Origin of the sequence: Aquimarina amphilecti (genome assembly GCF_900109375.1) — a bacterium.
In the GTDB taxonomy this organism is placed as follows: Bacteria; Bacteroidota; Bacteroidia; order Flavobacteriales; family Flavobacteriaceae; genus Aquimarina; species Aquimarina amphilecti.
In genome coordinates, this window is sequence record NZ_FOAB01000005.1 from 1 (window position 1) to 461373 (window position 461373).

The following is a 461373-nucleotide window of genomic DNA, read 5'->3' on the forward strand; positions in this document are numbered from 1 at the left end:
TCAGATAGTACAGTTGATGATAATGGTGATGGTATTGCTGATGATGATGAGGATACTGCTGTTGTGGTTATTCAATCATCGGATTTAAGTATAACAAAGAGTATTGATAATAGCAGTCCAAATGTTGGCGATACAGTAACTTTTAGTTTAGTGGTTAGTAATGCAGGTCCAGATGCTGCTACGGGAGTTTCAGTAGAAGATGTATTACCAATAGGGTTTACGTTAGTAGCTGTTAATAACGGTGGTACTCCAGATCTTCCGAACAACACTGCGAATTGGAGTGGATTGAGTATCCCTTCTAATAATGGTAGTATTACTTTAACTTATACAGCTACAGTGAATGCACCAACCGGAGCTGCAGGAGAATATACGAATGCTGCTCAGATCACGGATAGTGATCAGTTTGATCCAGATAGTGATCCTACGGCAGATGATACCGTTGATGATAATGGCGATGGTATAGCCGATGATGATGAGGATAGTATTACGATTCCTCCAGCACAAGCTGATTTATCCTTAACCAAAGTAGTAGTAGATGGAGATACAACACCATTAATTGGTTCAGAAATAACTTTCCAAATCAGAGTATTCAATGACGGACCACAAGATGCAACAGGTGTTGAAGTAACAGATTTACTACCATCTGGGTATGACTTTATATTATTCAGTTCTACTGTCGGTGATTATGATGAAAACACCGGAGTTTGGACAGTAGGTAATATTGCTAGTGGAACATCAGAAACATTATTGATAGATGTATTAGTAAATGCCGCCGGAGATTATTTAAATATTACAGAAGTTACTGCTTCAGATGTTTTTGATATGGACTCTGTTCCGAATAATGATGATGGTGATCAAGATGAAGATGATGAAGATAATGCAATTGTTACTCCAATAGAATCAGTTTCTGATTTGTCGCTTACTAAAGTTGTGGTCGATGGAGATACAACTCCGCTAATAAGTTCTGAGATTACGTTCCAAATAACGGTAACTAATGATGGTCCACAGGATGCAACAGGTATAGAAGTAACCGACTTGCTTCCATCTGGATATGATTTTGTTTTGTTTAGTTCTACAGTAGGAGGATATGATCAAAACACTGGAATTTGGACAGTAGGTAATATTGCTAATGGAACATCAGAAACATTATTGATAGATGTATTAGTAAATGCTACAGGAGATTATCTAAATATAGCGCAAGTTACTGCATCAGATATTTTAGATCTAGATTCGAGTCCTAATAATGATGATGGAGATCAAAGCGAAGATGATGAAGACAGTGAGATTGTTATTCCAGTAGAGTCTATAGCTGATTTATCTTTAGCAAAAACTGTTGTTGATGGAGATACAATGCCGTTGGTTGGAACAGAAATTACGTTCCAAATAACGGTAACTAATGATGGTCCACAAGATGCAACAGGTGTTGAAATATTAGATCTACTACCTTCAGGATTTGATTTTGTACTCTTTAGTTCTTCAACCGGAAGTTATGATGAGAATACAGGAATTTGGAATGTAGGTAATATCGCTAGTGGAACATCAGAAACATTGTTAATTGATGTATTAGTGAATGCCACAGGAGATTATTTAAATGTAGCAGAAGTTTCTGCATCAGATGTAACAGATCCTGATTCTGGACCAGGTAACGATGATGGAGATCAGAGCGAAGATGATGAGGATAATCAATTGATTACTCCTGTAGATGCGATTGCTGATTTGTCATTAGAAAAAACAGTCGTAGACGATGATATTACACCAAATGTTGGTGATGAGATCACTTTCCAAATAACTGTAACTAATAACGGTCCAGATGTAGCTACGAATGTTGAAGTAGTAGATCAATTACCACCTGGATTTGATTTTATACTTTTTAGTGCGACGTCTGGGACATATGATGAAGTTACAGGAATCTGGAATGTTGGTACAGTGCCGAATGGAAGTACACAAACATTATTTATAGATGTATTGGTAAATACTCCTTCTGGAACTTCTGATGAATATATTAATGAGGCAGAGATTACTGCGAGTGATCAATTGGACCCTAATAGTGTGCCAGGTAATGATGATATTACAGAGGATGACCAAGATAATATTCAGGTATTTGTAGAGCAAGCAGATCTGAGTCTTACCAAGTCAGTTAGTAATGTAAACGCCAATGTTGGTGAGGTTGTTACGTTTACATTACAAATAGATAATACTGGACCCGATACAGCAACAGGAGTCGGTGCTCAGGATATATTACCTATTGGTTATAGTAATATTTCCAATATTAGTAACGGAGGTTTATTAACAGGTAATATTATTGATTGGTCAGGTTTAACTATAACAACTGCTGGATTAACATTAACATACGAGGCAACCGTTAATATGCCAACATTAGAAGATGGAGAGTATATTAATATTGCTCAGATTACCGCGAGTGATCAGTTTGATCCTAATAGTGATCCTAATAATGATGATGGAGATCAAAGCGAGGATGATGAAGACAATGCATTTATTGAGACACCTGTAGCAGATATACAAGTTATCAAAACGGTTAGTAATGGAAACCCTGCAATAGGTGATATCATAACTTTTACAATTACCGCTAATAATCTAGGTTCTTTGGATGCTACTACAGTAGAAATATTAGATCAGTTACCTACTGGATATGAGTTTGAATCGTTTACGGCTACCTCTGGAGTTTACAGTGAAGTTTCAGGGATATGGAATATTCCATTAGTTCCAGGCAATGATTCTGAGACACTCGAAATCACAGTAGAAGTGTTAGATATAGAAGACTATCTGAATATTGCTTCTTTAATCTCCTTAGATCAAGTTGATGGGGACCCTGATAATGATGAAGATCAAGTTACAATTGAAACTATTTGTTTGACTGTGTTTAATGAGTTTTCACCAAATAATGATGGTGTAAATGATCAATTCTATATCGATTGTATAGATAGATATCCAAACAATAAACTGACTATATATAATAGATGGGGGAATATCGTATATCAAAAAGATGGATATGATAATACATTTGATGGAACTTCAAACGGTAGAGCCGTTTTATATACGGAGGATAAACTTCCAGTAGGAACCTATTACTATATTCTTGATTTAGGAGATGGTAATGAGCCGAAAGCTGGATGGTTATATATCAATAGATAAAAATTCTACCGATGAAAAAGAATAGTAAAAGAGAAAATATACTTTCGAAAAATTTGATAAAGACAATGAATATTGATATCAGAAAAAATATAGGGATTCTAATAGTATTTGTATCATTAGGTATGTATGCTCAGCAAGATCCACAATTTACGCAGTATATGTATAATACGATGAGTGTGAATTCCGCTTACGCAGGATCTCGAGGAAATCTTAGTGTTACAGGGATTCATCGTTCTCAATGGGTAGGTATTGATGGGGCGCCAAGAACGCAAACCTTAACAGTAGATTCACCTATTGGAAAAAAGGTGGGCCTAGGGTTGTCTATTGTAAACGATCAAATAGGCCCTTCTGATGAGTTTTATGTTGATTTGAATTTTTCTTATACCATTCAAGCTTCTCAAACCCATAAATTATCTTTTGGAGTTAAAGGAGGAGGAAGACTCTTTAGTCTAGATTGGACAAGAGGTCAATCTCAAAACCCAGATGTATTGTTTCAACAAAACATCAATAATAGGTTTTTGCCCACTGTTGGAGCTGGATTATATCTTCATGGTGAAAAAAGTTATTTAGGAATATCTATTCCAAATTTCTTTACAGATCAACATTATGATGATATTCAACAATCATTAGCCTCAGAACGATTACATTTTTTCTTAATAGGAGGATTGGTATTTGATATCAATGCAAATACCAAATTTAAACCTGCATTTTTGTTAAAACATGTTGTAGGAGCTCCTTTAATAGTCGATTTATCAGCTAATTTTATGTTTTATGATAAATTTAGATTAGGAGCAGCCTATCGTTGGGATGATTCATTTAGTGGTCTTGCGGGGTTTCAAGTTTCCCCAGGATTGTTAATAGGGTATGCATATGATTATACTACTACCGAGTTACAACAGTTTACAACAGGTAGTCACGAGATTATGATACGTTTTGAATTGATATCAGCAGAAAAGAGATTAAAGTCACCTAGATTCTTCTAAAAAGTACTCAATAATGAAAAGAATTATTACTATACATATTTTATTGATTTTTTCAATTACAATTTCGGCTCAGAAAAAGTATAAACGAGCGGATGATTTATTTTCTAAAATGTGGTACATACAGGCCGCTAAGGAATATGAAACGGTTATTGATGAAGGAGATAATTCGATCGAAGTATTACAAAAAGCAGGAGATGCTTATTACTTTAATACTGATATGGAGAATGCTTTTAAATGGTATGATAAATTAATATCTGAGTATCCAAATGAAGTTAATCCAGAATATATTTTCAGGTATGCCCATTCTTTAGAGGGTTTAGGAGAATATAAATTAGCAAAGAAGTGGATGAAAAAATTTGCTAATAAAACGAAAACTAATGATCCTCGTGCCGCCAAATATGCACAAGAAGAAGTTACTATAGAAGATATTTTAGATATAGAACCGCAGTTTGTTCTTAGAAATCTCTCTATAAATACGGAGTATTCAGATTTTGGACCAATGTATTATAGAGATAGTTTAGTGTATGCCTCTGCAATAGATTCTTCTTATTATCATGAAAGAAAATACAGATGGAATGAGCAACCTTTTCTTAATTTGTATTTGGGTAAAATGAATACCTTAGAAAATGATGTTATAAAATCAGAGAATTTTTCTGAAACGATAAACACGAAATATCACGAAGCAACTGTTTCTTTTTCTGTAGATAATAACAAGGTTTATTTTACCCGTAACAACTTCGATGGAGATTTAGGAAGAGACGAAGAAGGTATTAATCACCTTAAACTCTATAGTGCAATTTTAGAAGAAGATAGAAAAGGAAATCAAATATGGACGGATATCAAAGAATTACCTTTTAACGGAGAGGATTATTCTGTAGGACACCCAGCAGTTAGTCCAGATGGGAAACAATTGTATTTCGTTTCTGATATGCCCGGTTCAATAGGAGCAACTGATGTATTCGTAGTTGATATATTAGATAATGATGAATATTCTAAACCTAGAAATCTAGGAAATCAGATTAATACATATGGTAGAGAAATGTTCCCTTATATAACAGAAGAGAGGTTGTATTTCGCTTCAGATGGACATTTAGGACTTGGAGGATTAGATGTTTTTGAATCTAATTATGTGGTTAACAATTATTTTGAAACCCCAGTAAATTTAGGATCTCCACTTAATAGTAAATTAGATGATTTTGGATTTATAATAAGAGAAGATAAAAATACTGGATTTGTTTGTTCTAATAGAAAACAAGGAAAAGGAGATGATGATATCTATTCATTTGAAAGGATTCCTGTAGAAAAATGTGTTCAAAACGTCTATGGGTATGTTTCCAACAATAAAACTGGTGAACGAATTACGAATGTTAAAGTAGCTTTGTTTTCTAGCGGTGGAGAACAAATACAAGAAACTATCACAGATGTAAATGGAGATTATAATTTTGTTACTCCAATTGATTGTGATGAAAAATATAAAGTCATTGCCCAGAAACAAGGTTATAGCGCGAATGATAAAGAATTTAAAACAGCTAGACAGACAGGTAAAACAGAAGTGCCATTGGGGCTTGATACTGTAAGTGAACTAATTGTAGAAGAAAATGGATTACTCAAAATTAAGATAGGAATAATATATTTTGATTTAGATAAATCTTTTATAAGAAATGATGCGGCCATAGAACTTAATAAAATTGTTTTATTAATGACTCAGTATCCTAATATGGTTATCAAAATTGAATCACATACAGATTCCAGATCACCGGATGATTATAATCTTGCTTTATCAGATCGAAGGGCTAAATCAACAAGAGAATATATTATTTCACAAGGAATTGAATCTAGTCGAATAGAAAGTGCAATTGGTTATGGAGAAACACAGTTGATTAATAATTGTGGTAATGAAAATCCTTGTTCAGAAGCAGATCATCAACTTAATAGAAGGTCAGAATTTATTATTACTAAAATGTGATTTGGTCCAAAATTACAATTGTAAAAAATAAATAAAATAAAAAGAGCCGAATCATATGATTCGGCTCTTTTGCAGTGCGGGCGGGGAGACTCGAACTCCCACACCTCACGGCACTAGATCCTAAGTCTAGCGTGTCTACCAATTCCACCACGCCCGCATTAAAACCTTTACAAAACTTAGGACTATTTGTAAAAGCGAGTGCAAATATAAACAATACTTTTAAAATAAAAAGTCTCAGTAAAAAAAATATAAACTTTTAGTACTTTTAGACAAAATTAACTCAATCCAATGCAAAACACTAAATCTTACGTTCAGGAACATAAAGAGCGTTTCATCAACGAGCTTCTTGAATTACTTAAAATACCATCTATTAGTGCAGATTCTGCATATAAAAATGATGTTATTAGGACTGCAGATGAAATTAAGAAGAGTCTGGAAAATGCAGGATGCGATCTTGTAGAAATATGTGAAACTCCAGGGTACCCAATTGTCTATGGAGAGAAGATTATAAATCCGGATCTTCCTACCGTTTTAGTATATGGTCACTATGATGTACAACCACCAGATCCAATTGATCTTTGGGATAGTCCACCATTCGAGCCAGTAATTAAAAAAACCGAATTACATCCAGAAGGTGCAATCTTTGCCAGAGGTTCTTGTGATGATAAAGGACAGATGTACATGCACGTTAAGGCAATGGAAATCATGACTAAGACAGATCAACTTCCATGTAACGTTAAGTTTATGATCGAAGGAGAAGAAGAGGTGGGAAGTAATAGTCTTGGATGGTTTGTAGAAAGAAATCAAGAAAAATTGTCGAATGATGTGATTCTTATTAGTGATACGGGTATGATCGCAAAAGATGTTCCATCGATTACTACAGGATTAAGAGGCTTAAGTTATGTCGAGGTAGAGGTTACAGGCCCCAACAGAGATTTACATAGTGGATTGTATGGAGGAGCGGTAGCAAATCCAATTAACATTTTGACTAAAATGATAGCTTCATTACACGATGAGGATAATCATATAACAATCCCAGGTTTTTATGATAAGGTAGAAAACCTTTCTACAGAAGAACGTGCAGAAATGGCAAAAGCACCTTTCTCGTTAGATGCTTATAAAAAATCATTAGATATTAATGCAGTATATGGAGAAGAAGGATATACAACTAACGAGCGTAATTCAATTCGTCCGACATTAGATGTAAATGGAATTTGGGGAGGATATACTGGAGAAGGAGCTAAGACGGTTATTGCAAGTAAAGCATACGCTAAGATCTCGATGCGTTTAGTGCCCAATCAAGATTGGAAAGAAATTACAGAGTTGTTTAAAAATCATTTCGAAAGTATTGCACCAGAATCGGTAACGGTAAAAGTTACTCCGCATCACGGAGGACAAGGATATGTAACTCCAATAGATAGTGTAGGATATCAAGCAGCTAGCAAAGCGTATCAAGATACATTTGGTAAAACTCCTATTCCACAGCGAAGTGGAGGAAGTATTCCGATTGTTTCTCTATTCGAAAAAGAATTAAAGAGTAAGACGATTCTTATGGGATTTGGTTTAGATAGTGATGCGATTCATTCACCTAATGAACATTTTGGTGTTTGGAATTACTTAAAGGGTATAGAAACCATTCCGTTGTTTTATAAATATTTTACGGAGTTAAATAAATAATTTTTTGATAATTAAAGAGAAAGAGAGTATGATAAAAAAGTTTTTTAGTTTTTTGCTATTAGTAGGATTAATGTTAAGTTTTTCATGTGGTGGTTCTGATGATAATGAAAGAGAGATAATTTCTTCAGATTGTCAGTCAGAATTTACAACAAATATTTCTTGTGATTATACTGAATATGAAGACCTTGTTTTTACTAATGCTGCATTTATTGATGTGGGGCCATCAGATTTTGCTGGCACAGATGGAGTTTCTCACTTTTTAAGAAAAATAATTCTTTCTGATGGAGAATTAAGAATTGATGATGAAGGAGATATTCTAACCCAAGATGCTACTAGTTTGGTAACATTTTTTCTTTATTCTTTTGGGACAGATGATTTCAAAACGGGGACTTACATTCCTTGGGTTTTTGTAAACCCAACATCGGATTCATTCTTATCGTTGGCAAGTGATTTTACATCAGGATGTGTTTCAAGTCAAAATGGATTAGATTGTGATGCTACAATTACTTTAGCTAGAGCAATTGTGGGAGTTTCAGAGGAGAATGCGACTACAAAAATATGTTTTGATTTTTCTTTTGTTCTGGATGTAAATAATTGTATTCAGGGTACTTTTTCAGGAGAACTTAAGGATCTAACGCCTAATTAAAAAGATATTATATTGTGATTAAACCGCTCTAAATGAGCGGTTTTTTTAGTTTTAGTCAAAAAAATATTTGGAAATATAAATTTTTATTCTACATTTGTAGAGTTAATTCTAATAATGTAGAGTAATGCAGTTATCTAAAGCCGAAGAACAATTAATGAAATACCTCTGGAAACTAGAAAAAGCTTTTATGAAAGATTTACTAGATTCATTCCCAGAACCAAAACCAGCTACAACCACAGTTGCTACCTTGTTAAAAAGAATGACGGATAAAGGTTTTATAGAGTATACGTTGTATGGAAAATCAAGAGAATATTATCCTTTAGTGAAAAAGACGGACTATTTCTCAAAACATGTTAATGGTTTGATTAAGAACTTTTTTAATGATTCTGCATCGCAGTTTGCTTCATTTTTTACCTCAGAAACTAATCTATCGACGTCAGAGTTAGAAGAGCTTAAAAAGATTGTAGATCAAGAACTTTTAAAGAAACAAAAATGATAACATACATAGTTAAATCATCTCTTTGTTTGATGCTTTTATGGGCATTCTATAAATTATTTTTAGAAAAAGAAAATATTCACTTTATAAAGAGATTTTATTTATTATTCAGTATAATTTTTGCGTTTACAATACCCCTAATTACATTAACTTATCAAGTTGAAGTGATTACCGAACAAGAAGTAGTTTCCGAAATGGTAACCCCTTTATTGACAGAGTCTAATATTGTTGTTGCAGAGGAATCTATAAATTATACATCTATTATTTTATGGAGTTTATATGGAATTGGAATGCTGATTTTTGGGATTCGATTTATCCGAAATATTGGTAGTATTTCTAAAAAAATTAGAACTAACGAAAGACTAAAAGAACAATCTCATATTAATGTATTGTTAAGTAATTCAATTGTTCCGCATACATTTCTTAGTTATATTTTCGTTCCAAAGAAAGAGTTTCGAGATAAAAAAATTCCAGAGGAAGTTTTACTTCACGAAAAAACACATGTATTACAAAAACATACATTAGACATACTGTTTGTAGAAGCTCTACAAGTTATATTTTGGTTTAACCCAGTATTTATTTTTATTAAAAAATCTATAAAGTTAAACCATGAGTTCCTTGCGGATCAAAATGTATTGAAACAACAATTTTCAATACAAAAATACTTTGAGTTACTCCTTAATTACCCCAACAGCTCTAATCAAGCTGTATTATCGAGTCCTATTAATTATTCATTAACAAAAAAACGATTACAGATGATGACAAAAGAATTTTCTAAGAAAAGAATGGTGATAAAACTAGTCACTTTAGTACCTGTTTTATCACTATGCATACTATTTTTTAATAATGAAATAGTAGCTAAAGAAGTAGTGAGATCAATTGATGAAATTACATATCCAGATATAGTAAATTCAGATCCTGAAACAGAACCGGCAATTACTGTTTTGAAAGATGAGAAGAATGAAAAAAACGCTTCCCTTAAAACTTTTGAGAATAGTTTTCAGGAAGGAGTGACTGAGGAAATGGTAAAAGAATATAATATCTGGGCAAAAGATTTAAATTCTAAGATTAAAGGTAACAAACCGATTAATATCAAGCAGAGTGATATTTATCGTATGATAAATATCTATAAGAATATGACTTCTGATCAGCGTAAAGGAGCAGAGCAATTTCCTGATATACCTCCGCCACCTCCAGTTCCAGAATCACCAAAAGTAATGAAGGGAGAAAAAAGTAATATTCCACCGCCACCACCTCCACCAGCTCCAGAAGTGAAGAAAGGGGAGAAGAGTGATATTCCACCACCACCTCCTCCTAAGGAGAAAGAATATAAGAATAACAAATCCACAAAATCAGAAAATGTAAAGACGGAGGATGGTTACGCAGAAATTTTGTTATCAGAAGATGAAGATTGGACAGAAGAGGAAAAATCGGTTTTAAAGGCGCAAGTACAAAGGGAATTGGCGAGAGAGCGAGCAGAACTTGCAAGAGAAAAAGCGGAAATTAGAAGAGAAGAAGCCATGCTTAGGGCAGAGGAATCCAGAATGGGACAAGAAATAGCAATGCTTAGTCAAGAAGAAGCTAGACAAGTAGCTGAAAATGCTCGTGTAATTGCAATGGAAGCGACCCAAGAATCAAGACTAAAAGAAGTAAAAGCCAGAAAAAAAGCTGAAATACAAGCTCGTAAAGCTGAAAAGGAAATGAGAATGGCGGAAATGGAAGCCAGAAAAAATGCTCAAAAAGCAGAACTGGAAGCAAGAAAAGCAATGCGTAAAGCAGAAATGAATGCTCGAAAAGCTGAAATGGAAGCAGAAAAAAAAATGCGTAGGGCAGAAATGAACGCTATGAGAGCAGAGCAGCGAGCAGCGAGGATGGCAGAGAACAATACGCCTAATAAGCTAATAGAAAGAATGGCAAAAAATGATGCTGATTTTTATTACAATGGGAAACAAATTTCTGCAAAGGAAGCTCTTAAATTAGTAGAGGATTCTAATAACAAGCTTTCAATTGATGCATCTACAAAAAATGGTAAATCAAAAGTGAAACTTAAAGATTGATCATAAACTTTAGTTATTAGAAATCATAATAAATTAATTAAAACCTCACCTTGGTGAGGTTTTTGCGCAACATTTAGTTAGAAATCAGCGTTATAAGTCTATTGTCAATCAAAATACACCCTTAGATTATGTTAAAAAGATTTTTTATTATGTGCTCCGGTGCAGATGCTAATATATTGGCGGATAGCTCTAATGGAGAACAAAACAAATACGCAGGTATTGGTGCAACGGTATTTTTTACAGCGCTGATGGCATTTTTAGCGGCCAGTTATGCATTATATACAGTATTTGATAATTATTTCACTGCTGTTTTCTTTGGATTGGTATGGGGGTTATTAATTTTTAATCTTGATCGATTCATAGTATCTACTATTAAGAAAAAAGATAGTTTTCTAGATGAATTTCTACAGGCATCTCCTAGAATTATTTTAGCTGTGATTATTGCGGTAGTGATTTCAAAACCTTTAGAATTAAAGATTTTTGAAAAGGAAATTGATCAAGTCCTCTTAGAGCAAAAGAATGATTTAACCTTAGCAAATCAAGAACAAATAGCGACACAGTACACTCCGATGTTAGAAGGTTTAGATACTGAAATTGCAGAACTGAAACAAGATATTAGCGACAAAGAAACAGAGGTAAATAGCTTGTACGAAACTTATATTGCAGAAGCAGAAGGTCGAAAAGGAACAGAGCTAGTTGGCAAAGGCCCTGTTTACAAAGAAAAAAGAGAAAAACACGATGCGCAATTAGCGGAATTGGTAACACTTAAGAAAACGAATACAGATAAAATTGCAAATTTAGAATTGCAAAAAATGGAGTTAGCATTGGAGTATGAAAAACAGGTACAAGACTCTCAGCCAATAATTGATAATTTTGATGGATTAATGGCTAGAGTCAATGCACTTAATGAATTGCCTTGGTTGCCTTCGTTTTTTATCTTTTTATTGTTTTTGGCTATTGAAACTTCTCCAATTTTTGCAAAGTTACTTTCCCCTAGAGGAGAATATGATTTTAAAATTGAAGATGTTGAGGGTGAAATAAAAACCTGGACAGCGCAAAAAGCAGATCAGCGCAAAATTTTATTAGCTACGGATCATACGGTTAATGACAGAGTATATGGTGATATTGCCGAAGAGGACGAATTGTATCAATATAAAAAGAAAATTGCAAGAGAGTTGATGCAGAAACAACAAGATGCCTTCTATAAAAAGCAAACGGATATATTACAATAAGAGATCTTATAGAAGTGTCCTAAACAAACCTATATGGGTTTATCTGGTGTTTCTAAAATCGTCGGTCTGGGTTAAATACGTCTAGATTTAAGGATGGCTTTTTATCAGAAATAATTTCAGAAATTAGTTTTCCTGTTGCTGGTCCCATACTCCAACCCATCATTGCATGTCCGGTTCCAATGGTTAGGTTTTTACATTTTCTAGATTTGCCAATATAAGCCATACCATCGGGAGAGACAGGTCGTAAACCACTAGCAGCATCGTTCTTTTCATCATCAGTAAGAGTAATATCTGGGTAGTATTTATGAGCAGCGTTGGCAATAGCCTCAACCCGTACTTTGTTAATGTTATGATTAATGCCAGCAATTTCCATAGTCCCAGCGAATCGAGTAAATCCTTGCATCGGAGTGACAGCAACTTTAGCCTCTGCTAGAATTGTAGGCATAGTAATACCTAAATCTCTATCAGAATTGATCCGATATCCTTTACCTGCTTCTAACAATAGTTTAATTCCTAGTTTTTTACTTAGTACTTTGGACCAAGAACCAGCTGCTAATACAAATTCATCAGCAGAATATGTTGTAGTTGTGCTTTTAATGGCAGTAATTTTTCCATTATCTATAGTTAAGTCAGTAATTTTTTCATTTTTAGAAAAGACAACTCCTTTATTTAAAAGGAATTCTTTTATTTCTTCCATAAATAGATGAGGAGTAGTATGTCCATCACATTCGTACAAAATAGCACCTTTAGCCTGTAACTGTACATTAGGTTCTATTTGCTTTAATTCGGAAAGAGAAAGACTTTTAACTGGTAGACCTTCTTTTTTTGCAATTTCTCCTACACGGATTTCTTCTTCCAGCATTGAATCGGTTTGACAAAGCATTAATAATCCTTTTCGTTCTAAATGGAATTTAAACTGTTCTTGTTTTTTAATTTCAGAATAGAGATCTCTGCTTAATAGATTTATATCTTTAATGGCAGAAATACTACGAGCTACATTTTCTGAAGAGCAAGACTTGTTGAAAGCCCAAGACCATTTTAAAAATTCTGTATTAAATCGAGGTTTTATATATAAAGGACTGGCTGAGTTAAACATCCATTGGATTCCTTTTTTCATTACTCCTGGTGCAGCTAATGGGATAATATGGCTAGGTGTAAGATATCCAGCGTTCACATAAGAAGCTCCGAAATCCATTGAAGACTGATCTATAACGGTAACTTTATGACCTTCTTTTTGCAAATAATATGCAGAGCAAAGCCCTATAATTCCTCCCCCTATAACGACTACTTCTTTCATTTTTTCATTAAATCAGTATTAAACATCAAATTACTTGAAAACCATGTGCATATGGATCATCTTTATCATCGATACTAATTGTATTGTATCCATATATTTTAGCCCATCCTTGTATACTAGGAATAATAGCTTTTTGATTGGCAAGCTCAGTTTCCTCTTCTATTCTTCCAATAAATTTAGAACCGATATAACTTTCGTGTATAAAATCATCTCCCTTTTTTAGTTTTCCTTTTGCATATAATTGGGCCATTCTTGCGGAGGTTCCTGTGCCACAAGGAGAGCGATCTATGGCCTTGTCGCCATAAAAAACAGCATTTCTCCCTGAAGAGTTAGGGTCTAAAGGATCTCCCGTCCAAAGAATATGACTCACATTTCTGATGGTTTCGTTTTCTGGATGAATAAAAGTGTTTGGATATTTTTTATTAATTCGATCTCTAATAACCTGAGAATATTGAACTAATTTAGAAGCGGTAAAATTATGTATTCCACTAAAATTTTTCTGTGGGTCCACAATTGCATAGTAATTACCTCCGTAAGCCACATCAAAAATGATTTCTCCAAGTTCAGGGCAATCTATAGTTAAACCCTGATTAGCAAGATAGGATTTTACATTTTTTAGGCGAACCCACTCTACTTTTTTTCCAGATTGTTTATATGTTATTTCAACTAAACCGGCAGGAGCTTCCATCTTTATTTTTCCAGGAATTTTTGGATGTATAAGACCTTCTTCAATAGCAATAGTAATCGTTCCAATGGTTCCATGACCACACATAGGTAAACAACCAGATGTTTCAATAAATAATATTGCAAAATCATTTGAAGAATCGTTTGGTTCAAATAAAAAACTACCACTCATCATATCATGACCGCGAGGTTCGAACATTAATCCTGTCCTTATCCAATCATATTCTTTCAGGAAATGTTGGCGTTTTTCACTCATTGAATTTCCTTTAAGATCAGGATGTCCTGTAGTAACAACCCTAACCGGATTTCCACAAGTATGAGCGTCGATACATTTATAAATGGTTTTGGACATGATTAAACCTGGTCATGAGTTTGTTTTCCATCTACTAATCGAGAAATATGTAAAGGATTCTCGTTTTTAAGTTCGTTTGGCAACAAATTATTTGGCCAACTTTGATAACTAAATGGTCGAACCCATCTTTTTATAGAATGTATACCTACCGCAGTAAATCTACTATCCGTAGATGCTGGATATGGGCCACCATGGAGCATAGAAGGACACACTTCTACACCTGTAGGTACACCATTAAAAATTATTCTCCCTACACGATTTTGTAGTGCGTTTATTATGGGAGAATACATTCCAATTTCATCATCTTCACCAAGAATAGTTCCTGTAAGTTGTCCTTCTAGATTAGTAATTACAGTCTCTAATTCTTCTATATTCTCGCACTGTACAACCATAGAAAATGGACCGAATACTTCTTGATGCAATGTAGTGTTCTGTAAAAATGTTTTTCCTTCTACAGTAGTTATCGTTTGTTTTGCGTGATTAATAGCTACATCATTTTCATAATCAGCAGCTGTGATTAATCCGTTTTGTTGCATCGCATTTGTTTTATTCTTTTCGTAATTATCTAGTATGTTTGGATGTAGCATGCAAGAAGGTTCAATCTTTACGATTTCATCAGATAAAGTATTTATAAAATCATCAAGTGATTCACCTTTTATTCCTAGGATTAAACCTGGGTTTGTACAAAACTGCCCAGTTCCTAGTGTAATTGATTGTGCATAGGTTTTCGCAAGGTCTGCTCCTTTAGAAGTTGTTGCTTTTGGTAAAAGAATAACAGGGTTTACACTTCCCATTTCTGCAAATACAGGTATTGGTTCTGGCCGTTGTGATGCTAAGTCAAAAAGAGCTCTTCCTCCTTTTATACTTCCAGTAAAGCCTACAGCTTTTACTTTTGGATGCTCAACCAGTTTAGTACCAACCTCGATTCCAGAGCTGTTAAGATTCGAGAATATTCCATTTGGCATTCCTGTTTTTTTAGCGGCATTTACAATAGCTGAAGCTACGAGTTCTCCAGTTCCTGCGTGCATAGGATGTGATTTTACAATGACTGGGCATCCAGCTGCTAATGCAGCAGCAGTATCTCCACCGGCTGTAGAATAAGCTAGAGGAAAATTACTAGCCCCAAAAACAACTACAGGCCCAAGAGGAACTAACATTTTACGAATATCTTGTTTGGCTATAGGCTTGCGTTCTGGATTTGCTGTGTCGATTGTGGCTTCTACCCAAGAACCATTGGCAACTAATTCTGCAAACATTCTTAACTGACCTATAGTTCTACCGCGTTCGCCTTTTGCTCTACCTTCTGGTAATCCTGTTTCAGATATATATGTATCGATAAGTACTTGATCTAGTTTCAAAATTTCGTCCGCAATAGCATTAAGAAATTCTGATTTTTTAATGCCAGAGACTTTTTTAAAAGCTTCAAAGGCTTCAGAAGCTAGAGATATCGACTTTTCTATTTCTTCTGTAGAAGCTTCGTGAAAAGTAGTTGGATTTTCTATATTCAGTTTAGGATTAAAAGTTTTATATGTTTTGATACCTTCTCCCGAAAGTTGATTTCCAATGTAATTTTTACCGCTTATCATTAATGACAAATTAGTGTGTTAGTTTTATAATAATTTAATTCATTTGAGAGTATTTTATTCTCATAGAATTGGTTGCATTTTATTTAACCGACCAGTGATTTATAATCTGGTAGCATAGGTCTTGTTTTTAGTCCATTTTCAATAATCTGTAAGACATTTTTACGTTCTTCTCCAATTAATGGAAGTCTTGGAGCTCGTACATTTTCTGTTCCAATTCCAGTAGCAACTTCTGCTAGTTTAATGTTTTGTACTAATTTAGGATTTATATCTAACTCTAGCAATGGTAAAAACCAACGATAGATAGCTATTGCTTCTTTAATTCGTCCTGCTTTTTGTAGTTCATAGATTGCTACTGTTTCTTCTGGGAATGCACATACCAAACCGGCAACCCATCCATCTGCACCCATTAGTAAACTCTCCAATGCCAATGTATCAACACCACTAAGGATTTTTAATCGATCTCCAAATCTGTTTTTTATACGAGTAATATTAGAAATATCTCTAGTAGATTCTTTTACCGCCTGAATATTGTCGAGTTTAATAAGTTCTTCAAACATTTCTAAAGTTACTTCGATTTTATAATCTACTGGATTATTATAGATCATAATAGGTAAATCAGTGTTTTTGGCGACTTCTTTAAAATAGACAACTGTTTCTCTATCTCCTGCTTTATATCGCATCGGCGGGAGCATCATAAGTCCATTAGCTCCATCTTCTTCTGCTTTTTTAGCAGCTTCAATAGCACCTTTTGTACTTTGTTCGGCGATATTAATAATAACGGGAACTTTGCCTTTAACAATTTCTACGGTAGTTTTTACTAGAATACTTTTTTCAGCATTATTTAATGTGCTCGCTTCTCCTAAGGTACCACCTAAGATAATTCCATGTACACCTGCACTTAATTGTGCTTCAATATTTGTAGTAAACATGGATAAATCTAAAGTGTCTTTATCTGTAAACTTGGTAGTAACCGCTGGCATAACGCCTTTCCAATCTATAGTCATTCCTTGTAGTTTTGGTTCAAATATATTATCAATTTTATCAGGGCGATATTTTGAAATTATCTCATTATGATACTATATTACCTCGTATTGTGATATTTGGTTAATTTATGATTAATATTGAAGTAGATACTGCTATTAATGAAAGTCTTACCTTTTAAAATACCTAAATCTTCAACCGATACTTTAATTGTTCAAGAAGATAATGAAATTGTCTTATATGATAAGTTTCATCAGCACGAAGAAATACAGATTTCTATTATTATTTCGGGAGAAGGTAATTTAATAGTTGGTGATACGATTACTGATTATAAGCCAGATGATGTTTTGATTTTTGGAAGTAATGTTCCACATGTATTAAAAAGTGCAAGATCAGATCAGAAATCGTACATGATTTCTCTTTTTTTTACAAAAGAATCTTTTGGCGAACTATTTTTTGAACTACCAGAATTTGAAGATCTATCCAATTTTTTTAGAAATTCTGGATATGGAGTTAAAGTACTATCACAGAAACAAAAAATTAAGAAACAGTTCCTTAAAATTCTAAGAAAAGAAGAAAGATTGGATCGTTTTATGGTCTTTTTAAAAATATTAAAGTTATTAAAAACGGCTAGGGTTCAAACAATATCATCATTTATTTCTAAAAGGGCATATACAGATAATGAAGGAAAAAGAATGGCTACCGTATTTCAGGCTGTAATGAACGAGTTTAATAGAGATTTTTCATTAAAAGAAGCAGCAAGCTTAGCTAATATGACACCAAATGCTTTTTGTCGTTATTTTAAACAACGAACGAATAAAACATTTTTTCAATTTTTGATAGAGGTTCGAATTGAAAATGTTTGTAGACTTTTATCTAAAGAAACAGAGATTACTATATCGGAAGCTTCTTATAATAGTGGTTTTAAAAATTTATCTAATTTTAATAGAAAATTTAAAGAAATAAAAGGGGTTACTCCTTCTAAATATAAGAAGAGACTACACGATTCCCATTTTGTTTAGTAAGAAAGAAGCATTCATATTTTGACACACGCCATCTTTAAATTTATAATCAAAATATAACTCGTCATTTATAATTTGCGCATCAAAAAACCTGTTTTTAACTTGATTTAATTCTGATGCAATTTCGCATAGACTTAAATCATGTGTAGCTATTATCCCAGTAGCTTGTGCTTTAACTAATTTTTCTACAAATTTTCGTGATCCAGCAGCTTTATCTTTACTATTCGTTCCTTTAAGAATTTCATCTAAAATAATAAAGTACTCATCATCTTGTAGCGCATCCACAATTCTTTTGAGCTGTGTTAATTCAGAAAAGAAATAAGAAGCATCATCACTTAACGAATCTGAGGTTCTCATACTGGTAATTAACTTTATAGGTCGATATGTGCATGATTTGGCACAAACGGGCAAGCCAATATTAGACATTACAATCTGTAACGCTACAGTTCTAAGAAATGTACTTTTGCCAGCCATATTGGCTCCGGTAATAATAAAAAATTCTTCTTTATTAATTAGAATATCATTATCAATACGTTTTGCTGTTTTCAGCATAGGGTGTCCTAGTTCTTGAGCATTGATAATGGTACCTTCTTTAATTAATTCTGGATATACATAATCAGGATTGTTAAAGGCAAAATTGCCTAATGAGTTATAAGCATCAAAAAATGCAATGACTTCAAACCATTGATCTACTTTATGATGATGGGCCGATATCCATTTTTCAATACGATAACATTGCATCAAATCCCAAAGAAGAAGACCATTTGCAAAGACACCAAACATCATATTATTCCTTTGATCAAAAGCATTTAGAATACTGGCGAACTGTTTTAATATCAGGGATGCTTTTTCTTTATCGTTAATTACATTTTGTTGTCTTTCACGAAGTAGCGTAGATTCAAAATTGCTACTTTCAATTTTATCCACTAGTTTGTAGTATTGTTCGAAGGTATCTTTTACCTTATTTGCTTGATTGTATAAACTATTGATTTTTTTTAGTTGAGATCCTGTTATTCCTAAACCAATAAAAAACCAAATTAAGAACATTTGGAAAGTAATAATTTCCAAGAATAATAATACCAGTAATACTACAGAAATAGATGAAATAATAGTAGGAAGAACCTTCATTATTTTAGGAACAAATGGGACATAGTTTTGCAACCAATTTCGAATTGTAGATACTGAAGCAGATACATCAACAAGTGAGGCAATAGCACCAAATTCTTGTCTCCATGTTGCTAGATTAGCTAAGTTTTTTATAGCTTCTTGTTTGTCATCGATGTTATTTATGTTATTACTTCGTAATAAATTTGCTAATTTGTTCTTTCCTGCTGCAGTGGCTGTTCTATTTGTATATTGAAAGAAAGATCTATCTCCAAATAAATCAATATCATGGCTATATTTATGAGAAGGGTCTATGAATTCTTTTCCTTTAGATAATTTACTGTAATCTCCACCAAAAACATCAATTTCTAATGTATTAAGATCGATTAACTTCTGTAGTTTATTTTTTGTGTAAGATAAATTGGTATGGCGATTAACCATTACAATAAAAAGAGCAATTCCTATTACGATACTTCCAACAATAATCTGCGTATTTGGGTACCCAAAATAGATGCCGGCTATGATACCTAAGAAGACAAAAAGTCTAATTGTACTAGAAAGAGTTAGTTGTTTTTTTACCTTTTTTAGAGATAGGCTATAAGTGTTTATTTGTGTATTATAGAATTGTTGAGGATTATTCATTGTATGTTATAGAAAATAGAGACACAAAGGTTTATCTTTTATCTACTCTATTTAGTTTTAATATTAAAGATTTTCTAATTCTTGCTTAGCTTTTTTAGTTAAACCATTTATTACTAACGTATAAGAATGATCTATTAATTCGCATAACATATTAGTAGCTAAACTTCCAGAAAAGTTAACAGTATTCCAATGTTTTTTACTCATATGATACCCTGGTTCGATTTCTGAGTGATATTCTCTTAGTTCGATAGCTTTATTTGGATCGCATTTTAGATTTACGCTAAAAGGATGTCTTTCTAATCCAGTTAGGGCAAACATTTTGCCCATTACTTTAAAAACGAGTGTAGTTTTATCAAATGGAAACTCTTCGGTAACTCCTTTTTTCGATAAACAATAATCTCTAAAAGCTTCTATATTCATTATATAATATTCTTATCTGTCATTTTTACCCATAACAAGATTTGGATTTGGTAATGAATCAAATCCAAATTGTTTATACAATCCGTGAGCATCTGCTGTAGCTAGCATCCAGCGATGAACTTTTTGTAAGTCGGGATATTCCATAATTGTTTTGATTAGTATTTTCGAATACCCTTTTCCTCTATGTTTTTCGATTATAAAAACATCCATTAGATATCCAAATACGGTATAATCAGTGAGTACTCTCGCAAAACCAATTTGCTCGTCATTTATATAAACGCCAAAATTAAGACAATTTTCTATACTAGTTATCACTTCTTGTTTTGTTCTTCCCTTTGCCCAATACGCATTGGTAAGAAATTGATGAATAAAATCAATGTCCAATTTTGATTTTTCTGTAGAGATAATGAGACCCATCTTTTTTAGTTTAGGAGCTGTTGATCAACATCATTATTGAGTTCTAAGGCGGAGTAGTCTAATGTCCAGCCTATGGATTCTGCAACAGTTTCCATAAGAGAGATAACGGTAAGTAATTCCTTTCCTGCTGATTCTATTAACCCACTTTCCGGTATTTTATCAATAATGAATTGTTTAGCTTCTTGATTTATATCTGTAAGATCATTAGATGTCATTGGATTTAACCAACCTTCTTTTTTATCATAATATTTAAAATCAGTTTCTATGGTAAGGAGTTTTGGTCTTGGAAACTGTGTTAGTATAATTTGTTTGTTTTTAGTATCACTTTCCATTTTTATTTTAGAAAGGTCAAAACCTACATGTGCTTTTGCATCAATTAGAATCAAAGCTTTTTTCTTTCCTCTAATGGTTTTAAAGAATTTTTCTTTTACACTTTCATAGTGATAGATTTCTGCAAAATCACCTTCTACCGTAACAAGTTTACAGACACTTCTAATTTTTTCCATCAATATAGTGGATTGTGTTTGTATACCTGCTCTTTTTTTTATGACGTTGAATCTAGCAAAAATAAAATATGCCAAAACAGAACCCGTTAGCAATCCAATAAATAATAATTCCATACTAATTCTTTTTACCTATCTCACCGAGGTGTGTAAATTTAAAACCTTTTTCATATTTAAGACCATACCCTAGAATTCTATCAAAACAAGCATGCGAAAATAAAATAATTCCGCAAAGTTGTATGAGTTCATCTGAATAATAAATCCCAATGAAATAAATTAAAATAGCAAGACCTTTATGATGAAATATATTATACGAAAAGGCACCTATCTTATTGTTAATGATATATCCTAACATTCCTATATCTGGAATCAAAAATAAGGCCAAGAACAGCCACCAAGAAAAGGATAACAGACTAAACATATAAATTCCTAGTCCTAGCATCGCTAGCTCTTCTAATTGTAAAGTCGATTTCATGTAGATTCTATTATTTTATACAAAATTGGTTTACTAGGAGAAGCATCGTTTTCAAAAGAAGCAATCTGGAGGTTTACAATATAATTTCCATCAGTAATAGCATTATTTACAAAAACCATTTCGGTAATGGTAGCATCAAATCTTGTTGCTTTTGGATAGTTCCAAAAGGCTTTGTGAGCTAATAATTTTCCATCATCTTTCTCTTTGTCCACTGAAGGCAGATCAATTAATAGATGTTTTATTCCTAGTTCTCGAATATATATTGCGGCATCTTCTGATAGATATGGCCAATTACTATGAGAGTACTGTTTGTTAATTTTCTCATCTTGATTGGGAAGTGTTCTAATAATTAAAGCTTCTGTACTGGAATGAATTAATTCCTTTAGCAGACTTTTTGTAATTACAAAATCTTCACCTTTCTTTTCTGGATTTACACTAATAACTTCTGCAGTAAAAAAGAATTGTTTTAAGGTTTCATTGATGCTATAGAACTCTCTGGTTATATGACCAACACATTCTGTGTGTGTTCCGTGTCCGTGTGGGTTAAAATAGATGTTATTAAAATTTGTAGAAGCACCTTCAGAAACTTTACCAATCCAATCTCCATCGGTAACAGGCTCAATTTTTGGAGCGGTTATATACCAGGCATTTACGTTATTATTGGTTGCTCTCAAGGGAATTGAAATATCCAAAGGTTTAGATATATCTATTTTGTAAAGGCATTCTTTATCTTGTATGGTAGTAATCATGAAGTTGTACTTATACTAGTTTTATATTAACGAAACTAGTTACCCTAAATTTAGCAAGAAAAGATCACTTGCAATCCCATCACTTAAAAACTTTCCTTTTTTAGTAACAATTAATATATCCCCATCAAGGAATAAGAGATGTTCATCTAGATGTTTTTGAGCTTGTTTTAGAAGATATTCTTTATAAGTAAGTCCGAAATCGTCTTCAACTTTTCGGAGCGAAACTCCCCAAATAGTTCTCAATCCGGTCATAACGTACTCATTGTATCTGTCGGTAGTGGTTAGTTCTTCAATTTCTCTTGGGAGTTTGTTTTCTTGAAGTGCCTTGATGTATTTTATATTGTTTTTGATGTTCCAACTGCGTTCTTTTCCATTATAAGAATGTGCAGAAGGTCCAATTCCGAGATAATGTTTACCCTGCCAATATGCTGTATTATTTTTACTAAAATATCCGGGCCTTCCAAAATTAGAAAACTCATAATATTCGAAATCAGCTTTTTCCATTGTATCTACTAGAATTTCAAAATGTTGCTGGGCTAGTTCATCTTTTACTGGGGAGATGACTCCTTTTTCTATGAATGATGATAACGCTGTATTTGGTTCCACGGTTAATGCATAGCTTGAGATATGAGGAACGTTAGTTTCTAAAGCTATTTTTATGTTTTCTCGCCATCTTTCTGATGACATTCCTGGGATGCCATAAATTAAATCGATAGAGATATTATCAAAGTACTTACTTGCTATAGATAAACAAGTCTTAGCTTCATTGTCGTTATGAGCTCGGTTCATAAGCTTTAGATCTTCGTCAAAAAAGGACTGAATACCAATACTTAAGCGATTTACCTCTGTTGAAGCTAGTGCTTTTATATACCCTTCTGTTAGATCATCGGGATTAGCCTCTATAGTAATTTCTACAGTATCGGATATAAGATAATTTTCATAGATGGTATCAATAATGAATTTTAAAGCAGAAACAGATAATATACTGGGAGTTCCACCTCCAAAATATATTGTTTCTATAACTTCATGATCATTAATTTCTGATCTCCGTAACTTAATCTCATTACACAATGCAAAAACCATTTGATCCCTCTTTTTACCAGAAGTAGAGAAATGGAAATCACAGTAGTGACAGGCTTGCTTGCAAAATGGAATATGTATGTAAATACCGCTGATAGCTTTAGATTTTAGAATAATAGTTGAGGGGTCTAATCCTTATTTTTAAATTATTGAGTTTAATTATTTCTTTACTCGTTTCTCGTTTTGTTTTACAAAAGCAGCCCAACCGGTATAACTTTTACCAACAATATCTGCTCTGCCCATATTATAAAAATGACAAACAGCCGCTGCTAGGCCATCTGTAGAATCTAAGTTTTTAGGAAGTGTTTTTATTTTTAAAAGACTTTGGAGCATTTTTGCTACTTGTTCTTTACTAGCATTACCATTTCCAGTAATTGCCATTTTTATTTTTTTTGGAGAGTATTCTGTGATAGGCACTTCTCTACTTAATCCTGCTGCCATAGCAACTCCTTGCGCACGACCTAATTTAAGCATAGATTGTACATTTTTACCAAAGAATGGTGCCTCAATAGCTATTTCATCTGGATGATACGTCTCTATGAGTTCGATCGTACGTTCAAAGATAAGTTTTAGCTTTACGTAGTGATCGTCATATTTGCTGAGTTGCAACTCATTAAGCTGCAAAAAAGACATCTTTTTCTTAACAACTTTGATCAAGCCAAATCCCATGATGGTGGTTCCAGGATCAATACCCAATATTATTTTTTCACTTTCCAATAGCTTTTAATTTATACAAAACTAAGGAATGTACGCTTAATTAATACTAATTACTAGCGGAAGTTTATATCTAGTATTTACAGGAGTACTTCTTGTATGGGCAGGTTCTACATTGGGAAGGTTATCAATACTTTCTTCTAAGATATCTTTGAAATCTGGAATCTGAGAAGTTATAATATCTGGAACTAAAAAATCTTCAAGAACAATATCTCCATCTTTAGTAATTAGTAAAGGAACCCAGATAGTATCGTTAATAGGTTCTTTTACTGTAATCGTTTGATCTTGGAGATAGTTTCCTATTTGTTCATTTATAGTGTTATGGAAACAAAGTTCTATTTCTTCTTCAGAAACATGTTTGCAGGCCTCAAATAAAGGAGGTTCATCAACCTGATTTTTGTCAATTTCATTCCATTTTTCCTTCAAAACTTGTTTTTGATTCTCTTTTTTGAGAACTAAATTGTCGCAAGAAAAAAGTGTGAAAACTAAAATAGATATATAATAAACCCTCTTAATCATTCATTAATTTTAATAACTATAAAATACTTGGAGAGTATTTCTGTGGGCATAAAATTAAAGTTTTTTTTTAGAAGGTTAATATCAATGTGATAAGAATGCTCTTTTTGCTATCGTAAATAAATTTATTTTTTCTCAATTTCTTGTTCGAGTTGTTTGACCCTTTTATTGATGGTTTGTTTAAGAAAGTTAATAAATGTATTGTCTTCTTTACTAGCTTCTAGTTTTTTTAGACAGTTATTGTAATACTTCAACTTTACTTTAGGGTCTTTGTAATAGGCATCTGCAAAAGTTGCTAATTGGTATTGTGCGTTGTAATAATTTGGGTTTTCTCTAATAGCTAATTTCATATGTTTAATAGCATTTTCCCATTCTTCTCTATGCCTATAGGTCATGGCAATATTATATAGATCTTCATCTATAGGAACATCTTTAAGTTCTAATGCCATTTTAAAACTAGTTAGTGCTTCATCATACTTTTTGATAGAAGTATAGGCTTGAGCCAATCGAGTATATCTTAACGGGACTTGATTGTTAAAAGTTAAAGCTTGCAGGTATTGTTCAATGGCTTTTTTAAATTCATAATCTTTATGATAGCATAATGCTAATGAAGCATGAACAAATTCATTGCCGTGATTTAGTTTAATAAGTTTTTCGAAATATGGAATAGCCTCTGAGTAGTATTTTTGCAAAAGATAATTTTGTGCGAGCACGTTGATTAATTCTGGATTTTCGGAATAAGAAGCTAATCCTTTATTAGCAGTATCTTCTACGGTATTATATTTTCGTTTTTTAAGATAATACTTGGATACTTCGAAACAGCTTTTCTGATGTGTGTTATCCAATCTAAATGCTTCTTCAAAATATGTTATTGCAGTAGTGTCTTTCAATTTTTTCTTGGCGAGCCCTAAACGATATTGGAAATTTGGATTATCATTATGTTTAGCAACCAAGTCTGAGTATACACTATCTGCTTTTTTAAATTGATTAGTAGACATCAGTAATTTAGCATATTCTAATTTTGCCGAAAGTAATTCTGTGTTCATTAGAATTACTTTTTCATAATAATTTAAGGCATCCTTATAAGTGCCTTTTGCTTTATGAGCTTTAGCTATTTTTAGAAGTATATAGTCATCCTTCGGAACGATTGTTTTATAGCTTTTTATTGCTTCAGAAAAGTTGCCAATTGTATAAAGACTATCTGCAATTTTTAGTTGAGAGTCTTGAGCCTCAACTTTTATAAAAGTCAAGGCTATTAAAATGTAAAAAAAATATTTTATGCTTTTATGAATTACTACTATCATCTTTATTAATTTCCTGAAGTATAGTTTCTAGATCTTTCATGTTCATATCATTTTTCTTTACAAAAAATGACACCATATTTCTAAAAGATCCATTGAAGTAATTGTTCATTAATTTATTTAATGATTGGTTACTATATTCTTCTTTTTTAACTAAAGGAAAATAAATATATCCCTTACCTTCTTTACGATGAGAAACGAACTCTTTATTCTCAAGAATTCTAATAATTGTAGAGATAGTGTTATATGCTGGTTTAGGCTCTGGCATTTGTTCGATAATAGCAGCGACATTTCCTTCATTAAGTTGCCATAAAAACTGCATTACTTCTTCTTCTGCTTTGGTGAGTTGTTTCATTTGTTTGACTCTATTATTTATCTTTTACGTTTAGTTTATTATTGGATTTTTAATATATATAAATCTCCTGTGTATTTTCCATTCATATCAGAAGTTAACATTGCTTTGGCTTCATCTAAAGTGTCATATCTTTCTAGATATACGTATATGTACGAATCTTTTGGGTTTCTGAAGTGCTTAGGGTTAAGCCCCTGTTTTTTTAATAAAGCTACGCCTTTTTCAAAATAACTTTGACGTTTGAAAATGGTAGTTACCATATAATATCCTTTTTTGATAGTATGATTTTCATCGTCTGATAATACTTCAGTTAGAACTGTATCTTCTGTAATTACATTCTGTTTTTTAGTTTTTTTTTCAGGTTCTTGGTCGGAGGTGCCGTGTACCTGAAAAACAATAGGCAATGAATATAAAACATTTACTTTTTCTCCATTGGCCTCTCCTGGGATCATTTTAGGTAGAGAACTAATTACTCTGTTAGCTTCTTCTTCTAATTCGATAGCCGGTCCACGGGATTGAACTTCTGTGATATTTCCTAAAGTATCTATTTTAAATCTTACAAAAATTCGATTTACCCCAGTTAAACCGATAGACTCTGCAATGTCTACATTGAAATTCCTATTGACGAATTGTTTGATTTCATCAGAGACACATTTTTTTACTTCTTCATTATTTGTTAAATCCTTACAATTCTGTGTCTTTGGTACTTTTTCTACTGCTGCATAAGGGATATTTTGTTCTCTTAAAATTAAGATGTGTCTTACATCTACTCCGTCTTTTTTTATTTTATCCACAGTTAGTAAATGCCATCCAAAAGAGGTTCTAAAAGGATCAGAAATTTCACCTTCTTTTAAACTAAAAGCGATAGCTTTAAATTTTTCGTGAAAAGGAGAATCTTTTTGTACAAAATATAGTCCTCCATTACCTTTAGACCCAGGATCCTCTGAGTATAATACAGCTCTACTTGCAAAGCTTTTACCATCTTGGACAATATCGTTTTTAATTTCTAAAAGTAGATCAACTATTTTTTGATCTACTTTTGATAATGAATCTTTATTAATTGTTTTTATTGGTTCCTGAATTTTTTCTTCTTGTTTTGGTTCAGTTTCTATAATACCTGAAACCTCTTTTTCATTATTAGAAGTGTTAATTTCTGTAGAGGTTTTAGTTTCTTCCTCAGCAATTTCCGTGTTGACTGTTTCATCAGATAGTGAATTAGTCAATTCTTTAATCTCATCTGTTATTTTTTCGGATGAAATATTAGCAATAGCAACAGCTTTTTGAGAAAAAGCGGTGAATGTAAGCATAACAACTAATAAAGGTACAATAGCTAAGTATTTTAATTTAGCATTGGATTTTGATTTCGTTTTTTGAAGCATGATAATTCTTTTTTTTAATAATTTATGATTGAAGAAATTATTGGTAAACTTTACATTTTTGGTCTGGAAATTAGAGTTAAGTAATTGTTCATAATATGCTCTCTTTCCTAATTGTCTAATAGCGGATGCATCAGAGATATATTCGTGTAAAGTGATGATTCTAGAGTGATATATGTAAACCAAAGGATTAAACCAGAAAAGGATTTTGATTATTTCAAACCAAATAAGATCGAGCGTATGTTTTTGTTTAAGGTGAACAATCTCATGAATTAGAATTTTATCTTTCTCTGTTTCGGATAACTCATTGCCAATGTATATAGTGTTCCAAAAAGTGAACGCATCTTTACTATTGGATAATATTCTAACCGGAAATTTATTGACCATTCCTTTGGTTGATTTTTCTTTTAAAGAACGAATGATTACTATTTTTCTAATAAATAAGAATACAGTGATGGATACTCCAACAGTATAAAGAACTAACCACCAGTTTATATTTAGAGATGCTGAAGAAACAGTATTTGCAACTTCGATAGTGTTATTCGAAATTCTTTCCCCGATAAAAACAGTGGGTAAATTAACTACATAATCGTCTGGAATAGTTTCTTGGATACTTTTAACCTTAATAAAAGGTAGAGTCAAAGAAAGTACAGAAGTAACCAAAAGATATACTCTATTTACCGTAAAAAAAGTATCTTTTTTGTGAAACATGTCGTACGCTAATAAAAATATTAACTGAAATAATATAGTTTGAATACAATATTGAAGCATATCTGTTAGTATTAATTATTTATAGTTTACTCTATTGATGTTTATGTTCATCTAACATATCTAATGAAATAGAATATGAAGGAACATTAATACCTTGTGGTGATATAACTGTATTAAAATCAAGAATATCTTGTCCTCTTTCTTCTATTTTTTTGTTGGTAAACGAAAGTACACATTTTTCGTTCTTTTCTTCTTTTTTATAACCTTCTCCATACACAATTCTTAAGTGATACTTGCTTTCCGGAATGTTTCTAACGAAGTATTCTGTATTCTTAGGCAGGTGTATAGTTCTTACGCTTTTTAGTGTTTCTAAGTTAACAATATCGATAATTACTTCAGCATTTTTTCCATTGGTTACTTTTAGATAATTATCTAACCTATAGTCGTATCTGGATTCATCAGAATTTGCACAATATGGTTCAGCTTCTTTTTTTGAGATATCATTTGTTCTAGTCGAAGAGTTATTATTATATTTCTCTGCCAATTTTTGTGCATTTTTAAGCATTTCTTGATCAGATTGTTCTTTTTTTTCTTTACCGGTTTTATTAATGGTTTCTAACGCATAATCGTTTTCCTTTTTTAGATCTTCTGGTAATAGATCAAGAGCTAATGAATATGATGGAACGTTTTTTCCTTTTTCGCTTATTATCACATTATAATCTAGGACGTCTTCTCCAGTTTCTGAAAGAAGCTCGGTTTTAAAACTTCCTGAACATACCCCGTGTTTTTCCTGTTCTGCATATTGACTTCCATATATTGCATCTACTCGATACGAACCTTGAGGTATATTTCTAATAAAATGAGTTTGGGATTTGTAGATAATAGCTGTTCTAATAACTTCATTAGTAGTTAAAGAGATTATTTTAGCAATAATATCAGCGTTTTTTCCATTGGTAATTTTTAAGTAATTGTCTAGTGTGTTATCATATTTAGAATCTTTATTAAGACAAGATGGTTGGTTGCTGGTTGCTATTTTTTGACTAGTATCATTATTCTCCTCTTGTGTTATAGTAGCGTCTTCTGATTTAGATGCACCATCATCTTTACAAGAAGTGTAGGTGAGGATTCCTGTGATGACCGGGATTAGAAGTAGGTATTTAAATTTGGCAATAGATTTTGATTGGGACTTTTGTAACATAAGTATTCGTTTTTTGATTAATGATTGATTGAAAAATTGATTTATAAAAGTTATTTTTTCTGTTTGAAAAGCAGAATTAAGTAACTGTTCTATATAATTTCTTTGATTTACTTTATTTATAGTAACGGAGTCAGCAATATATTCGTGGAGTAGGGTGATCCTAGCTTGATAAATATATATTAAAGGATTCCACCATAATAATACTTTTAATATTTCTATACCGATTTGATCAATAGTATGTTTATGATTTACATGAACCAGTTCGTGTGAAATGATATTTTTCTTTTCTTCTTCAGTTAAAGCATCTCCTAAAAAAATGGTGTTCCAAAACGAAAATGCATGAGAGCTATTAGGAAGTATTACTATTCTTTTGTCGAAAGCTCTAGAAATATTAGAAACATTTCTTAGTATATGAAGTTTGTGAAACTTAAGTATAAGGAGTATTATATTTATTGTTATCCCCATTAAGTATATTATTAACCACCAATTAATAGATTCGGAAAAAGTATTAGAATTATCATTAATTGAATTTGGGTTTAAGATTGTACGTTCAGTAGAGGCGATAATAGTTTTCTCAATAGTAGAAACGTAAGCTTCGGTGGCGCTTGAATTAAGAAAATCAATCTCTATAAACGGCAGTGCTAGCGATAAGAATGGTACTATCAATAGATATAGACGATTCCAATTAAAGAAAGTATCTTTTTTATGTAACAGGTCATAAATCAAAAGAAATACTAACTGAAATATTAAGATTTGGAGTAGGTAATAAAACATATTTTCTTTTTTAGTAAAACTGTTAAGGCTTTGTCAATCTAGAGTCTGAATATTCATGATTAAAAAAAGAATATCAGACTCAAATTGACAACCCCAATGTTGTTTTGTAGGTAACTACATCTATTCAACTAACATTTTAGTTGAATGGCAAATATATGTATTTTTTTGTTTTAACTAAATTTTTAGTTAAAAAAAATAAAAAATTATGATTTTTAGTTGTTTTTTTGGGAGTAAGTTTTGGTGAATTCTACAGGAAATATTTCATGTGCTATATTAAAGTATTGAAAATAAATAGTTTAAAGTACAATAACGAGTTTAGAGGTAATGTAGTTTATAGATTAGTGATAGTGTTTTTAACCTCGAATTGAATTAAAATTGTATAGAATTCTTGAGAATTTAATATAGTCTTTGATTGCGGATTTGCGGGAATAATATCTGGAAATGACATCAAAGTTCTAATAGCTTCTTTTTCTAATTCCGGTGAGCCTCCTTTGACTTGTATGTTTTTGATTTGACCATCATTAGAAATATTAAATCTTGTATAAATACGATTGAATCCAGATTGAGCATAGGAAGATACGGATCTAACATTGTAATTATTTTTAGCATATTGTTCTATATCTTTACAAACACAATGCTTTCTAACACGTTCGATATTTTTGTTTTTGCACTTAACCGTGGTGGGCTTTTTTTGTGAATAAGCAAAAAAACCAATAAAAATGATCATGATAGTAGTAAGAATATACTTTTTCATTTCGGGGGCAGGATAGGTTAATAAAGTATTTTATTTTCCTACAAATTTATAGTTTGTAAGAATTTTACGTGTTAATACAACTTTAAGAATTATATTAAAAAAGTAATAGTACAGTAACAATATTGTTTTTTATTAGTCTAATAAATTACTATGGATATAGCTTTAGTCATAATAGGGTTTATTTTATGTTTAGTTGGGATTATTGGTAGTTTTCTGCCTGTACTACCGGGACCTTTTACTTCATGGATAGGTCTTTTAATATTGCATTTTACAAATGTTATTCCTCAAAATTGGACTTTTTTAGGGATTACGTTGGCTATAGCATTAGTAGTTTGGGTGCTTGATTATGTAGTCCCAGCATGGGGAACAAAACATTTTGGTGGAACAAAATATGGAATGATAGGAAGTTCTATAGGACTTATTGTAGGTTTACTTTTTTTGGGGCCATTAGGAATTGTTATAGGTCCTTTTGCTGGTGCTTTTATTGGAGAGCTCATAAAAGACAGTAAGGATTCTTCTAAAGCTTTAAAAGCAGCTTTTGGATCCTTTCTTGGGTTTCTTGCAGGTACTTTTGTGAAATTTGTTGTGTCAATTGCCTTTATTATTTTATACGTTAATAAAGTTTGGGAATACTGGGGAGAGTTATTTTAGTTATAAACAATAAAAAAGAGCGTCTCCACGCTCTTTTTCTTCACACAAATCATCTTAATTTAGGGGCTTATTCTAAAATTAAAACTCACTTTTATAAAAACTTTCATCTTGGGGATAATGAAAGCACTAACTCATTTTCACTTTGTAAAGATAGTAAAAAAATGGTAGTCACCAAATTTTTTGTGTACTTTGTCTGAATAAAACGACATTTTAACATTTTATAGTCGTTTTTTAAGTATTTTAGTAGGAATATTATTACAATTGTTAATTTAAAATCTCTTTACTTATATTCCATATGATTTTTTGCTCTAATTAAAGAGGGAGGATTACTAAGCTGTTTAACTGTCTGTAGAATTATACTAGGGTAGTTAAGGAGTTTAAAGCTTATCAGTATATGGCTTTAAATTAAAAAAAGCCTCTCCATTTTCAGGAAAAGCTTCTCATTGGTTTACTAAACCACCCACGCAAATGGCGTGGGACAACACAACTTCGTTAATTGCAAAAAAAAGCTTCAATGTTAGTTGAAGCTTTTGCAATTTGCGGTCTGGACGGGACTCGAACCCGCGACCCCCTGCGTGACAGGCAGGTATTCTAACCAACTGAACTACCAGACCATTGCCTTATTGCGGATGCAAATATACACCTCATTTTAAAATCCGCAAATGTTTTTTCAATTTTTTTTAGTTTATTTTTTCCAGTATCACACAAATTTCTGCCTTTCAACTAAATATGTCGTAAGAATTTTATCAAAATTTTTTGTGACATCGGCTTCTACGTATTTTATTTTATACTGAGAACATTTTAATTTAAGTTCATAAAAATAAGAAGCAACTGCTTTTTGGTAGTTTTCCTTGATATTGTCAGCATATAAATTCACATGTTCACCAGTCTCTACGTCTATAAATCTAGTTGGACGATTATTAAAATCAAAGTTCAATTCTTTAGTGCTATCAAAAGTATGGAACAGTACTACTTCGTGTTTATTATATTTAAGATGTCTTAAAGCCTCGAACAATTTTTCAGGACTTGATGTGGCTTGAAGCATATCTGTAAATAAAAAAATGAGTGATCTACGATGAATTTTTTCTGCAATCTGATGTAAAAATGTGTAAGTATCGGTATTTCTTGTATCAGGAGTAGAAGTAACAAGTTGACTTAATTTGCTTAAAAGCATTTGATGATGTCTCTCGCTACCTTTTTCTTGAGAATAATAATCATAAGTATCGCTGTAAATACTTAGTCCAACTGCATCACGTTGTTTTTTGAGAATATTCATTAAACAAGCCGTCGCTAATACAGAAAAACTAATTTTGTTAAGTGATCCTAAATGATGCTCCTTTGTTTCGGGGTAATGCATAGAAGAAGAGTTATCAATGATAATATGACACCTAAGATTGGTCTCTTCTTCATATCTTTTGGTAAATAATTTATCTGTTTTTGCGTATAGTTTCCAGTCTATATGCTTTGTGCTCTCTCCGTTGTTGTATACTTTGTGTTCCGCAAATTCTGCAGAGAACCCGTGAAAAGGACTTTTGTGCATTCCAGAAATAAAACCTTCTACTACTTGTTTAGCTAAAAGTTCAAGATTAGTAAAGCCTCCAGTTTTATTAATTTCATTTTGGATATTCATCGTCCTTACTATGTGTTAGGTTTCTGTATTAAAAATTGAAACAATATACGGATACTAATTTATTTTCTATAAAAAAAGGGTTGACAATCGGTCAACCCTTTTTTTATAGAATTATACTAATTTTTTAGATTAAAGAATCTAAAGCTTCTGCATATACGTTTTTAGGAGAAACACCTACTTGGCGACCAACTACTTCTCCATTTTGAAAAACTAATACAGTAGGGATATTTCTTACTCCATATTTTGCAGCAAATTCTTGATTTGCGTCTACATCTACTTTACCTACTACTGCTTTTCCATCATACTCTTCACTGATTTGTTCGATGATAGGACCTACCATTCTACAAGGACCACACCATGCCGCCCAAAAATCAACTAATACCGGTTTATCACTCTTTAGTACTACTTCATCAAAAGTAGCATCTGTTATTTCTAATGCCATAGTTATTTATTGTTTAAATTTTTATTCATTTTTAATTACACAAAATTAGTCAATAATTCTCCCAAAGCTTACAGTCATAATATTAGTTTTGACTATAGGGGTATTGAATTTGTTGATACCAAATATACTATTAAATTGTTCTGACGATAGGTAATTGCTTTTTTCTTTTGTTTACTAATGACTAGGTTTTTAGTTTTGAAGAAAGTTTAATTCAGACAAATTTATAGTTAATTGTTTTTTAGATTATAAATTCCGATAAGATGTGTTCTTACATCAACAGAGATTTCTTCACTCTCTAATAAGTGTATTTTCATTGTTTTACTTTTTACTAAAGGCATATGGCATTGGATACAATTATTGTCCATTTCTTTAATTTTATCCTTATCTCCAGAACAATTGATAGGTTTTGACATGGTTGTATGACAATCCATACATTTTTGATTAAATGAAGAAATGTTTCCTCTCTCTTTTTTGTGAGGATTATGACAAGTTGTACAATTAAGAGAATTGCTACTCGTAAAACATTTACTAGCTTTTAGTAAACCATATTGATTGCCGTGCACATCAAGATCTTTTAAGCTAGACTCATTGTAATCAGGAAATGAAAACTTTTTAAGGGTATCTCCAACAGTAAAGGAAAATGCACGTTCTGTAGTTTCTGTTCTCAAACCAGAATGGCAGAGCGCGCAGGCATCAAGTCTTTGTTGGCGTGATAAGGAGTTGTATTTTAGAATATATTTGGCAATTGTATCTTTAGGATTTTGCTTGTGATAAACCAAGTGTTTTTTTACCGGACCATGACAACGTTGACAGTCAATGCCATAAACCAAATTTTCTCGATGAAATTGATTTTTGTTTTTATTTCCGGAGATGTTTTGCGCATAGGTGGTGTGGCATTCTAAACAGCGTTCTAATACTGGTCTGGCGGGAGCCAGTTCATCTGGAGCACCTGGACTATTAATCCAGCTATCTGTTGGAGTAAAATAGGAAGCTTGTAGTTGGAACAAGTCATTATTATTCCACATTAAATAAGATTGTCCCTTCGTACCGGAACCTACTACAATATCCATTTTAGCTGAGTAAAAAGGTGTTTTTTGATTATTAAATGTGGGTTCTTGATAAAAACCTGAATCTTTTTCAATAAAATTAAAAGTAACCTTGTTGTTTAATTTCAAAGTGTTTTTACTTTTTTCAAAACTACCTTTAATTGTTTTTTTGTTTGCTAGTTGTAAAGAGTTAAAATGTGCTGTTTTATAATGATCTTCTACAATCCTGGGATGACATTCTATGCAAGTAGATGAGTCAATAAAATCCATCCCATTAGTATGAACAGCTACCGGAGTAATCGCTAAGTATTCACTTGTATCGTTAATTTCTTTTTGATACAAAGTGAAATAACAAATTATACCAATAAGAATAATTAAACCAACAATATATAATGTACGCTTTTGCATTGTGCCTAGAATCCCATACAAGATATGATAATTTTGAATCAAATGGGTTTAGAGGGTGTTCAAGAATTGATATAAATCGATTTCTTTATCTAAGTTTAGTTTTTTCTTAAGTCTATATTTTGATTTTAGAACGCTATCTGGCAATACATTTAGCATGGTTGCGATTTCTTTAGTAGTAAGATTCATTCTTAAAAAAGAAGCTAATCGTATTTCTTTTTCAGAGATTTCAGCGTAGATTGACTTGAGCTTATTGTCAAAGTTGTTATGTACATCTGCAAAATAAGACTTAAACACTTCCCAGTCTTTGTCTTCGGCGCTTTCTTTTTTTAATAGTAATACCAAACGTCTGAATTCTACTTTAAAAAGTTCTGGAGAATTTTTAATACGTTCCAGATTTTCTTTTAATTCCTGAATGAAACTATTCTTTTGTACTAAGTGTAGTGTTTGCGAAGTAAGTTCCTTCTTTTTGAACTCAATTTCTTGCTTATATATTGCTTCTTGTTTTTCTCGTTCTATTTTATTCTTTTTGATGCGCTGTTTGAATCCGAAGAATAGTAATCCAGAGACAGCTATAAAAGAGATCATTCCTCCTGCATATAGCGTTTTTCGTAGGTTGCTTATTTCTACTTGTTGACTTAGGTTTTTTATTTCTTCTTTTTGTAAAGCAATTGCAGCTTCTTTTTTTTCTGTTTCGTAAGTTATTTTAAGTTCTTCAATCTGTTTTGATTTGGTAACATTATCGAGGCTATCCGCAATTCGATTAAACTCTTTTGTATCGGATAAGGCTTTTTGATACTCTTTTAAAGATTCAAACGTGGCGGCTCTTTGTTGAAAAGCATTTTTTAATTGATAGATAGCTCCCAAAGAATCTGCTTTTCGAATAGATGTCTGCAAGTATTGCAACGCTTTTTTTTCTTCTCCTTTTTGGGTTAGCACATATCCCATAGTATTAAGAATAGAAATATGATTCAAAAAATCATTTTCAGTACTCATTTCTAGGCTTTTGTTTAGATATTCCACTGCTTTTTCATATTTTTTTTCTTCAGCATAAATTTCTCCAAGTCCTGATAATGCATTCATTATATTGTCTTTGATGTTGTATTTTTTAGCTATATCCAATCCTAAGCTGATATTTTTTTTTGCCTCTTTATAATTTTTAAGACTTTGGTAGGACTCACCTATTTTAATATATGTATTGCTTATATAGATGTTGTCATTTGTTTCTATGTATATATTTAAAGCATTATTGTAATATTTTATAGCCTGGTGTATATTATTGCGTCGAGCTTCAATATTTCCAATCTGAGAATTGATATCAGCTTTTCGATAAGGTTCTCTATCTATTGTGTCTAAAATTCTTAAGGCCAATAAACTTTGTTCTACAGCCTTTTTGAAATCACCTTTATCGTTGTAAATCATTGCTTTACTGCCGATTCCAATTCCATAATTTAGATAATCGTTAGCTTCTTTAAATTCTTGGTTGCCAAAATTCCTTAATTGTAGTGCCTTTTCAAAACTTCCTTCATCCTGTGCAATCTGTGCTAATTCAGAATACGCCTTCGATATCATAACTCGGTCTTGTGATGTTTGGGCAAGATCTAATGTTTTGTTATAATAGAACTTTGCAGAATCTAAGTCGCGAACCAGATAAAAATACACGCCTATATGAAAATGGCCTACAGTCACTCCTGATGTGTAATCAATTTTTTGAGATATCCGAATTGAATTTCTTGCGTGCTTTTCTCCTTTTTGAGGGTTGGTATATACTTCTGCATAATATAATCTGGCTGATGTCATTACTTTTTCATAATTGTCAGGAAGAGAGTTATAGACGCTTACCATACTATCGATCACCTTTTGATTTTGGCTGTGTATGTTTTGAAGACTAAAAAGAAATATGAGCAGAATAAAAGCAGAAAACTTCATAAAAGATGATCATTTAGTTTCCATCTAAGTTAGGCAATAAATACTATAATTATAAGAGTTTGTCCATTTTACAAATAAGCTTTTTTATAAGAAAACCTCTTTTTGTAATGAATTTTTCTCCTACTTAGAATCGTGTAAATCATTGAAAATACTAAGAAATGTACAACATGGGTTTACAATAAAACGAAAGATAATGAATCTGTGTAACGTATTGATTTTTAATGCTTGTCCATACTTTGTCCATACCGAAAATTAGGCAAAAGGTGAGTTTTCAAATAGTTTTGACTTGTTGAATCGAAAAAAACATAAATCATGAAAACTTCAATTTTAAAAATGCCCCAAGCGTTTATATTAGTTAGTTTAATATGTTCTTGTATCGCATGCAGTTCTTGTAGTAAGGATGAAGATCCTATTCTAGGAGAACCTACTAATCCCGAAGCGAATACTATTAATGATTTTATTAATAATCTTGATTATGATGCTAATCAGTTATTGGGTGTTGAAGAAACTGGTGGAGAAGCATTATTGAAAACACCAGGCGAAACTACTACGGATAACTCTTACGATACTGGAATAGAAACAACCTGTGTTCGTGTAGATTATAATCTTAAAGCTAATTTTGAGGATGTGGCAATTCTACGACCAACTAGAGGAATCATTTGGCCAGGAGCATTAGTGGTTGGAAATGAATCTATGAGAGATGGTTTGCCAGAAGCATTTACCTTAGGTAGGGCACCAATGACAATCCGTTTAGATCTGCCAGGTATTGGTGAAGCAGGAAATATTAGAGTAGAAGATCCAATAAATTCTAATGTACAAGCTAAAATTGATGAAGCATTAGAATATTGGAATGCCAATGCCTATGATGAAGGATACACAAACCCATCTAATTCTTCTTATGCTGCAAGTACATCTTACAGCTCTAAACAAATGAGTTTAGAAGTAGGGATGAATACGGAGTGGGCAACAGGAGATGTTTCTGCACAGTTCAATTACGAAACTACATCTACCAGAAGAGTTGCTATTATGGTGTTTAAACAAGTTTTTTATACAATAACTATGGATACACCTGATAATCCAGCAGTTGTTTTTGGAGCTGATGTGCCCTTATCAAGAATAGAAGCTGCATTTAATTCTGATACTCCACCAGCATATGTGCATTCGGTAAATTATGGTAGGATTATTATGTTTAGAATGGAAACCACTGCCGAGGCTACAGAATCAGAGTTAACAGGAGCTTTTAACTATGCAAGTGGGGTAACGAATGCATCTGGAGATGTAGAAGCAAAATATAAAGAAATATTGAATGAATCTAATATTACCACAGTAACGATTGGAGGGAACGCTGCAGTGGCTTCTGAAGCAGTTTCTGCTCAAAATTTCGGAGATTTACAATCTATTATTAAAGGAGAAAATGCGGTATATAGTAGGAATAATCCAGGAGTGCCTATAGCGTATACTATACGATTTTTAAAAGACAATAGTCTGGCTAAAATGGGGTATACTACAGATTATGTGGCATTAAATTGTACTACTGCGAAGCGTGAGCATAATCGAATAGTATTTAAGAACACAGTAGTTGATAATTTTAGAATAGGCATTGAATATAAAATAAAAGATGGAGCTAGTGTTCCTTATGCGAATATTGTTTGGGTGGAAAATAAGGTAGATGGGGAGAATACTACAATTACTCCACCAGATGGTGCTTACGATATTTATTATTATATAGATCGAGCAAAAGCGGGTACCGGTTATGAAAATAAATGGACGGATAATATAGGGGGATATGTTCACGACTATGAAGATTGTTTTGAATCTTATCGAGATTTCTTGGAAGTGAAAGTAAGAACCTGCCAATAAAAAATAGCATTATCCTTTTGTAAAGTCGGTGTCTAAAGTTGTGATTCAACAACTTGATGCCGGCTTTTTATATAAAAAGCCCAGAAGTACAATGACCTCTGAGCTTTGATAAGAATTTATTTTATTGCTTTATTAATTATTACGAGGCAATCCAATTTGAGTACCAATAACATTTGCATTGGGTTGCGTAATAACTGGACAGTTTATGATGGCTCCAGTTGCAGTTAGCAAGTCAGATAAAGAATTTGCTAATGGGCTAGGATTGGCATTGCCTCTAAAAGGAATTAAAATACCCTCTTCTAGAAGTTGATTTACTTGATCAAAACTTCTTAAGATTGGACGCTCTGATTCTGGAATTGTAAATTCAGTTACGTGTGCATCCCACATTGGTGCATATCTTACATCTCTTGGGTCAATTGGAAATGTATTTGTAGGATCCTGTACTTGTTGATCGCTTAAAGAAGCAGTATTCAAGCCTTGTACTCCAAAACCATCGGTATCTGTTGTTCTACCATTCGCTGTTGGGCTAAAAGGTAACATAGATCCTCCAGGAAACAATCCAAATGTTGGTAAATTAGCTAATCTTGGAGCAAAAACCCCTAATTCTATAGTAGCAGGTCCTGGGTCTGATGTATCTGTAACAATATGGAAATAATATGGTTTACCATTTTGCCATCCATCTAAAAGTTGCATTACAACAGATGCCTGGTCAATAGCTAGGTTAGGATTGTTTAAGTCATCCTGATCTTCGATACTATTTCCATTTGGGTTTGGAATTCTATCGTGGATACCAGTACTATTAGCTACTAATTGCGCATTGATAACTACACCACTTGGTAATACTACATAAGAAGACCATTTAGAATCCGCTATAGCACCAGGATTAGCTTCTGCTGGAGGAAAACCAAATAATAATCCATCTGGAGCTCCAGTTACTAAAGATCTTTTTGGCGAAAAGTCTACAGACCCTTCAAAAACAAGCCTTCCATTACGATTAAAATATCCCTTTTGTTCCCCACCTGATCCTACAGATGCAGCCATTCTAGGTGAGAAAATCACACCCAATTTTTTAGCCATAAATTTATCAGATGCTTCCGTAATTACATAATATCCTTTTCTAACATTTCCATCGGGCAATGTTTCCAAGCCTTGAAACATAGGGAATCGAGCTGTAGGTCCTGCAGGGACAACAGATCTATCTATTCTAAAATCAATACCTAAAACACTTGGTAGAAATACATTTTGTGACTCTGTAAATCTTAGTGCGGGATTAAATACATTAAATGGGATTCCACCATCTCTATGGATACTGCTTAAAAGGATTTTAGCTTCTTTTAATGCTTTTAACGACTGAAATAATCCTTTGGATTGTGCTTCTTTTTCTAGAGCATCTTCCGCAGTTTCGCTTGTTGTCAATTGATCTTCTGTAACAACAGTATCATCTGTATTACAGGCCATAAATAATGAGATAGTGAAAATACCTAAAAGTATGGTTTTAAAATTTTTCATTTTTTGTGTTTTTAATAGTTATATTCTGAAAAAAATAAATAGAAAAACAATTGGCCAATCGTTTTATATAAGGGTCTTAAGATCTTACATAGTTTGAGACGACATCGATATTTTGTACTTACAGGAGGGAATGTTAAAATGAGAGGAATAATACTTGTTAAATCAAATTGATATTATTTAAGTATTTGATTGAAAGTTGCTTACAACTTATTTGGGTAAGAGCAATTATTTTTTTAAATTAAGTTTTTAACAAATAATTATTATATTTTTTCACTTTTTAAGAGTGTGTGAAATTTTTATAAGTGTTAGCTAACTAACATGTGATATAGCTATTTTTGTTTTTTTTATAGGAGGTGTTTGTGATTTCCCTTTCTTACAGAAAATCTAATAATCTTGGTTTTGTATGGTAGTTAATCTAAAATTTTAATTCAATTTATAGTATACTGAATCGTTTTCTAGAGCCATTAATAATTCTTGAGATATATTTACTTTTTGTTTTCGACTTGGCATATGTAATTTTAATTTTTCGGCCATTTCGAAGATTACAAAATTCAAAGTGTGGTTTCCAGAATGTTCTGTTAATAGTTCTTTTAGTCCATCAATTCTTTTGTCAGATAGATCATTAATATCTAATTGTATGGTCAGTTTTCTAGCGTATGTTTCCATAACATCATGTAGCAATTGAAAACTATTAAACTGTATTCTCGGATCACCTTTTTTACCAGTATCTCTATTAACCCAACCTTCTTTTATAAATGCTTTTGCATATACAAAAGTGCTTTGTACTAAGAAAGGTCTATGTTTCAGGTAATCCTCACCAAAAATTCTAAACTCATGTGCTGTATTATAATCCTCAATAGTAAAGATAGCCCAGCCTTTTCCATTTTTAGAAGTACGATGTTCTACACCTGTGATTACACCTCCAAAAGAGACTTCTCGATTCAAATTGTTTTCTAAATCTCCAAAATTCAGAAGATCTCCATTGCAGAAATATTTCATTTCATATTTAAAATCGTCTAACGGGTGTCCAGAAAGATAAATTCCTACTACTTCCTTTTCTCTGGCTAGCTTTTCCATAGTTCCCCATTCTTCGCAAGGAGGAACAATCGGCTCAGGAATCTGAACATCACTGGCTTCGCCAAATAAACTTACCTGAGAAGAATTTTCGTTTTCTTGGTATTTAGATCCATATTTCATTGCCTTTTCTAGAAACGTAACATTATCTCCTTCCTGATAAAAGTATTGACCTCTGTGCGTTTCAACAAAAGAATCAAAACCACCCGCCAGTGCTAAACTCTCAAAAGCTTTTTTATTGGCTGCACGCAAATCAATACGTTTAGCCATGTCAAAAATGGACTTGTATGGCCCATCTTCTTTTCTGTTTTCCACAATAGTGGCAACAGCTCCCGTACCAACTCCTTTAATTGCACCCATACCAAATCTAACAGCACCATCTTTATTAACTGAGAATTTTCTATAAGATTCATTAACATCAGGGCCTAATACATCTAATTTCATTCGTTTACATTCTTCCATAAAGAAAGTAACCTGTTTGATGTCGTTCATGTTATTAGAAAGTACAGCGGCCATATATTCAGCAGGGTAATGTGCTTTTAAGTAAGCTGTTTGATATGCAATCCAAGCATAACACGTAGAGTGAGATTTGTTAAAGGCATAGGCGGCAAAAGCCTCCCAATCTTTCCATATTTTTTCTAGACTCTCTTCGGCATGACCTTTAGCAGCAGCTTGTTCGATGAATTTAGGCTTCATTTTATCCAGAACCGCTTTTTGCTTTTTACCCATTGCTTTACGAAGTACATCTGCCTCACCTTTAGTGAAATCCGCAAGCTTCTGTGATAGTAGCATTACTTGCTCTTGATATACTGTAATTCCATAAGTTTCTTTTAGGTATTCTTCACAGGCTTCTAAATCGTATATAATTTCTTCTGTACCGTGCTTTCTATTAATAAAACTAGGAATATATTCTAATGGACCTGGACGATATAATGCGTTCATTGCAATAAGATCAGCAAAAACTGTAGGTTTTAATTCCTTCATATATTTTTGCATTCCAGGAGATTCATATTGGAAAACCCCAACGGTTTCTCCACGCTGGAACAATGCATATGTTTCTTCATCATCCAATGGGAAATTCTCTGGATCAAGATCTACATTGTGTTTAGCTTTTACAATCTTAACTGTATCCTTGATTAAAGTTAGTGTCTTTAATCCCAAGAAATCCATTTTTAGCAGTCCTGCGTCTTCTACAACAGAGTTGTCAAATTGTGTACAGTACATATCCGAGTCCTTAGCTAATGCCACAGGAACGAACTTGGTAATATCATCGGGAGTAATAATTACTCCACAAGCATGAATCCCTGTATTTCTCACAGAACCTTCTAGTATTCTTGCTTGATTTAAGGTTTCTGCTTCTAGATCATCACCTTCTGCAATTTTCAGAAGTTCATTTACTTTTTCTAATTCGTCACTTCTAAATTTCTTCTTTAACGTAGCTTCATCTACGCCAAATATTTTTCCTAGTTTGGACATGTTAGGAATCAATTTGGCAATACGATCTGAGTCTCCAAGAGGTAGATCAAGTACGCGAGCAGTATCTCTAATAGAAGATTTAGCTGCCATGGTACCATATGTAATGATCTGCGCTACCTGATTGGCGCCGTATTTTTCAATTACATAATCCATAACACGTCCACGTCCTTCATCATCAAAATCAATATCAATATCGGGCATACTTACACGATCCGGATTTAAAAATCTCTCAAAAAGTAAATCATACTTAATAGGGTCTAGATTGGTAATCCATAAACAATAGGCAACTGCAGATCCTGCTGCAGATCCACGTCCAGGACCAACTGATACTCCCATGTCTCTAGCTGCACGAATAAAGTCTTCTACAATCAAGAAATATCCTGGATATCCAGTTTTTTCAATTACTTTTAATTCAAAATCAAGTCGTTCATCAATAGAAGGGGTGATTTCTCCATAGCGTATTTTTGCGCCTTCATAGGTGATATGCCTTAGGTATGCATTTTCACCTCTTTTACCTCCGTCGGCTAGATCTTCTTCAAATTGAAATTTTTCAGGAATATTAAATGCAGGTAATAATACATCTCTTGCTAGTACAAAAGGTTCTATTTTATCAATGACCTCTTGTATGTTAATAATAGCTTCAGGAAGATCCTTGAATAAATTTTTCATCTCTTTAGAAGATTTAAAATAATATTCTTGATTTGGTAAGCCGTAACGATATCCTCTTCCTCTACCAATTGGCGTAGCCTGTTTTTCACCATCCTTTACACATAAAAGAATATCGTGAGCATTGGCATCTTCTTTTTCGCAATAATAAGTGTTGTTAGAGGCAATCGTTTTGATGTTATGTTTCTTAGAGAAATCTATCAAGACTTGATTTACGCGATTTTCATCTTCTTGATTGTGGCGCATAACCTCAATATACAGGTCATCTCCAAATTCTTCTTTCCACCACAACAAAGCTTCTTCTGCTTGTTTTTCGCCAATATTTAATACTTTACTAGGAACTTCTCCATAGAGGTTTCCAGTAAGTACTATGATATCCTCTTTATATTGTTTAATAACTTCTTTGTCAATTCTAGGTAAATAGTAGAATCCATCTACAAAACCTATAGAAGACATTTTTGCTAAATTGTGATATCCATTTTTGTTTTTAGCAAGTAAAACTATTTGATACCCGTTATCTTTTCTGGTTTTGTCTTTATGATTTTCGCAAACAAAGAATTCAACACCAACGATTGGTTTTATTTCTACACCTGTAGGTTCTTCACCATTTTCTATAGCTTCTTTATTTGCTGCTTTTACACTTTTGTTATGATTGGTAACTGCAGAAACGAAATGAAAAGCTCCCATCATATTCGCATGGTCTGTCATCGCTACTGCCGTCATTTTATGTTTGGCAGTTTCTTTTACTAAATCAGGAATACTAGTAGTTGATTGTAGAACAGAAAATTGAGTATGATTATGAAGATGTGCGAAATTTACAGAATCTAGAGCGGCAATATTGTCTTTAATCTCTTGTTGAGAAATATCAGAACCTCCTTGTTGATTCAGAGCTTCTTGTATCTTTTGTGAAGCTTTCTTTAGGTTTATGTGTTTAAGACCTATCAGTTGAATAGGTTCTTTATGAATTTCTTTAAAATTCTGAAAATAATCAGACTGAACATCAAGTTCTTCCTGAGTAAAAATTTGCTTACGTATTAGTTCCAGAAAACACCTAGTAGTGGCTTCTACATCGGCTGTTGCATTATGCGCTTCGCCAAATGCAGTTCCAAATAAATGCTGATGTAATTCTGTTAAAGTAGGAAGTTTAAATTTTCCTCCGCGCCCTCCAGGGATCTGACATAAGCTAGCAGTGGTCTCTGTACATGTATCCAATACAGGCAATTCTTGTAATGCATTATCAATACCAAGTCTGTAAAACTCAGCACCCATGATATTTACATCAAAACCAACATTCTGACCTACAACAAATTTGGTTTTAGATAGGGCAATATTAAATTTCTCTAAAACTTCTTCTAATGTAATACCATCTTGTTCCGCTAAAGCAGTAGAAATCCCATGTATTTTTTCTGCGTCATAGGGAATGTTAAATCCCTCTGGCTTTACTAAATAATCTTGATGCTCGATACAATTCCCCATTTCATCGTGTAATTGCCAAGCAATTTGGATACACCTTGGCCAATTATCAGTGTCACTTATAGGAGCGTCCCAGCGTTTAGGTAAACCTGTAGTTTCGGTATCAAAAATTAAATACATAAAAAGATCAGTTTCGAGAAAGTTCAAGCTTCCAAAGGAAGTGATCCACAAAAATAACCAAAATGATAGGTTACATTGACTAAAAGTTATTCAGAATTATTAACCATTGAGAATAAGCTATATTTTTAATGGGTTAAGGATTTGATTTTTTGAAATAAATAAATAAAATAATATATTTACGTAATCAGTTACGTAAATAACTTTATATATGATTTTTTTTGATACTATAGGTACAATGGCAATTGGCAGCAGGTTAAGGATGTTAAGTGAACGAATAACAGAAGATGCGAGACAGGTATATGAATTGTATGGGGTTGGTTTAAAACCAAAATGGTTTCCTGTGTTTTATGTTTTGTCTCAAAATAATGAAAAATCAATTACTGAAATAGCGAAAGAGATAGGGCACTCACACCCCTCTGTTAGTAAAATAGTGCGGGAAATGTCTAAGGATGGAATTATTTCTGAAGAGAAAGACAAAAATGATGGTAGAAAAAATAATATAAAGCTTACTTCTAAAGGAAAGAGTCTGGCATTAAAAATGGAGAATCAATGTTTTGATGTAAAGAGTGCTGTAGACGATATTTTAGTACAGACAAAGCATAATATGTGGAATGCTATCGGAGAGTTTGAGTTTTTATTGGATGATAAGTCTTTACTAAAACGAGTTATTGAACAGAAGAAAAAACGAGAATCATATAACGTTGAAATCATACCGTATGAAGAAAAATATAAACAAACATTTAGACAGCTAAATGAAGAATGGATAAATCATTATTTCAAGATGGAGGAGGCTGACCGAAAAGCATTAGAGCACCCCAAAGAATATATATTAGATAAAGGAGGTCATATTTTAATTGCGTTGTATAAAAATAAAGCCGTTGGAGTGTGCGCATTGATCAAAATGAATGAGTCTGAATATGATTTTGAATTAGCGAAGATGGCTGTCTCTTCTGAAGCTAAAGGCAAAGGTATAGGTTGGGTTTTAGGGAAAGCAATTATTGAAAAATCAAGGTCTTTAAATGCAAAGAAAATTTATCTGGAGAGCAATACTGTATTGACTCCTGCGATTAATCTATATCAAAAATTAGGGTTCAAAAAGATCGTTGGTCATCCTACTCCATATGAACGCTGTAATATTCAGATGGAACTTAATCTTGGTTAAAGTGGTGAAAAGTAAAAAGGAGTTATGTTCGGCGTTGGTTGTAGATTATACTTAATAAGTCTTTATTTGATTTGTTTATGAGTTTATAGGAGTAACTGCCGCCTCGCCGAATCATAAGTACTCTATGTATATTGTTAAGTGCTTGAAAAGAATCTTGGGCTGTTATGATGGATTCTATATATTTATATAAATCCTTTAAAAAATAAAAAGCGTTCATCAATAATTTTTGATGAACGCTTTTCGAATTATAGTTGAGTTGTGATTAATATCCGTATTCAAAACGTCCTTCGGTAACAACTACTCCACTTGTCGTGATGAACTCAAAACTTCCACTTATACATTTAGTTTCGGTATCATGAGATGTTATTGTTAGTGTTCCTGAGACTGCAGATGCTTTATCGTTATATAAACTGTATGTTGCGCTATAGGCACCAGATCCAGTTAAAGAATGTTCTCCAACCGTTACATTAATTGGGAAAACAATTGTTATTTCTTCGTCTTCATTGCTCGCTTTAATCAAAATCGACGGGTTGTTTACTCCAAATGGGATAGCATCATGATCATCAGTAATCATTTCATTACCATTAATCATTGCCACGAGAGAAGCATTAAGAAGGCAAGGGTTTATTTCAGGATCTTCTTCCTCTTCCTCTTCTTCAACATTTATGATAATTTCTTCTTCTTCCTCTTGTACTTCAGGAACAAAATTTTCAATAGGTAATCTATAAAACCATCCATTTCTAAAACTCATGGATTTACCATTCGTTCCTTTTAAATCTTCAAAATAGAAATTACCTGAAATTTGATTGTTGTAAATCTCTGTTATTATAATTTGTCCATTAGTAATTCCATTTTCTGAAATAAACTTAATATCATTTTCTTCAAAACTTACGGTGTTAATAGCTTGTTGTTCTAATCTATAGGTCCCTAAATCGGTAGATGATGTAGTAAAACTTATCGATTCGTTACCTGTGTTTCCAACAATAACTAATGTTCCATCGTCATGAATTATTGCTTTCTTAATATCTGGTCTAAATAATTTTCCGTCAATAGTAGCTTGTAAACCAGGTGTATTAACCTCGATGTCGGTCGTACAAGAATTAAAGAAAAGGCAAACAATTGCCAGTAGTGGAGTAATTTTTCTAATCATACGCTTGGGGCTTTAAAAATTTAATCACGGATAACCATAACTAAAATTTCTTATGCAAACATATCATGAAAATCTTTATAAAACAATTTTTATGGACATAAAATCATTTTTTTTAACGATTAATGTCAAATTAATATCGATGAAATACACAAAAATCATTTTTTATGATTAAAAAAGTAGGTTTTTACACTTTAAATAAAATTTAGCATATCAGTATTTGTGACGTTATTTTTTCACTAGACCTATTAGAAAAATTTAAAGATTGATTATTTTGAACCTAATTTGCTAAAAATGATTACATTTGCGCACTTAATTATAATCGGGGTCGAGTACCCAAAAATTAATTCATATGTCTGTTAAAATTAGATTACAGAGACACGGTAAAAAAGGGAAACCTTTTTACTGGATCGTAGCAGCTGATGCTAGAGCAAAAAGAGATGGTAGATTTTTAGAGAAAATCGGTACTTACAATCCAAACACTAACCCAGCAACAATTGACTTAAATGTAGATGGTGCTGTTAAGTGGTTACAAAATGGTGCGCAACCTACTGATACTGCTAGAGCTATTTTATCTTATAAAGGTGCAATGTTAAAAAATCACCTTGCAGGAGGTGTTAGAAAAGGAGCTTTAACTGAAGAGCAAGCTGAAGAGAAATTCAGTGCTTGGGTTCAGGAAAAAGAGGGTTCTGTAAGTGCTAAGAAAGATTCTTTAGCAAAAGCAGAAGCTGATGAAAAAGCGAAAGCTCTTGCTGCAGAAAAAGAAGTTAACGCTAAGAGAGAAGCTGAAGCTGCTGAAGTTGAAGCTGCTGCAAAAGCGGAAGAAGTTGCTGCAGAGGCAACAGAAGAAGTAACTGAAGAAGCTAGCAACGAAGAAGAATAGTTGTATTAATGACGATGAAGAAAGAAGATTGCTTCTATCTAGGCAAAATCGTAAGCAAATTTAGTTTTAAAGGGGAGGTATTGATAAAACTTGATACCGATGAACCTGAAAGTTATGTAAAAATGGAATCGGTTTTTATTAATTATAATAAAAACTTGGTTCCATTTTTTATAGAAAAAAGTTCACTTCATAAAAGTGATTTGCTTCGAGTTAAATTTGAAGATGTAGATTCGGAAGAAGATGCAGATGATCTGATGAAAGCAGAAATATATCTGCCATTAAGTCTTTTGCCAAAGCTAGATGGAGATAAGTTTTATTTTCACGAAGTAATAGGTTTCAAGATTGTGGATACTGCTTTTGGAGAAGTTGGTGTTATTAAACATATAAATGATAGTACTGCTCAAGCGCTTTTTGAGATTGATCGTGATGGTATTGAGGTTTTAATACCAATGAATGATGAATTCATAGATAGGGTTGATAGGAAAACGAATACTGTTTTTGTAAATACTCCAGAGGGATTGATTGATCTATATCTTTAGCGTATGTCTAAGCCATTTCGTTTTAAACAGTTTACTGTGCATCAAGATAGGTGCGCAATGAAAATCGGTACTGATGCGGTTTTATTAGGATCTTGGGTTCCTTTATCAGATGAAATTTCTTCGATATTAGATATAGGAACAGGAACAGGTGTGCTTGCTTTGATGATGGCTCAGCGTTCTTATGCTGAGGTTATTGATGCATTGGAGATTGATGCCGATGCCTATGAGCAGGCAGTAGAAAATTTTGAAGCTTCAGATTGGGGAGATCGATTATTCTGTTATCATGCTTCTTTTCAAGAATTCTTTCAAGAGATTGAGGATAAATATGATTTATTAATCAGTAATCCTCCTTTTTACACAGATACTTATAAAACAGAAGACTCAACTCGGGATATGGCTAGGTTCGAGGATGCACTACCTTTTGAGCATCTTTTTGTTGGTGTCTCAAATCTACTTTCTAGAAAAGGTAAATTTGCTGTTGTGTTGCCTTTTAAGGAAGAAGATAATGCTATAGAGATAGCCAGAAGAACAGGTTTGTTTCCTGAAAAAATTACTCGCGTTCAAGGAAACCCTTCTTCAGAAATTAAGAGAAGTCTACTTTTGTTTGGTTTTGATGAAGTCGATGTTCAAAAAGATGAATTGGTTATAGAAACTGATCGACATCAATATACCTCTAGTTACATAGATTTAACTCAAGACTTTTATCTAAAAATGTAAATAAAAAAGAGGAGTTGTTATAACTCCCCTTTTTCCAAATTCAATCACTCTACGAAGCTTAATTTATATTTCTATAAATTAACACTCTTAAAGATTTTTATTGAGATTAACTTTTGCCAACCCAATTTCCTTCAGCATCACATAGTACTTCAACTGTTTCACCATCTTCTTTGGTAAGCTCTAATTTAAACTCTGATGCATCTTCTTTTGCAGCTGCTTTACTTATAGTTGCACCAGCAAAATCTTTTGCAACAGCATCAAGTACTGGTTGAGGTAAATTTTCAACTGCTAATTCAATATATTTTTCCTGAGTAACAACTTCCGCAGTATCATCAGAAGATGTTGCTTGTGCGTTTATATTCTGAGTTCCTAATAAAAGTCCAAAGGCCAATACTGGTAATACAAATAAATTTTTCATTTTGTTTTAGGTTTTAATTATTCTTTATTTTCGATATTTAGATAATTGGAATAATTGTGCCAGATGAACTTTTATGCTCAGTATTTGATTAAGTATTTGATTATTAATATTTTAAACAAAATATTAATAATGTTAAGGGTATCTAAAATGTGTGGAAATAAGATGAAGAATGCGGAAATTAGCTACAAATAAATTGATTTTTTAAGTTTTAGACTGCTTTGTTGTCAATAGTGCTTGTATTTATATCTCAAGAATTAATTATCCTCAACATTTGGTAATAAATTTTAAGAAGTCAAAAAAAATTGGTTGCTCTTTTTTCATTAATTACATTTGTTAGTGGTTTAGTAGCCGTGATTTTGAAAATAGTATAAAATATAAATAGAAAATATAATGAAGCCCGATCTTTTTGAAGCACCAGATTATTATAATTTAGATGAACTTTTAACGGATGAACATAAATTAGTTCGTGATGCTGCTCGTAGTTGGGTGAAACGAGATGTCTCTCCTATAATAGAAGAATATGCTCAACGCGCAGAATTTCCTAATCAGATTATTAAGGGGTTAGCAGAAATTGGGGCTTTTGGTCCTTATATCCCAGAGAAATATGGAGGAGCAGGATTAGATCAAATAAGTTACGGTTTAATTATGCAAGAAATAGAAAGAGGAGATTCTGGAGTCCGTTCTACAGCTTCTGTTCAATCTTCGTTAGTAATGTATCCAATTTGGAAGTATGGTAGTGAGGAACAACGCAATAAATATCTTCCAAAACTTGCGTCTGGAGAGTTTATGGGATGTTTTGGGCTTACGGAGCCAGATCATGGATCTAATCCTGGCGGGATGACTACTAATTTTAAGGATAAAGGAGATCATTATTTGCTCAATGGGGCAAAGCTATGGATATCTAATGCTCCTTTTGCTGATATAGCCGTGGTTTGGGCAAAGAATGAAGAAGGAAGAATTCATGGGCTTGTTGTAGAAAGAGGTATGGAAGGTTTTTCTACGCCAGAAACTCATAATAAGTGGTCCTTGCGAGCTTCGGCAACAGGAGAGCTTATTTTCGATAATGTAAAAGTGCCTAAAGAAAATTTATTACCAGGAAAAAGTGGATTGGGAGCTCCGTTAGGTTGTTTAGATTCTGCTCGATTTGGGATTGCTTGGGGCGCAATTGGAGCAGCTATGGATTGTTATGATACTGCCTTGCGTTACTCTAAAGAGAGGATTCAATTCGATAAACCAATTGGAGGAACTCAATTGCAACAGAAGAAGTTGGCAGAGATGATTACCGAGATTACGAAAGCTCAGTTGCTTGCTTGGAGATTAGGAGTTTTAAGGGAAGAAGGGAAGGCTACTACTGCACAAATTTCTATGGCAAAAAGGAATAATGTAGATATGGCAATAAAAATTGCTAGAGAAGCTAGACAAATTCTTGGAGGAATGGGGATTACAGGAGAATATAGTATTATGAGGCATATGATGAACCTAGAAAGTGTAATTACCTATGAAGGAACTCATGATATTCATTTATTGATTACTGGTATGGATATTACAGGAATTGCAGCTTTTAAATAAAACAGTTTTAACCATGAATATAATTGGACATCGTGGAGCAGCCGGATTGGTTGCAGAAAATACATTGGAGTCTATAGGAGAAGCTTTAAAATATAATGTCGATGGAATAGAAATTGACGTTCATAAATGTAAATCTGGAGAGATTGTTGTCATCCATGACGAAACATTACAGAGGACAACAAATGGAAAAGGGAAAGTTTCAGGATTTACATTACAAGAATTAAAAAAGTATAGAACTAGAGGTGAGTATAGGATTCCGACACTTGATGAAGTGTTGGATTTTGTGAATGCAAAATGCACTCTTAATATAGAACTTAAAGGAATTGGCTCAGCGATACCTGTTATAGAGCTCTTAGAAGAACGAATTAAAGATTCGAAATGGGATTATGATAATTTTGTTTTATCCAGTTTTGATCATTCTCAGTTATTTCAGATAAAATCAAGAACTTCTAAATTTAGGTTGGGTGTTTTAACAGAGAAAAATATTCCTTCAATACTTAAAGTTGCAGAGACGTTAGAAGCATTTTCTCTTCATCCACCGATAAGTTCTTTGCAAAAAGAAGAAGTTACTTCTGCTAAAAATAAAGGTTATAAAGTGTATACTTGGACCGTAAATGATATATCTAAAATAGAATCATCAAAAACTTGGAAGGTAGATGGTATCATTACAGATTTCCCTAATTTTGCTTAATGCAATATGATTTTTTAATAATTGGAGGTGGCGCAGCTGGTTTTTTTACAGCTATCAATGTAGCCGAAAAGAATCCTAGCCTTAAAATAGTAATTCTAGAAAGGGGAAAAGAGGTGTTGTCTAAAGTCAGGATTTCTGGAGGAGGTCGATGTAATGTTACGCACGCAGAATTTATCCCAAATGAGTTAAGTAAGAATTATCCAAGAGGAGAAAAAGAACTTGTAGGACCTTTTCACACCTTTATGACTGGTGATACGATGGAGTGGTTTAGTAGTCGTGGTGTAGAATTGAAGATTGAAGATGATGGGAGAATTTTTCCGGTTTCGGATTCTTCACAAACTATTATAAATTGTTTTTTATCTGAAACAAAAAAACTTGGAATCGAAGTTCTAAAAAATCACGCTGTAAAAGACTTTTATAAAGAAAAAGGAATCTGGAAAGTGATTACAAACCAAGGTAGTTTTGAAGCGAAGAAAATGATGTTGGCTACTGGAAGTAATCCTAAAATTTGGGCAAAGCTTAATAAATTAGATTTCAAAACTATTAATGCGGTTCCTTCATTATTTACATTCAATATAAAAGATACAAGAATAAAAGATTTGCCTGGTATCGCAACTAACGCCTCGGTACAAGTAAAGGATTCTAAGTTAATTAGTGATGGCCCATTGCTTATTACCCATTGGGGTATGAGTGGTCCGGCCATTCTTAAATTATCTGCTTGGGGTGCTGTAGAACTAAACTCTTATCAGTATAATTTTGAAATTACTGTTAATTGGTTGCAAGATTATTCAGAGGAAGAAACTGTTGATTTACTTAAGGGACTTAAAAATAAAAACCCTAAGCAACAGGTTTTTAAGTACGCTCAATTCGAGTTGCCAAAAAGACTCTGGCAAAGTTTGGTTGTAGCTTCTGGAATTGAGAATTCTACACGATGGGCAGACACTAATAAAGTTCAGCTTTCGAAACTTTCACAAGAATTGACTAAAGGTGTTTTTATGGTTAAAGGCAAAAGTACTTTTAAAGAAGAGTTTGTGACTGCTGGTGGAATTGATCTTAAAGAGATTAATTTTAAAACTTTTGAAAGTAAGAAATACGAAAACCTATATTTTGCCGGCGAAATATTAAATATTGACGCGATAACAGGAGGGTTTAATTTTCAGAATGCTTGGACTGGTGCTTATATTGCCGCCCAGGCTATTACATCAAAGACATGAATACATACATAGTATTGCTTCGAGGAATTAATGTAGGAGGACATAAGAAAATTAAAATGGATGCTCTTAAGCAGCTCTTTCTTAGTTTGGAGTTTACAGATGTAGAAACATACATTCAGAGTGGTAATGTCGTGGTTAAACATAGATCAAAAGATATTAAATCCTTAGAGGCAATAGTTAGAGCAGGTATTGAAGATTGTTTTGGTTTTGATGTGCCTATTTTGATGATTACGCATGAAACTCTTGATACGTTACTCAATAATAATCCATTTATTAAGAGAATAGAAAATAATGAGATTGAGAGTAAAAAAATGTATTTCATGTTATTGTATAATCAAGCCGATACAAAATCTGTAGAAGAACTTTCTACAATTTCCTTTGCTCCAGAAGAATTTGTCATAACCCAAGATGTGATCTATTTATTTGCTGCTAACGGTTATGGGAAAACAAAGCTTCATAGTAATTTTTTTGAAAAAAAATTGAAGTGTGTGGCTACAACTAGAAACCTTAAAACAATGAATAAGTTGTTAGAATTAAGTTTTTTAATAAAATAAGTTGTAGACATACTTCTCGGAAATCTGTGTAAAATTTCGTATATTAAAAAGGTTTAACCATTACCTTATACACTATGAAAAAAATTACACTAGTACTTATTATTATTTTTATTTGTAATAATGCCAATGTTGCTTACGCGAATGACAAAGAGCCTATCAAGAAATTATTGATGGATTATATCAATAAGATTAATGATCTAGAGAGAGGAGCTAAAAAAAATAGTGTCTTGTATCTATTTGATGAAAAATATAGTGGGAATACGGTTTATGTAAATTTATCTGGAGCTTTGGTAAGAAAGGACTATGATAAAAAGAACATTTCTTCACAATTAGACGATATCATTAATGATGATAATTATAGTTTTAAACTTACACTAGATAAAATCGTTTTTCAAAACCAAAAGGAGAACGCTGGAATAATTTCTGCCGTGGTTAATTTTGAATCATTTATTGATAAGAAGTTAGCTGAAAAAGGGACTATGTTGATGGATTTAGTGGGAGTGAAAATTGATGAAAGGTGGAAGATTGTACAAAATAATATGGTTAGAGTTTCTGAGGCAAAGGACATCGGAGAATGTGTTTGCTATATGTACGGAAATGGAGATACAAAATTTGTTACGGAAGTGTATTTCCCTGCAGGATTAGAATATGATCAAAAATTAGAATCTTTTCAGATTACCAAAAAGGATGGGTTAAGGGTTATTAAATCTCATAGCGATGAATTTTCCTGGAAAGGAAATGGAGGTGTGTACTATAAAGGTAAAACAATAGGAAACACAAAAGACCCGAAAAAAGCTATACAAGCTGCCGTTAAAAAATTATATAAAGATTCTTGTGTAGATGTAATATTCAACTAAAGCAACTGCCTAAATTACAAATCTGCGGAATTAGAAATTAATGTATCCTTTCAAGTTAATACCAGAAAGGATACATTAATTTTAATTACCTTAAAAAAACCTAATCTCTAAGAAACCCTTTCCAAGATATTTCTATGGCTTGATTGATATGCTTATCTAATAATTTTACTTTTTCATTTTCGTGAATTTTTACTAGCGACACGACATTTCCAAAAAATAATTCTTCCATAACCATGGAATTATATGACTTGAATACTTTTTTGCGAATACCTGTTTTAAAATAATTTTCTATTTCTCCGTAATATTGTCTAGCCTTATCTTTTAAGGATTGAGGGATTTCTGGAGATCGAGCAATCTGTTCAGAAAACACAAAAGCTAATGGGTTATTCACGAAATAATGAAATAAATTTAGCCACATAATTGAAAACTGTTTTTTGATATCGTCCTCAGGGACATTACGCATAACAACAGTTCCAAAATCTTGTGTGAGCATTAAATAGAGTTCAGTTATAATTTCCTCTTTGTTCTTAAAATGATGATATACAGTTCCATTGGCAACACCAGATTCTTTAATGATTTGCGAAAGAGAAGTTGCCCGTATTCCTTGTTTTGTGATTAATTCTAAAGTTGTCTGTAAGACAATTGACTTTTTGTTCATAAAAATTTTATTCCTTCATTCTTGGTTTAGTTAAGTTGCCATATAGCAAAATTCAATGCGGTTGCAAAAGCAACCCATATCAAGTAAGGGATAAGTAGGTAAGCGGCTGTAGAGTTAACAACTTTAAACCACTTGATTGTAAACAATAATAGGATAAACAGGGCAAGTATATCCACAAGTGCGATCAATGGATCACGTAATCCAAAGAAAAAAATGGACCACGCGGCATTGAGTAAAAGTTGAAACCCAAAATGATATAACGCAGTTTTTACCCATTTATGATAAAAACCTTTACTCCAAACAATTCCGGCAGCAATTCCCATCATTATATATAGAATTGTCCAGACTGGAGCAAAAAGCCAATTTGGGGGCGTAAAGGAGGGTTTTTGCAATCCTACATACCAAGTGCTAATCGATGTTTGTGTAGCAATACTACTCAAAAAGCCAATTAACAAGCATAGTAAAACGGCAATACCAATACGCAGTATTTTTTTTTTCATTCGGATTAGTTAGTTAAATACTAAAATAGCAATTTATTTTTACTAGCTTACTCTTAAAAGCATATAACAGCTTATCTTTACCAAAATTATTTTTATATTATGGCTGATTATAGTCAATTTATCACTAAAATATCTTCTGTAGTTTCTGATCAAGGATCTATTTCTTGTACATCACCGAGTAATATCGCTCTAGTTAAATATTGGGGGAAACGACCTGTGCAATTACCAGAAAACCCGTCTATAAGTTTTACGTTAGATGTTTGCAAAACGGAGACTATATTACGATATGAAAAGCTACAAAATGTTTCTGAAGATTTTCAATTTGAACTGTTTTTTGAAGGAGAACCAAAACCAGAATTTAAACCAAAAATTCAAAGTTTTTTTCAAAGAATTATTACTTACGTCCCTTTTCTTAAACAGTATAAATTTATAATAGAAACTAGTAATACATTTCCCCATAGTAGTGGTATTGCATCTTCTGCAAGTGGTATGAGTGCTTTGGCTTATTGCCTAATGCAATTAGAAAAACAGTTAAATCCACAGATAACCGATGAAGAATTTGTTCAAAAAACCTCTTTTTTATCTAGATTAGGATCGGGAAGTGCTAGTAGAAGTATAGAAGGACCAATTACCGTATGGGGAGCACATAAAAATGTAGAAGGAAGTAATGATGCTTATGCGGTGAAATTTCCATATTTAATCCATCAAAATTTTGCAAATTATCAGGATACGATTCTACTTGTTGATAAAGGTGAAAAACAAGTAAGTAGCTCCGTTGGTCATGATTTAATGTATGGCCACCCTTTTTCTTCAGAAAGATTTAAGCAAGCAAACGAAAATATTGATAAGCTTAAAGGGGTTTTGATTTCTGGAGATTTAGATAAGTTTATTGAAGTAGTGGAAAGTGAGGCATTAACACTGCATGCGATGATGATGACTTCTTTGCCTTATTTTATTTTAATGAAACCAAATACATTATCTGTGATAAATAAAATTTGGGAATATAGAAAAGAGACAGGATCTAAAATCTGTTTTACATTAGATGCTGGAGCTAATGTTCACGTGTTATATCCTGACACGGAAAAAGAACAGGTGATGGACTTCATTAAGAATGAGTTAGTTGTTTATTGTGAGAAAGGGCAGTATATTTGCGACAAAATAGGATTAGGTGCTAAATTGTTGTAACTTTCTCCTAATTAGTTAGACAAATTGGATATAAGGAATACAAACAGATGAAGGGACCACTTTTTTACTCTAAAATATTATTGTTTGGAGAATATGGGATAATTAAAGATTCTAAAGGACTTTCTATACCCTATAATTTTTTTAAAGGTGCTTTAAAAGTATCTGATAATCCAGATGAACAAGCAACTAAATCAAACAAAAGTTTAATTGATTTCACAAATTATCTAGAAAATATTCAGGATAAAGATATCGTTGAATTCGATTTAGAAAGATTGAAAAATGACGTTACATCCGGGATGTATTTTGATAGTAGTATTCCTCAAGGATATGGAGTGGGTAGCAGCGGAGCTCTTGTTGCAGCAATTTATGATAAGTACGCTAAAGATAAGATTACGGTTTTAGAAAATCTTACTCGTGATAAATTGTTAAGATTAAAGGAGATTTTTGGATTAATGGAGTCGTTTTTTCATGGCAGTAGTTCTGGTTTAGATCCATTAAACAGTTATCTGAGCCTTCCGATTCTAATCAATTCTAAAGATAATATAGAACCAGCTGGAATTCCTTCACAAAGTGTTGATCATAAAAAGGGAGCTGTGTTTTTATTGGATAGTGGTATTGTTGGAGAAACTGCTCCAATGGTTAGCATTTTTATGGAAAGTATGAAACAAGAGGGATTTCGTTCAATGCTTAAAAACCAATTTGTGAAGCATACGGATGCTTGTGTCGATGACTTTTTGAAAGGTGATATAAAATCATTGTTTTCTAATATTAAACAATTATCTAATGTTGTGTTAGATAATTTTAAACCAATGATTCCGAAACAATTCCATGCTTTGTGGAAAAATGGAATTGAAACTAATGATTATTACCTTAAATTATGTGGCTCTGGAGGTGGAGGTTACATATTAGGGTTTACTCAAGATTTTAATAAGGCCCAAGCTGCACTAAAAGATTATAAATTAGAGGTGGTATACAATTTTTAATCAGCCTATAAAGAATGCTTTCTAGAAAAAATAAACTCATTCTTCTTAAGTTGTTGAGTCTATTTTCTATAGTGAGAGGGTATAATGTGCTTATGATCGTTTTAGCGCAATATCTTACCTCTATATTTATTCTAGCTCCAAATATTCCTTTAAGAGAAGTCCTTTTTGATACAAACTTGTTTGTTATTGTTTTAGCCTCTGCTGGGGTAATTGCAGCAGGATACATCATTAATAATTTTTACGATAGAGAGAAAGATCTAATCAATAGACCTCAGAAAACAATGTTAGATCGTTTAGTTAGTCAAAGAACTAAATTAACAGGGTATTTCGTGCTTAACTTTCTTTCGGTAATATTAGCTAGTTATGTTTCATTTAAGGCAGTATTGTTTTTTTCTTTGTATGTTTTTGGGATATGGTTTTATTCACATAAGCTGAAAAGAATGCCTTTTCTAGGTAATTTTGTTGCATCTACATTATCTATAACTCCCTTCTTCGCAGTATTTATTTATTATAAAAATTTTGATGAAGTGATTTTTGTGCACGCCACCTTTTTGTTTTTAATGTTGGTGATGAGAGAAATGGTCAAAGATCTAGGGAACCTTAGAGGAGATGTAGCTCAGAATTATAAAACGATTCCAATTATTTATGGAGAATCAGCTTCTAAAAAAATGATTAGCTTGCTAATATTAGCTTCATGTATTCCCATTTATTTGCTACTAACAAAGTATGAAGTAGGATTTATGAATCTTTATTTTTATGCTTGCTTAACTTTAATGCTGTTGTTTCTTATCGCTTTGTGGAAATCAGATGGGAGAACACATTATGTTTGGTTACACAATATTCTAAAATTAATTATTGTATCTGGTGTATTTAGTATCGTTTTAATCGATGTTAATATGATACTTGATAGAATACTTTGGTAATAAAAAAGAGCAGCTACGATATATATGTAACTGCTCTTTAATATAGGTTTTGGGTAATCCTTAAGCTTCAGGATTTAATACTTTTAGCTTAAGCTTAAATACTTTATTACCAGTTTCGATAACATTAGTGTCAACTTTTTTATAGTTAAGTCTTGACTTTACGTAATGTTCTATTGCTTGCTTTTCTGAATCTACTGTAAGGATTACGATCTCTCCTTTCGCATTTAAGATAAATTCAATATTGGCTTTAATTTCGTCACTCTCTAATTTAATTTCAGGTCTGTCTAATAAAAGAACAATTTCATTTCTAAGTTTTTGTTCTGTAGTTTCTTTAGTGTTTTTGTCATTTGCAAAAATCTGAGTTGATGCTAAAATGGCTACTGCTAATACGATTAATTTTTTCATTGTTACGTGTTTTTGATTTGAGTTATAAAATTTTATTTGTTTTAATTTTACAGGACAAATGTAGAACTGATGTATAGTTATTTTTGACTTTATATTTTATTAGAATGTGTTGCTAAGTTTACCATTACGTAAAAAAGAGAATGTTTTAACATAAATTGAACTTTGAATAATATATACTTTTTATAAGTTTACTTTAGGAGTATTTAGGGGGATTGTTTTTTTTGATGTTAAATTCTCAGATTTTAATGTTGCCGAAGTACGAATAATTGAATTTTTGAAACTATTTTAATGTTACGCGAACGTTAAGAAGCGGTTTAACCGTAAAGCTATTTTTGGATTTTAACTGTTTGAAAATCAATTTCTTAAATGTTAATTATTCGTTAACTAAATTCTTAGATATTTGTAAACAACTTCGATAAACCTGAATAAACTAAAAATAATATTATACATTTTTTATGACGGATCAATTACTTACTGTAGCCTTAGCTCAGATATCCCCAGTATGGTTGGATAAAAGTGCTACAATAGAAAAAATAAAAAATTCAATTATCGAGGCAGCTCAAAAAAAAGCAGAGCTTATTGTTTTTGGAGAAACATTATTACCAGGATATCCTTTTTGGGTATCATTAACTGACGGTGCTCAATTTGATAATAAGATTCAGAAGGAAATTCACGCGCACTATGCTCAGAATGCTGTAGTAATTGAAAAAGGAGATTTAGATGGGATTTGTAATTTGGCAAGAGTACATAACATTGCTATTTATTTAGGAATTATTGAACGCCCATTGGATAGAGGAGGTCATAGTTTATATGCATCTTTGGTTTATATAAATAATAGTGGTGAAATAAAATCAGTACATCGTAAGTTACAACCAACTTATGAAGAACGTTTGACTTGGGCACCAGGAGATGGGAATGGACTTCGGGTGCACCCTCTTAAAGCTTTTACCGTGGGAGGTTTAAATTGTTGGGAGAATTGGATGCCATTGCCGAGAGTTGCATTATATGGACAAGGAGAAAATCTTCATATAGCCGTTTGGCCTGGGAGTGATTATAATACAAAGGATATTACTCGCTTTATAGCAAGAGAGTCAAGATCTTATGTAATATCTGTATCTAGTCTAATGCGAAAAGAAGATTTTCCATCTACAACGCCACATTTAGATGAAATTTTGAAAAAATCACCTGATGTTCTAGGTAATGGAGGTTCTTGCATTGCCGGGCCAGATGGAGAATGGATTTTAGAACCTGTACTCCATAAAGAAGGGTTGTTGGTAGAGACTTTGGATTTTAATAGAGTTTTACAAGAACGTCAGAATTTTGATCCTGTTGGACATTATTCTCGTCCAGATGTTACACAACTCAGTGTCAATAGAGAACGTCAAAGTACTGTCTGGTTTGATAAAGAATAGTTGTCATTTCTAAAAACTAAACAACTATCTTTGCAAAAAATGTAAGATATGAGTCGTGGTGACAATTCCAATAAAGGAAAAGGAAGTGGAAGACAAGGTGGGAAACCTAAAAGGAAATCATACAACAAAGGTAATGCTCCAGTAAAGAATAACAATACTTCACCTAAGAAGATTTCTGACCCTGATCAAATCCGATTAAATAAATTTGTTGCTAATTCTGGGGTTTGTTCTAGAAGAGATGCTGATTTATATATCCAGACAGGTAGTGTTTGGGTTAATGGGAAACCTGTTACCGAAATGGGGTATAAGGTTAAGTTAACGGATGAGGTTAAGTTTGATGGACGATTAATTACACCGGAGAAGAAAGAATATGTTCTACTTAATAAGCCTAAGGGCTTTGTAACCTCTACAAGTCCTGAGAAAACTAGAACAGTAATGGATTTAGTCGCTAATGCTTCTAAAAGTAGATTAAAACCAGTAGGTAGATTAGAAAGAAATACGACTGGGTTGTTGCTTTTTACAAATGATGTGGATTTAGAAAAGAAATTGACGCATCACAAAACAGGAGTTCGTAAAATTTTTCACGTAGAGCTGGATCGTAACCTTAAGTTCGAGGATTTTCAGAAGATAGAAAAGGGAGTACGATTGGAAGAAGGTTTTATTTCAGTAGATGAGATATCTTATATAGAAGGAGCTGCAAAAAATGAAATAGGTGTACAATTAATGTCTTCGAAAAATGGTATTGTAACCAAACTCTTCGAACATCTTAATTATAGTGTTTTAAAATTGGATAGAGTTATTTTTGCCGGATTAACTAAAAAAGATCTTCCTAGAGGTCATTGGAGAATCCTTACAGAGCAAGAAGTTATTAATATGAAGATGATGTAATTTTTTTTATTTTTGCAGAGTATAAATTTATGAAGATATATTCTGCACTTAAAATAGGTAACTTTCACACAAATTATTGCGAAGATTTTTTAATAAAGGAACAGGTTAGTTCAAATCGATTTATGATTGCTGTAATGGACGGTTGTACGATGGGGAAAGAATCTGTATTTGCATCAATTCTTATTGGAAAAATTCTAAGAAATGTAGCTAAAGAGACATTTTACAGGGATTTCATAGAAACGGATTCTTTGGAATTGTTTCTATGCTTAAAAGAAATTCTTCAGAAACTTTTTCATCAACTTAAAGCCTCTAAAAATAATTTAGGATTAGAAATAGAAGAATTATTATCGACTTTAATTATAGGAATAGTTGATAAAAATAATTTGGATGGTGAGTTTTTAGAGATTGGTGACGGTTTGATTTGTTTTGATAATGATGTTATAGAATACGAGCAAAATGATAAACCAGATTATTTAGGATATCATTTAAATGAAAATTTTAATTCTTGGTATTTATCACAAAAACAAAGATTATCAATAAGAAGTTTTAAAGATTTGTCAATTTGTACTGACGGTATTTTTTCTTTTAAAAATTTCAAAAACAAAAAGATTCAACAAAAAGAAACTGAGATTATAAGGTTTTTGTTGAAGGATAAGACTGGAATTGAATATGATAACTTTCTTGAAAAGAAAATTCAAGATTTAGAAATGATAAATGGTCAAGTTTTAACAGATGATCTTGCTATCATTAGAGTTGTTGTATAATTAATACCTATCTAATAGTTCTTTTAATTCATCATAATATTGTTTAGAAAGATAGATACCGTTATGACCAGCTCCTTTAATTAGTGTAAGTTCAATTTTATTAGGATATAATTTCTTTAATCGTTTAGAATGTTCTTCTGGTTTAATTAGAAAATCTTTAGAACCGTGAAAAACACGAATTGGACAATCGACTTCTCCTAAGAACTTATATGATGGAATTTCATAGTTAATTAAAGCCTTTGGAACGGGTGCTATATTAGCTATAAATTCATTCCAAGCGTAATATGGAGCTTCTAAAATAAGAAGTTTAGGGTTGTTATTTGCTGCAGTATATGAAGCAAAACCTGTACCTATTGAATACCCTAATACAATAATATCTTTTTCATCATAACGAGTAAGTGCATAATCATATATTTTTTGGGCATCATTATAGAGTTCAGATTCTTCTTCATAGAAACTGTCGCTTTTGCCATACCCTCTATAGTCTACAAATAGAACATCAAATTTATTCTCTGTATATAAATAAGCTCGCTCTCCCCATTCATGAATAGCTCCTGCATTCCCATGGAAATATACTATTAGTCCTTTGCTAATAGAATCAGTTTTAAATAACAATGCATTTAAATTTATATCATCTTCTACAGCTATATTAACTTCTTCAAATGGTTGATCAAAAGAATAGGAATAGTTTTTATCTAATATTTTAGGGTTAAAAAAGAAACGCTCTTGTTTGATATATAAAAAAATATATCCACAAAGAATCAATATAATAATGAATGATATGAACCGTAATAACCTTCGCCCTATTTTTCTAAAATTAATTTTCAAGATATTGTTGTGTTTTTTTTAGTACAAAAAGAGTTGTTGTCGATTCTATAAAAAGTGCAAAACCTTCTTCTTTTTTATTAAAAAGTTTAATAGTATTTGCTCCTAATAATTCTAATATTTTATCATTCAATGAAGAATTAAAATTTATAAAAAAAGTATCATCATAATGATGTTCAATTTCAAAGTCTCCTCCATCTATTTTTTTTGAACCTTTAAATAAAGTGAATTGATTTTCTGCAATTTCGATTTTATAATCACAATCTAATATACTTGGATTAGATTCACAAAAATGTTTATCAGTTCTATATTTACATAGGTCCCAATTACTTTGTAATGATTTGATAATAGTTGTGGTTTCTTGAGAAAATGAAAAACCACTAATAAGTATTGATATAAGTAGGAAGTATAGTTTGTTATGTAGTTCAGAACTCAATTATAGAAAGATTTTAATGAAACTTTTGAGGTGTTTTTTAACACTTCAAAAATAAAAATACCAAATACAATACTATATTCTAGAGCAACAAACCATAAATTTTCTTTAAAATCAGGATGTACATATGCCGTGTAACTAAATATTATAAGAATTGACCACCAAATTGGGAACTTATAATTAGTGAACATACAAAGTGCTAAAGGAACTGCTATATACCACGGATGAACTGTGGTCGACAGAAAATAGTAACTACAAATACCAATGACCATAACTGTAATTAATTCTGTTGTATTTTTATTTTTTCTAAAGAAGGTGAGTAGCAATAGGATTCCAATAACAATTAGGGGTAATATCTTTCCCACGGTGCCAATTATATTCCAACCAATGGTTTGATAGCCGATCCAGCGTATGATATAATAAATACTAGCGTTAAACTCGAAATTCTGAAACCAAAGTCCAATAGTTTTACTAAAATTAGCGATAAATTCTGAAGACAGAAAAGGTGTGAAAAGAAGTACAGTAGTCGCAATAACTATACTATAAAAACCAACCAATTTTAAAAAACGATAGGTAAGTTTTGATTTATCAAATCCTAGTATAAATTTTTGAAAAAATAATGGTAAAAATAATAGAGGAATTAATTTTACTGATACAGAAAATGCCAGAGCAAGTGCTGACCAGTACCAATATCCTTTTTGTAATAAATATAAAGACCAAATGATAAAGAATATCATAACAGCTTCAAAGTGTAGGTTTCCAGTGAGCTCTATAATAATAAAAGGGTTCAGGATATACCAAAAGATTCTGTGTTCAGGTATATGAAGCATTTGCAATAATTTTCTTCCAAAGAAAAAAGTGCCGATATCAGCTAGGATAATTAGTAATCTCAGAACAATTACAGCGCCTAAAATATTTTTTCCAGCAAAAAAACCTGCGATTGCATAGCAAAGTTGACTTAATGGAGGGTAATTCGTATAATGACTTCCATTAAGAGTGCCCATTCCGTTATATAGTTCTTGTGCTTGTGCAATAGGAGCATTTCCTTGAGTAATCCAAGTTTCTGGTAAAGATAGATACGGGTTAAAACCTTCTAATAGCATTCTGCCATCCCAAATAAACCTATAAAAATCTTGAGAGAGATTGGGTATTGCAAAAAGGAATAATATTCTAAAAACTAAAGCCATACCTGCTAATAGTTTAATATTATTAGCATTGATTTTAATTATTCTATGAGATAGAAAAAATAAACCAATCCATAGACCAAACATTTTTATGAAATCTTCACGCTCTAATTGATAGGCAAAACTCCAATAAAATAAAACGCAAACCAGAGTAAAGATTATGGAAAATTTATTGTATTTCCATAACCTAATCATTACAGTTTAGAAGTAACTGACTTAAAGAAAACAAATCCAAACCCCAGGAAAAGCATAATATGAAATAAAAATAATCCAAAGTCTTGGAGTTTAAAAGCACTATATAGAGCGAATGCAAAATAGCACATAAGCAACGCCTCTACAATTGTATTTCCAGAGATGTTCTTATTAACGTATTTATTCCCTTTCCACGAATCTTTAAGCGTGTTTATATTGAATTTTGGGGTTCTTACGAATTCACTTTTCTTTCCAAAATGACCTTCTAAGACTGCCATGGAATTATGTACAGAGAATCCCATCGCTATCGAGAAGAAGGTAAAAAACATTTTTATATATTCTATAAAATTCCAAAATCCGCCACTATGAATTTTCTTAAAGGTATGCCAGTAGCAGAAGAAAAATATCACTGTACTTAATGCGAAAAATGCAATCACGTTAAAGTACCAACTAAACATAGGGTTACTATTTTTAATGTACATTACAGGAACACTTAATACGGCAACTAGTAATACCAATAAAAACATACTACTATTGAGTAAATGAAAGAAGCTATGAAATTTAGTTTTAAATGGAACAGTTTTATCTTTAAGCATTTTCCAGTACAGTTTCTGGAAATTTTCTGCAGCACCTTTATTCCATCTAAATTGCTGCGAACGAGCGGCACTAATAACAACTGGTAACTCGGCAGGAGTTTCTACTTCTTCTAGGTATTTAAATTTCCATTTTTTTAATTGTGCCCGATAACTTAAGTCTAAATCTTCTGTTAATGTATCGCCTTGCCAGTTTCCCGCATCTTCGATACATTTTTTTCTCCATACACCTGCAGTTCCATTAAAATTAATAAAGTGATCTTTGTAATTACGACCTACTTGTTCCATCGTAAAATGAAAATCCAAAGCAAAAGCCTGAATTTTAGTCAACATAGAATAATCTCTATTAATATGTCCCCAACGTGTTTGTACTACACCTATATTTTCTTTTTTGAAATAAGGAATTGTTTGAAGTAACCATTTTTCACCAGGTAAAAAATCAGCGTCGAAAATAGCTATAAATTCACCTTTAGCAATTTTCAACCCTTCTTTTAGAGCTCCTGCTTTAAATCCAGTTCTGTCTTCACGACAGATATGCTGAATATCTAAACCTGTTTTTTGTAGTTCCTTTATATGAGTAGCAGTGGTTTGTACAGATTCATCTGTAGAATCATCTAATACCTGTATTTCTAACTTATCTTTTGGATACTCTAATAGAGCAATGTTATCCAGTAATCGCTCCATTACATATAGTTCATTATAAACAGGTAATTGAATCGTTACATAGGGAGTTTCTTCTTCTTTAGAAAGATCAAAAGTAGGAGATTTATCATCCAGTTTGCGCGATTTAAGATAGTTGAAAAGTAAATTCAACTGTGCCAAACTGTACAAGAAAATTATTAATAACGCTAATGTATAAATAACAATGATAGCAATATCCATTACGCAAAGCTATATTTAAAAATCCAACTTAAAATCTTAACGCCTGCAAAGATAGCACCTTTTATGGTTCCTGAAACTTTTGAGACACCTATTCTCTTTTTGTATCGAACTGGAACTTCTATATAGGTAAAACGTCTTTTTATTGCTTTTAGTTGCATTTCTACAGTCCACCCATAGGTTTTATCCTCCATATTCAATTCTAGAAGCTTATTATATTTGATTGCTCTAAAAGGTCCAAGATCTGTGAATTTTGCCCCAAAAAATAATCTCATTAAACTTGTAGCAAGCCAATTACCGAAAATTTGAGGGATTGTCATAGATCCCGATTCTCTTAATTTTTTATCTCTAGCACCTATTACCATATCAATATCATCCTTTATTATAGGTGCAACTATTTTTGTCAATTCTTCTGGATAATCACTAAAATCACCATCCAAAAAAACTATAATTTCAGGAGTTGGTGTTTGCGAAGCTACATAATCAAGCCCTTTTAAACATGCAAATCCATACCCCATTCTTTCTTCCCTCAGTACCATAGCACCTGCTTGTCTTGCTATTTCTTCTGTATTATCAGTAGAGTTATTATTAACCACAATGATCTCAGAAACTATATCAGGAATTTCATTAATTACGTGACCAATAGAGTCTTGCTCATTAAAAGCAGGTATGATTACTTTGATTATGGGATTCATTTATAGAGAAGCGTTGGGATTGTCTTTTTTAAAGCTAAAAACATCTGTCCATTCTCCGGTTTTCTGATCATCAACGTATTTTTCTGCTTTAAAAAGCTTATCATTTTTATATAAAAGGCAGTAGCCGTTTTTTTGATTATTTCGATATTGATACTTTCTAGTAACTCGGTTTTTCTTATTACTCGTGGCAATATCGTAAATAATCCACCATTTTTCTGCTTTATCGTTTATAAAATGCCCTTCTTTAGTTAGTTTATTGTTCGAGGAGTAGAAATACCAATATCCTTGTTTTTTATTATTCCAAAAATGGCCTTGTTCAGAAATATTGCCATTAGGATAATAGGAATACCAGTAATCTATTTTTTGATCTGCCATTTTCCAACCTTCGGCTTTGATGGATCCATCACTATAGTATTCTTTATGATATTCTTTTTCCACAGAAGTATGGAAAGAAAAGAACAAAAAGGATATAACAATATAGAACGAGTATTTCATCATTTTAAGCTTTGGTTATCTGCTTAGACGAAAACTATTTGATATACCTACAAAATATTTTGAAATTCGAAACGAATAGATTTTAACTAGACATATAAAACCTGCTTTTTTTGAATTTTTTAATCATTAAAACGCTTTTTATCGATTATTTTGGTGTATTTGTCGATATTTAAGAAAAAATGCTTTTATTTTATTTTTCTTTTTTATTAGAAAAAAATATTATCGCATCTATGAAATTGAAGCTATTGACATTTGATAGTACCTGGAAGTATGATAGCGTGTTAGCACCTTTTTTTGTGTGTGATACTTCCTGCTACTGCACTTCATGGATATGTTGAATATTTTAATACTGGATTTAGCTTATGTTTTTATAGAGATATTGCTAATATTATTGTTCTTACTTTAGGGTTACTAATATTGAAATTCGATACAATACGAAAAAGGAGTTAATTGTAATGTCTTTATATACAATTACTTGTTTTCCTACATTTTTTAAAAAAATCAGAAGTCAATAATATTTTTGATTGTATCTATAAACAATATATAATACTTGTTGTAAAACTAATAAATGGAAAAAACAGGTGATTGTTTAAAATGAATTTTATAATTTTTTTCTTACTTTTTGTAAAAAAACTAAACAAAACATGCTTTTTATCGATTTTTTTGTTAACTTTAACGATATGTCGATAATGATATTTTTTGGCATAAGTTTTAACGGGGCTAAATAAATCGATGTTAATATGAGTAGTACATCTAAAAAATTACCCGGATTCTTTCAGTTTGATAAGGTTTTGTTTACCGTAATGTTTATTGCATTACCAGGTATAATACTTGATGGTTTAGTTGAGTTTAACGAAGCTGGATTAAGCGCTTATTTTAATAGAGCTGTTATTACTTTTTCTATCGTAACTCTTGGTTTGATATTGCAGAGAAGCGGTTTTATTAGAAAATCCAAATTACTTACACTTTCTGTGTATACTATTGTTTTAGGAATGATGTCGACAATATTTTTTGGAGTAAAAGATCCAAACTTTATGTTTGAATCATTTTTCTTAAAAGTGGAAGTGATTGTATCTCTTTTATTTTTTGCCGTAGGAATGTTGGTGCATTTTAGGCACATCATTTTTTTATTAACGATTAATTTTCTTTTCATAACATTATGTATGTTTTACTATCCTAATTTTCCGTTAGAGAAGTTTGCGTTTTATTTTGTTATTGTCAGTGGTGGTGGTCTTATGGCTTACTTTTGTCAGCGTTTGCTTGTACAGTTGTCAAGAAAAGTAAAGGAAGCAAATAGATTAATAAGCATTAAGAATGAAGAACTGAAAGAAATGAATCAATCTAAAGATGATTTGTTTAGAATTATTGGTCATGATCTAAGAACTCCATTCTATCAACTTAGGTCATTAATTGATATGGTTGATGAAGTAGAGAATGACGAAGAAAGAGATGAGATACGAAACATGATAAGACAAGCTGCTGATAAAGGTAATAATTTGTTAGAGGACTTATTAGAGTGGGGAAATATCTACAAAAAACAATCGCAAGTTTTATTAGAAACAAAAGAAATTTCTGTTATTGTAGACAAAGTATTTGCATTCTCTGATTTAAAGACAAAAAACAAAGAGATTAGTCTTATAAACAATTTACCTAAAGATCTAAAAGTAACTATAAATCCAGCTATGATGGAAACCGTAATGAGGAATTTGATAGCGAATGCGATTAAATTTTCGCATCGTGGATCAGATATCATTGTGAAGTCAGAAAAAATTGGAGGGCAAGTAAGAATAGCTATAGAAGATAAAGGAATTGGAATGTGTGATGATAGTCTTTATAACCTTTTCGGAAAGGAAAGAAATAATTCTACTATAGGAACAGAAAATGAAAGAGGAACAGGATTTGGTTTAAGTATAGCTAAAAAATTGGTAGAAAAACAAAATGGTGTTTTAGAAATAGAAAGCGAATACAATAAAGGAACAACGATTAATTTATATTTTCCTAATACGATGAGTGCCTAATTTACGAACTAAACTTTTGTAAATAAAAAAACAGCCTACAATAGGCTGTTTTTTTTATGATATTGATGTTTTATAATTTATTTATTATTCACATAATCCATAAGATCGACATCATTCCCCAATAAGATCTCATTAGAATTGATTCTTCCTTCTAAGTTATCATTCTCTAGTTTTAATACACCTCTTGGGCATACAGCAGAACAAATACCACAACCTACACAACTAGATCTTACAATATTCTCTCCTTTTTGAGCATAAGATCGAACATCGATTCCCATTTCGCAATAAGTTGAGCAATTACCACAGGAAATACACTGACCTCCATTAGTTGTAATTCTAAATTTTGAAAATAATCGTTGTTGGATTCCTAATATTCCTGCCATTGGGCATCCCATACGACACCAAACTCTGTTTCCTAGGATAGGATAAAACCCAGTACCAATAACACCAGAAAAAATAGATCCAATACCGAAACCATAAAAAGCTCGTAAGGCACTATCCGCAGCATAACTTTTATTATTTAAACCAAATGAAAAGTATTTTGCTTGAATTTGTATTTGACTTAAGTCTATGAAGCTGATTAAAACAAGAAATGCAATAGTAAAAATGAAAAAACCGCTTGCTCCAGCAACCGCACTTTTGTTAAGTTGATTTCTTTTGTAATACAAAATACCTGCAAAAAGTAAAGTTAAAAATACTCCTACACTTATTAAAAATGCATTCTTTGTAAACCAGTATTTAGTGGAGTCATATCCTAAAAAGGTAGAAATTGTAGCTACAGTCATAATAACCGAAAACACCAATACAGTATGGATCATCCATCTTTCTAATTTCCATGCTTTGACACTCTTATCAGACAATTGACGAAAGGAATCTCCTGCAGTTTCTGCAAGTCCTCCACAACCACAAACCCATGAACAGTACCATCTTTTACCGTATTTATAAGTTAACCAAGGAGAGATTACAAATATCATTAATACGGCTAAGATTAAAAAGAATAAACCGATAGTTTGCGCATTAATAAATTGATCTACTCTCCACTGCTCAAACGCATAATAGTTAAGAGGCCACATGTTTTTTAGATCATTGTATGGTAATGAAAAAGTATCGGAGTTTAAACGCGCCATTAATTCCGGAATTACGAAAGCAAATGCGGTTTGAAAAAATATAACGCTCACTGTACGTAATTGTTCATAACGATTATGTTTATACTTCATGATAAACTTTATTCCAAATCCTATGATAGCTATAGTGTACAATGTTCCATAAACAAACCATTGGCTGGCTTGTTCGTTTTTAAAAGCATAACTCAACGGATCAAACAAAGCAATTAAACCTGTATTAGTTCCATCTGCTCCTTGCCCTAATCCTAGTAAATCAGCAAAAAAGTACAAAATAACATAGAACCCAGTAAGTGCTATTCCGGCAATCCAAGCAAGGACTCCTCTTGATGACATGGAATTAAACCAAACTGCATCATTTTTAATACCTTCTAATTTCTTGTCATACGCGCCTTTAGAAAATATAATAATACCTGCTGTTATGGCTGATAAAGATAAGGTAAGCCAGATAGCTTTATTAGGTAAATTTAGATTAAAGGTAGCTAGTAATAATATTAATAAACCAGTCATTCCAATTAGGACACCGATTTTTTGTTTCGTATTTAGGCTTTTAGGAGGTTGTCCCGTTAGTGCCATATTTCTTTCTACTGCCATTGTTTACGCGTTTATTGTTTGTTGCTTTTGGAAAGCATTTAAAATATCTTTTTCGAAATGTTTGAAGAACTCTGGATTAAAATTGGCTTCTATTAGATGCGCCATAACGTAATCTACATCTCTTTTTTCTGTTAGCCATTTGTCAAATATTTCATGACGCATTCGAATCCCAAAAGTGTTTATTCCAAGGAATTCTCTAGTCTCTTTATGGTAAGAAACTGTAACACATTTTGTGTCATCTTGGTGTATCCAATGAAATTGTTCTTCATATTCTTTAGGTTTACCAAATACCCATCCATATGTTTGATACTCGATGTCTAAGAATTTGGCACTATTAAACCAATGTCCTGGTTTGTACTCTAATTTATTTCCACAAATTGTTTGCGCAACTGTTTCACCCATCATTCTTCCTGTATACCATACAGCTTCTATTGGTCTTCTGTTTCCAATAGCTTCGTGTTGTTCTGCACAATCACCAATAGCATATATATTAGGAATATTTGTTTCTAAAAAACGATTTACTTTCACACCTCTTCCCAATTCAATTCCAGACTCCTTTAAGAAATCTATATTTGGAGATACACCAGCCGTTAGACCTACAACATTACAAGCTATTTCTTCTCCTGTTTCCTGAATGATTATTGACTTTACTTTTCCTTCTTCATCAGAAATGATTTCTTTTAGATTAGAGCCTAAACGAAGATCAATATGATGATTCTTTATATGTCTATTAATCATTCCACTTTCTCCAGCAGGAAGAACACCATTCCAAAAACTATCTTCTCTTACCAAAAAAGTAACTGGTACGCCTCTAGAGTTAAGCATTTCTGCTAATTCTATTCCAATTAAACCACCACCAACAATAACAGCTCTTTTACAAGTCTTATTATTAGGGGCATATTTTTCTAGATTTTCAAGATCTTGTTTATGATACATTCCCATAACACCATTTAGATCCTGACCAGGCCATCCAAATTTATTTGGCTTAGAGCCTGTGGCAATTATCAATTTGTCATATTGTAAACTTTCTCCTTCTTCAAAGATCAATTGATTCTTTTGGTGATCTATTTTCGAAACAAATCCTTTCTTTAATTCAATCCGATTTTTTTCCCAGAACCAATTTTCATAAGGTTGCGTATGCTCGAATTTCATGTGTCCCATGTATATATACATTAGGGCGGTACGAGAAAAGAAATAATCTGTTTCAGCAGATACAAGGGTGATTTTTTTATCAGACATTTTCCGGATATGCCTTGCAGCAGTAACACCCGAAATTCCGTTGCCGATAATTACAATATGTTCCATAGAGGTGTGTGTTAGTTGATTTTCAATTTTAGTTCTTAAAATGAAGCTTCTGTGCGTAAGTCGTTTATAAATATAAGAACTTAACCAGTATTAATAATTTAGAATTAATCTAAAAAGCTAGGTTTCTGTAAGTTTTAGTAAAGAATTCGAACAGTCATTTTCCTTATAAATGGATTGAAATTTCTTTTAAACAAATTGAAAATAATTTGTAAGTAGCATATCTATGCTTCGACTCAATGCCCATTACCAAGGTAAACTTAACTTGTATTCAAAACAACTTCATTATAAGAAGTTTTTAAAATTTAAACCCATGAAAAAGATAATTTTTATACTGACTTTGCTAATGGTTACTGCTGGTTTTTCACAAAGTGCGACAGAGTTTTTTACTAAATCTGATGCATTTTTTAAAAAGCACGTAGCGAATGGTAAAGTGGATTATAAAGCAATAAAAAGTAATCCTGATGAATTAAATGAACTATTAGATATGGCAGCTAGCCTAAGTGTTTCTAAGAGTGATTCTAAAACTTTTCAAGCATTTTATATTAATGGATATAATTTATCTGTTATTAAAGGAGTAATTAATAATTACCCAACAAAATCACCACTTAATATCAAAGGTTTCTTTGATAAGATTAAATATACTTTAGCGGGTAAATCAACAACATTAAATGATTTGGAAAATAAGATTCTTAGAAAGAATTTTCCAACCGAAGCACGTTTTCACTTTGCACTGGTTTGTGCTGGGTTAGGTTGCCCTCCAATAATTTCAGAAGCTTATACTCCTTCGCTTTTAGAAAAGCAATTGCAACGTCAAACAACAATAGCGCTAAACAATCCTAACTTTATTAAAGTAAAAGGGAAGAAAGTACAACTATCTCAGATTTTTGAGTGGTACAAAGGAGATTTTACTCAAAATGGTTCCGAAATCGATTATGTGAATCAATTTAGAAAAGAAAAAATTCCTGCCAACTCAAAAATATCTTATTACCCTTATAACTGGAAGTTAAACTCAGTTAAATAAATCATTAACGATAAGGAACATCTCCTTAAAACAAACCTATACTAATTTTAATAATTCATTTTAATCATGAAATCAACTAAAAATATAATAACTACACTTTTTCTATGCCTAACGATCACTTTTGGATTTGCTCAGGATGATGATGCTGATGTGTCAAATATTCAGGAGTTTACACCTTCGAAATTATTGAAAAAGGGTCAGTGGGATGTTAAATTTTTTAATAGTATTTATACACAAACAGAAAGAACTGACTCAAGATCAAAATCGGTTACGATAGATAGACAAACGTTCTTTACAAATACTACAGAAATATTTACAGGGATTAGTGAAAATTCAAGAATAAATGTTGGAGCAGTTTTTCAGGTTAGATCGAATGCTTTAGGAGGTCAGGGAGCTTTAGATGTTTTTTCTTTTGAAGATAATGGAAATGATAGAAGATCTGGATTAACTACAATAGCTCCAGCTATTAGAGTACAACCATTTAGAAGCATAGCTAATTTTTCTTTTACAACGTCTTTTATTATTCCAGTATTCGAAGACGCTCCTGATACGGTTAGTGATGATGTTTTTTCATTCTTAGATCAGCGAAGTTTTGCTTGGGAAACAAAGTTCTTTTTTGATCATACTTTTGGAGGTAATAAATGGCAGGTTTTTACAGAAGTAGATTTTAAATATAATTTTGGAGAAAAATCAAGTGAAGCAGATGGATCACAGGAAAATGTAAGTGAACGTTTTGCTAATAACAGTTTGTTTTTGCCTTTGAGCGCTTTTTTAAGTTATTTTCCAACGTCTAAATCAACCGTTTTTGTAAATACTCAACAGGCTTTTCTCCTAGATTTAGGAAATGATTTTGCTCAGAACTCTACATCGTTAGGTTTTGGAGGAAAATATCAATTAACAGATATTCTAAATATAGAGGCATCTTTTGGAAAAATCGTAAGAGGAAATAATTTTCAAGGTTTGGGGCAAACATTTAGCTTGGGTTTAAGAGCAATATTTTAAGCACTATAAAATATAAATTGTATTTTCAGCAGTATAAAAAAGTGAAACATGAAAAACCTTTTTATACTGCTGATCAGTTTAATTTTCTGTAGTTGTTCTGGACAACAACCTAAGATCAATGGGATTAGTTTTGTAGCCTCACCCAAAGAGATTAATGAGACCAATATCGATCCCGTTGTAAAAGTAAATGCGAATTGGGCAGCGGTAATGCCTTTTGGATTTGTGAAAAACTTAAAAGAACCAACAGTTGTTTTTAATACAGAAAGGCAATGGTGGGGTGAAAGGGAAGATGGAGCGGAGCGTACCATTGAGTTGCTAAATAAAAAAGGTATTAAAGTGATGCTGAAACCTCAAATCTGGGTTTGGCGAGGAGAATTTACAGGGAACATTTCGATGGATTCTGAAGCAGATTGGAAAACATTAGAAAATTCTTATGAAGAATTTATAATGTTATATGCCAGATTAGGTCATAAACTAAAAGTTCCAATATTATGCATTGGTACAGAATTACACACTTTTGTGCAGAAAAGGCCTAAGTATTGGAAACAATTAATAAAAAAAATTAGATCTGTATATAGTGGAAAATTGACTTATGCTGAGAATTGGGATCAGTTTGCAAATGCTCCTTTTTGGGACCAAATGGATTATATTGGAGTTGATGCGTATTTTCCAGTTTCCCAAAGCAAAACACCGAGTGTAGATGAGATAAAGGAAGGATGGCAGATTCATAAAAATAAAATAATAACATTACAGAGAACAATCAAAAAACCTGTTTTATTTACTGAGTATGGTTATAGAAGTGTTCATTATACAGGAAAACAACCTTGGGATTCTAATAGAGTACAAGGAAATGTAAATTTCGAAGCTCAGAATAATGCGTTAACAGCATTACATGAAGAATTCTGGAAAGAACCGTGGTTTGCAGGAGGGTTTCTTTGGAAATGGTATCATAATCATGATAAAGTAGGAGGAGAAGATAATAATAGATTTACGATACAAAATAAACCATCAGAAAAGTTAATACAAACGTTGTATAAAGATGACTAAAACTAGTTATATCATATGCTTACTATATTGTGTACTATGTGGTTGCAATAATGATGAGAGTACGATATCACCGGATACATCACTTGCCTCATTGGTGTTTTCTAATGAAATTGAAATAGATAATGTAATAGCTTGTGCTTCGGGATCTAAGTCCGATGAGAATACAATTATACCTTATCTGTATCCTAGACCGGAAGCTGAGGATATTAGATATTTTGAAACATCTGGAATTGAAGTTGATAAAAATAATTACCAAAACTATCAACAAGTAATGATAGAACCAACAGATGTTTTTAATGGATATTTAAAAAAAATTACAAGAATTACTACAGAAGAAAAATGGGTAATCGTTACATTTTTTGAAAAAGGTAAGTTGCATTTGTCAAATCCGATAAGGTTAAAACATCGAACAAAACCTACAGAGTTCATTGATGAAGTAATGATTGATATGAATCCAGAAGAGATGCCAATTTTTAGTTGGGAAGATGGTTTTTTTGATGATAATAAAATATATTTTCAAGTAATTTCCGATAGTAGTAATGAGTTTCTTTCTGGCACTTATACTTTCGAGAGACAGTTTCAATATTACAAAACTGACAATGTAGTTTTGAATATTACACAAGGAATACCACCTCAATTAGATTCTACAAGTTTGTATAATTTTACGCTAATGGGAGTTAGTGAAGATAATTGGGTGAATCTATTCATCGAAAAGGAGTTTAATCCTTAATTTTATTTAGCTTTTTATGTAAGATTGTATTTTTTTTTTCGTCTACGAGATAAAAATATGTTATGAAGAAAATCTTAACAGTATTGATTTTCTTTACTTGTTTCGTGGGCCTTTCTCAAGATGTCTTAGTGTCAGAATTACAAATTTTGGGACTTAAGAGGACAAAAGAATCTTTTATAAAAAAATTGGTAAAGGTACAACCTGGATCAGTATATGACTCGTTACGTGTAGCAACTGATATAGAAAGACTAAAAAGGCTCCCCGGTATTGCGAATGCCGAGGTTGTGGTAGAAAAAAAACAAAACTCTGATTATAGTATTATCTATACTATTGAAGAAAATTTCACCATTATTCCAGGACTTAATATAGCTACAGATAATAATGGTGAGTTCGCATATAGAGTATCTCTTTTTGAATTTAATTTATTCGGAAGGAATCAAATATTAGGAGGATTTTATCAGCGAGATGTATTTGATTCTTATGGTGGTTATTGGGAGGCTCCCTATCTTTTTACAAATAAATTTGGTTTTGGTATTAATTATAAAAACTTAGTTTCTCAGGAACCTATTTTTCTTGAAAATAGTAACACTATAAATTATAAATTCGATACTAGAGCTTTTGAAGTTAATTTATTATACGAATTCAATTTTCACCATAAAGCAGAAATTGGAGTCAACATTTCTAAAGAAGAATATAATTTTATAGAGGGTGACCTACCTTCGGAAATTCCAACTCGTCTTTCAGCAAATAAAATTGCATACAGAGGAGAGTATGAATATAATGACATTGATATTGATTATCAATATGTATCTGGGTTAAGAAGCCTTTTGGATGTTCGGTTTGTTACTGGTGGAGAAGGTCTTTTGGATGACTTTTTTATAGGTAGAAATGATTTCGAATATTTCAAAAGAGTTGGAAAACTTGGGAATTGGGCGAATCGACTTCGATTGGCATACGCTTCTAATGATGATACACCTTTCGCACCGTTTGCAGTAGATAATCAATTAAATATACGTGGAGCCGGAAATACAATCGATCGCGGTACTGCTGCGATAGTTTTAAATACTGAATATAGACATACATTGTATGAAAAAGGTTGGTTTGTGGTTCAGAGCAATGTTTTCATAGATTCTGGTACATGGAGAAATCCTGGAGGAGAACTTGTGGAATTAATTGATGGTAGTACATTAAGATTTTATCCAGGATTAGGTATACGATTAATACATAAAAGAATTTTTAATGCAGTTTTTAGGTTAGATTATGGATACGGAATTGGAAATGATGCTACGAACGGAATTACCTTTGGGATTGGGCAATATTTTTGATTTGCCCTGTAATATGGTGTACCTTTGTTATAAAATTGCTTCAAACATTTAGAATTAAATGAGAAAAAGACTCATTCTTGCCTTGTTAACCTTTTGTTTTTTGGGATATTCTCAGGAAAAATTGATTTCTGAAATAGTAATTCAAGGAAATAAAAAAACAAGAACATCTGCAATTATAAAATTGAACTCTATTAGAGAAGGGGGAGTATTAGATTCTGTTAGGATAGAGGAGGATATTAAGCGATTAAAACGATTACCAAGTATTGCGCACGCATATTACCAAGTTCATACAAAAGATAATGGCTATAAGGTTGTTTATGGGGTAGAGGAGAATTTTACTATCATCCCAAGTGCTAATGTATATACTACTAATAATGATGAATTTGCTTTTAGGGTAGGTTTATATGAGTTTAATTTTTTGGGACAAAACATAGCTTTAGGAGGATTTTATCAGGATGATATCTATAGCTCTTTTGGGGTAAATATAAGAGCTCCATATTTGTTTAATAATAGATTAGGTTTGGCTTTTAATTACCAAAATCTTACAACACAAGAACCTGTTTTTTTGGATAACGGAATAGCCGATTATAAATATAACAATACATCATATGAGATTTTAGGCTTGTATCAATTCAATTTTGAAAACCGAATGGAACTTGGTGTGAACTATTTTAATGAAGATTATGCCTATAGAAGCGGAGCTGTTGGACCTAATGTGCCATTAGATTTTGATGTAAATAAGTTGTTGTTTAAGCTAATTTATGAATATAATAATCTTGATTATGATTTTCAGTATGTATCGGGGTTTAGGAGTATAGCTAATTTTCAATATGTAATTAGCACCGAGAATGTTCTACCAGATTTTTTAATTGGATGGAATGATTTTATGTATTATCACCGAATAGGAAAAAAAGGGAATTGGGCATCTAGACTAAGAGTTGGATTAGCAACTAACGATGATTCTCCTTTTGCTCCCTTTGCTGTGGATAATAATTTAAATATTCGAGGAGTTGGTAATACGATTGATAGAGGAACTGGTGTAATAGTACTTAATACAGAATATAGGCATACCCTATATGATAAAGATTGGTTTGTGTTGCAAAGCAATGTTTTTGTTGATGGAGGTAGTTGGCGAAATCCAGGTGGGGATTTTGGGGATTTTGGTGATACTCAGAATTTTAGAGTTTATCCAGGTGTTGGATTAAGATTTATGCATAAACGTGTTTTTAATGCTATCTTTAGAATAGATTATGGTTATGGAATAACGGAGGATTCTACCAATGGTTTTGTATTTGGGATAGGGCAATATTTTTAATAATGATAAGATCATATTCTTTTTGTGTTAAAAACGAGTTAATTAATAACCGAACGTTTGGTAAAAAACTTTATATCCTTACATTTGTGCTATTATGAGACCAGTAAAAGTAGAAGACAAACAATTAATGGATGGCCTTAATAAGGTGTTTAGAGCTAAAGGCTATGAAGGAGCTAGTTTGAATGAATTAGCAGAAGGCGCTGGTTTAAAAAAAGCAAGTTTGTATCATAGATTTCCGGAAGGGAAAAAAGGAATTGGTCTTGCAGTCTTATCGTATTCTTCAGATTGGTTGCATAAGAATCTGTATGAATTATTAATAGATAAAAAATTAACAAAAGAGAAAAGGTTGGAAATGACATTAACCAGAATCAAGGATTTATATGATGATGGGAAAGAAACCTGTGTACTTCGATCGCTATCAATGGAATCAGGAATGGGAATTTTTGGAGAGCAAATAAAGGGAGAAATGAATAGATGGATAAGAAATTTTACAGAATTTGGATTAGAATTCGGACTTAGTAAAGATCAATCAACGAGAATTGCAAAACAGGGTTTAATAAGTATACAAGGAAGCCTTGTTGTGTCTAATGCAATGTCTGATAACAGCTTGTTTTTAGATACTTTAGAAGATATAAAGCTTAAGTATAAAGTATAATATTTTTTTATACTAATAATTTACCGAACGTTCGGTAATAAAATTTAAATAATGGAAAAAAAATTCCCCTTGCCACCTTTTTCAGAAGAAACGGCAAAGCAAAAGGTTCAGATGGCAGAAGATGCCTGGAACAGCAAAGATCCAATAGCTATATCAACGGCTTATAGTTTAGAAACCGAATGGCGTAATCGAAATCAATTCATCAATGGACGAGAAGAAGTACAGGGATTTCTCAGAGATAAATGGAAAAAAGAACTCAATTATAAACTTAGAAAAGAATTATGGGCATATCAAGATAATAGGATTGCAGTGCGATTTGAGTATGAATATCAAAATAAAAACAATCAATGGTACAGAGCATACGGTAATGAAAATTGGGAGTTTGATGAGAATGGTTTTATGGAAAAAAGATATGCCAGTATTAACGATTTAGAAATATCGGAGACAGAAAGAAAATTATAATCAAATTTTAAATACAGACATAAAAATGAAAAATCAAACGACAAAGCGTTTTATAGTATTACTTGTGATTACCCTTACCACAAGTGTCTTAGCGCATGGTTTACCCCTTAACAATGATTATGAAACTATTATAAAGAATACGGTTAAATATAAAAAGATCAATATACAAGGAATAGATGTTGCCTATAGAGAGGCTGGTAACCCCAAAAATCCAGCGATTGTATTATTACATGGATTTCCTTCTTCGTCTCATCAATACCGAAAAGTATTGAACGAATTATCTGATGAGTTTTACTTGATTGCCCCAGATTATCCAGGTTTTGGGAATAGTGATTTTCCAAGTGCTACCTCTTATGAGTATACTTTTGATAATTTAGCTAAGACTATTGAGGTTTTCTTGGAAAAGTTAGAAATTAGGTCTTATGCATTAATGATTCAAGACTATGGTGCTCCGATAGGACTAAGAATTGCAACTAAGCATCCAGAGAGAGTAACAGCTATTATAAATCAAAATGGAAATGCCTATAAAGAGGGTTTGGGACCTGCCTGGAAGGATGTCAAAGCATTTTGGGCAAATAGATCTCCAGAAACTGAGAAGGCTTTGTTACCTGTATTTTCTATAGAAGGATTAAAATGGCAATATACGCACGGTACCAGAAATCCAGAAAATGTGAATCCAGATACTTGGCATTTGGATTACTTACGAATGTCAAGACCGAATGCCCATAAAGTGAATTTGGATTTGTTTTATGATTATCAAAACAACATTAAGCGTTATCCAGAATGGCAAAAATACCTTAGAGATAACCAGCCTCCATTACTGATTGTTTGGGGTAAAAATGATGCCTTCTTTCCCGAAAGTGGAGCAGAAGCCTTTAAAAAAGATGTGAAGAATATTGATTACAATATTTATAATACTGGGCATTTTGCATTGGAAGAAGAAGGTGAAGCTATTGTCCAAAAAATTAGAACTTTTCTAAAAAAAAATAACATCAGATAATGCCAGTTAAATTAAACAAGGACCTAGTATTATATAGTAGGTCCTTGATTTATTTATTATTCAAATATACCTGAAAGACACATATGCGTTTCTCTAGTTCCTAAACAACAACCATTAGATAAAGGGTATCCACCACAAGCTTGACATCTTTGAGCGTCAACAGGGTTAGGGCAAGCTCCAAGATTACCTCCATTTACCGACTGCTGTTGTGATTTACTAAGAGTTTGGGCGTCTTTCAAATTTAAAATGTTCTTTAACATAATTAAGGTTTTAAGAATAATATTTCCCCCAAACATTTAGAGACACTTGAGGTTTGTGTCTATGAAATTATTAACGCTAATATGGGGAATTTGTTGCTTTTTTACAATTTATTTATGATTTCAGAAATTGTTTGCTTTGACTGTTTAAATACTTCTTCGTTCATAGTGGTTCCTTCTAATGGCAAAAAAGTTACATCAGTTATCCCAATAAGACCTAAAACTGTTTGTAAATAGGGTTGAACAAAGTCTAAGGCTTTCATTTCATTTGAGTTATACACGGCTCCAGCTGAGGTTATGATATAAGCTTTTACATTTTTGACTGTACCATAAAACTGCCCTTGCTCATTTATCCCAAAAGTACTGTTAATTCTAACTATGTGGTCAATCCAAGCTTTTAAGGCAGATGGAATACTAAAGTTATACATAGGCGTACTTATAAGTAGGATATCTGTTTCTTTTAACTCTTCAATGAGTTCATCAGATAATTTTGTAGCACTAATTAATTCGTCATTAAATTGTTCTTTAGAACTATAAAATCCTTCAATTGTTTTTTGATGTATATGAGGTATTGGAGTATTTATGATGTCTCTAGTTACGATTGAACCTTTTGGATTATTTTTTTGCCAACGTTGCTGAAATTGATCTGCTATTTTTCGACTATCTGAATTGTTGATTCTAGAACTGGAATCTATTCTTAGTAATTTCATAGTTTTATTTTTTAAGGTTTAAAAATTCATATACTGCTGTAAAATCTAGATTTCCATACCCATGCTGTTTTGCTTGTGCATAGATTTCCTTAGTAATTGTAAGATTAGGGACCGCTACATTTTGCTCATATGCGCAAATAGTGGATAGGTGTAGATCTTTTTGTATCCACTTTAAGGGGAAATTTGTTTCATAATTAGAGTTTTCAAGTTTTGAACGGATTGCTGACATTACGGGAGGAACAACGGGTGTGCTTAGTAGTACATTGAATAATGTTTCTTTTTCTAAACCCATAGCTTCACCCATCACTAATGCTTCCGAAAAAGCAACCATAGATTGTCCTAATAATTGATTAATTAGCATTTTCATAGCAGCACCCATTCCTACTTTTCCTAAATGCAATGTCTTTTTTCCCATAATATCAAGTAAGAATTTAGTTTCAGTAACAGAAGCTGAATCGCCTCCTAACAAAAAAAGTAATTCACCGCTCTCAGCAGGAGCTTTCGTACCTGCTACTGGAGCGTCGAGATAACGAATTCTATGTTTTTTTGCGATTATATCCATCTCCTTGGTAAATGATGGATTTACTGTGCTGCAATTAATCCAAATACTATTATCCTTAAGAGAAGAAAGAAAACCTTTGCTGCCAAGAGCAACTTCTTTTACAATTTCTGGAGTAGACAACATTGTGATTAAAACATCTACGTTTTGTGCAACTTCTTTAGGGTTTTCTGCCCATGTTGCTCCATTATCCAGTAGATGGTTTGCTTTTTCTTTGGTTCGGTTGTATACAATAAGTGAATGGCCGGCTTTTTGAAGATTAGAAGCCATTCTACTTCCCATTATACCTAATCCTATAAATCCTATTTTATTCATTTGTATATGTTTTAATTCTTATACAAATGTCACAGAAAGTGAAAAAAATAAGTTTTCGAAAAAACTAAAAGTTGTGTTTTTCGATCAAAAACTTAGATCATAATGTCTTTTCGGTATTTAATTTGAAATTGCTTAGGAGAAATATTGAATTTTTTTTGAAATGTCTTAATGAAATGTGGGGTGTTTTCGTATCCAACTTGTCGTGCGATACTTGTAACAGAATCGTTAGTGTCTTTTAATAAAAAAGAAGCTTTTTCTAACCGTCTTTCGATCAGCCACTTTTTAGGAGAAATACCAAATTTAGATTTAAAATCTCTTCTAAATGTGGAGATACTTCTTCCAGTAAGATAAGAGTAATCTTCAACGTCCAGTGGTTTGTCAAAGTTATTATTCATAAAAGTCCGAATGTTTTTTTTAGCTCTTTTTTTTAATTGAAAAAGCTTTGACAGAAATTCACTCCCTTGTTTCGAAATACTGATCAGATGCAGTAATTCTAGTAGTTTTGGTCTTGTGAATTGATGCTGATTTTTACCTCTGTAAAGGGTAAGAAGAGTATCTGTAAAAAGTCGCAGATTTTGATCATACTCTAGTACTAAATTTGTTGAGGTATCTTCCTTTGTAAACACTTCGAAATTATTCAAAAATTCATCTGTGATTTCTTCATCAAAAAAGAATACGACTGCTTCAAAGGTTCCATTTTTAGGAATAATATCTGATATCATATATAGCCCTCTTGGTAAAAGAATGATTTGATTTTTTTGAACTATGGTTAAATCACCTTCTGAGGTTTCGACTTGTAATCCACCATTTAATACTAAGGTTAATGCATGGGAAGCTAAATAGCGTTCATTCTGAAGATCTGCTTGTTTCACACTTTTTAGGATTACACAAGAAATGCCATCAACTAGTACTTTTTCTATATTTGGATGTTGGTAAAATACCTGAGGAACTACTTTCATAACAAACAAAAATCAAAAGAATGAATAATATTAAATAAGAGTATTTAATAAAAGTAATGATTTTCGGTCAAAAATGTTATGGAGTAAATATTAAAGTACCTTCTAATATAAATTCATCAACAATTGCATTTTCTTTCATACGTTTAAAAATACTAGGCGAATTATGATTAACTCCATATTTAGTTCTGTCAATTGTATGATTAAATGTAATAGTAATTCCAGAGTCATTGTGTTCTATGTTAACAGGAATACGTTCTAGGTTTGTTTTTCCTTTAATAGTCAGTTTACCTTGTAGAATAGTTTTATGATTTTCAATCTTTGTAGTTTTTTCTAGAGTAAATATAGCTTTTGAATATTTTTTAACCTCAAAAAAATCTTCGTTTTTAAGATGGCTTTTGAGATCATTGTTTTCATGATCTAAACTTTTCATGTCAATGGCAATATTCATAGCGGATATTACTGTATCACTTATAATCATGGCACCTTTTTTTGCGTCAATCGTGCCTTTTAGAGAATAAGAATTAAATGCAGCTTTACCTGTCCAGAAAAATGTCGATTTTTTTGTATCTAATTCGAAACTCTGGCCGTTTATACTTTGTAATCCTAATAGTAGAAAAAATACTATAGATATAATTTTTAGTGTTCTCATTTTAATTCAGAAGTTTATTGGTTGTTTCTATTTTTTCATATCCACATACGGTTTCCCCATCCTCAGAAATGCCTATAAAGTACCACATAGCCCATCCGCCAAAGAGAGAACTATCTGTTCGCCAGTTTTTTGTCCAAGTATATGGTTGAGACTGTTTCATAAGTTCTTTTTTAGTGCCAAAGTTTTTATTTAATTCTTTTAATGGATATGATTTTCTTAGGTTCCAGGTGTTATTATAAAATAGATAAGCTCCATATTCTATGATTTTAATCTCACTTTCCTTACACAGAATCGCTGTGTTGTGTTTCCAGTAATATCCATTATCAATCTTAATTGCATCAATATTTTTTGGAAAGTTATTTACTTCAATTGCCTTACGAAGTGTTTTTAACTTATCAGGTAATTCTTCATTTATGGGAGTTCCATATTGTATTTGAGCGGTCAATGAATTTAAGGTAGATGCTATTAATAGTACAATTATTATTCTCATAGCGTTATTATTTAGTTTTTTCTGCAATCCAAACTGCTAAAAAGCCTCTATCCACAGCATGAGTAGAACCGTATAATTTTCCGTTTTTATAGTAAAAGCTTGTGTTATAACTTCCGCTATTGTCACCAGATATCAGAGAAACATAAACAACATCTAATTGTGTATTAATTCTTCCTTCTTGTATTTTAACTCCTTCTCGATAAAATGTACCGTGTACAGTTTTGGAGTTGATTTTATCAATACGCATCATAGCAAAATTAGAGTCTGTTTTATCCTGAGGACTCATATCTAATTTCCATTCACCTATTAATAATTGTAAGTCGGTATTATTTTCTTGAGAAAAGGTGGAGAAAGTAGTGATGAAAAGAACGAGTAGGCTTATTTTTTTAAAAATTGCAAAATGTTTCATTTTTATGATTTTAGAATTTGTATGAGACAAATATTGACCAAATGCAGAAAAAAATCGTTTCAATTTGCTAAATGAGACGGATTTTAGGTAAAAACAAGGTTTCAATTTTTTAATTGAAACTTTTAAGACTTTGTTTTTAGCGCGCTAGGAGGTTTTCCTGTAATTTTTTTAACGGTTCTGTTAAATGAAGCTTTAGAATTAAAACCAGCATCATAGGCTAAAGCCAGAAGTGTAAGGTTATCATTTTTAGGATTGTCAAGTAATCTCTTTACTTCTTTAAAACGAAGTTCGTTTATATAATCAGTAAACTTTTTCTGGTAGATTGTATTTAAGCATTTAGTGACTAAATACGGTTTTACGGAAAGTTGTTTTGATAATGAAGCTAGGGTAAGCTCTGGATTTTTGAAGAGCTGTTCCTCTTTCATTTTAGTTTCTAAGGTTTTACGGATATTTTGTAGCTGCTCTTTCTCTTTGTCAGAAATGATTGCAATTTGTTTGAACGCACTTTCTTTTCTTCGAGCAAAACCCTCTAAACCTAACCAATAGGTAATAATTGCCATCCCTATAAATACAGGGTGTCCGTAGAAAAAATTACTTGCAAAATTGAAGAAGAAAAAATCGATTAATATCCCAACTACATAAATGATAGAAAATATTTTCATTACTAAAACAACTCTTTTTATCCAGTCGAGTTTTTCTTCAAGAATTTTATATCCTTCTACTTGTATTGTATTACTAAGTATTTTTTCAGCTTTAATACTATAAAAAACAATTAGTGCTCCAGAAACAATAAACATAGTAGGGTAATGCATCCATACTACATATCCCCAATACCCTAACCAAGAGAGGCTCTCCCGAGTACCATCCCAGTAAAAGTTTTGCGCTTTAATAAAAAAGCTCCAAGTAAATTCTATTAGTACAGGAAGGAAGTGAATCCAATCTTTTCTTAAAAATTTGAACTTGGGATTAACGTAACTTTTTATAAAAAAATAGATAAGCGTTCCATATATCCAATTGTATTCTAATAGTATATGATACCAAAAATCATATCGTCCCAGCCCAAAAATATTTAAGGTCTCTACGATTAGGCGATAAGAGAAAAAGAATAATATAGTGGCAAGAAATCGATTAGCCAAGTAGTGTACTCCATGTTTTTGCCATAAAATAATACCAAAAATGATTCCTTGTATGGCACCAATACATAATAATATAACCAAAAGTATCTCTAACGTTTCCACTGGATTAAAGATAAAGAAGAAGATTTAAGAAACAACTTTTTCCTTATAATATCGATACAAATCTTCTGATGAAGCTCCTAGCCATCTTCTCATATGAATATTTAGAAAGTGATATTGTAATCGCCAAACACCTACTTCTCTATAGCGTCTTGCAGAAGTAATAACATATTTAGGGATGATAACAAATTTATCAATAGCAAAAAGGCGGTCTACTAAATCGTTATCTTCATAAACGATATAAGCTTCATCATATCCATCTATTTCTCTAAATAATGAAGCTGTAATGAATTGACTTTGATCTCCTCCACGACAGCGCTTACTTTCGAATTGAGTGAGCCAACCTAAGAATCGAAGCCACCAATGTTTAGAATCAAATTTCATTCTAAAACAACCGGCTTCATTGCCTCCATGAATTTGTTGGATAATATCCCTATCATAGCCATCAGGAGGAAAAGAATCTGCGTGTAGGAAATAAAGTATTTCTCCAGAAGCTGCAGCAGCTCCTGTATTCATTTGTTTAGCACGGCCTTTCTCTGAAGATACTAATTTAATAGGTGTTTTTTGTGTATTTGCGGAATCTGTAACAGCTTTTTGAGATTCATCCACGCTTCCTCCGTCAACTACTATAATTTCTTTAATGAAATTTGGAGAGGAATAAGTTTGTGTCAAATGGGAAAGCAGCTTACGAATTGTAGCTGCTTCATTTAGAATAGGAATTATTATAGATATTTTCAAAAGGGAACTATTATTTCGAATATAAAATTACTCATTTAAACTCCAATCGTATTTTTTATATCCTTTCTTTTTTTGTTTGTCAATCTTAACTGTAGAATATTTATTTATAAAAGCTTTTGCATCTTCGCCATCAACTTTGAAATCTTTTTTAAACCAGCTAAAGATTTTAGATACTTCTACTACTTCTTCAGTGATCGTATTTCTTTTAGGATCATTAATAAAATTCTTGGTCAAGGTTTCTAATGCATTATCTACATTGCTTGCGGTAAAAGCTCTGTTCCAAACTATTGGACAAGAAAAGGAAGCACAATTAATAGCAAAGTGAATTCTAGGATCTCCTAGTTTTCTTAGAATCTTGTGCTCTAATTCGTTTAGGCTATGTAAAACGCCATTAATTTTAAAAAACTGTCTTCCCCAAGGGTCTTTAATGTCTTTTATACTTTTTAGAGGATAATTATCAATAATTAGTTTAATGGTATAGGCATTATAAGCATTAATCCAATATGCTAGAGTCTCTTCTTTACTCCAAGATGCAGTAGGAGGATTATCAGAAAGATAGGTGAAATATTGGTACAACTGGGAACTATCTCTCATAAATCCTTTATAGTCAACTTTGCCATCTTCAGAAACATTTATAAGTAAAATTTGATCCCAAATGGCATGATCAAGTTTTTGCTGCGCTTTTGTTTGAAAAGAGATAAATGTTATCAATACTAATACAATGATTTTTGGGGTCTTCATTTTTTGTAATCTTTTAATATATCCAAATGTATTCGTTCTTACAAATGGTTAAAATGTGTTCGACTTTTAGTTATTTTTTTTGTTTTTTAAATAACGAACGCTTTATTAAATATTCGTTAAATACATTGTCTTAGTCCAAAGTTTATGCCACTCCTTACAAATATAGTTATAGCTAAAATTTTTTGACTTTGCAGGTTAATTTCTGATTCCGTATTATTGTAATCGAACTATTTATATATGATTAGTACAGATTTTAAACTTCCTTGTGGAGTGATATTGAGCAACAGATTGGTGAAATCTGCTATGACAGAGCGTATTAGTAATAGTAAGTTTGAACCTACCGAAGGGCATGAACGTTTATACAGAGATTGGTCTAACACTGGAGTAGGTTTATTAATTACAGGTAATGTTGTTATAGATCGGAAACATCTGGAATCAGCCGGAAATGTATGTTTTGATGATGAAAAAATGCTTCCTAAGTTAAAATCGTGGGCACAGGAAGCTAAAAGATATGGGAATCATATATGGGTGCAGATTTCTCATTCCGGAAGGCAGACGAATAGATTCGGTACGAATACGCCTTTAGCACCTTCGGAAGTACAATTAAAAAAGTTAGGGCTTTTTGGTAAACCCAGAGCAATGACTGAGAAAGATATATTAAATGTGATCGAACGTTTTGTAAAAGCTGCTATAATTTCTAAAGATGCTGGTTTTACAGGAATTCAAATTCATTCTGCACATGGATACTTATTAAGTCAATTTTTGTCACCTCATACAAATCTCAGAACTGATAGTTGGGGAGGACATATCGAAAACCGAAGTCGTTTATTATTAACTATAATAAAGGAGGTACGAAAAGCTGTAGGAGTGGATTTTCCAATTTCGGTAAAACTAAATTCTGCGGATTTTCAGAGAGGAGGATTTACTGAAGAAGAATCGTTGGAGGTAATTAAGATGTTGGATAGAGAAAAAATTGATTTACTTGAAATATCTGGAGGGACTTATGAGAAGTTAGCTTTTTTTACCATGAATGAAGAGGGTTCTGGGCTTAAAGAAAGTACAAGACAAAGGGAAGCTTATTTCATTGATTTTGCTAAAAAAATTCGAGCTATTAGTAACCTTCCTTTAATGATTACAGGAGGCTTTAGATCATATGATTTTTGTAATGAAGTTTTGATCAATAAAGAGGTGGATTTAATTGGTATGGCAAGACCCTTTATTACTAATAGAGAGGATATTCCAAAGTTTTTAAAAGGGCAATTACCATATCTTAAGAATCTAGTTTTGCGAACTGGTCTAAAACAATTTGAAGATGCAGCAGAAGGAGGTTTTTATGCTAGGCAGATTATAAGATTTTCTAAAGGTAAAAGTTTGAAAACTAATATGAATCCTTTATGGTGCTCTATGTTTTTGATACTATATGAGTTCAAAAAAGCGATGATAAAGAAATTGTTTTAAAAAAAATATCCCTAAAACAATGGTTTTAGGGATATAAATTTCTTCTCTTATTGATTTAACAACATCCGCCACCATCATAGTGATATGTAGATTCACTTATATAAATATCTTCTCTTCCTAGATCGGCAAGAGCACCAGCAGTTTTATCACAAATTGCTAATGGTTGATTTTTTAGTAGAACATGTCCCTTTTTATCATCAAAATAATCATCATCACCAAAATAAATAGCTGCTTTTCCAGTAAAAATGCAAGGTCCATCTTCTGGCATTGGATCTTTAATGGCAGCTACTTCAATAGATTCTATATAGATTAATTCATCTGTTTCGTAATTCTTTGGATCTAGAATACGATAAGGTTTACGAGCTCTAATTTCTATAGTTCCAAAACCAACATCGGTTAATGCCTTTACATATTCTGCTATCGGTAAACTTCCACTAAGACATAATGCTCTCAATCGTTCATCGTTTCTAAGTGTTTCATTCATTGGTTGCTCGCAGGTAGGATCACTCATCACCAATCTACCATGAGGCTTTAATACACGATGCATCTCCTCAATGGCTTTTTTTAGATCTTCTGCCTTAAAAATATTGAATAAACAATTTTGCGCAGCTACATCAATGCTATTATCTTCTACCGGAAGATTTAGTGCATCACCGAATCTTAGATCTACAAAATCACTGTTAAACCATTCGTTTTGCTCTTCAGCCTCTTTGAAGTTTTTATGAGAAGCATCTAACATTTCTTGTACGACATCAATGCCTATCACACCACTTTTTTGGCGCGAGAAATATGAGAACTGCAGTAATTCCATTCCTCCACCAACTCCTACATATAGAATTTTTGGATTGTTGGTTAAATCACGTGCGTTTACAGTACTCCCGCAACCATAATTCATTTCCTGCATAATTTTTGGAATCTTTAACCCAGGTAATTCCCAAATAGGATTTGTAGTACAACATAAACCTACGTCAGGTGTTAATGCTGCTTCTTTATATACATCATGTGTAGTTTCTAAATAGCTCATATCTTTTTTTGTTTTCTTATTTTGAAGAGGAATTATTTATTTTATGATAATTAAAGTTGCTTTATCAATTCTTTGAACAAAAGAATCATTTCTGGCTCCGCTTTTCCGGCCATTGCTATGATTTCATCAATATTAACAGGTTGTAAATTATCTGGATCACATTCATCAGTAAGGACAGATACTGCAGCAACGGGTAGGTTAAGATGATTAGCAACTATAATTTCAGGAACAGTACTCATTCCTACTGCATCAGCACCGATTATTTTTAAATAACGATATTCTGCACGAGTTTCTAATTGAGGTCCTACTACGGATGCATATACCCCTTTATGAAGATTAATGTTGTTTTCTTTAGCAATAGATTCTAATTTCTCATTAATTTTAGGATCATAGGGAGCACTCATGTCAGTAAAACGAGTTCCTAGTTGTTCCACACCTTTAAACGCTAAAGGAGAACCTCCCTGAAGATTTATATGATCATCGATTAACATTAATTCTCCTTTTTTGAAATTTAAATTAATGGCTCCGGATGCATTAGAAACTAGTAGTGTTTTGATTCCTAATTGCTTCATTACTCGCACTGGATATGTCACATCTTGTAGAGAATATCCTTCATATAAATGAAAACGCCCCTGCATTACTACGACATTTTTGCCTTCCAGTTTTCCGTAAATTAGTTTTCCTTTATGGAATTCTACTGTAGCTGTTGGGAAATTCGGAATATGATTATAGCTTACTTCTTTTAGAATTTCTATTTCATCTAATAGTTGGCCTAGTCCTGTTCCTAGTATAATACCTATTTCTGGATTTTCAAAACCTTTTTCTTGTAGGTATTCTGTAGTCTCTTTGATGTATTTAGTCATTTTGATAGCTTAATAAATGTTGAAAAACGGAGATGTCTTTAATGTCTTCATAATAATCTACATCATTTCGTTCTTCTAATAATTTGATGTTAGTTTGTTGTATATCGTTTAATGTATCTTTTAATACTGTATTTGTTCCCCATGATTTGTTTTGAAAAACTTTTGAGTTCAAAGACTTCAATCCGAATAAGTAATAACCACCATCTTCGGCGGGGCCAATTACATAATCGTGATTTTTCAATGCTTTAAAAGCATTTTCAATATCCAGTTGGTTGAGGTCATACATGTCACTTCCTATTACAATTATGTTGGTATATCCTGCATTAAAACCATTTCGGAAAGCACTACACATTCTAGCACCAAGATCTTCTCCTTGTTGCAGTCTTTTATTATATGTAGTCGGGTTCCAAATGTCATTTTCGCCAACTTTTGTAGAATAATATACTTCTTTTGTAACCGAAAGACTTTTGGTAATAGTTACAGTGTGATCCAACAATAGTTGATACACTTCTAGAGCAGCTTGATCTCCTATAGTAGCTGCTAATCGAGTTTTGCACTTACCCAGTTCTGGGTTTCTAGTAAAGATCATTAATAGGTTCTTTTCTATCACTTTTTATATACTTTTTTTCCTTTGTGTAACCATTCCCCCCATTGTTTGGAAAATGCGTGTACTTTATTTGTTTCTTCTCCTTTAGTATTGATTACTTTATGGTTCTCATTTTTCCATTCAAAAATTCCTCCGTATAAATTAGATATATCATTATAACCAGCTTTCTTTAATTTTTCTGAAATGTCTTCTGATCGTATTCCTAAACTACAGTAAACAACAATTTTAGATTCTTTAGAAATGCTTTGATCTGATATAACATCGATATCAAAGTGATGATATCCTACATGTATGGCGCCTTCTAAGTGACTTGTTTCATACTCAACAATTTCTCTAGCATCTAGTAAAATAACTTTATCATATATAGTACTTAGCTCCTTTACGGATATGTATGGTATACTTTCATTATTATACTTATCAAGCAATTCTTTTAATGAATCTTGACTTACAACCAAAAACGGTGATGTAATAAAAATGAATGCTAAAATTGTTGTTTTCATGTAATCTTTACTATCGATCGTAGCGCTATACTGCAATATTGAATATGGATTTGTTTGAAGAAAGTAATAACCTAGACTTTGCTAAGGGTTTATTTAACTTTCCTATAAATAGAAGGCTATAGTAAAATTGAAAATTATTAAACTTAAGCCATATAAAAGGGAGATCCTTTATTGTAAAAAGACGATAGTAGATAAGTGTCTTTTAATAGTTTGTTAAGGTTAAATATTTCTTTTTCAGTATTTATAATCTGATAGATTATAGTTTTAAGAGTTGTAGAGAACTTAGAACTGAGTCTAGATACAATTTTTAAATCTTCAAGGGAATCAATATCATGTAAAACCTCTAGTCGAGCCACTTCAATTTTTGAAGTGTTAATCATTACCGATATGCTCTTAGCTAGTTTCTTTGATTGCCATGGGAGTTCTAAAAAAGTATTTAAATTAAATTGAGATTTATGTAATCCCATTAGATAAAATCCTCCATCAGAAGATGGTCCTATAACAAATTTTTCATTTTCAAGTTGTATAGCACTATCTAATAAATGATTTTTATTTAGGTGAGGAGTATCATTTCCTATTGTAATTACATTTTCATACCCTAGATCGTAAGTATCTTGAATTGCATTTACAAATCGTTCACCAAAGTTTTTTCCATTTTGATTTTTTTCTGTGAATACAAAAAAGGGAAGTCCCGAACTCTTTACAACCTTAATTGTTTTTTTTGTAAGTTCAGTAAATAACTTTTCACCTCCAATAATAGGCTTGTTAAGAAGCTCTTCTTTAGAAGAGTTCGCGAAAACTAATATGGCGGTTCTTTTATTCATTTTTTTATGCTACCGTTCCCTGACAGCTACTTCCAGCTCCAGCAGTACAACCGTAACAGTGCTGAGAGATAATAATATTTCTATTTTGGAGTAACTCTTCATTATACTCGCTAATATGTTTTACTTTACTGGCTACTTTAAGATCAAGCATCTGATTAAAATCACAATCGTATAACCATCCATCCCAACTAATAGAAATAGTATTAGTACACATTACATTTTCTACTGCTGATGGATTATAAGCTTCTACTAATGCGTACATATAATCTTCATAATTTTCAGAAGCAATTAGGTAATCCAGAAATCTACTGATTGGTAAATTAGTAATTGCAAACAAATTATGAAAGTGAATTCCAAAATCTTCTATCAAAGCTTTTTTAAACTCTTTTTCCATAGAGGCTTGATCTCCTGGTAAAAAAGCTCCAGAAGGATTATAAACTAAATCTAGTCTAAGATCACTGTCTGGCATGCCATAACCTCTTTCATTCAGTTCTTGTAAGGCTTTTATTGATTTATCAAAAACTCCATCTCCCCGTTGTTTATCTGTTTTACCTCTAGTCCAATGTGGCATTGAAGAAACCACGTGTACATTATGTTTTTTGAAGAAATCAGGCAGATCGTAATATTTTTTATTTGCTCTTATAATAGTCAAATTACTTCGTACAATAAAATCTTTAATTCCTGCTTTACTAGCTTCTTCTACAAACCATCTAAAATTGGGATTCATTTCAGGAGCTCCACCTGTAAGATCCAGTGTATGTGCTCCCGTTTTCCTTATGACTTCTAAACATTGTAGCATAGTTTCTTTTGTCATAATTTCTTTACGATCAGGACCTGCATCTACATGACAATGCTCACAAACTTGATTGCACATATATCCCACATTGATTTGTAAGACTTCTAATTTATTAGGTCGTAGTGGGTTATGTCCTATTTCTGCGATTTTATCTGCAAATTTCGGCAATTCTCCATTCGCGAAAATCCCGTTATTCAGAATCTCTAATTGTCTATGAGAATCTGCTAGTTCGTTATTTCTATTTTTAAGCGACTTAGTAGCCATATATTATTTTTAATCATTGATTTTATCAAAGTTATTAAGGTTACTATAATTTGTAGTAATCATATTACATTGATAATTTTTCATATTTATTCATCATTTGCACACCGTGTACTAAAGTTGCACCACTTTCTATTGCTGCTCCTGCATGCACCGCTTCCATCATTTCTTCTTTTGTAATACCTTTCTGAAGTCCATCTTTTGTGTATGCATCAATACAGTACGGGCACTTTACTACATGGGATACAGCAAGGGCTATAAGAGACTTTTCTCGCGCGGATAAAGCACCTTCTTCAAAAACTTTTCCGTAATAATCAAAGAATTTTGTTCCTAGCTCTTCACTCCATTCCGTTATTTTTCCAAATTTTCTAAGATCCGCAGGATCGTAATATGTTTTAGACATGTGTTGTCAATTTTAAGTTAGAAGCATTTATTGTTAGTCGTACTACAAAGATCAAAGCTTACAATAAATCCAAATTTATTTAATAAAGACTAAAGTCAACATTATGAAGATAAAATAAAAGTTAATGTTAAATAATTATGTGTTTTTATTATAAAAATATTAGTTGTCAACTAATAAAAATATATGATTTAGAAAATAAGTGACGTTTTATTTTATTTTTAATTTTAGATATTTTTAGTTTCACTTGTTAAGATAATAGTATACTTTTTTGTTTCGCAAAAAGCTCATGATTATTGTTATAAACGATAAAGTGCATAGAGATAATATATTTATTTAATCTATATTAATTTTCATTTTATCGATCTTAGTTATTTATATTATTTTAACACTTTTTGGGTATAAATATCTGATTTTCAGTTATTTTTTTGAATATTTTGGATTTTAAAATAAACTATATTCCTTACATGTACATAGAATGTTAAGATTAATGAATTGGTTTAAATTAGGATGTATTGTTGTAGCTTTATCAATATTAATGACAAAAAATCTAAAATATTTATTTACTCTGTTGAGTGGGTTTAAGTAGATATTTATTAAGAAGATTTGAAAGATAGATTTGTAAATACATTTATTGTTTAAAAATTAAAAGGTAAGACTAGTGAAGGATTATAAAAAATATAACTTAAGGGGTGTAAGTTTAGTTATAGCGGGGCTTTTTTTATTTATACCAAAATATAGTTTCTCTCAAAACAAAGAGAGTAAAGAATCTTCTAACATAGAAAAGAAAGTAGATTCTTTAATAGCTATTATGACACTAAAAGAGAAAATTGGCCAACTGGTTTTGTATAATGGTAGTTGGGATGTAACTGGCCCACCTTCTGATGTAGGAAATAAAGAGAAATACGAAAAATTAAGAAACGGTGAAGTTGGAGCCATGCTTAATGCTACCTCTGTTGCAGGAACTAAAGAATTGCAGAAAACGGTTATTGAGAATTCACGGTTAAAAATTCCATTACTATTTGGATATGATGTAATTCACGGTTTTAAAACTATTTTTCCAATTCCTCTTGGAGAAAGTGCAAGTTGGGATCTAGAGGCAATTACTAAATCTTCATCTATAGCCGCAAAAGAAGCGACGGCATCAGGTATAAACTGGGCATTTGGACCAATGATGGATATTTCTAGAGATGCTCGTTGGGGTAGGGTTATGGAAGGAGCTGGAGAAGATCCTTTTTTAGCTTCAAAAATAGCTGTTGCACGAATTGAAGGTTTTCAAGGAGATGATTTGTCTAAAAATAATACGCTGGCTGCTTGTGCTAAGCATTTTGCTGCATATGGTTTTGCAGAAGGAGGAAGGGATTATAATACTGTGAGTATAGGTGAGTATGAGTTGCATAATACAGTGTTGCCTCCATTTAAAGCCGCAGTGGATGCAGGTGTAGCTTCCATGATGAGTTCGTTTAATGAGATTGATGGAATACCGGCGACAGGACATAAAGGACTGCAAAGAGATATTCTTAAAAATACTTGGGATTGGGATGGATTTATAGTTTCAGATTGGGCTTCTATTTCGGAGATGATATTTCATGGATATGCAAAAGATAAGACACATGCAGCAGAGTTAGCTATAAAAGCTGGTAACGACATGGATATGGAGGGTAGAGCTTATGAAGCAGGTTTAGAACAATTAGTAAAGGAAGGAAAACTTGATGAAAAATTAATTGAGGAAGCGGCTAAAAGGATACTTAGAGTTAAATTTAAATTAGGACTTTTTGCTGATCCATTTAAATATTGTGATGAGGATCGTGAGAAAAATGATATCTATACTAAGGAACATCTAGAAGTAGCAAGGGATGTGGCAAGAAAGTCTATTGTTCTGCTTAAGAATGATAAGAATGTGCTTCCGCTTAAGAAGAATATAAAAAGCCTTGCTGTAATCGGACCATTAGCAGACGATAAAGATACTCCAATTGGAAGTTGGAGGGGTATGGCAACACCAAATTCAGCTGTTTCTCTTTTAGAAGGAATCAAAGCAACTGTAGATAAAACTACTAAAATTTCATATGCAAAAGGTGTTGAGCTTGGTGTAGGTGAACGAAGTTTTGTGCGTGACTTAAAGGTAAATAGAGATGATTTTAAGGGTATAGAAGAAGCGGTAAATATAGCAAAAAACGCAGAAGTTGTTGTTTTGGCTATTGGAGAAGAAGCTTTTCAGTCAGGAGAGGCCAGAAGTCAGGTAGATATAGAATTAACAAAGCCTCAACAAAAGTTGTTCGAAGAGATCTATGCTGTAAATAAAAATATTGTAGTTGTTCTTATGAATGGCCGTCCTATGGCAATATCTAATGTTGCAGAGAAAGCGCCATCTGTAGTAGAGACGTGGCATTTGGGTTCGACATCAGGTAGCGCGATTGCAGATGTGCTATTTGGAGATTATAATCCTTCAGGTAAATTACCAGTTTCTTTTCCAAGACATGTTGGTCAACTACCATTGTATTATAATGTAAAGAATACAGGAAGACCAATAAATGCGGATGGAATGGTGTTTTGGTCCCATTATACTGATGAAAAACATGATGCCTTGTTTCCTTTTGGACATGGATTAAGCTACACTAATTTTAAGTATAAAGATTTTAAAATAAATGCCCCGTCATTTACGTCTGGAGGAAATCTATCAGTCTCAGTAACGGTTACCAATACCGGTAAAAGAAAAGGAAAAGAAGTTGTACAATTATATATCAGAGACTTATTTGGAAGTTTAACACGTCCTGTGAAAGAACTTAAAGACTTTAAATTAATTAAACTAGAGCCTAATGAAAGTAAAACAGTGACTTTTAAGATTGATGAAAAGACCATTCAGTTTTATACCGCTAATAAGAAGTGGGAAGCAGAGGATGGTGACTTTAAAGTGTTCGTAGGAGGTAGTTCAAAAACAGATTTGGAAATTGATTTTTCTTTTAAAAAATAAATGATGCAAAAATTATATATAATATTACTAGTCTTAATTGTAATAAGTTGTGACTCTAAAGAGAGCGTAGAAAATAAAAAGTCGATTTCAGAAAAACCTTCAATGAATACAGAATTAGATGATAAAGTAGCCGCCCTTCTTTCGGAAATGACTCTTGAAGAAAAAGTTGGTCAAATGACTCAGATTACGCTTGATGTTGTTACAAAAGGTGATAATCAGTTTAGTTCGGCACAACCGTATCAGTTAGATTCTGCATTAGTTCATAAGGCAATTCATACTTATAAAGTAGGATCCATACTTAATACTCCAGGAGTTCCTTTGTCAAGACAAGATTGGTATAAGACCATTAAAATATTTCAGGATGAAGCAGCTAAAACTCCAAGACAGATTCCGATAATTTATGGAATAGATGCTATTCACGGAGTTAACTATACAATTGGTGCAACATTATTTCCGCAGCAAATAGGATTGGCCGCGACTTTTAATAAAGAGTTAGTTAAGGAAGTAGCTGAAATTTCGGCTTATGAAACTAGAGCGTCATCAATTCCTTGGAATTTCTCGCCTGTATTAGGTTTGGGAAGAAATCCATTATGGCCTCGATTATGGGAAACATTTGGAGAAGATGTGTATTTAGGTAAAACAATGGGAGTAGCTATGGTAGAAGGTTATCAAGGGAATCTTGGTGATCCAAATACAGTAGCCTCTTGTATGAAACATTACTTAGGTTATAGTGTTCCTCTTTCTGGAAAAGATCGTACACCAGCGTGGATACCCGAAAGAGAATTAAGACAATATTTTTTACCAGCATTTAGAGAAGCAGTAGATGCAGGATCTGTAACTTTAATGATCAATTCTGGAGAAATAAACGGAGTTCCTGTGCACGCTAGTAAATTCTTACTCACAGATGTGTTAAGAAATGAACTTGGTTTTGATGGTATTGCGGTTACGGATTGGGCGGATATCAATTATCTGCATACAAGACATAAAGTTGCGGAGACAATTAAAGACGCGATTAGAATGTCTGTAAATGCAGGGATAGATATGAGTATGGTGCCACATGATTTTGAATTCATTGAATTACTTGTGGAGTTAGTGAAAGAAGGAAGTGTTTCTGAAGAAAGAATCAATAGTGCTGTATCGAGAATATTAAAGGTTAAGATGCAATTAGATTTGTTTGAAAATCCAGTAACAAGGTCTGAGGATTATCCAGATTTTGGTTCTGGCAAGTTTGCTCAGGTCAGTAAGAATGCGGCTTTAGAATCTTTTACATTGTTAAAAAATAAGAATAACATTTTGCCCTTAGAAAAAGGAACCAAAATATTAGTAACTGGTCCAACTGCAAATACAATGAGATCTCTTAACGGCGGATGGTCTTATAATTGGCAGGGTAGTGAAGCTGATAATTATGCAAAGGATAAAAACACGATTGCTGAAGCTTTTGTGAATTTAGGTAATGTTTTCGTGGAGGGAGTTTCTTTTAAAAAGAGTGGTATTGATAGCAACACTTCGCAAGAAATTTTATTTGAAGATAAAAATAATATCAGTGCTGCAATGAAGGCTGCTAAAAATAGTGATGTCATTTTGTTATGTTTAGGTGAAAATTCATATACGGAAACACCAGGGAATATTAATTCTATTATGATGCCTAAGGATCAAATTAAATTGGCTAAAGCATTGTCTAAAACAGGAAAAAAAATAATACTGGTTTTATTAGAAGGAAGGCCTATTATTTTTAATGAAATAGAACCATTGGTTGATGCTGTTTTTATGGGGTATCTTCCTGGTAATCATGGGGCAGATGCTTTGTCAGATTTGTTATTTGGAATAGAAAGCCCATCTGGTAGATTGCCAATTAATTATCCAAAACACCCGCATGCGTTTGTAAACTATAATCATAAGCATTCTGATAATATTGCAGTGCCAAATTATTATGAATCTGATTATGATCAGCAATACGAATTTGGTGATGGATTATCATATACTAGTTTTGAATATAGTAATTTATCATTGAGTTCTTCTGAAATGAAACAAGACGGATCTATTACTGTTTCTGTAAAGGTTACCAACACTGGAAACAGAAAAGGAAAGGAGGCCGTATTATTGTTCGTTAGTGATCTATATGCTAGTATTACTCCGGAAGTTCGTGCGTTAAAAGGATATGAGAAAATAACATTAAATGAAGGAGAGTTTAAGGAAGTTTCTTTTACAATAACCAAAGACGAATTATCTTTTGTAAATGAGAGTTTAGAAACAATTGCTGAGTCAGGGGAATTTGAAATTAGGATCGGAGATTTAAAGAAAAAATTTGAGCTTAAATAATTATCAAGATTTAATATTTGCATTTAGTTTAAAATGGATATTGATAGCTTATTAATGTTTTACAAATCGATAGTTTGTATAATGTGTTAAGATTTTAATGGTATATTTGATAAGCCTACTGATGTAAAAACTTGTCCAATGTATCGTCTTCTTATTATATTTTGCTTTTTATTTGTTTCGGTTTTCTCCCAATCGATAAGTGACAAAACACTTCCTAAAATAACACACTATGACACTAAGAATATGGGTTTTAATGCTCAATCTTGGGATGTTAAACAGGATGAGAATGGTTTAGTTTATATTGCTAATGGCAACGAGGTTTTGGTGTTTGATGGAACTGATTGGACGTCAGTAGCAACTAATCCAGAAATGGTAAATAGAAGTTTATTTGTTAAGAATAAAGATACTATTTATTTTGGGGCAGATGGACATCATGGAATGTTAATAAAGAATGGTTATGAAAACTATAAAATACAACCTTTAAGAAACAATAAAAAAGATGTTGCTGCGGACATTGAAGAGTACTGGAGAACACATTTTATCAATAAAGAAATTGTTTTTCAAACCTTTCGGAATTTATATGTTAATCAAGGTAATATAATTACAAAAATTCCTGCTCCTTATCGTTTCAAATGGAGTTATAATATAGATGATCAGATATATGTTAATGATCTTAAATATGGTGTTTTTCGGTTAGAAGAAACGAACTTAATACCTGTTATAAGCGATCCTGATATAAATGAGAATATTATCGGTGTTACAAAGGTTAATCAAGATCTGATTATTATAACCGATACAAAAGGACTTTTTAAGGTTAAAGGAGACCGCTTAATTCCGATTGATTTTACTTCCTCTGATGATGTTCAAAAAGCTCAGATTTTTTCTTTTCTAAAGCTTAGAGATAATAGAATAGCGATTGGTACAGTTTCTAATGGTTTGTATTTATTGGATCTGTCCTCTGGAGAAACTCATAATATTAATAAGCGAAATGGATTACAAAACAATACAATTCTTTCAATTTATCAAGATTATGAAGATAACCTTTGGTTGGCTTTAGATTATGGAGTGGATTATGTAGAGTTAAATTCACCACTTACTTACTACTACGATTATTATGGAGAACTTGGGACTACTTATGCAGTAGTAAATGAGATGGATTTATCTTATCTAGGAACAAATCAAGGATTGTATGTGGGTAGTGAGTTAAATTCAAATGCTAATAATGAATTAGAATTATTACTTAATGGTCAGGTTTGGAATATAGAAAAGGTAGATAATAAAATATATGTAGGTCATGATAAAGGTGCTTATTCCTTGGAGGGAAAGGTTCTGACAAGAATGGGAGAAGATTTAGGTGCATGGAATTTTAGAAAATATGAAGTTCCGGGCAAAGAAGAAGTGTTGATATCTGGGAACTATAATGGTATTTCTTTATATCAAAAGATAGATGGAGAATGGGAAGGTTATAAATTAGCTGGATTCGAAAAATCTGGGCGTTACCTAGAAATAGATGAGAATAATAATATTTGGGTGGCATTAGGAAGTAATGGTGTCTTTAAGTTTGATTTGGATTATAAGAATAAACAATTAAAAAAACTTGCTTTTTATCCAGTAGAGGATTTTGACGGAAATAGAATCTCTCTTTCAAAAGTAGGAAAGGAGATCGTAATTACATCAAATTTTCATTCGTATGTTTATTCAGATGATAAAGATATTTTTAATAAGTCTGAGATGGGTATTGATCGTGGAAATGCTCCTCGTATTTATAAAATCGGAGATGAGACTTGGTATGTTGATAATGATAAGGTTGTTGTGGAAGATAAGCAAGGCTTAACCGTACTACATGAATTAGAAGATCAATTAGTTCCAGATGTGGTTAACGTTTTTCCTTTAAATAGTGATCATAAAGTTATTCCGGTTTTTAATGGCTTTGCCATGTATTCTAAAAACAAAAAAACGATTAAAGAAGGTATTAAAAGTGATATTTTGATAAGAAACTTTGTTTCTGTTAATAGTGGTAAATCATATGATTCTGGTGATAACATAGCATTTTCTGACAATGACCTTAAAATTAATTATGCGTTACCTATTTATGGTCAGGAAATTGAATATCAAACTCGTTTAAATGATAATGAATGGAGTGAGAATACTACAGCTACCGAAAAAACATTGTTTAATCTTAAAGAGGGAGATTATACATTTAAAATAAGAGCAAAGTATAACGGAGATTATAGAGAAAGTAATTTTAATTTCACCATCAACCCCCCTATTTATAGAACTAACTGGGCGTATTTATTATATCTCTTATTGTTTTTGTTGTTGGTTATTTCAGTAATTGGAATTAATCGATATAAGATGAAAAAACAAGAAAGAATTTTGTTAGAGGAAAAAGCTAGAAAACTTAAAAAACAAGAAGAAGAACACAAAGCGCAGAAATTAGAACAAGAGCATAAGATTATTGAACTAAATAATTCTAAGCTACAAGATGAGATAAAAGCTAAGAGTAGGGAATTAACTCAAATTGCATATGTTAACCTTAATAAAAATAAGATCTTAAAGAAAATAAAGGATAAAATTGTAAAAGTACAGGATGCTTCTGATCAGAAGCTACCCACCAATAGTTATAACGAATTAGTTAGGTTAGTAGATTATTATATCACTGATAAAGAAAGTAAGCTGTTTGAAATCAATTTTGATAAATCTCATCAAGAATTTTACGAAAAACTTTCGAAAAATTATCCCAACCTTACTTCCAAAGATTTAAGGTTATGTGCATACCTAAAAATGAACCTTTCTTCAAAAGAAATCGCACCTCTATTAGGAATTAGTTCACAAAGTGTCGATGTAAGCAGGCATAGATTAAGAAAAAAGCTTAATTTAGGCTCCAAAGATAATTTGACTAATATCCTTATAAGTCTTAAGTAAGGATTTCTAATCGCTAAGGTCATGAGAAAAAAGGTTACCCTAAAACAGCTTGCAAAAGAATTGAATTTGTCTATTTCTACAGTTTCTAAATCATTAAAAAATGATTCAGAAATAAGTCAGAAAACTATTAATAGAGTTCATGAGTTAGCTAATTTCTATAATTATAAACCAAATGCTCTAGCGGTAAGCTTGAAGAGTAATAAAACGAATACGATTGGAGTTTTGTTGCCAGAGATACTGAATCATTTTTATGCTAAAGTATTATATGGTATCGAGCAAGAAGCGTCTAAAAACGGATATAAAATAGTTACCTGTATAACAAATGAGTCTTATGAAAAAGAGGTGGAGTATGTGGAGATGCTTAACTATAGTAGTGTTGATGGATTTATCTTAGCATTAAGTAAAGAGACACAAATGCTTAATAAATTAGATCACTTAAAAGAGTTAAAAAGGGATAACGTGCCATTAATTATGTTTGATCGCGTAAGCAACGAAGTAGAGTGTGATAAAGTAATAGTTGATGATAAGAATGCTTCAAAAACAGCGATTCAACATTTAATAAAAACAGGATGTAAAAATATAGCTGTTATATCAACTATTTTCGACCTTAGTGTGGGTAGGTTAAGATTAGAAGGAGCTCGTGAAGAAGTTTCCGCTAATGAAGGGGTAACATTAATAGAATTACCAGTAAAAAACATTGAAACTGAAGAAGGAGAAATAGAATCTTTTATTAAAAATAATAAAATAGATGCAGTACTTGGATTGGATGAGACTGCGGCGGCTGTAGCAATAAATATGTCCAATAAATTGGGATATAAGATACCTGAAAAAATCTCTGTAATTGGTTTTACAGATGGTATATTGTCCAAACATTCATATCCTAAATTAACTACAGTTTCTCAACACGCTCAGGATTTAGGTGCGAAGGCAGCGCAAATGTTATTAGATAGATTGTCTAATACATCATCAGAAAATAATTATAAAACGAATACTGAGGTTATAAATACTTCATTAATATTAAGAGATTCTACCAATTAATATTACTCGATTACGAATGTTTTCTTCTCTGGGCCTACTCCAGTAATCGTTAGTTTTTTCCAAGCTGATGGTAGTATTGGTTTTTTTTGAATAATTCCATCATCTGTAAGATGCAAGCCTCCGAATCCAAAAATTACAGTTTGTAACATTCCTCCAGCTCCGGTAGCAAAATATGGATTATTACTTGTAGCTGCTTCAGCTAATGCTCCAAAAGGAGGTCTTTTGTTTGGTTCATAGCTTCTTTTAAATAATCTGAATGCATTTTCAGCATCTCCTAATCTAGCATAAATAACAGCAAAAACACTTTGTGCCATAGCTGGACCTTCTTCTGCAAGTTTTGGCTCATAATAAGATAGATCTTTAAGAATTGTTTTTTGATCAGAAATAATATCGAGGGGGTAAGCTAGTAAATTTACATCCGCTTGTTTGATTTTATCTCCGTTGTATTTACTATGCTCTTTGGTTGTCCCATCATCAAATTTATGAATGATTATTTTTTCAGCAACTTCTTCCCATTTGTTATCTGGTATAAGTCCAATTTCTCTTGCGGCAAGAGAAGCGTATTTTAGACAGGTTATAGCCGATCCATTGGTAAAGGCATTATCATCAATATTCGAAGCGAATTCATTAGCTCCTACTACGTTTTTAATTGAGAAAGATCCATCATTGTTTTTTGTAGCACGACTGACCCAATAATTAGCTACTTCTTTTAATAAGGGGTATCCTCGTTCTTTAAGCCATTTTTTGTCTTTAGTAACCCTAAAATAATTCCAGAAGGCAATACCTACATCTGCGGTAATGTGGTGTTCAAAAGTTCCTGTTAATGCCCAAGGAGGGGTTGCTTCTTCTCCAGTGTCATCACTTTCCCAGGGAAACATTGCTCCTTTATATCCAAAATTAATCGCCTTTCTTTTTGCTACATCCAATCTATCGGATCTGTAGTTTACCAGAGAGCGAGCAATATCCTGATTTAATACTAATAATGGTGGATACATCCATAATTCGGTATCCCAGAAAATATGACCATTATACCCTTGTGAACTTAATCCCATTGGAGCAATACTAAGATTAGAATCACCTCTGGAGAATGCATAAAGATGATATAATGCCAATCTTACGTCTAACTGGGATTGTAGATCTCCGTCTATTATAATATCCCCTTTCCATAGGTCTTTCCATAAACCTTTGTGCTGATCTAATAGATCTTTTTGAGGAGTGAGTAGATTGAAGATCACAAAACGTTCGCTTTCATTTTGGGGGTCAAAAAAATCCTGGGTTGAACATTGAGCTGCAGTCCAAGCAAAATTATACTGTTCTCCTTTAGTGATTTTTTTTTCAAAAGATAATCGATTATCGTATTCCGAGATTTTAGTATGAGTCAGTTCAGGTCGTTGATCTTCTTTACCAGAATTGATGTTATGCCATATAAAAGTAGCAGAAGTTCCGACTGTATGTTTGCCTAATTTACTTTTGGCAACTGTTTGTAGAATTGGCATTGTTGTTTCTGCATCTTTTAAAGTTCTAAAAGTGCTTAATGGAGTTTGATACTCTTTTGGCGTATTTATTTTGCCTACTACCTTAATATCGATATTTTTTAAGGCTTTTATTTCGAAATCAATATACCCGGAGTAAGGGACATTTCTAAGGGCGTATATGGTATATGATACTTCTGCAATAGAATTGTAATTAAACGAAGTTGTGAAGCTCGCTTCTTTCATATTAAGTGTTTGTTTCCAATCACTAATATTATCGTTGTTCAATTTGGTGTTATTTATATATAGATCAAGGTTTCCGAAGTTCATTCCTGAAAGTATTCTGCTAACTCCAAGGGGAGATTCTTTGTCATAAACATTGTTGAGAATAATCTTATCTATCTCTAATATATTAGAAGAAGGTAGGATTCCAATTCTCCCATTAGCAGTAACTATACCTGTGTAATTTTTATTGCTATTGGTGGTTAAAGTCCACCCTTCCTCTTGTGCATTGGAAAGGGTAGTTATAGAAAGGAGTAGTAAAATTAAAACAAAAGTATTTCCAGAACTCTTAAATGACATAATAAGATGATTTTTGTGAAGTGAATTGTAGATGTCTAATAATAAATAGATTAATCAATTTACTAAACAAAATTTGAAAATTGAAATCAGATGCTGAGATATAAAAATACAAACGGTTGTATTGTTATATCTTTTGAGAAATACAAGATTTGCTTGAAATTCAATAACATTTTTGAGGTTTATTATACCCGTTTTTAAGTGCTTTCTCGTTCGGTTAATTTAGTTTCTAACTTAATTATCGTTTTTATATGATCAATATCTTCTGATTCATTGAGTTGCTTAATTAGGAGCTCTGCCGCTTTTTGTCCCATTTCAAAACTAGGTTGTGAAACACAAGTTAAAGTAGGAACAAATATTTCTCCGGGTCCTAAGTCTCCAAAACCTATTACAGCAACTTCATCAGGGATTTTTTTGCCAATCTTTAGTAATGTTTTCATTGTTAAGAGTCCATAATTGTCTGTGCAAGCAAAAACTGCATCTGGAGAAATATTTAGGCCTCTAAAAAAGTTAAGAATTTCTTTATCCTCAAATTCTCGATCTAATGAGTTACAATGCAAAACTAATTCATCATATAAAGGAATGTTGTGATGTGCTAAAGCTGAAATGTATCCTTTATATCTGTCTTGGAACACTTTTTTTTGTTTGATACCACCAATAAAGGCTATTTTTTTGTTTCCTTTTTTTATAAGGAACTCTACAGCTTCAAAAGAAGCTTTTTCGTCATTAATTATAACGTGATCTGCACCTGAAACTTCCTCTCTAATATTGTCAAATAATACTATTGGCATTCCTTTATTGATAAGGTCGTTTAAATGTGCTACATTTTCTGTTTCATGAGTTGGTGATAGAATAATTCCATCTACTAGTCCTTTTTCGAATGAAATTAAGTTTTCTTTTTCAAATTTGTAAGAGTTTCTAGAAGAGCTAATGAGTATCTTGTAGTTGTGATTTCTAGCATACTGATCAATTCCTCTGCATACTTCTATAAAGAAGGGTTCATCATATCGCGGAATTAAAACACCTATAATATTGGTTTTACCAGAACTAAGGCTTTTAGCAATTTGGTTTGGCATATATCCCATAACCTTTGCCATCTTAAAAACTTTTTCTTGTGTGCTCTTCTTCACTCTTGGGTTTTCATCCAAAGCGCGTGATACAGTTGCAATAGAAATGTTTAGCCTTCTTGCGATATCTTCAAGTTTTACTCTTCTTTTTTTAAAACCCATTAAAATTAGTATTAAAAAATTATCAATAAATCTCTAATTTGACTAAAAAAACAATAATACAAACGTTTGTATTATTTTTAATAGAAGATTTACTTCCCTTGGGTGTTATTTGTTATGTAACTTGTAATAACATTAAGCTTACAAATAATAGATATGTTCATTATCTATGAAATATTAAGGTTATGTGAAACTTTTCCCCAAAGTAAAATGTTTAAACTTTTACGTTCAAAACACTTATGCTAATTTATAATAAATAATATTAAGGTATACGTTTTTTAAGAAATTGAAATGTAGTTTGATAAGAAGATTAAGGATCGTTTTCTTAAGAATGTATAGAAAAATGTTAAGTATATGTCTATATAAAATCTATACTTAATCGATTACTTTCTTTATTTTTTGTTTTTGTGTGAAGATTATTTTCTTTATGTAATTAATTAATAATCAAATTATTATAAAAAAATAAACCCTAGTTTTTATTGATTGTATAGGTAATGTAAAGATTTAGATGTTTGAAATTCTATACGAATATTGTTGTAGTTTTGGTAATCAAATGGTTTAATAAATATGAATACCTAGGTATTTTAACTGTTTTTTTATTGAATCGATGAATACGCTGTATTTTTAGCGATTTTCGGAATATGAATATCTAAATCCTTTAATAAGTAAGAGTAAAGATTGTTTAAAAATTAAAAAAATATTAAGTGAAGCTTACTTGGTTTAGAAAAGGAACTATTTATCAAATATACCCTCGCAGTTTTAATGATAGTAATAATGATGGTATTGGGGACCTTAGGGGAATAATAGAAAAATTAGATTATATAAAAAGTTTGCATATAGACATCATTTGGTTGAGCCCTATTTTTAGTTCACCTAATGATGATAATGGATATGATATAAGTGATTATTGTTCGATCATGCCTGAATTTGGTACAATGGAGGATTTTGACGAATTGTTAAAAGAAACTCATAGTAGAGGTATGAGGCTAATATTAGATCTTGTAGCAAATCATTGTTCTGACGAACATATATGGTTTGAGGAAGCAAAAAAATCCAAGGATAATCCTTACAGGGATTACTTTCATTGGAGAAAACCTGGTTCAGATGGAAATGTTCCAAATAATTGGAAATCGTTTTTTGGGGGAAGTGCTTGGGAATATGATGAAGCTTCAGGAGAATATTATTTGCATCTTTTTACTAAAAAACAACCAGATCTTAATTGGGAAAACCCAAAAGTTCGAGAAGAGATTTATAATGCGATGCGATTTTGGTTGGATAAAGGAGTAGATGGTTTTAGGATGGATGTTATTCCTTTAATCTCAAAAGCAATTGGATATCCTGATGCTCCAGATGTAGGGTTTAGAAAAATTATTGAAGATGTATATGCTAATGGCCCTACTGTACACGAGTATCTTAAAGAGATGAATGAAGAAGTGATTAGTAAGTATGATGCATTTTCTTTGGCAGAAGGGGTAGGTATAAATGAGAGTAATGCGGGGCTTTATATCAATGAGGATAGGAAGGAATTAGATATGTTATATCATTTTGACATACTGGAGTGTACAATTGTGAATGGGAAATTTGAAGAAGTTTCTCCATTTAACCTAGTTGAAATGAAGAAGATCTTTAAAAATTGGAGAGATGCAGTACATCGAACTGGTTGGATAGCTAATGCAATGGGGAATCATGATTTTGCTCGAATGGTATCTAGATTTGGAGATGATAAAAAATATCATTCAGAGTCAGCAAAAATGCTTGTAACAATGTTGTCCACTCAGAATGGGACATTGAATATATATCAGGGAGATGAAATTGGGATGACTAATATTACTTTAAATGAAATTGATGAAGTTAGAGATATACAGTCTTTAAACTTTTATGAAGAAAATCAGTTGACGAAAAGATATTCAGAAGACTTGGCGCTTAAAATGATCAATAAAGAAGGACGTGATAATGCAAGAACCCCAGTTCAATGGAATGATGAGATAAATGGTGGGTTTTCATTAAATCAACCATGGCTAAAATCTAATCCTAATAGCACAGAAATAAATGTTAAAAACCAAGATGAAGATTCCTCTTCAATACTAAATTTTTATAGAGATTTATTGAAAATAAGGAAGAGGTATGATGTTTTTGTATTTGGTGATTTTGAGGAAATAGAATTCGATAATCCCAATGTATATATCTACAAAAAGAAGTTAGGTAAAGAAGAAATTATGGTGCTGCTAAATTTTAGTAGCTCTGAAGAAACGTGTTGTCATAAGAATGGTATTAGAAAGGAATCAAAGGTTCTGGTAAATAATTATGAATATGTGGGGATAGAGGATGACAGAGTTCTTTTAAAACCTTATCAAGGTTTAATACTGGATTTGAAATGAAATTAACATAACAAATATGAATCGAGTAGAAAGTGAAATTAGTTTTTGTTTGTTAGCGAAGGAGTTTTTCTGATAGAAACTCCTTTATAAGAGGTAACATAGGGGCATCTTAAAATTGTAACTTTTGTTTTCAAATGTTTATTTGTGGTTGCTATTATGTCAATTGTTCTAGTATGACTAGGATGCCCATGTTACTTAATTTTTTAAGAAAAGCTCACATTTTTAATGATAAAAGTAGTAATAATTAACAACTAAATATTTAAATTTAATCAAACTCTAAATTATGAAAAGTATGATACTTAAAAAACTCATGTTTCTTTTAGTATTTATCTCGGGGAATATGATGTTTGCACAAATCACAGTTACAGGGGTGACTTCTGATGCAAACGGTCCCATACCTGGGGTAAACGTCCTCGTAAGAGGTACTACCAATGGAGCGATTTCTGATTTCGATGGAAACTTTACTTTAAACAATGTAGCAGAAGATGCTACGTTGATTTTTAGTTATGTTGGATTCCAGACGAAAGCGGTGTCAGTTGGTGGTAAAACTGTTATCAATGTTACGATGACAGAAGACGCCGCAGAATTAGAAGCGGTAGTTGTAATCGGATACGGGACGCAATCTATTAAAGACGCTACGGGTGCAGTAGCAGTGGTAACCTCTGAAGATTTTAATCAAGGTTCCATTGTTTCTCCAGAACAACTTATTCAGGGTAAAACTGCAGGGGTACAGATTACTCAAGCAAGTGGTGAGCCTGGAGCAGGTGTTGCTTTAAGAATAAGAGGGACAACTTCAGTTCGATCTAATAATAATCCTTTGTTTGTAGTAGATGGAGTTCCGTTAGCAGGAGATGATACTGCAGCAGGAGGAAGTGATTTAGGGTTAGGAACAAGTTCTGCTAGAAACCCTTTGAACTTTATTAATCCTAATGATATAGAGAGTGTGAGTATCCTTAAAGATGCATCTGCTACTGCGATTTATGGATCAAGAGGAGCTAATGGTGTTGTTATCATTACTACTAAAGCTGGTAGAGGAGCGCCAAAAGGAGTTTTTGAATATTCTTCATCATTAAGTATTTCGAAACCTGCAGAAGAATTTGATTTATTAAACAGAGAACAGTATTTAGCTGCTATAGATCAATTTGGAGGAAATGTTTCTGCTCAGGATTTTGGTGCAAATACAGATTGGCAAGATGAAATAACTAGACAGTCGGAATCTATAAACCATAGTTTATCATATTCTCATAATTACCAAAACGGGAATGTAAGAGCTTCTTTTGGTTATGGAAAACAATTTGGAGTAGTAAAGAAAAGTTCTTTAGAGAGAATTACAGGAAGAATTAACGCCACACATAGATTCTTTAACAATAAACTGAAGTTAAATTTACAAGGTACTTTATCAAGAGTAAATGATGAGGCCCCACCAATTACTAATAATGCTGGTTTTCAAGGAGATTTATTAGGCGCTGCATATTCTGCAAACCCGACTTGGCCAGCACAAACAGGTTTTGTACCAGGTGGTTCAAATATTAATCCTTTAGCATTACTTAATTTTAGTCAGAATGAAACTAAAACAAATAGATATTTAGTTAATTTTTCTGCCGAGTATGCAATTACACCTGAGTTAAGTGCTAAGGTAAATTTAGGATATGATAATTCTGAATCAACAGCTATAAATGTATTATCTGGTAAAATAACTGGTTTTAATAATGGAGCACCTGGAAATGGAAGAGGTACTCTTAATGATATTGATGTAGAAAATAGACTTTTAGAAGTTACTTTGAATTATGAAAAAGAGTTTGGAAATTCTAAATTATCAGCGTTAGCAGGATTTTCTTATCAGGATTTTGGAAGAGAAGGTAGAACCGTACAAGGTTTTGGATTTGGAACTACGGATTTAGATCAAATGGGGCGAAGTTTAGAGGCTTCAGCTAATTTAATAGAAAGTTCAATTGAAGGATCTTATCAGCAATATGGTGTTGCTCCAAATGGATCTTTCGTAAATAGGTTATTTCCTGACATAGTGCAAGGAGAGGTTTTAAATGCACCATCAACACCAGTTACTTCTGTATTAGGAGATACATTTGATTTTACAGATGAGCTACAGTCATATTTTGTTAGAGGTATTTATACAATTGCTGATAAGTATATTTTAACTGCTACAGTAAGAGCTGATGGTTCTTCAAGATTTGGACCTAATAATAGATATGGATATTTTCCTTCTGGTGCTTTTGCTTGGAAGTTAGATCAAGAAGATTTTATTGGAGAATCTTTTTCTACTTTAAAATTAAGAGTTGGATATGGTATTACGGGTAATCAAGATGGACTTGGATTTGGTAATTTTACTATTAGACGTAGATTTAGTGCAGGAGGAATAGCTCAAGATGGGGTAATTAACGCTCCAGGAACAAGTCAAGTATCTTTTGTTAACGATGATTTGAAATGGGAAGAAACAAGTCAAGCAAATGTTGGGATTGATTTTGGATTCTTTGGAGATCGTTTAACAGGTACATTAGATTTTTATCATAAAGACACTAAGGATTTATTGTTGAGTGCTGCGAATGCTCAACCTACTCCACAACCATTTAGTTTTACTAATATTGATGGTAATGTGATTAATCAAGGGGTTGAATTTGCAATTAATTACGATATAATTCAACAAGATGAATTGAACTGGAATTTTGGTTTTAATATTGCATATAACAAAAATGAGCTTCAGAATTTTGATGGGCAAATCCAATCAGGTCAGATTAGTGGACAAGGTTTAACAGGAGCTTTTGCACAATTGTTAGCAGAGGATCAACCATTATTCTCATACTATTTAAGAGAATTTGCAGGATTTGATGCAAATGGTCAATCGATTTATCCTAATGGGGATGTTCAAGAGTTTGTAGGTAAGAGTGCCTTACCAGACATTAATGTTGGTATATCAACTAGTTTTGAATATAAGAATTGGGATGCTTCAGTGTTTTTTGCTGGTCAATATGGACATTACATTTATAACAACACGGCTAATGCATTCTTTACAGCAGGTAGTATAAATGGAGGTAGAAACGTTACTACTGATGTTTTAACAAATGGAGAATCTGCTTCTAACGCCCCTGATGTATCAACAAGATTCTTAGAAAAAGGAGATTTCTTAAGATTACAGTCGGCATCAATCGGATATAATTGGCCATTATCAGGAGAAGGAGTTTTTAAAAGCCTTAGACTTTTTGCTAATGGACAGAACCTTTTTGTTATTACAGATTATAGCGGTTTAGATCCAGAAGTAAATGTAAGTGCGCCACTAAATGGTATACCTACAGCAGGTATTGATTATACAGCCTTTCCAAGACCGAGAACCTATACATTTGGTATTAATGCAACGTTTTAAAAAATTAAGATTATGAAAGAAAAGAAATTTAAATTTGGATTATCGGCATTAATGTCGATAATGCTATTGGTCTCCTGTACAGACTTGGAGATAGAACCTACGGATTCGGTAATTGAGAACTTAACTGGAGAGTTTTCTGGTGTAGGAGATGTAGATGCAGCCGTTACCAATGTATATAATGCATTAAATGGTCAGATCGGAAATCAAGCTGACTTATATGCTTTAAACGAAGTTACATCAGATGAGTTATTAGTGCCAACTAGAGGTACTGACTGGGGTGATAACGGATTATGGAGAAATCTTCATGAACATACTTGGAGTGCAATTCACCCTTTTGTATTAAACAACTGGAATAATCTGAATACGAATATATTTAATACCACAGAAATTATTGATCCAAGGAGTGGTGCAGATGCTTCACAATTAGCGCAGGCTAAGTTTTTGAGAGCTTTTAGTATGTTTTGGATAATGGATATGTATGGTCAAGTTCCTTTTAGAGAACCAGACGAAGGTCCAGAAATTGACCCTAGAGTATTTACAAGAGCTGAAGCTTTAGATTTTGTAGTTACGGATTTAAACGAAGCAATTCCTGATTTACCAGTAGTTGGCCCTAGTGCTTCTACGAACAGAGCTTCTAGAGCTGCAGGAAATTATTTGTTAGCTAAAGTACTTTTAAATAAGCATATTTATAATGGATCAGGAACACCTGATGCTGCAGACATGACTGCTGTTGTAAGTGCTGTAGATGCTATTACGGGAGATGGTTTTGGTTTGGTAGCAGGTTATTTCGATATTTTTAAGGAAGATGTAGATAATGAAACAATTTGGTTTGCAGAAACTGGTGTAGGAAATAGAATATGGAATGGGTTACACTATAACCAAAATGCACCAGGAAATGACGGTGGAGGATGGAATGGTTGGTCTACTTTAGCAGAGTTTTATGATCTATTTGAAGGAGACCCTAATACTAATGTTCCAGGTAGTGGGCAGGAAGAAAGAAGAGGATTTGTTCCTACTGATGGATCTAACTTAGGTATAGGATTTGGTTTCTTGGTAGGTCAACAATACGATGAAACTGGTACGCCATTAACAGATCGACCAGGACAACCTTTAATCTTTACTAGAGATTTTCCAGGTTTATTAGGGAATGATGAAAGAACGGGAATTCGTACGATAAAATATCACCCAGAAAATGGAGCGTTTACAAATCATGAAATTGTATTCAGATATGCTGATGCACATTTAATGAAGGCGGAAGCTATTTTCAGAGGCGGTGCTTCTGGAGACGATGCGTTAATGTTGATTAATGAATTAAGAACAATTAGAAATACTTCTGCTGCTTTAGCTTCTGTAACAGAACAAGATATTCTTGATGAAAGAGGAAGAGAGCTATATAAAGAATTCTGGAGACGTAATGACCAAATTCGTTTTGGTAAGTTTGCAGAAACTTGGGGGCTAAAAAGTAATACTGAAGACTTTAGAGTTTTATTTCCAATTCCTTCAGGGGCACTTATTTCTAATCCTAATTTATCACAAAACCCTGGTTACTAACATATTAAATTGCTAAGATTTGTTAGAGTAGAGCCCTTCAAAAATTGAAGGGCTCTACTAATTAATATATTTAAATTTAGACATTACAATTGGCCAATTATTTTAGAAATATTAGTTGTAGTTTACTGTTAGTAGTTGTTATAATCTCTTGCAAAAAAGATAAGGAGTTATATTTTTTTGAGTTATTGTCCGAAAAAGAAACAGGGATTTCTTTTAGAAATGATTTAAGAGATACTCCCGAACTTAATATACTTACATATCTCTATTATTATAATGGTGCAGGTATAGCAATTAGTGACTTTAATAATGATGGTTGGGAAGATGTATTTTTTGTGTCTAACCAAAATGAAAATCAATTATACCTTAATCAAAAGAATTTTCAATTTAAGGAGGTTACTTCTGATCTTTTAAAAGATAATAATGGATGGTCTACAGGCGTAATAGCGGTGGATATAAATAATGACGGATTACAGGATATATATGTTTGTAAAGTTGGAGATTATAAAAATATAAAAGGTAGAAATAAATTGTTTGTCAATCAAGGTTTAGACAATGATGGTATCCCAATTTTTAAAGAACAAGCTTCACTTTATAATCTTGATATATCTAGTTTTTCTACTCAGTCTGTCTTTTTTGATTATGATTTAGATGGAGATTTAGATATGTATTTGTTAAATCATTCTGTGTATCCTAATCGGAGCTACGGAAGAGGTTCGAAACGAAATCAGGTTGATTCTCTTTCAGGAGATAAATTGTACAGAAATGATAATGGAAAATATTACGATGTTTCTGTAGCGTCAGGAATTTTTCAAGGAGGTATAGGATATGGATTAGGAATAACCGTAGAAGACATCAATAATGATCGTTATCCCGATATTTATATAGGTAATGATTTTTTTGAAAATGACTATTTATATATTAATCAAAAGAATGGAACGTTTAAAGAGGTGATTACTTCAAATTCTTCTAAAATTCAGCATACATCACACTATTCTATGGGTACTGATATTGCTGATATTAATAATGATGGATGGTCCGATATTTTATCTTTAGACATGTTGCCTGAGGATCTTAGTACTTATAAATCATCTGGAACTGAATACGGTTTTACAATTTATAACCAATACCTTAAGAATGGATACCAACCACAATACATGCAAAATGGTTTACAGTTAAATCGAAGAGGTGAAAACTTTAGTGAAATTGCATTTTTCTCAGGAATTGCAGCTACAGAATGGAGCTGGGCACCATTAATTGCTGATTATGATAATGATGGATTAAAAGATGTCTTTATTTCTAACGGAATTAAAGGGGCTACTAATGATATGGATTTTATTAGTTTTATTGCCAACGATAATATTCAAAAACGTATCGATGAAGGTATGACTAAAGAAGATTTGGCTTTGATTGATGAATTACCTAATAAGAAAACTAGTAATTATTTCTATCGTAATAAAGGTGATTTAACTTTTGAGAATGTGTCTAATCAATGGTCTAAGAACTTGCCATCTTACAGTAACGGAGCTGTCTATGCGGATTTAGATAATGATGGAGACTTAGATATTGTTACTAATAATATTGATGAAAATGCTTTTGTTTACGAAAACCGGGCAGATACTTTAATGAATCATAATTATATAAGATTAAAATTAAAAGGAGTAGGGCAAAACTTAAAAGCTATTGGAGCGAAAGCTACTGTTTTTACAAGAAATGGCTTGCAAACTTCTAGTGTTAATCCAGTTAGAGGGTATTTGTCATCTGTTGGTTCAACATTACATTTTGGTTTAGGAGACAATCAAAAAATCGATTCCATTCAAGTTGCTTGGCCAAATGGAGATAACTCAATTTATAAAAATGTAAAAATAAACACTATAACCTCTTTAATTCAGGATAGTACGAATGTTTTATCTAGGACTTTTAAAAAGAATTCACTCGTTGTACAAAAAAAATCTCAAAATATAATATTTAAACATCAAGATTACGAAACTAAAGATTTTAGTGTAGAACCTCTGGCACCATATGCTGTATCTAATGAAGGACCTCATGTATCCGTTTTAGATATAAACAAGGACGGATTAGATGATATTTTTATTCCAGGCGGAAGATTTAAATCAGGAACATTTTTTTCACAAAAAATATCAGGAGAATTTGAAAAAATAGAGCAATCTGATTTGAAGTTTTATAAAAAATTCGAAGATATTGATCAGCATTTTTTTGATGTAGATTCGGATGGTGATTTAGATTTAATTACTGTTTATGGAGGTAATGAAAGTTATACAGGGTATGAATCAAGTCCTATTTTATTTATAAATAATATGGGTAAATTTAAAGCAATGCCTGATGCTTTCCCTAACATAAAAATGAATGCTTCAGTGGTAATTACTTCCGATATAGATGGTGATAATGATGAAGATGTTTTTATCGGTAATAATAGTATATCCGGAGCCTACGGAAAATCCCCAAAAAATTATCTGTTCCGTAATGATGGGGATGGAAATTTTACAGAAGTTACTTTAGATATGGCGCCTGATTTATATACTGTCGGACAAGTATATGATGCACAATTTGTTGATGCTAATAGTGATGGTTATGAGGACCTAATAGTAGCAGGACATTATATGCCAATTACCATTTTTTTAAATGACAGAAAAGGTAATTTTATCAAAAAGGATATCCCTTCTCTAGAAAAAACAAATGGTTTGTGGAATTGTATATCAATCCAAGACATGGATAGAGATGGGGACTTAGACATTGTTGCAGGAAATTGGGGATTGAATAGCAGATTAAAAGCTTCTAAAGAAGAACCAATTCAATTATATTTAAGTGATTTTGATGATAATGGAAAAGTAGATCCAATAGTAACCTATTTTTATCAAGGTAGAGAAACACCAATAGCTACTAAGGATGAATTAACGAAACAAATACCTGGACTTAATAAAAAGTTTTTGTCTTATAAAGCTTTTTCTGAAGCTGATTTTAATGATTATTTCCTAAAAGAAAAAATAGATCAGGCAGAAAAAAAACAGGTCTATATGCTTGAGACAACATTTTTCGAAAATAAAGGAGATCTAGATTTTATGGCACACAGTTTATCTTGGGAGACACAAATTTCATCAGTCCATGATGTGTTAGTTCATGATGTAAATGCTGATGGATATCATGATATAATTCTTGGAGGAAATACCTATGAAATCAGTACTCAATTAGGTAGATTAGATGGATCCTATGGAACCATACTTTTTAATAATAAAGATGGCGACTTTGTGAGTTCTAAAAATTCTGAATTGAAGGTGGATGGAGCAGTTAGATCTATTAAAGCTATAAAGATAAAAGAGGAAGAATATTTATTATTTGGAGTTAATAATGATAGTATCCAGTTAGTCAAAAAGATAAAAGAGTAACATGAATAAATTTTTATACAGGAGTTTTATAATTCTTATCCTTTCATCTTGTGCAAAGGAAAAGGCAGAACAGATAAAGTCAGAACAAGAAGATACTTTGTTTACTAAGCTTACTCCCGAAGAGACAAAAATTGATTTTGTAAATCAGGTCGATAACGAAAAAGACTTCAATATTTTTACATATAGAAATTTTTATAACGGAGGAGGAGTAGCGATTGGAGATATAAATAATGATGGTCTACCAGATGTATATCTAACTGCTAATAGAAAAGAGAATAAATTATATCTTAATAAAGGAGATTTTACATTTGAAGATATTTCTAAAATTTCCAACACAACAGGAAACAATTCTTGGTCAACAGGAGTTGTTATGGTAGATGTCAATGCGGATGGATTATTAGATATTTATGTGTGTAATGCCGGTAATGTAGAAGGGGATAACCAAAAAAATGAGCTCTTCATTAATAATGGTCCTTCGGAAAACTCCGGTACGATAACGTTTACAGAAAAGGCAGAGGAATACAATCTTGCAGATAGCGGATTTACAACACATGCAGCTTTTTTTGATTATGATCAAGATGGCGATCTGGATGTTTATATTCTAAACAATAGCTTTATCCCAGTAAGTAGTTTAAGTTATGTTAACAAGCGTAACCTAAGAGCAAAAGATTGGGATATTCCGGAAATCTTAAAAGGAGGGGGAGATAAATTACTTAGAAATGATGAAGGAATATTTACAGATGTTAGTGAAACTGCGGGGATATTCGGAAGTTTGATCGGTTTTGGATTAGGTGTTACTATTGGAGATGTAAATAAAGATTTGCTTCCAGATATTTATGTTTCAAATGATTTTTATGAAAGAGATTACTTGTATATAAATAAGGGTGATGGAACCTTTAGTGAAGAAATAAAAGATTGGGTAAAACATCTTAGTATTTCATCCATGGGAGCTGATATGGCGGATATTAATAATGATGGATATCCAGAGATTTTTGTAACAGATATGCTTCCAGAAGAAGATCAACGATTAAAAGAGACTAGTTCTTTCGAAAGTTATGATGTGTTTAAGTTAAAGAAGAGCAGAGATTTCTATAATCAATATATGCAGAATTCCTTACAGCTTAATAACGGTGATAATACATTCTCTGAAATAGCTTTTTATAGTGGGGTTGCCAAAACGGATTGGAGTTGGGGAGCTTTACTGTTTGATATGGATAATGATGGTTATCGCGATATATATGTTAGTAATGGAATATATCACGATCTTACAGATCAGGATTTTATGAACTTCTTTGCGAATGACATCATCCAGAAGATGACATTAACAGGCAAAAAAGAAGAGGTAGATTCTATTATTAATAAAATGCCATCTACCCCAATACCAAATTATTCTTTTAAAAATAATGGAGATCTTAGTTTTTCGGATACCACAAAAAAATGGGGTTTTGAAGAGCCAACCTTTTCTAATGGATCTGCTTATGGAGATCTTGATAATGATGGTGATTTAGATTTGGTAGTTAATAATTTTAATATGCCTGTTTCTATTTACCAGAATAATAGCGAAAAAGAGAATAATAACTATGTGAAAATTAAGGTTACCGGTGATGATAAGAATACATATGGGATAGGAAGTGTAATAGAGTTGTACATCAATGATGAAACCATGAGGCAAGAATTGATTCCTACTCGAGGTTTTCAGTCATCTATTGATTATGTAATGACTATTGGGGTCGGTAAGAATGATAAGATAGATTCGCTACGAGTTATTTATCCAGATGGGAAATCACAATTATTAAGTGATATAAAGTTAAATGGTATGATCACGGTAAATCATAAAGACGCGAATCAGAATTATCAATATATTTCACAAAAAAAACCAGTGTATTTTGAAGAGATAACACAGAATCTTGAAAAACATAAAGAAGATTCCTATGTAGATTTTGATTATGAAGGGTTAATTTATAAAATGCAATCTCGTGAAGGTCCTGCATTAGCTATAGGAGATATTAATAATGATGGGAACGATGATGTTTTTATAGGAGGTGCCTATGGTCAAAAAGGAAAATTATATACTCAGAATACTTCTGGAAAATTAAAGGTCACCTCTTTCGAAACTGAAGATTTTTTTGAAGATGTAACTGCTGTTTTTGAAGATGTTGATGGGGATAAAGATTTAGATTTAGTAATAGGATCTGGAGGAAACTTTAAAGGAGCTAGAGCGGGTGTAAGAAGTTACATCAATGATGGAAAAGGTAATTTTTCGAGAGGACGAATTATAAAACCAACTAACACCAATATTTCTGTTATAGCCACTTATGATTATGATCAGGATGGAGATGTTGATATTTTTGCAGGAAGTCATAGTATTATTGGAACATATGGAGTTTCGCCGGAAAGCTTTTTTCTAGAAAACGATGGCAATGGTAATTTTAAAGATGTTACTGCTAGTAAAGCTATTGATGCTAAAACGATAGGGATGATTACTGATGCTACCTGGAATGATATAAATGCAGATGGTAAAAAGGATCTTATTGTCGTAGGAGAATGGATGTCACCTAAGATTTTTATTAATGATGGGAAGTCTTTAAATATAATTGAAACAAATTTAGATGAGATTTCTGGATGGTTTAATACAGTAGAAGCAACAGATTTGGATAATGATGGAGATCTGGATTTAGTTCTTGGTAATAGAGGTTTGAATTCTATATATCAGTGTAGTCAGGAAACTCCTTCTAAAATGTATATCAATGATTTTGACAATAATGGAACTGTAGAGCAGATAATTACACAAACAATAAATGGTAAAGATGTTCCGATACATTTAAAGAAGGAAATTACAGCACAGATAAATATTTTGAAGAAACAAAACCTTAAATTTTCTGAATATGCTACCAAATCCATTGATGAGTTATTCTCTAAGGAAATTTTAGATAACACAACTATCAAAACGGTAAATAACTTTGCAAGTATGGTTGTTTATAATAATGGAGATAATACGTTTAACATTCAAGAGCTTCCAAAAGAAACTCAGTTGTCCTGTATCTGTGATGTAGAAACAGAAGACGTAAACAAAGATGGAAATATAGATCTTATAGTTGGAGGGAACAATTATAATTTTAAGCCACAGTTTTCTCGATTAGATGCCAGTCGAGGGAATGTTTTATTAGGAGATGGGAAAGGAAATTTTAAAAATCAAAAATCTTCTGGGTTTTTAGTCGAAGATGAAGTTAGAGCTATGCGTTGGTTAGAAAATAAATCAGGTGAGAAATATTTACTTGTAGGTATTAATAATCAAGTGCCCAAAATTTTTAAGATGAATACTAAATAATATCCAAAGAATAGAATTCATACGAATGATTAAAGATAGTATCATATTAACCTTTGGGCTGTTATTTTTAGTAGGGTGTCAAAAGCAAGAAACTAATCAAGGAGAATTATTTGATAAAATTACTTCAGAGATAACTAATGTTTCTTTTCAGAATACCTTAAACCCTACAGAAGAGCTAAATATCCTAGACTATCTGTATTACTATAATGGTGCAGGTGTAGCGGTTGGGGATATCAATAAGGATGATTTAGCAGACGTGTTTTTTACCTCTAATCAGGGAGAAAACAAACTCTATCTCAATAAAGGAAATTTTCAATTCGAAGATATAACGGTTAAAGCAGGAGTAAAAGGAAATTCTGATTGGAATACAGGAACCGTGATGGCTGATGTTAATGGAGATGGGTATCTTGATATTTATGTTTGTGCGGTAGTAGGGCTTCAAGGACTAAAAGGAAAAAACGAATTATTCATTAATAATGGTGATAATACATTTACCGAAAAAGCTTCAGACTATAAATTAGATTTTCAAAACTATAGCACGTCAGCTTCTTTTTTTGATTATGATAATGATGGAGATTTAGATATGTATTTGTTAAATCACGCAACGCATACTCAAAATTCTTTTGGTAGAGCATCTCTTAGAGAAAAAAGAAGTGTTGAAAGCGGTGATAAATTATTACGTAATGATGGGGGATTTTTTACAGATGTAAGTGTAGAAGCTAGAATTTATGGTGGAGGAAATGGATACGGTCTCGGAATAGCAACCGCAGATTTTAATAATGATGGATATACAGATATTTATGTAAGTAATGATTTTCATGAAGATGATTACTATTATATCAACAATACAGATGGTACTTTTCGTGAATCATTAAAACAACACTTTGGACATACTAGCCGTTTTTCCATGGGTAATGATGTATCAGATATTAACCATGATGGTTATGTGGATATTATAACATTGGATATGACACCAGAAGATGAAGTTGTTCTCAAAGCTTCTGCAGGAGATGAAACAGTTGATATGTTACAAATGCGAATCAATCGATTAGGGTATCACTATCAATATGCTCGCAACATGCTTCAGGTTAATCAAGGAGATTATTTTTCGGAAACAGCGTTGTTAAGTGGAGTGGCAGCTACAGATTGGAGCTGGTCAGCATTGTTTGCAGATTATGATCAAGATGGAGAACAAGATATATTTATATCTAATGGAATCCCTAAACGTCCAAATGACTTAGACTATATTAAATATATCTCTAATGAGAAAATTCAAGAAAAGCTGAATAGCTCAAAATTAGTAGATAACGAGGCATTAGATATTATGCCTTCTGGAGAAGTGCAGAATTGTATTTTTAAAGGAAATAAAGAGATTAATTTTACAAATAAATCTTCAAGCTGGCTTCCAATAGAAAGTACTGCCTCTACAGGAAGTGCATATGGGGATTTTGATAATGATGGAGATCTAGATATTGTAACCAATAATATCAATGCAGCCCCTTCTTTTTATAAGAACAAAACGAATGATAAAAAACGCTTTTTAAAACTAAAGTTTGATTTTAAAGACAAAAATAAACTAGGAATTGGAACTAAGGTGATCTCTTATCATAATGGAATTGCTCAGTATAAACAATTGTTTACTTCCAAAGGTTTTCAGTCTTCTTCTGAGCCAATAATTCATTTTGGTTATGATACTATCACGGAAATAGACTCTCTGAAAATTATATGGCCCGACAATACCGTGCAGGTGGCAGAAAATATAGCTACAAATCAAAGTTTGACGATCAAGTTATTGCACAAAAGAAATGCTATTGATTATGAAAAGTTATTTCCCAAAAACAAAAGTTGGTTTAAAAAAATAGATTCTATTTCAGGATTACAATATGTTCATAATGAGAATAATTATACAGATTTTAATCGGCAAAAGTTAATTCCGTATAAAATTTCGGACCGAGGACCTGCGACAGCAATTGGAGATCTTAACAATGATGGAAAAGAGGATGTTTTTTTTGGAAGTTCTAAGCACCAGGCATCTAAACTGTTTTTTCAAACAGATACTGGTTTTGAGCAACAAGAATTATCAATTTTAGATACTGATAAAAAGAAAGAAGATGTAGCAGCTATTATTGAAGACTTTAATAATGATTCTATAAAAGATTTACTAATTACTTCTTCTGGAGGAGAGTTTTATGGTACATCTAAGGAATTAGTGGATAGATTATACACAAACTCATTAGATGGATTAGTAAAAAGCAATTTTCCAGAATTATATAATCATGAATCCGTAATAAAAGTGAATGATGTAGATAATGATGGTGATTTAGATATTTTTATTGGAGGGTATGTCGTTTCTAATGATTTTGGAAAAACTCCAGATTCTTACTTATTGATTAATAATGAAGGTAGTTTTAGTATAAAGGAGAATAGAACACTGCAAAAAATTGGAATGGTTACAGATGCAATTTGGAGTGATTTTGATAATGATGGGATAAAAGATTTGATTGTTATTGGAGAATGGATGTCTCCACATTTTTTTAAAAATAAAGATGGAGAGTTAATAGAAGTCACTAATGAATTTTTATCAGAGAAATTGAATGGTCTTTGGCAGTCTATTGTAGATTTTGATATCGATAATGACGGAGATATTGATTACTTACTAGGTAATTTTGGTTTAAATTCTAAGTTTTCGGCGTCGTCAGATTTTCCTCTTAGGATGTACTACGCTGATTTTGATAATAACAATAAAACGGAAACAATTGTTGCAGTAGCTAAAAATGGGAAGTACTACAGCACGTTAGGATTAGATGAGTTATCTAGTCAGCTTAATTTTTTAAAGAAAAAGTTTACGACCTATACTAGTTTTGCAGGAAAAACCATTGAAGAGATATTTGACAGAGATGCATTAGAAAATGCAAAATTATTAGAGGTACATGAACTAGCTTCAGGATATTTAAAAAATGATAAAGGAACATTTTCCTTTGTTCCTTTTGATAATTCACTTCAATTGGCTCCTATAATGACTATGTTAAAGTATGATTTCGATAAGAATTCAAAAGAAGAGGTTTTGATAGCTGGAAATTATTTTGGAGTAATTCCTTATCATGGCAGGTTTGATGGTTTTTCTGGAGCTTTGATACAGCAAAACAATGCTGTGATTGAGGCTAGAGAACTAGGAATTAACCTAAGTCAGAAATCGGTTAGAGGGTTAAATATTATTAATTTTGTAAATAAGGATTATTTACTAATCACATTAAACAATGGAAAAGCAGAGATTTATAAGATACTTTGATAAAGTAATAAAACATAACTTATTTATAAGAAGTAAAAGCTTGTTTTTGCTTGCTTTATTAGTATTTGCTTTAAATGCTTGTCAAAAAGAAGAAAAGAAAATTGAGATCACCTCAGAAGATTATCATAGCGCTGTAGATAAAATTACAGAAGTAATGGTGCATGATATTTTCTCTCCTCCTGTTGCTAGTCGGATTTATAATTATTCGAATATTGCCGCTTATGAAATAATAAGACAAGAAGAAGGATATAGAACCTTGTCTAATCAATTGCATAGTTTAAAAGCGGTTCCTGAAGCAGATACAACAAAGAATATAAATCATAGACTCTCTGCTTTAGTAGCATATTTAGAAGTAGGAAAATCATTGCTTTTTTCAGAAGATCGAGTAGAGCAATATAGGGATAGTTTGTATGATTCTTGGAAATTACAAAATGAAAAAGTATTTAATGATTCTAAAATATACGGATTAGCTGTAGCCGAGCATGTAAAAAAATGGTATGCTTCTGATAATTATGCACAAACCAGAACGATGCCTAAGTTTTCTGTGAATACTGAAGATCCTTCTAGATGGCAACCAACTCCTCCGGATTATATGGATGGGATAGAGCCACATTGGAAAAAAATAAGACCTTCGATTATTGATTCTTCATCACAATTTAAACCAGCGAGATATCCAGATTTTTCTTTGGAAAAAGGAACTCCCTTTTATAAAGAATTGATGGAAACTTATGAAGTCGGAAATAAGATTAAAGAAGAGGGAGAGGAGTCAGAAAAATTAGAAATAGCACAATTCTGGGATTGTAATCCATATGTTTCTACACATAAGGGACATTTAATGTTTGCTACTAAGAAAATAACTCCAGGAGCACATTGGATTGGAATATGCAAAATTGCCTGTCAAAAAACGAATTCGGATTTTGCAAAAACTGTTTTTGCTTATACCAAGACTTCTATTGCTATTGCAGATGCATTTATTAGCTGCTGGGATGAAAAGTATAGGAGTAATTTAATACGTCCGGAGACATTAATAAATCAACATATTGATGAAAATTGGACACCTGTATTACAAACACCACCATTTCCAGAATATACTAGCGGACATTCTGTAGTGTCTGGAGCTGCGTCTACAGTTCTTACAGATATTTTTGGAGATGATTTTTCCTTTGATGATGATACCGAATTACAATATGGGTTGCCGATTCGTTCTTTTAAATCTTTTAATCAAGCAGCAGATGAAGCTGCAGTAAGTAGGTTATATGGTGGAATCCATTACAGAGCAGCTATTGATTTAGGCTTAGATCAAGGTAGAGCTTTAGGAAGCTTTGTGATACAAAAAATAAAAATGAACACTTCAAGTTCTAAAGTCACAAGTTCTAATTAGTATGAGAAAAATTGTAGCTATAATTTTAATCATCATATTGGGCATATCTGGCTGGTATTTATTTATAAAAAAATATGATTATCAAGTTTCCTTTAATGCTAAAGGTTCTCCGGGAAGCGTTTATTATCAAATTGTAAATTGGGAGTCTTGGGGAGATAATAAAAAGGTAAAAAATATTTCTACCATAGATACTACACTATTGAGTATGATATCTCAGAAAGTGAATTTAAAAGATACTGTTTTTAATTTAGAGTGGACATTAGAAAGTGTAAATGATTCTGTTACTAAAATTAAGGTAGGTGTGTTTTCTGAGAAGCATTCTATAATGAATAGACTGGGAATACTTACAGGTGATACTAATTTCACAAGATCTTTAAAAAAAGAATTCAAAACGTTTGGTAAAGGAGTAAACAATTTTGCTAATACTTTTAAAATACAGATTGAAGGAGAGTCCGAAATACCAAGATTAGAGTATTTATATGTTTCATCATCATCAAGTAGGTTAATGAAAGCCGCTATGATGATGCAGACTAATTCAGATCTATATCCAAAAATAATAGAGAATAAAGTAAAGATAGATGGGTTTCCATTTGTAAAAATTAAAGAATGGGATGTTTTGGACGATAAAATCAAATTTGATTTTGGTTTTCCAATAGAATATAAAGATTCGTTGCCTATAAACTCAGTAATAAAATATAATAAGTTACCTGTTCAGAAAGCTTTAAAAGCTACTTTTTATGGTAATTATAGGAATAGTGATCAAGCCTGGTTTGCACTAATGGAATATGCTAAAAGAAGAAATATATCTATAGATAAAAAACCGTTAGAAATTTTTTATAATAATCCAATGCAAGATGGCAATGCATCGCAATGGAAAGCCGAAATTTTCTTACCTATAAATTAGTTGTGATTTATAGGATCGAAAGGATATTAAAATCTACCTATTACTCCCAGTTGACCAGCTCCTAACGTAAGGTCCCATTTGATTTTAAATTTTCGACTATTGTAAACATATCGCTCTTTTTTATTCAGGTAGTTGTCAATACCATCAACAATAACTACACTAAGTACAACACCAAGAGTTACATCAGTCAACCAATGTGCACCTTGCCATAATCGAGATATAGGTGAGATCAGCCCTAACGCATAAATTCCTCCTTTTACATAAGGATTTTCAAATTGCTTACTAATAGCATAGGCAGTTGTAAATGATAATATAGCATGACCTGAAGGGAATGAGTGATAATCTGCTTCACTGCTGTAAAACTTAAAGGCATCTTTACCTTTTCCTGTATAAGGTCTAGCACGACCAGCTAATGTTTTACTAACAGTTTGGATAATTCCACCTGCAGTTGCAGAAGCAATCAATAAAACGCCCGTTTTACGAACTTTTTCATTTTTCGTAATTAATCCAAATGCATAAATTCCTGTAGTTAAACCATAGTTAACTAGTGGTTTTCCGAAACGAAATCCTGTTTCTTTTACGAAATCTGGAATATCTTCTTCTTGATCCGTAAAAAAATCATTAGCAGGTTCATCTATTAAGTATAAAAGGGCAGTCCCTGCTACAATTCCCCCAAAGGTTGCCCAGTCCTTGCCTTTCCATCTAAAGGGTTGTGTATAAGCATTTTTTATCCCTCCAAATGCTGAAACTCCATCATATTTGAGCATTTGCCATCTGGTCATATCACTCTGAAGTTTTTTAGACTCGTCTTCAGTATTTTCTTTTGGTTCCTCTTCTATCGATTTTGGAAGTGGTTCTTCTTTATTTTTATCAGATTTTTCTTGGGCATTCGTGTTAATTGAGAGAAGAAAAACAAATAAGAGGCTAAAATATTTCATATACTGAATTTGAGAAACAAAAGTAATAACTTATTCCTAAATAAAAATAAAATAGAGCGTATCAGTTATTTCTTCTGTAATGTAATTTAAACCTTATTATTTTTAAATTGTGTTGTAAGTTGTTTTATCTTCCGTGTAATTCCATGTTTGGAAGATCGTTAAGATCCTTTAAATAATAATCAAAAAAGCTTTTGGATTGTGTAAAATACTTGTCGCGATATTCTCTAATTCCATGATCACCTCCTTCAAATAAAATGAAACGTACAGGATGTTTATGTTCGTATAATTTATTAATTAACTCAAGTGATTCTGATGCCGTAACCCGCCAGTCTGAGCTGCCATGCATTAGTAGCATAGGGGTTGTTTTGCACATTTTATCTGCCCAAAAAACTGCAGACCTAGCTTTAAGTTCCTCTTCTTTATTTTTTTGATAATTCGGAATGTATTTAGCATAAACGTGTTCTTCAAAATCGGGACGATTTATCAGATGCGTAAATGCGTTAGCTGAACCAGCAAGAACAACAGCAGCCTTGAATTTACAGGTTTCTTTAAGTGCTAGATAGGTCATCATACCACCACGACTAGCTCCTTCTAAACCTACCCTAGAGGTATCTGCGTTATCAATTTCGTTAAGAGTTGTTACAAGGTTTAGAACATCATTTAGGTCTTTTCCACCCGCTTCTTCCTTTCCTTCACTTCCACCATTTCCGCGATATTGACTCGCCACTACTACATACCCCCAACTGGCTAGTTTTCCTAGAAAAAAGCCTACACCAGTTTCATTCCATTTACCAAATTTCCCAGTACCTCCTCGATTTGAAATAATACATGGAAAATTACCTTTCTGAATTGGTTTCGCTATAAAACCTTTAATTCTTAATGAATCAGACATATAAGTGATTCGGAAAAACTCAACGTTTTTAAGAGCCTTAACCATTGTAGAGTCGGCCTTATAAATTTTAGCAATTGTGGAATCGCTTAAAATTAACCTTTCTTTTTCTACAATCTTTCCGTTCTGAGAGTGAGAAAGAAAACATTTAAAAAAAGTTAAAACTAGAATTATTGCTAGTTTATATTTCATTATCAAGTTTTATTTAATGACTTACGATACTTATGTAATGTCAAAAGGTTTATTCACGATCTCTAAAAACTCATTTCTAACATCAGATTCAATAAATTTCCCTCCATATTCTATGGTAGTAGTAAAACTACTTTTGTCTTTAATACCTCTGGAAGAGACGCAGAGGTGTTTTGCCTGTATTACTACGATTACATCTTCTGTTCCTAAAGTGTTTTGTAAATCTTTTAGAATTTGCAAACAGAGTCTCTCTTGTACCTGAGGGCGATGTGCATAATAATCAACTAGCCTATTGATTTTGGATAATCCGATAACTTTATTTTTAGGAATATATCCAACATGAGCGTTACCAGTGATTGGAAGGAAATGATGTTCGCAAGCAGAATCAATTGTTATGTTTTGTTCCACTAACATCTTCTCATATTGGTATTTATTCTCAAAAATGGAAGTTTTAGGACGATTTTTAGGGTTTAAGCCATAAAAGAGTTCTTTTACATACATTTTAGCAACTCTGTAAGGAGTTCCCGAAAGACTATCATCGGTTAAATCAAGTCCTAATTCCTTCATGATTTCTGAAAAATGATGTTGTATACTTTTAATTTTATCCTCATCGGATTTATCAAAAGCATCTTTTCTTAAAGGGGTTTCTGTGTTGTTAGAAAAGTGAGAGTCTCCTATCAGTTCTATATTATCTTTATTACTCATAAAAACTCAAATTAGTTTTGGCAACATTTTTCATCTTCACATCTACAATATTTTTGATTATAATAATGTAGAACCACTAAGAATAATGTTATTGGATAAATGATAATTTCTGGCAAACTAAGTATTTCGAATTTTTCATTCATAATAATGATTAGTAATAGAGACCAGCTTATCCAAAAAGCATATTTTATTTTTGGTTTTGATGTAGTTTTAGTAGTTCTGTGAATCGCTAGGAAAGAGAGGACTAAAAAAACAAAATCTAAGGATTTCCACCAAAGAGGATTTATGTCTTTAAAAATCATAGATCCCGTATGAGCCATGAAAAGAAAAGGAGTTACTAAACAATGTAGTAAGCATAATCCACTCGCTACGATTCCTAAAGTATCCGATTTACTACGTAGATGTAATATATTCAAAAGAAATGTAATTATTATTAATGCGGCAAATATACTATTAATTTTATAAACGCAACTTTGTTGCATTAATAATAATTACATATTTTTGACAAAATATTATAATGATACGAACGGATTCCCTTCAGTTTACATATCAACATTCGGAAGATGAAATTTTACGTTTTCCAAACATTGATTTATCTCCCAAAGAAGATCTATTGATTTTAGGACCTTCTGGAGTAGGGAAAACAACATTATTACATATGTTAGCCGGGCTTTTACCTTTAAGAAAAGGTGATGTTTTTATAGCCAATACGCAGCTCAATAAATTAACAAGAAATCAATTAGACAATTTTAGAGGACGACATATAGGACTTATTTTTCAGCGAACATACTTTATCAGGTCATTATCAGTACTGGAAAATTTAACTATTCGTGAACGATTTTCTAAAAAGAAAAGTGATCGATATCGAAGAGAAGAATTAGTTATGCAATTAGGGCTCTCAAACTTAATGAATAAAAGGGTTTATCAATTAAGCGAAGGGCAACAGCAACGGCTTTCGATTGCGCTAGGAGTTATACATAAGCCTAAAATAATATTAGCGGATGAACCAACTTCGGATCTTGATGATGCAAATTGCGAAAAAGTGATTTCAGTGCTCAAAAGAGAAGCTCAAATTTGTAAAAGCAATTTAGTGATCGTAACTCATGATCAAAGAGTTAAATCTCATTTTAATAATCAAATATCCTTATAGAATTGTTGTATCTGGCTTACAGGAACTTGGTTTCTAAATCTTTAAATACGGTGTTAAGTATTTTGCTATTAATACTTAGTGTTTCATTAGCCATTTTTATTATACAAATAAAGAAACAGCTTTATCAGCATTTAGATAGTAATAGTAAACACTTTGATATGGTTATTGGTGCTAAAGGAAGTCCGTTACAACTTGTTTTGTCATCTATTTTACACCTTGATAATCCTACCGGTAATATATACTTAGAAGAAGCCATAGAAGTAGCTAAAAACCCAATGGTAAAAGACGTGATACCAATTTCTTACGGGGATAATTATAATGGCTATAGAATTTTAGGAGCTTCACATAAGTATTTGAACAAGTATGACGCTAGCCTAAGAAATGGACAATTATATAAAAAATCACTTGAAGTGGTAATAGGGAGTAATGTATATGAAAATAATAACTTACAAGTAGGGAGTACTTTTGCTAGTAGTCATGGTTTGGTGAAAAATGGAATAGAAATTCATAAAGAGAAACCATTTGTTGTGACTGGTGTGTTAAAGCCAACAGGATCAATTGTCGATCATCTAATTATAACTAATCTAGAAAGTATTTGGCAGTTACACGAACATGAAGACGAACACCAACACGAAAATGATCACCCCGAAGAGGAACACGAGGGAAAAAGAGAAATAACTTCATTGTTAGTTGCATTCAGAAACCCTATGGGAGCTATACAGATGTCCAGATTTGTGAATGAGAAAACTACTATGCAAGCGGCGCTTCCTAAATTCGAAATTGAGAGATTAATGAGTTTCTTAGGGCTTGGTTTTAAAACAATAAATGGAATTTCCATAGCTATACTCTTGGTAGCTTTGTTGAGTATATTTGTTAATGTAATCAAAACAGTTAGAGAAAGAAAACAAGAGTTAGCTTTGTTGCGGACGTATGGGGTAAGCATTTTTAAACTTATGCAATTGGTTTTTTTAGAGTCCATGATTTTAGCATTAATTGGTGTTGTTTTTGGATGGATTCTGGGAAGAACTGGCATTTGGTTTTTTTCGATTTTTTCAGAAGGTACCTACGGATACCATTTTGTGTTTAGTGCCCCAAGTGGCAAAGAGTTGTATATGTTAGTGTTGATCTTACTAACTACCTTTCCGGCAGCTATTCTAGCCTCTTTATCTTTACTTAAATTAAATGTTTCTAAAATATTAGCCGATGCCTAATTTCATTCTATTTTTTATAGTTCTTTTTTGTGCTAAATCTACTCTATTTTCCCAACAAGAATTATCTTGGAATGATTTAGCAGAAGTTAGTTTTCGTAATGTTTATAATGTACATTATGATGATTATTTTTTGAAACCGACATTTGGTGCTGGAATAGAATCATATAAAGGATCTAAGATAATTATAAGAGGATATTTTATAGATTTTTCTTCGGAAGATGATCAATTTTATATGGTATCTAGAAATCCTATGTCTTCCTGTTTTTTTTGTGGAGGAGGAGGTCCTGAGACTATTGTAGAAGTTATTTTTAAAAATAAACCAAACTATAAAATGGATCAGGTGGTAAAAGTGACCGGAATATTAGAACTTAATGAAGATGATGTAGATCACTGTAATTATATATTAAAGCAAGCAATAGGTGAATTAGTTAAGTAAATTGGATTAAAATTATACATTAGCTCTTAGATAAAAATTAATTAAATTTTGTAACAAATAAATACTATAACATATTATAATTGCCTTATGAAAAATATAATTTACAAAAGGTTGTTTTTATTGATATTCTTAATAGTTCTTTCATCTTGTACGGAAGAGAAACACCTTGTAAAGGTAGAAGGTGTAAGAATTGAAATAAATGATACTACTTCTAATGATGCGAATGTGGAAGCCTTTATTGAACCATATAGAACACATGTAAATAATACTTTAGATAGCACACTGGCGTATGCACCAAATACGTATTCTAAAAGTGATGGAGTTTTAAATACTGCGATTGGTAACTTGATGGCAGATATCGTGTTAGAGCAAACTAATCCATTTTTTAGATCAAAAACTAAAAATGAAATTGATATGGTGTTATTAAATCATGGAGGAATACGAGCTCCTATTCCTAAGGGTAATATTTCTGCTCGTACGGCTTATCAAGTAATGCCGTTCGAAAACAGTATTACAGTGGTAGAAATGAAAGGTGTTGATATAAAGAAACTGATTAAATATTTACAAAAGTCTAGAAAAGCCCACCCCATTTCGGGATTAAAACTTATTGTTGATAGTGATTTTGAAATAGTGAAAGCTTTAATTAATAATAAGGAAATTAAAGATGAAGAGGTGTATTTCGTTGCTACTAATGATTATCTCTATAATGGAGGTAGTGAGATGTATTTTTTTAAGCAAGCAGGCAAAGCCCATAAATTGAATTATAAAATTAGAAATGCAATGATTGACTATTTTAAAAAAGTAGATACGATCAGCCCGAAGATTGATGATAGATTTTTGCAAACCAATTAATAAGATAAAGAAATGAAACGAAGAGAATTTGTAAAACATACAGCAGTAACGGCAGGTTTGTTAACAATTGGAGGAGCTAGTTTATCATCTTTTTCTGCAAACAAAACGAAAAAGATAACAATCTTGCATACAAATGATGTGCATAGTCATATAGATCCATTTGGTCCAAATGATGGAAGGAATTCAAATAAAGGAGGTGTTGCGCGAAGAGCAACAATTATAGAAAATATAAGAAAAGAGAATCCAAATACATTGCTATTAGATGCTGGGGATATTTTTCAAGGAACTCCTTATTTTAATTTTTATGGAGGAGAATTAGAGTTCAAGCTTATGAGTATGCTTAAATATGATGTCGCAACCATAGGAAATCATGATTTTGATAATGGAATCGAAGGGTTACTTGCTCAATTTCCATATGCCAAATTTAAATTTGTTTCTGCTAATTATGATTTTTCTAATACCGTTTTGGATACGTTGGTAAAACCGTACGAAATAATAATAAAAGATGATATTAAGATAGGGATATTCGGTTTGGGAATAGAATTAGAAGGACTTGTGATGAAAGATTTATATAAGGAAACCAACTATCTTAATCCTGTAGAGATTGCTCAGGATATGAGTAGAATATTAAAAACTGAAGAAAAGTGCGATCTAGTTATTTGTTTATCACATTTGGGATACAATTATAAAAATGAACCTGATAAAATTGGAGATTTGAGCCTGGCGAAAGCTACTGAAGATATTGATCTTATTATCGGGGGGCATACACATACATTTCTAAAAAAACCAACTGTGGTGAAAAATAGGAAGGATAAAAATATACTTGTAAATCAAGTTGGTTGCTACGGTTTGTATTTGGGGAAGATAGATTTCTATTTTGATAGCGAAAAAAATAAAACTTCGGATGGTGGTTCTATTATTGTTTAAAACCCTTTTGAATATAATTCTTACGTTAAGCATATCTATTTTTATAAAGAAAAATAGATATGCTGTTACAAATACAATACAATTTGTCTGTTCTAATTGTATAAAATAACTGGATTTTTTTTTAAAAAACTTAGGTTGGGTATTAGTATTAAACCAAGTTTTAAATTATTGTTTCTTATTTTGCACCTTTCAGTTTTGGATTAATTACATTGATGATTCTTGATAATTAGGAATAGGCCAATCATCATTTGTAGAGAATTCACCCTTTTTCCATTGGTTAAGCTCCGCCTCTGTAAGCAAACAATTATCTAGTTGCTTAGTTACCAGGTTTACATTGATTTTTTGACCAATAAAAACTAGTTCAGTTTTACGATCACCAAAAGTAACGTCCCACTCCGATTCAATCATCTTTTGATTATCTATAAAAGAGGCATAGCTGATCCTATCGTTAAATGGCATTGAAGCCCACCAAACTCCTGCCGGGTCAGTTTTTAATGAACCTCCTGCGGAACCCCAAATAAGTGCTTGATTAGGTCGAGAAGCAAGCCAAAATAATCCTTTGCTACGAATAATGTTTGGCGGAAATTGATTTGTTGCAAAATCTAAGAACCTTTGTGGATGAAAAGGGCTACGTTTTCTGTAAACAAAAGAACCAATTCCGTATTCTTCGGTTTCAGGGATGTGTTCATTTTCAAGTTCTTGAATCCATCCTGCAGATGCTTCAGCCTCATCAAAATCAAATAGTCCGGTATCTATTACTTCATTCAGGTTTATTTGAGAATTTTGAGTAGGTATTACCTGAGCATTAGGGTTTAATTTATGAATAATATCATATAAATTCCTCAATTCCGATTCTGTTACCAGATCTACTTTGTTTAATAAAATTACATTGGCAAATTCTACTTGGTCGGTAAGTAAGTTAACAATGGTACGATCATCTCCCTCAATATTAGTAAGTTCTCTATCTGTTAAATACTGTGGACTAGAAAAATCCTTTAGAAAATTATAAGCATCTACTACGGTAACCATAGTATCTACATAGCTAAATCGACTTAAGTCTATATTCCCATCTTCACTAGCGAAACTAAAAGTTTGTGCTACGGGAATGGGTTCTGAGATTCCAGTACTTTCAATAATTAAATAATCAAACCGTTGTTCTTTAGCTAGTTTTTCTACTTCTATCATAAGATCTTCTCTTAAGGTACAGCAGATGCAACCATTGGACATTTCTACGAGTTTTTCTTCGGTTCTAGAGAGCGTGTTTTTATTTTCAACGAGTTGCGCATCAATATTGACTTCGCTCATGTCATTAACGATAACAGCTACTTTTAGCCCCTCTTTGTTATGCAAAATATGATTCAATAGTGTTGTTTTTCCTGCACCGAGAAATCCACTCAATACAGTTACAGGTAGTTTTTTCATTGACTTGAATATTTTTAAAAAATCTTAGTTTGTTAAAGTGATCTTACGAGTTACATTGTTAAATGGTCCAGGAATTAAGTTTCCCTCCTTATCGATCAATTCTAATTGAATTGTAACTTCTCCTATAGGAAGCCCTTTAATTATGTGTGGAGTCCATTCCGTAATAGTAAATTCTTCTCCATTGATTAAAGCACGAACTTTATGCCCATCTTTAGCAAGTGTTGTGTTTAATACGAAGAAATCCAACAAAATTTGTTCTGTGTCTTTACCCTTGTATTCACCTTTAGGCCTGCTGTAAATTAATGTTGGGGAATCCATCTTTAGCTCAGATGCGTTATTAGCATCTTCGCCAATCACTAACTTTCGTACTACAACGGAATTTTTATTTTTTACAGACTCATGATAAGATCGACTTAAAAAGGCAACTAAATGATGTACCCCATCAGGAATTTCTTTTTTAAAACTAGGCTCATAGTGTGCAGAATAAGGTTGATTATTCAAAATGAAATGAATATGTTGTCCTTTTCCAGAGTTTGCTAATTTTTGTGCATTTGGGCTTTGTGTTTGAGCTCCTAACTCATAGTTTTCTACCTGAAAAGAAAAATCCATTTCCCCAGATTTCTTAGAAACTATTTCTTTTGGAGTATCTAAAATCAATGATGCGTTGGCATAAGCAGGAGAATCTGCTAATTTTTCTAAGGTAATTCTTGGTTTTATTATTTCTTTAGTAACTTCCTCTTCAGTGTTTTCAACAGTTTCGGGAGCTTTTTTTTCTTGTTTACAAGCGGTAAAAGTAATTGCTAGTATAAACATTTTAAGATACAGATGTTTTGTGTAAAATTTCATTTTTTTGATTTTCAAGGATTATTAATGTATAATTGATCAAAGTTCCAAATAGATTCAGTTCCTTGATTAGTAATAGTTAGATTACCCAATTGGATAATACTATGGTCTTTTTCATTGAGTTCACAGGTAATCTGAGTAATTCTGCTATATTCAATTTCTCCCGAAGGCTCTATGCGTACTGTGATATCGCCTCCTTTAATGGTGAGTGTTTTTCCATTTTTCTTTAATAGTTTACATCGTAAATATCCCAATTCTTGAGTGATACGTAGATAATCTTCAGGGGTACAAGTCAAGTAAATCTCCTTTATTCCGTTAAAAAGTTTCTTGTTGGCATAGGTTGGTTTTAGAAATGCCTCTCGCGAATATGATGTATGATGCTTTCCATAAAGACTATCTAAAAAAACAGGATTATAAAATGCATACCATGTATGTAAGGCTGTTCCTGGACTTGGTGTGTAAAATGCTTTGAACCAAGTATGTTGATCCAGCCCTAATGGTATCTCTACAGTTTCTGTAGCATATAAAAACGAATCTTTAGAAGCTTTCATTTTAGGCTGTACTCCTAAATGAAAATGCTCATCTTGATTTTGAAGAGAGAAACCAATACCACTTTTCCCTACAGGTTCGTTATAACTATTTTTAGGACCTAGAATTTCAATATAGTGTTGATGTCCTCTAAGATAGCAAGTAGAGGAATGATCGTGTACTGGAGCAAAATCTGGCAAGCCCAGATCTAGTGAAGCATATGTGTTTTTCCATTGATTATCGTTTGTTAATCTTTCGTATGTAATGCTATCTACAACTACATATAAATGATCTAGGAGTAACTTAGATACATTTTTATTGAAAACTGCATCAATCTTTTTTCGATCTATAATAATATCAGAATCTTCTTTTTTCTCTCGTTCATTGCAAGAAACAAACGAAATCGAAAGAATTAAGCAAATAGCTATTCGTTTAAACATATTTGAAGCCTTTTCGTTAAGCTTTTTTTGTCAACTGATTAATTCTTTTTTTAATAATGAATGACTTATCATTGTACATCGTTCATAGCATTTAATAAAATAGTTGCAGCAATCCCAAAACCTGCTCCTGAAATGAACAGATTCCATTTTAAATGCTCTCCTCTAATAAATTGGGTATATATCCATAGGCATAGCATAAAAATCAACACAATAAATAATTGCCCGATCTCAATACCAATATTAAATGCTAGTAAAGGCATGATTATACTGTCACTAAATAGCATGAATTTAAAATTACTGGCAAACGCTAATCCGTGAATTAATCCAAAAACTAGCGCAATACTATATTTTAATTTAGTGTCTGAAAATTTACCATGTTTGTTATAGTTGATAATGTTTGCTAGCGCTGTTAACATTATAGTAAAAGGTATTAGCATATCTATAAGTTTGGAATTTGCTGGAATTATATCTAAAGCGCTAAGTATTAGAGTTCCGCTATGTCCAATAGTAAAAGCCGTAATAATAACTAATATTTGTTTCCATTGCTCCAATTTAAAAGCAGCACATAATGTCATTACAAATAATAAATGATCATATGCATTGATGTCAACTATATGATGCCATCCATTAATAAAAAAAGAATTTAAATTTTCCATTAAGTGTAAAAGTGTTATAAATTAAGAGTTATAGGTTTGTCCAGAGATGTAATTTCAAAGTAGTCTTCTGAAATAAAAGGGGGTATTCGTACGGTCATTCTATTAGATTGTAAAAAATCAAAATCTTCAAAGAAAAGTGTATTTTCTATACAAATTTGATCTCCTTCTTTTATAACCGGAATCCTATTGGAAAATTTAATTGATAAGACATTGTGTTTTTCAAAAACTTCTGATGACGCATATGTAAGAGTGTATATTTCGTCATTAATGAATATTTTATAATATCTTTCAAAATAATCTTCAATTCCTTCTATATCTTCTTTAGATAAGTTTGATGCATTAAAGTTTTTTGTGAATGTATCGTTCATACTAAAAGTGAAATCATCAATAAAAACTCTACACTCTACTCCTAAAATATTATCCTTTGGAAAGGTTTGAATTAATGATGATGTTAATTTAATAGGATGTGGAATACTAAATGATGTTGAAAAAAGTAATAGACATCCAAGAAGTAATATTTGGTAGAATTTCATAGTTAATGTGTTTTAATTATTTAAGATGCGTCATAACGGCAGTAGTTTCTAGTTAGGAGATAAATCACCATATAAAAGGACCTTGTTCTCAATTGTTTTTGGGGTGTAAAAAACTTCGTTGTTTGGATGATATACAAAACTCTGGGTAATAATTTTTTTCTGTTTTATAAGGTTGCCGAGTAAAGAAGTTTCAAGGATATGTTTTTGTTGGCTTTGCAAATGACGAGAGGCCAAAAGCATAACCCTTAAAATTGGATGACTTTGGTTCAGAAAATAATCAGGTAAAGTTTTATCTAGTTTCAATAATGTATCATAAACTGTTAAAAAAGGTTCGCTATTTGGTTCAAGAACTTCCTTGTAAAAAAGATTACTGTATTTAGTTACAAAAACAATCTGGGTGATTTTTTGTTCTTCGATTAACTGAATCAGATTTTTCTGTGTAGCAATATCCCAGCTAAAACTAGCCCCAAGGGACATATAGAAAAATGCTTTTGTACTACAAATTCGATTCAAAACATTTTCCATATAGTCCGTTGGGCATATTAGAAACAGACAGTTTCCAAATTCTAGTTTATTAAAACTCATACATTTTCTACTAGGTTGAATGGTAAGGACGAATGGTGTACATCTATTTTTAACTCTCCGTTAGAATGTTTAGAATATCCAAATGTGTATTCTACTTTAGTCTCTAATCCGTTGACATCGGTAAAAAAATAATTACCCATGGTTAATGCTCGGTTTTCTTCTAAAATGAGAGCTATATTTTCGAACCTGACTTTTGTCCAAGGTTGAAGAGCAAAACCTTTATCTTCATCGAACTTTGAATTACCACCTATAAAATAAGAGATAGCTCCATCTTTAGTAATTCTAAATTGTTGAGATGCAGCTTTAGTTGGTTTAAATAATACTTGTTTAGTGTCGAAATCATACAACTCATTAACAAAGTTATCTGTATATGTTTCGCATTCTTTTCTATTGGTTTGTAAAGCTCCTATTTTTACGACTCCTTGTCCCCAAGTATTCTGGACATTCTCTACTTCTTGTTTTGTAATCATAATGAATTTTAAGTATTTGTTATTTAGAAAAAATGAATTTTAATCATGTATGTCTAAACTTTTTATAGATAAAAAGTTTAGACAATGCTTCTTTGAAGGACTAAAGTTTGTAGAACTAGAAAAATCTGAAGAAGGTTCTCTAACTGACTAAAAAGAGCTATAAGGTTTTATTAATATTATACATTATATAAAACATACCAAAGATGGCTTAATTAGCATTCAACTAATTAAGTAAAAAAGGATTAAGTAAATAACTCTCTATATTAAAAACGTTGGAGGAGGTTTGTTGTGAACACTTTTAGGTAGTGTAATACTGTATTCTGATGTTTCATAACAAAAGATTATTTTTTGTTCTTTAAAAACAACTATAATTTTTTGTTCAGTATCAATAAATACATTTTCCGCACAAGGTGTAAGCTGATTAGTTACATTTATGATTTCGCATAACTCACAATCTGTTTGAGTTTGATCATCATCGGAAAAATGAGAAAAGGCATGCACATTAACAACTCTTAGAAAAAGAAAAGCTGTAATGAAAAACAGAGAAATTTTATGTTTATAATTGCTAAATCTCATTTGGTAAAGATAATAATTAATAAGTTTCTCTTAATCTACAAGATGTTTAAAAAGAAATTATTTTCTCCAAAGCTTAAAGAAACAAGTATTTGTTTAATTAAAAAAAGATTTAATTAAACAATATAGCATCTGTAAAACTCTATAATTCAAGAATAATAAGTTAAATTAAGTTAAAATTAAGTTAAATATTTTTGATAATTTAAATTCAGTTTTCACGTTTTGTGAAGGTAATTCGGAGTCGTTAATTACTCTTAAACTTACCATAATCACTAATGCAACAAGGTTGCATTGTGTTTTAGTTTTGAACGTTTTTTTTTCTTAAACATTAATTGTTAAGAACTTAGCTTGTGGTTTTACCACAGTAATTTTTTTCATTTGAATTAATACATTTGGGCCCTAACACAAATTTAACTCAATATGAAAAATTTAAGTAAACTCGCTTTGGGGACACTACTCTCAGCGTTAGTAATCACGTCTTGTCAAGATGAAAATTTCTCTGATGGAACTGTAGAAACAATTGTAGAACCTACTAGTACTGAAGGAAAAATAATTCCTGGTCAGTACATCGTAGTATTTAAAGATTCTAAAATTGAACCTGCATCAAAAGTTTTAGAAAAAACCCCTTTTACCAACAGGGAAGAAAAGGCAAAATCGGTCAGAGACATTTCTGAGGTATCTATTAAAAAAATGAATACTATTTTATCAGAAAATGATTTAGATCAGTCTAAAGTCTTAGGTTATTACACTACTAAGATTTCTGGAATGGCTATTAAATTGGGAGATAATGAATTTCAAAAGTTATCTAAAGATCCTAACATAGCTGCTATCGAATATGATAGAGTTGTAGAATTGCCAAAATTCGATATCGAAGAGGTAATTACAGGAAATGAGTCTCAAAGAATGGCTCAGCAAACTCCTTGTGGTATTACTAGAGCTGGAGGAGCCGCTGATGGTTCTGGTAGCGATTCTTGGATATGGGTAATTGATACTGGTATTGATTTAGATCATCCAGATCTTAATGTAGTTACAAATACCACATATGCTAAGTCATTTGTAGGAGGATCTGCTAATGACTGTAATGGTCACGGAACACACGTTGCAGGAACTGCTGGAGCGATAAACAATGGTATCGGTGTAGTAGGAGTTTCTGCAGGAGCGCCAGTTGTACCAGTAAGAGTTTTTGGATGTAGTGGTGGAACTAGTACTTCTACTATATTATCTGGAATAAATCACGTAGGTACGTATGACTTAGCCGGTGATGTAGCTAATCTAAGTTTAGGTGGTTTCTTTGGGTCAGGATGTGCAAATAACTCTTCTTACCGTAGCGCTTTATTAGCGTTAGGAAATGCAGGTACTAGAGTTGCAATTGCAGCTGGAAACAGTAGCGCTAACTCGGCTAATTATCAGCCAGCTTGTGTTAATGGGACTAACATATACACGGTAGCTTCTATGACTTGTAGCCAAGGGTTCTCATCTTTCTCAAATTATAATATGAATCCTGTTGATGTAATTGCTACAGGTAGTAGTGTAAGAAGTACATACCTTAATGGTGGTTATGCTACATTAAGCGGTACTTCAATGGCTTCACCTCACGTAGCAGGGATTATGCATGCAAGAGGAAATGGTCCAAGAACGTCGGGTACGGTAAGTAATCGAGGAGAAAACTATCCTATAGCTGTAAGATAAAGAATACCATCTTTATTTTAAGTTGGGATGTGTAGTTACGAAACCATTAGCTGGAGAGCTGATGGTTTCATTTTTTATTTACATTTATTGCAAATACCGATTACTAAGAATTGAGTTTCTTGAATGGTAAAGCCTTCTAAATTAGGGATGTGTAATGTATTAGGTTGACAGGTCACTTCTTTGCATGTTTGACACTCAAAATGGATGTGATTATGAATTTTATGAGATGTTCCACAAGTATCACAAAGTGCATAATACGCTTTTCCGTTTTTGCCAGTTATAAAATGGACTTCTCCTTTTTCTGCAAATCGATCTAAAATCCTATAAATTGTTGTCTTGTTTACCTTTATTGGCATTGCACCCATAATATCTTCAGCAGACATGGTATGTGTGGATTTAGACAGGATTTCTTTCACAAGATTTTGTTTTTCAGTATTCCTTGTTTTTTTTAGATCCATATTAGATTCAAATATTAATATTTGATTAACAAAATTCACTTTTAATTTATGTTAGTCAAATTTGTAAACAGTAATTTTACAACATTAGAAATTTAACTAAACTTAATAAATATTATGAAAACAATCAGCAAATTAGGACTTTTTATAGCGTTACTAGCTTTTGTTTCTTGCAAACAAAACCCTGCAGAAGCTCCTGAGCATAAAGTTATGGTAGAAAAGCATCAAGAAATGGAAGCTTCTCATGAAACTATGAGCAAAGAACATAATACCATGAAAGATGATCATCAACAGATGGTGGCCGCACATAAAACTATTGAAAATGATTCTATTCATTTGATAACTGAAAAGAGTCACATTGCTTTATTAACTAAACATGGTAAACTTATTGAGGATCATAAAGGATTAATAGAGAAACATGCCGAATTAGAAACAAAGCACGCTTCGGGTGAGATTACATTGGAGCAAATGAAATCAGAACATGAGTCTATGAAAGCTGAACATGAACATATGGAGAAAGAGCATAATGGTATAACAGCTGAACATGAGCGTATTACTGATGAAGATAAAAGAATGATGAAAGAAGATCAAGAAAAAGCTGCAGAAGAAGAGTCTGATAAAAATTAAATGACAGATTAAGTCTGTAAAAGCCAAATTGTATGACATATTTCAATTTGGCTTTTTTTATGTCTTTTAGTCTTTAGGAAAGGTATAAAAATATTTTTCGCAATGCTTAGTGTATTTCTTTCGATCTTTCAATTAGTTTATAATCAAAGTTTTGCGGGAAGGCGTTGGTGTTTTAATAAAACAAAAAACCCGAACATATGTTCGGGTTTTCAAGGTGGTGCCTCCAGGAATCGAACCAGGGACACAAGGATTTTCAGTCCTTTGCTCTACCAACTGAGCTAAGGCACCTTGCTGTAAGCGGATGCAAATATAGAACGCTTTTTTTAATACTCAAAAGAAAAAATTAAAAAAATCGTTTTGTATTTTTGCAAACTTATAGATAAGAGCTTGTAATATCCTGTAATCTAGAAGTTGTGATTAACTGAAACGAGATTATAATTTTTAAAAAAAGAGGATTGACTACCTGTAAAATAAAAATAAATAAATGAATCTTATTATTGATGTAGGTAATACTTCTATAAAAATAGGTGTTTTCGAAGAAGGTTTAATTGTTTATAAAGAAACATTAAAGTCGGATAGCTTTTTTATGGTAATTCAAAAAATCCATCAAGACTACCCTTTAATTAGTAACGCAATAATTTCTTCTGTTGCTACTATTAATAAAAAGGATATGCTGCTGATTAAAGATCTTTTTGATATAATGGTTTTGGATCATACTTTACAGATGCCTTTTAAAAATTTATATGCTACACCTACTACTCTTGGTGTTGATAGATTAGGTTTAGTTGCAGGTGCAGTTGGTCAATTTCCGAAAAAAAACGTTTTGATTATCGATGCAGGAACTTGTATAACCTATGATTTTAAAAATAAACATGAAGAATATCTAGGGGGAGCAATTGCACCTGGATTAAGTTTAAGATATGCGAGTTTACATAATTACACATCAAAATTACCGTTATTAGAGCTAGAATCACCAAAAAATTACATTGGGGATACAACAAATCAAGCGATACATTCCGGAATTGTGAATGGTGTTTCGTATGAAATTGAGGGTGCAATTGCAGAATATTGCAACACTTACCCCGATTTAACAGTTATTTTAACCGGAGGAGATGCACATTTTTTGTCTAAAAGATTAAAAAATAGCATATTTGCCACCTCTAATTTTTTATTGGAGGGACTAAATCACATTTTAGCTTTTAATAACAGTCAATGATAAAGAAGATTTTAGTAGTCATTCTGGTAATAGTTACCAGCGTATCTTATGCTCAGGAAGGAACTTCTTCTCCTTATTCTTTTTATGGAATAGGATTACAGAAGTTTAAGGGAACAGTAGAAAATAGATCGATGGGGGGATTGGGTATACTTACGGATAGTATTCACTTAAATCTTCAGAATCCAGCATCGTATGGAGAATTGAAATTAACAACATATACATTAGGAGCCAATTATAATGGATTGAATCTTGATAATGCTGCGGGGGATGATTCGTATAAAGATAATGCATCTTTAGATTATCTCGCTATAGGTATTCCTGCAGGTAAATTTGGTTTTGGTTTTGGAGTACTTCCAATAAGTTCTGTTGGATATCAAACGAATTCATTTAATGCTGATGGCTCTGAAAATCAGTTCCTTGGAACTGGAGGGCTTAATAAAGTGTTTGTTGCTGCCGGATTTAAAGTTAACGAGAATTTAAGCGTTGGTCTAGATATTAATTATAACTTTGGGAATATTGAGAATAAGGCAATTCTTAAACGTTCAGAGTTAGAATTTGATACAAGAGAAATAAATAATTCTGATTTGTCAGGAGTTAGTTTATCTTTTGGCGTTGCATATAAAAAAATGTTAACAGAAAAATTAGAGTTAACTACATCACTCGTGTCCACTCCTTCTTTTAAATTGAAATCTGAAAATAGTTTGGAATTAGCAACAGTTCAGGTTTTGACTAATGGAGCAGAATTAGTTGTGGAGCGACAAGATATTACGGTAGAGGATAGAGATTTAGACCTTCCTGCCGAAGTAAAAGTTGGTGCAGGAATTGGAGAGCCTAAGAAATGGTTTGTAGGAGCTGAGTATACATATCTTGATGCTAGTAAATTCGATAATAGATCATTTACATCTGATAATGTTGTATATGAGAATGCTTCAAAAATAAAATTAGGAGGATATTATATACCTAAGTATAATTCGCTAACAAGTTACTTGAATAGAATTGTTTATAGAACAGGATTGAGGTATGAGGAGACTGGTTTAAGTATCAATGGAGAGGCGATTAACGAGTTTGGCATATCTTTTGGAGTAGGGTTACCAGTTGGCAACCTATTCTCTAATGCTAATGTCGGTTTTGAGTTCGGAACAAGAGGAACTACCAACGCAGGATTAGTGAGAGAAGAATTTTTTAATTTATCATTGAGTTTATCCTTGAATGATAGATGGTTTAGAAAAGTGAAATTTAATTAACTACAATTATACAGCTATGAATACTAAAGTGTTATATACAATAGCAGCAGGATTAGTTTTAAGCGCTACAGGAGTTAGTGCCCAAGCTACTGACTGTGCGACTACGGCTTCTATTGCCTATGAGCACGCTAAAGTAAAAAATTATGAGGCCGCAGAAGCGCCTTTGTGGAAAGTAAGAAAAGAATGTCCTTCATATAGTGTTGCAACATATCAATTCGGTCAGAAATTATTAGAGTCTAAATTGAAAAAAGCAGGCACTGATGCAGAAAAGACCCAATTTGCAAACGAACTGATTACTTTGTTAAAAGAAAGATATCAGTATTTTCCTGCAAAAACACAATTAGGAGATATGCATTCTGATATAGGTCAGCTTATGTATGCTAACAAAATTGGTACTACAGATTCTCAGTTTGCAGAATTTCATAAGGCTTATACAGAGGATAAAACTAATTTTAAAGGAGCTAAAAAATTATATACATATTTTTATTTACTTGTAGAATTACAGGATGCAGGTAAAAAGGACCTTCAAGATGTTTTTGATTTATATGATGATATTACTGAGAAAATAGAAGAAGAAGAAAGTAAAAAAGCAAAGACTATTAGTTCGCTTACAGAAAAAGAAGAATCTGGAGCAACATTAAGTTCTAAAGAAAAAAGAAGTCTTAAAAATGCTGGAATTAATTTAAGAGCTTACAGTAAAGTAAAAGCAGGAATTAATCAAAAAATAGGTGAAAGAGCAGATTGTAAAAACTTAATACCTCTGTATACTGGTCAATTCGAAAGTAAGAAGACCGATGTTAATTGGTTAAAAGGAGCTGCAGGTAGAATGTCTGCGAAAGAATGTACTGATGATCCATTGTTTTTTAAATTAGTAGAAGCTCTTCATAAAGCTGATCCTTCAGCGAAGTCAGCGAAGTACTTAGGTATATTAGCACTTAAGGATAAGAAAACATCTAAGGCGTTAGAGTATTTTAATCAATCTGCGCAATTAGAAACGAAAGCAAGTGATAAGGCTAATGTATACTACAGAATTGCTGAGGTATATAGAAAAAGAGGAAGTTATGCTAAGGCAAGATCTAATTATAAGAAAGTATTAGCAAATAAGCCTTCATTTGGTCAGGCATATCTTAAGATTGCTGCAATGGTTGCTAAAAGTGCTAATAGCTGTGGTAATGATGTATTTAGTAAGAGAGCTGTATATTGGTTAGCTGAGAGATACGCTAGAAAAGCTGGTAAAGTAGATCCAAGTTTAAAGAAAACTGCGGCAGGAACAGCGGCAAACTATAAAGCCAAAGCTCCATCTAAGACGGATATCTTTAATAATCCTGAAATTAAATCAGTAAAAATAGGATGTTGGATTGGAGAAACGGTTAAAGTGCCGAAGCTATAATGCAAAAAAAGAATTTATATATGTTATTAAACTTTGTCACAGCATTTGCTGTGACATTGTTTTTTTCGTGTCAATCAAACACATCTAAAACTAATAACTACAATATTGGAGAAGATGCTCCTATTGCAGAAGCATTTGAGGTGAATTTAAAGTATACTGATTCTGGTAGGCTTACGGCGATTCTTAAAACTGCTAAGGTAAAAGACTATACAAATAGAAGTTTTGGGTTTCAAGAATTTCCAGAAGGTATTGTGTTGGATATTATTGACAAAGATGGTAAGGTAAGCGTAGTGAGATCAGATTATGCAATATTTTATAAAGAGACAGGGCTTATTGATATGAGAGGGAATGTTGATATAAAGACTGCAGATAGTACTCATCTTATGGCACGTCAGCTATATTGGGATCAAAGTATCAATTGGATATTCACTGATCAACCTTATAAAAGTATACTTCCTGATGGCACAGTTAACGAAGCCGATGGTTTTGATGCTAATCAAGATTTTACTATATTGAATTCTCGCATCAATGAAGGAATAATGTTCATCGAAGAATAAAATTATATGATGAAAATTTTTAGATTTTTTGAGTTTGCTTACCTAGCTATAATGTGTTTTTTCTTATATGAGGCATATGAGGAATGGGGAAAAGAAGATAGTCGAAGTATTTTGTATCTATGTTTTGCGGGGGTAGCAGTTTTTATGTTTTTCTTCAAAAGAAATTTTCGGAAAAGATTTGATGCTAATAACAAGGACAATAATTAATGGAGTTACAAATTATAGTAATTGTACTTTCTGTTATTCTATCCGCTTTTTTTTCTGGGATGGAGATTGCCTATATTTCTTCTAATAAAATCCATATTGAAATAGAGAAAAAGCAAGATGGTTTTCTTGCTAATATTTTATCTCGATTAACTAAAAGACCTTCTAAGTTTATTGCTACTATGTTGGTGGGTAATAATATTGCCTTAGTAGTGTACGGGTTTTATATGGGGGAATTACTCATGGGTTTTATTCAAGGGTATTATCCGGATATGGCTGCAAGTATTAACTTATTATTGCAAACTATAATTTCTACCTTAGTTATTTTACTTACCGCAGAGTTTTTACCTAAAGTTTTTTTTCAGATTTATGCAAATACACTGTTGAAAGTTTTTGCATTACCAGCTTATTTTTTTTACATATTATTTTGGTTTATATCTTCCTTTGTTATTTGGATATCAGATTTTGTGCTTAAGAAATTTCTTAAAACAGAAGGTGATGAGGTGCAACTGGCATTTACAAAAACTGAATTAGGTGACTATATAAATGAGCAGATGGAAACTGTCGAGGAGCATGATGAAATTGATAGTGAAATTCAGATTTTTCAGAATGCACTTGATTTTTCCGATGTAAAATCCAGAGAAGTTATGGTTCCGCGCACGGAGATCATTGCTATAGAAAAATCCCAATCTTTGGAAGAAATTAGTCAACTTTTTATTGATACGGGATTGTCTAAAGTGCTAATTTTTAATGGAACAATCGATGATATCATTGGGTATGTGCATTCTTTCGAATTGTTTAAGAAACCAAAATCGATAAGATCTATTCTGCTTCCAGTGGTTTTTGTTCCAGAAACAATGTATGTTAAAGATGTTCTTAATCTTTTGACCAAAAAGCATAAAAGTATTGCGGTAGTGATTGATGAGTATGGTGGAACAAGTGGTATTATTACAGTAGAAGATATTGTAGAAGAACTTTTTGGAGAGATAGAAGACGAACACGATTCGGTAGATCTTATCGAAGAGAAATTAGATGAAAATCATTATCGTTTCTCGGCTAGAATGGAAGTGGATTATATTAATGAAACTTATAAGTTAAACCTTCCCGAAAGCGAGTATTATGAAACACTTGGAGGGATGATTGTTAATCATACAGAAGAAATTCCTCAGCAAGGTGATATCGTAAATATTGATTCGGTTACCGTTAATATTATCGAAACTTCGAATACTAAAATTGAGATTGTCGAATTAAAAAAATTGTCTGAGGATTAGTGGATTGTTTACCTACTTGTTTTTTGTTATGCTGCTTTTGATTATTCTCGATTAATGGATTTTTTTGAAAAGCCCTTGCTGTTATCTTGATAGCTTTCATAATGTTTATTATCCTTTTAATCAGCAAGATAGGTTTTATTTTTTGTTGAAATTATCTGCTAAAAGTATCTTAAGAATCTCTTCGATAATAAAATCCAAAAAAAGTTGTAAAGACTTTCTGTCTTTAATTGGTAATATTCTAATAAAATGGTATTTTCGCCCACTATATTTCAATAAATTAAACTTAAAATGGCAGTTTTAAATAAAATCAGACAACGTTCCGTTTTCTTAATTGTGATTATCGCATTAGCGCTTTTCTCATTCGTATTAGCGGATTTGATTAGAAATGGTGGGGCAATTTCTCAAAAAGCGGCAAATATAATTGCTACAATAAATGGGAAAGAAATTGATAGAACTGATTTTGCAAGAAAAGTAGAAGCAGCATCTAGAAATTTTGGAGCTAATGGTTCAAATTTACAGACTGTAAATTATGTTTGGAATCAAGAAGTTAGACAGATCGTTTTTGATGGACAATTTGAAGAATTAGGAATTAGAGCAGGAGCAGATGAGGTTAATCAATTGTTAGAAGAAGGATTAGCAAATAACCCAACGTTTCAGAATGAAGCAGGTGTTTTTGATAAAGCAAAAATGCAAGAATATGTTGCTAGTATAAAAGGAAATCCTACAGCTTATCAACAATGGACAGATTATAAAATTTCTTTAGGTAAAGGAGCTTTGGAGCAAACATACCTTAATATGATTAAAGCTGGAGTAGGAGTAACTCTTAAAGAAGGAGAATTAGCTTACAAGATGGAGAATGATGTTGTAGATATTAAGTATGTTCAACTCCCATTTTCAGGAATACAAGATACAGAGGTAACTGTATCTGATGCTGAGATCAAAGCTTATGTAGATAAACATCCTGAGTTATACCAAGCTGATGCTTCTCGAAATATGAGATATGTGTTTTTTAAGGAAGAACCTAGTCAACAAGATGAAGATGAGTTAATAGCAGAAGTGACTAAAGATGTAGCAGGTCTTAAAACTACCGAAAATATCGAGGAGTTTATCAATCTAGATAAAGGTTCTGCATTGAAATATGATGACCGTTTTGTGTTTAAGAAAGATTTACCTGCTACTGTAAGTGATACATTATACAATGTTCCAGTAGGAGAAGTTTTTGGACCTTACAAGGATGGAAAGTATATTAAGATCTCTAAAATTATTGCACAAAAACAATTGCATGATTCATTAAAAGCGAGCCATATTTTAGTGTCTTGGAAAGGTTTAGGTACAGCTGGAGATACTGAAAGAACAAAAGAGGAAGCTAAGACCCTTGCGGATAGTTTGCTAAGTGAAGTGAAAACTGATAAGACTAAGTTTGTAGCGTTAGCCAAAGATTTTTCTGCAGATACCTCTAATAAAGATAAAGGTGGAGATTTAGGTTATTTCCCTCCAGGTAGAATGGTACCTGCTTTCAATAATTATATTGTTGATAATAATGTTGGAGATATGGGAGTTGTGGAAACTGCTTTTGGATATCATATCATTACTATTGAAGATAAGAAGAACGAACAAAAAGCTGTTAAAGTTGGAACTATAGCTAGAGAAATTGAAGCTAGTGAAAAAACTATTAACGATATTTTTACCGAAACTACTAAATTTCAGATCGCTACTAAAGAGGCTGATTTTGCAGAGAAAGCAAAAGAAAGTGAATATGCTGTTCGTCCAGTAAATAAGATAAGTGAATTAGCTGAAAATATTCCAGGAATTGGTACACAACGATCGATTGTTCAATGGGCATTTAAAGAAGAAACTAAGGTTGGAGATGTAAAGCGATTTGATGTTACTGATGGATATGCCGTTGTGCAGCTTACAGCAAAAGCTTCTAAAGGAATTCAAAAAGCTGAAGACGCAAGTGCTTCAGTAAAACCTATCCTTGTTAAAGAGAAGAAAGCAGAGCTGCTTAAAAAGAAGATTTCAGGGAGTACATTAGCTGATATTGCTAAAAATCAATCTCAAACGGTTAAAACTGCGTCTGCGTTAAATATGAAAACTCCTACGATAAGTGGGGCTGGAACAGAACCTAAAGTTGTAGGTGCTGCTTTTGCTTTAGAGAGTGGTCAAGTTTCTGAACCAATTATAGGAAATAATGGAGTTTATGTGGTAGAGGTTACAAAGAAAACTCCTGCTAGTGGATTAGATACGTATATGAGTTATTCTGCTCAGGAATCTAAGACGCAAGCTAATGCAGTTAATTCTAGAGTGTTCAATGCCTTAAAAGAGGCTGCTGAGATAGAAGATAAAAGAGCTAACTTCTACTAGTAAAACTAGTAAGATATTTATATTAAAAAAGTCCTGAAGATTATTTCTTCAGGACTTTTTTAGTATAGGATTATTTTTAATGTATTATCCTCTTACTTTCTGTTCCCATTTCCAAGCAGAAGATAATGCTTCGTCCAGACTGCTTTTAGCTTTCCAGCCTAATTCATTATTGGCTTTATCTGTATTTGCATATGCAGAAGTAATGTCCCCTTCTCTTCGATCAACAATTTTATAATTTAATTTTTGATCAGATACTTTTTCAAATGATTGGATGACCTCTAGTACAGAACTACCAGTCCCAGTGCCTACATTAAATACTTCGTAATTAGAAACATTATTGTTCTCCATTAAACGTTCTAAAGCCACTACATGAGCTTTTGCTAGGTCAACGACGTGTATATAGTCTCTTATACAAGTTCCATCTTCCGTTGGATAGTCATCACCGAAAACGGAAAGTTCTTTTCTAAGTCCAATTCCTGTTTGAGTAATAAATGGAATTAAATTCTGAGGAACTCCGATTGGTAATTCTCCAATCTCAGCAGAAGGATGTGCTCCGATTGGATTAAAATAACGCAGAGCAATAGCGTTTAGGTTTGGTTGTACCTTACAAGTATCTTTAATTATTTCTTCACCTATTTGTTTTGTGTTTCCATAGGGAGATTCTGCAATTTTTACAGGAGCATTTTCAGTAATAGGTAATTCATCCGCTTGCCCATATACAGTGCAAGAAGAACTGAATATAAAATTAGTTTTGTCTTTTTTCTGTAATTCTTTAAGAATATAGACTAGGACACTTATATTGTTTTCATAGTATAATAAGGGTTTCTCTACACTTTCGCCTACAGCTTTTGAAGCAGCGAAATGAATAACGCCTTCAATGTCAGTATGACGATTAAAAAAATCTTCTACTTTGTCTCTTTCTCTGAGATCGAAGTTTTCAAAAACAAGTTCTTTTCCTGTAATAGCTTTAATTCCTTTTAGAACTTCTGTAGACGAATTTGAGCAATTATCAATAATAACCACTTCATATCCTTCATTCTGTAATTCTACTACGGTATGCGATCCGATAAACCCCAATCCACCGGTAACTAGTATTTTCATTTTTTTGTTTTCAAGAGTTCTTACTAAAGTATATTGTAAAGTTAATACAATAAGGTATATAACTAAAAATAGATGAAGATTAAGTTTTAGTAATTATTAAAAAATTAAATATGTGCTTACTACTAAAGCTGTAATAATTCCGCCAGTGATTAAGGCATATTTCCAAGGTGTCGTATCTATAACCTCTGTTGTAACAGGTGTATAAATATCTTTTTTTGGTTTTAGTGCTCCGACCACCAGCATAATAGCTACATTAATTACAAATAGGATTCCCATAATATGTAAAAAATGTGGATATGCTTCAGCTTTTATAACAGCTAATTGACTCGTATCTGTAATACCATTAATAGAAGCCTCTGCCAATGCTTCGTTTGTAAAATAAGGCCCAAGAATAAGCAAACTTATTAAGTACATAAGTACCCCAGCAATTAGAACTATTTTAGCTCCAATAGCAGGAACAGTTTTCGTTAAAATACCAATAATGACCACAGCTAAAATAGGAACGCTTAAACTACCTAGAGCTTGTTGGATATAAGAAAATAATCCTTCTGGAGCATTTGCAATGAAAGGTGCAATAGACATAGAAATCAAAGCAACTATAAGCCCAAATAATTTCCCTGCTTTTACTGTTTGAAGTTCATTAGCATCAGGTTTAAAGAATTTTTTATATAAATCAAATCCAAAAAGTGTGGCACTACTATTTAATAGACTGTTAAATGAACTTAAAACCGCACCAAAAAGTACAGCAGCAAAAAATCCAAGTAAAGCGGGAGGAAGTACTTTACGAACCAGTTCCGGATACGCTTGATCCGCAGAGTCAAGTTCTCCATTAAATACATTCCAAGCTATGATTCCAGGTAGTACTACAATTATAGGAATAAGAAATTTTACAAAAGCGGCAAGCATCATTCCCTTTTGCCCTTCTTTTAGGCTTTTAGCACCAAAAACGCGTTGCAATATGGATTGATTAGTTCCCCAATAATACATTTGAGCTATCATCATTCCTGTAAAAATAGTTCCCACAGGTATTGATGAAGTAACTCCTCCGGTGACATTAAATTTATCTTGATTTTCCGTCCATAAAGTATTTATACCATTCATCATATTACCATCACCAATCAACTTTAACCCGAAATATGGAATTAACAGTCCACCTATTAATAAACCTATGGCATTTATAAGATCTGATACGGCAACAGCTTTTAATCCTCCAAAAATTGCATAAACAACACCAATAAGTCCGATGCTCCATACACAAAGTGAAATAGACGCAGATTTAGATAAACCTAGTAGAGATGGTAAATCAAACATAGTGCTAAACGCCAAAGATCCCGAATAAAGAATAGTGGGTAATAACACAATACTAAATGCAATTAAGAATAAAACAGACAGGATAGCTTTTGTATTTTCATCAAAACGTTTTTCTATAAATTCTGGAATGGTAGTAATCCCTACTTTCATATATTTAGGAAGTAGCCATACTGCTGTGATTATCATAGCAATAGCTGCTAATGTTTCCCAGGCCATTACCAGAATACCTTCTGTGAATGCTTGACCATTTAAACCAACAATCTGTTCTGCCGATAAATTTGTAAGTAATAGCGAACCTGCAATTGTAATGGCACCCAAGCTTCTGCCTCCTAGGTAGTATCCATCAGCAGATTTTTCGTCAGTACTTCGAGTTTTCCACCAAGCATATATTGCTACAAGTAATGTGAATCCGATAAATGATAATATGCCCATGTATGTTGTGTGTTAAATTTATAAAATCAAATAATTAAGTGTTTTTAAGTTTTTAAACGATTTCGTGTTTATAATATGTAGACGCATCTTGTAGTAACAGATCCAGATATTCATTTTCTTTTACCAAACGTTGTTCATCCCAACTTAGATATTTTACAAGATCCTCTTGTACTATTGATCGATATTGACGAACACTATTGATATCAAAATACAATCTTCCAGTTCTTCTTACAAAAAAATCAGCCAAACCATTAATCATTTCGTGGTGTACACCGTACCAAACCTCGGATCTGATTAATTTTTCTTCAATAGAATCATTTAGAAAGTAATTAACTTTATTAATAATAGTATCTGCTTGTTTGCCATATGTAGTGGCAAGATACCACCCATAATGTTCATCTTGCAAATGCAAATCTTTAAGCCGTTGGTTAATTTCAAGAAGATATTTTTCTACTTCTTCAGTATTTTTTAATGGATCACTAGTAAGTGGGATATTTTGTGTAAATGATTTTGAAAATTGTTCTCTCTTTTTTGAACTCATTGTTTTCAGAACTGCATCAATAACACGTTGTGCCATTTTACGATATCCGGTTAGTTTTCCTCCGGCGATTGAAATTAATCCTGTTTTGGAAATAAATATTTCATCTTTTCTAGATAACTCTGATGGATCTTTACCATCTTCATGTATAAGTGGTCTTAGCCCTGCCCAGTTAGATTCTATGTCTTCTACCTTAAGGTGTAAAGAGGGAAACATGTTATTAACCGCGTCTAATAAATACTGCGCATCTTCTTTAGTAGCTACCACACGGTTTAAATTAGCTTTGTAGTTAGTATCCGTTGTTCCGACATATGTTGCTCGACCTCTAGGAATAGCAAAAATCATTCTTCCATCTGGTACATCAAAATAGATAGATTGTGTTAAAGGGAACTGATCTCGTGAAAAAACAATATGCACTCCTTTGGTAAGATGCAAGTGTTTGTTGTTCATGGAATGATCTTTTTCCCTTAATAAATCTACCCAAGGACCTGCCGCGGAAACATAATTTCGCGATTTGATAATAATTTTCTTATTTGAATTATGATCTAAACATTCTAAACTTTTTATTTTTCCTTCTTCATCATAATTAAAGGTTGTCATTTCACAATAATTGATGATGTTTGCCCCATAAGAGGCGGCCTTTTTTAGAAGTTCTACTGTTAGTCTCGCGTCATCTGTGCGATACTCTGCATAATAACCTCCTCCGGTTAGACCATTTTTATTTAATAAAGGTTCTTTGGTAATTGTTTCTTCAATGCTTAGCATTTTTCGTTTGTCATCTCCTTCTACATTTGCTAAAAAATCATATACTTTTAGTCCTATTGCGGTCATCATCTTGCCATAGGTTCCTCCCTCGATCAATGGTAATAACATTTTTTCTGGTACTACTAAATGAGGGGCAAGTTTGTGTACCATTGCACGTTCACTTCCAGATTCTTTTACAAGACCTATCTCCATTTGTTTTAGGTATCGCAATCCACCATGAATTAGTTTTGTGGATTTGTTACTAGTTCCAGATGCAAAATCATTCTTTTCTACTAGACATACTTTTAATCCTCTAGAAGCTGCGTCTAAAGCAATTCCTGCTCCGGTTACACCACCGCCAATAATGAATAGATCATATTTAGTTGTACGAGCTTTTTGTAATTGTATATATCGGTCTAGAATAGAAAAACGGATTGGCCCTTCTTCCTTTACGGAAAGCATTTTTGCATTGGTGGATTTTGTTCGTTCTACTGCGTCTTTCCATCCACTATATTTTCTGTTTCGATCATGTTCGGTAATCTGGGGTTTGAACTTGGTATCGACAATCCTAATTTTTGAAATATCTTTTTTTGTCCAGACCCCAGCTTTTATCCCTGCCAGGAATGCAGCACCAAGTGCTGTAACTTCTAACATTGCCGGACGGTCAACCTCCACATTGAGAATGTCCGCCTGAAATTGCATTAAATAGTTGTTCGCGGATGCTCCCCCATCTACTTTAAGTTCCCTCATAAGTTTACCACTATCTTCTACCATAGCGTCTAATACATCACGAGTTTGATAAGCTAAAGCATCTACAGTAGCTTTTATAATTTCATTTTTTCCTGAGTCTAGTGTTAGCCCATATATAGCACCTTTAGCATTCATATCCCAATAAGGAGCACCAAGACCAGCAAAGGCGGGAACAACATATAAACCTTTTGAAGCTGGCGTAGATATACAAATTTCTTCAGTTTCTGAAGCTTTAGAAATCACTTTTAATTTGTCACGTAACCATTGCACAGAGGCACCTCCTACGAAAACACTGCCTTCTAATGCATATTTTATATTATCGTCAGGTAAGCTACAACATAAAGTAGTTAGTAAACCATTTTTAGAATGATAGGCTTTTTTTCCTGTATTTAATAATAAAAAGCAACCAGTCCCATATGTGTTTTTAGCAATTCCTGATTTGTAGCCTCCTTGACCAAATAATGATGCTTGTTGATCTCCCGCAACGCCATATATTGGAATCTCTTTTTCTTGATAGGATATGCTTCCGAAATCTGATGACGAATGCTGAACTTCGGGTAGCATATTTTTGGGAATATCTAAAGCCTTTAACATGGTTTCATCCCATTCTAAGCGCATGATATTATATAACATCGTTCTGGATGCATTAGAATGATCTGTAACGTGTCTTGATCCATTTGTGAATTTCCAAATAAGCCAAGTATCAATGGTACCAAACAGCAGATCTCCTTTTTGAGCTATTTCTCTAGCGCCTTCTACATTATCCAATATCCATTTTAATTTTGTTCCTGAAAAATAGGAGTCAATTACCAAACCAGTATTTTTAGCAACATAATCTTCGAGTCCAATAGATTTAAGGTTTTTGCAAATATTTGAAGTCCTTTTATCGAGCCATACGATAGCATTGTGAATGGGTTCTCCTGTAGTTTTATCCCAAACTACAGTAGTTTCTCTTTGGTTAGTGATACCTACACCAGCAATCTGATCGATACTTATTTTAGATGTGGATAATACCTCTTCAAAAACTTCTTTCTGATGTTTAAAAATTTCTTGTGGATCATGTTCTACCCATCCAGATTGGGGATAATATTGTGTTAATTCTTTTTGAGAGATACCGCAAATAGTTCCATTATTGTCAAAAATTATAGCTCTGGTACTAGTTGTTCCTTGATCAAATGCAATTATATATTTTTTATCCATCAGCGAGTAGTTAACTTTATTTTTCGTGTGTATTTCGTTTTGTTGATTTTCTTGTGATATTCTAAAAAACCATTGTTTTTTATATAAAACTGATCAATTGATTATAAATATCTGAATTATTGAAGCAATTGAAAAGATAATTGTGAATTAAAAAAAATGTAATCGTTTGTATTATTTTTTATAAGGCATATTGATAATTTTGTTGATTTTCTTTATGCCATAATTTAAGATCCAGTATTTTTTTCTAATCTAATTAATCCGCAAATAGGGACTTTTATTTGAACAACTCCTATTAAAATCATTAAGTTACACTCATTTATCTTTTTTCCAGTACAATCATAAGTTTCGCAATGATAGGCTCCATAATTTTTATCACTACTTAATATGATTTTGGTATTTAGTTGACCATTGATAATGTCAATTTTATTTGTGTTCTCATCAAAATCAACTGTATGGCTGTCGAACAGTCCAATAATTGTATGATTACCTAAAGAAGATTTAAGTATAGGATAATTTGCTAAAGGTTTTTGCGGAGTAAATTTTCCTTTTAAGAAAATGTTAGAATGATTTTTCCAGTAATGTGTATAAAATTGTATCATGGATAACTCATCTAATGTTGCTTGTTGGAGTAAAATAGAAAGTTGAGGAACTCCGAATAAAGTATTTACCAGTTGTAACGCTTTTATCTCTAGAGGTTCTTCCCTGTGGTATGTAAACATGTCGCTGTGTACAGCGGTATCACCACAAATCATTTTTATATCAGTAATACGTACTCTATTCATTACAGAATCGCCGGGACAATCAAATGCTCTAAACATATTTCCATACTTTCGCATAGCTGGACCAGTATATTTTTGACGAAATTCGATAACAACTTTTGGATTTATTGAATGCAAGGAACTTATAATGTCTGTCATTAATCGATCTACAGCTAGATTTACAGAGGAGTAATCCCTACCATTTTCTTTGGTTAATTTGGTACTTGGATATACTTTAAACTCATCAATAAAATCTAGTTTAAAACCGTCGATTTCCCATGTTTTTAAGGCGTTTACGTATAAATTTATAAGATACTCTCTTACTTCTGGATATCTTGGATCGAATACAGGAGCCCAACGATGTTCTTCTGTAAGGAATTTACCTTTGAATTTTTTATACGCTTTTGATTTTTTACCACAGAAAGGAACAGAATACCATAAAGCTAACTTCATTCCTGTCGAATGAATTTTGCTTACGAAGTTTTTCATTTCTGGAATTCTTTCTGGATACCAATCACCAGTGTAATCATATCCTCTGTTTTCATCCTTAGTTTGCCATCCGTCATCGATTATTATTAATTCATAGCCTAACCTTGATGCAATTTTACATTCTTCAAAAAGATTTTCTACATCTAGTTTTTGATGAAACTGATACCATGTAGAATAAACAGGGACTTTAGCTAAATCGGGCACCATAACAGGGGAAAGGTTTTCGAAACTTTCCCACCAAATCCCCACATTTTTTAAAGATTCTGAAAAAGAGAGATTACTTTGATCAATCCTTAATTGTGCATCGTAATTAGTAATAGCGTGATGTCTTTCTGTGAAAAAAGAAATATGACAATATACACAGTTGTCTTCTTCCCGGTATAGTGCATTAAGTTTTTTAGTATTTATTGCATCAGAACAAGCAAAAGTGATGATGTTACTATCATCATGGCCAAATAATGAAATTACAGGAGAGTCAACAGAGATTCTTGATTCCATATGATCTAACTCCCAGTCATCCATGATTCTTTTTGCAAAATCAGTGGTAGGTTTCCAAACACCTTTGATATTAATAGCAGGAATTTTCCATTTAAAAGTTACCTTTTGTGGTTGGAATTTAGTTTCAGATGAAAAATTGATATTATATATAGTAACTCCATTTTGTTCTTCAAGTAATGTGATATTAACTTGAAAATCTTTGGATTCTCGTATTACCTCTATATTATGAGTAATTACTTCTTTCATTCGTTTTTATTCTTTAATGTGGAGCAAAATCAATTTTTTGCCAAAGCATTTCTTTTTTTGTTACGTATCCGATATACCATTGCGCTATCATTATTTTGTGTGGCAATAATCAATTTTTCGTCGTTCATATTTTGTATCGAAATAATATGATTAGATTGTTTTGGAACTATAAAACCTGTCTTGTTATTTTTAAGGGTAACAAACCCCTTTTCTGATCCTTTTAAGTAGACCCCTATCATCGCATCGTGTCTTCCATAACTTGCTTCTGCAGAATAATTATTTCCAACAATCAATACATCTTTAAAACCATCATGATCAATATCTTCTATAAGAAAATCATTGATAGGAGATTGTTGACAAGGTTCTGGTAAATAGGAAACTTTAAAAGTATTGTTTCCTATGTTTTCTGCATAAATTGATTGAAATAGGTGAGCGCTAAAGGTCTCTTTCTCTAAATTATTGATGTTTAATAATTCTTGAAAACTAGCTTTGGCAAATTCGTTATATGTTGGATATTGTTTTTTTAAGCTTACCAATTGCTTCATAATATCATCTCTAGTGTGTATGGGGCGTAGTGATAATCCATTAGGGGTCTCGAAGTACTGCGCTAATATGGGGTCAATACTACCGTTATTGTCAAAATCTTTTTTATATACATATACAGCTTGATTATACATTGGCTGTATATATCCATTGATTCCTTGATTGCCAGCAATTATATCTTGATCACCATCGTTATCAAAATCTGCAAGTTTAATACTGTTCCACCAACCTGACATGTTCAGTGTTTTTCCTTGTTTATCTATCCATTTTATAGGAACTTCTTCTACTTTTTCTTTATTAATTTCATAAATAGAAATAGGCATCCATTGCCCAACTACAATTAACTCTTTAGTTTTATTATTGTTAATGTCTGCCCAAGTTGCATCCGTAACTATTCCTGACCCAGAAAATGAAATTTTATTGTTTATTGAAAGATGGCCTTCTTGATTAGTAATTAAATAACTGGGGGAAGAAATAGGGTACTTTCCCGACAATACACCACCTCCTATAAAAATCTTTTGTGAACTTTTATTGTTTGTGTTATTAGCTGTTACACAAGTTGTGTTCGTTATGATTTTAGAAAGCAACTGATTTTCCTTAGCAGAAAAAGATCCAGTACCATCATTAATATAAATTCGATCTTTTAGTAGTTCTTTGTTATTTCCAGCATCAGTTCCTCCACTTCCGATATATAAGTCTTTATCTCCGTCATAGTCTATATCAATGAATATAGCAGCAGTATCTTCATATTTAGTATCAAATTTTTGTTTAGGTTTATAAATACCATTTTGATTCTCGATAAAAAGGGTTCCAGAATATCCTTTACTGCCGCCAATAAAGATTTCTTCGCCTTGTTCCTTGTTTATGTTTTCATTTATAATACATGGACCCAAAGAATTAAATTGATGGCTTAGTAATGATTGTTGTATGTAATCATTTAAATGATTCTCAGTATGTAGAAACGAAAGTGTGGCGTTGTTTTTTTGAAAAAACAGATCGGTTTCTTTTTTAGGTTTAGACTGAGAAGAATTTTGATAGTGAACAGTTAAAATTTGATTTGATGGAATAGCTTTTTTGTTGCTAATATTACCATCAGGCCATATGATCTGCAACGAGTCAATTTTTTCTGAAAGCACACCAAAATGAATAATGGGCTCTACCGAAGATAAATACCCTTTAATTGTGGATTGATATTGTGTTTGTTTAATACCATTTTCCCACAAAGTAATTTTTGCTCCAATTCCATTCTTATTTTTAAGAGTTCCTTTTAATTTCACTCTTAAAAATTTCTTCCCTTTTTCTGATGTATGATTTTCTAATATAAATGCTGGACTATTAATATTGTTTACTATTAAGTCTAAATCTCCATCTCGATCTAGATCCGCATAAGCAGAACCATTAGAATAGGAGTTTTGGTTGTTTATCCATTGAGAAGAAATATCGGTAAATTGAGCTTCTCCATTATTTTGATACATTACATTTGGAAGATGAATTCCTGGAAGTTGCTCAACTAGATTTTTAAATTTTTCTTTTCGTGCACTTGGAGTTCCAAAGATGTTGTTATGCTCTGAATAATTAATAAAATCAAGATCTGTGATATCTTTGACATAACCGTTAGTAATGTAAATATCTTTTTTTCCGTCATTATCATAGTCAGCAATTAGTGGTGCCCAACTCCAATCTGTACTAGCTACACCAGAGGCATATCCAATTTCTGATGCAGGTAATATTTTATCTTTGATAAGACCATTATGAATTTGAAGAGTATTATGCACATATTGCGGAGTATATCCATTTCTTTGTGATAACAAATATTTATCGTAATTATTAGAAGCTAACATTTTTTTTTGCCTCTGATAATCATTAGGTAGCATGTCTACAACCATGATATCGGGTAATAAATCATTATTAATATCAGCTACATCTACCCCCATTGCATTATAGGTTTGTTTTGATAGAACTTGCTGGTTTATTTCGTCAAATCCTAGATGTAACCCTTTATTATTTTTGCCTTTGTTTATGTATAATAGATCGTTTGTAATAAAATCATTACTAATATAGATGTCAGGTAAGTTGTCATTATTGAAATCACTTATAGCTACTCCTAATCCAAAACCTTTATGAGTAATTCCTAAGCTATCTGAAACGTTAGTAAAAAATGTTTGATTTGTATCTTCTAAAGTTTTGTTTTCTAATAGGTAATCTGATAAATGTTTAGGCTGATATTTTTTTGGTATTGGAGTGTTTCGATCTCTTTTAGTATTACCATTATGAACAATGTATGCATCTAAATCACCGTCTAGATCATAATCAAAGAAAACAGTTTGTTGGCTATAATTTCCATCATCCAATCCATACAGTGAAGCTTGCTCTTCAAAATAAGGAATCCCTTTTTCGTTTATCCCTTTGTTTATAAATAATTGATTCTCACAATCATTATTACAATCAACACCTCCAACATTAAGATAAATATCATCTAAACCATCTGTATTGATATCTAGAACACTAACTCCCGTAATCCAAGAAGTTGTTTCGAAATGAGATTCGATAGAAATATCTCTAAACTTCATTTCTCCCAGATTTAAATATAGTTTACTAGATACTTGATTACCGGTAAAAATAATATCCGATAGTCCATCATCATTAAAATCACCAATACCAACACCTCCACCATTATAACAATATTGAAAATCGATAACATTAATCGTGTCATTTTCTATAATTGTGTTTTGAAAAGTAATAGCACTGTGAGACGGACGTACAAGTGTAAATAGAAAATCTTCTGATTGTTGTTTTTTACAACCAAAAAACAATAAAATAAGTACGATATGTATTATATTTTTTTTCAAAAAGATGTTATTTAAATTTTCAAAACCAAGCAAACCCAAGGGAAGGTTTGCTTGGCTGACTAAAACAATAAAAACATTATTACAATCAAACAATTACTTTTTTCAGTTTAATACCCTGGATTTTGATTTAAATTAGGATTTGTTGATCGCTCTCCAAGGGGGATCCAGATTAATTCATCTCTACCAGTTTGAAAAGTTCCTCCAACTAATGATTTTGGATGTGGTGTTCCGTGAATGGAACTAGATCCTAAGTAGTCATCAGCGAGTTCCCATCTAACTAGATCAAAAAAACGATGACCTTCTCCAGCGAGCTCCATAGCTCTTTCATTTATAATGGCGGTTCTCATTTCTTCTTGATTCAATCCAGTAAGCGTGGATAATTGTGCACGTTCTCTGACCATATTAATATAACCTTCTGCTTCTCCAATATTAGAGTTTTCATTTAATGCTTCTGCCAACATTAATAATACATCCGAGTATCTTATTACTCTCCAATTGTTATCCATTGTATGTCCTAATTGAACCGCAATTACTTCTTCTCGTGTTCCTAAGTCTAATCCTGCATATTTTTTAGTAAAAATAGCTTCCACACCTGCATCAGTTGCTGTAGTTATATCTTCACTAAAATCAGTAAGGTAATCGACGCCACCATAACCAATGGCTCCAGGATAATCGTAGAGTAATGTTTCATTTCTGCGTACAATATCTCCATTTGCTTCAAAAAGATCTCTAAGCCAAGGGTTTATTACATGTCCTCTATCAGGTGAAACTCCGGGTGATGCGTAATCAATGAGGTAATTGGCTTGTGTACCAGTTCCTGGGATATCCTGACCCCATAAAAATGCTGCTACTGGTCTAAATTGCATCTCGAATATGGATTCGATATTGTTTTCATTTGTAGCTCCAAAATTCTCTCCATATTGTGCAGAAGGTAGTAAGTTATAGATACCAGAATCCACAACTTTTTTTAGTTCTGTTTCTGCAAGCGCCCATTCTTTTCGGTATAAATGGCTTTTTCCTTTTAACGCACTTGCTGATCCTGATGTTGGCCTTCCTAAATTTTCACCGGTCCAAGTCTCTGGTAGCATTTGTTGCGCCATTTCTAAGTCTGAAATAATTTGTTGCCATACATCTTCTGGTGGAGTTTGGTTAACTTGTAAGTTGTTTAAGTCAGGCTCTTCCACAATTAAAGGAATATTACCATATAGATTTAAAAGGTACCAATAATCGAATGCTCTAAGAAAATAAGCTTGCCCTACCAGACTATTTCTTATGTCATCATCAGGAATACCTTCTTCATTAACATTGATTATAATAGTGTTACAACGCCCAATAGATTTATAAAGTTGTTGCCACGGCTCTAAAGCCCATCGATCACCAGGGTTAGCTTTTAATCCGGCCATTGCTGTGTTAGAACCGAATTCGAATACGTTGTATTCATCGGATCTTAAAAAAGCTCCTGTATGTAATACTCTCCCCCAGAAAAAAGGTGTAGTTAAAGGGTGAAAAGCTGAATTTACTGCGGTTTCAACCTGTTCCGCTGAAGTACCAAAATTACTGCTGGAGGTGCCATTGTTATTTTGTTGATCAAGTAGGTCATCAGAACAAGCGATCACCGTACTAATCAATATAAATACTAAAGTACCTATCAATAGATGATTATTAAATAACTTTTTCATAATACTATATTGTTGTTATGTTTTAATTTAGAATGTTGCCTGAATGCTAAAAGAAAATGTACGTGCATTTGGATAAGCTCTAGCGTCTAAGCCTCTACCTAATAGTGGGTTTACGTTATCTCTTAATCCAGGGACACCAGAGTTAAGACTTGCTCTTCCACCATCCGTTGATGAAACATCTGGATCATAACCGCTATAATCAGTAATTACGAAAACGTTTTGTACGTTAAAGGCTAATCTTAAGTCTTTTATTAATTCGGTTCCTAAAGCTCCTGTGTCAAAATTATATCCTACTTCTAAAGTTTTAAGTCTGAAATAAGAACCATCTTCTACAAAAAACGAAGAGGGAGCTTTGTTTCCGGCTCCATCACTGACTGATGCTCTGGGAATGTTTGTGTCTGTATTTGTTGGTGTCCAAGAGTTTAGTACTTCTGTTAATTTACCACCATCTTGCCATAAAATATTATAATAACGACTTAGGTTATATATATCATTTCCTTGAACTCCTGAGAAATTTAGACCAAGATCAAAGTTTTTATAGGTCGCATCAAATGTAAGACCATAAGTAAAATCAGGAACAGGATTTCCAATGATGGTAATATCATCATTATCAATAGTTCCGTCGCCATTTATATCTCTTCTTACAAAATCTCCTGTAGTAGGGTTTACTCTGTCTTCTACAATAAATCCATAGAATGCTCCAATAGGTGCATTTGCCTGCGTTCTATTTACAACTCTAAGATCTTCATCGATTTGTGGTCCTAGGATTGGATTTGGAATATCACCGGCTTCGCTTTTCAAATTGAAAGAAAAGTTAGTGCCAATCGTATATTGGAAATCACCTTCTCGTTTTTTGTAGTCTAGATTAAACTCTAAACCTTTATTAATTAAATCTCCTGCATTTCTTGTTACTGGTAAACTTACACCTGTTGTAGATGGGACATTAATTCCTACTAATACATCTTCAATATCCTTAGAATAGTAGTCCATCGTAAAGTTGATGCTGTTATTTAATAAAGAAACATCAATACCAACATCAAATGTCTTTGTTGTTTCCCATATTAAATCTGGATCTGCTAATGTAGTTTGTGCTAAACCTGGAGCAGGTGCACCTCCAAATGAGGTGTTAGATTGGTTACTTATAAAGACAGCTTCTGTAGGGTAAAATACATCGGGATAAGATCCTAACTCACCATAAGAAGCTCTTAGTTTTAGATAATTAATGGTTTCACTGTTCCAAAATGATTCATTAGAAATATTCCAGGCAGCTGAAAAAGATGGGAAATACCCGACTTGATTATCCTTTGCGAATCTAGAGGAAGCATCTCTTCTTAATGTTGCTGAGAATAAATATCGGCTATTGTAATTATAATTTAGCCTTCCAAAAATAGATTCTAATCCAGCTGTATTATCTTCTCCTAATAGTACTAACTGATCGTTAGGAGGTAAGCCACTAACAACTTGTATAGAATTGGATTGTGTCCCTTGACCATATACTCCAGAGCTTTGTTGGTTTTCTAAAAAGTAAGTATATCCTAATACTCCAGATACTTTGTGTTCTCCAAAATCTTGTTGGTAACTTATTGTTGGTTCTACCAATAAGTTTAAAGTTTCTTCTCTAAAATCTGTTAAATCATTTTCTTGATTATCATTTCTAACAGCGTCAATTGAACTCATGAAAAAGGTAGGAGTAAACTCAAAAGTACGTTGATTAGTATAGTCCACTCCAAAATTTACAGATGCGGTAAAATTTTCTGTAATGTCATAATCGAATTTAGCACCACCAAAAAGAGTACGAGTAGTTACTAAGTTATTTTCTAATACTGCTCTTGCGTATTGATTAATTCCCCCAGGTCCTTGAACATCTGTTGATGGAGCTTCAAAACCACCGTCATTGTTCGGATTACTAAATGCTACTGTAGGAGCAGTAGTCCCATCAAAACCGTACCACCTATTTTCTTGTAGTTGCCCTTGTGTAATACCTAATGATTGGGTAACATGAAATTTTCCCATATCAAATTTGTTGTTGAATCTAAAATTGATTCTTTCGAAACCGGATCCAACTAATATCCCGTCTTGATTAAAATAATTTGCTGAAACAAAATGAGTGGAGTTTTCTCCACCTCCTGAGATTGAAAAACCATAATCTTGTACAATTGCGCTAGAGATGTTTTCTTTTTGCCAATCTGTATTAACCCCATTCCAATTCACTACAGTTCCTATACCATCGTTGGCAAAGCGTTGATTTATGTAATCAGTGTACTGCTGCCCATTTATAAAGTCTAACTTTTTACTTGGGGTATCTATACCTGTTCTTAAATTTACTTTTACTTCTATCTTTTCACTTTTTTTACCATGGTTAGTTTTTATTAGCACAACTCCGTTGGCGGCTCTCGCTCCGTAAATTGCCGCTGCTGCCGCATCTTTTAGAATGGATATGTCTGCGATGTCAGCAGGGTTTATGTATTCCATACTGTCTACAAATAGTCCATCTACAATAAATAGAGGGTCTGCATTGCTAAGGGAATTAACACCTCTTATGAATACATTTGCTCGACCTCCAGGTTGTCCTCCAAAGCTTTCCACTTGTATTCCAGGAACTCTACCCTGCAATGCTGTGACTGGATTACTGGCTACTGCTGTCTTAGTTACATCGTCTCCTTTAATTGAAGAAACGGATGTAGTCAAATCCCTTTTGATTGCAGAACCATATCCTACAATTACTATTTCATCAAGAGCTGCTGAATCTTCTTCGAGTGTTATGTTTATAACAGTTTGACCATTCACCGGTATTTCTGTGGTTAAAAAACCAACATAACTGAATATCAGAATTGCGTCATCGGCTACATTATTTAGTAGGTACTTGCCATCAAAATCTGTGGTGGTACCATTATCGGTTCCTTTTACTAGGATGTTAACTCCAGGTAAGGGACCGTTGGGTTCATTTACTGTTCCGGAAACAGTTTGCTGGGCACTAACAAAAGTGGTTGTTAGGCCAATGAGTAGTATCATAATACGATTAAATACTTTTCGCTCCATATGATTTGTGTTTGTTAATAGAATTTTTCTGAATTGGTGTTAGTGAGTGTATTTTTATTATGCTATGATACACTATGCTACTATGCAAATGTAGAGTATTTATTTTTATATCAAAATTTAAAATCATAATTTTTTAAATTATATGTATTTAAATGATGAAAAAAGTAAGAATATGTTACGCTAATTCTTTAAGAGGTAGTAAAGAGTTAACTTAAGAGTAAGAATTAAAAAGGTTTTGTGAAGGAAACCAATACAACTTAAAGTTTTAGAAGAGATGCGCTTACAAAGAATTACGCTGTCTTAGGTGAGTTGGAACAATTTCTTGAATGGATTTTCCTTCTTTTACAAAGAGCGCAGCTTTTTTGGCAATTTCCGTAAAATCAGTAGAGATTGTTGTAATTCCCCCAAAAGCAATTTCTTTTACAATATTGTCATCATGTGCTAGAATACCAATGTCAGCTCCTATGCGATACTCCATCTTTCTAGCGTCTTTTAATACTTTCCAAAGCTGTGTGTCGCTTATAGAGAAATAAGCAGTGCTTTTTTTAAGGGTGTTTGGTTCATAGCTAGTTAATACTTCTCCATTTATTTGAAAATCTTTGACATAACGATCGAAAGCATATAAAATTTCTGGAGGAAAATCTGAATTTTTCTTAAAGAACAATACGAATTTTTTATACTTCCTAATCTGAGGAGTAAGCTCTACTAATTTTTGATAGGTTACCTCTTCAAACTCTTGAGAGATATAAGAATAATCTTTAGGCATTTTTAAATAACGGTCAACAATTAATAGACGATCAGAAGGTATTTGTTTCATCATAGATGGAACTTCTTTTTCTTGTATGGGTGCAATGACGTACATCCCATATTTACGAGATATATTATCTATTATAGTCTTAAGTAAAGTTAGGTTGTTATGATGAAAGAAAATGTCAATATGATATTTTTTACCTAGTTCTTTTCTAAAAGTATTGTAAAAGTCTTCCTGAAAACTATGAAAAGCAAATAAGATTAACGCTACTTTTAATTTCACATTAGTCTCTTCACTAATAATATAATATCCTTTAAGGTTTTTGGACTCTACTAATCCTCGTTCTTTTAATTCTGTATATGCTTTTACAAAAGTTTTTCTAGCATATCCGATTTTTGCTACCATTTCATTGATAGAAGGAAGTTTGTCACCTACTTTTAGTATTCCAGAATCAATAGCATCTATAATCCCATTAACGATTTGTTCGTGTTTGGATAAGGAGTTTACATCCTGAAGATCCTTTATTTTTTGAAGTAAAGATGACATATTAATTTTGGATTATGACACCTATAAATTTAAGCTTAAATACTAGATTTCAAAATTATATCATAATTCTTGTACTACTTTAAGCCATGTAGTATCAAATTTAGATATACAATTTCCTCTTAGAATTTGTTTTATTTCTTCTTTGGATTTTAAATAAAAGAGTAATCAAAATAAAAAAATAGCAACTGTAAATCAAAGCGTTACCAAAACATTCCTGTTATAGTATTTTTGCAACCTCTAGATTTACAAACTCAAGAAATCTTTCATCTTTATCTGTAAAAGGATCCGGAGTTTCGGAGTCAATATCTATTTGACCAATATTTTCTCCATCTTTAAAAAGTGGAACAACAATTTCCGATTTAACCTTAAAGCTACAAGCAATATAATTATCTTGAGCCTGAACATCAGGAACGATAAAATTTTCGTTTGATACAGCCACTTGACCACAGATTCCTTTTCCAAAAGGTATAATAACATGATCAGTTTCTTCGCCAACGTAAGTTTTAAGTTTTAATTCTTCTTTGTCGCCATTTTTAAAATAAAAACCAACCCAATCGTAATATTCAATATTATCACTTAATAATTGACAAACGGCATGTAGTCTGTCTGTAATTGAGTTGCTGTTAGTATGAAGTATGTCAACAACTTTTGGTTTTAAATCTTTAAATAGCATTCCTTACAATTTTCCGGCAAAAATATTTAAAATATTTAAAATGTGCAGATTTTTGTAATGGTATTGTTTTGTTAAAAGTTTCTAAGAGAAATGTAAAAAAATAACAATTCCCTAAATATTATGTATTTTTGTTGGAGCCATGATAAAAGGTTTACAGAAAATAACATCTTTATTATTAGCGTGTCTAGTATTGTTGTCTACTTTTTCTTTCACAGTAGAAAAGCATTATTGTGGGCGTTTTTTAGTGGATGTTGCAATGTTTTCGAAAGCCAAGGATTGTGGAATGGAAATGATGGATCATATTGATGATCAAAACTTAGAAATTAAAAAAAAATCTTGCTGTAAAGATGAGGTTATTGTTTTTGATGGACAGGATGAGTTAAAAATTTCTTTTGATCAAATAGATTTTCCTCAACAAATATTTTTTGTATCATTTCTAAATTCTTATACAAATAGCCTTTCTTTAAAGAAAGAGAGACATTTGATATATGAAGACTATTCTCCTCCTGAAAGGGTACCAGATATACTTATCTTACACGAGACTTTCCTTATTTGATTTAGATGACTTTATTGATTGGTAATAATGATGCCTTCCGGTTATTATTGTTTATAAAGTTATATAGTCTATGCAATGGACTTTATTAATAATACTCTAAATCGTACTATTTATGCTCAATAAAAGCATTAAATTTTTAATAGAAAATAAGCCGATAGCAGTTTTACTGTTATTAATTTTAATTGGTTGGGGTCTTATTCACTCTCCTTTTCAATCAGATTTAGGTTTTTTACCGAGTGATCCGGTAGCAGTAGATGCTATACCTGATATTGGTGAAAATCAGCAGATTGTTTTTACGAAGTGGGAAGGAAGATCCCCTCAGGATATAGAAGATCAAATTACTTACCCTCTAACAACTTCTTTATTGGGAGTACCAGGAGTTAAAACTGTTCGTAGTTCTTCTATGTTTGGGTTTTCGAGTATTTATATCATTTTTGAAGAGGATATAGCGTTTTATTGGAGTCGTAGTAGAATTCTAGAAAAATTAAATTCTTTGCCTAGTGGTTTATTACCTAATGGAGTAAATCCTTCTTTAGGTCCAGATGCCACTGGTCTTGGACAAATATTTTGGTATACACTAGAAGGTCGGGATCAAAACGGAAAAGTGACAGGAGGTTGGGATCTTCAAGAATTAAGAAGTATTCAGGATTATTATGTGAAATACGCTTTGTCATCAGCGAGCGGAGTTTCTGAAGTAGCATCTATTGGAGGATATGTTCAGGAATATCAGGTGGATGTGAATCCGGAATTAATGAAGCAATATCATATCGGATTGCATCAGATTGTAAAAGCTGTAAAAGAAAGCAATCGTGATATTGGAGCACAAACACTGGAGATTAATCAAGCTGAATACTTGGTCCGAGGGTTGGGATATGTTAAGTCGATAGCGGATATAGAAAATGCAGTTATTGTATCTGAAAATTATACACCGATTAGAATAAAAGATATTGCCAAGGTTTCTTTGGGACCTAAAGCAAGGCGTGGAATTCTTGATAAAGAAGGAGCAGAGGTTGTTGGGGGAGTTGTAGTCGCGAGATATGGAGCGAATCCTTTAGAAGTTATTACAAATGTAAAAAGCAAGATACAAGAATTAAGTTCTGGGTTACCTTCTAAAGTACTTAATGATGGGCGTACTTCTCAATTAACTATTGTTCCTTTTTATGATAGGACTGAGCTTATTCAGGAGACTTTAGGTACGTTAAAGGAAGCATTGACATTAGAGGTGTTAATTACTGTTTTGGTCATCATTATTATGATTTTTAATCTTCGAGCTTCAATTTTAATTTCGGGATTATTGCCTGTGGCAGTTTTAATGGTTTTTATTGCAATGAAAATCTTTGATGTAGAGGCTAATATCGTGGCATTATCTGGTATAGCGATTGCTATTGGTACTATAGTGGATGTTGGGGTAATTCTTTCAGAAAATATAATAAGACATATTGATGAAAATAAAACCAACTTACCGATTAATACAGTGGTTTATAATGCCACTAGAGAGGTTTCTGGAGCTATATTAACGGCTGTTTTAACTACTATTATAAGTTTTGTCCCGGTTTTCACAATGATTGGGGCAGAAGGAAAACTTTTTAGGCCTTTAGCTTTTACTAAGACAATGGCATTGGTCTCATCAATTATTATAGCACTTTTTTTAATACCGCCTTTTGCGGCATTTTTGTTTCGACAACGATCTACAAAAAAAGTTGTAGTACACACTCTTAATATTATACTTGTTATAGCAGGTATTGTGGCGCTTTTTTATGGAGTTTTATTAGGTCTTATTCTTATTGCATTTGGTATCACCAATATATTACAAATCATTTTGAAATTTTCTACTAATAGAAAGAATGTAATCCATATTGTTACTTCTGGGGTTACTATTATTTTTCTTCTTGCAGAATATTGGAGACCATTAGGAGTAGATAAAAGCATTTTTTGGAACCTCATTTTTGTTGGTGCGATTTGTCTTGGATTATTGGGTGTATTCACTTTATTCAAGAAATATTACGTTAGAATTTTAGATTGGGCATTAGGTAATAAATTATTATTTATGTCCTTGCCAATAGCTATTATTATAGCAGGTATATTTATAATGAAAAATACTGGTAAAGAGTTTATGCCTTCTCTAAATGAAGGTTCATTTCTCTTAATGCCTACTTCATTACCACACGCAGGAGTAGAGGAAAACAAACGAGTTCTACGTCAGTTAGATATGGCTGTAGCTACAATCCCAGAAATAAAAACAGTTGTTGGTAAAGCAGGAAGAATAGAATCGGCGTTGGATCCTGCTCCTTTATCCATGTATGAAAATATGATTCTTTATAAGTCAGAATATATTTTGAATGACAATGGAGAAAGACAACGTTTTAAGGTAAATGATAAAGGTTTTTTTGAACTTAAAAATGGGGGCTTTGTTTCTAGCGCAAAAGCTAAGAAAAGCCAATTAATTCCGGATGATGATGGTTCTTATTATAGGAATTGGAGGCCACATATTACATCTCCCGACGATATATGGGAAGAGGTTATTAGAGTAACAAATCTTCCAGGAGTAACATCAGCCCCAAAATTACAGCCTATCGAAACCAGATTAATAATGCTACAGACAGGAATGAGAGCTTCGATGGGAATTAAAGTGAAGGGTCAAAACCTTAAAGAAATCGAAACGTTTGGTATCCAGTTAGAGGAAATTTTGAAACAAGTAAAAGGGGTTAAAGATGAAGCCGTTTTTGCAGATAGAATTGTAGGTAAACCTTATTTGTTGATTGATATAGATCGGGATCGGATTGCTAGGTATGGGATTTCTATTGAAGCAGTGCAACAGGTATTACAAGTTGCTTTAGGAGGAATGATGCTTACCCAAACCGTAGAAGGAAGAGAGCGTTATGGGATTAGAGTTCGATATCCTCGAGCTTTACGTTCGAATCAAGAGGATCTTAAAAACATATATATACCTGTTTCAAAGGGCAATCCAATCCCATTAAATGAGTTGGTAGATATTAGATATGAACAAGGACCTCAAGTTATAAAAAGTGAGGATACATTCCTTGTGGGATATGTGTTGTTTGATAAATTGGATATGTTCGCTGAAGTTGATGTGGTAGAAAATGCAAAAGAATTAATTAAAAGAAAAATAGATACTGGAGTATTAGTGGTCCCGAAAGGAATTAATTATCAGTTTACCGGTACTTATGAAAATCAGATGCGAGCAGAGAAGACATTATCTTTTGTTGTTCCGCTTGCACTCGTAATTATCTTCTTAATTTTATATTTTCAGTTTAGATCGGTAACTACATCACTCATGGTATTTACAGGAATTGCAGTGGCTTTTGCAGGAGGGTTTCTAATGATTTGGTTTTATGGACAAGATTGGTTTTTCAATATTAATTTCTTTGGAGATAATTTAAGAGATTTGTTTCAGATTCATACAATCAATTTAAGTGTAGCAGTTTGGGTAGGATTTATTGCTTTATTTGGTATTGCCACGGATGATGGTGTTGTTATGGCAACTTATTTAACACAAACATTTAAAAGAAATCAACCAAAAACATTAAATGAGATTAGATCTTCTGTGATTGAGGCAGGTGAAAAAAGAATACGCCCTTGTTTGATGACAACAGCTACTACTATTTTAGCATTATTGCCAATATTAACATCAACAGGACGAGGAAGTGATATTATGATTCCGATGGCAATACCTGGTTTTGGAGGCATGTTAGTAGCGTTGATTACATTATTCGTAGTACCTGTCTTATTTAGTTGGAGAGCAGAATTTTTAATGAAAAAAGAAAAATAGAATAAAGAAAATGAGTATAAGAAATATTTTAAAAATCAATATGTGTAATGTAGGTTTTTATTTTCGAGAACTGAAAAAAGGAATAATGTTAGTTTTTTTAGTTTTCTTTTTTAAAACAACAAATGCTCAAACATTACAGGAATATATAAAGGAAGCAAGGGAAAATAACCCAGAGCTTAAGGCTGCCCAGAATGTGTTAGATGTAAGTTTGGAAAGGGTAAATGAGGTAGGAGGATTGCCAAACACAACAGTTGGAACAGGGTATTTTGTGAGTGAACCTGAAACTAGAACGGGTGCTCAGAAAGTAAAGTTCACTGCGCAGCAGAGTATTCCTTGGTTCGGGACAATTAAGGCAAGAAAAGAAACTGCTTCTACAGAAAGTGAGGTGAATAAAAATGAATTAGAGATTGCTAGAAGAAAAATCACTTTGCTTGTAGAACAAACTTATTACAAGTTATATGAACTAAAAGCACGACAGAATATATTGGTAGAACAAAATAAGCTGCTAGATACCTATATTGAGATTGCGCTTAAAGAAGTGGAGAATAATAGAGCATCTGCGGTAGATGTTTTGAAATTTAATATCGCAAAAAACAATCTTCAAAATGAAGAAGAAATTCTAAAAGGAGAAATTCTTACTGTAGAAACAGCAATGAATCAATTATTACATAGAGATGGTTTTGAGCCATTAGTTGTTCCGGATAATTTATTTATTCCCGAAGAAGAACCTACTATGATACTAGATGATATCACATATCACCCAGAATTGATGACCTATGATCATTTGAATGATTTGTTAGATAAAAGAGAAGATGTTAATACGAAAGAATCTTTACCGTCTATAGGTTTAGGTTTAGATTATGTAATTGTTGAAGAACGACCAAATATTAGTTTTTCTGATAATGGAAAAGACATTGTTATGCCAACGATTTCTCTTTCTGTTCCACTTTTTTCCAAAAAGTATAAATCACGCTCTAAGCAATATGAGTTACAAAAAGAAGAAGTTTATCAAAAGAGAGAGGCTTCTCAGAATAATTTAGAAAATATGATGGAAGAAGCAATAAATAATAGAATCACTGCTCGTATTAATTATGACACACAACAAAAAAATATATTGCAAGCAAAACAAGCGGAAAAGATAATATTATCAGCATACCAAACAACTCAGCTTAATTTTGAAGATGTACTAGATGTACAACAGATGTTGTTAGATTTTGAAAACAAGAAAATCGAAGCAATAGCAATGTATTTTATGCAAACAGCAGTGCTTAATTATTTGCGTTAATATAATAGAAAAAGTATCAATAACTAAAAATATAAAACAATGAATAGAACATTTTTTAATACCATTCTCATAGGAGTTATAACTTTATTAATTTCATCTTGTGGAAAGGATAAGAAAGAATCAGAAAAAGTAGTTCCTGTAAAAGAAGAAGTTGTCGTAGAAAGCGATATAGATCTTAACCTTACAGATTCGAGAAGTGAAATTATTTTTGATGATGAAAACGTTAATAAGATATATGATCAATATTTAATGGTAAAAAGAGGATTAGTAAACTCTGATTTTAAAGTGGTACAGCAGGAAGCAAAAAAGATGGAAGATCTTATAAAAAATGAAGACGAAAGAAAGCAATTAAAGTCTACAGCAAAATTAATTGCTCTTACTAAAGATATTAAAAAGCAAAGAGATTTTTTTGTAACGCTTACAGTAGAAACTGAGAAAATGATAAACAATTCAGCAATTACTTCTGGAGAGATATATAAGCAATTTTGTCCAATGGCTTTTGATGGAAATGGCGGGTATTGGTTATCTGACTCTAAAGAGGTCAGAAATCCATATTATGGCAATAAAATGCTAAAATGCGGTAGTGTTAATGAGACAATAAAATGAATACGAGATATCATATAGAAGGGATGACTTGCGAGGGTTGTAGATCTGGAGTGGAGAATATATTAAATGCAATCCCAGAAATTTCAGGTGCTGAGGTAAGTCTCGAGAGTAAAGAAGCTATCATTGTTTTTAAACAGAAATTGACTATTGAAGCTTTAATAGAAGCAATTCCAGCTAAGTATATAATAACAGAAAAAGAAAATTATGATCTTAATACGATATATGATAATCCAGTTTTAGAAAAGAGTGAGGTGAGACAACTATTCCCACTTTTCTTAATTTTCGGATATATTACTAGTGCATCGGTTTTGATTAATTATAGCTCTTGGAATATTGATGATTTCATGATGGATTTTATGGGGTTGTTTTATGTTGTTTTCAGTTTTTTTAAAATTCTAGATTTAAAAGGTTTTTTTAAATCCTTCGCAATGTATGATCCATTGGCTAAACAATTCCCGTTTTATAGTTGGTTATATCCTTTTATAGAGGTTGGATTAGGGCTTATGTTTTTAATGAGGTTTAATGTCAATATCGCATTAATAACTACTGTATTGATTCTAGGTATAACTACCGTGGGTGTTACTAAAGTGTTAATTGATAAAAAAAGTATTCAGTGCGCTTGTTTAGGAATAGCCCTGAAGTTACCAATGACTAAGGCAACTTTTATAGAGAATGCCATTATGTTGGGAATGGCATTTTGGATGCTTGTTACTATGTATTTATAAGAGAAATATTGAGAGAATGGTTAAAAGAAAAACAGCAATATTGATAAGAAAAGCACATCGATATCTTGGGATATTCTTGGGGATACAGTTTTTAATGTGGACTATTAGTGGATTATATTTTAGTTGGACAGATATTGATGAGATTCATGGGGATCAGTTTAAGAAGGAATTAAAACCAATGATGCATACTAATTTGTTGGGGTTAGATTCAATTTCTCCGGTTCCTGTAGTTTCTTCTTTAGAATTGAGAACAATAGTCGATGAACCGTATTATTGGGTAAATGATAGTATCTTAATTCATGCCAAGTCAGGAAAAGTTAAATCAAAAATTACAGAAGAAGAAGCGTTGCAAGTAGCTTCAGCACATATGCTGACAAATTTAGAGGTAAGTTCAGTTGATTTTATCACTGAAGTCGGAAAACATCACGAATATAGAGGAAGATCATTACCCGCATTTGTAATTAGTTATAATCATCCAGAACATGTAAAAGCATATGTTTCTGCTATAGACGGTTCTTTTCAGCGAGTACGACATCAATCTTGGAGGTGGTTTGATTTTTTGTGGATGACACATACTATGGATTATGAAGGAAGAGATGACTTTAATACCATTGTGTTAAGAATATTTTCTTTGTTAGGGTTGATAACGGTATTAAGTGGCTTTTTGCTTTGGTATATTTCCTCACCAACACTAAGGAAGGTTTTTAAAAGATAATTATCATGAAGAAAAATGTTATTTATATAATCATTGCAGCCTTGATCGGGATGTTTATGGGATATCTTATTTTTGGAGGTGATACAACCAGAGAATCAATAATAGAAAAAGATAATTCAGCGGAGACTTCAGGTCAAATGTGGACATGTTCGATGCATCCGCAAATTATGCAATCAGAATCTGGAGATTGTCCGATATGTGGTATGGATTTAGTGCATGCTAGTACTACGCAGCAAGGGCTCTCAGTTGATCAATTTAGTATGACTGAAAATGCAATGGCTTTAGCTAATATTCAGACATCTGTAGTAGGAATGATGAGTTCTGAATCTAAGGAGGTGAAATTATCGGGTAAGATTAAAGAAAACGAAGAAACTAATACAGTTCAAGTAACCCATTTTTCTGGACGAGTAGAAAAACTCTTGGTTAATTCGGTAGGAGAGAAAATTTATAAAGGGCAAACAATCGCAATTTTGTATTCTCCAGAATTAGTTGCAGCTCAGCAAGAATTATTAACTGCTGCGAAATTAAAAAAAGAACAACCAGAGTTATATAAAGCTGTACGAAATAAGTTGAAACTTAGAAAAATTTCAGAAGATCAAATTAGTTTAATAGAATCCTCTGGAAAGATCAAAGAAACGTTCCCTATTCATTCTCATGTATCGGGAGTAGTTTCTGAAAAGATGGTAGAAGAAGGAAATCATGTTGATAGAGGGCAAATGCTTTATAAAATTACAAACTTAAATTCACTGTGGGCATCTTTTGATGCTTATGAAAATCAAATTTCTTTGTTAAAAGTTGGACAGCGTATTAAGGTTAAAACAAATGCATATCCGAATATGGATTTTGATGCTGAGGTTTCGTTTATAGACCCTATTTTAGATACGAGAACCAGAACGATTAACGTACGGGCAGTAGTCGCAAACAAAAATGATGTTTTTAAACCTGGAATGTTTATAGAAGGAACTATCGAGGTGATGAGTCAGAAATCTAATAAGACAATTACAATACCTAAAAGTGCTGTGTTATGGACAGGGAAACGTTCGATTGTATATGTGAAAACCCAATCCGATCGGCCTATTTTTGAGATGAGAGAAGTAGTTCTCGGAACTTCTAATAAAGATGAATATGTAATCTTGAATGGTGTACAAGAAGGCGAGATAATTGTGACTAATGGGACTTTTACAGTAGATGCTGCGGCTCAGTTACAAGGTAAAAAATCAATGATGAATCGATCTAAAGTAATGTTGCCAGATGACTTCCAAAGAGAATTTAATAAGGCTTTAGTTTCGTATTTTCTTCTAAAAGATGCTTTGGTAGAGAGTAATACTAGAAATGCATCTATATTTTCTGGAAAAATGCTAAGTGATCTTAGGGGAATAGATACTAAAGAGTTAAAGGGGGAAATTGTTGCCAATGTTAAGGGGGTTTCAAAATTGTTAGAAGTAATTACTGAAAAAGAAAATTTAATAGATCAGAGAAATCATTTTGTCAGTTTAAATGAAAGTTTGGAATCTTTAGTAAAAAAAATGGATTACATATCTGATAATATTTATATACAGAAATGCCCGATGGCTGACAATAATAAAGGGGCTATTTGGCTAAGTAAAGAAGAAGAAATAAGAAACCCATATTTCGGTAATGAAATGCTTACTTGTGGTAGTGTAGTTAGTATATTAGGGAAGAAATGATTTACTTAGAATAATTATATTTAAACCTTTAAATGTTAAAATATTAACATTTTTCTTTCTTCGTAGACTAAAACAACGTATCTTTAATTTAGGGAAATATTGGATTACGTTTTTTATTAGATTACAATCGCTGGTATTGTTGGGTGTTTTTTTGCTAATTCACCTGCGATACGTTTTGCCGTTATTGCAAAAGTTAGATACTAATAAATGTTGTGGTCAAAAACGAAAGGGATATGGTAAAAAAACTACTTTTTATTACATTTTTAGCCTTACTTTTTTCTTGTAAGGAAACTTCTGTCACTTCGATGACCAGTGCTAGTACATTAGCATTGTTAGAAAAATCAAAGGCCATTCAGTTAAGAGCTGAAAGGGTGGAGAAGAATATGCAAAAATGGCAAGATTCTTTAGATCGATTTGATACTAAGGAGGTCACACAAAGTCCAATTAAAGATAGCGAATTTGTAAATATCGAGGAATTATCAAATTATTTCGTGTTAGACATGAAATATGCTACTAAGGATAATTTCTTGAAAAAGGCAGTATATTCTTGTGCTAAATGCTATGTCAGAGGAGTGGTTGCAAAGGCATTAATTGCGGCCAATAAAGATTTTATGGCAAAAGGGTACAGGATTAAATTATTTGATTGCTATCGTCCTTACAGTGTGCAGAAGAAAATGTGGAAAATCTTTCCTAATCCCGGTTATGTTGCGGATCCTAAAGGAGGATCGATTCATAATAAAGGAGCTGCAGTTGATATAACATTAACTGATTTACAAGGAAATCAATTGGATATGGGAACTAAATTTGATCATTTTGGAAAAGAAGCGCATCATTCCTATAAAGCATTATCCGTTGAGGTTATTGCTAATCGTAAACTACTTAGAGAAGTTATGGAAAAACACGGTTTTTCTATTATTAGAACCGAATGGTGGCATTACAACTTCAAAAATAAGAAGTTTAAGATTTCCGACTTCAAATGGAAATGTGGTTAAAATAAGAATACACTTGTTAAATTCTAAAATTAATGACTATTATCGGTTAAAAGGGTTTTCATTGATCCAATGAAATCCTCTATTGATTAATAAAAATTCGTTTCGTTCCTTCTTTTTAGTAATTATTTTAAGATTGTCACAGTTGTAAGTCCCTTCGAAAATGTAAATGCTATCCTTTATTTTATATGAAAAACTTCTTATATCTGTACTATCACTATATGAAATAAGATTTAATGTTTGTGTTATGGAATCTGTTTTTTCTTTAAGCCGAATAAACATTTCATCCATAGTTTGAATATTACTATATCGTTTATCTACTATTAAACGTTTCCAGCGAATCGTATCTGTTGTAAGTGGCGGTAAGGTGTCATTATTTTTAATAAATTCTTTTACTTCATAAATTCCAAATAAAGCTGTTTTTGGTGCTTTTTTACCCCATTGTTTTTCGCCTTCAATAGAACCATCAATGTTTGTGTAAAACAGATATCCTATAACTATGATTTTGATCGATATTGCTGCTATTGTTAATTTTTTCTTGGCGAAGTATTTTGGGATGTTTTTTGGTTGAACTGCTTTGTTTAAAATAAAGAAATTTATGATTTTGCTAATATCCGGTGCTAATAAGAAAAGCCCCATTGTCGTTAATAGACCACTGTATAATTTTACAGGGATGTCATAACTCATATTCATCATAAATACATTGAACATTACCCCTACAACCATAAATGCGCCTAAAAGTGTAGTTTTTCTAAAAATCAATAATATTCCAGCAAAGATTTCCGCATAACCCGAAAATTTAGTGTAGGTATCGCTATATTCCATGAAGTTCCACATCAATCCCATGGGAGATTGATTTCCAAAAGTTTTGATAAGATCTATATTTCTTAATTCCAAAAATTGAAGAGTAAAAGCTTTAGAAAATCCATAAGAAAACATAGTTGCGATTAAATAATACCTTACAAGAGTTCTTGTGTAAAGTAATAACTTATTATAGTTAGATCTTTTTAAATCAATGATACTCCATATGATAGTAACAATAACTGAGATGTATAGATATACAAATTGAAAAACATAATCAGCAGTAGTATCGCCGCTACCTGAAGGTTTCATGGATATTTCATAACCGATATTTAAAATGTTTTTTCCAGACCAAATGCATAACTGTTCAAATCCATCATAATAAAAAGAAAAATATTCCCCATTCCAGGAATCAAACCGATATAATAGAAGGGAAATGGGAAAATATTTAGAAAAAGATAAACAAAAGAGAATCGAAAAATAATTTTAGTTGATAACTTCCATTTATCTTGATTATTGATATTTTGTCTGACTGGCATTTGATTGATGATTTGTGATATTACTTTTATAAGACTACAAGTGTAGTTAAAAGTTACAAAAAAAACAGCATCCGCTAAAAGCGAATGCTGTAAGAGCACAATTATAAAATCGGAAAAAATTAGAATTGTTTAACTGCAGTGTGGTAGCTTTTAAAGCTTCTCAACCATTTAATTTTAATCTACTTACTATAAGTATTTATAAGCCTGTGTTGTCAAAAACTCTTCAAATCTCTCGTTCGTAACTAAGTTGTGAAATATCTGAACTGCGTTTTGATAATTTTCGCTGTCAAATAGAGTTTTTCCAGCTTGATCTTCTATAGTCTTTAATTCATCTTCAAAAAGAATATGAAACATATTAGAATTAAGTCGTAATCCATTATCTAATTTTACCTCGTTTTTAAGCCATTGCCAGATTTGGGTCCTGCTAATTTCGGCAGTAGCGGCATCTTCCATAAGGTCATATAAAGCTACAGCTCCATTACCCCCTAGCCAAGTTGCGATATAATGAATTCCGACATTGATATTATCTCTGATCCCTTTTTCTGTTATAGTTCCTTGAGGAATTTCTAAAAGATCTTCTTCAGTTACTATAACATCATCTCTTTTTACATCTAATTGATTAGCTTCTTGCATGTGCATATCAAAAACGCGCATTGCTAGTGGTACTAATCCTGGATGTGCAACCCAAGTTCCATCATGACCATTTTTTACTTCACGTTCTTTATCTGCTTTTACTTTAGCAAAAGCTAGTTTGTTTCTTTCATCATCACTTTTGATAGGAATTTGAGCTGCCATACCGCCTATAGCTAGTATGTTTCTTTTGTGACATCTTTGTATAACTCTCTTACTATATGCATCCATAAATGGGCTTGTCATAGTTACCTGAGCCCGATCCGGAACCACAAAACCTTTGTGGTTTCTTAGTTTTTTAATATAGCTGAATATATAATCCCATCTTCCGCAATTTAATCCAACAATATGTTCCTTTAACGCATAGATGATTTCATCTAATTGGAAGCTAGCAGTAATCGTTTCTACAAGAACAGTTACTTTTATAGTAGCGTGCTCAAGACCGAGATATTCTTCAGAAAAGTCGATCACATCGTTCCACCAGATTGCTTCTGTAAAATGTTCTAATTTAGGTATGTAATAGTAAGGTGCGGTCCCATTTTCTTTTAATTGCTCGTTGTTATGGAATACATACAGAGCAAAATCAAATAAAGAAGCACTAATCTCATTATTTTCTATGAGAAGATGTTTTTCATTAAGATGTAATCCCCTAGGGCGTACAATTAATGTTGCTACTTCTTCATTTAACTGATAGGTTTTATCTTTCTTAGGGTTATAGAACGAGATAGTTTTATTAACGGCATCCATAAGGTTTTTTTGTCCTTGTAAACAGTTTTCCCATAAGGGAGCATTACTGTCTTCGAAATCTGCCATAAATGTTTTTGCACCTGAATTTAATGCGTTAATGACCATTTTTCTGTCGACAGGACCCGTTATCTCAACTCTTCGATCCTGAAGATCTGAAGGAATTGGAGCCGCTGACCATTCGCTATTGCGAATTTCCTTAGTGTTTTCCGGAAATGCGGGATAAGTTTCTAGATCAAACAGTTGTTGCTGTTGTTCTCTATTTCTTAAAAGTGCTAATCGTCTTCCGTCAAAACGATTATGCAAAGCTTCAAGAAAAGCTAAAGCACCATCCGTTAGAATCTCTGGATGATAATTTTTCACCTCTTTAGTAAAGCTAATTTTCTGACTTAGGTTTGTTTGAGTTTCCATAACTATATCGTTTGAGTGAACAATATTAAAAAAAAGTTTTTTATAAAACAAGCGAACGTTCGCTAAATGTGAATATTTTGTTTTTGAAAATATTCGCAAAAATTCCTACTTTTGGCTTTATGGCAATAGCAGAAGAATATATTAGATTAATTTTTGGTCTGAAAATCAAGCAGATACGAACAGATAAAGATTTATCGCTTTTTGGTTTATCCAAATTAAGTGGATTGTCAAAATCTTATTTGAATGAGATAGAAAAAGGAAAAAAATATCCAAAAACGGATAAAATAATTAAGCTAGCGGAGACCTTAGAGGTACCTTACGATAGCCTAGTGTCCTTAAAATTAGATAAAAACCTTGCTCCTATTGGAGAGATTTTACAGTCAGGAATTCTTGATGAAATTCCGTTAGAGTTATTCGGAATTCAGCAAAGTGATCTTATAGATATTATTGCCAATGCTCCTTCTAAAGTAAATGCTTTTATAAGTACTATCATTGAAATTGCTCAACATTATAATATGAGTAGAGAAGGTTTTTATTTAGCTTCTTTGCGATCTTATCAGGAAGCGCATAATAACTTTTTCAAAGACTTAGAAGATACTGCAATACGATTTGCTAATTCCTATCAATTAGAGTTGTCTGGCGAAATAAAGGCGGCAGAATTAGAAGAGATCTTAATTGAAGAATACGGATATACTATAAATACATCAGGAATACCTCACCACGAAGAGTTGGATAATCTGAGATCAGTATTTGTTCCTTCTACAAAAACATTGTTGTTGTCGGATAGAGTGGATGAGCCTCAGAAAACATTTATTTATGCCAAGGAATTAGGGTATCAATATATGGAGATCAAAGAACGACCTTATACTTTTTCTTGGATACGTTATGATAATTTTGAAGAGGTATTGCATAATTTTTATGCTTCCTATTTTGCAGGGGCTTTAATTATACCAAGAAATCATTTAAAGGGGCATCTAAAAGATCTTTTTGGAGCAAAACGTTTCTCAGAAAAAGCCTTTCATAAAATAATGAAGTTATATAATGCTTCGCCAGAATCTTTTTACCAACGTCTGACTAATATTTTACCGAAGGATTTTGGAATGCAGAATGTTTTCTTTTTAAGGTTTACGCATAAAAAAGGAATGGAGCGGTTTAATTTAGTTAAGGAATTACATATTACTCATCAACAGCAGCCTCATGCAAATGAGATCAATGAACATTATTGCAGAAGATGGATGGCTATCAAAACATTACAGCATAGTGCAAATGAGGATTTATCTTATTCCTTTGATATTCAGATTTCTGATTATGCAGATACTGATCAACAATACCTAGTGTTTACTTCAGCTACTAAAGATCCATTCAGAAAAGATTATTATAGGAGTATAGGTATTGGGTTTTTAATATCTTCATCTTTAGAGAAAAAGATTAGTTTTGTTAATGATGCTAAAATACCAAAGGTAAAAGTCGGAGTTACCTGTGAATCTTGTTCTATTATGGATTGTGAAGTTAGAAAAGCACCGCCAAAACGATTGTTAGCAAAAGAAAAATTTAAACGGACCTCTCGATTGGTAGCAGATATTGTAAAAGAATATTCTTGATTATAAGGATGGTTTAGGGGTTAATTAAATACGTTCCCTAATTTATTTAAATATTGAGACGTAGTTTCTTTTAAGTATACGCCCATAGCGATAGCTGTTTTGTCTAGTAGATTCATTTTGAAAAATGAATAATCAAAGTGATGTAGTTGTCCACTTGTTAAGGAAGTACGTTTTTGTACTAAAATTTCGCATTCAGAACTGGAGATATTGTTGATGCCCCCTACATCAATATATATACGCAGTCGATCTTCTGTATTGGTCAAAGCTTCTTCTAAAATGGATAAGCTGTTTGCTGCATCTGCAAGAATTTTTCGTTGTGTATTGATATGATCAATTGCTATTTCTTTATCAGACTGTACTTGTTTATCTGTCTTTTGGATGGAGTAATAATCAGTATCAATATCACGATTAAACTGTTTGATAGTTTGTAAATGAATATGCCCTAAGTCTCGCATAGGTGCTATAATAGCTGTGAATTTAGATTGAAGTACTGTGTAATACGATCGTTCGTTGGCTAATGAACCTTGATCATGTTTGTCGTTAGAAATTAAGAAAAAATCTAATACTCCTTTTTCGACTTCGTAATCTACAGCCCTGGTGCGAGTTAATAATTGAGAAAATGGTTCTGCCTTTGAATTAAATTGTTTAATTAGTGCTAGTATCTCATCCAGAGATTCTTTTCCTATCTCTTGAAAACGATCATTGTCAAAGTTTATAGGTTCAGATTTCTGATTGTTAGATTTGGTCTGCTTTCCATCTTCTTCAAATAAGTCATCATATAGACTAGGCATGCTACTATCGAAAATTAAAGTTTATTAAAATTATCTTCTTTAAATTCAAAGATACTGTTTTTAGGAAAGGGGACAATAGTGAAAAATTAGTTATAAGCTTTGTTCATCTCTTAGGATTAATACTAGTTTTAAATAAAGAAACTACTATCCTTATTTTTTTTAATAATCAGATTTTATGTCTTCATTAAAATGATCAAATATTTTCCAATATTTTGATTTAATTTTAAAATAAGAATAATGATCTTGATGTATTGTGCTGAGTTATGTGTTTAATTTTTTGTAGATAAAAAAAGAAAAAAATAATAAGCCTATAAGAAAGGCAATTGGAAAGTAGTTAATAGGTAAGTTTGGAAAATTTATAGGCTGAAGATCGCCTGTTATGATGAGAGTAGCCCAATAATATGGTGATTTTTCTGATCCTTGATGTGTTTTAATGAAATCAAGTTTTGCCTTGCGTAGAGCAGTTGATTTATCGTTACCCGCTTTTAAATAATTATAAAAATTTAAGACAATTTCATTACTTGATTTCTCATTAGTATTCCATAAAGAAGATAATACGCTTTTGGATCCAGAATAGAAGAAGCCTTTTGTTAGGCTGGATACTCCTTCACCTGGTAGAATTTCTCCAATACCTGTTTTGCATGCATCAAGAATTACTAGATCAGCTTGATTAGGTATAAAATACAATTCATTAAGGGTTAATTTAGAATCACTAAAGGCAATCCAGGGTGTTTGGGCATTCATAGAATTAGCATGCGATGATACATGAAGGATTTGGTAATTTTCACTATTATTAATAAAGTTACTTTTTGTTGCATCATCATATAAGAATGTATCAACACCTATTTCTTCTTGTATTTTTTTAAATTTTGAAGAGCTCAGATAAAGACTTGGCAAACCTAGGTATTTAAAATGAACTGGTGCAATTCCCATAATATGTTTTGAGGCTTGATTATCTTTTTTCTCGATTTGTTTATCTAATGACATTGAATACAAATAACTGATATCGAAATCATTAATTAAATACGAAAATTCAGTAGATTTCGTGTTTGGCGATTGTAATATTTCAAAAGGGAATGATTGTAGTATCCCATCTGGTATAATAACTATTTTTTCCGAATTTATATGAGTATTTGATTCTGTAAAAGCGAATAATTGATTAGAAATAGAAGTAGATAATTTGTGAAATCTATTTTGATCCTCTTCTGTTTCCCAAGATTTATTTAGTAAAGATCCAATATCTAAAATTTGATTTTGTAATAATTGAGGTTGATCTATTTTATAAAAAAATGATTCTTTAGGAGTAGTCAATAAACCATAAGCTTCTTGATCAGAAAGTATATACTGAATATATGAGGTATTAGTTTGAGCAGCTTTTTTTAAACATTCAGAGTGTTTAGCAATCGTGATATTCCTTTTGTACTTATAATAATTAGGGTATTCTTTTTCTAGAGAATTGATAAAGGCATGATATGCTTTTTTTTGTTTAGCTATCATATGTTTTTTATCAGATTCAGTTATAGAGCTATTTTTACTGGTTTGTTTACGGATTTGGAATATGTTTTTTTTAAGCTCATATTCTAATGAGATCAAACTATCTGGTAGTTTAGCTCTTTTTTTTGCTTCTTCATGAGTTAGATTTTCTAAAAGGGTAAGTGATTTGCTTTTTTCCATGAAATAAAATGCTTTTTCAGGTTGTTTTAGCTGATAAGCAATAGAAGTCGCAAGTATGTATAAATCTAGTCCTTTTTCTCTCCAGAAAAAGCGGGATTGAGATACCGTACTTTCTGAGCGTATAAGATCTACCATATAATCTGCTAATTCTATGGTAGCTAAAGCTTTCGAAAGATGAGATTGATCTCCGGATTTAGTATAGTAAGATAGCCATGCTTTAGCTTTATCTTTTAAATCATTTAGTAATTCTGTTTTGTAAGAAGAACTTGCTAGGAGTTGTCTGTTGGGTAATTGTTTATAGTTATGATTTTTAAAGATGTTAATAGTGTAATCGATTGCTTTTTGATAGTGTAGTAATGCATTTTTGTAATCTTGATAATACAAATAATAATCCCCAAGATTGTCATAGACAGCTGTATATTCAGGAAAGTAACTCAAAGCTTTTTGATAATTTTCAAAAGCGATTTTGTGCTGGCTACTTTTAAAATAATTAACACCTAAGTTATTGTAAATTTTAGCGATGTCGTATTTAGATTTAGTATGCCTTAGACCTATAGTTAGTGCTTTCTCTAAATGAAATATAGCTTTGTGGTGTTTCTTTAGTTTTGTGTATACCTGACCAAAACGATTATGAATAATGATTTGATTTTTGATACCAATTTTAGTGGTAATCATTTTTTTGTTTAGAGAATCTGCTTCTTTTAGATGTTGTAATGCTTTAGTATAGTTTTCATCTCCGCCAATATTAAGATATACACCAGAATATGCTATAGGAATTCTATAGAATTCTTTATCTAAAATGGTGTCTTTTTTAATTTGTATGATTCTTTCTGCTTCACTTATATATTCTAAAGCTTGGTAATAATCCCCTTTTTTGATTGCAATATTTTTTAACCCATTTACATACGCGGCAATAGTAAATTTGTCTTTGTGATCTAGAGTTATTAGCTTTTTTAAAGTTGAAAATGATAGTTTTTCTTTTCCTGACTTCATATAAAAAACTGATAGATTACTATAGGTATTGTTTACCTGTGATGGAAAAGTGTCAATATGTGAGATTTGTATTTCTAAAGCTTTTTTAGCATTGATAATGGCTTTTTTGTAATCTTTTTGGCGATTACAGAATTTACTATAAAGACTATATAGATTACTTAATTCAATAGAATTTATTTGATCGGCTAAAGACGTAATCAGAGACTCTATTTCTATAGTTTTATCAGAGTAATCAATATTAGAATTTTCTAAACTCTTGTAGTGTTCAATAGCGCTCTGTTGGGCGAAAGTATAATAAGGAAATAGTAATAATGAAAATAAGTATAGTAAGAGAAGATTTTTTTTATTCAAAGAAATAATATCCATGATGTTTAATTAAACGGGAATCATTTTAAAAATAACCATCTTTCTATTATAAAAAAAATAATCCGGAGTAATGTTTTATTACTTCGGATTATCTAATCGTGAGTTTTAATTATTTTGGTTATTCAATGATTCGATCATCAAAAAAAACATTAAAATTATTCGTTATTATAGTTGCATTTTCCCATATTTTAAGAGAAATTTCTTCGGGGATATGATACCCTAGATCATAATATTTTGCAGCTATTGCGGTTACAAAAGGTGCGGCATAAGAAGTACCAGCAATTGGATGATTAATTCCATTTACATCTTGGAAATAGATATCCTGTCCTTTTGATAAATAATCTACAGTATATCTTCCGTAATTTGAAAAATTAGATTTCCTAATTATAGGACCTGTTCTAGTTGTGCGTATTTCATAGCTGCCAATAGCTAATAGATTATTAACTGTTATAGAAGATGGATAGTGGAGATTACTATCATTATCCAAGTCACTATTACCAGCAGAGGTGATATGTAGTATGTGATTATTTTCACTTACATATAAATTTAATAAATGACTAGGTGCTCCAGACCAACCAAAACTCATATTGATTAGATGAATATTTTCTTTTTTTACAGTGTAAAGGTACCCACAAAGTATATTAAAAGTAGTTCCTTTACCTAAATGATTGAAAACCTTTACGGGTAAAATACTATAACTTGATACCCCTTCATTTTCTAATTTATTTTTTATTCTACTAATAACAGCTGTCCCATGTCCTAGTTCATCAAAGGGGTCATTGTCATAGTTAACAAAGTCCCATCCTGAAACCTCTGATGTGTTATTTTCAGTACAATTATTAATGTTTATGTTCGAATTATACAAAAAGCGACCTGTATCTGGAAGTATATTCAGATTTATTCCTGTATCCAAAACAGCAATGTTAACACCAGCGTTATTTAATCTAACCATATTGGTAATCAGTGTAGAGTGAGGCTCTGCAATTGATAGATTTGGAGCTATGTTTTCATTAGAGTAGAGGTATTCATAATCAACACCTTCTACATCAGTTTCCTGGGCAATATCTCCTGTTCTTTCTTCGACATCAACACCAGGGGAGAACTCCCATTTTTCAATCCTATCGTTACCGCAATTACAGGTTTCGTATCTTATTATACCATAATTTGATCGCAAAGTATCTCTGGAACTTGGTGATGTATTAGGTCTAAAAGATACAATTAACTCGTTTTTAGAACGAATAGGAGGGTTTACTTGATTATTGTTATTTTGAGATTGATTTTTACTTACTAATTCTGTTATTTCTTGAGTATCTTCAATGCCTTCCTTGGAACATCCTGTCCACAAGCAAGCTAGTAAAAGAAACAGATAAATAGGTTTTAAATTTTTCATGTACTTCTTTTTTTTAATATTTACTGTTACCTTATAGTGCACATTCCTAAAAATTATTACCCATTTTTTGATAAGTATCATTTTTTGGTTTACTATTTATAGAAATGTATTAAAAAGAAATAACAGAAAAAATTTTTTAATATCGAAGCAAAACTATTAGTATAGAGAGTATTTATGATAGATAACAAAGAGAAAATATTGTCTAAAGATTATTTTGTAGAAGCTTTATTAAAAGGAGATGATCTTATTATTTCTGAGATATATCAGCGCTTTTTTCCTAAAATATTGCAGTTTGTTTTGCTTAATAAAGGTACTCATGCTGCTGCAGAGGATATTTTTCAAGAGTCATTATTACACATTGTAATTAGAGTTCAGAAAAAAAGTATAAATATCCAATCGTTTGAGGCCTATTTATTTACAGTAGGTAAAAATATGTGGAGGAGAGAATTAGAAAATCAAAAAAAACGGGTAATAAAAGAAGAAGGATATACACTAATAGATAAGGACACAAATTTCGCGCAATTTTTAATAGAGCACGAACAAATGGAACTGTATAGGGAAAAATTCGCATTATTATCCGATAACTGTAGAGAAATACTTGCATTGTTTTTTAATAAGGTATCCTATGAGAATATTGTTGAAGAGTTATCTTATGCTACTATCAATACAGCTCGTCAGCGAATATTTAAATGCAAAAGTAAATTAGTAAAGTTTATAAAAACGGATAAACGATTTAAATTGTAAAAGGATAATGGAGTTCGAAGAAGAAGATTATAATCAGATAATAAACTACAATTTAGGTAACCTTAGTGAGGCCGAAAATATTGAAATACAGAAGAGAATGGAGGTTGATAAGGTGTTTAGAGAAGAAGTGTTGTTATATCAAAAGTTACCTTATGCTATTACGGAAAAAGGATGGCCAGATTGGGGTCATGAAAATAATGAACAAGAAATTGAAAAAATAAAAACTTTAAAAAGAAGTGAGTTAATTTCGAATATAGAATCCAAAATTAAATCAGGTGGGCGTCAATATTTTGAAAATCAAAATAAACATAGAAAAGTATGGAGAAAGTATGCAGTTGGTTTAGTTGCTGCCTTAATCATTGTTTTTGTGTCAATAAAGATCTTTAATTTTAATTCACTATCGGGAGAATCACTTTATGCAGAATATGTTGATTGGGAAAACAATTTACTTTCGACAACCGAACAGTCGAATGTTGAGAATCGTGAATTACAAGGAGAACAATTGTTTAAAAAAGAAGAGTACAAGAAAGCTAAGATTATTTTTATTGATATAATAGAAAAAGGTAAGAGGCAGGATAGCCATACTTTAATGTATTTGGGAGCATCTTATCTAGAATTAGAAGAATATAATGATGCATTACAGATTTTCGATCAATTGTTACAACAAAAAAGCCTAAATAGTAATAGAGCCTATTGGTATAAATCTATGGTTTATCTAAAGCAAGGAGATATATCTAAAGCAAAAGAAGAGTTGTTGTCTTTGATAAAGAATAAAGAAAATTTCAATTATTCAAAAGCAAGAGAATTATTGAAACAATTAGATTAATACTTTTCGTAACCTGTAGTTTTAAGGTCTAGAATTTTAGAATCTGTTACTACGATTTAATCATGCGAAAAAATTACTATTTCCAGACCTTCAAAAGAATAGCGCTATAAAGTTTCCTTTCTGAAGGGTTATTTCGTCTAAAAAGCAATAAAACCTTTAAAGGCATTTGCTCTAAATTTCAAGATTATAATTATACAATTTCAAAACACTTTACTAAAGAATGAACCTCATTCTTGACCTAAAAAAAGAGAAAATATCAATAAACTATAACGGAATAAAAAAATTAATTCACTTTTTCCTCTTTATTTGGGTAATGAAAAATTGATTTCCACACTTAATAGTAGATCGATCTAAATTAGAGCTTGAATAATATGCTGAATTCAAAAAAATAAAATTCAGTGATTATCCAGTACTAAACCAGTACTAAAGTACATTAGGTGTAACCCGAAAAACCTTTAAAAGAGTAGGGATACTATTAAAATCACAAATCATGGAAAAAAACCTTAGAAGATTAATAATCTTCAGTTTATTGTTAGTTTTTAGTTTTGGATGTGAAACAGATGACTCTGTAGTAACAACAAATTTAGAAGCTAGTGAAAGAATAGAAACTGTAAAACAGAATGAAGAAATAGTAGATATTTCTCATAGATATCATTATCAGGGAAAGGAGTTTAATGTGACTTATACTCTGAATGAAAAAGAAAGAAATGTTATTAAAACATCTGGCGATGTTGATATTGCAAAAGCCGTTTTCGGTAAAGAGGACAGCCCAAAAGCACTACTTTTTGAAAATCCAGTAATGGATAGCAAAGAGATCGCCATAAAGGTCTTCGATACAGATGAGGAGATGAATCGATATTTAGAAAGTAAAGGTCAATTACCTGATAGAAATTTCAAAAATCAAAACACTAAGGGGGCCTGTTCTAGTTTTAATTATTTAGGTTATGGAAGCTTTTATTTTTATAAGCATGCATATTATGATACTGAAATGATGGGTATGAGAAGAACTATGACCAGAGCCACTGGTAATCATTGGGTGGGTTCTAGCTATAATGATAATTTATCTTCTATAAAAATGGGGATACCCATTAATACGAAAGGATATCTAACACTTAGAGAGCATATCTGTTACGGAGGTAAGTCTCTTAATTTTTATATAGACGATTATACAACATCTATTTTTGGAGTGCCAAATTTGCAATGGTATACACTTTCTGGATGGTGGTGGTGGAGAACATCCTGGAATGATCAGGTTTCTTCCTATGGAGCTTGGTGTTGGTTTTAATGTAGTCCATATAAACTAATAAATAATTTTTTGAGAATCAGCCATAATAATAACTATGTGGTGATTTTCTCATGCTAAAGACAGAATATCTCTGACTTTAGAAAACAATAACAAATAAACAGATGAAAAATAAAATAAATTATATTATAACTACACTCTTAATACTTTCTGTAGTATTTGCCTGTGTAAAAGAAGATGAAATAATTAATGAACAAAAAGAATCAGAAATAAGACTTAAGCATTCAGGTGTTCAGGCTGCTACAGCTCCCTGGGCCTTAGCAATGGATTGGCGATTTAGCTTTGGATCTTGCGCTACCGGACCTGGAGTATGTTTTACAGATGGAGATGGAGATATTGTTATTAGCTGGGGGACTCTAAATAATTCAGGATCAGGTACAGGTTTTGTGAGTGAATTAAACCAAGCTTTTAAGCTTTTATTAAATGATAATGATGACCCAGATAATGGGGTGATCGCATTTCGTATAGAAGGAGATCGATTGCACATGGTGTTTTCAAGAAGTTTAGAGGAACGTGATTTTAATCTTACCGAAGATGTTGTATTAAGAAGTAATGTGAGCAGAAATCTAGGAATGCAGGAGATTATTATCCCAGCAGGAGTATATGAGGTAGATAGAAGTAATTTTGAGCACGGAGAAGTAAAAGTTCCTTTTGAAGGGAAAGAAATTGTTTTAGATTACCATGAGGATTATGGAAGAATACTTGCCAAAGATTATGCGGTTGGAAGAAAATCATCTTTAGAAGCTTTTTTAAAAGATTTAAATATCACCGAAAATGATTTAGAAAGATATCAAATTATCGAAGCTAAATTTACAGGGACAGCCTATGCAGAACACCTTATTGATGGTAAAACTATTCAGGTTTGGCATAAATATGAAAATGAATCAATATTTATGTTTGAAGGAGTTCTTAATGATGGAAGGCCAGTAAATTCTCAGAGAATTAGCTGGTGCGGAAATGAGTTTGGAGGGTGGAATACTTTTGACTTTTTTTGGGATTTTATTGATAATGGTTGTTCGTGGTGCTAATAATATAGTAAAAAATCAAAATAATAATTTATTGAAGTTTTATTTTTTCATAAGTAATAGAAGTAAAAATCTAATGAGAAAAGAAACAACGTACTAAATAAAACTTAAAAAATGAAAAAATTAATTTATGGAATAGTATTCCTTGCCATAGTAGGAATTGTATTTATCTCTTGTGATAAAGAAGAAGTGACTGAAGTGGATTCGATATCTAATAATGAGTTTGTTAGTATAGGAGATGATAATTCTGAAATTGGAAAAAACTACAATTTTAGTAGGGATTTAACAGTAAAAGATATGAGAGGGAATGAAGTAGATCTTGTTATTTTTACAAATACACAAGAAAATGCCAAAAGCCTGAATAATGAAAGTTTTGAAATTATATTAAATAACGCTGAAGAAGTTGAAAAAAATATAATTTCAAATCCGATTCAAGCGAAAGTTTTAGAGGAGAACCCTGATAACTCTATTGAAAACTCGGTTTTGATATATATAAAAGACAAAAGATTCATTGATAATGTTAGTTCATTTGCTATTTATCCTTCAGCTTTTGAAAATGAGGAAAAAGCAAGCTCTGGAAATTTTAAAAATTATGCTTACGCAGCTGCAGGCGTAATTGGTGCAACCGTTACTTACACATCAGAGACGCAGTCAAAAGAATATTTGGAGCTTGATATAAAAAAGAAAAACGGAACTTATGGAATTTGGTCAAGGTTATTAGGTACTAAATTATATAATGTCGGTAATTCTGCAACGTACTGTGGATCCACCGTTTATCATACAATGATGATAAAAGTTAATTTTCATAAAATTAAAACTGGAAAATGTTGCTACGGCTATAGCTACTCATTTAAAACATCATGCTAATTAATTAAAACCTTTTAATAAATAATAAACCCTTGTTTCAAAATCTTGAAACAAGGGTTTATATTCACGTCAACAAATTAATTTACAAACTTGCTGAATAATTATTTTATAGTTGGTGTTTTCCATAAACATGCTAAATGAATAGCTTGCGGTGGCTCACCGTTACATCATTCCAGGCATTCCTCCACCCATTGGTGGCATTCCGCCTCCAGCAGGAGCATCTTCTTTAATGTCTATTAATGCGCACTCCGTAGTAAGAATCATTCCTGATACAGAAGCTGCATTTTCTAGAGCGATACGAGTTACTTTTTTAGGATCGATAATACCAGCTTTTAGCATATCTACATATGCTTCAGATTTAGCATCATATCCAAAATCGTCTTTACCTTCTAAAACTTTAGAGATAACTACAGATCCTTCTCCACCTGCATTTTCTACAATAGTTCTTAATGGAGCTTCTATAGCGCGGTTTACAATTTGTATACCTGTAGCTTCATCGGCATTTTCAGTTTTTACTTTTTCTAGAACAGATTTAGCTCTAACTAAGGCAACACCTCCACCAGCAACAATACCTTCTTCTACTGCAGCACGAGTAGCGTGAAGTGCATCATCAACGCGGTCTTTCTTTTCTTTCATTTCTACTTCAGAAGCAGCACCTACATATAATACAGCAACACCACCAGCTAATTTAGCTAAACGCTCTTGTAGTTTTTCTCTATCGTAATCAGAGGTTGTCGTTTCAATCTGTGATTTGATCTGATTTACTCTGTTTTTGATTAAATCTTCTCCACCAGCACCATTAACTACAGTAGTATTATCTTTATCGATAGCAACTTTTTCTGCAGTACCTAAATGTTCGATAGTAGTATTTTCTAAAGTAAATCCTCTTTCTTCAGAAATTACAGTACCTCCCGTTAGAATAGCAATGTCTTCTAACATAGCTTTACGTCTGTCTCCAAAACCAGGAGCTTTTACAGCAGCAATTTTTAATGCACCACGAAGTTTGTTCACAACTAATGTTGCTAACGCTTCTCCATCTACATCTTCAGCAATAATTAAAAGAGGTTTTCCTGTTTGAGCAACTGGTTCAAGAACAGGTAATAAATCTTTCATTGCAGATATTTTTTTATCAAATAAAAGAATGTAAGGATTTTCTAAATCTGCAGTCATTTTTTCGCTATTTGTAACGAAATATGGAGAAAGGTATCCTCTGTCAAACTGCATTCCTTCTACTACATCTACATGAGTGTCAGTTCCCTTAGCTTCTTCTACAGTAATAACTCCTTCTTTTCCTACTTTTCCAAAAGCTTTAGCAATAAGATCACCAATTGTTTCATCATTATTGGCAGAAATTGCAGCAACTTGTTTGATTTTGTCAGAAGAACTTCCTACTTCTTTAGTTTGCTTTTCTAGATCTTTAGTAATTGCAAGAACTGCTTTGTCAATACCGCGCTTAAGATCCATTGGGTTAGCCCCAGCTGCTACATTTTTAAGACCTTCTTTTACGATAGCTTGCGCTAAAACAGTAGCGGTAGTTGTACCGTCTCCTGCAAGATCATTGGTTTTAGAAGCTACTTCTTTTACCATCTGCGCTCCCATATTTTCTAGAGCGTCTTCTAATTCTACTTCTTTAGCAACAGAAACTCCATCTTTAGTTACTTGAGGTGCTCCAAAAGATTTGCTAATGATTACATTTCGACCTTTAGGTCCTAGTGTTACTTTTACTGCATTTGCTAATGCATCCACACCACGTTTGATTCCGTCACGTGCTTCTATATCAAATTTTATGTCTTTAGCCATAATATTTTAATTTTTTTAATCTTGAATTCCTGACTTACTTCAGGAGTATCAAAAATTTAGATTTGTGTTTTGATTGAGTGTTAAACGATTGCAAGGATATCATCCTCACGCATTATTAAATAATCGTTACCGTCTAATTTTAATTCAGTACCAGAATATTTTCCATAAAGTACAGTGTCACCAACTTTTACAGTCATCTCGTGATCTTTTTTACCGCCACCTACAGCAGCTACTTTACCTTTTTGTTGCTTTTCTTGTGCTGAATCAGGGATGTATAATCCTGATGCCGTTTGCGTTTCCGCTGGAAGTGGCTCAATAACCACACGATCCGAAAGAGGTTTAATATTTACTCCCATTATTATTGGTTTTATATTTTTAAATTAAAATGAATTATTTGATGCTATGCATTTCAGAAATTATGCCAGTGACTTGATACTGACAAATTGAAACAAAAAATGCCGACTGTATGACAAGTCGGCATTGTATCTTAGTTTCATAAACTAATTTATTCTTCAGGTGTGTCATCTGTTGCAGGAGCAGCAGGTGCATCCTGAATCAATTCTACATCATTGGTGTCAACTGTTGGGTCTAGGCTTGTTCCGCCATCCATTAAGTCTACATTAGATAAAAGGATAAGCACTAATAATAGCGTTGCTAGTGCCCAGGTACTTTTATCTAAGAAATCTGTGGTTTTTTTTACACCGCCTAATTGTTGTGTTCCACCTCCACCAAAAGAAGATGATAAACCTCCTCCTTTAGGATTCTGAACCATAATTACTACAACTAGTAAAAATGATACAACTACGATTAGTATTAAAAAGATTGAAAACGTTGTCATTATATATTGTTATTTATTTTCTTGTATTTTTTTTATCGCTCGAATTTGGTCTGCAAAGAAACCACTTTTTTCGGGATTTTTCAAAATTAATATTTTATATGCCTGAATTGCTTTTTTGTATTTTTTTTGAGCTAAATAAACTCTAGCTAAAGTCTCCGTCATTAGCTCATCAGGAGTTACCGTGTGTTCATTAGCTAAGTTACGAGATGGAGCGTTTTTTTCAGCAGGTTTGATCTTTGGGTTGTTAGCAATAAAATCATCGATAAGGTTAAATTTGTGTTCTTGATCAGAAGATTTTTCGAGTTCACCATCGTTCTCTTTATTTTGAGTTTGATTTTTTTCTTCTGCTTCTCTGTTAATGGGTTGTATGGATGAAAGTTTTAACCATTCTGCAAAAGAATGAGCTTCTCTTTTGTTAAAATCAAAAGGCTTGTCTATTTCTAATTCGTTTTGAATTGTAATCTCTTCGGTTGAATTATTCTTCTCGGATTGCTCTATGATTGCTTCTGCAATCGTAATATTATTAGAGGTGTCTTCATCTTTAGATGAAAATAAAGAAGGATCTAGTACTTCTTCTGCTTCCTCCATGTTCATAGACACGGCATCGTCTATAGAAATCCTTTCAAGTACCTTAATTTCTTGAGGGTCTACAACATCGATATCACTATTAGTTTTCTTTTCCGTATTTAATGTTTCGATATTACTATTAAAAAGTTCAGAAGTAATAAAATCAAATAAAATAGCTCTGTCAGTTGTATATGCAGCTGTAGTTTTTAATTCTTGATTGTATCTGAAATTCTCATCTTCTTTTAACCCTTTTAAGAGTAAAGATCTTACTGACTGAAAGTAGGGAAACTCTTGAACGATTTTCTCTAAATTTTCTGTTTGTTCCTTGTTTATCGTTGAAGGATTTTGGAATAGATATGTAAGTTCTTTAATATTCAAAAAATGTAATTTAAAATTTTACCACTTCGCTAATGTAGCATTTAGTATATCTTGAGTAATTCTGTCATAGATAATTTGTACGGCTTCATCTCTTACTGCTGTTTCTGCTTGCGAAGCAGGGTAATCAAAAAAGAAGGAAAAACGTTGTTCTAAATCTTCTTTAGGATTTTTTATATCATAGAAACGAACATTTACAGCAATGGTAAGTCTGTTCTGTGCAGCAGTGTTTGCTGATGTAGCATTGGTTGGAGCAACATAGTATTGAACAATTTCTCCTTCGTAAGCAATATCTCCATTAGAGGTTACTAAATCTAAGTTAGTTTGATTTAGAATTAAATCTTGTAGCTGATTAGTGAAAGTTTGATCAATTCCTGGTATAATGATAGAAGCTTGGTTTTGGAAAAAGCCTACCTGAAATGTTGTTGCTGTAGTATTTATTCCACTAAAAGAATATGCTCCACATCCCTGAATTATGATAATTCCAATGATTGCTATGATGGTATATTTAATTTTGTGTACCAATTTTATATTTTTTTAATTGTGTGTTTATTCTCTTTTTTAAAGATCATATTGCTTAATCTTTCTGTATAGGGTACGCTCACTGATTCCCAATTCTTCTGCAGCAGCTTTTCGTTTTCCACGATGACGTTCTAGAGATTTTTTGATTAATTCTAGCTCTTTATCATGTAAAGAAAGAGTTTCTTCCTCTTCAATTTCTTCTGCAAAATGATATTTGTCTTCGTCTTTTTTAATCGTTTCAGAAGGAGTTATTTGTAAAACTTCTGTTGTTGGTGTAATAGGCTCTTCAAAAGGTATCGCTTCTTCCTCTTTGTCCTCTCGATAGATCTTCCTGATTAAGCCTTCGTTTTCTTTTTGTACTTGCTGAGAGTTTCCACTCTGCATTAGTTCCATGGTTAGCTTTTTGAGATCATTAAGGTCATTTTTCATATCAAAAAGCACTTTGTACAAGATCTCTCTTTCGTTACTAAAATCGCTATCTTTTTTGTCAGAAGATACTACAGCAGGCAAATTACTTCCTATATTAGGTAGATACCCTCGTAATGTATTGGCAGATATCGTCCTGTTTTGTTCAAGGACTGATATTTGCTCAGCGATGTTGCGCAATTGCCTGATATTACCGCTCCAGTGATATTTTTCTAATAGCTTGGTGGCGTCTTCTTCTAGTCTAATAGTAGGCATCTTATACTTGGTGGCAAAATCGGAAGCAAATTTCCTGAATAAAAGATGTATATCTTGCTCACGATCTCGTAAGGGAGGTAATAGGATTTCTACCGTGCTTAATCGATAATATAGGTCTTCTCGAAACCTCTCTTTTTTTATAGCTTCAAACATATTTACATTTGTCGCAGCCACAATACGTACATCTGTTTTTTGAACTTTTGAAGATCCTACTTTAATGAATTCTCCGTTTTCTAAAACCCGTAACAATCTTACTTGTGTTGTTAGCGGTAATTCCCCAACTTCATCGAGGAATATAGTTCCGCCATCCGCTACCTCAAAATACCCACTTCTAGTCGAAGTGGCTCCTGTAAAGGCTCCTTTCTCATGACCAAATAATTCACTGTCGATAGTTCCTTCTGGAATAGCACCACAGTTAACGGCAATATATTTGCCATGTTTTCTATGTGATAATGAATGAATAATTTTGGGAATACTTTCTTTACCAACACCACTTTCTCCGGTAACTAGAACTGATATGTCTGTAGGAGCTACCTGAATAGCTTTTTCTATAGAACGGTTTAGTTTAGGATCATTTCCTATAATCCCGAATCGTTGTTTTGTGGCTTGAACTGATTCCATTTAGTAGCGCTATATTAATATGTTTTGTATGTTAAATTTAATTGTTATCGGAATACCCAACGGCTTCTCCTAGTAATGTGGCACTTGTACATTCGTCAATGCGTACCATTATAAAATCCCCTATTTTATAATTCCCTTTTGGGAAAATAGCAACTATATTCTTTGTGGTTCTTCCACTCCAATGTTGATCAGATTTTTTAGATTCTTTTTCAATTAGAACTTCAAAAGTTTGTCCGATATAGGATTCGTGTCTATAGGCACAATGTATCCGTTGTAAAGCAATTACTTCTGAGAGTCTTCTTTTTTTAACTTCTTCTGGGACATCATCTTCTAGCTTTCTTTCAGCTAACGTTCCCGGTCTTTCAGAATAAGCATACATATATCCATGTTCATATTTTATATGCTCTAATAAAGATAATGTATCCTGATGGTCTTCTTCTGTCTCAGTAGGAAAACCAATAATCATATCTTGGGTTATAGAACAATCGGGGATAATACGTTTTATATTATTCACTAATTCAATGTATTCTTGACGGGTGTGTAAACGATTCATTTCTTTAAGAATACGATCACTACCACTTTGTATAGGTAGATGGATGTGTTTGCAAATATTTTTATGTCTAGCCATTACTTCAATTACATCTAATGTCATATCCTGAGGATTTGATGTAGAGAAGCGTATACGTAATTTAGGGTATTTATCTGCTACCAAATCCAAAAGCTTTGCAAAATCCGTAGCAGTAGCTTTTTGTAAATCACTAGCCTTATCAAAATCTTTTTTTAGACCGCCACCGTACCATAAATAACTATCTACATTTTGACCAAGTAGTGTAATTTCTTTAAAATTATTGGTTACTAGGTCATCTATTTCTTTTATAATACTTTGAGGATCACGGCTTCGTTCTCTACCTCGTGTAAATGGTACTACACAAAAAGTACACATGTTGTCACAACCTCTAGTAATGGATACGAAGGCGGATACTCCATTGCTTTGTAAACGTACTGGAGAAATGTCTCCATATGTTTCTTCTTTTGATAATACTACATTAACCGCATTTCGTCCTGCATCAACTTCTTCAATCAGATTAGGAAGATCTTTGTAAGCATCTGGTCCTACGACAAGATCTACAATTTTTTCTTCTTCCAAGAATTTACTTTTTAAACGTTCTGCCATACAGCCTAGAACGCCTACTTTCATTCCGGGATTTATCCTTTTTACTGCATTATATTTTTCTAAACGTTTTCTAACGGTCAATTCTGCTTTTTCACGAATAGAGCAAGTGTTTACAAGAACTAAATCCGCATCTTCAAGGTTCTGGGTGGTGTTAAATCCTTCTTTAGCTAAAATTGAAGCAACAATTTCGCTATCACTAAAGTTCATTTGACACCCATAACTTTCAATAAAAAGTTTTCTGGTGTTTCCTTCTTTATTATCTAAAGACAGTGTTTGTCCCTGAATGTTTTCATCAATAATCTTCTCCATGTAATAATAATATCCTTTCTGATTGAACTCAAATAGTGTGCAAAGATACTCTTTAAAACAATATATGACAAAGTGGCAGTGTTATATTTGTTTAAATATTTATATTTGAGATGACTAATTAACTAAATCAATTGATACTATGAATTCCAATCAGCTCTTTGAAAAAATAGAAAATAGTAATCCTGTAGATTTTGGAAATATTTTTAATAAAAGTATAGAGCTTTTTAAGAAAGTTTGGTTGCAGGGATTTATTCATTTGTTAATTTCTGTGGTTGTGTTAATTCCATTAATTATTGTAATGTATATACCGATTTTTGCGATAGCGGGATTAGCAGGATTAGAAAATAGTTACGGAGATTATGGGTATGTTCAAGAAGATCTTTCTTTAGGGATGTTGATTTTATTTGTAATATTAGTGGTAATAATATCTATGGTAGCTTCGGCATTTCAATTGGCCATTACGGCTCATTTTTATAGAGTTTGTAAGCAAGTGGACATGGGAGTTCCTGAGACTACTAATTACTTTATGTTTTTTAAAGGAAAATATTTAGGTAAAATCTTTACGCTTGCGATAGCTACATTTGGTATAGCGTTATTAGCAGCTTCATTATGTTATCTTCCTCTTTTTTATGTGATAGTTCCGTTGCAGTTGTTAGGAGCTATTTTTGCTTTTAATCCAGATATAGGTACGTCGGATTTAATCAAAGCAAGTTTTAAATTCGGGAATAAAGTTTGGTTAGTAGCGTTTGGATTAATTTTTATTTCATCAATTTTATCGCAGATTGTAGGGATGGTATTATGTTTTATTGGAATCTTCTTTACAGCTTCCTTTGTGTATTTGCCAATATATTATTTATATAAAGACGGTGTAGGTTTCGAAAATGAAAATGAATCAGAAGGCTGGAGTGCGCTTGTCGAATAAAAAGTAAAATTAAACCTGCTAATGTGCAGGTTTTTTTATTATAATTTCTGAGAAAAAATTTTGATCTCGAAAAATTGATATACTTTTGTTCTCGGAAAAAGCCTTCGTGGCTGTGTAGCTACCAACTAAAAATGTTTATTAGAGATTCCATCTGTAAACTAATAGACATTAATTATCAACAGATGAAAAAAAAGGATTATGGCTAAGAATTTAGTGATTGTGGAGTCACCAGCTAAGGCAAAGACAATAGAAAAGTTTCTGGGAAAAGATTATAAAGTGGCTTCCAGTTTCGGACATATTGCTGATTTACCAGCGAAAGAACTTGGGGTGGATGTAGAAGAAGGTTTTAAGCCTAAATATATCGTTTCTAAGGATAAGAAAGATGTAGTTAAGAAACTAAAAGATCTTTCTAAAAAAGCTGAGATGGTTTGGCTAGCTAGTGATGAGGATCGAGAGGGAGAAGCTATTGCATGGCATTTAGCGGAGGAGTTGAAATTAGACAAGGAGAGAACCCGTCGTATTGTTTTTCATGAAATTACTAAGAAAGCTATACTTAAAGCAATAGAGAACCCTAGAAGCATAGATTATAATCTGGTAAATGCGCAACAGGCCAGAAGAGTATTGGATCGATTAGTGGGGTACGAATTATCTCCCGTATTATGGAGGAAAGTAAAAGGAGGGTTATCGGCCGGTAGAGTGCAATCTGTATCTGTTCGATTAATTGTAGAAAGAGAACGCGATATAATTGGTTTTGCACCTGTAGCTTCGTATCGTATTGATGCCGAATTTTCTAATGAAAATGGAAAGTCTTTTAAAGCAAAATTGCCTAAGAATTTCAAAACTAAAGCTGAGGCTGAGGCATTTTTGCAAAAGAATTTAGGTGCAGGATTTCAGGTAGCGGATCTTACTACTAAACCAGCAAAAAAATCACCTGCTCCGCCGTTTACAACATCTACATTACAACAAGAAGCGTCTAGAAAATTATATTTTTCTGTTAGTAAAACGATGACTATGGCGCAACGTTTATATGAAGCCGGGTTAATCACATATATGAGAACAGATAGTGTTAATCTATCTACGGAAGCACAAAATAGTGCAAAGGCAGAAATTATTTCTGCTTATGGAGATGAATATAGTAATCCTAAACAGTATAAGGGTAAATCAAAAGGAGCTCAAGAAGCTCACGAAGCAATAAGGCCAACAGATTTTGCTAGACATACTGTTCCAGTTGATCATGATCAACAACGTTTGTATGAATTAATCTGGAAGAGAGCAATAGCATCTCAGATGAGTGATGCAAAATTAGAAAGAACAAATGTAAAAATAGGTTCTAACTCTCATAATGAGCAATTTGTTGCTAACGGAGAGGTAATCAAATTTGAAGGTTTCCTGAAAGTGTATCTAGAAGGAAATGATGATGAAGATGAAGAACAAAGTGGAATTCTTCCTGCAATGAAAATTGGAGAGAGCTTATTTAATAATTTTGTGACCGCTACAGAAAGGTTTACAAGACCACCAAGTAGATACTCGGAAGCAGCCTTGGTAAAAAAATTGGAGGAATTAGGTATCGGACGTCCATCTACTTATGCCCCAACAATTTCTACTATTCAGAATAGAAACTACGTGGAGAAAGGTTCTAAGGAGGGTGAAGAAAGAGGGTATGTTCAGATTACACTTTCTGGGGATGCGATTAAAGAAAAGAACCTAAAAGAAAAAGTTGGTAGCGATAAAGGAAAATTAATTCCTACTGATGTGGGTATGGTAGTTAATGACTTTTTGGTAAATCATTTCTCTTCTATTTTGGATTATAATTTTACTGCAAAAGTTGAACGTGACTTTGATGAAATTGCTGAGGGTCAAGAAGACTGGACACAGGTGATGAAGGAGTTTTATGATGAGTTTCATCCTAGGGTAGAAGATGTTGCTCAGAATGCGGAGCGTGAAGTAGGAGAAAGAATTCTGGGAGAAGATCCAGAATCAGGAAAACCTGTAAGTGTTCGTTTGGGTAAATTTGGCCCAATGGTTCAGATTGGTACAGCTGAAGATGAAGATAAGCCTAGATTTGCTAGTTTGGCTCCAGGACAGACATTGAGTAGTGTTACTTTTGAAGAGGCAATGGACTTATTTCAGTTGCCAAAGGAACTTGGAGATTATAAAGGAGAAACTGTTACTGTTAATAATGGGCGATTTGGGCCATATGTTAAATTTGGTGCTAAATTCGTTTCTTTGGATAAAGGAGAAGATCCGTTAAGCACTTCTTTAGAAAGAGCAATCGAGCTTATTGATGCTAAAGAAAAAGCAGATGCTCCTATATACACCTACGAAGATTTACCAGTGCAAAAAGGTACAGGTAGATTTGGACCATTTATCAAGTGGAAAGGCATGTTTATCAATGTGAATAAAAAATATGACTTCGACAACCTTTCTGATGAAGATATAATTCAGCTTATCGAGGAAAAGAAGCAGAAAGAAATTGATAAAGTAATCCATAATTGGGAGGAAGAAGGTATTAGAGTTGAGAAAGCAAGATGGGGACGAAGTAATATTATTAAAGGTAAAGTCAAAATTGAATTACCTAAAACTGTGGATGCTACTAAGCTTACTTTAGAAAAAGTGCAAGATCTTATCGAAAAGAATGCTCCTAAGAAAAAGACTGCTGCAAAGAAGAAAACCGCAAAAAAAACTACTAAAAAGAAATAAGCTTAGGATATGTCGTTAGAATTTCTTTCGCCAGTTAGTGAAATGGTGGCTGCGCATGTTGCTTTACTTCCTGATCAAGCACTAGGTAAACAAATTAATATTCATACCTCTGAATATGGAGTGCCAGAGTTAGATAAAATGGATATTGCAATTATCGGTGTTAGAGAAAACAGGAATGATATTAATTTTTTAGGAGAAGACCTTTATTTTGATACCATTCGTAAATCATTTTATGATCTTTTTCCAGGTAATTGGGATACTTCGATTGTAGATCTTGGAGATATTATTCCAGGAGAGGAAGTGAGTGATACTTATTTTCTGATGAAAGATGTCCTGTCAACTCTTCTTCAAAAAAATGTTATACCTCTAATCATAGGAGGAAGTCAAGATCTTGTGTATGGTCAATACCGTGCTTTTGATATTCTAGAAAGGATGGTTAATTTGGTGAATGTAGATAGTAGATTTGATTTAGGGAATACTTCTCAGCCAATAAAAAATAATTCTTTCGTTGGTAAAATTATTGTTGAGCAACCCTATAATCTTTTTAATTATAGTAATATAGGGTATCAGACTTATTTCAATTCACAAGAAGAGATAGATCTTATTGAAAAATTATATTTTGATGCATATAGGTTAGGAGAAGTTACATCCGATGTAACTATTGTAGAGCCTATTATGCGTGATGCAGATATTGTAGCTGTCGATCTTGGAGCTATGAGTTCCACATGTCTTGATTATAAATATGCTTCACCAAATGGATTTAACGGAAGAGAAATTTGTGCTATAGCAAGATATGCTGGTATTAGTGATAAAGTAAAAAGTTTTGGAGTATATGAATTTAAAAATTTTAAACACGAAGAGACTACGGCTTTATTGATTGCGCAAATATTATGGTATTTTGTTGAAGGAGTAAATTATAGGTCTAATGAACTGGATATCAAAAACCAATCAGGGACACTTCACTATAATGTGCCAATTGAAGATGAGGTTCTTTCATTTTATAAGAGTCCTAAAACGGAAAGATGGTGGATAGAAATACCATTTATTTCATCTGGAAATAATAAATTGAAAAGACACACGTTATTACCTTGCACATACAACGATTATGAGCGTGCTTGTAATCAAGAAATACCTGAAAGATGGTATAAGGCAAAACGAAAAAACGAAGTTTAACATTTTTATTAGGGAGATTTAAGGTTTTTTTTGGAAAAAAATTGTTTTTCTGGAAATAAATAAATAGGTTTACGACCTTAAATCTCAAAGATCTTAACCTAAAACACGTTATGAAGAAATTTGTATCACTCTTTGCTATTGTAGCAATGCTCTATAGTTGTGGTGGAGGAAACCGCGGAGAACTAGTAGGAGTAAAGGGTAAAAAATGGCATCCAGAGAAACCTTATGGAATGGCCCTCATCCCCGGAGGATCATTTATTATGGGTAAATCTGATGATGACAAGGCTGCATTAGCTAATGCACCAACAAAGACAGTTACCGTTCGATCTTTCTACATGGACGAAACTGAAGTTACTAACAGTGAATACAGACAATTTGTGCGCTGGGTTCGTGATTCTACTATCAGAATGAAATTGGCTATTATGGCTGATGATATGGGTAAAACCCCTGGTGATGACGGTATTGGAGAATTTGCGTTTCTAGATGCGAATACCGAAGATATGTCTGTTTACGAGAAATACGTATACGATAATTATAGTGGAACTGGAGAAACTGGTTATGAAGGTCGTAAGCTAAATAAAGATATCGACATCGAATGGGATACCGAAGATTATCCTGATGAGTTTTATACAGAGGTAATGGATTCTTTATATGTTCCTTTAGAGGAATCTTATAACGGAAGAAGAACGTTTGATGTTCAGAATTTTAAATTCAGATTTACCTGGATGGATATTCAAGCAGCAGCTCGTGCTAAGAAAGGAAGAAGAAAAGATTTTGTTAAAGAAACAGTAATCGAAGTATATCCAGATACGACTGTGTGGATTAAAGATTTTAACTATTCTTATAATGAACCAATGCATAATGATTATTTCTGGCATAGTTCATATGATGATTATCCAGTGGTAGGAGTTTCTTGGGAACAAGCTAAAGCCTTTTGTACTTGGAGAACTATCGAAAAAAATTCGTATCAGAAAAAACGTAATAAGGAATTTGTAAATTATTTTAGATTACCTACAGAAGCTGAGTGGGAATACGCAGCTAGAGGAGGTCTGGAATCAGGTACATATCCTTGGGGAGGTCCATATGCATTGAACGATAGAGGTTGTTTCTTAGCAAACTTTAAACCTTTACGTGGTAATTATGCAGCAGATAACTTCCTATATACGGTTGAAGCTAAAACATTTGAGCCTAATGATTATAATTTATATAATATGGCTGGAAATGTTTCAGAATGGGTGCAGTCTTCTTATGATCCTGCAGCCTATGAATATGTATCATCAATGAACCCGAATGTTAATGATGATCAGAACAAACGAAAAGTTGTACGTGGTGGATCTTGGAAAGATGTTGCTTATTTCCTACAGGTAAGTACCAGAGATTACGAATACGCGGATTCAGCTAGAAGTTATATTGGATTCAGAACGGTACAGGATTATATGGGTACTGACGTTACTGGAGAAGATAATACCCAAAATCAGAATTAGAATAAGTCCCAAAATTTATCTATCAACCCTAATTACTAACCTTTTTTTTAATTTAATATTTAAAAAATTTTAAAAAACTAAACACATTTATTATGGCAAATTCAAAATCAAGCAAGAAGTTAATGAACATGGTATACGGTCTCGGAGCGGCTGTAGTAATCCTTGGAGCATTATTTAAAATTATGCACTGGCCTTTTGGAAACGAGATGCTTATCATTGGACTGGTTACAGAAGCATTAGTATTTACAGTTTCTGCTTTCGAACCAGTTGATGACGAGTTAGATTGGTCTTTAGTATATCCAGAATTAGCTGGTGGAAGTAAAAGAGACAAGAAAGAAGCTCAAACTCCAGAAGGATTATTATCTAAGAAATTAGATGATATGTTAAAAGAAGCTAGACTAGATACTAGTTTAATGAATAGTCTTGGTGATAGTATTCGTAACTTTGAAGGTGCGGCGAAAGGTATTGCTCCTAGCGTTGATGCTATCCAAGGAACTAAAAAATATAGTGAAGAAATGGCCGCTGCCGCTACTCACTTAGAATCTTTAAACAGTTTGTATAAAGTACAATTAGAATCTTCTTCAAAACAAGCAGCAGCAAATCAAGCAATAGCAGAAAATGCTAAAGCACTTGAAGAGCAAATGAAGAGCTTGTCTAGTAACCTGTCTTCTCTTAATGGAGTATATGGTGGTATGTTAAGTGCTATGAACAGAAACTAGTATTTAACTTAATTTAAAAAATAACTACCAAAATATAGAAATATGGCAGGAGGAAAATTATCACCAAGGCAGAAGATGATCAATCTTATGTACTTGGTATTTATAGCGATGATGGCATTAAATATGTCAAAAGAAGTATTATCAGCTTTCGGTTTGATGAATGAAAAGCTTACTTCAGCAAATACGATCTCTACAGAACGAAATACTGCGTTTATGGCTGGATTATCTGAGAAAGTTTCAGAACAACCAGCTAAGTATACACCGCTTAAGGAAAAGGCGGATCAGATAGGTGTATTGTCTAATGATTTTAATGCCTATGTAGAGCAATTAAAATCAGAATTACTTGAAACCGCAGATGATCCATCTGATTACGAAACGATGGATAAACCAGATGCATTGGATTCGAAGTTTTTCGAAGGTGGAAAAAATACTGCTGCGGCTGCAGAGTTTATCGAAAAGATTAAAACATATCGAGAAGGTGTTGTTTCGGCTTTAAGTACTGTGAAAGAGGTTGATGGTCAGGTTTCTAATGATATCAAAACTACTTTTAATACAGAAGACGTAAAAGATAGAGATGGAGTGTCTAAGGATTGGTTGGATTATAACTTTAAAGGATTTCCTTTAGTAGCGTCAATAACGAAGCTTACACAAATGCAAGCAGATGTTAAAACAACTGAAACTAAAGTTTTATCTGCATTACTTGCAGGTGAATTGCAAAAAGATGCTTCCGCTACCAACTATAAGGCGGTTGTTGTTCCGGACAAAACTGCATTTTTTAGTGGAGAAAAGTTTAAAGGTCGTATTGTATTAGCTCGATTTGATGCTGGTTTAAAACCAACTGCTGTTGAGGTTAATGGAAAAAAGGAGTTCGAGGTTGAGAATGGACAGATTATGTTAGATTTCCCAGCAGGTAATGTAGGTGAAAGAGATATAAAAGGAGAGTTGCAATTTAAAGAAGGAGATTCTATTGTTAAAATTCCAATTGAAAGTTCTTATGCCGTAATTCCAAAACCAAATTCGGCGGTTATTTCAGCTGATAAAATGAATGTGGTTTATAGAGGAGTTCAGAATCCTATGACAATTTCTATTCCTGGAGTACCTGCGGTTAGTGCAAGTGCGCCTGGTCTTAAGAAAAGTGGAGGAGCTGGTAAATATATAATGAATGTTACTACGGTAAAAGCTAGAGAAGTTGCTATTAAAGTAAGCGGTAAACTTCCAAACGGGACTACTGTAAGTGATAGTAAGAAATTTAGAATAAAAGATATTCCAAGACCAGTAGGTACTGCAAGAGGTGAAGACGGAAGTATCAAGATGTCTAAAAGTGGTTTAGATAAAGCTTCTATTGGAGCAATATTACCAGATTTTGATTTTGATATTAAGTTAGATGTAACTAGCTTTAAATTTAAAGTAAGTGGTCAGCCTACAATTAATGTAAGAGGACGTAGATTAGATTCAAGAGCAAAATCTGCACTTAAAAAAGCTAAAAGAGGATCTACAGTTCAGGTAATGGATATCAAAGCTCAGTTAAAAACTAATAAGGGATATAAATTGAAAAAAATATCTCCAGTTATCATTGAGTTAACGAACTAAAATAAACTAATGATTATGAATTTGAAAAATTTGTTATTAACCGTTTTTAGTCTGGTGACCTTATTTTCTTTTGGTCAGGCTAATATTTTGAACGCGGATAGTCCAGAAGATATTGGAAAGAAGACAATAGAACAGATTCAAGCGGATAATGACCTTCCGTTAGAGTATGGTTATGTTGATAAGCGTGATGTACTTTGGGCTAAAACTACTTGGGAAACGATCGATCTTGATGAGCGTATAAACTTCCCATTATATTACCCAATAGATACGGTTAATATTGGTGCAGACAGACGTGCATTATATGATGTATTATTGTCTAATGTAAAGAATGGTAAAATCCAAAAAATTTATGCAGATTCATATTTTACAGAAACACGTACATTAGGTGATCTTGATGGTACTTTATCTAAAATAGATACGTTAGATTTAGGATATGAGCAATTTAACGCTGGTGAAACAGTAGATCCCCAATATATTGAGGTAACTACTATCAGTGCAGCTGATATTTCTGAATACAAGATTAGAGGATACTGGTATTTTGATAAGCGTCAGGGTGAACTAAGATATAGATTACTTGGTATTGCTCCTGTTGCACCGGATGTAAACTTCATTAATGATGATGAGCCGGATATGGTTCCATTGTTTTGGGTTTGGTATCCTGATGTGAGAGAAATACTTCATAATGCAAAGGCTTTTAATAGAAAGAATACTTCTATGCCATTTACTTATGATCACGTTCTTAATGCGAGAAGATTTAATTCTGTAATTTACAAGGAAGATAACATCCAGGGTGACCGAGAGGTAAATGATTATATAATCGATAATGCCTTGATGCAGTTATTAGAAAGTGAAAGAATTAAAGAAAGTATCAGAAATTTTGAAATGGATATGTGGAGTTACTAAACTCTATAGTTTCTAATATAATAATATATAAACGCCCAACTTATTTGTTGGGCGTTTTGTTATTTTTATCCTCATGGTAGATTATATAGTTGTAGGGTTTGGATTGGCTGGATTATCATTTGTTGATAAGTTAGAAAGTAATGATAAGTCATATTTAGTTTATGAGAATAGCTCGGAACAATCTTCTAGGGTTGCAGGAGGGTTGTATAATCCAGTAATTCTTAAAAGATTTACACTAGCATGGTTGGCTTCAGAACAGTTGGAACTAGCGATATCTGTTTATCAAAATATAGAAGATAAGCTTAAAGGATCCTTGATTTCTAAACTTCCAATATTAAGGCGTTTTAATGATGTGAAAGAACAAAATTTATGGTTTGAAGCCTATGATAAGCCTTTATTGAATAAATTTCTATCGTCGAATTTGATTAAAAATGAAAATGAAGCGCTAGATATACCTTTTTGTTTCGGAAAAGTAAAGCATACCGGAAAAATTGATGTCAAAAAAATGCTAAGCTTATATCTATCTTATATAGAAGATAAAAAATGTTTAATTAAGGAATCTTTTGAGTATGATAAATTAGTTGTCAAAGAAGGATTGGTTGAATATAAAGGAATAAAAGCGAGGAATTTAGTTTTTTCAGAAGGTTACGGTGTTCGAAATAACCCTTTTTTTAATTATCTACCACTTCAAGGGAATAAGGGAGAGTACATTATTATTAAATCAGAGCAATTAAAGTTGTCTGAAGCTGTAAAGTCGTCCATATTTATTATTCCTTTAGGAGATGATTTGTATAAAGTAGGAGCTACGTATAATAACCAAGACAAGACTTCAGGTATTACGAAGTCTGCAAGAGAAAATTTGCAAAACAAACTAGAACGATTTCTAAAAGTAGAGTATGAAGTGATTGATCAGGTAACTGGAATTAGACCTACAACTAGGGATAGAAGACCATTCGTTGGAACGCATTCACAATATAAAAACCTTCATATAATAAACGGCTTAGGTAGCAGAGGAATATTAATTGGACCATATGTAACAGAAAAACTATATGCTCATATAGAAAATGGAGAGGATTTGGATGAGGAAATTGATATTAAGAGGTATTCTAAATTAAGATAAATTTTTCTTTTTCCCATAGTGCATAAAAAGGTTGATCCAAATGTTTCTTGACAACCTAAGAATTATTGGAAAAAAGAAAATTAAGGTTCCTACTATAACAAAAAAACTATTTAATAAATTTAGTTTCAAGAATAGATTACTAATTAGAAATGCTGCAACGGCAAAGGCAATTCCAACACCATAACTTACATACATAGCTCCATAAAAGAAAGATGGTTCTATCTTATATTTTGTATTGCAATGATTACAACGTTCGTGCATTTGAAAGATTTTCCCTAGTTTATAAGGATTCTTATCCTTGTACATGCTTTCATTTTGACAAACTGGACAGGTGCCTGTAAAAATGCTGTAGATTTTTGTTCCTTTTAAGTAGCTCATAGTACTTTTATTCTATTACAAAATTAATCATCTTTGCACAAAAGATTCAAAAGCTCATGTTAAACATACACAACCTTTCAATTTCTTTTGGAGGAGAATATCTTTTCGAAGAAATAGCCTTTAGATTAAATGCAGGAGACAGAGTAGGACTAGTAGGAAAGAATGGTGCAGGAAAATCTACTATGCTCAAAATTTTATCCAAAGAACAAGAACCAGATTCTGGTCAAATTGCGATGGATAAGGAGGTGAAAATTGGTTTTTTAAAGCAGGATATTGATTTTGTTTTGGGTAGAACGGTTCTTGAAGAATCATACGAAGCCTTTACCGAGATTAAAAAGATAGAAAGAGAAATAGATAAAATTAATACGCAGCTTGCTGAGCGTACAGATTATGAAAGTGAGAGTTATAATCAATTGATAACTGATTTAAGTGACTATACGCATCAATATGAGATTCTAGGAGGGTATAACTATCAAGGAGAAACAGAAAGAGTATTACAGGGTTTAGGGTTTGTAAGAGAAGATTTTAGCAAATTAACAGATACATTTTCTGGAGGTTGGCGTATGAGAATTGAATTGGCTAAATTGTTATTACAAAATAATGATGTTCTTTTATTAGATGAGCCTACGAACCATTTAGATATTGAATCTATTATATGGTTAGAGGGTTTTCTTAAAAACTATGCAGGTGTTGTTGTTATCGTTTCTCATGATAAAATGTTCTTAGATAATGTGACGAATAGAACTATAGAGATTTCGTTAGGTAGAATCTACGACTATAATAAGCCTTATTCTAAGTATTTAGTACTTCGTAAGGAAATAAGAGATCAACAATTGGCAGCTCAGAAAAATCAATCTAAACAGATTGAGCAAACTGAAAAACTGATTGAGAAATTTAGAGCAAAAGCTACAAAAGCTTCCATGGCACAATCGCTTATTAAGAAATTAGATAAAGTTGAGCGTATTGAAGTAGATGAGGATGATAACGCAGTAATGAATATTAGTTTTCCCATAAGTGTACAGCCAGGAAAAGTAGTTATAGAGGCAGAAAAAGTTGGAAAGAATTATGGTGAGAAGGAGATTCTAAAGGATATTAATTTATTGGTGGAGCGTGGCACAAAGACAGCTTTTGTCGGTCAAAATGGACAAGGGAAATCTACTTTAGCTAAAATTATAATAGATGAGATATCACATATTGGTAATCTTAAGCTCGGTCATAATGTTCAGATTGGATATTTCGCACAGAATCAATCAGAGTATTTGGATGGTGAATTGACAGTTCATGATACTATGATTAATGCTGCTAACGAGAAAACCCGAAGTAAAGTGAGGGATATGTTAGGAGCATTTTTGTTTAGAGGGGATGAAGTAGATAAAAAAGTAAAGGTGCTTTCTGGAGGTGAGCGTAATCGATTAGCTTTGTGTAAAATGCTTCTAGAACCCTTTAACGTATTGGTGATGGATGAGCCTACGAATCATTTGGATATTAAATCTAAAAATATTTTAAAAGAAGCTTTAAAAAGTTTTGAAGGTACTTTGATTTTAGTATCTCACGATAGAGATTTTTTACAAGGGCTGACCAATACAGTATATGAATTTAAGAATAAAGAGATAAAGGAGTATTTAGGGGATATAGATTATTATTTAGAGCAGAGACGAGTAAATGATCTTCGTGATATAGAAAAGAAAGATAAACAAGTTAAATCTATTTCAGATACCAAAGAGACCGCAAAACAATCATATGAGAATCAGAAAAAACTGAAGTCATTAAATAATAAGCTAAGCAATATTGAGTCTAAGATCAATAAAATAGAAAAAGAAATCAAAGAAATAGATGTAGAATTAGCTATTAATTATGATCAGACTATCGCGCAACCTGATTTCTTTGATAAATATCAAGCTAAAAAGGACAATTTAGCTTCTTTGATGGAGAATTGGGAAACATTACAAGAAGAAATTGATAAATTATCTTAATTCCTATTTTAGGGGTATAATTTAAAGAATACTTAAAAATAAAAAGATAAAATTATAGTTCTGATAGTTTAGAGTTGCTTTTTCTGAATATACTTAAAATGATCGCATGTTATCTAAATGTTAAGATAGAATGAACCTTATAATTGATGACAATTTTTGTCGTTTGTATCAGGTACAACTGAATATTTATAGATATTTTTGTACTCGTAAATTAAAGAATACAATGTATGAATGATACAAAAGTCATTGATTTAAATGCACATGCGTTATCTTGGATAGGAAAGATTCATTATGATTTTGGATTTTTGGTTCAGAAAGCGTTTAGCGAAAATGGATTGGATTTATCAAAAGAACAGTGGAGTGTTTTAAAGCGTTTGAAAGTAAATGATGGACAATCACAAAATGATTTAGCTTTTATTACGCATCGTGATAAGACCTCTATGACTAGATTGGTAAATACAATGGAAAGTAAGGATCTTGTGGTTAGGAAGAGCGATGAGAATGATAGAAGAATTAATCGTATTTTTCTTACGGATTATGGTAAAGAAGTAATAGAAAAAGTAACTCCTATTATGTATGATTTAATACCGGCTGTACAAGAAACTCTTGACGAAAAGGAAATCGAAAACTTGATTGGCACACTTAAGAAAATAAAAGCTAAAATTGCTGAAATAGCAGATTAACATAAATTAATCTTAAAGAAAATTAAAAAAGGCATCTAAAATTATTAGATGTCTTTTGTGGTTTTATAAGGTGAGTTTTTTTATGAGTTCTTTAACTGCAACACACGTTTGTTGTTGATAGTTTTGTGCAGCTTTTCATGTTAGAAGTCTAAACAAATTATTGTATATGAGAAACGTAATACTTTCTGTTCTTGGATTATTACTAATTGCCGGATCTTTATTTGGAGCAAAAATACTTATTGATAGTAAGACTCGAGTAAAACCCAAATCGGCTAAGGTGGTTAAAACTGTGTTTGTAGATACTATTAAGAATGGTACAGTGCCGATTAAGATTACTGCTAATGGTAATCTTATTGCAAAAAGACGATTGGAGTTGTTTTCTGAAGTACAAGGAGTTTTTAAAGGAGGAACTAAACTTTTTAAAACAGGTCAGCAATATCAAAAAGGACAATCATTAATAAAAATTGATGCCTCAGAATATTATGCTTCAGTACAATCTGCTAAGAGTAATTTGTATAATTTAATTACTTCGATAATGCCAGATTTACGGTTAGATTACCCTGATATATTTGATAAATGGCAAAATTACCTCACTAACTTTGATATAAATAAGGTAACTCCAGAGCTACCAGAAACTACTTCCGAAAAAGAAAAGTATTTTATTACAGGTAGAAATATTTACACCACATATTATAATGTTAAAAATTTAGAACAGCGATTATCTAAGTATAGAATTTCGGCGCCATTTTCTGGAGTGCTTACTGAGGCATTAGTTACCGAAGGAACTTTAATTCGTCAGGGACAGAAGTTAGGTGAGTTTATTGATACTAGTGCTTATGAAATTGAAGTTGCTATCGGGAAAGAATATTCAGATCTATTAAAAATAGGAGAATCTGTAGAGCTTTCAGATCTTAATAAGTCAAAATTTTATACTGGGATTGTTAGTAGAATAAATGGAAGAGTTGATCAAGCTACGCAGACGATTACTACATTCATAGAGGTTAAAGACTCCTCGCTAAAAGAAGGGATGTATTTAGAAGCGAATCTGAATGCAAGAAAAGCAGAAAATGCGATAGAAATTGATCGCAATTTACTGCAGCAAGGAGATAAAATCTTTGTGGTTAGAGATAGTATTTTAGATATGATTGATGTGCAACCGGTTTATTTTTCTGATAAAAAAGTGATTTTAACTGGAGTGCCAAATGGAGATGTGATCCTAAATAAACCTGTTCCTGGAGCTTATGCAGGAATGTTAGTAAAAATATATAAAGGTAAAGGAAAGAATTCATCAGCTACCGATAATAAAGTGATTAGTACTAATTCAAAACAGTAGTTATGCGTAAAATAATCTCTTATTTTATTAGGTACCACGTTGCCGTTGATGTAATTGTAATTGCTTTTATTGCTTTCGGAATTTTTGGAGCAATATCACTTAAGTCTTCGTTTTTTCCACTTACTGATTCTAAAAATATTAATATAAGCGTTGTCTATCCAGGAGCTTCTCCATTAGAGATAGAAGAAGGTATTATACTTAAAGTAGAAGACAATCTTAAAGGTTTAGAAGGAGTAGAACGTGTTACTTCCACTTCTAGAGAGAATAGTGGAAATATTAATGTAGAAATCGAAAAAGGAAAAGATATCGATTTTATGTTGCTCGAAGTTAAAAATGCGGTAGATAGAGTGCCTTCATTTCCAACAGGAATGGAGCCTATTGTAACCTCTAAACAACAAGCAATTAGGCCTACAATAGATTTCGCAATAAGTGGTACAGATATACCTTTGGTTACTTTAAAACAGATTGCAAGACAAATTGAAAATGATCTTAGAGCAATAGATGGTATTTCACAGATTAGTATAAGCGGATATCCAGATGAGGAAATCGAAATTGCTGTAAATGAAAATAATCTACTAGCATTTAGGCTTAGCTTTAATGAAGTGGCTCAGGCAGTAAGTCAAGCTAATATATTAACTACCGGAGGTACTATTAAGACCAACGCAGAAGAATATCTTATACGTGCAAATAATCGATCCTATTATGCCAATGAACTCTCTAACTTAATTATACGTGCAGATGCATCAGGACGTACTATAAGACTTAAAGATGTTGCTGAAATTAGAGATCGTTTCTCGGAGTCGCCTAATGCCTCATATTTTAATGGAAATCTTTCTGTCAATGTTCAGATAACAAGTACTAATACAGAAGATTTAATTTCTTCGGCAGAGAAGACTAAAGAATATATAGAAGAATTTAATCAGAAGTATAATAATGTAGAGATTAATGTAATTAGTGATCGTTCTATTACGTTAGTGCAACGTACCAAATTGCTTACAGAAAATGCAATTATAGGGATGATCCTTGTGCTTATATTTTTGTCATTATTTCTAAATACTCGTTTAGCATTTTGGGTGGCATTTGGCTTACCAATTGCTTTTTTAGGAATGTTCGTATTAGCGGGATATTTTGATGTAACTATCAATGTTTTATCTCTTTTTGGGATGATTATTGTCATCGGTATTTTAGTAGATGATGGTATCGTAATTGCAGAAAATATCTATCAACATTATGAAAAAGGTAAAAGCCCAGTTCAGGCAGCAATTGATGGGACAATGGAGGTGATTCCTCCGATCGTTTCTGCTATTTTGACAACAATAATTGCTTTTGGTATTTTCCTATTTTTAGACGGACGTATTGGTGATTTCTTTGGAGAAGTTTCCGTTATAGTGATCCTTACTCTTGGAGTATCGTTGATAGAAGCATTGATTATTCTTCCTGCCCATTTAGCACACTCTAAAGCCCTAAAGGCAGAAGATAAAAGACCTAAAAGTGGTATTGCTAATTTGTTTTCGAAGTTACGATATGTCAATACTTTTGGGGATAAGATTATGAGATGGCTTCGTGATAACATCTATAGCCCTGCGCTTAGTTTTACATTAAAAAATAAGTTTTTCACCTTTTCTATCTTCATTGTAATACTAATATTCACCATAGGAAGTGTTGGTGGAGGAATTGTAAGAACTGCATTTTTTCCTCGAATTGCTAGTGATGTAATATCCGTAGACTTAGGGATGCCAAACGGTACCAATGAGAAGATAACGGATTCTATTATTTCTATGATAGAAGAAAAAGCGTGGCTTGTAAATAAAGAACTCAGTGAAGAGTTTTTGGTAGGAGAGGATTATGAAGGGAAACAGTTATTCGAAAATATAATCAGAAGTGTAAATTCTTCTTCTAATGCATCTTTACGTATTAATATGTTGCCAGGAGAAGAAAGACCTAACTCGGTTAACTCTGGTTTAGTAGCGAACAAAATCCGTGAGAAAGTTGGTCCTGTATTTGGTACGGAGCGTTTGATTTTTGGTTCAGGTGGAAATTTTGGAGGAAGTCCAGTTTCTGTTTCATTATTAGGAAGTAATATACAAGAATTAAAATCCGCAAAAGAGGAATTTAAAACCATATTGGAGAATGATTCTAGACTTAAGGATGTTGCTGATAATGACCCTGCAGGGATTAAAGAGATTAAATTAGAACTTAAGGAAAGTGCATATGCACTAGGACTTAATCTTAGAGATGTTATGGCGCAGGTACGAGGAGGGTTTTTCGGAATACAAGCCCAACGTTTTCAAAGAGGACAAGATGAAATAAGAGTTTGGGTGCGTTATGATAGAGAAAATAGATCCTCTATTCTGGACCTTGATAATATGAGAATTTCCACAGCTGCGGGAGAGAGAATACCTTTAAATGAAATAGTTGATTATTCGATTGAAAGAGGAGATGTAGCTGTCAATCATCTTGATGGAAGAAGAGAGGTTCAGATTTCTGCGGATCTAAAAGATGCTGAAACTACAAGTTCTACAGATATTTTAGATGAAATTAAGAACTCAATTATGCCGGAAATTATTGCAAAATACCCTACGGTGACCCCTTCTTACGAAGGACAAAATAGAGAAGCAGGAAAGTTTTTAGGTTCTTTAGGGCCTGTAGGTCTTACTGCATTAGCGTTGATATATATAACTATTGCTTTTACTTTTAGAAGTTACAGTCAACCATTGTTATTGTTATTACTAATTCCGTTGAGCCTTCCGGCAGTGGCGTTTGGACATTGGATACATGGATTTCCTATCAATATATTATCGCTTTTAGGAATTATAGCATTGATCGGTATTATGGTTAATGATGGGTTAGTACTTATAGGTAAGTTTAATAGTAATCTTAGGGCTGGAATGACTTTCGATAATGCAATTTATGAAGCCGGAAAATCTCGTTTTAGAGCAATTTTTCTTACTTCATTAACGACAATAGCAGGGTTAGCTCCTTTAATTTTTGAAGAAAGTCGTCAAGCAAAATTTCTTATTCCTATGGCAATATCTATAGCCTATGGTATTGGTTTTGCAACGGTACTTACATTGCTAGTATTACCATTGTTTTTATCATTTAGTAATACGTTGAAGGTAGGCGCCAAGTGGTTGTCAACAGGGAATAAAATCACAAAGGAAGAAGTAGAACGCGCTATAAAAGAACAAAAAGAGGAACATGAAGAGCAACATGAATTACAAGCATAGATACTTAATGAGATTCGTCTTGTTTTTGTTTCTAGTTAGTGGTAACGTTTTTGCCCAAAAATTAACAAAACAAGAAGCTATTAGATTAACATTAGAGAACAATTATGGAATTCTAATAGCAACCAATAATATAGATGCCGCAAAGAATAATAAAGGGCTATTAAATTCTGGCTATTTGCCTACGCTAGCAGCTAATGCAGGAGCAAATTATCAGGAGACCTCTTCTAATACTTCATTTCCTGGAGCAATCAATCCTGATACAGGATTGCCTAGAGAAGATATTGAAATTGATGGGGCCGAAACACAGAGATATAATGCATCACTTAATCTTAATTATACATTGTTTGATGGTTTAGGAAGATATTATAATTATAAAAGGTTAAAAGAGCAATATAACCTAACAGAATTGCAAGCTAGAGAAACGATTGAGAATACTTTATTACAGCTTTTTTCAGTCTATTATGAGATAGCTAGACTCACCGAGAATGAACAAATTCTCGAAGAAACTCTTCGGATTTCGAAGGAACGCGTAACTAGGTCAACGTATCAATTTGAGTATGGTCAAAACACCAAGTTAAATGTATTAAATGCACAAGTAGATGTAGCAAATGATAGTATTAATTTATTGAATACAAAACAACAACTATCGAATACTAAACGTGACCTGAATGTAATTGTGGATAGTGAATTAGAAAAACAATTTACGGTAGACACTATAGTAAAATTTATTTCTAGATTAGAAATAGATAGTTATTTAGAAAAATCAATAGATAATAATGTGTCTTTATTACAGAATGAAAGTAATATTAGAATTAGCGATTATGATCTAAAAGTTAGTAAATCAGGATATTTACCAACTATTGGTCTTACTGGTTCTTATGGTTGGAATGAAAATAGAAACCCCCCATCGGCTTTTTTTCCTGGCAATGTTGCTGACACCTATACTTTAGCAGGAGGACTGAGTTTGAGTTGGAATCTTTTTGATGGAGGTGGTACTATAACAAGAGTAAAGAATGCTAAAATAGCATTAGATTCACAAGAGCTAGCAAAGATTCAGGTAGAACAACAGGTTAAGAGGGATATTGCGAATGCCTTAGGGAATTATGATAACCGCCTTAAAGTTTATGAAATACAACAACAAAATGTAGTTACAAATCAAAATAATTTTGAACGCTCTAATGAGCGATTTAATTTAGGTCAGATCACTTCTATAGAGTTTAGACAAGCACAGATTAATCTGATACAAGCTCAGACTAATAAGACATTGGCTAAGTATGATGCTAAACTAGCTGAATTACAATTACTGCAGCTTACCGGGCAATTATTGAATATTGATTTTTAGAGTGACTAAAGCTGATAAGAATTCGTTGTGTTTTTAAGTAAATAGTACAAAGTTTCTAAGTTGAAATAAATAATTATATGTTCGAACATTTTTTTCAATGTCCATATTGTTGGGAACAGGTATCAATGTTATTAGATCCATCTGTTTCTTATCAGGTATATGTAGAAGATTGTGAGGTATGTTGCAACCCCATTGAATTACACCCAAGATTTGAGGATCAAATTTTGGTTTCCTTTGAAGCTCTTGATATAGAGCAGTAATAACCCTGTTTTTCCATTCGTCTACAGTAAACTACCACTCATCGATAGTTTAAATGATTCTAACGATGACCAAAGGATTACCTCCTTAAAATTATTGATTTTTACGGTATAAGAGCTACACCCGTAAGCGTAAAATTGATACCTAAATGAAAAATTTAAAAATCTTATTAATCGAAGACGATGAGATCGAAAGAATGAAGTTTACAAGAGTTCTGCAAAAGAACAACTATACATGTAAACTTCAAGAAGCAACAAACGGTGAAGAAGCCGTAGAAATTTTAGATGACGATACTAGAACTCCGGATCTTATATTATTGGATTTAAATATGCCAAAAATGAATGGTATTGAGTTCTTGAAAAGTTTAAAAAACAACAACAAATTAAAATATATTCCTGTTATAATTTTAAGTACTTCTAACAATCACCAAGATCTGAAAAGATGCTATGAAGAGGGGATTGCGGGATATTTAGTGAAACCATTGAAGTACGAAGAGTATGTAGAAAAAATAAAATCATTGATAGAATATTGGGGAAAAAATGAGTTAATTTCTGTTTGAACTACCAGAAAACCCGTAAATTAACTTACCAATTTAATACTATATTATGAAAGGAATTGTTTTTACTGAGTTTTTGCAACTTGTCGAAGATAAGTTTGGTCTAGAAATGGTAGATCAAATTATCGAAGAATCTAATTTACCATCTAATGGAGTTTATACATCAATAGGAACGTATGAGTTTTCTGAAATGTTAAGTCTTATTACTAGTTTAAGTAAAAATACTGACATAAAAACGGATGATCTTCTACTGACGTACGCGGAGCACTTTTTTAGTGTTTTAGCTTCAAATTATCCACAATTGATAGAACGCTATACAGATCCGTTGGATATGTTAGAGTCTATAGAAAATCACATTCACGTAGAGGTAAGAAAAATTTACCCTAATGCTGAACTTCCTACCTTTCAGGTATTAGAAAGAACACCTAATACCTTATCCATGATATACAAATCAAGTCGAGCAATGTATAGCTTTGGGTTAGGTCTAATGCACAAAACATTTGAACATTTTAACAAAAGGGCTGTTATATCTTATGATAAATTAAAAGATGATGGAACCGAAGTTAAATTTATGATTCAAATGAAAAATGGGTGAACTTAATGCTAATGTATTGCAAAGAGCACTTGCAAGGGAAAAAGCAGCTCGTAAACAAGCCGAGGGGATTCTAGAAGATAAATCAAGAGAGCTATACGAAGTCGCACAAGAATTAAAAGAAGTTCTAGCGAAAAAAAGTTCTGAGCTTCAGGGAATGTCTGATAATCTCGTAGACGCATATGTTCTAATGAAAGTGAACGGTGATGTAATAGAGATGAATGAGGCAGCAAAAGAATTATTCGGTTATGATATTAATCAAGAAAAACTTAATGTAATTTCCTTGATATATAAAGATGATTTTGACTATGCCTTGGAGTCTTTTCAGCAATTAGTAACTAAAGGATCTTTTACGGATTATGTAGCTAGAGCAGTAACCAAAAGTAATGGTATTAGAACAGTCCATATTAATGGAAGTGTTATCAGAGATAAAGACAATAAGGCAATAGCCGCGCAAGGAATTGTGCGAGATATTACGGATCAGATAGAGGCCGAAAAATTAAAAGAAGAATTACTCAAAAATTTAGAGCAAAGTAATAAAGAGTTAAATGATTTTGCGCACGTGGTATCCCATGATTTGAAATCACCTTTGCGTAGTATGAATGCACTTATTAATTGGTTAAAAGAAGATTATGAAGATAAGTTAGATGAAAATGCAGTAACCTCTTTTAATGCTTTACTCAATAAAATTGAAAAAATGGATCACATGATTGATGGGATTCTAAGTTATTCGAGTATTGATAGAAATGAAAAGACTGGAAAAAAAGTAAGTCTGGATAAAGTAGTATCCGATATATTAGAAATGATATATGTTCCGGAAACATTTAGTATCAATATTCATGATACGCTTCCTACGATGATGGGTGATCGATTTAGGTTTCAACAATTATTTCAAAATATCATCAGTAATGCGATAAAATATAATGATAAAGAAAAAGGAATTTTGGATATTAAATGCAATGATATCGGCAGTTTTTGGGAAATTACCCTTGCCGATAATGGCCCAGGAATTCCAGAAGCATACCACCGTAAAATCTTTGAGATTTTTCAAACAGCTCAGGATAAATCTAAATCCACCGGAATTGGACTGTCGATTGTAAAAAAGATAGTTAATATGTATGGTGGAGAGGTCGATGTGTCCTCAGAAGAAAACAAAGGCACCACTTTTTTATTCACTCTTAAAAAACCTTCTATATGAAAATTCAACAGTACGAAAGAAAGAAAAATGGCAATTGGGAACCAATTTCATCATATGATGAAAAGCTTAAAAACCCATTGGTGTTAGTATTTGGAAACCGATTTATTATAGAAAAAGAACCCATTTTAGATGAGATAAAAGCTTTATTTAATGAAAGTGAAGTGATCATAGGTTCTTCTGCCGGAGAAATTTTGGGAGCAAATGTTACTGAAGGGACTATTTCTTTAACAGCTATAGAGTTCGAAAATAGTTCTATTAAATTAGGTCATCAAAACATTTTGGATACTCAGAAGGATGCTTTGGAAACTGGAAAAAGATTGGCAGATCAATTACCTTCAGAGAATCTGAAACACATTTTTATTGTTAGCGAAGGTAGTTATGTTAATGGCTCTGCTTTAATAGATGGAATAGAAGCGATACACAAAGATATACCGTGTACAGGAGGATTATGTGGAGATGATGCTAGGTTTGAAAAAACGTTAGTAGGATATAACGAAAATCCAAAAGAAGGAGAAATTGTAGCGGTTGGGTTTTATGGAGATAGTTTACAGATTACCAGTGCTCAATATGGAGGATGGACTTCTTTTGGACCAGAACGTATCATCACAAAATCAGATAACAATGTGTTGTTTGAACTAGACAATCAACCAGCTCTAGATTTGTATAAGAAATATTTAGGCGATAAAGCCTCAGAATTACCACAGTCAGCACTTTTATATCCCTTAAGTGTAAAAACAGAAGGAAGAAAAGAAGCGATCGTAAGAACCATTCTTTCTATCGACGAAGAAAAAAATGCGATGATTTTGGCGGGAGATGTGCCAGAAGGGTCGGTTGTTCAACTAATGATGGCCAATATTGATAAGATTGCGGATGGAGCTTCTAAAGCTGCAGAAATAGCTATGGAATCCAGAGACAAGGATCCTCAATTAGCATTATTAGTAAGCTGTATAGGAAGAAAATTGGTAATGGATCAAAGAGTAGAAGAAGAAATTGAAGAAGTTATTGAAGAAGTAGGAGAAAATGCTGTGATAACTGGTTTTTATTCTTATGGAGAGTTAGCACCATTTAGTAATAGTACACGATGTGAGCTTCATAATCAAACGATGACGTTAACCTTATTGAGTGAATAAAGAATGAATTCATTACTGAAGAGGCAGATAAGAAAAAAATTATCTGATGATTTAAAAAATCATCCTGAAATCCAGGAGTTTTTGGCTGCTATTGATGGTTCGTATAGCACCTATGAAGAGCAGTTTACGATGTTGCAAAGAGCGATGTCAATAAGTTCGCAAGAATTATTTGACGCTAATATACAATTAACCGAAGAAGCGAAACGACAACGATTAGTTATAGAACGACTAAATGATGCTATAAAAACACTTCGATCGATCGATAATAAAAAAGACAAAGAAGTAACAACAAATATAGAAGATCTTACAGGTATTGAATTAGCTACATTGATTGAAGAACAGGCGGCTAAAATCTCTGATTTTGAAAAACAGAGAGCTAAAATGTTGAAGGACCTAGAAAAGAGTAATGAAGAATTAACGAGTTACGCACAAGTTGTTTCTCATGATTTAAAATCTCCATTACGAAATGTAAGTGCATTAATAAGCTGGATAAGGGAAGATGCAGATGAGTTGAGCGGAACTGTTTTAAGTCACTTTGGGCATATAGAACAAAATATAGAAAAAATGGATAGTATGATCGGAGGAATTTTGGAATATTCCTTGATCGATAAAAAAGATAAAATTGTAAATGAGGTAAATTTAAATGTATTGATATATCAAACAATAGAATCATTACATGCGCCAGATTTTATAGAGTTTAGTATAGATAATAAACTTCCGACAATAAGGAAAGATCCACATAGGGTTAAGCAATTATTTCAAAATTTGATTAGTAATGCGATCAAAGGAATGGATAAAGAAGAAGGGTATATTTATATTGGATCAAAAGAAGAAGAAGAATATTGGAAATTTTACATAAAAGATAACGGGAAGGGAATACCGGATAAATATCACGAAAAGATTTTCAAAATATTTCAAAGTATTGATTCTACAGAAGAATCAACTGGTATTGGACTATCTATAGTTAAAAAAATCATAGACTACTATGAAGGAAAAATTTGGTTGGAATCAGTCGTCGGAAAAGGGACTACCTTTTTCTTTACGATAAAAAAATGAAAAAAATATGTTTATAAGTTCTACAGACCCCCATAATGTAGCAGCTAAAATAAAGGAAAAAGCAGCTGGAAGAAAAGTAATTTTAACGGTACCAGAAAAAACAATACTGGACATACCTCAATTAGTTGAAGAATTAAATAAACTGGATGTTCAGTTTATGGGAGGAATATTTCCGAAAATTATTTATCAAAATGGCCTTTATGATGAAGGTATTGTTGTCAATTTTGTTGATCGCGTTGCTACCCTTTTTGTTACTCAAAATTTAAGAGAAAAAGATTTTACAATTCCATCTGCTCCTTTAGATAGAGAAAAAGACTATTGTGCTTTTACTATGATTGATGGTTTGACAGGTAATATTTCTAATTATTTATCAGAGTTGTATAGGGTGTTCGGTACTAACTGTCTGTATTTAGGAGGCGGTGCAGGAAGTCTCACTTTAGAACAAAAACCTTGTGTATTTAGTAATGAAGGTTTTTTTATGAATGCAGCTATTACGATTATTTATGAAACATCAGGCAGTATTGGTGTACAACACGGATGGGAAAAAATAGAAGGACCAATTATAGCTACCAAAACCGATAAAAATATAATACAAGAACTTAATTGGAGAAACGCTCTCGAGGTTTATAAAGAGATCGTTAAATCTGATTGTGGAAAAGAATTGAATGAAGATAATTTTTTCGATATAGCAAAATCGTATCCATTCGGAATTGTAAAGGATAATTCTGAATGTGTAGTTAGAGATCCAATTGCTACTAATGATAAGGGAGAATTGATCTGTGTAGGAGAAGTATTTAACAATACGATGTTGGATGTATTAAAAGGCAAAGAAGAAAATTTACTTGAATCTGCTAATAAGGCAGCTCAATTAGCCGTAGAAAGTTTCCCTAATCCAACATCAGCAGTTATAATTGACTGTATATCAAGAACATTGTTTTTAGAAGATCATTTTCAGAAAGAGTTAGATAACGTAGTAAGTCTTTTGAAAAAGGAAAATGATCAAATGTTTATTGGAGGAGCATTAACGTTAGGAGAAATATCTTCTTTTAATGGGTATTTAGAACTTTTTAACAAAACTATTGTAATAGGATTATTTGGTAGAAAATGAGTGTAAATATTAACAAACATATCGCAGATATTTTGCAGCTCCACGAGTATTCTATGTCCATAGGCAGGACTTTGGACTTTGATAAAAATTGTGATAATTTTTTAAAATTATTGCTTGCTCGTAAAAACTTGAGTGGATGCTGCGTAATTTCAAAAAAAGAAGATGAATATATAAGGTCTTATTCTTATCCTGTCGGCTTGGTGGATGATAAAATGATGGAGCATAGTGATTTTTTAAATGATTGTTTTAAAGATGAAACTATAAAGACTGGTATGTTTGTAGAAGATGAAGAAGAAATGAATTCATCCTGTAGAACCGAGGGATCTTGGTTGTTTTTTAACCTTAAGAATAATAAAGGCTTAATGCTAATTAATCATAAAGGATCCCCGTTTGACGAAGTAGAAATTAATCAATTATCTCCAATAATGGATAAATTTTCAATTTCTCTAAAAGCTTGCGAATCTTTTACCAAACAAGATAATTTATTAAAAAGATTAACATCTCAAAACAAGGAGCTTAGAGAATTCACACAGGCAATTTCACATGATTTGAAATCACCTCTAAGAAATATTGTAACCTTAATCGCTTGGACTAAAGAAGATGGTGAAAATCTACAGGAAGATGTGGTTCAAAATTTAGAAAACATTGAGTACAACATAGAAAAAATGGACAACCTTATTAAAGGTTTACATACCTACTCGACAATTGATAAGTTCGAAGAGAATGATAAAGAAATTGATTTAGAACCTTTCTTAGGAGAGATTATAGAATCATTGATAATACCAGACGAAGTGCAATTTCATATAGAAAGTAATGCGTCTAAATTATTTATGTATCCTACATTATTTCAAAATCTTTTTTATCATTTGATCAGCAATGCTGTCAACAGTATGGATAAAGAAAAAGGAGAAATTTATATTAATATTAAGGAAGAAGAATCATATTTAAAGTGTAGTGTAAGGGATAATGGAAAGGGAATCCCTGAAAAATATCGAGAACGAATTTTTCAACTATTCGAAAGTATAGATTCTAAAAAAGAGTGTATTGGTATTGGATTACCGATTGTGAAGAAAATTGTAGATTATTATAAAGGTGATATACGGTTAGAATCGGAAGTTGGTAAAGGCACTACACTTTTCTTCACCTTACAAAAAGAGTAAAAACATGATAGAAACCCCAAACTTAGACTACATTAAAGACCTTGCGGCAGGTTCTGAAGAATTTGAACAAAAGGTAATTGGAATAATAAAGAAAGAATTTCCAGAAGAAAAAAAAGAATTTTTAAAAAATTATAATGCAAAAGCCTATATTGAAGCTGCAAAAGATGTTCACAAGCTAAAACATAAAATTGGAATGTTTGGATTCGACGCTCAGTATAAAGTTACTGTTGCTTTTGAAGAAGATTTAAAAAAAGATGACACTTCGCTATATCCAAAATTTATGCTAATTTTAGAGAGTATTGAAGATTTTTTGAAGGTTATATAAAAACATTACGCTTATGAATTGTATTATTATTGATGATGAAGAAACTGCAAGATTAATTATTCGACAACTTTGTTCTCAGGTAGATCAATTGAATGTGATTGAAGAATTTCCAAACGCAATTCAGGCTATCAAATTCTTAAATAGTAATTCGATTGATTTAATATTTTTAGATATTCATATGCCTGATTTTACAGGTTTTGATTTTATACAGACTTTAAAGAATCCTCCAAAAATAGTGCTAACCACTTCTGACGAAAAATTTGCTCTAGAAGCATTTGAATATGAATGTATAGTGGATTATTTGGTAAAGCCTATAACATTACCACGTTTTGTTAAAGCCATCCAAAAAGCAGAAAGCACGCCAGATATAACACCGGTTTCTACCGCTGTACAGGATAAAAAAGAACCTTCAGGAATCTCCTCCGGAGAGAATGATCTCTATGTAAATATTGATAGAAGGTTGATAAAGATTGATATCCCAACAATTTTAATCATTGAAGCAAAGGGAGATTATATTCTTATCAAAACAGAAAGACAGAACTATACAGTACATTCTACGTTAAAAAAGATAGAGGAGAAATTACCGGATGACCTTTTCTTAAAAGTTCATAGGTCCTATATAATAAATATCAAAAGGATTATCGATATTGAAGATAACAGTGTTTTAATTGCAAAAGATGTTATTCCTGTGAGTAGATCTAATCGTCCGGAATTGATGAAACGCCTAAACTTATTATAATAAAATAGTCCAACATTAATAAAAGTATGTACTCAATGGGTCTAATTGTAGTATCCATTGAGTAAATTAATACGCATACCGTATAAAAAATGCATTAATCTTTATAATATGATTAGTGCATTTTTCTTTTTTAACTCTTTTATGAGAAACCATTCGTCGATACACCCCTTAATTTAGTGCCGTCACAGCCTCATATACCCCATCTATCGAAAATCGATGAAACGCCTGATCTTCAATAAAATACCGATTCATCGATAGATATCTACCACTCACCGAAAAATCTCGTTTAAACACCTATATCTAGGTAGCTTTAAAGTAATGAAACGGAAAAGTATGCGCGCCTAAAATTAAGTTTCTGATTATTTATAAACCCCTAATCTTCAGAAATTATGAAAAAATTGTTACCTATTATACTGATCCTCTTAACTACCTATTCATGTTCAGTAGAAGATGATTCCGCACCATTATTCATAGAACCAATATTTGTGGATAATCCAACAGCAAAGTTGCTTGTTGATATAATATATGTAGTTCCTTCAGAAAATCATGATAAGTCAATGTATCAATTGGATGAAGCTAAATATCTTGAATTTCTAAATGGTTGTTTTTTTAATAGAAACGATATCGGAATAGAAATGGGAGAATCAAGAGTCGTTATTAATAGCGAATTGTATGACCTTAAGGATAATAGAGGTAATGAATCAGCAGTATTTAGTAGAGAAACCCAAGATTCTTATAAACAAGATCGCTTGAATATATATGTAATACCTAGAACTAATACAATTGCTATCGCTGGTATTGGACTTAGACAAAGAGCTTTAATCACGGATGAGTTTTTATTTCAATCTACAAGTCCACACGAAATAGGACACGCTCTTGGACTTTTTCATTGCGATGTAGAGGGAAATATTATGACACGAGTTAGACCTTATCTAAGAAAAGATTTTGATGGAAATCAAATTAACACAATGAGAGAGCGTATTTTAAGTATTAATTCTGATGAATAAAACTAATAAACCAATGATCTCATAATATAATAAACTAATAAACCTTTTCAAGAAAACATTCTGATAAATTTAATTCGCACAGAATACAAAATAGTTTAGAGATTATGATTTGAAGATTTGAGTTTGGTTTTGTTTTTGCCCCAGAGAGCGGAATAAATGATTATTTATTCCGCTCTCTTATTTAATATTATTGCCTAATTCCCACTTATCTAACAAACTAAACCATCCAACGGGCTAGAAAGTGCACGGAACGAGTATTTTACTAATTATCTACAAGTCTTAATTAATTTTGGAGTAATCCAAACCGAAAATCTATATTGTTATGAGACGAATCTTTACTTTTTTAACCGCAATAATAAGCTTATCAATTTCTGCTCAGCAGGAGTTTGATTGTAATGATGGAACGTTTTATCAAGTAATTTCAGGATCTATGAAAGCGTACGATCCAATTACGGGATCATATTCAGAGGCGTTACATTCCTACAGCTCATATAATGCTGGAGGATATAATGCTGTAGATAATTTTTTATATGGAATAAAGAGTGGTGACGATCACTTACTACGAATAGCAAAAGACATGATTATCGATCTAGGAGCAGTAGCTCCTAATGGTACTACAGTCTTTGGAGGTGGTTATGCTGCAGATGTAGATCCTGATGGGAATTTATGGGTATTTCAGAACAATAATAAAAGAACTTTTCATAAGATAACGAATCTAAAAGATTACGATGGGAGTTATTCCCCGCAATTCGAGATTGTAGAAGCAGATGTTACCGCGCCAAGTACTTGCGCGGACATAGTATATGTTAACGGTGCTTTTTATGGAGGAAGTAGAGGTAAGTTGTTTAAATGGGATTTATCTACTGGAACTCCTGTTTTTTCAAGTAAGACTGTAGCAAACCTCCCATCTAGTACCTTTGGAGCAGCATATGCAGACACAGATAATAGATTATATGTTTCGGATAATAATGGAGGTTTATATTTAATCAATGATTATGAAGGAGCAAATCCTACAGCTACACTATTAAACTTAACAGAAACAACCAATTCCAATGATGGATTTAAATGTGCTAGCGGTATTTCTCCTTTGGATAAAGATGCTGATGGAATTTTAGATTCTATGGACGCGGATGTAGATGGAGACGGGTTATCTAATATAGTAGAATGTAATGGTACAGATCCATATGGAGATAGTGACGATGACGGGATGTTTAATTATTTAGATAACGATATAAGTGGAAATGGAGATAATGTAGTACAAGATGCTTTTGATAGAGATAGTGATGGAAATCCTGATTTCTTAGATATTGATTCTGATAATGATGGAATTTATGATATAGTAGAAGCTGGAGCAGGAAGTAATGATACGAACAATGATGGGGTTTGTAACAATCAAGATGCTGGATATCAAGATACCGATAATGATGGGATTGCTGATGCATTCGATACAGATCAGTTAGGCACAGATTTCATTCCATTAGATACAGACAATGATCAAGTTTATGATTGTTATGATATTGATTCTGATAATGACGGGATTATTGATTTAATAGAAGGGCAAGATTCGACTACATTTTTAGGACTTTCTAATACGGATGAAGATAAAGATGGGTTAGATGATAATTTTGATCCTGATTTCGGAGGGTCAACGAATGGAGATGTTGATACCGATGGAGATAACGATTATAATCATTTAGATGTAGATTCTGACAACGATGGTATTTCTGATAATACGGAAGCTTATGATAGTGATGGAGATGGAATTGCTGAGACTACTGCTTCAGGAATTGATTCTGATAATGATGGTTTAGATGATCACTATGATCAAAGAAAAACTGGTTTTGATTCAGAAAATGGAGGTCAGACTCCAGCAAGTTTTCCAATACCGGCAATCTGTGATAGATATAACTATTTAGGAGATTTCGATTCTAATGGAAAGCCATTATACCTTGATGGTCAGGATGTAGTGAATCAAGAAACTGTTGATATGATTAATAATGCATTACCAGAAGGATATCCAGTACCGGATTTTAATCCGCACTATATTTCATCTGGATACGATACAGATGTAGTTTTACAAGAAAATGCTGAAATTTGGATCACGTTTGTAGGAGAAGGAGCAGGTTATAAAAACACGTTAGGTTTTTATACATATGATGCAGACAATCCTTACGAAACAATTCCGCAGCCAGAAGATATTACTATTATTTTTCCTAATGTTTCTGCAGTAGGAAGTGGTGGAGATTTAGAAGTAGGTGATAAAGTGAGTATCGGTAGTTTTCCTCCTAATACAGGTATAGGATGGGTGTTGTTAGCGGATGCTTGGAAAGATGGATGTGTTGATACAGGTAACTGGCAATTGTATTCTAATCCAGATTATAATCCGGAAAGTGATGAAACTTTAAGATATCATAATGTATTACTTAATGATCCAGATTCTGAAAGAATAATTTTAGGATTTGAGGATATAAGAAGAGATTACGCTTCTTGTGATCAGGATTTTAATGATGCATTATTCTATATTACAGCAAGTCCAATAACGGCGATTAAAACAGATAATTATGCAGACATAAATAGTGCTACAGATGTAACTTCGGCTAATGACGGAGGATTAGAAAGTAATGGTGATTTGGCAAGTTTAATAGCGCAACGTAATTTTAACAGAACGAAGTCAAATACAATTTTTAATACAAAAAAATCGCAGAGAAAGTTTCAACCTGGTGTTGTATCCTATAAGTCGAGCAACAATGAAGATTTAAGTCTTTATTTCCCAACTACAGGAGTGGCAGGTTCAGAATCTACGTATGTATCTAGTCCAGAAGATTTACTTGGGATTACCAATGCCAATTCAGTATTCTCTGTAGACTATTATCAAAATGAAGAAAGAGTAGCTGCAGGATTAGCAACTACAACAACAGGAAATATTTATGACCATTCTAAGACGATATGTGATCGTCTTAACGGATCTAAATTATTAGACTTAAGAACCGTAGAGATCAGAAATCATACCATTATTAGTACACGAATTGAAAGAGCTACAGGAGAAATAGAATATGCTTTGACTTTTTCTATAAAAGAGGGAGAATCTGAAAATGAAATCTATAGTTTATGGAATATCGATAGTTACCCAGAAGGAGATTATACAAACTTCCAGGTTTGGGGAGGTTCTGTATCACAAGTAGCTAATATTGCAAACCATATTTTAGATACTTTTATTTCTGATAAACCGATGAGAAGTCACGAAGTAACTAATAGAATACCATCTGTATTTGTAGAAAAAGGAAGATATGATAACGGACAACTTATATTAGATATTGTTAATAAGGAAGGAGTTTCATCTATGAATTTCAATGGAAATATAAGAAATACCGAATTATCTTCTGAAGAAGGATTATCTCAGATAGTTTCTTTATCAGGAGTATATAGAGAGCAAGTTACTATCGATACTGGGTTTTTATTCGATATAGGATTTTCTATAACTGGTGATAACTCAGCTCAGATAGATGCTTTATATCTAGCAGACGGTCCTTGGGGACTTGATTATGGAAATGAAGGAGTAGTTTTAGAAACTTTTGAAGTTCTAGAACAAACAGAAGTAGCATCTGATGATAACTACACTGTGGAAAGAGGTATATCAGTAAAAGGTGAAGTGAAGGAAACAGTAAATATTTTTAGAAACATAGTAGCAGGAGATGCTACATTGAATGTGGAGGATTATGATGCACTACAGTTTGAGATGACTACTACAAGAGATATAGAAGTTATTATTGTAACTAAAGATCTAACGGATTGGAATGATAGACTTAGGTTTACAATAAATGCAAATGCTGTTAGTACATTGTATAATATTGAATTCTCGGATTTTGTGAATGCACAACAGTTGTCAATTGATGTTACAGATATAAGAAGTGTTGTATTCTCGGTTCAGGGAGATTATCAAAATTTTTCAGACTTTGACGTAGAGATTCAGAAAGTAGCTTTTACAAACAATACAGTATTAAGTACGGAGGAGCATGAAATTCAAGAGAAAGTAGCAAATGTAATGAACTACCCTAATCCTGTTCAGAGCGCTACGTTTATTAGAGTGCCAGAAACATTACAAGGAACGATCAAGATTATGGTTGTTGATATGTTAGGAAGAATTGTAAGAAACGAAGAATTACAAATGATTTCTGCTACAGAAGCAAAGTTTGATGCTAAAGAGTTACATACAGGTATCTATAAGTACATCGTATCTGATTCTAATAATAAAATATATCAAGGTAGTCTTATGAAAGAATAATTAAAGAGAAGAGTTAGGTTGAGTTTTGGGGTCAAATAGCGAGAATAAATATTTTATTCTCGCTATTTTTCATGAAAGTTAGGTTATTACAACCTTAGTTTTTCAATTTTTTTATTGAAAATAGGTTTTTTTAAGAAGTACCATTTTAGTCTAAAGCCAATTTCCGTGAATTCAAATCCAGCTGCAGTGGCTGAAGCGATATTACTGTATTTGCCATAAAAATTTGCTGTAAATCTCTTAGAAAAATGGTGCCCTATCTTACCTTCAGCTCTAAACGTAGTTGATGCAGGATCTTCTTCGACAAACTGGCGACCCAAAGCAGCACTAAGACTGTAGAACCAATCATTATTTTGATTGTTTAGTATTTCGGCAAAAATCTCTACTAAGTTAAATGATGAAGGGCTAAAATATATAGTTGGGACTTGGTTTTTAAAAGATATATATTGATAATTCAATCCAACCTTTAATACGGGTCTGTTTAATACATTATAATATAATGATGTGAAGAGTAAATTTCTACTATTATCATCAGATTGAGAGGTGTAGATAGCTTGCGTGTACCATCCTAAATTAAAATTAGTGCCTAAATTATAATTGATAGAATAATTATTCATGACTATTTCCCTATCAATAAGGTCCGCATTAAAGTTTTGGAATTCTCTTTTATATCCTATATCTAAACTCTGAAGCTTAAAAGGTTTAGTACTTAAGGTAACTTCTGCAATAATCCCTGAATAACTATCTGTTTCTGCATTAGAGTTATTTAATCCTAAAGAAGTTTTTAGACTAATTTTACCGCTAAATTTATAATCCAAACCAATTGAAGCTTCCTGTGACTCAGCTTTAATATTGGTTCTGGTATTTTCGGTTGATCGAAAAGAATAGCTGCCTTTTATCTTTAGCTTAGTAGATAAAGGTATTTCAGTATTAAAACTTGTACTAATAGCTTCATTATCTCCATTATCAAAAGTGAATGCTGTTTTGTTTTCAACAAAAGGAGTGTGAGAAATTTTTAAGTCAGAAATTAATTTTTCCGCATCTGACTGTTTCGGATAATAGGAGAGCGTTTTAAATGCAAATTCATACGCTTTCATATCCAGGCCAGAAGCTCTATAGGCATTAGCAATCCCAAGATTGCCATCAAAAGAACTTTTATCAGAATCAAGAATAGTACTGTATTGATCAAGACTCATTCCAAAATCACTGGTGTACATTCCATAAGTTGCTTGTAGGCTTGATAATTTAGAATTACCAGGGTATTTGTTTTTAAGTTCATCAATAGAAGTTTTAGCATCCTTAAATTTTCTATTCCAAAACAAGGCTTGTACGTATCTTTCGTAAGAACTAAGAAGAATTTCATTGTCCGATTCTAGGGTTTTGGCTTTTTTCAAAGATTCCTTAGCTAAATCAAGCGCTTTTTTTTCTTTATGCATTTTATGAGCAACGAGTGATAATCCTTGTAATGATATGATACTATCCTTACGGTTTTTTGCAGTTTTATAATACATCTCTTCAGCATCAGCATACTGATTAATCACTAAATAAATATTTGCTTTGTTTAGTAATGTATCTTTGTCATCAGGGAAATCTTCTAAATTTTGGTCTAAAAGAGTTAAAGCTTTATCATACTCTTTATTTTGAGACAAAGTAAAGGCATACCCGAGTCTAATATATTTTCTAGATACTAGTGCATTGTTATTACCAACTTGTATTTCTAAGGCTTTATTTACAGTTTCTAGAGCAGAAGGATACTTTTTTAAATTAGAAAGCGTATTAGCATAACCAAGAACAGCGGCAAAGCTATTTGGTTTTTCTTTTACGATACGCTCATAATATGTTTCAGCTGCATTAAAGTTTTTATCCCATAATAATGATTCAGCATAATTAAGTTTTATCTCGTAATCATCAGGATACATTGTTTTTAATTCTGTAAAAATAGCTACGGCTTTTTTGGATTCACCAAGAAGACCAATTGCCCTACCATAGCATAATTTTGCTGTTCGGTTATCTGGATATTCTTGAAGGATATTTTGAAAAAAGACTTTGGCTTTATCGTATGCACCATTCTCGAGATGATTAAATCCTTCTTTCATATCCTGTCCCATAGAGATATGGCTAATACAAAGAAAGAGCATTAAAAATAATACTTTGTTCATAGACAATTTTTCATTGTTAACAAGGTAAGAATATCTTTTCAGAATATTTTTTTATTAGTATAATCTTTACATAAAGTTTAGGTAGTTAAGGTATGTCTTTGTCTTAATAACGAAAAACATTAACGTACTTTTTTTAAGGGAATTTTCAACTTTTTATTCGGATTTATATAATTTGAAATGAAAATAAGGCTTATTAAATGTTAAAAAGAATACTTAGAGGAGGTTTTTTCTTCCTAAAAAAGTTAATTAAAAGTTAAAATAACCGATAAAAAACAAGTAAAACGGTTGTAATACACGGATTTTGATTCAGACCTTAATTTTGTTGTGGTTTTACAGTAATGTTTAGCCGGCTAATATATCTAAATTTACATAAGACTGATTAATAGTTATTTATAATCAATCTGTTATTTTTCACCATTCATCTATACTAACTTGTAGCTTATCTAAAATTAGAGTTTAGAATTAAAAAGGAAAGACATCTTTGCAGTATAACCTAAAATAAAATGATATGGCACTTAAAATAACTAATAATTATGGAGTTTATGAATTAGAAGGAAATGTTGAAGGAACAAATACAATGTCACTGAAACATCATTTTGAACAATTAATGAGCTCTTCTGAAAAGATTATTCTATCTCTAGAAAAAGTTAAGAGAATTGACGCCCATGGAATTCAGGTATTGACTAATTTATATAGAAAAGCAATCAAGAAAAATAAGATTTTCTATATGATCGGATCCGAAAACCATATGATTACGAAAGCCTTTGGTAAAGTTAATTATATGATTAGAAAAGATTTTGTTTAAAAAATAACCCCAAAATTAAAGATCATGGAATTAGAAATAAATAACGTCAATGGAAAAATAGAGGTAATAGGAGATTTTACATCTCAAAATGTCCATAAAGTAAAAGAACATTTTAATTACTTATTAGATCATTATGAAGAAGTTGTAATGTGTCTTAATAAAGTAAAGAGGATCGATGAAAAAGCGTTACCTGTTTTGAAAAAAATTTATACTAAAGCTCAAAGAAGAAGTAAAGTATTATTTATCCTAGGGATAAGTAACAAAATAGTTTTTAAATTCTTAAAAAGAAATAAACTTACACATATATATAGAAATGATTACTAGCACATTCATTCCAAAACTCACGTCGGAACAAAAATTTATGCTTAGCGTTATAGTAGTTAATGCAGGGAATTATCTCTATAACTTATTGTTAGGTAGAATTTTAGGGCCTGAAATGTTTGCGGATGCCGCACTATTGATAACATTTTTGTTGGTGTTGTCTTTCGTAGCAATGACATTTCAATTAGCCACAGCAAAGTTTTCCGTTTTATTTGAGAATACTACTTTTAAAAGTTTTATTTCTTTAGTTTATAAATATGCAGGTATTACCGGTATCATTATAGGTGCAGTGATGATTGTTTTCGCTAAACAGTTGCAAGAGCTTTTTAATACGAACTCTTCATTAATGTTCACTCTTTTTGGATTAGGAGTACCGATCTATTTTATAATGAGCGTAAATAGAGGTTTTTTTCAAGGTACTAAAAGGTTTGAGAAACTAGCTTGGACATATCAAGGAGAAATGTTTAGTCGTTTGATTATTACATTGTTATTGATTTTTACGATTTCTCAAGTAAACTCTTCGATTTTAGTGGTAACAGGGATTGTGATTTCATTCTTTTTTGGTCTATTGCCTTTTAAAAAAGAGAACTTTTCGCTGCGTGTGACAAATGTATTAAGCAAAGAACAAACGAGTCAGATTAGTAAGTTTTTTGTGCTTACAGCCTTTTATGAGTTAACCCAAATAATAATTAATAATAGTGACATCTTATTAGTTAAGCACTATTTTGCAGAATATGATGCTGGATTATATGCTTCTCTTGCACTTATAGGAAGAGTGGTATATTTTGTAACTTGGATGTTCGTAATGCTTCTATTACCAGCCGTAATAGAAAAGAAAAAATTAGGAGAAGCCACTGCCCCAATTCTAGTTAAATATGTAGGATATGTCGTAGGACTGGCTTCTGTTGTTGTTTTAGGTTGTTATCTTTTTCCAGAATTTGCAATTCATGTTTTATTCGGTGACGCTTATTTATCCATGGCTCCATTACTTTGGAAATATGCAATTGCCACAGCATTGTTCGCAGTGTCTAACATATTTGCATATTATTTCTTGTCACTAGATCAATATATACCAGTAGTAGTTTCTGGGTTATTAGGAATTTCACAAATTTTATTGATCATATTTTTTCATAGCTCTTTGTTAGAAGTAGTATTGGTACAAATAATTGCAATGGCTGTTTTATTAGTTGTTCAATTAGCGTATTTCTTTTATAAATATGGGGAAAATTCAAACTAAATTAGTATATTTTACAATCGTCGACACAAAATTGCATCTGAACGAAAACAAATGCAGTCTTAAAGAGATATAATACATCTTTGTGATATCCTTTTGGACCTCAAGTTTAATATAAATCTACAATCATGAAATTAGCAATTGTAACTGCTTATCCACCAAGTAAAGTAACATTAAATGAATATGCTTTTCATTTGGTAAAACATTTTAGGCAACAAGAAGAGATAACAGAGTTGGTGTTGTTAACTGACGTTACAGAGTCAGAAGCCAACATTGAGTTCGAAGAGGCTGGTTGTAAAGTGATTGTAAAGTCCTGTTGGAAATTTAACAGTTATAGAAATATAATATCGGTTATGAAAGCGGTTAAGCAAACAAAACCAGATGCGATTCTTTTTAATCTTCAATTTATGAAGTTTGGAGACAAGAAAATTGCAGCTGCTTTGGGTTTATTGTTGCCTTTTCTATGCAAAATGAAAAAGATTCCAACCGTTGTTTTACTGCATAATATTATGGAGCAAGTGGATTTAGGTAAAGCCGGTTTTACCAATAATATAGTATTAAAAACCGTATTTAATTGGATCGGAACTATCTTAACAAGATTTGTATTAGCGTCTGATCGAGTAGCGGTAACGATAAGTAAATATGTTGATATTCTTGAAAAGAAATATAATGCCAAAAATGTAGTACTTATTCCTCACGGTACTTTTGAGATTCCGGAAGAACCTTCTTATGATTTACCAGAGGGTCCGCTTAAGGTGATGACATTTGGAAAATTTGGAACTTATAAAAAAGTAGAAATATTAATCGATGCAGTAAAAAAAGTAAGAACTACTACTGGTGCCAATCTCGAAGTTGTGATTGCTGGTACCGATAACCCGAATACTCCGGGATACTTGGAACAGGTAAAAAAACAATATCTTGATGTGCCGCAAGTAACCTTTACTGGATATGTAGAAGAGGAGGATGTTCCTGTAATTTTTGGAGAAAGTGCAATGGTCGTATTTCCTTATACCTCTACTACAGGAAGTTCTGGTGTATTACATCAGGCCGGAAGTTATGGAAAAGCTGTAGTAATGCCTGATTTAGGTGATCTTAGTATATTAGTAAAAGAAGAAGGGTATAGAGGAGAGTTTTTTGATCCTAAAAGTACCGATAGTTTAGCTACTGCAATAGAAAAAATCGTAGTAGATACAACCTATAGAAATCAACTAGCAAAAGCAAATTACAAAGCGGCTACAGCATTCCCTATGAGTAGAATAACTAAAATGTACATTGATACATTTAAGAATATAAAGAAAGGGAAAAGCAAAAAAAAAGAAAAAGAATTACAAGGAGTATCTGTTTAAAATAGCACAGATATTATAGTTTTGTATTTAGTAATTAAGTGTTGATATGTTTTAATTAAAGATGTTTTTCAATAACTTATAAATTGAAAAGCATCTTTTTTATTTCCTTCAGAATCAATAAACCCAAAATGTTTTTGTGCATTTTTTCTCCAAGGTAATCTACCAACTACTTCCGTAGGAATATTATCAAAATCATATAATGTCCACGACATATAATGGAGTTCATTCTTTTGTATGATTTTCTGGAATTTCTCATGATAAGAAGCTTGATCTTTTTCAGAATTACCAAACGGTGCCCATAGCCCTTTATTAGAAGACAAGCCAAATTCTTGTAATACTAACGGTTTATTAATGGAGGATATCGTATTAAAAGACTCAGAAAAATTTTCTAAATCTCTATAATAATGAAAAGAGATAATATCTAATTTATCACTTAACAAGCTGGCGGATTCTATGGATGACCAACCAATCGTTATAGGATGTATACTGTCTAAAGATCTTACTTGATGAGTCATTTCCGTTAACCAAGCAAGTACGGTTTCTTTTCTTCGACTCTCAAAATCTAAATTAGGCTCATTTTTAATATCCCAAGCTAAGAGTGCCTTGTGATCTTTTATGGCATTAACAATTTGCTCTGCATGTCTATGTGTAAAAGTCCAATCATCAATAGCATAATTTCCATAAAAATCAAAAAGAGTAACAACTGCTTTTAGTTTAGTATCTTCCGCAAGGTCTAATACTTGTTTTAGTTTTTTAAGTTTTTCGGCTTTTACGTACTCTTTGCCAAACTCTTCATACGGCACAAAAATTCTAATAGTATTAAGTCCTGCATTTTTAATAATTTCTAAATCCTTTCTAATCGTAGCGATTTCAAAATCATCACCAAACATATTCCAAGGGTTTTTTTGAGGGTAATAATTGATTCCTTTTATCTGATAGGTACTACTATCAACTATAATTTTCTTTCCTTTTACATATGTGGATTTCTTTTGTAATATGGTATCTGGTTGTGATAGCGGTTTTTTAACTATATGGCGAACTCTCCAGAACCCATCTTCTAGCAACATGGCTATTTTGTAATCAGAAATATCTTTGGTTGCAAACTGTAATTCATTTTCTTTAAAAAACTGAGTATATGATGTTACGTTTTGATCCTCAAAAACTACTAATTGTCCATCGGCACTATAAAAATCCAAAGCTAGGTTATGATTTAGCGTGGTGCTAACTACTTTTACCTTATTTTCGATATTAAACTCAATACTTTTTATCAAATTTTCACGAGCACTTTCTGTATAGAAATCGAAAATCCCTAAGGAATCATAAGTTGTATATCCTACGTTTCTAACATACCAGGAATTAATATAATCTTTTTGGATATCTCCCATAGTTTGTTTCTCAATTGGTCTTGCAGGGTTTATAGTGTCTTTCCAATTGACTTTGGGTATATATGCCTGCTTGTTTTTTACACCAATATGAAGCATCATAGAACGATCTGCACCAGTATTGAGAAAGGATAATGTCTGACTTATACCAAAAAGAATAAGTCCATTTATGATTATAAATGAAATAATAATGAAAGATCTGTATATCATTTTATTTTGTTTCTTCATTCCAATACTATGTGATCGTATTTTTTAGTAATGCCCATTCCTGTAACTTCTAAAGTATATTCTCCCGCTGGAAAGAAATCATTAGATAAATAAAAGTCTACAAACCCTTTAGAAGAAAATTCAGTAAATGTATCTGTCAATGTATCATTGTTATATACGTGTAAAGAAATCATGGCGCCATCCGGTATAATTTGATTCATAAAACTTAAGATAGCTCCTACTTTAATATTTCTTTTTCCTTTATCAAAAGTAATTGTATAGTCCGTTACTGCGGGTTTAAATTCTAAAGTAAGTTGGTCACTTTCTGCCATTTCGGGTATAAAGGCCTGCGCAGTCCACGATGATGCTTTAGCTGGATGTATCATATATCCTGTTGCCACACCCTTAATAGTAGTTCCAGAAGCTCGTAATTGTTCATTATGGTTTGTTAGAATGCTAAACTCTACGATACGTCCATCACTTATAGTATTACCATATTCATCTTTAATTTCAGAAGTAAAAAATTTTACAATTTGATTTCCATCGGCATACTCGTGTTTTTTTGAAACCTTTAATTCAAAATCTTGAGCTTGTGATGGAAAAACATTAAGTGTAAATTCTTTTGAAGCTAAATTACCTGTGTTTGCACTGACAAGAATTCTTCCCGATTCTTGATAAGAGTATATATTTTTCCAAGCAATAAAATTATTTATAAATAGCTCAGAATCTTTTTCTAAATCTAAAAATTGATGTTTGATTGTAACTAAAGTACTATCCTGAATTGGATTGTCATAGTTGTCGGAAGGTATTACGGTGAACATACCATAATCTTTTCCTCCTGCAGTAATGCTTGTCGGACCTAAATAAGATTCTAGAGGTTCTTTAATCATTTTAGATGCTTTAATATGTAAACTTCCTGAGTAAATCTCTTGCAGATTATGAACTAATTTATAATTGATTACCCCTCTTTTTTGAGATAAAAAAGGAGGAATTTTAAAAACTAAATTGCCCTCTTTTTCTTGAGAATTAAGAACTGATATCCCATAAGAGCTTTTTACAATAAGAGAAATTTCACTAGATTCTTCTGCTTTAAATTTCAAAATAATTTCTTCACCTGCAGTATAAGTGTTTTTAGCTTGCAGCGTTGTAATATTTATTTTTTGAATATTCTTAATAATAGGATTGCTTGTGGTAAACCCTAGAATGAGAATCACTAAAAATAATAGATATGTATATGTTCTCAGTTTCATTAATTAGGGGCTCCTATATAATTGTTAACGTCTATTTTTATAAAACTATAACCAGTTCCGTCTACTGGTATAAAGGAATAATCCTTTTGATCTCTTCTTCTATTAGGGGTTACTTTATGACTAATATCCTTATTGGGTAATCCGTTAATAAAAATATTTTCCATATCCTGACTGATAGATTTTAAGTTGCTGATTTCTTTTAAGATATAGGTAAAAGGTCTTTTACGCTGAGGTCTGATTCCTTCTCTTATATAAGAATGATCAACCCAAATAAGTTCTTTTTGATCATTATAATACGATATAATCAATTGAGGGATAGTGATTTCTTGTAAACCAGAATTAAATAAGATACCCTGTACTTTATTTTTATCAATTTTAACTTCAGAAAGAGCAAGTCCTTTATATAAATCCGTTGTAGCTACATTACCCGCACATTGTAAGTTAAAAGTTAGAGGAATATCTGTTAGATTTATAGTAGTAAATTCATCTGGATTGAAGGTTTCAGGTTTTTGTTCGTCTTTGTTCATCCAAGCAACCCCTTCAAAATTAACCCTAAAACTAGTAATTTCTTTAGGTACCAGTTTATGTTTCATCTGATCCTTTGCGTTATATACGGCTAGTTCTTGATTTTTAGAATTATAAAGTGTAGCCTTTATAATAACATCTGCTGGCACGTTATCAATATTTTGTATTTCTCCAACTACCGTGTATATCGTATCATTTTTAACAAGATTTGCATTGAGAACTTCTAAAACTGGCTGTTTTAAAACATCTTCATGAAAGGTTTGTTCAGAGGATATTCTTCTTCTTCCATGATTATAAAACTGAGTTTTATTTTGTGAAAATAATTGATCAGGAGGAATATCAAGATCATAGTTAGGTGGTTTTACGAACCATTCCCTTTTATGTTTTACGAGTTCTAAGTAAAATACTTTGTCTATCCTTTCTAATGGGGTAATCCAATACGTAGTAGCTCTAGCTTTTGCTGTACTATCCGTTTGATCCAGAATAGTTACATTAATCTCGTCCATTTTTGCGTATGAACTTAATAAACCATCTGTTACCGCAATTTCTAACATGTATTGATCTTCTTCCTTATTACTTTCAGGATCTATATAACTATATGCTCTTTTAAATTCCTTGAAATCTAGTGCGTCATAATAGGCCTTTACTACATTTTGCGGACTTATTTGTGTAGCATTTTTGATGTAAAAAATATAACTACCATAGCTTATAATTAATAAAAGCAACACTATCCAGATATGCTCCAAACGAATCATATAATTTTTGAAATCTTTATATTTTATTCCATACTTAAAAAAATCTGGATGATTTTGATCTCTGGTTTTAAGCGCTTGAATCCATATAGTTTGGATATTAATTATAAAGGCTAGCAGTACTGTTATGACTGGTATTAGACCCCACATAAGTTTTAATGGTAAAGCGACATCATCTTTTGGAATAATGTTAGGTATGGGCGGAATGTTTAATTTTTCCCAAACCATGATACCGTTTTCTAATTGTCTTAGTCGCTGCCAACCACAGAAATAAAGAATTGGGTCATAAAATTTATCATTAGAAAACACGTACTTTAAATTGTATTTTTCGGGTACCGTTAGAAATTGTTGTAATGAACCAATACCTTCTACACCTCTAAATTTTGAATTTTCTAATCTTTCGACAGCTCTAGAAGTCAATTCAGGAAGTCTTCTTGCAGAGTGATAATTGCCATCTACGGTCATTGCATTCGTCTGAGCTGATAACCATGCCATTTGATCCCCAAAACCTAAGGGTAAGTACCTCCAGTGATCGTGTTGATCTTGTTTCAGGAAGTTTAAAATGGGGAGCATTTTTATTTTTTGTGGTTGTGAAGGTCTAAAGTATCCTAAACTCATGGTAAATATGCATACAAAAATATAAGCTCCAGCCAGAGAACCTCCTAATATTCGATGGTAAACACTACCAAATTTTTTCTGGAGGCTTCTTTTAATATCTCCTTCTATAAAACGATAACAAAACTCTCCAAACATTGGCAAAGACATAATAGAAGCCCACAATGTAAACCTATCGAGTGTTAGAATATTAAAAGCATTATCCCCTAGTAAGACTTTAGGAATAGGAGTTGTTCCTCCTGTACCTAATATACTTAGTAAGGTCAAGGATAAACCAAAAAACAAGTATCTTTTACTATAATACCGATAAAATAAATAAGGAAAAATAAACAAAAGTACTCCCCATGGTATTAAGAAGAAAACGAGTCCAGATGAAGTAATTTCTAAAAAATTATCTCTAGAACCATGCGGGATAGGAACCTGAGTAATCGGGTTGTTTTTTGTGTTAATCCAATAAGGTAAAATGCAAAAAATGATAAGCGTTAAAGACCCCATACCAAAACCTACAATTCTCCAAAAAAGCTTAAAGAATGTATTTAAAAAAGTTTTAAATCGAATAGCAGAATACGAACCGACTTGATCTTTAGCACTGTCCATAATTACCATTCCGATAAGCGGAAATATAAAAAAGATCATTCCGAAAATTGGAGTAACATGATGAGAGGTTACTGTAACAGCTAACAGACTAAAAGCTCGAATTAAATATTTGTATTTTCCGGTTTTGATCCACAAATAAATTTCGGGTAATGCGTGCATCAGAACTGAGATTCCAATAATACTTGGTAATTGACCAAAAATATGCAAGGTTTCTACAAAAGAAGACGAGAATACAGCAACCAATGCGGCATATCCAGCAATATTTCTCTTACCAGTCATCAGTAACGAAAATCGATAGACCCCTGTTATAAATAGGATGATAGCAATGATACCTACTGTAAAAAGACCGAATTTAAGACCTCCTATAAGAGATAGTAGTCCTATACTTTGATGTACTAACGGAGGATATCCCATAACGGTAAATCCAGTGTACCAACTATAGTTCCAAGGCTCAAACCAACTAGATGCGTAATGGTCGGCAAAAAATAGATGAATCAATGCGTCGTAAGTAGTTTCTAATGTAAAGAAGATACTAGAGCCATGGAATAGAACTCCAATAAGTAAAGCACTGATTAAATATTTGTTTGTAATTCTTTTCTCCATTCAATAACCCTAAGCGGAAACTTCCCTTTAAATATACAAGAAACTTTCTCTGGATTAAATATACAATAAAGCTTTGGGTTTCGACGAGTGGTACGTCTTTCGATGAATACCATTCATCGATAGCTTTTTTAGAATGATCGAATTACCCCAATTTTGGATACCTCCCTATCCTATTTTTAACTCGTAATCGAAAATAACGTTCATGAAGACAGGAATAATCATACCATGCTTTAACGAGGAAAAAAGACTAAATGTTACAGCTTTTAAAAATTTTGTTAGTAAAGAAAATGACTATTACTTATGTTTTGTAAATGATGGAAGTAAAGACAATACATTAAAAGTATTACAAGAAATTCGAGAGATAAATCCTTCTAAAGTAAGTATTGTAGATATGAAGAAAAATGGAGGTAAAGCAGCAGCGGTAAGAGCTGGGTCACGATACTTATACAGTTTTGTTGAAATAGATTATATCGGATTTATTGACGCTGGTCTTTCAGCAGATTTTGAAGATTTTGGAGACCTGTTAAAGACTTTAAAAACAAATAATGAATTAAACTTTGTTTTTGGTTCAAGAGCGAAAAATGCATCAGAAGCAATAGAAAAAGATAAGATAAGATCTTTATTGTCTAAAGTGATTAATATACTGATTATTTTAATGGTAGAATCATCAATAGAAGATACAGTATTTGGTGCTAACATTTATAAAGCAGATTTAGTGTCTATAGTGTTGGCAGAAAGTTTTATGAGTAACTGGTTTTTTATGTAGAGATGTTTATCAGGATGGATAGGTGTTTTGGAAACGAATAGATAATGAAAATTATAATAGAGATACTATTGAAAAAATGAGGTCATATGAATGTTATTATTTATGAATACTTAGTTGAAATTAAAAACTATTCTGAGTCCGCTATAGTGAGGTGATTAAAAGTTACCCTAAATCTTATAACCTAAACCCTAGAACTATGATTAACTATCCTATTAAATTTGAACCAATATTGAAAGAGAAAATATGGGGCGGGAATAAATTGAAAAATGTTTTATGTAAAAAGACTACTAAAAGTAATGTTGGAGAGAGTTGGGAAATTTCGGATGTAAATAAGGATGTATCTGTTATATCTAATGGTCTTGCTAAGGGCACTACTTTAAGAGAATTGATTAATTATTATCAGTGTTCTTTATTAGGTAAAAAAAATTATGAAACTTTTGGAAAGAAATTTCCATTATTGATAAAATTTATAGATGCGGATAGAGATCTTTCAATTCAGGTACATCCAGATGATGAAATGGCAAAAAGAAGACACGATTCATTTGGGAAGACAGAAATGTGGTACATAATGCAAGCTGACAATAATGCCAATCTCATTGTAGGTTTTGAAGAAAAAATCTCAAAAAGAGAATATATAAAACATCTAAATAATAATAGTTTAGAGAGTATCTTACATTATGAAAAAGTAAAGCCTGGTGACTCATTTTTTATCGATGCAGGAAAAGTACACGCAATAGGAGCAGGAGTAATGTTAGCAGAAATACAGCAAACCTCCGATATTACCTATAGGTTATACGATTGGAATAGAAAGGATGCAAATGGAAATACTAGAAAACTGCATACTGCAGAAGCGTTAGATGCAATTAAATTTAATGGGAAAAGAGATTTTAAGAAAACGTATCAAAAATTAAAGAATAGTACATCTAATATCGCAGAGTGCCCTTATTTTACAACTAATTTTACGACAGTCTCTGGGAAATTTGAAAAGAATTACACAGAATTAGATTCATTCGTGGTATATATGTGTACTAAGGGAGAAGGTAGAATAACAGTAAACAATCATACCGAAACTGTAAAACAAGGAGAAACAGTATTGTTGCCCGCAATGGTAGATCAAGTGAAGGTAACATCCAATTATTGTGAACTATTAGAAGTTTTTATTTAGTATCAGATTTAGGTAAGAAAAGGATAGTAAATAGCTTTATTTCATAAATAATTGTAGAAAAGGAAAATCCATCAGTTTGAAGAAGCTGTTAGATTTTCCTTTATTTTAATTTTATATGTTTTGAGTAAGCCAATCTCCAACTTCACTTGTCTTATATGCTTTTTGATCTCCAGCTAAATCTTCGGTAACCACTCCTTCATTTAATGATTTGTCGACTACATCTCGGATAGATTGAGCTTCTTCATTAAGTCCAAAAGCTGTTTCAAACATCATAGCTGCAGATAATACTGTTGCCAGCGGATTGGCAATGTCTTTGCCTGCTGCTTGGGGATATGAACCATGGATAGGTTCAAATAGAGCAGTTTTCTCTCCTAGAGAGGCAGAAGGCATTAATCCCATTGATCCAGATATAACAGAAGCTTCATCGGTAAGAATATCTCCAAATAAATTTTCCGTGATTAATACATCATAAGAATTCGGCCACTGCACCAATCGCATGGCTACAGCATCTACAAATTCATAACTAACCTCAACTTCTGGATATTCTTTTTCCATAGCTTGTACTGTTTCTCTCCATAAACGAGAAGATTCAAGCACATTGGCTTTATCTACACAGCATAGTTTTTTACCACGTGTCATAGCCATTTCAAATCCTTTTTTGGCTAAACGTTTTACTTCTTCTCTAGTATAAGTACACGTATCATAAGCAGTATCTCCATTATCCTCTCTACCTCTTTTTCCAAAATAAATACCGCTAGTTAATTCGCGAAGAAAAACTAGATCGGTTCCCTCAATTCTTTCTTGTTTTAAAGGAGATTTATCAATTAGAGAAGGGAATGTAAAAGTTGGTCTTACATTAGCAAATAAACCTAATTTTTGGCGCATTTTCAGTAACCCTTGCTCCGGACGCACTTTTGCAGAAGGATCATTATCAAATCTAGGGTGACCAATAGCTCCAAACAGTACAGCATCTGCGTTAACACAAATTTCGTGAGTTTCATCGGGATACGGTTCTCCAACCGCGTCAATAGCAGCGGCACCAGTTAATGCCGATGTCCAATTTATTTGGTGGTTATATTTTTTCGCAACTGCATCGCAAACCTTTACAGCTTGATCGATAACTTCGGGACCAATCCCATCACCAGCTAGTAGTGCTATGTTTAATTCCATATATTTATATTCTCAGTTCTATTTTATTATAATTCAATAATATTTAGCATTTTTTCTGTTGCTTTAATGGCAGAAACAGTTTGATCAGAATCTAGTCCCCTGGTCACGAATTCTTTTGTTTCAGTTTTCCAGGTGATCACAGTTTCACAAAGCGCATCAGAATTACTTCCTGGTGGGATCCGAACGGCATAGTCAATTAATTTTGGTAAACTCTTCTTTTTTTGAGTATATACTTTTTCTAAGGCATTTATAAATGCATCATACTGACCATCACCTTGAGCATGTTCTTCAAGAACCTCATCATCCATTTTAATAGCAAGTGTTGCAGAAGGTTTTAACCCTTTTGCATGGTTTAAGACATAAGATTTGATTTTTACTTTGTCTTGATAGAGTTTACTATCCAATACATCCGAAATGATATATGGTAGATCTTCTTGAGTTACCACTTCCTTTTTATCACCTAACTTAATGATCTTCTGAGTAACTTTTTTGATATCTTCGGCACTAAGCTTTAACCCTAATTCTTGAAGGTTTTTTTCAATGTTAGCTTTTCCTGAGGTTTTACCCAATGCATATTTACGTTTTCGTCCAAAACGCTCAGGCATCAGATCATTAAAATATAGATTATGCTTGTTATCTCCATCAGCATGGATTCCTGCTGTTTGTGTAAATACATTATCTCCAACTACAGGTTTATTAGCAGGGATTTTAAATCCAGAAAAGGTTTCTACCAGTTTACTTACTTTGTAGAGAGCGGATTCTTTTACGTTAATACGAATTTCTGGAAGGTAGTCATTAATTACAGCAACTACACTTGCTAAAGGAGCATTTCCTGCTCGCTCTCCCATACCATTCATGGTAAGATGTAAACCATTTACACCAGCCTTAACTCCTTCAATAGCGTTCGCAACGCCAAGATCATAATCATTATGAGCGTGAAAATCAAAATGTATATGAGGATATCTATTTCTTAAAGAAGATAAATATGCATACGCCTCGGAGGGAATAAGGACTCCTAATGTATCAGGGAGTAAAACTCTTTTTACAGGCTGTGTAGATAGGAAATCCAGAAACTGGTATACATATTCAGAAGAGTTACGCATACCATTACTCCAATCTTCCAAATAAACATTTGTAATAATTCCCTCTTGTGTTGCTTGTTCAAAAGCCTTTGTAATATCTCCAAAATGTTGTTCAGGAGTTTTTTTTAATTGGTATGTTAAGTGGTTTAGTGATCCTTTGGTAAGAAGATTCTGAACTTTAGCCCCAGTATCTTTCATCCATTGTATAGATTTACCACCATCTACAAAGGTTAATATTTCTATCTGGTTAATATACCCATTCTCATTTGCCCAATCAATAATATTCTTAACTGCTTCGAATTCACCTTCGGATACTCTAGCGGATGCTACTTCAATACGATCTACACCTAATTCTTCGATTAAAAGCCGAGCTATTGTTAGTTTTTCTGAAGCAGAAAATGAGATCCCAGAGGTTTGTTCACCATCTCGGAGCGTAGTGTCCATGATTTCTATTGATCGTTTACTCATACGATTTGTTTTTGCGTTAGGGATAGTAATGAAAATCCCACAGCCTGAGGAACGAAGTGCGAGGAATTGAAATGATAGCCCGCTTGAACGCCCAAAAAATTATATAGTTAGAAAGGTCGGGCTGTTGCGAATTCTTGAATTTCCGACTTCATTTTGGTTAGATAATCAATATCGTCATACCCATTGAGCATATTATCCTTTTTATAGCTATTAATATCAAAAGATTCTGATTCCCCAGTAGCTTTGATTGTAATGGTTTGTTGAGGTAGATTTACTTCAATCTCAGTATTAGGATTTGTTTCAATAGCTTTAAATATTTTTTCTAAAAATTCTGGACTTACCTGTACAGGTAAAACACCAATATTAAGGCAGTTACCTCTAAAAATATCTGCAAAAAAACTTGATACTACACACCTGAACCCATAATCATATACAGCCCAGGCGGCGTGTTCACGGGAAGATCCCGATCCAAAATTTTTACCTCCAACAAGTATTTTACCGCTATATGTAGGGTTATTTAGTATGAACTCTTCTTTTGGTGTATTATCGTTGTTATATCTCCAATCTCTAAATAGATTATCTCCAAAGCCTTTACGTTCTGTGGCTTTAAGAAAACGAGCCGGAATTATCTGATCAGTATCTACATTTTCAATTGGTAACGGTACAGCAGTAGAGGTTACTATATTAAATTTATCGTAAGCCATTTTTTTATTCTTTATAATAATTATGCTAAAAGTGTTCTTGGATCTGTTACTACTCCGGTAACAGCTGTTGCGGCTGCAACCAGAGGACTTGCGAGTAAAGTTCTCGAACCAGGTCCTTGTCTTCCTTCAAAATTTCTGTTAGATGTACTAACTGCTAACTTTCCTGCTGGAATTTTATCTGCATTCATTGCTAAACATGCAGAACATCCAGGCTCTCTCAATGTAAATCCTGCTTTGGTGATGATGTCTAACAATCCTTCTTCTTTAATAAGTCCTTCTACTTCATGAGATCCAGGAACCAACCATGCAGTAATATTTTCTGCTTTCTTTTTGCCTTTTACAATAGAGGCGAAAGCTCTAAAATCTTCAATTCTACCATTAGTACAACTTCCTAAAAAAACATAATCCACAGACTTACCTATCATAGCATCTCCTTCGTTAAAATCCATATATCCTAAAGATTTTTTATAGGTAGCAACACCACCTTCTATAGTTTCTGCATCTGGTATAGTATTGGTAATACCAATACCCATTCCTGGATTAGTACCGTAGGTAATCATAGGCTCAATATCGACTCCATTAAAAGTAAGTTCTTTGTCAAAAACTGCATCTTCTTCTGTTTTTAGGGTTTGCCAATATTCCATAGCAGTATCCCAAGCTTCTCCTTTTGGAGTTAATGGTCTTCCTTTAATGTAGTCGAATGTTTTTTGATCTGGAGCAATCATTCCTCCTCGTGCTCCCATTTCTATACTGAGATTACATACAGTCATACGACCTTCCATTGTCATATTACTAAAAACATCACCAGCATACTCTACAAAGTAACCGGTAGCACCAGAGGTTGTTAATTGAGAAATAATATATAGTGCAACATCTTTTGGCGTTACCCCAAAACCAAGTTCTCCATTAACATTGATTCTCATTTTCTTTGGCTTAGGTTGCATAATACACTGTGTAGATAATACCATCTCTACTTCTGATGTTCCAATACCAAAAGCAATAGCACCAAAAGCACCGTGCGTAGATGTATGAGAATCGCCACAAACAATAGTTGCTCCTGGTAATGTTATTCCATTTTCTGGTCCTACTACGTGAACGATACCATTTTTTTGATGCCCTAATCCCCAGTGAGAAATACCCCAAGCTGCTGCATTTTCTTCTAAGGCTTTTAGTTGATTTGCGGATAAAGGATCTTCTACAGGCAAGTGTTGATTTATAGTTGGCGTATTATGATCTGCGGTTGCAAAAGTGCGTTCTGGATATAAAACAGTATTCTTTCTACTTTTTAGACCTAGAAAAGCAACAGGACTAGTCACTTCGTGAATGAAATGGCGATCAATAAAAAACACATCAGGTCCATTCTCAATGTTTCTTACTACGTGTGAATCCCACACTTTGTCAAATAATGTCTTATTCATTTTTATGATCTTTACTACTATATAGATGATGTATTTAGCATCTTCTTATTAAAATGTTAAAAAGGAGGTAAATTTACGAGTTACGATAGATTTCAGCTAATAAAACTATAAAGAGAGGAGTAGTTTTAAGTATATCTCAATTTTAGCTAGAATTTTAGATAATTTGACAAAAAAGATATTGATTTTAATGAATACTATTATTTTTAATTAGAGTATATGATTTAAAATCAAGGCATAAGAAAATTTGGGATAAAAAAAATGTTAGTTTTTGTTAATTATCCTTTGTAAAGCTAAAAAAGGTTGTATATTTGCCGTCCGCAAGGAAAGATAAAAGTTTGTTGAGCTCATAACTCAAAGTTTTAAAGACAAGTAAGTTCTTATCTTATATCGCGGGATAGAGCAGTAGGCAGCTCGTCGGGCTCATAACCCGAAGGTCACAGGTTCGAGTCCTGTTCCCGCTACAACAAACCAGATACTTTAGTATCTGGTTTTTTTTATGGATGCAATTCTAAAGTTTACTTCCGGAATTGAAATCCATAAAAAGAATAATTTGAGTATCAAATCTGGTTTTTTGTAAAGCCCTCTCTCTACCTAGGTTCAACGACGAAACGTAGTGGAGGCAGTTCATCCTGTTCCTGGTACGCAGTAAAGCTTCAGAGAAATGTAAAGTTTTTTATTTGCTGTCTTCTTAAAACACATCTAAAAATAAGTGTTCGTTTTTTAATGCTTTTAATAAGATTACTTGATATTATGTATGCCTATGAGTATTGTATACAAATTAGCAAGATAACTCCTTTTGTGGCGTCGGAAAAGTTATATAGTTTATCCGTTTCCCCTTAATATAATGTCGGAAATCTCCGCAGATTTGTCGTGTTTTTTCTACAAGTGGATACTCTTCTTCAACTACTTTTGAAACATCAAAAATCAATAAACTTATCATAAATCATGGTCGATGTTGTATTAACAGTTTTAAAGGATAAACTCAATGAATATTTTAAGAATGTAGTGGGTACTACAGAATCTAATATTATAGACTTTATAAGCACGAATAATAACGATCCCGTTTCTTTTACTAATGATAAAATAACTCCTTTTCTTATTAATATTTCTGAAGATAGAAAATTTAGAAATGCAGATCAATATGCTGGTGTGATAAGAAATGGTATAAAAACTCAAGCAAATCCCGAAATCAGAATTGAGTTATTGATTTTGTTTGTATCTAAATTCAATAAATATGATCAAGCACTTAAATTTTTATCACATGTAATTAAGTTTTTTCAGGTCAACAGAATCTTTGACCCTTTGAATTCTCCTCAATTATCGGAAGAAAATATAGAGAAGTTGATCGTAGAATTAATATCACTCCCATTAGAAGAACAAAATCAAGTATGGCATTCTTTAAACACATCCTATCTGCCATCGGTATTATATAAAGTACGTCTATTGTCTTTTATCGATGATCAAAGTATGGAGTTCATAGGAGAACCAATATCTAATACGGGTCTCAACATTCATCAAAAAGTCTAAGCTTCTAACAACAAATATATCTATCAATAAGTCCAATATTGAATTAAATAAAGTGTAAAATGGAATATCACGAAATTTTTAACATAGAGGTTATGCACCCTGTTTTATTAGAATCTAAGGACTTAGTGCTTGTGCCAAAAAATGAAACCAATAAATATTTAAGCAACCTTGGATTTGTAGTAAAGAAAACAGGAAAAGGTGTAAAGGTTTTAGCTCCAATGTCTCAAAAAAATGGCGATTTTCAGCCTTTGAGCAAAGATGACAACTTTACTTTTTATATATATCCCACTTCTGATGTTACTCGGGAGGTTACAGATTTTTCTGAAATAGATGAAGGTCATATGATCTCATTTTCTAATCAAGGTCTTCCAGAAAACAGTCAGGAATTAGTAAGTAGCCAAGTAGTAAAGGAAGGAATTTTTGCAGGATATCCTGCATTAGGAAGTATTCAGATTATAGGTCATAAAATTAATCTTACTTCGTTAGAACAACCGATAAACTTTAAAGCTGTATTTGGGGCAAAGTCGGTAAAGTGGAAGTACTATTTTGTTTCCAATACTGAGGATATTGATGTTAGTTTAGAGTCTAGAGATAATCAAATTAGTTTCAATGAAGTGGTAGTGGATGAAAACACTACAGATCAGATCATAAATTCAATTCAATTAAATTTTCCGAATACCCAAGTTAAGATTTTCGAATCTGAAGATTTGGTTCCCTATAGTAACAAACCCATTAAGAATATAAAACTACTTCAAAACGGAGATGTTCTTATCAATCATTTACCCAATCCTCGAGTAGAACAACAAGGAATCCAAATAATTAAAATTAAATAAGAAAGGCGGATCTCGAAAATCTTATTGGTTTTTAGAAACGCCTAGTATAAACATGTAAAACTATTAGAATATGTCTAGATTTTTAACACCAGATGTGTACACTGAGGAAGTACCTTTATTACCACAATCTGTAGCAGAAGTTTCTACTGCGGTACCAGCTTTTATTGGATATACGGAAAAAGCGGTAAAAAACGGAAAAGATATCAGAAACAAAGCCATTAGAGTATCTACTTTATTGGAGTTTAAAGAAGCTTTTGGAGGTGCACAATCAGCATCGTTTAAGGTAAGCATTTCGGATGATGATGCCATAGAAAACATAGAGGTAGAAGTTCCAAAACATACTTTATATCATGCGATCGATTTATACTTTAAAAATGGTGGCGGTGACTGTTATGTTATATCCATAGGAAGTCATAATGATGATCACGATAAGGAATCATTCTTAAATGGATTAGAAGTTTTAAGTAAGGAAGACGAACCTACTTTAATAATGCTTGGTGAAGCAACAAAATTGGATGCTGCCGATTATCATGAAGTATGTCAAATTGCCTTGGCACAATGTCAGGATTTAAAAGACAGATTTTGCATTTTCGATATTAAAAAAGATGATGAAGATGGAACCTCTTTTAGAAATGGAATAGGTACAAATGATCTAAAATATGGCGCTGCTTATACCCCATATTTACAAACATCACTTACCTATCGTTACGAAGAAGACCTCGTTGAAGTATCAGGTTCCTCGGCTAGTGAAACGCTACAATTAGAAATAGCTGGTGCGATTAGAGTTGAATATAATGGATCTTCTCAGGATGCACCAAAAGTTAAGATTAACAAAGGATCAGGAAGTATACCTTCTTTTAGTATTTCTGATGCCATATTAACAATGAATGTTGGAGAAGGAACTCCTGCTAGTGAGATTATAAATGAATGGAATACATTTTCAAACAAAGGTGATTTTGATATTATTTTGTTAGATGGAGCTACTGTTGTAGAATCTTCTGCAGGAACCAATGACCTTATTACTACTGGAGGTGATAATGCATCTGTTAGTTTATCAACTTTTAAGGAGTCTCGTTCTGAGTTATACAGTAGAATTATCAGTGAGGTATCAAAACAACGTATCACATTACCGCCAAGTGCAGCAGTAGCTGGGGCATATGCGACTATAGATAGAGAAAGAGGTGTATGGAAAGCACCAGCAAACGTAAGTTTAAATGCTGTTATCAGCCCTGTCTCTAAAATTACTTCTAAAGATCAGGAAAAGCTAAATGTAGATGCTACAAGTGGTAAATCCATCAATGCTATCCGAAGTTTTGTAGGAAAAGGAACCATGATTTGGGGAGCTCGTACACTTGCCGGAAATGATAACGAATGGAGATATGTACCAGTACGAAGATTATTCAATATGATAGAAGAATCTACCAAGAAAGCATCTCAGTTTGCAGTTTTTGAATCAAACGATGCCGTGACTTGGTTGAAGATGAAGGCTATGATCGAAAGTTTTTTATATGGAGTTTGGCAACAAGGAGGATTGGCCGGAGCTACCGAAGAACAAGCATATTTTGTAAATATCGGATTGGGTAAAACTATGACGCAACAAGATATTTTGGAAGGGAAGATGATTGTAGAAATTGGATTGGCAGCTGTGCGTCCTGCAGAGTTTATCATACTGAAATTCTCTCATAAACTACAAGAAGCATAATTAGCATACAAAATTTAATGAATAAGTAAAAACTAAAACAATGGCTTTAACTAAAGAACAAATAAAGACAGATTACCCTTTAGTAACCTATAATTATAGGGTAGATATCAATGGAGTATCTATAAGTTTTTCGGAGGTATCGGGTTTAGAATTATCCTTCGAAACAACAACATACAAGGAAAGCTTTGCTACTGGAGGAAAAGTAGGACCGAATATTATGTATATGCCTGGGCAGATTCAACCCGTGAATATATCTATGAAGAAAGGATTGGTAAAAGGAAAAAGTATCCCTGTCTTTTATGATTGGATCAATGATATACAATTAAATCAGGTGGATAAAAGAGATATCGTAGTTCATCTTTTAGATGAGAAGGGTAGTACCGTAGTGAGCTGGAAAGTTATCGATGCTTTTCCAACCAAATTAACCGCTCCTTCTTTTGATGCAAGCTCTAATGATGTAGCTATAGAATCTATGGATTTAATGGCATTTAGAGTGACCATGGAAGAGGCATAGTAGGTAAGTGAACTAAGCAAGTCCTATTCTAGGAAATAAAACCAGAATTATAAGTCAATATAAATTGAAAAAACCAAAATATTGTGGCAATTGATAAACAAAAAATTAGCGAAACTTATCCGTTACCGGTGTACAATTATCAGGTAACTATTAACGGAGTTGAAATCTTGTCGTTCTCTGAGATTTCAGGTTTAGAAATTGACCATGATCATGTGTTATATCGACATGGTTTTAGTTGGGCAGTCGGTGATCATTTGATCCGTGGCCAAAGAAAGCCTATTAATATTTCTTTAAAAAGAGGGTTGATAAAACGTAGAAGTGATTTATATGACTGGATTAAGTCTGGCGAAAAGAAAGACATTAGAATAGAGCTTTGTGATGAAGCTGGGATGGGCATCGTAGTTTGGGAGGTTTCCCGAGCATTACCTTTCAAATTAGATGCTCCATCGTTTAGCGCTAGCGCCAGTGAAGTAGCCATAGAGAGTCTTGATTTAATAGCTCATGATTTACGAGTAAAATACAATTAAAGAGTAATGATATGTTAGATGTTTTAAGAGCAATCAATTTTGCAGATAAAGAGCCTTCTCTATCACATAGATTTGGAGTATTTTTTTTATCAGGAGGCGTTATTCCTAATCCAATAGATATTAGGTTTCAAAAAGTTAGTGGTATCAGTACCGAAGTACAATTGGATACGATAAATGAAGGTGGACAAAACCTGCATGCACATCGCGTACCCAAAAAGATCAACTATAACAATTTGGTGCTAGAGCGAGGTTTTGTAGCCAGTAGTTTAGCCAATGGTTTAGATAGTTTTAGTCTCCCAGGTTTCGGTCAGATGCGCTCTCCTCTGATTTCTGAATTCAATGCGACATTTTCATTTTTTAAGTTTAATCCTTCTAATGTACTAGTCACATTATTTAACGAAAAAGGGATTCCAATAGGAGGATGGCTATTTCTAAAAGCCTATCCGGTAAAATGGTCCGTATCTGATTTGGATGCACAATCAAATACTGTGTCTATCGATACTATGGAGCTGGCATATACACGATTTCAAATTTTAAGATTATAAAAATGGCAGTAGAGATCAAAGAAATTGTCATTCGAGCAATCATATCAGATGCTTCACAGACGGATGAAGGTAATCCGCCTTTGGATACCAGAAAAGAGCAATGCGATGTGGTACAGGAATGCGTGCATCAAGTGCTAAAAATATTGAAAAAGAAAAACCATAGATAGATCATGGCATTATTAAGTGAATTAAGTTTTAAACTACAAAAACTTACCATTCTTTCTTTTGATAATGAAGAAAGAACCGAGGGGAAGAAGGAATTAGAGGTGATGTTTAATCCCGAATCCGTAAGACGAAGTTTTGTGAATAAATTTACCGATAAGGCTAGTAATCCGCAAAATGAAAGTAGTACTAAGTTTATGTATAGTGGTTCGTCTACAGTAAGTATGAGTCTAATTTTTGATGGAACCGATGTAGATCAGTATGGAGCAGAGATAGCGCTTAGATTGTTAAGAGGAACCCAAAAAAGTGTTGCGGAAAGAATAGATAATTTTCGAAAAGACATTACAGAAATAAAAGGTAAAATTCATGAACCACGCTATTTAGTTCTTAGTTGGGGAAAAACATTAAAGTTTAATTGTAGACTTTCTAGCTTAGATATCAATTATACATTGTTCGAAAGAAATGGAGATCCTTTACGGGCCGAGCTCAATGTATCCTTCATTGGGGATGATACACCAAAAGCACAATTAGCTAAGTTGAATTTACAATCTCCTGATCTTACACATTATCGGATGGTAAAAGCTGGTGATCAATTACCATTGATGTGTCAAGAAATATATGGCTCTCCGATGTATTATCCATTAGTAGCAAGTGCAAATAAACTAATGGATTTTAGAAACCTTACACCAGGTCAAGAAATTTACTTTCCACCAATAGAAAAATAAAAGATGTCATCAACTGTAGTAACAAATACGATTAAAAGTAACGGCAAGATCCTGCCATTAGGATCGTATGAATTATTGTCGATAGATACGAGCAAAGAGTTTAACAAAATACCTTTGGCAGAACTTAAGTTATCCGATGGTTGTGTAGCAAATCAAAAGTTTACCACCTTAGAAAGTAATGCGTTTATACCAGGCGCTGCAATTGAAATTTTTTTGCGGTACGAAGGAAATAATACAAACGAGACGAAGGTTTTTGAAGGTATCGTGATTAATCAGGAAATCGAACGCTCACAATACCAATCAGTACTTACGATAGAGCTTTGCGATCCGTCTATAAAAATGACCACTTTACGAAAAAACAAAGTGTTTCAGAATCAAACGGATAGTAAGTTTATAAAAGATATTATCAGTACCTACAGAGATGTAAAAGCTAAGAATATTGAAAATACTTCTTTAGCACATCCACAGATGGTGCAGTACTATGTTTCGGATTGGGATTTTATAGTATCAAGGGCAGAAGCGAATGGGCAATTAGTACAAGTTGATAATGGAGAGTTTTCTGTTTTTACGCCACAAATTAGTAGTACGGACCATACCCTAACCTTTGGGATAGATCTGGCACATTTTGATCTAAAAATTAGTAGTCGTCATCAATATGAGAAAGTACATTCATTTGGTTTGGATACGAAAAAGGATCAATTAGCGCTTAGTGTTCCCAAAAAAGGCAAAGAGCAAATATTAAGTAGTATTGATTATAAAACCTCACAATTGTCGGATGCAGTTGGTGCTAAAGAAACAAACTTGGTTCATGCTGTGCCTACAGATCCATTAGAATTACAATCATGGTCAGATGCACAACTTGTAAAATCAAGACTAGCTCTTGTACAAGGAACCATTAGGGTTAATGGTAATGGAAAGATAAAAGTAGGTCAGACGCTGAAAATAGAAAACGTCAGTCGATTTAATGGAGAACATATCATTACTGGAGTTCGACATGGATTTGTAATGGGTTCAGGATGGTATACCTACCTACAAATAGGAATGGATGCCAATTGGTTTAGTTCACAATCTGATATTATAGACACAAAAGCTGCTGGTTTATTACCGGGTATAAATGGATTACAAGTAGGAACAGTGCTTGGACATGTAGAAGATTCGAAACACGGATTCCGAATAAAAGTGCACATACCAGCTTTTGATCAAGAAGCTAAAACTGTCGAAGTATTAGCTATGTATACCACATTAGATGCTGGAGTAGATCATGGAATTTTCTTTCCTCCAGAAAAAGGAGATCGCGTAGTAATTGGTTTTTTAAATGATGATCCCAGACAAGCAGTTGTATTGGGAGCAATGCATAGCCACAAAGCACCACATACAGAGAAGAAAAAAAATACATATAAAGGGGTTTTTACCAAGTCTAACTATCAATTGCTTTTTGATGAGGAAAAAGAAACAGTTACACTTTCTACGGCAGATATAGATCAGTCTAACGAGCAGCTATTAGCGATCAATCAGAAAGAAAAGACAATCAAACTAGAAGATGCTCATGGCAATAGTATTCTAATGGGCAAAGATGGTATTAAAATTATAAGCACTAAGGATTTTTCAATAGAAGCTGCTGGAGATTTTGATATCAATGCTAAAGGAAAAGTAAAAGTAAAAGGGAAAAAAGTGGATTTAATATAAGAGCTATGAATAATAAATTTTTAGGAAACGGATGGTCATTTCCTCCTGCTTTTGGAGTTGGAGGCGCTGAGGTCGAACTCACGTCGGGAGAAGAAGATATCAAACAAAGTCTTCAGATTTTGTTATCAACATCACTTAAAGAACGGATAATGCATCCGGATTTTGGGTGTGACCTTACGCAATTTTTGTTTGAAGAATTGGATCAGAAATTTGCTAATGAATTAAGTGGTATCGTATCTCGTGCTGTGTTATTATACGAACCAAGAATTGAAGTGAATAATGTTTTGATAACAGATATAGATCCCGAAAATGGTGTAGTACATATTGATATAGATTATATGGTAAGAGCAACAAATAATCGATTTAATCTCATCTATCCATTCTATATAAATGAAGCTTCTAGCGTAGCATTTGACTTATAATGTAATCGATAATTATTTAAACTAAATGAAAAATGGATCTAATAGTGATAGATGGAGATACGGTTAATTTTTTACCAGCTTTTGGAAGTGCGGTCGTTAGTGTACAACTAGGGAAAATAACAGCATCAGGAAAAACGACTGTCAAAGGTAAAAAAGTATGTGTAGCAGGAGACGAATCCAAAGTGGAAGTTAAAAATTGTTCCTATGTAGCACCTCCATTTGTGATTCCTGGTCAGGGAACATTAACAATTAAAAAATTAGGTCCAGATCAATTAACAACCAAAAGTAAAAGTGGAAACAAAAGCATTATTATAAAGGGTAGCATTTTTTTAGCGGAGTTTAAGGTTACATCTCCAGCAAAACAACCACCTCCAGCAAATACACCAGATCCTTTACCAATGTATCCTGGACAAGGAAAACTAGTTCCCTCAAATGCAAAAATTAAAGCCACTTAAAATCTAAATAACCTAAAGTTGTAAAAAGAGATGAATACTATTCAAAATATAGAAAACATACTCCTTAGAGATGGAACCAGTCAAAAAGATCGCAATTCGGATGCTCTGAGCACTGATTATGTGGCTATCGAAGGACGTAGTTTAGAAGAATTGATTATAGAAGCACAACGATTAGCCAAAGAACTTCAGTTTTTTGATGAACAAAATAGACCTACAGGTACCTGGGAATCATTTCTTATAGATGACCCCAATATTTTTAATCAAAATTCAATAGAAGGTAGAAAAATACAACAAAAACACTGGGCACAAGAACTAGCAGCATATGCAGAAAATCCAGAATTATTTTACAATAACATCGAAAAAAAGGCGAAATTATCAAAGCCTCATGTAGTGTTGTTCATCACTTTTCTTAAGTTAATGAATGATGTAAAGTCTAAAATGAATGGACTGACCGAAAGGCATCTCGATTTTTACTATAGAAAGTATCTTCAATTAGACCCAAAACAAGCAGTACCAGATGTAGTGAATGTACTTTTAGAATTAGAGGAGAATACTCAATATCTCGAAGTACAAAAAGGAACCATATTGGAAGCAGGAGAAGATGTTGATGGAAACGAATTACAGTACATTACTAATGAAGATACGGTGATTAGCAAAGCCCAAATAACACAATTAAAAAGTGTTTTTGTATCTAAGCAAGTAAGGACTATCCAAAATGTACATCAGGCGCGTAGAAAAACAAAAGATACGGCATTTGTAGACATGATGGAAATGGCATTAGGGCATCCAAATCCTGGAGATGCACTCCCAGATTTTCCAGAAGAATTGCAAATAGAAAATATTTTTCAATTAGAAGAAGCGGTAAGAAACGAGAATACTGAGGCAATTGCTTATGTAACAGAAGTATTGTTTTTAGAAAGAGATGAATTTGACCGTATTTTTTTAAAACATAAACAAGACAAAGAAGGTGTTCCTATAGATTGGGAACCTGAGTATGAGCTATTAGAAAAGGTATACGAAAGAAAAATTATTCACCAGAGACAACAAAGCTTAAAAGAATTACACAGCACCAATGGATTTGATGTCATGCTGAAGAAGGTATATGGAAATCCAAACTCAGGAGATTCCTTGCCTTTATATAATGGAGAAACAGCATCTTTAGAAAAAGTGTTTGAAGATTTGCAGTCCTCAAATGAGAATTCAGAGCAAGCCTTAGAATATGTGGAAGTAGAATTATTGTTAAGAAAACAAGATTTTATTCATCTTATGCAAACTAATAGTGATAGTGCTATTTCTGATGATGATAAAAATAAAGTATATCGTATTTTAGAATTTTCGGAGCGTCAGCTTCGTTCTGTGGTGATTCCTTCGCCAGAAACGGAACAATTATCTGATATTTATGACACTGCTAATGTCAAGGATTTTCTTTTTAGTCAGTATGATGAAGAAGAAGAAAGTAAAAGGTTCAAAACCTTTGGAGATAGACTAACTGCAATTTCAGATCATTCTTTAAAACCATCAGAGATTGGATTTGCGATTAGTTCTCCAACCTTATTACTCAAAGATGGAAAACGTACGATCGAAGTATTATTAGATCTGAATCTGAGCAACCAAAAGATTAAAGATTTAAAAGCCGTTTTTAATACAAAAGATCCTTTTCAAACCTATTTAAGTAGTACAGAACAATGGTTTACACCTGATCAGGTTCACTATTTTTTTGGGGATTATGTAGGCAGTGTGTCGGAAACCAATTTGAACATTGACATAAAGGAGCAAACCATTACAAGACTGGATACCACTAATTTTAATGTCACCGATATTGGAGACTACATCGTAGATACTACTCAAAAAATTTATGAGATTATAGCCTTGAAAGATGTAAAAATTGTAGAAGTTAAAGAGGTTGGTGTAGTAGAAACACCTATAGAAAATACACAGAAATACAGCAAGGATCAAGTATATCTAAATGCGCTGAGAATCCGAATTAAGCTTCAGGATAATGATTTGCCAATTATTTCATTTCCATCTTCGTCATCTTTTATAGCATCTGATCATCCTGTTATGGTCTGTACATTACAGTCTTCAATAGAAGGGCAAGATGATCAAAATCAGATGCGAAGTAGCTTTCAGCACCTCGTAGATGTAACATTACAAAAAGCTTATATTCGAGTAGATGTTCAGGATATGCAGCATAGTATCGTGGAGAATGACGCAGGCACTATCGATACCAATAAACCTTTTGAGCCTTTTGGTTTTCAACCCGAAATAGGAACTAGTTTTTATATCGCTAATCACGAAATATCACAGAAGCGATTGCAAGATGTACAGTTACATTTAGAATGGGTAAAACAGCCAACATCTTTTGTGGATTATTACAAAAATTATTGGCTTATTCAGGCAGATCATACCCAGGAAGAACTCGCTGCACTAAATGAAGCACAATTGACCGAACTTATAGATCAAAAGTTAGGTTTTGATGCTGCTATCATTCAGAATGACCAAGATTTTAAGGCGGATGTCTTTTTACATGATCGCAATGCAGAGCTGTTACTTTCTACCAAGATTGAAGATGAACAAGGCAATGAAGTAATAGATGGATTTCCCCTTTTTAATCAGGACAATCGAATATTTATTGATAATATACCTAAAAGAATAAAGAATAGTAGTCCGGATTATCAATATAAAGAACGTTTTGGAATACAGGCAGACGAAGAAGAAGCATTACTTTGGGATCGCTATTTTAGAATAGAATTAACTCCAACAAACTTTCAGCATTCAGTATTTAATACCTTGTCTGTCAAACAAGCAATATCAGAGAAGGCGGATATAAAAAACCTAAAGATCAATTCACCATATCGGCCTAAGCTTAAAAAATTAGGGATTTCGTATACGTCTTGTGATACTATTCTAGCAAAAACCGCGGTGGATAGTACGAATAAGATATTTCATATACATCCTTTTGGGTATGATCATATAACTCCTGGAGCAGAAACTACACTAATTCCTGCGTATAAGGATGAAGGTTCATTATATCTGGGAATCGCAGAGGCAAACACTCCACAAGTACTTTCAATTTTATTTCAAATGGCAGAAGGTAGTGCAGATCCTGAAATAGAAAAACCAGTAGTGCAATGGAGTTATCTGCAAAATAATGAATGGATAGCATTGGCACCTTCTAATCTACTACATGATGGTACGAATGGATTACTAAATACAGGGGTTGTAAAAATTAGAATGCCCGAAGATGCTACCCAAGGTGGTACGCTAATGCCATCCCATTTACATTGGATCAAGATAAGTGCCTTTAAAAATATTGAAGGAGTCTCTGATACAATTGATATTTGTAGTCAGGTGATCAGTGCTACACTGGCTAGCGAAACAGTAGCACCAGAACATTTTGAAAATCCGTTACCAATAGATACGATTACAGAAGAGCTCAATCAAATACCTGAAGTAGCAAAAATCACACAACCTTTTACTTCTAGTAAAGGAAAACCGGTAGAAAAAGGAGATGCCTTATATAAGCGAATCAGTGAACGTTTACGACACAAAAACAGAGCGTTGACTATGTGGGATTACGAACATATGATATTACATCAGTTCCCAGAGATTTATAAAACGAAATGTCTTCCAACTTCGGATCGCATTGGAGGAGTAGATGTGATCGTAGTTCCAGATATTAAAGGAAAATTACCATTTAATCCTTTTGCTCCAAAAGTAGCAGCAGATACACTTCATAGGATTAATTCATATATAGAAAACCTGGCTCCAGCTTATGCCGAGATATTAGTTTCGAACCCTTTTTATTTACAAGTTTCTACAGAATGTGTTGTGAAATTTTATCCTGGATATGACGAGATTTTTTATAAAGGCAAGTTAATAGAAGAAATCAAACGATTCATGTCTCCGTGGGCATATGGAGAGGATAGCGAAATTCAAATCGGAGGATCACTTCATGCTAGTGTGATTATCAACTTCATCGCAGAACGTCCTTATATCGATTATGTAGCAAACCTAAAATTATTTCAAAGCGAAGATGGAAAGACATTTACCGATGTACGAAGTCTGAATGATGGGAAATCTATAGTAACGCCTTCACAACCCGATATGATTATGGTAGCTGCCCAAATACACGAAGTGTATGTAGTTAACGAAAATGGATTTGAAGAAGATAGCTTTGAAGGAATTAATTACATGGAAATCAGTAAAGACTTTATTGTCAAATAAAATCTTAAAACTAAAGTAATAAATACAGTCTTATGGAAATCAATAAAAGAAACAGAACAGAACTCAAGGAATATTTTAAGATTAATGACAAACCTACTCAAGAAGAGTTTTCAGATTTTATAGAAGCTAGCATTAATCAAGCTGAAGATGGGATTGCGAAAGTACAAGGTAATCCCTTGTCTATACAGGCAGAAGGAGAACGAGTGAGCACACAAGAGATAGTTGATCTCTATGAAAATTTTACAGATGATAATCCGCAATGGTCTATAAACTTAAACCCAAGGGTAAACGCTGAAGAACCATCAAGCAATCAATCTGGATTTAATATCAAAGACGCAACAGGACAGAGTCGTTTGTTTATAAAATCTGGAGAAGGTACTGTTGGGATTGGTACCATCGAACCTGTGGCTCCTCTTACGGTTAAAGGAAATGCTACTTCTAACAAACCTATCGATGCAATGCAAATTTCTGAAAACACGCTTCTTTTTGGAGGCAATAATACGAATGAGCATAAAGATTCTGCAAAGATTGAAGTAGGAACTACCACTCTAAGATTATTTGGAAAATCAACGAATAGTGATCCTACTACTAGAAAGCTAGAGATTCTAGCAGATGGGGGAACTTCTATTAAAGGGGCAGTATCAGTTCAAGGAGATATGACAGTAAAAAAATTGAAAGCAGAGAATATTTCTACGAGTACAGATTTGGATAAAGAAGGTGCTAGCCATGATAGAATTCCAACCCAAATGGCGGTAAAAAGCTATGTAGATACAAGGATGCCAAAAGGAGTGATTGTTATGTGGTCCGGAAATATTAGTAGTATTCCTGTAGGATGGGTTTTGTGTGATGGACAGCAAGGTACCCCCAACTTATCTGGGAGATTTATTGTAGGATTTGACAAAGGAAATTCACAATATCAGATTGGAAAAACAGGAGGAAAAGAAGAAGTTACTCTAACAACAGGCCAATTACCATCCCATAGTCATTCAGGAACTACAGGAGAAGCTGGCGAACACGCACATAATTTTACGGGGGCAGCTAAAAGAGGAGATGGATCTGGTACGGGAAGTTCTAATGATTATTATAAAGCATTCACCAGAACTACCCAAGCTGCTGGTAAGCATAGACATTCCTTTAATACCAATAAGACTGGAAGCAATCAACCTCATGAAAACCGTCCACCGTATTTCGCATTGGCATATATCATGAAATTATAAATCAAAAAAAAAGATTGTAGCAATTACAGAAGATTTAACATCCTAAAAAAAATAGAAGAAGTGGAAATCAATAAAAAAAATAGAACGGAACTTAAAGGTTTTTTTAAGGTTAATGACAAGCCTACACAAGAGGAGTTTGCAGATTTTATAGAAGCTGTGTTGAATCAGGCAGAAGATGGTATTGCAAAAGTGCAAGGAAACCCATTATCCTTGCAAGCAGAAGGAGAGCGAGTGGGGGCACAAGAAGTGTTGGATCTATATGAGAGTTTTTCTGATGACAATCCGCAATGGTCTATTAACCTAAATCCCAGAGTGAATTCTGATGCGCCCAATAGTAATCAGCCAGGTTTTAATATTAAAGATACTACTGGACAAAGTAGACTATTTATTAAATCAGAAGAAGGAAATGTTGGTATAGGAACCATAGAACCAACGGCTAAACTTACAGTTGCGGGAAAAGATACAGCGCCATTAATTTCTATAACTGATACTACAATTACGCCCACTACTATTTTTGAAGTTTCTAAAAAAGAAGGAGTTGCTATAAAAGGCACTTTACAAGTACAAGGAAATCTAAAAGCATCTAATATTTCGGATAATGAAGAACTGGATAATACTGCAACTAGTCATGATAAGCTTGCCACACAGAAAGCGGTAAAGACCTATGTAGATACACGCTTGCCAAAAGGTCTCATTTCTATGTGGTCTGGACAAGATATCCCAAAAGGGTGGGTATTATGTGATGGAAGCAATAATACACCAGATTTATCGGGGAGATTTATTGTGGGAATGGAAAAGAACAATCCAGAGTACCAAATTGGTGTAAAAGGAGGTGCAAAAGAAGTAACTCTTACTCAAGCACAAATGCCAACTCATACACATTTAGATAATGGCCACTCACATGGAGTAAATGATCCCGGTCATAATCATAATCATGGAAGTTTTAATGGATTGGTTAGGTTTACTGGTAGGGATACTACTGATACAATGGATAATAATCCTGGTGCTGGTAAGGAGTTTGCCTTAAATAATTTTGGAACAATTCAGAGCAATAAAACAGGTGTTTCCATTAAAACTGCCAAATCAAATATACAACCTACTGGAGGCAATAAAGCCCATGAAAACCGACCTCCATATTTTGTGTTAGCATACATTATGAAATTATAATCATTTCAAAAGCCACATTAATAGACACATATCATTTTGGAGAATAAGAACCACAATTACCTTTTACAATGACAGATACCATCACCATACCTAAAGAAGTGCCACAAGACAGTGCGTTGAGCTATGAATTCCTAAGAGCAGAAGGAATGCAATTGATCCAAAAAATGGCGACAGATACCTGGACCGATCATAATATCCATGATCCTGGTATTACGATTTTAGAACAAGTATGCTACGCCGTTACCGACCTTGCGTATCGTATAGAATATGATATCCAGGATTTGATAGGGAATGACCATAAGAGTTTGTACAGTCCAGCAACCATTTTGACTACAAATCCGGTGACCCTTATGGACATTCGTAAGATGGTGATTGATATAGAAGGAGTTAAGAATGCATGGGTAGAAAAAGTAGTTCCCAAAAATGCTAATGAACCTGTACCTAGTATTCCCAAAGGATTGTTTCGTGTGTTTATAGAAAAAGATGGATTATTTGATATTCCAGGAAGTAAGATCATTGCTGCTGTTCGCGAAAAACTAAATAGCTGTCGTTCTATTTGTGAAGATTTTGAGGAAATCAAACTATTAGACACACAAGGTGTGCGATTACAAGGTGTGATCGAAATTGCTGATAACGTTGATGATATCCATGAACTTATAGCAAATATGTTGCATAGTGTTGGCACCCATTTTTCGCCACGTATTCCTTTTTACACTTTGCAGCAACAATTAGAAAAAGGGAAAACTACCGATGAAATTTTTGATGGCCCTCGATTACATCATGGTTTTATGGAAGATCCGGATATCGCCAAAGCCTATCGTAAAGTGGAAATCCAAACCTCGGATGTGATTAAAGAAATTATGGATCAACCGGGTATTTTGGTTATCGATAAACTAGCACTTGCTACGGGAACTAACACCGTCAAAAATTGGCTTTTACCATTAGATACTTCCAAAACGCCTATTTTGGATGTTGATGGTACCTTGTCACAAGTATCCTTTACATCCAAAGGGCTTACGGTACGTATTGATACAGAACGAATCAAACAGTTATATAATCAAAAAAGAACAGAGGAAGTCTCTAGATTAGGATCGTTGATAGAAAAAGACATCATTTTGTCTGCATCCGATGCACCATCATTAGATCAATACTACCCGATTCAGAATCAATTTCCAATGAATTATGGTATCGGAGAAATAGGATTACCTGATTCTACTTCTGCTACCAGAAAAGCACAAGCAAAACAATTGAGTGGATATTTATTGTTTTTTGAGCAAACTTTGGCTAATTATTTTTCTCAGTTAGCGAGTTTCAAAAAATTAATGAGTTTTGATGGGGAAGATACCAGTACATATTTTAATCAAAATTTGTTGGATTGTGTTCCTGGAATTTCGGAGTTACTAGGCAGTCCAGAAAGTTATACTAAGTATCTACAGGAAATGACTGCTGATACGAATAAAGCTTTATTAAGAAAAAATAAATTCTTGAATCATTTGTTGGCTCGATTTGCGGAGAAGTTTACTTCTTACGGAATGGTATTAAAAGATACTACTGATAATCAGGATACTTCGGATAAAAAATTGATTGAAGACAAAGCACGATTTTTAAAAGAATATCCTGGGGTTAGTGGTTGCAAAGCAAAAGGATATGATATCAAAAATGATCTTTGGGATACCGAAAATGTCTCTGGATTAGAAAAAAGAATTGCTTTAAAGATAGGGATTGAGGATTACAGTCGTAGAAATCTCGGAAATGGGGAAGCCGCAGGTTTACATATGGTAGAACATATTTTGTTGCGATCTAGAAAATCCTATCCCTATCCTTTTGTAGCAAGTTATGACACATCGAAAATCACAACATTTGAGGCTGCTATCACAGAAGAGTTTACACGATGTATCATCGGTGATCATGATGTACTACTAGGAGAAGAAGTAGAAATCACCAACAATGACAACTATAATGGTGTGTATACTGTATTAGCAGTTGGAGATGACTTTTTTGAGATTAAAGCACCTTTTCAGGAATCAGAATCAGGAGCGGTTTGGAAGCGTACGCACGATATACGATATTATTTACGCTCTGCTGCGGTTCAAAGTTTTAGAGCAGGTACAAACACAAACCATACTTTTTGTCATATAGGAGCACATTCTTTAAAAATTGGCGACGTCGTAGAAATTACTAAAACAACCCATTATAATGGAGTACATACCATTATTTCGATATCCAAGGATGGCTTTGAAATCGATGTGCCTTTTGCTGAGGAAGAGGAAACAGGAAGATGGATGGCTGCTGAAACTTTACAGGATCCATATTCTTTACAGCTTACATATATGCTTCCTTTATGGATAGAAAGATATCAGGATGAGGACTTCAAAAAATTCATCGCCTTAACAATTCGAGAAGAAACACCTGTACATATCAGAACCAATATCCAATGGTTGGATCAAGAGGAGATGCAAGAATTTGATCATGCTTATCATCGTTTCCTTACTGAAATTCAAAACGGATAAAAGAACGTATCATGGCACTGCAAAAACACATAGTAAATAAACAGGTATTAGAAATTCATCTATCGAAACATGCGGATACATCGAAGATACAGCATGAGTTGAGCTCGCTGTGTAGAAATCAATTATCTACTGTGATGGATCGTGTGTTTAGCCAAGCGAATGTATCAGAATCATCGCTTCAGATTGAGCGGCTCACATTAGATTTAGGAAATGTGTCTTTGCAAAATTTTGAAACCGTTTTTACCGAAAAATTACAGGAAGAACTCACAGCATATCAACGAGCAGATGTAGTTTTAGAGAAACCAAAAAGTGATAACACTCATGAAGAAACACCACTAAGAGCGATCATTCATTATCTAAAGACAGGCGTATTACCATGGTGGGCAAAACAAGGAAATAAAAGTGATTTTCAGGAGCAATTGGCACTATTGTTACAACAACCAAGTAATACATTTATGAGATTACTAAAAGAGTTGCCATGGAATCCTACATATCTACAACGCTTTGTATATGCGAGTAAGGAAGAGCAATTATTAGCTTCTTTTAGGCTTGTTACTGAACTTTCATCTGCTCAGATCCTAAAGACTAAAAACAGTATTCTCAATAGCATTCAGAAGAGATATACTTTAGAAAGGGAGAAAGCAATCAATAGTTTTTGGAAAACAGCTTTTCTAAAATATACCATTGCTAATAGAGATTCAGTATTCACAAAAGAATGTACAAAAGAGGTACTTCTAGATCTGGGGATTGATGAGAAAGAAGAACTTATAGTAGATAATAGTCGGTATGCTTATCAGATCAAAAGATTAGTGGATTCCTGTATTGCCTTGTATGCAAAAAATGCAATAGGAAAGGAATTTTTTAAGCAAGTATCATCTTTGGTAAATCATCCTTTTTTTGATCAGCTACCTCCAAAGATGTTGAAAGAGACGAAATCATTACTTACCGATATAAGCAATACTTCTAAGGAAACTATAGAAGAACTAGATGTCAATAATTTGTTGACGCCTTTAGCATTGCATTTACAAGGATTACAAAAGGAATTGAAGCATTTAGGATCAAAGCCAAAATCTATAGTAACGGAACAGTTGTCTTCACCATTTGATGATACGGATTTTATATCCATACAAAATGCAGGATTGGTATTGTTCTGGCCATTTTTAGAACGCTTTTTTGAGAATATAGGAGTTATGAAGGATAAGAATTTCATAGATGAAGCAGCTCGCAACAAAGCAATTTGTGTAGTACAGTATTTATGTAATACCAAAGAAGAAGAATTGTTTGAAGGTGATTTACTACTCAATAAAATTGTATGCGGTCTAGGTATCGATACGGTAGTATCGCCAATTAAATTATCAGCCGAAGAAAAAGAAATCGCCGAAGGTTTGGTAACTGCCGTAATAGCAAAAGGACCCAAATGGGAAAATCTATCTTCTGATGGATTTAGAGCTTCTTATTTGTGTAGACAAGGTTCTTTGAGAACTAGAGATGGGCATTGGTTATTGCAAGTAAAAAGAGAAACTCATGATATTACATTAGAAAAAATACTATGGGGATTTCATACCGTAAAATTACCATGGATGAAAGATATTCTTGTAGTAGAGTGGTTGTAAGTTAAGTATTGCAGGGTTTTTTAAATAATAGAAAAATATAGAAAGTAGAAATGTGAAATACAAAAACGAGGGCTGAGGTTCTCGAAGTCCGATTTACAAACAAGAACCCTAGTAGAGTATAAAGAAATAACAATATGGAAAAATCAACAATCATAGAAACAAAAAATCATAATAAAATTATTACAAACGTAAATGGTAGTAATGCCCAAGTTTTGCAAGCTGAACTTGCATGGTTAAGTTTAGTATTACAGACTCGCTTAGAACTGCATTTCCAACAGGAAACACTATATGAATCTGTTGAAGAATTAACTCCTCCAGATATAAAGGGTAAGGAAGGAAGTTATACCAACTTTATCCAAGAATACAAACTCAACTTTGCTGAAAGACTACTGCTAATTCTAGCATTAGTTCCACATCTAAAACCCGAAGTATTAGATATTCTATTTACTAAAAATAAGGATTATGACAGACGGTACAGTGAGTTTGGTGGAGTATTATTAGAAGGACATTTGGGCTTAATACCTACCGCAGAAACCGCAATGTTTTTATTGGCAGGAGATGACCTCCAAAAACGATTAATATATCATGGATTAATTACTCAGCATTTTATAGGCATTCGACAAGGAATGATCAGTACGACACCGACTAAAGGAAACAGTCCTTTATTGGGTAGTATATGGATGCTCGCGAATGAATATGTACCCTCCATACTAACGGGAATACCCTATCAAGCAGTATATAGCCCTGATTTCCCTGCACAACAGTTGCATACTAAGCTATCTTGGCAAGATCTTATCGTCTCTAGATCCACAGCCCGTAGCTTGCAGGAAATCAGGGATTGGGTAACTCACGGGCAAACAGTTTTAGAAACTCTAGAACTCGGTAAGCGATTAAAACCTGGGTATAAAAGTTTGTTTTATGGACCACCAGGAACTGGTAAAAGTATAGCAGCGGCATTATTAGGAAACAGCACCGGCAAACAAGTGTATAAAATCGACCTGAGTATGACCGTTTCTAAATACATTGGCGAAACTGAGAAAAATCTGGCAAAGGTGTTTGATCAGGCACAACAACACGATTGGATCTTGTTTTTTGATGAAGCCGATTCTCTGTTTGGGCAGCGCACACAGGTAAGCAGTGCTAATGATCGATACGGAAATCAGGAAATTGGATATTTACTGCAGCGTATAGAAGATTTTCCAGGAGTGGTTATTCTTGCTAGTAATTTGAAAGATAATATAGATGAGGCATTTACTCGAAGATTCCAATCCATGATCGAATTTACAATGCCAGGAGCAGAAGAACGCTATCAATTATGGAAACAATCTTTTGCAGACAAACTACCTTTAGATGCCAACGCAGACTTATGGAAAATTGCAGAACATTATAATATCTCTGGTGGATTGATGATGAACGTGATACGTAAATGTACCCTGCAAGCAGTAACTAATGAAAAAGCAACCATCTCTCAACAAAACCTTGAAATTGCTATAAAGCAAGAGTTACAGAAAGAGGGAGTGATTATTAGTTGAAAAATCTTCAGTTCGAGTGATCACCTGAAATGTAATGAAAGTTTATCGCATCGGATCTAAATGAAATAATAGGCTTTAAAGCACAAGTGTCAAGTTTATAAAACAAAAACTATGAAAACACAAACAGATAAAACTCAAGAACAGCAGAACTCGATTACCCCGAGAGTTGCTAGTCAATCTAGCAACGGAGGTACGGCACAATTAAAAGATAACCGTACCTCTTCTATGAGTCAAAGAAAACTAAGATCTGGAATGGATAGTACGGATAACAGTAACAATCCAATCCAACGAAAAACTAGTCCTGAGCGTTCCGTCCTGAGCGGAGTCCAAGGGAGTCGAAGGAATAATACAGGATTGCCTGATAACTTAAAATCTGGAATTGAAAATTTATCAGGATATAGTATGGATGATGTAAAAGTACACTATAACTCTAGTAAACCAGCTCAATTACAAGCACATGCTTATGCCCAAGGAACAGATATTCACTTAGCATCCGGGCAAGAAAAACATCTACCTCATGAAACCTGGCATGTAGTACAGCAGAAACAAGGACGAGTACAGCCGACCAGACAACTAAAAAGTAAAGTGAATATTAATGATGATGTCAGTTTGGAAAAAGAAGCAGATGTGATGGGGGAAAAGGCATTAAAATTTGATGAGAAAAAAGAACATAATGCATCTTTAGCATTATCTCCAAATGCAAATAAACCAATTATTCAAAAACGTTGTTATAAGAGAAAAAGCATATCTTATTTTTTAGAAGATGTAAGAAGGCAGCATGAGTATTTTCAATACTTTGACAATAAAATTGAATTTAAAAATGCATTAATCTTAATTTTTGATGATGTTTTTGAAAACGATGAAGCTAAAATGAGTTTATTACAACAGAGCTTTTTAGCCGAAGAATTATGGAAAAATTATGGAGATTCAGATGAAAGAAATATTGATTTGGTCTTAATAAAACAAATATGTAGAGATTTTAAAAAAGCGCACAAAAATATAATCAATACTCGGCACTTTAAAAAAGACTATCATATTAACCTTTTTAAATTTATAAATGAAGGATTAGACGTTCAACATTACAAAAAAAGATCTAAAAACAACAATATTGGGAAAAATGTTCAAGACTATATCGAGAAAGTAGGGTTTTACGAAGGTCATCAAAATGATTCAGTTCAAAACCCTGATAGCGATACTTTAGTGCTTGGAAAATATATAACTGAGAATAATGTGCCTACTGATGAATGCTATTTGAAAATTGCTCAGGACAATAATTCAATGTACTTTGATATGGGAAATACCTGGGGAGATTTGGTAAGCGATAGGAGTTTGGATTTAAATGATGAAAGATTGTTTGACCTCTTTAACACAAGAGTTCTAGATAAAGCTGTAGAAAACAAAGCGGATATATTTTTTAGTCATGACCCTCTTAAATATCCTAATAGCGCTTTAGCTAAAGAATGGAGATACCTAGAATTCGTACACGGTTATATAGGACTTATTAAATGGCATAATAAACGTTTATTATTTCAAGCAGTAAAAAGAACTTAAAATTAAGGAAGGATATGATTATTTCCACAGTTAGCCTATGGGCAGTACTAATATGATGTAAATCTATTTTAGGATTAATATAAAATATGTAAACTTTTTTTAGGACGAGACACAGTCAGAAGAAAAGAATATATCCAAGATGGCGCGGATTTGCAATCCGTGCTATTTTATAAAACAAGTAAATAAAGAGTAATGAAAGTACCACTAGGGAACACTCAAGAACAACAGAAAAAGGTAGTACAAAATATACAACAAGAATCCAGTTCTAGTGATGAAGCTATTATCACTGACAACCGACCTGCTATTGCTGTACAACGCAAACTAAAATCCGTAATAAGTAGTTCTGAAAAAATAACAACACCTATTCAGCGAAAACCAACAGGTTCCTCACGCTTTCAAAAAATAGCTTTGAAAATCGGTCGTCAATATGGTTTGGATACTTCCTCTTTAAGAGCTACTCATAATTCTCCTTTTCCAGGAACACTAAATGCTGAGGCAACTATACAAGGCAAGAACATTCATTTTGCTCCGGGAAAGGATACTACAGAGAATATGAAACATGAAGTAGCGCATGCAATTGATAATACATTGCACGGTACGCCAAAGGGAGATACAATAGTAAATGGTCATAAGATAGATACTACTAGAGAGAAAACTGTAGACCGTATGATCAGTACCAATGTTAGTATACAACGAAAAGATAGTAAGATTGTACTACCAAATAGTTTTGTTATTCAACGTAGAGTGGTGAATAATGATACCGAAAAAAATAAAGAAGCCGCAGAAAACCCAGATACTTATGTAAATGAAAATGCCGAAAATAATTGGTTTAAAGTTCTAGAGCAATTTCAGAACGGAACCCTAAAACATTATAAGGGATCCGCATTATATGAAATTAGCGGGTCACCGGAAGGATTAAAAAGCTATAGTAGAAATTCATTTTTATACTACTATGGGATGAACGTACTATTGATGTATCGAAAAATGATTACCGAACAATTGTTACAAGATGCCATAGAACCAGTTAAAGATTGGGAAAAAGGACAACGACAAAAGAACTTTTATAATATTCACGGACAGGACAACAGACTTAATAGAAAATGGGAGGTCGATGAGCCTATCAAACCTTTAAAAGGAAATGTGCCTGGAAGTATGAATCCTACCTCAGATATTGATGTGAACCTGAGTGGTGATGGTACTGAGTTTGCTGTGTACTGGCTTAATCGTGAGTTTAAAGAAAAATATGGAAACGGTAGAGAATCAGGCGTAGTTTATGATATTAATTTTTATGCTCAGGACTTTGTCCCTAAAAAGGTTTTTGGATTAAAAGGGAGAGGAGAACTAGATAAAACTGGTAACGAAAAATATTATCAGAATGATAACTGGAGAACATATCAAATCGAAGATGAAGCAGTAAAAAATGAAGATGAAGAAGAACAAGAAATAGCCTCTTTACTCATGATGCGGGTAAACATGAATCAAGCTGATTGGACAGATTATACAAATCAATTGAATCCACTTAACCAAAACAATCGATTAATATCACAACGTGTTTTACAGGAAGTTGAAAGAAAGTATACAGAGCGAAACCAGCTTTTGAATGCAAATGGTAATGCCCCTACAAATTTGTCCCCGGATTTAGCAAAAATAGCTCCAGAGAATCGAATATATGAGAAGATTTTGCTTAAAAAAGTCATTGAAGCTAGAATGGAATATCAAATAGTAAAATGGAAGCTTAAGAACAATCCAAATGATCAAGACCTAAAAAATAGAACCGATCGAGCGTATAAAAATCTTAAAAAAGCAAAATCAGAAGCCTTAGCTTATGCAAATGAAGCATATTATACCCAGGGAGCGGTGATTGGAGTCGTGGTAAATAAGCAAATGCTTGATAATATGTATAAAGATGATAGATCTACAAAGTATTTGAAATTAAAGCTTACTCCTGCCGAATATTATCATGGATTTACGGAGCAAATAGGTTTTGCATTTCATAGCTTAAATGCTGTAGAAAATATGGATAATTTAATACCAATGGGAAAATATGTGCATAGAGCGTATAACTTGTTCAAGCATTATTGTTTGGTTACAGATAAAAATTATACAAGATATTTCTCCGAAAAAGAACGAAGAGCTGCCAGTAATTGGGAAGGAGCCAAACAGGGTAAGCATTATAATTTTGTTACACGAAGTTACGAAGATTCAAACCTAAAAAAGGATACGGAATTATGGGCTGCACTAAAAAAATATTTTGGAACCAGTATATGGTATTTAGGTGTTGATAGAATAAAAGAAGAAATCAAAAAGAAGTTATTACATCTTAAAATAGAATTTGATAAAGCACGTAGAGAGCCTTAAGAATAGAAAGGTTACTCTGCTCTCCGAAGTTTGCAACTTCGGAATTGAGTAAGTAAAAAGTGTAAGAAAAGGATATGTACAATACTATAAATTAAAACCTGACAGGTCTGACTAACTAATAAAGTTGCTTTGGTAAAACGGAAATTTCTTAAATCCGTATTCATATAAATTTTCCAGTATATATCCATGTCGTAAAATTACCTTTATTTACCGTTTTTGTGATAGTTATCAGGGTTTTATGATACTACTTTTGGAGTAACAAAAATTAGTACATTATGGAAGATAAAAAATCAATGTATTCGCTTAGAAAAACAATAGGAATTCTCGGGTTAGCACTACCCATACTATTGTTAGTTTCACATCAGCAATTACTTTCTAGTATGAGTCACTATTATTATACCGCAGGAGGCGTGTTTTTTATTTTAATTCTATCTGCTTTTGGCTTGATCTTGATCAATTATGGTGGATACCCAAAACAAGAAGGAGAGCGGTTTAGCGATCGTTTTATCACCACAGTAGCAGGAATATGTATTTTGATTACAGTACTGGTTCCTACCAAATCCGAAAATCCTTTAGGTACTTTATTTTTCACGGATACTCCCTATTTGTTTGGTCATCAATCTAACAGTTTACTAGGTACAATTCATTTGCTCAGTGCAGCTTTCTTCTTCTTTTTGTTGGGATATATGAGTTTTTACAAATTTGTTTTAAATCACAATGCATCAGCCTCTAGGAATAGATTGTTTAAGAGGAGTGGTATCATCGTTTGGGCTGCTGTAGGGACACTTATTATCATTTTTGCGATAGAGAAACTACTAAATATAAATATGGATGAAGTATTTCCTGCCTATACCTTTTGGTTAGAGTGGGTAGCGGTTTATGCATTTGCAGTCGCTTGGTTAGTAAAAGGAAAAATCCATCTAGATGTCGAAAAAATGATGAAGACTTTTAGTCAAGAAAAAAGTTTGGAGAAGCATTAAGATTTTGTAAGAGCTTTTCAGAAATATGAGATTTTTTTATTTCTATAATTTTAATAAAACTTTATAAAACGAGAATTTTGCCCTGAACGAGATATAAGCAGAAATGGATTCTGTTCCGTTTTACAGGGTTGACTTTTTATTTGCATTCAATTTTCATTAACAAGGTATTCATAAAGATTTTTCGTTTAAACACTATTTTGCAATAATGATTGATACTTCATTTTTACCTAAAGAAATTATAGTAAAAGATTTTGTATTCTTGAACCCTGATAAGCTTATAATAACTGGTATAAAATAAATAGGAGATTAATACGTCGTTTACAAAGATTTATACTTCTCTAGAACGACCACTTCTTTTTGTTTTTTTTTGCGGTCCCACTTTTTAAGTTTTAATTCGGGTTGATTATAAAACATGTCTGTGTAACCAAAACATAAATAACCAATTAGTTGATTTTCTGATGGTGCATTTAATATTTTTTTTACTTTTTCGGGATCTAAAATACTTACCCATCCCATCCCAATATTAAGAGATCTAGCCATGAGCCACATATTTTGAATTGCACAAACCACACTGTATTTACCCATGTTTGGCATACTGGTTTGTCCCAATACAGGACCTTTTTTTGGCTTGTAGAAAACAGCTATGTTTAAAGGAGACTCTACAATCCCTTCTAACTTAAGTTTGATATATTCTTTTTGTTTTTCGTCTTTGAACAACAAAGCGGCTTCTTTCGTTTTTTCAGAGAAAGTTTTTTTTATAGCGTGTTTGGTTGTTTGATCTTTGATTATAACAAATTCCCAAGGCTGAGAAAATCCTACAGAAGGAGCTACCAATGCAGCTTCTAAAATAGTATCGATATGGCCGTCAGGAATTGGTGTATCTAAAAAATGATTTCCTCGTACATCTCTTCTGTGCATTAAGATTTCTTCTAGCAACTGTTGCTCTTCTTTGTTAAATGCTCGTTGCAATTTTTCTTTAGGATTATCCATTATTTTTGCTGTAGTTGAACTATTGGTTTAAGTTACTTATTTAAAATAAATAGGAAAAAACTATTTTTTACTTTAACTTTTAAATATAACCAGAACTGAAATTATCAATTCAAAATTAACATTTATACTTAATACAATTCTAGATTTAGAGAAGATAAAAGAGTAGGGTTAAAACACCCAATATTTTTTAAATTAAGAATTTTAATTTAATTCCATTTTAATGCTAAGGATTGTCAAGTTATGTTTGTAATCAACATCTTGTTTGTTAATGGAAAGGTATATATTGTGGGTATTCAATTTCAATTAAAATTAGAAACCAGATTGAGAATTATTATAGGAGAAAGCTTCATATTTATATGAAGCTTTATTATTTAACTATTTCTTTTGATAATACTTTCCGTCCTATTTTTTAGCAGGAATCTTACATTTAAAGATAAAGTCTTTATAATTTTTATTATTACATAATGTAACACTACACTTTTAAATTCGTTATGAGTATAATTGGTTATAATTAATTTTTACAAGGATTGGATATAAAACTATTAGACCTCGCTATTATTGTTAGTGGAATTATTGGATACTTTATAAGTATCTCATTAGTGACCACTTCTTTTTATAAAAGTCGTGCTAATAAATTTCTGGCGTTATCTCTATTCTTGTTAACAAGTTTAACCTTTTTAGGTTGGTATGAGATAGGGAATTTTGTCTTACAATTTTTAGACAATATTATGTTAGAGCTTTTGGTTGCAGTAGCTTTATTTACATATTTTTTAATTCATATCGAACATAAGTATCTTACAAAAAAATGGTATAGATTGCTTTACTTTCCTTTCATCGGTTCTGTAATTCTTGAACTTGGTGTTTCTTTTTTTGATATTGTTTTAAATATTTACAATCCTGATTTTGATGCAATAACATATGATATTAAGGATCAATTATCTTTTTTATATAATGTGTTATTAATTTTTTGGGGGAGATATTTGGTGAAAAAATCAAATACGATTTCTATAGAAAAAAAGCGTTGGTTATTAAGACTCAACCTTTTTATTATATGCATTATTATTTGTTGGCTTTTATCTAACATAGAACTTTATATATATGATTCAGAATTTATCACCAGTTTTCTATGGATACTACTTTCTTTTCTGTCGTGGTGGATATTATATTATGGGATTTTTAAACTACAGATAATAGCCCAAAAAGATGAAATACATCAGTATTTAGTTTCACAAAAAACAACTAATACTTTTGTAAAAAAGAAAATAAATGAAACTACTGTTTCTAAAATCATTACAGAATTATATACAGTAATGGAAGAGGAAGAGTTATATAAAAATCCACTTTTAAGTAGATTAGATTTAGCAAACCACTTGGGAACAAGCGAAGGATATTTATCGCAGATCATAAATCAAGAAATCAGTAAGAGTGTTATTCAGTTTGTAAATGAATATCGTATTGAAGCTGCTAAAAAACTATTACAAGATCCTGTATTTAATAAATATTCGATCGTAGCTATTGGTATGGAATCAGGTTTTAAATCTAAAAGTGCTTTCTATAAAACTTTCAATACTAGTCTAGGAATGTCTCCTGGAGCCTTCAGAAAACTTCAACAAAAGTCCTGATTCGTAATATTCCATTGTTTCAGGACTTCTCCTGACTTAAAATTACTTTTTATTTTTTTGACACTTATACTTTTACATAAGTACTTCAAAAATGTAAAAATGGAAAAACGCTACTTAATCTTATTAATAAAACCTTTCAAATTAATGTTAAGTATGAGAAAAGTAGTTTTTGTCTTGTTGTTATTTCCTAGCCCTTATTTTGGGTTTTCGCAGAATATAAAAGAAGCTTCAGTAGAAAAATCGGTTTTTGGAATTCAACTCGGAATTTTGAATTTGTGGGTTCATCATGAGCTAAAATTATCCAATCAAGTGGTCTTGCGCAGTGAAATCGGTATCGGAGGACCTAATACAGCTAATATTGCACCTGCTTTAGCATTAGAACCACGCTGGTATTACAATTTAAATGGGCGAGCTAATAGAGGTAAAAGAATAGATGGAAATAGTGGAAATTATGTCTCGTTCAGATCAAGTTATCATTTTTATAATGTTTCAGAAGATGATAAAAATTCACTGAACAATCTATTACTGGCTCCAACTTGGGGTATTAGAAGAAATATTGGTAATCATTTTAATTACGAAGCAGGGCTAGGTTTAGGACTTGGTTTTGGGAACGATAGGGAGAGAGGTATTAATACGATACCCTATGTGAGTCTCAAAATTGGATATCGCTTTTAAAAATAGCGAGTACCTTAAAAATTAGGTTCGATTTTCTTCAGTTGTAATAAATAGAACCTGATTAATCTTTTTAAAACAAATTACTTTTTATAAAAATCAAAAAACAGAATTATGATATTACGAACAATCAAAAAAGAACTCTCTTTTTCAATTAGTAAAAAATGGTATCTATATATAATGGTGTTTTTAATTTTCTCTTGTCAATCTGATGATGACGCCACCATTCTTCCTGTGGAAGATCCAATGAATGGTTTTTGGATGTCAGAAGAAAAAGGATACATTTTAGAGTTGACTGATGATAATAACATTTTTTATAATGTAAATACAATAGGATGTTCCATTCAAGATGATGATTTTATTCCAGAAGATTACTTTGGATTACAACTAGAACTGTCTAACGAAAATGAGCTTGTAGCTTCTACAGATTTATCAGACTCAGAAATAGTATTTACTCGGTTATCAAGTCAAACTCCAAACTGTTTGCCTGATCAGGTTTCCAGTACAGAAGATCCAAAAGTAAATTTTGATCATTTTTGGAATATTTTTAATGACCATTATGCTTTTTTTGATACTAGAAATGTAGACTGGTCTCAATATGAGGATTTAAGAGATCAAGTTACAGCGGATAATTTTTATGATGTTTTAGAAGAGCTTGTTGTTTTATTAGAAGATGCCCACGTAAGTGTCTATGATGAAGATAATGATATTGAAATTAACTCAGGAGAACCAAAATTACTAGAAAGATTAAATGCTAACCTAACTGGAGAGTTGATAATAGAGAGTGAAGACGATTATTTTAACCTTGTTGATCAAAAAGTAACCACAATCGTCACGGAGTATTTAAAAGGAAATTTCGAAATAGATGATAGTGAGAACATATTATGGGGATTGATCGATGATACTGTTGGATATATTGTTATTGGAACTATGGAAGGATACGGAACAAATTTCAGTAATGAGTTATCAACATTAAATACTGTATTAGACACTATAATGAACGACCTAAGAGAATCAGGAGTTTCTAAGCTGATTATTGATATACGATTTAATGATGGGGGTTATGATACTGCCGCTTTAGATATGGTATCCCGTTTTATGGATCAGGAACGGATTTCATATTTTAAGAAAGCTAGGTTAGGAGATAGCTTTACGGAGAATAAGTCTTTCTCTGTAGGACCAAAAGGGGACTTTCAGTTTACAGATGATATTATAGTACTAACGAGCCCTTATAGTGTAAGTGCAGCTGAACTCTTTGCGTTATGCGTAAAAGACTTGCCATATGTAACTATAGTAGGAGAAAATACAGCAGGTGCTTTCTCTACTATTCTTACTCATATATTACCTAATGGAGCAGAAGTAGGATTATCTAATGAAGTATATAGTGATGCGCAAGGAGAAGTTTTTGAAGCAGTTGGAATTGGTCCCGAAAATCAAGAAAACAGGATGCCATTTTTATCAACTCTAGACTTTCAAGAAGAAAAAGATGGTGGAATAGAACGCGCTTTAGAATTACTAAATAATTAATAAGACACTTAATGAAAAGATTATTTTAGATAGAAGATTATTAATAATAGTAAAGCCAGTTATCAAAATAACTGGCTTTTTTGTAGTTAAAGTAAAATACTCGATTTTATTTAAAACTACTTCGAAATCTATGTTTTACTATTTATAGATAGTAGTACTATTGATTATTGCAATTGTATACCAAATGCTTCGTCAAACCCTTGCTCAATGAAGTCATTAATCGTTTGGTCGTGGTCTCCGGAACCTGTGATTATGTTTGTGTTTTTAGACTGTAGAAGTTCAATTTCTGAAGTTGTAAGTCTACCAACTGCTTGATCTACTTCTCCGTATACGTAGGTAATGCTAGATAAGTCATCAAAAGAATCAAGAAGTTCAGTGTATCTATTCATTGCAAATCCGGCAGCTAATCGGTTTAAATTTCTATCGATAACATCCATTTCTGGTTCTTGATCCGGAATTGGATTAGTTCCGTTTTCGAAATACCCAGCCCTTCCTTCAGAAAAAGCTTCCCACATAACAGTTTCCATATCTAATCTACCTGCCATAATCAAATACTTATCTGCTACATCTATCCCTTTCTTTGCGATAAGATCTTGTGTCACGAAAGCTCCAAATGAAATTCCTAATACATAGACTGTTCTGCCTTGATTTTTAAAATAATTGACAACCTTGTACAGCATTTCCACACTTTCTGAGTTAAAGTTAATTGCTTGATTAAATGTGATATCATCATTTTCAAATGGGTTTGGGTTTAATGTTTGTGCTTGGTGCACGTTTACAGCTAAAAGGTCGGTAGTATCAAAAGTTTGAAAAATTTCGTCTACTTCATCTGTACTAAGTGCTGTATCAGGACCACTTTGCACATTGATCAGAACGATAGGAGCATCTTCATCACCTTTAAAATAAATTAAATCCTTAATTTCTTGTGATATTTCAAGAGGTTCATCAATAACGATATCATCATCAGAGTCGCAGCTTATGAAAAATAATGATAAAATAAGGACTGTTGTGTACATGCGGTAATGTTTCATAATAATTTAATTTTTGAATTGTTTGTAATAATCTGATAGGGTACACCTCCATTAAGGTAACCTCCTAAAATGTTGTAATTAATTAAAATCAAAGTATAGGATCAGGATAGGTTATTATCTTGATTTACTTATTAAAAAAGTATACTTGGTAGCTGCTTAGAAATCTATGGTAATAGGAGTTAATCCTGCTACACCAAAATTACCTAGTACCAAATCATTTGTTGTCATATTGGAGATATTACCAACTAGGTTGACAGGTAAAAACAAAGAGGATACTTCTGGTTCATTTCCTTGATTACTAATGACATTGCTATAAAACTGAAACGTAGTGAAGTTAATGTTACTGATGTTTACATTTAATGTTTCACCTTCGTTCATACCAGTTATAACAAGAATTTTTTCTTCCTCTTCATTGAAGATTCTGTCATTGGATACGATCAATTCATCAGAAATTAATGTACCATCTTTAAGGATTTCTAACTGAATTAAATAGAAATTTTGTACATCAATTGGACCGGTAAAAGTAATTCGAATGCTATCATCGGTCTTTTCCATATCCGTAATAGGAATAGGGGATCTTAAAATTTCCTCTTCTGATATAAGTACAGTTTGGTCTTGTAATATGGCTTCTATCCAATACGTATTGCCTATAATAGGAGTAATCATTTCTGAAGTAGTATACGTTCCATTATTTACTGTAAAAGAATCCGAAACCAATGATACATCATCAGATGAATCTTTCATAAATAAGGATATTTGAGCATCATTTACAGGATTAAAGGTCGTGTCGGTTACTGGAACGGTTTTTTGAACCTGAACTGAAACAAATCCCACTTCATTAGTCAATAATCCTGAGATAAATATCTGCTCTTTAAACTCAAAATCCTGACTAATATTCTCAACACAACTTATTAATGTGAATAATGAAATGAATGTTATATATATATATAGTTTCTTCATGGTTCTAAAATTTAAAATTGTAGGAGATGAATGGAATTGGCGCGGCAATAAAAGAAATTTGAGATGTTTCTAATTGGTTATTGTCAAAAACAGAATTAACTGAAAATGCGTTTTTACGACCATACACATTATATAAACCAAAATTCCAGCTTCCTTTCCAATTAGTTTTAGGGTTATCTCTAGGTGTATATGTAAACGAGATGTCCGCTCTATGTGTATTTGGGATTCTAAAAGCGTTTCTATCAGAATACGTAATGAATGCATCTCCGTCGATAATCAACCTACCATTAGGCTCGGTGATGGGTCTTCCTGTTTGATAGGTGAAAAAAGCTCCAACTTCCCACTTTTTAGATAATTTATAATTTGCCGTAAGATTGAATATATGAGGTCTATCAAAATTCGAAGGGAAATAAGTATTTCTATTAATCTGTTCTGAGGAGAAATTGCTTTTTGTTTTCCGTTTTGATACAGAATAGGTGTAGTTTACATTTCCGGTTAGTTTTCCTTTGTTTTTATGAGCAGCAAACTCTAGTCCATAAGAAAAACCTTTGGCGGCCACTAATTCAGTTTCTAAATTATCAAAGACTCCTAATCGAGCACCATTTTTATAGACTATTATATCATCAAATGTTTTGTAGTATCCCTCTATCGAAAAGTTATAATTTTGATCCTTGGTGTCATAGGCATATCCGGCAGAAAATTGATTTACTTTTAAGGGAGCAATATGCTCACCGGATGGTTTCCAACTATCGTTTGGTAATGTTATCGTTTGCCTATTGATGGAATGGATGTATTGAAAAATTCTATTATATCCTATTTTAAAAGCTTTTTGATCATTAATATCATATTTTAAAGATATGCGTGGTTCAAGTCCAAAATAAGTTTTAGATATCTCATTATTCTTTACACTTCTGTTTCCTATAATTGAGTTTTGTGTTTGCGGAAGATTAGGGTCGTAGATAGCAATGTTTTCTTCCCCAAAATTTGCAAACCAAGAATATCTTAAACCGGTCTGTAATGATAATTTATTCCATTGTTTTTGAATACTATAATAGGCTGCGAGTTCTAATGCTTTTTCTTTATCCAGAACTTGTTTACCTGCTGTACCGGTAATTTTGGGAACGAATTGATATAAGTTACCAGAAAGCCCAAATCGCATTTGGGTACTAGGGTTTAAATAATAAGTAAAATCAGGTTTAAAAATCCAATTCTCAATAGATCTCTCAACAGTTTCTTCAATGTTTTCCTCAATTTCTTCTTCCCGAAGATCTTCTCTTTGCCCTAATGAGAAATCATATTTACTGTAAATACCTGTTATATTAGAAAATAATCTATTTGAAAAAGTGTGATTCCATCGTATGGTAGCGGTAGTGTTTGTCCATCCTAGGTCCAAATCAGTATCAAATCCACCTTCTCCATTTTCTTCTTTTTGATTAAATTTTAAGACATCTGCAGCAAAAATACCTGAGACATATAACCTATTATTTTTATTGATATTCCAGCTAAGTTTTGTGTTTAAATCATAAAAATGAAATTTATCGACAGCCTCGTTACCTCTAAATAATGGGAAAAACACATCGAAATATGATCTTCTGCCAGAAGCTAAGAAACTGATTTTGTCTTTTTTAATAGGACCTTCTATTGTTAATTTAGAAAACAATAATCCCAATCCACCTTCTCCTTTAATTCTCTTTAAACTTCCATTTTTTTGTCGAATTTCTAATACTGATGATGCTCTTCCTCCAAAACGAGCAGGAATTTCACCTTTATATAATTTTAATATTTTAACTGCATCTGCATTGAAAATGGAAAATAACCCAAACAAATGAGAGGTGTTATACAAAGGTGCTTCGTCTAGTAGAATTAAATTTTGATCCACATTTCCACCTCTTACATTGAAACCACTGGTTCCTTCACCAATACTACTGATACCTGGTTGAGTTAAAACTGCTCGTGAAATATCTGGTTCTCCTAAAAGAGATGGTAATTTCTTAATCTCTGAAGCTGTTAAATTGGTAGTTCCTCCTAAAATTGGTGCTACCTGACTTTTGTTATTCTGATTTGTCTGTATTATTACCTCGTCTAATTCATTTGAGGATGGCTTAAGCTCTATCTTTATGCTCAAATCATTGTTTAACTCAACATCTAAGGTTTTAGTGGAATAGCCTAAATAAGAAATCTCCAAAAGATAGCCTCCTTTAGGTAACGTTATAGAATAAAAGCCATATTCATTGGTAAATATTCCGTTGTTATTATTTTTGATAATAATACTGGCACCTAAAAGTGTTTCGCCTGTATTTGCATCTCTAACAATCCCACTGATAGTATAATCATCATCTTGTTTTTTAGCTTTAGAAAGAATGATATGATTTTTTTTGATTTTATAAGAAACCGTAGTATCCTTAAAAAGCAAGACAAGAGTTTCGGCTATATCCTTCTTTATAACTCTGATACTGAAATTTTGATCTACATCGATTACATCATTACTAAAGATGAAGGTATAAGATGTCTGTTCTTCAATTTTATTGATAATTGATTGTAACGAACTATTTTCTTCTTCTAGTGTAACACTGTTTTGAGAGAATCCATTGAATCCCAAGAGTTGAAAACAAAAGACCAGATAAAAAAAGAAGGATAATTTCATTAAAAAAAAGAGTTTTCCATAACTATTTTTTGGCCTTGGTATGGCCCCAAAATGGTATATTTTCATACATTTGAATATTGTTAATTGATACTGATTTCGCGATTAGAATTTTTTAACTTTTATAGTGGGAAAATGCCAGTTTTCCCACTTTTTTTATTGTATTATCCACTCATTTGTTTTTGTATTTAATTGATATGTAAAGTCTTTTGAAATTTTTAATATCTCAAAGATTTCATCCATAGGAGTTGTGTTTTCAAAAGTTCCAGTGAATTTAGTAGTTGAAATATTTTCATTTTTAAAGCGTATTGGTATACCAAATTGAGCCTTTAAATCGATTGCTATTTCTCTAAAGGTTTTGTTTTCGAATTGTATTTTTCCTTCTTTCCACGCAATATTGGATTCATTAGAATCCATATTCGATTTCAATACTTCTTTAGTTTTCTTATAGAAAGTTACTTTTTGATTTGGGATTAGAATTATCCTTTTTTCAAACTGCTTGTCAGAAGTAACGGCCACTTTTCCAGTTAGTAATTTTGTTTCAGTAGTAGCACTATCTGTATATGATTTTACATTAAAACTGGTACCTAATGCTTTTACTGTAATATGATCGGCTGTAGTTACGGTAAACGGGTGTAACGTATCTTTTGCAACTTCAAAAAATGCTTCTCCTTCCAGATATAAAGTTCTTGGAGTTTCTGAATTATAAGATAAATTACTAGAACCATTTAACCATACTTTGGAACCATCTAATAGTTGAATAGTTTTTTGTTCACCAAAAGTTGTCTGCACGACTATTTGATTCTTATTGGAAGATTCGTTATTGTAGAAATAAATCCCAGAAATGAGTATTACAAAGATTGCTGCATATTTTAGCATTTCTTTCCAAACAAATCTTTTTGGTTTTACTGTGCTGAAAAAACGTTTTTTTGCTTGTTCGACAGAAGGGTATTTCTCAAAAGTATGCCCATGAATAGCAGTTATTTTAGTAAATAAGCCTTCATCAAAATCTGGAGAATCTATCCATCTTTCTACTTTTAAGATAGTATTATCATCAGCAGTTTTGGAAATATATTCCCAAAGTTCATTTTCTGTAATTTTAAATTGCTCCATACCTAACAAGGTGTTAATTACTTATAAGACGTATGTGAAGCAAGACTACCCTATTGAAAATCTATGTTTTTTTTAAAAATAATCTTTTAAGCCTTTCTTAAATGCTGTTAAGGCCTTTGAAATATGGAGTTCTACGGTTTTTATAGAAATGTCTTTTTTTTTGGAAATTTCTTTATAGGTTAACCCTTTATCTCTAGATAACTTGAAGATATCTGTTGTTTTTTTCTCTAGTGTAGTATATATATCTTCAATACGTTCTATTAATTCCCATTGTTTATCGATCTGAGTTTCAACACTTGTATTGAGGGCATATATATTTGTGTGTTTCTCTCTAGTTTGCTTTTTTCTATAAGCATCGATAATTTTATTTTTGAGTGTAGTAATTAAAAATGATTCTATAGAACGTTCCGATTGGTTAATATGCTCGAAGTTTTCCCAGAGTTTGATAAATGTTTCTTGAACTAGTTCTTCGGAAAGTTCGGTTTCTTTTAAAACTTTTAGGGCATAATTGTATAATCTCTTATAATGTCTATCAAACAAATTAGAGAATTTAGCTTCTTTGGTAGAATCAGATGTAGTTTTTTTATTCAAATAATTTAATAAAGATATATTGCTAAATTATATAAAAAAACGTTTTAAAATAATTACTGTTGCACTTTACTCTTTGTTGATGATTTTTTTTAATAATGAAAAGTATAATAGATAGTAGTTAAAAGAGTTTTATAAAGTTTTAGTGTGTGTGATTTTGATAATAAGTATTTTAGAGTGGGTGTATAGGTTGCAACCTTTGTGTTAAAAACCGTGATATATTCTTAAATAAATTTTAAAGAGATGTTATTTAAAAATTAAATAGTTGTGAAAGATCATTCGACGTCTTTTTTTATCCAAAATACGTCATAAATATACTTTTGTTTGCGTCTAAATTTGCAAAGCTTATTTAGACCAAATAAAAATAATATGCTCCTCGACACACAAGCAAACCTAGTCTTAGATCAAAAAGTTGATCATTTTTTCGATACTCAATCCAAATATACATATGAAGAATATATTCATAAAGCATTACAATATGTGATGTCTTATTTGGATAGAGATCATTTTTATCCTGGAGAAGTATGTGATTTTGAAGAAAAGAAACAATTACTAACTCCTAATCATGATGAAACACTATCGTTACATGATACTCTTGAAGAAATCAAAGAGTTGTATCTGGATCATACGATTGCATTCCATAATCCAAACTATGTAGCTCATCTTAATTGTCCTGTTTTACTTCCTGCCTTAGTCGGTGATTTGATTGCTTCATCTGTAAACACAGCAGTAGAAACTTGGGATCAAAGTATTTCTGCAACCTATATCGAGCAAGAAATGATTCGTTGGATATGTAATAAAATGAATTTGCCATCAACCGCTGACGGAGTTTTTACTAGTGGAGGAACACAATCTAATTTTATGGCATTGCTATTGGCCAGAGATGATTACGCTTTTAAACATTTTGGGTTAAACCTGAAGGAGAATGGTTGGTCAGATGTAGTATCTAAATTTCGTTTTTTCTGTTCGGATAAAGCCCATTTTAGTATTAGAAAAAATGCTGCACTTATGGGTATGGGGTACAATTCTGTAATTCCTGTGGAAACGGATGAAAAGATGAAAATGAAGGTAGGCGCATTGGTACAGGCCATAGAAAAAGAAAAACAAATCGGAAATATACCGATCGCCATTGTTGCAACTGCCGGTACCACCGATTTTGGTAGTTTCGATCCCCTAGATACCATAGCAAAAATTGCCAAAGAATATAATATCTGGTTTCATGTAGATGGGGCTTACGGAGGTAGTTATGTGTTAACGGATACGCATCGTCACCTTTTAAGTGGTATTAAAGAAGCAGACTCTGTTACTATTGATTTTCATAAAACGATGTTTCAGCCTGTTTGTTCAAGTGCTTTTCTAGTAAAAGATACGGAACACTTTAAATACATCTCCTATTATGCGGATTATCTAAATCCATTAGAACATAGGGATGAAGATTGTCCTAATCTTATTGAAAAATCAATCCAGACTACTAGAAGATTTGATGCTCTTAAACTCTGGTTTACCCTAAAGATGACTGGCGAAAAAAATATAAGCGCATTCCTGGAAAAAGTACATTACCTAGCTTTAGATCTTTATTATAATATCAAAGATGACGTCTTTTTTGAATTAGCTCATAAACCAGAATTAAGCACATTAGTTTTTCGATTTAAAGCTCCAGGAATAGTATCAGATGTACTACATGATAACATAAATCTACATATTAAAAACACTTTATTTAAATCCGGTCAAGCTTCCGTAGCTAGTACTAAATTTAATGGAAAAACCTACCTGAAATTTACGTTATTAAATCCTAAGAGTACTATTGATGATTTGTTAAATATCATCCAAATGATAAAAGAAACAGGGAAAACGTATGACACCAATAATCAGCATTAAAAAAGGAAAGTATTATGAAGAAAGAAGAAAAAATATTTGATTTTATTGGTATTGGAGTTGGTCCGATGAATTTAGGATTAGCCTGTTTGTCAGAACCAATTACGGAATTGGATGGCTTGTTTTTGGATAAGAAAGAAAAATTTGATTGGCATCCCGGAATGATGTTACAGGATACAACCTTACAGATTCCTTTTATGGCAGATTTAGTCACTTTAGCGGATCCTACAAATCCGTTTAGTTTCCTAAACTATATCAAAGAAAAAGGAAGAATCTATTCTTTTTATATACGTGAGAATTTTCTTTTACTTAGAAAGGAATACAATCAATATTGCCAATGGGCAATAAATAAGTTGTCTAATATACATTTTGAAACGGAAGTACTGGAGGTTGCTTATCAAGAAAAAGAAAGTTATTATACCATCTTTTCGAGATGTGTAAAAACGAATGAACAGAAAGTTTATAAAACGAAAAAACTTGTTTTAGGTACAGGTACTAGTCCATACATTCCTATGTGTTGCGATTCTTTGAAAAAAGAGGCCATTCATTCTAGTTCTTATTTGCCCAATAAAAAACAATTACAATCCAAAAAATCCATAACAGTATTGGGTAGTGGACAAAGTGCAGCTGAGGTTTTTTACGATCTATTGCAGGAAATAGATGATAATGGATATGAATTAAACTGGATCACAAGGTCTCCAAGATTTTTTCCTTTAGAATATGCAAAGCTTACATTGGAGATGACTTCTCCAGAGTATGTAGATTACTTTTATAATTTACCTCAAAGTAAAAGAAATCAATTAATTAAGGGTCAAAAACATCTGTATAAAGGAATTAATCAAGATTTGATTGCTGACATTTTTGATTTGATATATACTAAAAGATTAGATGGAGATATCAAAATCAACTTGAGAACTAATTCCGAGCTACGGAAAGCGACGTATGACGGAACTATAGGTACATTCTATCTCGAAATTCATCAACACGAACAGGATAAATATTATAATCATAAAACGGAAGCACTTGTTTTAGCTACTGGATATCAATATCAAAAACCAGCTTTTATTGAAGGAATTAGTGATCGAGTTAGATGGGATGAAAAAGGCATGTATGATGTACATCGTAATTATGCGATAGATCATCTCGGTAATGAAATCTTTGTGCAAAATGCAGAATTACATACGCACGGTTTTGTTACTCCTGATTTAGGGATGGCGGCTTATCGCAATTCATACATTATTAGGGAACTAACAGGGGCAGATTATTATCCTATCGAAAATAGAATTGCATTTCAACAATTTGAAGTTAGAAAGGAAGAAGAAATTGTGATAGAAACATCAATGACGTAACTATATAATCTAATGAAAAATTTCTTGATTGTAATGACCTTAGTTGCGGTAGTAAGTGATTATTTACTGCATCCATTTTATCCTCAATTTTTTGAAGCTCGATTTGGAATAACAGATCCAGAATTGGTTGGATATTATTTTGCCGCGATTTGCTTTATGGTTATGATTTCTTTTCCATTCTGGGCATACATTTCTAAAAAGGTAACAGAGCTAAATATCTTAATATATACCCAGCTCATAGCGGGAATATTAGCTTTATGTTGTTATGTAACTACATCATATCTAAACTTCTGGATCATTTCCTTACTAATGATCTTATTTAAAGGAAGTTATTTGCTGGTATATCCATATATCCTGAAAATTATTACTAAAAAAGAACATCCAAAAACAATTGGTTTATTATCTGTAGTAGTTCATCTAGGCGGGATATTAGGAGCGGTGATAGGAGGTGCTACAGTTGATTTTATCGATGCTAGTTATATTTTTTTGATCATGGCATTAGGAGATTTTATCCAAATGGGAATGAGCGCTTATCTTTTGAAAAGTAAAAAATATAATACTACTAAAGTTTCCGAACCAGAAGTGTCTTCAAAACAACCCACTAAAATGATCCCAAAAGGTTTCATTCTCAAAATAGGGTTGATAACAATGATTTTGTATTTCAGTGATTTTTTAATTAGACCATTTTTTGCAACCTATTGGGAAAGTATTTCAACTCACAATTCTAAATTAGTATCAGGTACAATATATGCAATACCAGGTTTTGTAGCGCTTATTGCTTTATGGATAAATACGAAGAGAAAACAAACAAATAATGTATGGCAACAGATGGTGTCAATATTATTAATAGGTATCACTGGATTATTTCTTCAAGGGCTTTCTACAGAAATAACAGTAATAATAGGTAGAATAATTTATGGTTGGGCAATTTTTCAAGGAGTGGTTAAATTTGATGTATTGCTCTTTAAATTTAGTACACCAGATTCTTATGCTATGGATTATAGTAAGGTACATTTTTTTCAAAACTTAGGAGTGTTGCTATCGTCTTTTTCTGTGGGGCTACTAGTAGATAATCATGGATTGAGAATTCCCTTTTTGGTTGCTTTAGGTGGTTTTAGTATCACTTTATTGCTGTATTATTTAATTTTTAAAGTTGCTCCAAAACTCACTTCTAAACAATTAGTTAAGTCATAAGAAATTCTGAATGGAAAAAACAGCCAATAACATACAGCATCAGTATCATAAAATCTATTCAAAAAGCTTTTCTGATTTTGGGACCATAGAGATACGACCTTTTAGAATATCTGAAGACAGCGAGATATTGCACAAATGGGTAAATATGGACTATGCTATTTTTTGGGGAATGCAAGGATACGATTTACAACAGGTACGACAAGAATATATAAAATTGATGGAGCCGGAACATTATGATGTTTTTGTAGGTGTTTTTAAAGGTAAACCGGTTTTTGTATTAGAAAGATATAATCCCAAAGAAGATATTATAAGTACACTCTATAGCGTGGAAAAAGGAGACTGTGGGATTCATATCATCGTTGCTCCGCCACATGTTAAGATCCCAAATTTTACTTGGTATTTATTTACAGCTATAATGGATTTTGTGTTTAAAGATTCCTCTGTAAATAGAATCCTAGTAGAACCTGATATCCGAAATAAAAAGATGTTTGCATTATGTCAGCGGATAGGTTTTCAACTGGATAAAATTATAGAACTCCCCAATAAGACTGCTCAAATAGCACTTTTAAACAGGGATCGATATCAACACCTAACATCAATTTCAAAAATTAATAAAAGAAGTGCAATGAATACGTTAGATAATGCCGTTTCGCCCCAACAGTCAATAGCCCATTTACAACCTGAAGTTTGGGTTAAAGTAAATACACTTTTTGTCGCAAAAGCCATCTGTGAATTTAGTCACGAACTTCTTATTAAGCCTGTTATTTTAGAACAACTAAAAGATGGATGGAAAAGTTATATTCTAAAAACGGATAACCATACTATACAATATCAGTTTAATGCAAAGCAATTAGCATTAAATCATTTATATATAGAACCTACTTCGATAAGAAAATATGACGAAAGTAAGTCTGCTATAATAGACGGGATATTATTTATTAAAGAGTTTAGAAAGCAATTGGGTATTAAGGATACACAAATGCCTTTATATCTAGAAGAGATTATTAGCACATTATATGGTAGTGCATTTAAGTTTTTAAAAGGGAATCCAACTTCAAAGGAGCTTACAACTGCAGATTTTCAAACTATTGAACAATCTATGACAGAGGGACATCCTGGTTTTGTCGCTAATAATGGACGTATTGGTTTTGATAGCAGTGATTATAGGTCGTATGCTCCCGAAGCGGGTAATTCTTTTTCTCTTCTATGGCTGGCAGGTCATAAAAGCAGAGCAGTATATGCTGCTACAGAATCATTATCTTATGATGTTTTGATACAACAGGAACTAGATTCCGAAACAATACAAACATTTAGAGAGCATATAAAAAATAAGGGTTTTGATCCGGATGACTATTTCTTTATTCCTATGCATCCGTGGCAATGGTTTAATAAGTTAGCCAACATCTTTTCACCAGAACTTGCTATCGGAAATTTAATATGCTTGGGATATGGTCCAGATCAGTACCTTGCTCAGCAGTCCATTAGAACCTTATTTAATAGAACTCATCCTAAAAAATTCTATACCAAAACCGCGCTATCTATTTTAAATATGGGGTTTATGCGTGGATTACCTCTGTATTATCTTGGGACTGCACCTAAAATGGCTGTTTGGTTAGAAGAATTACTTTATAATGACGCATATATTCAGGAAACAGGTTTTAGGATGTTAAGTGAAATTGCTTCTGTAAGTTATGTGAACCCTTATTTTGAAGAGTTTGGATCTCACAATGATTACAATAAGATGTTAGCTTCACTTTGGAGAGAAAGTCCTATTGCTAATGTAACAGAAAAACAACAAGCAATGACGATGGCTGCGTTCCTACACGTAGATCATAATGGAGAAGCTTTATTACCTAGAATTATCCAGAAATCAGGGTTGATTATAGAAGACTGGTTGGGTCTGTATTTAAAAGCCTATTTATGTCCGTTATTGCATTGTTTTTATCATTTTGATTTGGTGTTTATGCCACACGGAGAGAATATCATAATGGTATTAGAAGATCAGGTTCCGGTGAAATCTTTCTTAAAAGATATTACAGAAGAAGCTTGTATTCTAAATCCAGAAGTTAAATTGCCTGATCATCTAAAACGTATGTATGCTCCCGTTCCAGAAGATGTAAAATTACTTTCGATTTTTACAGATATATTCGATGGTTTCTTCAGGTTTATGTCTCATATTTTAGTTGCACATGCGAATTTTGAAGAAGAACGATTCTGGAAAATTGTTGCAGAAGTGATTCAGGAATATCAAGATCGTTATCCAGAAAAAGAAGCAAAGTTTAAACAATATGATTTGTTTGCTTCAGAATTTCAATTGTCTTGTTTAAATAGATTGCAATTAAATAATCATAAACAAATGATTGATTTAGATGACCCTGTAGCGTTACTTCAGTTTGCAGGTAAACTAAAGAATCCCATTGCCGCTTTTAGAAAAGATTTAGTAGATACAGTTTCATAATTAAACGGTTATCATGGAAAACACTGAAATCGTACAGGATATTGTTTTTTCGAGGACGATCGAAAATTTTGGAACAATACATCTACGTCATTTAGACTTTGATTATGACATTGCTACTATTCATAAATGGGTAACAAAGGAATATGCCAGGTATTGGGGAATGTTAGATGATTCAATAGAAGAAGTCCACTCAGAATATACTGCATTGGTGTCTAGAAAAGATTATGACGTTTTTATAGGAACCTACAATGGAGTTCCCATCTTTTTAATGGAAAAGTACAAAGCAGCAACAGATAGGATTTCTGACTATTATTCTGCTAAAGATACTGATTACGGCATGCATATTTTGGTAGCACCATCAGAACATAAAATAACCGGTTTTACCTGGAATGTTTTTAGTACCGTGCTCGAATATTTTTTTGAATTACCAGATGTAAAGAGAATAGTCGTAGAACCAGATGTTCGAAATGAAAAGATTCATAGGCTTAATAAAAAAGCAGGGTTTATTTATCGAAAAGAAATTGAATTACCAGAAAAAACTGCGGCACTAGCTTTTTGCGAAGCACATGATTATAGAAAAGCAAAAAATGCTTTTAGAGAAAAAATAAAACCAATGGCCAACTTAGATATATCCGATTCATTGGTGGAGACTTATAACCACCTAAACCCATCGACTTGGGCAAGAGTAAATAGAACTCTTGTAAGCAAAGCAATTAGCGAATTTTCACACGAATTACTTTTTAAACCTCAACAAGAGACAAATAACCAAAAGTGGAATAAATATGTGCTAATTGCCGATACTCCTGGAATAACGTATGAATTTAAAGCCCAAAAATATGGGCTTGATCATTGGGGTATTGATGAAACTTCCATTATTAAAAAAGTTAATGGTAGATCAGAACCAATTGATGCATTAAAGTTTATTATTGATTTTGTGTATACATTAGAAATACCAAAACACTTACTTTCGATATATTTAGAAGAAATATCTAGCACGTTATCAAGTGCTGCTTATAAAGAAGTAAATAATACATTTTCTTCAAGAGAGTTAATAGATAGCTCATTTCAGGTTATAGAGCATGCAATGAGCGAAGGCCATCCTTGTTTTGTAGCAAATAATGGAAGAATAGGTTTTGATAGCCAGGATTATCTCCAGTATGCTCCAGAAACGAATCTACCTTTTAAAATTTATTGGTTAGCAGGTCATAAAAGTAAAACTACTTTTACTTCTGTGCCTAAATTAGAATATAAAACTTTGATGCGAAAAGAGCTAGGTATTCAATTAATTGCACGATTTAATACAAAATTAGAATCTTTAGGATTAGACTCTAGCTCATATATTTTTATTCCTGTGCATCCATGGCAATGGAATAACAAGATACTTCAGGTATTTGCGGCGGATGTTGCAAATCAAAACTTGGTGTTTTTAGGCGAGGGAGAGGATTACTTTTCTGCTCAACAATCAATTAGAACGCTTTACAATAAGAGCAACCCTGAGAAAATGTATACCAAAACTGCTTTGTCAATCTTGAATATGGGCTTTATGAGAGGGCTTTCTCCTTCTTATATGAAGAGTACACCTCATATTACTAATTGGATTACTGAATTGTTGGGTAAGGATACGTATCTAAAACAAAACGGTTTTAGTATGCTTGGTGAAGTTGCTACAGTCGGTTTTCAAAATACTTTCTATGAAGTATTAGGAAAAACAAATGCTCATAATAAAATGTTATCCGCTTTGTGGAGAGAAAGTCCACATTCTAAAATAAAAAAGAATCAACAATTGATGACGATGGCTGCACTGCTTCATGTGGATACAGCAGGGAATTCATTAATAGCTGAGCATATTAAAGCTTCCACTTGTGATGTAAATTTATGGATTCGTAAATATCTGAATGCATATCTAACACCATTGTTGCATTGTTTTTACCACTATGGATTTGTCTTTATGCCTCATGGAGAGAATATTATTATGGTTTTTGAAAAACATATCCCTGTAAAAATTCTGATGAAAGACATCACAGAAGAAGTTATTGTTTTTAATGAAAAACTAGAACTGCCTGAAAAAGTAAAACGATTATATACAGAGACTTCTGATAAGATGAAAGTATTATCAATTTTTACCGATGTTTTCGATTGCTTTTTTAGGTTTATGACTCCGATTTTAGATAGAGATCTTGGGTGTTCAGAGAATGAATTTTGGCAAGAAGTAGCATCTTGTATTCACTCTTACCAATCGGAACATCCAGAGTTACAATCAGAATATGAGAAGTATGATCTTTTCGTAGAAGAATTTGATAGATGTTGTTTAAATAGATTGCAACTAAAAAATACTCAGCAAATGTTGAATCTTGCAGATCCTATGGCAAGTTTAATTCTGGAAGGAACTTTACAAAATCCTATTGCTAAGTTTAAAAAAATAGATGTAGATAACTTTAAGTCTGAACTTGTTGAAGACAACTAACATTCATAGAAAAATATTTTATGTCAACTATAAAATCAAGTAGAATTTTAGCCATAGATTTTGGAAGAGGATTTAGCGTTATTGCTATGATTATGGTTCATACATTATGGATTCATGCTAGACAGGATGTACAATCAGATACCTTTCTAGGGCATTTTATTCATTTTGTTGGAAGAGGAACACCGGTTTTTTTGATAACGATGGGAGTATCCTTTATGATATCAAGAAATCAGGATGTAAAAAGCGCAGTAAAAAGAGGGATAATGATTCTTGGAGTAGCTTATTTAATGAATTTTCTCAAGTTTTTAGTGCCTATAATTGTAGGACTAATGCCTGATAGCTTTATAGAGGCTTATGGATGGGAATTGCCTTTAGATTTTGAAAAATATGTATACTTACTATTAACCGGTGATATACTACAACTAGCAGGAATCTCTTTACTTGTGTTAGCTTTTATTAGAGCTTATGCAAAAAATAAATTTATCCTTTTAGGATTAGCAATTCTTATAGCGTTCATATCTCCAGAATTGAGAGGTATTCAATCAGGAATGTATGGATTGCACTATATAACTCAATTGTTATGGAGTGACGGGTATTGGGTGTATTTTCCTATGTTTCCTTGGATATCGTTTATATTATTAGGGATGTTTTTTGGGAAATGGTATATAGAAAATGAATATAACCAGAAGGCGTTATTTAGACGCATGTTTATCGTTGGCGTCATATTTATTGTGGTTGGTGCCCCATTGGTATTTATGAATGAAACGTATCATTTTAATGATTTTTTTCATTTAGGACCTGGAGGAGTAATTTATCTTGCGGGATGGAACTTTACAGTGTTATCAATATTCCATTGGATATTATCGAAAACTAAAAACAATTTCTTATATAAAATCTTCTATTATTGTAGTAAACATGTAACATCCCTATATGTTATCCAATGGGTTTTGATTTGTTGGGGAATGGTGATTTTTGGTTTTCAAAGTAAAAGTGAACTCGGTACTATACTATTAATGCCAATATTTATGATGTTAACATTTGTAATTCATTTCTCTGTGGTTAAAATTAGGAGTATTTCTAGATCCGATAAACCAATTCCTAAAGAAAGATTAGCATCATAGAATGAGAATACTTAAAGGAAAAACGAAGAAATTCTGTTTCAGAAAACTAACTACATTTTCAATTTTCTAGAGTACTTCGATACTTTTTTGGAGTAGTTCCTTCTATTTTCTTAAAAGCAGCTGTAAAATGAGTGGAATTTTTATAGCCAACTAATTCTGATATTTCGTAAATAGGTTTTTTACTGTATAGTAGTAGTTGTTTTGCCTTTTCCATTCGTAATTCGGTTGCAAACTCAAAAATTGTTTTCCTAAATAATATTTTGAATTCTTTTTTTAATACGAAATCATTTAATCCAATCTCTCTTGATAATTGATGAATTGAGTATTGAATAGACAGATCAGATGAAATCATATGTTGAACTTGGTATAATTTTTTTACTAAATTATCTGTTGGTAAATTACTTGTGATTTTAGTGTTTTGCGGCGGAGTCTCCAGTTTTAGTGCGATTAATTCGAGAGTTTTAGATTCTAGAAATAGTCGTTTTAATAATCCTTTACGTTTATGGGTTAAAATTTCTGAAAGTATATCTTGAGTTTTGGAGCACAAAGGTTTTAAAAAATGGCTTTGTAATTTTAGTAAAGAGTATTTCTCGGCGATATTATATTCATCGTTTAATTTGTGTCTTTTGATGAAATCCATACTCATTCTAATTTTAATTTCTTTAAGCCGTTTTCTTTTATGATATGAAATACTACCTTTTATATTTTCGAGATATAAGAGATAGCATTCCTGACTTTCATAAATTAAATCATCAGTAACTCCTTCGATTTTAATAATCTGCTCTCCCTCGATCAAAAAAGACATTTCTAAAAAATCATCTTGGAGAGTTCCTTCAATGAGTAAATCTTGTTTAAATAAGACATCGAAAATAATAATAGATAACCCTTCAAACTGATGTGTTTGGAAATTACCAATACCATATTCTGGAAGAAATTGGTGTTTTTTGGAAATAATTCCGCAGCGTTCACTTGAGGTTATTAGCTCTGAAACAGTATATAATGTATCTATCTTTTTCGTGTTGTATGTTTGAGTTATAAGTGACTTTTTTTTGCGTCTTTTTTTATCCATAATGCGTCATTTTTCTCTTCCCTTAGATACTAATTTTGCACTTTAAATTTATTTAGACTAATTATAAATAGATAAATATTAGATCGCAAAAATAAATAAAAAATTGTTACAGTCAGTGGTTATTTTAAAAAGAAAAAATAGTGTTTTTTTGATGCTTTTAATTACACTCTTTTGCCAAAGTCAAGAGGTAATACAAGGGATTGTTATGGATCAAAATTCTAATCCAATACCCGAAGCGTCTATCAAGGTTGTTGACCTAAAAAATATAGGGACCAGCAGTGATTTTGACGGTAAGTTTACACTTTCACTTCCCGAAGGAGTTTATACTCTAAAAACTAGTTTTGTAGGGTTCCAAACAAAGCTTTCTTATATTACCGTAAATGGAGTTAATGAGCGATATGTTCGGATCGTTCTCAATCAAAGTATAGAAGAGTTAAATGATGTTATAGTTAAATGGAAAACGGCTGCTCAAAAGACTAAAGAAAGAGCATTTGAAGTAGAGGTTATTGAAACCAAAGGATTAAAAAATAGTAGTGTAGATATCAATGCTGTTTTAACAACAATACCAGGAGTAAATGTTAGACAAAGAGGAGGACTAGGGGCTGCTTTTGATTTCTCTTTAAATGGATTATCAGGGAAGCAAGTGAAGTTTTTTATCGATGGTATTCCAATAGAGAATTTTGGAAGTTCTTTATCTCTAAATAATTTTCCTGCTACACTCGTAGAAAGAGCAGAAGTTTTTAAAGGTGTAGTCCCGATACATTTAGGAGCAGATGCATTAGGCGGTGCAGTTAATATTATTACGAATCAACATAAAAAAGATTTTCTAGATGTGTCTTATGATATAGGATCTTTTAATACACATCGTGCTACTATAAATGGACAACATTATAATAAAAATGGATGGATGTTTCAGTTGTCCTCATTTTATAATTATTCTGATAATAACTATACTATTGATGATATTGAAGTTAGGGATGAATTAGGAAATGATACCGGCATCCGCAGAGATAATGTAGAAAGATTTCATGATGCATATAATTCTCAGATGATACGGATACAAACTGGATTAGTTGATAAATCATACGCAGATAGATTGATTTTAGGTTTTACTGCATCTGCAAACGAAAACGAAATACAGCACCCTATTGATCCGCAGAATCCATTTGGGGAAGTATTTACTGAAAATGATATTATTTCAGGATCTATCGAGTTCGAAAAAAATAATCTTTTTAATGAAAAGCTGAAACTAAAAATTTATGGTGCTCTAACAGAAAATAATGAAAGGGTCGTAGATACTTCTTCTAGAAAATATGATTGGTTTGGAAACTTTATAGAGCGAGGAGATCAAACACTTGGAGAATTTGAAGCCAGCAAAACATTATTTAAGTTTAAAGATAACCTACATTTAATAAATGCGTTAGCCACATATACTTTTAATGAAGTACATTCTCTAAGCGCTAATTATACTAAAAATTATATTCGTCGTAGAGGAGAAGATGATGCCAGAACCGGAAGAATTGCATTTCAGGACCCTCATATAGTTAATAAAAATATACTTGGTCTTTCTTACGATATTGATCTTTTAGATACACGATGGCGTACTTCTTTTTTTTCTAAAGGATACCTTCTAAACTCAGAAGGAATTTTGGAAGACCTATTCACCAATGTAGAAGAAGATCGGTTTACCAGGTTCGAAAATACTTTTGAAGAATTGGGATATGGCTTTGCTACTACTTATAAAATCCTTGATAATTTTCAGATTAAAGGATCTTTTGAAAAAACATTTAGAATTCCTGAAGGTTATGAGGTATTTGGGGATGGATTTTTATTGAAATCTAATCCAGCGTTATTACCAGAAGAAAGTTACAACGCTAATCTAGGAGCTCTTTTTAATACAGATATTAATGGGTTAAAACTTCAGATCGACACTAACATATTTTTTAGAGAATCTGAGAATTTTATAGCCATTAGATCCGAAGGAATCTTTTCTAGATACTTTAATACTGCTGATGCTAGAAGTACAGGTGTCGAAGGGGAAATAAGAATGTTGTATGATGCATTCTTTTTGGATCTGAATGCCACCTATCAAAATATCATTGACAGAAATGCTGGAGAAAATGCAGGTGTTGATTTTTTGAAAAATCAACGAATAGCAAATATTCCATATGTATTTGGAAATGCTCGTATTGGAGGTAAATTCAATAATGTACTTGCTGTAAACGATCAATTAAACGTTTCCTGGAACACCTATTATGTGCATGATTACCCACTTACCTCTTTTGTAGAAGGAAATCCAGAAGATAGAGATATCATACCAGAACAGATTTCACATAATCTAGAGTTAGGATATTCATTTAGTGATGGTCGTTATAATATATCTGTTTTAGCTAGAAATATTATGGACGCTAAAATTTATGACAATTTCGAAATCCAACAACCTGGAAGAGCCTTTTATGTAAAACTAAGATACTATATATCAAATTAAATATTAAACATCAAAAATCATATAAAATGAAAACAATAAAATGGATAATAAATGTAATGCTACTTTTAGCAATAACCGCAATGGTTATATCATGTAGCAGTGATGATAATGGAGATACACCTATTGATCCAGATCCAATAGCAGTATCTAAATATGTTGTAGGATTTGAGGCATTTCCTGTTGGAGATGCAAGTCCTGTGGATTATATTTTAGAATTACCATCATTAGAATCTTTAACAACCGGTGAAATTTCGGTAGAAGGTCAAGGAATTCCATTAAAAGGTTGGAGATTTTTCCACGGAGCAGGTAATACGATATTTACCGCGGGATATTCTGATGATGATACTTGTATTGCTTATCATTTAAATGAAGAGGGAACATTAGAAGAAAAAGCAAATTTTGCTTTTCAATCTACACTAGATAATTATGCAGCATTAGACGAGAACACATTATTGGCTGTGGAATTAACGTATGGAGGGCTTTCTGATAAACGTTTTCATATTGTAAATGCCGAGACGGGTTTATTAGAAAAGATTGAAGAACACCCTGTAGATATCGATATGGGTGATGGAACCGTAGCGAATCCAGGATCTACTCCTTGGGTAACTGGTATGGTACTTAGGGATGGAAAATTATTTGTTTCATATCATAAATGGTTGGCTGATGGTTCTTTCATTACTCCAGATGTAGATCGTGCTTACGTGGCAGTATTTAACTATCCAGAGTTCGAATTAGAAAAAATAATTGAAGACGATAGAACCAGTCCAATTGGAGTAAACGGTCATAGTACAGGTATTGAACAAACAGAAAATGGAGATATTTATTCTTTCTCTACATCTGCATTGAGTGCTGGTTTTACAGCTGCTTCTAAGCCTTCTGGAATTTTAAGAATTAATAGTGGTGCTACAGAATTTGATTCAAGTTATTTCTTTAATGTAGAAGAAGCTATTAATGGCGGGAAGTTGTTCTGGATGGATTATGTCGGTAACGGAAAGGCAATTGCAAGAATAATTGTAGATGATACTAATGGAGCTGGAGAATGGGGCGCATTCTTTAAAAAAGATGTGTTTAAAATGGTAGTGATAGATTTAATAAACCAAACTGTTACAGATATAGCTGGAGTGCCAACTCATGGTCATCGATATACGTCTCCTATGTTTGTAGAAGATGGTAAAGCGTATATTAGTAGTTCTACTGATACAGATACGTATGTGTATATAGTAGATCCTGAAACCGCAACTGCAACACAAGGTGCTAAAGTTCTTGGACTAGGACTTAAAGGGATCTTTAAAATTAGTAATTAACTCAACTAGACTCTATGTAAATATGGGTTCTGAGAAATTTCAAAAACTTTTGTTCTGACGCTTATACCCCCATTTGAAGCTCAGAAAGATCAAAGTCAAATTAATAAGTAGTTGTGTTTTATTTAGTGACTTTGTTCAGAGTAAAAGGACTAAGTAGAGGTTTTTCAGACCCATGCATTTAATAAATCCATAAATGACAGGAAAAAAAAGAAATAATAGACGTAAAAGAATTTTACAACTTCATAAAATACTTGGATTAGTTACAGGTGTAGTGCTTTTTATTGTTTCTGTTACTGGTTGTTTATGGGTTTTTAAAGAAGAAATAGAAAGTTTCTATGATGATCATAAATATGTTACTCCTCAAGATCAAGAGTTCTTAGAAGCCTCTATGATTAAAGAATTAGCAGAAAACGTGATTCCTAAAAAGACGATTCATGGGGTTATCTATGGGAAACCAGATGAAGCGATTGAGGTTGTTTTTTATGAAGCAGAACCAGAGATATTTTACCAAAGTGTATTTTTAGACCCTTATTCTGGCGAGTTCATTAAAAGAATAGATAATGATGCGGGTTTTTTTGGATTTATATTAAAAGGACATTTACGACTATGGTTACCTGATGCTATCGGCTCTAGAGTGGTTTCTTATTCTGTATTGCTTTTTTTAATTATCATCATAAGTGGTCTTTTTCTTTGGTGGCCACGAAATAAGAAGAATTGGAAACAAAGATTAAAATTTGATTGGAATAAAAAAACCAGATGGAAAAGGAAAAATTTTGACCTCCATACGGTAACCGGATTTTATATCTCATCGTTTGGTTTGATATTAGCTTTTACTGGATGTGTGATGGCTTTTAACTGGTTTTATTTTATAGCTTATAAAGCTACAGGTGGCGATAAAGATCCTCGGTTTGTGATTCCAGAGAGCGAACAAGCAATGGTATCCAAGGAAACTACTAGTTTTGAATATGATAAGTTGATTCCTATTTTACAACGTAACTATAAGGATGCACATAGTTTTGAATTACATTATCCAGAAAATGATTCTACTTCAATTCTTGTTGAGGTTAGTAATTCAAAAGGATTGTATTATAATATGGATTATCTGTTTTTTGATCAAAATACTTTAAAAGAAATAGAAACAAATAGTATTTATGGTAAGTACGAAAACACCAATTTTGCAGATAAAGTAATCCGAATGAATTATGACATTCATATTGGAGCAATTGGTGGAATAATAGGAAAGATTCTTGCTTTTTTGGTGAGCTTAATTTGTGCGTCAATACCTGTAAGTGGAATTCTACTTTGGTATGGAAGGAAGTATAAAAGAAAGGGAAAAACTAGATCTACATTGATAAAAAATGTTCCTAATTTAGAAACGTAACCTGAAGTTAGTTTTAGATCTAGTAAAGTATTTTTTTCAAATCTATAGTACGTTAAATAATAAATCTTAGTCCATTTAACCCTGTAAAAGCTAATACGTGTACTATGTTTTAACTTTTTTATTAGTAAGAAATATTCTTTATTGAGAGGTCAGATAAAGCAAGATTTTTCTTGAATCATTTTTGTAGATAATTAAGAAATCTTGAAAGTAGATTCTCTTACAATTAAGGATGTTTTTATTTCTACAGTTTTGTTCATAGTGATATCGTTTGTATCGTCATTTTCAATTTCCCTAATTAAATATTTAATCGCAGTTTTTCCAATTGTATTGCCTGGTTGATCTACCGTAGTAAGTTTAGGCTCAATAATCGTGGAGTGCTTGGAGTTACTAAATCCAACTACTGCTATTTCTTCTGGAATTTTGATATTGGATTTATTTAATGTTTGAATTACACCTATAGCCGCACTATCTGTAATAGCAAAGATCGCGTCTGGTCTTTTTTTTATACTTAATAAAGTGTTAGTCATTCTTTTTCCTTGCTGTAATGAGATATCATCAACGCTAATAATAATTTTTTCATCAATTTCTATTTGATGCGCTTTTAGGGCTCGTAAATATCCAGCATACCTTTTTTCTGAAGTATAAGAAAACTCCCTTTCTTTAATTATAGCTATTCTCTTTTTTCCAGTATTAATAAGATGTTCAATAACATTAAAAGCAGCCTCTTCATCATTGATCGTGATCTGTGTACACGGAATTTTATCAGATACTTTATCAAATAAAATTAAAGGAAGGGTATCAATAATAGGCAATATATTGTCTATGTCTCGAGTCATTTTTGTTAAAGAAGCCAATATGCCATCCACACCAAATTGTATCATAGTATTAAGCATTTCATTTTGCTTAATAACATCATTATTAGACTCAGAAATAATGACACGATATCCTTGTTTAGATGCTTGTTCAAGTATTCCACGAACTATGGTAGCGGTAAAATAATGAGTGATATTGGGAACTATAACACCAATAATATTGGATTTGTGTTTTCTAAAACCTTTTGCAAAAATATTTGGAATATAGTTCATAGATTGTGCTAAACGTCTCACTTTGTCCTTGGTGTCAATATTTATGTCTGGGTGATCATTTAGTGCTCTGGAAACTGTAGAAATTGACAAGTTTAAGCTCTGAGCTAACATTTTTAGAGTAGTAACTTCTTTTTTCATATCATAAAATTAAATCGCAATCGTTCCCGCAAACGTTTGCATACAAATATTACAATTTTTTAGCATTTTTGTTAGTGATATAGCAATAGATTTGACTCAAACATCACATAAATCTATTCGAAATGAAAAAATATATTATTACGCTATTATATGTATTTAGCACTTTCATAGCGTTCTCGCAAACTGAGATTTCAGGAACTGTAAAGGATAATGGAGGTTTACCTATACCTGGAGCAAATATTTCTATTCTAGATAGTAACTCGGGATCAATATCAGACTTTGACGGAAATTTTAACTTCTCATCAGATCTCATAGGTTCAAAAACACTACAAGTTTCTTATGTAGGCTTTAAAACTCATATGGAGTTAATAGAACTAAATGGATCACCAATAAGTCTTCAGATTGTTTTACAAGAAGGTAATAGTTTAGACGAGGTTGTACTTACTGCCTCTTCTACTTTTAGGTCACAAAAACAGGCACCTTTATCTATTAGCTCTAAAGGAATTGAAGAAATCACTAAACTTTCGGCGAATAGTCAAGCAGATATTCTACGAGATGTACCAGGTATAACTGCCGAAGGTGGAGGTGGAGAGACGGCCACAAATTTATTTGTAAGAGGCCTTCCATCGGGTGGCCAATATGTATTTAATCCATTGCAGTACGATGGAATGCCATTAATGAGTACATTCGGCCTTAATTCTTCGGCACATGACGTGTACGCTCGTCCAGATATTGGATTCAAAGGTGTTGAATTTGTAAGAGGAGGTGCAGCTGTGCTTTATGGAGCCGGATCTGTTGCTGGGATTATAAATTATACCAGTAAAACAGGAGATACTAATAACGAAAATGTAATTAACCTTGAATATGGAAATAGAGGTAGGTTAAAAACTGATTTTTATACAGGAGGTAGATTAGGTGGTGAAGATTCTAATACCTACTACGCGTTAACTGGTTTTGTTAGAAAAGATAACGGTCCAATTGAAACTGGATTAACTACAAGAGGTGTTCAGTTTAGAGCTAATATTAAAAAGAAATTTGAGAATGGTTCTTTTACGATACATGGACAATTTATTAATGATAGAGCACAATTCTTCTTGCCATTACCACTTCAAGGAGGATCAAGAGAGCGCATTAATGGTAATGATGGTGAAGAAGTCGAACAGCTTTTATCTGGAGAGTTGGCAAATACTTCTTTCTTAACTCCTGGAGGAGTTTATGAAAGCCCGATTGATGACGGTGTTTTTACACAAGGAGGATATTTAATGGCGGATTTTAAATACAACTTGACCGATAACTTAAAATTCAAAGCGAAAACTAAATATGCCAACTACAAGCATAATTTTGCACTTTATGTTGGTGGGAATGGTGATTTTGGAAATCCTATAACATTATCAAACTACATTGCAGAAGTTGCACCAGGAAATACAGGTGTAGATGCTACATATCAAGGGGGTTCTGGAGAACAAATTAACCCTAATGATTTAGTAGTGGAGAATTTGCATGTTGATCGTTTAAGACCAATGACGGATTATTCTGGAGAGGCAAACTTAATATTTAAGCCAGCCGGAGGTAATCATACGTTTACGCTGGGAACTTATTTGGCTAGAACAGAGGCTCAAGATGTAAATTATCAATATAGAGTACTTTCAGAATTTAATAATAATCCCCGTTTAGTAAATTTAAGTTACACTGATGGTGTGGGAGGCAATGTTATTTATTCTGAAGGAGGTTTATACAATAGAATTGGTATGACATCTAATAATTTTTTGACGCAAAGCAGAACTGCATTTTATTTCACAGATGAAATGGTATTTGATAAATGGCGTTTTGATGTTGGTATCCGTATTGAAAATACACAAGGAACCTTCAGAAGAGGTGGTTTAGAAGAAACCCAAGTTTATGATAACCCAGAGCTAACGGGAGCATTACAGAATGTTAGCTTTGCAGATGGTAGTTTTACAACTGGTGAGATTGATGATACGGATTGGGCTATTTCATTGGCAGGTCTATATGAATTAACTGAATCAACTAATTTATATGCTAACTTTTCGAGAGGGTTTTTCTTTCCGCAACAAAGAGGTTTTGCACCAACACCTGGGATTAGGGAAACTAATTATGAAGCAGAAACAATTCTTCAAGGAGAATTAGGGGCTAAGTTTGGAACTTCCAATTTTTCCGGCTCAGTTGCAGGTTATTTCGTAAACTTAAGTGATCGTATCCGTATTGATCAGGCAATATCTGGTGGTCAATTAGTTGATCAAGCCAGAAGTGAACAAACTACAAGAACTTTTGGACTTGAAGCTACAGGGAAATACCGTTTGTCTGATGCATTTAATATCAACGCCACACTTACGTATCAAAATCATGAGATTACTAAAAATGAGACTACAGATTTAGTTAATAATACAACTTCTACAATTAATGAAGGAAATGAGATAGGACGACAACCAAATTTCTTAGGAAATATAGGTGTTAATTACGATGATGAAAAGTTCGATGCCAATTTTAGTGTAAACCATACAGGTGCAAAGTTTACCGATGATACGAATAATGTAGAATTAGATGCTATTACTATTGCGAGATTAGGAGGAGGTTATACTTTTAATATACAGAGTGATAACTCCGTTAGATTTGGGCTTTCTGTATTTAATTTATTTAATAGTTCAGGGCTTACCGAAGGTAATCCAAGAGCAGGTATTGCAGGACAATCAGATGATGGAGAGTTTTTCTTTGGAAGACCAATCTTACCTCGTAGAGTTTTCCTGACAGCCACGTTTAGTTTTTAAGTTGTTTTAATTAGGATTCGTCACTTACTGCTGCGTGTAGGTGATGAGTTTTATTAATTATATATAAAGATTCTATGAAATTATTAGAGAAAAAAGCAATCGAAGTTTTGAATAAAAACTGGAAAAATGGTTTTAGTATACCTTGTGCAAATTTGTATCCTTTTCAGTGGTTTTGGGATTCGGGTCTGATTGCTGTAGGTTTTGCGCACTTTGATATGGATAAAGCCGAAAAAGAAATAGAAACTCTGCTAGATGCTCAGTGGGAAAACGGGTTTATTCCTCACATTGTTTTTCGTAGTGAAACCGATTCTTATTTTCCTGGAGCAGATTTCCACCGTTCGGACTTACATCCACAATCATCTAAGAAATATAAGACTACTGGAATGACCCAGCCACCAGTTACTGGATTTGTATTAAAAGAATTATATAAAATCAGCCAAAATAAAGTAAAAACATTATCCTATATTGAAACAGTTATTGATAAAGTTTATCTTAATCACGAATACTTTTTTAATAATAGAGATCCCAAAAATGAAGGCTTAGTTTATATTTATCATAATTGGGAATCAGGCACGGATAATTCTCCTATTTGGGATGATGTTTGGGACACCATGAATCCTCCAGAGTATACTTTTGAAAGACGAGACACAACTCATGTTGACGCTTCACAACGCCCTTCAAAAAGAGAATATGATCATTATTTACATATCATAGAGATTGCTAAAAAGCATAATTATGACGACAAGAAAATTGCAGAACTGTCTCCTTTTTTAATTCAGGATCCATTGTTTAATGCAGTTCTTATAAAATCGAATAGAAGTCTTATTGAGTTATATACGCTGATCGGAAATAATAAAGATAAAATTAAGCAATTACACGATTGGCAAGAAAAGAGTATAAAGTCATTTAACAACAAATTGTTTGATGAGGAAATAGGAACTTATGTGCATTATGATTTAAGAAATGAAAAATTACTTAAATATGTTTCTTCATCTTCTTTTTCTCCATTGTTTGCAGGTATCCCGACTAAAGAAAGAGCTATGTCTATGGTTAAAATTATGATAGATAAGTTTGGCGGAAGTCATCAATATATGTGTGCTTCTTTTGATCCTGATAGCGAACGATTTAATCCGAAAAAATACTGGAGAGGACCGGTTTGGGTGAATTTAAATTGGATGCTATATAGAGGCTTGAATGAATATGGATATAGTGATCTCTCAGAACGAATAAAAAAGGATACTATAGAAATAATAGAGAAAAATGGCTTCTATGAATATTTTGATTCTAGAAAAGAAATGCATAAAAATGGAAAAGCTGGATATGGTGGAAACAATTTTTCTTGGAGTGCTGCCTTGTTAATAGATTTAATTCATTCATAAGTGTCTTTAAAATTTAAGATATGAAGGCTTTGGATTTTTCAAAAGAGTATATTTTAGAGAATGATAACGTAAGGCTCATGCCTCTTAATTTAGAGCATATAGAAAAGTTATTGAAAGTTTCTAATGACCCTAATATTTGGACTTTTTTTCTTGAAAAAGGAGAAAACCGAAAGGAGTTGTTGGCGTATTTTTTAAATGCCATAGATAATCGGAAAATAGAAAAGGAATATCCCTTTATTGTCTATGATAAAACTAGAAAAGCATATGCTGGGACGACAAGATTTTATGACTATTCGAAGGAATTGAGAGTGATTAAATTAGGACATACCTGGTATGGTAAAGATTTTAGAGGCACTCAGGTAAATAAGAACTGTAAATACCTTTTACTGGAATTCGCTTTTGAGTATTTAGGGCTGGAACGGATAGGATTCGGAGCGCATATAAAAAATAAAATTAGTATAGCAGCAATGAAAAGTATAGGTTGTAAAGAAGAAGGAGTTTTACGAAATTTTATTCCTTCATTGGATGGAAAAGGGAGAGCAAATATTATACTATTCAGTATTTTAAGGAATGAATGGCAGGCTTTTGGGCAATTTCAATTAAGTAAAAAGCTAAAAAATAAAAGCATAGAATTATGAATTATGTAGATTACACTATCATTATAGTTTATTTGCTAGTTTTCTTGGGGATTGGCTATTTCTTCAAAGAAAACAAAAATTCCAAGGATTATTTTTTGGGCGGACAATCCTTGAGTTGGTTTCCATTAAGCTTGTCCACCATGGCTACACAATTATCTGCTATTAGCTTCATCTCCGCACCTGCATTTGTTGGGCTAAAAGAAGGTGGTGGTTTACAATGGTTAACCTATGAATTTGGGGTGCCTCTTGCAATGGCTTTTTTATTAATTGCTATTATACCTACACTTTATAATTCCGGTATTGTGAGTGTTTATGAGTATTTAGAAAAACGATTTGATGCATCATCGAGATTGCTTATAAGTTTTGTATTTCAAATAAGTCGTTCTGTGGCAACAGGTGTTATGGTCTACACGATGGCACTCATTTTACAGGCGACTATTGGGATAGATTTTTGGATTTCAATAATGCTTATTGGTGCAATTACAATGATATACTCATTTCAAGGTGGAATGAAAGCTGTGATTTGGGGAGACGTTATACAAATGTGTATTCTTTTCTTTGGAATAATTATCTGTTTAATCTATGGTATTAGTGAATTAGGTGGTTTTGAAAATTTTCTAACTCATGTAGACAAGGATAGATTAACGGCTATAGATTTTTCAAAATGGGGGTTCAATAATGCTAATAAAAACGATGAGTTTGGGTTTTGGCCAATGGTTATTGGTGGATTCTTTTTGTATGCTTCTTATTACGGTACGGATCAAACGCAATCACAACGATTGTTATCGGCTAAAGGAATGCCAACAATTAAGAAATTGTTGTTAGCCAATGGGTTACTTCGTTTTCCTATAACACTTACCTATTGTATTATGGGATTAGTGCTGGGAACACTTCTTTTTCAAGATGTTGGGTTCCAAGATTTAATGGAAAGCGTATATCAAACTAATATTAGTAGTTTGGAAGGTAAAAAAGCTGATTTAATGGTGCCTGTATTTATCATAAAATATCTTCCTAATGGAATCATAGGAATTTTGATAGTAGCCATTATGTCTGCTGCAATGTCTTCATTGAGCTCTACAGTAAATTCCCTATCGGCAGTTACTTTAGAGGATTTTATTAAACGTTTTAAGCCGGGTATTTCAGATAAAAAATATGTGACCTACTCAAGGTTACTTTCAGTTTTTTGGGGTTTAGTATGCTTATTTTTTGCTTTTTTTGCGGGTAATATAGAAGGTACAGTTATAGAAGTTATTAATAAGATTAGTTCCATATTCTACGGGCCAATTTTGGCGGCATTCATTTTAGCTATTTTAACAAAGAAGACACATGCATTTGGCGCTAATATTGGTATTGTTGCTGGTGTTATTTTTAATATGTACTTATGGTTGTATGTTCCTGAAATTTTTTGGTTTTGGTGGAATGCGATAGGATGTTTGGTAACTATAATTGTGGCGTACACCATTAGTTTGATAATTAAACGAGAAAGAAAAGAAGGGTTAGAAGTGGTAGTTTATAAAGCAGGAAAAAGAGAAGTCATCATACTTTTAGGTTATTTTGTTGTTATATGTGTTTTGGCAATGTCTATATCCAAGATATTAAGTTAAATCAATTGATGTGAAAATAGTGCTAGCTCCAGATAAATTTAAAAACTCCTTAACAGGAATGGAGTTTTGTGATGTAGTCGAAATAGGTATTAAACAAGTAAAATCCAATGTTAACATCGTAAAGTTACCATTAGCAGATGGAGGAGATGGTACTATCGAGGTAGTAAACTATTATTTGAAAGGAGAAATTATAACTGTCGAAGTAAACAACCCCTTTTTTCAACCAATAAAAGCGTCTTATCTATATTCGGAATCTACTAAAACTGCTTTTATTGAAATGGCTGAAGCTTCTGGTGTAAAATTGTTAAAAACCAATGAATTGGATTGCAAAAATGCAACAACATTAGGAACAGGAGAGTTGATTGCTGATGCTTTGAAAAAAGGAGTTTCTAAAATTATTTTAGGGATTGGTGGTAGTGCTACAAATGATTGTGGTATTGGTATGGCGACTGCTTTAGGATATCAATTCTTAGATGAAAAGAATGAACAAGTAAAACCTGTTGGAGCCAATCTGTCTAACATTGTCTCGATTAACTCTAGCGCGGTACATCCAAAACTAAATGATGTTACATTTGAAATTGCCTGTGATGTTAAAAATCCGTTATATGGCAAAAACGGAGCTGCCTATGTGTATGGCCCTCAAAAAGGGGCAACACCAGATGATGTTATGATGTTAGATAAAGGCTTAGAAGATTTTTCTAAAGTACTTAATACTTTTTTTAACGTTGACGTCCAACGAGTTAAAGGCGCTGGAGCCGCTGGCGGTATGGGGATAGCTTCAAAAGTGTTTTTGAATGGGGTCTTAGAACCAGGGATTGAACTTATAAAAAATCTAGCCAATTTTAATGAACATATTCAAGGTGCAAGTTGGATTATTTCGGGAGAAGGAAAATTAGATAAACAAACACTTTCAGGAAAAACAATACAAGGTATTTTGGCTTCGATAAAAGATAAGAACATCAGATTAGCAGTGTTTTGCGGAGCCATCGATTTAAAAGAAAGTGTTATCAAAGATTTTGGTATTGCTTATGCAACTTCTATAATAGAACAAGCAGTTAGTTTAGACCATGCTATGTCTAATGCAAGTGAATATTTAAAGAATATAGCTATCTCATTTACTAAAGAAATATTATAATAAATGGAATTATATCCTTTGAAGTTTAATCCTGTTTATAGTTATCGAATATGGGGTGGAAACAAGTTAAAAACAGTACTGAATAAAAGTTATAGCCAAGAATCGATAGGAGAATCTTGGGAGATATCTGATGTTGAAAACAATGAAACACTTGTTAGTGAAGGCCATTTAGAAGGCAAATCGTTAAAAGAATTGATCAATGAATTTCAAGGGGAATTAGTTGGTCATAGAGTATTCGAAACTTTTGGGAATAATTTTCCACTATTAATTAAGTTTATTGATGCAAAAACACCTTTGTCAATTCAAGTACATCCAAGTAATAAGTTGGCAAAAGAACGACATAATTCTTTTGGTAAAAATGAAATGTGGTACATTATGCAAGCAGAAGAAGATGCAGAATTAATAGTTGGTTTCAATCAAAAAGTAAAAAAGACAACATATAGAGAGCATCTTGATAATACTAGGCTAAGTGATGTTTTAAATATTGAAAAAGTGACTAAAGGAGATACATTTTATATTCCTACGGGTAGAGTTCATGCCATTGGTGCAGGTGTATTATTAGCAGAGATTCAACAAACCTCGGACATAACCTATCGAATTTATGACTATGATAGGGTTGATAGGACTACTGGAAAGAAGAGAGAACTGCATACGAATTTGGCTATTGATGCGATTGATTTTAATTATTATACAGATTATAGAACAGTATATTCTAATAAAATTAATTTGGCTAATGAATTAGTAAACTCACCTTATTTCAAAACAAATTTTGTGAATATTAAGGGAGAAATGTTGAGAGATTTATCATCCGTTGATTCTTTTGTGATATACATATGTGTTGAAGGTAGTTTAGAAATGAAATGTAAAAATCAAAATTATGTGTTGAGTATGGGAGAAACTATATTAGTCCCAGCAACTATTTTTTCTTTAGAATTAAGTGGGATCAATACGAAATTAATAGAAGTATTTCTATAAAGTATCTTTTTGATATCGTGTATCAACATTGCACTTACAATATTATATATGTTTACGGCTTTCTATTATTTCATTTTTTTTTAAATTAAATAAGAAAGGTGACCTATAATAGGTCACCTTTCTTATTTAATTCAAATATGAGTCTTATTTATCTAAGGCCATTGCAGGTTCTTTTGTATTTGTTTTAACTTCAAACTGATTACTCGTGTTTTTCTCACCACCAGCTTTCAGAGCTTTTTCACCAGCAAAGAATGTTTTATGGTCATCTCCTAAGTCTGAGCCTGCCATACGTTGGTGTTTTACACACGATACTCCTTTTCGTATTTCCTGACGTTGAACAGAATCTACATAAGCCAACATTCCCATATCTCCAAAATACCCTTCTACAAGATCATTCATATGTAATGCGGTTGTGTGATATGTTGGTAACGTAATTAAGTGATGGAATACTCCAGCATCACGAGATGCTTCTGCCTGAAACATTCTAATCATTTCATCTGCTCTATTTGATAGCTCAGTATTATCATATTTTACATCCATTAATTCATTACGATTGTAAGCTGATGTGTCTTCTCCAGAAGCTTCCATGCGATCGAACGCTTGTTGGCGGAAATTGACAGTCCAGTTAAAAGAAGGAGAATTATTATATACTAATTTAGCATTTGGAACTTTTTCTCTAACTCGATTTACCATATGAGCAATTTGCTTCACGTTTGGAGTTGGTGTCTCGATCCATAGTAAATCTGCACCATTTTCTAAACTAGTAATACAATCTAATACAACGCGATCAATATTAGATCCTTCTTTAAATTTATATAAACCATTCGGTAATCTTACTGGACGTACTAATTTACCATCACGCTTAAATAATACATCATTCTCATTTACATCAGTAATAATAACTTCTTCTGCCTCAACAAAGTCCATATATTGTGATGCCAAATCTCCTGCTTCCATTGAAACCGGTAATTTTTGTGTTAGGCCAGCACCTTCAGAATCCGTTCTTGCTACAATTATACCTTCATCAACACCTAATTCTAAAAAAGCATATCTAAGAGCGTTTAGCTTAGCAATGAAATCTTCATGTGGAACTGTTACTTTACCATCCTGATGTCCACATTGTTTAGCATCAGATACTTGGTTTTCAATTTGAAGAGCACAAGCGCCTGCTTCAATCATTTTTTTAGCTAAAAGATATGTTGCTTCTTCGTTACCGAAACCAGCATCGATGTCTGCAATAATAGGTACAACATGTGTTTCAAAATTATCAATTTCTGCCTGAACATCTTCTCCTTTATCTAAACGACGAAAAAGATCGTTTAATTCTACTGCATCAGCCTGACGTAAGAAGGTGTAAATTTCTTCAATTAACTTAGGAACTGAAGTTTTTTCATGCATAGATTGATCTGGTAAAGGCCCTAATTCAGAACGCAATGCAGCTACCATCCAACCAGAAAGATATAGGTATGTTTTGTCAGTAGTACCTTTATGTTTTTTTACAGCGATCATTTTCTGTTGAGCAACAAAACCATGCCAGCAACCTAATGATTGTGTGTAATTAACACTGTTGGCATCATATTCAGCCATGTCTTTACGCATAATCGATGCTGTATATCTGGCAACATCTAATCCTGTTTTAAATCTATTTTGTATAGCGATACGTGCTGCGTTTTCTGGACTTATGGTAGCCCAAGTATTTCCATATTTAGCTTTTAGTGTACGTACAGTATCCAGTGCTGAATTATAAGTAGTCATAATATAATGTTTTAAATTTTATTTTAAGGTAAAGGCTTTGTTTTGAGCTGTTTTGTTTTTTGATCTGTAGACATATGTATTGTAATCAATCGTGTTATTAATAGCCCAATTGGTAACCAATGATTTAGTTTTTACTTGAGATTTCATCTTCTTAGATTTTTTTAATTAATAATGCGAATTCTAATTTCTACTTATGTAGTGTTTACCAGATTCTAGTTTGTAATAAGATTTACTAAATAGTAAATTAATTACAGGACAATATTATAAAAAAGTTTTTGATAAAAAAAGCGAACGTTCGCTAAAATAATTAATAATTCATAAAAAAATTTGTTCGCAAAAATAGTATGTTACTAATTTTTGCTATGTTCAGAAGAGTTTTTTTAAAACATATGTATTTGTTTATAAGTGTTTTAGGTTATTTTTTTTGGTTTTAAATCTGAAGAGTTTTTGCTTGTTGAATCTAATTTTATTAAGGATATAAAAAAAGTATAATATTTTGTGTTTGATGATTTTTTTATCTGTTTTTGGTGCGATATATCCAATATCCTAGTATGTAAAACTGTGAAATTTGAGAAAATAAAAACTGATTTAACAGTATTTTTATGTCAATATTTTAAGAAAATTCAGTTCTCGTTTGCTTGAATAAGAAAACAGAAATCATGATTAATGGTTAAACAGTATTCGAAATATGGCTTAAACATACTTTGGAAAGAGTTTAGAAATAATTAGTTGTTTTTATTCAATTTAAATAGTTTTTGAAGGGAAAAAGCACCTTCGTTTTTTATATATTTGAGAAGCACAATAATACTTATTAATAAACTGACGTAATGATTCCAATAACTTTTCCCCCTCCCCAAAACACATATTTAGACATTAAAAATTCTAAAATTTTTATACAAAAGATCAAGGTGTAATACTTTGATTAAGAGTTTAAGAACTATTCGTTTTTAACAATGTAGTATAAAAAGGAATCTGGTGATCTTTGCTTCAAAGTTTAGTTTTGTATGGTTTCTAAAATTTAGATTATGCAATTAATATTAATTGTAATAATCTAAATTAATACAATGTATAAACCATTTTAATCAATTGTGTTTTGCAGTTAATCACTTATAATTTAATAAATGGAATAGTTGAATTATGGCTATTATCAAGAATAATAAAATTGGGGAAATAGTATGCTTAAATACGCAGCATACATTTGGAAGAAATCAAAATACTGCCCATACGTATATTTCGCAGAAAGATATTTCTCAATCACACGCACTAATATCTTGGCGTGGGAGTAATTGGTATATACAAGATCATAGCAGAAACGGTACTATGTTAAATGGGGAGTATATAAATAATACAGCGGTAAAACTTACTAAAGGAGCAAAAATTCAGTTTGGAGAGAGTATATCAACATTATGGGAAATAATAAATTTAGATCCTCCTTCTAGTTATCTCAAATCATTAAATGATCAAAATAAAATAATAGAACTTACTACAGGTCATGCGTTTCCGAATGAAGAAGAACCTGAAGTTCTGATTTATCCCGAAGATGCAATTTGGAAATTAGAAAGAAAAGGAGATATAATTGACTTGGTTCAGAATAGTACATATACAATTGATAACGAGGAATATGTTTTTATAGAAAATCAAGTGTTAGAAGATACTATGGATAATGGATACATAGTGAATAATGCCTATTTTCAATTTGTTCTAAGTTCTGATGAGGAGCATATTCGTATTAAAATTATAACACAAAATCTAGAATTGGATTTAGGAGAAAGAGTTCATAACTATATACTTCTGGCACTTGCCCGTAAAAGATTAATGGATGTAGAAAATGGATATGTTTTTGGGGATCAAGGCTGGATGGCAATTGATGATTTATTAAATGATATGAGCAAAGAATTTGGTAAAGAGTTAGATGCGTATTACTTGAATTTAAAGATTTATCGAATCAGAAAATTATTGTTGGAAACAAAACCGTATGGATATCTTTTTGCTAATAGTGTTGAAAGGCGATATGGTGAAATTCGGTTTGCTCACAGATTTTTTCAAATTTTAAAAGAAGAACGATGCATTGGCGAAGTGCTCGCAATAGCTAATTAAAACTAAAGATTTATATAAAAAACAACTATAAAACCTAATCATGGAAAACCCCTCGACTAAAAATGCCCCAAATGTCGATATTCATTTAGAAAATTATACAATACTCGAAAAGATTGGAGAAGGAGGATATGGTATTGTGTACAAAGCGATCCAAGTAAGTACGGGTCAATCAGTAGCAATCAAAATACTTAAGTTTAAAGAAGTACTAGATCAGAAATCTATAAAACAACAGACAGCACGCTTTGATAGAGAAACTAAATTATGTGCGGAAATTAATCACCCTAATATTGTAAAGCTTTTAGATAAAGGATATACTGGGAATCAGGAACCTTTTGCTGTTTTTGAGTATATCTCAGGACAGACATTAAAAGATTTGATAACTCTTCATAATGGAATATCTGCTGAAGAAACAGGGTTTCTTATGGGGCAAGTTCTTGATGCTTTGGTGTCTGCTCATGCAAAGGGTATTATACATCGTGACTTGAAGCCACATAATATTATGGTTACTAAAACAGGAACCAGATCCCATATAAAAATATTAGATTTCGGAATAGGAATATTTACCCATGATTTTAGAACAAGTGATTATAAGGATATTACATTAACTCACGAGGTGATAGGTACTCCTGCATATAGCGCACCTGAGCAATTGAGAGGTGATCCACCTACTGTAAAATCGGATTTGTATGCGTGGGGATTAATTGTTTTGGAATGTCTTACAGGACAACCTGCTATTAAAGGATCTAGTGTTGCTGAAGTATTTCAGAAACAACTAAATCCTGCAGATGTACCTTTACCTCCTTCAATTTTTGGGCATTCTCTAGGGAAAGTATTGACTCGAGTGTTAGATAAAAATCATAATCGCCGTATAGCAACGGCAGAATTGGTTTACGAAGAATTCTCTAAGATCAATTTTAGTACTATTGTAGGAGATGTTCAACCGCAAAATGAAATACTTCTAAAATCCGAAGATGCTACAGAAGTAAATCAGCTAGTTTGGCGAAGTGCGCATAGCGAAAAAAGACAGATTACGGTACTTTGTGCTAAACTTATTTTATCAGTATCCGATCACGCGGTTATGGAAATGGAAACGATAGAGACCATTCAAAAAGATCAGTTGTATCTATGTAAAGAAGTTGGCGTTCGTTTTGGAGCTCATATCTCAGGAATTATAGCGGATACCATTGTAATGTGCTTTGGATATCCACAAGGAAGTGATAATGATGCAAGAAGAGCAGGAAGAACAGCATTAGAGCTTATTGGTCAATTGCAAAAGAGAAATACATTGCTTTTTGCAAAACACGGTGTTGGTTTAGAGATTAGAATTGCAATGAATTCTGGAACAGTCCTTATAAAACATAATACTACTCCAGAAGGATTGGTGACAAATACAGCTTTTAATTTATTGTATACTACACCTTCAGGGCAGATTTTGGCAACAGAAACTACCAGAAGATTATTGGATGCGCATTTAGAGTTTGAAGCGTTTAAGATTCCTGAGTTTTCAGGTATTACAAATACTACCAATGTGTACTTGTTAACTGGAGAACGCCAGACAGAAGCATTATCAAATCTTAGTCCTAGAAGTGCAGATCAAAAAATGATTGGCCGCGAAAAAGAACAAACCAAGATTTTTGAAACTTGGGAATCGATACATTCCAAAAATGGAAAAGCATTACTAATAAAAGGACAAGCTGGTATAGGAAAATCTAAATTGATTTATGAAACAAAAAAACAATTAATTGATAAAAGATTTAGGGTTAGAGAGTGTCGCTGTTTGCCTGAACATAGAAACAATGCCTTGCATCCTGTTTTTGAAATGCTGAAAAGAGATATAGGGGTACATGATAATGAAACTCTTATACCGCATTTAGAAGATGCTCTGAAAAAAGCAAATTGTTCTCCCGAAAAAGTTATTCCTGTTATATGTTCTTGGTTTTCAGTTCCGTTAGGAGATGCTTATCAGATTTCTGACGCTACACCAGCAGAACAAAAAGAAATTTTATATGATGGATTAGAAAAACTGATACTTCATATAGACAAGGATAAAAAATTTATACTCATTATAGAAGACCTACATTGGATAGATCCTACGAGTTTAGATTTTTTAGGAACAATAGTAACAAAAATAAGTAATGAAAAATTCTTGTTGTTATTAACTGCACGTCCAGAATTTAAAGCAGCATGGGATTTTGAAAATTTTTCAGAGATAACGCTAAAAACTCTTAATGAAACGGCAAGTGAATCTCTAATCAAAGATATTTTACAACAAAAATCAATTGAGACAGCTGCATTGGAATACATTATAGAAAAAACAGATGGAATTCCTTTGTTTATAGAAGATCTTACTCGGATGCTATTAGAAGAGCAGTATTTAGTGCTTGAAGGAGAAAACTATGCATTAGCCAAAAACTTTGATGCAGCATCAGTTCCAGTAACTTTAAAAGGATTATTAAATGCTCGCCTGGACCATATAGGTTTTGCTAAAGAAACAGCGCAACTTGCTGCTGCCATTGGAAGAGAATTTTCATATGATCTATTAGTCAAATCATCTTTACATGATGAAGCTATGGTGCAAAATAATCTAACAGCGCTTATGGATGCTAACCTTATTTATCATCATCGTCGAGTTCAAAATGAAAGCTATATTTTTCGTCACGCGTTAATTCGTGATGCTGCTTATGATAGTATGGTATCTTTATTAAAGCAAGAAGTACATGGAAGGATTGCAGAAACCATAGAAAATGATTTTGAAGATTTAGTTAGAGACAATCCTTTTGAATTGGCAGAACATTATGCGAATGCAAAGGATTATCAAAAGGCAATTGTTTATGGTTTGAAGAAAACAAACTTTTCCATACGCCGATCTTTAAATCAAGAAGCGTATAATGAATCTTTAAAATGTCTCGAATGGATTGCTGAATGTGAAGCGGGGATAACAGCATGGAAACAAGAATTGGAGGTTAATCGAATTATCATTCCTGCGTTAATGGTATTGGAAGGTTATGGAAGTGAGCAGATCGAAGTCTTTTCTAAAAAAGCAATGCAATTAGAAGAACTTCTTAAGGATGATGTTGATTTTATGGAGACCTTTCAATCCAGTGGAGCGGATCATACTAGTAATTGGGGGTTAGCTCAATATCACCATATGCGGTCTAATAGAAAAGAAGCTTTGTACTTATGTAATGCGATCATAAACAAAGCTAGGAAGACTGAAAATAGACAGAATTTATTAGATAGTTTGCCTCTTATGGGAATGTTTGTTTCGACAGATGGTTTTCTTTCTGAGGCGTCTTCTCATTTTGAAGAAGCATTATCTATATATAATAAGGATTTGGATGTAGAAATAGCTTTTCGAAATGGAATTGATCCTAAAACTCATGCACATGCCAATTACGCTTTTAATCTTGCATTACAAGGGGCAATTGAAGAAGCTAAATATCATTTAAAAGAAGGGCGTGATTGGGCTTTGCAAATAGATCATGTTCCTTCTATAGCTATTACGAATGTTTATTTTATGCAGATTGCCTGGTTGATTAGAGATGATAATTGGATCCAAGAATTAAACGATATCAATTCTGTATTTTTTGAAGAATACCCTGAGATGGGGTTTTTGGCAGAATATTCTAATGTGTATAACTATTGGAGAATTGATACTATTGATCCGCAAAAAGGTTTTTCTGATTTAAGGATTGCTTCAAAACAAACATATCTACATTCTTATCTCGAAGGTGTTTTGGTGGATACTTTGATTAATAAGGAATTATATGATCAAGCAATCATACTAGCTAATAAAGCAATAAAATGGGCTAAAGAAAATAAAGAAATGGTGTTTTTGTCACCATTATATCGAATGCTTGCGGTCGCAGTGTGCTCTAAGAATGAAAAATTATCCGATGATGAAATCGAATTTTTTGAAATCTCGATAAAAATAGCCAAAGAACAAGGAGCCAAAATTTTTGAATTACAAGCTTATGAGGAGTACAGAAATTGGATTGAAGATAAACAAAAAGAAGAAACAATAACGAAATATATACAATTGCTTAAATAAATATTCATACCTAAATTAACTAAAAATGGGAGACGTAACAACAGATCAATTGCAGAATATCATTAACAAAACTGAACCAACGATAACAAAAAAAATATCTTGGGGAGATGATCAAGAAAAGATCTTTGAAATTTGTAAAAAGTATTATGAATTATGTTTAGCCTGCGCTAAGGATAGTGATTTATATGATTCTTTTACAAATCCAAAAAATACTATTGCTTTTTTAACAGATGGGAAATTGCATGGAGAAAGTAAATATGTGTTTTATTTTGATGGTGAAGAAAAAATACCTTTCGAAGGTGTAGGTATGATTCTTCCAAAACAAGGATTAGAAATTGTCCTTGATCATCATACAGCTTGGCCAACTTTATTGATCACGCCAAAAGACAAAATAGCAGATGATGATAAGCAAAAAATTATTTCAATAAAAGAATCGCCAATGGTGGTAGAAAAAGTAGTCTTAAGCGATAGAGGAGAAAGTCAAACTGTAGCAAAAGTAAATAAAGATGCGCCAACTGCAACAATGAATCTAGGGATAGATGACTTAGATAATTATAATCAAACATTGGTAATGCCAAATTACATACCTAATACAGATATGTTATTAACTATAAAGGCTAATGAAAATGCAGAAGCAGAGATTATTATGACCTGCTGTTAATCAAAACATATGATCGATAACCCTCGGTTAAAATCCAATATTTATATCTCAAAAATTGATCAGAAATTACTATATGTAATTTCTGATCAAGATATAATTCCAATATCAGATCCCTTAGAGATTGATGTTTTGGAAGAAATAAATAAAGGCAAATTATCAACACAAGAACTTGCTCATTATTTTTTAGATAGATCAGATTTTATTGCAACGTTTAAAATTATTTCCTCTTTAGAATGGAAGGGGTTTATTCGTGAAGACGATTCCCCTTATTCGGTTCAAAAAACTGCTTATTGGGAAGAGTTAGGTTTTGATGTTAAAAAACTAAAGAAAATATTAGACCAAAAATCAATTCAGATTTATAAGGTTGGAAACGTCGATGATGCTTTTTTTAAGAATATCTGTATTGAAACAGGTATCCGAATAACTGATAATGATTCTACACTAAGTGTTGTTTTAACGGATGATTATAGTAACGAATCTTTGATTTCATTAAATCAAAACTTTATAAAGGAACAAAAAAAGTGGTTATTAATAAAGCCTATTGGGAATGAAATTTTAATAGGTCCATTTTTTATTCCTGACGCTACAGCCTGCTGGAAATGTTTGCATCATAGATTAACAATTAATCAACCATTTAAACAGTTTTGTAAATCAATCGGCTTTGTACAAGAGGATCAGATAAAAGCTGATCACCCTATTTCTGTTAGTATAGCGAGTAATATGGCTGTCTTAGAAGTTGTGAAATGGTTGTATTCAGAAGAAAAACATACTCTAAAAAAAAATATTGTGTCGTTCAATACAAGTACTATGAATAGTACATATCATGCAGTAACTAAAAGACCTCAATGTAAAGCTTGCGGAGATGAAGATATATTCAAAAAGAAAAGTGAACCAATTAATATAGATGCTAAAACTACGGTAAGTAATAAATTAGGTGGTTACAGAACAGTGTCACCAGAAGAAACATTTGAAAAATACAAAATTCATATAAGTAACATATCAGGAATAGTACCTAAAGTATCTCCATATCATAAAAAAGAAGGAATTCCTATATTTAATTTTGCATCAGGAAGAAACCGTGCTTTACAAAGCACATCGTTATTTTGGTTAAATCATCATTTGCGAAGTGGAAATGGAGGGAAAGGTAAAAATAGTATACAGGCAAGAACAGGAGCTTTGTGTGAAGCAATTGAACGTTACAGTTTAATGTATCATGGCGATGAGTATAGTTTTATAGCTTCTTATGAAGATTTAGAAGATGCCATTTTGCCTAATGAATGTATGAATTTTAGCCAGACTCAATTCGAAAAACGAGAAGAGATTAATAAAAATACTTCCAAGTTTTATGCTTTTATTCCACAACCTTTCGATATTGAAGAAAAAATGGAATGGACTTCATTTTATTCGCTAACATATCAAAAGTATAAGCACTTACCGTCATGTTTTAGTTATTCTCAGTATCCTGCTAAGGATGAACAAAAATTGTATTCTTACCCTGATTCTAATGGCTGTGCTGCTGGAAATACTGTTAAGGAAGCTATTTTGCAAGGTTTTTTGGAATTAGTAGAAAGAGATGCTGCTGCGATATGGTGGTATAATAGAATTAGAATGCCAGAAGTAGATTTGTCAACTTCACAGAACCCTTATCTTGAAACTATAGAGGAGTATTATAAAAGTATAGAACGTAAAATCTATGTTTTAGATATCACCTCAGATCTTAATATCCCAACCTTTGTCGCTATTTCTTCTTTGATTAATGATTCGTCAAAAAGTAATATTATTTATGCTTTTGGTTCACATATTGACGTCCATATTGCTATAGAAAGAGCGGTAATAGAACTGAATCAATTACTTCCGATTGTACAATCAGAAAACTATTTGACCAAAGACCAGGTTTTTATAGATTGGTTAGATATGGCAACGTTTAAAACTGATGAGTACTTAGTGCCAAAAAAAATAGAAAAGAAAAATCTTCAGACTGATTACCCGATTTTATGTGAATCTAATATAGAAAGTGCACTTGATTTTTGTGTAGAAACGACAAAAATTAATGATTTGGAAGTGTTATTCTTAGATTTAACGAAAGGCGATATTGGCTTACCTGTTGTCAAAGTGATAGCGCCAGGACTTCGTCATTTTTGGAGAAGAACGGGTCAAGGAAGATTATATGATGTCCCAGTAAAAATGGGATGGTTGGATAAAAAATTATTAGAAAACGAACTCAATCCTAAAAGTATTTTTATTTAAAATTCACTCAATTATTTATGTTATTTAAATCCTACAATAATAAATCGTTTAAGCAAACAGAGTATTATACTAGATTGCCAAAAGACGAAAAGGAAATATTCGATGTATTATCTAGTGTTTTTCACTTTAAGGTAAATAATTATGTGTTAGCGCATTTAATTAATTGGGAAGCTATTCCAGAAGATCCAATATATAAGTTAGTTTTTCCTAGAAAAGAAATGCTAAGCGCTTTTGACTACGAAAAGCTAAAACAGCTATTTAAAATAGGACTAGACGAAAAGACGAGAATTGGTTTTGTGCAATCGGTTAAGAAAAAAATGCATCCAGAAGTAAAACATGCAGAAACTGGTTTTCCTAAAATCGATGGTGAAATTATTACAGGAGGCTATAGAAATTTTCCGACAATATTAAACCTATTTCCAGATCCAATGGTAAAGACCTGCCATGCGTACTGTTCTTATTGTTTTAGATGGGTTGCATTTGATAATACGGAAGCTCAGAAAAAAACAGCTTATAGAGACCCTTATGATCCAATCCCATATTTAAAAGATAATCCCGAAATTACGGATGTACTTTTTACTGGTGCCGATCCTTTAGTTTTAAAGGCGTCTGCTATAAAAAAATATATTGATCCCGTTTTAGAAATTGAATCAGTACAAGTTATACGTATTAATTCCAAAGCTTTGGCCTGGTGGCCTTATCGTTTTACAACAGATAAGGATGCTGCAGCATTATTAGAATTGTTTCGATATATACAATCAAAAGGCAAGCATCTTAATTTTTGTGCTCATTTTACTCATGCTAAAGAATTAGAAAATGAAGTGGTAAAAGAAGCAATACAAAAAATAAGAGAAACAGGAGCTGTGATACGTTGTCAAGGGCCATTAGTAAAAGGAATTAATGATACGTCAGAAGATCTTATTGCACTCTGGAAAGAGCAAATAGCCAATGGTTTAATACCTTATTATTTATTTGTAGAGGCAGATCATAATCCAGAATCTTGTTTTCGAGTGCCATTAGCAAAAGCACTGCGCGTTTTTCAAGAAGCTCAGAAAAAAACTTCAGGTTTAGCTAGAACGGTGAGGGGTCCTGTGTTTATGAATGACCTTAATAGGGTCCTTTTAGATGGAGTAACCGAGCTCAACGGAGAAAAATATTTTGTTCTTAAAAGTCTACAGTCTCCTCCAGAAACTAATGGAGAGGGAAAAATCAAGCTAATTCCTTTTGATGAGCACACCAAAGATGCTGGCGACTTATTTGAATTATTCAAAGAGAAAGAGTTAGAGATGAATCAGATAAATTAACTTCAGGAGAGTTTTTTAATTGTAAAAATCTAGATTTATAGTCAAAAGATATTTAGTGAATTTTAAAAAAGTGGTGTCCATTTGGATTACCACTTTTTTGTAATGAAATACGATGAAATATTATTTTTTAATGACTCAATCTATATTTGTCTCATCAAACAATAGGAATTAATTATATACTTTAAAAATGATAACTAGAAACTCACAAGATTTAGATAAAAAGAGCTTGGTATTTTGGATGGTTAAAGTATTCTCATTGTTTGTTAGGTAAAATCAGAATAGTGATAAGTATTACATCAAATCAACCATAAGGGGAATTTATAAATGGGGAAATGATTTGATGTTCATAAAGCCAAGCAGATAATTTAAGATAATCGTGCTGTAGAGTCAATGGGGTAGATTCTACAGCACTTGGCATATTATAAAGTTTTTAATTGAAGGTGATGAAATATGATGAAATAGTTTTGAAACACCTTATTCTTTAGTTTTACCTCAATAATTTGATACTGTATAATTATTAACGTAAAACTTGAAAGCATGAAATATTCTGTTGTTAATACAAAGACACAAAAAGTAAAGTTCGGTAGTTTTCCATTTCAAAAGCGTTTAAAAACAACGCTTCAGCTAGTAAATCTTGGAGATGATTATTACAGAGTGTATTACTCAAGTGAATTCAATAATATAAATACAGGAGAGATAGAAAAAATTAAAGTTCCATGCAATGGGTATGTTAAAACGCAAATTAACGATGAGCCAGGTATAAAAGTTGAAATATATAATTGTAGTTCTGAAGGTAATTACATTGCTATACATGTAAAAATAAAAGCAGATATGGGAGCTTTAGGAGTTAGAACAATATATGATCAAATTTTAGATTGTTATACGGTACAATCCAAAAATTGGAATGCGCTCGATGTTACAAGTATATGGAAAAATCTTGGTAAAATTAAAAAGCAAATCAGTTATACATTCGTAGACCAATATGCCCAAATTTTTAGTTAAAATATGGTTTAATGGTTAGAACGGTGGTAAAATGAATTGCTATAAAACAGTTACTCTTTCTGCATTATCTATGCATGCGATCTAAGATCTCCATTACTTCCACCTTTTTTCTAACAGAAACCGGAACATTCTCTCCATTTTTTAGCATTAGATAACCACCATCTGCTTTGATAAAAGCACTAATACATTGTAGATTGATTAAATGACTTTGGTGTACACGTAAAAATTGATAATTTTTAAGCATGTCGGCAAAATATTTTAAAGTTTTCGTTACAAACACCTTTTGACCGTCTTGTAGGTAAAAAATAGTATTATTACTGTCGGATTCACATCTAACAATATCATCTAAGCTTACAATAATAATTTTATCTAAAGTGTGTAACGATATTTTATCAGGTTTTTGTTCTGGTGCAGACAGTGTGTCTTTAAGAATATTTAATCGTTCCTTATTAGGTTGAATTTGTTCTTTTGCTTTGGATATAGCTTGTGCTAATTCTTCATTAGAATAAGGTTTTAGAACATAATCAATGGCTGCAAATTTAAAGGCTCTTATTGCGTATTCATCACTTGCCGTTACGAAAATGATTTTTGATTTTAATTCTGGAAATATTTCTAAGACGTCAAAACCTGTTCCATCCCCTAGCATAATATCTAGAAACAAAATATCTGGCACATTAGTTCTAAGTGATTTTGCGGCTTCTACTACGCTTCGGGCTGTGTCTATAATTTTTATTTCAGGATGATTTGTTTCCAGGTCACTTTTTAAAAGTTGAAGCGCATCTGGCATATCTTCTACAATAATTGCTGTAAGCATAGTATCTTTTAATAATCGGTTAATAATGGTATTTTAAACGATATCTCCGTTCCTTCTACAGAGGAGTCTTCATTTAGAATCTCTTTTATCTGTAGTGCATCTTTTCCTGATATAGATTCTAATCTTTCTCTAGTTACCGTTAATGCCATGGATTGATGATCCGTTTTGGTTTTGGTTTTTTGGGACTGGAAAATACCCATTCCGTTATCTAATATTTTACAATGTAAGAATTCTTCATTAGTATCAAAAAATACTTTTAATTTTCCATCCCTATTTCCTTTTAGAATACCATGTCGTATTGCATTTTCAACAAATGGTTGTATAAGCATTGGAGGGATTAGTACTTCTTCCGGATCAAACTCAGAATCAATAGAAATAGTATATTCAAAAGGCTTATTTGCCATTAATTTTTCTACTTCAATATAGTGTTTCAGGGTTTTCATTTCCTGATCCAATGTGATATTGTCTTTTCTAGAATTATATAATGTTTCTCTTAGTAAGGTCGCAAAAGTGTTAATGGTGCTATTCATTTTAGCGGGATTACTGGTTCCCATAGCCTTAATACCATTAAGTACATTGAAAATAAAATGTGGATTCATTTGCAATCTTAATGCTTTTTGCTCTAAAGAAAGTAAGTGATTCTGCATTTGTAGTTTTTCTCGTTCTTCTTTATTTTTCAGCTTTACTTTTCTAATATATAGTAACGTAATTATTGTTAGCACTAGAAGAATAAGTCCGAGTGTTGCAAGCTGAAACCAGAGCTTTTTATAAATAGGACTATCTATGAATATTTTGAATGTTATTGGTTCACTTTCTTCCCATCTATAATTTCTGGATTGGGCAGAAAATGAATGAGCACCATAAGCCAATCCTGCCAGATTTTGTTTTTTCTCTGATGACCAAGGACTCCAGGCAGTGTTGTTTAATTTATATCTATATTCTATATCATTTGGATGATCCAGATCAATAGTCTTATAGTTAAATGAAAGTTCAGTTTGCTCGGGAGTAAGTTGCAATACGTTGTCGTTTTTAGCCCAGATATCAGGATTTATAGAGTCAAGCGTCTGATATGCTATTTCTATATTTTCAAAATGAATTTCTGGTTTTACACTAGTCTTATCTGTTTCACCAGGTTCATATTTGGTAAGTCCATATATGGCTCCAAACCATAAGTTTCCTTCGATGTCCTTACTTATAGCATTTAGACAAGTTTCTATACCTAAGAAACCATCATTACGCCCAAAATGGAAAACATCAGTAATTTGATTTATTAAGTTGATTTCTATTCGATCTACACCACGTTCAGTACCAACCCATAAATTATCTTCATTATCAAATATCATTTGATAGATATTGTTTGAGTATAAGTTCTTTTCTCCTTTTATCTTTTTAAAAGAGAGCTTGTCTTCTTTTAAACTTGCCCACCAAATTCCTTGTCCTGCTGTACCGAGATATAGGTTGTCGTCTTTAAAAAGAAAACAATTGATCGCAATTTTTTGATTGAGTACATTACTAAGGTGTGTAACTTTATTCTTTTTAATAAACCCAATACTTCCATTTTCTGTAGCATACCATATTTTACCTTTTCTGTCAGAGGCCATATGTTTAATCTCAAGATCTTTTATACCACGTTTTTTAGTAAATCGTCTAACTGATTTTACTTTATGTCTCTTGTAATCATATATGAATCTAGTGATTCCAGAGGAGTATGTAGCTGCCCAAACCGTGTCGCCAGAGATATGTATAGATCGAACCCAGTTAGAAGATAACCCTCTTCTTTTATTGATGATATAATTTTTGATTACTTGTTTAGTAATGGTGTCTTTAGCTTGTTTTTTAGACCTCTTATTTCTTACAATACTATCTTTAAATTTTATTTCTTTAAATAAAATTCCTTTCCCTTCTGTACCAGCCCAGATATTTCCTCGACTATCGTGAGTGATTGTTTTAATTTTAATCTCGGATAATCTTTTGTCTTGTTTGATTTGTACTATCCCTGTAGTGTCAATCTTTATTAATCCTGCTTCAGAATTGGAAGCCCAGATTTCCTCATTAAAGCCATGGACAGCATATACCCGATTACCTTTTAATCCAGTATCCTGATTGTAGTGTGTAAAGTTGTTTTGCGAATATTTATAAAACCCTCCTCCAGAAGTTGCGATCCAGATGTTGGATTGACGATCCGAAATAGTTTTTCTAATAGTAGAAACTGCTAAACCATTTTTTCGATTTATTTTTTTCTTTAATCGATAATTACTAGCATCTAATACGGTAATTCCTTCATTATTGGTGGAAAACCATAATTCGGTATCTAGAATCGAAATATTATTAACATTTAGTGGTTTTTGAATCCATTTGTTACCGTAACTTTTTGCATTTGTGTTTAAGACCAAAATCCCTTGATTGAGAGCCGCGGCAAACACTTTGGTTTTATGATATAATGCAGAAGTAAAATTGTAGGCACTATGTCGTACCATAATACTGGCATCTTTATGAATTTTATTTAGTTTCCAAAGACCTTTATTAGTAGCAATCCAGAATAACTTACCATCAAACACAATTCCATTTACGATACTGGTATTTATTTTAGGATCTAATTGTACTTTTTTTAGCCCATTGGCACTAGTATATATGTATATGCCGACGTTTGTGGCCAGATACGTTTTGTTATGGATCCTAAATATTTTATTTACCTGTAATCCCTCGAAATTATGAAATTTCTTCTTCGTTTTTATCGATAAACCTCTTCTGGTACCTATAAATAAACTATCCTTAGCAAAAAGTAGAGAGTGTATGTAATTTGATAAAAGTCCATCGTCCTCGTTCCAAGTTTCAAATTCTTCTCCATTAAATCTGCTTAACCCACCTCCACGGGTTCCTAACCATAAATAACCAATATCATCTTGTATGATATCATATACTTGAGATTGTGGTAAGCCATCTTCTAAAGTGTACGCTCGTAGGCCATTATTTTGAGCAGATACTAAGTGAATAGTACTTATCCATATAATTGAAAAGGATAGTAAATATGAAAAGCGTTTGGGGCTCATAAAAAAACTATAGTTTGATAACAAATATAATCAAACTGATTTTCTTGTTACGTGTACCCATTAAATACTTAGATGAAAATAATATTGAGTAAAACCGTATACAAGCAGGCAGTTTTTTTGGGAAAAAACAAATTGGAAATAATTGGACGCGCCTGCCGTATACAATAGTTTTATTTTAATAAAAAAGTTTAAAGCTTACCAGAATTGTGAAAAAAAATAAAGCAATACAGTACAATAAAATTATAGAATAATAAATATTATGATTCTCTACACCTAATATCTTAGTAACTGGTGATTGCTGTATTTTTTGGAGTATTAACTTTGTTGTCATTCCAGGTGAGACTTTGTTTTAGGTTTACGTATTTAATTTCTGCTGTATCTTTATATAAGGTCTCAGTTTCTAAAATATTACCTTCTATACCATATTCTTGATTTGGAAAAGTATATTGAGAATCTGTGTCCGAATTTTCGCAATAAATATTTGTTAGCTGTGGTAAAGGAACAAGCTTATTCTTGTCAGTTACCATAAAATAATGAGATTCTACCTGAGCACAACATGCCAGATATTCTACCTCCATCTTAATCACCTCAGAGATCCCTTCCAGACCAGGGTTCTCCAAGGTGGTAATAAAGATGTCCTCAAAAAGCTCAATATCATTGAGTGTGAAAGTAAATACGTTTTCCGAAATTCCCCCCAAACGAATCAGATTAACAATGCAAGTCGGTTGCTCTGAACCATTCTCTTTAATTTCGGTAACTGTTTTATACTTCCCCGTCTTCTGAAAACTTTGTGCTTTCATAAACTGAAATCCTAAAATTAGGATGAAAAAAACAATGATCTTTTTCATAACAGTATTATTTTGAGGTTGATTATTTTGGACAAATTTATGTGCTATATGCGGTTAAAATAATCCGGTTTTAGAATTCGTTAGTATTAATTTAGAATTCGTACATCTCTTTACGGTTTTAACATAATTGGAATGCATTAGTTATCTTATGAATCATTTTTTTATTGTTATTAAACATCTACTATTTATTTTTGTAATATGATTGATAATTTTGAAAATGAATTCTTTGGTATTGGGATTCAGAATGGAAAAACTCCTGAGAACTTGGGAGTTCTGTGGAGAACTGCTCAGAATATGGGGGCAAGTTATATATTTACTATAGGTAATCGATATGCTAAACAAGCAAGTGATACACATAATGCGGTAAAATCTATGCCATATTTCCATTACAATACTTTTCAGGATTTTTATCAGAATCTTCCAAAAGGAGCCATGTTAGTGGGTGTTGAGTTGACTAAAGATGCTATTGCATTAGAGACTTTTAATCACCCTAAGCGATGCGTGTATTTACTTGGGGCAGAAGATCACGGTTTGTCTAAAACTGCAATAGAAAAATCACATTTCTTAATTAAATTTAAATCAGAGTTGAGTGTTAATGTCGCAGTCGCGGGCAGTATTGTGATGTACGACAGAGGTATTGATAAACCTAGATTTATAAGAGCTACCTGATATAGTTTCAAATTGTTTTTTCGCTTTTATAGTTTTAGAAATGGAAACGGATTAATCCCAATAATTAGAAATATACCTTACCTTTATCATACTTATAAGTCCGTCCTATGTTTAAAAAGATAGAAGAAAGTATTGCTGCTTTTAGCTCCTGGATATGGGATTGGCCATTACTTGTTCTTTTGATTGGTGGAGGTCTGTTTTTTCTTATATATTCTCGTTTTACACCTTTTTTATATTTCAGACACGCCATAAATGTACTTAGAGGTAAATATGATAATGAAAATGCTCCAGGTCAATTAAGTCATTTTCAGGCTTTATCTTCTGCAATTGCAGCAACGGTAGGTATGGGGAATATAAGTGGTGTAGCCATAGCATTAGTCATGGGGGGTCCGGGGGCTATTTTCTGGATGTGGATTAGTGCATTAATAGGTATGGCGACGAAGTTTTATACCTGTACTCTTGCTATAATGTATAGATCTGAGAGTGAAGAAGGAAAGACTCTTAGTGGTCCTATGTATGTTATTATAGAAGGATTAGGGCGGCATTGGAAACCATTGGCAATTTTCTTTGCATTAGCAGGTTTGGTAGGGACGTTACCGGCTTTTACAGTGAATCAACTTACTCAGACTTTGGTTGATGTATTGGATTGGGATGAAGGGGCTAAATTGTATATAGGCATTGTTTTGGCGATAATGGCATCTTTTGTAATTCTCGGAGGAATTAGGAGAATTGGATTAGTAGCAAGTAGACTAGTCCCTTTTATGGTTGTTTTATATTTTATTACAGTCTTTACTATATTGATTTTGAAGATAGATAAGATTCCTGAAATGTTTATTTTAATTTTTTCAGATGCTTTTTCTGGGGAAGCTGCAGCAGGAGGAGCTTTAGGGTATTTGATTAAAACAGGTGTGAAACGCGCTGCTTTTTCTAATGAAGCGGGAATTGGTACTGCACCGATGATGCATGGTAATGCCAAAACTAATGAACCTGTTAGAGAAGGTTTGGTTGCTATGATTGGTCCTGCTATTGATACGCTTCTTATATGTACGTTAACTGCGCTAGCAATTTTGTCTACAGGTGTATGGAAACATTCTGACGGTAATGGGATTTCTTTGACCTTAGAGGCATTTAATTCCGTTTTGCCTTATGGTATTGGAGATGGCATAGTGATCGTTATGGTTCTTGTTTTTGCTTTATCGACTTTATTTTCATTTTCTTATTATGGAGTGACCTGTTTAGGCTTTTTAACTAAACCAAAATATGGGAAATATTATAATTACATTTATATAGGTTCTATCATTCTTTCGGCTGTAGTAAAGATAGATTTTGCTATTAATTTAATAGACAGTGCTTTTGCGTTAATGGCTATACCTACAGTAATATCTGGATTACTTCTAGCTCCTAAGGTTAATGCACAAGCTAAGATTTATTTTCAGAAAATTACTTCTAAAAAAGATAACCCCTTAACTTAATAGTTATATTCATTTATAAAAAAATAAATAAGAAAACCGGCTAGTGTTTTTTTTCGTATATATTTGGAACAACCTCAAAATACGATAAAATGAAAAAGTTTTTTTATGTAATTACCCTTTTGTTATTGACTATTAATACTTCTTGTGAAGAATTAAATCGGTTAACAGTATTTGAATTAGATTATGAGTCAAATTTTACTGTTGCATCCACTACAATAGTTGATATTCCTATTAGCCTAGAGACGCCACCAGTTCCTACAAATTCCGAATCAGAATTTGAAAGTAACAACACCAGTAGTTCTTTGATAGAAAGTATTCAGTTAAAAAAGCTTCGCTTAATTGTAGAAAATCCTAATGATGGTGATTTTAATTTTCTAAGAGAAGTGCATTTGTTTATAGATGCGGAAGGTTTAGAAGAGGCCGAGATAGCTTTTGCAGAAAATTTAGAGAATCAAGATTTGCAGATAATCGAATTAGAAACTACAGGAGTTGAATTAAAAGATTTTTTAAAGCAAGATACTTTTACATTACGAGCTTCTACGACAACAGATGAGACTATAAATGAAGATTATAATATCAAAGTAGATTGTGTATTTAGGGTAGATGCTAATATTTTAGGACTATAGAGAATAAGTTTTTAACGTGAGAAAACCTTAGTGTTTTTTCACGTTTCACAATGATTATTCATTTACTTCCTCACAATAAATTCACTTCTTCTGTTTTCTTGATGCTTTTCTTCGGTACATGGCGTGCCATTCGTACATTCGTTAATAAGTCTTCGTTCTCCGTAAGCTTTACCTCGAATACGTCTCCAATTTATTCCGCCATTACGAATTATGTATCTTACGGTTGCACGCATACGTTTTACGCTAAGTTTTTTATTATACCAGTAACTAGATCTACTATCGGTATGAGAACGTACTTCAATTTTTAGATTAGGGTTCTGCTTCATAACAGAAATCACCTTTTGTAAATCAGCAATAGCATCTGATCTAATATCGTCAGTATCAAGGTCAAAGAAAATAGTTCGTAATTGTAATGGAGTAACAATATCATCACCTATATTAACAGGTTCAGAAGTCATAGATAATAATTTTTCTTTCTTGAACGGTATAGGAACATTATTTAAAGTCTCAAAAGTGTTTCGTGATTTAAAAATAATATCATTTGGATTAAAGCCTTCTATAGAGACTCGTATGATATATTGTTTATCACAATCGACTTCAAAACTATAAGCTCCATCATAATCAGATTTAATTTCATTTATAATATTTCCATCAGTGTCTAATAAGGTCACATTTGCATTTGCAACGGTTTCATTTGTTTCACTATCTGTAATAATTCCGCTAAGATATTCTTTACATTCAGTAATTAATTCTTCTGTCTGCCTAAAGCTATAAATATCATCATTTCCTTTTCCGCCTTTTCTGTTACTAGCAAAGTAACCTGTATTATTATCTTCATCTAATACAAAGGAGAAATCGTCTTTAGGGCTGTTTATAGGTTTTCCTACGTTGAATATTTCGTAAGAACCATTATCTTTAGGAATAGCTACAAATATATCCAACCCACCTAGTCCAACGTGACCATCACTAGCAAAATATAACCTACCACTTTCACTGACGTAGGGAAAGGTTTCTCTACTTTCTGTATTAATGTCATCTCCTAGGTTTTTTGGGTTTCCATATTTCCCGTTAGGAAGTATATCGATTACAAATAAATCAGATTTCCCTCTGGTCCCTTTCATATCACTCGCAAAATATAATTGTTTGCCATCAGGACTTAATGCAGGATGAGAAATAGAGTAATTATCACTATTAAATGGTAATTCTTCGATATCGGACCATTTCTGATTAGAGAAAGTAGCTTTATACAGTTTTAATAAAACTACTCCTTTTCTACTTTTACCAAGTTTATTATTGGTGAAATTATTTCGTGTAAAATACATTGTATTTCCATCTTTGGAGAAACTGGTAGAAGATTCATGGAATTTAGTATTTATTTTACCTTTTAGTTTTTTTGATTCTTGTGTAGAGATATTGTTGTTATTTATTTTAGAAGAAAAAAGATCTAAGAATGGCATTTTATTCCATTCATGAAGTTTGGAGTTTTTACTTCTGGAAGAAGCGAATACAATATTACCTTTATGATCGAAACTTGGAGCGTAATCAGAATATTCAGAATTTATAGTAAGGGTATATAAATCATATTTACCAGATTGCATTTCAATAAAATCTAGATAATCACGTCTATTGATAAAAGATTTTGCTCTTTTATCATTTCCCGTAATGATATAAAACCTTTCCATTATATTATCTGAATCATCATATCGTTCTGCACTTTTAAGACTTTGTGCATACCTAAATAAATACTCGGGTTTTATTTCTTCAGAAAAATTTGATATTAACTTTTCATACCACTGTATTGATTCTTCTGGTTCTCCTGTGAAATAGTATGAGTCAGCTAATTTTCGGTAAAGATCCGCAGAAGAGTATCCCTGTTTAGCAACATCAAGATAGATATCTCGAGCATTTATATACGCTAAGGCTTCAAAACTTTGATCTGCTTTGGTGAGTAATTTATCTGTGTTTTGTCCAAAGCTTAAATGTGATAGCATTAGTAACATGATCACAGATGCATATAAATACATGGTGTGATATGTTTTCAAAGCACTTAAAAAAGAGATAGAATAGTTTCCCAAAATAATCCCAGTATTTATAAAATAAATTATCTGTTTTTGTGGGGTTTTAAAAACGTACTGGAATTAAATTTACGAAAAATTAACAAAAGGTTTACCTATGTTACGCTTTTTATGTGAAGTAGAGATTGTTTCATTTGGATGAAACCCTATCTTTAAATCTATGTATGGATGAAATATTCATGCGCTAGATTCAGTAATTTTGTGTAATAATCGACTAACTTTGCAACAAAATCATATATATATGAATCATAAAGCAGGTTTTGTAAATATTATTGGAAACCCCAATGTTGGAAAATCGACATTGATGAATGCTTTCGTTGGGGAAAGATTGTCTATCATTACCTCTAAAGCGCAAACAACAAGACATAGGATTTTGGGAATTGTAAATGGAGATGATTTTCAGGTTATCTTATCAGATACACCTGGGATTATAAAACCAGCGTATGAATTACAAGAATCTATGATGGGGTTTGTGAAATCCGCTTTTGAAGATGCTGATGTTCTCATTTATATGGTAGAAATAGGAGAAAAAGAACTTAAAGATGAAGCGTTTTTTAATAAAATTACGAATGCTAAGATTCCTGTTTTTTTATTATTAAATAAGATAGATCAATCAAACCAAGAACAATTAGAAGAACAAGTTAAGTTCTGGGCAGAAAAAGTTCCTAACGCAGAATTGTATCCAATCTCAGCTTTAGAAAACTTTAATGTTAAAGAGGTTTTTGGGAGAATTGTAGAGTTATTACCGGATTCACCTCCTTTTTATCCTAAGGATCAACTGACAGATAAACCAGAGCGTTTTTTTGTAAACGAAGCTATTCGAGAAAAAATTTTAATGCACTACAAGAAAGAAATTCCGTATTCTGTAGAAGTAGAAACTGAAGAATTTTTCGAGGACGAAAAAATTATTAGAATCAGATCTGTAATTATGGTAGAGAGAGACTCTCAAAAAGGGATCATTATAGGACATAAAGGATCTGCACTTAAAAGAGTTGGAGTAGAAGCAAGGAGGGAATTAGAAAAGTTTTTTGGAAAACAAATTCATATTGAGTTATACGTAAAGGTTAATAAGAATTGGCGAAATAATGAGCGTCAATTAAAACGTTTTGGTTATAATCGTTAGTTTTTTGTGGTAAAAATCCCCTTATCTTGTTTGTAGGATTTTTATGAGTTTGAAAATTTCATCAATTACGGGAAAACTGTATTTTGAAGATAAAACCCTGCATTTAAACGTTTTTACATCTTTTTTTATGTTTTTTTAGAGTGAAACCTATAGTTTTGCATCATTAACATATTTAAAACGCCCTAAAATATGATATGAACAATACTTTATCTTCACACACTTTTTAATACACGCTTAACTCTAAAAATCTAAATAAATCACAAGAGATTTGTCGACTCTTATGGTCAAGGATCAATATTTGATTTCACATCTCGTGTGTTTATTTTTTAAAACCCAAAATAAATTAACCAGTTTGAGTTTCTTTATCTCAAACGAAAAAAACAACTACACATGTCAAAAATTACTAACAAGCTTAACTCGTTGAGCAATAAATTTGGAGCTATTTCAATTACTTCAACTTTATTTAGTTTAACAATGATCGTCATTTTTATATTGAATTCGGGATTTAGTACCGTAACTGATAAGAATGAAGAAGATTCTTATTCGACAACATCTGCCTGTAATAACCCATTAGATAGAGCTTTGGGATATAATGCATTTGTTAGATATAACACCACAGTTAATGGTGGTGATACTGAAGGCCCTATTGCATTAGGAGGAAATTTAACTATTGATGGAATTATTACGATAGCTGCTCAAACACCTGGAGCTAATTTTTTTAATGGAGATGATCAAGCTTCATCTTTAGTTGTAAATGGAAAAGTAATCTATGTTTCTGGAGAAGGGATACATCTTAATCAGGGATATACTAAAATTGGGGATTTAAATGGATCATCAGTTTTTGATGTTGATTTTAATTTTGCTTCTGTGAATACAAGAGTTACAGCTCAGGATTATAATTCTAAGCCTAGAATTCAGATTCAAAGAAAGCAAGACCAAAGTTCAGTTGGTCAAGGTAATTTAATTGATTTTGAAACGATTTTTACATTGTTTGAATCACAGTCAATTTCTTATAGTAATATGCAACCTAATGTTGCAGTAAGTAGTGATAATAAAATTTCACTTTCTTTAAATACTGTAAATATTTTGAATATTACAGGAACCGAATTACAGAGTCTTCCGTATTTAACTTTTGAAAACACTCCTAGTCAAAATACACCATTGATCATTAATGTTGATGCTTCAGGCGATTTTGAATGGAATATCTTAAACCTAGCAGGAATTGGAGATGAACAGGGAGCATTTATTATTTGGAATTTTTATAATAATTCTAGTATTACTTTAAAAGGAGGTTCTACCATTATTGGGAGTTTGTTTGCTCCTAAATCAGATGTAATTAAAGATTCTTCAGGAAATATCAATGGGCAAGTTATAGCTGCTAATTATCATCATATTCAAGGAGAGTTGCATCATCATGTATTTGATTCTTGTACTGATGAAGAGGTGAACTGTACTTTAACAGTAGAAGCAGGAGATGACTCAGAGTTTTGTGGAGAAGGAGAGGTAACACTTACTGCTACTGTTTCTGGAGCATCTGAGTGTGTCGATTGCACAGATGAGTATGGTGTGACCAATACTAATAATTGTAAAAGAGATCAGGATTACGTAATGTGGTTAACTGATGGGAATAATCCAAGATGGTTTTCTAATGTTGATTTACAATGGAAGGAGTTAGCGGATGGAACAGCTACACTAACAGGTACTATTTTTGATCATACTTTAACACAAACATCATATGAGGTAAATGCAGTTTATTCTGGAAGAACCAATACTAAGCCTGCAAATAGTCCTAAAAGTCATGAATGTAATAACGAAGATGAATCTGCTTGGATTTATTATACAGAATTAACAGGTACCGTAACGAGCTCGGATGGATCTTGGTCGATTGATTTATCAAGAAGAGGTCCAGCTTTTCAGTTAGGAGATGGAGCTAACGTTACGGAGACTGAGGAAGGAAGATATGGAGCTTGCGGATGGTTTAATACTAACGATAGTCAATTTAATAGAGGAGATTTTAATTTCAATCTTGGAGATTGTATTACAACCTCAACTACCGAAGTAAGTTATTTGTGGTCAACAGGAGAAACTACCCCATCCATTACAGTAAATGAAGGAGGTATTTATACTGTTACAGTTTCTGATTGTGAAGATTGTGAGGTTTCAGATTCAGTTGAAGTTATAATAAATGATGTTCCAGAAGTAAATGCTGGAGATGATCAAGAAATATGTTTAGGAGATGAGGTTACTTTAACAGCAACTACTAATGGAAATGAAAGTTGTGAAAGTTGTATAGAATATGGTGTGCAGAACACGGATTATTGTCGTGGGGATCAAAATTATGTGCTGTGGTTAGATGGCGGGAGATTCTTTTCTAACGTAGATTTAGAATGGAATGAGCTTGCTGATGGAACTGCAACTTTAAAAGGGACTGTTTTTGATTATACGAATACGCAATTAAACTACGAAGTTGATGTGATCTTTACTGGAAAAACAGGAGTAGCTCCTGCAAATAGTCCAAAATCACATCTATGTAATGATGAGGATGAATCAGCTTGGCAATACTATACAGAATTTACGGGGACTATAACTAGTGAAGATGGATCTTGGTCCACAACTTTAACTAGAAGAGGGCCAGCGTTCCAAATGGGTAGTGGAGCTAACCAGACTGAAAAAGAATTAGGTAAGTTTGGAGCTTGTGGATGGTTTGATACCAATGATACTGAATATCCAGTAGGAGATTTTAATTTCAATTTTGGGGATTGTATTACTTCTGAAACAAATAACACTAGTTTTTTATGGTCTAATGGAGAAACTACTGAAAGCATTATAGTATCACCTGAAGAAGATACAATCTATTCTGTAACAGTTACGAATTGTAATGGTTGTACTGCTACAGATGAAGTAACAGTAATAGTTAAATCTGCAGTTGTTGATGCTGGAGATGATCAAAATATTTGTCTAGGAGAAACGGTTACATTGTCAGCTGTTGGAGAAGGAACATTTAGTTGGTCAACAGGAGAAACTACAGAAACAATTACAGTATCTCCAACTGAAACTACGACTTATGTTGTTACTGCAACTAGTGGGAGTTGTGAGGCTTCCGATTCAGTGACGGTTGTAATAAATGATCCGATTATAGTAGATGCTGGAGATGATCAAGAAATATGTTTAGGAGAAGAAGTTACTTTAACTGCACAGGCAACAGGTATTGATTGTGGAGATTGTGTTGAGTATGGTGTTAAAAATACAGATTACTGTAGAGGAAGACAGCATCAATTTGTTGTTTTTATAAATGATAACGGCACTAGATTGTGGTTTAGAAATGTAGATCTTGTTTGGAATGATAATACTACAGATGGAACTGCGACATTGAAAGGAGAAGTGTTTGAATATAATTCTACAAATACTTCGTTTATGGTAGATGCAACTTTCTCAGGGTTTACTAGTACACCACCTGTTGATAGCCCTAAAGATAGCTTTTGTCAATCAGAAGATGCAACTGGCTGGGTGTATTACACAGAGATTAGTGGAACTATCACTCAAATTGATGGAGCATTAAATTATGATATTTCTAGGAGAGGCGAAGCATTTCAAGTAGGAAATGGAGCTAATGTATTTGAATATACACCTCAGGTTTATGGAGCATCAGGATGGTTTAATTTAGAAGGAGATCCTGATTCTTTTGGAGATTTTAATATTAACATTGGAGAATGTATCTCTCAAGAAGAAGGACAAGTTCAGTATCTATGGTCTACAGGAGAAACTACACAAAGTATTACTGTATCACCAGAAGAGGATACAACATATTCAGTAACTGTAACAAGTTGTACAGATTGTGCTGGAGAAGATGAAGTAGTTGTGAAAGTAAATTCTGCAGAAGCAGATGCTGGAGATGATCAAGATATTTGTGAAGGAGAAACAACAACACTTACAGTAGTTGGAGAAGGTGATGTGGTGTGGTCAACAGGAGAGACGACAGCTACTATCGAGGTTTCGCCTTTAGAAACTACAACCTATACTGTAGAAATTACAAATGGAGATTGTTCCGCTACAGATGAAGTAGTTGTTATCGTAAGTTCGGTGACTGCTAATGCTGGAGATGATCAGACTATATTAGCAGGAGAAACAGCTACGCTTACTGCTGCAGGAGGAGATACTTATTTATGGTCAACTGGAGAGACCACTGCTACTATCGCGGTATCTCCAGAAGAAACAACAACGTACAGTGTTACTGTTTTTGCAAATGGGTGTTCGGCTGAAGATGAAGTTGTTGTTTTTGTAGAGGGTTGTACTCTTGTTGCGGATGCAGGTGAAGATCAAGAAATATGCTGGGGAGAAGAAGTAGTACTTACAGTAGTTGGAGAAGGAGATATTTTATGGTCTACTGGAGAAACTACTGAAAGCATAACAGTTTCACCAACAAATACAACTACATATTCTGTGATCTTAACTAGTGATGGTTGTGAAGCTATGGATGAGGTGGTAGTTGGAGTTACTATTGTAGAGGCAAATGCTGGAAGAGATAAGTTTTTATGTGAAGGTTTTGGAGAAGAAGCGACATTAACATCTTCTTTAGCAGATACTTATTTGTGGTCTACAGGAGAGACAACTAGAAGTGTTGTGGTGTCTCCAAGCGTTACTACAAGTTATACTTTAACAGTTACTGTAGGTAGTTGTAGTGCTACGGATGTTGTAGATGTTTTTGTTGAAAACTGTGATGAGTCAATAGCATCATCGACCGTATATCCAACTGTATTAAGATCAGGAGAGACATTAACTGTTGATTTGACATCTAAGAAAGATCAAAAAGTATTTATATCCTTTTATAGCTTGACCGGTTCCACAATGATTCCTCAGGCTGCTGAGAATGTAATTACAAAAGGTAAAACATCATTAACTTTTGATGTATTAGGTTCAATGCCTTCAGGAATGTATCTTGTTAAAATAGATAAAGAAGAAGGAACAGAATACAAGAAATTTATTGTAAAATAAAATAGATTTTATTCTTGAATATGTAAACTGCCTAAAGATTTTTCTTTAGGCAGTTTTTTTATGAAATTTAAGTTATTTGTAATTTATTCTTTTCATAACATTAAGGATATATACATTATTGAATTTTGGAAGCTAACGCAAATCAAATTAATAATGAAAATCTTTAACAAATTAAGTCTTGTCCTAATTGGAGTTTCAGGTGTGTTTTCTTCCTGTAATATAGATGATTATCAGGGCGGCGGTGGAACAAACGATCTTACGTTTAACAAAATTGGAAGTCTAACTAATGGAACAGGAGATGAAGGTTTTGCAGAAATTTCTGCCTTTGATCCAGAGACAGCTAAGTTATTTGTGGTGAATCCAAACGACGTAGAACTTTCTGTTTGGGATATATCTAATCCTTCTACTCCGTTAGCAGGAACAGATATCGCTTTAAATGGGGTTCCGAATAGTGTAGCTGTTCATGAAGGAATTGTGGCTGTTGCACTAGAAAATGCTGCTAACAAACAAGCAGATGGTGCCATTGTAACCTTTGATGCGGAATCACAAACTCTTTTGAATACTTATCCAGCTGGAGCGTTACCTGATATGGTAACTTTTAGTCCTGATGGGAAATATATCGTTGCTGCCAATGAAGGAGAGCCTAATGATGAATATACAGTCGATCCGGAAGGTTCAATTACGATAATTGAAGTAGCTACTGGGGAAGTAAATCAAGTGAGTTTTACTAGTTTTAATGGAAGAACTATTGGTAATGATTTTAGAGTGTTTGGTCCAGGGGCTACATTAGCTCAGGATATAGAACCAGAGTATATTGCGGTTTCAGATGATTCTAAGACTGCCTATGTCGCATTACAAGAAAATAACGGTATCGCAACTATAGACTTAAGATCTAAGACTGTTAGACATATTACAGGTTTAGGTTTTAAAAATTATGCGCTTCCAGAAAACCAAATAGATGCTAGCGATAGGGATGATGTTGTAGGTAATTTCCAAAATTGGCCTGTATTAGGATATTATCATCCTGATGCTATGGTTTTTACTAGAATACAGGGAGCTAGATTTTTAATTACAGCAAATGAAGGAGATGCAAGAGATTATGAAGGGTATTCTGAAGAAGAAAGAGTAAAGGATTTAATTTTAGACCCTACGGTATATCCAGATGCAGAATCTTTACAGTTAGATGAAAACCTTGGGAGATTAAAAACTACAACTGCAAATGGAGATACAAATGGTGATGGCTATGTAGATCAAATTTATGCTTATGGAGGAAGATCTTTTACAATTTGGTCTACAACAGGAGCCAAAGTATATGATAGTGGAGATCAAATTGCAAAAACTGTTTTTGAATTAGATCCTAGCGCTTTTAATAGTAACGAAGGTGATGGTGTGGATAATAGATCAGATGATAAAGGAGTAGAGCCTGAAGCGGTAGAAACTTTAAGTATAGGTAGAAGCACGTTATTATTTGTAGGTTTAGAGAGAACAGGAGGAGTAATGGTATATGATATTTCCAATCCAGTTAATCCCATATTTATAGAATGGTTAAGAGATGCATCCGATATTTCTCCAGAAGGATTAATTACCGTAAAGGCAGAGGATAGTCCAACAGGTAATGCTATGGTAATAGTTACTAATGAAGTGTCTAATACCGTAGCAATTTATGAAGTGAAATAATCACGTCCATAAAAAGTTTGTTGTTTTACAGTAACCAACTTATATAGAATTGTTTCTATCTTTGAAATAAGTAATTATTTCACTGACTGACTATCAATTATGAAAAAGTTCAATAGGTCGATGCGCTGACCGTTGAGCTTTTTCGTTTTTTATATTACCTCCTCTTTAATTTTTATTTACTTCATCTTACAGTTCAATAGTTTAGGAAGAATAAAAAGACTAATTTTGCACAAATTTTAAGAATTCAGGATAATGAGCAATATAGTGGCAATCGTAGGTCGACCGAATGTAGGAAAATCTACTTTTTTTAATAGACTGATCCAGAGAAGAGAGGCAATCGTAGATGCGGTTAGTGGAGTTACTCGTGATCGTCACTATGGTAAGAGTGATTGGAATGGGAAAGAGTTTTCGCTTATAGATACTGGTGGTTATGTAGTAGGGAGTGATGATATTTTTGAAGCCGAAATTGATAAACAAGTGGAGCTTGCAATAGATGAGGCGGACGCAATCATTTTTATGGTAGATGTTGAATCTGGTGTTACAGGAATGGATGAGGAAGTTGCTAACTTACTTCGTAAAGTTGATAAGCCAGTTTTTTTAGCTGTAAATAAGGTTGATAATGGTAAAAGAGCTGAAAATGCAGTAGAGTTTTATAATTTGGGACTCGGCGAATATTATACAATAGCAAGTATTAACGGAAGTGGAACGGGAGAGCTTTTGGATGCGTTGATAGAAGCGTTACCAGAAGTAGAGGAAGTGGAAGAAACTGAACTGCCTCGTTTTGCTGTTGTAGGAAGACCTAACGCAGGGAAATCATCTTTTATTAATGGATTGATTGGAGAGGATAGATATATTGTTACAGATATTGCTGGAACAACCCGGGATTCTATCGATACTAAATATAATCGTTTTGGTTTTGAGTTTAACTTGGTTGATACGGCAGGAATAAGACGTAAAGCTAAAGTTAAAGAAGATTTAGAGTTTTACTCAGTAATGAGATCGGTTAGAGCAATAGAACATAGTGATGTATGCCTTTTAGTAGTTGATGCTACTAGAGGATTTGATGCTCAAGTACAAAATATATTCTGGTTAGCAGAGCGTAATCGAAAAGGTATTGTGATTCTTGTAAATAAATGGGATTTGATAGAGAATAAAGAAAGCAATACTATGAAAGAATTTGAGAGGCATATTCGCAAGCAATTAGAACCTTTCACTGATGTACCGATTGTTTTTATTTCTGTATTGACAAAGCAACGAATTTTTAAGGCTATCGAAACAGCAGTAGAAGTATATAAGAATCGTTCAAAAAAGATCAAAACTAGTGTGATGAACGATACTATGTTGCCTATTATAGAAAGAAATCCTCCTCCTGCATATAAAGGTAAATATGTAAAGATTAAATACTGTATGCAATTACCTACACCTCAGCCTCAATTTGCGTTTTTCTGTAATTTACCTCAGTATATAAGAGAGCCATATAAAAGATACTTAGAAAATCAATTAAGAAAAGAATTTGATTTTCACGGAGTACCTGTAGCTGTATATTTTAGGAAAAAGTAAAGCCTAAGAGAATGAAAAAACCGCTTTTAATAATACTTTTATTATTAATATTTATAATATCTGGGATTAGTTTTCTTGTTATTAAAAGTAGTAGAGATGTTGTTTCTACATTTGGTAAAATGGATAAAGCTTTGCAACATAAGAATTACTCAGTTCAGAAAAATAATGATTCGTTATTAAAAGCTATAAGTAATGAAGAATTGTTGGTTAAAGCGTATCAAGTAGATTCCATAATAACTGGTTTCAGGGAATATATAGAATCTGTTAAACAAGAGATGCTGGGTAAAAAAAATCCTAAAAATTATGAGTTAATGGATAAACCTAATACCATGTTTTTTGCAGAAAATGGCCCGTCGAAAAAAGGAAAAGAGTTTGTGGCAGAGATTGATAAACTTAGGGAGAAGCTATTAGGGATTGTCGAAACGCCTAAGTTAAAGACAAGAATAAATAGCATTTTGATTACTGAAGAAGTGTATGATAGAAATGGTAGAAGGAAAAAGTGGTTAGATTATAATTTTAAAGGATTTCCACTGGTGGTGAGTATTACAAAACTTACACAAATGCAGTCTGATATTTCATCTATCGAGTCAGATATATTGCTAGATTATTTGAAAAAATCAGAAGAATGGAATTAAATTACCTTTACAGTTGTTCCTTTATTTTTAGCAATTGTGCTCTTATAGATTCTAGTTTTCTAATAATGTCAAAACTGTCTAAAGCATCTTGTTTTTGCTCTTTAAGATGAATTTTAGCACCTTCTAAGGTAAATCCACGTTCTTTTACTAAATGATAAATAAGCTCCAGGTTTTTGATGTCCTCTGGAGTGAATTTTCTATTTCCTTTGGCATTTTTTTTTGGTTTAAGAATATCAAATTCTTTTTCCCAAAAACGAATAAGAGAAGCATTCACATCAAATGCATCGGCTACTTCGCCAATACCATAGTACATTTTTTTCGGTAAGTCAACATACATAGTTAATTCTCATTTTTTTGGGAAAAACTTCCATCTTGTTCAAAAACCAAATTACTTTCAGGAAAATCTTGCTCAGTCAATTTTTTAATTTCTTTTAGAGCTCTTTTTTTATCGTCCATAAAAGGATATATCTCATCAATCTGTTTTGCAGAATGTAGTTTTCCTTTTATAAAATTACCCTTAGGATCTACTTCAATTTCAGCTATAGGCGCATATCCTTTTATTCCGGTTAAATTAAATCTAGAATAGGTGCAAAAATTACCTAAACTATAAGCTATAAATTTATTGTTATATACCTCAAAAGCTCTGGATACGTGTGGTCCGTGTCCCAAAATAATATCAGCACCAGCGTCAATCAATGTATGTGCAAAAAGATATACATTACCACGATCCTCACCGTAAAAACGTTCTGTTTTTCTTGTAACGTGGGTGTGATCAGCTCCTTCGGCTCCTCCATGGAAAGAAACAATTACAATATCAACTTTCTCTTTTAGTTCCTTTACAATCCTTTTTGCTTTGGTTAAGTTATGAATTTTTACGCAATCTTTGTTTGGGGCAAAGGCACAAAATCCATATGTGATTCCATTTTTTTCAAATATTGTAGATTCCTGTGCAAAAATACCAGCATAGGCTATATTATGTTTTTCTAAAGTTTTAGCGGTGTTCTTAATACCGATCGATCCAAAATCACCAATATGATTATTAGCTATACTCATAACATCGAAGCCTGTTTCTTCTAAGTATTTACCAAAAAACTCAGGAGAACGAAAAGAATAACATTTAGAAGGATCAGAACATCTTTTTGCATTTTCACCCTTATCAGTAAGAGTTCCTTCTAAATTTCCGAAAAGAATATCAGCTTGTTGTAAAACAATATTTACGTCGTCAAATGGACCTTTATCTTTTGGAGGCAGGTAACTTTCATTAGGAAAATTAGTGCCCATCATAATATCACCAACAGCCATTAGCTTAATGCTTTTGGGAGTCGAAAGTTTTTCCATTTCTAGTTTAAAATCCTCAACAAATGTAGTCATTGAGTCAATAGTCTCTTTTGAAAATTTCTGTGCTTGTATACTAAAATTAAGACCAATTAAAAATACAAGAAGAAGTGCTTTGCGCATATGAATTAATCTAGAGTTTCATTAATTAAAGAAGAAGCTTTTAGCATTTCATTAAATTCTTCAGAAGTTAAACTTCCATAATAAAAGTTACGTGGATTAATACGTTCCCCATCCTTAAATATTTCGTAATGAAGATGAGGGGCTACGGATCTACCTGTACTTCCTACATAACCAATAACATCACCACGCTTTACTTTTTGACCTTTTTTAACATTGTACTTGCTAAGATGTGCGTAGAGACTTACATAATTAAAGCCATGATCTATTCTAATATGTTTACCATAACCACTGGAATTTGCGTCTGCTCTAGTGACTGTACCGTTTCCAGATGCATATATTGGCGTGCCGGTTGCTGCAGAGAAATCCATCCCGTAATGAAACTTTCTAGCTTTAGTAAAAGGATCACTTCTCCATCCGTATCCAGATGCCATTCGTTTTAAATTAGAATTTTGAATAGGTTGGATGGCAGGAATTGTGGATAATAACTCTTCTTTTTGCTCTGCTAAATTTTTAATTTCATCCAGTGATATGGATTGTATCGCGATTTGTTTGGTGAGTTTGTCTATTTGTTTTTGACTTTCGATAATCATTTCGGAGTTATCATAACCTTCATATCCTTTATATCTATTAACCCCTCCATAACCAGCACCTCTTACTTCTCCTGGTATTGGTGGCGCGCCAAAGTATAACCTGTATATGTTATCATCCCTTTCAGCAATTTCAGCAAGGACAGCGTGATCCTTTTTTAATTGTTTGTTCATAAGCTCATACTGAAGTTTCATGTTGTCCAGTTCTCTTTTGTAAGCTTTTTCTTTAGGTGTTTCTAATTGAGGGATGTTTAAATAGATTAATAAAAGCACAAAACCGGCCAAAAAAGCGCCGAGAACTCCTAAAATGGCAAAGCCAAATTTACGTCCTTTCTTTTGTTCAATTCTACGATAAGATAGCGTCTCGCTATCGTAGTAATATTTAACCTTTGACATAATCTAAAATATACTATTTTTGCAGGATATTAGCCAAAAATAGGCTTATTTATACTTTGAGGCGAGAACAAATATAATAAATTGTCGCAAAGTCCAGAAAAAACAAACAAATATCGATAGGATATCTTTAGATAACTTTTGGTAATTAATTGATTATAAAGAAAATATAAAAAAATGAAATCCCAAGACATCAGAAACCAGTTTTTAGCGTTTTTTGAATCCAAAAAACATAGTATAGTGCCTTCTGCACCTATGGTGATTAAGGATGACCCTACCTTGATGTTTACCAATGCTGGGATGAATCAATTTAAAGAATACTTTCTAGGAAACGGAATTCCGAAGAATAATCGTTTGACCGATACGCAAAAATGTCTTAGAGTTAGTGGTAAGCATAATGATCTAGAAGAAGTGGGGATGGATACTTATCATCATACCATGTTCGAGATGTTAGGGAATTGGAGTTTTGGTGATTACTTTAAAAAAGAAGCAATCGAATGGGCTTGGGAATTGTTAACCGAAGTTTACGGTATAGATAAAAATATTTTATACGTTTCAGTTTTTGAAGGAGCTAAAGATGAAAACCTAGAAATGGACCAGGAAGCATACGATTTATGGAAGAAAATTGTTCCAGAAGATCGTATAATCATGGGTAATAAGAATGATAATTTCTGGGAAATGGGAGACCAAGGTCCTTGTGGACCCTGCTCAGAGATTCATGTAGATCTAAGATCAGAAGAAGAGAAAGCAAAAATACCAGGTCGTGATTTGGTAAATCAGGATGATCCATTAGTCGTAGAAATATGGAATCTTGTATTTATGCAATTTAATCGCAAAGCAGATAGCTCTTTAGAAAAATTACCAGCACAACATGTGGATACAGGAATGGGATTTGAAAGATTGTGTATGGCTTTGCAAGGGGTAAAATCTAACTATGATACTGATGTGTTTACACCTTTAATTAGAGAAATCGAAACGATTACGAATGCTACATATGACAAGGATAGTTTGCCAACAGATGAAAATGGTAAAGTAAGTGTGGCGATCCGTGTAATTGCTGATCATCTAAGAGCAGTGTCATTTTCTATTGCAGATGGACAATTACCGAGTAATACTGGAGCTGGATACGTGATTCGTAGGATTCTAAGAAGAGCAATTAGATATGGGTTTACATTCTTAAATATAAAAGAGCCTTTTATCTATAAATTGGTAGATACGCTTAGTAGTCAGATGAGCGGAGCTTTTCCTGAATTGAAATCTCAGAAAAATTTAATTATAAATGTTATTAAAGAAGAAGAAAATTCATTTCTAAGAACTTTAGATCAAGGATTGGTGTTGCTTGATAATGTTGTTAAGGGTACTAAAGGAAAGGTAGTTTCAGGAGAAAAAGTTTTCGAGTTGTATGATACTTTTGGTTTCCCTGAAGATCTTACGGCTTTGATATTGTCTGAGCAAGGGTATGAATATGAAGAAGAAGTATTTAAAACAGAATTACAGAAACAAAAGGATCGTTCAAGAGCGGCTTCTGAAGTAAAAGCTGGAGATTGGGAAATACTGATTCCTAATGCAGAAGAAGAGTTTATTGGATACGATCATACTTCGGGAGAGGCTAGAATTTCTCGTTACCGTAAAGTGGATAGTAAAAAAGATGGAGAGTTATATCAGTTAGTATTGGATAAGACTCCTTTTTATCCAGAAGGAGGAGGACAAGTTGGTGATAAAGGGTATTTAGAAGTTGCAAATGGGGATGTGGTTTATATTGTGGATACTAAAAAAGAAAACAATTTAATCATTCATTTTACCAAAACACTGCCTAAACATATAAACGAAACTCATAAGGCTGTTGTTGATGTTAAACAACGATCTAGAACAGCATCTAATCATACAGCGACACATTTGTTGCATCAGGCATTACGAACTATTCTTGGTACACATGTCGAACAAAAAGGTTCGATGGTTCATAGTGGAAATTTAAGATTTGATTTTTCGCATTTTTCAAAAGTATCTTCTGATGAATTACAACAAGTAGAAGATTTTGTAAATGCAAGGATAAGAGAAGCATTACCGTTAGAAGAAAAACGCAGTATATCTTATGATCAAGCTATTGCAGAAGGAGCTATTGCTTTATTTGGAGAAAAATACGGAGATGATGTTAGAGCAATACGATTTGGAGAGTCTATGGAGTTGTGTGGAGGAATTCATGTACAAAATACAAGTGATATATGGCATTTTAAAATAACATCCGAAAGTGCAGTTGCAGCTGGGATAAGAAGAGTTGAAGCAATAACTAGTGATGCTGCAAAGGATTATTTTACAAATCAATCTGAAGCTTTTTCAGAAGTGAAAGTGATTTTGAAAAACCCTAAAGACCCTATCAAAGCAATAACTACTTTGCAAGATGAGAATGCGAATCTTAAAAAGCAGATAGAAGCATTATTGAAGGATAAGGCTAAAAATTTAAAAGGAGATCTTAAATCAGAGTTTGAAGAAATAAATGGAATTCAATTTTTGAGTAAAAAAGTTGATCTTGATCCAGCAGGAATAAAAGATTTATCTTTTGAATTAGGAGGGGAAATAAAAAATGCTTTTATGATTTTTGGTGCAGATAATAATGGTAAAGCATTGTTGTCTTGTTATATTTCTAAAAACTTGGTAGAAGAAAAAGGATTGAATGCTGGTCAAGTAGTTCGCGAGCTTGGGAAATACATTCAAGGTGGAGGAGGTGGACAACCATTTTTTGCTACTGCAGGAGGTAAGAATCTAGCAGGAATTGAAGAAGCATTAGAGAAAGCAAAACAATATGTTTAATTAAAAACCAACACCCCTCTTACCAGTTAAGGTGAGAGTTGGGACTACGTATGAACTTACAAACCAAAATACCCTTAAAACCTCAGCAACCAAAAATTGATTATAATTCGGAGTTATTATTACTTGGGTCTTGTTTTGCTGAAAATATTGGAGAAAAATTTTCATACTTTAAATACAAATCTTTAGTAAATCCTTTCGGAATATTGTTTCATCCTAAAGCCATTGAAACCTTTCTTTGGATGGCGACCCAACAAGAAACGTATACTGAAACAGATTTGTTTTATCATAATGAACAATGGCATTGTTTTGATACCCACTCTAAACTAAGTCATCCAGATCAGAAACAACTATTGCAGTCACTTAATGGAGCATTAAATGAGACGTATAAAAAGATTAAATCAGCCACTCATATATGTATTACATTAGGTACATCTTGGGTATATCGTTTGCAAGCTCTTGATATGGTAGTGGCAAACTGCCATAAAGTACCGCAAAAGGAGTTTAGTAAAGAACTTTTATCTGTAGAAGAAGTGACTCAATGTTTATTAAATAACATTGGTTTAATCAAAAGTTTAAATCCAAATGTGAAAATTATATTTACTGTTTCTCCAGTAAGACATAGTAAGGATGGTTTTGTAGAAAATAACCAAAGTAAATCACATTTGATTGCAGGAATACATCAAGCCAGACGACAAGATAATACGACTGCTTACTTTCCTTCTTATGAGATTATGATGGATGAGTTAAGAGATTATAGGTTTTATAATGCAGATATGATTCATCCAAGTCCTGTAGCAATTGATTATATATGGGAATATTTTAAACAAACTTGGATTTCTAAAGAAGCGCTGGTTACTATGAATAAAGTGAAAGAAGTGCAGAATGCTATATCTCATAGACCTTTTAATCCTAATAGTGAACAACATCAACAATTTCTTCAAAAACTAGAGCAAAAAAAGAGTGAGATTCAAAAAGAACATGCCTTTATTACGTTCTAATTTTTAGTACCTAGGTTATTAGAGAGAAAGTGTTAATTAAAGAAACCAGATATCAATTGTAAACTACCGGCTATTATTCCTGCTCCAAATGAATCAGAATTCAAAGGATTGTCCCAAGATTGCTGTCCTAATGAAAGATTTACTACAGGATCAAATAGAGATTTATGAGTAAATGCATTGTTTGCGACTACTAAGAACGGCCGAGTTCTAGAAATCCCAAAAGACGGGTAATCAGTTATTCGGGAAACTCCAAAAAATAATCTATAATCATTATCATTATTACTGATTCCAGATAAACGATAGCTTTTAGAAACATTTACCGGAATAGAATCAATGATCAATGTCTTGGTAGTCTTTTTATTGGATAAAGATGGGGTTTTTATAGATTGAGAATATATCGTCCCAAAACATATAAAAAGTAGAACAGAAAATAAAATTTTAGAACCTCTCATGATTTAAAAATTGATTTATTTCATAGCATCAAAAAATGTTCCATAAATATACGTTTTAAAATGTTAACCTATTGATTTTTAATATCACTAATCGTTAGAATAGATGTAAATGTATATAAGTATAAAAGTCTTTATTGTGAGGTTTTTTTACGTGAGATCGGGTTATGGCTATAAAATGTTATGCCCGATCTTTATTTAATTATTCCTTCTTAATTCTTCTTCCAATAGAACAATTTTAGTTTCTAAGTCATGTAAACGGTCATAAACATCTACAGGCTCCGGCATTTGTTTAGAAGCAAACATAGTGACATACCAGGCTTCTACAACTTCTTCTGAGTTAATAGTATAAGTGGGATAATTGCCATCTTTGTTGTCCGATTTTAGAATAAGTTTACTTCGTTCTTCAATTCTATTAATAATTCGTTTTAAAACAATGCCATCATTCTTGCTAATTATTACGTAAATCCTTCCGTCCTTTATGTCGTTTAGATCTTCCACGTACTTTCCGAAAACAAGATCTCCATCAAAAAAAGTTCTGACCATGGAGTTCCCCTGTACTTCGAAGCATCTAAATGTACCATTACTAAGATGCGGCATGTTAAAAGAAGGAAGAGTTTCGATATATTCAGTATCGCCATAACCATCTAAATATCCTGCTCTTGCTTTTATCGGTACGTAAACTATATTTTCATGTCCTTCTTGGTTTACAGCGATTACTTGTGGAATTCCACCATATGTTTTAATTTCTTGTTTCTCACGCTTCAATAGATCATTACTTTTTCCAAAAAGATATTCTGGATCAATGGAAAATTCATCGATAATACGTTCTAATAAATCATATCCGGGTTTGGTTCTTTTTCTGGAGCCGTCAGGTTGTAGTCTTCCGGTAGTTATACTGTCTATAGTTGTGCTTGTTACTCCAATTTTTTTAGCAAAAGAATGATTGTTTAAACTAAAAAAATCAATTATCTCCTTAATTTTCACATCGATCGCTACCATTCTTTTTAGTTGTTTTGGTTTGTTTTTTTTCTGAAAAATAATTAAAACAAAATACAGAATAATTCTGTTATTTGTTGCTATTTTCTGTAAAATGTTGTATATTTGTGCTGTAATTAGTTGCTAAAATATGAAAAATAATTCACATTCAAACATTTGTGTTAATTCAATTGCAACATTTTCAGGTGAGATAGTATAAGACGTCGTGCTGGAATCACTTTAGACGGTTAACTGTTCAAACTTTTGTTTGAATAGGGTGGTGTTTTGTATTTAATTCTAATTAAATGATATATGCAACGAAGTAAACTGTTGTTAGAAAAGCGTAAACAGTTTGTTCATAATTATGTTGAGAATAATTCTGAAAAACAAATGAAAGTTATTGTCGAAGAGTTGATAGAACAGCTTTTTATTTCTGAAAAGACAATTTATAATATTTTAAAAAATTAAAGACAATTTATAATATTAAGAGCGGATGACACGAATTTTTTATTCGACTATTTCTAGAATTAATTGATGAATCTTCGGATATGAAGGTGACATTATTGACTTATAATATTATAATGTAAAAAGTATTTTTTGATAGTTAATCTATTGATAAAATGGGGTATTAGGCTGTAAAAAGATCTCGTATTATAACCTTTTTTTGATGTTTTTTTAACTTATCTTTATAACTATTAAAACCAATTTAACTATAGACTTCTACTTAACCAAAGTAAGTCTTACACAAATACTCTTAAAACCATGAAGAACAAACGTATGTTTGCCCTATGGATCTATCTGATTCTAGGTGTATCGCTATTTGCACAGCAAACTCAAAAAGAACAGGCTAATGAATATCTAAACCTCAAAGGAGAGGTAATATTTGATATAGTTATAAGTAGTCCCGCACAATTACAAACCTCTACAGAAGGATTGTCTATTGTTCATTATGATGAAGTAACAGGTATTGTTAAGCTAATGGCTAACAAAACTCAATTTGATCAGTTTTTGGAAAAAGATATTCCTTTTACTACAACTGAGGATGATAATATCATTGGGTATAGAACAATGACATCAGATCTTTTAGTAAAAGCTGCTACATATCCTTTAACAGCGTACCCAACATATACTGATTATGTAAGTATGATGAATGATTTTGCAACTAATAATCCAACTATATGTCAAGTTGAGAATATTGGAGCTACTACGGAGGGAGATAAAGCATTACTTTTTGTTAAGTTGTCTGACAATGTTGGTGCAAACGAACAAGAACCACGCGTTATGTATACTTCTTCTATGCATGGAGACGAGATTGCGGGATACCCAATGATGCTTAATCTTATTGATTTTTTGTTAACAGCGTATAACGACACCTCACATCCAAGGCATCTAGAGATCAAACAGCTTCTAGATAATAATGAAGTGTGGATTAATCCATTAGCTAATCCTGATGGGACCTATAGAAATAGTACTAATAACACATCGGTTGCTAATGCTACTCGAGGTAATGCTAATAATGTAGATCTTAATCGTAATTATCCAGACCCAGATGATGGTGCTAATCCAGATGGTAATAGTTATCAACTAGAAACACAGCATTTTATGAATTTTGCAGCATCAAAACATTTTGTATTATCTGCTAATTTTCATGGAGGAATTGAGTTAATTAATTATCCTTGGGATACCTACGCGGGAGCGCATCCGGATGAAGATTATTTCGTTCATGTATCCGAGGAATATAGAGATTTTTGTCAGCAAAATAGTCCAAATGGGTATTTTGATGCGTTAAACAATGGTATTACTAATGGGTACGATTGGTATGAAGTGCAAGGAGGAAGACAGGATTATCAAATACATTTTCATAAAGGAAGGGAATTAACAGTCGAACTTTCTAACGCAAAAACTCCCGCAGCGAATCAATTAGTCAATTTTTGGAACTACAATCAAGAAGCGCTTATTGGTTTCTTAAAGCAAGTAAATTATGGAATACGTGGTGTAGTTACTGATGCTAATACCAATCAACCGATTTATGCTAAAGTAACTGTTGTAGGAAAAGAAGCGTACGAAACATGGACGCCAACTGAACTGCCGGAAGGGGATTATTATAGGCCGATTAAAGCTGGTACCTATACACTTCTTTATGAAGCAGAATGTTATGAGTCAAAAACTGTAGCAGGAGTTGTGATCACCGATGATCAATCAGTAATACAAGATGTGCAATTAACTCCGATAGGAGCGGCAGCCCCTACAGGGTTAGCAGTTTCTTCTGTGCAGGCGTCTAGTGCCGATTTAAATTGGTCGGGTAGTGCGGGAGCTTCTTTTGATGTTAGGTATCGAGAAATTGGAACTGCTAATTGGACAGTAGTTTCAGTAAATACAGATACTACTAATCTTGTTGGTTTAACTACAGAAACTACTTATGAGGCTCAAGTTCGTAGTATATGTTCAGGAACAATAGTGTCTCCTTATAGTAGTTCAGTGTCTTTTACGACAACAGCTGTACCTGCTTGTGCAGGAGTTAATACATTTCCTTATGCAGAAGGTTTTGAATCTAATATTGGTGTTTGGACCAACTCTATTGATGATGATATTAATTGGGTTAGAGGTAGTAATGGAACACCTTCTAGTGGTACAGGACCATCCTCTGCTCAGGAAGGTTCGTTCTATATGTTTACCGAAGCTTCTGGTAATGGCAGCGGATACCCCGGAAAAATAGCATTATTTGATAGTCCTTGTATCGATTTGGCAGTGCTAACCGGTGCGACCTTAGAATTTGGTTATCATATGAATGGAACTAATATGGGCTCTTTAGAAGTGTTAGTTAGTGTTGATGATGGATCAAGTTATGCTTCACTTTGGAGTATAAATGGAAGTCAGGGAGATCAATGGAATCAGGCTTCGGTAGATATTTCTGCATATGCTGGTTCGGTAATGCAACTTAGGTTTAAAGGGGTTACAGGGAATGGATTTCGAAGTGATATAGCGATCGATGATTTTAAAATTATTTCTACAACACCTGACACTCAGGCTCCATCAGTGCCAACTAATCTATCAGTATCTAACATTACCGGAACAACGGTTGATTTGTCTTGGAATACATCAACAGATGATATTGGTATCTCTGAATATGAAATTTATCAAGGGACAACTTTAGTTACTACTTCAGCGGTTGCAAGTACTACCGTTAGTGGATTAAATCCTGATTCAGAATATACATTTTTTGCTGTAGCAAAAGATGCTGCAGGCAATAGCTCTTTAGCAAGTAATTCTGTGACTTTTACTACAACAGGAGTTGTAGTTACATATTGTAGTAGTCAAGGTAATAATGTGAATGATGAGTATATTGATTATGTTAATATAGGAGGGATTGATAATACATCTGCAGCTAACAGCGGATATACTGATTACACAAGTCAATCGGGTACGGTGTCTTATGGACAAAATACAATTATACTAAGTCTTAATTATACAGGAACTGTATATACTGAATATTGGAATGTTTGGATAGATTATAATCAAAATGGAACTTTTGAAGGTTCAGAATTGATAGTTTCAGAATCTACACGTAGTGACGCAAATCAATCATATGATTTTACCGTACCTTCTAGTGCTTTGTCAGGAACAACAAGAATGCGTGTAACTCTAAAATATAATGCCGCTGCTACTCCTTGTGAGATTTTTACATATGGTGAAGTAGAGGATTATACGATAAATATTGGTGGCGTAACTGCTTCAAGAGCGAGTGTTGTTAGTTTAAGCTTTAAGGAAGCAATTAGGATATACCCTAACCCTGTTAGTCAAGGGGTTTTATTCGTTAAAGGTGTTTCTGATGATGAAGCAAAAATTACCATTTATAATTATGCCGGACAGAAAGTTATAAATACTAAAATTAATAACGGCAATGTAGATGTGAGCGGTTTGTCTAGTGGATTGTATCTTTTGCAAGTAGGAAACGATAATGATAAAAAAATGAAAAGATTTGTAGTTCAGTAACTATAGTTTTTAAATAATAAAACAATTAATTTTTAGAAGGTTGAATTTAAGGTGTTTTCTCACCAAGAATTCAGCCTTTTTTACTCCCGTAGTTGCAGTAATAGACGGTTAAAAATCGTTATTAATTCCCTGTATTTTCGTATATTTATATATGCTTTTCAACGCACTTAAGTTGTTGGTTTTTATAAAGAATTAATAGGAAAAGTGCAATAACAGTTTGCTATAATTATGTGCAAAAAAAGAAGTGAATTTTTAGGCTCCTGCAGGTTTATAATTAAGCCAGAAAACTTCAACTTTTTAGTACACTTAATCAAACTCTATATGATTAATCAAATTCAGAAACAATATTAACAAGTTTAGTGACTTGGTTTATTTTTTTGGATGAAACAATTCTTGTAGAGGGAATCAAATTTTTTTAACGTATGAATATTTTAGAAATGGCGCTATCTCAGTATGGCGTTACAGAGATTAATGGTTCTAAAGATCACCCACAGATCCTTTCTTATTTTAATGAAATTGGCCTTGATGGTGCTCAATTGCATAATGAAACTGCTTGGTGTAGTGCATTTGCTAATTGGGTGGCAAAAAAAACTGGACATTCTTATTCAGGAGAACTTAATGCTCGTAGTTGGCTCAATGTAGGTGAATCTACAGATGCTCCTGATGCTGGTGATGTTGTGATTTTATGGCGAGAAAAACCGTGTAGCAGAAAAGGTCATGTGGGGTTTTTTATTAAAGAGACTAGAGGGTTTGTTTATGTTCTAGGCGGGAATCAAAATAATAGAGTGTGTATAAGAGCATACCCTAAAAATAGAGTATTGGATTATAAAAAATTAATAAAACATGGATAAAATTATAACTATGGGGTTTTGGTTGCTTACGATTCTTTCACCAGTTAACGGAGTAATGATAACAATGGTCTTCTTGATTTTGGTGGATTTTATTACAGGTTCATATGCGGCTTATAAAAATAAAATTCCAATAAGTAGTGAAAGAATTGGTAATACGATTTCTAAGTTTTTTATATATAACTTAGTAATTCTTGCATCATTTTTATTAGAGGAATTTATTGTTAATGAAGTTCCTTTTCTTAAGATAATAGCAGGTTTTATAGCTATTACAGAGATAAAATCTATTTTAGAAAACTTCAATAAAATTTATGGACTTGATCTTTTTAGAGCTTTGATTAGTTTGTTAAAATCTGGAGATCTTTCAGATACTATACTTGCTATCTCAAAAGAAGGGAAAAATAAATAGATAAATAGAATGCTATCCACTGGTTGTTTTCTCCATTAAAATTATATTATAGACCATTTAGGTAAGATTTTTGAAACCAGGTTATTGGTTACAAGAAAAATCACTCAGTAATTTTTTAAATCAGGAAAATAATCAGTGGATAGCAAATTTTATGAAAGACAATTCTCTTGTACGAATATTATTGTGAAGTTAGTTTGAAAAAAAATCAAATAGCTAAAGAATTCTGATTAATGATTTCAACTCCACTGTTAATTAAATGTTTTATACCTGGTTTTATCTTTTTAATCTGTTCTAAATGCTTCAAAATTATATTAGCGAAATCAACGTCTTTGTTATAAACTAATTCATAAATTTCAATAGGTAATAACCAATCTTCCGAATGATCTTTCTTTATGATGTCAAATACTGCTTCTAACGAAAATTTAGTATTCTCTCCGTTTCTTATATTTTTAACAGCTTGATATAATGAATGTAACTCTTGTTTTTCCGGAGAGTAAGTTTTTTTGATTGTATCCATATCTGGATTATGGGTGATCATATCAAATGAATAATCGTCAGCCGGTCCTGAGAATGCAGATACAATCTCTTTTCCGACAGCTAAATCAAAAGTCCCCCATTCAGGTTTGAATAGATATTCGTTTTTATATTTAATAGTACACTCTTTAAACTGAATGAGAATAAGTTCACCCTTTATGTTTCTCATTCCAGTAATATTTATTCCGGCAATTGTAATACCGCTTTCAAACTCGAATTCTATATACTCTCCATCATAAAAATTATAGGCCTTTAGATCTCTTGGCGACATGTTTTCTATGGCTAGATTGATACCTTTTAGCTTGCCTAAAGGTGATCTAAATCCATTCGGGTGTATGTCGATACCTTGTCCGATCAATTCCTTTTCTCTAAATGATAGTGCTGTCGGGCCTTCGGTTTCAAAATAAATTACCTCATTATCTTCGTTCTTGATCATTCTGGTAAATATTCCAGAAACCTGTAAACCAGTACTTAGCTCAATGGTTCCTAAGTTTTGAGACTCAATAAGTTTTCCGAGTCCGCGATGTCCTCCTTTTCTTAAGGCCATAGTATCTGCAAATTCTTCTAATACTTGACATAGATAAGCAAAATCAGGAGTAACAAATAGTTGAGGTTGAGGTTTGGTAATGTCAAAATCACGAAATGCAGCATCAGGAGTATAGGGTAGTTTTTCTACATTATCCGTCATACACCACTCGCTTTCTCCTATGGATGAGAGCAATCCGGCACCATAAATTTTTGGATCTTCTACGCTTCCGATGAGTCCATATTCTACAGTCCACCAATGTAAATTACGAATTAAAGCCATTTCCGAGGGTTCAGATTTTTGATTTTGTAATTCATTTACTTTGTTTTCTGCATTCTGTATAGTTATCGGATCAGTGTCTGGAGATTCTTTTAGTATTGAGAGTGTACGAACAGCGTCGTACATATCATAGTCTTTCTTAGAAGAAATAGCTTTACATCCAATTTTTCCAAAACGCCGCAAGTATTCTGCATAATCAGGATTGGCAATAATTGGTGCATGTCCCGCCGCTTCATGGATGATATCTGGAGCTGGAGTGTATTCTATGTTCTCTAATTGTCTTATGTCTGATGCAATAACTAGAATGTTATATGCTTGAAACTCCATAAAAGCATTTGGAGGAATAAATCCATCAACCGCAACAGCTGCCCATCCAATTTCTTTCAGTATTCTATTCATTCCATACATACTTGGAATTTCGTCAATAGAAATTCCTGTTTTTTCTAGACCTTTTAAATAGGATTTATGTGCCACTTTACTTAAAGAGACTATATTTTTGCGCATCACATACCTCCATACAGCTTGATCAATTGCAGTGTATTCATCATAGTTTTGAGGTTTGATAAATTGCTTTAAATGAGGAGGTAATCTGTCAAGTAAAGGATTGGATTCTATTTGTAATGGCATTTCTAAATCAAATTTTTGGTGCTAATTTCTTGATGGTGAAAAGTACTGGTTTTAATGCTAAGATTAGAATTAATTAACTAATTTTGTTTACGTAGTGTAGGGTTTTAAGCAAATATGCTGTTATTATTACAAGTGGATTATTTGATTTTTTATCTCGCCGAAAGTAATAAATTTTAAAATTAGACCAATTTAATAGATCATATGGATATTATGAAAAAACTTGTTTTTTATCTTCTAGTATTAGTTTTTAATGTTACGATCTTTGGTCAAGTAACTAATGAATTTCCTAAGAGTTCCGACCTAGATCTTAGTAAAACAATACGTGAAATTAAGGTGCCATCTGTTGTGATGCCAAATTTTGATTTCCAAAAATTAAAAGAAGAGGATGAAATCAATGATAAAGATAAATCCAAAATTTATAGATTTGGTCATGAGTTCAAAGTTGATCTAGGTATTACAAATTCAGGTCTATGGAGCGAGCTTCCTAATGGTGATAGAATCTGGAGAATAAATATTATTTCAGAAGGTGCTAATACGCTGAATTTTGTTTTTAATTCTTTTAAAATGCCTGAAGGTGGTAAGGTGTATTTGTATAACGAGGAAAAAACTTTTCACTTAGGTGCGTATACAGACAAGATGAATAATACTGATGAGACAATTGGTACTTGGCTTGCTGATGGAGAAAGTATAATAATTGAGTACTATGAGCCAAATGCGGTAAAGGGGAAAGGTAAGTTGAATATAGGTTCTGTTGTTCATGGGTACAGAAGTGTAAGTAACTTTAAAGCATTTCAAAAAGATTTAAATACATCGGGTAATTGTAATCAAGATGTTAATTGTCCTGTAGGATCAGATTTTGATAGTTTAAAAGATATTATCAAAAAAGCTGTTGGGATTACTCTCGTTGGAAATAGCGGATTTTGTACAGGAACCTTAATTAATAATACTAGTAATGATAAAGCTCCATATTTTCTTACAGCAAATCATTGCGGAACGGCAAATGCTAATTGGGCTTTTCGGTTTAATTGGATAAGTACTAATGCAGTATGTGCAACAACAGAAAACAGTACAGACAACGGTCCGTCAAATTACTTTCAAACCACTAGTGGCGCTATTTCTAGAGCTATTAATCCAGAATCCGATGTGCAGCTTGTCGAAATTACAGGTGGGTTAGATGAAGATTGGGATATTGATTGGGCTGGTTGGGATAGAACTGGTAATACTCCAAGTTTTGTTGTTGGGGTTCATCACCCAGATGGAGATATAATGAAGGTGTGTAGAGAGAATGTAAGTCCAACCATCGCTGATAATGTAAATATAGGAGGTATACCTGATCCGGTTGATACTTGGAGAGTGGATGATTGGGATTTGGGTGTTACTGAGGGAGGTTCTTCCGGTTCTGCTATTTTTGATCCTTCGGGTAGAATTGTTGGACAACTTGCTGGAGGAGGTGCTGCTTGTTCTGGAACAAATGATAATGGGGCGCCTGATTTTTATGGAAGGTTTAGTATTTCTTGGGATTTTGGAACTACAGATGGTACTAGATTGTCAAACTGGCTTGATCCAGAAAATACAGGAAGAACAACACTTAATGCACTTTCTCAAGGAGATGATCCAGGAGATGGAGGTGGAGGAACTCCAGAAGAAGTTGTTCTTTTTCCTAATCCGACAGAAGGTATTTTAATGATTTCTGATGGAGATGAAAGTGAATTCAGTTATATGGTTTTTGATATATTCGGACAATTAGTTTTAGAAGGACAAACAGGAGAGGATAGAGAGATCGATTTGTCTTCAGTGTCTTCGGGGATGTATTTTGTTTGTATGGAAAACCTTTCGGTTGGAGGTAGTTTTACTAAAAAAATAATAGTTAGATAACAGGTTTAAGAAGTTTTTTCGGCGATGAGAATTTTCTGATTATTTTGATTAGTTAAATATAGGATGTTTCCTTCCAGTTTTTGATTTTTCTCTTCCGAGAAAATCTTAAAAAAATCTTTTTCAATGTTACTAGTTTCTTCACAATATATCTTAGTACCAATTGGGAATCCAGTGGTTAGAGAATTTTCTTCTATGTTATATTCGCAAGAATAAGAATTACACCCAGCAAAACCAGAAATTGTCTTTTTAGTAGGATTAAATATTAAAGTAAGTTTGTGTTTAGAAACATCAACTCCATAAAGCGAGGTTACTAAATAAGTACCTTTAGGTTTTGATTGAACTACAGTTTCAGTGTCATTAGAGTTAACAGCATTCATAGTATTGCAGTTACCAAATAATAAAAGAGAAATTAAAAATAAACCTGCATATTTCATAATAAGTTGGATTTAATAAAGAACATTAAAGAAATGTAGTAATTTTTCGAATATAACAAATTTATCATATTTTAGTCTTTAATCTCTAAAAGAAGGGTTTTGTTAGAGATTAAGGTTTTTTATCAATATGTAAACCCCATTTTCAATGAAACCAGAAAGTAGAAAGCAAGAAATTGTAAACGCCGCGGCTATTCTTTTTAAAGAAAAGGGGTATAGTGCTGTTACAATGAGAGATTTGGCAACCGCAATGGGGATCAAAGCCGCTAGTTTGTATAATCATATTCAATCTAAACAAGAAATCTTATCTACAATTATTATTGAGCTTGCCGAGGAATTTACCACAGGAATGAATCTAATAGTTAATTCTGATCAAAGCGCAATCAGAAAGTTAGAAAATATAATAAGTCTTCATATTGATGTTACTTTACGGAATGCTGATGGGTTAGCATCACTTAATAATGATTGGATGCATTTGGAGGAAGAGAATCTCTTGTCTTTTGAGAAAATGCGAAATGATTATGAAGAAAATTTTAGACAGATTGTTCGAAAAGGAGTGGATGCTAAAGAGATCAAATCTAATAATATTGAAATCATTGTTTTCTCTACATTATCTACCTTAAGAACACTTTATTTATGGTATCCAAAACAAAAAAATATTGATGCAGGGATACTTAAAAAAGATATGATTGCGGTATTACTGCAAGGTGTAGTTTAAAATTAACACTTAATTAATTGCTTATCAAACTAACAATTGTTAGTTTTGTTCTACTATAACGTTATAGTGTAATATTTCATGAGCGATTTTCATACCATAAAAATAGCGGAAGTTCTTAAAGAAACTAAGGACTGTACTTCAATAACTTTTGATATTCCTCAAAATCTAAAAGAAGAATTCGCATATAAACAAGGTCAGTATTTAACTTTAAAAACAGTGTTGAATGGACAAGAAGTAAGGCGTAGTTATTCCTTATGTTCAAGTCCTATTGATGATAAATGGAAAGTAGCAGTTAAAAGAATAGATGGAGGGTTGTTTTCTAATTATGCTTGTAATGTATTAAAGGCTGGCGATGAATTAGAGGTGCTACCTCCTAATGGAGGTTTTTTTACAGAAGTAGATCCAACCGCATCTAAAAACTATATTGTTTTTGCTGCAGGTAGTGGGATTACTCCAATTCTTTCCATTATAAAAACCCATTTGGCTTTAGAACCTAATAGTACATTCAAGTTATTTTACTTGAATCGCACTGTTAAATCTATTATCTTTAAAGAAGAGATAGAAGCGCTTAGAAATACATATTTTGGAAGGTTTGAAATATTTTATTTCTTAACGAAAGAACACAGAGATATACCATTGTTAAATGGGAGATTTACATCAGAAAAGTTGAAGGAACTTTCTAATAAAATTATTAATGTTTCAGAGGTGGATGAGTGTTTTATTTGCGGTCCAGAAGAAATGATTTTCTTGATTAGAGATGAACTAGTTAATGCTGGATTATCTAAAGATAATATTCATTATGAGTTGTTTTTTTCTGGTGCTACCGAAGAAGATAAAAAAAGAGCTGCAATAGCTATAGAGCATAAGTTTGAAGGGACTGAAGTTACTATTATTGATGGAGGTAAAGAATTTCATTTTGGAATGGATGACGACTATGATAACATCCTAGATGGAGCTTTAGCTGCTGGAGCCGACCTTCCTTTTGCTTGTAAAGGTGGTGTCTGTAGTACTTGTAAATGTAAATTGATAGAAGGAGAAGTAGAGATGAAAATAAATTATGCACTCGAGGAAGATGAAGTAGCTAAAGGGCTAGTGCTATCTTGTCAGGCAGTGCCAACTACGGAAAAAGTAGTAGTTGATTTTGACGTGTAATCAGAATATGTTATAATTCTGAGAAGTAAGCTGAACTCCGTTTCAGAATAATAAAACTCCAATATTATGAGTGAAAAAGAAATAAAAAATCTGGAAGAACTTTTTGATCAAAGAATTGCCAGAGATGAAAAAATCGAACCTAAAGATTGGATGCCCGAAAAGTATCGAAAGACTCATATAAGACAAATATCGCAACATGCGCACTCAGAAATAGTAGGAATGTTACCAGAAGGTAATTGGATATCTAGAGCTCCATCTATGAGACGTAAAGTTGCATTGTTGGCTAAAGTACAAGATGAAGCTGGACATGGATTATACTTATATAGTGCTTGCGAAACTTTAGGGATTTCTAGAGAAGAATTATATGAACAACTACACTCTGGGAAAGCTAAATATTCTAGTATTTTTAATTATCCTACTCTAACATGGGCGGACATAGGTGCAATTGGCTGGTTGGTTGATGGAGCAGCAATAATTAATCAGGTACCTTTATGTAGTACTTCATATGGTCCTTACGCAAGAGCAATGATCCGTGTTTGTAAAGAAGAAAGTTTCCACCAACGTCAAGGGTATGAAATTATGATGACATTGGCTAAAGGGACGCCAGAGCAAAAAGAGTTGGCTCAGGATGCTTTAAATAGATGGTGGTGGCCATCCCTTATGATGCTTGGTCCTAGTGATGCAGAATCTGTGCATACAGAACAATCCATGAAATGGAAGTTGAAACGTAAAACCAATGATGAACTTCGTCAACAATTTATTGATCAAACTGTTCCTCAGGCAGATCTTATTGGTCTTACTGTTCCTGATCCAAATTTGAAATGGAATGAGGAAAAAAAGCATTATGATTTTGGGGATATCGACTGGGATGAGTTTTGGCAGGTAGTTAAGGGACATGGTCCTTGTAATAAGGAAAGGTTGTCGGCAAGAGTTAACGCTTGGGAAGAAGGAGAATGGGTACGTGATGCTGCTATGGCTTATGCCGAAAAACAACAGAATAATAAAATAAAGAAAGCAATTTAATAAATTCCTTATTACCTCATTTCTTTCTAGTAGAAGGTTTGGGAATAAGGGCATACTAATTATGAAAAAAAATTGGCCACTTTGGGAAGTCTTTGTAAGAAGTAAGAATGGTTTAGAGCACCGTCATTTTGGGAGTTTACACGCCGCAGATGAAGAAATGGCATTAGAAAATGCTAGAGATGTATATACTCGCAGAAGCGAAGGAGTAAGCATTTGGGTGGTGGAATCTAAGCATATAACTGCTTCCAATCCAGAAAATAATGGAGAATTGTTTGAGCCTGCTCAAGACAAAGTATATAGGCACCCTACTTTTTATACACTACCTGATGAGGTAAAACATATGTAGTGCGTAAAAGCATAATATATGTGTAAAATGGCAATTTGCTTAATTAATGCGATTTTTTAAAATGAAAAAAGAAAATTTAATTCAATATATCTACGGAATTGCTGATAATGCTTTAATCTTAGGACAGCGACTTTCTGAATTATGTGGGCATGGACCAAATTTAGAAACGGATATAGCATGTACTAATATAGCATTAGATTTATTAGGACAAACACGTTGTTATTATCAATATGCTGCACAACTTTCCGGGGATAAGGTAACAGAAGATGATATAGCTTTCTTGAGAACAGAAAGACAATATAAAAATGTACTATTGGTAGAACAACCAAATGTTAATTTTGGGTATGTTATTACTCGTCAGTTTTTTTATGATGTTTTTCATTTATTACTGCTAGAAGAGTTACAAAATAGTGATGATGAAATACTTTCTGCAATTGCAAAGAAATCAATAAAAGAAGTTAGTTATCATCAACGTTTTTCGTCTGATTGGATCAAAAGACTGGGAGATGGGACAGAGGTTAGTAGAAAGAAGGTTCAGGATGCTGTAAATGATCTTTGGAAGTTTACCGATGAATTATTTCATCTTACAGAAGATGATAAAAATATGCTTGAAAATGGTGTTGGAGTAGATGTTAGTCTCTTAAAAGAAAAATACTACCAAGTTATAAACGAAATTTTAGAAGAAGCGACTCTTATACCTCCTGAACTGAAATGGTTTAGAAAAGGAGGAAAAGAAGGGATCCATAGTGAACATATGGGATACCTCCTTTCAGATCTTCAATATATGCAGAGGACCTACCCAAATATGAAGTGGTGATCATATATTAGATATAATTCACGCAGTTAGTCAAAGGGTTGTTTTCAAAAGTAATTTTAAAGTAATATGACAATCACGTTAGAACAACATATTGATCCAAAATTATACGCGATTCTAGAGAAAGTAAGTGATCCTGAGATTCCCGTATTATCTATTATGGATATGGGCGTTGTACGATCTGCTAAAATCGTTGATGATACTGTGCTTGTTACTATTACTCCCACATATAGTGGGTGCCCAGCTATGGATGTTATAGGGGATGATATCGTAAGCGCTTTCCAAAAAGAAAAGATGAATGCTAAGGTTTCATTGGTGCTCTCTCCGGCTTGGACTACAGATTGGATTACACCTAGAGGAAGAAAAGCCCTTGAAGATTATGGAATCGCTGCTCCTTTAGAAGAAGAAGCTGATAAAGAAGTTTTATTAGGGAATAAGCGCATAGTAAAATGTCCTCAATGTGGATCGACAAATACAAATATGATAAGTCAGTTTGGATCTACTGCTTGTAAAGCATTATTTAAATGTGATGATTGTTTGGAACCTTTTGATTACTTCAAATGTTTAAAATAGAAATTTCAAATTTTAATTAAAGATATACTTGTGAATTCAATAGAATTAAAAATAGAAAATAATATAGCTAAGGTAACTTTAAATCGTCCTGAAACTTTTAATAGTTTCAATAGAGAAATGGCGTTAAAATTACAAAACACTTTGGATTCTTGTGAAAATAATGATGAGGTTAGAGCTATCATATTAACAGGTAATGGCAAAGCATTTTGTGCAGGTCAAGATTTAAAAGAAGTGACCTCTCCAGAACTAAATCCAGGCTTCAGAAAAATATTAGAAGAGCATTATAACCCAATAGTACAAAGGATAAGAAGTATAGAAAAACCAATTATTGCAGCTGTTAATGGAGTTGCAGCTGGTGCTGGTGCAAATATAGCTTTAGCTTGTGATATTGTTATAGCATCTGAGGCAGCAAGCTTTATTCAAGCATTTAGTAAAATTGGTTTAATTCCTGATAGTGCAGGAACTTTTTTTCTTCCAAGATTAATCGGCTTTCAGAAAGCATCAGCATTAATGATGTTAGGAGATAAGGTGACGGCTGATCAAGCCGAAGGGTTAGGAATGTTGTATAAGGTGTTTTCTGTAGATACCTTTGAAGAAGAGTCAATGAAATTAGCAATTAAAGTTGCTCAAATGCCAACAAAAGCTTTGGGACTTACTAAAAGGTTGTTAAACCAATCTATGGTAAACACATTGGATCAACAGTTAGAAATAGAATCTGATTTACAAATAGAAGCTGCAGAAAGTAACGATTATGCAGAGGGTGTAAATGCTTTTATAGAAAAAAGAAAACCTGTTTTTAAAGGAAATTAAGATATGATCGTAGGAGTAATAGGTTCTGGGACAATGGGCAGTGGAATAGCACAAGTAGCTGCTACTTCTGGATGCAAAGTAAAAGTATTTGACACAAAACAAGAAGCCCTTGATAAAAGCCAAAAAGGGTTAGAAAAAATTCTTTCTCGTCTTATAGAAAAAGGTAGAATTGATGAAGCAGAAAAGCAGCGCATACAAACTAATATTTCTTATGTCAATGAATTAAAAGACTTAGGTGATACGGATTTAACGATTGAGGCAATTATTGAAAATTTAGAAATCAAGAAAAAAGTATTTTCTGAGCTTGAAAAGTATGTTTCTGATGATGCTATTATTGCATCAAACACTTCTTCTTTGTCAATAGCTTCTATAGCATCTTCTTTACAAAAACCTGAACGTTGTATAGGAATTCATTTTTTTAATCCTGCTCCATTAATGAAATTGGTCGAAATAATACCGGCTGTACAAACCTCAGAGGAAGTAAAAAACAAAGTTGCGAACATAATAAAAGATTGGAAAAAGGTAGTTGCAATAGCAAAAGATACACCTGGTTTTATTGTCAATCGTGTAGCAAGACCTTTTTATGGAGAATCACTTCGTATATATGAAGAAGGGTTAGCAGATTTAGTAACAATTGACCATAGTTTGAAAGAATTGGGAGGTTTTAGAATGGGCCCTTTTGAACTGATGGATTTTATTGGGAATGATGTTAACTATACAGTTACAGAAACTGTATTCAAAGCGTTTTATTATGACCCTAGATATAAACCGTCATTTACTCAAAAAAGGTTATCAGAAGCTGGATATTTGGGAAGAAAATCTGGAAAAGGATATTATAATTATGACGAGCAAGGAAAAATAGTTTCCCAAAATATAAGTAGTTCGATAACTTCTAGTGGGGCAGAAAAACTATCTAAAGAAGAGCTTTCTCAGTATATTTTTAATCGTGTATTAGTAATGTTAATTAATGAGGCAGCAGATGCTTTGTTTTGGAATATCGCTTCGACAGAAGATATTGATAATGCAATGACCAAAGGAGTTAACTATCCTTATGGTTTACTAGCTTGGGCGGATAAAAAAGGAATCGATTGGTGTGTAAGTAAGTTAGATAAGTTATACAATGAATATCGAGAGGATAGATATCGTTGTAGCCCATTGTTAAGAAGAATGGATAGAGAAAATAGAACCTTTTTTCCAGCTAGTTGATTACTAAGATTATGATTGATACAAAAGAAATACCAAGTAAAATGCTAAGCCAAGACTCTTTTAGTCAATGGATGGGAATAGAGGTTTTACAAGTAGAAAAAGGAAGGTGTAAAGTAGGCATGACTATAAGAAAAGAGATGCTTAATAGTATGGGGAAAGCTCACGGAGGAATATCCTATAGTTTAGCAGATACTGCGTTTGGTTTTTCAGCTAATACACATGGTAAATATGCAGTTTCTATAGAAACTTCTATTAATCATATCGAAGCATTAGAAGAAGGTGATTATCTGACTGCTGAGGCAGTCACCGATATTGCTAAAACCAAAATCGGATTTAATATTGTTGAAGTCAAAAGAGGAGAACAGATTGTAGCTCTTTTTAAAGGAGTAGTATACAGAACCAATAAAGATTGGCAATAGTAACCAAAATTAATTAACACAAACCAATGAGAATTTTTTTAATAGCTATAATGTTTTTATCAGTTATTTCCTGTGGAAAGGAGAACAGATCAAAGAAAGAAACATTGAAAGGAACGGAACCAATTACTACGGAAACGGAAGAAAATAACTCAGAAGAACTTCAAGATGCATTAGGAGGTTTGTTTAATGATGAAATAGTGATGGAGATAGATGAAACAGTCTTTGTGGTTGATAATGGAACAAATCGCGCTAATGAAGATATGTCTGCGGGGATCATGAAAATGCTGGCACCACAACCATATGATGCATTCAAAGAGAAAATAATGAAAGAGCCAGAAGAACAAAATGGAGTAACTTCTTTAGGTGTAAAAGAGACTGAGATCGAAGGCAGAAAAGTACTTGTTCAAAAATCTATGACTTTAGACGAGACAGGTGATAAAATGATTATGATTATGTATGCTCTACCTGCAGGAGAAAAAACAATAATGATATCTTCTTATTTCATGGAAAAGGAAGAGTCTAAATATTTGCCACTTATAGAAAAATCTGTTGTAACAGCACAGCTGAAAAACTAATAATACATGAAAGAAGCGTATATAATAGATGGAGTTAGAACTCCAATAGGAAGTTATAAAGGAACATTATCTGCGATTAGAACAGATGATTTAGGGGCTTTAGTAATTAAAGAGTTAGTAAAGAAAAATCCGAATATCCCTAAGGAAGACTATGATGATGTGATTATGGGGTGTGCAAATCAGGCGGGAGAAGATAATCGAAATGTTGCTAGGATGTGTTCATTATTAGCAGGACTTCCATTTACAGTTCCCGGAGAAACTGTAAATCGTTTATGTAGTTCTGGACTCTCAGCAATAATCCATGCTAATAGAGCTATAAAAGCAGGTGATGGAGATCTTTTTATTTCGGGAGGAGTAGAAAATATGACACGTGGTCCGTACGTAATTGCTAAGCCTTCTTCTGCATTTGGTAATGATTCTAAAATGTATGATTCTAGTTTTGGATGGAGATTTGTAAATAAAAAAATGCAGGAATTATATGGTACGGACGGAATGGGTACTACGGCAGAAAATTTAGTAGAGAAGTATAATATTTCAAGAGAAGATCAAGATGCTTTTGCGTATTGGAGTCAAATGAAGGCTTCTAAATCCCAAGAATCGGGTAGATTAGCAAAAGAGATTTCAATAGTAGAAATTCCGCAACGAAAAAAAGATCCAATTCAGTTTTCTAACGATGAATTTATAAAGTCCTCAACTAGTAAAGAAGTTTTGGCAAAGCTTCGTCCTGCGTTCAGAAAAGACGGAAGCGTAACTGCAGGAAATTCCTCTGGTTTAAATGATGGGGCTGCAGCTACTATAATTGCTTCTGAAGATGCAGTTAAAAAGTATAATCTAAAACCTTTGGCAAGAATTGTAAGTTCTGCTGTAGTAGGAGTAGAACCAAGAATTATGGGAATTGGGCCTGTTCAAGCTTCTAATAAAGCATTAGAAAAAGCAGGAATCACAATGGATGATATTGATGTTATTGAACTTAATGAGGCTTTTGCTTCACAAGCCTTAGCTTGTATTAGAGAATGGGGGTTAAAAGATGATGATCCTAGAATAAACCCTAATGGAGGTTCTATAGCTATTGGACACCCTTTAGGAGTAACAGGAACCAGAATAGCATACTCAGCTGCTTTAGAATTGCAAGAACAAAATAAGCGCTATGCACTAATTACAATGTGTGTAGGTGTAGGACAAGGATATGCTTGTGTAATAGAAAACACAAATCTCTAATTTATGAAAACACTAGAAAGTTATATAAACGGGAAATGGACAACGGGTTCAGGAGATGGATTAATAATGCACGATGCGGTAACCGGAGACCCTATTGGATTGTCGACAACGGAAGGTTTGGATATTCCTGAAGTGTTACAATATGGGAGAACCAAAGGAGGAGAAATTCTAAGAAAAATGACTTTTCAGGAACGAGGAAACATGCTTAAATCTTTGGCTTTGTTTCTAACAAAAAGAAAAGAACAGTTTTATGAATTAAGTTATAGATCTGGTGCTACTCGTATAGATAGTTGGATTGATATAGAAGGTGGTTTTGGAAATCTTTTTGCGAATGCATCACTGCGTAAATTATTCCCAAATCAATCATACCATGTAGAAGGAGATCCAATTGATCTTTCGCGTGGAGGAAGATTTATGGCACATCATATTTTAGTTCCTAAAAAAGGAGTAGCTGTACATATTAATGCATTCAATTTCCCAATATGGGGAATGTTAGAAAAATGTGCCGTAAACTGGATGGCAGGTATGCCTGCAGTAGTATTGCCAGCACCCCAAACAGCTTATTTGACAGAGGCTGTAGTTAGGGTTATTGTAGATTCGGGAATTTTACCAGAAGGATCGTTACAATTGCTAAGTGGAATGACTAAAAATATTTTAGACACTGTAGGTTCCCAAGATATCGTAACTTTTACAGGTTCTGCGCATACAGGAAGAGTGTTAAAAGCGCATCCTAGATTGATAGAAGAATCAGTTCCGTTTACTATGGAAGCAGATTCATTAAATGCATGTGTTCTTGGAGAAGATGCAGTGCCTGGAACCCCAGAATTTGATTTATTTGTTAAAGAGGTTCGAAAAGAAATGACTGTTAAAACAGGTCAGAAATGTACCGCTATTCGTAGAATCATTGTACCATCAAAACTTGTTGAAGATGTACAGATAGCTTTAGGAAAGCAATTAGATAAAGTAACCATTGGAGATCCACGATTGAAAGAGGTTCGAATGGGAGCATTAGCCAGTAAACAACAAGTAGAAAGTTTTAGAAATAACGTTACTGAAATTGCCAAAACAGCTCAAATAGTTTATGGTGATTTAGATAAAATTGAAACAGTTGGAGCGGATGCTCAAAAAGGAGCATTTGTAAGCCCTATTTTAATGAGGCAAGACAATCCATTTCAATATACTGGTGTTCATGAGATTGAAGCCTTTGGCCCAGTGTCTACCATAATGCCTTATGATACATTAGAGGATGCAATTACTTTATCTCAGATGGGTAAAGGTTCTTTAGTTTCATCTATTTTTACATATGATGATCAGATTGCTAAAGAATATGTAGTAGGAGCGGCTTCTCATCACGGACGTATTTTGGTTGGTAATAGAGAAAATGCAAAACAAAGTACAGGACATGGTTCTCCATTACCAATGCTTACGCATGGTGGCCCAGGAAGAGCTGGAGGAGGAGAAGAAATGGGAGGAATGCGTGGTATTAAACATTATATGCAACGATGTGCAATACAAGGAACTCCAACAACTTTAACGGAGGTAACTGGAATTTATCAGGCGAATGCTAAATATAAAGAATCTGATAAACATCCATTTGCGTATCATTGGGAAGATATTCAACCAGGGATGTCACTCAAAACTCATAAGAGAACAATAACAGATACCGATATTATCAATTTCGGGAATTTAACTTGGGATCACTTTTATGCCCATACAGACATAACTTCCTTAGAGGGGAGTATTTTTGAAAAACGTACAGCACATGGATATTTTATTCTAGCAGCGGCAGCTGGATTGTTCGTGTATCCAAATAAAGGACCTGTTGCAGCTAATTATGGATTAGAAGAATGTAGGTTTTTAAGACCTATCTATCATAATGATACGGTATATGTTAGATTAACTTGTAAACAAAAAATAGATCGTGATCATCGAGGTAAAGAATTACCAAGTGGAATAGCAAAGTGGTTCGTAGAGGTATTTGATCAAGATGATGAATTGACCGCAATTGCTACAATTTTAACGATGGTACAAAAAAAATCACCATTTGTACAAGTAAATCGATCAAATATTAAGGGATATTTAACTCAGTTAAATGAAGACACTAAACCTAAATGGGGTTTGATGACTGCTCAACATATGTTAGAGCACGTAGAAAAAACAATTAGGATTGCCGCAGGAGAGATACAAGATTTTGATATTGCAACACCAGAACAATATTTAGAAAAGGTACAAGAGATGGTGTATAATCATAAACCAATGCCTAGAGGACATAATCATCCTTTGATGAAGGAAGGAATATTGGAAGATTTGATTCATGATGATTTAGAAACAGCGAAATCTAAGTTGCTAGAAGCAATGGATTCATTCGATGTATATTTTAAGGAAAACCCTGATGTGATTACTAAAAATGCTGTCTTTGGTGAAATGAACAAGTTTGAATGGGACTTATTAAATGTAAAGCATCTCAATCATCACTTTGATCAATTTGGATTATTAGATTAATTAAATAAAATTAAAATTTAGTTTGACACAACCATACGTAAACATAAATGTAGAAAATGGGGTAGGGACGATAGAGTTCTTTCATCCAGCACATAATTCATTACCAGGAGATATTTTAGCGAAGTTAGCTCAAACTATTACTGATGCAGGGAATAATGATGATATCAAAGTTATTGTTCTAAAAAGCGGAGGTGATAGAACATTTTGTGCAGGAGCAAGTTTTAAAGAATTGATAAATATTAATGATGCAGAAACTGGCAAGGTGTTTTTCTCTGGCTTTGCAAATGTGATTAATGCGATGCGTAAATGTCCGAAATTTATTATTGGGCGTATACAAGGTAAAACTGTTGGTGGTGGAGTTGGAGTAGCTTCGGCAACGGATTATTGTATGGCTACAAAGTTTGCTTCAATTAAATTAAGTGAACTAAATGTTGGCATAGGTCCTTTTGTAGTAGGTCCAGCAGTAGAACGTAAAATAGGATTGTCCGCAATGACACAAATAGCAATAGATGCTAATTCTTTTTATAATGCAGAATGGGCAAGAGATAAAGGGTTGTTTACAAAAGTTTTTGAGGATACAGAAACATTAGATGCAGAAGTAAAAGCATTTGCAGAACATTTATGTACGTATAACCCAGAAGCGATGGGAGATATGAAAAAAGCATTTTGGGAAGGAACAGAACACTGGGATACTTTATTAGGCGATAGAGCAATCATCAGTGGTAGACTAGTGTTAAGTGATTTTACTAAAGAAACTTTGAAACGGTTTAAATAAGTTTTTTCTATTCAGGATTAAAGTATGATATACTCATTTAAAGGATATATACCCGTAGTTCACGAAAGTAGTTTTGTACACCCATTGGCGGCTGTAACGGGTAATGTTGTCATTGGAAAGAATTGTTATATAGGCCCTGGAGCAGCAATACGAGGAGATTGGGGAGAGATTATTCTTGAAGATGGAGTAAATGTTCAAGAAAACTGCACTGTGCATATGTTTCCCGGAAAATCTATTGTGCTAAGAGAAAGTGCACATGTTGGACACGGAGCTGTTATTCACGGGGCGAATTTAGGACGTAATTGTCTTATAGGAATGAATACAGTGATCATGGATGATGCGGAGATTGGTGATGAGTGTATTGTTGGAGCAATGTCTTTTGTAAAAGCAAATACCATTTTTCCCAAGAGAAGTTTGATAGTAGGGAATCCGGCGAAAGTAATAAAAACTGTAAACGATGAGATGATTGGATGGAAAACAAAAGGGACTAAGTTGTACCAACAATTACCTGAAGATTGCTTTGATTCTTTAGAAGAAGTGGAGCCTTTAAGAGAGATTCCGAAAGATCGTCCAACACAAGAAGCTTTCTATAAAACTTTAGAAGAATTTAAAAGATAAAAAATAGTGCCTTATTAGTTTCAAAGGTAGATGACTAAAGAAAAATTAATAATAAACTAACTAACATTAGTTAACTGAAATGTCAAGAATAGAATTAAAAATGCCCAAAATGGGTGAGAGTATATCAGAAGCAACCATTCTTAATTGGTTAAAGAATGTAGGTGATTCTGTGGAAGAAGATGAAACCATTCTTGAAGTGGCTACTGATAAAGTAGATTCTGAAGTGCCTTCTCCTTGTAATGGTATTATCTCAGAATTACTATTTCAATCTAATGATATCGTTGAAGTTGGTCAAGTAATAGCTATTATTGATGCTAATGATGAATCGAGATCAGAAAAGGATAATTCAAAATTAGAAAATAAAGAAGCATTAAATACAAAACCTGGAATAGTATCTAAATCATCTACTAAGTTAGAGTCAAAAATGACTAGTAAATCTGATTTTAAGATCGAGAATACAGGTGATAATGATGGTTTTCTTTCTCCATTGGTAATTAGTATTGCCCAAAAAGAAAAATTGACAATAGAAGAAGTGCAAAGTATTTCAGGAACTGGAGATGGCGGTAGAATTCGTAAGACCGATATTATGGGCTATCTTAAGAACAGAAAGTACTCACTACCTAGTAGACCACAGTCAGTTGTACCAAAATCATCGTATAATCCACCTCCAATTTCTTATGTAGAAGGAAAAGATCGTATGGTAGAAATGGATCGTATGAGAACTATGATTGCTGATCACATGGTGTATTCTAAGCATACTTCTCCTCATGTAACGAGTTATATAGAAGTAGATGTTACCAATATGGTGAATTGGCGGAATAAAGCGAAACTTGAATTTTTAGAAAAATATGGCGAAAAACTAACATTTACTCCAATTTTTGTGGAGGCAGTTTCTAAAGCAATTCAAGAATTCCCGATGATTAATGTATCCGTAGATGGTAAGAAAATAATTGTGCATAAAGATATAAATATAGGTATGGCAACCGCTTTGCCTAGTGGTAACTTAATAGTACCGGTGGTGCGCAATGCAGATGAAAAAAACTTGTTAGGATTAGCAAAAAATGTAAATCATTTAGCTGGTAGTGCAAGGAATAATGTATTAAAACCAGATGAAATAGGCGGAAGTACATTTACAATATCTAATGTGGGAACTTTTGGTAGTCTTATGGGAACTCCCATTATTAACCAACCAGAAGTTGCTATTCTCGCATTAGGAATTATTAAGAAACGTCCAGAAGTTATAACCACTAATAATGGAGATGAAATTGCAATAAGAAGTATGATGTATTTATCATTATCATTTGATCATCGAGTTGTAGATGGATTTTTAGGAGGATCGTTTTTGAGAAAAATAGGTGATGAACTGGAAGCCTTTGATATTAATAGAGAAATATAATAAATACACGATAGATCGATAGTTCCCAACAACAGTATCGATTTTATAGAGTGTGCGATTAAAATAAAATAAGAATGGAACAACAAATCAAAATTACAAAAACTGCAAATTCAAAACTAAAAGATATTGATTTTGATAATATTCCTTTAGGAACAACTTTTACGGATCATATGTTTATCTGTGAATATAAAAATGGATCCTGGAACAATCCCAGAGTTGAACCATTAGAATTAATACCAACGCACCCTGCGGCAATGGCATTACACTACGGACAAGCTATTTTTGAAGGAATGAAAGCCACTGTAGGGAATGAGAATACACCATTATTATTTAGACCAGAAGAAAATGCCAAACGTTTTAATCACAGTGCTGCTAGATTAGGAATGCCTTCAGTTCCGGTAGATTTATTTGTTGAAGCAGTAAAACAGATTGTTGGAGTAGAACATAATTGGATTCCTCCTCAGGATGGTAGTGCTTTATATCTTAGGCCTTTTATGTACGCAGATGAACCTTTTATAGGTATGCGAGCAGCTACAAGTTATAAGTTCATCGTAATCTGCTCACCAGCAGGACCATTTTTTACAAAAAAAATTAGATTATATGCAGAAACTGAATACATAAGAGCTGCAGATGGTGGTACAGGAGAAGCAAAAGCAGCAGGTAACTATGCCGCAGCAATTCTCCCAACGGAAAAAGCTAAAGCAAAAGGATATGATCAAGTATTATGGTTAGATGCTAATGAACATAAATATATTCAAGAAGTAGGAACAATGAATATATTTTTCAAAATAGGAGGTAAATTCATCACACCATCTACAAGTGGTTCCATCTTAAAAGGAATTACCAGAGATAGTGTTATTTCTTTGTTGAAAGATAAAGGTTTTGAAGTAGAAGAACGTCCTATCACAATTGATGAGTTAATAGGACATGCCAAGGAAGGAAAATTAGAAGAAGCTTTTGGTACAGGAACTGCAGTTGCTATAGCCATGATAGAAGCAATAGGGTATAAGGATGAGGTACTTACATTGTCTAATGATAACCCTGTGAGTCAAGATGTAAAAAATACACTTGATGGTATCAAAACTCAAAAAATAGAAGATAAGTTTAATTGGATATTACCTGTTTCTATAGAAGAGAAGGTAGGATAAAAGTTATTACGAATACTAAGTAATTCATGAATTGTAGATTAAAAAAATAAGGATACATGGTAGCCTCAACAACAATAGCAAAAGAAGTTCTCAAAAAAGCCTTTAGTACGCTTTGTACTGCTAAAAGTATGACAGAACTATATGAAGAAAATTTTAAGACAGTTTCAAAATATGTCCATGCAACATCCAGAGGTCATGAAGCAATTCAGATCGCAGTAGCTATGCAATTATTACCTCAGGATTATGCTTTTCCTTATTATAGAGATGATTCTATGTTATTGGGGATAGGGATGAAACCCTACGATCTGATGCTACAATTGTTGGCAAAGAAAGATGATCCTTTTTCTGGAGGAAGAACATATTATTCGCATCCAAGTCTAAATGATAATGACAAACCAAAAATTCCTCATCAATCGTCTGCAACTGGTATGCAAGCCATTCCTTCTACAGGTGTAGCTTTAGGAATGCAGTATAAAGAATTAGTAGGTTTAAATAATAAAAATTTAAAAGACAAGCCTTTCGTTGTATGTTCTTTAGGTGATGCTTCGGTAACAGAAGGAGAAATTGCAGAAGCTTTTCAGATGGCTGCTTTAAAACAATTACCGATATTATACTTAGTTCAAGATAATGGTTGGGATATTTCTGCTAACGAAGCAGAAACAAGAGCGCAAAGTGCTTATGAGTATGCGGCAGGATTTCATGGATTAGAGGCCATTACAATTGATGGAGCTAATTTTACAGAAAGTTATATAGCAGTAGAAAAGGCTATTCAAATTATCAGGGAGGAGAGAAGACCTATTTTAATTCACGCTAGAGTTCCGTTACTAAATCATCATACTTCAGGAGTGAGAATGGAATGGTATAGAGATGATCTTGACGAAGCTCGTTCTAGAGATCCTTATCCCGTATTACGAAATCAACTGTTAGAAGCTGGTTTTACAGAAGAAGAGGTAAATCATATTGAAGATAATGCAAAACAAACTGTTGCGAAAGATCTTCAAGAAGCTATGAAAGCCGAAGATCCAACACCAGAAGATCTGTTTACACATGATTTTGCACCAACACCAATTATCGAAGAAACCGGTGAAAGATCTCCTAAGGAAAAGGAAGAAGTAGTAATGGTAGATTGTGCTTTGTTTGCGGTAGAAGAGCTTATGAAGAAGCACAAAGAATGTTTATTATATGGTCAGGATGTAGGAGGAAGATTAGGAGGAGTATTTAGAGAAGCGGCAACATTAGCACAAAAGTTTGGTGATGAAAGAGTATTTAATACACCAATACAAGAAGCATTTATAGTTGGATCCACTGTAGGGATGTCTGCAGTAGGATTAAAACCTATTGTAGAGGTACAATTTGCAGACTATATATGGCCAGGATTGAATCAATTATTTACAGAAGTAAGTAGATCTTGTTATTTATCAAATGGAAAATGGCCTGTTTCTATGATCTTAAGAGTTCCTATTGGAGCATATGGTAGTGGGGGGCCGTATCATTCCTCGTCTGTAGAATCAGTGGTTACTAATATCAGAGGAATCAAAATTGCATATCCAAGTAATGGAGCAGATCTCAAGGGGTTAATGAAAGCGGCATATTATGACCCTAATCCAGTTGTTATTTTAGAGCATAAGGGATTGTATTGGTCCAAAGTGAAGGGTACTGATGCTGCCAGAACTATAGAACCTTCTGAAGACTATATGCTACCATTTGGTAAAGCCAATGTTGTGCAACAAATATGGCCACAAGATGAAACTGAAACACTAACCGTAGTTACATATGGAATGGGAGTGCATTGGGCGCTAAATGCTACTAAGGATATAAAAGAGGCCGTGGAGATTATAGATTTACGTACCTTATATCCGTTGGATGAGAATGCTATTATGGAATCAGTAAAGAAAACTAAGAAATGTTTGGTCGTGACAGAAGAACCTACTAACAATTCTTTTGCTAGAGCTTTGTCAGGAAAAATCCAAGAAGAATGTTTTCGCTATTTGGATGCCCCTGTGATGACTATTGGTTCTGAGAATATGCCGGCTATCCCGCTAAATAGTACACTAGAACAAACAATGATTCCATCTACAGAAAAAGTAAAAAAGAAAATAGAAGAGTTATTGAATTATTAAGAGATAACAAATGAGTTTTTATCGAATCAGTAGGCGATAGTTTTTGATTACATCGCCTACTGATTTTTAAGATCTTCTATCCTAAACCTCCTCCGCCTAAAATAAAACAGGTATTTAGATCAAAAATACAACCTACTGGATAGCAAGCTGCAATGCAGCCAGGACCTCCGGCACTTACACATTCTGAATCAGATGAACAAGAAGTAATTCCACCCTTGATTCTCCTTTGTTGATGTTTGTTTAATTTTTGAACTCCCTCTAAGTTTGAAATTTTTTTTAACATGATTATAGATTTTAAATTGATATAACTCCGAGTTTTTAAGGACATTCAGAGTATCTGTCCTTGAATATTTATAATATATTATCGGGGTGTAACTTTTATAAAAGATAGAATACCCTAAATATAGCGGAATTTTCCCTTAATTGAATTTTAAACTATGTTAATATAATACGTTATTAATATTTGTAAGTAAAAACGTACAAAATTTGATGTTTAAATCAGATTAATAAGTTTAAATACGTTTTTTTTAGACAAAACACATAAAAAATTTGGTAGATTGAAAAATAGCTGTATCTTTACGCCAGAGTTAATGAGTTAGCGTTTTCATTCCCCCCAAGATGAAAACATTTATAAAAAGTGAGTTTTAATTTTAGAATAAGCCCCTAAATTAAGATGATTTGTGTGAAGAAAAAGAGCGTGGAGACGCTCTTTTTTGTTTTTCATTATCTCTGAAATATTAATAATCTATCCTCTTTTTGTTTTTAATAAGTAATTTCCTAATCATATCGAATAATATAAATTGTAAGTTTTATACTACATTTTATTATTTTTATTTATTTTTTTATGCTTAAAAGCATTTATTTGGGGTAAAATACACAAAAAGTTTGGTAAATCGAAAAATAGCTGTATCTTTACACCAGAGTTAATAAGTTAGTACTTTCATTTTCCCCAAGATGAAAGTTTTTATAAAAGTGAGTTTTAATTTTAGAATAAGCCCCTAAATTAAGATGATTTGTGTGAAGAAAAAGAGCGTGGAGACGCTCTTTTTTGTTTTTCTAACTTTATTAGTTGAATTATCTATACTACTATTACTTCAAAGAATGTAAAACTACTTGTTTTTTAAACTTAATTAAAGTTATTTATTTTGTAAATAAATGATTACGAATTATTTATGATTTAATTTATTTTTTATTGAATGTTTTTTTAGGGTGTTTTGATAGATATATGTTTTAGGGTTGTAAAAATTTTAAAAACTTAAAAAAACAATCATGAAAAAAATCATTTTATTATTAACCGTAGCCACTTCGATTTTGTTTACATCTTGCAGTTCTGATGATGATAATTCTGGACCAGTAGATGCACAGGACAAATTTATTGGAGATTGGAAAATAACTCAGGAGTTTGAGGATGGAGTAGAAGTGACTATCGAGACCTGCGACTTACAGGATGTTCTTACAGTAACAGAAGATGAAAAATTTAGTGTTACCAGTCATGTTATGGAAAATGGTACTTGTGTATTGGAAGATACATTTACAGGTGCCTGGGAAAACTTAGGGGATAATAAATACAAGATTACTTCGGATGTGGATGGAGCTGAAGCTGTAGAAGCGACCATTACTTTTTCTGGTAATACAATGACAGCAGTAACCAATGATGAAGATGGTGAGTTTAAACAGATATTAACCAGGGTTTAATATTTAAAAAAAACAAAACTGTATATTTTTACAGTTTTGTTTTTTTATACTAAAAATTGAATCGCAATACAATATCCGGTGTAAAACGTAAAGATTCATTTTGAGAAGTTTCTAACGTTCTATTAAAATTAGAATCCGTAAATTCTTTGTAATCTTGTCCAATTATATTTTTTCTATTATAAAGATTTCTAATAGAAATTCCAATCATACCATTCCAATCCTTTTCTTTATTCAACTTAAACCGATAAACAGCAGAAGCATCTAATCGATGATAATCTCTAAATCTACTAGAATTAATACCATTTGGATCTATAGTACCTCCTAATATAGCATCGCTATCTGCCACAATTTTTGTGTAAGGCCTTCCTGTAGCATAATTCCAACCCAGAGCAATTTCAAAATTGTTTAGAATTAACGTTTGTGATAGGTTGAAAACATGCCGTTGATCAAAATTTCCATTATAGTATGTATTCTGGACCAACGGAAAAGATGTAATTGTCTTACTAAGTGAATACCCTGCCCAGAATCTATAGTTTTGAATCCTTTTTTTAACTAACAAATCAAAACCTATTCGTTCTTCTTCTCCATAAAATATATCAGTTTCAACATCATCTTGAGTGGCAATATCTAATATAATATCGCTAAGAGATGAAACGTCAGTTATTTTCTTATAGTAACCCTCTAAATCAAAATTCCAGCCGTCATATGTATATAAACCACCTACTGTAAATTGCATACTTTTTAAAACTCTAATACGTGGCGTATCAATATTATTGATAGAAGAGTTATTAGAAAGAATCCAAACATTATCGGAAACTGGTAATGTAGATAGCCTTCCGTCCTCAGTACTAATATTGGTTAGGTAATTATTAAGTTGTTGGTTTTTCAACTCAGCAGAAGTATTTATAGTAAAATTTTTGAATAACTCATAAGAGGCAAACATACGAGGCTCGATAAAAAAATCTTTCACATTACTTAATTGAGATGCTCGAAATCCTAGGTTTAGATAAGTTTTGGGCGTTTTGTATTGATATTCGGAGTATAACGTATGATTGGTCCCATTACCATCTAAAGTGTTTGGGTCATCATCTCCAAAACCTGTATCAAATAATGCTTTATAACTTGATTCATTATACGAAAATTGATATCCTGTATGAAGGGAGTGATTATTAGCCAAAGTAAACCGAACAGAATATTCAAACCCCATATCTTTTACAGCATTTTTTATACTAGTATTTTGGGTTACATTATCATCTATTCTATCTATTATAAATGAATATCTCTGATCATAGGATGAAAAGTAAAAATTGGCGTTTTGGTATATAGAGTTATTGTAGTTTTTATCCCAATTTATACTCGCACCTATATTTCTTAGTTTTAAAACGTCTTGAGTTTTATTACGTTTATCATCAATAACGATATTTTTTTTATTGTCAAGTCTATTTTCAGCAAGAATAGAACTTAACTTTATTGTTGAGGTACTGTCTGGATGCCAAACGAGTTTGAAATTAACATCAGAAAAAGAAATATCATCTTCTCTAGATTCTTCTTCCGAGGTAACCTCGTCACCCACATCAGGAATTGTTGCTCTAGTATTTTGAAAAACTTTTCTGACCAGGTTATTATAAGCAATATTCTGATAAACATCTGTTGTAGATCTTCTTCCTGCTAATAGGATACCAGCATTTTTAGAGATAGGCATTTTTAGATAAAGATCTCCATGCGTTAAATTAATACCACCACCTGCTTGTACTTCTTCTATAAGGTCATCATCAGATTCCACAACAATTACACCAGATATTCTATCCCCGTAGCGTACACTAGTACCACCTCTATAGACTTGTACATTTTTAGTAATAAAAGGGTTAAATGTGGAGATTTGATTAAAAAAATGACCATTATGATACATCTTAATTCCATCCCAAAGCACTAAATTTTGTCCGGGTGTCCCTCCACGGATATATAATCCAGCAGGATCTTCAGTAGGACTATTTATACCAGGTAATAACTGTAAACTTTGTAAAACATCTGGTTCCACAAGCCCAGGAAGAATACTAAGTTTTTTTGTCGATATGTTTACCGATGCATCCTGATTTTTTTGAATACCTCCAGTAAGGTATTCTTTTACTAAAACCTGTCCTAGGCTTTGAATTTCTGGTTGTAATCTAATAGTGTCACAAGAATTATTAGTCAATTCTGAAATATTAATCGTTTTGTTTTTATAACCAAAGTAAGATATACTAATAGAGTCAGAAGGGTGAAGTTGTAACTTAAAAATACCATTATTCTCAGTAAGACCAATAGTTTTTTTATTTAGGTGAATATCTGCTTGTGGAAGTTCAAATAGAGAGACAGCATCCACAACTATAGCACAAACATCTACAACTTTAGTATTCTTTACCAAAATAAAATCAGTTTCACTTACTTTTTGTAATAAGTAAGGCGTTTGTAACTCGATAAGTTTTTGTAAAAAAGGAATGGATAGGTTTGTTTGTAGAACTTCTAAAGACACATCTTCAACAGCTTTTACATCATAAGAAAAATTGAACTCTAGTTGATTTTCAAAAACTTTTAGTATATCTGTTAAGGGTTGATTTTTAGTGGTTATTGGTAGTTCCACTTCTTGCGAATGACCAATAATGGAACAGAAAAGTATTAATAATGGGGTTAATTTAAAGAATTTCACCGATTTCTTAGCGCTATGTTTTTTAATTTTTAAATATAACTATTATAAATGATTCTCAAAGATGTTATAGTTTTTGAATCAAGTTCTTTTGTAATATGTGAAATTTAACTGCTTGTTTAATAATATATTAAGTTTTTAAAAAAGTAGGGTGTTTTTGCTTTTGTATGTTTTAGGAGAGGTAAAACATACACTTAAAAAATATAAAAGTAATTATGAAAAAAATCATTTTATTATTTACGACAATTTCTACACTACTAGTCTCATGTAAATCAGACGATGACGCTACGGGGTCTGTAGACATTCAAGATCCGTTTGTAGGTACTTGGAGAATAACACAGGAATTCGAAAATGGAGCAGAAGTGATGCAAGAAGCTTGCGATTTTGCAGAAACCATAATTGTCATGGACGACATGACATTTAGCGGGATTTATTATATGATGGGAGCTTCTAGTTGTGAGGTAGGAGGAACTTATGCAGGGACTTGGGAGAACCTTGGAAACAATAAGTATAAAGTTACTTCTGATGATCCAGAAGCTACACAAGTAGAGGCAACAGTTACATTTTTAGGAGATACTATGACCATAGTAACGAATGATGAAGACGGAGAGTTTAAACAAATATTGACTAGACAATAGCCAATCAATAAAAAAAATAAAAGACACCATCTGTGATTATTCACAGATGGTGTCTTTTAAAACTATAGATTAAAGCGAAGAACAAAATCTGGGGTAAAACGTAAAGATTTATTTTCATAACCTTCAAGGTAAAAATTGAAATTCTCATCTTGATTTTCTCTAAATCCTTGACTAATAGTGTTTTTTCTGTTGTAGATATTTCTAAGTGAAATCCCAATCATTCCATTTGTGTTTTTTGATGTGCTTAAAGGGAATCTGTAGGTAACCGAAGCATCTAATCTGTGATACGGTTTAAATCTACTAGAATTAATACCTTTAGGATCGGTTACACCACCATCTAAGTCGTTGTCATCTCTAAATATTTTAGTAAAAGGTCTTCCTGATGAATAATTCCAACCCAAAGCAAACTCAAACTTATTAACTTCTAGAGTCTGTGAAAAATTAAATACATGACGTTGATCATAACTACCATCAAAATATGAATCTTGAACAAAAGGAAAAGATGTAATGGTTTTACTTAGTGAGTAACCTGCCCAGAATCTATAATTATGAATCCTCTTCTTTAATAAAAAATCGATCCCAATTCGTTCTTCTTTCCCATAAAAAATAAGAGTGTCATCATCATCTGGAACAGCTATATCAAGTACAAGGTCACTTAATGAAGAAATGTCGGTCACTTTTTTATAATATCCTTCTACGTCAAAATTCCAACCTTTATAACTATATAGAGCTCCCAATGTGAATTGAGCGCTCTTTACAACCTTAATAAAAGGAATGTTTACATCTTCATTATTTGAAGAATTATTAGAAAGAATCCATACATTATCAGCAACAGGAAGTGTGGGAATTGTTCCAAATGCACTACTATACGTAAGATAGTTATTAAGTTGTTGGTTTTTTAACTCTGCAGAAGTGTTAAGCGTAAAATTATCCCATAATTCATATGAAGAAAACATACGAGGTTCTATGAAAAATGCATTAGCGTTACTTACTTGTGATCCTCTCAAACCAATATTTATAAATGTTTTAGATGTTTTGTATTTATATTCGGAGTATAAAGTGTGATTGGTCCCATTTCCATCAATAATAGATCCGCTCTCTTCAAATCCAGTTTCATCGGAAAAAATATTTTTCGATTCGAATTCTGTTTGATTATAGGTGAATTGATATCCTATATCTACTGATTGTTTTTTACTAATAGGTAAGTGCAACCTATATTCACCTCCTATATCTTTTACCGTATTATTATTAACTAGACGTTCTGTTGCATCATCACCAAAAGTTCGAATTTCTATATTATTATATCGTTGATCATAAGATGAAAAATAGAAGTTTACATTTTGATGTACACCAGCAAGGTATTTTTTATCCCAATTAAAACTAAACCCAAAATTTCTAATTTTAAGTATATCTTGTACTTCTGCTTCAAGATTGACTTCTGGGACAACGACGGTTTTATTGTTATCAAGTCTATTTTCTGCAAAGATAGAACTGAACTTTATAGTATTATCATCATTAGGTTTCCAAAGAATCTTAAAATTGCTATCAGAAAAAGAAAAATCATCTTCTCGACTTCGTTCTTCTGGCGTTGATGTTTCACCATTATCCGGAATGTTAGATCGCGTATTCTGAAATACCTTTCTTATTAGATTATTGTAGGCTATATTTTGATAAACATCTGTTGTAGATCTTCGACCTGCAATCATAAATCCTATTTTTTTTGATAAAGGAATTTTTATATAAGCATCCACATGAGTAAGATTAAGACCTCCTCCGGTTTTTATTTTTTCCAAAAGATCATCGTCAGATTCTATTGCAACCACTCCAGATATTCTATCTCCATAACGCACGCTGGTACCACCTCTATATACAGTTACGTTTTTGGTTATAAATGGATTAAAAGTTGAGATTTGGTTGAAAAAATGACCATTCTGATACATTTTAATTCCATCCCAAAGTACCAAATTTTGTCCTGGTGTTCCTCCACGAATGTATAATCCAGCAGGGTCTTCTGTAGGACTGTTAATACCAGGTAATAATTGCAAACTTTGTAAGACATCAGGCTCTACAAGTCCAGGAAGGATACGAAGTTTTTTTGTGGATATATTTATTGATGCATCTTGATTTTTTTGGATACCTCCGGTAAGATATTCTTTTACCAGAACTTGTCCCAAATTTTGTATTTCCGGTTGTAATCTAATAGTGTCACAATTGGTGGTTAACTCAGAAATTTTGATTGTTTTGTTTCGGTAACCTAGATAGGAAATGGAGATAGTATCAAAAGGATGAAGCTGCAATTTAAAAACACCTTTTTTATCAGTAACACCAATGGTTTTCTTATCTAAAAGTATATCTGCGTGTGGTAGTTCGAATTTAGAAACTGCATCCATGACAATAGCGCAGATATCTATAACTCTAGTGTTTTTAATCAAAATGTAATCGTTTTCACCTACTTTCTGGAGTAGATAGGAAGTCTGAAGTTTTATTACATTTTGTAATGATGCAATAGATAGCTTTTCTTTATCTATATTTAAAAAGATATTTTTTGCTGCTTCTACATCATAGGAGAAATTTATTTGTTGTTGATTCTCAAAAGTTTTTAGTACTTCTTCTAGAGATTTATATTCAATTTCTTTTGGTTGACCCACATTTTGTGAATAACCTAAAGCAGTATAGAAGCAAATTAAAAATGTAGTTAGTTTAAATAATCTCACTTATTTTTTAACGATATATTTTGTTGATTATTGACTGTATAACTAATATTCATAGGTTCAAAACAAGTTTTCAACGCTTTATCAAGATCATTGTGTACAAAAAAACCAGAGAATAAGCGTTTGGTATCAATATCATTCGCTGTAATACGGATGTCATACTGTCTTTCTAATTCTTGGATAAGTTGTTGTAAAGTAACTTGATTAAAAGTACTTTTACCCTGCATCCAACTAGGTTTAGATCCTTTGATTTCTTGAGGAGATAATGCGCCTTCAGAATTAGATTTAATAGCTTTTCCAGGAGTTAGAATTACTGTTTCTTTAGAGTTACTTACTTGTACCTTCCCTTCAAAACATTGTACTTCTATATATTGATTTCTAGAATAGACATTGAATTCTGTTCCTAATACAGTAACATCTCCATTTTTAGTTTTTACGGTAAAACTAGAACCTTTCGCTACATCAAAAAAAGCTTCCCCTTTTAAATGGATAACCCTTGTTTCAGAAAAAGATCTTTTGTCATATTCAACAGAAGAATCAGCATTTAAGGTAACCAATGAATTATCTGGTAATGTCAAGGTTATAGTTTCTGCCATTTCCGTACGTATCTCTGTAGTTGAAAAGAATACTGTTCTTAGTCCAAACAAAACTACTATAGCTGCTGCAGCTGCATACAGCCATGGGCGTAATTTAATTACTTTCTTTCCAGAAGGTTTTTTGTATCTTTTATTATATTCTTTTTGATTTTCAAATCCTTTGTCGATATCAAAAACAGGGCGATCAAATTTGTCAACACCTTTTAAAATATCTTTATAAGCAAGATAATCTTTTGAATTTTCGAATTCTTTTTTCTCCTCTTCAGAGATATCATCTGCCAGCCATCTTCCTAGAAAATTATCTTTTTCCATAATGTTCTTATTATTACTATACCTTTAATAGGAAACTTTAATACTTTCCAATGTAAATTTATACGTTACCTATTTTTTTTCTTAAAATTACTAATGCTAAATGCATTCTTTTTTCTACAGCTTTCACAGAAATGTTGAGCATTTCTGCAATTTCCTTATATGTCTTCTTTTCAATTCGATTTAAAAGAAAAACTTCTCTTTGCCCATCTTTCAATCCTGCGATAGCTGAATTTAAGCGATGCATGAACTCCTTTTCTTCCATCTGAAACTCTGGAGACTCATTGGTGTAATTTTTTTGCTCAGTGGACTTATATTTTAAAACAGTTTTTTGATGCTTATAATCGTTGATTGAAGCGTTATTAGCTATTTTGTATAAAAAACTTTTAGCTGCTCCAAAAATAATTTTAGAACAATTAGTCCAAAGTTTTGCAAAACTATCTTGTACAATGTCTTGAGCTTTTTCCATATCACCATATTTATAATATAGATAATAACATATCTTTTCAGCATGATCTCTATACAGTTGTTCGTATACTTTCTCGTCACATACACTAATCACATTTTCTGGCATTCTGTATAAAATTTGGTCAATTATAAGATAATAATGGGTTATAAATAATATGTTAAATTAATAATATTACCAGGAATAACCTATAGAAAACTCTAATAGGAGTTCTGTAGAACTTGCTTCTCTTGGTCCAGAAAACCTATATATGCTTGCTAAACCACTTGCAGTACCTAAGGTGAATCCATTTTTAAAAATCCATTGATACCCTGATTTAACAACTCCTCCGATAATAAAACTATCATAATCACGATTTTCGGAGGTATTAGATTCTTCAAAATCTATATTCTTATAGCCACCAATAATTCCAGGACCGACAAACCAACCTTGTGGAGCTTTTTTGTGATTTAGAAGATAATACCTGCTATCAACTTCTATTCGTACGATATTTGTCCAAGGACCAGACCGTTGCGAACCAATCCTATAGATATCGGAATTATAAGATGCCCCAAAAGCCTGAATATTTAAGGACCAGTTATTTTTTATAAGACGTTCATATTCTAAACTTATTCCTCGTTCAAACAATGTTGGTAGTGGTAATAATCGAATACTGTTTTTATATGTTTTGTCTTTTATTGTGTTTAAAGTATCAGTTTTAGCCTCTTGAGCATGAATCGTAATCATAGTAAATACTATAACTATCTGAAATATAACCTTTTTACTCATCTCGTTTTATTAGTTGTTTTTTGAAATTCACAATCCTAAAACAAAGTGAAAACAATATACCCTACCAACATTGAGAATATTTTTTAAAATCAACAAAAATGAAGGAAAAAGACTACGATATGTAATTTTTATATTATTTTTTAATGTTAAAACGCACTTATTTTAGATAAAATACACAAAAAGTTTGGTAGATTGAAAAATAGCTGTATCTTTACACCAGAGTTAATGAGTTAGCGCTTACATTTCCCCCAAGATGAAAGCATTTTAAAAAAAGTGAGTTTTAATTTTAGAATAAGCCCCTAAATTAAGATGATTTGTGTGAAGAAAAAGAGCGTGGAGACGCTCTTTTTTGTTTTTCTCTATTTTTTACCTGAAAGTTTAAAATTGCTAGTTTAGATTTACTTATTAAAAATAAAAAATGCACTGATTATAGTAACCAGTGCATTCTTTTTCACACCTACCTATTCACAGAGAATATGTCTTTCAATTGTTTCACCATTCCACCATTACCTGAAACTGTGATCTCGCCAATTTTTTCAGCGATTTTTTCTACGTACTCCATTTCTTTAAGCTTGTAGAGCATTTCGTTATCTTCCATTAGTTTAGCTGTATTTAACAAACTTCTAGTAGATGCGGTTTCCTCACGTCTAGTAATGATATTAGCTTGAGCTCTCTTTTGTGCTACTAGTACTTGGTTCATGATTTCTTTCATTTCACCAGTTAAGATTATATCCCTAATACCACAATTCAATACTCTTACACCTAGTTTGTTTGTTTGATTTTTGGTAGTTTCCAATATAGCTTCTGCCATACTATCTTTACGTTCCAAAAGTTCATCTAAGGTGTAATTCCCTACGAAAGCTCTAAGAGCTAATTGCATCGCGATGTATAATTGTTTTTCGTATTCTTTATTATCAAGCAATGCTTTTTCAATATCTACAACTTTATATTGTATATAGAAATTGATACGAATTGCTGCTTTATCTTTAGTCAATAATTCTTGACCAGAGATTTCTAGCTGTAACTGTCTTAGATCGGCTTTAGCAATTTTGATAGTTGTATCATTTCTCCAGAAACGATATGTTCCGCTATCCAATATTTTTGCGAATACATCATCAATAATCAACACAGCTTTTTCATATGCAGCAACTTCAAAAACTCGGATATATTTATTGAGCATATAATTGCTGAATAAAGATTTATCGATTTTTTCGGTAATATAAATTTTACCAAGATCTATTCTTGTAAATTCATACTCTATCAATCCTTTCCAGAGTGTATATCTTCCAGCGGAGAATACGCTTTTAAAATTTCCGTTCTCATAAACTAATACAATTTCACTATCCTTTACCTCAATAACATGTAGCATATCTTCTAACGCCTTATCTTGTAGTAAGAGTTCCAGCGCTATTGGTGTTGAAAAAGGTTTAGAAAGATCATATTGTATTACCTGCTCGTTAAATCCAACCCAATGGATTCCTTGGGTTATTACACGGCTGTAATCTCCTTTTCTGAAAACCAAGCCTACTTTACCAGCGTTGATTCTTACTCTTTTCATTTTTTTTAATTTTTGAGTCTGTTTTCTAACAGACAGATTTAACATTAATTGATCTGATAACTCTGTAACAGAGGTGTTATCTATTTCCTTTTATGCCTATCAAGCATATTTAAAAGATTTTTTAGTTAAAAACGTTGAAAGCAAACCATCTTTCCAGTACGGAGAAAGTAGTATGTGATATTTTCTATAATTAGTTTTTAGTATCGAGATAGAAGAATAGGTATTAAAAAATACTATTATTCTAAAATCTGGATTCAAAAAAGTAACCACTTCTTAGCACCATCATTCTAAATATCTCAAAGAACCTTTAAGACTGTCCTTGTTCCAAGAGTAGCATAAGAACTGATCTACTAGCCAACGTTTTTGTCATTTTTACAGCGTGACAAGCCGTGGATTAGTTTTAGAAGATAACCCGAACTTCATTAAAACGGATTTTGAGTCCATTTTGGCTACATTAAAAGTGTAGTGCTCTACCTACTGAGCTACAAAGCAAATGGTGCTTTGACGGGAATCGAACCCGTGCATCCAATAAGTCTGTTGTTCTAACCACTGAACTATCTGCCTGAGGCAGAGTGGGAGTCGAACCCACGACCCACAGAGTCGAGACTATTATTTGGTTAATAGTCAAACCTTCAAGGCAAGTTGGATATGAAGTGATCATACAAATCTGCAATACTTCATACAATAGTGCTATATAGAAACACCCAACAAGACTTGCTTGATATTTTTAAAGAGTTCAATAAATTTTTCTTTTGAAGCGCAATGGTTCAAAATTGAACTACTCATAAGCTTTAAGGGGTTTGTATTTATAAATAAAATGACCTCATCTATATTGGATAGGACGTCTTTAGAATTATAAAAAGAAACAGTTTTTTCTATATGTTCTTTTGAAAAATCAAAAGCATCAATTCCACAGCATTCAGCAACACAGTATGTTTCTAAATCTCTCCAAAATTCTTTATTGTTTTCTAAGAATTGATCTATATCAATAGTTTTAGATGTTTTTTTAGTATTCATAATCATGTTTTTTATCAAAAGCCCTGCTATTTATTCCCCTTACTTAATAGCAGGGTGCTACTACAAACCTTCGTTTTTTTACCCCTTATAAAAGAAGGTTTGTTTAATTACTCTGCAAATATTTAATGTAAAAGCGCAATGTATTTGCGTAGTAATTATTTATTTATAAAAAATTCGATTTTTATCGTTTCTACTTTTTACAGTATCCGTATCAGGATATAGTGCTTTAGTCATACTATTGATATACTTAGATGCCCATTTTAAAAGTAAATTTTGTAAACCGTTTGTTGTTTTTTCTTTGATAATTGTTGGTTGTGTTTTCATGATATTAATTTTTACATCATATTATTACTTATGGATTATTTAATAGCTCATATTCGTGATCACGTCTATCGATTTCACCCAGAGGGCTTCCACGAAAAATAGAAATGTTTTTAAATCCATTTTCTTTCAGAATTAAGGATTCTTCCTTTTTAACAGCACCTCTTCTAGAATTTCCGTAATCACCGGTGATTTTTTTTGTGGCAGGATCCAGATCACCCCAAAGTTTATCTGGTTTGCCATTATCTATTGGTTCTACGAAGTAGATAATACCAGTAATTTTGGATTGAACTATGAACCTTCCTGTGTCTTCAGTTTTGCATAAAAACCTTTGTAATAGATTGTTTTTCATAGTTTAAAATTTAATTGTTAGTGGAACAGATAGGATTTGAACCTATATCTTCGGATCTTCAATCCGACGCATTGACCATCTTTGCTACTATTCCTTTTAGGGTGTACTCCGGGACTCGAACCCTGTTCTTCTCATTCACAGTGAGGCGCTTTACCAGATAAGCTAGAGACACCATTTTATTGTTTTTGTATTGTTTGATATTCAGAGTATTGATAAATAAATTTTTATATTAGTCCATAGATTAGAAAACAAAGTTTATGGATAATATCTCGACGATTATTTTAGCTGCATCTCTATTTATTATCATGTTAGGGATGGGGCTGTCTCTCGTAGTATCTGATTTTAAAAGAATTCTTATTTATCCAAAAGCTATTTTAGTTGGATTAGCGAACCAGCTTATAATTTTACCACTCGTTGGTTTTATTCTAGCTTCTGTATTTTCGCTAAAGCCAGAAATAGCTATTGGTATTATGATATTAGCAGCTTGCCCAGGTGGAGCAACTTCTAATTTAATATCCCATCTAGCTAAAGGTGACATCGCTTTGTCGGTGACGCTTACGGCATTTAGTAGTTTAATCACTATCATAACAATACCGTTCATTGTTAATTTCTCATTACTTTACTTCTTATCGGAGGATCAAACGATTCAACTAAATGTAATTGAAACTATTATTCAGATTTTAGTGATTATAATTGTACCAGTAAGCATTGGTATGATTATTAGAAAATATAATGAACCTTTTGCCTTAAGAATGGCTAAGCCCGTAAAAGTAGCTTCTGCTATAGTATTAGCTTTAGTTATCGTTGGTATTTTGATTAAAGAAAAAGATAATTTTATGTCGTATCTTCAAGAAGCCGGATTAGTTGCTTTGTTACTAAATATATTCACAATGGCTATAGGATACTACTCTGCAAAATTATTTCGAGTCCATCAAAAAGGAGCAATGTCAATTGCTATAGAATCTGGAATTCAGAATGGTACTTTAGCAATATCAGTTGCTATTGCAATACTCCATAATACTTCTTTTGCAATTGCTCCTGCCGTGTATAGTTTGTTAATGTTCTTTACAGGAGGAATTGTTATATTTTTAGGTATAAGAAAAAGCAAAAAAAATGAGAGTTAATAGTATAAAATCAACTATTCATATAAATTTTACCATTTTATATATGTAATGTCTAAGGTATTGGGAATCGAACCCAAGACTCCCGCGATACAAGCGCGGTACTCTGCCACTGAGTTATACCTTATTCTGATGACCTGAAAGGGTTCGAACCTTTACACCAAGAGTCAAAGTCTTGGATGCTACCGTTACATCACAGGTCAATTTGTAAGCTCAATAGGATTTGAACCTATACTTCAAGGATCGTAACCTTGGGTGCTTCCATTTACACCATGAGCTTGTTTTGTACTCCACCTTGGATTCGAACCAAGACTGAACTGGGCTTAAACCAGATGCCTCTGCCATTTGGGCTAGCGGAGTATGTGTACAGGAAGAGAGATTCGAACTCTCAGTATCTTGATTCTAAGTCAAGCGCGTATGCCAGTTCCGCCATTCCTGTATTAAAATTGTACTCTGTAGGAGAATCGAACTCCTAGTTTCCTCATAGAAAGTGAGGTGTACTAAAACATTATACGAACAGAGCATTTATATATCCTCCAAGATTTGAAATTAGACTTAGGGATAAAAACCCTTTGTGCTTTCAGCTACATTATGGATATAAATTTAGCCTGAGAAGCAGGATTGACCTCGTCTTCTTGCAATGTCTCAGTTTGGATTCATTTCGAGTAAACTAGAAGTAATTAATTCGTCTGAGAAGCAGGATTCGAACCTGCGACCTCTCGCGTCCAAGGCGAGTAAACAACCACCGTTATCTTCCCAGATTATATAGCGGAAGAAGTGGGAATCGAACCCACACGAGTCATTAGCTCCTAACAGTTTTCAAGACTGCGGCCACCACCTATTGGCTTGCTCTTCCGTTTTTAGCAGTACCGACGGGATTCCCTTCGACCTAGCTCAGGATAAACTTCTCATCCAGAGTCCTGCTTTGCAGTACCGACGGGATTCGAACCCGCGACCTTCCGAGAGACAGTCGGGTGCACTAGCCACTGTGCTACGATACTATGTGTTCTCAAGAAAAGAGAAACTGATTATTATTTTACGTGTCCATCAGGATTAGAACCTAGACTAAAGTTACGTGCTACCATAGCACTATAGACGCTTTACAAATTTTGTGGAAGTAGTAGGATTTGAACCTACAAGCTCCGAAGAGGCCAGATTTACAGTCTGGAGAGCCAACCAATTGCTCAATACTTCCATTTTTAGAGACAAGAACAGGAATCGAACCTGTAAAAAACGGAGTTGCAGTCCGTAGCCTTAACCATTCAGCCACCTTGTCTTAGCGATACCAGTAGGATTTGAACCCACATCTTAAGAGTTAACAGCTCTTAGCTTTACCAGTTAAGCTACAGTATCAATATTGCGGAGAACAAAGGAATTGAACCTTCACTGCAATCATGCAGACTTGTTTAGCAGACAAGCGCAACAAACCAGTATTTGCCTATTCTCCTTAAAGTTGACACAGAGGGAGTTGAACCCACATCACCTCGATTAAAAGTCGAGTGCTTTTCCAGTTAAGCTACGTGTCAATTTTGGTTTTCAGTATGTCAATGAACTATGTAAATAAAAAAAGGCGCCTTATTCGGGCGCCTTTATATATCTTGTGGTTGTATGTCGGTTTATAATCGCATACGTTTCCTTTCTATATAATAGACACCGTGTATATTCCAATCGGAACAATATTCTCTTTGTTTGCTAAAGAGACGGGTTACGTTATGTTGTAAATTATTCGGTATCATTTTAATTTATTTGTTTTATTAAATCCGTAATCATTATCGATATTATGTTGTGTTATGATTACGATGCAAAGATCAAAACTTTTTCTTAATCTCCAAATGTTTTTTGAGTTTATTTTATTGATAATCAGATAGTTAATTTAAATTTTAGACATAGGGATGACTGTTCGTTTTTCAACGAATTTTGGATATTTTTGCAATCGTCTGTCTCTCTGATGCTTACTTTCCAAATACTATTCTTTATGTTTTAATTAACTTTTATACATTTTTTTAAATTTTTTAATAAAAAAAGCGTCCAATTTCTTGGACGCTTGTACTATATCTGTTTTTTTATCTTTAAATCATATCAAAATAATAGTCAAAAATAGTTACAAAGCGTCCTTTTACCGGCTTTAGATACTTCTATCCATCGGTAATCACACTGACTAAACAGTGATTTCGGCATAATATGTAATCTATTTTTTGTCATTTCTTATACAAATATTGAATATTCTAGAAGTATAAACCAAATTTTGAGTGTATTTTTTGTGTTTAATCTCCTAGTTTAGAATCAATATAATTGATTTTTAGATAAATAGCAACTAGTATTATATAAAACTATATTTGTACTTTTATCAACAATGACAGTACAAGATTTTATCAATTGGTTTGGGAATAACCCTAATCTTATATTAAGTTATTTCGCAATAATAATTGCTTGTTCCTTAATAGGACTACTTTTTATTAAACCTTCTAACTTCAAACCACCTATTAATTATTTCTACGGTATTTTAATTTATGCTGTTACAATACCAGGTTTGCTAGCTTTAGTTTTATTATTATATAGTTTTTTCTTTCTAAAAACTAATTTACTCCAATTGGACTTAGTAACGTACTTTGTTCCTTTAGTATCTATGATAATAAGTTTGATTATTATAAATAAGACAATTCCGATGTCTCAAATTCCAGGTTTCGGAAAGTTATCAGGTCTTTTTATTATAATCATTATCACCTTTATTATAACATATATATTACAGCGAATGTTTTTTGGAGTATTCTTCGTAGGAAGATTTCAATATTTAGTAGTATTCTTCTTGGTGTTATTATTGGGACTAAAAATTGCTTGGGACCGAATTGTAAAATGAATATAGAATATTAATTGTAACATTTTGACGCTAGATGATACCTATATTATAAAGGTATACGAGGAAATACTTATCTTAGGTCCTTCTAAAAACACTTATTTTTTTAAATTTGTTTAAATTCACTAACCATGCTAAAAAATTTAAAGTCCTTATTTATAGTTGATGATTCTGAAGAAGAAAATAAAGAGACTTCTGAATCAACTGAAAAAGTTGATGTAAATTCGGATAAAAAGCCAGCTGCTTCTGCTGCTTCAATTCCACCACCACTTCCTAATAATCCTGTAAGTTCTTCTTCAGAAGGAATGTTGGATACCAAAATAGTTGAAAAACTATTACAGGCAATAGAAAAGAATAATCTGGAAGGATTTGATTATTTGGAATATAAAAAGTCTCTTAAAGCTTTAGAAAAAATGCCAATGGATGAAGCGACAAAATATCGTTCGGCTTTTGCTACAGCTTCTACCATGGGAGTAACTCTGGATAAACTTTTGCAGACCACTAATTTTTATGTAGGTGTTTTAGATAAGGAAAATGAGCAATTTATAGGAGCTTTTAAAAATCAATTTGATAGTAAAGTGTCAGGTAGAGAAAGAGAAATCGCTCAATTTGAATCAATCATTAAAGAGAAATCGGAACAGATTAAGAAATTAACAGAAGAAATTGCGAAACATCAACAACAAATAGGCGATTTAAAAGCAAAAGTTGAAGAGAGTAATAGTAAGATTAATAAAACACAAAATGATTTTAAAGTGTCTTATAGCCATCTAAAAGCTCAATTCGAAGAAGATATTGTTAAAATGCAGAAATACTTAAAATAAATGGACAACAACTCATTGAAACCAAAAACATTTTGGAAAAGACCCGAAGGTAAAACCGGGATGTTATTTATGGGACTTTTAGGAGCTGGTGGATTATACGGACTGTATAAAGTACTTCCTTTTCTAATTAATATTGTAGAAAACACGCTATATCTTGGAGTTTTATTAGCTGTATTAGGAGCACTTATATATATCGTATTAGATCCTAAAATGAGAAACCTTATTTTCTATATGTATAAATCTTTTATGCGTTGGTTAACAGGTCTTTTTATTCAGATTGATCCTATAGGAATTCTTAAAAGTTATATAGACGATCTTCATAGCAATTTAAAGAAGATGAATAAACAGATTGCTTCCTTAAAAGGACAAATGAAACGTTTGCAGACCATTATATATGATAATAAAAAGAATATCAATAATAATCTAAAGCTTGCTAGTGCTGCTAAAGAGAGAGATAAAAAAGGGATTATGATCCTTAAATCTAGAAAAGCAGGTAGGTTAAAGGAATCTAATATGAAACTAGATGAACTTTATAAAAAGATGGAAATCTTATATAGAGTTTTAGTCAAGATGTATGAGAATTCTGAGATTTTATTAGAAGATATAGAGGATCAAGTAATGGTTAAGGAGCAAGAAAGAAAAGCGGTAAGAGCTGGACATTCTGCAATGAAATCTGCAATGAACATTATTGCAGGAAATAATGATAAGAAAGAAATGTTTGATCGTGCATTAGAGGCAATAGCTGATGATGTTAGTATGAAGATAGGAGAGATGGAGCGTTTTATGGAAATGTCTAATAACTTCATGGATTCTATTGATTTGCAGAATGGAATATTCGAAGAAGAAGGCTTAGAATTACTAGAAAAATGGGAAAATGAAGGAGTGTCTCTTATTTTAGGGAACCAAAAAGATTTATTGGTACACGATCAACATAGTGTAGATTTAGACGCACCAATTGTAAAAAATAAAACTCAGAACAACCAATACTCAGACTTATTTAATTTTGAGGATTAAAAAATAACACTAATCAAAAATCATGGCAAAAGGAAGATTAACACCGTTTTCAAAAATTTTAATTGTAGTTCTCATCATAGGAGGATTATACTTTTTACTAAATAAATTTGTAAGAAATAATCCAGATGCAAAAGAAAAAATAGAAGAATTAACTTCTTCCTCTGATAAAGGAGAAACAAAAGAAGGTTATAAAGATGTAATCAATGTTGGAGTTGTTACTTGGGGAGGATATGCTGGAGGACAGTATTTCAATGAAGGGTTTAAAGCTAATACAGCATCAAGATTCTATAAAGACTATGGATTTAAGGTGAATTTTGAAGTTATTGATGATTTCGATGCTTCTAGAGATGCGTTTAAAAATGGTTCTATAGATTTAATGTGGGCAACTATAGATGCATTCCCTACAGAAGTAGAAGGATTATCACAATACCAACCACAAGTTGTTTTCCAAGCGGATTGGAGTCGTGGAGGAGATGCTATTGTAGCGGCTAGAGGAATTAATAAAGTAAGTGATCTTAGAGGTAAAAAAATTGCTGTAGCACCTATGACACCATCACATTCTTTTCTAATATGGCTGTTAGAGGCAAGTGATATGACTACTAAAGATGTTCAGTTGATAGAAGTACCAAGTGCAATTGATGCTGCGGATTCTTTTAAAAGTAATACGGTAGATGCTGCTGTAGTTTGGAGTCCAGATGATGCAGATTGTGTAGCGAAGGTAGCAGGTTCTAAAGTATTAGAAAGCACTAAAAATGCAACTCATATTATTGCGGATGTTTTCGTTTCTAAAAAGGAATTTATCGAAACTCATAAGGAACAATTACAAGATCTATATGAAGGATGGATGATAGGAGCTTCAGAATTAAATAATTCTGATAGTAACAAAAGAAAAGCAGCAAAAATTCTTGCGGAAGGATTATCACAGCCAGAAGATTTCTGTTATGACGCTATAAATAATGTAAGATTAGCTACTCATGGAGATAACAAAGATTTCTATGGGTTGAATTCTAATTATACAGGTGTTACTGGAGAGGATCTTTACAATAAAATGAAAGTGAAATATAATGCCCTTGGGTATAGTACTGCTGGTGCAAAAAGTTGGAGGTTACTTTCTACTAAGGATTTAGTGAATAAAACATCACTATCTGGTGCTTCTCATAATGCAGAACAACAAAAGCAGTTCACCGCAGTTGATAAAACATTAGAGAAAAAAGAATCACTTTCTTCTAAAAAAGTAAGTATTAGTTTTAGAACAGGAGAATTTCAATTAGATGAAAACTCTAAGCAATTAATAGATCTTCAGTTTACACCAATTGCAAAGGCTTTTGCTAATGCACGTATTAGAATTGAAGGAAACACTGATAATGTTGGTTCTAGAGGACCTAATGTTGCTTTGTCTAAAAAGAGAGCACAATCTGTAGCAGATTATTTGATCCAACAGCATAGTATGCCAACAAATAGATTTATTATCCTTGGAAATGGTCCAGACAAGCCAGTTCCAGGATGTGAGCGAAACCAAAATGCGGATTGTAAGTCTAAGAATAGAAGAACAGATTTTGAACTGGTAGTAGACTAATGGTAGGGATTAAAAGACTGTTTGAACTTAGGGGAAACTTAGAATCAAAGGATAAGGCAATACTTACTGTAATTGGTGCTTTGATTCTAATTGGATTATGGTTTTTGTTAGCAGAAGTTTTATCTACCTCTGTAATTACACAAGATGAATCGATAGATATTTCTAAGATCGCTCAAAGTGAGCGTAAGTACTATGAAAATGATTCTCTTTTAGTTGCTAGTTACGATACTTTAGAACAAATGAGTCTTGAAGAACTGACATCATTTGGACTAAAGAAAAATAAGGTGTACCCTTTGCTACCATCACCAATTAAGGTTATTAAAGCTTTTCCTGATCTGAATAAAAATGATGATGTAATTGGGAATACTTTTTATTCTATTAAATTAAATTTTTTAGGATATCTAGTGGCAATATTAGTATCTATACCGATTGGTTTTTTGTTAGGATTGATTCCATTATTCCGAGGATTATTTAGTCAGATTATTAATTCATATAGATTTATTCCCTTAACAGCAGTGACGGGTATTTTTATTATGTGGCTGGGATTAGGAAGTGATATGAAGGTGTCTTTTCTTGCATTTGGTATTATTGTGTATCTAATTCCTGTCGTCATTCAGCGGATCGACGAGGTCCAGAATGTTTATCTCAATACTGTTTTTACTTTAGGAGCAACATCTTGGCAAACAATCAGAACAGTTTACGTTCCGTATGTGTTTTCTAAAATTATTGATGATATCCGAGTATTGACAGCAATCTCTTGGACATATATTACGATTGTAGAGATGCTTAATAAAGGAGGAGGAATAGGAGAACTAATCTGGACAGCAAAACGACAAAGTAGAATTGATAAAGCTTTTGCGATACTTATTATCATTGTAGTTATAGGGATATTACAAGATCGACTTTTTGTAATGATTGATAGAATATTATTCCCTTTTAAACATATTAACAAAGGAAACAAACACTAAGTATGGCATTACAGTTTACAGATACTCCTCAGGCTCCTAATGTTATTGAACTTAAAGGAATATCACAATCTTATGATGGGGGTAAGACCAAAATAATAGAAAATTTAGATTTATTGGTAGAAGATAAACCCATGCAAGGACAATTTTCTGTGATATTAGGAATGTCGGGATGTGGGAAATCAACATTACTTCGTTACATAGCAGGTTTACAAGAGCCAACAGCTGGAACAGTGTTGGTAAAAGGAAAGCCAGTAAGTAAGGAAAATAGGGTAAGTATGGTGTTTCAGCAGTATTCTTCTTTACCTTGGATGACCGTATTGGATAATGTTGGGTTAGGATTACGTTTTAAAGGAATTTCTAAAAAAGAGCGTGATGAAAAGGCCATGGAGATGATTAAGCTTGTTGGATTAGATGGACATCAAAAAAAATATGCACAATACCCTACACTTTCTGGAGGACAGTTACAACGTGTAGCTATTGCTAGAAGTTTGATGTCTAATCCAGAAATTTTATTGATGGATGAACCTTTTGGTGCTTTAGATATCAAAACTAGGTTGCAAATGCAAGATTTATTAATTGGTATCTGGGAAAAATTTAGTCCTACAATTTTATTTGTTACTCATGATATCCAGGAAGCAGTGTATTTAGCTGATGACATTTATATTATGAAACATGCACCATCCCAGTTTGTAAAACATATAGACATTGATTTACCTTTTAATCGAAATCGAGAAACGAAAAGATTAGCTCATTTTGATGAATTAGTGCACGAAGTAGAAGATGCTATGATGCAGATTGATGCGGGAAGTTAGATTTTCCCTTGTCAGTACCAATACTCTTAGCTCTTTTAAGATATTATTCTGAGTAGGAATAATATAATCCTAAAATATATACATAAATGAAGAACATAATAGGTATAGCATTAATTTTAGCATCATTTGTGATTTTTGGAGTACGAATTTCAAAAAAAGTGCAGTTTAAACAGAATGTTTCAGGCTATTTAAAAAGGGCAGCGGATGCAAATACTATTGCACTTGCTAACGACGAGCTGACCAAAGTGATTGATTATTTAGAAGCTAATAATATTACAAGTGGATATACTTCTATGTTATGGGAAACTCCAAATGAAGATATTGGTTTTTGGTATAAGAATTTAAAAGCAAGTCAATTAGAGTTGCAAAACTTAAAATCAAATAGCGCTTTAGAGAGAACAAATGTATTGATAAATCTAAGGGAAACATTATTAGATACTGGAGAGAGAACAAGAGTTACGGTTCCAAAAGGCTTAGCTGTTTATCCTAAAAATGGGTTATGGGGGATTTTGATTTTAACTGCGTTATTATCCTTAATAGTTGGTTTTATTATAATTGCGATAGAAGCTGAAAAGAGAGGAAAAAAGAAAAAAGAGGCAGCATTAAAATCCTAAATCAAATTTTATAAAATTAGAATGACCAACAGAAAATATCATAAGGCCACAGATCATTTTTTTTCAAAGTTAGCTCAGGAATACAAAACTGCTTTTTTTAAAGGAAAATCAATTAATCCCCTAAAAATATTAGCGATATCATCTGCTTTTTCTACGTTGAGAATTAAAGATGAAGATTTGTTGGTATTATATTCCTTAAAGGAATCTATGGATGAATTAGATTTTATTATTACAACACAGCATATTCATATTGCAGAAAATAAGATTCCTTTAGTAAAAGAGGTATTCCAAGATGTAAAGTTCAGTGCTTTTCCAAAAGAACATATTTCTTTGTTAAATGACCTAGTGGATGATTTATTGTTGACTAAGAAGGATGAGAAGAAGAGCCTTTCAGACTTTACTAATAAGTTTAAAGATTTTGTAAATCAGAAAGAAGATACTACTCAGGAGTTTGATATCGACTATGATTTTTTACAGATCTTAAAAAATGAAGGAGAGAAGATTCAAAACTTAGCTGAAGATCTGAATAATAATAAACGATTTTCCAATACAATCAATGCAATCGTCCATAAATCAGATGATGCTATTGAGTTTAAAGCGGAACATGTAATTCTTCAGGATATTATTAGGGTATTCAATATGATATATCCACTTAGTGATGCGAAGAATACAGTGGCAGATGCGAAGGTAAAATTTCTATTGGCTTTTATGTTCGAAAAGCTTCAAGGAAATGATATTATTGCTTCATTATCTATAGAGCGTATTAACAAATTTGTACAATCGGAAAAATTTGATGAAAATATAGAAGTGATCAAAACAGCCAGTCTTTTTGATTTGGGAGAAGAATATAAAAATGAATTTTTATTACCATCACTTTTAAAGCGATTGGATAGTCAACATTTTGCTAATTCTGCCTCTTTTTTATATAGAATAGCTTCTTTAGTTACCAAAGCGGATGGTACAATATCTGAAGAGGAAACAACGCTATTGAAGAAGATCAATGGTAAATTACAACATCCAAAGGAAAAGTTAGAAGGAGTCAAGCAAACAGAGATTGATGAGAATGAAACCTTGGATGATGTGATGGACGAATTGAATGAATTGATTGGTCTTGATAATATTAAAACTTCGGTTAAAGAATTATCTAATTTTTTAAAAGTTCAGAAGTTAAGAGAAGAAAAGGGACTCAAAAATGTAAATAACTCATTGCATTCAGTTTTTATGGGACCTCCAGGAACAGGGAAAACAACTGTTGCACGTTTGGTCTCTAAAATATATAAACATTTGGGATACCTGGAGAAAGGACATCTTGTGGAAACCGATAGAACAGGAATGGTAGCAGGTTATGTCGGGCAAACTGCGCTAAAAGTAGAAGAGGTGGTAAAAACTTCATTAGATGGTGTGTTATTTATTGACGAAGCCTATTCTTTGGCTAAGGATAATAAAAAAGATTTTGGTAATGAAGCGGTTGAGGTATTACTTAAAAAGATGGAAGATCATCGAGATCAATTAGTTGTTATTGTAGCAGGATATCCCGATGAGATGGAAGAATTTATAGAATCTAATCCTGGATTGCAATCACGATTTAATAGATACTTTACGTTTGATCACTATAAGCCTAAAGAATTAATAGGGATTTTTGAGTTATTTTGTCTAAAGAATGATTTTGTTTTAGCGGATGAAGCAAAAGAGAAATTAGAATTTATATTCGACAAACTATACGAGAAAAGACATAAGAGTTTTGGTAATGCAAGAGTTGCCAGAAATTTATTCGAAAAGATTATAGAATATCAAGCCAATCGTATTGTATCTATAACACCACTTACAGAAGAATTACTAAAGACCATCATAGAAGATGATATTCCACCAGTTAATCAAACTGTAGATGATTATTTAAGATTTCAAAAAGACGAAGAAGAAGCTTAAACTTATAGAATTCTAAATGCACATAGAAAAAGTCTTATCGTATTACCAGGAGTGTTATAAACAAGAATTTAGGGATAATGATATATTAAATTTTTTAGGGACAAAGGTTCATAAACGATTCTTTCTAAATACAATTGATCAGTTATATCGTGAAGATGATTCTATCTTTATGAAAACAAACTTTGGTGAAGAATTATACAAGTATCTTGAAATTCATAGAAAAGAAAAAACATTCATTGCCTGTAGTTTTTTTATCACTGGAAAGTTAACTTTTTTAGGAAAGAAGAGAACAATTTGTGCACCTTTAATCGTAACTCCTGCGACATTAGAGATCAATAATGAAGCACTATATCATGTAAATTATAATTTTGACGAAAACAGAGCTAATGACGCTTTATTAAATGTATTGAAGTCTAATTTTAATCTAGATGATTCATTTGTGTTGGAGATAAAATCATTGATTAATGATCAAGAACCAAGTCGTCAAGATATAAGTGTTATAGCTAAAAAACTTAAGGAGTTTGTAAAAATAGATACAAATGATTTAGAAATTTTACCTGAGCTTATATCGGGAGAGAAACTTAGAAGTCATCTAAAATTACCCTCATTAAAATTACTTCCTTCGATTGCTTTAGGTATAGTAGAGAAGTCAAAATCTAGTCGTGATGTTTTGCACGAAATTGATGAGATAAAGGAAAGGCATTTGTTTAATGATACTCTTCGAGGTTTTTTCTCTAGAAGGAGAATAGAAATTAAAAAAGAGCAGAAATCAAAAGAAACTGTATATGTTCCGTCTAACCTTAGTGAGTCACAGTTGGATATTATTCAGGCGGTAAAGACAAATGATGTTACTGTAGTAATTGGTCCTCCAGGAACAGGTAAATCGTATACAATTGCTTCGTTAGCTTTAGATCAAGTATATCATAATAAAAGTGTATTGATCTGTTCTAAATCAGATCAAGCAGTCGATGTACTTCAGGATAAAATTATACATGATTTAGGGGTAAAAGGTCTTTCTATTAGAGCAGGTTCAGGAAGAAGTCATCGTGCTACGTTAAGAAAGAAAATAGAATCAATAACTAGATTTAGAAAATCTGGGGGAGATTATTTTATTCCTAAAAAGCAAAGCGAAATTGACTATGCTAAAAATAAGATTCAGGAAATAAGCGAAGAAATCAAGGAAAGAGAAAGTAGAGAAATCAAAAATGCCGAACTGTTTTTGGATTATAACCCTTCGTTTTTTAAAAAATTAAAACGCAAATATGTATCTAAACAAGTATTAAAAGAATATCCCTTTTGGCAATTAATAGAGTTATTAGATCATTATATTCATCAGAAAAACAAACTAATCAAAGAGATTATTTCTTTAAAGTATAAAGATAAAATTTCTAGTTTATTGCAAAAAGATCGAACTTTTTCTCAATTATTAAAGCTCATAAAAACAAAAGATATTGTAGAAAGAGATCGCTTATTTCAGGATATAAATTTTATATCTGTGTTGCAGTGTTTACCAATTTGGATTACAAAGTCAACAGATGTTAGTGATGTGTTCCCTTTGGAAAATAATATTTTTGACGTAGCTATTATTGATGAAGCTTCTCAATGTGATATTACTACTATGATTCCTGTGCTAGCAAGAGCTAAAAAAGTGGTGATAGTGGGTGATCCAAAACAGCTTAGACATGTTTCTTTTTTATCTAGACAGGTAATGGAAAGTACCGCTGATAATTATGGTTTAATAAAAGGTGAGGATGTGATGAATTATAGGGAAACAAGTTTCCTGGACTATGCCATGGAGCGACTACCTTCTAACACCAATGTTCATTTTCTTGATGAGCATTATCGAAGTGTTCCTAGTATTATACGTTATAGTAATCAGAAGTTCTATTTTGATAAACTAAAGGTAATGTCGGACTTACAAATACATCATAAATCTTCTGCCGTACATTGGGTGTTTTGTGAAGGAGAAAAACTAAAGGATGGTACGAACCTTAAAGAAGCAGAAAAAATATTAGAAGATGTACAAGAAGTAATTGATAATGAAATTAATGTTGCTGCAGGTGTAGCAACGACAATAGGTATTCTTTCTCCTTTTAGAGATCAGGTAAACCACTTAAAGAATAAGATAGAAGAATATGATCTTGCTGCGATAAAAAAGCATAAAATTGCTGTAGGAACTCCTTTCGAGTTTCAAGGAGAGGAACGAGATCAGATGTATATTACATTTACTATTGATAACAATATTAGTAGTTCAGTTTTTCAATATTTGGATAGGGAAGATGTATTTAATGTAAGTATAACTCGTGCTAAACAAAAACAGTTTTTGTATTATTCTTTTGATGCTAAGAATTTTAAGAATAAACATTTACTCATTGATTATTTATCAGAAACGAGAATACATCACCAGCATAATAAGACAGAAGAATATATTGATAATTTTGCCACAGAAGTGCACGAAGAATTAATTCAATTAGGGATTGATGAACAAGATATTATGGTAAATTATTCATTGGCAGGATATATAATGGATATTTTAGTAACTTTTAATCAAAAAACCATCTGTATTGATTTAGTTGGGTATCCTGGCACATTGGAAAAAACATTTTCTATAGAACAGTATAAAACACTATTTAGGACGAAAATTCCGATTATTACAATACCTTATGCGTATTGGTTGCATAATAAAGAGGCATGTTTAGATCATATTGCAAAGAAAGTTAGAATTAAGAAATGATTACCGAAAAAGAAATATCAAAGCGAATAGGTAAAACTATTAAATCACCTATTCGAGTTGGCAGTGTTGCTGATTTAAGAATAGATGTAAGTTCTTTTTTACATTTTTTCAGACCATTTTTTTCTCAATTACAAGATGATGTATATTTGGTAAGAGGTAAACAAATTGCATTTTTAAAAACTACTTTTTCTTCAGATTCCGAAGCCATAGAAAAACTTCATAAACCTTACTTTGAAGGTACAAAGTCAATAGATGTTTTAGCATATTGGATACAGCAACTCGATGAGGATCAAAAACAAGAATTCGATCGGTTATCTACTATCACAAGACAGCGTAATATAGCTACTTTTTTAATTGAAATTTGGGATGATCAGTATTTTGTAGAAAGAATAGTGGAACAAGGTTTTGAACAAGATGTTGATGATTTTAGAGTATGGAAACGTGTTTTTAAACAGGCGGATAGGGATACGGTAGAAAACAAATCCTTTTTTGAATTACTAAAAAAAATGGCAGGTTTGGTAAAAAGGATACATCCAGAAACTAGGAAGATCCAGATTACCAGTCACTTTATGCGAACGATTTCTAAGGAAAAAATAAAAGGGGAAAATTCCCCAGAAGGTGTGCACGAGGATGGTGCGCAATATATCATGTCTGCTTTAGTAATTAATAGACAAAATATAGTAGGAGCTGAGAGTCAGATTTATGAAAAAACAACTACAAAAGACAATGAGCTTATTTATACTAAGGTATTAGAACCTGGAGAATTTATTTTTCAAGCTGATACAGGTGAGGAGTTTACTTTTGGAAACGACCTCTGGCATTATGTAACGCCAATTGAACCAGAAGATATTTCAAAACCTGGCATACGTGATATCATTGGATTTGATATGGATATTTTAGAGTAATGTTTCTCCTGTTGTTTCAGTCAATTTTTTAGAAGCTAATTCAATTTGCTTTTTAATCAATTTAAAACTAGTTTTTTTATACAATCTACGTAATTCATCTTTTCCTTCTACATCAAATTTATATGCAAGTGTTTGAATACAGACAATACCTAAAGATCTAGATGTAGCACCATAATTAGTGCCTAATGTTACACCAAAAGATCGTTCTAGGATGGTTGTAATGAATTGGATGCATTTTAGATTTTTTCTATTACCAGCAATGGATACTAAACCTTTGATTATATCAATATTCTCTATGTATACATGCTCATAAGCACCATAAGTATCATCTTTAGAGTTATGCACTTTACTTCGTAATGTAACGCTTCTTAGCTTTAAATAAGCGGATTTACGAATTATGTTATATAAAAAACTGTCAAACTTATCTTCATCAATATTACTAATACATACATTGATTTGTTTTACAGTATTTTGATTTATTTCTTGACCAAGTATTTTTAGGATTTTAGAAAAATTATGTTGGTACTTTTCATTCATTCCAGAGAGGAGTTTATTTACATGTGTTCCAAATGAATCAGGTAATAATTGAAAAACGTATGAAGAAGGTACTAAGCTTATTTTACTGTTTTCTAGAATAATTCTATGAATAGTACTTTTGGCTTCCATATACTCTTTTATAGGTAAATACTGTATAGATTTAGAACGTATAAAAGAATGCAAACAAGTATTAAGTTCTGGACTTATTTTATGATCTAAGGAGTGTTTTTGTAGCTGTCGTAATAAGGGACGTAATGGGTAATAATATGGATAGGTGTTCTTCCAAAGTTGAAAAAAATGTGTAAAATCAGTATTGTTTAATCTCATTTTGGAGTTAAAAACAAGTTGACTAAGAGCGAGTTTAAAGTTTTCAGGAATCTCTGGGTTAGCTTCTACAGTTTTTTTGCGTCTTGATCGATTTTTTTTTGATACGCTTACAGAAATATAATAGATAAATTGTTTCTTGATTTCTGGGTGCGAAGTGATCAGTTTTTTATAATGTTCTAAAGAATTGAAACCAATTTTATAAAGATCGTAATCTTTGTAATTCGAAGTCATTTTAGCCTCTTCATAGATGTCAAATAACAATTCTTCAACCTGTGATATATCTGTATTAAAACTGTCTAAGTCAATAATCTCTATAATATCTTTTTCTTTAGCTAGTGTGTCAGAATTAATATATACTAACTCATCTTCTGTTATTTTTAAAGGTTTTTTTAATCCAAAGAATGATAGTATTTTCTTGATTTTATTAGACATTAGTTGTAGTAAAACTGTTTTATATTAGACCTATTCCATTATGTTCTTCTAACATTTTCGAATATTCGAGTATTTCTTTCTTAATACCTTTATAAGTAGTTTCTTGATATAGTTTTTTTAGTTCATCCTTCCCTTTTTGATCATATTGAAAAGCCAAGGTGTATATGCATAGTTTTCCCAAGGATTGAGAGGTTTCTCCTAGCCTGAGAGCATTGGCATTGGAAAAAGAACGAGTTGTAATTTTCAGAAGGTGGGGGATTGCATTTTTTTTATTATTAAAAGTTGCGATTGATAAAATCATACTTTTTAAAATACTTATATTTTCTTTTTTTATGTATTGACAATTATACCGAACTTCTCTACCGGTATTGTATGTTACTTTTTCAACTCTAAGATTGCTCATTTTGGGCTTGAAAACTGAAGCTTTTTTTATAAAGCCTACCACTTGTTTCTTATAGGTGTCCTTTCCAATAGTATCAATATGTTTTTCAACTAAAACTAGTAACTTAAAGGGATTATAAAATTCTTTATTAGTCTCAAAGATTTTTAATAGTTGACAATAAGCATCCTGTTCTTTTTGATTGCTGTTTTTTAGAAATTTATTTACGTAATCAGCAAAAGGATCGGAGACGAGCAAAAATAAAGGTTGGTTTTCATCTTTATCGACAGTATAAGTATGGAGTACTTTCTGTATAGTATTTCTCGAAGTTTTATAATAAGAATAAAAATGATTGTTAAATCTTGGACTTTTTAGAAATCTTTTTAGATAATTATAGAACGCTTCACTAATACCATCTTTTTTGGATTTTTCTCGTAACCTGGAGGTTATAGAACCTATTGTAATATAAGTTGGATATTCTATCCAAAGGCTCATAAAATATTTAAAATCTTTTTCTTCAAAGTGAAGATTCGAGCGTAATAGTAGATTTAGTATCTCCTGGAAATACTGATTCTTTAATCTATTAGGTACTACTTCAGGAGTTGTCTCTAATTCAATAATCTCATTTGTAATCCAGTAAAGAAAATCTCTTTTAAAAGATACTTGTTGTTCGGATAAAAACTTATAAGATCTTAAACTGGTATATTTTGGTGCCCAATAATTATATCTATTAATTTTAAATTTTTCTGTAGCTTCCTTAAAAATAGTATCTGATAATGTCGAAAAACTATCCTTAAATAAAGGAGTTGTATCTACGTTAATAGTATTTTGTTCTTGTTTACTTTCTTTATTAGTTGAATTGTTAGTTATATCTTCTAATTCCTTTTTCGTAATCTCAAACTTAGATTTCTTAACCCCAAAAAGAAAAGAAAGAATTTTGTCCATAATTATTATTTAAACTATTCAATAAAGTTTGGATATATTTTATGATAATACACAGCTAATGTCATCCAGAGAAGAACCATAATCAAAACTAAAATCGATATGAACTAGATCTCCAGCCTTGACTTCTTGGGTGTTGGTAGTTTTTAAAACAGTTGGTGGCATTAAACTATCAGTTCCAGTAAAATTTGAACCTTCAGTAATTTCTACATAAGATTCTAAATACAAAGCGTTTACTGTTCCTGAAAACAATACTGGAACCGAAAAACTAAGTTTTACACCTTCTTTTTTCTCTTTTAACAATTCAATTTCGTTAACCAAAAATTGTTGAGTTAAAAACATAGGCTGATGTCTCGTGAAATTAACTGGGTAATGATGAACATTAGAATCGATTTCTGCTTCACATAACCTCGCAAAATTTACAATTCGATTAGGGAATAATTTTCCGCCAGGTTTTAAAAAATTTCGCATATGCTGAAAAATCTGTACCTGAAACTCATTGGCGCAGTAAATACTCATTAATTCACCAACCACAAAATCAACTTTTTCAGGCAAATCTACAGTCAGTGCATCAGCATAGATTACTTCTACTTTCTCTGCCCAAGGATACTTAGCAATTTCTTTATTAATGAAAGGAATTAGATCAGGATTATTTTCTATTAGATATGCTTTTTTTACATAAGGCATATATAATTTAGTTAGTGGCAGTGTACCTACACCTATTTCGCAAACTGTAGCATCTTTAAAATTGTTATTAAGCTGAAAAGCTTTATGGAAAGCATCTACACGCTGTTTATCTGTTTCCATAATCTTATAGTAGATTTCCGGAAAACCAAAATGAGATTCATCAAAAGTTTGTGCTTTTAGTAAGCTATATTTTAGTGCATCGTAATTGTCTATTACCTCTTCAAATAATTTGTCTTTCATCCTTATATGATTGTTTTAGTAAATATAATAATTATGAAGTTTAAAGATATGAATAGCCAGAAAACATAAAATGAAAATATTTTAATAAAAATTTAAAAAAGGGGGTAGGGTATTTTTAAAGAGATGCGTTTTATACTTACCATCGAATTAATTAACGTAAAATTCATGATTCCGAAAGCAAATAAAATACATTTATTGGGAATGGATATTTGTTTATAAACTGATCATCAATCAACTAATTTTAATTTAGATAAAAAAGGGACGTTTTTTCTAAAAAAAATATTGGTGATCAGTATTCGGATATATTAAAATTGATGATAAAAGAATACTAATGGAATAAGGGAAATCATGCCAAGCTCATTGAGCAATTTGTGTTAGGCTATTTTATTTGGGAAATAGTCTTCAATGAGCTGTTGCATGATATAAAAATGACATTGTATTTTGGTATTTAGCGTTTTAGGGAATCATTAATTTATTATAGATTGTTAATCAATCACATCCAAGATCTATCTTAGATGCGATATCATTGTTCGGGAAACAATTCCCTGAATTTATAGATTGAGGTACATATCTGGATAGATTAGGGTCTTTTAAACTATTTCCAATAAACGATACAAGATTATCTATTTCCGTTTTGTTTAGTTTTATATCGCCAAACTGTTCTGCAAGGTTTGCTGTTGGCACTTCATTATTTTGCGGTACCCCATCAATTTTATATTCAATTACTTCTTTAATAGAGGTAAAGGTTCCTCCATGACCGTAAATACCATTATCTGTTAGGTTATAGAGAGTAGGAGTCTTGAATTTATAATTATCAGAAGTTACTTTTGTAAAACCACCTCTTCCTTTTTTTACATCTTCAAAATTTACATTTGCTAGCACAAACGCATCACTTGTGTTATCAAAATCACCCATACCAAAAGCGTAGAAATTTTTATCATTTAGAGCGGGTCCAGTATGACATTGATAACATTTTCCATCACCAAAAAATGCCTTTGCTCCTTTTTTCTCATCATTGGATAAAGCGGCATAATTTCCTTTTAGCCATTCTTGCCAAGGGGATTGATTAGGTAATACAGTTCTTTCATACGCTGCAATTGCTAAGGCAGCATTAGTAGTAGTATACCTTTCATTAACTGGAGAGTCAGGAAAAGCATCATCAAACATTTGTTGATATCCAAAGGTAGATGCAAAATTATCATCAATTAATAATCTGTGTACTCCTTGTCCTTTTATAGCTTGTACCTCTACACCTTCAAAACCAATAAAGTTTTCTGGAATATTTGTCCAATTTGCTTCAGTTCCAAGATTTGTACCGGAACCTCCAAACTGTCCATTCCATAACATTATATCTTGATACGCTACATTTAATACTGTTGGAGATTTTATGGGTTGAATATCCGAGTCACTTACCGCAATGTTAGGGTCAAAAGTTCTACCTTCTCCATTAGCGCCAAAACCTATTCCCGCTTCTCCTATACCTTGTCTTAAACCTGAACTAAAACCAGCTGCTGCGTGATGACAAGATGCACATGAATATGTAAATAAGTTAGATCCCGTTGTAGGGTTTCCTCCAGTAGCCGTTTCATGGAACAGAAGTTTTCCTAATGCCACTTTTTCTGGCGTTATAGGGTTTAATGGATCTTGTGGAATACTGTTATATTGATTGCTTTCTGGAAGTATAAAATAAGCTGCCCCAATCCCTCCAGAAATGATTTCTAACTGGTCTAGGACTTGTTTGTCTAATCCTGTAGGCCCCGAAGGTGCTTTTGAAAATGATGTTTGATCTATTTCTTTGTCGAGTAATATATAATCATCATTTTCACAGGAAAATAGACCCAAAATAACGATAAGTAAGTATATCTTTTTCATGAAAATAAGTTTAAATTAAAATGTTATATTTTTTCGTTTTAAATCTTGAATAACCATTTAAGAAATAACTTTCTAATTGTAATAAAAATTTATTACTGATTCAGAGGCTTTAGTCAGGAAATGGTATTTATTATTTATGGAGTAGAGATATCGGTTTACATATTGATATCTCTTAAGCTATTTCCTTTAAACGGCACAAGATTGTTTATTTCATTTTTAGTTAGTTTTATAGAACTAAAATGTTCTTCAAGGCTTTCTGTTAGCATTTCTGTATTTTGAGGTACATTATCGATTTTATACTCAATTATTTCTTCATCAAGCGACATAAAATCATTTTTTTCACAGGAAATCAGTGTCATAATGGCGATAAGTAGGAATATTTTTTTCACGGGGTAAATTTTTATTAATAGGTTAATTAAGATAGATTAATTGAATACGGATTACTCTGCTTTATATACTAATCCTAGAGAAAAACCTGAGGCTCGATCATAATTTTTTCCACTCATATTGGTAGTGTATCCAGATGATATTCCTATACTTTGTTTATAAATAGGAACATACAGATTAAAATAGAAATTGGTATAATCTACTTCGGTTTCGGGCAAGGCTTGGGCGCCTCCAGCCGCTGCAAATTCGGGAGTACCTATGTCTAGTCCGTCTAGAGAGTTCTGAGTTCCAACTTTTGCATGTGCATAAAACCATTTGTTATAGTATCCAAGCTTAGCGCTAAAAAGAGTAGCATTTGGAATTTCAAAATCTGAATTGTTTCTTAAACTATAAGCAGCCTGTAATTCGACAAAAAGATTGGAAGGTGTACTAAGTTGAATAAAACCACAACCATCTACAGCAGTAGCTCCATTACCTAAAGATAGTATTCCAGCTTCTTCATATCCTCCTACAGGTACAGAAACACCAGCAGCACCTCCAATTGCTACTTTTGCAGCATCCAGATTTTTTTCTAGAACTTTTGCCTTTAAGAAAAGACTTAAATCTTGAACTCCACTTACTTCATCGGTTTGGGATACAGGATCTAAAACTCCTGTTTCATTTTGAGTAGAAATATAAGGTAGCGTTACCGTAGTAGATAACCAATTAAGTATGCCATATTCGCCATATACACTTATAACAGTTGATGAGATTTCTCCCATATTCATCGGATTGGAGTTGGTTTGATCACTACCGCGAAAAAAATTGTCATAACTTTTATAGGAATAAGAGGAGGCTAAAGTAAAATCGTTTTTTTGTGGAAAAAATCCATTTATAATGGTTTGTGCAGATACCGATGAAAAAAACATTAAACAGCATATTACCGTTGTCATTTTAAGGTTGGTAATGTTAGTCATAATTAGGTGTATTTAGGTTTTAAAAGTGATTACATATTTGGTATACAATGATAATATCTTAAACCCTTATCTTGTTATAAAGATGTGTAAGTTGGATACTACCCAAAGTATTATATGAACATTATTTTTGGCTAAAAAGAATAAAAAGGTGATAAGTTAAAGAGGCTAATTATTGCTTGTTATTGGAGTTTTTTTGTCATTTTTATTAAGGCTCCAATCATAGGTAACATACTTTTTGGTTATTTGTTTATCTATAGTAATCGTTGAATATTCATTTATAAAATCGATTACATCCATATGATTACTGACAAAATCATCTTCGTACCATTCGAATAATTGGGAGATTCTAACTGTTTTAGAATTAATTTGATTTCTCTGTGGATCATTAATAAATTCTTTGGTTCTTTCCTCTAAAGCATAATCTATATTACTGCTGGTATATGCTCTATTCCATAATCTTGGTGAGGACATAGAACCACAATTAAGTAAAAAATGAATTCTAGGATCTCCAAATTTTCTTAAGATACTATGCTCAATGTCATCTAAACTATATCGAATATCATTCGATTTAAATGCTTTTCTTTTCCATGGATTTTCTATTTGATTTATGGATGCTATAGGATATTCATCAATGATCATTTTCATAACAGTAGCATTGTACACATTAAGCCAGTAAGCTAACTTTTCTTCTTTACTCCAATGATCTTCTGGAGAAATATTCTGTAGATATCTAAAGTATTTATAAAATACTAATACATCATTTGTGACACCATCATAATCAACCAATCCTTCATCAGTTACGTTGAGAACCAGAATCTGATCCCACGGATTATGATCTACAATTTCTTGTGAATTGATGTTGAAAAATGACAATGAAATTAAAAAAAAGAATAAGGTTTTAAGAGCTTTCATCTTGAAGTTATTTTAGGGGTTTTTTTGTTAGTAGTTAGATAAGTTACCTAAAAAATAGATTAAAAACAGGTTTTTAATCGAAAAAATCGATGAAATACACGTAATTTCTTACAAATTATTGTAAGATTGTAACTACATTACTGTAAAACCATTAACATAAAATTATTAAAAATTAACAATTTATGTTTGTTTGAATTTTCCCTTCTCTAATTCACCCCTTATTTTGAGTAATACACCAGCTCAAAATTTTGGCAATATTTTTAGCATCATCAATACCTCTATGATGTGTTCCATCTAATGGCATATTTAATATTCCTAATGCTCCTTTCATTCCAACTTTTTTTTGCAGCCCTTTGGTCTTAGTAAAAAGTTCTTTCACGTTGATGTGATTTTCTGATAAAGGGTAGGATATTTCTCTGAAGCTACATTGTTTTTTCATCATATTTAGATCATATTGCCCATAACTTGCCCAGGTATATTGATACCCTTGGTATTCATCTCTAAGAATTTCACAGGCTTCATTGAACGAAATCCCTTCGTTATCTAACAAATCTTGAGTGATGGTTGTTAGTTCTGTGCAAAAGGAACTTACTTCGGATCGTTCAGGTTTGATTAAGATTCCTTTATTTTTAGAAACTTCTTCGGTTTGGGTATTCAATAAACAAATTCCTATCTCTATGATTTCATGTACTTGTCCTTTTGGGATAGAACCGTTCCAACAGGTTGCCTCTAAATCTATGATTATAATTGTATTTGTTGTTATCATTTAATTTTGTGTTATATACCCCATAAGATTTTAAGACTTGTGGGGTATGATGTGTTTTATTTTTTCGGAATAGTCACTAATTCCTCTCTATCTAAAGGATCCATGTTTTGATCTAATAATTTAATCGCGGATTGTACTGCCCAGCATTTATCACTAGAATGTATATTAGAATACAGTCCTAATAAATAAGAAGGTTTCACGATTGTCCATCCTTTAACTTTTCGAGATGGGATATTAGATTTTACAAAAAAGTCAATTGTTATTCGTACTGATTTTTCATTTTCCATTAGTACTATTTTTTCATAACGTCTAAAATTCTCATCACTTGGTAACTTGTCATAACGTGTCCATACTTTTTGAAAACCATTTTCTTGTAGTATATACATTACCTGAGCTACCTTTTTAGGATCTACAAAAAGATCTATATCCTTATGATCATGAGCGTGTTTATATTCTGTATGGCCTATTGGTGATAAAAAATGCCATGCCCAACCTCCCGATAGAATAACGAAATCTTTAAGAGGTATTAATATTTCTAATGCACATTGGATTCTATAACTGGGCCATAATTCTCCATATTTTTTTTTGTTGTGTGGCGCTCCCATACTTCTTTCTTTATTTTGTCATTCCAGCCTTTATTGGGATGGCCAATCATTATTATTTCGTTTTCTTTTTTGACTTTTTAGAAGTCTTATTGGTTTTATTTTCTTTCTTCTTTTTTTTCTTCTTAGGCATTTTGTCCTTAATCCTTTTTTCATCACCTTCAATATCACTTATCAAGTAGTTGTTGTAGGTATGTACTTTGGCATTTTTTAGGACTTTAAGTGCTTTCTTATATGCTTTTTTTTGTTCGAATAGAATTCCTTTTTGCATATATAGAACAGCTTTATCTGTACCTTTTAAGGTCAATGCAAAGTCAATTAATTTTTCTGCTTCATTATAATCTTCATTCCAAAGCAATACATTGATATATTTCGGATACACGTCTAATGCGTAAATATCTTCGGCCAAAGCCTGCTGATAATATTCCTTTGCAGTTTCATAATTTCTAAGATTTTCTGCATAAATCTGACCCATTAAACAAAGAGCTACAGGGTTTTTGTCATCATATGACAAGGCATAGTTTAAAGATTCTACAGCTTCTTCTAAGTTATAAGGATATGCATCCAAAGCTTGAAATAGATATTTGTCTAGTAAATTTCCCATGATCCTAGTTTTTTAATTCGTTACGCAAATCTTTTTTTAACTGTTGTCGATTCGATGCGTATGATTGTTTTTTATATTGTTTTTTGAAATCAGCTCCTTTAAATATCTTAATTGGGTTACCCCGTTGAACACTCAAATGATTTTCCCATTGATCAGATAAAGATTTTTTAAGATTATTTAATTGACTCTGATTTACTTTTTCTTTTAATCGCTCTATTGCGATTTTTTTATTTTGATGTTGTGACCTGCTATCCATTACAACTACTTGATCTCCTGTGAGATTATAGGTAGCGCGAACTGCAGAATTCACTTTGTTTACGTTTTGGCCTCCAGGTCCTGAACTTCGCATTGTCTGAAAAGAAATATCTTTTTCCTTTAGAACTACAAGTTGAATCTGTTTGACTTCATACATTCCAATGAACCAATTTTTTCGTTTATTGTACTTCCTGAATTTAGAAGTACCAATCCACTGAATGGTTCCTAGCCATGATGATAAAAAGATGTCTATTTCTTTTCCTTTTAGCTGTATGGTTGCGGATTGCACAGTTCCATTTTCAGAGCCTTTGTCTCTCTGAATAACATTATAAGTAAATCCACTATTTTTAATTTCTTCTAGAAATAGCTTTAACACTTGCGCTACTACCCAGCTACATTCTGTAGGTCCTCTTCCAGCCGTTATTTGAATTATTTTAGTTTTCATTTTAATATTCTTTTTATGAACATTGAGGAGTTTTTGATGTATTAAACTCCTCAATATCTTACTTATCCATTCTCACGATTTTTGGTGCGAATGTTCCAACTACCTCAACCAATTCTTGTTGGTTTGCCATTACTTTAGTAATATCCTTGTACGCCATTGGTGCTTCATCAATTCCTCCGCCGATTAGGGTAACATCATTTGCTTTTAATTGTTTTTTGATGTCACTTTTGGTGAATTTCTCTTTACACTTTCTTCTAGAATGTAATCTTCCTGCTCCATGAGATGCGGATTGTAAACTTTCTGAATTACCTAATCCTCTTACTATAAATCCTGGAGCTGTCATAGATCCCGGAATAATTCCTAACTCGCCTTTGGCAGCAGGAGTAGCTCCTTTTCTATGCACTATACATTCTTCGCCGTTTACTTCTTGTTTCCAAGCAAAATTGTGATGATTTTCAATTTTTGCAACAGGTCGTGATCCTAATAACTTTCCGATTCTAGCATGAATATCATCGTGACATGCTTGCGCATAATCTCCGGCAAGATTCATAGCCAACCAATATTCTTGGCCATCATGCGTATTTAGATCCAACCATGCTAATTGTTGCACATGTTTTGGTAATGGACATTGTTTGGTTGCTAAATAGGTATAATGTTTTGCGATATTTGCTCCCAATCCTCGAGATCCGCTATGGGATAATACACCTATATAAGTTCCTATATCTAATCCCCATTCATTCGCTTTGTCTGTAATATCTACAGTTCCAAATTCTACAAAATGATTACCACCACCAGAAGTACCCAATTGTTTATATGCTTTGTCTTTCAATCTTTTTACTAGAGGTATGTTCTTAAACTCTTCTCTTTCAAAGATCTCATGATCATGCTTTATTTTATGGGTTTCATACATCCCGAATTTGGTATGCTCAGACAATATGTTTTCCAATTGATGCTTTTTCCCTTTTAAATAGGAGATAGCAATCGGATAAATTGTTAGACACATTCTACATCCGATATCTACTCCAACACCATATGGAATCACTGCATTTTTTGTGGCAAGTACTCCACCAATTGGCAAACCATATCCGCTATGTGCATCTGGCATTAAAGCTCCCGCAACTGCAACGGGTAATTTTAGTGCATCATACAATTGATATTTTGCTTGCTCATCGATTTCATTTTCGCCATAAATCTGAAATGGTGATCTGGTAGTTTTTAAAGCGTGTTTTTTTACTTCCACTGGCTTTAGTAAACTCTCAGCAATCTTACCCCATACGCCATCACCTTGATAGGCTTCTGGATTTAATAATACCTTTTTAGCTTCTATTAATATGTGTTCTTTTTTTACTCTTTTTTGATATCGATTAATCTGACCCAACGTCACATTAATACTATTGTTTTTTGGAAAGCCTAATTTGATTAAGTCTTTTCCGCTTAATTTCTTTCCCATAATATTTCTTCTTTTATAATTTCTTGGATCTTATGTTTTTTAAGATCCCTTAATTTGCTATTCGTTTTGAGCTTTTCTTTTCTTCCTTTTGAAATCTGCCAATAATCTTTCCAGTTGTATTGTTTTTGTACCTCCTCGAAGTATCCATTTTTTAACAACCTTTGGTCTAGTAATGCATCTTCACTTTCCAGTTTTGGATCTATTCGTTTGCTATGTGTTACATAAGCTTTTGTAAATTTGATCCTATATGTACCTTTCGGTAGATTGACATAAAACCGAAGCTTTAATTTCTTTTCCTTAGTATAATACCTGAAGGGAACACACATTCTTTGTGCACCATCACTAAGCTTATTAAAGGATCTACGACTTATGGTTGGCAATTCTTTGTTAATTAAATATTTTGAAGTTTCCTGAAGCCATTTTTTATCAGCTTCTTCTTTGGTTCTTCCCCAAAATGATTTTTCTAACTTTTTATGTAATTCTTCAATGTATTTTTGATTTTTATATTTTTCTACATTTTTGGTAATTACAGATTCTTTAAACCAACCATGACGAATAGGTTTTTCTAATTTTATATATCCTAGATTTCGTTGTTTTTTCCAGATTTTACGCTGCCTTTTTTGAATACGACGAATCTCTTTTTGTCTTTGGCTTTTAATATGTGCCGGTTTCATTAGACATTTTTATTTAATTCATAATTGTCTTACTAATGATTCCAGCATACCTTTGATATCTGAAATCCTAACTGTTTTGGTTATAAAATTTCATTTGATTATTGTTTAGGTTAATGTTTGTTTATTTTGTTTTTCGGACACTTCGACAAGCTCAGTGTGACAACTGGATATATCAATTGATCATTGACATTCTGAGTGCTAATTAATCCTAAGAAGAGTTATTGAAAGTAAAAAGTCCGAAACTTTTTCAGGCTTCGGACTTTAAACCAAACTGATGGGATCAGTTTATGAATTATAGAAGTCCCGAAGCATACGCATAAAAGAACCTTGTTCTCTTAGTGTATATGTGTATATGTTTTTAAATGTCATATTACTTCGGTTATTAATAGTTATTATTTTTGTTGCTGTATTGCGGTGCAAATATGAAATCTATTTTTTAAGTATGCAAATTATTTTTCAATTTAATTTATTGATTAACAGTAGTTTGCGATTGTTTTTGAACAAGGGGATTCCTGTTCGTTTAGTAACGAATATTGATCTATTTGCTAATTAACTGTAGTTCTTATGAGTATCGTTCAAACAACATTTTATTGAGTGTTCATAGTTTCTAAAAAATAATACATAAAAAAAGCGTCCAATTTTTTTGGACGCTCTTTAGAATATATGTTTTTCTAGTTTTTTATCTATGCTTTCGATTTGAAAACAGCTTTACAGCGTCCTTTTTTATGTGTACAAAATAGATTCATAGATAGTTAAAACTGATTTTAGTTCTTATTTATATTGCAAATATGAGTTTAATATTGAATAAGTTCCAAATTATAATAACAATTCATTTTGATTCTGAATAAGATAAGTGAGATTTCTAGAAACCATATTTAATCCCAATTTGTGCTCTCCATCGAGAATTTTGTAAATCTATGTTCCAAGGTTGCTCATCTGGATCTACATTAAATTGATATTGCGGTTGTTCATTTTCTATTCCAACAAAATTGAGTAAACTAAAACTAGAGTTAACTACATTAGGGACGAATACTAAACGTCCCCAATCACGATTGATAAAGTTAAATACATTTAACATATCTAAAGATACTGTGATACTATGTCCATTTTTTAGTTGTTTTCCATATTGCAACTTCATATCTAATTCGTGATTCCAAGGAGTTTTTGCTCCATTTCTTTCTACATAATTACCTCTTCTACTTCTTAAGTATGAATTGTTTTCTATATAGTTGTTTAATTGTTGCCATTGTTCATTAGCTGTACTTGTAACAATACCATTGTTATCTACAATATCAACTAGTTGTATTTCTGATTGATCTCTAGGTACATATATGAGATCATTTCGAGAAGAACCATCTCGATTAGGATCTCCTTGGTAAACAAAGGAATAGGGACTTCCGGAACGACCATTATATAAAAAAGAAATAGCGGCTGTGTTAGATTTCCCAAAATCAACATCATAAGAATGAGTGGATACCACCTTGTGTCTTAGATCAAAATTAGAAAATGAAATAGTAGGTTCATTACCGAAAACAGCCTGATTCCATTCGAAATTGGCTGCAGGAGAACTTCTAACAGTACTCGAGATATCTTTGCTTTTTCCATATGTATATCCTACAGTTCCTCTATAATTCCCTATTCTTTTAGAAACATTTGCTGTTATATTATAGCGGTATCCTTTATCTGTATTGGTTAATAGAAATACATTTGTGAAATTTGGATTAATTTTTATGTCTTGACCTGTCTGTAAAAAATAGGGACGATTATCTGCACCAGTAAAATTCCCAAGTTCATTTCTGCGATTGATGGATTGAAAAAATAATCCATTTAATACTTCAGTATAGGTTCCTTCCAGATTTACATTCCATTGACGAGGTAATTTTGCTTCAAAAGCTACATTAGTTTTCCATTCTCTTGGTAATGTAAAATCATTATCAATTAAATTGATTTCTGTAAGATTAGGTTGTGCACTGCGCAAATCTGCCAGATTTTCGGTAAGTGGGGTTGCATCTGTGGGACGTAAGTCGATGTTAAAATATTCTGTTCCAGATATATATTCTACATAAGCAAACCATAAATATGGGATTCTACCGGAAAATAATCCAGTACCTCCACGTAATTTGTACTTATTATTAGTACCTAATGAATAATTGAATCCTAATCGAGGATTGAATTGCGGTGCATTGGAAATTTTGTTATCAAACTGACTGAACTCTGGTGTGTTCAATACTTCTTGACTGATCGGTAAGTCACTTGGTAAGAATTGAGTGTCGAGTCGTATACCAGCAGTAAGGGAAAATTGATTAGAAATTCTGAATTGATCTTGTAAATAAAGCGCTGTTTCTATAACAGAAACCGTTGCAGATGGTCGACTAGTTACAAAATCAAAATCATTATTATTAATATTGTATACACCACGTACACGACTAGGGCTGTCATCTAAAAAATCTTGTACTGATCGGTATTCCCAACGCCCGTTCCAAGCAGATAAAAACCCATAATCTACATCATGAAACTGTGCTAATCCGCCTGCGGTAATTGTATGTTTTTGTGAAGTATATGATATTTTATCTGCTAATTGCAGTGTAGAGAAATCAGTGCTATATACAGAAGCTTCTCTATAGGTTCCGGCAAATATTCGATTACTAGAATTAGAAGCTATCTGGATATGTGGAAATACACGCCCATCAAAATCTCTATCTTCTTTGACCGTATTGTATCCTAATGTAAGTTGGTTTGTAATTCCATTAGTAAGATTAGATTTTAACTCTAGTGCTAGGCTATTAGCAATGCTGTTATGACGATATCCTTGATTTCCAAAGTTAAATATAGAAGAACTCCATTCTAAATTATCGGCAAAACTGTTTACATAGTTATTTCGTAATGTAATTTTATGCTGATCTGATAGATTATAATCTAGTCGAACAAATATTTTGGTACTTGCAGTTTTAATAGAGGCGTTGGTAAAAGAACCTGGATCGTAATTGTATTCTGAAATTAGACGATCCGAAATTAATTGTACATCCTCTGAAGAAATATTAGATGTAGAACTACCAGGAGCATTTAATACAGGATTGTCAGAAAGTGCTTGTTCTACATTTACATAATAAAATAATTTATCTTTTATAATCGGTCCCCCGATTCCACCTCCAAACTGAACATCATAAAAGTTAGCACTTTCTTGCTTAATACCATCCGCATAGTTTCCTAATAAAAGCTGATTGTTTCCGTATCCATATACTTCTGCTTTTGTGGTATTGGTCCCATTTTTAGTTACTAAATTAATGCTAGCACCGCTAAAATTTCCGATACTTACATCAAACGGAGCTAGTTTTACGGAAAGTTCTTTTACTGCACCTAATCCTATTGGTTGGGTTCTGGAGAGACTTCCTGGTGTTCCATTGGCAGAAGATCCAGCAGCACCACTGGCCGGTTCCTGAAAGCCAATGACATCGTTATTAGCAATACCATCGATATTAAGATTATTAAAACGATTACTGGCTCCACCAAAAGAATTAAGGTTGTTTTCTGTTAGATTTTTAGTGAGATCCTGAATACTTCTGCTTATTGTTGGAGTTGTTCTAAGTTCTCGTTTTCCTAGTAAGGTTTCATTACCGTTTTTTTGACTTTTAGAAGAACCTGTTACAACAACAGTTTCTAAGGATACGCTATCCTCCGACATGACAAAGTTTTTAATAGTGGTATTTCCCAATTGAATCGTAACATCCTCTTCTATCATGGTCTGAAAACCAACATATGAAATTTGTAACTTATAAGTGTTAGATGGAGATAGATTTGTGATATTATAAAAACCATTTTCTTCTGAAATAGTTCCGTATTTGTAATTGGTTGAAACATCAATACATTGAATAGTTGCAAATGGTATTGGGTTATTTTCAGTATCTGTAAGTGTTCCCTGAAGTGTTCCGGTGGTTTCTTGAGAAATAACTAAATAGGGGGTAATAAAAATAAAAATGACTTTAAGAAAGAGTTTCATGTATTATAATATAATTGAGCGTATCATTAACCATATAGTAAGACGTTTATCGAAACGTTAAAAATTATTTAAACGCATCAATACACGATATCAACCATAGATTGATTAGTGTTTTTTTAATTAAATAGAAGTATGCGATGTCTAAAAAACATCTTTTTACATATTAGTAGATAAGGTGCGGAGACCCTTTATTATAATATGTTTTTAATGAAATATGTAATAGAAGTATTTGTCCGGAAGAAGTTGTTTTCTTTCCTTTTTGAAATATTCTTTGTAATACACTTCGTAATTTTTTTAACAGAAACGGAAGTGTTTTATATATGTTTATGATATCTGAAAAATGATCCAGATCATGTAAAAAATCTAATTGACAAAAAGACTTATTATAAGACCCTAGATATGTATAAAGTTCCTTCCTTACATTAGAGGTGTTCCAAGAAAATTCAGCAAACTCTTTTCTGTTAAATGTTTCTTTATGAAGCCCTATGAGATAAAAACCACCATCAAATGAAGGACCAATTACTGATTGCTCTTCTTGTATAGTTTCAACTGCTTTTGATAGATGTACTTTGCTCAGATTAGGAGTGTCGTTTCCTATAGAAATTACAGCATCATAGCCTTTTTGGTAGATTTCATGAATTGCGTTGGCAAACCGTTCTCCAAAATTGGTTCCTAATTGTAGCTGTTCATTGTAGATAAAATAATCTAATCCTGTTTTTTCGACTAAAGTAATCGTTCGCGAAGTAAGATCTGATTGTAATGAACTGTTCTTTAGAAAAGGTTTTCTTTTAATTTCCTCTTCTTGCGAAAGTGCAAAAACTAGAATTGCAATATTTTTTTTATTACAGATCAAAAGGGTGCTTTAAGGTATTAATTGTCATACTCAGTCAAGATAAAGAAATAAAACTTACAAAAGAATGTGGATTATTTTTTTAATGTATTTCTTTTATGAGTTACCTAAATCGTAAAAGTAATTCCCTAAATGAAAAGGTCATCTCACTCGATACGTATTGAGAATCGTCATCTAACTAGATACTTTTGAAAAAAAACAATCATGAAGGTATACTCAATTATTTTATCCGTTTTTAGTATTTGTATTCTATTTTTTGGTTTCAAAAAGGGCGAAGTTTCAGAGAACCAAAAGATTACTAATACCCCAGGTAATGAACAGATTACAGAAGAAATTAAAATTAAGGAAGGAATACATGTTCAGAACCTTACGCTATTTATGATTACAGGTGAAGAAAAAATATCTGGTGATATTTATAAAACCTTATCCGAAGCAATGAATACAAGAGAAGTGACGGTAAAAGAAACAGGAAATGTAAATCAATTGCTATTGGATAATAATAGCGATGATTATATATTTATTCATTCTGGAGATATTGTAAAAGGAGGAAAACAGGATAGAACAATAAGTTATGATGTTATTATTCCGCCAAAAGCGAAGAATGTAGAATTACAAAGTTTTTGTGTAGAACAAGGTAGATGGAGACAACGTGGTAATGAAACTCTTTCTTCTTTTGCGTCTAATACCAAAATGTTATCATCTAGAGAATTAAAACTTGCTGCAAGACACGAAAAAAATCAGAGTAAGGTTTGGGGAAAAGTAGCGGAACAGAAGGATCGTTTAAATGATAATCTTTCCAGAAAAAATGGAAAAACGGTAAATGTAGCCAATAACGCATCCAATACGAGCTTGCAATTAGCGCTAGAGAGTGACGAATTGGATAGTGCAAAAAAAGAATACTACAATAAGTTTAAGGATCTAATAAAAACAAACAATGTCATTGGATATGCATATGCTATCAATGGAGAAATTTATGGAGTAGAGATCTATAATAATCAACATCTTTTTAAGAATTTGTGGGATAAAATATTAGAATCAGTTATAGTTGAAGCGATCAGTGAAGAAAAGGATGTTGATCATAAATCGTCTTGCTCAATAGCAGATGTACAAACATTTAAGAATGCCGTTAAAGACGAAAATGAAGAAGTAGTTAAAAGTATCAATAAAACAACGAATTTCAGAACGGTTCAAAATAGCAACGGAAATATCGTTTTTACTACGGAAGATGTGGATAAGAAAAGATGGATTCATAAAAGTTATATGAAAAATGAAAAGACAAATGCTACTCAATCTAAAGAAGATCTTCCTTATAGAAGAATACAACAGCGCAATCGTTAGATCTTTAGTTGTATTTAAGTTTGGATTGTAAAATAGCAATAGCTTTTATAAAAATTTTGTATAATTCACCGCAACCATCAGGTAAGAGTTTCATCTATGAAATAACATATAACTTTAATCATGAAAAATATACTTGTCCTTCTTTTAATCGGAATTACAATTTTGAGCTGTTCGAACGATGATGATGTTGCAAACCCAACTAATTGTGATTTTACAACTTTGGTAGATGCTTCAGAATATGCGGATGCGCCTTCAGATCAAGTAACCATTAATAGTGTAACAATAGCTGATAATTGTTTAAAAATCAATTTTGGAGCGTCAGGTTGTGATGGAAATACTTGGGAATTAAAATTAATTGATTCTGAGAATGTATTTGAATCCAATCCGCCCCAAAGAAATTTAAGATTATCATTAAGGAATGAAGAAGCTTGTCAAGCGTTTATTACACAAGAATTGGATTTCGATATTTCAAATCTACAAGTTGAAGGGAATCAAGTTTTGCTGAATATTACAAATTCTGACCAAAGTATTTTATATGAATACTAGAAGGTTTTAAAATAATTTTAGAGTTGATTGGTTTAAAACTTAAGAGATCTAATATTTACTTTTAAATCATCTACAATCAATTATGGTGATTGTATAGTTACTAGTATGTATTTTTCCCTCGTCAAGTTTTTGAATTCCTTCTTTTTCTTCGATGTTTTGTGTTGTTTCTTCTATATCAGCATATCCTAACCAGGGTTCTATGCAAACATAGGAAGCTTTGGGTTTTGCCCAAATACCAAGATCCGGAAAATCGTTAAAATCCATCGATAAAACAGGCCCCTTAGTCTTATGAGTAAGTGTTGCTTTTTTGGCGTGTATCTTTTTGAAAATTAGAGCATCCTTATCAAATAGATTTTCGGTAAGCTGAATTTTATGATCTTTAATAACAGAAATAGTATCTTTAGATATAAGACCTTCATCACTCAGTATATTACTTTCAGAATTATTAATATTATCAAGGTGGATATAGAAATCTTCATATGTTTCTGATGAATTAATAGGACAATTAAAAGCTGGATGTCCTCCTACCGAAAAAAACATAGTTTTAGAATCTTTATTCTCTATACTATGGGAAACAATAATTTGATTTTTGATAAGTTCAAAACTAATAGTGAATTTGAATTTGAATGGATAGCTATTCAATGTTTCTGAAGAAAAAGGTAAAGAAAACGAAGCTTTAGAAGGGGGTGTTTTCGTTCCAACTATGTTTTTGTTATAACGAATAAATCCGTGTTTTGGTAAAGAATAACTTTTCTTTTTATAAGTATATGTTCCATTTTTTAGTCCGCCAATAATAGGAAACAGCACAGGAGCCTGACTTGCCCATATAGTAGGATCACCTTGCCATAAAAATTCTTTATTATCTTTTTTGGTTTTGATACTTGTTAATTCTGCTCCAATACTATCAATACTAACAATTAGGTGGTCGTTTTCTATAGTGTGAATCATATACGTATTATGTTGGTTAATGGTTATTACAAAGGTAAAGAAAGAAGTTACTACAATATATGAACCTATAGAAAAGGTTCTAAAAAACCTATTAATTTTGTTCCATCCGCACTCCATCGGATTCCATGTCCGCTAGGTACTCTAATTTCGTATACATATTCGTGCTGATAATGATAAAAGATATTCCACCAGGTTTTATTTTCTATAATTTCTAGAATACGTTGTTGCACTTTTTCTTCTTTTTGAGCAGGATTACCTTTTATCTCTCCCCAAAAATTATCAGTAGATCTTCCGATATGTTTTTCCCAAGCTCTGGTAGCTATACAGATTTGATGATTAAAAGGAGTAAAACAACTAGCTAATAAGGTTTCTTTTAGAGGAGGAATTGCTTTCTCATTTTTTAAAGAGGCTGAAGTCCATCGTTGTCCAATCAAGATCAAAAGGTTTTCGAAAGGAGTGGTTTCTATAATTTTCGCCCAATTTCTTGCTTCCGTATTTTGATTGCCAAGTAAAGTTTCAAAATTTTTGAAGGCTTCGGATAGTGAAGATGTTATTTCTTCATCAAAATGGGGGAGTGGATGTTTATCTGGAACTCCAAACTGATGATAGTGTTCTAGATTTTTGGAGAAAACCTGTAGATGTTCTTCTTGTAAAAAATCAGCATAGCGTTCCCTCCAGGAATCTGAAAGGAACTGTTTGCTGTTTTGTAAAATTGAAAATAAATTCATTTCAGTTTTTAAATTCTTTTAGGCATCCCACCACATGGTTTTTTTATACAAAGGAAATTCTACTAATTCATTATTTAATTTTTTGCGTAAAACAACTTTGCTTTTAGTGCGATATTCTCGTCTCTTTTCTCTTGTATACTCGCTACCTAACTTCCACCATTTCTGAGCGTTTTGCGTTCTCTTTTTCCTTTTATGACTTGTTTTGTAATTATAAAATTTCTTGTTGTCATAAGATTTCATCTGTATTAAATTTTAAGTTAAAAACTTAATACAGGGTTCCTTTTTTAATTTGCATTTTACAATTCTTGTTTATCACACTGAGCTTTTCGAAAGGCTCAGGTTGAGATATAATTACTTATTTCTATTTCTTCTCTTTACTCTCCAAGGAGCATTGATACTAAAATCTCCCGCCATAATAGATCCGTATGGCATCACTTCGTCTATTACAGTACCCAACCCAAATTCCTCCATCTGATTTCTTACAGTTGCGGCATTTTTATAAGCACTAGGTAATTCAGAAATATCAATTTCTTTAGAGAAAAAACGCACATCTAAACCTTCTGTTTCGATGGCAAAGATTTCTTCATTAGTTTGTCCTTCTTTATTTCTCTTATGCTGCGTTCTACTCATATTTCTACCTGCTCCGTGTGGTGCAAATCCCAAATTATTTTCTGTAGTTGCTCCTTCGACAATTAATACAGGTTCAGCCATATTTAATGGAATCAATCTTGGTCCTGTGATATCTGGCATAAACTTTTTATCTAATGGTGTTGCTCCTTTTGCATGATAAAATAAGTCACCTTCTTTAAAGACAAAGTTATGTTCGTTCCAATATCTATCTTCTGCTTCTAGATCTAACGTTTTCAAAGTTGCATCATGAATCACTTCATGATTTAATTTTGTCCATTTTCTGATCGTTTGTAATGCCGACCAGTAGTTTTGACCTTCTTCGGTATCAAAAGGAATCCAAGCATTTTGCTTTAGTGTATCTGGAGATAAATCTTTTCTGAACTTATCGGCGATATGCATTCCTTTTTTATACAATCTGGCTCCGACACCTCTGGATCCGTGATGTGTGATCATCATGGTATTTCCAGTTTTGGTAGAAGTTCCTACAAACAGAAAATGATTTCCATCTCCTTGCGTTCCTAGATGTTCCCTAGCCATACTAATATCTTTATCTTCTCTAAGAAAGAAGTTAGATTTAAATTCTGCTAACAATTCATCGGTCAGCTGATATTGATGTCCTCTAGGCCTTCCGCCAGGTCCAAAATGAGTACTGGCATGTGCAGCATCTAATACTTTTTTAGGATCCATTTTACCAAAATCAGTTAACATCACAGAACAGCAAATATCTGCGCTATGCATTCCTGGATGAATTGCATTTTTAGCGACTACTACGCCGCCTACAGGAATAGTTCCTTTTGGGCCAGATGGACATGCATCCGGCATCACGGCACCGTTTATAATTGTTGGAGTTTTCATCAATTCCTTCATGGAGTCAGTTACTTTGGTAACATTATCTTGCTCTAACTCGTTCTCTGCTTTAATATTAATTTTAAAGTCTATAGCAGTTTTATGTAACTCCTGGATAGGAGGCATTTTATATTGTTCTAAATAGGTATGCATTGCTTCATCAGCTAATTGATGGGTGTTGATATGTTCAATAGCTTCTGGGAACCATTTACCAGATCTAAATCCTAAATCAATCAATGTCTTTCCGGTAATGTTAATTTTATTTTTCATTGTATTTCTAATTAATGAAGCAAAGATTAGATTGTATTGCGCAATAGTTTTGCGTAGTGTAATTAATAATCAAAAAAAATCCTCAAAAGAAATATAACCAATTGAGGATTTAGATACTATTAAACTAGATATTTTTTACTGCCTAACAAAAACCTTTAAATCATCACTTTTTTTCATCGCATACGAAAGTGATTTGTCACTAAATGATTTTTCGGGTTTGTAATTGCTTAGTGATAACACATTGGGTAGTTTCATACCCCAAGATCCAGATTTTTTGCTTTCTCCTGGAACAATCACAACTACATGGCCATATGTTTCTGCAGTGTCAATGATTAGTGCTAAACCACCTCTATTGGTATGCTCTAATGCTTGATCTATGGTTTGCTGAGTTACAGTTCCTAATTGCAACCAACTCTTAGATCGCTCTGCAATAGGACGAATACTGTCATATATCACATATCCCGATTTTTGGTCCTTAAATTCTGTTACTTCAAAGACTTTGGTAATCGTTTTGGAGATACTATTTCTGCAATCATTTCGTTCTGTAGCTGCTTTTTTGCATATGATAAAATTCTCTACCTCTTTGTCCAGATCAATATTAGCTGGTTTTACTACCGAAGAGGTTTGATAATTATTATTTTTCTTTTCTGCTTCTTTTTCTTGATTATCATCAGTGGATTCTATTTTATTCTCAGTATCCAAAGTTTTTTCTTTTTGCTCGTCTTTACAGGCGAATAGACAAATAACAAGAAGTAGTAGCGGGATTATTTTTTTCATGTTGTTTAGTTTTAGTGATGTAATGATAGGTGATTTTTTATTAGGTTCAAAGATATTTTTATGCTCAATATCCGGTTGTGTAACATTAAATAATAATTTTAAATATTAAAATGTAGGGTTTTTCTGGAGTTGGCTGTTTATAGTATAAAAAATGGCTATAAAGAAGAATATGAGTTAATTCTCGTTTTTTCATAAGCGACAAGTCAGTCGTCAGTGATTACTTTTTTAATGCAGAAAACCAGGATCCCGGCCTGGTTTTCTTTTTTTTAGCTATTCTTAAATTTTCTTAGCTATATCTTTTTAAAGTAAATAACTTTTGTAATTAGCTATGCGGTAATTCTAAGTTCACGATATAATGGATCTTTTTCGATCATCGTTAATAATTGTTTTTTGACATCAAATTTCTTTTTTCGAGTATATCCCTCCGTATACCCAGTGATTTTTGAAATTTCCTTCGCAGATTTCCCTTCAAAATATAACAGCATTAAATTTTTGTTATCACTACTTAATTTCTGGAAATGTTTTCGGTATAAATGTTCACGTTCTTGGTTTTCGATATCCTTGATTACGGATTCAGTTACATGTTCTGCACTCATAAATTTTGTCTCATCATGAACTACTTTATGTTTATTGCGCAATCGAGTTCTCCAAGTGTTTTTGCAAATCCCATAAAAATATGTTGTTAATGGAACGTTTATTTCTAAAGTTCCAGATTTTAGTTTTTGATACAATACCACTAACGCATCCTGAAAAACATCTTCTACATCCTGCATATTACCATCATTTCTAAGGATATACCCTTGGATATATCTTACATTGTCACGATAGAAAACTTTTAATGTCCGTTGATCTCCCTTAATGATTCCGGATATTATTGCCTGATTTGCATCCATTTTTCCCATTACTTTTTTGTTTATACCGTTTGTTTTTTGATTGGAATACTTAAATAAAATCTTACTTTTTTTTGATGGTACAAACATAGATTTACTAGCGCGGAAGTCCTTACAGATTTCCGTAATCAAAGGGAATTTTTTTAGAAAAAACAGTTTTTTTAGTAATTGTTATCTAACTAAATATAATTGCAAAAAGCAGATGAAAAATGTACATCGCGATTTGATCAAAAGATCTACACGTAATCCTACTAAGAAGGATTTTTTTAAAGAAAATATTTGTAGAAAAAGAGATTAGAAACAAATAGCTAAGAATATAGCTCGTAGTAGATTGCTTTTTTTACAATAACCCCAAATCTTTTACAATTGCAACTAGATGTGTGGTGTTTTTTGCTTTAAAGTCATCAAAGAGTTTACTCACTCTTTTGTCAATAGTACTTTCGCTATTAGGAGAGATTTTTTGTTTTTTTAATTTCTGTACAATTTCTTTTTTAGTGAAACCGAGTGCAAGTTCTTCTAGTAACATAATATCAAAATCATCTAAATTGATGATATTATCGGTGTTAGCATCCGTTACTTCTGATGGAAGCACGATATCACCTTTATACACACCTTGTATGCAGTTTACTAAATCTTTAATTGCATGTTGGCCTTTGCATACATAGCCATTTATATCAAGTTTTTGGAATAACATATTTATCTTATCAGGTCTGCTTTCCTGAGAGTATACGATTACATTAATGGTAGGGTCTATTTTCCGAATGTCTTGTATGAGTTCTATACCAGAAGTTCTGGTCTGCACTTTATGATCTTCTTTAAAAGAAAGATCTGTTATCAGTAATTCAAACGGGTCTTCACTTTGATGAGCTTTTCTAAATTTGATATATGCATCATCACAGTATTTAGCTTCCTTAATATCTAGAATACCTACTTCGTCATTTAGTACTTTTACGATACCTTGATTGGCAATTTCATAATCTTCTGCTACCAATACTTTTGTAAACATATTCGATCCTTTTTAACACGGGATTTTAATCTCAGCTTTAAAGCCTTTATTTTTTTCTGAGTCAAAGATAATAGTTCCGTTGATAGCTAGAATACGCTTTTCCGTATTACGGAGTCCATTTTTTGATTTTATAGCTGATTTTTGGATACCCACACCATTATCAGAGTACTTAATGATTAGGTTGTTTTTTTCATTTTTAAAGACAATAGCAACTAAATCTGCTTGACTATGTTTTTGCATATTGGTCATCAGTTCCTGTAATACTCTATAGATAGTAATTTTTAGGTTTTTATCCATAGTATTCCAAACGATTTTGTCGATACCTCTTTGTACCAATCTAATATTGTTTTTGGTATAGTTGGTCAACATATCCGTTAACTCCTCTAAGTAGGTTTCATCTACCTCGAACTCACTATTTTCTCTAGAGATATCTCTGGCTTTGGTATAGGCGGTATTGAGTTTTTTGGTAATCTGCGGATCGTGTGGATCGTTTTGATATTGCATCATTACCTGAAATATATCATTACCAATTTCATCGTGTAACCGTTTAGAAATACGGGTTTCGGTTTCATAAGCTGCCTGGAACTCTACAATTTTGTTTTGTTGCGCTAAATATTTGGTTCGCTGTCGCGAGAAATAGATGATAAACCCAATAAATGTAGCAAGTAGTAAGATCCCAAGGAGATAGATGGTGTTTTGATTTTGGATTTCTACAATTTCTTCTTTTTTCTGCTGGTTTTCTTTTTCTAGATTTTCGCTTTCGAACCGAATTCTGGCGAATTTATCTCTAAATAAATTATCTCTTTTGGTTAGGCTGTTGCTTAGTTTGATATACTCCATCGCATATTTTCTTCCTTCTTCTGGAGGAGAAACTTGTGCTAATAAATCATAGGCTTGAAGAAGTTCTACATTTTCGTTTACTAAAGGTGAAATGTCTTTCGTTTTTGTAGCATATTGTTTCGCAAGCTTATTGTTACCAATGGATTGATAATACTCTGCTAAATGCAGGTTACTAGTAGAAATACCAACTATATCATCTATACTATCTCGTATGCTATATGCTCTTTTTAATAAGTATAAAACACTGTCATTTTTTTTGTTATATAGAAATTTTGCATAGCCTAAATTGTCTAATAGTCGAGCGAATCGTTTAGGTCTAGTGCTTAAGAAATATTTATATGAGAGTGCCTTTTTGTAGTATTCTATTGCACGATCATATTTTTGTTGAGATTTATAAGTTGTACCCATGTTGTTATATGATATAACTTTATATAAAGTGTCTTTAGAAGTGCCTTTAGAGTGCTTAATGGTTTCTAAATGATATTTTATTGCATCATCAAAACGACCTAATTGTTTGGCAATTATTCCTAAGTTGATATAAGATATTGGGATATATGATGCATTTCCTGATAATTCAAATTTTTCAATAGCTTTAACCGTGAGTGCTTCACTTTCATTATAATCTTTTACTTTTCTGGATAATTTGGCTAGATCTATTAATACAGTTCCATGATCGTGTATATAATCAACTTTATTTATTTTTTTTTGATTCCCAAACGTAGCATAAATTTTGTTTGAGTTATAGAAAAAATAGTAAGCGCTATCCAGTACTTGTTTTTTTCTATAATGAATTCCTAAGTTTAAATATGATTTAGCAATACCTATTGAATCATTTGATAAAATTGATAATTGTAGCATTTCCTTATCCATATTTTTGGAAACTTCATAATTTTTTAATTCATAATGAATAGCAGAAATTTTTCGAATTTTATTTCTCTTGTAAGTATTGTTTTCTAAGGTTCTGTATATTGAATAAGCTTTTTTTAAATTGTTTTTCCTTTCATTTATTGATAAGTTTTTGTCTGAAGCTATTTTAAGATATTTTTCAATTTTATTAGATTTCGTAGGAATTTCTTGATTATTGTTAATTTCTTTAGAACAATTGTAAAACGAAATAAAAATAATAAATAAAAGATATACTACTTTTTTTCTCATAAAATTATAAAACTATTATTAATGAAATATTGATAACACAATAAGATAATGCTATAAAGTTATGGAATCTAAATAGAAAAAGGATATTCATTTGATTGAATATCCTTTAGATTATAGAAAGTTTTAATTCTTAACAGTTTCATCATCCTCATCTTCAGTAAAAGAAGTTTTCTCTACTTGCTCAACTCCAACTTCTTCATTGATAGAAGGAGGGTCGCAAGAAACGAAGTTTAGACCTAATAATACGGCTAATAGTAAAAATCTTAAAGTTTTCATGTTGTTAGTTGTTTGATATTCCAATTGTTGGGGTACGCCCATAGGTTGCAACCCCAGTTGGTATGTGCCCACATACCTAATACCTATGGGAAATGATCAATAAGGTGGGAAAGTGATCCTAGTGCAGTTGCGATACCTTACTTTCCCCTTTTCGGGTAGCGGCAAACTGCAGTTTGGATGGGTTTTGTCTTCGATGGAGTTTGTCTAAATACTTAGACATCTTTTCGGCTACGATTAGACTGATTGTTTAGCTCAGACTGATGTAGATCGATAGACAAAACGAGTTTTGTAACCTTTTTTTAATAAGCGTCATAGAAATGTATACCTAGATACGTTCGATATATGAATGTTGTTATCTAACAATAAGTGTCTGATATAATCTACCTTGTGTGTCTATTAGTTTGTCGATTAGCCATTAGCTTATCGTGAGTACTATGTGAACACTTTAAGATTTTGATACCTTTTTTGATTTGTCGATAAAGACAAATCCGCTTATCGAGAGCTTACAACATCTAAACTATATGCGAAGTAAAGCTGTCTGTTACTAGCACCTCACGAATGTGTATACTAGTTAAATTCAACTCTTTTTCCAGTACTGTTGTACCGTTTGCATTTGGCATTTTTACTGGAGTAGCATTAACAACCGAAGTGTGTAACCCTAATCCGTCGAAGCCTGCTAATGCATCGGCTAACAGATAATTTCTGATCTCCTGCTCCTTTTTAGAAAATTGATTAAACTTCATTGTTTTATTTTTTTGTTGTTAATTAATTGAAACTCTTTTTTTCGAATATACCCTGCATTATTGCAGGATTTTACTTCTAAAGTTTCTTATTGTTTTGTTATTTATAGTACAAATGTCTGTGAGTAGTACGCATTCTTTTTGCGTAGTAAAAAATATTTATTATTTTTTCTAAAATATTTTTACATGGCTTCTAATAAAAATGCTTTAATACGGTATAAAACGATTGATCAATGCTTGCGCAATACCTTTAGGCGTTGGGTGTTGGATGATCTTATCGAGGCATGTTCTGATGCATTATATGAATATGAAGGAAAAGATGTGTATGTAAGTAAGCGTACGGTACAATTAGATATACAGATGATGCGTAGTGATAAATTAGGATATAATGCTCCTATAGAAGTGTATCAACGCAAATTTTACCGATATGCAGAGGAAGATTATAGTATTATGAATATCCCGGTGACAGATCATGATATTAAAATTATGAACGAGTCTATCCAGATACTACGCCAGTTTAAAGACTTTTCGTTGTTTAAGGAGATGAATGGAGTTATCGAACGGTTAGAAGATTCTGTATATGCAAATGAAAAAGACAACATACCTATTATTCATCTCGAAAAGAATGATCAGCTTAAAGGGTTAGAACATATCGATAGATTGTATCATGCAATACAGAACAAGCAGGTTCTAAAAATGGCGTATAAATCCTTTAAAGCTAGAAGTGAGAGTGAAATTCTTATTCATCCACAATTACTAAAGGAATTTAATAATCGATGGTTTTTATTAGCGTTGGGCAATAAAAGAAAGCTCTTGACTACTTTTGCATTGGATAGGATTGTTAGTATCCATAATTCTGAAGAAGATATTGTTTATATAGATCAACATATTGATGGTGATATATATTATAAGGATGTAATAGGAGTGACGGTTTCAGAAAATGTAGTGCCAGAGCTTGTAAAGTTTAAGATAGACAATAGAAATGCCCCTTATGTAATCACCAAACCATTTCATACATCTCAAGAAACAATATCAAAAGATGAACTTGGTACGACTTTTACGATTAAGGTTCAAATTAATTTTGAGTTAGAACGAGTAATTCTTGGCTTTGGTGATACAATAGAGGTGTTAGCGCCAGAACGATTACGTACCAGAATTCATGGAAAGCTAAAAAGAGCTTTGGAGAGGTATGAATAAGCTTGTTTTAATTAAAATATCCTCCAAAAAGCAAATGGCATAGTATAAATGCAACTACAGAGAGTATAATACCAATAAGGAAAACATTAAATGATTTACGTAGTAGTTTAAATTTTCGATCAATTGTTTTGCCTAGGTGAAACGTGTCTTTGGCGATGGTTCTATATAATTCATCCCCTTGATTCATCAAGTCTGTTAACTCTTTCACGTAGGTTTCTTCTTCCATATCATGGAAATTACCGTAAAACATAAGGTTATTAGACTCTCTTTCACCATGTTTTAACTCTGGTCTAGTTGCTATTACTGCATATGTAATAGAAGCCAGATTGGTAAACAATATGAGCATTGCGGGATAAATAAGATGAGGGTCTCTATCTAATTGATCCAAAACGGTCCCCAATACAATGGAAAGAATCAATGCATTAATAGAAATCAAGATATTTGATTTCCTATCGATCATAGAGTTTAGTGTATATTGATTTTTAGAAAGTAATCTGAATAAAGTTTCTACTCCTTTTTCTGGTCTAGGTTCTATTTTAGAAAGTTTTTTCTTTAGAGCTTTTAGCTCATCTTTATCTACTTGTAACGCTTCCATAAGATGTTTGTTATGTAGCTTCTCTAATTGCTTGGTGTTCTTTTTGTCTGCTCCTTCTTCCATATGTGGCGTACTATTATGAATATAGTTTTTTAACCAATTTACCGATACTCAATCCTTGCGCAATAATAGAAAAAAATACAACTACATAGGTGATATATAATATGACCTCAGAAGAAGGATTGTCTGCTAAGCTTAGTGCTAATGCCAGTGAGATACCACCACGTAAACCTCCCCAGGTTAAGATGGTAACTGTTTTTATAGGACTCATTTCTGAATGTTTAAGTAAGGAATATGGTACAAGAACTGAAATAAATCTTGAGAAAAGCACAATAAAAATAGCAATAATACCAAGTGTTAAATATCCGGTGTCAAATTTTAATAGATGTATGGCTAAACCGATCAGAACAAACAGAATGCCATTAAAAACATCATCGAGTACTTCCCATATATCATTGATCAGTTTTCTTGTTGGACCTTGATTGGACGCCACATTTAATTTATTACCAATTAACATTCCTGCAACAACCATAGCTAGTGGTCCTGATACGTGTATTAGTGATGCCAATGCATATCCACCCATGACAATAGCAAGACTGATCATTACTGATAATTGTGGGTTTTCTTTTACAGATTTTATGCTTTGATATCCTAGAAAGCCTAAAATAGCACCATATAGAATTCCGCCAACAGCTTCTTCTAGAAATAATTTACCGATTTCTAAACCAACAGAACCTTCTCCGTGATGTTCTCCCATTCCTGAAAGAATTAGTATTCCGGAAAATACAACAACTCCGATACCATCATTAAACAAGGATTCGCCTTCAATTTTTATCCCCAGACTCTTAGCTATATTTGCTTTTTTTAGAATGGCCATTACGGCAATTGGATCTGTAGGAGAGATTAAAGCTCCAAAAAGCAACGCATCTAAAAACGGTAATTCGATACCCAGCAATTGTGCTGCCCCAAAAGTAAGTCCACCAACAATGCCTGTAGAAATCAAAACCCCTATTGTGGTAAACAATATAATAGGCCATTTTTCTTTTTTTAGCTCATCAATGTTCACGTGTAGTGCTCCGGCAAACAAAAGAAAACTTAAAATTCCATCTAATAGTAAGCTTCTAAAATCTGAACTGGCAACAATATCGCAGAAAAACTGATAGAAATCTGGTACTATATCTTTACTCAGCGTAATGATTACAACCGTAACCAAACTCATTAGCATGAGTGCAATCGTTGCAGGCATTTTTAACCACTTGTAGTTTACAAAACTAAAAAAAGCGGCAATTGCAAAAATAATACTGAAGGACTGTAACATAGTTATTTTGATTTTACATTAATGTATTTTCCAACAAAGACAGCAATAACAATAGCTAGATAAAACTGACCAATAATATTCATGACTAATGTAATGGATTGAGCTTGTGGGGTAAGAGGAGTAACATCACCATAACCTACTGTAGTGATACTAATAAAGCTAAAGTAATAAAAGACATATCCTGAATAATCTCCTCTTAGATGAAATGATCTAGGATCTATAAAATGAATGGTTTCAAAAAGGATTCCACCGATGATTCCCAAATAAATAAATCCCAATATGGGACCAAGAATAAACTGAAGATTTATTTTTTCTATTTTTCTTAATTGTTGTAGCAATAAAAAACAGAAATATGAAAACAATAGAAATGAAGACGCTAATCGAAATGCTTTTATCATTTGTATACCTGGTTTAGAAAATTCTAACCAAATAAATACTAACGCTACAGCACCTAATATATGGGTTCTGATTCTTGTTTTAGTACGCGAAGCGATTAATGAACTAGCAAGAATTACCAATGTATAATTTAGAACTACTGCATGAGCAGGATACATTTCGGATATTGTAGCGTGAATAGGAGTTAACAGGAAATTAAACACACTGATAAGTGCAATTAAATACTTATAGGTGTTCAATATTTCTGTTATTTTTTTCATAGATAAGCTGATTACGAATTCATTTTTTCATAGGCCGCATCGGCAAGGGTTCTTTTGGCTTCTGGATCTTTTATCCATTGTCTTTTGGCATCTATAATCCCAAAAAATAAACGTGTAAAAAAATAGAGCTTACCATCTCTTATTTCCCAACTTTTAGGGTTTGGGTTTACCTGTTTGTCTTCAGACATGGCAATGGCACAGAAGCCGCCATATTGCGGAGCAAAAGATTGTGGGGATTCTTCAAACCTTTTCTTGTTATCTTCCGTTGAAAAATAATAGGTTGCTTCATTATAAAAAGAACTAATACTGTTTTTTCCTTTTTTAGGCTTTTTATCGAAAAATGACACTACATCATATTCTTGAGCAGCGATTCCATCTTTTAAATTTTGAATCATTTGTTAAATTTTAATTATATAAGGTTTACGTCTGTAATTATTTCTAGTAAAGCAGGACCATTATGATCTCTTAGTTTTTCTAATGCAGGTAATAAATCTTCTTTTTTAGTAACTTTAATTCCCAAAGCACCACAGTTTTCAGCGTATTTTGCAAAACTCACATTGTGAAGGGATGTTTGCCAGACATCTACTTCTGCAGCTTTTTGTTCTTTAGAAATCTTTCCTAATTCTGAGTTATTTAGCAATACGTGTTTGATATTCATATTGTATTTAACCAAGGTCATCATTTCACCTAAATATTGACCAAAACCACCATCGCCAGATACGGACCAGATTGGTCTTTCTTTTCCTTGCGCTGCCCAAGCTCCCATCGCTGCAGGTAATGAAAAACCAATGGATCCTAAGTATCCTGACATTAAAATAGATTGGTTTTTAGGCTCGAAATAACGCCCGAATGAGTAGGTGTTGTTTCCAACATCTACTGCGATTACAGCATTTTCTGGAGTGACTGTATTCATCGCCTCGAATACTGCAATAGAACTGATTCCTTTATCGCTTTGATCCTTTAATCGATTTGCTTTTTCTTCTTTCCAAATATCCCATCGTTCTGCAATTTCTGATCTTCTATCAATAGTATTGATGTTGTTTTCTGTTTGTTCCTTTATTAGCGATAATGTTTCTGAGATTTCTCCCCAAAGCGCTGCATCTACCTTATGAAATTTACTCAATGCTGTTGGATCATAATCTACCTGAATAATTGGTTTCTTAGGAGTGATTCCGGTATGATTAGAGAATGAAGCTCCAAATACGATCAATAAATCACTTTCGTTCATAAACCAAGATGCAATAGGAGTTCCACTACGACCTAATACACCACATCCCAATTCGTGATTATCAGCAATAAGACCTTTTCCTTTGAAAGTAGTAATGACAGGGCATTTTAATTTATCGGCAAAAGCAGTAATGGCTTCCATATGAAATCTTGCTCCGTGTCCTACGATAATGGCTGGTCTTTTTGATTCTGAAATCATCGAAACTGCTTTTGTAACCATTTGTTTTGGAGGAGAAATATTCATTGGTGTTATTCTACCTTCAGGAGTTTGCGCTTGTTCACCTATTGTTTTTGGCATAAAAGCTACTTCATCCGGAAATGTAATATGTGATACATTCCTGTTTAGTAATGCACTTTTGATAGCTAAACTCATTAATTCACTATGTTTTGAGTTTTGCTGTACTGCGTGATTAAAATCTGCAACGGTTTGGAATGCTTTAACTAAATCTACTTCCTGAAACGCTCCAGTTCCCATCACTTGGGTATTTACTTGCCCAGAAAATGCTAGTAGTGGTGCTCTGTCTACTTTAGCATCCCACATACCTGTGAACATATTGGTAGAACCAGGCCCTGCAATACCAAAACACACTGCGGGTTTTCCCATTAATTTTCCATAAGCCGAAGCAGCAAAGGCGGCTGCTCCTTCATGGCGAATCCCGAAATATTGCAATTTTCCTTGTTCCTCTAATCGCATCATTGCATCGGCTACACCAAGATTGGAGTGTCCTACCATTCCAAAAACAGTATCGACATCCCAGTTAACCATGGTTTGCATCATAACATCAGAAATAGTATCCTTATGTTTAGGTTCTTCTGGAATACCAACAAAAATAGCATCTCCGTCTTCTTTTACTTCAAAAGTGGTAACCCCATCATCATAACCTCCTGGAGGTAATCCTGTACAAGGGTCAAAATCCCAACCGTGCCAAGGACATCGTAACAAACCATTCTCTATAGAGCCTTCTCCTAGAGGACCTCCTTGATGCGGACATTTATTATCTAAAGCAGAAAATTTACCATTATAATGAGTCAGACAAACACCTTGGTGACCAGCGGTCACAGTTTGTACCCTTCCTTCTGGAAGTCGGTCCTTGTTATCCAATACTTTATACCAAACGGTTTCTTTTTTTTGAGTCATGATTGTTTTTTAAGATGTTAGCATTTATTGAGATATTGGTCTTGTCTGATTTTTACAGCCCTAAATGAATACAAAATGAGAGCAATTAAGCCTAATAATGCGCTGATAATACCAGCGATGGTAATATAAATTGTAGCATTAAAATTAATTTTGAAACTTTTATAAATTCCTGAAACTAATGCGGAAATCACAAAACTGGCGACGGCAACATATAAGAAAACCATCGCGCTATTTAATAGCTTAAGTTGTCTTAGTTTTCGTTCAATCAGTTTTTCTTTTATTGGATCTTCAGTAATCAATGTTTTAATCTCTGTACTGAGATTAACCAAAAGATTAGAAGTTGATAATATCAACAGTCCAATACCTGGTATGATAGTCGCCGGTAGATACCAATTCTCCATAATTTTTACTTTTTATATATAGAAAGAGCTTCTTCAAAAAAAGTAACTCCATTGTTTTTATGCACACCGGAAACAGGTAGGATAGCACCTTTAAAGCCTTCATTTTTCCATTCTCCAAGAGATAGCGATTTAAAGTTTGCTGTATCTACACTATCGTGACCTTGGTAAGCACTTATGTAGAAGTAATATTCATTGTGAGCTGTATCAGGAATAGCTAGACCCAATCCAATAGAAAGACCTGCTTCGTCTTCTAAAGGAGCAAAAGCTCCAGTATCAAAATGATGAGGCCATATTCTAATTTCAGAATCTAGTTTATTTTTATCCAGAAATTCTCTTAAAACGGTATGTGCTAATATTCTTTGTTCTTTTAATTGCTGGAGTGCTGAGGCATCTTCTAATTTGAATACATAGTCATCGTTAATTTGATAAGGTAGTTCATAGTGAATTTCATATGAATAAGGAACAGTGATATTACTATTCGTTGCCATTCTATTAATCCATTGTAAAACTTCCGCATGGGTTGTGCCATCTAATCGTAATGTACTTTTAGAACTGGAGTCATTCCATTCTAATGTAAAAAGATCATAACTAAGAGAAAGAACAATTGGTTTATTGTCTAATTTCCTTGTATAAAGCGTTCCTTTTTCTACAGAAAATCCAAGATTCGTATGACTATCATCATCTTTTTTTTCTACAAAACTTATTCCAGCTGCTGCAAGATATTGAGCCGCTAAATGCATTTGAGTTGTCATAATGTTGGTTTTGTTAGTTTATGTTGTTTTATTAAAAAATTAATCACCTATGTTTTCTTTATGTTTAGATAAAGTAAATATGACTCCAACTGTTATGAATTCATCATTTAGTTTTCCTGTAACACCTTTGTACTCGGCAAAAGCAAATAAATCACCTATCCTATAATGAGCACCGAATCCATAGTTCCATCCTAAAGATTCGTCTTTCTTAGTTTCATCGGTTCGGTTAATTAATTGTTCTTTCTCAATTGTATAATTGACTCCTGAAAGAGGGTATATCCCAATTTTATGAGACAATTCTACGATATAGTGCGCATTAAAATTTAGATCGGTAATCGTTAGTTCATAATCACTATTAATTTCCTGATAAGGAAAAAACGTAGCTTCTGGGCCAAAACAGATTTTTTCATTTACACCATAAAATAATCTTGCGTTAACTCCAATGATTCCTTCTTCTAATTCTACCGAAGGACCGAATCCAGCCATTAGTTCTTGTTGCGCATTACTATTAATATGGATTAATAATAACCCAAGATATAGTAACAATTGTTTTGTATAACTAAAGCACACCTGCATAGTTAATGCCAGTTAATTTATGCATATCTCGATCAAAAGTTGATAAATCATCATGATTGAATTTTGAAACATCATCGTATCCACAAGCTCTTGCAACAACTTTAATTAAGTTATTAGTTGCATCAAAATAGTTATGTAGCTGCTTTGCTGATGATTCTATAATCAATCTGCTTCTTAAAGATTCTTTTTGCGTTGCGATACCTACTGGACAATTGTTACTTCCGCAAGCGCGCATCCCTAAACAACCGATAGCTTGTAAAGCTGAATTAGATACTGCGATAGCATCAGCACCGAGCATCATTGCTTTTGCAAAATCCTCTGCTATTCTTAATCCTCCAGTAATAATCAGGGTAACATCCGTAGCGCCAACTTTATCAAGATATTTTCTAGCTCTTGCTAAGGCAGGAATTGTAGGAACATTAATATTATCACGCAAAATTGTAGGCGCAGATCCTGTTCCACCACCACGTCCATCTAGGATGATATAATCTACACCAACATCTAAAGCAAACTGGATATCTTTTTCGATATGACTGGCTGCAATTTTAAAACCAATTGGGATTCCACCAGTTCGTTCACGGACTTGTTCTGCAAAAGCTTTGAAATCTTTTACACCATGAAAATCAGGAAAAGTTGCAGGTGAAATAGCTGTTTCCCCTTGATTTAAACCTCTAACTTCTGCAATTTCTTTACTTACCTTACTTCCTGGTAAGTGACCACCTGTACCGGTTTTTGCTCCTTGTCCTCCTTTAAAGTGAAAGGCTTGTACTTTATCTAATTTATCCCATGAAAAACCAAACTGAGCTGATGCCAATTCATAAAAATACTTGGTGTTGTTTTCCTGTTCTTGTGGTAACATACCACCTTCACCAGAGCAAATTCCGGTTCCAGCCATTTCGGCACCTCTAGATAAAGCAATTTTAGCTTCTCTAGATAAAGCTCCAAAACTCATATCACTTACAAACAAAGGGATATCTAGATGTAAAGGTTTTTTTGATTTAGGACCAATTACCACTTTGGTAGCTACTTCTTCATGATCCAATAAAGGTCTACTTGCTAATTGAGCAGGTAAAAACTGAATATCATTCCATTTAGGTAATGTATTTCTGTCTACACCCATAGAGGAAGAAAAACCATGATGCCCTAGATTTTTTAATCCATTTTTAGCAAGCTCCTTGATGTATCCAGTATAAGGTTCGGTATCTTCTGGATGTGTATCTGCGTACGCTCCTAGATATTCGTCTCTATTAAATGGTTGAGGTTGATTAAGAAGATAATTATCAATTTCAGTTTCATCTACATATAGGGTATCACCTTCAACCTTAGTACTGAACTTATGTAAAACCTCTTTGTTATTGTATTCAGAAACACCAGTGTCATATCGATAATCCCATCCATGTACACCACAAATTAAATTATGTCCATCCACATGTCCATCCGACATTAATGCACCTCTATGCAAACATCTACCATATAATACGGATATTTCTTCATCAAATTTGACGATAACTAAGTCTAATCCATTTACTAAAGCGTGTGCAGGCTGTTTATTTTCTAAATTACTGATCTGGGCAATTGCTACAGGTTTTTTCATGTGATATTTCAGTGTTTTGATGTTAGTTATTTTGAAATTTATTCCGTTACTAATCAGAATAAATATGTTATTTGGTCTTCAGGTTTTAACAAAACTTTCAGTATTGTTGAATTTTTAAAAAGCAAATCCAAGAACAAAAGCGATTCTTCCTCCATCGGAACTTGCATAGTATCCTAAGTTCGCTGTAAAAGAATCTAGTCCACTAATCCAGAAAGATCCTCCTGCACTGTTATGCCATTTATTAGAATTATCATTTTCTAACCAGACTCTACCATAATCAAATCCACCTGTCAGTCCATATTTAAGAGGAATAAAACTTGTCTTAAATTTACCAAGTTTTAATCGTAAATCTGTATTTTGATACAATGAATATTTACCTACAAATCGTTCATTTCTAAAACCTCGTAATCCTTTTACACCTCCAATCTGGGCACCGTGATAAAATTCGAAATCATCACCTAAAATGACTTCTCCTCCAATTTCTGTTGCTAGAACAAGGTTTCCTTTTTTATTTAATCTATGGTCTATATCAATTTTTGGCTCTAAATAACCAAAGCTGTTATCACTTCCGTCAATTGCCGTTTTATAGCCCGCAGTAAGTCCTATTTCCATTCCCAGCGTTGGAAAAGCGATATCATCTTTATTTTGAAAAGCATAGGTAACTTCTGCTCCTGCATAAGTTTGTTGATCAAAAACATCGTTCGCAATTGGTATATTGTTAACGAAACGACCATTCGTGTTTTCTAATTCAAAGGATTCTATGAGGGGCTTAAATTGGAAATATCCCCCATCTCTTCCTCTCCAAATTAGTGAGATTGCGGCGTTCCATTTTCTAAGTCGAACTCGATTGAAATCTAAATCTACAAGATCTTTGTCATAATCCGTTTCATTACCAAAACCAAAGAAGTTTTGAGCAAAGCTGGGACTAGTATATAAACCTTCTACACCAAAGTTCCAATTATGAAAAATATGAGAAAATTCACCTTTATAAGATACATCAAATCCTCCAGAACCCGTATAGAAAGAGGCGCTAATCGAATGTTTTTGGGTGAAAGGATTTCTTTGCAATCCATAATAAGTGAAATTATCCAATACACCTACTCGCAATCCATCATCTGGATTAAACGCTATTAATGGAAGTATTTGATTAAAGGAGTATTTTCTTTTTTTATAATCATAATTATTAATATCATAATCATCTACCAACCATTTTTTAGAACGCTTATTTACAATGGTGTTATTTTTGTTTTTATAATCATATAATTTTATTTTCTTAGTGTTTTTAAAGTTGTATGTATCGTTTTTCTTACCACCAATTGCTTTTATATTAATTAGGTTATCACCTTTTCCTTCCACATTAAAAGTATCATTACCATCTAATCCATATAACCAGATTTCTTTAGTTTCTTCTTTATTGAATGTTCTATTCAGAATACCAATATCCTTTCTTTGTATTTCTATATTGGTCTGGCCATTAGGTAGTCTTTTTATAGTAAAAACATCATCTTTTAGGGTGCCAGCAATTACTTCAAAGTTGTTGAGGTGTTTATAGTATTCCTGAGCAATATCAACGATATTGGATCTTCGTCCTTTCAATTTCTTTTTGATGTCATTGATAGTTTCACCTTTCATTTCTTCAGGAATGTTTTCAAAAGCTTTTTCTATTACTTCATCCGTAAGATTTTCCTGAATATACGTAGCTTGTTTTTCCCATTTAGACCAGTCCGACCCATTAATAAAGGTCATGTCTAACGGATATGGGGTTTGACTAAACCATTTGGGACTACGTAATTGCTCATCGTAGGATTGCATCTTTCGTAATCCGGGTATAGCGCAGGTCAGGAAGGAGACGATACTACCATCAAAAACTGAGAATGCTTGGTCACGATCTCTAGGTATAGGTTTACAAAATTCTGTTCCATCTTCTTTTTCGAACAATGCCCATCTCCATTGATCAGGATGTCGATCCCAATCACCAATTAACATGTCAAATAATCGTGCACGGATATAAGAAGGTTCATCGACAACAGATTTACCAGTTTTATGTACTTCTTGTAATACATCATTAGAACTAAGAATTTTTTTAGGTTTCCCAAAAGATGCCAGATCACTATGACCAGATTCTACACGTTCTTCTATTAAATAGAGTTCATCTCCAAAACTATTATTAAATTCACCTAAGGTTTCTTGCTTTGGGATGTAATATAAACTAGGGTTTGTATGGAATACATCAACAGCATCTGATAGTGTGCCGATTGTAAAAGGAGTATAGGGATGTGCTGTTGTATAGAAATCTAATAAAAATCGATCTGCGTAACTATCTTGTAAATCTTCTTCGACATATTTGTCAAGAAAAGCAGTAGATTGAATAAATTTTGTAGCACTTTTTCGTAGTGCACGCATTACATATTGTTTACCATCTTTATCGACTAATCTGAGTGAATTGGATTGATGCCCTCCTCCTTTTCTAACCGGTGTTAAACCTCCTTTAAGAGTATCCAAAAAAGCTACCTTAGCTTCTACTGGTTTACTATAATATTTTCTATAATGCTGTCCCCATAAGCCTTTGTATAATTTACTCTTTTTAGTTTCATCAGTACTATAGACAGATGAACTCTGAGTTGCAGAAAAACTAGTAGTAGGTTTTAAAGTATTTGAAGTTTCTACTTTTTCGTTGCGCAATACCGTTGTATTGAATAAGGGAAATGTATTTTCATTTTCTAAAGAATAATAATGAACAGTGGCTTTACCATCAGTATAGATGTCTAGTTTAACATATCCTTTTTGCGTACTTGTAAAATCTCCTTCGAAAGCACTTTTAACAGGTTCTGTTTTTCCAATAGAACCGCTTATGATTTGTGGAACTCCATATTTGTTAATGTATTGCAGGTTTTTGCCTTTTCCGGACACAAAAATTATATTTTCGTTTTGTCGCGCCATCGTGGTAATTCTATTTCTAAAATTACGATACTGCTTATTCTGAAAATCTTGGGTAGATGTTCCGGCTGTATTTGCTAATAAACCTTGTTTAGAATAGGTGTGTATTGGGTGGTGTATTGCGACAATCTTAATTTTGTCTTGGGATTTTTTCAAGATACTTTCTAATTCCAGAAAGAAAAGTGTTCTGTTTTTTATATCACATTCTTCATTAAGATAGATATGATTATTCCAATTTTCTAAATACCACTGGGAATCAATAGTTATTAGAACTACATTTTCACTAATCTCTTTTTTCTTTATTGGACACCCGTTATCCGGATAGAATTTGGCGTTACTATTCTTTTGAATATATTTTTCTAATTTTCTGATGCTTTTGTTACCTCTTTTAATCCAGTCATTAGCACCAGGAATATAGATGGTGTGTTCATCAAAGGTAGATAAAGTTTCTAGTTGAGTTTTTAATCTTTGTTCTGATTTTTCATTTACAAAACCATTTTCTGAAGCTGCATTTCCTACAATAAACAACTTAGCATTGGAAGTTTTTTGGGCTTCTGCAACAATTCTAGATAAGTTATTTTGACTCGTCACATTACCTGTGTTCGAGCTTATAAAAATGGAAGTTTCGATTTCTTGACCATATGTTACTAGTGTACATAAAAAAGCACATAATAACCATACGTTTTTTGTTAGTTTAATTTGCATAATATAAGTTTTAATACAATCAATTTCCTGAAGAATCACTCTTCAGTTGATATATTTTTAATACTATAAGCCCCGTAAAAAGTAACAATGAATAATAACACATAGGAATTCCTCCTCCTGTTTTAGGACATTCACCATTACCCGTAAATTGCATTATTGATGCAATTATCGCAATCATAGCAGCTAATCCCGTAAAGAAGAAATATAATTTGTTGTATTTTCCTAGGATGTGTGAAATTAAGGGAATTATAAAACAGATTAAGATAATAACACAAGCTGGAATTATCCATATTTTTGGACATCCATTACCTGTTTGTATTTCTTCTATTACTAAACTTCCTGTACCCAGAATCCCGATTACAAAAAGCAATGCTACTACTATTTTGAGAATTTTTTTCATTCTTCTATTTTTGAAATAGAATCGTTTGTTACTTTCCGTAATTCTCGTTCTTTGTAGATGTCTACAACACTATTGATTTTGGGATTTTCTAATTCGAATATAGAACCATTAGCATAATTTACCACAATTTTGCGAATGGAGGATTCCGTTCCTAATCCAAAGTTTAATAAAGCAGTTTGATCACTTGCTAATCCTTCTCCAGAAACCAGCCAATCTGTTAGTTTTTTAGTATCTGTTTCTATAGTGACTTTTGCTCCTTGGGATTCTGCATTATCTTTTAAATCTATTTGTATATAATTATTGGTTCCTCCTTGATTAATATACGCTAGTGAAGGTGTGTCTATATTTGTCCATACCATATCTAAATATCCATCTTGATTAAAATCACTCACTAAAGATGTAATACCAAAGTGAGGATTGACTACACCACTTTCTTCTTCTGTTGGGACAAATGTGTGATCTTCTTTCTGAATAAGAAATCTGCCTGGTAATCTAAATAATTTGTTGGGAGCAAGGTCTACATAATTTTCAGCTACCATAAGATCTTGTAACCCATCATTGTTCATATCTGCAAATGTGCAACCCCAGGAAAACTCATAATTAGCAATTTTAGCTTCTTCTGCAGCATCAGTAAATTTAAAATCACCTTCGTTTTTGAACAATATCCATTTTTCATTAAATCGAGAAGCGTCTTTAATATCTCCTTTAGCTAAAAATCGTGGTAATGTACTTCCTGTATTAGAAAACATAAAATCTACTAAACCATCGTTGTTGTAATCACCAACTGCTAATCCCATTGGATATGCGAATTTTTTTGTTAACGGGTTCTCCTTCATTGTAAAGGTAAGATCACCATTATTTTTATAAGTTCTGGCTTCTCCTGTGTCATGAACAACTACCAAATCTAACCAGGAATCATTATCAATATCAACTAAAACTCCTTGGAATGTATTATGAACATAGTCCAATCCCGCTTGTTTGGTAATGCTTTTAAAAGTATTATCTCCATTGTTTAGCAACAATTCGCTAGTAGATCCATAGTCATAATCTTCAAAGATTGTTTGACCTTCCATTAATTCTTTTTTCAAATAGGTCGCTAAAAATATATCTATATCTCCATCTTTATCTATATCTCCGACAGTTATACCTGCTGGATTTGACTTTTCATTTATAGGAGTATTGATCGTTTTAGCAGTAAATTTACCTTTAGTATTGTAATATAGATGTAGCCCATCTTCACGTCCGATTAATAAATCAGTATAACCGTTGTTGTCAAAATCAGCAGAAACTACACCTACAGTTGTAGTAGTGGTACCTTTATCAGGTAAATTAGTTTCTGAAGAGATATTTACAAATTTATTGTCTCGATATGCAAAAATTTCATCTTTCTGATTCATTCCTCCACCAAAAAAAAGCTCATCCACATTATCGTTATTAATGTCTATTAATGCAGATGGGGCAATAGGTAATGATTTTTCGCCATTATATTGATGTGTAAAATCAAGTGCTATCTGTTTAAACTTAGGAATCTGGTCAGCATCAATAGATACATCATATTTATCAGAAACAGCATCTCTCCAGAAGAATCCAAGCACTAGGATAATGAGAAGGAGAACTAGAATTCCTAAAATTTTTAAAATCTTTTTAATCATGAGTTGGTCTGTTTTTCTTGTTTGTAAAGATGATATAATGAAAGTGCAAAAAGAATAAAATGAGTTACGTTCATTGCAATCGGAGCTAAGTGTTTGCTTAATGGTTTAGCCCAAAAAAGTGTAGAGAAAACCAATAATAGAATTATAATTGGATTAAATATTGCCATCCATTTCTTATAATATGTACCTCCTTTAAGAATGGTCATCACGAATACGATAGAAAGTAATGCAATAACAATTCTTAAGACCTGCACTAATATTTCCATATGATTGGTATAGTGATCAAGAAGTATTTGATATGTATTTGAATCAATAGATTCTTTAAGATGAATGATGTTTCCGATAGAAGCTCTGGATCCAATCCATATTCCTCCTACAGCAAAAGCTATAAACCCTATTCCAAGTGTAATACGAGCTAAGGTTTCATTACCAGGTTTTAGCATTTGATATATGTGAAGATATCCTGCAAAATAAAAAGGTAATCCAATTACTGCTAAAAAATGACCAGTAGTCATATTTTCTAAAGGGACAAACTTGAAGAATTCATAGTTCTCCGCATGACCTAGAATATTTTCAGAATAATGTAAAAAATGTTCTCCTAAGCCTACAAGAATAGAAGCTAACAAGCCTAGGTATCCTAGGATTTTGGTGGTTTTCATTGTTGCGTTCATTAGTTAGTTTTTATTTTGACGAAAAATTGCAACGGAACTTTCAATAGCAAATACAATAGGATGAATGTCGATATTCTTTCAGTTATTATTATTAGCAATTGCCTAGGGGTTAATCCTTGTTTGAATATTATTTTTAATTTCAGCCATATGTTATTGATAAAAATCATTCTGATTTTTATTTCTTATTGATTGATATATATTGGGAATTATAATCTATAATTTTGTTTTTTCTAAGCGTACTCATTGCATTACTAACTGTTTGCCTACTTGTATTAGTTAGATGAGCAATGTCTTTATGAGATAATAAGTTTTTAGCAATGATTCTGTCGTTATTGGACTTTCCAAAATCAAGTATATAATCTAAAATGAATTCTTTAATTCTAGTGCCGCTATCTTTATATAACAAATCTTGTAGTCTTCGTTCTAATTTTTTGATTCTAAGACCATATACTTTGAAGATTTCATTTTTTAATGATTCATGTTGATTCATGAGATCGGTCATTTGGTTGGCTTCTATAGAACATATTACACAATCGTCTAAGGCTACTGCCTGTTGTTCGTTAGCAGCTTCTTGATCATAAAGAACAAGTTCTCCAAAAATATTTCCTTTGTTTACAATGTATTTTGCAATATCGCTATCTCTGTTAACGATTTTTACGGTACCGTTTTTTAAGAAATATACCTTTTCTTTGTTTTCACTGATAAATTCAATGACTTCACCTTTATTAACATATTTCATATCTAATATTTCGCAGATATGCATCATATTGTTTCGGCCTATTTTGTTAAAAAGATTGAATCCTTCCAGAACCCAGAATTTAGTTAGTGGTAGCAAATAGTTTTGTGTTTACGTTAGTGTCCCAAAAATAAAGAGTCTCTTAGGATTCTACCGGTAAATAATTTACCATACTTACTTCACGCGACAAGTGGCTTGTTTTTTTTAGGAATTGCCGAGTAATTTTTGAATTTTTGTAATAATAAAAGTAAAAGGAGCTACAAGTCCCATTACTATTTATGATCTTTCTTGTTGTTTAACGAATCAAAAAAAGAGCGAATTAATTAATAATTTGTTTATTTAATGTATGTTTATGAAGAGAAATTGTTTGGTTGTCATAATCAATAACTCCTTCTTTTCTTAGACAACTCATTACATTGCTTACCGTTTGACGAGAGGTATTGGTAAGGTTCGCAATATCTTTATGAGACAAAAGGTTTTTTGAAATAATGGAACTCCCTTCTTGTTTCCCGAATTCTGATATATGTTCTGTTAGAAAATTATAAATTCTTGTTGTACTATTTTCCGAAGATAAATCTTGTATTTTTTTTTCTAGTTTTTTAATTCTGTTTCCGTAAGCCTTTAGAATATTATTTTTTAAGAAAGGATACTTTTTCATCGTAGTTAACATTTTGTCAACTTCCATAGAGCATAATATACAATCATCCAAAGCGATTACCTGCTCCTGCATTGGAGCATCGGCATCAAATAATGCTAATTCTCCAAAAATACTGCCCTTGTTTACTATGTATTTTACTTTGCTGGTTTGAGTATCGATTATCTTAACTGTCCCACTTTTTAGAAAAAAAACATGTTTCTTTTCTTCTTTTGATAGGTTGATGGTTTGGCCTTTGTTAATAGTAAACATGTCTAAAACTTTGGCCATTCTGATCATCATCATTTTTCCAAGATTATTAAATAAAATAAAATCTTCTAGGAACCAAAGTTTTGTATAGGTATTCAATATTTAGGGGTTTTTATTTTGTTCTTTATTAGGGATAGAAATAAATTGGGTATTGTATTCTATTTTACCTTCTTTTCTCATAGTACTCAAAATATTACTTACTGTTTGTCTACAGGTATTAGTAAGGTTAGCAATGTCTTTATGAGAAATTAAATTTCTAGCAATAATCCTGTTTTCATGTACTTCTCCAAATTCTAATATATAATCATTTATAAAATCACGAATCCTTGTAGTACTATCTTTATATAATAAATCATTTAACCTTCGTTCAAGTTTTTTAATTCGGGTTCCGTATACTTTAAAGACATTGTTTTTTAATGAATTGTGTTTTTCCAGTATAGAAATCATTCTTTCTGATTCAATATAACAGACAATACAATCTTCCAGAGCGATTGCTTGTTCTTGAATTTCATTTGATTCATTGTAAAGAGCAAGCTCTCCAAAAATATTGCCTTTTTTAACAATGTATTTTACATTGTCATTTACCTGATCTACTATTTTCACGGTTCCTTTTTTAAGGAAAAAAATATTTTTTTTGTCTTTTTTGAGTAGTTCAATAGTAGTTCCTTTGTCGATATTATCCATCTCAAGGATCTCGCACATACGCATCATTGTAATTCTTCCGAGTTTATTAAAAAGATTAAAACCTTCTAGGAACCAGTATTTTGTGTAAGTATTCAATAGATGAAAGTATCAGTATTTTATTTGTTAAATTTTTCTAAAAATAACAAATTTTAGATCTACAAACTGCAAGAATCTCTTTTAAGTTACTTTAGACAACAATGAGATGAGGTTTTTGTTTTTAAATTCAAGGGATACTGAAATGAAAAATGAAACATTATGTGGGTGATATGAATGGAGGTAATAAAAAAATAGACACCTGAAGAAAATAGTAATAATCAATAGGTGTCAATTTTAAAGTATTTTTTGATATTATGGTTTTATACATTACATCTTTATTTCCCCAACATCAAAAATTCATTGCAAACTACTTCTGTTATATACCTTTTGTTACCCTCATTATCATCATAACTTCGTGATGTAAGTTTACCCTCAATGGCTACTTCTTGTCCCTTATTCACATATTTCTCAATGATTTCTGCAGTTTTCCCCCAAGCTACAATATTGTGCCATTGAGTATCGGTAATTTTATCACCAGCTTTATTATAGTAATAGTCGTTAGTAGCGATAGAGAATTTTGCAAGTTTCTTCCCTGAATCAAGATTAACGATTTCCGGTTCTTGCCCTAAGTTTCCTATTAACTGTACTTTGTTTTTTAACGTGTTCATGTTTTTAATTTTAGTTCCTGTTTTTTACAGGTAGATGAAACAATTTTTTTGGTATCGATTTTTCTTTTATTTCGACAAGGCAAACATAGATGCAGGTCCAAATAAGATTCGGTTAGGAAGTGTTTATTTTCGGTTGTAAACGTTTGTAGTCGTTTGTTTTTGACTAAAAGATGGTTTTATCGTATTGTGAAATATGATTTTAAAAAGCTATTTTTAAATAATAATTCTAAAACTAATAATGTATCACTGGTTTACTAAATAATAGTCAATGAGAACAAAACAGATAGCAAATCGATTTAGAGAAGTGATATTGGACGGTCTTTGGATAGCTAATACTAATTATAAAGATCAATTATCGAATATAACTTGGGAACAAGCCACTACTAGAGTAGAATCATTAAATACAATTGCATTGCTTACTTTTCATATTAATTATTATATAGAAGGAGTTTTGAATGTGTTAAAGGGGGGAGCTTTGGAAATAAGAGATAAATATAGTTTTGATGCTCCTAAAATAACCTCCGAGGAAGATTGGAAAATATTATTGAACAGCTTATTGGATAATGCAGAAGAATTTGCAAGCCTGATCGATACTATGCCAGACGAACAATTGGATAATTATTTTGTAGATGAAAAATATGGTACTTATCAGAGAAATATTGAAGCGATGATAGAGCATAGTTATTATCACTTAGGTCAAATTACTTTAATTAAAAAAATGTTATCTAATGAATGATTCAATCATAGAAATATTAAAAACTATATTCGATAGAGATTTAACAAAATTAAAAACGGAAATAGAATCTTATACTCAAGAAGAACATATGTGGGTTGAAACACCAGATATAAGTAATTCGGCAGGGAATCTTTGCTTACACCTTGTCGG

The 461373-nt window shown here is 32.5% G+C and carries 373 protein-coding genes and 18 tRNA genes (1 of these 391 only partly in view); 202 read left to right on the forward strand and 189 right to left on the reverse strand.

The genetic code is table 11. The annotated features are described in order from the left end of the window. The 3 genes from BMY33_RS13565 to BMY33_RS13575 form a co-directional block, all read left to right on the forward strand. Positions 1–3153 (forward strand): T9SS type B sorting domain-containing protein (locus BMY33_RS13565; RefSeq protein WP_139195659.1); only part of this gene is annotated, 3153 nt, incomplete at its 5' end. 65 nt (positions 3154–3218) lie between these two features. Beyond that, entirely contained in the window at positions 3219–4136 is a 918-nt protein-coding gene (locus BMY33_RS13570; protein ID WP_091410300.1) for a PorP/SprF family type IX secretion system membrane protein, read from the forward strand. Between the two features lie 13 nt (positions 4137–4149). Continuing rightward, entirely contained in the window at positions 4150–6102 is a 1953-nt protein-coding gene (locus BMY33_RS13575) for an OmpA family protein (protein WP_091409489.1), read from the forward strand. A gap of 75 nt (positions 6103–6177) precedes the next feature. Here the strand turns inward: BMY33_RS13575 and BMY33_RS13580 are convergent. Further along, positions 6178–6259: transfer RNA gene (locus BMY33_RS13580), tRNA-Leu, on the reverse strand. Positions 6260–6390: 131 nt separating this feature from the next. Between BMY33_RS13580 and BMY33_RS13585 the strand changes: the two genes are divergently transcribed. The 5 genes from BMY33_RS13585 to BMY33_RS13605 all read left to right on the forward strand — a co-directional run bounded on the left by BMY33_RS13585 (position 6391) and on the right by BMY33_RS13605 (position 12210). Next, positions 6391–7779 carry a dipeptidase gene (locus tag BMY33_RS13585; protein WP_091409491.1) on the forward strand — a complete coding sequence of 463 codons (1389 nt, stop codon included), beginning with the start codon at positions 6391–6393 and terminating at the stop codon, positions 7777–7779. A 28-nt stretch (positions 7780–7807) separates the two neighbouring features. Further along, the gene (locus BMY33_RS13590) at positions 7808–8425 is read left to right on the forward strand and encodes a hypothetical protein (RefSeq protein ID WP_091409493.1); all 618 of its coding nucleotides are present in this window, start codon (positions 7808–7810) and stop codon (positions 8423–8425) included. Positions 8426–8549: 124 nt separating this feature from the next. Next, positions 8550–8921, forward strand: a complete 372-nt coding sequence (locus BMY33_RS13595; RefSeq protein WP_091409495.1) for a BlaI/MecI/CopY family transcriptional regulator — start codon at positions 8550–8552, stop codon at positions 8919–8921. Beyond that, positions 8918–10978: a M56 family metallopeptidase gene (locus tag BMY33_RS13600; protein ID WP_091409496.1), complete on the forward strand. Its 2061-nt coding sequence runs from the start codon at positions 8918–8920 to the stop codon at positions 10976–10978. The genes BMY33_RS13595 and BMY33_RS13600 overlap by 4 nt, the downstream gene beginning before the upstream one ends. A 128-nt stretch (positions 10979–11106) precedes the next feature. Further along, positions 11107–12210 carry a DUF4407 domain-containing protein gene (locus tag BMY33_RS13605; RefSeq protein WP_091409499.1) on the forward strand — a complete coding sequence of 368 codons (1104 nt, stop codon included), beginning with the start codon at positions 11107–11109 and terminating at the stop codon, positions 12208–12210. A 52-nt stretch (positions 12211–12262) separates the two neighbouring features. Here BMY33_RS13605 and BMY33_RS13610 read toward each other — a convergent pair whose 3' ends face one another. From BMY33_RS13610 to BMY33_RS13625, 4 genes are all read right to left on the reverse strand, one after another. After that, positions 12263–13507 carry an NAD(P)/FAD-dependent oxidoreductase gene (locus BMY33_RS13610; protein WP_091409501.1) on the reverse strand — a complete coding sequence of 415 codons (1245 nt, stop codon included), beginning with the start codon at positions 13505–13507 and terminating at the stop codon, positions 12263–12265. A 25-nt stretch (positions 13508–13532) separates the two neighbouring features. Further along, positions 13533–14543 (reverse strand): 4-hydroxyproline epimerase, encoded by a 1011-nt coding sequence (locus BMY33_RS13615; protein ID WP_091409503.1) that lies wholly within the window; start codon positions 14541–14543, stop codon positions 13533–13535. 2 nt (positions 14544–14545) lie between these two features. Then, positions 14546–16129: an aldehyde dehydrogenase (NADP(+)) gene (locus tag BMY33_RS13620; protein WP_091409506.1), complete on the reverse strand. Its 1584-nt coding sequence runs from the start codon at positions 16127–16129 to the stop codon at positions 14546–14548. Positions 16130–16212: 83 nt separating this feature from the next. After that, complete coding sequence (locus BMY33_RS13625; protein WP_091409507.1) at positions 16213–17133, reverse strand: dihydrodipicolinate synthase family protein; 921 nt, start codon at positions 17131–17133, stop codon at positions 16213–16215. Positions 17134–17271: 138 nt separating this feature from the next. Here BMY33_RS13625 and BMY33_RS13630 point away from each other — a divergent pair, with 138 nt between their 5' ends. Beyond that, on the forward strand, positions 17272–18132 hold the full coding sequence (locus BMY33_RS13630; protein WP_091409510.1) for an AraC family transcriptional regulator: 861 nt from the start codon (positions 17272–17274) through the stop codon (positions 18130–18132). Here BMY33_RS13630 and BMY33_RS13635 read toward each other — a convergent pair. The 14 genes from BMY33_RS13635 to BMY33_RS13700 form a co-directional block, all read right to left on the reverse strand. Further along, the gene (locus BMY33_RS13635; protein WP_091409511.1) at positions 18109–19878 is read right to left on the reverse strand and encodes a MutS-related protein; all 1770 of its coding nucleotides are present in this window, start codon (positions 19876–19878) and stop codon (positions 18109–18111) included. The genes BMY33_RS13630 and BMY33_RS13635 overlap by 24 nt on opposite strands. A gap of 63 nt (positions 19879–19941) precedes the next feature. Further along, positions 19942–20298 (reverse strand): MmcQ/YjbR family DNA-binding protein, encoded by a 357-nt coding sequence (locus BMY33_RS13640; RefSeq protein WP_091409513.1) that lies wholly within the window; start codon positions 20296–20298, stop codon positions 19942–19944. Between the two features lie 12 nt (positions 20299–20310). Further along, entirely contained in the window at positions 20311–20715 is a 405-nt protein-coding gene (locus BMY33_RS13645) for a GNAT family N-acetyltransferase (protein WP_091409514.1), read from the reverse strand. 5 nt (positions 20716–20720) lie between these two features. Next, entirely contained in the window at positions 20721–21335 is a 615-nt protein-coding gene (locus BMY33_RS13650) for a DUF4230 domain-containing protein (RefSeq protein WP_091409517.1), read from the reverse strand. Between the two features lies 1 nt (position 21336). Beyond that, positions 21337–21693 (reverse strand): DUF4260 domain-containing protein, encoded by a 357-nt coding sequence (locus BMY33_RS13655; protein ID WP_091409519.1) that lies wholly within the window; start codon positions 21691–21693, stop codon positions 21337–21339. Then, positions 21690–22442 (reverse strand): cyclase family protein, encoded by a 753-nt coding sequence (locus BMY33_RS13660; protein WP_091409522.1) that lies wholly within the window; start codon positions 22440–22442, stop codon positions 21690–21692. The genes BMY33_RS13655 and BMY33_RS13660 overlap by 4 nt, the downstream gene beginning before the upstream one ends. Before the next feature lie 39 nt (positions 22443–22481). Continuing rightward, positions 22482–23618: a radical SAM family heme chaperone HemW gene (gene hemW / locus BMY33_RS13665; RefSeq protein ID WP_091409524.1), complete on the reverse strand. Its 1137-nt coding sequence runs from the start codon at positions 23616–23618 to the stop codon at positions 22482–22484. A 63-nt stretch (positions 23619–23681) separates the two neighbouring features. Then, a complete protein-coding gene (gene ruvC, locus BMY33_RS13670; protein ID WP_027392999.1) occupies positions 23682–24239 on the reverse strand; it encodes a crossover junction endodeoxyribonuclease RuvC in 558 nt (185 codons plus the stop codon). Positions 24240–24275: 36 nt separating this feature from the next. Continuing rightward, the gene (locus tag BMY33_RS13675; protein WP_091409527.1) at positions 24276–24755 is read right to left on the reverse strand and encodes a hypothetical protein; all 480 of its coding nucleotides are present in this window, start codon (positions 24753–24755) and stop codon (positions 24276–24278) included. Positions 24756–24877: 122 nt separating this feature from the next. Then, positions 24878–26056, reverse strand: coding sequence for a tetratricopeptide repeat protein (locus BMY33_RS13680; protein WP_091409530.1), 1179 nt, complete (start codon positions 26054–26056; stop codon positions 24878–24880). Further along, a complete protein-coding gene (locus BMY33_RS13685) occupies positions 26037–26408 on the reverse strand; it encodes a BlaI/MecI/CopY family transcriptional regulator (protein WP_091409532.1) in 372 nt (123 codons plus the stop codon). Before BMY33_RS13685 ends, BMY33_RS13680 begins: the two co-directional genes overlap by 20 nt. 38 nt (positions 26409–26446) lie before the next feature. Further along, positions 26447–28492: a peptidylprolyl isomerase gene (locus BMY33_RS13690; RefSeq protein ID WP_170837078.1), complete on the reverse strand. Its 2046-nt coding sequence runs from the start codon at positions 28490–28492 to the stop codon at positions 26447–26449. 91 nt (positions 28493–28583) lie between these two features. After that, positions 28584–30464, reverse strand: a complete 1881-nt coding sequence (locus BMY33_RS13695; RefSeq protein ID WP_091409538.1) for a M56 family metallopeptidase — start codon at positions 30462–30464, stop codon at positions 28584–28586. Positions 30465–30795: 331 nt separating this feature from the next. Then, positions 30796–31218, reverse strand: a complete 423-nt coding sequence (locus tag BMY33_RS13700; RefSeq protein ID WP_118389035.1) for an energy transducer TonB — start codon at positions 31216–31218, stop codon at positions 30796–30798. 150 nt (positions 31219–31368) lie between these two features. Between BMY33_RS13700 and BMY33_RS13705 the strand changes: the two genes are divergently transcribed. Further along, on the forward strand, positions 31369–31869 hold the full coding sequence (locus BMY33_RS13705) for a DUF456 domain-containing protein (RefSeq protein ID WP_091409543.1): 501 nt from the start codon (positions 31369–31371) through the stop codon (positions 31867–31869). A gap of 540 nt (positions 31870–32409) precedes the next feature. On the opposite strand, the gene BMY33_RS13710 is transcribed toward BMY33_RS13705, so the two are convergent. From BMY33_RS13710 to BMY33_RS13730, 5 genes are all read right to left on the reverse strand, one after another. Further along, a tRNA-Asp gene (locus BMY33_RS13710) sits at positions 32410–32483 on the reverse strand. Positions 32484–32569: 86 nt separating this feature from the next. Further along, positions 32570–33499: a DUF58 domain-containing protein gene (locus tag BMY33_RS13715; RefSeq protein ID WP_091409545.1), complete on the reverse strand. Its 930-nt coding sequence runs from the start codon at positions 33497–33499 to the stop codon at positions 32570–32572. Between the two features lie 124 nt (positions 33500–33623). After that, entirely contained in the window at positions 33624–33941 is a 318-nt protein-coding gene (gene trxA / locus BMY33_RS13720; protein ID WP_027394894.1) for a thioredoxin, read from the reverse strand. 227 nt (positions 33942–34168) lie between these two features. Continuing rightward, a complete protein-coding gene (locus BMY33_RS13725) occupies positions 34169–35395 on the reverse strand; it encodes a multiheme c-type cytochrome (protein WP_091409548.1) in 1227 nt (408 codons plus the stop codon). 48 nt (positions 35396–35443) lie between these two features. Next, entirely contained in the window at positions 35444–37321 is a 1878-nt protein-coding gene (locus BMY33_RS13730) for a tetratricopeptide repeat protein (RefSeq protein WP_091409550.1), read from the reverse strand. Positions 37322–37633: 312 nt separating this feature from the next. On the opposite strand from BMY33_RS13730, the gene BMY33_RS13735 reads away from it, so the two are divergent. Then, positions 37634–39181, forward strand: coding sequence for a thiol-activated cytolysin family protein (locus BMY33_RS13735; RefSeq protein WP_091409552.1), 1548 nt, complete (start codon positions 37634–37636; stop codon positions 39179–39181). Between the two features lie 132 nt (positions 39182–39313). Here the strand turns inward: BMY33_RS13735 and BMY33_RS13740 are convergent, their stop codons facing one another. Continuing rightward, the gene (locus BMY33_RS13740; protein ID WP_244543023.1) at positions 39314–40690 is read right to left on the reverse strand and encodes a hypothetical protein; all 1377 of its coding nucleotides are present in this window, start codon (positions 40688–40690) and stop codon (positions 39314–39316) included. A gap of 423 nt (positions 40691–41113) precedes the next feature. Continuing rightward, positions 41114–45499 (reverse strand): DNA polymerase III subunit alpha, encoded by a 4386-nt coding sequence (gene dnaE / locus BMY33_RS13745; RefSeq protein WP_091409554.1) that lies wholly within the window; start codon positions 45497–45499, stop codon positions 41114–41116. 208 nt (positions 45500–45707) lie between these two features. Between dnaE and BMY33_RS13750 the strand changes: the two genes are divergently transcribed. Continuing rightward, positions 45708–46661 (forward strand): bifunctional helix-turn-helix transcriptional regulator/GNAT family N-acetyltransferase, encoded by a 954-nt coding sequence (locus BMY33_RS13750; RefSeq protein ID WP_091409556.1) that lies wholly within the window; start codon positions 45708–45710, stop codon positions 46659–46661. A 262-nt stretch (positions 46662–46923) separates the two neighbouring features. Here the strand turns inward: BMY33_RS13750 and BMY33_RS13755 are convergent, their stop codons facing one another. Further along, a complete protein-coding gene (locus BMY33_RS13755; protein ID WP_091409559.1) occupies positions 46924–47811 on the reverse strand; it encodes a DUF6252 domain-containing protein in 888 nt (295 codons plus the stop codon). Between the two features lie 349 nt (positions 47812–48160). Here BMY33_RS13755 and BMY33_RS13760 point away from each other — a divergent pair, with 349 nt between their 5' ends. Genes BMY33_RS13760 through BMY33_RS13770 form a run of 3 tightly spaced genes read left to right on the forward strand, consistent with a single transcriptional unit; the run spans position 48161 to position 49947 of the window. Then, positions 48161–48691, forward strand: coding sequence for a 30S ribosomal protein S16 (locus tag BMY33_RS13760; protein WP_091409562.1), 531 nt, complete (start codon positions 48161–48163; stop codon positions 48689–48691). 14 nt (positions 48692–48705) lie between these two features. After that, positions 48706–49230: a ribosome maturation factor RimM gene (gene rimM, locus BMY33_RS13765; protein WP_091410301.1), complete on the forward strand. Its 525-nt coding sequence runs from the start codon at positions 48706–48708 to the stop codon at positions 49228–49230. Positions 49231–49233: 3 nt separating this feature from the next. Continuing rightward, complete coding sequence (locus BMY33_RS13770) at positions 49234–49947, forward strand: tRNA1(Val) (adenine(37)-N6)-methyltransferase (RefSeq protein ID WP_091409565.1); 714 nt, start codon at positions 49234–49236, stop codon at positions 49945–49947. A gap of 106 nt (positions 49948–50053) precedes the next feature. Here BMY33_RS13770 and BMY33_RS13775 read toward each other — a convergent pair whose 3' ends face one another. After that, a complete protein-coding gene (locus BMY33_RS13775; protein ID WP_091409567.1) occupies positions 50054–50365 on the reverse strand; it encodes a hypothetical protein in 312 nt (103 codons plus the stop codon). A 390-nt stretch (positions 50366–50755) separates the two neighbouring features. Here BMY33_RS13775 and BMY33_RS13780 point away from each other — a divergent pair, with 390 nt between their 5' ends. The 5 genes from BMY33_RS13780 to BMY33_RS13800 all read left to right on the forward strand — a co-directional run bounded on the left by BMY33_RS13780 (position 50756) and on the right by BMY33_RS13800 (position 55250). Further along, positions 50756–51934 carry an acyl-CoA dehydrogenase family protein gene (locus tag BMY33_RS13780; protein WP_091409569.1) on the forward strand — a complete coding sequence of 393 codons (1179 nt, stop codon included), beginning with the start codon at positions 50756–50758 and terminating at the stop codon, positions 51932–51934. A gap of 13 nt (positions 51935–51947) precedes the next feature. After that, complete coding sequence (locus tag BMY33_RS13785) at positions 51948–52625, forward strand: glycerophosphodiester phosphodiesterase (RefSeq protein ID WP_091409571.1); 678 nt, start codon at positions 51948–51950, stop codon at positions 52623–52625. Continuing rightward, on the forward strand, positions 52625–53839 hold the full coding sequence (locus BMY33_RS13790; RefSeq protein ID WP_091409574.1) for a BaiN/RdsA family NAD(P)/FAD-dependent oxidoreductase: 1215 nt from the start codon (positions 52625–52627) through the stop codon (positions 53837–53839). Before BMY33_RS13785 ends, BMY33_RS13790 begins: the two co-directional genes overlap by 1 nt. After that, on the forward strand, positions 53836–54393 hold the full coding sequence (locus BMY33_RS13795) for a DUF1697 domain-containing protein (RefSeq protein ID WP_091409576.1): 558 nt from the start codon (positions 53836–53838) through the stop codon (positions 54391–54393). The genes BMY33_RS13790 and BMY33_RS13795 overlap by 4 nt, the downstream gene beginning before the upstream one ends. 74 nt (positions 54394–54467) lie before the next feature. Then, a complete protein-coding gene (locus BMY33_RS13800; RefSeq protein ID WP_091409578.1) occupies positions 54468–55250 on the forward strand; it encodes a hypothetical protein in 783 nt (260 codons plus the stop codon). 100 nt (positions 55251–55350) lie between these two features. Here BMY33_RS13800 and BMY33_RS13805 read toward each other — a convergent pair whose 3' ends face one another. Together BMY33_RS13805 and BMY33_RS13810 are read right to left on the reverse strand one after the other, a co-directional pair. Continuing rightward, the gene (locus tag BMY33_RS13805; protein WP_091409581.1) at positions 55351–55908 is read right to left on the reverse strand and encodes a TetR/AcrR family transcriptional regulator; all 558 of its coding nucleotides are present in this window, start codon (positions 55906–55908) and stop codon (positions 55351–55353) included. Positions 55909–55934: 26 nt separating this feature from the next. Then, a complete protein-coding gene (locus tag BMY33_RS13810; protein WP_091409583.1) occupies positions 55935–56408 on the reverse strand; it encodes a TspO/MBR family protein in 474 nt (157 codons plus the stop codon). A gap of 99 nt (positions 56409–56507) precedes the next feature. Here BMY33_RS13810 and BMY33_RS13815 point away from each other — a divergent pair, with 99 nt between their 5' ends. From BMY33_RS13815 to BMY33_RS13825, 3 genes are read left to right on the forward strand one after another with little or no spacing between them, the layout of a single operon-like run. Further along, entirely contained in the window at positions 56508–57593 is a 1086-nt protein-coding gene (locus BMY33_RS13815) for a diphosphomevalonate decarboxylase (RefSeq protein WP_091409586.1), read from the forward strand. A gap of 47 nt (positions 57594–57640) precedes the next feature. Next, on the forward strand, positions 57641–58576 hold the full coding sequence (locus BMY33_RS13820; RefSeq protein ID WP_091409589.1) for a mevalonate kinase family protein: 936 nt from the start codon (positions 57641–57643) through the stop codon (positions 58574–58576). A 14-nt stretch (positions 58577–58590) separates the two neighbouring features. After that, complete coding sequence (locus tag BMY33_RS13825) at positions 58591–59499, forward strand: geranylgeranylglycerol-phosphate geranylgeranyltransferase (RefSeq protein WP_091409591.1); 909 nt, start codon at positions 58591–58593, stop codon at positions 59497–59499. Positions 59500–59559: 60 nt separating this feature from the next. Here the strand turns inward: BMY33_RS13825 and BMY33_RS13830 are convergent, their stop codons facing one another. Beyond that, positions 59560–59904 carry a hypothetical protein gene (locus tag BMY33_RS13830; RefSeq protein ID WP_091409594.1) on the reverse strand — a complete coding sequence of 115 codons (345 nt, stop codon included), beginning with the start codon at positions 59902–59904 and terminating at the stop codon, positions 59560–59562. Between the two features lie 455 nt (positions 59905–60359). Between BMY33_RS13830 and BMY33_RS13835 the strand changes: the two genes are divergently transcribed. Genes BMY33_RS13835 through BMY33_RS13845 form a run of 3 tightly spaced genes read left to right on the forward strand, consistent with a single transcriptional unit; the run spans position 60360 to position 62968 of the window. Then, a complete protein-coding gene (locus tag BMY33_RS13835; RefSeq protein ID WP_091409596.1) occupies positions 60360–61316 on the forward strand; it encodes a carbon-nitrogen hydrolase family protein in 957 nt (318 codons plus the stop codon). A 48-nt stretch (positions 61317–61364) separates the two neighbouring features. Beyond that, positions 61365–62204, forward strand: coding sequence for a pseudouridine synthase (locus BMY33_RS13840; RefSeq protein WP_091409599.1), 840 nt, complete (start codon positions 61365–61367; stop codon positions 62202–62204). 29 nt (positions 62205–62233) lie between these two features. Beyond that, on the forward strand, positions 62234–62968 hold the full coding sequence (locus tag BMY33_RS13845) for a protein phosphatase 2C domain-containing protein (RefSeq protein WP_091409602.1): 735 nt from the start codon (positions 62234–62236) through the stop codon (positions 62966–62968). Here the strand turns inward: BMY33_RS13845 and BMY33_RS13850 are convergent, their stop codons facing one another. Genes BMY33_RS13850 through BMY33_RS13875 form a run of 6 tightly spaced genes read right to left on the reverse strand, consistent with a single transcriptional unit; the run spans position 62969 to position 68264 of the window. Beyond that, positions 62969–63796 (reverse strand): alpha/beta hydrolase, encoded by an 828-nt coding sequence (locus tag BMY33_RS13850; RefSeq protein ID WP_091409604.1) that lies wholly within the window; start codon positions 63794–63796, stop codon positions 62969–62971. After that, the gene (locus BMY33_RS13855) at positions 63786–64229 is read right to left on the reverse strand and encodes a hypothetical protein (protein WP_091409607.1); all 444 of its coding nucleotides are present in this window, start codon (positions 64227–64229) and stop codon (positions 63786–63788) included. The genes BMY33_RS13850 and BMY33_RS13855 overlap by 11 nt, the downstream gene beginning before the upstream one ends. Further along, entirely contained in the window at positions 64226–65605 is a 1380-nt protein-coding gene (locus BMY33_RS13860) for an MptA/MptB family glycosyltransferase (protein ID WP_091409609.1), read from the reverse strand. The genes BMY33_RS13855 and BMY33_RS13860 overlap by 4 nt, the downstream gene beginning before the upstream one ends. Then, entirely contained in the window at positions 65605–67077 is a 1473-nt protein-coding gene (locus tag BMY33_RS13865; protein WP_091409612.1) for a cellulose synthase family protein, read from the reverse strand. Before BMY33_RS13865 ends, BMY33_RS13860 begins: the two co-directional genes overlap by 1 nt. Next, entirely contained in the window at positions 67077–67769 is a 693-nt protein-coding gene (locus tag BMY33_RS13870) for a glycosyltransferase family 2 protein (protein WP_091409613.1), read from the reverse strand. Before BMY33_RS13870 ends, BMY33_RS13865 begins: the two co-directional genes overlap by 1 nt. Continuing rightward, the gene (locus BMY33_RS13875) at positions 67770–68264 is read right to left on the reverse strand and encodes a toxin-antitoxin system YwqK family antitoxin (RefSeq protein ID WP_091409616.1); all 495 of its coding nucleotides are present in this window, start codon (positions 68262–68264) and stop codon (positions 67770–67772) included. 740 nt (positions 68265–69004) lie between these two features. Between BMY33_RS13875 and BMY33_RS13880 the strand changes: the two genes are divergently transcribed. Further along, positions 69005–70282, forward strand: a complete 1278-nt coding sequence (locus tag BMY33_RS13880; protein ID WP_091409618.1) for a sensor histidine kinase — start codon at positions 69005–69007, stop codon at positions 70280–70282. A 77-nt stretch (positions 70283–70359) separates the two neighbouring features. Here the strand turns inward: BMY33_RS13880 and BMY33_RS13885 are convergent, their stop codons facing one another. Together BMY33_RS13885 and BMY33_RS13890 are read right to left on the reverse strand one after the other, a co-directional pair. Beyond that, complete coding sequence (locus BMY33_RS13885) at positions 70360–71997, reverse strand: 4Fe-4S binding protein (RefSeq protein ID WP_091409621.1); 1638 nt, start codon at positions 71995–71997, stop codon at positions 70360–70362. A 3-nt stretch (positions 71998–72000) separates the two neighbouring features. Further along, positions 72001–73302, reverse strand: coding sequence for an NAD(P)/FAD-dependent oxidoreductase (locus BMY33_RS13890; protein WP_091409623.1), 1302 nt, complete (start codon positions 73300–73302; stop codon positions 72001–72003). 310 nt (positions 73303–73612) lie between these two features. Between BMY33_RS13890 and BMY33_RS13895 the strand changes: the two genes are divergently transcribed. From BMY33_RS13895 to BMY33_RS13935, 9 genes are all read left to right on the forward strand, one after another. Continuing rightward, positions 73613–74323 carry a DUF547 domain-containing protein gene (locus tag BMY33_RS13895; protein WP_091409625.1) on the forward strand — a complete coding sequence of 237 codons (711 nt, stop codon included), beginning with the start codon at positions 73613–73615 and terminating at the stop codon, positions 74321–74323. A gap of 66 nt (positions 74324–74389) precedes the next feature. Next, positions 74390–75325: a hypothetical protein gene (locus tag BMY33_RS13900; RefSeq protein ID WP_091409628.1), complete on the forward strand. Its 936-nt coding sequence runs from the start codon at positions 74390–74392 to the stop codon at positions 75323–75325. Positions 75326–75373: 48 nt separating this feature from the next. Then, a complete protein-coding gene (locus tag BMY33_RS13905; RefSeq protein ID WP_091409630.1) occupies positions 75374–76372 on the forward strand; it encodes a glycoside hydrolase family 113 in 999 nt (332 codons plus the stop codon). Then, the gene (locus BMY33_RS13910) at positions 76365–77102 is read left to right on the forward strand and encodes a hypothetical protein (protein ID WP_091409633.1); all 738 of its coding nucleotides are present in this window, start codon (positions 76365–76367) and stop codon (positions 77100–77102) included. The genes BMY33_RS13905 and BMY33_RS13910 overlap by 8 nt, the downstream gene beginning before the upstream one ends. Before the next feature lie 62 nt (positions 77103–77164). Next, positions 77165–78427 carry a POTRA domain-containing protein gene (locus tag BMY33_RS13915; RefSeq protein WP_091409636.1) on the forward strand — a complete coding sequence of 421 codons (1263 nt, stop codon included), beginning with the start codon at positions 77165–77167 and terminating at the stop codon, positions 78425–78427. A 58-nt stretch (positions 78428–78485) separates the two neighbouring features. Beyond that, positions 78486–79742 carry a POTRA domain-containing protein gene (locus BMY33_RS13920; protein ID WP_091409639.1) on the forward strand — a complete coding sequence of 419 codons (1257 nt, stop codon included), beginning with the start codon at positions 78486–78488 and terminating at the stop codon, positions 79740–79742. A gap of 94 nt (positions 79743–79836) precedes the next feature. Continuing rightward, complete coding sequence (locus BMY33_RS13925; protein ID WP_027394931.1) at positions 79837–80397, forward strand: TetR/AcrR family transcriptional regulator; 561 nt, start codon at positions 79837–79839, stop codon at positions 80395–80397. A 51-nt stretch (positions 80398–80448) separates the two neighbouring features. Then, on the forward strand, positions 80449–80859 hold the full coding sequence (locus tag BMY33_RS13930) for a nuclear transport factor 2 family protein (RefSeq protein WP_170837079.1): 411 nt from the start codon (positions 80449–80451) through the stop codon (positions 80857–80859). Between the two features lie 25 nt (positions 80860–80884). Further along, positions 80885–81859 (forward strand): alpha/beta fold hydrolase, encoded by a 975-nt coding sequence (locus BMY33_RS13935; RefSeq protein WP_091409643.1) that lies wholly within the window; start codon positions 80885–80887, stop codon positions 81857–81859. A 56-nt stretch (positions 81860–81915) separates the two neighbouring features. Here BMY33_RS13935 and BMY33_RS13940 read toward each other — a convergent pair whose 3' ends face one another. The 10 genes from BMY33_RS13940 to BMY33_RS13985 all read right to left on the reverse strand — a co-directional run bounded on the left by BMY33_RS13940 (position 81916) and on the right by BMY33_RS13985 (position 88921). Further along, entirely contained in the window at positions 81916–82119 is a 204-nt protein-coding gene (locus BMY33_RS13940; RefSeq protein WP_139195660.1) for a hypothetical protein, read from the reverse strand. Positions 82120–82220: 101 nt separating this feature from the next. Further along, positions 82221–82826: an FMN-dependent NADH-azoreductase gene (locus BMY33_RS13945; RefSeq protein ID WP_091409647.1), complete on the reverse strand. Its 606-nt coding sequence runs from the start codon at positions 82824–82826 to the stop codon at positions 82221–82223. Between the two features lie 4 nt (positions 82827–82830). Next, positions 82831–83700 (reverse strand): NAD(P)-dependent oxidoreductase, encoded by an 870-nt coding sequence (locus BMY33_RS13950; protein WP_091409649.1) that lies wholly within the window; start codon positions 83698–83700, stop codon positions 82831–82833. 92 nt (positions 83701–83792) lie between these two features. Then, positions 83793–84659 carry a helix-turn-helix transcriptional regulator gene (locus BMY33_RS13955; protein WP_091409651.1) on the reverse strand — a complete coding sequence of 289 codons (867 nt, stop codon included), beginning with the start codon at positions 84657–84659 and terminating at the stop codon, positions 83793–83795. A gap of 76 nt (positions 84660–84735) precedes the next feature. Beyond that, positions 84736–85308, reverse strand: coding sequence for a YceI family protein (locus BMY33_RS13960; protein WP_091409653.1), 573 nt, complete (start codon positions 85306–85308; stop codon positions 84736–84738). 1 nt (position 85309) lies between these two features. Beyond that, positions 85310–85798 (reverse strand): hypothetical protein, encoded by a 489-nt coding sequence (locus tag BMY33_RS13965; RefSeq protein WP_091409656.1) that lies wholly within the window; start codon positions 85796–85798, stop codon positions 85310–85312. A gap of 7 nt (positions 85799–85805) precedes the next feature. Beyond that, the gene (locus tag BMY33_RS13970) at positions 85806–86207 is read right to left on the reverse strand and encodes a hypothetical protein (protein WP_091409658.1); all 402 of its coding nucleotides are present in this window, start codon (positions 86205–86207) and stop codon (positions 85806–85808) included. Positions 86208–86329: 122 nt separating this feature from the next. Further along, on the reverse strand, positions 86330–87445 hold the full coding sequence (locus BMY33_RS13975) for a helix-turn-helix domain-containing protein (protein ID WP_091409660.1): 1116 nt from the start codon (positions 87443–87445) through the stop codon (positions 86330–86332). Between the two features lie 24 nt (positions 87446–87469). Continuing rightward, positions 87470–88180 (reverse strand): TIGR04283 family arsenosugar biosynthesis glycosyltransferase, encoded by a 711-nt coding sequence (locus BMY33_RS13980; RefSeq protein ID WP_091409663.1) that lies wholly within the window; start codon positions 88178–88180, stop codon positions 87470–87472. A 27-nt stretch (positions 88181–88207) separates the two neighbouring features. After that, positions 88208–88921 carry a DUF547 domain-containing protein gene (locus BMY33_RS13985; RefSeq protein ID WP_091409665.1) on the reverse strand — a complete coding sequence of 238 codons (714 nt, stop codon included), beginning with the start codon at positions 88919–88921 and terminating at the stop codon, positions 88208–88210. A 237-nt stretch (positions 88922–89158) separates the two neighbouring features. Here BMY33_RS13985 and BMY33_RS13990 point away from each other — a divergent pair, with 237 nt between their 5' ends. Beyond that, positions 89159–90379, forward strand: coding sequence for an NADH:flavin oxidoreductase/NADH oxidase family protein (locus BMY33_RS13990; protein ID WP_091409668.1), 1221 nt, complete (start codon positions 89159–89161; stop codon positions 90377–90379). A gap of 55 nt (positions 90380–90434) precedes the next feature. On the opposite strand, the gene arsM is transcribed toward BMY33_RS13990, so the two are convergent. From arsM to BMY33_RS14025, 7 genes are all read right to left on the reverse strand, one after another. Beyond that, positions 90435–91403: an arsenosugar biosynthesis arsenite methyltransferase ArsM gene (gene arsM / locus BMY33_RS13995; RefSeq protein ID WP_091409670.1), complete on the reverse strand. Its 969-nt coding sequence runs from the start codon at positions 91401–91403 to the stop codon at positions 90435–90437. Positions 91404–91453: 50 nt separating this feature from the next. Beyond that, positions 91454–92266, reverse strand: a complete 813-nt coding sequence (locus tag BMY33_RS14000; protein WP_091409671.1) for a purine-nucleoside phosphorylase — start codon at positions 92264–92266, stop codon at positions 91454–91456. Continuing rightward, positions 92259–92855: a TIGR04282 family arsenosugar biosynthesis glycosyltransferase gene (locus tag BMY33_RS14005; RefSeq protein ID WP_091410303.1), complete on the reverse strand. Its 597-nt coding sequence runs from the start codon at positions 92853–92855 to the stop codon at positions 92259–92261. The genes BMY33_RS14000 and BMY33_RS14005 overlap by 8 nt, the downstream gene beginning before the upstream one ends. 17 nt (positions 92856–92872) lie before the next feature. Further along, on the reverse strand, positions 92873–93373 hold the full coding sequence (locus BMY33_RS14010) for a rhodanese-like domain-containing protein (RefSeq protein ID WP_091410305.1): 501 nt from the start codon (positions 93371–93373) through the stop codon (positions 92873–92875). Between the two features lie 143 nt (positions 93374–93516). Then, positions 93517–94197, reverse strand: coding sequence for a TIGR04282 family arsenosugar biosynthesis glycosyltransferase (locus tag BMY33_RS14015; RefSeq protein ID WP_091409674.1), 681 nt, complete (start codon positions 94195–94197; stop codon positions 93517–93519). 4 nt (positions 94198–94201) lie between these two features. Continuing rightward, positions 94202–95257: an arsenosugar biosynthesis radical SAM (seleno)protein ArsS gene (arsS, locus tag BMY33_RS14020; RefSeq protein ID WP_091409676.1), complete on the reverse strand. Its 1056-nt coding sequence runs from the start codon at positions 95255–95257 to the stop codon at positions 94202–94204. A gap of 64 nt (positions 95258–95321) precedes the next feature. After that, positions 95322–95657, reverse strand: coding sequence for an arsenosugar biosynthesis-associated peroxidase-like protein (locus BMY33_RS14025; RefSeq protein ID WP_066313279.1), 336 nt, complete (start codon positions 95655–95657; stop codon positions 95322–95324). A 658-nt stretch (positions 95658–96315) separates the two neighbouring features. Here BMY33_RS14025 and bglX point away from each other — a divergent pair. The 4 genes from bglX to BMY33_RS14045 all read left to right on the forward strand — a co-directional run bounded on the left by bglX (position 96316) and on the right by BMY33_RS14045 (position 104907). Then, a complete protein-coding gene (gene bglX / locus BMY33_RS14030; protein ID WP_244543024.1) occupies positions 96316–98625 on the forward strand; it encodes a beta-glucosidase BglX in 2310 nt (769 codons plus the stop codon). A gap of 3 nt (positions 98626–98628) precedes the next feature. After that, positions 98629–100944 (forward strand): glycoside hydrolase family 3 N-terminal domain-containing protein, encoded by a 2316-nt coding sequence (locus tag BMY33_RS14035; RefSeq protein ID WP_170837080.1) that lies wholly within the window; start codon positions 98629–98631, stop codon positions 100942–100944. 138 nt (positions 100945–101082) lie between these two features. Next, positions 101083–103869 (forward strand): LuxR C-terminal-related transcriptional regulator, encoded by a 2787-nt coding sequence (locus BMY33_RS14040; protein WP_139195661.1) that lies wholly within the window; start codon positions 101083–101085, stop codon positions 103867–103869. Between the two features lie 21 nt (positions 103870–103890). Next, a complete protein-coding gene (locus tag BMY33_RS14045; RefSeq protein ID WP_091409683.1) occupies positions 103891–104907 on the forward strand; it encodes a LacI family DNA-binding transcriptional regulator in 1017 nt (338 codons plus the stop codon). 2 nt (positions 104908–104909) lie between these two features. Here BMY33_RS14045 and BMY33_RS14050 read toward each other — a convergent pair whose 3' ends face one another. Further along, complete coding sequence (locus BMY33_RS14050; RefSeq protein ID WP_091409685.1) at positions 104910–106961, reverse strand: kojibiose hydrolase; 2052 nt, start codon at positions 106959–106961, stop codon at positions 104910–104912. A gap of 194 nt (positions 106962–107155) precedes the next feature. Beyond that, positions 107156–108187, reverse strand: coding sequence for a LacI family DNA-binding transcriptional regulator (locus BMY33_RS14055; RefSeq protein WP_091409687.1), 1032 nt, complete (start codon positions 108185–108187; stop codon positions 107156–107158). Positions 108188–108888: 701 nt separating this feature from the next. On the opposite strand from BMY33_RS14055, the gene BMY33_RS14060 reads away from it, so the two are divergent. From BMY33_RS14060 to BMY33_RS14095, 8 genes are all read left to right on the forward strand, one after another. Beyond that, complete coding sequence (locus BMY33_RS14060; RefSeq protein WP_091409690.1) at positions 108889–110562, forward strand: glycoside hydrolase family 13 protein; 1674 nt, start codon at positions 108889–108891, stop codon at positions 110560–110562. A 283-nt stretch (positions 110563–110845) separates the two neighbouring features. Further along, positions 110846–113938, forward strand: coding sequence for a SusC/RagA family TonB-linked outer membrane protein (locus BMY33_RS14065; protein WP_091409692.1), 3093 nt, complete (start codon positions 110846–110848; stop codon positions 113936–113938). 12 nt (positions 113939–113950) lie between these two features. Beyond that, positions 113951–115489 carry a RagB/SusD family nutrient uptake outer membrane protein gene (locus tag BMY33_RS14070; RefSeq protein ID WP_091409694.1) on the forward strand — a complete coding sequence of 513 codons (1539 nt, stop codon included), beginning with the start codon at positions 113951–113953 and terminating at the stop codon, positions 115487–115489. An 89-nt stretch (positions 115490–115578) separates the two neighbouring features. Then, positions 115579–118890, forward strand: a complete 3312-nt coding sequence (locus tag BMY33_RS14075; RefSeq protein ID WP_244543025.1) for a VCBS repeat-containing protein — start codon at positions 115579–115581, stop codon at positions 118888–118890. A gap of 1 nt (position 118891) precedes the next feature. Beyond that, on the forward strand, positions 118892–122218 hold the full coding sequence (locus tag BMY33_RS14080) for a VCBS repeat-containing protein (RefSeq protein WP_091409696.1): 3327 nt from the start codon (positions 118892–118894) through the stop codon (positions 122216–122218). A gap of 25 nt (positions 122219–122243) precedes the next feature. After that, on the forward strand, positions 122244–125507 hold the full coding sequence (locus BMY33_RS14085; protein ID WP_091409698.1) for a VCBS repeat-containing protein: 3264 nt from the start codon (positions 122244–122246) through the stop codon (positions 125505–125507). Further along, entirely contained in the window at positions 125476–126888 is a 1413-nt protein-coding gene (locus BMY33_RS14090) for a vanadium-dependent haloperoxidase (protein ID WP_091409701.1), read from the forward strand. The genes BMY33_RS14085 and BMY33_RS14090 overlap by 32 nt, the downstream gene beginning before the upstream one ends. A gap of 1 nt (position 126889) precedes the next feature. Continuing rightward, a complete protein-coding gene (locus BMY33_RS14095; protein WP_091409704.1) occupies positions 126890–127792 on the forward strand; it encodes a GyrI-like domain-containing protein in 903 nt (300 codons plus the stop codon). Between the two features lie 26 nt (positions 127793–127818). On the opposite strand, the gene BMY33_RS14100 is transcribed toward BMY33_RS14095, so the two are convergent. The 4 genes from BMY33_RS14100 to BMY33_RS14115 all read right to left on the reverse strand — a co-directional run bounded on the left by BMY33_RS14100 (position 127819) and on the right by BMY33_RS14115 (position 130929). Beyond that, complete coding sequence (locus BMY33_RS14100) at positions 127819–128730, reverse strand: phosphatase PAP2 family protein (RefSeq protein WP_091409706.1); 912 nt, start codon at positions 128728–128730, stop codon at positions 127819–127821. A gap of 124 nt (positions 128731–128854) precedes the next feature. Continuing rightward, on the reverse strand, positions 128855–129811 hold the full coding sequence (locus BMY33_RS14105) for an alpha/beta hydrolase family protein (RefSeq protein WP_091409709.1): 957 nt from the start codon (positions 129809–129811) through the stop codon (positions 128855–128857). A gap of 30 nt (positions 129812–129841) precedes the next feature. Next, positions 129842–130513 (reverse strand): GTP cyclohydrolase I FolE, encoded by a 672-nt coding sequence (folE, locus tag BMY33_RS14110; RefSeq protein WP_091409711.1) that lies wholly within the window; start codon positions 130511–130513, stop codon positions 129842–129844. A gap of 11 nt (positions 130514–130524) precedes the next feature. Beyond that, positions 130525–130929 carry a MerC domain-containing protein gene (locus BMY33_RS14115; protein ID WP_244543026.1) on the reverse strand — a complete coding sequence of 135 codons (405 nt, stop codon included), beginning with the start codon at positions 130927–130929 and terminating at the stop codon, positions 130525–130527. A 101-nt stretch (positions 130930–131030) separates the two neighbouring features. Here BMY33_RS14115 and BMY33_RS14120 point away from each other — a divergent pair, with 101 nt between their 5' ends. From BMY33_RS14120 to BMY33_RS14140, 5 genes are all read left to right on the forward strand, one after another. Continuing rightward, positions 131031–131663 carry an ABC transporter ATP-binding protein gene (locus tag BMY33_RS14120; RefSeq protein WP_091409717.1) on the forward strand — a complete coding sequence of 211 codons (633 nt, stop codon included), beginning with the start codon at positions 131031–131033 and terminating at the stop codon, positions 131661–131663. A 50-nt stretch (positions 131664–131713) separates the two neighbouring features. Beyond that, a complete protein-coding gene (locus tag BMY33_RS14125; protein WP_425284225.1) occupies positions 131714–132874 on the forward strand; it encodes an ABC transporter permease in 1161 nt (386 codons plus the stop codon). Beyond that, entirely contained in the window at positions 132867–133310 is a 444-nt protein-coding gene (locus BMY33_RS14130) for a hypothetical protein (RefSeq protein ID WP_091409721.1), read from the forward strand. Before BMY33_RS14125 ends, BMY33_RS14130 begins: the two co-directional genes overlap by 8 nt. 87 nt (positions 133311–133397) lie before the next feature. Next, positions 133398–134162 carry a 5'-nucleotidase C-terminal domain-containing protein gene (locus BMY33_RS14135; RefSeq protein WP_091409724.1) on the forward strand — a complete coding sequence of 255 codons (765 nt, stop codon included), beginning with the start codon at positions 133398–133400 and terminating at the stop codon, positions 134160–134162. Between the two features lie 12 nt (positions 134163–134174). Then, a complete protein-coding gene (locus BMY33_RS14140; protein WP_091409726.1) occupies positions 134175–135089 on the forward strand; it encodes a bifunctional metallophosphatase/5'-nucleotidase in 915 nt (304 codons plus the stop codon). 204 nt (positions 135090–135293) lie between these two features. Here BMY33_RS14140 and BMY33_RS14145 read toward each other — a convergent pair whose 3' ends face one another. The 8 genes from BMY33_RS14145 to BMY33_RS14180 form a co-directional block, all read right to left on the reverse strand. Then, entirely contained in the window at positions 135294–136511 is a 1218-nt protein-coding gene (locus BMY33_RS14145; protein WP_091409728.1) for a GTP-binding protein, read from the reverse strand. A gap of 24 nt (positions 136512–136535) precedes the next feature. Further along, a complete protein-coding gene (locus BMY33_RS14150) occupies positions 136536–137357 on the reverse strand; it encodes a hypothetical protein (protein WP_091409730.1) in 822 nt (273 codons plus the stop codon). 11 nt (positions 137358–137368) lie between these two features. Continuing rightward, positions 137369–138322 (reverse strand): DUF5829 family protein, encoded by a 954-nt coding sequence (locus BMY33_RS14155; protein ID WP_091409733.1) that lies wholly within the window; start codon positions 138320–138322, stop codon positions 137369–137371. Positions 138323–138390: 68 nt separating this feature from the next. Then, positions 138391–138978, reverse strand: coding sequence for a HupE/UreJ family protein (locus BMY33_RS14160; RefSeq protein WP_091409735.1), 588 nt, complete (start codon positions 138976–138978; stop codon positions 138391–138393). A 14-nt stretch (positions 138979–138992) separates the two neighbouring features. Further along, complete coding sequence (locus BMY33_RS14165; RefSeq protein WP_091409737.1) at positions 138993–139511, reverse strand: DUF6702 family protein; 519 nt, start codon at positions 139509–139511, stop codon at positions 138993–138995. Positions 139512–139559: 48 nt separating this feature from the next. Beyond that, positions 139560–140096 carry a hypothetical protein gene (locus tag BMY33_RS14170; RefSeq protein ID WP_091409740.1) on the reverse strand — a complete coding sequence of 179 codons (537 nt, stop codon included), beginning with the start codon at positions 140094–140096 and terminating at the stop codon, positions 139560–139562. Then, entirely contained in the window at positions 140093–140566 is a 474-nt protein-coding gene (locus BMY33_RS14175; RefSeq protein ID WP_091409743.1) for a hypothetical protein, read from the reverse strand. The genes BMY33_RS14170 and BMY33_RS14175 overlap by 4 nt, the downstream gene beginning before the upstream one ends. 258 nt (positions 140567–140824) lie before the next feature. Then, the gene (locus BMY33_RS14180) at positions 140825–141142 is read right to left on the reverse strand and encodes a hypothetical protein (protein ID WP_091409746.1); all 318 of its coding nucleotides are present in this window, start codon (positions 141140–141142) and stop codon (positions 140825–140827) included. 417 nt (positions 141143–141559) lie between these two features. Here BMY33_RS14180 and BMY33_RS14185 point away from each other — a divergent pair, with 417 nt between their 5' ends. Next, on the forward strand, positions 141560–142828 hold the full coding sequence (locus BMY33_RS14185; protein ID WP_091409747.1) for a S8 family serine peptidase: 1269 nt from the start codon (positions 141560–141562) through the stop codon (positions 142826–142828). Positions 142829–142902: 74 nt separating this feature from the next. On the opposite strand, the gene BMY33_RS14190 is transcribed toward BMY33_RS14185, so the two are convergent. Next, entirely contained in the window at positions 142903–143286 is a 384-nt protein-coding gene (locus BMY33_RS14190; protein ID WP_139195663.1) for a Fur family transcriptional regulator, read from the reverse strand. Positions 143287–143400: 114 nt separating this feature from the next. Here BMY33_RS14190 and BMY33_RS14195 point away from each other — a divergent pair, with 114 nt between their 5' ends. After that, positions 143401–143910: a hypothetical protein gene (locus BMY33_RS14195; protein ID WP_091409752.1), complete on the forward strand. Its 510-nt coding sequence runs from the start codon at positions 143401–143403 to the stop codon at positions 143908–143910. 215 nt (positions 143911–144125) lie between these two features. On the opposite strand, the gene BMY33_RS14200 is transcribed toward BMY33_RS14195, so the two are convergent. Next, positions 144126–144198 (reverse strand) — tRNA-Phe (locus BMY33_RS14200). A 196-nt stretch (positions 144199–144394) separates the two neighbouring features. Here BMY33_RS14200 and BMY33_RS14205 point away from each other — a divergent pair. From BMY33_RS14205 to BMY33_RS14235, 6 genes are all read left to right on the forward strand, one after another. After that, a complete protein-coding gene (locus tag BMY33_RS14205) occupies positions 144395–145126 on the forward strand; it encodes a type III pantothenate kinase (RefSeq protein ID WP_027394972.1) in 732 nt (243 codons plus the stop codon). Then, a complete protein-coding gene (bamG, locus tag BMY33_RS14210; protein ID WP_091409754.1) occupies positions 145123–146370 on the forward strand; it encodes a BamG family beta-barrel-assembly machinery protein in 1248 nt (415 codons plus the stop codon). Before BMY33_RS14205 ends, bamG begins: the two co-directional genes overlap by 4 nt. Before the next feature lie 16 nt (positions 146371–146386). Continuing rightward, positions 146387–147760, forward strand: a complete 1374-nt coding sequence (locus BMY33_RS14215) for a tetratricopeptide repeat protein (protein ID WP_091409756.1) — start codon at positions 146387–146389, stop codon at positions 147758–147760. 20 nt (positions 147761–147780) lie between these two features. Then, positions 147781–148317, forward strand: a complete 537-nt coding sequence (gene lptC, locus BMY33_RS14220) for an LPS export ABC transporter periplasmic protein LptC (RefSeq protein ID WP_244543027.1) — start codon at positions 147781–147783, stop codon at positions 148315–148317. A 206-nt stretch (positions 148318–148523) separates the two neighbouring features. Continuing rightward, positions 148524–149792 (forward strand): hemolysin family protein, encoded by a 1269-nt coding sequence (locus tag BMY33_RS14230; RefSeq protein ID WP_091409760.1) that lies wholly within the window; start codon positions 148524–148526, stop codon positions 149790–149792. Between the two features lie 288 nt (positions 149793–150080). Then, the gene (locus tag BMY33_RS14235) at positions 150081–152156 is read left to right on the forward strand and encodes a peptidylprolyl isomerase (RefSeq protein WP_091409762.1); all 2076 of its coding nucleotides are present in this window, start codon (positions 150081–150083) and stop codon (positions 152154–152156) included. Between the two features lie 84 nt (positions 152157–152240). Here the strand turns inward: BMY33_RS14235 and galE are convergent, their stop codons facing one another. From galE to BMY33_RS14280, 9 genes are all read right to left on the reverse strand, one after another. After that, on the reverse strand, positions 152241–153257 hold the full coding sequence (gene galE, locus BMY33_RS14240; protein WP_091409764.1) for a UDP-glucose 4-epimerase GalE: 1017 nt from the start codon (positions 153255–153257) through the stop codon (positions 152241–152243). A gap of 96 nt (positions 153258–153353) precedes the next feature. Then, complete coding sequence (locus BMY33_RS14245; protein ID WP_091409766.1) at positions 153354–155000, reverse strand: solute:sodium symporter family transporter; 1647 nt, start codon at positions 154998–155000, stop codon at positions 153354–153356. 52 nt (positions 155001–155052) lie between these two features. Continuing rightward, complete coding sequence (gene glpK / locus BMY33_RS14250; RefSeq protein WP_091409769.1) at positions 155053–158232, reverse strand: glycerol kinase GlpK; 3180 nt, start codon at positions 158230–158232, stop codon at positions 155053–155055. A gap of 224 nt (positions 158233–158456) precedes the next feature. Continuing rightward, positions 158457–160223 (reverse strand): glycoside hydrolase family 36 protein, encoded by a 1767-nt coding sequence (locus BMY33_RS14255; RefSeq protein WP_091409771.1) that lies wholly within the window; start codon positions 160221–160223, stop codon positions 158457–158459. A gap of 29 nt (positions 160224–160252) precedes the next feature. After that, the gene (locus tag BMY33_RS14260; protein ID WP_091410312.1) at positions 160253–163615 is read right to left on the reverse strand and encodes a VCBS repeat-containing protein; all 3363 of its coding nucleotides are present in this window, start codon (positions 163613–163615) and stop codon (positions 160253–160255) included. A gap of 107 nt (positions 163616–163722) precedes the next feature. Next, positions 163723–165294, reverse strand: a complete 1572-nt coding sequence (locus tag BMY33_RS14265; RefSeq protein ID WP_091409773.1) for a RagB/SusD family nutrient uptake outer membrane protein — start codon at positions 165292–165294, stop codon at positions 163723–163725. 27 nt (positions 165295–165321) lie between these two features. Further along, positions 165322–168333, reverse strand: a complete 3012-nt coding sequence (locus BMY33_RS14270) for a SusC/RagA family TonB-linked outer membrane protein (RefSeq protein WP_091409775.1) — start codon at positions 168331–168333, stop codon at positions 165322–165324. A gap of 280 nt (positions 168334–168613) precedes the next feature. Next, positions 168614–169630, reverse strand: a complete 1017-nt coding sequence (locus tag BMY33_RS14275) for a GntR family transcriptional regulator (RefSeq protein ID WP_091409778.1) — start codon at positions 169628–169630, stop codon at positions 168614–168616. A gap of 217 nt (positions 169631–169847) precedes the next feature. After that, on the reverse strand, positions 169848–170303 hold the full coding sequence (locus BMY33_RS14280; protein ID WP_091409781.1) for a GAF domain-containing protein: 456 nt from the start codon (positions 170301–170303) through the stop codon (positions 169848–169850). A gap of 139 nt (positions 170304–170442) precedes the next feature. Here BMY33_RS14280 and BMY33_RS14285 point away from each other — a divergent pair, with 139 nt between their 5' ends. The 8 genes from BMY33_RS14285 (at position 170443) to BMY33_RS14320 (ending at position 180660) form a co-directional block, all read left to right on the forward strand. Then, complete coding sequence (locus tag BMY33_RS14285; protein ID WP_091409782.1) at positions 170443–170859, forward strand: HYC_CC_PP family protein; 417 nt, start codon at positions 170443–170445, stop codon at positions 170857–170859. A 112-nt stretch (positions 170860–170971) separates the two neighbouring features. After that, positions 170972–174649, forward strand: coding sequence for an efflux RND transporter permease subunit (locus BMY33_RS14290; protein WP_091409785.1), 3678 nt, complete (start codon positions 170972–170974; stop codon positions 174647–174649). An 85-nt stretch (positions 174650–174734) separates the two neighbouring features. Next, on the forward strand, positions 174735–175934 hold the full coding sequence (locus BMY33_RS14295; protein ID WP_170837082.1) for a TolC family protein: 1200 nt from the start codon (positions 174735–174737) through the stop codon (positions 175932–175934). Between the two features lie 39 nt (positions 175935–175973). Beyond that, positions 175974–176540, forward strand: a complete 567-nt coding sequence (locus tag BMY33_RS14300; protein WP_091409789.1) for a DUF3347 domain-containing protein — start codon at positions 175974–175976, stop codon at positions 176538–176540. Further along, positions 176537–177265, forward strand: a complete 729-nt coding sequence (locus tag BMY33_RS14305) for a heavy-metal-associated domain-containing protein (protein ID WP_091409792.1) — start codon at positions 176537–176539, stop codon at positions 177263–177265. The genes BMY33_RS14300 and BMY33_RS14305 overlap by 4 nt, the downstream gene beginning before the upstream one ends. A gap of 16 nt (positions 177266–177281) precedes the next feature. Continuing rightward, entirely contained in the window at positions 177282–177980 is a 699-nt protein-coding gene (locus tag BMY33_RS14310; protein WP_091409794.1) for a PepSY domain-containing protein, read from the forward strand. Positions 177981–177985: 5 nt separating this feature from the next. Beyond that, on the forward strand, positions 177986–179668 hold the full coding sequence (locus tag BMY33_RS14315; protein WP_091409796.1) for an efflux RND transporter periplasmic adaptor subunit: 1683 nt from the start codon (positions 177986–177988) through the stop codon (positions 179666–179668). A gap of 233 nt (positions 179669–179901) precedes the next feature. Next, positions 179902–180660 (forward strand): M15 family metallopeptidase, encoded by a 759-nt coding sequence (locus tag BMY33_RS14320; protein WP_091409799.1) that lies wholly within the window; start codon positions 179902–179904, stop codon positions 180658–180660. 39 nt (positions 180661–180699) lie between these two features. Here the strand turns inward: BMY33_RS14320 and BMY33_RS14325 are convergent, their stop codons facing one another. Next, on the reverse strand, positions 180700–181770 hold the full coding sequence (locus tag BMY33_RS14325; RefSeq protein WP_091409802.1) for a hypothetical protein: 1071 nt from the start codon (positions 181768–181770) through the stop codon (positions 180700–180702). A gap of 413 nt (positions 181771–182183) precedes the next feature. Beyond that, positions 182184–183782 (reverse strand): malate synthase A, encoded by a 1599-nt coding sequence (aceB, locus tag BMY33_RS14335; protein WP_091409807.1) that lies wholly within the window; start codon positions 183780–183782, stop codon positions 182184–182186. A 119-nt stretch (positions 183783–183901) separates the two neighbouring features. Between aceB and BMY33_RS14340 the strand changes: the two genes are divergently transcribed. Next, positions 183902–185383: a helix-turn-helix domain-containing protein gene (locus BMY33_RS14340; RefSeq protein ID WP_244543038.1), complete on the forward strand. Its 1482-nt coding sequence runs from the start codon at positions 183902–183904 to the stop codon at positions 185381–185383. Positions 185384–185403: 20 nt separating this feature from the next. On the opposite strand, the gene BMY33_RS14345 is transcribed toward BMY33_RS14340, so the two are convergent. The 3 genes from BMY33_RS14345 to BMY33_RS14355 all read right to left on the reverse strand — a co-directional run bounded on the left by BMY33_RS14345 (position 185404) and on the right by BMY33_RS14355 (position 190597). After that, entirely contained in the window at positions 185404–186174 is a 771-nt protein-coding gene (locus BMY33_RS14345) for a hypothetical protein (RefSeq protein ID WP_091409809.1), read from the reverse strand. Positions 186175–186435: 261 nt separating this feature from the next. Next, on the reverse strand, positions 186436–189207 hold the full coding sequence (locus BMY33_RS14350) for a CHAT domain-containing protein (RefSeq protein WP_091409811.1): 2772 nt from the start codon (positions 189205–189207) through the stop codon (positions 186436–186438). Positions 189208–189325: 118 nt separating this feature from the next. After that, positions 189326–190597, reverse strand: a complete 1272-nt coding sequence (locus tag BMY33_RS14355; RefSeq protein WP_170837083.1) for a S8 family serine peptidase — start codon at positions 190595–190597, stop codon at positions 189326–189328. Between the two features lie 174 nt (positions 190598–190771). Between BMY33_RS14355 and BMY33_RS14360 the strand changes: the two genes are divergently transcribed. From BMY33_RS14360 to BMY33_RS14380, 5 genes are all read left to right on the forward strand, one after another. Next, the gene (locus tag BMY33_RS14360) at positions 190772–191341 is read left to right on the forward strand and encodes an RNA polymerase sigma factor (RefSeq protein WP_244543028.1); all 570 of its coding nucleotides are present in this window, start codon (positions 190772–190774) and stop codon (positions 191339–191341) included. A 7-nt stretch (positions 191342–191348) separates the two neighbouring features. Then, positions 191349–192167 (forward strand): tetratricopeptide repeat protein, encoded by an 819-nt coding sequence (locus BMY33_RS14365; protein ID WP_091409817.1) that lies wholly within the window; start codon positions 191349–191351, stop codon positions 192165–192167. 490 nt (positions 192168–192657) lie between these two features. Continuing rightward, positions 192658–193452 (forward strand): hypothetical protein, encoded by a 795-nt coding sequence (locus tag BMY33_RS14370; RefSeq protein WP_091409820.1) that lies wholly within the window; start codon positions 192658–192660, stop codon positions 193450–193452. Positions 193453–193574: 122 nt separating this feature from the next. Continuing rightward, positions 193575–194498, forward strand: coding sequence for a hypothetical protein (locus BMY33_RS14375; protein WP_091409822.1), 924 nt, complete (start codon positions 193575–193577; stop codon positions 194496–194498). 111 nt (positions 194499–194609) lie between these two features. Continuing rightward, the gene (locus BMY33_RS14380) at positions 194610–195362 is read left to right on the forward strand and encodes a hypothetical protein (protein ID WP_091409825.1); all 753 of its coding nucleotides are present in this window, start codon (positions 194610–194612) and stop codon (positions 195360–195362) included. Between the two features lie 162 nt (positions 195363–195524). On the opposite strand, the gene groL is transcribed toward BMY33_RS14380, so the two are convergent. From groL to miaB, 7 genes are all read right to left on the reverse strand, one after another. Beyond that, positions 195525–197162 carry a chaperonin GroEL gene (gene groL / locus BMY33_RS14385; RefSeq protein ID WP_091409828.1) on the reverse strand — a complete coding sequence of 546 codons (1638 nt, stop codon included), beginning with the start codon at positions 197160–197162 and terminating at the stop codon, positions 195525–195527. Between the two features lie 80 nt (positions 197163–197242). After that, positions 197243–197518: a co-chaperone GroES gene (locus BMY33_RS14390; RefSeq protein ID WP_091409830.1), complete on the reverse strand. Its 276-nt coding sequence runs from the start codon at positions 197516–197518 to the stop codon at positions 197243–197245. 149 nt (positions 197519–197667) lie between these two features. After that, positions 197668–198000, reverse strand: a complete 333-nt coding sequence (secG, locus tag BMY33_RS14395) for a preprotein translocase subunit SecG (protein ID WP_091409833.1) — start codon at positions 197998–198000, stop codon at positions 197668–197670. 9 nt (positions 198001–198009) lie between these two features. Then, entirely contained in the window at positions 198010–198945 is a 936-nt protein-coding gene (locus tag BMY33_RS14400) for a hypothetical protein (RefSeq protein WP_091409836.1), read from the reverse strand. An 18-nt stretch (positions 198946–198963) separates the two neighbouring features. Continuing rightward, the gene (locus BMY33_RS14405) at positions 198964–199467 is read right to left on the reverse strand and encodes an LptE family protein (protein WP_244543029.1); all 504 of its coding nucleotides are present in this window, start codon (positions 199465–199467) and stop codon (positions 198964–198966) included. A 36-nt stretch (positions 199468–199503) separates the two neighbouring features. Next, complete coding sequence (locus BMY33_RS14410) at positions 199504–200766, reverse strand: sigma-54 interaction domain-containing protein (RefSeq protein ID WP_091409837.1); 1263 nt, start codon at positions 200764–200766, stop codon at positions 199504–199506. 37 nt (positions 200767–200803) lie between these two features. After that, on the reverse strand, positions 200804–202249 hold the full coding sequence (miaB, locus tag BMY33_RS14415) for a tRNA (N6-isopentenyl adenosine(37)-C2)-methylthiotransferase MiaB (RefSeq protein ID WP_091409840.1): 1446 nt from the start codon (positions 202247–202249) through the stop codon (positions 200804–200806). A gap of 139 nt (positions 202250–202388) precedes the next feature. Between miaB and BMY33_RS14420 the strand changes: the two genes are divergently transcribed. The 8 genes from BMY33_RS14420 to BMY33_RS14455 all read left to right on the forward strand — a co-directional run bounded on the left by BMY33_RS14420 (position 202389) and on the right by BMY33_RS14455 (position 212860). Further along, positions 202389–203171: a hypothetical protein gene (locus BMY33_RS14420; RefSeq protein WP_091409842.1), complete on the forward strand. Its 783-nt coding sequence runs from the start codon at positions 202389–202391 to the stop codon at positions 203169–203171. Between the two features lie 198 nt (positions 203172–203369). Next, the gene (gene topA / locus BMY33_RS14425) at positions 203370–205871 is read left to right on the forward strand and encodes a type I DNA topoisomerase (RefSeq protein ID WP_091409845.1); all 2502 of its coding nucleotides are present in this window, start codon (positions 203370–203372) and stop codon (positions 205869–205871) included. 9 nt (positions 205872–205880) lie between these two features. Then, positions 205881–207044, forward strand: a complete 1164-nt coding sequence (locus tag BMY33_RS14430) for a formimidoylglutamase (protein WP_091409847.1) — start codon at positions 205881–205883, stop codon at positions 207042–207044. Between the two features lie 110 nt (positions 207045–207154). After that, the gene (gene porK, locus BMY33_RS14435; RefSeq protein ID WP_091409849.1) at positions 207155–208528 is read left to right on the forward strand and encodes a T9SS ring complex lipoprotein PorK/GldK; all 1374 of its coding nucleotides are present in this window, start codon (positions 207155–207157) and stop codon (positions 208526–208528) included. A 92-nt stretch (positions 208529–208620) separates the two neighbouring features. Then, entirely contained in the window at positions 208621–209247 is a 627-nt protein-coding gene (gene porL, locus BMY33_RS14440; RefSeq protein ID WP_091409852.1) for a type IX secretion system motor protein PorL/GldL, read from the forward strand. Positions 209248–209289: 42 nt separating this feature from the next. Continuing rightward, complete coding sequence (gene porM, locus BMY33_RS14445) at positions 209290–210837, forward strand: type IX secretion system motor protein PorM/GldM (RefSeq protein ID WP_091409854.1); 1548 nt, start codon at positions 209290–209292, stop codon at positions 210835–210837. 15 nt (positions 210838–210852) lie between these two features. Further along, positions 210853–211740: a type IX secretion system ring subunit PorN/GldN gene (gene porN / locus BMY33_RS14450; protein WP_091409857.1), complete on the forward strand. Its 888-nt coding sequence runs from the start codon at positions 210853–210855 to the stop codon at positions 211738–211740. Between the two features lie 73 nt (positions 211741–211813). Further along, positions 211814–212860 carry an NAD(P)/FAD-dependent oxidoreductase gene (locus BMY33_RS14455; RefSeq protein WP_091409858.1) on the forward strand — a complete coding sequence of 349 codons (1047 nt, stop codon included), beginning with the start codon at positions 211814–211816 and terminating at the stop codon, positions 212858–212860. Here the strand turns inward: BMY33_RS14455 and BMY33_RS14460 are convergent. Beyond that, a complete protein-coding gene (locus BMY33_RS14460) occupies positions 212852–213238 on the reverse strand; it encodes a DUF983 domain-containing protein (RefSeq protein WP_091409861.1) in 387 nt (128 codons plus the stop codon). The genes BMY33_RS14455 and BMY33_RS14460 overlap by 9 nt on opposite strands. A gap of 56 nt (positions 213239–213294) precedes the next feature. Here BMY33_RS14460 and BMY33_RS14465 point away from each other — a divergent pair, with 56 nt between their 5' ends. The 17 genes from BMY33_RS14465 to BMY33_RS14545 all read left to right on the forward strand — a co-directional run bounded on the left by BMY33_RS14465 (position 213295) and on the right by BMY33_RS14545 (position 235207). Beyond that, the gene (locus BMY33_RS14465; RefSeq protein WP_091409863.1) at positions 213295–215211 is read left to right on the forward strand and encodes an ABC-F family ATP-binding cassette domain-containing protein; all 1917 of its coding nucleotides are present in this window, start codon (positions 213295–213297) and stop codon (positions 215209–215211) included. Between the two features lie 227 nt (positions 215212–215438). Further along, positions 215439–215894: a MarR family winged helix-turn-helix transcriptional regulator gene (locus BMY33_RS14470; RefSeq protein ID WP_091409865.1), complete on the forward strand. Its 456-nt coding sequence runs from the start codon at positions 215439–215441 to the stop codon at positions 215892–215894. 166 nt (positions 215895–216060) lie between these two features. Continuing rightward, complete coding sequence (locus BMY33_RS14475) at positions 216061–217227, forward strand: efflux RND transporter periplasmic adaptor subunit (RefSeq protein ID WP_091409868.1); 1167 nt, start codon at positions 216061–216063, stop codon at positions 217225–217227. Positions 217228–217229: 2 nt separating this feature from the next. Then, entirely contained in the window at positions 217230–220454 is a 3225-nt protein-coding gene (locus tag BMY33_RS14480) for an efflux RND transporter permease subunit (protein ID WP_091409871.1), read from the forward strand. Further along, complete coding sequence (locus tag BMY33_RS14485; protein ID WP_425284226.1) at positions 220426–221796, forward strand: TolC family protein; 1371 nt, start codon at positions 220426–220428, stop codon at positions 221794–221796. Before BMY33_RS14480 ends, BMY33_RS14485 begins: the two co-directional genes overlap by 29 nt. A 77-nt stretch (positions 221797–221873) precedes the next feature. Continuing rightward, positions 221874–222056: a CPXCG motif-containing cysteine-rich protein gene (locus BMY33_RS14490; protein WP_091409876.1), complete on the forward strand. Its 183-nt coding sequence runs from the start codon at positions 221874–221876 to the stop codon at positions 222054–222056. A gap of 146 nt (positions 222057–222202) precedes the next feature. Continuing rightward, a complete protein-coding gene (locus tag BMY33_RS14495) occupies positions 222203–222613 on the forward strand; it encodes a response regulator (RefSeq protein WP_091409878.1) in 411 nt (136 codons plus the stop codon). Between the two features lie 46 nt (positions 222614–222659). Further along, on the forward strand, positions 222660–223205 hold the full coding sequence (locus tag BMY33_RS14500; RefSeq protein ID WP_091409881.1) for a heme NO-binding domain-containing protein: 546 nt from the start codon (positions 222660–222662) through the stop codon (positions 223203–223205). Continuing rightward, positions 223198–224400: a sensor histidine kinase gene (locus BMY33_RS14505; protein WP_091409883.1), complete on the forward strand. Its 1203-nt coding sequence runs from the start codon at positions 223198–223200 to the stop codon at positions 224398–224400. The genes BMY33_RS14500 and BMY33_RS14505 overlap by 8 nt, the downstream gene beginning before the upstream one ends. Further along, entirely contained in the window at positions 224397–225530 is a 1134-nt protein-coding gene (locus BMY33_RS14510; RefSeq protein ID WP_091409885.1) for an FIST signal transduction protein, read from the forward strand. Before BMY33_RS14505 ends, BMY33_RS14510 begins: the two co-directional genes overlap by 4 nt. A 3-nt stretch (positions 225531–225533) precedes the next feature. Next, entirely contained in the window at positions 225534–226586 is a 1053-nt protein-coding gene (locus BMY33_RS14515) for a sensor histidine kinase (RefSeq protein WP_091409888.1), read from the forward strand. Between the two features lie 7 nt (positions 226587–226593). Next, positions 226594–227694, forward strand: a complete 1101-nt coding sequence (locus BMY33_RS14520; protein WP_091409891.1) for an FIST signal transduction protein — start codon at positions 226594–226596, stop codon at positions 227692–227694. Then, positions 227691–228854, forward strand: coding sequence for a sensor histidine kinase (locus BMY33_RS14525; protein WP_091409893.1), 1164 nt, complete (start codon positions 227691–227693; stop codon positions 228852–228854). Before BMY33_RS14520 ends, BMY33_RS14525 begins: the two co-directional genes overlap by 4 nt. A 4-nt stretch (positions 228855–228858) precedes the next feature. Beyond that, positions 228859–229179: an Hpt domain-containing protein gene (locus BMY33_RS14530; protein WP_091409896.1), complete on the forward strand. Its 321-nt coding sequence runs from the start codon at positions 228859–228861 to the stop codon at positions 229177–229179. A 13-nt stretch (positions 229180–229192) separates the two neighbouring features. Further along, the gene (locus BMY33_RS14535) at positions 229193–229918 is read left to right on the forward strand and encodes a LytR/AlgR family response regulator transcription factor (protein WP_091409898.1); all 726 of its coding nucleotides are present in this window, start codon (positions 229193–229195) and stop codon (positions 229916–229918) included. A 389-nt stretch (positions 229919–230307) separates the two neighbouring features. Then, complete coding sequence (locus BMY33_RS14540) at positions 230308–230925, forward strand: matrixin family metalloprotease (protein ID WP_091409901.1); 618 nt, start codon at positions 230308–230310, stop codon at positions 230923–230925. A gap of 322 nt (positions 230926–231247) precedes the next feature. Continuing rightward, a complete protein-coding gene (locus tag BMY33_RS14545) occupies positions 231248–235207 on the forward strand; it encodes a DUF6923 family protein (protein ID WP_091409903.1) in 3960 nt (1319 codons plus the stop codon). 86 nt (positions 235208–235293) lie between these two features. On the opposite strand, the gene BMY33_RS14550 is transcribed toward BMY33_RS14545, so the two are convergent. Continuing rightward, positions 235294–237363: a tetratricopeptide repeat protein gene (locus BMY33_RS14550; RefSeq protein WP_091409905.1), complete on the reverse strand. Its 2070-nt coding sequence runs from the start codon at positions 237361–237363 to the stop codon at positions 235294–235296. Between the two features lie 508 nt (positions 237364–237871). On the opposite strand from BMY33_RS14550, the gene BMY33_RS14555 reads away from it, so the two are divergent. The 4 genes from BMY33_RS14555 (at position 237872) to BMY33_RS14570 (ending at position 241069) form a co-directional block, all read left to right on the forward strand. After that, a complete protein-coding gene (locus BMY33_RS14555) occupies positions 237872–238168 on the forward strand; it encodes an STAS domain-containing protein (RefSeq protein WP_091409907.1) in 297 nt (98 codons plus the stop codon). 24 nt (positions 238169–238192) lie between these two features. After that, entirely contained in the window at positions 238193–238492 is a 300-nt protein-coding gene (locus tag BMY33_RS14560; protein ID WP_091409910.1) for an STAS domain-containing protein, read from the forward strand. Between the two features lie 37 nt (positions 238493–238529). Then, positions 238530–239726 carry an MATE family efflux transporter gene (locus BMY33_RS14565; RefSeq protein WP_139195664.1) on the forward strand — a complete coding sequence of 399 codons (1197 nt, stop codon included), beginning with the start codon at positions 238530–238532 and terminating at the stop codon, positions 239724–239726. A 125-nt stretch (positions 239727–239851) separates the two neighbouring features. Further along, complete coding sequence (locus BMY33_RS14570) at positions 239852–241069, forward strand: glycosyltransferase (protein WP_091409914.1); 1218 nt, start codon at positions 239852–239854, stop codon at positions 241067–241069. Between the two features lie 68 nt (positions 241070–241137). Here the strand turns inward: BMY33_RS14570 and BMY33_RS14575 are convergent, their stop codons facing one another. From BMY33_RS14575 to BMY33_RS14585, 3 genes are read right to left on the reverse strand one after another with little or no spacing between them, the layout of a single operon-like run. Next, positions 241138–242661 carry a glycoside hydrolase family 2 TIM barrel-domain containing protein gene (locus BMY33_RS14575; RefSeq protein ID WP_244543030.1) on the reverse strand — a complete coding sequence of 508 codons (1524 nt, stop codon included), beginning with the start codon at positions 242659–242661 and terminating at the stop codon, positions 241138–241140. Between the two features lie 14 nt (positions 242662–242675). Next, positions 242676–243908, reverse strand: a complete 1233-nt coding sequence (locus BMY33_RS23485) for a hypothetical protein (RefSeq protein WP_091409918.1) — start codon at positions 243906–243908, stop codon at positions 242676–242678. After that, entirely contained in the window at positions 243908–247000 is a 3093-nt protein-coding gene (locus BMY33_RS14585) for a hypothetical protein (protein ID WP_091409919.1), read from the reverse strand. The genes BMY33_RS23485 and BMY33_RS14585 overlap by 1 nt, the downstream gene beginning before the upstream one ends. 202 nt (positions 247001–247202) lie before the next feature. Here BMY33_RS14585 and BMY33_RS14590 point away from each other — a divergent pair, with 202 nt between their 5' ends. Together BMY33_RS14590 and BMY33_RS14595 are read left to right on the forward strand one after the other, a co-directional pair. After that, positions 247203–247766, forward strand: a complete 564-nt coding sequence (locus BMY33_RS14590) for a glycosyltransferase (RefSeq protein ID WP_091409922.1) — start codon at positions 247203–247205, stop codon at positions 247764–247766. Between the two features lie 196 nt (positions 247767–247962). Further along, the gene (locus tag BMY33_RS14595) at positions 247963–248931 is read left to right on the forward strand and encodes a type I phosphomannose isomerase catalytic subunit (protein WP_091409924.1); all 969 of its coding nucleotides are present in this window, start codon (positions 247963–247965) and stop codon (positions 248929–248931) included. Between the two features lie 111 nt (positions 248932–249042). Here BMY33_RS14595 and leuB read toward each other — a convergent pair whose 3' ends face one another. From leuB to leuC, 4 genes are all read right to left on the reverse strand, one after another. Next, a complete protein-coding gene (gene leuB / locus BMY33_RS14600; protein WP_091409927.1) occupies positions 249043–250101 on the reverse strand; it encodes a 3-isopropylmalate dehydrogenase in 1059 nt (352 codons plus the stop codon). A gap of 26 nt (positions 250102–250127) precedes the next feature. Continuing rightward, complete coding sequence (locus tag BMY33_RS14605) at positions 250128–251651, reverse strand: alpha-isopropylmalate synthase regulatory domain-containing protein (RefSeq protein WP_091409930.1); 1524 nt, start codon at positions 251649–251651, stop codon at positions 250128–250130. Between the two features lie 107 nt (positions 251652–251758). After that, the gene (gene leuD / locus BMY33_RS14610; RefSeq protein WP_091409933.1) at positions 251759–252355 is read right to left on the reverse strand and encodes a 3-isopropylmalate dehydratase small subunit; all 597 of its coding nucleotides are present in this window, start codon (positions 252353–252355) and stop codon (positions 251759–251761) included. Positions 252356–252375: 20 nt separating this feature from the next. Further along, on the reverse strand, positions 252376–253773 hold the full coding sequence (gene leuC, locus BMY33_RS14615; protein ID WP_091409935.1) for a 3-isopropylmalate dehydratase large subunit: 1398 nt from the start codon (positions 253771–253773) through the stop codon (positions 252376–252378). 388 nt (positions 253774–254161) lie between these two features. Here leuC and BMY33_RS14620 point away from each other — a divergent pair. The 21 genes from BMY33_RS14620 to BMY33_RS14715 all read left to right on the forward strand — a co-directional run bounded on the left by BMY33_RS14620 (position 254162) and on the right by BMY33_RS14715 (position 280026). Then, a tRNA-Met gene (locus BMY33_RS14620) sits at positions 254162–254234 on the forward strand. 484 nt (positions 254235–254718) lie between these two features. Beyond that, positions 254719–255300, forward strand: a complete 582-nt coding sequence (locus BMY33_RS14625) for a Pvc16 family protein (RefSeq protein WP_091409937.1) — start codon at positions 254719–254721, stop codon at positions 255298–255300. A gap of 59 nt (positions 255301–255359) precedes the next feature. Next, positions 255360–256133 carry a hypothetical protein gene (locus tag BMY33_RS14630; protein ID WP_091409940.1) on the forward strand — a complete coding sequence of 258 codons (774 nt, stop codon included), beginning with the start codon at positions 255360–255362 and terminating at the stop codon, positions 256131–256133. A 70-nt stretch (positions 256134–256203) separates the two neighbouring features. Beyond that, positions 256204–257835: a phage tail sheath family protein gene (locus BMY33_RS14635; RefSeq protein WP_091409943.1), complete on the forward strand. Its 1632-nt coding sequence runs from the start codon at positions 256204–256206 to the stop codon at positions 257833–257835. Between the two features lie 40 nt (positions 257836–257875). Then, positions 257876–258349, forward strand: a complete 474-nt coding sequence (locus tag BMY33_RS14640; protein ID WP_091409945.1) for a phage tail protein — start codon at positions 257876–257878, stop codon at positions 258347–258349. 83 nt (positions 258350–258432) lie between these two features. Beyond that, positions 258433–258876, forward strand: coding sequence for a phage tail protein (locus BMY33_RS14645; protein ID WP_280139536.1), 444 nt, complete (start codon positions 258433–258435; stop codon positions 258874–258876). 11 nt (positions 258877–258887) lie between these two features. After that, positions 258888–259421: a phage tail protein gene (locus tag BMY33_RS14650; protein WP_091409950.1), complete on the forward strand. Its 534-nt coding sequence runs from the start codon at positions 258888–258890 to the stop codon at positions 259419–259421. A gap of 2 nt (positions 259422–259423) precedes the next feature. Further along, positions 259424–259588, forward strand: coding sequence for a DUF5908 family protein (locus tag BMY33_RS23490; RefSeq protein WP_170837085.1), 165 nt, complete (start codon positions 259424–259426; stop codon positions 259586–259588). 3 nt (positions 259589–259591) lie between these two features. Next, complete coding sequence (locus BMY33_RS14655) at positions 259592–260308, forward strand: CIS tube protein (protein WP_091409952.1); 717 nt, start codon at positions 259592–259594, stop codon at positions 260306–260308. A gap of 3 nt (positions 260309–260311) precedes the next feature. After that, a complete protein-coding gene (gene vgrG, locus BMY33_RS14660; protein ID WP_091409955.1) occupies positions 260312–261994 on the forward strand; it encodes a type VI secretion system tip protein VgrG in 1683 nt (560 codons plus the stop codon). A 5-nt stretch (positions 261995–261999) separates the two neighbouring features. Then, positions 262000–262416: a GPW/gp25 family protein gene (locus BMY33_RS14665; protein ID WP_091409957.1), complete on the forward strand. Its 417-nt coding sequence runs from the start codon at positions 262000–262002 to the stop codon at positions 262414–262416. A 32-nt stretch (positions 262417–262448) separates the two neighbouring features. Then, a complete protein-coding gene (locus BMY33_RS14670; protein ID WP_091409960.1) occupies positions 262449–262871 on the forward strand; it encodes a hypothetical protein in 423 nt (140 codons plus the stop codon). A gap of 30 nt (positions 262872–262901) precedes the next feature. Beyond that, positions 262902–267098, forward strand: coding sequence for a baseplate J/gp47 family protein (locus tag BMY33_RS14675; RefSeq protein WP_091409961.1), 4197 nt, complete (start codon positions 262902–262904; stop codon positions 267096–267098). A gap of 32 nt (positions 267099–267130) precedes the next feature. Beyond that, a complete protein-coding gene (locus BMY33_RS14680) occupies positions 267131–268315 on the forward strand; it encodes a phage baseplate protein (protein WP_091409964.1) in 1185 nt (394 codons plus the stop codon). A gap of 60 nt (positions 268316–268375) precedes the next feature. Beyond that, positions 268376–269482, forward strand: coding sequence for a hypothetical protein (locus tag BMY33_RS14685; RefSeq protein ID WP_091409967.1), 1107 nt, complete (start codon positions 268376–268378; stop codon positions 269480–269482). Between the two features lie 68 nt (positions 269483–269550). Next, positions 269551–271992, forward strand: coding sequence for a hypothetical protein (locus BMY33_RS14690; RefSeq protein WP_091409969.1), 2442 nt, complete (start codon positions 269551–269553; stop codon positions 271990–271992). A gap of 11 nt (positions 271993–272003) precedes the next feature. Then, positions 272004–273605 (forward strand): contractile injection system tape measure protein, encoded by a 1602-nt coding sequence (locus BMY33_RS14695; protein ID WP_091409971.1) that lies wholly within the window; start codon positions 272004–272006, stop codon positions 273603–273605. A 134-nt stretch (positions 273606–273739) separates the two neighbouring features. Beyond that, on the forward strand, positions 273740–275137 hold the full coding sequence (locus tag BMY33_RS14700; RefSeq protein WP_091409973.1) for an ATP-binding protein: 1398 nt from the start codon (positions 273740–273742) through the stop codon (positions 275135–275137). Positions 275138–275248: 111 nt separating this feature from the next. Next, on the forward strand, positions 275249–276688 hold the full coding sequence (locus BMY33_RS23705) for an eCIS core domain-containing protein (protein ID WP_211482398.1): 1440 nt from the start codon (positions 275249–275251) through the stop codon (positions 276686–276688). Positions 276689–276880: 192 nt separating this feature from the next. Next, complete coding sequence (locus BMY33_RS14710; RefSeq protein WP_091409975.1) at positions 276881–279046, forward strand: hypothetical protein; 2166 nt, start codon at positions 276881–276883, stop codon at positions 279044–279046. Positions 279047–279321: 275 nt separating this feature from the next. Continuing rightward, positions 279322–280026 (forward strand): hypothetical protein, encoded by a 705-nt coding sequence (locus BMY33_RS14715; RefSeq protein ID WP_091409978.1) that lies wholly within the window; start codon positions 279322–279324, stop codon positions 280024–280026. Positions 280027–280344: 318 nt separating this feature from the next. On the opposite strand, the gene bluB is transcribed toward BMY33_RS14715, so the two are convergent. Next, entirely contained in the window at positions 280345–281016 is a 672-nt protein-coding gene (bluB, locus tag BMY33_RS14720) for a 5,6-dimethylbenzimidazole synthase (RefSeq protein ID WP_091409979.1), read from the reverse strand. 527 nt (positions 281017–281543) lie between these two features. Between bluB and BMY33_RS14725 the strand changes: the two genes are divergently transcribed. From BMY33_RS14725 to BMY33_RS14735, 3 genes are all read left to right on the forward strand, one after another. Further along, a complete protein-coding gene (locus tag BMY33_RS14725; RefSeq protein ID WP_091409982.1) occupies positions 281544–282638 on the forward strand; it encodes a helix-turn-helix domain-containing protein in 1095 nt (364 codons plus the stop codon). Positions 282639–282791: 153 nt separating this feature from the next. After that, on the forward strand, positions 282792–283313 hold the full coding sequence (locus BMY33_RS14730) for a hypothetical protein (protein WP_139195665.1): 522 nt from the start codon (positions 282792–282794) through the stop codon (positions 283311–283313). Positions 283314–283424: 111 nt separating this feature from the next. Further along, positions 283425–284837 (forward strand): S41 family peptidase, encoded by a 1413-nt coding sequence (locus BMY33_RS14735; RefSeq protein WP_091409986.1) that lies wholly within the window; start codon positions 283425–283427, stop codon positions 284835–284837. Between the two features lie 164 nt (positions 284838–285001). On the opposite strand, the gene BMY33_RS14740 is transcribed toward BMY33_RS14735, so the two are convergent. From BMY33_RS14740 to BMY33_RS14760, 5 genes are all read right to left on the reverse strand, one after another. Beyond that, the gene (locus BMY33_RS14740; RefSeq protein WP_139195666.1) at positions 285002–285868 is read right to left on the reverse strand and encodes a hypothetical protein; all 867 of its coding nucleotides are present in this window, start codon (positions 285866–285868) and stop codon (positions 285002–285004) included. A gap of 156 nt (positions 285869–286024) precedes the next feature. After that, positions 286025–286828 (reverse strand): DUF4249 family protein, encoded by an 804-nt coding sequence (locus tag BMY33_RS14745; RefSeq protein ID WP_091409991.1) that lies wholly within the window; start codon positions 286826–286828, stop codon positions 286025–286027. Between the two features lie 4 nt (positions 286829–286832). Next, a complete protein-coding gene (locus BMY33_RS14750; protein ID WP_091409993.1) occupies positions 286833–289538 on the reverse strand; it encodes a TonB-dependent receptor in 2706 nt (901 codons plus the stop codon). Between the two features lie 87 nt (positions 289539–289625). Continuing rightward, positions 289626–290582 carry a FecR family protein gene (locus BMY33_RS14755; protein ID WP_091409995.1) on the reverse strand — a complete coding sequence of 319 codons (957 nt, stop codon included), beginning with the start codon at positions 290580–290582 and terminating at the stop codon, positions 289626–289628. A 72-nt stretch (positions 290583–290654) separates the two neighbouring features. Beyond that, positions 290655–291173: an RNA polymerase sigma factor gene (locus tag BMY33_RS14760; protein ID WP_170837086.1), complete on the reverse strand. Its 519-nt coding sequence runs from the start codon at positions 291171–291173 to the stop codon at positions 290655–290657. 366 nt (positions 291174–291539) lie between these two features. On the opposite strand from BMY33_RS14760, the gene BMY33_RS14765 reads away from it, so the two are divergent. The 6 genes from BMY33_RS14765 to BMY33_RS14790 are packed head-to-tail and all read left to right on the forward strand — an operon-like array spanning position 291540 to position 301631. Next, entirely contained in the window at positions 291540–293048 is a 1509-nt protein-coding gene (locus BMY33_RS14765) for a pyridoxal phosphate-dependent decarboxylase family protein (RefSeq protein WP_091410001.1), read from the forward strand. Positions 293049–293062: 14 nt separating this feature from the next. Further along, positions 293063–294394, forward strand: a complete 1332-nt coding sequence (locus BMY33_RS14770; protein WP_170837087.1) for a lysine N(6)-hydroxylase/L-ornithine N(5)-oxygenase family protein — start codon at positions 293063–293065, stop codon at positions 294392–294394. 12 nt (positions 294395–294406) lie between these two features. Further along, complete coding sequence (locus BMY33_RS14775; RefSeq protein WP_244543031.1) at positions 294407–295588, forward strand: MFS transporter; 1182 nt, start codon at positions 294407–294409, stop codon at positions 295586–295588. Between the two features lie 10 nt (positions 295589–295598). Next, entirely contained in the window at positions 295599–298046 is a 2448-nt protein-coding gene (locus BMY33_RS14780) for a GNAT family N-acetyltransferase (RefSeq protein ID WP_244543032.1), read from the forward strand. Positions 298047–298059: 13 nt separating this feature from the next. Further along, the gene (locus BMY33_RS14785; RefSeq protein WP_244543033.1) at positions 298060–300510 is read left to right on the forward strand and encodes a GNAT family N-acetyltransferase; all 2451 of its coding nucleotides are present in this window, start codon (positions 298060–298062) and stop codon (positions 300508–300510) included. A gap of 20 nt (positions 300511–300530) precedes the next feature. Continuing rightward, positions 300531–301631: a heparan-alpha-glucosaminide N-acetyltransferase domain-containing protein gene (locus BMY33_RS14790; protein ID WP_091410007.1), complete on the forward strand. Its 1101-nt coding sequence runs from the start codon at positions 300531–300533 to the stop codon at positions 301629–301631. A 58-nt stretch (positions 301632–301689) separates the two neighbouring features. On the opposite strand, the gene BMY33_RS14795 is transcribed toward BMY33_RS14790, so the two are convergent. Beyond that, positions 301690–302700: a helix-turn-helix transcriptional regulator gene (locus tag BMY33_RS14795; RefSeq protein ID WP_091410010.1), complete on the reverse strand. Its 1011-nt coding sequence runs from the start codon at positions 302698–302700 to the stop codon at positions 301690–301692. Between the two features lie 151 nt (positions 302701–302851). On the opposite strand from BMY33_RS14795, the gene BMY33_RS14800 reads away from it, so the two are divergent. The 3 genes from BMY33_RS14800 (at position 302852) to BMY33_RS14810 (ending at position 307873) form a co-directional block, all read left to right on the forward strand. Further along, complete coding sequence (locus BMY33_RS14800; protein WP_091410012.1) at positions 302852–305188, forward strand: TonB-dependent receptor; 2337 nt, start codon at positions 302852–302854, stop codon at positions 305186–305188. A gap of 26 nt (positions 305189–305214) precedes the next feature. Continuing rightward, positions 305215–306492 (forward strand): DUF4374 domain-containing protein, encoded by a 1278-nt coding sequence (locus tag BMY33_RS14805; protein ID WP_091410014.1) that lies wholly within the window; start codon positions 305215–305217, stop codon positions 306490–306492. A 193-nt stretch (positions 306493–306685) separates the two neighbouring features. Beyond that, the gene (locus tag BMY33_RS14810) at positions 306686–307873 is read left to right on the forward strand and encodes a PepSY-associated TM helix domain-containing protein (protein ID WP_091410016.1); all 1188 of its coding nucleotides are present in this window, start codon (positions 306686–306688) and stop codon (positions 307871–307873) included. Positions 307874–308064: 191 nt separating this feature from the next. Here the strand turns inward: BMY33_RS14810 and BMY33_RS14815 are convergent, their stop codons facing one another. Further along, positions 308065–309096 (reverse strand): LacI family DNA-binding transcriptional regulator, encoded by a 1032-nt coding sequence (locus tag BMY33_RS14815; RefSeq protein ID WP_091410019.1) that lies wholly within the window; start codon positions 309094–309096, stop codon positions 308065–308067. 122 nt (positions 309097–309218) lie between these two features. On the opposite strand from BMY33_RS14815, the gene BMY33_RS14820 reads away from it, so the two are divergent. From BMY33_RS14820 to BMY33_RS14845, 6 genes are all read left to right on the forward strand, one after another. Then, the gene (locus BMY33_RS14820) at positions 309219–311882 is read left to right on the forward strand and encodes a TonB-dependent receptor domain-containing protein (RefSeq protein WP_091410021.1); all 2664 of its coding nucleotides are present in this window, start codon (positions 309219–309221) and stop codon (positions 311880–311882) included. A 74-nt stretch (positions 311883–311956) separates the two neighbouring features. Further along, positions 311957–313261, forward strand: a complete 1305-nt coding sequence (locus tag BMY33_RS14825; protein ID WP_091410023.1) for an MGH1-like glycoside hydrolase domain-containing protein — start codon at positions 311957–311959, stop codon at positions 313259–313261. A gap of 20 nt (positions 313262–313281) precedes the next feature. After that, on the forward strand, positions 313282–313899 hold the full coding sequence (locus BMY33_RS14830; RefSeq protein ID WP_091410025.1) for a GNAT family N-acetyltransferase: 618 nt from the start codon (positions 313282–313284) through the stop codon (positions 313897–313899). Continuing rightward, a complete protein-coding gene (locus tag BMY33_RS14835; protein ID WP_091410027.1) occupies positions 313896–315503 on the forward strand; it encodes a sodium:solute symporter family protein in 1608 nt (535 codons plus the stop codon). Before BMY33_RS14830 ends, BMY33_RS14835 begins: the two co-directional genes overlap by 4 nt. 10 nt (positions 315504–315513) lie before the next feature. Further along, complete coding sequence (locus tag BMY33_RS14840) at positions 315514–316638, forward strand: glycerate kinase (RefSeq protein WP_091410028.1); 1125 nt, start codon at positions 315514–315516, stop codon at positions 316636–316638. A gap of 3 nt (positions 316639–316641) precedes the next feature. Next, complete coding sequence (locus BMY33_RS14845; RefSeq protein ID WP_091410030.1) at positions 316642–317613, forward strand: type I phosphomannose isomerase catalytic subunit; 972 nt, start codon at positions 316642–316644, stop codon at positions 317611–317613. A gap of 144 nt (positions 317614–317757) precedes the next feature. On the opposite strand, the gene BMY33_RS14850 is transcribed toward BMY33_RS14845, so the two are convergent. Both BMY33_RS14850 and BMY33_RS23925 read right to left on the reverse strand, forming a co-directional pair. Then, entirely contained in the window at positions 317758–319368 is a 1611-nt protein-coding gene (locus BMY33_RS14850) for an isocitrate lyase (RefSeq protein ID WP_091410031.1), read from the reverse strand. An 18-nt stretch (positions 319369–319386) separates the two neighbouring features. Then, positions 319387–319515 carry a hypothetical protein gene (locus BMY33_RS23925; protein WP_280139537.1) on the reverse strand — a complete coding sequence of 43 codons (129 nt, stop codon included), beginning with the start codon at positions 319513–319515 and terminating at the stop codon, positions 319387–319389. 990 nt (positions 319516–320505) lie between these two features. On the opposite strand from BMY33_RS23925, the gene BMY33_RS14855 reads away from it, so the two are divergent. From BMY33_RS14855 to BMY33_RS14880, 6 genes are all read left to right on the forward strand, one after another. After that, complete coding sequence (locus tag BMY33_RS14855; RefSeq protein WP_091410032.1) at positions 320506–321465, forward strand: FHA domain-containing protein; 960 nt, start codon at positions 320506–320508, stop codon at positions 321463–321465. Positions 321466–321505: 40 nt separating this feature from the next. Next, entirely contained in the window at positions 321506–325516 is a 4011-nt protein-coding gene (locus BMY33_RS14860; RefSeq protein WP_091410034.1) for a TOMM system kinase/cyclase fusion protein, read from the forward strand. Positions 325517–325541: 25 nt separating this feature from the next. Next, entirely contained in the window at positions 325542–326177 is a 636-nt protein-coding gene (locus BMY33_RS14865; protein WP_091410035.1) for a hypothetical protein, read from the forward strand. 9 nt (positions 326178–326186) lie between these two features. Then, positions 326187–328424, forward strand: coding sequence for a TOMM precursor leader peptide-binding protein (locus BMY33_RS14870; RefSeq protein WP_091410037.1), 2238 nt, complete (start codon positions 326187–326189; stop codon positions 328422–328424). Positions 328425–328441: 17 nt separating this feature from the next. Continuing rightward, positions 328442–329728 carry a KamA family radical SAM protein gene (locus BMY33_RS14875; RefSeq protein WP_091410038.1) on the forward strand — a complete coding sequence of 429 codons (1287 nt, stop codon included), beginning with the start codon at positions 328442–328444 and terminating at the stop codon, positions 329726–329728. 537 nt (positions 329729–330265) lie between these two features. Then, the gene (locus BMY33_RS14880; RefSeq protein WP_091410040.1) at positions 330266–330730 is read left to right on the forward strand and encodes a hypothetical protein; all 465 of its coding nucleotides are present in this window, start codon (positions 330266–330268) and stop codon (positions 330728–330730) included. A gap of 64 nt (positions 330731–330794) precedes the next feature. Here the strand turns inward: BMY33_RS14880 and BMY33_RS14885 are convergent, their stop codons facing one another. The 3 genes from BMY33_RS14885 to BMY33_RS14895 all read right to left on the reverse strand — a co-directional run bounded on the left by BMY33_RS14885 (position 330795) and on the right by BMY33_RS14895 (position 335442). Further along, on the reverse strand, positions 330795–331544 hold the full coding sequence (locus BMY33_RS14885) for a LytR/AlgR family response regulator transcription factor (protein WP_027395246.1): 750 nt from the start codon (positions 331542–331544) through the stop codon (positions 330795–330797). A gap of 8 nt (positions 331545–331552) precedes the next feature. Then, the gene (locus BMY33_RS14890) at positions 331553–334594 is read right to left on the reverse strand and encodes a sensor histidine kinase (protein WP_091410041.1); all 3042 of its coding nucleotides are present in this window, start codon (positions 334592–334594) and stop codon (positions 331553–331555) included. A 281-nt stretch (positions 334595–334875) separates the two neighbouring features. Then, positions 334876–335442, reverse strand: a complete 567-nt coding sequence (locus BMY33_RS14895; RefSeq protein WP_091410043.1) for a hypothetical protein — start codon at positions 335440–335442, stop codon at positions 334876–334878. 198 nt (positions 335443–335640) lie between these two features. On the opposite strand from BMY33_RS14895, the gene BMY33_RS14900 reads away from it, so the two are divergent. The 3 genes from BMY33_RS14900 to BMY33_RS14910 all read left to right on the forward strand — a co-directional run bounded on the left by BMY33_RS14900 (position 335641) and on the right by BMY33_RS14910 (position 338209). Then, on the forward strand, positions 335641–336111 hold the full coding sequence (locus tag BMY33_RS14900) for an RNA methyltransferase (RefSeq protein WP_091410045.1): 471 nt from the start codon (positions 335641–335643) through the stop codon (positions 336109–336111). Between the two features lie 107 nt (positions 336112–336218). Next, complete coding sequence (locus tag BMY33_RS14905; protein ID WP_091410047.1) at positions 336219–337583, forward strand: alanine/glycine:cation symporter family protein; 1365 nt, start codon at positions 336219–336221, stop codon at positions 337581–337583. Between the two features lie 89 nt (positions 337584–337672). After that, positions 337673–338209 carry a hypothetical protein gene (locus BMY33_RS14910; RefSeq protein WP_091410049.1) on the forward strand — a complete coding sequence of 179 codons (537 nt, stop codon included), beginning with the start codon at positions 337673–337675 and terminating at the stop codon, positions 338207–338209. Between the two features lie 62 nt (positions 338210–338271). On the opposite strand, the gene BMY33_RS14915 is transcribed toward BMY33_RS14910, so the two are convergent. After that, positions 338272–340233: an OmpA family protein gene (locus BMY33_RS14915; RefSeq protein ID WP_091410050.1), complete on the reverse strand. Its 1962-nt coding sequence runs from the start codon at positions 340231–340233 to the stop codon at positions 338272–338274. 292 nt (positions 340234–340525) lie between these two features. On the opposite strand from BMY33_RS14915, the gene era reads away from it, so the two are divergent. The 5 genes from era (at position 340526) to BMY33_RS14940 (ending at position 350271) form a co-directional block, all read left to right on the forward strand. After that, complete coding sequence (era, locus tag BMY33_RS14920) at positions 340526–341407, forward strand: GTPase Era (RefSeq protein ID WP_091410052.1); 882 nt, start codon at positions 340526–340528, stop codon at positions 341405–341407. 390 nt (positions 341408–341797) lie between these two features. Next, entirely contained in the window at positions 341798–346399 is a 4602-nt protein-coding gene (locus BMY33_RS14925) for a collagen-binding domain-containing protein (protein ID WP_091410054.1), read from the forward strand. A 153-nt stretch (positions 346400–346552) separates the two neighbouring features. After that, on the forward strand, positions 346553–348076 hold the full coding sequence (locus BMY33_RS14930) for a choice-of-anchor I family protein (protein ID WP_091410328.1): 1524 nt from the start codon (positions 346553–346555) through the stop codon (positions 348074–348076). 252 nt (positions 348077–348328) lie between these two features. Beyond that, a complete protein-coding gene (gene der, locus BMY33_RS14935; RefSeq protein ID WP_091410058.1) occupies positions 348329–349636 on the forward strand; it encodes a ribosome biogenesis GTPase Der in 1308 nt (435 codons plus the stop codon). Positions 349637–349647: 11 nt separating this feature from the next. Then, entirely contained in the window at positions 349648–350271 is a 624-nt protein-coding gene (locus BMY33_RS14940; RefSeq protein ID WP_091410060.1) for a hypothetical protein, read from the forward strand. Between the two features lie 7 nt (positions 350272–350278). On the opposite strand, the gene BMY33_RS14945 is transcribed toward BMY33_RS14940, so the two are convergent. The 3 genes from BMY33_RS14945 to BMY33_RS14955 are packed head-to-tail and all read right to left on the reverse strand — an operon-like array spanning position 350279 to position 352712. Then, positions 350279–350608, reverse strand: coding sequence for a MerR family transcriptional regulator (locus BMY33_RS14945; RefSeq protein ID WP_091410061.1), 330 nt, complete (start codon positions 350606–350608; stop codon positions 350279–350281). A gap of 2 nt (positions 350609–350610) precedes the next feature. Further along, positions 350611–351729, reverse strand: a complete 1119-nt coding sequence (locus tag BMY33_RS14950; protein ID WP_091410063.1) for a CapA family protein — start codon at positions 351727–351729, stop codon at positions 350611–350613. A gap of 5 nt (positions 351730–351734) precedes the next feature. Continuing rightward, complete coding sequence (locus BMY33_RS14955) at positions 351735–352712, reverse strand: M23 family metallopeptidase (protein ID WP_091410065.1); 978 nt, start codon at positions 352710–352712, stop codon at positions 351735–351737. 174 nt (positions 352713–352886) lie between these two features. On the opposite strand from BMY33_RS14955, the gene alaS reads away from it, so the two are divergent. Next, the gene (gene alaS / locus BMY33_RS14960) at positions 352887–355517 is read left to right on the forward strand and encodes an alanine--tRNA ligase (protein ID WP_091410066.1); all 2631 of its coding nucleotides are present in this window, start codon (positions 352887–352889) and stop codon (positions 355515–355517) included. Positions 355518–355567: 50 nt separating this feature from the next. After that, a complete protein-coding gene (locus BMY33_RS14965; protein WP_091410330.1) occupies positions 355568–356515 on the forward strand; it encodes a GSCFA domain-containing protein in 948 nt (315 codons plus the stop codon). Between the two features lie 32 nt (positions 356516–356547). Here the strand turns inward: BMY33_RS14965 and BMY33_RS14970 are convergent, their stop codons facing one another. Both BMY33_RS14970 and BMY33_RS14975 read right to left on the reverse strand, forming a co-directional pair. Beyond that, positions 356548–356967, reverse strand: a complete 420-nt coding sequence (locus BMY33_RS14970; protein WP_091410068.1) for a hypothetical protein — start codon at positions 356965–356967, stop codon at positions 356548–356550. 195 nt (positions 356968–357162) lie between these two features. Beyond that, positions 357163–357966, reverse strand: a complete 804-nt coding sequence (locus BMY33_RS14975) for a S24 family peptidase (RefSeq protein WP_091410069.1) — start codon at positions 357964–357966, stop codon at positions 357163–357165. Between the two features lie 288 nt (positions 357967–358254). Here BMY33_RS14975 and BMY33_RS23500 point away from each other — a divergent pair, with 288 nt between their 5' ends. The 4 genes from BMY33_RS23500 to BMY33_RS14990 all read left to right on the forward strand — a co-directional run bounded on the left by BMY33_RS23500 (position 358255) and on the right by BMY33_RS14990 (position 363192). After that, entirely contained in the window at positions 358255–358410 is a 156-nt protein-coding gene (locus BMY33_RS23500; RefSeq protein ID WP_170837088.1) for a hypothetical protein, read from the forward strand. A 294-nt stretch (positions 358411–358704) separates the two neighbouring features. Beyond that, the gene (locus tag BMY33_RS14980) at positions 358705–361935 is read left to right on the forward strand and encodes a M14 family zinc carboxypeptidase (protein WP_091410071.1); all 3231 of its coding nucleotides are present in this window, start codon (positions 358705–358707) and stop codon (positions 361933–361935) included. A gap of 422 nt (positions 361936–362357) precedes the next feature. Beyond that, positions 362358–362786 carry a TIGR02594 family protein gene (locus BMY33_RS14985; protein WP_091410072.1) on the forward strand — a complete coding sequence of 143 codons (429 nt, stop codon included), beginning with the start codon at positions 362358–362360 and terminating at the stop codon, positions 362784–362786. Further along, positions 362779–363192: a phage holin family protein gene (locus BMY33_RS14990; RefSeq protein WP_091410074.1), complete on the forward strand. Its 414-nt coding sequence runs from the start codon at positions 362779–362781 to the stop codon at positions 363190–363192. The genes BMY33_RS14985 and BMY33_RS14990 overlap by 8 nt, the downstream gene beginning before the upstream one ends. A gap of 205 nt (positions 363193–363397) precedes the next feature. On the opposite strand, the gene BMY33_RS14995 is transcribed toward BMY33_RS14990, so the two are convergent. Then, positions 363398–365158, reverse strand: a complete 1761-nt coding sequence (locus BMY33_RS14995; protein ID WP_091410075.1) for an aromatic amino acid hydroxylase — start codon at positions 365156–365158, stop codon at positions 363398–363400. A 210-nt stretch (positions 365159–365368) separates the two neighbouring features. On the opposite strand from BMY33_RS14995, the gene BMY33_RS15000 reads away from it, so the two are divergent. Next, positions 365369–367033, forward strand: coding sequence for a T9SS type A sorting domain-containing protein (locus BMY33_RS15000; RefSeq protein WP_170837089.1), 1665 nt, complete (start codon positions 365369–365371; stop codon positions 367031–367033). 5 nt (positions 367034–367038) lie between these two features. Here BMY33_RS15000 and BMY33_RS15005 read toward each other — a convergent pair whose 3' ends face one another. Continuing rightward, positions 367039–367467, reverse strand: coding sequence for an META domain-containing protein (locus BMY33_RS15005; RefSeq protein ID WP_091410078.1), 429 nt, complete (start codon positions 367465–367467; stop codon positions 367039–367041). Positions 367468–367612: 145 nt separating this feature from the next. Here BMY33_RS15005 and BMY33_RS15010 point away from each other — a divergent pair, with 145 nt between their 5' ends. From BMY33_RS15010 to BMY33_RS15090, 17 genes are all read left to right on the forward strand, one after another. Continuing rightward, positions 367613–368182 (forward strand): TetR/AcrR family transcriptional regulator, encoded by a 570-nt coding sequence (locus BMY33_RS15010; RefSeq protein ID WP_091410080.1) that lies wholly within the window; start codon positions 367613–367615, stop codon positions 368180–368182. 78 nt (positions 368183–368260) lie between these two features. After that, positions 368261–369334 (forward strand): 1,2-phenylacetyl-CoA epoxidase subunit PaaE, encoded by a 1074-nt coding sequence (gene paaE, locus BMY33_RS15015; RefSeq protein WP_091410081.1) that lies wholly within the window; start codon positions 368261–368263, stop codon positions 369332–369334. A 66-nt stretch (positions 369335–369400) separates the two neighbouring features. Beyond that, entirely contained in the window at positions 369401–370357 is a 957-nt protein-coding gene (gene paaA, locus BMY33_RS15020) for a 1,2-phenylacetyl-CoA epoxidase subunit PaaA (RefSeq protein ID WP_091410083.1), read from the forward strand. A 61-nt stretch (positions 370358–370418) separates the two neighbouring features. Next, positions 370419–370703 carry a 1,2-phenylacetyl-CoA epoxidase subunit PaaB gene (gene paaB, locus BMY33_RS15025; RefSeq protein ID WP_027395271.1) on the forward strand — a complete coding sequence of 95 codons (285 nt, stop codon included), beginning with the start codon at positions 370419–370421 and terminating at the stop codon, positions 370701–370703. Positions 370704–370764: 61 nt separating this feature from the next. Continuing rightward, complete coding sequence (paaC, locus tag BMY33_RS15030; RefSeq protein ID WP_091410085.1) at positions 370765–371520, forward strand: 1,2-phenylacetyl-CoA epoxidase subunit PaaC; 756 nt, start codon at positions 370765–370767, stop codon at positions 371518–371520. 66 nt (positions 371521–371586) lie between these two features. Continuing rightward, positions 371587–372090: a 1,2-phenylacetyl-CoA epoxidase subunit PaaD gene (gene paaD, locus BMY33_RS15035; protein ID WP_091410086.1), complete on the forward strand. Its 504-nt coding sequence runs from the start codon at positions 371587–371589 to the stop codon at positions 372088–372090. Positions 372091–372120: 30 nt separating this feature from the next. Then, on the forward strand, positions 372121–372900 hold the full coding sequence (locus BMY33_RS15040) for an enoyl-CoA hydratase-related protein (RefSeq protein ID WP_425284227.1): 780 nt from the start codon (positions 372121–372123) through the stop codon (positions 372898–372900). 3 nt (positions 372901–372903) lie between these two features. After that, the gene (locus BMY33_RS15045) at positions 372904–374106 is read left to right on the forward strand and encodes a 3-hydroxyacyl-CoA dehydrogenase NAD-binding domain-containing protein (RefSeq protein ID WP_091410090.1); all 1203 of its coding nucleotides are present in this window, start codon (positions 372904–372906) and stop codon (positions 374104–374106) included. Between the two features lie 11 nt (positions 374107–374117). Next, positions 374118–374525: a PaaI family thioesterase gene (locus tag BMY33_RS15050; RefSeq protein ID WP_091410332.1), complete on the forward strand. Its 408-nt coding sequence runs from the start codon at positions 374118–374120 to the stop codon at positions 374523–374525. A gap of 26 nt (positions 374526–374551) precedes the next feature. Further along, positions 374552–375100, forward strand: a complete 549-nt coding sequence (locus BMY33_RS15055) for a hypothetical protein (RefSeq protein ID WP_091410092.1) — start codon at positions 374552–374554, stop codon at positions 375098–375100. Positions 375101–375106: 6 nt separating this feature from the next. Continuing rightward, positions 375107–376318, forward strand: a complete 1212-nt coding sequence (locus BMY33_RS15060) for a 3-oxoadipyl-CoA thiolase (RefSeq protein WP_091410094.1) — start codon at positions 375107–375109, stop codon at positions 376316–376318. Positions 376319–376321: 3 nt separating this feature from the next. Beyond that, complete coding sequence (gene paaZ, locus BMY33_RS15065; protein WP_091410096.1) at positions 376322–378820, forward strand: phenylacetic acid degradation bifunctional protein PaaZ; 2499 nt, start codon at positions 376322–376324, stop codon at positions 378818–378820. A 22-nt stretch (positions 378821–378842) separates the two neighbouring features. Then, on the forward strand, positions 378843–379595 hold the full coding sequence (locus tag BMY33_RS15070; protein ID WP_091410097.1) for an enoyl-CoA hydratase/isomerase family protein: 753 nt from the start codon (positions 378843–378845) through the stop codon (positions 379593–379595). 24 nt (positions 379596–379619) lie between these two features. Further along, positions 379620–380213 carry an acyltransferase gene (locus BMY33_RS15075; protein WP_091410099.1) on the forward strand — a complete coding sequence of 198 codons (594 nt, stop codon included), beginning with the start codon at positions 379620–379622 and terminating at the stop codon, positions 380211–380213. Positions 380214–380322: 109 nt separating this feature from the next. Beyond that, complete coding sequence (locus BMY33_RS15080) at positions 380323–381609, forward strand: dihydrolipoamide acetyltransferase family protein (protein ID WP_244543034.1); 1287 nt, start codon at positions 380323–380325, stop codon at positions 381607–381609. A 74-nt stretch (positions 381610–381683) separates the two neighbouring features. Then, the gene (locus tag BMY33_RS15085; RefSeq protein ID WP_091410102.1) at positions 381684–382757 is read left to right on the forward strand and encodes a branched-chain amino acid aminotransferase; all 1074 of its coding nucleotides are present in this window, start codon (positions 381684–381686) and stop codon (positions 382755–382757) included. A 56-nt stretch (positions 382758–382813) separates the two neighbouring features. Beyond that, complete coding sequence (locus BMY33_RS15090) at positions 382814–384877, forward strand: alpha-ketoacid dehydrogenase subunit alpha/beta (RefSeq protein ID WP_091410103.1); 2064 nt, start codon at positions 382814–382816, stop codon at positions 384875–384877. A gap of 76 nt (positions 384878–384953) precedes the next feature. On the opposite strand, the gene BMY33_RS15095 is transcribed toward BMY33_RS15090, so the two are convergent. After that, entirely contained in the window at positions 384954–385160 is a 207-nt protein-coding gene (locus BMY33_RS15095) for a hypothetical protein (protein ID WP_091410105.1), read from the reverse strand. Between the two features lie 986 nt (positions 385161–386146). On the opposite strand from BMY33_RS15095, the gene BMY33_RS15100 reads away from it, so the two are divergent. Further along, the gene (locus tag BMY33_RS15100; protein WP_091410106.1) at positions 386147–386572 is read left to right on the forward strand and encodes a lipocalin-like domain-containing protein; all 426 of its coding nucleotides are present in this window, start codon (positions 386147–386149) and stop codon (positions 386570–386572) included. Between the two features lie 49 nt (positions 386573–386621). Here BMY33_RS15100 and BMY33_RS15105 read toward each other — a convergent pair whose 3' ends face one another. Next, entirely contained in the window at positions 386622–389258 is a 2637-nt protein-coding gene (locus BMY33_RS15105; protein WP_170837090.1) for a TonB-dependent receptor, read from the reverse strand. 212 nt (positions 389259–389470) lie between these two features. Between BMY33_RS15105 and BMY33_RS15110 the strand changes: the two genes are divergently transcribed. After that, positions 389471–389893 carry a lipocalin-like domain-containing protein gene (locus tag BMY33_RS15110; protein WP_091410109.1) on the forward strand — a complete coding sequence of 141 codons (423 nt, stop codon included), beginning with the start codon at positions 389471–389473 and terminating at the stop codon, positions 389891–389893. 62 nt (positions 389894–389955) lie between these two features. Here the strand turns inward: BMY33_RS15110 and BMY33_RS15115 are convergent, their stop codons facing one another. The 10 genes from BMY33_RS15115 to BMY33_RS15155 form a co-directional block, all read right to left on the reverse strand. Beyond that, positions 389956–392607: a TonB-dependent receptor gene (locus tag BMY33_RS15115; RefSeq protein WP_091410111.1), complete on the reverse strand. Its 2652-nt coding sequence runs from the start codon at positions 392605–392607 to the stop codon at positions 389956–389958. Next, positions 392604–393512: a FecR family protein gene (locus BMY33_RS15120; protein WP_091410113.1), complete on the reverse strand. Its 909-nt coding sequence runs from the start codon at positions 393510–393512 to the stop codon at positions 392604–392606. Before BMY33_RS15120 ends, BMY33_RS15115 begins: the two co-directional genes overlap by 4 nt. 58 nt (positions 393513–393570) lie before the next feature. Continuing rightward, positions 393571–394083: an RNA polymerase sigma factor gene (locus BMY33_RS15125; RefSeq protein WP_091410114.1), complete on the reverse strand. Its 513-nt coding sequence runs from the start codon at positions 394081–394083 to the stop codon at positions 393571–393573. A gap of 66 nt (positions 394084–394149) precedes the next feature. Further along, a complete protein-coding gene (locus BMY33_RS15130; protein ID WP_091410116.1) occupies positions 394150–394743 on the reverse strand; it encodes a DUF3575 domain-containing protein in 594 nt (197 codons plus the stop codon). Positions 394744–395200: 457 nt separating this feature from the next. Further along, positions 395201–396301, reverse strand: a complete 1101-nt coding sequence (locus tag BMY33_RS15135) for a slipin family protein (RefSeq protein ID WP_091410117.1) — start codon at positions 396299–396301, stop codon at positions 395201–395203. 690 nt (positions 396302–396991) lie between these two features. Beyond that, positions 396992–397318, reverse strand: coding sequence for a DUF6331 family protein (locus BMY33_RS15140; protein ID WP_091410119.1), 327 nt, complete (start codon positions 397316–397318; stop codon positions 396992–396994). Positions 397319–397477: 159 nt separating this feature from the next. Next, a complete protein-coding gene (locus BMY33_RS23505) occupies positions 397478–397642 on the reverse strand; it encodes a hypothetical protein (RefSeq protein WP_158594494.1) in 165 nt (54 codons plus the stop codon). A gap of 28 nt (positions 397643–397670) precedes the next feature. Then, positions 397671–397991 (reverse strand): hypothetical protein, encoded by a 321-nt coding sequence (locus tag BMY33_RS15145; RefSeq protein ID WP_091410121.1) that lies wholly within the window; start codon positions 397989–397991, stop codon positions 397671–397673. 21 nt (positions 397992–398012) lie between these two features. Then, a tRNA-Phe gene (locus BMY33_RS15150) sits at positions 398013–398085 on the reverse strand. Positions 398086–398088: 3 nt separating this feature from the next. Then, positions 398089–398166: transfer RNA gene (locus tag BMY33_RS15155), tRNA-His, on the reverse strand. Between the two features lie 82 nt (positions 398167–398248). Here BMY33_RS15155 and BMY33_RS15160 point away from each other — a divergent pair. Next, positions 398249–399115, forward strand: coding sequence for a bile acid:sodium symporter family protein (locus BMY33_RS15160; RefSeq protein WP_091410122.1), 867 nt, complete (start codon positions 398249–398251; stop codon positions 399113–399115). 52 nt (positions 399116–399167) lie between these two features. Here BMY33_RS15160 and BMY33_RS15165 read toward each other — a convergent pair. The 12 genes from BMY33_RS15165 to BMY33_RS15200 form a co-directional block, all read right to left on the reverse strand. Further along, positions 399168–399239: transfer RNA gene (locus BMY33_RS15165), tRNA-Thr, on the reverse strand. A 5-nt stretch (positions 399240–399244) separates the two neighbouring features. Continuing rightward, positions 399245–399315, reverse strand: a tRNA-Gln gene (locus BMY33_RS15170). A 5-nt stretch (positions 399316–399320) separates the two neighbouring features. Further along, positions 399321–399392 (reverse strand) — tRNA-Arg (locus BMY33_RS23510). An 85-nt stretch (positions 399393–399477) separates the two neighbouring features. After that, a tRNA-Leu gene (locus BMY33_RS15175) sits at positions 399478–399551 on the reverse strand. Between the two features lie 249 nt (positions 399552–399800). Then, positions 399801–399872 (reverse strand) — tRNA-Pro (locus BMY33_RS23515). Positions 399873–399881: 9 nt separating this feature from the next. Then, positions 399882–399968: transfer RNA gene (locus BMY33_RS23520), tRNA-Ser, on the reverse strand. Positions 399969–400040: 72 nt separating this feature from the next. Then, positions 400041–400113, reverse strand: a tRNA-Asp gene (locus BMY33_RS15180). Positions 400114–400224: 111 nt separating this feature from the next. Continuing rightward, positions 400225–400307, reverse strand: a tRNA-Tyr gene (locus BMY33_RS15185). A gap of 8 nt (positions 400308–400315) precedes the next feature. Then, positions 400316–400388, reverse strand: a tRNA-Cys gene (locus BMY33_RS15190). 4 nt (positions 400389–400392) lie between these two features. Beyond that, positions 400393–400465 (reverse strand) — tRNA-Asn (locus BMY33_RS15195). Positions 400466–400472: 7 nt separating this feature from the next. Continuing rightward, positions 400473–400559, reverse strand: a tRNA-Ser gene (locus tag BMY33_RS23525). Between the two features lie 6 nt (positions 400560–400565). Continuing rightward, a tRNA-Lys gene (locus BMY33_RS15200) sits at positions 400566–400638 on the reverse strand. An 827-nt stretch (positions 400639–401465) separates the two neighbouring features. Between BMY33_RS15200 and BMY33_RS15205 the strand changes: the two genes are divergently transcribed. From BMY33_RS15205 to BMY33_RS15250, 10 genes are all read left to right on the forward strand, one after another. Next, on the forward strand, positions 401466–401969 hold the full coding sequence (locus BMY33_RS15205; protein WP_091410124.1) for a hypothetical protein: 504 nt from the start codon (positions 401466–401468) through the stop codon (positions 401967–401969). A 128-nt stretch (positions 401970–402097) separates the two neighbouring features. After that, positions 402098–402787 carry a hypothetical protein gene (locus BMY33_RS15210; protein ID WP_091410126.1) on the forward strand — a complete coding sequence of 230 codons (690 nt, stop codon included), beginning with the start codon at positions 402098–402100 and terminating at the stop codon, positions 402785–402787. Beyond that, on the forward strand, positions 402788–403801 hold the full coding sequence (locus BMY33_RS15215; RefSeq protein ID WP_091410128.1) for a hypothetical protein: 1014 nt from the start codon (positions 402788–402790) through the stop codon (positions 403799–403801). It begins immediately after the preceding gene. 22 nt (positions 403802–403823) lie between these two features. Then, on the forward strand, positions 403824–405377 hold the full coding sequence (locus tag BMY33_RS15220; RefSeq protein ID WP_091410130.1) for a phosphate ABC transporter substrate-binding/OmpA family protein: 1554 nt from the start codon (positions 403824–403826) through the stop codon (positions 405375–405377). After that, entirely contained in the window at positions 405377–406345 is a 969-nt protein-coding gene (locus BMY33_RS15225) for an ABC transporter permease (RefSeq protein WP_091410132.1), read from the forward strand. Before BMY33_RS15220 ends, BMY33_RS15225 begins: the two co-directional genes overlap by 1 nt. Before the next feature lie 2 nt (positions 406346–406347). After that, the gene (locus BMY33_RS15230; RefSeq protein ID WP_091410134.1) at positions 406348–407157 is read left to right on the forward strand and encodes an ABC transporter ATP-binding protein; all 810 of its coding nucleotides are present in this window, start codon (positions 406348–406350) and stop codon (positions 407155–407157) included. 86 nt (positions 407158–407243) lie between these two features. Further along, positions 407244–407771 (forward strand): hypothetical protein, encoded by a 528-nt coding sequence (locus BMY33_RS15235; protein WP_091410136.1) that lies wholly within the window; start codon positions 407244–407246, stop codon positions 407769–407771. A gap of 21 nt (positions 407772–407792) precedes the next feature. Then, positions 407793–409697: an AAA family ATPase gene (locus tag BMY33_RS23710; RefSeq protein WP_211482399.1), complete on the forward strand. Its 1905-nt coding sequence runs from the start codon at positions 407793–407795 to the stop codon at positions 409695–409697. A gap of 16 nt (positions 409698–409713) precedes the next feature. Continuing rightward, complete coding sequence (locus tag BMY33_RS15245; RefSeq protein ID WP_091410138.1) at positions 409714–412431, forward strand: DEAD/DEAH box helicase; 2718 nt, start codon at positions 409714–409716, stop codon at positions 412429–412431. Next, the gene (locus tag BMY33_RS15250) at positions 412428–413336 is read left to right on the forward strand and encodes a 2OG-Fe dioxygenase family protein (RefSeq protein ID WP_091410139.1); all 909 of its coding nucleotides are present in this window, start codon (positions 412428–412430) and stop codon (positions 413334–413336) included. Before BMY33_RS15245 ends, BMY33_RS15250 begins: the two co-directional genes overlap by 4 nt. On the opposite strand, the gene BMY33_RS15255 is transcribed toward BMY33_RS15250, so the two are convergent. The 15 genes from BMY33_RS15255 to BMY33_RS15320 all read right to left on the reverse strand — a co-directional run bounded on the left by BMY33_RS15255 (position 413328) and on the right by BMY33_RS15320 (position 430653). Further along, entirely contained in the window at positions 413328–414632 is a 1305-nt protein-coding gene (locus BMY33_RS15255) for a hypothetical protein (RefSeq protein ID WP_091410141.1), read from the reverse strand. The two genes, BMY33_RS15250 and BMY33_RS15255, sit on opposite strands and share 9 nt — an antisense overlap. A gap of 19 nt (positions 414633–414651) precedes the next feature. Then, a complete protein-coding gene (locus tag BMY33_RS15260) occupies positions 414652–415956 on the reverse strand; it encodes a hypothetical protein (protein WP_091410142.1) in 1305 nt (434 codons plus the stop codon). A gap of 39 nt (positions 415957–415995) precedes the next feature. Beyond that, positions 415996–416880, reverse strand: coding sequence for an rRNA adenine N-6-methyltransferase family protein (locus tag BMY33_RS15265; RefSeq protein WP_091410144.1), 885 nt, complete (start codon positions 416878–416880; stop codon positions 415996–415998). 489 nt (positions 416881–417369) lie between these two features. Beyond that, a complete protein-coding gene (locus BMY33_RS15270; protein ID WP_091410145.1) occupies positions 417370–418752 on the reverse strand; it encodes a cytochrome-c peroxidase in 1383 nt (460 codons plus the stop codon). Between the two features lie 155 nt (positions 418753–418907). Continuing rightward, a complete protein-coding gene (locus BMY33_RS23290) occupies positions 418908–419141 on the reverse strand; it encodes a hypothetical protein (RefSeq protein WP_139195668.1) in 234 nt (77 codons plus the stop codon). A gap of 51 nt (positions 419142–419192) precedes the next feature. Then, positions 419193–420095 carry a hypothetical protein gene (locus tag BMY33_RS15275; RefSeq protein WP_139195669.1) on the reverse strand — a complete coding sequence of 301 codons (903 nt, stop codon included), beginning with the start codon at positions 420093–420095 and terminating at the stop codon, positions 419193–419195. A gap of 165 nt (positions 420096–420260) precedes the next feature. Further along, on the reverse strand, positions 420261–421007 hold the full coding sequence (locus BMY33_RS15280) for a DUF547 domain-containing protein (protein WP_091410149.1): 747 nt from the start codon (positions 421005–421007) through the stop codon (positions 420261–420263). Positions 421008–421218: 211 nt separating this feature from the next. Further along, positions 421219–421773 carry a 3'-5' exonuclease gene (locus BMY33_RS15285; RefSeq protein ID WP_091410150.1) on the reverse strand — a complete coding sequence of 185 codons (555 nt, stop codon included), beginning with the start codon at positions 421771–421773 and terminating at the stop codon, positions 421219–421221. 56 nt (positions 421774–421829) lie between these two features. Further along, positions 421830–422378, reverse strand: coding sequence for a hypothetical protein (locus BMY33_RS15290; protein WP_091410152.1), 549 nt, complete (start codon positions 422376–422378; stop codon positions 421830–421832). Positions 422379–422430: 52 nt separating this feature from the next. Beyond that, positions 422431–422979, reverse strand: a complete 549-nt coding sequence (locus tag BMY33_RS15295; RefSeq protein ID WP_091410154.1) for a tetratricopeptide repeat protein — start codon at positions 422977–422979, stop codon at positions 422431–422433. Between the two features lie 4 nt (positions 422980–422983). Then, positions 422984–423679, reverse strand: a complete 696-nt coding sequence (prfH, locus tag BMY33_RS15300) for a peptide chain release factor H (RefSeq protein ID WP_091410155.1) — start codon at positions 423677–423679, stop codon at positions 422984–422986. Positions 423680–423737: 58 nt separating this feature from the next. Continuing rightward, entirely contained in the window at positions 423738–425129 is a 1392-nt protein-coding gene (locus BMY33_RS15305; RefSeq protein WP_091410157.1) for an RtcB family protein, read from the reverse strand. Next, positions 425114–425803 (reverse strand): hypothetical protein, encoded by a 690-nt coding sequence (locus BMY33_RS15310; RefSeq protein WP_091410158.1) that lies wholly within the window; start codon positions 425801–425803, stop codon positions 425114–425116. Before BMY33_RS15310 ends, BMY33_RS15305 begins: the two co-directional genes overlap by 16 nt. Before the next feature lie 862 nt (positions 425804–426665). Further along, entirely contained in the window at positions 426666–429800 is a 3135-nt protein-coding gene (locus BMY33_RS15315) for a TonB-dependent receptor (RefSeq protein ID WP_091410160.1), read from the reverse strand. A 163-nt stretch (positions 429801–429963) separates the two neighbouring features. Further along, a complete protein-coding gene (locus BMY33_RS15320; protein WP_091410161.1) occupies positions 429964–430653 on the reverse strand; it encodes a DUF2064 domain-containing protein in 690 nt (229 codons plus the stop codon). A gap of 201 nt (positions 430654–430854) precedes the next feature. On the opposite strand from BMY33_RS15320, the gene BMY33_RS15325 reads away from it, so the two are divergent. Continuing rightward, the gene (locus tag BMY33_RS15325) at positions 430855–431988 is read left to right on the forward strand and encodes an ARPP-1 family domain-containing protein (protein WP_091410163.1); all 1134 of its coding nucleotides are present in this window, start codon (positions 430855–430857) and stop codon (positions 431986–431988) included. Between the two features lie 120 nt (positions 431989–432108). Then, positions 432109–432534, forward strand: a complete 426-nt coding sequence (locus BMY33_RS15330; protein WP_139195670.1) for a hypothetical protein — start codon at positions 432109–432111, stop codon at positions 432532–432534. Between the two features lie 66 nt (positions 432535–432600). On the opposite strand, the gene BMY33_RS15335 is transcribed toward BMY33_RS15330, so the two are convergent. From BMY33_RS15335 to BMY33_RS15375, 10 genes are all read right to left on the reverse strand, one after another. Next, positions 432601–433482, reverse strand: a complete 882-nt coding sequence (locus BMY33_RS15335; RefSeq protein WP_244543035.1) for an aldose 1-epimerase family protein — start codon at positions 433480–433482, stop codon at positions 432601–432603. 65 nt (positions 433483–433547) lie between these two features. Next, positions 433548–434210 carry a hypothetical protein gene (locus tag BMY33_RS15340; protein WP_091410166.1) on the reverse strand — a complete coding sequence of 221 codons (663 nt, stop codon included), beginning with the start codon at positions 434208–434210 and terminating at the stop codon, positions 433548–433550. Between the two features lie 18 nt (positions 434211–434228). Continuing rightward, on the reverse strand, positions 434229–434450 hold the full coding sequence (locus tag BMY33_RS15345) for a hypothetical protein (protein ID WP_091410167.1): 222 nt from the start codon (positions 434448–434450) through the stop codon (positions 434229–434231). Between the two features lie 111 nt (positions 434451–434561). Next, the gene (locus BMY33_RS15350) at positions 434562–435956 is read right to left on the reverse strand and encodes an RtcB family protein (protein ID WP_170837091.1); all 1395 of its coding nucleotides are present in this window, start codon (positions 435954–435956) and stop codon (positions 434562–434564) included. Positions 435957–436091: 135 nt separating this feature from the next. Further along, positions 436092–436733 carry a hypothetical protein gene (locus BMY33_RS15355; protein WP_091410169.1) on the reverse strand — a complete coding sequence of 214 codons (642 nt, stop codon included), beginning with the start codon at positions 436731–436733 and terminating at the stop codon, positions 436092–436094. 326 nt (positions 436734–437059) lie between these two features. Next, positions 437060–437635: an RNA polymerase sigma factor gene (locus BMY33_RS15360; protein WP_170837092.1), complete on the reverse strand. Its 576-nt coding sequence runs from the start codon at positions 437633–437635 to the stop codon at positions 437060–437062. 328 nt (positions 437636–437963) lie between these two features. Beyond that, entirely contained in the window at positions 437964–438629 is a 666-nt protein-coding gene (locus BMY33_RS15365) for a DNA-binding response regulator (RefSeq protein ID WP_091410173.1), read from the reverse strand. A 12-nt stretch (positions 438630–438641) separates the two neighbouring features. After that, complete coding sequence (locus BMY33_RS15370; protein ID WP_091410175.1) at positions 438642–440624, reverse strand: tetratricopeptide repeat-containing sensor histidine kinase; 1983 nt, start codon at positions 440622–440624, stop codon at positions 438642–438644. Positions 440625–440747: 123 nt separating this feature from the next. Further along, a complete protein-coding gene (locus tag BMY33_RS23530; protein ID WP_170837093.1) occupies positions 440748–440900 on the reverse strand; it encodes a hypothetical protein in 153 nt (50 codons plus the stop codon). Between the two features lie 512 nt (positions 440901–441412). Beyond that, positions 441413–441643 (reverse strand): hypothetical protein, encoded by a 231-nt coding sequence (locus BMY33_RS15375; protein ID WP_091410176.1) that lies wholly within the window; start codon positions 441641–441643, stop codon positions 441413–441415. 183 nt (positions 441644–441826) lie between these two features. On the opposite strand from BMY33_RS15375, the gene BMY33_RS15380 reads away from it, so the two are divergent. Next, the gene (locus BMY33_RS15380) at positions 441827–442837 is read left to right on the forward strand and encodes a helix-turn-helix transcriptional regulator (RefSeq protein ID WP_091410178.1); all 1011 of its coding nucleotides are present in this window, start codon (positions 441827–441829) and stop codon (positions 442835–442837) included. 7 nt (positions 442838–442844) lie between these two features. Here BMY33_RS15380 and BMY33_RS15385 read toward each other — a convergent pair whose 3' ends face one another. From BMY33_RS15385 to BMY33_RS15465, 17 genes are all read right to left on the reverse strand, one after another. Next, positions 442845–443495, reverse strand: a complete 651-nt coding sequence (locus BMY33_RS15385) for a Pycsar system effector family protein (RefSeq protein WP_091410180.1) — start codon at positions 443493–443495, stop codon at positions 442845–442847. A 13-nt stretch (positions 443496–443508) separates the two neighbouring features. Further along, positions 443509–444750 (reverse strand): cation:proton antiporter, encoded by a 1242-nt coding sequence (locus tag BMY33_RS15390; RefSeq protein WP_091410183.1) that lies wholly within the window; start codon positions 444748–444750, stop codon positions 443509–443511. A 2-nt stretch (positions 444751–444752) separates the two neighbouring features. Further along, positions 444753–445406 (reverse strand): potassium channel family protein, encoded by a 654-nt coding sequence (locus BMY33_RS15395; protein WP_091410184.1) that lies wholly within the window; start codon positions 445404–445406, stop codon positions 444753–444755. An 11-nt stretch (positions 445407–445417) separates the two neighbouring features. Next, the gene (locus tag BMY33_RS15400) at positions 445418–445801 is read right to left on the reverse strand and encodes a YHS domain-containing (seleno)protein (protein WP_091410186.1); all 384 of its coding nucleotides are present in this window, start codon (positions 445799–445801) and stop codon (positions 445418–445420) included. A 14-nt stretch (positions 445802–445815) separates the two neighbouring features. Then, complete coding sequence (locus BMY33_RS15405) at positions 445816–447771, reverse strand: thiamine pyrophosphate-dependent enzyme (RefSeq protein ID WP_091410187.1); 1956 nt, start codon at positions 447769–447771, stop codon at positions 445816–445818. Positions 447772–447788: 17 nt separating this feature from the next. Then, complete coding sequence (locus BMY33_RS15410) at positions 447789–448172, reverse strand: DUF2721 domain-containing protein (protein WP_091410189.1); 384 nt, start codon at positions 448170–448172, stop codon at positions 447789–447791. Between the two features lie 5 nt (positions 448173–448177). Further along, complete coding sequence (locus tag BMY33_RS15415) at positions 448178–448924, reverse strand: hypothetical protein (RefSeq protein WP_091410191.1); 747 nt, start codon at positions 448922–448924, stop codon at positions 448178–448180. A gap of 39 nt (positions 448925–448963) precedes the next feature. Further along, positions 448964–449470, reverse strand: a complete 507-nt coding sequence (locus BMY33_RS15420; RefSeq protein ID WP_091410193.1) for an outer membrane beta-barrel protein — start codon at positions 449468–449470, stop codon at positions 448964–448966. Positions 449471–449483: 13 nt separating this feature from the next. After that, complete coding sequence (locus tag BMY33_RS15425; protein WP_091410195.1) at positions 449484–451094, reverse strand: glutamate synthase-related protein; 1611 nt, start codon at positions 451092–451094, stop codon at positions 449484–449486. 114 nt (positions 451095–451208) lie between these two features. Then, on the reverse strand, positions 451209–454736 hold the full coding sequence (locus BMY33_RS15430; RefSeq protein ID WP_091410196.1) for a BamA/TamA family outer membrane protein: 3528 nt from the start codon (positions 454734–454736) through the stop codon (positions 451209–451211). Positions 454737–454755: 19 nt separating this feature from the next. Then, positions 454756–455136 (reverse strand): hypothetical protein, encoded by a 381-nt coding sequence (locus BMY33_RS15435; RefSeq protein WP_091410198.1) that lies wholly within the window; start codon positions 455134–455136, stop codon positions 454756–454758. After that, entirely contained in the window at positions 455133–456788 is a 1656-nt protein-coding gene (locus BMY33_RS15440) for a CRTAC1 family protein (protein WP_244543036.1), read from the reverse strand. The genes BMY33_RS15435 and BMY33_RS15440 overlap by 4 nt, the downstream gene beginning before the upstream one ends. Next, a complete protein-coding gene (locus BMY33_RS15445) occupies positions 456785–457447 on the reverse strand; it encodes a DUF6796 family protein (protein WP_139195673.1) in 663 nt (220 codons plus the stop codon). The genes BMY33_RS15440 and BMY33_RS15445 overlap by 4 nt, the downstream gene beginning before the upstream one ends. A 187-nt stretch (positions 457448–457634) precedes the next feature. Then, positions 457635–458225 carry a Crp/Fnr family transcriptional regulator gene (locus BMY33_RS15450; protein WP_211482400.1) on the reverse strand — a complete coding sequence of 197 codons (591 nt, stop codon included), beginning with the start codon at positions 458223–458225 and terminating at the stop codon, positions 457635–457637. Positions 458226–458514: 289 nt separating this feature from the next. Beyond that, a complete protein-coding gene (locus tag BMY33_RS15455; protein WP_091410203.1) occupies positions 458515–459198 on the reverse strand; it encodes a Crp/Fnr family transcriptional regulator in 684 nt (227 codons plus the stop codon). A 3-nt stretch (positions 459199–459201) separates the two neighbouring features. Beyond that, positions 459202–459879 carry a Crp/Fnr family transcriptional regulator gene (locus BMY33_RS15460; RefSeq protein ID WP_091410205.1) on the reverse strand — a complete coding sequence of 226 codons (678 nt, stop codon included), beginning with the start codon at positions 459877–459879 and terminating at the stop codon, positions 459202–459204. Between the two features lie 275 nt (positions 459880–460154). Beyond that, positions 460155–460487 (reverse strand): single-stranded DNA-binding protein, encoded by a 333-nt coding sequence (locus BMY33_RS15465; protein ID WP_091410206.1) that lies wholly within the window; start codon positions 460485–460487, stop codon positions 460155–460157. A 268-nt stretch (positions 460488–460755) separates the two neighbouring features. Between BMY33_RS15465 and BMY33_RS15470 the strand changes: the two genes are divergently transcribed. Both BMY33_RS15470 and BMY33_RS15475 read left to right on the forward strand, forming a co-directional pair. Beyond that, positions 460756–461223 (forward strand): DinB family protein, encoded by a 468-nt coding sequence (locus BMY33_RS15470; RefSeq protein ID WP_091410210.1) that lies wholly within the window; start codon positions 460756–460758, stop codon positions 461221–461223. Further along, positions 461216–461373: the start of a DinB family protein gene (locus tag BMY33_RS15475; protein WP_091410211.1), read on the forward strand. The gene runs 298 nt beyond the window's last position; only the first 158 of its 456 coding nucleotides appear in the window; the start codon lies at positions 461216–461218; the stop codon falls past the right edge of the window. The genes BMY33_RS15470 and BMY33_RS15475 overlap by 8 nt, the downstream gene beginning before the upstream one ends.

Coding starts and splice junctions, on each gene's coding strand:
- BMY33_RS14475 (WP_091409868.1), top strand. CDS start 216,061: ATGAGAAACGTAATACTTTCTGTTCTTGGATTATTACTAATTGCCGGA.
- BMY33_RS15090 (WP_091410103.1), top strand. CDS start 382,814: ATGGTAGCCTCAACAACAATAGCAAAAGAAGTTCTCAAAAAAGCCTTT.
- BMY33_RS14510 (WP_091409885.1), top strand. CDS start 224,397: ATGAAAATTCAACAGTACGAAAGAAAGAAAAATGGCAATTGGGAACCA.
- BMY33_RS14420 (WP_091409842.1), top strand. CDS start 202,389: ATGAATTCCAATCAGCTCTTTGAAAAAATAGAAAATAGTAATCCTGTA.
- BMY33_RS14630 (WP_091409940.1), top strand. CDS start 255,360: ATGGAATATCACGAAATTTTTAACATAGAGGTTATGCACCCTGTTTTA.
- BMY33_RS15310 (WP_091410158.1), bottom strand. CDS start 425,803: ATGAAACCGGCACATATTAAAAGCCAAAGACAAAAAGAGATTCGTCGT.
- BMY33_RS15130 (WP_091410116.1), bottom strand. CDS start 394,743: ATGAGTAAAAAGGTTATATTTCAGATAGTTATAGTATTTACTATGATT.
- BMY33_RS14305 (WP_091409792.1), top strand. CDS start 176,537: ATGAATACGAGATATCATATAGAAGGGATGACTTGCGAGGGTTGTAGA.
- BMY33_RS15305 (WP_091410157.1), bottom strand. CDS start 425,129: ATGGGAAAGAAATTAAGCGGAAAAGACTTAATCAAATTAGGCTTTCCA.
- BMY33_RS13640 (WP_091409513.1), bottom strand. CDS start 20,298: ATGAATATAGAAGCTTTTAGAGATTATTGTTTATCGAAAAAAGGAGTT.
- BMY33_RS13570 (WP_091410300.1), top strand. CDS start 3,219: ATGAATATTGATATCAGAAAAAATATAGGGATTCTAATAGTATTTGTA.
- BMY33_RS14295 (WP_170837082.1), top strand. CDS start 174,735: ATGTTAGTTTTTTTAGTTTTCTTTTTTAAAACAACAAATGCTCAAACA.
- BMY33_RS13985 (WP_091409665.1), bottom strand. CDS start 88,921: ATGAAGACCCCAAAAATCATTGTATTAGTATTGATAACATTTATCTCT.
- BMY33_RS14755 (WP_091409995.1), bottom strand. CDS start 290,582: ATGGAGCAATTTAAAATTACAGAAAATGAACTTTGGGAATATATTTCC.
- BMY33_RS14325 (WP_091409802.1), bottom strand. CDS start 181,770: ATGAAACCTTCAGGTAGCGGCGATACTACTGCTGATTATGTTTTTCAA.
- BMY33_RS15120 (WP_091410113.1), bottom strand. CDS start 393,512: ATGGAAAAAGATAATTTTCTAGGAAGATGGCTGGCAGATGATATCTCT.
- BMY33_RS14410 (WP_091409837.1), bottom strand. CDS start 200,766: ATGGAATCAGTTCAAGCCACAAAACAACGATTCGGGATTATAGGAAAT.
- BMY33_RS15385 (WP_091410180.1), bottom strand. CDS start 443,495: ATGGAAGAAGGAGCAGACAAAAAGAACACCAAGCAATTAGAGAAGCTA.
- BMY33_RS14080 (WP_091409696.1), top strand. CDS start 118,892: ATGAATAAATTTTTATACAGGAGTTTTATAATTCTTATCCTTTCATCT.
- BMY33_RS15380 (WP_091410178.1), top strand. CDS start 441,827: ATGGCTTCTAATAAAAATGCTTTAATACGGTATAAAACGATTGATCAA.
- BMY33_RS13940 (WP_139195660.1), bottom strand. CDS start 82,119: ATGTTAAAGAACATTTTAAATTTGAAAGACGCCCAAACTCTTAGTAAA.
- BMY33_RS14500 (WP_091409881.1), top strand. CDS start 222,660: ATGAAAGGAATTGTTTTTACTGAGTTTTTGCAACTTGTCGAAGATAAG.
- BMY33_RS23485 (WP_091409918.1), bottom strand. CDS start 243,908: ATGAAACTGAGAACATATACATATCTATTATTTTTAGTGATTCTCATT.
- BMY33_RS13635 (WP_091409511.1), bottom strand. CDS start 19,878: ATGAATAATCCTCAACAATTCTATAATACACAAATAAACACTTATAGC.
- der (WP_091410058.1), top strand. CDS start 348,329: ATGAGCAATATAGTGGCAATCGTAGGTCGACCGAATGTAGGAAAATCT.
- BMY33_RS23505 (WP_158594494.1), bottom strand. CDS start 397,642: ATGAAAACACAACCAACAATTATCAAAGAAAAAACAACAAACGGTTTA.
- BMY33_RS14565 (WP_139195664.1), top strand. CDS start 238,530: ATGCTTAGCGTTATAGTAGTTAATGCAGGGAATTATCTCTATAACTTA.
- BMY33_RS15450 (WP_211482400.1), bottom strand. CDS start 458,225: ATGATGCATATCTGCGAAATATTAGATATGAAATATGTTAATAAAGGT.
- porK (WP_091409849.1), top strand. CDS start 207,155: ATGAAGAAATTTGTATCACTCTTTGCTATTGTAGCAATGCTCTATAGT.
- BMY33_RS15145 (WP_091410121.1), bottom strand. CDS start 397,991: ATGAAAAACAATCTATTACAAAGGTTTTTATGCAAAACTGAAGACACA.
- BMY33_RS15255 (WP_091410141.1), bottom strand. CDS start 414,632: ATGTCTAATAAAATCAAGAAAATACTATCATTCTTTGGATTAAAAAAA.
- BMY33_RS14290 (WP_091409785.1), top strand. CDS start 170,972: ATGCTCAATAAAAGCATTAAATTTTTAATAGAAAATAAGCCGATAGCA.
- BMY33_RS14455 (WP_091409858.1), top strand. CDS start 211,814: ATGGTAGATTATATAGTTGTAGGGTTTGGATTGGCTGGATTATCATTT.
- prfH (WP_091410155.1), bottom strand. CDS start 423,679: ATGAAAACTAAAATAATTCAAATAACGGCTGGAAGAGGACCTACAGAA.
- BMY33_RS14215 (WP_091409756.1), top strand. CDS start 146,387: ATGAATACTAAAGTGTTATATACAATAGCAGCAGGATTAGTTTTAAGC.
- BMY33_RS15050 (WP_091410332.1), top strand. CDS start 374,118: ATGATTGATACAAAAGAAATACCAAGTAAAATGCTAAGCCAAGACTCT.
- BMY33_RS13715 (WP_091409545.1), bottom strand. CDS start 33,499: ATGAATATCCAAAATGAAATTAATAAAACTGGAGGCTTTACTAATCTT.
- BMY33_RS14270 (WP_091409775.1), bottom strand. CDS start 168,333: ATGGAGCGAAAAGTATTTAATCGTATTATGATACTACTCATTGGCCTA.
- BMY33_RS15205 (WP_091410124.1), top strand. CDS start 401,466: ATGACAGTACAAGATTTTATCAATTGGTTTGGGAATAACCCTAATCTT.
- BMY33_RS15235 (WP_091410136.1), top strand. CDS start 407,244: ATGAAGAACATAATAGGTATAGCATTAATTTTAGCATCATTTGTGATT.
- BMY33_RS14735 (WP_091409986.1), top strand. CDS start 283,425: ATGATATTACGAACAATCAAAAAAGAACTCTCTTTTTCAATTAGTAAA.
- BMY33_RS13845 (WP_091409602.1), top strand. CDS start 62,234: ATGAAGATATATTCTGCACTTAAAATAGGTAACTTTCACACAAATTAT.
- BMY33_RS14900 (WP_091410045.1), top strand. CDS start 335,641: ATGATTGATAATTTTGAAAATGAATTCTTTGGTATTGGGATTCAGAAT.
- BMY33_RS14940 (WP_091410060.1), top strand. CDS start 349,648: ATGAAAAAACCGCTTTTAATAATACTTTTATTATTAATATTTATAATA.
- BMY33_RS13750 (WP_091409556.1), top strand. CDS start 45,708: ATGATTTTTTTTGATACTATAGGTACAATGGCAATTGGCAGCAGGTTA.
- BMY33_RS15465 (WP_091410206.1), bottom strand. CDS start 460,487: ATGAACACGTTAAAAAACAAAGTACAGTTAATAGGAAACTTAGGGCAA.
- groL (WP_091409828.1), bottom strand. CDS start 197,162: ATGGCTAAAGACATAAAATTTGATATAGAAGCACGTGACGGAATCAAA.
- BMY33_RS13910 (WP_091409633.1), top strand. CDS start 76,365: ATGACTAAAACTAGTTATATCATATGCTTACTATATTGTGTACTATGT.
- BMY33_RS13630 (WP_091409510.1), top strand. CDS start 17,272: ATGAAAGTCTTACCTTTTAAAATACCTAAATCTTCAACCGATACTTTA.
- BMY33_RS13955 (WP_091409651.1), bottom strand. CDS start 84,659: ATGAAAGTAGTTCCTCAGGTATTTTACCAACATCCAAATATAGAAAAA.
- BMY33_RS14910 (WP_091410049.1), top strand. CDS start 337,673: ATGAAAAAGTTTTTTTATGTAATTACCCTTTTGTTATTGACTATTAAT.
- BMY33_RS14390 (WP_091409830.1), bottom strand. CDS start 197,518: ATGGGAGTAAATATTAAACCTCTTTCGGATCGTGTGGTTATTGAGCCA.
- BMY33_RS14540 (WP_091409901.1), top strand. CDS start 230,308: ATGAAAAAATTGTTACCTATTATACTGATCCTCTTAACTACCTATTCA.
- BMY33_RS14470 (WP_091409865.1), top strand. CDS start 215,439: ATGAATGATACAAAAGTCATTGATTTAAATGCACATGCGTTATCTTGG.
- BMY33_RS15000 (WP_170837089.1), top strand. CDS start 365,369: ATGAAAAAACTTGTTTTTTATCTTCTAGTATTAGTTTTTAATGTTACG.
- BMY33_RS14375 (WP_091409822.1), top strand. CDS start 193,575: ATGAAAAATAAAATAAATTATATTATAACTACACTCTTAATACTTTCT.
- BMY33_RS15290 (WP_091410152.1), bottom strand. CDS start 422,378: ATGGGAGCGCCACACAACAAAAAAAAATATGGAGAATTATGGCCCAGT.
- BMY33_RS14730 (WP_139195665.1), top strand. CDS start 282,792: ATGAGAAAAGTAGTTTTTGTCTTGTTGTTATTTCCTAGCCCTTATTTT.
- BMY33_RS15435 (WP_091410198.1), bottom strand. CDS start 455,136: ATGAAAAAAATTCTCAAAATAGTAGTAGCATTGCTTTTTGTAATCGGG.
- BMY33_RS14160 (WP_091409735.1), bottom strand. CDS start 138,978: ATGGAAAATTTAAATTCTTTTTTTATTAATGGATGGCATCATATAGTT.
- BMY33_RS13885 (WP_091409621.1), bottom strand. CDS start 71,997: ATGGCAGTAGAAAGAAATATGGCACTAACGGGACAACCTCCTAAAAGC.
- BMY33_RS15260 (WP_091410142.1), bottom strand. CDS start 415,956: ATGGACAAAATTCTTTCTTTTCTTTTTGGGGTTAAGAAATCTAAGTTT.
- BMY33_RS13835 (WP_091409596.1), top strand. CDS start 60,360: ATGACGGATCAATTACTTACTGTAGCCTTAGCTCAGATATCCCCAGTA.
- BMY33_RS13870 (WP_091409613.1), bottom strand. CDS start 67,769: ATGAATCCCATAATCAAAGTAATCATACCTGCTTTTAATGAGCAAGAC.
- BMY33_RS23925 (WP_280139537.1), bottom strand. CDS start 319,515: ATGAAATCTCAAGTAAAAACTAAATCATTGGTTACCAATTGGGCTATT.
- BMY33_RS13595 (WP_091409495.1), top strand. CDS start 8,550: ATGCAGTTATCTAAAGCCGAAGAACAATTAATGAAATACCTCTGGAAA.
- BMY33_RS14925 (WP_091410054.1), top strand. CDS start 341,798: ATGTCAAAAATTACTAACAAGCTTAACTCGTTGAGCAATAAATTTGGA.
- BMY33_RS13905 (WP_091409630.1), top strand. CDS start 75,374: ATGAAAAACCTTTTTATACTGCTGATCAGTTTAATTTTCTGTAGTTGT.
- BMY33_RS14570 (WP_091409914.1), top strand. CDS start 239,852: ATGAAATTAGCAATTGTAACTGCTTATCCACCAAGTAAAGTAACATTA.
- BMY33_RS14680 (WP_091409964.1), top strand. CDS start 267,131: ATGGAAATCAATAAAAGAAACAGAACAGAACTCAAGGAATATTTTAAG.
- BMY33_RS13840 (WP_091409599.1), top strand. CDS start 61,365: ATGAGTCGTGGTGACAATTCCAATAAAGGAAAAGGAAGTGGAAGACAA.
- BMY33_RS13830 (WP_091409594.1), bottom strand. CDS start 59,904: ATGAAAAAATTAATCGTATTAGCAGTAGCCATTTTAGCATCAACTCAG.
- BMY33_RS14505 (WP_091409883.1), top strand. CDS start 223,198: ATGGGTGAACTTAATGCTAATGTATTGCAAAGAGCACTTGCAAGGGAA.
- BMY33_RS14530 (WP_091409896.1), top strand. CDS start 228,859: ATGATAGAAACCCCAAACTTAGACTACATTAAAGACCTTGCGGCAGGT.
- BMY33_RS14585 (WP_091409919.1), bottom strand. CDS start 247,000: ATGGAGAAAAGAATTACAAACAAATATTTAATCAGTGCTTTACTTATT.
- BMY33_RS14575 (WP_244543030.1), bottom strand. CDS start 242,661: ATGATATACAGATCTTTCATTATTATTTCATTTATAATCATAAATGGA.
- BMY33_RS14670 (WP_091409960.1), top strand. CDS start 262,449: ATGGATCTAATAGTGATAGATGGAGATACGGTTAATTTTTTACCAGCT.
- BMY33_RS23490 (WP_170837085.1), top strand. CDS start 259,424: ATGGCAGTAGAGATCAAAGAAATTGTCATTCGAGCAATCATATCAGAT.
- BMY33_RS13775 (WP_091409567.1), bottom strand. CDS start 50,365: ATGAAAAATTTATTTGTATTACCAGTATTGGCCTTTGGACTTTTATTA.
- BMY33_RS14515 (WP_091409888.1), top strand. CDS start 225,534: ATGAATTCATTACTGAAGAGGCAGATAAGAAAAAAATTATCTGATGAT.
- BMY33_RS15230 (WP_091410134.1), top strand. CDS start 406,348: ATGGCATTACAGTTTACAGATACTCCTCAGGCTCCTAATGTTATTGAA.
- BMY33_RS13685 (WP_091409532.1), bottom strand. CDS start 26,408: ATGAAACAACTCACCAAAGCAGAAGAAGAAGTAATGCAGTTTTTATGG.
- BMY33_RS23500 (WP_170837088.1), top strand. CDS start 358,255: ATGCAACGAAGTAAACTGTTGTTAGAAAAGCGTAAACAGTTTGTTCAT.
- BMY33_RS13825 (WP_091409591.1), top strand. CDS start 58,591: ATGCTTTCTAGAAAAAATAAACTCATTCTTCTTAAGTTGTTGAGTCTA.
- BMY33_RS15295 (WP_091410154.1), bottom strand. CDS start 422,979: ATGGGAAATTTACTAGACAAATATCTATTTCAAGCTTTGGATGCATAT.
- BMY33_RS15045 (WP_091410090.1), top strand. CDS start 372,904: ATGATCGTAGGAGTAATAGGTTCTGGGACAATGGGCAGTGGAATAGCA.
- BMY33_RS14345 (WP_091409809.1), bottom strand. CDS start 186,174: ATGCCTAGTCTATATGATGACTTATTTGAAGAAGATGGAAAGCAGACC.
- BMY33_RS15160 (WP_091410122.1), top strand. CDS start 398,249: ATGGATAATATCTCGACGATTATTTTAGCTGCATCTCTATTTATTATC.
- BMY33_RS15395 (WP_091410184.1), bottom strand. CDS start 445,406: ATGAAAAAAATAACAGAAATATTGAACACCTATAAGTATTTAATTGCA.
- BMY33_RS13805 (WP_091409581.1), bottom strand. CDS start 55,908: ATGAACAAAAAGTCAATTGTCTTACAGACAACTTTAGAATTAATCACA.
- BMY33_RS13865 (WP_091409612.1), bottom strand. CDS start 67,077: ATGGATATTGCTATCATTGTTATTTATACATTAGCGTTATTAATAATT.
- BMY33_RS15390 (WP_091410183.1), bottom strand. CDS start 444,750: ATGTTACAGTCCTTCAGTATTATTTTTGCAATTGCCGCTTTTTTTAGT.
- BMY33_RS14675 (WP_091409961.1), top strand. CDS start 262,902: ATGAATACTATTCAAAATATAGAAAACATACTCCTTAGAGATGGAACC.
- BMY33_RS23710 (WP_211482399.1), top strand. CDS start 407,793: ATGACCAACAGAAAATATCATAAGGCCACAGATCATTTTTTTTCAAAG.
- BMY33_RS14965 (WP_091410330.1), top strand. CDS start 355,568: ATGAACTTACAAACCAAAATACCCTTAAAACCTCAGCAACCAAAAATT.
- BMY33_RS14995 (WP_091410075.1), bottom strand. CDS start 365,158: ATGCCATTACAAATAGAATCCAATCCTTTACTTGACAGATTACCTCCT.
- BMY33_RS14870 (WP_091410037.1), top strand. CDS start 326,187: ATGATCGATAACCCTCGGTTAAAATCCAATATTTATATCTCAAAAATT.
- BMY33_RS13820 (WP_091409589.1), top strand. CDS start 57,641: ATGAAGGGACCACTTTTTTACTCTAAAATATTATTGTTTGGAGAATAT.
- BMY33_RS14150 (WP_091409730.1), bottom strand. CDS start 137,357: ATGAAATTTTACACAAAACATCTGTATCTTAAAATGTTTATACTAGCA.
- BMY33_RS14000 (WP_091409671.1), bottom strand. CDS start 92,266: ATGACTAAATACATCAAAGAGACTACAGAATACCTACAAGAAAAAGGT.
- BMY33_RS23530 (WP_170837093.1), bottom strand. CDS start 440,900: ATGAAAACTTTAAGATTTTTACTATTAGCCGTATTATTAGGTCTAAAC.
- BMY33_RS13770 (WP_091409565.1), top strand. CDS start 49,234: ATGTCTAAGCCATTTCGTTTTAAACAGTTTACTGTGCATCAAGATAGG.
- BMY33_RS14310 (WP_091409794.1), top strand. CDS start 177,282: ATGGTTAAAAGAAAAACAGCAATATTGATAAGAAAAGCACATCGATAT.
- BMY33_RS14700 (WP_091409973.1), top strand. CDS start 273,740: ATGGAAAAATCAACAATCATAGAAACAAAAAATCATAATAAAATTATT.
- BMY33_RS15265 (WP_091410144.1), bottom strand. CDS start 416,880: ATGAAAGACAAATTATTTGAAGAGGTAATAGACAATTACGATGCACTA.
- BMY33_RS14945 (WP_091410061.1), bottom strand. CDS start 350,608: ATGTATGTTGACTTACCGAAAAAAATGTACTATGGTATTGGCGAAGTA.
- porN (WP_091409857.1), top strand. CDS start 210,853: ATGAATTTGAAAAATTTGTTATTAACCGTTTTTAGTCTGGTGACCTTA.
- BMY33_RS14740 (WP_139195666.1), bottom strand. CDS start 285,868: ATGAAACATTACCGCATGTACACAACAGTCCTTATTTTATCATTATTT.
- BMY33_RS15340 (WP_091410166.1), bottom strand. CDS start 434,210: ATGAATTTATTTTCAATTTTACAAAACAGCAAACAGTTCCTTTCAGAT.
- BMY33_RS14845 (WP_091410030.1), top strand. CDS start 316,642: ATGGAATTATATCCTTTGAAGTTTAATCCTGTTTATAGTTATCGAATA.
- BMY33_RS15325 (WP_091410163.1), top strand. CDS start 430,855: ATGAAGGTATACTCAATTATTTTATCCGTTTTTAGTATTTGTATTCTA.
- BMY33_RS14360 (WP_244543028.1), top strand. CDS start 190,772: ATGATAGATAACAAAGAGAAAATATTGTCTAAAGATTATTTTGTAGAA.
- BMY33_RS14875 (WP_091410038.1), top strand. CDS start 328,442: ATGTTATTTAAATCCTACAATAATAAATCGTTTAAGCAAACAGAGTAT.
- BMY33_RS13600 (WP_091409496.1), top strand. CDS start 8,918: ATGATAACATACATAGTTAAATCATCTCTTTGTTTGATGCTTTTATGG.
- BMY33_RS13660 (WP_091409522.1), bottom strand. CDS start 22,442: ATGATTACTACCATACAAGATAAAGAATGCCTTTACAAAATAGATATA.
- BMY33_RS13915 (WP_091409636.1), top strand. CDS start 77,165: ATGAAGAAAATCTTAACAGTATTGATTTTCTTTACTTGTTTCGTGGGC.
- BMY33_RS15100 (WP_091410106.1), top strand. CDS start 386,147: ATGAAAAAAATCATTTTATTATTAACCGTAGCCACTTCGATTTTGTTT.
- BMY33_RS14605 (WP_091409930.1), bottom strand. CDS start 251,651: ATGAGTAAACGATCAATAGAAATCATGGACACTACGCTCCGAGATGGT.
- BMY33_RS14790 (WP_091410007.1), top strand. CDS start 300,531: ATGTCAACTATAAAATCAAGTAGAATTTTAGCCATAGATTTTGGAAGA.
- BMY33_RS13735 (WP_091409552.1), top strand. CDS start 37,634: ATGAAAACTTCAATTTTAAAAATGCCCCAAGCGTTTATATTAGTTAGT.
- BMY33_RS13695 (WP_091409538.1), bottom strand. CDS start 30,464: ATGTTTTATTACCTACTCCAAATCTTAATATTTCAGTTAGTATTTCTT.
- BMY33_RS14880 (WP_091410040.1), top strand. CDS start 330,266: ATGAAATATTCTGTTGTTAATACAAAGACACAAAAAGTAAAGTTCGGT.
- BMY33_RS14815 (WP_091410019.1), bottom strand. CDS start 309,096: ATGAAAAAAGAAGTTACTACTCTAAAAATGTTAGCTCAGAGCTTAAAC.
- BMY33_RS13620 (WP_091409506.1), bottom strand. CDS start 16,129: ATGATAAGCGGTAAAAATTACATTGGAAATCAACTTTCGGGAGAAGGT.
- BMY33_RS15365 (WP_091410173.1), bottom strand. CDS start 438,629: ATGTTTACAAAAGTATTGGTAGCAGAAGATTATGAAATTGCCAATCAA.
- BMY33_RS14355 (WP_170837083.1), bottom strand. CDS start 190,597: ATGAAAAATTTAAAACCTATTTATCTGTTTCTTTTACTAGCTTGCTTG.
- BMY33_RS13730 (WP_091409550.1), bottom strand. CDS start 37,321: ATGAAGTTTTCTGCTTTTATTCTGCTCATATTTCTTTTTAGTCTTCAA.
- era (WP_091410052.1), top strand. CDS start 340,526: ATGAATCATAAAGCAGGTTTTGTAAATATTATTGGAAACCCCAATGTT.
- BMY33_RS14780 (WP_244543032.1), top strand. CDS start 295,599: ATGGAAAAAACAGCCAATAACATACAGCATCAGTATCATAAAATCTAT.
- BMY33_RS14005 (WP_091410303.1), bottom strand. CDS start 92,855: ATGATCTTTACTAGAAACCCAGAACTGGGTAAGTGCAAAACTCGATTA.
- BMY33_RS14275 (WP_091409778.1), bottom strand. CDS start 169,630: ATGTCATCTTTACTTCAAAAAATAAAGGATCTTCAGGATGTAAACTCC.
- BMY33_RS15360 (WP_170837092.1), bottom strand. CDS start 437,635: ATGGGAAAAATGGATGCAAATCAGGCAATAATATCCGGAATCATTAAG.
- BMY33_RS14825 (WP_091410023.1), top strand. CDS start 311,957: ATGAAATTATTAGAGAAAAAAGCAATCGAAGTTTTGAATAAAAACTGG.
- leuD (WP_091409933.1), bottom strand. CDS start 252,355: ATGGCTTACGATAAATTTAATATAGTAACCTCTACTGCTGTACCGTTA.
- BMY33_RS14830 (WP_091410025.1), top strand. CDS start 313,282: ATGAAGGCTTTGGATTTTTCAAAAGAGTATATTTTAGAGAATGATAAC.
- BMY33_RS14195 (WP_091409752.1), top strand. CDS start 143,401: ATGAAAACAATCAGCAAATTAGGACTTTTTATAGCGTTACTAGCTTTT.
- BMY33_RS13655 (WP_091409519.1), bottom strand. CDS start 21,693: ATGAAATCGACTTTACAATTAGAAGAGCTAGCGATGCTAGGACTAGGA.
- BMY33_RS14055 (WP_091409687.1), bottom strand. CDS start 108,187: ATGGGTTTTAAAAAAAGAAGAGTAAAACTTGAAGATATCGCAAGAAGG.
- BMY33_RS14635 (WP_091409943.1), top strand. CDS start 256,204: ATGTCTAGATTTTTAACACCAGATGTGTACACTGAGGAAGTACCTTTA.
- BMY33_RS14690 (WP_091409969.1), top strand. CDS start 269,551: ATGACAGATACCATCACCATACCTAAAGAAGTGCCACAAGACAGTGCG.
- BMY33_RS14120 (WP_091409717.1), top strand. CDS start 131,031: ATGATACGAACGGATTCCCTTCAGTTTACATATCAACATTCGGAAGAT.
- BMY33_RS14430 (WP_091409847.1), top strand. CDS start 205,881: ATGTCGTTAGAATTTCTTTCGCCAGTTAGTGAAATGGTGGCTGCGCAT.
- BMY33_RS15270 (WP_091410145.1), bottom strand. CDS start 418,752: ATGAAAAAGATATACTTACTTATCGTTATTTTGGGTCTATTTTCCTGT.
- BMY33_RS14865 (WP_091410035.1), top strand. CDS start 325,542: ATGGGAGACGTAACAACAGATCAATTGCAGAATATCATTAACAAAACT.
- BMY33_RS13725 (WP_091409548.1), bottom strand. CDS start 35,395: ATGCAAAAGCGTACATTATATATTGTTGGTTTAATTATTCTTATTGGT.
- BMY33_RS13605 (WP_091409499.1), top strand. CDS start 11,107: ATGTTAAAAAGATTTTTTATTATGTGCTCCGGTGCAGATGCTAATATA.
- BMY33_RS14710 (WP_091409975.1), top strand. CDS start 276,881: ATGAAAGTACCACTAGGGAACACTCAAGAACAACAGAAAAAGGTAGTA.
- BMY33_RS15350 (WP_170837091.1), bottom strand. CDS start 435,956: ATGAAAAATAAAATTAACATTACCGGAAAGACATTGATTGATTTAGGA.
- topA (WP_091409845.1), top strand. CDS start 203,370: ATGGCTAAGAATTTAGTGATTGTGGAGTCACCAGCTAAGGCAAAGACA.
- BMY33_RS15315 (WP_091410160.1), bottom strand. CDS start 429,800: ATGAAACTCTTTCTTAAAGTCATTTTTATTTTTATTACCCCCTATTTA.
- BMY33_RS14695 (WP_091409971.1), top strand. CDS start 272,004: ATGGCACTGCAAAAACACATAGTAAATAAACAGGTATTAGAAATTCAT.
- BMY33_RS14155 (WP_091409733.1), bottom strand. CDS start 138,322: ATGTTTAAACGAATAGCTATTTGCTTAATTCTTTCGATTTCGTTTGTT.
- BMY33_RS13970 (WP_091409658.1), bottom strand. CDS start 86,207: ATGAAACATTTTGCAATTTTTAAAAAAATAAGCCTACTCGTTCTTTTC.
- BMY33_RS13810 (WP_091409583.1), bottom strand. CDS start 56,408: ATGAAAAAAAAAATACTGCGTATTGGTATTGCCGTTTTACTATGCTTG.
- paaZ (WP_091410096.1), top strand. CDS start 376,322: ATGAAAACACTAGAAAGTTATATAAACGGGAAATGGACAACGGGTTCA.
- BMY33_RS15430 (WP_091410196.1), bottom strand. CDS start 454,736: ATGCAAATTAAACTAACAAAAAACGTATGGTTATTATGTGCTTTTTTA.
- BMY33_RS13920 (WP_091409639.1), top strand. CDS start 78,486: ATGAGAAAAAGACTCATTCTTGCCTTGTTAACCTTTTGTTTTTTGGGA.
- BMY33_RS15225 (WP_091410132.1), top strand. CDS start 405,377: ATGGTAGGGATTAAAAGACTGTTTGAACTTAGGGGAAACTTAGAATCA.
- BMY33_RS14595 (WP_091409924.1), top strand. CDS start 247,963: ATGATTAACTATCCTATTAAATTTGAACCAATATTGAAAGAGAAAATA.
- folE (WP_091409711.1), bottom strand. CDS start 130,513: ATGAGTAATAAAGATAATATAGAACTGATAGGAGACTCTCACTTTTCT.
- glpK (WP_091409769.1), bottom strand. CDS start 158,232: ATGGATAAAAAATATATAATTGCATTTGATCAAGGAACAACTAGTACC.
- BMY33_RS15095 (WP_091410105.1), bottom strand. CDS start 385,160: ATGTTAAAAAAAATTTCAAACTTAGAGGGAGTTCAAAAATTAAACAAA.
- BMY33_RS14185 (WP_091409747.1), top strand. CDS start 141,560: ATGAAAAATTTAAGTAAACTCGCTTTGGGGACACTACTCTCAGCGTTA.
- BMY33_RS14855 (WP_091410032.1), top strand. CDS start 320,506: ATGGCTATTATCAAGAATAATAAAATTGGGGAAATAGTATGCTTAAAT.
- BMY33_RS13740 (WP_244543023.1), bottom strand. CDS start 40,690: ATGAAAAATTTTAAAACCATACTTTTAGGTATTTTCACTATCTCATTA.
- BMY33_RS13925 (WP_027394931.1), top strand. CDS start 79,837: ATGAGACCAGTAAAAGTAGAAGACAAACAATTAATGGATGGCCTTAAT.
- BMY33_RS14130 (WP_091409721.1), top strand. CDS start 132,867: ATGCCTAATTTCATTCTATTTTTTATAGTTCTTTTTTGTGCTAAATCT.
- BMY33_RS14205 (WP_027394972.1), top strand. CDS start 144,395: ATGAATCTTATTATTGATGTAGGTAATACTTCTATAAAAATAGGTGTT.
- BMY33_RS14745 (WP_091409991.1), bottom strand. CDS start 286,828: ATGAAGAAACTATATATATATATAACATTCATTTCATTATTCACATTA.
- BMY33_RS14180 (WP_091409746.1), bottom strand. CDS start 141,142: ATGAGATTTAGCAATTATAAACATAAAATTTCTCTGTTTTTCATTACA.
- BMY33_RS15245 (WP_091410138.1), top strand. CDS start 409,714: ATGCACATAGAAAAAGTCTTATCGTATTACCAGGAGTGTTATAAACAA.
- BMY33_RS14550 (WP_091409905.1), bottom strand. CDS start 237,363: ATGAACAAAGTATTATTTTTAATGCTCTTTCTTTGTATTAGCCATATC.
- BMY33_RS15110 (WP_091410109.1), top strand. CDS start 389,471: ATGAAAAAAATCATTTTATTATTTACGACAATTTCTACACTACTAGTC.
- BMY33_RS15405 (WP_091410187.1), bottom strand. CDS start 447,771: ATGACTCAAAAAAAAGAAACCGTTTGGTATAAAGTATTGGATAACAAG.
- BMY33_RS14145 (WP_091409728.1), bottom strand. CDS start 136,511: ATGAAAAAACTACCTGTAACTGTATTGAGTGGATTTCTCGGTGCAGGA.
- porL (WP_091409852.1), top strand. CDS start 208,621: ATGGCAAATTCAAAATCAAGCAAGAAGTTAATGAACATGGTATACGGT.
- trxA (WP_027394894.1), bottom strand. CDS start 33,941: ATGGCATTAGAAATAACAGATGCTACTTTTGATGAAGTAGTACTAAAG.
- BMY33_RS14480 (WP_091409871.1), top strand. CDS start 217,230: ATGCGTAAAATAATCTCTTATTTTATTAGGTACCACGTTGCCGTTGAT.
- BMY33_RS14370 (WP_091409820.1), top strand. CDS start 192,658: ATGGAAAAAAACCTTAGAAGATTAATAATCTTCAGTTTATTGTTAGTT.
- BMY33_RS13585 (WP_091409491.1), top strand. CDS start 6,391: ATGCAAAACACTAAATCTTACGTTCAGGAACATAAAGAGCGTTTCATC.
- BMY33_RS14245 (WP_091409766.1), bottom strand. CDS start 155,000: ATGGGCATATTATCATTTATCGGATTCACATTACTTGTAGCAATATAT.
- BMY33_RS13625 (WP_091409507.1), bottom strand. CDS start 17,133: ATGACTATAGATTGGAAAGGCGTTATGCCAGCGGTTACTACCAAGTTT.
- BMY33_RS14560 (WP_091409910.1), top strand. CDS start 238,193: ATGGAATTAGAAATAAATAACGTCAATGGAAAAATAGAGGTAATAGGA.
- BMY33_RS14465 (WP_091409863.1), top strand. CDS start 213,295: ATGTTAAACATACACAACCTTTCAATTTCTTTTGGAGGAGAATATCTT.
- BMY33_RS15285 (WP_091410150.1), bottom strand. CDS start 421,773: ATGATAACAACAAATACAATTATAATCATAGATTTAGAGGCAACCTGT.
- BMY33_RS14810 (WP_091410016.1), top strand. CDS start 306,686: ATGACAGGAAAAAAAAGAAATAATAGACGTAAAAGAATTTTACAACTT.
- BMY33_RS15440 (WP_244543036.1), bottom strand. CDS start 456,788: ATGATTAAAAAGATTTTAAAAATTTTAGGAATTCTAGTTCTCCTTCTC.
- BMY33_RS14805 (WP_091410014.1), top strand. CDS start 305,215: ATGAAAACAATAAAATGGATAATAAATGTAATGCTACTTTTAGCAATA.
- BMY33_RS14665 (WP_091409957.1), top strand. CDS start 262,000: ATGAATAATAAATTTTTAGGAAACGGATGGTCATTTCCTCCTGCTTTT.
- aceB (WP_091409807.1), bottom strand. CDS start 183,782: ATGGAAACTCAAACAAACCTAAGTCAGAAAATTAGCTTTACTAAAGAG.
- BMY33_RS15330 (WP_139195670.1), top strand. CDS start 432,109: ATGAAAAATATACTTGTCCTTCTTTTAATCGGAATTACAATTTTGAGC.
- BMY33_RS14235 (WP_091409762.1), top strand. CDS start 150,081: ATGGCAGTTTTAAATAAAATCAGACAACGTTCCGTTTTCTTAATTGTG.
- BMY33_RS14770 (WP_170837087.1), top strand. CDS start 293,063: ATGAAGAAAGAAGAAAAAATATTTGATTTTATTGGTATTGGAGTTGGT.
- BMY33_RS14090 (WP_091409701.1), top strand. CDS start 125,476: ATGGAAAAGCAGAGATTTATAAGATACTTTGATAAAGTAATAAAACAT.
- BMY33_RS15210 (WP_091410126.1), top strand. CDS start 402,098: ATGCTAAAAAATTTAAAGTCCTTATTTATAGTTGATGATTCTGAAGAA.
- BMY33_RS14990 (WP_091410074.1), top strand. CDS start 362,779: ATGGATAAAATTATAACTATGGGGTTTTGGTTGCTTACGATTCTTTCA.
- BMY33_RS23705 (WP_211482398.1), top strand. CDS start 275,249: ATGAAAACACAAACAGATAAAACTCAAGAACAGCAGAACTCGATTACC.
- BMY33_RS13930 (WP_170837079.1), top strand. CDS start 80,449: ATGGAAAAAAAATTCCCCTTGCCACCTTTTTCAGAAGAAACGGCAAAG.
- BMY33_RS15140 (WP_091410119.1), bottom strand. CDS start 397,318: ATGAATACTAAAAAAACATCTAAAACTATTGATATAGATCAATTCTTA.
- BMY33_RS15055 (WP_091410092.1), top strand. CDS start 374,552: ATGAGAATTTTTTTAATAGCTATAATGTTTTTATCAGTTATTTCCTGT.
- BMY33_RS14350 (WP_091409811.1), bottom strand. CDS start 189,207: ATGGATATTATTTCTTTGAATAAAAAAAATCTTCTCTTACTATACTTA.
- BMY33_RS14795 (WP_091410010.1), bottom strand. CDS start 302,700: ATGGATAAAAAAAGACGCAAAAAAAAGTCACTTATAACTCAAACATAC.
- BMY33_RS14750 (WP_091409993.1), bottom strand. CDS start 289,538: ATGAAAATATACCATTTTGGGGCCATACCAAGGCCAAAAAATAGTTAT.
- BMY33_RS13895 (WP_091409625.1), top strand. CDS start 73,613: ATGAAAAAGATAATTTTTATACTGACTTTGCTAATGGTTACTGCTGGT.
- BMY33_RS14255 (WP_091409771.1), bottom strand. CDS start 160,223: ATGAAAGAAGTAATTACTCATAATATAGAGGTAATACGAGAATCCAAA.
- BMY33_RS14105 (WP_091409709.1), bottom strand. CDS start 129,811: ATGAAATATAAACTAGCAATAATTCTAGTTTTAACTTTTTTTAAATGT.
- BMY33_RS14140 (WP_091409726.1), top strand. CDS start 134,175: ATGAAACGAAGAGAATTTGTAAAACATACAGCAGTAACGGCAGGTTTG.
- BMY33_RS15215 (WP_091410128.1), top strand. CDS start 402,788: ATGGACAACAACTCATTGAAACCAAAAACATTTTGGAAAAGACCCGAA.
- porM (WP_091409854.1), top strand. CDS start 209,290: ATGGCAGGAGGAAAATTATCACCAAGGCAGAAGATGATCAATCTTATG.
- BMY33_RS13880 (WP_091409618.1), top strand. CDS start 69,005: ATGAGTAGTACATCTAAAAAATTACCCGGATTCTTTCAGTTTGATAAG.
- BMY33_RS13935 (WP_091409643.1), top strand. CDS start 80,885: ATGAAAAATCAAACGACAAAGCGTTTTATAGTATTACTTGTGATTACC.
- BMY33_RS14905 (WP_091410047.1), top strand. CDS start 336,219: ATGTTTAAAAAGATAGAAGAAAGTATTGCTGCTTTTAGCTCCTGGATA.
- BMY33_RS14765 (WP_091410001.1), top strand. CDS start 291,540: ATGCTCCTCGACACACAAGCAAACCTAGTCTTAGATCAAAAAGTTGAT.
- BMY33_RS13755 (WP_091409559.1), bottom strand. CDS start 47,811: ATGATTAGAAAAATTACTCCACTACTGGCAATTGTTTGCCTTTTCTTT.
- BMY33_RS14930 (WP_091410328.1), top strand. CDS start 346,553: ATGAAAATCTTTAACAAATTAAGTCTTGTCCTAATTGGAGTTTCAGGT.
- BMY33_RS13990 (WP_091409668.1), top strand. CDS start 89,159: ATGATTAGTACAGATTTTAAACTTCCTTGTGGAGTGATATTGAGCAAC.
- BMY33_RS13950 (WP_091409649.1), bottom strand. CDS start 83,700: ATGAATAAAATAGGATTTATAGGATTAGGTATAATGGGAAGTAGAATG.
- BMY33_RS14490 (WP_091409876.1), top strand. CDS start 221,874: ATGTTCGAACATTTTTTTCAATGTCCATATTGTTGGGAACAGGTATCA.
- BMY33_RS14045 (WP_091409683.1), top strand. CDS start 103,891: ATGAGAAAAAAGGTTACCCTAAAACAGCTTGCAAAAGAATTGAATTTG.
- BMY33_RS14165 (WP_091409737.1), bottom strand. CDS start 139,511: ATGAAATTCTACCAAATATTACTTCTTGGATGTCTATTACTTTTTTCA.
- BMY33_RS15335 (WP_244543035.1), bottom strand. CDS start 433,482: ATGATTCACACTATAGAAAACGACCACCTAATTGTTAGTATTGATAGT.
- BMY33_RS14835 (WP_091410027.1), top strand. CDS start 313,896: ATGAATTATGTAGATTACACTATCATTATAGTTTATTTGCTAGTTTTC.
- BMY33_RS13815 (WP_091409586.1), top strand. CDS start 56,508: ATGGCTGATTATAGTCAATTTATCACTAAAATATCTTCTGTAGTTTCT.
- bluB (WP_091409979.1), bottom strand. CDS start 281,016: ATGGATAATCCTAAAGAAAAATTGCAACGAGCATTTAACAAAGAAGAG.
- BMY33_RS14985 (WP_091410072.1), top strand. CDS start 362,358: ATGAATATTTTAGAAATGGCGCTATCTCAGTATGGCGTTACAGAGATT.
- BMY33_RS15400 (WP_091410186.1), bottom strand. CDS start 445,801: ATGATTCAAAATTTAAAAGATGGAATCGCTGCTCAAGAATATGATGTA.
- BMY33_RS14170 (WP_091409740.1), bottom strand. CDS start 140,096: ATGAGTTTTAATAAACTAGAATTTGGAAACTGTCTGTTTCTAATATGC.
- BMY33_RS14950 (WP_091410063.1), bottom strand. CDS start 351,729: ATGCGCAAAGCACTTCTTCTTGTATTTTTAATTGGTCTTAATTTTAGT.
- BMY33_RS15345 (WP_091410167.1), bottom strand. CDS start 434,450: ATGAAATCTTATGACAACAAGAAATTTTATAATTACAAAACAAGTCAT.
- BMY33_RS14380 (WP_091409825.1), top strand. CDS start 194,610: ATGAAAAAATTAATTTATGGAATAGTATTCCTTGCCATAGTAGGAATT.
- BMY33_RS14190 (WP_139195663.1), bottom strand. CDS start 143,286: ATGGATCTAAAAAAAACAAGGAATACTGAAAAACAAAATCTTGTGAAA.
- BMY33_RS15125 (WP_091410114.1), bottom strand. CDS start 394,083: ATGCCAGAAAATGTGATTAGTGTATGTGACGAGAAAGTATACGAACAA.
- BMY33_RS13965 (WP_091409656.1), bottom strand. CDS start 85,798: ATGAGAATAATAATTGTACTATTAATAGCATCTACCTTAAATTCATTG.
- BMY33_RS14955 (WP_091410065.1), bottom strand. CDS start 352,712: ATGTCAAAGGTTAAATATTACTACGATAGCGAGACGCTATCTTATCGT.
- BMY33_RS14885 (WP_027395246.1), bottom strand. CDS start 331,544: ATGCTTACAGCAATTATTGTAGAAGATATGCCAGATGCGCTTCAACTT.
- galE (WP_091409764.1), bottom strand. CDS start 153,257: ATGAAAATACTAGTTACCGGTGGATTGGGGTTTATCGGATCGCATACC.
- dnaE (WP_091409554.1), bottom strand. CDS start 45,499: ATGTATTTAATTTTTGATACCGAAACTACAGGTTTACCTAAACGCTGG.
- BMY33_RS14650 (WP_091409950.1), top strand. CDS start 258,888: ATGTTAGATGTTTTAAGAGCAATCAATTTTGCAGATAAAGAGCCTTCT.
- BMY33_RS14050 (WP_091409685.1), bottom strand. CDS start 106,961: ATGTCATTTAAGAGTTCTGGAAATACTTTTGTTTTAATTTTACTACTC.
- BMY33_RS13800 (WP_091409578.1), top strand. CDS start 54,468: ATGAAAAAAATTACACTAGTACTTATTATTATTTTTATTTGTAATAAT.
- BMY33_RS13785 (WP_091409571.1), top strand. CDS start 51,948: ATGAATATAATTGGACATCGTGGAGCAGCCGGATTGGTTGCAGAAAAT.
- BMY33_RS14895 (WP_091410043.1), bottom strand. CDS start 335,442: ATGAAAAAGATCATTGTTTTTTTCATCCTAATTTTAGGATTTCAGTTT.
- BMY33_RS14135 (WP_091409724.1), top strand. CDS start 133,398: ATGAAAAATATAATTTACAAAAGGTTGTTTTTATTGATATTCTTAATA.
- BMY33_RS13760 (WP_091409562.1), top strand. CDS start 48,161: ATGTCTGTTAAAATTAGATTACAGAGACACGGTAAAAAAGGGAAACCT.
- BMY33_RS15080 (WP_244543034.1), top strand. CDS start 380,323: ATGGGTGAGAGTATATCAGAAGCAACCATTCTTAATTGGTTAAAGAAT.
- BMY33_RS14035 (WP_170837080.1), top strand. CDS start 98,629: ATGCAAAAATTATATATAATATTACTAGTCTTAATTGTAATAAGTTGT.
- vgrG (WP_091409955.1), top strand. CDS start 260,312: ATGTCATCAACTGTAGTAACAAATACGATTAAAAGTAACGGCAAGATC.
- BMY33_RS14230 (WP_091409760.1), top strand. CDS start 148,524: ATGGAGTTACAAATTATAGTAATTGTACTTTCTGTTATTCTATCCGCT.
- BMY33_RS14460 (WP_091409861.1), bottom strand. CDS start 213,238: ATGAGCTACTTAAAAGGAACAAAAATCTACAGCATTTTTACAGGCACC.
- BMY33_RS14070 (WP_091409694.1), top strand. CDS start 113,951: ATGAAAGAAAAGAAATTTAAATTTGGATTATCGGCATTAATGTCGATA.
- BMY33_RS14010 (WP_091410305.1), bottom strand. CDS start 93,373: ATGAAAACAACAATTTTAGCATTCATTTTTATTACATCACCGTTTTTG.
- BMY33_RS14085 (WP_091409698.1), top strand. CDS start 122,244: ATGATTAAAGATAGTATCATATTAACCTTTGGGCTGTTATTTTTAGTA.
- BMY33_RS14525 (WP_091409893.1), top strand. CDS start 227,691: ATGAGTGTAAATATTAACAAACATATCGCAGATATTTTGCAGCTCCAC.
- paaA (WP_091410083.1), top strand. CDS start 369,401: ATGAGTGAAAAAGAAATAAAAAATCTGGAAGAACTTTTTGATCAAAGA.
- BMY33_RS13790 (WP_091409574.1), top strand. CDS start 52,625: ATGCAATATGATTTTTTAATAATTGGAGGTGGCGCAGCTGGTTTTTTT.
- BMY33_RS13945 (WP_091409647.1), bottom strand. CDS start 82,826: ATGAAATTACTAAGAATAGATTCCAGTTCTAGAATCAACAATTCAGAT.
- BMY33_RS14495 (WP_091409878.1), top strand. CDS start 222,203: ATGAAAAATTTAAAAATCTTATTAATCGAAGACGATGAGATCGAAAGA.
- bamG (WP_091409754.1), top strand. CDS start 145,123: ATGATAAAGAAGATTTTAGTAGTCATTCTGGTAATAGTTACCAGCGTA.
- BMY33_RS15415 (WP_091410191.1), bottom strand. CDS start 448,924: ATGACAACTCAAATGCATTTAGCGGCTCAATATCTTGCAGCAGCTGGA.
- secG (WP_091409833.1), bottom strand. CDS start 198,000: ATGACAACGTTTTCAATCTTTTTAATACTAATCGTAGTTGTATCATTT.
- BMY33_RS14175 (WP_091409743.1), bottom strand. CDS start 140,566: ATGATTACAAAACAAGAAGTAGAGAATGTCCAGAATACTTGGGGACAA.
- paaD (WP_091410086.1), top strand. CDS start 371,587: ATGACAATCACGTTAGAACAACATATTGATCCAAAATTATACGCGATT.
- BMY33_RS14300 (WP_091409789.1), top strand. CDS start 175,974: ATGAATAGAACATTTTTTAATACCATTCTCATAGGAGTTATAACTTTA.
- BMY33_RS14625 (WP_091409937.1), top strand. CDS start 254,719: ATGGTCGATGTTGTATTAACAGTTTTAAAGGATAAACTCAATGAATAT.
- BMY33_RS13780 (WP_091409569.1), top strand. CDS start 50,756: ATGAAGCCCGATCTTTTTGAAGCACCAGATTATTATAATTTAGATGAA.
- BMY33_RS13675 (WP_091409527.1), bottom strand. CDS start 24,755: ATGATTAAGAGGGTTTATTATATATCTATTTTAGTTTTCACACTTTTT.
- BMY33_RS14265 (WP_091409773.1), bottom strand. CDS start 165,294: ATGAAAAAGTTATTTAATAATCATCTATTGATAGGTACTTTAGTATTT.
- BMY33_RS14095 (WP_091409704.1), top strand. CDS start 126,890: ATGAGAAAAATTGTAGCTATAATTTTAATCATCATATTGGGCATATCT.
- BMY33_RS15470 (WP_091410210.1), top strand. CDS start 460,756: ATGAGAACAAAACAGATAGCAAATCGATTTAGAGAAGTGATATTGGAC.
- BMY33_RS14890 (WP_091410041.1), bottom strand. CDS start 334,594: ATGAGCCCCAAACGCTTTTCATATTTACTATCCTTTTCAATTATATGG.
- BMY33_RS15010 (WP_091410080.1), top strand. CDS start 367,613: ATGAAACCAGAAAGTAGAAAGCAAGAAATTGTAAACGCCGCGGCTATT.
- BMY33_RS13680 (WP_091409530.1), bottom strand. CDS start 26,056: ATGATAGTAGTAATTCATAAAAGCATAAAATATTTTTTTTACATTTTA.
- BMY33_RS13645 (WP_091409514.1), bottom strand. CDS start 20,715: ATGGGTCTCATTATCTCTACAGAAAAATCAAAATTGGACATTGATTTT.
- BMY33_RS14280 (WP_091409781.1), bottom strand. CDS start 170,303: ATGCTATTTAAAGATTTAAAACCAAAAGTTGTTGACATACTTCATACT.
- BMY33_RS15220 (WP_091410130.1), top strand. CDS start 403,824: ATGGCAAAAGGAAGATTAACACCGTTTTCAAAAATTTTAATTGTAGTT.
- arsS (WP_091409676.1), bottom strand. CDS start 95,257: ATGGCTACTAAGTCGCTTAAAAATAGAAATAACGAACTAGCAGATTCT.
- BMY33_RS13860 (WP_091409609.1), bottom strand. CDS start 65,605: ATGATTAGGTTATGGAAATACAATAAATTTTCCATAATCTTTACTCTG.
- paaB (WP_027395271.1), top strand. CDS start 370,419: ATGAAAAAAAATTGGCCACTTTGGGAAGTCTTTGTAAGAAGTAAGAAT.
- BMY33_RS14320 (WP_091409799.1), top strand. CDS start 179,902: ATGGTAAAAAAACTACTTTTTATTACATTTTTAGCCTTACTTTTTTCT.
- BMY33_RS14365 (WP_091409817.1), top strand. CDS start 191,349: ATGGAGTTCGAAGAAGAAGATTATAATCAGATAATAAACTACAATTTA.
- paaC (WP_091410085.1), top strand. CDS start 370,765: ATGAAAAAAGAAAATTTAATTCAATATATCTACGGAATTGCTGATAAT.
- BMY33_RS15275 (WP_139195669.1), bottom strand. CDS start 420,095: ATGACTAACATTACCAACCTTAAAATGACAACGGTAATATGCTGTTTA.
- BMY33_RS15060 (WP_091410094.1), top strand. CDS start 375,107: ATGAAAGAAGCGTATATAATAGATGGAGTTAGAACTCCAATAGGAAGT.
- BMY33_RS14640 (WP_091409945.1), top strand. CDS start 257,876: ATGGCTTTAACTAAAGAACAAATAAAGACAGATTACCCTTTAGTAACC.
- BMY33_RS15135 (WP_091410117.1), bottom strand. CDS start 396,301: ATGAAAAGAGTAAGAATCAACGCTGGTAAAGTAGGCTTGGTTTTCAGA.
- BMY33_RS13795 (WP_091409576.1), top strand. CDS start 53,836: ATGAATACATACATAGTATTGCTTCGAGGAATTAATGTAGGAGGACAT.
- BMY33_RS14915 (WP_091410050.1), bottom strand. CDS start 340,233: ATGTATTTATATGCATCTGTGATCATGTTACTAATGCTATCACATTTA.
- BMY33_RS15250 (WP_091410139.1), top strand. CDS start 412,428: ATGATTACCGAAAAAGAAATATCAAAGCGAATAGGTAAAACTATTAAA.
- BMY33_RS14015 (WP_091409674.1), bottom strand. CDS start 94,197: ATGAATAAAAGAACCGCCATATTAGTTTTCGCGAACTCTTCTAAAGAA.
- BMY33_RS13960 (WP_091409653.1), bottom strand. CDS start 85,308: ATGAGAACACTAAAAATTATATCTATAGTATTTTTTCTACTATTAGGA.
- BMY33_RS14980 (WP_091410071.1), top strand. CDS start 358,705: ATGAAGAACAAACGTATGTTTGCCCTATGGATCTATCTGATTCTAGGT.
- BMY33_RS13890 (WP_091409623.1), bottom strand. CDS start 73,302: ATGGAACATATTGTAATTATCGGCAACGGAATTTCGGGTGTTACTGCT.
- BMY33_RS14545 (WP_091409903.1), top strand. CDS start 231,248: ATGAGACGAATCTTTACTTTTTTAACCGCAATAATAAGCTTATCAATT.
- BMY33_RS14590 (WP_091409922.1), top strand. CDS start 247,203: ATGAAGACAGGAATAATCATACCATGCTTTAACGAGGAAAAAAGACTA.
- rimM (WP_091410301.1), top strand. CDS start 48,706: ATGAAGAAAGAAGATTGCTTCTATCTAGGCAAAATCGTAAGCAAATTT.
- BMY33_RS13590 (WP_091409493.1), top strand. CDS start 7,808: ATGATAAAAAAGTTTTTTAGTTTTTTGCTATTAGTAGGATTAATGTTA.
- BMY33_RS15425 (WP_091410195.1), bottom strand. CDS start 451,094: ATGAAAAAACCTGTAGCAATTGCCCAGATCAGTAATTTAGAAAATAAA.
- BMY33_RS14860 (WP_091410034.1), top strand. CDS start 321,506: ATGGAAAACCCCTCGACTAAAAATGCCCCAAATGTCGATATTCATTTA.
- paaE (WP_091410081.1), top strand. CDS start 368,261: ATGAGCGATTTTCATACCATAAAAATAGCGGAAGTTCTTAAAGAAACT.
- BMY33_RS14800 (WP_091410012.1), top strand. CDS start 302,852: ATGCTTTTAATTACACTCTTTTGCCAAAGTCAAGAGGTAATACAAGGG.
- BMY33_RS15375 (WP_091410176.1), bottom strand. CDS start 441,643: ATGAAGTTTAATCAATTTTCTAAAAAGGAGCAGGAGATCAGAAATTAT.
- BMY33_RS15370 (WP_091410175.1), bottom strand. CDS start 440,624: ATGAGAAAAAAAGTAGTATATCTTTTATTTATTATTTTTATTTCGTTT.
- leuB (WP_091409927.1), bottom strand. CDS start 250,101: ATGGAATTAAACATAGCACTACTAGCTGGTGATGGGATTGGTCCCGAA.
- alaS (WP_091410066.1), top strand. CDS start 352,887: ATGAAATCCCAAGACATCAGAAACCAGTTTTTAGCGTTTTTTGAATCC.
- BMY33_RS13575 (WP_091409489.1), top strand. CDS start 4,150: ATGAAAAGAATTATTACTATACATATTTTATTGATTTTTTCAATTACA.
- BMY33_RS14100 (WP_091409706.1), bottom strand. CDS start 128,730: ATGAAATATTTTAGCCTCTTATTTGTTTTTCTTCTCTCAATTAACACG.
- BMY33_RS13875 (WP_091409616.1), bottom strand. CDS start 68,264: ATGAAATACTCGTTCTATATTGTTATATCCTTTTTGTTCTTTTCTTTC.
- BMY33_RS15410 (WP_091410189.1), bottom strand. CDS start 448,172: ATGGAGAATTGGTATCTACCGGCGACTATCATACCAGGTATTGGACTG.
- BMY33_RS14785 (WP_244543033.1), top strand. CDS start 298,060: ATGGAAAACACTGAAATCGTACAGGATATTGTTTTTTCGAGGACGATC.
- BMY33_RS14065 (WP_091409692.1), top strand. CDS start 110,846: ATGAAAAGTATGATACTTAAAAAACTCATGTTTCTTTTAGTATTTATC.
- BMY33_RS14040 (WP_139195661.1), top strand. CDS start 101,083: ATGTATCGTCTTCTTATTATATTTTGCTTTTTATTTGTTTCGGTTTTC.
- lptC (WP_244543027.1), top strand. CDS start 147,781: ATGTTATTAAACTTTGTCACAGCATTTGCTGTGACATTGTTTTTTTCG.
- BMY33_RS13615 (WP_091409503.1), bottom strand. CDS start 14,543: ATGTCCAAAACCATTTATAAATGTATCGACGCTCATACTTGTGGAAAT.
- BMY33_RS14520 (WP_091409891.1), top strand. CDS start 226,594: ATGTTTATAAGTTCTACAGACCCCCATAATGTAGCAGCTAAAATAAAG.
- BMY33_RS15280 (WP_091410149.1), bottom strand. CDS start 421,007: ATGAAAGCTCTTAAAACCTTATTCTTTTTTTTAATTTCATTGTCATTT.
- BMY33_RS14715 (WP_091409978.1), top strand. CDS start 279,322: ATGGAAGATAAAAAATCAATGTATTCGCTTAGAAAAACAATAGGAATT.
- BMY33_RS14655 (WP_091409952.1), top strand. CDS start 259,592: ATGGCATTATTAAGTGAATTAAGTTTTAAACTACAAAAACTTACCATT.
- BMY33_RS15005 (WP_091410078.1), bottom strand. CDS start 367,467: ATGAAATATGCAGGTTTATTTTTAATTTCTCTTTTATTATTTGGTAAC.
- BMY33_RS14555 (WP_091409907.1), top strand. CDS start 237,872: ATGGCACTTAAAATAACTAATAATTATGGAGTTTATGAATTAGAAGGA.
- miaB (WP_091409840.1), bottom strand. CDS start 202,249: ATGGAGAAGATTATTGATGAAAACATTCAGGGACAAACACTGTCTTTA.
- BMY33_RS15075 (WP_091410099.1), top strand. CDS start 379,620: ATGATATACTCATTTAAAGGATATATACCCGTAGTTCACGAAAGTAGT.
- leuC (WP_091409935.1), bottom strand. CDS start 253,773: ATGAATAAGACATTATTTGACAAAGTGTGGGATTCACACGTAGTAAGA.
- BMY33_RS14820 (WP_091410021.1), top strand. CDS start 309,219: ATGAAAAAATATATTATTACGCTATTATATGTATTTAGCACTTTCATA.
- BMY33_RS13900 (WP_091409628.1), top strand. CDS start 74,390: ATGAAATCAACTAAAAATATAATAACTACACTTTTTCTATGCCTAACG.
- BMY33_RS14850 (WP_091410031.1), bottom strand. CDS start 319,368: ATGACTACTTATAATTCAGCACTGGATACTGTACGTACACTAAAAGCT.
- BMY33_RS14975 (WP_091410069.1), bottom strand. CDS start 357,966: ATGGTAGCGATCGATGTGAAAATTAAGGAGATAATTGATTTTTTTAGT.
- BMY33_RS13705 (WP_091409543.1), top strand. CDS start 31,369: ATGGATATAGCTTTAGTCATAATAGGGTTTATTTTATGTTTAGTTGGG.
- BMY33_RS14285 (WP_091409782.1), top strand. CDS start 170,443: ATGATAAAAGGTTTACAGAAAATAACATCTTTATTATTAGCGTGTCTA.
- BMY33_RS14485 (WP_425284226.1), top strand. CDS start 220,426: ATGAAGAGCAACATGAATTACAAGCATAGATACTTAATGAGATTCGTC.
- BMY33_RS14535 (WP_091409898.1), top strand. CDS start 229,193: ATGAATTGTATTATTATTGATGATGAAGAAACTGCAAGATTAATTATT.
- BMY33_RS13610 (WP_091409501.1), bottom strand. CDS start 13,507: ATGAAAGAAGTAGTCGTTATAGGGGGAGGAATTATAGGGCTTTGCTCT.
- BMY33_RS15085 (WP_091410102.1), top strand. CDS start 381,684: ATGGAACAACAAATCAAAATTACAAAAACTGCAAATTCAAAACTAAAA.
- BMY33_RS13650 (WP_091409517.1), bottom strand. CDS start 21,335: ATGGAATTATTATTTATTGGATTGCTAACGGGTTCTGTTTTGGCATAT.
- BMY33_RS15445 (WP_139195673.1), bottom strand. CDS start 457,447: ATGAAAACCACCAAAATCCTAGGATACCTAGGCTTGTTAGCTTCTATT.
- BMY33_RS14775 (WP_244543031.1), top strand. CDS start 294,407: ATGAAAAATTTCTTGATTGTAATGACCTTAGTTGCGGTAGTAAGTGAT.
- BMY33_RS14970 (WP_091410068.1), bottom strand. CDS start 356,967: ATGAGAGGTTCTAAAATTTTATTTTCTGTTCTACTTTTTATATGTTTT.
- BMY33_RS14315 (WP_091409796.1), top strand. CDS start 177,986: ATGAAGAAAAATGTTATTTATATAATCATTGCAGCCTTGATCGGGATG.
- BMY33_RS14025 (WP_066313279.1), bottom strand. CDS start 95,657: ATGTCTAAAACATATTACGATCCTGCGGATCTTAGAAAATTTGGAAAA.
- arsM (WP_091409670.1), bottom strand. CDS start 91,403: ATGAGCTATTTAGAAACTACACATGATGTATATAAAGAAGCAGCATTA.
- BMY33_RS13690 (WP_170837078.1), bottom strand. CDS start 28,492: ATGTTTCACAAAAAAGATACTTTTTTTACGGTAAATAGAGTATATCTT.
- BMY33_RS13700 (WP_118389035.1), bottom strand. CDS start 31,218: ATGAAAAAGTATATTCTTACTACTATCATGATCATTTTTATTGGTTTT.
- BMY33_RS14340 (WP_244543038.1), top strand. CDS start 183,902: ATGGCAATAGCAGAAGAATATATTAGATTAATTTTTGGTCTGAAAATC.
- BMY33_RS15355 (WP_091410169.1), bottom strand. CDS start 436,733: ATGAAAAAAATAATCCCGCTACTACTTCTTGTTATTTGTCTATTCGCC.